The 461,373-nt window shown below is 54.6% G+C and carries 410 protein-coding genes, 2 tRNA genes, 11 pseudogenes and 1 other annotated feature; of the genes and pseudogenes, 162 read left to right on the top strand and 261 right to left on the bottom strand.

Annotated features, from left to right (window positions below; translation table 11 throughout):
- The first annotated feature begins 128 nt into the window (after positions 1-128).
- On the top strand, positions 129-698 hold the full coding sequence (locus tag L350_RS17185) for a hypothetical protein (RefSeq protein WP_032624245.1): 570 nt from the start codon (positions 129-131) through the stop codon (positions 696-698).
- A 25-nt stretch (positions 699-723) separates the two neighbouring features.
- Here L350_RS17185 and L350_RS17190 read toward each other — a convergent pair whose 3' ends face one another.
- The 3 genes from L350_RS17190 to L350_RS17200 all read right to left on the bottom strand — a co-directional run bounded on the left by L350_RS17190 (position 724) and on the right by L350_RS17200 (position 2,456).
- On the bottom strand, positions 724-1,209 hold the full coding sequence (locus L350_RS17190; RefSeq protein WP_032624244.1) for a GNAT family N-acetyltransferase: 486 nt from the start codon (positions 1,207-1,209) through the stop codon (positions 724-726).
- Complete coding sequence (locus tag L350_RS17195) at positions 1,197-1,463, bottom strand: type II toxin-antitoxin system TacA family antitoxin (protein ID WP_003857131.1); 267 nt, start codon at positions 1,461-1,463, stop codon at positions 1,197-1,199. Before L350_RS17195 ends, L350_RS17190 begins: the two co-directional genes overlap by 13 nt.
- Positions 1,464-1,526: 63 nt before the next feature.
- Positions 1,527-2,456 carry a LysR family transcriptional regulator gene (locus tag L350_RS17200; protein ID WP_032624243.1) on the bottom strand — a complete coding sequence of 310 codons (930 nt, stop codon included), beginning with the start codon at positions 2,454-2,456 and terminating at the stop codon, positions 1,527-1,529.
- 129 nt (positions 2,457-2,585) lie between these two features.
- Here L350_RS17200 and L350_RS17205 point away from each other — a divergent pair, with 129 nt between their 5' ends.
- Entirely contained in the window at positions 2,586-3,617 is a 1,032-nt protein-coding gene (locus L350_RS17205; protein WP_032624242.1) for an MFS transporter, read from the top strand.
- Here L350_RS17205 and L350_RS17210 read toward each other — a convergent pair.
- The 6 genes from L350_RS17210 to L350_RS17235 all read right to left on the bottom strand — a co-directional run bounded on the left by L350_RS17210 (position 3,596) and on the right by L350_RS17235 (position 9,888).
- Positions 3,596-4,153, bottom strand: coding sequence for an OmpH family outer membrane protein (locus L350_RS17210; protein WP_032624241.1), 558 nt, complete (start codon positions 4,151-4,153; stop codon positions 3,596-3,598). The genes L350_RS17205 and L350_RS17210 overlap by 22 nt on opposite strands.
- Before the next feature lie 120 nt (positions 4,154-4,273).
- Complete coding sequence (locus L350_RS17215; RefSeq protein WP_032624240.1) at positions 4,274-5,410, bottom strand: type 1 fimbrial protein; 1,137 nt, start codon at positions 5,408-5,410, stop codon at positions 4,274-4,276.
- Between the two features lie 23 nt (positions 5,411-5,433).
- Positions 5,434-6,012: a fimbrial protein gene (locus tag L350_RS17220; RefSeq protein WP_022648146.1), complete on the bottom strand. Its 579-nt coding sequence runs from the start codon at positions 6,010-6,012 to the stop codon at positions 5,434-5,436.
- Positions 6,012-8,594, bottom strand: a complete 2,583-nt coding sequence (locus L350_RS17225; protein WP_032624238.1) for a fimbria/pilus outer membrane usher protein — start codon at positions 8,592-8,594, stop codon at positions 6,012-6,014. The genes L350_RS17220 and L350_RS17225 overlap by 1 nt, the downstream gene beginning before the upstream one ends.
- A 38-nt stretch (positions 8,595-8,632) precedes the next feature.
- Complete coding sequence (locus L350_RS17230) at positions 8,633-9,316, bottom strand: fimbria/pilus periplasmic chaperone (RefSeq protein WP_032624237.1); 684 nt, start codon at positions 9,314-9,316, stop codon at positions 8,633-8,635.
- A 44-nt stretch (positions 9,317-9,360) separates the two neighbouring features.
- A complete protein-coding gene (locus tag L350_RS17235; RefSeq protein ID WP_022648149.1) occupies positions 9,361-9,888 on the bottom strand; it encodes a fimbrial protein in 528 nt (175 codons plus the stop codon).
- A 367-nt stretch (positions 9,889-10,255) separates the two neighbouring features.
- Here L350_RS17235 and L350_RS17240 point away from each other — a divergent pair, with 367 nt between their 5' ends.
- The 4 genes from L350_RS17240 to L350_RS17255 are packed head-to-tail and all read left to right on the top strand — an operon-like array spanning position 10,256 to position 15,233.
- On the top strand, positions 10,256-10,867 hold the full coding sequence (locus L350_RS17240; protein ID WP_032624236.1) for a fimbrial protein: 612 nt from the start codon (positions 10,256-10,258) through the stop codon (positions 10,865-10,867).
- A gap of 59 nt (positions 10,868-10,926) precedes the next feature.
- On the top strand, positions 10,927-11,595 hold the full coding sequence (locus L350_RS17245; RefSeq protein ID WP_023300135.1) for a fimbrial biogenesis chaperone: 669 nt from the start codon (positions 10,927-10,929) through the stop codon (positions 11,593-11,595).
- Between the two features lie 44 nt (positions 11,596-11,639).
- The gene (locus L350_RS17250; RefSeq protein WP_227022496.1) at positions 11,640-14,144 is read left to right on the top strand and encodes a fimbria/pilus outer membrane usher protein; all 2,505 of its coding nucleotides are present in this window, start codon (positions 11,640-11,642) and stop codon (positions 14,142-14,144) included.
- 15 nt (positions 14,145-14,159) lie between these two features.
- Positions 14,160-15,233, top strand: a complete 1,074-nt coding sequence (locus L350_RS17255) for a fimbrial protein (protein WP_023306219.1) — start codon at positions 14,160-14,162, stop codon at positions 15,231-15,233.
- A gap of 3 nt (positions 15,234-15,236) precedes the next feature.
- Here L350_RS17255 and L350_RS17260 read toward each other — a convergent pair whose 3' ends face one another.
- Genes L350_RS17260 through L350_RS17270 form a run of 3 tightly spaced genes read right to left on the bottom strand, consistent with a single transcriptional unit; the run spans position 15,237 to position 17,947 of the window.
- Positions 15,237-16,232: a DUF2891 domain-containing protein gene (locus L350_RS17260; RefSeq protein ID WP_032624235.1), complete on the bottom strand. Its 996-nt coding sequence runs from the start codon at positions 16,230-16,232 to the stop codon at positions 15,237-15,239.
- Positions 16,233-16,241: 9 nt separating this feature from the next.
- Positions 16,242-17,228 carry a DUF979 domain-containing protein gene (locus tag L350_RS17265; protein WP_032624234.1) on the bottom strand — a complete coding sequence of 329 codons (987 nt, stop codon included), beginning with the start codon at positions 17,226-17,228 and terminating at the stop codon, positions 16,242-16,244.
- Positions 17,225-17,947 carry a DUF969 domain-containing protein gene (locus L350_RS17270; RefSeq protein ID WP_023306222.1) on the bottom strand — a complete coding sequence of 241 codons (723 nt, stop codon included), beginning with the start codon at positions 17,945-17,947 and terminating at the stop codon, positions 17,225-17,227. Before L350_RS17270 ends, L350_RS17265 begins: the two co-directional genes overlap by 4 nt.
- A 224-nt stretch (positions 17,948-18,171) precedes the next feature.
- Here L350_RS17270 and L350_RS17275 point away from each other — a divergent pair, with 224 nt between their 5' ends.
- Positions 18,172-18,720: a winged helix DNA-binding protein gene (locus L350_RS17275; RefSeq protein ID WP_022648157.1), complete on the top strand. Its 549-nt coding sequence runs from the start codon at positions 18,172-18,174 to the stop codon at positions 18,718-18,720.
- Here L350_RS17275 and glgX read toward each other — a convergent pair.
- From glgX to treZ, 3 genes are read right to left on the bottom strand one after another with little or no spacing between them, the layout of a single operon-like run.
- The gene (glgX, locus tag L350_RS17280; protein ID WP_032624233.1) at positions 18,717-20,792 is read right to left on the bottom strand and encodes a glycogen debranching protein GlgX; all 2,076 of its coding nucleotides are present in this window, start codon (positions 20,790-20,792) and stop codon (positions 18,717-18,719) included. The two genes, L350_RS17275 and glgX, sit on opposite strands and share 4 nt — an antisense overlap.
- A gap of 15 nt (positions 20,793-20,807) precedes the next feature.
- Positions 20,808-23,276, bottom strand: coding sequence for a malto-oligosyltrehalose synthase (gene treY / locus L350_RS17285; protein ID WP_032624232.1), 2,469 nt, complete (start codon positions 23,274-23,276; stop codon positions 20,808-20,810).
- Positions 23,273-25,060, bottom strand: coding sequence for a malto-oligosyltrehalose trehalohydrolase (treZ, locus tag L350_RS17290; protein ID WP_032624231.1), 1,788 nt, complete (start codon positions 25,058-25,060; stop codon positions 23,273-23,275). Before treZ ends, treY begins: the two co-directional genes overlap by 4 nt.
- Positions 25,061-25,191: 131 nt before the next feature.
- Here treZ and L350_RS17295 point away from each other — a divergent pair, with 131 nt between their 5' ends.
- From L350_RS17295 to L350_RS17310, 4 genes are all read left to right on the top strand, one after another.
- Positions 25,192-25,719, top strand: a complete 528-nt coding sequence (locus L350_RS17295; RefSeq protein WP_022648161.1) for a GNAT family N-acetyltransferase — start codon at positions 25,192-25,194, stop codon at positions 25,717-25,719.
- A 111-nt stretch (positions 25,720-25,830) separates the two neighbouring features.
- Positions 25,831-26,715, top strand: coding sequence for an SDR family oxidoreductase (locus tag L350_RS17300; RefSeq protein WP_022648162.1), 885 nt, complete (start codon positions 25,831-25,833; stop codon positions 26,713-26,715).
- A 107-nt stretch (positions 26,716-26,822) separates the two neighbouring features.
- Positions 26,823-27,800, top strand: a complete 978-nt coding sequence (locus L350_RS17305; RefSeq protein ID WP_032624230.1) for an MBL fold metallo-hydrolase — start codon at positions 26,823-26,825, stop codon at positions 27,798-27,800.
- A gap of 1 nt (position 27,801) precedes the next feature.
- Entirely contained in the window at positions 27,802-28,710 is a 909-nt protein-coding gene (locus L350_RS17310; RefSeq protein WP_032624229.1) for a LysR family transcriptional regulator, read from the top strand.
- Here the strand turns inward: L350_RS17310 and L350_RS17315 are convergent.
- The gene (locus L350_RS17315) at positions 28,701-29,585 is read right to left on the bottom strand and encodes a LysR substrate-binding domain-containing protein (RefSeq protein ID WP_032624228.1); all 885 of its coding nucleotides are present in this window, start codon (positions 29,583-29,585) and stop codon (positions 28,701-28,703) included. The genes L350_RS17310 and L350_RS17315 overlap by 10 nt on opposite strands.
- 111 nt (positions 29,586-29,696) lie before the next feature.
- On the opposite strand from L350_RS17315, the gene L350_RS17320 reads away from it, so the two are divergent.
- The 3 genes from L350_RS17320 (at position 29,697) to L350_RS17330 (ending at position 32,892) form a co-directional block, all read left to right on the top strand.
- Positions 29,697-31,178 carry a UbiD family decarboxylase gene (locus tag L350_RS17320; protein ID WP_023300147.1) on the top strand — a complete coding sequence of 494 codons (1,482 nt, stop codon included), beginning with the start codon at positions 29,697-29,699 and terminating at the stop codon, positions 31,176-31,178.
- Positions 31,179-31,307: 129 nt separating this feature from the next.
- Positions 31,308-31,595 carry a VF530 family protein gene (locus tag L350_RS17325; protein WP_022648167.1) on the top strand — a complete coding sequence of 96 codons (288 nt, stop codon included), beginning with the start codon at positions 31,308-31,310 and terminating at the stop codon, positions 31,593-31,595.
- A gap of 7 nt (positions 31,596-31,602) precedes the next feature.
- Positions 31,603-32,892 (top strand): glycoside hydrolase family 10-like protein, encoded by a 1,290-nt coding sequence (locus L350_RS17330; protein WP_022648168.1) that lies wholly within the window; start codon positions 31,603-31,605, stop codon positions 32,890-32,892.
- 38 nt (positions 32,893-32,930) lie between these two features.
- On the opposite strand, the gene dsbG is transcribed toward L350_RS17330, so the two are convergent.
- The 11 genes from dsbG to L350_RS17385 form a co-directional block, all read right to left on the bottom strand.
- A complete protein-coding gene (dsbG, locus tag L350_RS17335) occupies positions 32,931-33,707 on the bottom strand; it encodes a thiol:disulfide interchange protein DsbG (RefSeq protein WP_022648169.1) in 777 nt (258 codons plus the stop codon).
- 41 nt (positions 33,708-33,748) lie between these two features.
- Positions 33,749-34,306 carry an RNA polymerase sigma factor gene (locus L350_RS17340; protein ID WP_022648170.1) on the bottom strand — a complete coding sequence of 186 codons (558 nt, stop codon included), beginning with the start codon at positions 34,304-34,306 and terminating at the stop codon, positions 33,749-33,751.
- Positions 34,307-34,311: 5 nt separating this feature from the next.
- Positions 34,312-34,725 (bottom strand): hypothetical protein, encoded by a 414-nt coding sequence (locus L350_RS17345; protein ID WP_032624227.1) that lies wholly within the window; start codon positions 34,723-34,725, stop codon positions 34,312-34,314.
- A gap of 191 nt (positions 34,726-34,916) precedes the next feature.
- The gene (locus L350_RS17350; RefSeq protein ID WP_032624226.1) at positions 34,917-36,467 is read right to left on the bottom strand and encodes a methyl-accepting chemotaxis protein; all 1,551 of its coding nucleotides are present in this window, start codon (positions 36,465-36,467) and stop codon (positions 34,917-34,919) included.
- A gap of 95 nt (positions 36,468-36,562) precedes the next feature.
- On the bottom strand, positions 36,563-37,579 hold the full coding sequence (locus tag L350_RS17355) for a LacI family DNA-binding transcriptional regulator (RefSeq protein WP_032624224.1): 1,017 nt from the start codon (positions 37,577-37,579) through the stop codon (positions 36,563-36,565).
- Positions 37,580-37,607: 28 nt separating this feature from the next.
- Entirely contained in the window at positions 37,608-39,014 is a 1,407-nt protein-coding gene (locus tag L350_RS17360) for a sucrose-6-phosphate hydrolase (RefSeq protein WP_032624223.1), read from the bottom strand.
- On the bottom strand, positions 39,014-40,384 hold the full coding sequence (locus tag L350_RS17365) for a sucrose-specific PTS transporter subunit IIBC (protein ID WP_032624222.1): 1,371 nt from the start codon (positions 40,382-40,384) through the stop codon (positions 39,014-39,016). The genes L350_RS17360 and L350_RS17365 overlap by 1 nt, the downstream gene beginning before the upstream one ends.
- Positions 40,385-40,450: 66 nt before the next feature.
- Entirely contained in the window at positions 40,451-41,968 is a 1,518-nt protein-coding gene (locus tag L350_RS17370; RefSeq protein ID WP_032624221.1) for a carbohydrate porin, read from the bottom strand.
- A gap of 171 nt (positions 41,969-42,139) precedes the next feature.
- Positions 42,140-43,036, bottom strand: coding sequence for an aminoimidazole riboside kinase (locus tag L350_RS17375; RefSeq protein ID WP_032624220.1), 897 nt, complete (start codon positions 43,034-43,036; stop codon positions 42,140-42,142).
- A gap of 88 nt (positions 43,037-43,124) precedes the next feature.
- Positions 43,125-44,336, bottom strand: a complete 1,212-nt coding sequence (locus L350_RS17380) for a diguanylate phosphodiesterase (RefSeq protein WP_032624219.1) — start codon at positions 44,334-44,336, stop codon at positions 43,125-43,127.
- 87 nt (positions 44,337-44,423) lie between these two features.
- Positions 44,424-45,899 (bottom strand): alpha/beta hydrolase, encoded by a 1,476-nt coding sequence (locus tag L350_RS17385; protein ID WP_032624218.1) that lies wholly within the window; start codon positions 45,897-45,899, stop codon positions 44,424-44,426.
- A gap of 267 nt (positions 45,900-46,166) precedes the next feature.
- Between L350_RS17385 and L350_RS17390 the strand changes: the two genes are divergently transcribed.
- The 7 genes from L350_RS17390 to L350_RS17420 are packed head-to-tail and all read left to right on the top strand — an operon-like array spanning position 46,167 to position 52,995.
- Positions 46,167-47,021, top strand: a complete 855-nt coding sequence (locus L350_RS17390) for a MurR/RpiR family transcriptional regulator (RefSeq protein WP_032624217.1) — start codon at positions 46,167-46,169, stop codon at positions 47,019-47,021.
- 12 nt (positions 47,022-47,033) lie between these two features.
- Positions 47,034-47,606 (top strand): D-alanyl-D-alanine dipeptidase, encoded by a 573-nt coding sequence (gene ddpX, locus L350_RS17395; protein ID WP_022648182.1) that lies wholly within the window; start codon positions 47,034-47,036, stop codon positions 47,604-47,606.
- Between the two features lie 15 nt (positions 47,607-47,621).
- The gene (locus L350_RS17400; RefSeq protein ID WP_032624216.1) at positions 47,622-49,154 is read left to right on the top strand and encodes an ABC transporter substrate-binding protein; all 1,533 of its coding nucleotides are present in this window, start codon (positions 47,622-47,624) and stop codon (positions 49,152-49,154) included.
- Positions 49,155-49,177: 23 nt separating this feature from the next.
- The gene (locus tag L350_RS17405; RefSeq protein WP_003857077.1) at positions 49,178-50,200 is read left to right on the top strand and encodes an ABC transporter permease; all 1,023 of its coding nucleotides are present in this window, start codon (positions 49,178-49,180) and stop codon (positions 50,198-50,200) included.
- Positions 50,197-51,093 carry a D,D-dipeptide ABC transporter permease gene (gene ddpC, locus L350_RS17410; protein WP_022648185.1) on the top strand — a complete coding sequence of 299 codons (897 nt, stop codon included), beginning with the start codon at positions 50,197-50,199 and terminating at the stop codon, positions 51,091-51,093. The genes L350_RS17405 and ddpC overlap by 4 nt, the downstream gene beginning before the upstream one ends.
- The gene (locus L350_RS17415) at positions 51,090-52,076 is read left to right on the top strand and encodes an ABC transporter ATP-binding protein (RefSeq protein WP_022648186.1); all 987 of its coding nucleotides are present in this window, start codon (positions 51,090-51,092) and stop codon (positions 52,074-52,076) included. Before ddpC ends, L350_RS17415 begins: the two co-directional genes overlap by 4 nt.
- Complete coding sequence (locus tag L350_RS17420; protein WP_032624215.1) at positions 52,069-52,995, top strand: oligopeptide/dipeptide ABC transporter ATP-binding protein; 927 nt, start codon at positions 52,069-52,071, stop codon at positions 52,993-52,995. The genes L350_RS17415 and L350_RS17420 overlap by 8 nt, the downstream gene beginning before the upstream one ends.
- Positions 52,996-53,025: 30 nt before the next feature.
- Here L350_RS17420 and L350_RS17425 read toward each other — a convergent pair whose 3' ends face one another.
- Entirely contained in the window at positions 53,026-53,454 is a 429-nt protein-coding gene (locus L350_RS17425; RefSeq protein WP_003857069.1) for an OsmC family protein, read from the bottom strand.
- A gap of 69 nt (positions 53,455-53,523) precedes the next feature.
- Positions 53,524-54,411, bottom strand: coding sequence for a LysR family transcriptional regulator (locus L350_RS17430; protein WP_233154519.1), 888 nt, complete (start codon positions 54,409-54,411; stop codon positions 53,524-53,526).
- Between the two features lie 111 nt (positions 54,412-54,522).
- On the opposite strand from L350_RS17430, the gene L350_RS17435 reads away from it, so the two are divergent.
- From L350_RS17435 to adhP, 9 genes are all read left to right on the top strand, one after another.
- Complete coding sequence (locus L350_RS17435) at positions 54,523-55,374, top strand: Vmh family MBL fold metallo-hydrolase (RefSeq protein ID WP_032624851.1); 852 nt, start codon at positions 54,523-54,525, stop codon at positions 55,372-55,374.
- A 51-nt stretch (positions 55,375-55,425) separates the two neighbouring features.
- The gene (locus L350_RS17440) at positions 55,426-55,947 is read left to right on the top strand and encodes a VOC family protein (protein WP_032624213.1); all 522 of its coding nucleotides are present in this window, start codon (positions 55,426-55,428) and stop codon (positions 55,945-55,947) included.
- Between the two features lie 141 nt (positions 55,948-56,088).
- Positions 56,089-56,304, top strand: a complete 216-nt coding sequence (bdm, locus tag L350_RS17445) for a biofilm-dependent modulation protein (protein ID WP_022648192.1) — start codon at positions 56,089-56,091, stop codon at positions 56,302-56,304.
- A gap of 95 nt (positions 56,305-56,399) precedes the next feature.
- On the top strand, positions 56,400-56,537 hold the full coding sequence (gene sra, locus L350_RS17450) for a stationary-phase-induced ribosome-associated protein (RefSeq protein ID WP_023300167.1): 138 nt from the start codon (positions 56,400-56,402) through the stop codon (positions 56,535-56,537).
- 176 nt (positions 56,538-56,713) lie between these two features.
- Complete coding sequence (locus L350_RS17455; RefSeq protein ID WP_022648194.1) at positions 56,714-58,411, top strand: NAD-dependent malic enzyme; 1,698 nt, start codon at positions 56,714-56,716, stop codon at positions 58,409-58,411.
- A 300-nt stretch (positions 58,412-58,711) separates the two neighbouring features.
- Positions 58,712-59,197 carry an Hcp family type VI secretion system effector gene (locus L350_RS17460; RefSeq protein ID WP_032624212.1) on the top strand — a complete coding sequence of 162 codons (486 nt, stop codon included), beginning with the start codon at positions 58,712-58,714 and terminating at the stop codon, positions 59,195-59,197.
- Positions 59,194-59,676, top strand: coding sequence for a DUF2778 domain-containing protein (locus L350_RS17465; protein ID WP_022648196.1), 483 nt, complete (start codon positions 59,194-59,196; stop codon positions 59,674-59,676). Before L350_RS17460 ends, L350_RS17465 begins: the two co-directional genes overlap by 4 nt.
- Before the next feature lie 586 nt (positions 59,677-60,262).
- Complete coding sequence (locus L350_RS17475) at positions 60,263-61,972, top strand: ABC-F family ATP-binding cassette domain-containing protein (RefSeq protein WP_032624211.1); 1,710 nt, start codon at positions 60,263-60,265, stop codon at positions 61,970-61,972.
- 205 nt (positions 61,973-62,177) lie between these two features.
- On the top strand, positions 62,178-63,188 hold the full coding sequence (adhP, locus tag L350_RS17480; RefSeq protein ID WP_022648199.1) for an alcohol dehydrogenase AdhP: 1,011 nt from the start codon (positions 62,178-62,180) through the stop codon (positions 63,186-63,188).
- A 39-nt stretch (positions 63,189-63,227) separates the two neighbouring features.
- On the opposite strand, the gene L350_RS17485 is transcribed toward adhP, so the two are convergent.
- Entirely contained in the window at positions 63,228-63,737 is a 510-nt protein-coding gene (locus L350_RS17485) for an RrF2 family transcriptional regulator (RefSeq protein ID WP_022648200.1), read from the bottom strand.
- Between the two features lie 130 nt (positions 63,738-63,867).
- On the opposite strand from L350_RS17485, the gene L350_RS17490 reads away from it, so the two are divergent.
- Positions 63,868-65,070, top strand: coding sequence for an NAD(P)/FAD-dependent oxidoreductase (locus L350_RS17490; RefSeq protein WP_032624210.1), 1,203 nt, complete (start codon positions 63,868-63,870; stop codon positions 65,068-65,070).
- Positions 65,071-65,109: 39 nt separating this feature from the next.
- On the opposite strand, the gene araJ is transcribed toward L350_RS17490, so the two are convergent.
- On the bottom strand, positions 65,110-66,285 hold the full coding sequence (gene araJ / locus L350_RS17495; RefSeq protein WP_032624209.1) for an MFS transporter AraJ: 1,176 nt from the start codon (positions 66,283-66,285) through the stop codon (positions 65,110-65,112).
- Positions 66,286-66,446: 161 nt separating this feature from the next.
- Here araJ and ppk2 point away from each other — a divergent pair, with 161 nt between their 5' ends.
- On the top strand, positions 66,447-67,265 hold the full coding sequence (gene ppk2 / locus L350_RS17500) for a polyphosphate kinase 2 (protein WP_022648203.1): 819 nt from the start codon (positions 66,447-66,449) through the stop codon (positions 67,263-67,265).
- A 59-nt stretch (positions 67,266-67,324) separates the two neighbouring features.
- On the opposite strand, the gene fdnI is transcribed toward ppk2, so the two are convergent.
- The 3 genes from fdnI to fdnG are packed head-to-tail and all read right to left on the bottom strand — an operon-like array spanning position 67,325 to position 71,917.
- Positions 67,325-67,981 (bottom strand): formate dehydrogenase-N subunit gamma, encoded by a 657-nt coding sequence (gene fdnI, locus L350_RS17505; protein ID WP_032624208.1) that lies wholly within the window; start codon positions 67,979-67,981, stop codon positions 67,325-67,327.
- Positions 67,974-68,858: a formate dehydrogenase subunit beta gene (fdxH, locus tag L350_RS17510; RefSeq protein WP_003857048.1), complete on the bottom strand. Its 885-nt coding sequence runs from the start codon at positions 68,856-68,858 to the stop codon at positions 67,974-67,976. Before fdxH ends, fdnI begins: the two co-directional genes overlap by 8 nt.
- Before the next feature lie 11 nt (positions 68,859-68,869).
- Positions 68,870-71,917 (bottom strand): formate dehydrogenase-N subunit alpha, encoded by a 3,048-nt coding sequence (fdnG, locus tag L350_RS17515; RefSeq protein WP_115504191.1) that lies wholly within the window; start codon positions 71,915-71,917, stop codon positions 68,870-68,872.
- 220 nt (positions 71,918-72,137) lie between these two features.
- Between fdnG and yddG the strand changes: the two genes are divergently transcribed.
- On the top strand, positions 72,138-73,016 hold the full coding sequence (gene yddG, locus L350_RS17525; RefSeq protein WP_032624206.1) for an aromatic amino acid DMT transporter YddG: 879 nt from the start codon (positions 72,138-72,140) through the stop codon (positions 73,014-73,016).
- A 624-nt stretch (positions 73,017-73,640) separates the two neighbouring features.
- Positions 73,641-74,714: a porin OmpC gene (gene ompC / locus L350_RS17530; protein ID WP_022648207.1), complete on the top strand. Its 1,074-nt coding sequence runs from the start codon at positions 73,641-73,643 to the stop codon at positions 74,712-74,714.
- Positions 74,715-74,758: 44 nt separating this feature from the next.
- Here the strand turns inward: ompC (L350_RS17530) and L350_RS17535 are convergent, their stop codons facing one another.
- A complete protein-coding gene (locus tag L350_RS17535; RefSeq protein WP_032624205.1) occupies positions 74,759-76,249 on the bottom strand; it encodes an MFS transporter in 1,491 nt (496 codons plus the stop codon).
- Positions 76,250-76,365: 116 nt separating this feature from the next.
- Between L350_RS17535 and L350_RS17540 the strand changes: the two genes are divergently transcribed.
- The 6 genes from L350_RS17540 (at position 76,366) to narI (L350_RS17565) (ending at position 85,258) form a co-directional block, all read left to right on the top strand.
- Positions 76,366-76,941, top strand: a complete 576-nt coding sequence (locus L350_RS17540) for a TetR family transcriptional regulator (protein WP_032624204.1) — start codon at positions 76,366-76,368, stop codon at positions 76,939-76,941.
- 210 nt (positions 76,942-77,151) lie between these two features.
- A complete protein-coding gene (locus L350_RS17545; RefSeq protein ID WP_032624203.1) occupies positions 77,152-78,540 on the top strand; it encodes a NarK family nitrate/nitrite MFS transporter in 1,389 nt (462 codons plus the stop codon).
- Positions 78,541-78,604: 64 nt separating this feature from the next.
- Positions 78,605-82,345, top strand: a complete 3,741-nt coding sequence (locus tag L350_RS17550) for a nitrate reductase subunit alpha (protein WP_032624201.1) — start codon at positions 78,605-78,607, stop codon at positions 82,343-82,345.
- A complete protein-coding gene (gene narH / locus L350_RS17555) occupies positions 82,342-83,886 on the top strand; it encodes a nitrate reductase subunit beta (RefSeq protein ID WP_022648212.1) in 1,545 nt (514 codons plus the stop codon). The genes L350_RS17550 and narH (L350_RS17555) overlap by 4 nt, the downstream gene beginning before the upstream one ends.
- Positions 83,886-84,581, top strand: a complete 696-nt coding sequence (gene narW / locus L350_RS17560) for a nitrate reductase molybdenum cofactor assembly chaperone (RefSeq protein WP_023306264.1) — start codon at positions 83,886-83,888, stop codon at positions 84,579-84,581. The genes narH (L350_RS17555) and narW overlap by 1 nt, the downstream gene beginning before the upstream one ends.
- Positions 84,578-85,258: a respiratory nitrate reductase subunit gamma gene (gene narI, locus L350_RS17565; protein WP_022648214.1), complete on the top strand. Its 681-nt coding sequence runs from the start codon at positions 84,578-84,580 to the stop codon at positions 85,256-85,258. Before narW ends, narI (L350_RS17565) begins: the two co-directional genes overlap by 4 nt.
- A 76-nt stretch (positions 85,259-85,334) precedes the next feature.
- Here narI (L350_RS17565) and nhoA read toward each other — a convergent pair whose 3' ends face one another.
- Positions 85,335-86,180, bottom strand: coding sequence for an N-hydroxyarylamine O-acetyltransferase (gene nhoA, locus L350_RS17570; protein ID WP_032624200.1), 846 nt, complete (start codon positions 86,178-86,180; stop codon positions 85,335-85,337).
- Positions 86,181-86,285: 105 nt separating this feature from the next.
- Here nhoA and L350_RS17575 point away from each other — a divergent pair, with 105 nt between their 5' ends.
- From L350_RS17575 to L350_RS17580, 3 genes are all read left to right on the top strand, one after another.
- A complete protein-coding gene (locus tag L350_RS17575; RefSeq protein ID WP_032624199.1) occupies positions 86,286-86,858 on the top strand; it encodes a flavin reductase family protein in 573 nt (190 codons plus the stop codon).
- Between the two features lie 125 nt (positions 86,859-86,983).
- Entirely contained in the window at positions 86,984-87,196 is a 213-nt protein-coding gene (locus L350_RS23050) for a hypothetical protein (protein WP_223862043.1), read from the top strand.
- Positions 87,197-87,199: 3 nt separating this feature from the next.
- Entirely contained in the window at positions 87,200-87,625 is a 426-nt protein-coding gene (locus L350_RS17580) for a DUF3828 domain-containing protein (protein ID WP_032624198.1), read from the top strand.
- Positions 87,626-87,692: 67 nt separating this feature from the next.
- Here L350_RS17580 and fusA read toward each other — a convergent pair whose 3' ends face one another.
- Positions 87,693-89,795 carry an elongation factor G gene (fusA, locus tag L350_RS17585; RefSeq protein WP_023300184.1) on the bottom strand — a complete coding sequence of 701 codons (2,103 nt, stop codon included), beginning with the start codon at positions 89,793-89,795 and terminating at the stop codon, positions 87,693-87,695.
- A 161-nt stretch (positions 89,796-89,956) separates the two neighbouring features.
- Between fusA and L350_RS17590 the strand changes: the two genes are divergently transcribed.
- Entirely contained in the window at positions 89,957-90,259 is a 303-nt protein-coding gene (locus L350_RS17590; RefSeq protein WP_022648218.1) for an ArsR/SmtB family transcription factor, read from the top strand.
- On the opposite strand, the pseudogene L350_RS0122225 reads toward L350_RS17590, so the two are convergent.
- A pseudogene (locus L350_RS0122225) lies at positions 90,254-91,175 on the bottom strand (LysR family transcriptional regulator). The gene L350_RS17590 and the pseudogene L350_RS0122225 overlap by 6 nt on opposite strands.
- A gap of 88 nt (positions 91,176-91,263) precedes the next feature.
- Between L350_RS0122225 and L350_RS17595 the strand changes: the two are divergent.
- Positions 91,264-91,740: a GNAT family N-acetyltransferase gene (locus tag L350_RS17595; protein WP_022648220.1), complete on the top strand. Its 477-nt coding sequence runs from the start codon at positions 91,264-91,266 to the stop codon at positions 91,738-91,740.
- Positions 91,741-91,880: 140 nt separating this feature from the next.
- Here L350_RS17595 and L350_RS17600 read toward each other — a convergent pair whose 3' ends face one another.
- The 13 genes and pseudogenes from L350_RS17600 to L350_RS17660 all read right to left on the bottom strand — a co-directional run bounded on the left by L350_RS17600 (position 91,881) and on the right by L350_RS17660 (position 103,473).
- On the bottom strand, positions 91,881-92,516 hold the full coding sequence (locus L350_RS17600) for an ECs1377 family protein (protein WP_032624847.1): 636 nt from the start codon (positions 92,514-92,516) through the stop codon (positions 91,881-91,883).
- A gap of 90 nt (positions 92,517-92,606) precedes the next feature.
- Positions 92,607-93,608, bottom strand: coding sequence for a Kdo(2)-lipid IV(A) acyltransferase (locus L350_RS17605; protein WP_032624197.1), 1,002 nt, complete (start codon positions 93,606-93,608; stop codon positions 92,607-92,609).
- Positions 93,609-93,793: 185 nt separating this feature from the next.
- Positions 93,794-94,024 (bottom strand): tautomerase PptA, encoded by a 231-nt coding sequence (gene pptA, locus L350_RS17610; protein WP_022648223.1) that lies wholly within the window; start codon positions 94,022-94,024, stop codon positions 93,794-93,796.
- 37 nt (positions 94,025-94,061) lie between these two features.
- The gene (locus L350_RS17615) at positions 94,062-94,679 is read right to left on the bottom strand and encodes a glutathione S-transferase family protein (protein ID WP_022648224.1); all 618 of its coding nucleotides are present in this window, start codon (positions 94,677-94,679) and stop codon (positions 94,062-94,064) included.
- A gap of 166 nt (positions 94,680-94,845) precedes the next feature.
- Entirely contained in the window at positions 94,846-95,733 is an 888-nt protein-coding gene (locus tag L350_RS17620) for a transporter substrate-binding domain-containing protein (protein ID WP_032624196.1), read from the bottom strand.
- A gap of 9 nt (positions 95,734-95,742) precedes the next feature.
- Positions 95,743-96,516: pseudogene (locus L350_RS0122220) on the bottom strand (amino acid ABC transporter ATP-binding protein).
- Complete coding sequence (locus tag L350_RS17625) at positions 96,500-97,426, bottom strand: amino acid ABC transporter permease (RefSeq protein WP_022648227.1); 927 nt, start codon at positions 97,424-97,426, stop codon at positions 96,500-96,502. Before L350_RS17625 ends, L350_RS0122220 begins: the two are co-directional and overlap by 17 nt.
- Before the next feature lie 9 nt (positions 97,427-97,435).
- Complete coding sequence (locus L350_RS17630; protein WP_003857004.1) at positions 97,436-97,945, bottom strand: GNAT family N-acetyltransferase; 510 nt, start codon at positions 97,943-97,945, stop codon at positions 97,436-97,438.
- A gap of 9 nt (positions 97,946-97,954) precedes the next feature.
- Positions 97,955-100,218: pseudogene (locus tag L350_RS24630) on the bottom strand (NtaA/DmoA family FMN-dependent monooxygenase).
- 16 nt (positions 100,219-100,234) lie between these two features.
- Positions 100,235-101,356 (bottom strand): amidohydrolase, encoded by a 1,122-nt coding sequence (locus L350_RS17645; protein ID WP_032624193.1) that lies wholly within the window; start codon positions 101,354-101,356, stop codon positions 100,235-100,237.
- Positions 101,353-102,354 carry an MsnO8 family LLM class oxidoreductase gene (locus L350_RS17650; protein ID WP_023306275.1) on the bottom strand — a complete coding sequence of 334 codons (1,002 nt, stop codon included), beginning with the start codon at positions 102,352-102,354 and terminating at the stop codon, positions 101,353-101,355. The genes L350_RS17645 and L350_RS17650 overlap by 4 nt, the downstream gene beginning before the upstream one ends.
- Before the next feature lie 109 nt (positions 102,355-102,463).
- Positions 102,464-103,003 (bottom strand): P-loop NTPase family protein, encoded by a 540-nt coding sequence (locus L350_RS17655; RefSeq protein ID WP_032624191.1) that lies wholly within the window; start codon positions 103,001-103,003, stop codon positions 102,464-102,466.
- Between the two features lie 71 nt (positions 103,004-103,074).
- The gene (locus tag L350_RS17660; protein ID WP_032624190.1) at positions 103,075-103,473 is read right to left on the bottom strand and encodes a (R)-mandelonitrile lyase; all 399 of its coding nucleotides are present in this window, start codon (positions 103,471-103,473) and stop codon (positions 103,075-103,077) included.
- A 112-nt stretch (positions 103,474-103,585) separates the two neighbouring features.
- On the opposite strand from L350_RS17660, the gene L350_RS17665 reads away from it, so the two are divergent.
- On the top strand, positions 103,586-104,476 hold the full coding sequence (locus tag L350_RS17665) for a LysR family transcriptional regulator (protein WP_032624189.1): 891 nt from the start codon (positions 103,586-103,588) through the stop codon (positions 104,474-104,476).
- Positions 104,477-104,803: 327 nt separating this feature from the next.
- On the top strand, positions 104,804-106,300 hold the full coding sequence (ansP, locus tag L350_RS17670; RefSeq protein ID WP_022648235.1) for an L-asparagine permease: 1,497 nt from the start codon (positions 104,804-104,806) through the stop codon (positions 106,298-106,300).
- A 92-nt stretch (positions 106,301-106,392) separates the two neighbouring features.
- On the opposite strand, the gene L350_RS17675 is transcribed toward ansP, so the two are convergent.
- Complete coding sequence (locus tag L350_RS17675; RefSeq protein ID WP_022648236.1) at positions 106,393-107,454, bottom strand: 7-bladed beta-propeller protein YncE; 1,062 nt, start codon at positions 107,452-107,454, stop codon at positions 106,393-106,395.
- Between the two features lie 247 nt (positions 107,455-107,701).
- Here L350_RS17675 and pqqU point away from each other — a divergent pair, with 247 nt between their 5' ends.
- A complete protein-coding gene (pqqU, locus tag L350_RS17680) occupies positions 107,702-109,819 on the top strand; it encodes a TonB-dependent receptor PqqU (RefSeq protein ID WP_032624187.1) in 2,118 nt (705 codons plus the stop codon).
- A 131-nt stretch (positions 109,820-109,950) separates the two neighbouring features.
- On the opposite strand, the gene L350_RS17685 is transcribed toward pqqU, so the two are convergent.
- The 3 genes from L350_RS17685 to L350_RS17695 all read right to left on the bottom strand — a co-directional run bounded on the left by L350_RS17685 (position 109,951) and on the right by L350_RS17695 (position 112,552).
- Positions 109,951-110,619 carry a GntR family transcriptional regulator gene (locus tag L350_RS17685; RefSeq protein WP_022648238.1) on the bottom strand — a complete coding sequence of 223 codons (669 nt, stop codon included), beginning with the start codon at positions 110,617-110,619 and terminating at the stop codon, positions 109,951-109,953.
- 256 nt (positions 110,620-110,875) lie between these two features.
- On the bottom strand, positions 110,876-111,910 hold the full coding sequence (locus L350_RS17690) for an NADP-dependent oxidoreductase (RefSeq protein ID WP_022648239.1): 1,035 nt from the start codon (positions 111,908-111,910) through the stop codon (positions 110,876-110,878).
- Between the two features lie 66 nt (positions 111,911-111,976).
- Positions 111,977-112,552: a helix-turn-helix domain-containing protein gene (locus L350_RS17695; protein ID WP_017382277.1), complete on the bottom strand. Its 576-nt coding sequence runs from the start codon at positions 112,550-112,552 to the stop codon at positions 111,977-111,979.
- A gap of 148 nt (positions 112,553-112,700) precedes the next feature.
- On the opposite strand from L350_RS17695, the gene L350_RS17700 reads away from it, so the two are divergent.
- Both L350_RS17700 and L350_RS17705 read left to right on the top strand, forming a co-directional pair.
- Positions 112,701-113,219: a GNAT family N-acetyltransferase gene (locus L350_RS17700; RefSeq protein WP_023306282.1), complete on the top strand. Its 519-nt coding sequence runs from the start codon at positions 112,701-112,703 to the stop codon at positions 113,217-113,219.
- Positions 113,216-113,665: a DMT family transporter gene (locus L350_RS17705; protein WP_032624186.1), complete on the top strand. Its 450-nt coding sequence runs from the start codon at positions 113,216-113,218 to the stop codon at positions 113,663-113,665. The genes L350_RS17700 and L350_RS17705 overlap by 4 nt, the downstream gene beginning before the upstream one ends.
- Positions 113,666-113,668: 3 nt before the next feature.
- On the opposite strand, the gene L350_RS17710 is transcribed toward L350_RS17705, so the two are convergent.
- Complete coding sequence (locus tag L350_RS17710; RefSeq protein WP_022648243.1) at positions 113,669-113,902, bottom strand: YdcY family protein; 234 nt, start codon at positions 113,900-113,902, stop codon at positions 113,669-113,671.
- 100 nt (positions 113,903-114,002) lie between these two features.
- Positions 114,003-115,601 (bottom strand): ABC transporter substrate-binding protein, encoded by a 1,599-nt coding sequence (locus L350_RS17715; RefSeq protein ID WP_023306283.1) that lies wholly within the window; start codon positions 115,599-115,601, stop codon positions 114,003-114,005.
- 281 nt (positions 115,602-115,882) lie between these two features.
- Between L350_RS17715 and L350_RS17720 the strand changes: the two genes are divergently transcribed.
- Genes L350_RS17720 through L350_RS17730 form a run of 3 tightly spaced genes read left to right on the top strand, consistent with a single transcriptional unit; the run spans position 115,883 to position 122,371 of the window.
- Positions 115,883-117,214 carry an SrfA family protein gene (locus L350_RS17720; protein ID WP_032624185.1) on the top strand — a complete coding sequence of 444 codons (1,332 nt, stop codon included), beginning with the start codon at positions 115,883-115,885 and terminating at the stop codon, positions 117,212-117,214.
- Positions 117,215-117,218: 4 nt separating this feature from the next.
- A complete protein-coding gene (locus tag L350_RS17725) occupies positions 117,219-120,200 on the top strand; it encodes a virulence factor SrfB (RefSeq protein WP_032624184.1) in 2,982 nt (993 codons plus the stop codon).
- Positions 120,197-122,371, top strand: coding sequence for a virulence factor SrfC family protein (locus tag L350_RS17730; protein ID WP_032624183.1), 2,175 nt, complete (start codon positions 120,197-120,199; stop codon positions 122,369-122,371). Before L350_RS17725 ends, L350_RS17730 begins: the two co-directional genes overlap by 4 nt.
- 33 nt (positions 122,372-122,404) lie before the next feature.
- Here the strand turns inward: L350_RS17730 and L350_RS17735 are convergent, their stop codons facing one another.
- Positions 122,405-123,163, bottom strand: coding sequence for an alpha/beta fold hydrolase (locus tag L350_RS17735; protein WP_023306286.1), 759 nt, complete (start codon positions 123,161-123,163; stop codon positions 122,405-122,407).
- 86 nt (positions 123,164-123,249) lie between these two features.
- Positions 123,250-123,423, bottom strand: coding sequence for a GhoT/OrtT family toxin (locus L350_RS17740; protein ID WP_003856960.1), 174 nt, complete (start codon positions 123,421-123,423; stop codon positions 123,250-123,252).
- A gap of 243 nt (positions 123,424-123,666) precedes the next feature.
- Between L350_RS17740 and L350_RS17745 the strand changes: the two genes are divergently transcribed.
- The 3 genes from L350_RS17745 to L350_RS17755 are packed head-to-tail and all read left to right on the top strand — an operon-like array spanning position 123,667 to position 124,560.
- Positions 123,667-123,993, top strand: coding sequence for a TehB family protein (locus tag L350_RS17745; RefSeq protein ID WP_015570441.1), 327 nt, complete (start codon positions 123,667-123,669; stop codon positions 123,991-123,993).
- Positions 123,994-124,020: 27 nt separating this feature from the next.
- Complete coding sequence (locus L350_RS17750; RefSeq protein ID WP_080461260.1) at positions 124,021-124,374, top strand: TehB family protein; 354 nt, start codon at positions 124,021-124,023, stop codon at positions 124,372-124,374.
- Positions 124,375-124,377: 3 nt separating this feature from the next.
- Entirely contained in the window at positions 124,378-124,560 is a 183-nt protein-coding gene (locus L350_RS17755; protein ID WP_003856955.1) for a DUF1869 domain-containing protein, read from the top strand.
- 35 nt (positions 124,561-124,595) lie between these two features.
- Here the strand turns inward: L350_RS17755 and patD are convergent, their stop codons facing one another.
- The 3 genes from patD to L350_RS17770 all read right to left on the bottom strand — a co-directional run bounded on the left by patD (position 124,596) and on the right by L350_RS17770 (position 127,855).
- Complete coding sequence (gene patD, locus L350_RS17760) at positions 124,596-126,020, bottom strand: aminobutyraldehyde dehydrogenase (RefSeq protein WP_032624181.1); 1,425 nt, start codon at positions 126,018-126,020, stop codon at positions 124,596-124,598.
- Positions 126,021-126,159: 139 nt separating this feature from the next.
- Positions 126,160-127,584 carry an aminotransferase-like domain-containing protein gene (locus L350_RS17765; RefSeq protein ID WP_032624180.1) on the bottom strand — a complete coding sequence of 475 codons (1,425 nt, stop codon included), beginning with the start codon at positions 127,582-127,584 and terminating at the stop codon, positions 126,160-126,162.
- 82 nt (positions 127,585-127,666) lie between these two features.
- Positions 127,667-127,855, bottom strand: a complete 189-nt coding sequence (locus L350_RS17770; RefSeq protein ID WP_017693360.1) for a cold shock small protein YmcF — start codon at positions 127,853-127,855, stop codon at positions 127,667-127,669.
- A gap of 393 nt (positions 127,856-128,248) precedes the next feature.
- On the opposite strand from L350_RS17770, the gene L350_RS17775 reads away from it, so the two are divergent.
- From L350_RS17775 to hslJ, 4 genes are all read left to right on the top strand, one after another.
- Positions 128,249-129,643 carry a cytochrome ubiquinol oxidase subunit I gene (locus L350_RS17775; protein WP_032624179.1) on the top strand — a complete coding sequence of 465 codons (1,395 nt, stop codon included), beginning with the start codon at positions 128,249-128,251 and terminating at the stop codon, positions 129,641-129,643.
- Between the two features lie 5 nt (positions 129,644-129,648).
- Complete coding sequence (gene cydB, locus L350_RS17780) at positions 129,649-130,659, top strand: cytochrome d ubiquinol oxidase subunit II (RefSeq protein WP_032624178.1); 1,011 nt, start codon at positions 129,649-129,651, stop codon at positions 130,657-130,659.
- Positions 130,659-130,787, top strand: a complete 129-nt coding sequence (locus L350_RS17785; RefSeq protein ID WP_017693358.1) for a DUF2474 domain-containing protein — start codon at positions 130,659-130,661, stop codon at positions 130,785-130,787. The genes cydB and L350_RS17785 overlap by 1 nt, the downstream gene beginning before the upstream one ends.
- A 123-nt stretch (positions 130,788-130,910) precedes the next feature.
- Complete coding sequence (hslJ, locus tag L350_RS17790; RefSeq protein ID WP_032624176.1) at positions 130,911-131,348, top strand: heat shock protein HslJ; 438 nt, start codon at positions 130,911-130,913, stop codon at positions 131,346-131,348.
- Position 131,349: 1 nt separating this feature from the next.
- Here hslJ and L350_RS0122215 read toward each other — a convergent pair whose 3' ends face one another.
- Entirely contained in the window at positions 131,350-131,616 is a 267-nt protein-coding gene (locus L350_RS0122215; protein WP_003856935.1) for a putative hemolysin, read from the bottom strand.
- Between the two features lie 271 nt (positions 131,617-131,887).
- On the opposite strand from L350_RS0122215, the gene nifJ reads away from it, so the two are divergent.
- Together nifJ and ompC (L350_RS17800) are read left to right on the top strand one after the other, a co-directional pair.
- Positions 131,888-135,412 (top strand): pyruvate:ferredoxin (flavodoxin) oxidoreductase, encoded by a 3,525-nt coding sequence (gene nifJ, locus L350_RS17795; RefSeq protein WP_032624174.1) that lies wholly within the window; start codon positions 131,888-131,890, stop codon positions 135,410-135,412.
- 386 nt (positions 135,413-135,798) lie between these two features.
- A complete protein-coding gene (ompC, locus tag L350_RS17800; protein WP_022648258.1) occupies positions 135,799-136,926 on the top strand; it encodes a porin OmpC in 1,128 nt (375 codons plus the stop codon).
- Between the two features lie 33 nt (positions 136,927-136,959).
- Here ompC (L350_RS17800) and L350_RS17805 read toward each other — a convergent pair whose 3' ends face one another.
- The 3 genes from L350_RS17805 to L350_RS24625 form a co-directional block, all read right to left on the bottom strand.
- Positions 136,960-137,382 carry a GFA family protein gene (locus tag L350_RS17805; RefSeq protein ID WP_023300213.1) on the bottom strand — a complete coding sequence of 141 codons (423 nt, stop codon included), beginning with the start codon at positions 137,380-137,382 and terminating at the stop codon, positions 136,960-136,962.
- A 3-nt stretch (positions 137,383-137,385) separates the two neighbouring features.
- Positions 137,386-137,583 carry a hypothetical protein gene (locus L350_RS17810; protein WP_022648260.1) on the bottom strand — a complete coding sequence of 66 codons (198 nt, stop codon included), beginning with the start codon at positions 137,581-137,583 and terminating at the stop codon, positions 137,386-137,388.
- Between the two features lie 204 nt (positions 137,584-137,787).
- A complete protein-coding gene (locus tag L350_RS24625) occupies positions 137,788-137,919 on the bottom strand; it encodes a hypothetical protein (RefSeq protein ID WP_255248590.1) in 132 nt (43 codons plus the stop codon).
- Between the two features lie 81 nt (positions 137,920-138,000).
- On the opposite strand from L350_RS24625, the pseudogene L350_RS24620 reads away from it, so the two are divergent.
- Positions 138,001-138,186 (top strand): annotated as a pseudogene (locus tag L350_RS24620) (tyrosine-type recombinase/integrase); the annotation flags it as partial.
- A 48-nt stretch (positions 138,187-138,234) separates the two neighbouring features.
- The gene (gene ttcA / locus L350_RS17815; RefSeq protein WP_001186974.1) at positions 138,235-139,170 is read left to right on the top strand and encodes a tRNA 2-thiocytidine(32) synthetase TtcA; all 936 of its coding nucleotides are present in this window, start codon (positions 138,235-138,237) and stop codon (positions 139,168-139,170) included.
- Between the two features lie 43 nt (positions 139,171-139,213).
- On the opposite strand, the gene dbpA is transcribed toward ttcA, so the two are convergent.
- The 28 genes from dbpA to L350_RS17950 all read right to left on the bottom strand — a co-directional run bounded on the left by dbpA (position 139,214) and on the right by L350_RS17950 (position 175,681).
- Positions 139,214-140,587 carry an ATP-dependent RNA helicase DbpA gene (gene dbpA, locus L350_RS17820; protein WP_032624171.1) on the bottom strand — a complete coding sequence of 458 codons (1,374 nt, stop codon included), beginning with the start codon at positions 140,585-140,587 and terminating at the stop codon, positions 139,214-139,216.
- A 57-nt stretch (positions 140,588-140,644) separates the two neighbouring features.
- A complete protein-coding gene (locus L350_RS24425) occupies positions 140,645-140,791 on the bottom strand; it encodes a proline-rich small protein YnaL (protein WP_369702450.1) in 147 nt (48 codons plus the stop codon).
- A gap of 281 nt (positions 140,792-141,072) precedes the next feature.
- Positions 141,073-142,056 carry a zinc transporter ZntB gene (gene zntB / locus L350_RS17825; RefSeq protein ID WP_032624170.1) on the bottom strand — a complete coding sequence of 328 codons (984 nt, stop codon included), beginning with the start codon at positions 142,054-142,056 and terminating at the stop codon, positions 141,073-141,075.
- Between the two features lie 90 nt (positions 142,057-142,146).
- Complete coding sequence (locus L350_RS17830; RefSeq protein ID WP_022648264.1) at positions 142,147-143,277, bottom strand: methyl-accepting chemotaxis protein; 1,131 nt, start codon at positions 143,275-143,277, stop codon at positions 142,147-142,149.
- A 314-nt stretch (positions 143,278-143,591) separates the two neighbouring features.
- On the bottom strand, positions 143,592-144,080 hold the full coding sequence (locus L350_RS17835; RefSeq protein ID WP_032624169.1) for a hypothetical protein: 489 nt from the start codon (positions 144,078-144,080) through the stop codon (positions 143,592-143,594).
- Between the two features lie 25 nt (positions 144,081-144,105).
- Positions 144,106-145,437: a VasL domain-containing protein gene (locus tag L350_RS17840; protein WP_032624168.1), complete on the bottom strand. Its 1,332-nt coding sequence runs from the start codon at positions 145,435-145,437 to the stop codon at positions 144,106-144,108.
- A 23-nt stretch (positions 145,438-145,460) separates the two neighbouring features.
- Positions 145,461-145,916 (bottom strand): type VI secretion system baseplate subunit TssE, encoded by a 456-nt coding sequence (tssE, locus tag L350_RS17845; protein WP_032624167.1) that lies wholly within the window; start codon positions 145,914-145,916, stop codon positions 145,461-145,463.
- Positions 145,916-146,461, bottom strand: coding sequence for a type VI secretion system lipoprotein TssJ (tssJ, locus tag L350_RS17850; protein ID WP_032624166.1), 546 nt, complete (start codon positions 146,459-146,461; stop codon positions 145,916-145,918). Before tssJ (L350_RS17850) ends, tssE (L350_RS17845) begins: the two co-directional genes overlap by 1 nt.
- Positions 146,439-147,524 (bottom strand): type VI secretion system baseplate subunit TssG, encoded by a 1,086-nt coding sequence (gene tssG / locus L350_RS17855; RefSeq protein ID WP_032624165.1) that lies wholly within the window; start codon positions 147,522-147,524, stop codon positions 146,439-146,441. The genes tssJ (L350_RS17850) and tssG (L350_RS17855) overlap by 23 nt, the downstream gene beginning before the upstream one ends.
- Positions 147,488-149,242, bottom strand: coding sequence for a type VI secretion system baseplate subunit TssF (gene tssF, locus L350_RS17860; protein WP_032624163.1), 1,755 nt, complete (start codon positions 149,240-149,242; stop codon positions 147,488-147,490). The genes tssG (L350_RS17855) and tssF (L350_RS17860) overlap by 37 nt, the downstream gene beginning before the upstream one ends.
- Positions 149,243-149,283: 41 nt before the next feature.
- On the bottom strand, positions 149,284-150,885 hold the full coding sequence (gene tssA, locus L350_RS17865; protein ID WP_032624161.1) for a type VI secretion system protein TssA: 1,602 nt from the start codon (positions 150,883-150,885) through the stop codon (positions 149,284-149,286).
- On the bottom strand, positions 150,885-154,340 hold the full coding sequence (locus L350_RS17870) for an ImcF-related family protein (RefSeq protein ID WP_080686351.1): 3,456 nt from the start codon (positions 154,338-154,340) through the stop codon (positions 150,885-150,887). The genes tssA (L350_RS17865) and L350_RS17870 overlap by 1 nt, the downstream gene beginning before the upstream one ends.
- The gene (locus L350_RS17875) at positions 154,303-154,614 is read right to left on the bottom strand and encodes a hypothetical protein (RefSeq protein WP_144300340.1); all 312 of its coding nucleotides are present in this window, start codon (positions 154,612-154,614) and stop codon (positions 154,303-154,305) included. Before L350_RS17875 ends, L350_RS17870 begins: the two co-directional genes overlap by 38 nt.
- Before the next feature lie 127 nt (positions 154,615-154,741).
- Positions 154,742-155,479 (bottom strand): hypothetical protein, encoded by a 738-nt coding sequence (locus tag L350_RS17880; protein ID WP_032624157.1) that lies wholly within the window; start codon positions 155,477-155,479, stop codon positions 154,742-154,744.
- A 51-nt stretch (positions 155,480-155,530) separates the two neighbouring features.
- Positions 155,531-156,436, bottom strand: coding sequence for a DUF4123 domain-containing protein (locus L350_RS17885; protein WP_032624156.1), 906 nt, complete (start codon positions 156,434-156,436; stop codon positions 155,531-155,533).
- 444 nt (positions 156,437-156,880) lie between these two features.
- Positions 156,881-157,609, bottom strand: coding sequence for a putative type VI secretion system effector (locus L350_RS17890; protein WP_032624155.1), 729 nt, complete (start codon positions 157,607-157,609; stop codon positions 156,881-156,883).
- 293 nt (positions 157,610-157,902) lie between these two features.
- Positions 157,903-158,862 carry a putative type VI secretion system effector gene (locus tag L350_RS17895; protein ID WP_022648276.1) on the bottom strand — a complete coding sequence of 320 codons (960 nt, stop codon included), beginning with the start codon at positions 158,860-158,862 and terminating at the stop codon, positions 157,903-157,905.
- Positions 158,859-161,627 (bottom strand): T6SS effector BTH_I2691 family protein, encoded by a 2,769-nt coding sequence (locus L350_RS17900; protein ID WP_032624153.1) that lies wholly within the window; start codon positions 161,625-161,627, stop codon positions 158,859-158,861. The genes L350_RS17895 and L350_RS17900 overlap by 4 nt, the downstream gene beginning before the upstream one ends.
- Before the next feature lie 46 nt (positions 161,628-161,673).
- On the bottom strand, positions 161,674-161,940 hold the full coding sequence (locus L350_RS17905; RefSeq protein WP_022648278.1) for a PAAR domain-containing protein: 267 nt from the start codon (positions 161,938-161,940) through the stop codon (positions 161,674-161,676).
- Between the two features lie 15 nt (positions 161,941-161,955).
- Positions 161,956-164,328 (bottom strand): type VI secretion system Vgr family protein, encoded by a 2,373-nt coding sequence (locus L350_RS17910; RefSeq protein ID WP_032624152.1) that lies wholly within the window; start codon positions 164,326-164,328, stop codon positions 161,956-161,958.
- Positions 164,325-166,970: a type VI secretion system ATPase TssH gene (gene tssH, locus L350_RS17915; RefSeq protein ID WP_032624151.1), complete on the bottom strand. Its 2,646-nt coding sequence runs from the start codon at positions 166,968-166,970 to the stop codon at positions 164,325-164,327. The genes L350_RS17910 and tssH (L350_RS17915) overlap by 4 nt, the downstream gene beginning before the upstream one ends.
- A gap of 172 nt (positions 166,971-167,142) precedes the next feature.
- Positions 167,143-167,634 carry a type VI secretion system effector Hcp gene (gene hcp / locus L350_RS17920; protein ID WP_009653685.1) on the bottom strand — a complete coding sequence of 164 codons (492 nt, stop codon included), beginning with the start codon at positions 167,632-167,634 and terminating at the stop codon, positions 167,143-167,145.
- 5 nt (positions 167,635-167,639) lie between these two features.
- Complete coding sequence (locus L350_RS17925) at positions 167,640-169,346, bottom strand: OmpA family protein (RefSeq protein WP_032624150.1); 1,707 nt, start codon at positions 169,344-169,346, stop codon at positions 167,640-167,642.
- Positions 169,343-170,032: a type VI secretion system protein TssL, short form gene (gene tssL / locus L350_RS17930; RefSeq protein WP_032624148.1), complete on the bottom strand. Its 690-nt coding sequence runs from the start codon at positions 170,030-170,032 to the stop codon at positions 169,343-169,345. Before tssL ends, L350_RS17925 begins: the two co-directional genes overlap by 4 nt.
- The gene (gene tssK, locus L350_RS17935; protein ID WP_022648283.1) at positions 170,029-171,369 is read right to left on the bottom strand and encodes a type VI secretion system baseplate subunit TssK; all 1,341 of its coding nucleotides are present in this window, start codon (positions 171,367-171,369) and stop codon (positions 170,029-170,031) included. Before tssK (L350_RS17935) ends, tssL begins: the two co-directional genes overlap by 4 nt.
- A 15-nt stretch (positions 171,370-171,384) precedes the next feature.
- Entirely contained in the window at positions 171,385-172,926 is a 1,542-nt protein-coding gene (tssC, locus tag L350_RS17940) for a type VI secretion system contractile sheath large subunit (RefSeq protein WP_080686350.1), read from the bottom strand.
- A gap of 34 nt (positions 172,927-172,960) precedes the next feature.
- Positions 172,961-173,452, bottom strand: a complete 492-nt coding sequence (tssB, locus tag L350_RS17945; protein WP_032624147.1) for a type VI secretion system contractile sheath small subunit — start codon at positions 173,450-173,452, stop codon at positions 172,961-172,963.
- A gap of 612 nt (positions 173,453-174,064) precedes the next feature.
- Entirely contained in the window at positions 174,065-175,681 is a 1,617-nt protein-coding gene (locus L350_RS17950) for a peptide ABC transporter substrate-binding protein (protein WP_032624146.1), read from the bottom strand.
- Between the two features lie 183 nt (positions 175,682-175,864).
- Here L350_RS17950 and mpaA point away from each other — a divergent pair, with 183 nt between their 5' ends.
- Complete coding sequence (gene mpaA, locus L350_RS17955; protein ID WP_032624145.1) at positions 175,865-176,578, top strand: murein tripeptide amidase MpaA; 714 nt, start codon at positions 175,865-175,867, stop codon at positions 176,576-176,578.
- Here the strand turns inward: mpaA and ycjG are convergent.
- Positions 176,569-177,534 (bottom strand): L-Ala-D/L-Glu epimerase, encoded by a 966-nt coding sequence (gene ycjG / locus L350_RS17960; protein WP_032624144.1) that lies wholly within the window; start codon positions 177,532-177,534, stop codon positions 176,569-176,571. The two genes, mpaA and ycjG, sit on opposite strands and share 10 nt — an antisense overlap.
- 106 nt (positions 177,535-177,640) lie before the next feature.
- On the opposite strand from ycjG, the gene tpx reads away from it, so the two are divergent.
- Positions 177,641-178,147: a thiol peroxidase gene (tpx, locus tag L350_RS17965; protein WP_032624143.1), complete on the top strand. Its 507-nt coding sequence runs from the start codon at positions 177,641-177,643 to the stop codon at positions 178,145-178,147.
- A 34-nt stretch (positions 178,148-178,181) separates the two neighbouring features.
- On the opposite strand, the gene tyrR is transcribed toward tpx, so the two are convergent.
- From tyrR to L350_RS17980, 3 genes are all read right to left on the bottom strand, one after another.
- Positions 178,182-179,723 carry a transcriptional regulator TyrR gene (gene tyrR / locus L350_RS17970; RefSeq protein ID WP_032624142.1) on the bottom strand — a complete coding sequence of 514 codons (1,542 nt, stop codon included), beginning with the start codon at positions 179,721-179,723 and terminating at the stop codon, positions 178,182-178,184.
- A 111-nt stretch (positions 179,724-179,834) separates the two neighbouring features.
- The gene (locus tag L350_RS17975) at positions 179,835-180,887 is read right to left on the bottom strand and encodes a YcjF family protein (RefSeq protein WP_023306373.1); all 1,053 of its coding nucleotides are present in this window, start codon (positions 180,885-180,887) and stop codon (positions 179,835-179,837) included.
- The gene (locus L350_RS17980) at positions 180,884-182,281 is read right to left on the bottom strand and encodes a YcjX family GTP-binding protein (RefSeq protein ID WP_022648291.1); all 1,398 of its coding nucleotides are present in this window, start codon (positions 182,279-182,281) and stop codon (positions 180,884-180,886) included. Before L350_RS17980 ends, L350_RS17975 begins: the two co-directional genes overlap by 4 nt.
- Before the next feature lie 155 nt (positions 182,282-182,436).
- On the opposite strand from L350_RS17980, the gene L350_RS17985 reads away from it, so the two are divergent.
- Positions 182,437-183,447 carry a LacI family DNA-binding transcriptional regulator gene (locus tag L350_RS17985; RefSeq protein ID WP_022648292.1) on the top strand — a complete coding sequence of 337 codons (1,011 nt, stop codon included), beginning with the start codon at positions 182,437-182,439 and terminating at the stop codon, positions 183,445-183,447.
- Positions 183,448-183,480: 33 nt separating this feature from the next.
- On the opposite strand, the gene L350_RS17990 is transcribed toward L350_RS17985, so the two are convergent.
- From L350_RS17990 to pspA, 15 genes and pseudogenes are all read right to left on the bottom strand, one after another.
- Positions 183,481-184,395: an OmpG family monomeric porin gene (locus L350_RS17990; protein ID WP_023300241.1), complete on the bottom strand. Its 915-nt coding sequence runs from the start codon at positions 184,393-184,395 to the stop codon at positions 183,481-183,483.
- Between the two features lie 66 nt (positions 184,396-184,461).
- Positions 184,462-185,544 carry an ABC transporter ATP-binding protein gene (locus L350_RS17995; protein WP_022648294.1) on the bottom strand — a complete coding sequence of 361 codons (1,083 nt, stop codon included), beginning with the start codon at positions 185,542-185,544 and terminating at the stop codon, positions 184,462-184,464.
- Between the two features lie 13 nt (positions 185,545-185,557).
- The gene (gene pgmB / locus L350_RS18000; protein ID WP_022648295.1) at positions 185,558-186,223 is read right to left on the bottom strand and encodes a beta-phosphoglucomutase; all 666 of its coding nucleotides are present in this window, start codon (positions 186,221-186,223) and stop codon (positions 185,558-185,560) included.
- Complete coding sequence (locus L350_RS18005) at positions 186,213-188,492, bottom strand: glycoside hydrolase family 65 protein (protein WP_032624141.1); 2,280 nt, start codon at positions 188,490-188,492, stop codon at positions 186,213-186,215. Before L350_RS18005 ends, pgmB begins: the two co-directional genes overlap by 11 nt.
- Positions 188,486-189,544: a D-glucoside 3-dehydrogenase gene (locus L350_RS18010; protein WP_115504195.1), complete on the bottom strand. Its 1,059-nt coding sequence runs from the start codon at positions 189,542-189,544 to the stop codon at positions 188,486-188,488. Before L350_RS18010 ends, L350_RS18005 begins: the two co-directional genes overlap by 7 nt.
- Before the next feature lie 11 nt (positions 189,545-189,555).
- Positions 189,556-190,344, bottom strand: coding sequence for a 3-dehydro-D-guloside 4-epimerase (locus L350_RS18015; protein WP_032624140.1), 789 nt, complete (start codon positions 190,342-190,344; stop codon positions 189,556-189,558).
- A gap of 17 nt (positions 190,345-190,361) precedes the next feature.
- Positions 190,362-191,413, bottom strand: a pseudogene (locus L350_RS0122205) (zinc-dependent alcohol dehydrogenase).
- A 28-nt stretch (positions 191,414-191,441) separates the two neighbouring features.
- Positions 191,442-192,284 (bottom strand): carbohydrate ABC transporter permease, encoded by an 843-nt coding sequence (locus tag L350_RS18020; RefSeq protein WP_003856865.1) that lies wholly within the window; start codon positions 192,282-192,284, stop codon positions 191,442-191,444.
- A complete protein-coding gene (locus L350_RS18025; protein WP_022648300.1) occupies positions 192,271-193,152 on the bottom strand; it encodes a carbohydrate ABC transporter permease in 882 nt (293 codons plus the stop codon). Before L350_RS18025 ends, L350_RS18020 begins: the two co-directional genes overlap by 14 nt.
- A 21-nt stretch (positions 193,153-193,173) precedes the next feature.
- A complete protein-coding gene (locus L350_RS18030) occupies positions 193,174-194,466 on the bottom strand; it encodes an ABC transporter substrate-binding protein (protein WP_032624139.1) in 1,293 nt (430 codons plus the stop codon).
- 13 nt (positions 194,467-194,479) lie between these two features.
- Positions 194,480-196,177 (bottom strand): sugar phosphorylase, encoded by a 1,698-nt coding sequence (locus L350_RS18035; protein WP_032624138.1) that lies wholly within the window; start codon positions 196,175-196,177, stop codon positions 194,480-194,482.
- 184 nt (positions 196,178-196,361) lie between these two features.
- Positions 196,362-196,586, bottom strand: coding sequence for a phage shock protein PspD (gene pspD / locus L350_RS18040; protein ID WP_006810818.1), 225 nt, complete (start codon positions 196,584-196,586; stop codon positions 196,362-196,364).
- A 12-nt stretch (positions 196,587-196,598) separates the two neighbouring features.
- Positions 196,599-196,958: an envelope stress response membrane protein PspC gene (gene pspC / locus L350_RS18045; protein WP_006810819.1), complete on the bottom strand. Its 360-nt coding sequence runs from the start codon at positions 196,956-196,958 to the stop codon at positions 196,599-196,601.
- Positions 196,958-197,182, bottom strand: a complete 225-nt coding sequence (pspB, locus tag L350_RS18050) for an envelope stress response membrane protein PspB (protein WP_022648304.1) — start codon at positions 197,180-197,182, stop codon at positions 196,958-196,960. The genes pspC and pspB overlap by 1 nt, the downstream gene beginning before the upstream one ends.
- A 49-nt stretch (positions 197,183-197,231) precedes the next feature.
- Positions 197,232-197,900 carry a phage shock protein PspA gene (pspA, locus tag L350_RS18055; protein ID WP_022651342.1) on the bottom strand — a complete coding sequence of 223 codons (669 nt, stop codon included), beginning with the start codon at positions 197,898-197,900 and terminating at the stop codon, positions 197,232-197,234.
- 151 nt (positions 197,901-198,051) lie between these two features.
- On the opposite strand from pspA, the gene pspF reads away from it, so the two are divergent.
- The 6 genes from pspF to sapF all read left to right on the top strand — a co-directional run bounded on the left by pspF (position 198,052) and on the right by sapF (position 204,412).
- Entirely contained in the window at positions 198,052-199,044 is a 993-nt protein-coding gene (pspF, locus tag L350_RS18060; RefSeq protein ID WP_162790856.1) for a phage shock protein operon transcriptional activator, read from the top strand.
- Between the two features lie 88 nt (positions 199,045-199,132).
- On the top strand, positions 199,133-200,773 hold the full coding sequence (sapA, locus tag L350_RS18065; protein WP_022648307.1) for an ABC transporter substrate-binding protein SapA: 1,641 nt from the start codon (positions 199,133-199,135) through the stop codon (positions 200,771-200,773).
- Positions 200,770-201,735 carry a putrescine export ABC transporter permease SapB gene (sapB, locus tag L350_RS18070; protein WP_023306382.1) on the top strand — a complete coding sequence of 322 codons (966 nt, stop codon included), beginning with the start codon at positions 200,770-200,772 and terminating at the stop codon, positions 201,733-201,735. The genes sapA and sapB overlap by 4 nt, the downstream gene beginning before the upstream one ends.
- Entirely contained in the window at positions 201,722-202,612 is an 891-nt protein-coding gene (gene sapC, locus L350_RS18075) for a putrescine export ABC transporter permease SapC (RefSeq protein WP_003856843.1), read from the top strand. The genes sapB and sapC overlap by 14 nt, the downstream gene beginning before the upstream one ends.
- Entirely contained in the window at positions 202,612-203,604 is a 993-nt protein-coding gene (gene sapD, locus L350_RS18080; protein ID WP_003856840.1) for a putrescine export ABC transporter ATP-binding protein SapD, read from the top strand. Before sapC ends, sapD begins: the two co-directional genes overlap by 1 nt.
- A gap of 1 nt (position 203,605) precedes the next feature.
- Complete coding sequence (sapF, locus tag L350_RS18085; RefSeq protein ID WP_032624136.1) at positions 203,606-204,412, top strand: putrescine export ABC transporter ATP-binding protein SapF; 807 nt, start codon at positions 203,606-203,608, stop codon at positions 204,410-204,412.
- On the opposite strand, the gene L350_RS18090 is transcribed toward sapF, so the two are convergent.
- Complete coding sequence (locus L350_RS18090) at positions 204,409-204,999, bottom strand: TetR/AcrR family transcriptional regulator (protein WP_022648309.1); 591 nt, start codon at positions 204,997-204,999, stop codon at positions 204,409-204,411. The two genes, sapF and L350_RS18090, sit on opposite strands and share 4 nt — an antisense overlap.
- A 133-nt stretch (positions 205,000-205,132) precedes the next feature.
- On the opposite strand from L350_RS18090, the gene L350_RS18095 reads away from it, so the two are divergent.
- The 5 genes from L350_RS18095 to pdeR all read left to right on the top strand — a co-directional run bounded on the left by L350_RS18095 (position 205,133) and on the right by pdeR (position 211,962).
- Entirely contained in the window at positions 205,133-205,534 is a 402-nt protein-coding gene (locus L350_RS18095; RefSeq protein WP_032624135.1) for a RidA family protein, read from the top strand.
- A 281-nt stretch (positions 205,535-205,815) separates the two neighbouring features.
- Positions 205,816-206,604, top strand: a complete 789-nt coding sequence (gene fabI / locus L350_RS18100) for an enoyl-ACP reductase FabI (protein ID WP_003856831.1) — start codon at positions 205,816-205,818, stop codon at positions 206,602-206,604.
- A gap of 153 nt (positions 206,605-206,757) precedes the next feature.
- Complete coding sequence (locus tag L350_RS18105) at positions 206,758-207,744, top strand: oxidoreductase (RefSeq protein WP_032624134.1); 987 nt, start codon at positions 206,758-206,760, stop codon at positions 207,742-207,744.
- An 88-nt stretch (positions 207,745-207,832) separates the two neighbouring features.
- A complete protein-coding gene (locus tag L350_RS18110) occupies positions 207,833-209,767 on the top strand; it encodes an exoribonuclease II (protein WP_032624133.1) in 1,935 nt (644 codons plus the stop codon).
- A gap of 206 nt (positions 209,768-209,973) precedes the next feature.
- Entirely contained in the window at positions 209,974-211,962 is a 1,989-nt protein-coding gene (gene pdeR / locus L350_RS18115; RefSeq protein ID WP_032624132.1) for a cyclic di-GMP phosphodiesterase, read from the top strand.
- Here pdeR and L350_RS18120 read toward each other — a convergent pair.
- The gene (locus L350_RS18120) at positions 211,959-212,828 is read right to left on the bottom strand and encodes a crotonase/enoyl-CoA hydratase family protein (RefSeq protein WP_032624131.1); all 870 of its coding nucleotides are present in this window, start codon (positions 212,826-212,828) and stop codon (positions 211,959-211,961) included. The genes pdeR and L350_RS18120 overlap by 4 nt on opposite strands.
- A 190-nt stretch (positions 212,829-213,018) precedes the next feature.
- Between L350_RS18120 and L350_RS0122200 the strand changes: the two genes are divergently transcribed.
- The 3 genes from L350_RS0122200 to osmB all read left to right on the top strand — a co-directional run bounded on the left by L350_RS0122200 (position 213,019) and on the right by osmB (position 214,472).
- Positions 213,019-213,201, top strand: coding sequence for a YciZ family protein (locus L350_RS0122200; RefSeq protein WP_022648315.1), 183 nt, complete (start codon positions 213,019-213,021; stop codon positions 213,199-213,201).
- 37 nt (positions 213,202-213,238) lie between these two features.
- Positions 213,239-213,991: a DNA-binding transcriptional regulator YciT gene (locus L350_RS18125; protein ID WP_022648316.1), complete on the top strand. Its 753-nt coding sequence runs from the start codon at positions 213,239-213,241 to the stop codon at positions 213,989-213,991.
- 262 nt (positions 213,992-214,253) lie between these two features.
- Complete coding sequence (gene osmB, locus L350_RS18130; RefSeq protein ID WP_003856823.1) at positions 214,254-214,472, top strand: osmotically-inducible lipoprotein OsmB; 219 nt, start codon at positions 214,254-214,256, stop codon at positions 214,470-214,472.
- Positions 214,473-214,575: 103 nt separating this feature from the next.
- Here the strand turns inward: osmB and yciH are convergent, their stop codons facing one another.
- From yciH to pgpB, 5 genes are all read right to left on the bottom strand, one after another.
- Positions 214,576-214,902, bottom strand: coding sequence for a stress response translation initiation inhibitor YciH (gene yciH / locus L350_RS18135; RefSeq protein WP_032624130.1), 327 nt, complete (start codon positions 214,900-214,902; stop codon positions 214,576-214,578).
- Positions 214,902-215,639, bottom strand: a complete 738-nt coding sequence (pyrF, locus tag L350_RS18140) for an orotidine-5'-phosphate decarboxylase (RefSeq protein WP_032624129.1) — start codon at positions 215,637-215,639, stop codon at positions 214,902-214,904. Before pyrF ends, yciH begins: the two co-directional genes overlap by 1 nt.
- A 184-nt stretch (positions 215,640-215,823) precedes the next feature.
- On the bottom strand, positions 215,824-216,993 hold the full coding sequence (gene lapB / locus L350_RS18145; RefSeq protein WP_003856819.1) for a lipopolysaccharide assembly protein LapB: 1,170 nt from the start codon (positions 216,991-216,993) through the stop codon (positions 215,824-215,826).
- 6 nt (positions 216,994-216,999) lie between these two features.
- Positions 217,000-217,308: a LapA family protein gene (locus tag L350_RS18150; RefSeq protein ID WP_006810839.1), complete on the bottom strand. Its 309-nt coding sequence runs from the start codon at positions 217,306-217,308 to the stop codon at positions 217,000-217,002.
- A gap of 148 nt (positions 217,309-217,456) precedes the next feature.
- Positions 217,457-218,224, bottom strand: coding sequence for a phosphatidylglycerophosphatase B (pgpB, locus tag L350_RS18155; protein WP_032624128.1), 768 nt, complete (start codon positions 218,222-218,224; stop codon positions 217,457-217,459).
- Positions 218,225-218,421: 197 nt separating this feature from the next.
- Between pgpB and ribA the strand changes: the two genes are divergently transcribed.
- Positions 218,422-219,012: a GTP cyclohydrolase II gene (gene ribA, locus L350_RS18160; protein ID WP_013096372.1), complete on the top strand. Its 591-nt coding sequence runs from the start codon at positions 218,422-218,424 to the stop codon at positions 219,010-219,012.
- Positions 219,013-219,049: 37 nt separating this feature from the next.
- Here the strand turns inward: ribA and acnA are convergent, their stop codons facing one another.
- The 6 genes from acnA to topA all read right to left on the bottom strand — a co-directional run bounded on the left by acnA (position 219,050) and on the right by topA (position 226,535).
- Positions 219,050-221,725 (bottom strand): aconitate hydratase AcnA, encoded by a 2,676-nt coding sequence (gene acnA / locus L350_RS18165; RefSeq protein WP_032624127.1) that lies wholly within the window; start codon positions 221,723-221,725, stop codon positions 219,050-219,052.
- A 165-nt stretch (positions 221,726-221,890) separates the two neighbouring features.
- Positions 221,891-221,989, bottom strand: a complete 99-nt coding sequence (ymiC, locus tag L350_RS24615; RefSeq protein ID WP_032103392.1) for a small membrane protein YmiC — start codon at positions 221,987-221,989, stop codon at positions 221,891-221,893.
- 137 nt (positions 221,990-222,126) lie between these two features.
- The gene (locus L350_RS24420; protein WP_162181317.1) at positions 222,127-222,291 is read right to left on the bottom strand and encodes a hypothetical protein; all 165 of its coding nucleotides are present in this window, start codon (positions 222,289-222,291) and stop codon (positions 222,127-222,129) included.
- Between the two features lie 8 nt (positions 222,292-222,299).
- Complete coding sequence (locus L350_RS18170) at positions 222,300-222,440, bottom strand: YmiA family putative membrane protein (RefSeq protein WP_096168876.1); 141 nt, start codon at positions 222,438-222,440, stop codon at positions 222,300-222,302.
- 336 nt (positions 222,441-222,776) lie between these two features.
- Positions 222,777-223,751, bottom strand: coding sequence for an HTH-type transcriptional regulator CysB (gene cysB, locus L350_RS18175; protein WP_006810844.1), 975 nt, complete (start codon positions 223,749-223,751; stop codon positions 222,777-222,779).
- A 186-nt stretch (positions 223,752-223,937) separates the two neighbouring features.
- Complete coding sequence (topA, locus tag L350_RS18180) at positions 223,938-226,535, bottom strand: type I DNA topoisomerase (protein WP_022648322.1); 2,598 nt, start codon at positions 226,533-226,535, stop codon at positions 223,938-223,940.
- A 398-nt stretch (positions 226,536-226,933) separates the two neighbouring features.
- On the opposite strand from topA, the gene L350_RS18185 reads away from it, so the two are divergent.
- On the top strand, positions 226,934-227,185 hold the full coding sequence (locus L350_RS18185) for a YciN family protein (RefSeq protein WP_003856804.1): 252 nt from the start codon (positions 226,934-226,936) through the stop codon (positions 227,183-227,185).
- Between the two features lie 35 nt (positions 227,186-227,220).
- Here the strand turns inward: L350_RS18185 and sohB are convergent, their stop codons facing one another.
- Complete coding sequence (gene sohB, locus L350_RS18190; protein WP_032624125.1) at positions 227,221-228,267, bottom strand: protease SohB; 1,047 nt, start codon at positions 228,265-228,267, stop codon at positions 227,221-227,223.
- Positions 228,268-228,519: 252 nt separating this feature from the next.
- On the opposite strand from sohB, the gene L350_RS18195 reads away from it, so the two are divergent.
- Both L350_RS18195 and cobO read left to right on the top strand, forming a co-directional pair.
- Entirely contained in the window at positions 228,520-229,281 is a 762-nt protein-coding gene (locus L350_RS18195) for a YciK family oxidoreductase (RefSeq protein ID WP_032624124.1), read from the top strand.
- Entirely contained in the window at positions 229,278-229,868 is a 591-nt protein-coding gene (cobO, locus tag L350_RS18200) for a cob(I)yrinic acid a,c-diamide adenosyltransferase (protein WP_032624123.1), read from the top strand. The genes L350_RS18195 and cobO overlap by 4 nt, the downstream gene beginning before the upstream one ends.
- A 35-nt stretch (positions 229,869-229,903) precedes the next feature.
- Here the strand turns inward: cobO and rluB are convergent, their stop codons facing one another.
- On the bottom strand, positions 229,904-230,779 hold the full coding sequence (gene rluB, locus L350_RS18205; protein ID WP_003856794.1) for a 23S rRNA pseudouridine(2605) synthase RluB: 876 nt from the start codon (positions 230,777-230,779) through the stop codon (positions 229,904-229,906).
- Between the two features lie 253 nt (positions 230,780-231,032).
- On the opposite strand from rluB, the gene L350_RS18210 reads away from it, so the two are divergent.
- Positions 231,033-232,547 (top strand): tyrosine-type recombinase/integrase, encoded by a 1,515-nt coding sequence (locus L350_RS18210; protein WP_240183873.1) that lies wholly within the window; start codon positions 231,033-231,035, stop codon positions 232,545-232,547.
- A gap of 40 nt (positions 232,548-232,587) precedes the next feature.
- Here the strand turns inward: L350_RS18210 and L350_RS18215 are convergent, their stop codons facing one another.
- A complete protein-coding gene (locus tag L350_RS18215) occupies positions 232,588-233,769 on the bottom strand; it encodes a RelA/SpoT domain-containing protein (protein ID WP_275887016.1) in 1,182 nt (393 codons plus the stop codon).
- 21 nt (positions 233,770-233,790) lie between these two features.
- Here L350_RS18215 and L350_RS18225 point away from each other — a divergent pair.
- Positions 233,791-234,911 (top strand): IS3-like element ISSen4 family transposase gene (locus tag L350_RS18225; RefSeq protein ID WP_096147877.1). Its coding sequence is split into 2 segments (ribosomal slippage): positions 233,791-234,049 and positions 234,049-234,911, totalling 1,122 coding nucleotides; the frame shifts between segments, so codons are not numbered across the junction.
- A gap of 288 nt (positions 234,912-235,199) precedes the next feature.
- On the top strand, positions 235,200-235,769 hold the full coding sequence (locus tag L350_RS18230; protein ID WP_032624121.1) for a recombinase family protein: 570 nt from the start codon (positions 235,200-235,202) through the stop codon (positions 235,767-235,769).
- Positions 235,770-236,028: 259 nt separating this feature from the next.
- Here the strand turns inward: L350_RS18230 and L350_RS18235 are convergent, their stop codons facing one another.
- Positions 236,029-236,997, bottom strand: a complete 969-nt coding sequence (locus L350_RS18235; RefSeq protein ID WP_080686349.1) for an IS5-like element IS903B family transposase — start codon at positions 236,995-236,997, stop codon at positions 236,029-236,031.
- A 75-nt stretch (positions 236,998-237,072) separates the two neighbouring features.
- Here L350_RS18235 and L350_RS0122185 point away from each other — a divergent pair, with 75 nt between their 5' ends.
- A complete protein-coding gene (locus L350_RS0122185) occupies positions 237,073-239,313 on the top strand; it encodes a DUF4238 domain-containing protein (protein ID WP_071993624.1) in 2,241 nt (746 codons plus the stop codon).
- Between the two features lie 286 nt (positions 239,314-239,599).
- Here L350_RS0122185 and L350_RS18240 read toward each other — a convergent pair whose 3' ends face one another.
- The 3 genes from L350_RS18240 to rnm all read right to left on the bottom strand — a co-directional run bounded on the left by L350_RS18240 (position 239,600) and on the right by rnm (position 242,741).
- A complete protein-coding gene (locus L350_RS18240) occupies positions 239,600-240,301 on the bottom strand; it encodes a YagK/YfjJ domain-containing protein (protein ID WP_032624120.1) in 702 nt (233 codons plus the stop codon).
- A 941-nt stretch (positions 240,302-241,242) separates the two neighbouring features.
- Positions 241,243-241,863, bottom strand: a complete 621-nt coding sequence (locus L350_RS18245) for an L-threonylcarbamoyladenylate synthase (protein ID WP_003856793.1) — start codon at positions 241,861-241,863, stop codon at positions 241,243-241,245.
- Positions 241,860-242,741 (bottom strand): RNase RNM, encoded by an 882-nt coding sequence (gene rnm, locus L350_RS18250; protein ID WP_032624119.1) that lies wholly within the window; start codon positions 242,739-242,741, stop codon positions 241,860-241,862. Before rnm ends, L350_RS18245 begins: the two co-directional genes overlap by 4 nt.
- A 138-nt stretch (positions 242,742-242,879) precedes the next feature.
- Here rnm and trpL point away from each other — a divergent pair, with 138 nt between their 5' ends.
- The 8 genes from trpL (at position 242,880) to yedF (ending at position 251,167) form a co-directional block, all read left to right on the top strand.
- The gene (gene trpL, locus L350_RS24160; RefSeq protein WP_071524153.1) at positions 242,880-242,924 is read left to right on the top strand and encodes a trp operon leader peptide; all 45 of its coding nucleotides are present in this window, start codon (positions 242,880-242,882) and stop codon (positions 242,922-242,924) included.
- Positions 242,901-242,995, top strand: a sequence feature (Trp leader region). It overlaps the preceding gene by 24 nt.
- A 23-nt stretch (positions 242,996-243,018) precedes the next feature.
- Positions 243,019-244,581 (top strand): anthranilate synthase component 1, encoded by a 1,563-nt coding sequence (locus tag L350_RS18255; protein WP_032624118.1) that lies wholly within the window; start codon positions 243,019-243,021, stop codon positions 244,579-244,581.
- Positions 244,581-246,176 (top strand): bifunctional anthranilate synthase glutamate amidotransferase component TrpG/anthranilate phosphoribosyltransferase TrpD, encoded by a 1,596-nt coding sequence (gene trpD, locus L350_RS18260; RefSeq protein WP_032624117.1) that lies wholly within the window; start codon positions 244,581-244,583, stop codon positions 246,174-246,176. Before L350_RS18255 ends, trpD begins: the two co-directional genes overlap by 1 nt.
- Before the next feature lie 3 nt (positions 246,177-246,179).
- Positions 246,180-247,538: a bifunctional indole-3-glycerol-phosphate synthase TrpC/phosphoribosylanthranilate isomerase TrpF gene (trpCF, locus tag L350_RS18265; RefSeq protein WP_032624116.1), complete on the top strand. Its 1,359-nt coding sequence runs from the start codon at positions 246,180-246,182 to the stop codon at positions 247,536-247,538.
- A 10-nt stretch (positions 247,539-247,548) separates the two neighbouring features.
- Entirely contained in the window at positions 247,549-248,742 is a 1,194-nt protein-coding gene (trpB, locus tag L350_RS18270) for a tryptophan synthase subunit beta (RefSeq protein WP_022648334.1), read from the top strand.
- Positions 248,742-249,551, top strand: a complete 810-nt coding sequence (gene trpA, locus L350_RS18275) for a tryptophan synthase subunit alpha (protein WP_022648335.1) — start codon at positions 248,742-248,744, stop codon at positions 249,549-249,551. The genes trpB and trpA overlap by 1 nt, the downstream gene beginning before the upstream one ends.
- A gap of 174 nt (positions 249,552-249,725) precedes the next feature.
- Positions 249,726-250,937, top strand: coding sequence for a selenium metabolism membrane protein YedE/FdhT (gene yedE / locus L350_RS18280; RefSeq protein ID WP_032624115.1), 1,212 nt, complete (start codon positions 249,726-249,728; stop codon positions 250,935-250,937).
- On the top strand, positions 250,934-251,167 hold the full coding sequence (yedF, locus tag L350_RS18285) for a sulfurtransferase-like selenium metabolism protein YedF (RefSeq protein ID WP_003856774.1): 234 nt from the start codon (positions 250,934-250,936) through the stop codon (positions 251,165-251,167). Before yedE ends, yedF begins: the two co-directional genes overlap by 4 nt.
- A 286-nt stretch (positions 251,168-251,453) precedes the next feature.
- Here the strand turns inward: yedF and ompW are convergent, their stop codons facing one another.
- Positions 251,454-252,086: an outer membrane protein OmpW gene (ompW, locus tag L350_RS18290; RefSeq protein WP_023300268.1), complete on the bottom strand. Its 633-nt coding sequence runs from the start codon at positions 252,084-252,086 to the stop codon at positions 251,454-251,456.
- Positions 252,087-252,368: 282 nt separating this feature from the next.
- Here ompW and L350_RS18295 point away from each other — a divergent pair, with 282 nt between their 5' ends.
- The 5 genes from L350_RS18295 (at position 252,369) to yciA (ending at position 256,956) form a co-directional block, all read left to right on the top strand.
- Entirely contained in the window at positions 252,369-252,773 is a 405-nt protein-coding gene (locus L350_RS18295) for a YkgJ family cysteine cluster protein (protein WP_017384228.1), read from the top strand.
- Positions 252,774-252,798: 25 nt separating this feature from the next.
- Positions 252,799-253,542, top strand: a complete 744-nt coding sequence (locus L350_RS18300) for a YciC family protein (RefSeq protein WP_023300270.1) — start codon at positions 252,799-252,801, stop codon at positions 253,540-253,542.
- A 13-nt stretch (positions 253,543-253,555) separates the two neighbouring features.
- Positions 253,556-254,095: a septation protein A gene (locus tag L350_RS18305; RefSeq protein WP_003856762.1), complete on the top strand. Its 540-nt coding sequence runs from the start codon at positions 253,556-253,558 to the stop codon at positions 254,093-254,095.
- 180 nt (positions 254,096-254,275) lie between these two features.
- Entirely contained in the window at positions 254,276-256,462 is a 2,187-nt protein-coding gene (locus L350_RS18310; protein WP_032624114.1) for a TonB-dependent siderophore receptor, read from the top strand.
- A gap of 98 nt (positions 256,463-256,560) precedes the next feature.
- A complete protein-coding gene (gene yciA / locus L350_RS18315; RefSeq protein WP_032624113.1) occupies positions 256,561-256,956 on the top strand; it encodes an acyl-CoA thioester hydrolase YciA in 396 nt (131 codons plus the stop codon).
- Between the two features lie 38 nt (positions 256,957-256,994).
- On the opposite strand, the gene tonB is transcribed toward yciA, so the two are convergent.
- Positions 256,995-257,717 carry a TonB system transport protein TonB gene (gene tonB / locus L350_RS18320; RefSeq protein WP_032624112.1) on the bottom strand — a complete coding sequence of 241 codons (723 nt, stop codon included), beginning with the start codon at positions 257,715-257,717 and terminating at the stop codon, positions 256,995-256,997.
- Between the two features lie 221 nt (positions 257,718-257,938).
- Here tonB and L350_RS18325 point away from each other — a divergent pair, with 221 nt between their 5' ends.
- Entirely contained in the window at positions 257,939-258,235 is a 297-nt protein-coding gene (locus L350_RS18325) for a YciI family protein (RefSeq protein ID WP_032624111.1), read from the top strand.
- Positions 258,236-258,542: 307 nt separating this feature from the next.
- Positions 258,543-259,001: pseudogene (locus L350_RS0122175) on the top strand (DDE-type integrase/transposase/recombinase); the annotation flags it as partial.
- Between the two features lie 160 nt (positions 259,002-259,161).
- Here the strand turns inward: L350_RS0122175 and L350_RS0122170 are convergent.
- The 7 genes and pseudogenes from L350_RS0122170 to L350_RS24155 all read right to left on the bottom strand — a co-directional run bounded on the left by L350_RS0122170 (position 259,162) and on the right by L350_RS24155 (position 262,669).
- Positions 259,162-259,590: a WapI family immunity protein gene (locus L350_RS0122170; protein ID WP_022648346.1), complete on the bottom strand. Its 429-nt coding sequence runs from the start codon at positions 259,588-259,590 to the stop codon at positions 259,162-259,164.
- Between the two features lie 209 nt (positions 259,591-259,799).
- Positions 259,800-260,273 carry a hypothetical protein gene (locus tag L350_RS24610; protein ID WP_240183874.1) on the bottom strand — a complete coding sequence of 158 codons (474 nt, stop codon included), beginning with the start codon at positions 260,271-260,273 and terminating at the stop codon, positions 259,800-259,802.
- Between the two features lie 297 nt (positions 260,274-260,570).
- A pseudogene (locus L350_RS24605) lies at positions 260,571-261,036 on the bottom strand (replication endonuclease); the annotation flags it as partial.
- An 87-nt stretch (positions 261,037-261,123) separates the two neighbouring features.
- A complete protein-coding gene (gene leuE / locus L350_RS18330) occupies positions 261,124-261,759 on the bottom strand; it encodes a leucine efflux protein LeuE (RefSeq protein ID WP_006810877.1) in 636 nt (211 codons plus the stop codon).
- A 67-nt stretch (positions 261,760-261,826) separates the two neighbouring features.
- A complete protein-coding gene (locus L350_RS18335) occupies positions 261,827-262,237 on the bottom strand; it encodes an Exc2 family lipoprotein (protein ID WP_022648348.1) in 411 nt (136 codons plus the stop codon).
- An 11-nt stretch (positions 262,238-262,248) separates the two neighbouring features.
- Complete coding sequence (locus L350_RS24845) at positions 262,249-262,377, bottom strand: KPN_01571 family protein (protein ID WP_209662595.1); 129 nt, start codon at positions 262,375-262,377, stop codon at positions 262,249-262,251.
- A gap of 118 nt (positions 262,378-262,495) precedes the next feature.
- A complete protein-coding gene (locus L350_RS24155; RefSeq protein WP_017384232.1) occupies positions 262,496-262,669 on the bottom strand; it encodes a YciY family protein in 174 nt (57 codons plus the stop codon).
- Between the two features lie 143 nt (positions 262,670-262,812).
- Between L350_RS24155 and cls the strand changes: the two genes are divergently transcribed.
- The gene (gene cls, locus L350_RS18340; RefSeq protein ID WP_022648349.1) at positions 262,813-264,273 is read left to right on the top strand and encodes a cardiolipin synthase; all 1,461 of its coding nucleotides are present in this window, start codon (positions 262,813-262,815) and stop codon (positions 264,271-264,273) included.
- Between the two features lie 33 nt (positions 264,274-264,306).
- The gene (locus L350_RS18345) at positions 264,307-264,636 is read left to right on the top strand and encodes an HI1450 family dsDNA-mimic protein (protein WP_006810881.1); all 330 of its coding nucleotides are present in this window, start codon (positions 264,307-264,309) and stop codon (positions 264,634-264,636) included.
- A gap of 31 nt (positions 264,637-264,667) precedes the next feature.
- Here the strand turns inward: L350_RS18345 and L350_RS18350 are convergent.
- The 7 genes and pseudogenes from L350_RS18350 to L350_RS18380 form a co-directional block, all read right to left on the bottom strand.
- Positions 264,668-265,536: pseudogene (locus L350_RS18350) on the bottom strand (ion transporter).
- Between the two features lie 14 nt (positions 265,537-265,550).
- The gene (gene oppF, locus L350_RS18355) at positions 265,551-266,555 is read right to left on the bottom strand and encodes a murein tripeptide/oligopeptide ABC transporter ATP-binding protein OppF (RefSeq protein WP_022648351.1); all 1,005 of its coding nucleotides are present in this window, start codon (positions 266,553-266,555) and stop codon (positions 265,551-265,553) included.
- The gene (locus tag L350_RS18360; RefSeq protein ID WP_017384234.1) at positions 266,552-267,565 is read right to left on the bottom strand and encodes an ABC transporter ATP-binding protein; all 1,014 of its coding nucleotides are present in this window, start codon (positions 267,563-267,565) and stop codon (positions 266,552-266,554) included. Before L350_RS18360 ends, oppF begins: the two co-directional genes overlap by 4 nt.
- Positions 267,566-267,576: 11 nt before the next feature.
- On the bottom strand, positions 267,577-268,485 hold the full coding sequence (gene oppC, locus L350_RS18365; protein ID WP_015570372.1) for an oligopeptide ABC transporter permease OppC: 909 nt from the start codon (positions 268,483-268,485) through the stop codon (positions 267,577-267,579).
- A gap of 12 nt (positions 268,486-268,497) precedes the next feature.
- Positions 268,498-269,418: an oligopeptide ABC transporter permease OppB gene (gene oppB / locus L350_RS18370; protein ID WP_003856738.1), complete on the bottom strand. Its 921-nt coding sequence runs from the start codon at positions 269,416-269,418 to the stop codon at positions 268,498-268,500.
- Between the two features lie 82 nt (positions 269,419-269,500).
- Positions 269,501-271,132 carry an oligopeptide ABC transporter substrate-binding protein OppA gene (gene oppA / locus L350_RS18375; protein ID WP_032624110.1) on the bottom strand — a complete coding sequence of 544 codons (1,632 nt, stop codon included), beginning with the start codon at positions 271,130-271,132 and terminating at the stop codon, positions 269,501-269,503.
- A gap of 769 nt (positions 271,133-271,901) precedes the next feature.
- Positions 271,902-272,549 carry a YchE family NAAT transporter gene (locus L350_RS18380; RefSeq protein WP_017384236.1) on the bottom strand — a complete coding sequence of 216 codons (648 nt, stop codon included), beginning with the start codon at positions 272,547-272,549 and terminating at the stop codon, positions 271,902-271,904.
- A 480-nt stretch (positions 272,550-273,029) separates the two neighbouring features.
- On the opposite strand from L350_RS18380, the gene adhE reads away from it, so the two are divergent.
- The gene (gene adhE / locus L350_RS18385) at positions 273,030-275,711 is read left to right on the top strand and encodes a bifunctional acetaldehyde-CoA/alcohol dehydrogenase (RefSeq protein ID WP_032624107.1); all 2,682 of its coding nucleotides are present in this window, start codon (positions 273,030-273,032) and stop codon (positions 275,709-275,711) included.
- Between the two features lie 69 nt (positions 275,712-275,780).
- Here the strand turns inward: adhE and tdk are convergent, their stop codons facing one another.
- Complete coding sequence (tdk, locus tag L350_RS18390; protein ID WP_032622434.1) at positions 275,781-276,395, bottom strand: thymidine kinase; 615 nt, start codon at positions 276,393-276,395, stop codon at positions 275,781-275,783.
- 550 nt (positions 276,396-276,945) lie between these two features.
- Here tdk and hns point away from each other — a divergent pair.
- Entirely contained in the window at positions 276,946-277,359 is a 414-nt protein-coding gene (gene hns / locus L350_RS18395) for a histone-like nucleoid-structuring protein H-NS (protein WP_032624106.1), read from the top strand.
- A gap of 201 nt (positions 277,360-277,560) precedes the next feature.
- Here the strand turns inward: hns and galU are convergent, their stop codons facing one another.
- From galU to rssA, 3 genes are all read right to left on the bottom strand, one after another.
- The gene (galU, locus tag L350_RS18400) at positions 277,561-278,466 is read right to left on the bottom strand and encodes a UTP--glucose-1-phosphate uridylyltransferase GalU (protein WP_022648355.1); all 906 of its coding nucleotides are present in this window, start codon (positions 278,464-278,466) and stop codon (positions 277,561-277,563) included.
- Between the two features lie 199 nt (positions 278,467-278,665).
- Positions 278,666-279,679, bottom strand: coding sequence for a two-component system response regulator RssB (gene rssB, locus L350_RS18405; RefSeq protein ID WP_032624105.1), 1,014 nt, complete (start codon positions 279,677-279,679; stop codon positions 278,666-278,668).
- Between the two features lie 89 nt (positions 279,680-279,768).
- Positions 279,769-280,671: a patatin-like phospholipase RssA gene (gene rssA / locus L350_RS18410; protein WP_032624104.1), complete on the bottom strand. Its 903-nt coding sequence runs from the start codon at positions 280,669-280,671 to the stop codon at positions 279,769-279,771.
- A gap of 113 nt (positions 280,672-280,784) precedes the next feature.
- Between rssA and L350_RS0122155 the strand changes: the two are divergent.
- The 4 genes and pseudogenes from L350_RS0122155 (at position 280,785) to L350_RS18425 (ending at position 282,494) form a co-directional block, all read left to right on the top strand.
- Positions 280,785-281,249: pseudogene (locus L350_RS0122155) on the top strand (YchJ family protein).
- A 41-nt stretch (positions 281,250-281,290) separates the two neighbouring features.
- On the top strand, positions 281,291-282,133 hold the full coding sequence (purU, locus tag L350_RS18415) for a formyltetrahydrofolate deformylase (protein WP_003856715.1): 843 nt from the start codon (positions 281,291-281,293) through the stop codon (positions 282,131-282,133).
- 157 nt (positions 282,134-282,290) lie between these two features.
- A tRNA-Tyr gene (locus L350_RS18420) sits at positions 282,291-282,375 on the top strand.
- Positions 282,376-282,409: 34 nt separating this feature from the next.
- A tRNA-Tyr gene (locus tag L350_RS18425) sits at positions 282,410-282,494 on the top strand.
- Between the two features lie 211 nt (positions 282,495-282,705).
- Here L350_RS18425 and narI (L350_RS18430) read toward each other — a convergent pair.
- The 5 genes from narI (L350_RS18430) to L350_RS18450 form a co-directional block, all read right to left on the bottom strand.
- The gene (gene narI / locus L350_RS18430) at positions 282,706-283,383 is read right to left on the bottom strand and encodes a respiratory nitrate reductase subunit gamma (RefSeq protein WP_022648359.1); all 678 of its coding nucleotides are present in this window, start codon (positions 283,381-283,383) and stop codon (positions 282,706-282,708) included.
- Positions 283,383-284,093: a nitrate reductase molybdenum cofactor assembly chaperone gene (gene narJ, locus L350_RS18435; protein WP_022648360.1), complete on the bottom strand. Its 711-nt coding sequence runs from the start codon at positions 284,091-284,093 to the stop codon at positions 283,383-283,385. Before narJ ends, narI (L350_RS18430) begins: the two co-directional genes overlap by 1 nt.
- Positions 284,090-285,625, bottom strand: coding sequence for a nitrate reductase subunit beta (gene narH / locus L350_RS18440; RefSeq protein WP_032624103.1), 1,536 nt, complete (start codon positions 285,623-285,625; stop codon positions 284,090-284,092). The genes narJ and narH (L350_RS18440) overlap by 4 nt, the downstream gene beginning before the upstream one ends.
- Entirely contained in the window at positions 285,622-289,365 is a 3,744-nt protein-coding gene (locus L350_RS18445) for a nitrate reductase subunit alpha (RefSeq protein ID WP_032624102.1), read from the bottom strand. Before L350_RS18445 ends, narH (L350_RS18440) begins: the two co-directional genes overlap by 4 nt.
- 381 nt (positions 289,366-289,746) lie before the next feature.
- On the bottom strand, positions 289,747-291,144 hold the full coding sequence (locus L350_RS18450; protein ID WP_022648363.1) for a NarK family nitrate/nitrite MFS transporter: 1,398 nt from the start codon (positions 291,142-291,144) through the stop codon (positions 289,747-289,749).
- Positions 291,145-291,453: 309 nt separating this feature from the next.
- On the opposite strand from L350_RS18450, the gene narX reads away from it, so the two are divergent.
- Positions 291,454-293,250, top strand: a complete 1,797-nt coding sequence (gene narX / locus L350_RS18455) for a nitrate/nitrite two-component system sensor histidine kinase NarX (protein WP_032624101.1) — start codon at positions 291,454-291,456, stop codon at positions 293,248-293,250.
- On the top strand, positions 293,243-293,893 hold the full coding sequence (gene narL / locus L350_RS18460) for a two-component system response regulator NarL (RefSeq protein ID WP_003856701.1): 651 nt from the start codon (positions 293,243-293,245) through the stop codon (positions 293,891-293,893). The genes narX and narL overlap by 8 nt, the downstream gene beginning before the upstream one ends.
- A 1-nt stretch (position 293,894) precedes the next feature.
- Here narL and L350_RS18465 read toward each other — a convergent pair whose 3' ends face one another.
- From L350_RS18465 to nasR, 7 genes are all read right to left on the bottom strand, one after another.
- A complete protein-coding gene (locus L350_RS18465; RefSeq protein WP_032624100.1) occupies positions 293,895-295,313 on the bottom strand; it encodes a YchO/YchP family invasin in 1,419 nt (472 codons plus the stop codon).
- 174 nt (positions 295,314-295,487) lie between these two features.
- A complete protein-coding gene (locus tag L350_RS18470; RefSeq protein ID WP_032624098.1) occupies positions 295,488-297,965 on the bottom strand; it encodes a nitrate reductase in 2,478 nt (825 codons plus the stop codon).
- Complete coding sequence (gene nirB / locus L350_RS0122150) at positions 297,962-301,948, bottom strand: nitrite reductase large subunit NirB (RefSeq protein ID WP_080686347.1); 3,987 nt, start codon at positions 301,946-301,948, stop codon at positions 297,962-297,964. The genes L350_RS18470 and nirB overlap by 4 nt, the downstream gene beginning before the upstream one ends.
- A gap of 12 nt (positions 301,949-301,960) precedes the next feature.
- The gene (locus tag L350_RS18475) at positions 301,961-302,749 is read right to left on the bottom strand and encodes an ABC transporter ATP-binding protein (protein ID WP_023300285.1); all 789 of its coding nucleotides are present in this window, start codon (positions 302,747-302,749) and stop codon (positions 301,961-301,963) included.
- A gap of 9 nt (positions 302,750-302,758) precedes the next feature.
- Positions 302,759-303,637, bottom strand: coding sequence for a nitrate ABC transporter permease (ntrB, locus tag L350_RS18480; protein ID WP_022648369.1), 879 nt, complete (start codon positions 303,635-303,637; stop codon positions 302,759-302,761).
- Between the two features lie 2 nt (positions 303,638-303,639).
- Positions 303,640-304,887, bottom strand: a complete 1,248-nt coding sequence (locus L350_RS18485; protein WP_022648370.1) for a CmpA/NrtA family ABC transporter substrate-binding protein — start codon at positions 304,885-304,887, stop codon at positions 303,640-303,642.
- A 227-nt stretch (positions 304,888-305,114) separates the two neighbouring features.
- Positions 305,115-306,287 (bottom strand): nitrate regulatory protein NasR, encoded by a 1,173-nt coding sequence (nasR, locus tag L350_RS18490; RefSeq protein WP_023300287.1) that lies wholly within the window; start codon positions 306,285-306,287, stop codon positions 305,115-305,117.
- Between the two features lie 73 nt (positions 306,288-306,360).
- On the opposite strand from nasR, the gene L350_RS18495 reads away from it, so the two are divergent.
- The 3 genes from L350_RS18495 (at position 306,361) to L350_RS18505 (ending at position 309,041) form a co-directional block, all read left to right on the top strand.
- On the top strand, positions 306,361-306,714 hold the full coding sequence (locus tag L350_RS18495; RefSeq protein WP_023300288.1) for a DsrE/DsrF/TusD sulfur relay family protein: 354 nt from the start codon (positions 306,361-306,363) through the stop codon (positions 306,712-306,714).
- 106 nt (positions 306,715-306,820) lie between these two features.
- On the top strand, positions 306,821-308,605 hold the full coding sequence (locus L350_RS18500; protein ID WP_032624097.1) for a methyl-accepting chemotaxis protein: 1,785 nt from the start codon (positions 306,821-306,823) through the stop codon (positions 308,603-308,605).
- A 196-nt stretch (positions 308,606-308,801) separates the two neighbouring features.
- Positions 308,802-309,041 (top strand): hypothetical protein, encoded by a 240-nt coding sequence (locus tag L350_RS18505; protein WP_015570352.1) that lies wholly within the window; start codon positions 308,802-308,804, stop codon positions 309,039-309,041.
- A gap of 30 nt (positions 309,042-309,071) precedes the next feature.
- Here L350_RS18505 and L350_RS18510 read toward each other — a convergent pair whose 3' ends face one another.
- Together L350_RS18510 and chaB are read right to left on the bottom strand one after the other, a co-directional pair.
- Positions 309,072-309,767 carry a gamma-glutamylcyclotransferase gene (locus L350_RS18510; protein ID WP_017384255.1) on the bottom strand — a complete coding sequence of 232 codons (696 nt, stop codon included), beginning with the start codon at positions 309,765-309,767 and terminating at the stop codon, positions 309,072-309,074.
- 177 nt (positions 309,768-309,944) lie between these two features.
- A complete protein-coding gene (gene chaB, locus L350_RS18515) occupies positions 309,945-310,175 on the bottom strand; it encodes a putative cation transport regulator ChaB (protein WP_032624096.1) in 231 nt (76 codons plus the stop codon).
- 268 nt (positions 310,176-310,443) lie between these two features.
- Here chaB and chaA point away from each other — a divergent pair, with 268 nt between their 5' ends.
- The gene (gene chaA / locus L350_RS18520) at positions 310,444-311,544 is read left to right on the top strand and encodes a sodium-potassium/proton antiporter ChaA (RefSeq protein WP_003856672.1); all 1,101 of its coding nucleotides are present in this window, start codon (positions 310,444-310,446) and stop codon (positions 311,542-311,544) included.
- Between the two features lie 114 nt (positions 311,545-311,658).
- Here the strand turns inward: chaA and kdsA are convergent, their stop codons facing one another.
- Genes kdsA through hemA form a run of 6 tightly spaced genes read right to left on the bottom strand, consistent with a single transcriptional unit; the run spans position 311,659 to position 316,962 of the window.
- Entirely contained in the window at positions 311,659-312,513 is an 855-nt protein-coding gene (kdsA, locus tag L350_RS18525) for a 3-deoxy-8-phosphooctulonate synthase (protein ID WP_022648375.1), read from the bottom strand.
- 36 nt (positions 312,514-312,549) lie between these two features.
- Entirely contained in the window at positions 312,550-313,359 is an 810-nt protein-coding gene (sirB1, locus tag L350_RS18530; RefSeq protein WP_022648376.1) for an invasion regulator SirB1, read from the bottom strand.
- 3 nt (positions 313,360-313,362) lie between these two features.
- Entirely contained in the window at positions 313,363-313,755 is a 393-nt protein-coding gene (sirB2, locus tag L350_RS18535) for an invasion regulator SirB2 (protein WP_032624095.1), read from the bottom strand.
- On the bottom strand, positions 313,752-314,582 hold the full coding sequence (prmC, locus tag L350_RS18540) for a peptide chain release factor N(5)-glutamine methyltransferase (RefSeq protein WP_032624094.1): 831 nt from the start codon (positions 314,580-314,582) through the stop codon (positions 313,752-313,754). The genes sirB2 and prmC overlap by 4 nt, the downstream gene beginning before the upstream one ends.
- Positions 314,582-315,664, bottom strand: coding sequence for a peptide chain release factor 1 (gene prfA / locus L350_RS18545; protein ID WP_003856667.1), 1,083 nt, complete (start codon positions 315,662-315,664; stop codon positions 314,582-314,584). The genes prmC and prfA overlap by 1 nt, the downstream gene beginning before the upstream one ends.
- Positions 315,665-315,705: 41 nt before the next feature.
- Entirely contained in the window at positions 315,706-316,962 is a 1,257-nt protein-coding gene (gene hemA, locus L350_RS18550; protein WP_003856666.1) for a glutamyl-tRNA reductase, read from the bottom strand.
- 201 nt (positions 316,963-317,163) lie between these two features.
- Here hemA and lolB point away from each other — a divergent pair, with 201 nt between their 5' ends.
- The 4 genes from lolB (at position 317,164) to dauA (ending at position 321,518) form a co-directional block, all read left to right on the top strand.
- Entirely contained in the window at positions 317,164-317,775 is a 612-nt protein-coding gene (lolB, locus tag L350_RS18555) for a lipoprotein insertase outer membrane protein LolB (RefSeq protein WP_003856665.1), read from the top strand.
- Positions 317,772-318,641: a 4-(cytidine 5'-diphospho)-2-C-methyl-D-erythritol kinase gene (gene ispE / locus L350_RS18560; protein ID WP_032624093.1), complete on the top strand. Its 870-nt coding sequence runs from the start codon at positions 317,772-317,774 to the stop codon at positions 318,639-318,641. Before lolB ends, ispE begins: the two co-directional genes overlap by 4 nt.
- 125 nt (positions 318,642-318,766) lie before the next feature.
- A complete protein-coding gene (prs, locus tag L350_RS18565; protein WP_003856663.1) occupies positions 318,767-319,714 on the top strand; it encodes a ribose-phosphate diphosphokinase in 948 nt (315 codons plus the stop codon).
- Between the two features lie 124 nt (positions 319,715-319,838).
- On the top strand, positions 319,839-321,518 hold the full coding sequence (gene dauA, locus L350_RS18570) for a C4-dicarboxylic acid transporter DauA (RefSeq protein WP_023300295.1): 1,680 nt from the start codon (positions 319,839-319,841) through the stop codon (positions 321,516-321,518).
- Here the strand turns inward: dauA and L350_RS18575 are convergent.
- Together L350_RS18575 and ychH are read right to left on the bottom strand one after the other, a co-directional pair.
- The gene (locus L350_RS18575) at positions 321,504-322,562 is read right to left on the bottom strand and encodes a MerR family transcriptional regulator (protein WP_032624092.1); all 1,059 of its coding nucleotides are present in this window, start codon (positions 322,560-322,562) and stop codon (positions 321,504-321,506) included. The genes dauA and L350_RS18575 overlap by 15 nt on opposite strands.
- A 120-nt stretch (positions 322,563-322,682) precedes the next feature.
- Entirely contained in the window at positions 322,683-322,958 is a 276-nt protein-coding gene (ychH, locus tag L350_RS18580; RefSeq protein WP_003856655.1) for a stress-induced protein YchH, read from the bottom strand.
- A gap of 274 nt (positions 322,959-323,232) precedes the next feature.
- Here ychH and pth point away from each other — a divergent pair, with 274 nt between their 5' ends.
- Together pth and ychF are read left to right on the top strand one after the other, a co-directional pair.
- A complete protein-coding gene (gene pth / locus L350_RS18585) occupies positions 323,233-323,817 on the top strand; it encodes an aminoacyl-tRNA hydrolase (RefSeq protein ID WP_032624091.1) in 585 nt (194 codons plus the stop codon).
- Positions 323,818-323,943: 126 nt separating this feature from the next.
- Positions 323,944-325,038, top strand: coding sequence for a redox-regulated ATPase YchF (ychF, locus tag L350_RS18590; RefSeq protein ID WP_010432886.1), 1,095 nt, complete (start codon positions 323,944-323,946; stop codon positions 325,036-325,038).
- 549 nt (positions 325,039-325,587) lie between these two features.
- Here the strand turns inward: ychF and L350_RS22835 are convergent.
- From L350_RS22835 to L350_RS18750, 37 genes and pseudogenes are all read right to left on the bottom strand, one after another.
- Entirely contained in the window at positions 325,588-326,340 is a 753-nt protein-coding gene (locus L350_RS22835) for a macro domain-containing protein (protein WP_050595057.1), read from the bottom strand.
- Positions 326,333-327,751 (bottom strand): annotated as a pseudogene (locus L350_RS23815) (RHS repeat-associated core domain-containing protein); the annotation flags it as partial. The pseudogene L350_RS23815 and the gene L350_RS22835, both read right to left, overlap by 8 nt.
- Before the next feature lie 296 nt (positions 327,752-328,047).
- Complete coding sequence (locus L350_RS18595) at positions 328,048-328,566, bottom strand: hypothetical protein (RefSeq protein ID WP_032624090.1); 519 nt, start codon at positions 328,564-328,566, stop codon at positions 328,048-328,050.
- Between the two features lie 284 nt (positions 328,567-328,850).
- The gene (locus tag L350_RS18600) at positions 328,851-329,057 is read right to left on the bottom strand and encodes a hypothetical protein (protein ID WP_022648388.1); all 207 of its coding nucleotides are present in this window, start codon (positions 329,055-329,057) and stop codon (positions 328,851-328,853) included.
- Between the two features lie 5 nt (positions 329,058-329,062).
- Positions 329,063-333,496, bottom strand: a complete 4,434-nt coding sequence (locus L350_RS18605; protein WP_032624089.1) for an RHS repeat-associated core domain-containing protein — start codon at positions 333,494-333,496, stop codon at positions 329,063-329,065.
- Between the two features lie 3 nt (positions 333,497-333,499).
- Positions 333,500-333,940 (bottom strand): DcrB-related protein, encoded by a 441-nt coding sequence (locus L350_RS18610; protein ID WP_022648394.1) that lies wholly within the window; start codon positions 333,938-333,940, stop codon positions 333,500-333,502.
- 207 nt (positions 333,941-334,147) lie between these two features.
- Positions 334,148-334,654 carry a hypothetical protein gene (locus L350_RS18615; RefSeq protein WP_223861961.1) on the bottom strand — a complete coding sequence of 169 codons (507 nt, stop codon included), beginning with the start codon at positions 334,652-334,654 and terminating at the stop codon, positions 334,148-334,150.
- 1 nt (position 334,655) lies between these two features.
- The gene (locus tag L350_RS18620) at positions 334,656-337,238 is read right to left on the bottom strand and encodes a type VI secretion system Vgr family protein (protein ID WP_032624088.1); all 2,583 of its coding nucleotides are present in this window, start codon (positions 337,236-337,238) and stop codon (positions 334,656-334,658) included.
- Between the two features lie 84 nt (positions 337,239-337,322).
- Positions 337,323-337,739, bottom strand: coding sequence for a hypothetical protein (locus L350_RS18625; RefSeq protein ID WP_022648397.1), 417 nt, complete (start codon positions 337,737-337,739; stop codon positions 337,323-337,325).
- Between the two features lie 52 nt (positions 337,740-337,791).
- Complete coding sequence (locus tag L350_RS18630) at positions 337,792-338,553, bottom strand: ankyrin repeat domain-containing protein (protein ID WP_023300316.1); 762 nt, start codon at positions 338,551-338,553, stop codon at positions 337,792-337,794.
- On the bottom strand, positions 338,550-340,016 hold the full coding sequence (locus L350_RS18635; RefSeq protein ID WP_032624087.1) for a Tle-like phospholipase domain-containing protein: 1,467 nt from the start codon (positions 340,014-340,016) through the stop codon (positions 338,550-338,552). The genes L350_RS18630 and L350_RS18635 overlap by 4 nt, the downstream gene beginning before the upstream one ends.
- A 25-nt stretch (positions 340,017-340,041) precedes the next feature.
- Positions 340,042-341,475, bottom strand: a complete 1,434-nt coding sequence (locus L350_RS18640; protein ID WP_023306450.1) for a serine/threonine protein kinase — start codon at positions 341,473-341,475, stop codon at positions 340,042-340,044.
- A 24-nt stretch (positions 341,476-341,499) separates the two neighbouring features.
- Positions 341,500-344,115: a type VI secretion system ATPase TssH gene (gene tssH, locus L350_RS18645; RefSeq protein ID WP_032624086.1), complete on the bottom strand. Its 2,616-nt coding sequence runs from the start codon at positions 344,113-344,115 to the stop codon at positions 341,500-341,502.
- Positions 344,116-344,153: 38 nt separating this feature from the next.
- Positions 344,154-345,197, bottom strand: a complete 1,044-nt coding sequence (gene tssG, locus L350_RS18650; protein WP_032624085.1) for a type VI secretion system baseplate subunit TssG — start codon at positions 345,195-345,197, stop codon at positions 344,154-344,156.
- The gene (gene tssF / locus L350_RS18655; RefSeq protein ID WP_023300321.1) at positions 345,194-347,065 is read right to left on the bottom strand and encodes a type VI secretion system baseplate subunit TssF; all 1,872 of its coding nucleotides are present in this window, start codon (positions 347,063-347,065) and stop codon (positions 345,194-345,196) included. Before tssF (L350_RS18655) ends, tssG (L350_RS18650) begins: the two co-directional genes overlap by 4 nt.
- Positions 347,066-347,067: 2 nt before the next feature.
- The gene (gene tssE, locus L350_RS18660) at positions 347,068-347,631 is read right to left on the bottom strand and encodes a type VI secretion system baseplate subunit TssE (protein ID WP_015570336.1); all 564 of its coding nucleotides are present in this window, start codon (positions 347,629-347,631) and stop codon (positions 347,068-347,070) included.
- Positions 347,624-348,436, bottom strand: a complete 813-nt coding sequence (locus tag L350_RS18665) for a type VI secretion system accessory protein TagJ (protein ID WP_032624084.1) — start codon at positions 348,434-348,436, stop codon at positions 347,624-347,626. Before L350_RS18665 ends, tssE (L350_RS18660) begins: the two co-directional genes overlap by 8 nt.
- A gap of 9 nt (positions 348,437-348,445) precedes the next feature.
- A complete protein-coding gene (locus tag L350_RS18670; protein WP_032624083.1) occupies positions 348,446-349,432 on the bottom strand; it encodes a hypothetical protein in 987 nt (328 codons plus the stop codon).
- Between the two features lie 16 nt (positions 349,433-349,448).
- Positions 349,449-350,246, bottom strand: a complete 798-nt coding sequence (locus L350_RS18675) for a PP2C family protein-serine/threonine phosphatase (protein ID WP_032624081.1) — start codon at positions 350,244-350,246, stop codon at positions 349,449-349,451.
- Entirely contained in the window at positions 350,243-352,018 is a 1,776-nt protein-coding gene (gene tagH, locus L350_RS18680; RefSeq protein WP_032624080.1) for a type VI secretion system-associated FHA domain protein TagH, read from the bottom strand. Before tagH ends, L350_RS18675 begins: the two co-directional genes overlap by 4 nt.
- Before the next feature lie 110 nt (positions 352,019-352,128).
- A complete protein-coding gene (locus tag L350_RS24150) occupies positions 352,129-352,527 on the bottom strand; it encodes a hypothetical protein (protein ID WP_126292142.1) in 399 nt (132 codons plus the stop codon).
- 90 nt (positions 352,528-352,617) lie between these two features.
- Complete coding sequence (locus tag L350_RS24595) at positions 352,618-352,872, bottom strand: hypothetical protein (RefSeq protein WP_072202182.1); 255 nt, start codon at positions 352,870-352,872, stop codon at positions 352,618-352,620.
- Positions 352,873-353,433: 561 nt separating this feature from the next.
- Entirely contained in the window at positions 353,434-354,450 is a 1,017-nt protein-coding gene (locus tag L350_RS18685) for a hypothetical protein (RefSeq protein WP_023306455.1), read from the bottom strand.
- Between the two features lie 129 nt (positions 354,451-354,579).
- Positions 354,580-354,810, bottom strand: coding sequence for a hypothetical protein (locus L350_RS24145; RefSeq protein WP_123906481.1), 231 nt, complete (start codon positions 354,808-354,810; stop codon positions 354,580-354,582).
- A gap of 240 nt (positions 354,811-355,050) precedes the next feature.
- On the bottom strand, positions 355,051-355,533 hold the full coding sequence (locus tag L350_RS18690; RefSeq protein WP_014884229.1) for an Hcp family type VI secretion system effector: 483 nt from the start codon (positions 355,531-355,533) through the stop codon (positions 355,051-355,053).
- Between the two features lie 180 nt (positions 355,534-355,713).
- Positions 355,714-356,163 (bottom strand): T6SS amidase immunity protein Tai4 family protein, encoded by a 450-nt coding sequence (locus tag L350_RS18695; protein ID WP_050595054.1) that lies wholly within the window; start codon positions 356,161-356,163, stop codon positions 355,714-355,716.
- Positions 356,148-356,642: a T6SS effector amidase Tae4 family protein gene (locus L350_RS18700; RefSeq protein ID WP_022648411.1), complete on the bottom strand. Its 495-nt coding sequence runs from the start codon at positions 356,640-356,642 to the stop codon at positions 356,148-356,150. Before L350_RS18700 ends, L350_RS18695 begins: the two co-directional genes overlap by 16 nt.
- Positions 356,643-356,645: 3 nt before the next feature.
- Positions 356,646-357,071: a Rap1a/Tai family immunity protein gene (locus L350_RS23000; RefSeq protein ID WP_032624078.1), complete on the bottom strand. Its 426-nt coding sequence runs from the start codon at positions 357,069-357,071 to the stop codon at positions 356,646-356,648.
- 79 nt (positions 357,072-357,150) lie between these two features.
- A complete protein-coding gene (tssC, locus tag L350_RS18710; RefSeq protein ID WP_006810956.1) occupies positions 357,151-358,650 on the bottom strand; it encodes a type VI secretion system contractile sheath large subunit in 1,500 nt (499 codons plus the stop codon).
- Between the two features lie 3 nt (positions 358,651-358,653).
- The gene (gene tssB, locus L350_RS18715; RefSeq protein ID WP_022648413.1) at positions 358,654-359,178 is read right to left on the bottom strand and encodes a type VI secretion system contractile sheath small subunit; all 525 of its coding nucleotides are present in this window, start codon (positions 359,176-359,178) and stop codon (positions 358,654-358,656) included.
- A gap of 75 nt (positions 359,179-359,253) precedes the next feature.
- On the bottom strand, positions 359,254-360,270 hold the full coding sequence (gene tssA / locus L350_RS18720) for a type VI secretion system protein TssA (protein ID WP_032624077.1): 1,017 nt from the start codon (positions 360,268-360,270) through the stop codon (positions 359,254-359,256).
- Positions 360,271-360,281: 11 nt separating this feature from the next.
- A complete protein-coding gene (tagF, locus tag L350_RS18725; protein ID WP_006810959.1) occupies positions 360,282-360,998 on the bottom strand; it encodes a type VI secretion system-associated protein TagF in 717 nt (238 codons plus the stop codon).
- Between the two features lie 16 nt (positions 360,999-361,014).
- Positions 361,015-364,635 (bottom strand): type VI secretion system membrane subunit TssM, encoded by a 3,621-nt coding sequence (gene tssM / locus L350_RS18730; protein ID WP_032624076.1) that lies wholly within the window; start codon positions 364,633-364,635, stop codon positions 361,015-361,017.
- 2 nt (positions 364,636-364,637) lie between these two features.
- A complete protein-coding gene (locus L350_RS18735) occupies positions 364,638-365,876 on the bottom strand; it encodes a DotU family type VI secretion system protein (protein WP_003859963.1) in 1,239 nt (412 codons plus the stop codon).
- A 17-nt stretch (positions 365,877-365,893) separates the two neighbouring features.
- Positions 365,894-367,237 (bottom strand): type VI secretion system baseplate subunit TssK, encoded by a 1,344-nt coding sequence (tssK, locus tag L350_RS18740; RefSeq protein ID WP_022648417.1) that lies wholly within the window; start codon positions 367,235-367,237, stop codon positions 365,894-365,896.
- 28 nt (positions 367,238-367,265) lie between these two features.
- Positions 367,266-367,769 carry a type VI secretion system lipoprotein TssJ gene (gene tssJ, locus L350_RS18745; RefSeq protein WP_022648418.1) on the bottom strand — a complete coding sequence of 168 codons (504 nt, stop codon included), beginning with the start codon at positions 367,767-367,769 and terminating at the stop codon, positions 367,266-367,268.
- Positions 367,770-367,792: 23 nt separating this feature from the next.
- Positions 367,793-368,287 carry a hypothetical protein gene (locus L350_RS18750; protein WP_023300336.1) on the bottom strand — a complete coding sequence of 165 codons (495 nt, stop codon included), beginning with the start codon at positions 368,285-368,287 and terminating at the stop codon, positions 367,793-367,795.
- Between the two features lie 930 nt (positions 368,288-369,217).
- Between L350_RS18750 and L350_RS18755 the strand changes: the two genes are divergently transcribed.
- The 3 genes from L350_RS18755 (at position 369,218) to L350_RS18765 (ending at position 373,183) form a co-directional block, all read left to right on the top strand.
- Positions 369,218-370,198 carry a GlxA family transcriptional regulator gene (locus L350_RS18755; protein ID WP_023300337.1) on the top strand — a complete coding sequence of 327 codons (981 nt, stop codon included), beginning with the start codon at positions 369,218-369,220 and terminating at the stop codon, positions 370,196-370,198.
- A gap of 78 nt (positions 370,199-370,276) precedes the next feature.
- Positions 370,277-371,287 (top strand): type I glyceraldehyde-3-phosphate dehydrogenase, encoded by a 1,011-nt coding sequence (gene gap, locus L350_RS18760; protein WP_023300338.1) that lies wholly within the window; start codon positions 370,277-370,279, stop codon positions 371,285-371,287.
- A gap of 213 nt (positions 371,288-371,500) precedes the next feature.
- Positions 371,501-373,183: an alpha,alpha-trehalase gene (locus tag L350_RS18765; RefSeq protein WP_032624075.1), complete on the top strand. Its 1,683-nt coding sequence runs from the start codon at positions 371,501-371,503 to the stop codon at positions 373,181-373,183.
- Between the two features lie 72 nt (positions 373,184-373,255).
- On the opposite strand, the gene L350_RS18770 is transcribed toward L350_RS18765, so the two are convergent.
- Positions 373,256-375,358 carry a TonB-dependent siderophore receptor gene (locus L350_RS18770; protein WP_032624074.1) on the bottom strand — a complete coding sequence of 701 codons (2,103 nt, stop codon included), beginning with the start codon at positions 375,356-375,358 and terminating at the stop codon, positions 373,256-373,258.
- 160 nt (positions 375,359-375,518) lie between these two features.
- On the opposite strand from L350_RS18770, the gene L350_RS18775 reads away from it, so the two are divergent.
- A complete protein-coding gene (locus L350_RS18775; RefSeq protein ID WP_032624073.1) occupies positions 375,519-376,250 on the top strand; it encodes a flagellar brake protein YcgR in 732 nt (243 codons plus the stop codon).
- 37 nt (positions 376,251-376,287) lie between these two features.
- On the opposite strand, the gene emtA is transcribed toward L350_RS18775, so the two are convergent.
- On the bottom strand, positions 376,288-376,899 hold the full coding sequence (gene emtA / locus L350_RS18780; RefSeq protein WP_022648424.1) for a membrane-bound lytic murein transglycosylase EmtA: 612 nt from the start codon (positions 376,897-376,899) through the stop codon (positions 376,288-376,290).
- A 107-nt stretch (positions 376,900-377,006) separates the two neighbouring features.
- Here emtA and ldcA point away from each other — a divergent pair, with 107 nt between their 5' ends.
- On the top strand, positions 377,007-377,921 hold the full coding sequence (gene ldcA / locus L350_RS18785) for a muramoyltetrapeptide carboxypeptidase (RefSeq protein WP_032624072.1): 915 nt from the start codon (positions 377,007-377,009) through the stop codon (positions 377,919-377,921).
- Positions 377,922-378,018: 97 nt separating this feature from the next.
- Positions 378,019-379,752: a potassium/proton antiporter gene (locus L350_RS18790; RefSeq protein ID WP_023306465.1), complete on the top strand. Its 1,734-nt coding sequence runs from the start codon at positions 378,019-378,021 to the stop codon at positions 379,750-379,752.
- A gap of 94 nt (positions 379,753-379,846) precedes the next feature.
- Here the strand turns inward: L350_RS18790 and dadX are convergent, their stop codons facing one another.
- Positions 379,847-380,917, bottom strand: a complete 1,071-nt coding sequence (gene dadX / locus L350_RS18795; protein ID WP_032624071.1) for a catabolic alanine racemase DadX — start codon at positions 380,915-380,917, stop codon at positions 379,847-379,849.
- Between the two features lie 9 nt (positions 380,918-380,926).
- Positions 380,927-382,225, bottom strand: a complete 1,299-nt coding sequence (locus L350_RS18800) for a D-amino acid dehydrogenase (protein WP_022648428.1) — start codon at positions 382,223-382,225, stop codon at positions 380,927-380,929.
- A gap of 321 nt (positions 382,226-382,546) precedes the next feature.
- Between L350_RS18800 and L350_RS18805 the strand changes: the two genes are divergently transcribed.
- Entirely contained in the window at positions 382,547-384,079 is a 1,533-nt protein-coding gene (locus L350_RS18805; RefSeq protein WP_022648429.1) for a SpoVR family protein, read from the top strand.
- Positions 384,080-384,145: 66 nt separating this feature from the next.
- On the opposite strand, the gene fadR is transcribed toward L350_RS18805, so the two are convergent.
- Positions 384,146-384,865 (bottom strand): fatty acid metabolism transcriptional regulator FadR, encoded by a 720-nt coding sequence (gene fadR / locus L350_RS18810; RefSeq protein ID WP_015570315.1) that lies wholly within the window; start codon positions 384,863-384,865, stop codon positions 384,146-384,148.
- 202 nt (positions 384,866-385,067) lie between these two features.
- On the opposite strand from fadR, the gene nhaB reads away from it, so the two are divergent.
- Positions 385,068-386,606: a Na(+)/H(+) antiporter NhaB gene (gene nhaB, locus L350_RS18815; RefSeq protein ID WP_032624070.1), complete on the top strand. Its 1,539-nt coding sequence runs from the start codon at positions 385,068-385,070 to the stop codon at positions 386,604-386,606.
- Positions 386,607-386,652: 46 nt separating this feature from the next.
- Positions 386,653-387,183: a disulfide bond formation protein DsbB gene (gene dsbB, locus L350_RS18820; protein WP_032622423.1), complete on the top strand. Its 531-nt coding sequence runs from the start codon at positions 386,653-386,655 to the stop codon at positions 387,181-387,183.
- 99 nt (positions 387,184-387,282) lie between these two features.
- Here the strand turns inward: dsbB and L350_RS18825 are convergent, their stop codons facing one another.
- The 3 genes from L350_RS18825 to L350_RS18835 form a co-directional block, all read right to left on the bottom strand.
- Positions 387,283-387,723: a YcgN family cysteine cluster protein gene (locus L350_RS18825; protein WP_022648432.1), complete on the bottom strand. Its 441-nt coding sequence runs from the start codon at positions 387,721-387,723 to the stop codon at positions 387,283-387,285.
- Between the two features lie 93 nt (positions 387,724-387,816).
- A complete protein-coding gene (locus tag L350_RS18830; protein ID WP_015570313.1) occupies positions 387,817-388,476 on the bottom strand; it encodes a fumarylacetoacetate hydrolase family protein in 660 nt (219 codons plus the stop codon).
- Between the two features lie 47 nt (positions 388,477-388,523).
- The gene (locus L350_RS18835; protein WP_006810982.1) at positions 388,524-388,799 is read right to left on the bottom strand and encodes a YcgL domain-containing protein; all 276 of its coding nucleotides are present in this window, start codon (positions 388,797-388,799) and stop codon (positions 388,524-388,526) included.
- Positions 388,800-388,922: 123 nt separating this feature from the next.
- Here L350_RS18835 and minC point away from each other — a divergent pair, with 123 nt between their 5' ends.
- Genes minC through minE form a run of 3 tightly spaced genes read left to right on the top strand, consistent with a single transcriptional unit; the run spans position 388,923 to position 390,735 of the window.
- Positions 388,923-389,630, top strand: a complete 708-nt coding sequence (gene minC, locus L350_RS18840) for a septum site-determining protein MinC (RefSeq protein WP_023300345.1) — start codon at positions 388,923-388,925, stop codon at positions 389,628-389,630.
- A 22-nt stretch (positions 389,631-389,652) separates the two neighbouring features.
- Positions 389,653-390,465, top strand: coding sequence for a septum site-determining protein MinD (gene minD, locus L350_RS18845; RefSeq protein ID WP_003859938.1), 813 nt, complete (start codon positions 389,653-389,655; stop codon positions 390,463-390,465).
- A gap of 3 nt (positions 390,466-390,468) precedes the next feature.
- Positions 390,469-390,735, top strand: coding sequence for a cell division topological specificity factor MinE (gene minE, locus L350_RS18850; RefSeq protein ID WP_003859937.1), 267 nt, complete (start codon positions 390,469-390,471; stop codon positions 390,733-390,735).
- A gap of 86 nt (positions 390,736-390,821) precedes the next feature.
- Here minE and rnd read toward each other — a convergent pair whose 3' ends face one another.
- The 5 genes from rnd to L350_RS18875 form a co-directional block, all read right to left on the bottom strand.
- A complete protein-coding gene (gene rnd / locus L350_RS18855) occupies positions 390,822-391,937 on the bottom strand; it encodes a ribonuclease D (RefSeq protein ID WP_123059168.1) in 1,116 nt (371 codons plus the stop codon).
- Between the two features lie 83 nt (positions 391,938-392,020).
- Positions 392,021-393,706 (bottom strand): long-chain-fatty-acid--CoA ligase FadD, encoded by a 1,686-nt coding sequence (gene fadD / locus L350_RS18860; protein WP_074132809.1) that lies wholly within the window; start codon positions 393,704-393,706, stop codon positions 392,021-392,023.
- A 203-nt stretch (positions 393,707-393,909) separates the two neighbouring features.
- Entirely contained in the window at positions 393,910-394,491 is a 582-nt protein-coding gene (locus L350_RS18865; RefSeq protein ID WP_032624067.1) for a Slp family lipoprotein, read from the bottom strand.
- A gap of 37 nt (positions 394,492-394,528) precedes the next feature.
- Positions 394,529-395,224, bottom strand: a complete 696-nt coding sequence (tsaB, locus tag L350_RS18870; protein ID WP_023300348.1) for a tRNA (adenosine(37)-N6)-threonylcarbamoyltransferase complex dimerization subunit type 1 TsaB — start codon at positions 395,222-395,224, stop codon at positions 394,529-394,531.
- Between the two features lie 66 nt (positions 395,225-395,290).
- The gene (locus L350_RS18875) at positions 395,291-397,201 is read right to left on the bottom strand and encodes a DNA repair helicase YoaA (protein WP_023303884.1); all 1,911 of its coding nucleotides are present in this window, start codon (positions 397,199-397,201) and stop codon (positions 395,291-395,293) included.
- A 133-nt stretch (positions 397,202-397,334) separates the two neighbouring features.
- On the opposite strand from L350_RS18875, the gene L350_RS18880 reads away from it, so the two are divergent.
- Positions 397,335-397,679: a RidA family protein gene (locus L350_RS18880; protein ID WP_022648440.1), complete on the top strand. Its 345-nt coding sequence runs from the start codon at positions 397,335-397,337 to the stop codon at positions 397,677-397,679.
- A gap of 6 nt (positions 397,680-397,685) precedes the next feature.
- On the opposite strand, the gene L350_RS18885 is transcribed toward L350_RS18880, so the two are convergent.
- Positions 397,686-397,865: a YoaH family protein gene (locus L350_RS18885; protein ID WP_022648441.1), complete on the bottom strand. Its 180-nt coding sequence runs from the start codon at positions 397,863-397,865 to the stop codon at positions 397,686-397,688.
- Positions 397,866-397,926: 61 nt separating this feature from the next.
- Between L350_RS18885 and pabB the strand changes: the two genes are divergently transcribed.
- The 4 genes from pabB (at position 397,927) to L350_RS18905 (ending at position 403,114) form a co-directional block, all read left to right on the top strand.
- Positions 397,927-399,261, top strand: coding sequence for an aminodeoxychorismate synthase component 1 (gene pabB, locus L350_RS18890; protein ID WP_032624066.1), 1,335 nt, complete (start codon positions 397,927-397,929; stop codon positions 399,259-399,261).
- Entirely contained in the window at positions 399,258-399,836 is a 579-nt protein-coding gene (locus L350_RS18895; protein WP_022648443.1) for a CoA pyrophosphatase, read from the top strand. The genes pabB and L350_RS18895 overlap by 4 nt, the downstream gene beginning before the upstream one ends.
- Before the next feature lie 184 nt (positions 399,837-400,020).
- The gene (sdaA, locus tag L350_RS18900; RefSeq protein WP_032624065.1) at positions 400,021-401,385 is read left to right on the top strand and encodes an L-serine ammonia-lyase; all 1,365 of its coding nucleotides are present in this window, start codon (positions 400,021-400,023) and stop codon (positions 401,383-401,385) included.
- Positions 401,386-401,515: 130 nt separating this feature from the next.
- Complete coding sequence (locus L350_RS18905; protein ID WP_023300353.1) at positions 401,516-403,114, top strand: EAL domain-containing protein; 1,599 nt, start codon at positions 401,516-401,518, stop codon at positions 403,112-403,114.
- A gap of 6 nt (positions 403,115-403,120) precedes the next feature.
- Here L350_RS18905 and yoaE read toward each other — a convergent pair whose 3' ends face one another.
- The gene (gene yoaE / locus L350_RS18910; RefSeq protein ID WP_023300354.1) at positions 403,121-404,680 is read right to left on the bottom strand and encodes a CNNM family cation transport protein YoaE; all 1,560 of its coding nucleotides are present in this window, start codon (positions 404,678-404,680) and stop codon (positions 403,121-403,123) included.
- Between the two features lie 463 nt (positions 404,681-405,143).
- On the opposite strand from yoaE, the gene manX reads away from it, so the two are divergent.
- The 5 genes from manX (at position 405,144) to mntP (ending at position 409,298) form a co-directional block, all read left to right on the top strand.
- A complete protein-coding gene (manX, locus tag L350_RS18915) occupies positions 405,144-406,106 on the top strand; it encodes a PTS mannose transporter subunit IIAB (RefSeq protein WP_022651434.1) in 963 nt (320 codons plus the stop codon).
- A 47-nt stretch (positions 406,107-406,153) separates the two neighbouring features.
- Positions 406,154-406,954, top strand: coding sequence for a PTS mannose transporter subunit IIC (gene manY / locus L350_RS18920; RefSeq protein ID WP_022648448.1), 801 nt, complete (start codon positions 406,154-406,156; stop codon positions 406,952-406,954).
- A 12-nt stretch (positions 406,955-406,966) separates the two neighbouring features.
- On the top strand, positions 406,967-407,818 hold the full coding sequence (locus L350_RS18925; protein ID WP_006810994.1) for a PTS mannose transporter subunit IID: 852 nt from the start codon (positions 406,967-406,969) through the stop codon (positions 407,816-407,818).
- 54 nt (positions 407,819-407,872) lie between these two features.
- The gene (locus tag L350_RS18930) at positions 407,873-408,331 is read left to right on the top strand and encodes a DUF986 family protein (RefSeq protein ID WP_022648449.1); all 459 of its coding nucleotides are present in this window, start codon (positions 407,873-407,875) and stop codon (positions 408,329-408,331) included.
- A 400-nt stretch (positions 408,332-408,731) separates the two neighbouring features.
- Positions 408,732-409,298: a manganese efflux pump MntP gene (mntP, locus tag L350_RS18935; protein ID WP_032622454.1), complete on the top strand. Its 567-nt coding sequence runs from the start codon at positions 408,732-408,734 to the stop codon at positions 409,296-409,298.
- Here mntP and rlmA read toward each other — a convergent pair.
- The 6 genes and pseudogenes from rlmA to mgrB all read right to left on the bottom strand — a co-directional run bounded on the left by rlmA (position 409,295) and on the right by mgrB (position 413,653).
- On the bottom strand, positions 409,295-410,110 hold the full coding sequence (gene rlmA, locus L350_RS18940) for a 23S rRNA (guanine(745)-N(1))-methyltransferase (RefSeq protein WP_032624063.1): 816 nt from the start codon (positions 410,108-410,110) through the stop codon (positions 409,295-409,297). The genes mntP and rlmA overlap by 4 nt on opposite strands.
- A gap of 39 nt (positions 410,111-410,149) precedes the next feature.
- Complete coding sequence (gene ftsI, locus L350_RS18945) at positions 410,150-411,895, bottom strand: peptidoglycan glycosyltransferase FtsI (protein WP_023300357.1); 1,746 nt, start codon at positions 411,893-411,895, stop codon at positions 410,150-410,152.
- 216 nt (positions 411,896-412,111) lie between these two features.
- Positions 412,112-412,321, bottom strand: coding sequence for a transcription antiterminator/RNA stability regulator CspE (gene cspE, locus L350_RS18950; RefSeq protein WP_001062678.1), 210 nt, complete (start codon positions 412,319-412,321; stop codon positions 412,112-412,114).
- 12 nt (positions 412,322-412,333) lie between these two features.
- A pseudogene (locus tag L350_RS0122120) lies at positions 412,334-412,478 on the bottom strand (DUF2627 domain-containing protein).
- A 669-nt stretch (positions 412,479-413,147) separates the two neighbouring features.
- Entirely contained in the window at positions 413,148-413,435 is a 288-nt protein-coding gene (locus tag L350_RS18955; RefSeq protein WP_023300358.1) for a YebO family protein, read from the bottom strand.
- Positions 413,436-413,509: 74 nt separating this feature from the next.
- Entirely contained in the window at positions 413,510-413,653 is a 144-nt protein-coding gene (gene mgrB / locus L350_RS18960) for a PhoP/PhoQ regulatory lipoprotein MgrB (RefSeq protein WP_003859906.1), read from the bottom strand.
- 160 nt (positions 413,654-413,813) lie between these two features.
- Between mgrB and L350_RS18965 the strand changes: the two genes are divergently transcribed.
- On the top strand, positions 413,814-414,053 hold the full coding sequence (locus tag L350_RS18965) for a YobH family protein (RefSeq protein WP_032624062.1): 240 nt from the start codon (positions 413,814-413,816) through the stop codon (positions 414,051-414,053).
- Between the two features lie 63 nt (positions 414,054-414,116).
- On the opposite strand, the gene kdgR is transcribed toward L350_RS18965, so the two are convergent.
- Positions 414,117-414,908: a DNA-binding transcriptional regulator KdgR gene (gene kdgR, locus L350_RS18970; RefSeq protein WP_022648455.1), complete on the bottom strand. Its 792-nt coding sequence runs from the start codon at positions 414,906-414,908 to the stop codon at positions 414,117-414,119.
- A 178-nt stretch (positions 414,909-415,086) separates the two neighbouring features.
- On the opposite strand from kdgR, the gene L350_RS18975 reads away from it, so the two are divergent.
- Positions 415,087-416,460: an MFS transporter gene (locus tag L350_RS18975; protein ID WP_022648456.1), complete on the top strand. Its 1,374-nt coding sequence runs from the start codon at positions 415,087-415,089 to the stop codon at positions 416,458-416,460.
- 52 nt (positions 416,461-416,512) lie between these two features.
- Here the strand turns inward: L350_RS18975 and htpX are convergent, their stop codons facing one another.
- The 4 genes from htpX to L350_RS18995 all read right to left on the bottom strand — a co-directional run bounded on the left by htpX (position 416,513) and on the right by L350_RS18995 (position 420,936).
- A complete protein-coding gene (gene htpX / locus L350_RS18980) occupies positions 416,513-417,394 on the bottom strand; it encodes a protease HtpX (protein ID WP_003859899.1) in 882 nt (293 codons plus the stop codon).
- A 193-nt stretch (positions 417,395-417,587) separates the two neighbouring features.
- On the bottom strand, positions 417,588-419,636 hold the full coding sequence (gene prc / locus L350_RS18985) for a carboxy terminal-processing peptidase (protein WP_003859896.1): 2,049 nt from the start codon (positions 419,634-419,636) through the stop codon (positions 417,588-417,590).
- 19 nt (positions 419,637-419,655) lie between these two features.
- Positions 419,656-420,342 carry an RNA chaperone ProQ gene (gene proQ / locus L350_RS18990; protein WP_032624061.1) on the bottom strand — a complete coding sequence of 229 codons (687 nt, stop codon included), beginning with the start codon at positions 420,340-420,342 and terminating at the stop codon, positions 419,656-419,658.
- A 96-nt stretch (positions 420,343-420,438) separates the two neighbouring features.
- Positions 420,439-420,936: a GAF domain-containing protein gene (locus L350_RS18995; RefSeq protein ID WP_006811006.1), complete on the bottom strand. Its 498-nt coding sequence runs from the start codon at positions 420,934-420,936 to the stop codon at positions 420,439-420,441.
- A gap of 132 nt (positions 420,937-421,068) precedes the next feature.
- Here L350_RS18995 and yebS point away from each other — a divergent pair, with 132 nt between their 5' ends.
- The 4 genes from yebS to L350_RS19015 all read left to right on the top strand — a co-directional run bounded on the left by yebS (position 421,069) and on the right by L350_RS19015 (position 426,818).
- Positions 421,069-422,352 carry a membrane integrity lipid transport subunit YebS gene (yebS, locus tag L350_RS19000; protein WP_032624819.1) on the top strand — a complete coding sequence of 428 codons (1,284 nt, stop codon included), beginning with the start codon at positions 421,069-421,071 and terminating at the stop codon, positions 422,350-422,352.
- Positions 422,321-424,954: a PqiB family protein gene (locus L350_RS19005; protein ID WP_032624060.1), complete on the top strand. Its 2,634-nt coding sequence runs from the start codon at positions 422,321-422,323 to the stop codon at positions 424,952-424,954. Before yebS ends, L350_RS19005 begins: the two co-directional genes overlap by 32 nt.
- Before the next feature lie 56 nt (positions 424,955-425,010).
- On the top strand, positions 425,011-426,474 hold the full coding sequence (gene rsmF, locus L350_RS19010) for a 16S rRNA (cytosine(1407)-C(5))-methyltransferase RsmF (RefSeq protein WP_032624059.1): 1,464 nt from the start codon (positions 425,011-425,013) through the stop codon (positions 426,472-426,474).
- A gap of 104 nt (positions 426,475-426,578) precedes the next feature.
- Positions 426,579-426,818 (top strand): YebV family protein, encoded by a 240-nt coding sequence (locus tag L350_RS19015; protein WP_006811010.1) that lies wholly within the window; start codon positions 426,579-426,581, stop codon positions 426,816-426,818.
- 34 nt (positions 426,819-426,852) lie between these two features.
- Here L350_RS19015 and pphA read toward each other — a convergent pair whose 3' ends face one another.
- The gene (pphA, locus tag L350_RS19020; RefSeq protein WP_032624057.1) at positions 426,853-427,497 is read right to left on the bottom strand and encodes a protein-serine/threonine phosphatase; all 645 of its coding nucleotides are present in this window, start codon (positions 427,495-427,497) and stop codon (positions 426,853-426,855) included.
- A 166-nt stretch (positions 427,498-427,663) separates the two neighbouring features.
- On the opposite strand from pphA, the gene L350_RS19025 reads away from it, so the two are divergent.
- Positions 427,664-428,644 (top strand): VirK/YbjX family protein, encoded by a 981-nt coding sequence (locus L350_RS19025; RefSeq protein ID WP_022648463.1) that lies wholly within the window; start codon positions 427,664-427,666, stop codon positions 428,642-428,644.
- 45 nt (positions 428,645-428,689) lie between these two features.
- Positions 428,690-428,887, top strand: a complete 198-nt coding sequence (locus L350_RS22990; protein WP_041907460.1) for a M14 family metallopeptidase — start codon at positions 428,690-428,692, stop codon at positions 428,885-428,887.
- Between the two features lie 125 nt (positions 428,888-429,012).
- Here L350_RS22990 and L350_RS19030 read toward each other — a convergent pair whose 3' ends face one another.
- Genes L350_RS19030 through yobA form a run of 3 tightly spaced genes read right to left on the bottom strand, consistent with a single transcriptional unit; the run spans position 429,013 to position 430,610 of the window.
- The gene (locus L350_RS19030) at positions 429,013-429,351 is read right to left on the bottom strand and encodes a YebY family protein (protein WP_032624056.1); all 339 of its coding nucleotides are present in this window, start codon (positions 429,349-429,351) and stop codon (positions 429,013-429,015) included.
- 16 nt (positions 429,352-429,367) lie between these two features.
- Positions 429,368-430,237 carry a copper homeostasis membrane protein CopD gene (gene copD / locus L350_RS19035; RefSeq protein WP_032624055.1) on the bottom strand — a complete coding sequence of 290 codons (870 nt, stop codon included), beginning with the start codon at positions 430,235-430,237 and terminating at the stop codon, positions 429,368-429,370.
- Position 430,238: 1 nt separating this feature from the next.
- Positions 430,239-430,610, bottom strand: a complete 372-nt coding sequence (gene yobA, locus L350_RS19040) for a CopC domain-containing protein YobA (RefSeq protein ID WP_023300433.1) — start codon at positions 430,608-430,610, stop codon at positions 430,239-430,241.
- 137 nt (positions 430,611-430,747) lie between these two features.
- Between yobA and L350_RS19045 the strand changes: the two genes are divergently transcribed.
- From L350_RS19045 to exoX, 3 genes are all read left to right on the top strand, one after another.
- Entirely contained in the window at positions 430,748-430,978 is a 231-nt protein-coding gene (locus tag L350_RS19045; RefSeq protein ID WP_003859784.1) for a DNA polymerase III subunit theta, read from the top strand.
- A 97-nt stretch (positions 430,979-431,075) separates the two neighbouring features.
- Positions 431,076-431,720, top strand: a complete 645-nt coding sequence (locus L350_RS0122115; RefSeq protein WP_032624054.1) for a nitrilase-related carbon-nitrogen hydrolase — start codon at positions 431,076-431,078, stop codon at positions 431,718-431,720.
- A gap of 24 nt (positions 431,721-431,744) precedes the next feature.
- Entirely contained in the window at positions 431,745-432,407 is a 663-nt protein-coding gene (gene exoX / locus L350_RS19050) for an exodeoxyribonuclease X (protein ID WP_022648468.1), read from the top strand.
- Here exoX and ptrB read toward each other — a convergent pair.
- Together ptrB and L350_RS19060 are read right to left on the bottom strand one after the other, a co-directional pair.
- Positions 432,389-434,464: an oligopeptidase B gene (gene ptrB, locus L350_RS19055; RefSeq protein ID WP_032624052.1), complete on the bottom strand. Its 2,076-nt coding sequence runs from the start codon at positions 434,462-434,464 to the stop codon at positions 432,389-432,391. The two genes, exoX and ptrB, sit on opposite strands and share 19 nt — an antisense overlap.
- A 75-nt stretch (positions 434,465-434,539) precedes the next feature.
- The gene (locus tag L350_RS19060) at positions 434,540-435,190 is read right to left on the bottom strand and encodes a tellurite resistance TerB family protein (protein WP_022648470.1); all 651 of its coding nucleotides are present in this window, start codon (positions 435,188-435,190) and stop codon (positions 434,540-434,542) included.
- Between the two features lie 172 nt (positions 435,191-435,362).
- Here L350_RS19060 and purT point away from each other — a divergent pair, with 172 nt between their 5' ends.
- The gene (purT, locus tag L350_RS19065; RefSeq protein WP_032624051.1) at positions 435,363-436,541 is read left to right on the top strand and encodes a formate-dependent phosphoribosylglycinamide formyltransferase; all 1,179 of its coding nucleotides are present in this window, start codon (positions 435,363-435,365) and stop codon (positions 436,539-436,541) included.
- Between the two features lie 61 nt (positions 436,542-436,602).
- Here the strand turns inward: purT and L350_RS19070 are convergent, their stop codons facing one another.
- The 8 genes from L350_RS19070 to zwf form a co-directional block, all read right to left on the bottom strand.
- Positions 436,603-437,997 carry a hypothetical protein gene (locus tag L350_RS19070; protein ID WP_032624050.1) on the bottom strand — a complete coding sequence of 465 codons (1,395 nt, stop codon included), beginning with the start codon at positions 437,995-437,997 and terminating at the stop codon, positions 436,603-436,605.
- Complete coding sequence (locus L350_RS22985; RefSeq protein ID WP_400182007.1) at positions 437,997-438,146, bottom strand: PAAR domain-containing protein; 150 nt, start codon at positions 438,144-438,146, stop codon at positions 437,997-437,999. The genes L350_RS19070 and L350_RS22985 overlap by 1 nt, the downstream gene beginning before the upstream one ends.
- A gap of 79 nt (positions 438,147-438,225) precedes the next feature.
- A complete protein-coding gene (locus L350_RS19075; protein WP_032624049.1) occupies positions 438,226-438,933 on the bottom strand; it encodes a T6SS immunity protein Tli3 family protein in 708 nt (235 codons plus the stop codon).
- 3 nt (positions 438,934-438,936) lie between these two features.
- Positions 438,937-441,057 (bottom strand): T6SS effector phospholipase Tle3 domain-containing protein, encoded by a 2,121-nt coding sequence (locus L350_RS19080; protein ID WP_032624048.1) that lies wholly within the window; start codon positions 441,055-441,057, stop codon positions 438,937-438,939.
- Positions 441,054-443,567, bottom strand: coding sequence for a DUF2345 domain-containing protein (locus L350_RS19085; protein WP_032624047.1), 2,514 nt, complete (start codon positions 443,565-443,567; stop codon positions 441,054-441,056). The genes L350_RS19080 and L350_RS19085 overlap by 4 nt, the downstream gene beginning before the upstream one ends.
- A gap of 340 nt (positions 443,568-443,907) precedes the next feature.
- Positions 443,908-444,549, bottom strand: coding sequence for a bifunctional 4-hydroxy-2-oxoglutarate aldolase/2-dehydro-3-deoxy-phosphogluconate aldolase (kdgA, locus tag L350_RS19090; RefSeq protein ID WP_023300441.1), 642 nt, complete (start codon positions 444,547-444,549; stop codon positions 443,908-443,910).
- A 39-nt stretch (positions 444,550-444,588) separates the two neighbouring features.
- Positions 444,589-446,400, bottom strand: a complete 1,812-nt coding sequence (gene edd, locus L350_RS19095; RefSeq protein ID WP_032624046.1) for a phosphogluconate dehydratase — start codon at positions 446,398-446,400, stop codon at positions 444,589-444,591.
- Between the two features lie 234 nt (positions 446,401-446,634).
- The gene (zwf, locus tag L350_RS19100) at positions 446,635-448,110 is read right to left on the bottom strand and encodes a glucose-6-phosphate dehydrogenase (protein WP_022648481.1); all 1,476 of its coding nucleotides are present in this window, start codon (positions 448,108-448,110) and stop codon (positions 446,635-446,637) included.
- 354 nt (positions 448,111-448,464) lie between these two features.
- Between zwf and L350_RS19105 the strand changes: the two genes are divergently transcribed.
- Together L350_RS19105 and pyk are read left to right on the top strand one after the other, a co-directional pair.
- Positions 448,465-449,334: a MurR/RpiR family transcriptional regulator gene (locus tag L350_RS19105; RefSeq protein WP_003859769.1), complete on the top strand. Its 870-nt coding sequence runs from the start codon at positions 448,465-448,467 to the stop codon at positions 449,332-449,334.
- Between the two features lie 114 nt (positions 449,335-449,448).
- Positions 449,449-450,891, top strand: coding sequence for a pyruvate kinase (pyk, locus tag L350_RS19110; RefSeq protein ID WP_003859767.1), 1,443 nt, complete (start codon positions 449,449-449,451; stop codon positions 450,889-450,891).
- 43 nt (positions 450,892-450,934) lie between these two features.
- Here the strand turns inward: pyk and lpxM are convergent, their stop codons facing one another.
- The 3 genes from lpxM to znuA all read right to left on the bottom strand — a co-directional run bounded on the left by lpxM (position 450,935) and on the right by znuA (position 454,305).
- Positions 450,935-451,906 carry a lauroyl-Kdo(2)-lipid IV(A) myristoyltransferase gene (lpxM, locus tag L350_RS19115; protein WP_032624045.1) on the bottom strand — a complete coding sequence of 324 codons (972 nt, stop codon included), beginning with the start codon at positions 451,904-451,906 and terminating at the stop codon, positions 450,935-450,937.
- 119 nt (positions 451,907-452,025) lie between these two features.
- The gene (gene mepM / locus L350_RS19120) at positions 452,026-453,345 is read right to left on the bottom strand and encodes a murein DD-endopeptidase MepM (RefSeq protein ID WP_022648483.1); all 1,320 of its coding nucleotides are present in this window, start codon (positions 453,343-453,345) and stop codon (positions 452,026-452,028) included.
- Positions 453,346-453,360: 15 nt separating this feature from the next.
- Positions 453,361-454,305: a zinc ABC transporter substrate-binding protein ZnuA gene (znuA, locus tag L350_RS19125; protein WP_032624818.1), complete on the bottom strand. Its 945-nt coding sequence runs from the start codon at positions 454,303-454,305 to the stop codon at positions 453,361-453,363.
- Positions 454,306-454,382: 77 nt separating this feature from the next.
- On the opposite strand from znuA, the gene znuC reads away from it, so the two are divergent.
- Together znuC and znuB are read left to right on the top strand one after the other, a co-directional pair.
- Positions 454,383-455,138, top strand: a complete 756-nt coding sequence (gene znuC / locus L350_RS19130) for a zinc ABC transporter ATP-binding protein ZnuC (RefSeq protein ID WP_003859757.1) — start codon at positions 454,383-454,385, stop codon at positions 455,136-455,138.
- The gene (znuB, locus tag L350_RS19135) at positions 455,135-455,920 is read left to right on the top strand and encodes a zinc ABC transporter permease subunit ZnuB (protein ID WP_022648485.1); all 786 of its coding nucleotides are present in this window, start codon (positions 455,135-455,137) and stop codon (positions 455,918-455,920) included. The genes znuC and znuB overlap by 4 nt, the downstream gene beginning before the upstream one ends.
- A gap of 52 nt (positions 455,921-455,972) precedes the next feature.
- On the opposite strand, the gene ruvB is transcribed toward znuB, so the two are convergent.
- The 6 genes from ruvB to aspS form a co-directional block, all read right to left on the bottom strand.
- Positions 455,973-456,983 (bottom strand): Holliday junction branch migration DNA helicase RuvB, encoded by a 1,011-nt coding sequence (gene ruvB / locus L350_RS19140; protein WP_006811035.1) that lies wholly within the window; start codon positions 456,981-456,983, stop codon positions 455,973-455,975.
- Positions 456,984-456,991: 8 nt separating this feature from the next.
- The gene (gene ruvA, locus L350_RS19145) at positions 456,992-457,606 is read right to left on the bottom strand and encodes a Holliday junction branch migration protein RuvA (RefSeq protein WP_022648487.1); all 615 of its coding nucleotides are present in this window, start codon (positions 457,604-457,606) and stop codon (positions 456,992-456,994) included.
- Between the two features lie 80 nt (positions 457,607-457,686).
- Positions 457,687-458,208 (bottom strand): crossover junction endodeoxyribonuclease RuvC, encoded by a 522-nt coding sequence (ruvC, locus tag L350_RS19150; RefSeq protein WP_014884319.1) that lies wholly within the window; start codon positions 458,206-458,208, stop codon positions 457,687-457,689.
- 34 nt (positions 458,209-458,242) lie between these two features.
- Complete coding sequence (locus L350_RS19155) at positions 458,243-458,983, bottom strand: YebC/PmpR family DNA-binding transcriptional regulator (protein ID WP_003859747.1); 741 nt, start codon at positions 458,981-458,983, stop codon at positions 458,243-458,245.
- Positions 458,984-459,010: 27 nt separating this feature from the next.
- A complete protein-coding gene (nudB, locus tag L350_RS19160) occupies positions 459,011-459,454 on the bottom strand; it encodes a dihydroneopterin triphosphate diphosphatase (RefSeq protein ID WP_023300445.1) in 444 nt (147 codons plus the stop codon).
- A gap of 1 nt (position 459,455) precedes the next feature.
- Positions 459,456-461,228: an aspartate--tRNA ligase gene (aspS, locus tag L350_RS19165; RefSeq protein WP_023300446.1), complete on the bottom strand. Its 1,773-nt coding sequence runs from the start codon at positions 461,226-461,228 to the stop codon at positions 459,456-459,458.
- Positions 461,229-461,373 lie beyond the last annotated feature (145 nt).

Raw genomic sequence — 461,373 nt, 5'->3', positions numbered from 1 at the left:
GTCTCCTTTAACCTGAAAAAATAATACACTATTTATAAGATCGGTTCCTTGCTGCTTTTGTTTTAAACTTTCCGAATTGTTGTACTGGGGGGCAGTTTGGATATAGAAAATAAACGCTGAGTATTCAAATGTTTAAAGTTTTAACCCGTCGCCTGCAATATTGTAATGAGGTGTCCGCCAGCATAAAAAATGCCGCCCCGAAACAGTTGCAGCAGCTGAAGACGCAGTTGGCTGATGATATGGTTAAGCCCGTGGGGCTTCATACCATGGGTATTCCGGCAGCGGTTAGTACGCTCGGGGTGATTGTCAGTTTCGCCATTCCGCAACTGTGGCTGGGGTATGGCGTACTCACCGCGCTCGGCCAGCCAGCACAGCGCGTTTTCGTGTGGGTTGTGCTGATCGCCCTACTCTTTGCCGGCATCAACGGAGTGACGATGTTTATGATTGGCAAAAGTAGCATGCGCGCCGTGCGGTTACATCTTACGCTGGCGGTGTTAAGCCTGGTATTAACGGCAGCCTATCTGCTGGCTGCGCTGAGCGGTACTTCTTCTCCGGGCGTCAGCCTGACCGCGGCGCTGGTAACTATTGTCATGCTTGGGCTTAGCGGCAGCTGTATCCTCTCTACCGCTTTCTATAGGATGCTGCTATTTACTTTGCATAACAGAGTCTGGCGCAAGCTTATCAGCCAGACGGGCTGAACATTCATTCCATAAAATCCCGCCGCTACTGAGGAAGCCTGAGAAACAGTGTCCGTTCCTGAGTCTGCGATGCTTTAAAACCATGGTGGATATAAAACGCTTTGGCTTTTTCAGTGAGTGCATGAACCATGATCGCCCGCACCCCAATATTCTCTGCTACCCGATAACAGCGTAAAACCGCATCCTGGAGTAAATCGGCTCCCAACCCATTTCCGCGTATTGAGACATCGACAGCCAGACGGGCAAGAATAATCACGGGAATGGGATCCGGCATGTTACGCCGCAAATTACCTGTCGCTTCCGTATGGTTAACGCTGCCGGTAGCCAGAGAGTAAAATCCCGCGACCTGCTTTGTGCCCGTTTTACAAACGACAAACGTTCGGGCTGCGCCAAGCGCCTGGTTTTTCAGACCTCTTTGTTTTAACCATTCGTCAAGCACGGCCTCTCCACTGACGAACTCCGCCAGTTGATGGACGCTGGATAAGGGCTCTGGGGCGGTTACACGTCCCACTGAGGTTTCCTTGCCAGCAGTTTTTCTATGGCAGGATCGTCGGCGACCGGGGCATCAAGCATATCAATGAACTCTGCATACTGTTCATCGTTAAAATTGAATACACGCCGATCGAGGATCACATTTTCGGCTGCCTGACAGGCCATCTCCAGAATGAAGTCAGTACGTGATTTATGGAGGATCTCTGCGGCGGCATCGATAAGCGCCCGCTGGGATTCTTTGGCTCTAAGATTGAGTTGAACATCTGATTTCATGGGTATACCTCTTGTATAGCAATTGCTTTACAAGCATAGCATAAGCGGCGCGTATAGCAATCGCTATACAGGTCCCTTAATCATGTCTGACCTCTTCACTCTGCATATCGCAAGAATTTGCTCTCTCAGCCAGCGGTGTGCGGGATCGCGTTCCATTCTTGGGTGCCACATCTGTGATACCGTAATTAGACGGCTTTTGAACGGCAGCTCGAAAACGTGTACCTGGTCCGTTACCTGCTGATTGAGTAAATAGAGCGCGGGTATCATGGCGATAAGATCCGATGCCACCGCCACGGACAGCGCCGTCGGAAATCCCGGTACGACGCTCGCGATTTTACGTTTTGTTCCGAGTTCGGCCAGCGCATCGTCAACGGATCCGTGCAGTGCACCCTCGGGTGACGCTACCACATGGCCCCAGGCGACATAATCCTTCACCCCTATTTCTGCCTGCTTAGCCAGCGGATGCCCCTTACGCACGACGCCCACAAACCGATCCTCAAACAGTCGTTGAAGCCGTATTTCAGGCCCCATATTACTCTGGACGCCAATCTCCAGATCAACCAGCCCTTCCCGAAGATAGCGCGACGTTTTTTCCGGCTTAGGCGCAAAGCGTATACAGACGTCCGGCGCGGCGTCGGCCACAGCCGCTATAAGCGCAGGCCCAAACGCCACCACAAAACCATCGTTTGCCCTGATGGTAAAAAGTCGCGCCAGACTTCGCGCGCTGAACGTATCAGTTGAGGGCTGTAATACCGCCCTGGCCTCGTGCACTGCACGCCTGGCACGGTCCCGGGTCGCTTCGGCCCACGGGGTCAGTACCATGTTACGTCCGGCGCGCACCAGAATCGGATCGCCAGTGACGTCGCGTAACCTGCTTAATGTCCGGCTCATTGCCGAGGTGCTGAGGTTCAGACGACGTGCCGCGCCTGCCACGCTCGCTTCGCTCAGCAATATGTCGAGTGCTATCAGCAAATTAAAATCGGGTTCGGACATCTCCTTCCTCCCTGTAGATTCAGATAAGGCGTTTCATGCAACAATAAAGTGCAAATGGTGCGCCTTCCGCCCTGCAAAAGCCATCTTTATAGTTTTGTCATCCACACACTCTTCTCTAAGGACAACAAGATGATGCTTTTTTCCAGCCAACCCGGGGACGATGGACTGCCTGGCCCGACGCGCGCACGGGTGATGGCCGCGATAATGACCACCACGTTAATGGGCGTTTTTGATGGCACCATGATCAATATTGCCCTGCCCTCCATGGCTCAGGAGATGCAGGTGCCAGCCAGTTATGCCGTCTGGTTCGCCAACGGGTATCTGCTGGCGGCTGCAATGACGCTGGCGATATTCGCGGCGCTTGCGGCCCGCCTGGGTTATCGCCCCGTATTTCTGGCAGGCCTGACGACCTTTACCCTGACATCGCTGGGTTGCGCGCTGGCGAAAACGCCCGAAGTGCTTATCGGTATGCGCGTGCTTCAGGGGATCGGCGGCGCAGCGACGCTGAGTATTGCTCCCGCAATACTGCGGTCCGTATTTCCCGGACGATTGCTTGGCCGCATTCTGGGTTTGCACGCCCTGCTCATCGCCTCCAGCTCCGCTATCGGCCCGGTATTGGGCGGTACGATCCTTCACACCCTGAGCTGGCAATGGCTTTTTGCGATAAACGTTCTTCCCGGCACCCTCGCCTTGCTGCTGGCGGTCAAAGCGCTGCCGCGGGATGCGGTTCGAAAGCAAGCGCCCTTTGACACCCTGGGCGCCATATTGTCGGCGCTGCTGTTGGGTTCGACGATCGTGGCGGCGAACAGCCTCCATGATGCTACTTATCACACAGGTAGTCTTTGCTGGACGGTTCTCGCTGCGCTGAGCGGCATGGCTTTTATCTGGCAGATCCGCCGCACGGATAACCCCTTACTGCCGCCAGCCATATTCAAAAATGAACGTGTTAGTCGTGACTATGCGAGCTATGCATCCGGTGTGTTATCCATTATGCGCACGTTCGGGCAGTGTCTGGGGGCCGCCGCTGTGGGCGTACTGCTGGCGACAAATGAGAGAGCAATTCATGCTGCACTGTGGATCGCTGCGGCGGCTTCTGCGGTAGCGGTCATCGTCAGCGCGAGCCGACTGCGTAAAATCACTCATCCTGCGGAAACAGGTTGAGCGAGCAAAAGCTCCCGGGTCGCATCTTCAAAATTAGGGCGCGGCCCGTACACCACTGTTACATGCTGTAATTCATTAATGATTTCATTACTGATGTCGTGACCATAATCCACTGTAGAGGCGCTATCTTTATTGAAAACGACCGAATAGTGATGATCTATTCTGTATTTTTCAACGGTATCAGATATGACTCGCTGGCTTATATGCCGCAGGCGACCCTGCTCTGCCCGCAGTTGCGTGTTTTTACTCATATCATCGATCGCTTTCATTTCACGGCGCAAGGGTTCTGGCAGAGCGTAATATTTTTTCTCAACTTCAAGCGCGGATTTTTTAGCTAATGCGAGAAGTATTTCGTTCTGCTTTTTTTCCTGTGCCAGTAACGGTGATTCACGCAGGATCCGCTTGTAAGAAATACATGCAACCCCTTTTTGTCCGGCGTGAGGCTTAAGGTGACCGTTAAAAGAATATAATCCTACAAGACACACAAAAATTAACAGAATGACTGAAAAGCGTGGCTCAGACCGTTTAGTAATCATTGTCAGTTCCACCGAATAAATAGGGTCGCAGAGGAAATGTACACGACAGAAACACATAACGGTAGCGCAGAGGTGTACAAAAATAAACCGCAGCGCTACCCCCTGTCATGATCAAAGGTATCAATTATATTTAAGGGTGATTGTCCCGGTGGCATTTGCTTGCCCTGGCGTGACAACGTCACTGGTTTTGTAATACCACGCTTTGAAACGTAAGGTTTCAGACTCTCCGGCCCCGCCTGCATTTGCCGGATCGCTATAGGTTGTTGCGGAGCCGATATCAGCAAGCGCGGTACCATCGGCAGCCAGCCCACTGCCTTGTGATGCGGCTTTTACACGACTGGAATTAAAAGCTTGTACCTCCTGACCAATGGCCCAGTAGGTAAAACTGCGTAGCGCCGGTTGATAGGCTGATATCACGACCCCCACACCGGTCGCCGTCGTACCCGATTCAGACTGGTCTAAAGCAATCACTGAACCATCATCGTTGTCGCCCTCGGCAAGCGGCCCGTTGATGGTCAAGGTCACGTTGGTGCCTGGCTGACAGCTCAGACCAACATCCTGTTCGGGTCCTTCCACCATCTTAAGATTATCAAACGCAGAGGTATCCACATCGCCCATATTAAACAGCAGGGAAGAAACGGATGCTGAGCATCCCATCGCATAGACTTCTATCTGTGTATTTGACAAATAGACTTCTGACGCATTATCACCGTTATCCGAACTGCTCTGCCCTTCACGAAATTCCACCGTCGCCAGTTTGCCGCTCTCAAGGGCCAGATTACCGCTCGGGATTGTACCCCCCGTCGCAATCAACTGCACACGATAGGCCGAGCCCGCCAGCGTATGGCTGCTCTCGCCATCGCCGGACTGCCATGAGTTATCAACCGCACGTTCATAATCATACGGACCGGCCTGGTTAAGCGTGTAGGTCTTAATGCCGATACCCGGTATCGTGGTCGGGTAGATATTATCTCCCACCGGCGACGCCGACGCTAAATGAGTCGGGTTATAATGAAATCCTACGTAATAATCCCTGCTACAGTTTTTAATCGTGACATCCCCATCCGTCCCGCTGATATATCCAGAATCGTATAACACTTCGCCAAAGGTATAATTTTTCGCACTGACCAACAGTTTCGAGGGTAATGGGATCGTCGTAACGGTAACATCATCGCCGTTATCCCGGTTACAGGCTGCATGACTTAATAGTGGGACTGTCCCCAGCAATAACACCAGATAATATAAATATTTTGACATGAAATTAGTCTGCTCACTTAAGCTCAGTTATAAACAACATTCAATGTAATCGCACTGCTGAATGCACCCGGTGTTGGGGTCCCATGTGGGGTATACATTCGGGCAGTAAAAGTCATCGCGCCGGTTTGGTTTTCGAGCGCAACCGGGTAGCTCACGCCGTTGGCCAGCGCGACACCGCTGATGGGATGTTCGTGGTCACGGATAAACAACTGAAGGCCGACATCGGTCGCGCCGCCTGCATCTGCCGCCACCTGATTGGCGTAAATGACAGAAGCATAAGCCGGATCTTCAGCGTAAGGTGCGCCTGTAAAGGTAACCGTTGCCTGGCTTAACCCTGCGGTGCAGCTGTCAAACGCGATGGTCACTGGCACATTTCCTGTGTTCCCCCCCGCTACGGCAAAGTCTTTCCAGTAATATTTCCCGAGGTCGACTGCCTCCGGTTTGGTGACGTTACATGAGCCATCAATAATGTTTCCGGTGACATGGAACTCAATATCATTGCGATCGGTGTACGCCATTGCCGGCGACACGCTCAGCATGAATACCATTCCCGGGCCGATGAGCGATTTAAGGCCGGAACGGAGAATAATGAAGCGTGACATTAATTTGCTCCCGATACGGGATGGCAAACCCCGTTGATGAATAAAATATCGGCCTCTGTTTTAGCGCCGGCAAGTGTGTAATCAACGGCGCACTGCTTGTTCGCCGTCTCCCCCCACTTAACAATTAACCGCCCTTTCCCGGCGAGCCCGACGAGATACACTTCCCCGCCGTCGCCAACAATACTGCTGCGCGTGTCATCCGACTCGCCGCTGGTTTGTGTTACTACTGCGCCAAACGGCACCGGTTTACCATTGTAGGTCAGCGTCATCATCGCCTTTTGTCCAATCCAGGTGTTGTACTTCACGCGTACTACCGCCCCTTTGGTCGGCACCACGGTTTTGGCGATGTTATCAATGGCCGCGGAAGTATCGCTGGCATCCACTGTGTTGAGTGAGATCGAATTGCTGTGATACGGACGAACGTACGGCACAATGGCGTTACCGAAATAATCGGTATGAACGTTCGTCTGCCCGTTGATCGGCATACCGGAAACACCCGGTGTTTCAACCAGCGCTACGCTATCGTTGAGCTGACGCGCCAGGGTGATACCGTCGCGATGCAGCACCATGCCCCCGCGCAGGCTGTAATTCACTCGTCGGCTGTAATCGTCGTAGCTATAGCCTGCGGACATATCGGCATAAGTACTTTGATAACCCACAGTGACATTGCCGTTAGTAGCTTCAGAATCGGCGTTATAGCCTTCTGAAACCTGCCAGTTCAGCTGGTTTTCCTGCATCGCGGTACCGGAAATTCCGATGTTGTGCGTGGTATCGCCGTTTTTACTACTGTTCATCGAATAGTTAGCCGAAACAGACCGGGCCGCTTCACTGTGGCTGAAGGCGCTGAACGGTACGCTCAGGTTAAGCGAGAAGACGTTATCGTCGTCGTAGTTATCGGAATCGTTATTGTGACCGCCATTGACGTTTTTAGAGTGGGCATAGTTCAGCGAGTACGACACCGGTCCAAGCGTGCTGCTGAAGCCCAGGTTCATGGAGTCCGCATGTTCACTGTTCCAGTAAGAGGCGTCGTACATGCTCAGTGACAGGGTGCCGAAAGGCAACGTCTGTGAGATTGTCACATCAAAACGGTTTCGCTCCCGGCCATTATCAATAGTGCTATTGCCCGGATCCCAGTCATTGAGGAAGTCCTGAAACGAAAGATAACCCCGGGTTGAAAATTTATAACCGGCGACGGCAATATCGGTGTTGGTTTGCTGAAGCGTCTTACTGTAGCGCACGCGATACGACTGGCCGCTATGGTGTTCCTGTTGTCGCATGTTGTCCGGCTGCGGAATATCCGCCCACGACTGGGAAATATCAAATGAGAGCGCTCCGGCGCTGCCCATATTAAAACCGGTTCCGGCAATCAGGTTGGAATAATTGTCTTCCGCCTGAATATAGCCGCCGTAAAGCGTGATCCCTTTTCCGACGCCCCAGGCCGCTGATCCCTGAATAAAGTTAAAATCCTCTGCACGTGAACCCGACCCGTCCTGACGGGTTTTGCCCGCCACCAGGCCATACTGCACCTGACCTTCACGTTGCAATACCGGCAGCGTGGCGTAAGGCACAATAAAGCTACTTTGCGTACCGTCGGATTCTTTGATCACCACCTGTAGATCGCCGGAGCTGCCGGTCGGATACATATCGCTGAATTCAAACGGCCCCGGCGGCACGGTAGCCTTATAAATGCTGTGACCGTTCTGGTATACCGTCACTTCGGCATTGCTGCGGGCTATACCGCGTATTACAGGGGCGAAGCCTTGCATGCTGTCCGGCTTCATATCGTTATCCGAGTACATCTGCACCCCGGTGAAACCGACGCTATCAAAAATGCCGCCGCGCGTGGTTCCTTGTCCCAGTACCAGCTGGCTTTTGAGAGATTTAATATCCCGTGAGGCGTAGGTATACACGGAATCCCAGTCATTTTCGGATTCGGAATGGGTATAGGTGGAATAGTTGCGAAAGCGCCAGGCGCCTACGTTCAGCCCCGGTTGCAGGCTAAGAAATTGATTACTGCTGTCTGTGCCGTTGCGCTGATGCAGATCCTGTTGACCTGAGACGCTGTAATTAAGTAAACCCGCCGTGATCCCTTCATCCCAGCGCTCCGGTGAAACATAACCCCTTGCGGTGTTAAATAAAGCAACCTGCGGCAGGATCAGGTCGAAACGCTGCTGCGCCAGATCGATTTTTTCGTCCGCGCCGGGGATGGTAAACAGATCCACACATTCGCTGGCTTTTTCCTGTTCGCCAAAATAGTTATCGACACGAACGTTCCAGGCTTTCAGCTGAGTGACGTTTAAGCATGCCCCTGTGCGGTCTGACGTAGGGGCACTTTTCAACCGTCGAAAAGAGAGGGTTTTACTGTCTACCAGATTGCCGTTGATAAAAATGTCGACGTTATAGTCCCCGGGCGGCACCTCATCTTTGGCAAACAGACTGAGATCCATTGCTGGCACTTCTGCGCTGTCTGTTTCCAAAAGATGAGGGTTGAAATGTTCCTGCGCACGTGCGCTGAAAGAACTAAAGACAACACTGAGCCCGAGCCCTAAAGAAAGGACGTAGGTTTGTTTCACTTTTTCCATTGTAACCCTGTATCCGTGCGGGAGACTTACGGTGTCGATTAATATGAGGTGACTTTGTCCGGGCCTTTCACGCCATAATCATTAATAAGCGACCAGGTTACTTTGCCGTGAGGTGACATAACACCTTCAGAAATACTCAACGTGGAGAATGGCGCGACAAAATACTGTCCGCTTAACGCCTGGTGATTAATTTCAATTCGTGAGAAGTTCATATAAAAAGGTGTCGGGTTATTGACCTGTAAACCCTTCGCGGTCAGGTTCCACTTAAGCTTTTCCGCACTGGATTCTGGCGTCTGCCCCTGTAATGCTGCCGGACGGTAGATCAGCTTAATCTTTGAGTTGATGGCAATTTGCATCGTATTTTTACCTTCACTACCGTCGGTAGCGGGGATCCCTTTCACGTTCAGCCATAACAGCGATTCACGATCTTCCGGAACAGGTAAACCTGAACGCACAATACGAATTGACGCTTTTTTCCCGGCTTCCAGACGGAATAGCGGTGGCGTAATAATCATATTTTCTTTTTTTAACGGGCTGCCTTTAGCCGGGCTAATCCACGACTGTACCAGGTTGGTAACCTTGTCAGAGTTTTCAACGGACAAAGAGGCGGCCTGGCGGGAGCCATCAAAAATAACCCGCGTACTCCCGGTAACAATACTGGCGGACGCGTTCAGGCTGGCGGCGCTGGCCACGCATAAAATAACAGCGGCGATGGGTTTCATAATGCACTCACAAACTAAAAAGGAGGGTTTCCCCTCCTGCGGAATCAGTTATAACGGACGTTATAGGTAATAACAGCGTTAACATCGCCGGCAACGGCCTGCCCGGTGGCAATCATCTGCGCGGTATAGGTTTGACTCGCTGTGCCATCGGTGAAAGTAATAGGATCGTTATCTGCATTATTTTTGACGATGGTACCATTTGAGCCGCCCTGCTTGAGCTGAACGGCCACGTTGGTTGCCGCACCCAGCGTAGCAGTGTTTGCAAAATAGGATGGATCGGCTGCAACAGCATCAACAGGGCCTGAGAAGACAATATTTGCAGTCGTGCTGGTTGGGCAGTTATTCAGGTCGAACACAAACTGTTTTGGCGCGCCAAGGTCGCCTTTTGTAGCGAGGTCGGTTGCCGCCGTTGAGCCCAGATCAACGGTCGCATTTGCCGTGCCGCCATCAACGGCAATATCACAACCCTGATCGAGCACCGTTCCATTAAATGTGATAGTGTTAGAAGCCGTCGCCGCGCTCGCGCCACAGAAAGTCAGAATAAGCGTCGCACCAATTTTAGTCAGTTTCATTCGTTGATATCCCAATAGAAATAATAAATATCTTCATTTTTATTCCTGCCAGGACGAGACAATAACAAAGTAGCTCCACTGAGCTCACAATGAATAATGCACCGTTTGTGACAAGGCAAATATAAACCCTCAGGCAGGAATTAGATTCGCAACATCAATAAACGACATCAGCAAACCCGAAGTAAGGTTACAAGAAAGTTACGGAGTTTCGTAAAATAAAGTAATTTAATTTTAGACAACCTTTTGTTATGGCCTGGATTGGCATTTTGTTAGCATTCGCGCTGTTTTTTCTGAGCAATAACGCCACCGGCAGTGTTGCTAGCAGCATATCCAGACTGACATATTTAAGCGAATGAGAACAATAGGCATGATCAACAAAAAAAACATGATCGCATTAACCCTTTGTGGCCTGATGATGGCAAGTGGCAGTGCGCTGGCGGGCCTTCCTTCTGGTGACAGCGACAATAATATTAATACCAACCCAGAGAACGATGCGGGGACTCAGGGCACGGGCGGCGTAGTCCATTTTACCGGTAAGATTACCGATGCATCCTGTAATATCACCACCGACTCAGCAGGGCAAACCGTTGAATTAGGCACCTGGGCTGCAAGCTACTTTGCCACCCAAAAAGAGACCACGCGCACGCCTTTCCAGATCTCAGTTGAAGGTTGCCCGGATTCCGTTAAAACCGTTTCCGTGTTGTTTGATGGTAACAAAGATGCGAATGATAATACCCTGCTGGGTTTAAATTCTTCCGTGGACAGCGATGGCAATACGGCGACTGGCGTTGCCGTTAAACTCTATGAAAGCGATCGTAACACGCAGATTAAAATTGGTGATATTTCTCAGAGTATCGACCTTGCCGAAGGGGAAGATTCAAAAACACTCAATTTCTACGCCAATTATAATGCCACCACCGATGTCGTCAGCACCGGAGAAGCCGACGCAGATGCCAATTTCCTGATGGTTTATAACTGATCGACTGATGATAAGCAGAGCTTTCTCTGCTTATCTTTTACCTCTACGGGGATCTGAAAATGAAGAAACTCACCGCGGCCCTGTTCTTTTATTCGCTCGGCATGAGTCTGTCAGCACACGCGGGGGTTGTGATGGGCGGTACGCGTGTTGTTTACCTTGAGGGGCAAAGAGAAGTGGCATTTTCCATTACCAATATGGAAAAAGAAACCCCTTATCTTATTCAGTCGTGGATTGAAAATATTGACAGTAAGAATAAAACCGCTCCGCCCTTTATCGTGACGCCTACGTTATTTCGTTTAGATGCGGAACAGAAAAACTCGCTGCGCATCAATTATCTTGGAACGCCATTACCCACTGACCGGGAATCTGTTTTTTGGCTTAACATCAAAAATATTGCCCCGAGCAAAAAAGCAAACAGCAACAAATTGCAGATTAACGTGAAGTCAAAATTCAAGTTATTTTTCCGTCCCGCAGGGTTGAAAGGCAATGCCGAACTTGCCTACAAAAAATTAAAATTTACCTGTCGTAATAATACGCTTAGCGCACACAACCCCTCGCCCTGGTTTGTATCGTTTTACAAGGTCAGCGTTGGGAACACCGACGTTGAAATGCCGGGAATGATTGACCCCTTCTCCGATCGTCAATGGCACATTCCCTGCTCGGGGACCATTCGCTGGCAGGCGATCAACGATTACGGCGGGCTGACGAGAGTCGCCACGCAATCCTGACGCTGTGACAACACGCCTTTGGCGAATGTAGCCAACGACCGCACATGCATTCTCTCGGCCCACGCAATTTACCCCGCATTTATACGCTCGCGATGCTTGCGGGTGCGGTCACGTCTGGCATTCATGTGCGCCGGGCACAGGCCGATGAGTACTTCGATCCTCAGGCGCTGGAGATCACCGCAGATCAGCAGCAGGCTAGCGACTTAAGCTATTTTTCCCGACAAGGCGGTCAGCAGCCGGGACGTTATCGTGTCGCGGTTGTTGTTAACCAGACGCAGCGGGATGAGCGCGAAATTGCATTCGTTGATACGGGGGGAACGCTCTCACCGGTCCTCAACCTGGCGTACCTCAAGAGACTTGGGATAAACATCGCGGCCTTCTCTTCGTTCGATGCGCTGCATGACGAGGAGACATTTACGGACATCGGCAAATATATTCCCGATGCGTCGACGCATTTTGACTTCACCCATCATCGGCTGGTTTTCAGCATTCCGCAGGCAGCCATGTTGCAAAAAAGTGCCGATTATATTCCTCCCGAACAGTGGGACGACGGCATCCCCGCTGCTTTTGTCGATTACAATCTTACGGGCTCGACAACCAACATCGACAATATTCATGACAACAGCAGCTATCTGAGCCTGCGATCCGGTATCAACCTGGGGGCGTGGCGTTTACGCAATTACGCCACGTTTGAATATGGTAATACCCATCACTGGCAGTCTCAGGGAACATCACTCCAGCGGGCCATTACGCCGCTGAAGAGCGCGTTAACAATAGGGAATGCCTACACGTCTGGCGAGGTTTTTGACAGTTTTCAGTTTACGGGGCTTCAGCTTGCCTTGGATGAGAATATGCTGCCGGACAGCCAGCGCGGTTTCGCGCCCACGATCCGCGGGGTCGCTCACAGCAATGCCCGCGTCAGCGTTCGCCAGCACGGTTACACCATCTATGAAACCTATGTTGCGCCTGGCGCATTTGTCATTAGCGATCTCTTCCCCACTTCGCAAAGCGGCGATCTTGAGATCACGGTCCATGAAAGTGATGGCAGCGAACGCACGTTCACCCAACCCTACTCCTCGGTGGCCTTCATGCTACGGGAGAAACGACTGAAATTCAGCGCCAGCGCCGGACGGTATAACAGCCCTGACGCCGAGGGCGACACCCCGCCGTTTGTTCAGGCCTCCGCCTTTTACGGATTGTCTTCAAGCCTGACGCTGTACGGCGGAGCGGAGCTTTCCGGCCACTATCAGGCTCTCGCGCTGGGATTAGGTAAAGATTTTGGCCGGTTTGGGGCACTGGGTGTGGACACCGTTGCGGCGAAAGCACACCTCAGTGATGACAGGCTTGCCCTCGGGCAGCAAATACGCGCTCAGTACCAAAAAAATCTCGCTGAGACGAACACGTCGCTCACCCTTTCGACCAGCCATTATACGACGCATGACTTTTACAGTTTCAGTGAAGCAAATGATGACAGCGATCGAGACCAGCACGTGCATAACCGGCGTAACCGCACACAGTTCAGTTTGACGCAGGATCTCGGTGCGCTGGGCAATATCAGCGCATCCTTTTACCGTCAGGATTACTGGAACGCCTCGGCGGTCGATCAAACCGTCCATCTTGGCTATTACGCTAACTACAAAGGGGTGTCGTTGAGTGTTGGGTATTATCTCACCCGCTCAAGCGCTGATGATAGCGACAACGAACGGGCGATAAACCTTAGCATCAGCGTCCCACTCAGCCGCTGGTTACCCGGCGCAACAACCAGCTACAGCCTCAACAATAACCTTGATGGCCATACTACCCGGCAGGTTTCGCTGTATGGTACGGCGCTGGCCCACGATCGCCTGAACTATAACCTCCAGCAGGGCTTCGACAACCAGGCCAATACCGCGAACAGCAACCTTGCGCTGGCTTATCACGGCGGTTATGGCAGCGCCAGTCTCGGGTACAGCCACGATCGCTATAGCAACCGCGTGAACTACGGCGCGGCAGGCGGCATTGTGGCAACACAGTATGGGGTGACGTTGAGCCAAAGCCTTGGGGATACCCTGGCGCTGATCCGCGCTGACGAGGCGTCGGACGTTCAGGTTGAAGGGGCGACCAATGTTCACACCGACTCCCGAGGTTATGCCGTGATGCCAACCTTATCGGCGTATCACAAAAACACCATTTCGCTGGATACCGAAACGCTGGCAGAAAATGTCGATCTGGACCAGAACAGCAGAACGATTGTGCCGACCAGCGGCGCGGTCGTCCTGGCGAATTACCATACCCACGTGGGCATCAGAACGCTCATCACCCTTACGGCACACGGGCGCCCGCTTCCATTTGGCGCCAGCGCGTATGTCTCGAACGGGACGTCTGCGAAATCAAGCGTCGGCATCGTTGGCGAAGCAGGACAGGTCTATCTCAGCGGCGTGCCGCTACGCGGGACCTTGCATGCCAGCTGGCGGCAGAAAGGCCAGGATATGCGCTGTAGCGCCCCATTACGCCTTCCGGATACCGCTGGCCGCACTCCGGTCACGCTTATGAACCTTCAGTGCCAATAACTTACTGAGATATCTGTGAACAATATCAACCGTTTAATCAATCTCCTGATGCTCGCTTTTTTGCTGATTCACGCTACGGCAAGGGCGTCTCAGACCTGCCCGCCGACCATGGGCGATGCGGTCATTAACTTTCAAAACTACTCGATCACTGATAACCCATCGATCCCTCCGGGGTCGATGCTTTCAGGCGCTATCCTGGGCCAGGAAAACCGCTCATTTTATAACTGTCCTGAGGGAACCGGCCCGGTAACGATGCGCTTTGTGGCCAATAACGCCTTAACCGTAGCGCCCGTCAGCGGCGTGGCGCCGAACGGTACGGGCGCCCCGGCCTCCGTTTATGACGTGCCAGATATTCCCGGCGTCGGGTTTGCGGTGGGCATTCGCGAAACCACGCACTGTGCAGCCGAACCCGTGCATTACATCGCCTCGGGGGATGACAGCGTTGCGATTTGCAGCACAAACGATCCCTCGCAAATGGCGACCCAGTTCTTCGTCGTGTTTTATAAAACCGCGCAGGAGATTGTCTATGAACAGCCGAACAGCGGGCAAATTCGCGCAGGAACGCTGATTCTGGAGGATACTAACGGCGCGGTGATATCTGAAGCTGGCGTGACGGTGGAAGTCGCTGCCGCCGACCTGAAAGTGCATAAATCGAGCTGTTATATCTCGGATAACAACATCACCGTCAATATGGGACAAAGTAGCGTAAGCGATCTCAACAAAGGAATGGATGGGGATAAACACCGCTTCATCATCCCTCTGGTCTGTGACGCATCCCAAACGGCAGCGGTGAAGATCGGGTTCTTTGGTCCGACTGAAAAAGACGCGCAGAATCACGATGTGCTGGCGCTAAGTCAACAGGAGAGCGCCGCTACCGGCGTGGGGATCCGCATTCTGTATGGCGATAACTACGGTGCCGCCAGAGGTACAACCGTTCCTCTCAACAGCACCGGTGTCGAACCTTTTGCCAACGCTGCCCGGCAGACCGCGTTTTCCCTGGATTACGACGCACAATATGTGCGCACCGAAACCCAGGCCACCGCGGGGCTGGCAGACAGCCTGGCGACATTTAGTCTGATATACAACTAAGCGCTACTCCAGTGCCAGCAGCGCAAAACTCGCCAGCCAGTGCCCGCCGCTGTAGTGACTGCCGACAACATGTTCCACGCTCGCCGAGAGATGGCGCGCAACGGCATCGCGTAATGGCTTCCGGGCGTGATGATTTTCCGGTAGGGCGCGGGCAATGTGCTTCGTACACCAGGCACGGCTGAGGTTGAGACCGTCCAGATGCGCGATTTTCGGGTCGGTGCGATCGCTCACCTCAGCCGGGTTCATGAGCGCAGAAATGGCGCCCACTTCAGGCAGAAACGCATCGAACCAGGCCGGGAAATCCTCCACCACCTTACTCATCAGCAGGGCCTCGGTCAGCGCTCCGGAGATATACTCGTCGCCACCCGGCTCATAATGCGCAGGATAATGCGTGTCCGCGAGGTAAAACCGCGTTGCCGCGTCCAGGATGGCGCGCTCAAGCGTGTCATCGTTCACCGCCCGGGCATAATCCAGCCCCAGCGCGAGTGCAAACGCCGTGTTGTAGTGCGTCCCGACGCGGATCGGATAGGTAAGCTTGCTGAGGTAATCCACCAGCCGCTGGCGAATATCCCGCGTTAACGGTTGCAGCGTCTGGTACCAGCGCTCCGCCTGCGGCAGTGACGATTGTTTCAGCTCCTGGGCCAGCGCCAGCAGCCAGCCGTAGCCATAAGGTCGCTCAAACGACGCGCGGAACGGCGCGGTAAAATAGGCCAGCTCCTTCGCCACCTTCTCGTCGGTCAGGTGTTCTTCGAAGAGAATGATGATCTCTTCCCGACACGGCAGTTCGGGCCAGAGACGCAGGCAGCGCAGCAGCAGCCAGTAGCCGTGCACCGCAGAGTGCCAGTCAAAACAGCCGTAAAAGATCGGGTGCAGCTCGCGAGGCGGCAGAACGTCGCCGTCATCGTTGAGCAGATGCATAATGTGGTTCGGATATTCCTGACGTAAATAGGTCAACGGCATTCTGGCGAAGGCGTCAGCCTGATGTTGCGTTAATTCCATTGCAGCTCCTTAGCGAAACACGAGGAAATACATTAAGAACACGTTCACCACCAGCAAGGTTAACGCGGTCGGGATCTGGATCTTGATAACCTGATATTTGTCTTTTAGCTCCAGCAGCGCGGCGGGCACGATGTTGAAGTTGGCGGCCATCGGGGTCATCAGCGTGCCGCAATAGCCTGCGTACATGCCGATAGCCAGCAATGGTGCCGGGTTACCGTGATGGACGTTAATCAGGAATGGCAGAGCGATACCGGCGCTTAACACCGGGAAGGCAGCGAAGGCGTTGCCCATAATCATGGTAAACAGCGCCATCCCCACGCAATAAATGACCACTAGCATGAAGCGGCTGTCCGGGTTCACAAACAGGCTGACCACCTTTTGTACCGATTCGCCGGTATTCGCCACCACAAACACCCCGCCGAGCATCGCGAGCATCTGCGGCAGGATCACCGCCCAACCAATGGTATCGACCAGCCGACGCGACTGACGAACCGCATGCAGCGGCGTACCTTTTGTCAGCCACCAGCCGGTGAGGATAGCCGCCACACAGGCCACGCACAGCGCCGCCAGCGTAAGCTGCTTCTGGTCGAGCAGATAGACACCGCCAATCGACACGCCTTTCAGAAACAGCGTCCCGATGACCGTCACCACCGGGATCATCAGCGCGGGCAAGAATAGCCAGTTTTTCAGCCGGTTCGACGAGGCAACCCGCTCCTCCTCGGTGGACATTTTATAATGCCCCTTCCCGACCAGCCCGAAACCGGCCAGTAGCGCAATCACGATAACGGCGCCGCCAATAATGCGATACGCCAGCGACTTACCCAGCTCCTGCACCATCAGATCGCCAAACAGGAAGATCCCGCCAAACAGAAACCAGAACAGCGCGGTGGTATAGCGTTTCGGGTTAGCGCGATCGCGAAGGGTCATCACAACCAGCAGCATCACGACAAAGCCGATCAGGTAGTACACGCGGTTAATGGTGATAAAGGTCATCATGGTGCGATCTCCTGCGTACCCTGCTCTGCTCTCCAGGCCATCACGTCGCGACGAATGCTGGCGTCGAGGCGCAGCAGACGCGTCATATGGATGACCAGTGCCGCAATAGCGGTCGGAATGGCCCACAGGCCGATATGCAGCGGTTCGATCCCCTCGATCCCGTTCTCTTTCAGAAACGCATCAATCAGCAGTACCGCGCCAAAGGCGATAAAGATATCTTCCCCAAAGAAAACCGCGATATTGTCACACGCGGCGGCATGGGCTTTGATTTTGTCGCGGATAGTCTGCGGCAGTTCGCCGTATTCATTCAGGGCCGCCCCTTCGGCCATCGGCGCCAGCAGAGGACGCACCGTTTGTGCGTGGCCGCCAAGCGACATCAGGCCCAGCGCAGCCGTCCCTTCGCGGGCAACAAAGTAGAGCATCAGGATACGCGCCGAGGTGGCGCTGGCGATCTTCGCGACCCAGGCCTGGGCGCGCTCTTTCAGCCCGTAATACTCCAGCAGGCCAATCACCGGCAGGATCAGAATGAAAGTGGCGAGCGATCGGCTATTCACGAACTTTTCGCCAAAGGTTTCCAGCAGCATACCGAAATCCATGCCAACCAGCAGGCCCGTTGCCAGCCCCGCCACCACGACAACCAGCAGCGGGTTGAAACGCAGTGCAAAACCAATAACCACCACCGGAATCCCGATAAGTGGCAACAGTGTAGAACTGTCCATAAACGTTACCCTATCCAAAGTGAGCGTTGCGCGCCGACGGCTATTTTTTATACTTCGCAGCAGAGCGAAGCCGGTGCATTACGGCGCGCGATGTTGTGTGTTGCGTGAGGCTCCACAGAACCTGCACTAAAAAGCTATATCTGAACGTCAAAAACATGTAAACAATTTATCAATAAAATGTTCTTATTTTATCGACGGGTTTACATTCTGGAGAAAGGATCGGTATGACGACAAAGAAAACGAAAACAGCGTTAAACCACGACGATATTGCGGACGGGCGTATCGTCTCCTCCCGCCATCTCGTCTCAGAGCGGTGTGCTGAATTATCAGAGCTGGAATATGCGCTGATCATGACCAGCAATGCGTTTAACAAATGGATGGTACGCTGCATGACCGCAGCAGGGGAACCGGATATGGGTGCTTTCGACGTCTCGCTTCTTCACCACGTAAACCACCGCAACCGCAAGAAAAAGCTGGCCGACATCTGCTTTGTGCTGAACGTGGAAGATACCCACGTGGTGACGTATGCGCTGAAAAAGCTGGTAAAGGCGGGTTACGTCACCAGTGAAAAAGCGGGGAAAGAGCTCTTTTTCTCGACGACGGAGGAAGGCAAAGCGCTGTGCATGAAGTACCGGGAGGTACGGGAAGCCTGCCTGATCAACATTCATGCGGAAAGCGGCATTCCGGGCGCGTCGATTGGTGAGACCGCGCAGTTACTCCGCGCGATCTCCTCCCTGTATGATACCGCCGCACGCGCGGCGGCCTCGCTTTAAGGACGGCGGAAAAGCGTTATGCTCCGCCCGGCCAGTTCATAATCGACGGATTCCGTGATGATTTCCCCTGTGGGGGCATCATCCGCCGTCGAAAGCTCCAGCACCCAGCCCCCTTCGCCAAACTGCGGGATCTGGAATGGCACCGTGCCTTCAAACGGGTTAAACAGCATCAGCACGTCGTGCCAGATGCCCTCTTCCTGCTCAAGATCCGGACGGCTGATGGCAAGACCAAGGGTGGAACCCTCGTCCCACTGCTCAGACTGCTGCGGTCCGCCACCGGCGTTAAACCAGCGGATCTCAAGCCCGTCGCGCCAGTTTTCACGGCGCAGCAGCGGCTGCTCAGCGCGCAGAGCAATCAACCGACGGGTAAAGTCGCGCAGCTTCTCGTCGTTTTCAGAGAGTCCTTCCCAGTTTATCCAGGAGATCTCGCTGTCCTGGCAATAGCCGTTATTATTGCCCTTTTGCGTCCGGCCAAACTCATCACCTGCCAGCAGCATCGGCGTGCCGTGGGAGAAGAAGAGCGTGGTGAGGAAGTTGCGCTTTTGCCGCTCGCGGGTGGCGATAATATCCGGATTCTCCGTCGGCCCTTCTTCACCGTAGTTATACGACCGGTTATCGTTATGTCCGTCGTTATTATCTTCCCCGTTATCGGCGTTATGCTTCTCGTTGTAGGATACCAGGTCGTTCAGCGTAAAGCCGTCATGCGCGGTGATAAAATTGACGCTGGCCCACGGACGACGTCCGCGCAGATCGTACAAATCACCGGACCCTAACAGACGGGCGGCAAAATCGTTAGAAACGTTATCTCCCTTCCAGTATTCACGTACCGTGTCGCGGTATTTGTCGTTCCACTCGCCCCAGCCTGGCGGGAAGCCCCCCACCTGATATCCCCCTGGGCCGATATCCCACGGTTCACCGATAAGCTTCAGCTTCGACAGCACCGGATCCTGGGTCACGGCATCAAAGAAGCCGCCGCGCGGGTCAAATCCCTCCGGCTCGCGTCCGAGAATGGTTCCGAGGTCAAAGCGGAAACCGTCAATCTTCATCGATTCCGCCCAGTAACGCAGGGAGTCCATGACCATCTGCAACACGCGCGGGTGCGAGGTGTTAACGGTGTTCCCGGTGCCGGTGTCGTTGATGTAATACCGGTGCTGATCCGGCATGGTGCGGTAATAGCAGAAGTTATCAATCCCCTTAAACGACAGGGTTGGTCCCAGCTCGTTGCCCTCCGCCGTGTGGTTATAGACCACGTCGAGGATCACCTCGATGCCCGCGTCATGATAAGCACGCACCATGTCGCGGAAACCCTGGATCCCCGCCGGGCCGTAATAGCGGGACGCTGGCGCAAAGAAACCGAGCGAGTTATAGCCCCAGAAGTTTTTCAGGCCGCGATCGAGCAGGTGCTGATCGTCAGGGAACCAGTGAACCGGTAGCAGCTCGACCGAGGTAATGCCGAGGCTTTTGATGTACTCCACCGAGGCTTTATGCCCCATCCCCTCAAACGTACCGCGCAGTTCAGGCGGAATAGCCGGGTTAAGCTGGGTAAAGCCTTTTACGTGGCTTTCATAGACCACGGTATGCGGCCACGGGATATCGGGCCGGCGTGAGTCCTGCCAGTCAACGGCATTGGGGTCGATGACCTTACATTTGGGCGTAAACGGCGCGCTGTCTCGCGTGTCAAAACTGAGATCCAGCTCGTCGTGTCCCAGCTCATAGCCGAAGTGGGCATCGTTCCACTCAATTTCACCTACCAGTTCACGGGCATAGGGGTCAATAAGCAGCTTATTGGGGTTGAAGCGGTGACCGTTCTCCGGATCGTAGGGGCCGTATACACGGTAGCCATACAGCGCACCCGGTTTCAGGTCCGGCACATAGCCGTGCCAGACCTCATGGGTATATTCCGGCAGTTCCAGACGGGCGATTTCTGTTTTTCCCGAAGGATCAAACAGACACAGCTCCACCCGCTCCGCGTGGGCGGAAAACAGGGCGAAGTTCACCCCTTTTCCGTCATAATTTGCGCCCAACTGTTGGCCATGACCGGCCCGAATTTCAAACGTTGTATCCTTTGGCATTTTTGTTCTCCTCAATTATTCGCAGGTAAGCAGAACCAACAAACATCCCTTTTCAGACGTTAAATCCAGCGTCTCTGGCAGAAGGCGACGCTCACCGGTAAACAGATCCCGGTAGTGCTTCCCGGCCAGCGCCTGGGGTATGGCCACGGTAGTATTGGCCCACAGCATCGCATTATCGGTGACGTCAAACACCAGGCGCGGCACGGCGACGATCAGCGCCTCGTCATCTTTGATGCGGGCATAAACGATCAGATTCTCCTCCCGCTCGCCGGTTACCTTCAGCGGCAGCCAGTCGCCGTAGCGGAAAAGCGCGGGGTAATGTGGCCGAAGCCGTAACAGCGTGGCGGTGACGTACTGCTTCACGCTGCCGTCTCGCCAGCGTTGCGCATCGTTAAAAACGGTGCCATCCGCTACGCTGAGGTTTTCCGACAGTGCGGCGAAATCCGGTTCGCGGCGGTTATCCGGGTCGACGAGGCTGAAGTTAAGCCCCTCGCTGCCCTGGTAGATGTCCGGTACGCCAGGCGCAGTCAGTTTGATCACCGTCTGGCTCAGGCTGTTCATTAACCCAGCCCGAATAAACGGCTGGAGTGCGGCACTGAAATCACGCAGGAACAGGGTGTTATCCGGGGAAAGCAGATGGCGCACGTAGTCCAGGACCACGCTCTCGTAACCTTCGTTGCTGTCGATCCAGTCGGTACGCTGCTTGGCCTCGCGCAGGGCTTTCTCGATAAAGCCGAGGAAACGCTCTTCCAGTGACTTAAGGCCATCACGATCCTCAGGCGACAGGGTTGCTGGCCAGACGCCCGCCAGCGCCTGGAAGATCATCCAGGTGTCGGCGGCGTTCGGCGCGGTGCCATCGTTGAGGAATCGGACCTGCGTCTGGTTCATCTGCCGCCAGCGCGCCAGATTTTCTCCCCACAGATCTGGCGCTTCCGTCAGCGTATACAGACGAGCTCGTGCATCCTCGCCGCGTTTGGTGTCGTGGGTGGAAGTTCCCAGCAGCGCATCGGGCTGGCGGGCAAGTCGAATGCGCATCTCCTGATGAAAACGGGAAAGTGAAAACGCGCGCGGCGTCGGGTCGGCGCCGACTTCGTTCAGGGCCAGCTCCAGGTTATGGCGGAAGAACAGCGTATCCTCTACCGATTTCGCCATCAGCGGCCCGGTCAGCTGCTGAAAACGGGTGCGGAAAAGCGAGGCCAGCGCGTGGTCATGCTCCGGCAGATCGCCGGAAAGAATACGCACAATCAGACTCAGAGCGGGTTCAGAGGTGTTGACGCTGGCGACCACGCGACTGAGCAGCGCCACATCCGGTGGCGTCAGCCCCTGTGCGGTGCCGTAGGTGCGATACACCGGAAACGCGATAAGCAACTCGCGCAGGGCATGGCGGATATCCTCATGCTCCACTTCGGCACCGTTATGCCCGGCCAGCTCGCTGGCTATTTTGAGCAGCGTGGTAAATTCACCTTCAAAATTACGATCGGTCATCAGGCCTTTGGCGTTGCGAAGTTCCGCCTGCCTGTCAACGGTCGTACCCAGCGTCTCGTCGTAGAGCGTCTCCAGCCGCGAGAGGTTGGTATCATCCACCAGCACTTCCGCCAGGGAGGCGATAAACTCATAGCCCGTAGTACCTGAGATGGGCCACTCCGGAGGAAGCTGTTCCCCTTTGGCGAGGATCTTCTCTACCGTGATGTAGCAATCCGGTCCGGTCGCCGCACGTAGTCGCTGCAAATAGCCCAGCGGATCGGCAAGCCCGTCCACATGGTCAATGCGCAGGCCGTCGACAACCCCGGCGTGGACAAGCTCAAGGATGAGGCGGTGCGTGTCTGCGAATACCGCCTCATCCTCTACCCGCACGCCGACCAGCCCGGTGATTTCAAAAAAGCGCCGCCATGAAAGCTGTTTCGGCGCTTCCCGCCAGGACATCAGCCGCCAGCTTTGCGCCTCGTGGATCTCAGCGATGCTCTTGCCTTCGGCATACGTGCCGGGATTAAGCGGATAGGCGGTATCATAGTAAACCAACGCCGCGCTGTCAGTGACACTGTCACGTTTCAGGGTGATAGCCCCCCGCTCCAGCTCGGCTTCAAAGGTGTCGCCAAGAAACGGCAACGTCAGCGGTCGGGACCAGTCGATATCAAAATATGCCGCATAGCGGCTCTGCCGACCATGCTCGATAACATCGCGCCACCAGCGGTTTTCCAGCGAGGTCGACATATGGTTAGGAACGATATCCAGAATCAGCCCCATTCCCGCCTGTTTCAGCGCTGCCGCCATGCGGTCAAACCCTTCCCGCCCGCCAATCGCCGGGTCGATTTCGTTGGGGTCGGTCACGTCATAGCCGTGGGTGGAATCCGTGGTTGCGGTGAAAACAGGTGACGCGTAAAGATGGCTAATTCCGAGGTCTTTCATATACGGAATCAGGTCCACCACGCGATCGAAGGTCATGCCGTTGCGAAACTGAATTCGGTAAGTAGAGGAAGGGATCATAGCGCTGCTTCTCCATCAGCAAAGCGAACAACAATACTGTTCGGCGGCAGGTTTTCGACTGCCTCCGGCCAGCTAAAGATCGTTTTTCCGGGCAGGTCCGCTAAGGCGAGGGGCTTTTTGCCGATATTCAGCGCCAGCGACAGCGTACCGGACGGAAAACGCCAGCTCACGGCAACCATGCCGAGCGCCGTTTGCAGGACGTTACCCTCCACGGCGCCTCGCTGTTTCAGTAACGGGACGATAAAGCGTTGACGCAGCGCAATCAGTTCGCGCGTACCGTGCAGCCACGCCCTACCTTCCTCCGTGTCTGCCTTGTTCCAGTCAAGCTTCGACCTCATAAAGGTATTTACGTCATTGGGATCCGGTACGGTTTCATCGTGCCCGGCATGGCCGGTAAACTCTTTCGCGCGCCCCTCCCGCACGGCTTTCGCCAGGTCGCCGTGGAAGTCGGTGAAAAAGAGGAACGGATGCGTTTCGCCATACTCCTCACCCATAAACAGCAGCGGGATATGTGGCGACAGGAGCAGCGCCGCGAACAGCACGCGCGTTTTCTCCGCCCCAGCCAGAGAGATAAGCCTCTCCCCCTGGGCACGGTTACCGACCTGGTCGTGATTCTGAATAAAATCGACAAAAAACTGCGGTGGTTGCTCGCGACACTCTACCCCGCGCGATTTCCCGGTCAGAAGCGAGATTTCCCCCTGGTAGACAAAGCCCTCTGCCAGCGCCCGCGCCAGCTTTTTCTCCGGCTCAAAGGCAAAATCCTGATAATAGGCGTGTGATTCCCCGGTCGCGAAGACATGCGCGGCGTTGTGAAAATCATCATTCCATTCGGCGGTGAAAAGCGGCGTCTGACCATGCTCATCGCGCGGATGCAGGAAAATCACGTTGCGACTGTCTTCGGTGGTCAGATGGATATGCCGATCCGGAAAGGCGTCGCGGATCCGTTGCGCTATCTCGGGAAGAATATGGGTCTCAGCGTTGTCATGGATCTGGTCGATGGCGTCGAAGCGCAGACCGTCAAGATGATACTCCGAGAGCCAGAATAACGGCGCCTCAGCGATGTATTGCCGGACGGCTTCAACCTCATAGGCTATACCGTTGCCCCACGGGGTCATACGATCCTGATGGAAAAACGCCGGCGAGAGCAACGGCAGGTAGTTCCCTTCCGGGCCAAAGTGGTTGAGTACAATATCCAGCACCACGGAAAGCCCGAGCGCGTGGGCGGCATCGATGAAGGCATGAAAATCATCCGGTGTGCCATAAGCTGAGTGCGGGGCATACAGCAGTACGCCATCATACCCCCATCCGCGCGCGCCCCCGAACTGGGACACGGGCATCACTTCCAGTTGCGTAATACCCAGTTCGGCCAGATAAGGCAATTTATCGATGGCCGCCCTGAAGGTTCCTTCCCCGGTGAAGGTGCCGACATGCATCTCGTAGATCACCGTCTCTTCCCATGGCCGCCCTTGCCATTCCCGCTGTGCGGGCAGGTTGTGACGCGGGTCGATTACCACCGACGGGCCGTTGACGTCAGCCTGTTGCGCGCGCGAGGCCGGATCCGGCACCGCCATTCCATCCTGTAAAACAAACTGATACGGCGTACCGTGTCTGACGCCGGGCACGTCAACCTGAAACCAGCCGTCGCCCACCGCCGCCATCGGAATGTCGGTGTCGGTTAAACGCAACGTGAGATCTTTCTGCCCTTCTGCCCAGACGCGAAAACGTACAACGTCATCGGAAATAAACTCAGCACCCCAGTGCCTGCGACATGTTCTGAATTCCATTCATTGTCCTCGAATGACCACATTTTACGCGGAACGAAATACAAGCTTAGACCAGGATGAACAGAGTGTTATGCCAGCAGGGTATGCCGCTTCGTCTATTATCTATTTATAACTCCCACTTAAGGAATACTATGCATATTCGAAAAGGATTAAGCACCGACCTCGCCCGTCTTGAATGTTGTGATTTTTCTTTTACGGTCGATGAGATTGCCAGAGAACCTTTTCTCAATGGTGATTTGCATATCGAGGCGCTAACCGATCCTTATCATAAAACCTATGAACTGGATCTCCAGACGCTGGAAAATCATTGCGTTAATCCCGATTCAATATTTCTTATCGCCGAAACGGATGACGGTGAAATCGCCGGTTTTATAACCGCGTCCTGCAACTGGAATAAATTTATTTCGGTGGATTACATTGCCGTGGAGCGTTCAAAACGCCGAACGGGCGCGGCGCACAAGCTGATGTCTGCCACCCACGTCTGGGCGCGAAGCCTCAATGCGCCCGGTTTACGGCTGGAGACGCAGAACGTTAATGTTTCTGCCTGCCTTTTCTATCGTCACTATGGGTTTATTCTGGGCGGTTACGATCGTTACCTTTACAACGCCCTGCCGGAAAAAGATGAGGTCGCCCTTTTCTGGTATTACATGCTGGCTTGAGAAAATATTTTATATCCGCCACTGGAATATAGATTTGTCTGAATTTGTCAATTTTGCCCGCTTACGTTTAATTAACGACTAATCTTGGAATTCACTATTAAGGAGGCCGGTATGTCTACAGGAAATAATCACACGCTGCATTACCCTCGTCCACCGTTTGCAGAACAACCGCAAAGGGCTCCCGGGCTGGCATCGGAAATGAAGCCAATACCGGATCATGGTGAAACAAGTTATATCGGGTCAGGAAAACTGGCAGGAAAAAAAGCGCTGATTACCGGCGGTGATTCCGGCATTGGTCGCGCGGTAGCCATCGCCTATGCCCGTGAAGGTGCAGATGTCGCTATTGGCTATCTGCCGGAAGAGGAGTCCGATGCGGCATCGGTCATTGCGCTGATTCAGGCCGAAGGCCGTAAAGCGGTCGCCATTCCCGGCGACATTCGCGTGGAGTCCTTCTGCGACACGCTGGTGGAAAAAGCCGTTGCCGAACTGGGCGGCCTGGATATCCTGGTGAATAACGCCGGACGCCAGCAGTACTGTGAATCTATCGACGATCTCACCACGGCAGATTTTGACGCGACGTTTAAGACCAACGTCTATGCCCCCTTCTGGATCACCAAAGCTGCGCTGCGCCATTTGCAGGAAGGTGCCGTGATCATCAACACCACTTCCGTTCAGGCGTTTAAACCGAGCGCGATCCTGGTGGACTATGCGCAGACCAAAGCCTGTAACGTGGCCTTTACCAAGTCTCTGGCCCAGCAGCTTGGGCCGCGTGGTATTCGGGTAAATGCCGTCGCGCCAGGTCCATACTGGACGCCTCTTCAGTCCAGCGGCGGTCAGCCGCAGTCTAAAGTTCAGAAGTTCGGGGAAGATACGCCCCTGGGGAGACCGGGTCAGCCGGTTGAAATCGCACCGCTGTACGTGCTGTTTGCCTCCGATTCCTGCTCATACGCTTCCGGGCAAGTGTGGTGTTCTGACGGCGGTACCGGCGTGCTGTAAAGCATCCTCTCAGACCTATCCATTTCATGGATAGGTCACATTCACTCCCCTGCTGTTCTCAAAAATCGCAGTTGAACTATGATGAACTTACTATTAAGGAGCCCATCATGTTTACTGTGAAAAAACTTGCGATATCAACCCTGTTGACCGGTTCAGTTTTATTCTTTCCAGCGATCCACGCGGTGGCCAGCGTTCCGCAGCATGTGGTGAAACAGCAGGCTGGCGGCTACAGCGTTCAGGTTGGCGACACGATTATCACCGCCTTTACGGACGGCAGCGTGCCGCAGGATCTGCATGCCTTACTGCGCCGGACGACGGCGGAAAATACCGATGCGTTACTGGCCAAAAACTTCCAGGCCAATCCGGTGGAAGCATCGATTAACGCGTTTTATATCGCCTTGCCCGGTCACAAAATCCTGGTGGATACCGGTTCCGGTCAGCTCTTTGGCCCCGGCAAAGGCGGGCGGCTGATTGAAAGCCTGGCGACCCAGGGCATCAAACCCGAAGATATTACCGATGTTCTAATCACCCATGCGCACTCCGATCACGCCGGTGGTCTGGTCAAAGACGGTCAGCGCGTGTTTACCCACGCGCAGGTCTATGTCGGCAAACCGGATATCGATTTCTTCTTTAACGACGAGAACCAGAAAAAATCGGGCTATGACCAGAACTACTTCGATGTCGCGCACAAGACATTAAAGCCTTATCTGGATGCCGGAAAAGTGAAGACTTTCTCAGGCACCGAACAGCTTCTGCCGGGCATCAGCGGTACGGTTCACCCGGGCCACACCCCAGGTTCCGCGTTTTACACGCTGGAGAGCAAAGGTGAAAAAATTACCTTTGTCGGCGACATCATCCACGTCGCCGCAGTTCAGTTCCCGCAGCCCAACGTGACGATTGCTTACGATGAGGATCAGGACGGCGCCGCCCGGGTGCGCAACGCAGCTTTCGCTGAGTTTGTGAAAAACAAAGATCTGATTGTGGCGCCACATCTGCCTTTCCCCGGGATCGGCTATGTGACGAAAGGTGAGCGGGAAGGCTACGCGTGGGTCCCGGTGACCTATACCAACCGTGACGCAAAATAAGATGTCCCCCTCCGATATGGATATGGACCTGATCCTGACGCTGGATGCGTTACTCAGGTACCAGAATATCACCCATGCGGCCGCGCGGCTGGGCATCAGCCAGCCAGCAATGTCTGCCCGCCTGGCACGCCTGCGCGTGTTGTTTGGTGAGCCGCTGTTTGTCCCTTCCCCACACGGACGTGGGGTGTTACCGACGCCGCGCGCCGAAGCGTTAAGGCCGCAGGTCGCGACGGTTTTGCAGGGCATAGCGGCGATGCTTGAACCCACCACGTTCAACGCGCAGAACAGCAACCGCACCTTTGTTATTGCCCTGCACGAAAACCCGGCGCTAATGCTGGGGGCTGAGTTGCAGAATCAGATTAGCAGTGCGGCGCCAGGTATCCGCCTGCGTTTTGCGCTCCCGGAAACCCAGCTGCTGTCAGCGCAGATGGAAAATGGCGATGTGGATATTTATATCGGCGTTAATGCGGGGGCGCACGATGCATGGGTCAGACGCAAACTGTTTGACGATGAATATGCCACAGCCCAGCGGAAAGGCCATCCGCGCGGTACGGGGCCGGTGCATCTGGAAAGCTATTGTAGTCTTTCACACCTGGTGGTTTCATCCGAGGGCGACCCGTTCGCGGGCTTTGTCGATCAGCATCTGGCGGGGCTTGGCCACCAGCGTAACGTGGTGATGTCGACGCAAAGCTATGCGATGGCGCCTGCGATTGTTGCCGGTACCGATTTACTCTGCACCCTACCCAGACGCATGTTGCTACGCTTTACGCAAACGCTTGATATTTTTCCGCCGCCGCTGGATCTCCCGCCGATCGTCATCGGTATGTACTGGCACCCGAAAAACAGTCAGGATCCGGCTAATCGCTGGCTACGTGAACAGCTTCTTCAGGCCGCCGGACGTCAGGTATGATCGAGGATACTCAGCAATTTTTTCAGGACCTCAGAGCGAATAATCCGGTGGCAAACCAGCGTCAGCTCGCTCTCCCGGAGTCGGTCAAGAATATCCACAAAGACGACGTTTTGTACGCATATCGCCTTCGCTGAAGCTGGCAGCATGGCGATGCCAAACCCTGCCGAGACAAGGCTTATCACCGTGGGGACATCGGTGGCATTTTGCACAACGTCAGGCTGTACGCCCGCGCTGTGGCAGGCATCATAGAAATATTGCTCCAGCCCCATCCCCTCCGGGTCGCGCAGGGCGATCCACTTCTCCTCTTTCACCGACGCAAGCGTCAGCGCGGCGGAGCCCGCCAGACTGTGTTGACGAGGTAAGGCCAGCACGGCTTTTTCCGTTGTAAAAGGACGACTTTGAAGATCGTCAGGCAGCAGCGGTAACGGGGCACGAGTAATGGCCACATCCAGCTGGTTGCTTTGCACGCCGGTATAAAGGGTTTGCACGTTTCCCGTCATCATGGAAAGGCTGATGGCTGGCCATTTCTCATGTAAAAGCCGCAGCGCGTCGGGCAGCTTACTGTCGAATATCGCGCTTGAAACGCATCCGAGATTCAGCACGCCCTGTTCCCCTCTGGCCGTCTGTCTGGCATCCAGAATGGCCTGATCGGTCATAAAAATCGCCACTCTGGCTTTACTGAGAAACGCCTCACCGGCTGGCGTCAGCGTCAGGCGACGATTCGCCCGGCTAAAGAGCACTACCCCCAGACGATCTTCAAGCGTTTTGATTTGCTGGCTTAGTGCCGGTTGCGCCATGTTAAGGCGCTCCGCCGCACGATGCATGTGAAGCTCTTCCGCCACCACGATAAAATTGCGCATCAGTCGAAACTGCATACTGTGCCTTCATTATTGATAATAAAATTCATATTAAAATAGCATGAATGATGCAATTGATAGCCTTCTTCGTCCGGTTAAGAATGGATGCAATCATCCGAGGGGGAAAATATGGAAAACCACATCAACGATCTCAGAAGTGCTATCGAACTGCTCAAACGCCATGAAGGTCAATACCTTGAAACCAGCCATCCGGTCGATCCTGACGCGGAGCTGGCGGGTGTGTACCGGCATATTGGTGCTGGCGGCACGGTAAAACGTCCGACGCGCATCGGCCCGGCCATGATGTTTAACGCTATTAAGGGGTATCCCGACTCCCGTATTCTGGTCGGTATGCACGCCAGCCGTGAGCGGGCGGCGCTCCTGTTGGGCTGCGAGCCCTCTGAACTGGCAAAACATGTCGGCCAGGCGGTGAAAAACCCGATTGCTCCCGTTGTCGTCCCGGCGGCCCAGGCGCCGTGTCAGGAGCAGGTGTTTTATGCCGACGATCCGGACTTCGATCTGCGTAAATTGCTTCCGGCACCGACCAACACGCCGATAGATGCCGGTCCGTTCTTCTGTCTGGGGCTGGTGCTGGCAAGCGATCCGGAAGACGCCTCGCTGACCGATGTCACTATTCACCGTCTTTGCGTTCAGGAGCGCGATGAGCTCTCCATGTTCCTTGCCGCGGGCCGCCATATTGAAGTGTTCCGTAAGAAAGCCGAAGAGGCGGGCAAACCCTTGCCGGTCACGATCAATATGGGTCTCGATCCCGCTATCTATATTGGCGCCTGTTTCGAAGCCCCTACCACGCCCTTCGGTTACAACGAGCTGGGTGTCGCCGGTGCATTACGTCAGGCTCCCGTCGAGCTGGTGCAGGGTGTGGCCGTAAATGAAAAAGCGATTGCGCGTGCGGAAATTATTATCGAAGGCGAACTGCTGCCGGGCGTGCGCGTAGAAGAAGATCAGCATACCCACACCGGGCACGCGATGCCGGAATTTCCCGGCTACTGCGGGGAGGCTAACCCCTCCTTGCCGGTAATCAAAGTGAAGGCCGTCACGATGCGTCATCAGGCGATCCTGCAAACCCTGGTAGGACCGGGCGAAGAGCACACCACGCTGGCCGGTTTGCCAACGGAGGCCAGCATCCGGAATGCGGTGGAAGAAGCCATCCCCGGTTTCCTGCAAAACGTCTATGCGCATACCGCTGGCGGGGGCAAATTCCTTGGGGTATTGCAGGTTAAAAAACGCCAGCCCTCTGACGAAGGGCGTCAGGGTCAGGCGGCCCTCATCGCGTTAGCCACCTATTCCGAGCTTAAAAATATTATTCTCGTCGACGAAGACGTGGATATTTTCGACAGCGACGACATTTTGTGGGCGATGACGACCCGTATGCAGGGCGATGTCAGTATCACCCATCTGCCGGGGATCCGCGGTCACCAGCTCGATCCGTCTCAGGCGCCGGACTACAGTCCCTCCATTCGTGGCAACGGGATCACCTGCAAAACGATTTTCGACTGTACGGTGCCCTGGGCGCTGAAGTCCCGCTTTGAGCGTGCACCCTTTATGGAGGTAGACCCGACGCCGTGGGCACCTGAATTGTTTAAAAAATAGTATTAACCGGCAATCCTCTTCACCCTTTACGGGTGAAGAACCTCACGCTGAAATTGCCGCGTCCCCTGCTTTCTTGTAACCTTTGAGCGTTTATCACATCCCCATAAAAAATGAGACTACCGGACGCCTATGACAGCACCTATTTCCAACGATCCTTTGCATGGCGTAACGCTTGAAATGCAGGTTAACGCGCTGGTTGCGCGATATGGCTGGAATGAACTGGGCAACCGAATCAAAATCAACTGTTTTCGCAAGGACCCGAGTGTTAAATCGAGTCTGAAGTTCCTGCGCCGGACCCCATGGGCGCGGGCGGAAGTTGAAGCCCTCTACCTCGACTCCCTTCACGATGACGGTAACGAGGAACAGGACGAACCGGCGTTTAATCCCTGGACGGATGGCCGGACACCCAGGAGCTAACACGCAAATGATGCGACACGTAAAACGGACTGGCGCGCTGCTTGGCTGCGCGCTTTTACTGGTAAGTTGCACTTCCAAACCACCCAAATCACTCGTTACCCCGCTGCCGCAGGCGAAACCTGTACAGCAGACTAACGAACCCATGCGCGGGATCTGGCTGGCGACCGTCTCCCGTCTTGACTGGCCCCCCGTGTCATCAGTGAATGGCCGCAGCGCGGACCAGCGTATCGCCCAGCAACAGAAGGCGCTGACGGACAAGCTCGATAAGCTGAAAAAGCTTGGGATCAACACCGTCTTCTTTCAGGTAAAACCGGACAGTACGGCGCTGTGGGCCTCTGAAATACTGCCGTGGTCAGATACCCTGACCGGGACTATCGGGGAAGACCCCGGTTACGATCCGCTCCAGTTTATGCTGGATGAAGCGCACAAGCGCGGGATGAAGGTTCACGCCTGGTTCAACCCTTACCGCGTCTCCACCAACACGAAGCCGTCGACCATCGCGGCGCTTAACCGTACCTCGTCGCTTCATCCCTCCAGCGTCTACGTCCAGCATCCGGAGTGGATCCGCACCTCGGGGGATCGTTTTGTTCTCGACCCGGGCATTCCCGAGGTGCGGGACTGGATAACCCAGGTGGTGATGGAAGTGGTGAATCGCTACCCTGTCGACGGCGTTCAGTTCGATGACTATTTTTACACCGAGACGCCGGGCTCAACCCTGAACGATGCCTGGACCTTCAGGCGCTACGGCGAGGGATTTGCGTCGAAAGCTGACTGGCGTCGGCACAATACGCAGCAGCTGATTGTGCAGGTATCAAGGGCGATCAAGCAGGCAAAGCCTGAGGTTGAATTTGGCGTCAGCCCGGCGGGTGTATGGCGCAACCGCTCCTTCGACCCGGCAGGATCGGACACGCGCGGTGCCGCAGCCTACGATGAATCCTACGCTGACACGCGAAAATGGGTACAGCAGGGTTTACTGGATTACATTGCGCCGCAGATCTACTGGCCCTTCGCCCGCGACGCGGCACGATACGATGTGCTGACAAAATGGTGGGCTGACGTGGTGAAACCGACCCATACCCGCCTGTATATCGGGATCGCGTTCTACAAAGTGGGCGCGCCTTCCAGAAACGAACCGGACTGGACGGTGAACGGCGGCGTACCGGAGCTGAAAAAACAGCTCGACCTCAACGATTCACTGCCAGACGTAAAAGGCACCATCCTGTTCCGTGAAGACTATCTTAACCAGCCGCAGACGCAGGAAGCCGTAAATTACCTCCGGGGGCGCTGGGGTAGTTGACTGACAAAAGGCAGAAACGTCCTGTTTCTGCCTTTTTTTTACGGCTTCGGCCCGAACATCGCCTCAAGCTGTTTTGCGTCTGGCATGCCCACGACCTGCTGCAGTTCGTTTTGCTCATTCAGGTAATAAATAGCCGGTGTGGCATTTGCGCCGAGACTGTCCATAAGCGTCTGGTGATTTTGCAGGATCTCAACGGTTTCCCGTGAAGCCGCCCCTTCAGGTTTAGGCAGCTTTTTACCGCCGGACAGCTCGTACTCTTTCCAGGCCGACACCGGATCTTTGGCATTCAGGATCGCGGAGGCGTTACGCCCGCTGTTCGGGTTAAGAAACGCAACCAGCAGCGTGTTGAGCTGGACCTTGCCGGCCTTCACCCACGGCTGCGCTTCAGCCCAGAACTGCTTGCAGTACGGGCAGAACGGGTCGGCAAAAACAAAGACTTTGCGCGGGGCGCTCTCCGCGCCCTCTTTCAGCGGATGCGCCGCATTGAGCTTTTTCCACATCTCGCGGCCCATCGGGGCGTAGATCTCTTTCTGGAAAAAGGCCTCGCTGAGGTTGGTTCCCTTCTCATCATACAGATAGCCAGACACCACGTGCTTTCCGTCAGGGGTCAGAAAGAGCGTCACGCCCATGTCCTGATACTGCCCCAGCCACGCTGGCGCGCCGCCGGGGGCATCAATTTTCTTAATGATTTTGATATCCTGCTGCTCACTGAAGTGCTTTACCACATCCGGAAGCGACTCCTCTGCCCTGACCAGCCCTGAAAACAGCAGAGCAGAGAGTAACAGCATCTTTTTCTTTGCTAACAGTTGAAGCATAACGACCCCTCTAAGATATTGTTTTTCAGAGTGGTCGAACTTTATTGCCCTGTCAACGCTTCATAAATATCCTTGAGGCGACTACGCAAAAATCGCACGGCTTTGTGTTTGCGGGATAATAACGCCTGCACGCTGTCGCCCGTTTCCTCTGCCAGCGCCTTCATGGTGTATCCCTCAAATTCCGTTTTTTCAAACACCTCGCGCTGTGGTGGCGGCAGTTCCGACAGGGCTTGCCCCAACTCTTCCCACAGCAGCATGTTGAGATACTCCTCCTCCGGCGTTTGCGGTACGCCGAATAACGTTTCTGCAATCTCCTGCTCCGGAAAGTCCTCGTCATCTGCCGTCAGGTACCCCGGCAGTGAAACCTCATGCTTTTTTCGCGCCCGGTCGATCATCTCATTTCGCGCGGCGCGAAACAGCCAGGCGGCTACGTTCTCGACCGGTTGTTCCACTTTCATCAACTGCCAGGTCACTTCCTGAAGAATATCATCGACATCATCACGAACCGCAGTCCGTCCGCGAATGAAGGCTTTTAGCCGTGCGCGGCAGGCATTGAGTGCCGAGATCAGTAATGATTCCCCCGCCTCACCGGCTTTCATATCGCTCACTCGGCTTCCGGCGCTTTCGCAGCGTTATCATCTCGCTTCTCATCCCGGCCATCGTGCCACCGGCAATGACCGTGACGACCAAATCCTGCCCGACGCTGCTGAATGAAGGCCTCCCGTTGTTCGGGGGTCATATTCATCCATTGTGCGTGCATACGACGGTGTGCACCGAACCTGCCTGGACGAAAACCCAGCCCACCGAAAAGAATGCGGCTCAGCAGCAGTATCCCCAGCGCCTGCCAGAAGCCAATGGCTTTAACCCCCAGGATGGCAGGGAGCAACGCGTTCCAGAGGGACATGACCAGCAGGCCAAGCACCACGAACAGGACTGCGCCTATCACGATGCCCTTGTACATACGATGGCGGCCCAAACCACGTCCGTGACCTTTTCCGTGCATATCAAAATTTCTCATGTGTACCTCGTTTATGTTGAATGATTATGGTCTCTGATGAGGTAGACGGATGAGGAACAGAAATATTGCCGGGGAAAGATAAAATTTATGTGATAGCGGCTTTGTACGGATAACAGTAATGGCTGAAGGAGATTGTGCAGCGGCTGAATGCAGACATTAAAAAGGCTCCAACAGGAGCCTTCCTCATTTAATCACGCAATTGCCGGCAGACGAAAACTCGAAATACTCTGCGACAGCTGCTGCGCCTGCTCCTCCAGCGAGGCCGCGGCTGCGGCGGATTGCTGCACCAGCGCCGCGTTCTGCTGGGTCACACCGTCCATCTCCGTTACGGCCTGCCCAACCTGACCAATTCCACGGCTCTGCTCTTCTGAGGCAACCGAAATCTGTTCCATCAGCGTATGCACTTTATTCACAGAGCTGATAATAGAATCAATCACCTCTCCCGAACGATTCACCAGTTCCGCACCGTTTTTCACGCTGGAAACAGACTGGGCGATAAGGCTTTCGATATCCTTCGCCGCCACCGCGCTTTTCTGGGCCAGGGTGCGCACTTCACTTGCCACCACGGCAAATCCTCGCCCCTGTGTACCGGCACGCGCCGCTTCAACGGCCGCGTTCAGCGCCAGAATATTAGTCTGGAAAGCAATACTGTTGATGACACTGGTGATGTCCTCAATACGCTTCGAGTTGGACGCGATAGTATTCATCGTTTCGATGACTTCACGGGTTACCGCTTCACCGGTATGGGCATTTTTCACGGCATCCTGCACCAGCTTACCGGCCTGGAACACGTTATCGGTGTTATTCGCCACCGTCGCGCTCAGCTCTTCCATGCTGGCGGCCGTCTGGGTCAGGGCAGAAGCCTGTTGCTCGGTACGGGAGGCCAGGTCGATATTGCCGGAGGCAATTTCCTGCGCCGCATGCGTTACGGTGTGGCTGGCATCGCGCACCTGAGAAATGGTGGAGAGCAGCGCCTGGCGCATCTGCTCCATCGAGGACATCAGGTGATCGATTTCATTCCCGGAATCACGCTTGATCGGTACCGGTACGTCCAGCTTCCCGGCCGCAATCTGTCGACAGTGCTCGCGCGCCAGGTTCACTGGCGCAAAGACCACGCGTTTCATCAGCAGGCTGACGACGAAGATCACCACCACGAACAGCACCGCAATGCAGGCGATAATAATCAGACCCGACACAAAATTATGGCTCGCATCCTCGTTCAGCGTTTTGGCGTACTTCTGGTGAACGGAGAGAACCTGATCGAGCACAATTTCATATTGGCGATCGAGTTGAGACACCACGGGAATAAGAGCGTTGAACCGCGACACATCGTGAGCGGCGGCAGCGGCAATCAGTGGTGCCAGTCCCTGGTTACGGTAGTTTTGCCACGCTTGCTGGTAGGCAGTGACCAGCGGGGCTTCGTCCTGCAAACGCGGCGAGGCCATAAACGCCGAAAATGCACTATCGGCTTTGGTCAGCGCCTCTTTAACCGAGGCCAGTTTCGCAGACGAGTCGGTGGCGTCCCCCGCTTCCACCATTTTTACATACTCCATAACCCTGACGCGCAGGGTTCGGCTATGGTTAATGGGATCAATAATGGACAGGACCACCTGAATTTCTTTGTTCACATTATCCAGCGAAGTATTACTTTTAATGATGAGCCCAACGCTGGTGATGGTGCTGGCCACAAAGAAGAAAAGCAGAGAAAACAGGATAATCAGGGATGATTTTTTCAACGACATAACACACCTCAGGGATTTAATTTCCCTTTGGTTATCGGCTGAATCCGATCTTTAATTAATTAAAGTTATTGATATATCCGTCAGACTTTACCCTGTCACTCCACGGCCTTGTACCGCCGTTGCAGTGTGGCATCCAGTTTACGCTGGATCGGCTCCGGCGTTTCCCCTTCAATCAGTTTGCCAATCAGATCAAAGCAGTGCCAGGCGAGCTGACGGTTATCCTGACGAACGGTATCGACAGGAATGGTCAGAGAATCATAGAGATAGTGATCGTCAAAGCTGGCCAGACGCATGTCGCTTTGCAGCAGATTATGTTGCCCCATATAGCGCAACACCCCTTCCAGCAGACCGCAGGCGGCGGTAAAAAGGGCTTTTGGCGGGCGGCCCAGGCGCGCGCAAAGTTCGGCAAACATTTCGTAGCCGGAGCTCGGATGGTAATTACCATGAATAATCCACTCCGGACGTAACTCGACGCCAGCGTCACGCAGCCCCTGCTTAAACCCTTCCAGACGGTCACGCGTCGGGGAAAGCCGCGGCTGGCCGCCGAGGAAGTAGAACTCATCCGGATGCTGGCGCGCAATGTCGGCCACCAGCGTGGCGGTCGGGGTAATTGAATCGGTGAGGACCAGCGGCAGAGAACTGTCGTTCATATGACGGTCAAAGAGCACAACGGGCAACTGCTCGCTCAGCTTTTGATAATCCGCGTCGTTGAGCATGCTGGAGGCGACAATCAGCCCGTCCACCTGGCGGGCCACCATGTTATTGACCACCACCGTCTCCTGGCCCGGATTTTCATCGCTACAGGAGATCAGCAGCTGAACACCCGCCTCGCGGCAGAGGGTCTCCAGCTCATGAGAAAAAACGGCAAACCCGTAGTTGGTGATTTCCGGCACCACCAGACCAATGGTGTGGCTGCGGTTCTCCCGCAGCGAACGGGCGTGAATACTGGGCTGATAATGATGTTCTTTGGCAATCGCCAGCACACGCTCGCGTGTCTCCTCCGCCACCCGAAGCTCTTTGCTGCGGCCGTTCAGAACCAGACTGGCGGTGGCTTTTGATACCCCCGCCAGCTCCGCGATATCTTTAATGGTGACGCGTTTTGTTTTTCTCACAACGACTTAGATCCGGCTGCCAAAACCCCTATTCTATCATGCAGCTGCGCAGCGACCAGTAGCGTAATGTGATGTCGGACGCACCTTCGAAGCGAACCTGGGCCGGATGGTCAGGAAAATAGCGGCTGCTCATGACGCCTTCACCGTGATTGATGAAAATTTCGACGCTGGAACGGTCACACAGCACGCGTAAATGATGAACAGTGCCCTGCCAGTAGCGGGTCAACGTCTCTCCGGTTTCCAGGCTGGCGCGTTCCAGACGGATCCCCGCATCATCCATAATCAGCCGCAACGCGCCGGCAAAATCCACGTTTACGCACGATGCGCTCAGTTCGAACTCAAGACGCGTTCCCTCCAACACCGGGGCATCGCTGGCGCGTCCCTGCCAGTGATGTTCATCCTCGCGCAGCGTTTCCAGCTCACGGACCGGCGTTTGCCAGAGCTTACCGTCGCGGTAGCGCAGCTCGCGCGGACAGGTCATCTGGTGGATCCAGCCGTGCACCCGTGTAGGCTGGAGCATCTCTTCGCCGTCCGGCACGCCCATCCAGCCGATGAGGATGCGGCGGCCGTCTTCTGCCACCGTGGTTTGCGGCGCGTAAAATTCGAAACCGGCATCAAGCTCATGCAATTCGTCGTGCGCAAATGCAGGCGTTTGATAATCAAATGCCCCACTCATCCAGACGGCCGGATAGGTGTTGAGATAGCGATGCGGTTCGCGCGCCAGCCCCTGTGGGCAGCAGATCAAGACGTGTGTGCCATCAAGCGCAAACAGATCCGGGCACTCCCACATATAGCCCGCGTCCGTGAGTCCATTGACGCCGTGACCGGCGATTTCGCCGCAGGACGCCCAGGTGTGCAAATCGGCTGACGTAAACAGCAGCACCTTGCCGCGCTTATGCTGATCCTGCGCCCCGAGCACCATGTACCACTGCCCGTCATGGCGCCACACTTTCGGGTCGCGGACGTGCCCGGTATACCCGTCCGGCAGGGGCAACACCGGTCCCAGTTTGGCAAACGTGCCGTCGTCATTTTGCACCGCCAGACACTGCCAGGCGGTGCGGCCGCCATCGTCAAACTTAACGTTGCCGGTATAGCACAGGGTCAGCACGCCGTTGTTATCCACGGCGCTGCCGGAGTAACAGCCATTGCGGTCATACTCTTCGTCAGGCATCAGCGCCATTGGCTCGTGCTGCCAGTGCACCAGATCTGCTGAGCTCCAGTGCCCCCAGCACTTGTAGCGATGATCGCAGCCCAGCGGGTTCCACTGATAAAACAGATGGTAACGTCCGGCAAACCAGATAAAGCCGTTCGGATCGTTCATCAGCCCTGTCACCGGTGCGGGATGCCACTGCGGATAGTGGCTGTCCGCCAGCGCACGCGGCTGGCCTTGCATAATGGCCTGCAACACGGCAGGCCAGCGGGAAGGTAAGGTCATTATTCAGAGTCCGTTTTATATTTCAGCAGCAGAGAGACGGTGAACGCCACGCCAAAGGCAATCACCATGCCGATAATATAGTTGAGCAGCGAGCTGGCCTGAACGATCGCCATACCGGGAATCGCCGTCAGCCCAACGGCGGTCATGTAGACATGCACCGACACCACCCAGGCACCGCCCGCTGCGCCACCGATCAGGGCCGCGATAAACGGCTTCACGAAACGCAGGTTGATGCCAAAAATTGCCGCTTCGGTGATGCCCAGCATCGCGGAAAACGCCGACGGTAAGGTAATGGCTTTGATTTTGGCATCACGGGTTTTGAACCACACCGCCAGACATGCCCCGCCCTGCGCCACGTTCGCCATCGCCCAGATCGGCAGCAGGAAGTTCACGCCAATCGACGGGTTACCCAGCAGTCCGGCCTCAATAGCGTGGAAGCTGTGGTGAATGCCGGTAATGACAATCACCGAATAGAGCCCACCAAACAACAGCCCGGCCAGCCAGCCCGCGTGGGCAATCAGGGTGCTAAGAATAAAGGAGATCCCGTCGCCCAGCGCGCGTCCCGCCGGGCCAATAATCAACAGCGCGATAAAGCCGGAGATAATGACGGTCAGGAACGGCGTCAGGATCAGATCTAACGCATCCGGGATCGCCCGGCGAAGCTGTTTTTCCACAATGCTCATAAACCACACCGCCAGCAGTACCGGGAAGACGGTTCCCTGATAGCCAATCATGGCGATTTCAAGACCGAAGAAGTTCATGGTGTGGAAGCCGGACGCTACGCCCCAGGCGTTGGTCAGCGCCGGATGAGTCAGGATGCCGCCGAGCGTTGCGCCCAGATACGGGTTGCCGCCAAACTCCCGCGCGCCGGTGAAGCCAATCAGGATCGGCAGAATAATAAACGCCGCCGAGCTGCACATATCCAGCATGATATAGAGCGCGTTATCCGGATTAACCCAGCCGTAGGTTTTAACCATCCCGAGCAGGCCCATCAGCAGACCCGAGGCCACGATCGCCGGAATAATCGGCACGAAGATGTTGGAGAGCAGACGCGCGATGCGCTGGAACGGGTTCAGCTTGCGGGCTGCAATATCCGCCGCTTCCGATTTACTGGACTCGCTAATCCCTGCCGCCTGAATAAACGCGGTGTAAACCTTATTCACCACCCCTGTGCCGAAGATCACCTGCATCTGCCCGGCATTTCGAAAACAGCCTTTCACGCCTTCAACCTTGCCGATAGCCTGCTGGTCGGCAAGCGCATCATCGACCAGCACCAGACGAAGGCGCGTGGCGCAATGTGCCGCGCTGGCAATGTTCTCTTTGCCACCGAGCAGCGGAATCAGCTCGCGCGCAATATGATTAAAATCCATAGATACCTCTTCCTGACCTCTTTTTATGATGTTCGAAACGCCCCCGCAATGCGGGAGCGTGAAGGGTTAAAACCAGGTTTCCATCTGCACCCCAAAGTTCCATTCCCCACCCGCATTGAAGCCGCTGCTGCTAAAGGCGTCATCGCTGGCGTAGTTATCCAGCTTGCTGCTCCAGTCCATCCAGGTGGCGAACAGGCGCAGCTCCGGACGGCTGAAGAAATCGCCAATCTTGCCCGCCTTTAACGTCGGGGCAAAGGTCAGCTTGTAGAAGCTACCGTTAACCGCATTGCGATCCTTGTAGCCTTCCGGGTTTAAATCCATGTATTGATAGCTGCCCTCGAACGCGAGGGCGAAATTCTGGGTCACCTCTTTGATCAGACGCGTATTGAGTGTGACCCACTCGTAGCTGTCGCCCTTCACGTAGCGGTCCTTACTGCTTTGCGCCAGTACGGCGGGCGCAATGTGCCAGCCACCGCCCAGCGGCGTGACACCGTAACTTGCAAAACGCCAGGTATCGGCTTCTGACAGCAATGCGCCGTCTGCACCAATGCTTTTCACCTCGGCCCCCAGACCGTGGCCGTAAAGCAGCGCCGTTTTGGCGGAACCTTCCCGCAGGCCGTAGAAGCTCTCGTTATGCAGACCCACCAACGCATGCACCCCGTTATTCGCCGCGTCGGTTTTAATCAGATCGCCGTTGCTGTCCTTACGGTCGTCATTATCTTTTGCCCGTAAGCCGCTGACCATCAACTGCACCGGCCCGGCGAAGTGGTTCATGCTTAAGATGTAGTTCTGGACGTTGTTGTCGATCTCCTCTTCGCTGCCGAAATTACGGCCATAAAGGGAGAAGTTACTGCGCAGCGTATCGTTCCACTTCACGTCGTAGACGCCGCCGCCGGTCCCGGCGAGAAATACCACGTCGGAATCCAGCCAGTGAATGTCGAAGTTGTCGCGGTCAAAACGCTTACCCGCCCAGAAGGTGCTGCCTTTCAGCGCACCGGTAACGTCCGGCAAATTGCCCAGCTCGGCAAAGGCCTGACGAATGTTCAGGTCGCTGCTGTCTGCCGACCAGTCGTTATAGGTTTTCTGACCGTCGGCCAGCATCGCCTTAAAGCGCGTCGTCGCACCATTCTCCAGCGTCTGTTTGTGCTCAACATTCAGCTCAACGTAGGTATCCGCTTCGTTCCCCAGACGCCCAATGGCCCCGCCCGTTTCCCCGGCGGGCGTCAGATAAGGGCCGCTTTTGCTGCTGGAGGCCGCGTCGTTCATCAGCAGGCCGGAACGGGCGTAACCGTGAAATTCAAAACCGCCTGTCCGATCGGCTTTCTCTTCCAGCACCGTAGTACGTTGCGCCACCGCCTGTGTGGAGGTCTGCGCTTCCTGCTGCGCAGCCACCAGCTGCTGTGTTTTCTGTTCCGCTGCCGTGGCGCGCTTTTCAGCAACCTGCGCGCGGGTTTCCGCCTCCTGCAAACGCTGCTCCAGCGCCGCCAGGCGCGCTTCGATACGTGTCATATCCGTCTGGGCAAAAACAGAGGTACTGCCGGCCAGCATGCCTATCATTACGGCAAGTCTGCGTTTTTTATACATTTTGTCGCATCCCTAATAACTATCGGTAAAAGTGCTAAATTGCTAAACCGGTTTAGGTTGATGATACTAAACCGTTGAATTTTGAATCGGCAATGTTTTTTGCTAAACCGTTTTAGTAAGTGTGATCGAGGCGACAATTCAGGCCGCCGACCGGAGGCCTGGAGAGGTGAATTACAGTTCGTGATGATAAGGCAGCGCGGTCATTGCCCCTTTTGCGGTTGTCGCCAGCGCCCCACAGCGCTGCGCTAACGTGATGACCTCTGAGAGACGGGCCTGGCCATGACGTGCCAGACCGAACAGCAGCCCGGCGACGAAAGCATCCCCCGCGCCGGTGGTATCAATGCATTCCACGGGTGATGCAGGATAGTGCGTCAAGGCACCTTTTTGCCAGGCGGTGACGCCCTCTTTTCCCTGCGTCACCAGCACCAGCCTGGCCGGACAGGTGCGCATCAGCGCCGCCAGCCCCTCATGGACCTGCGCATTTCCGGTTAAGAACGCCAGTTCTTCCACCGAGATTTTCACCACATCTGCACAGGCTAATGCCCGCTCAAGACACTGACGCAGCTCGACTTCATCGTGCCAGAGATCGGCGCGGATATTGGGGTCAAAGCTGACGAATCCCCCCGCCAGTCTGATAGCGGCCATCGCCTGAAACGTCGCGGAACGGCTGGGTTCGGCGCTAAGCGCGATAGAGCAGACGTGCAGCCACTCCCCGGCGCGGAATGGCGGGAGATCGGCAGAGTCGAGGAATAAATCAGCGCTCGGGCGAACCATAAAGGTAAAGGAACGTTCCCCGTCGTCATCGAGATCCACCACCACCGTGGAGGTGCGATGCCGCGGATCCCGTCTCAGCCATTCTGTATTAACCTGCTCATCCGCAAGCGTTTTTTGCATAAAGCGCCCGAAGGGGTCGTCGCCCACCCGGCCTATAAAGGCGCTTCTGCCTCCCAGACGCGCTACCCCTACCGCAACGTTGGCCGGTGCGCCGCCAGGACATTGCAGCAGTTTGCCCTCTCCGTCGGGCAACAGATCCACCACTGCATCGCCAAGTACCCAGATCGTCTCCATATAACCTTCTTAGCTAAATAATGTTAAACCGGTTTAGCTATTTAAGCACAGGCAGGGTGTCGGGGAAATATGGCGAGGGAAAATTTGCTTAACCTACCCGTTGGGGCCAGTGGATATCACCCACGCCATTGAGCTGCGGGCGGGCGAACAAAAAGCCCTGGAAGCGGCGAATACCGGCGGATTCAAGCCAGCACCACTCTTCTACCTTCTCAATGCCTTCTGCGACCAGCGTAATCTCCAGATCGGTGCAGCAGCTGATTATCGACTTCACAATCGCCTGCTTGGGTCCGCTCTGGTGAATATCGCTGACGATCTCCCTGTCGATTTTGAGCTTATCCGGCTGGAACCGGGTGAGCAGCGACAGACCGGCATAGCCGGAACCAAAATCATCTATTGCCAGCCCAACCCCTTCCGCGCGCAGCTGTTTAATGGCGCTATTAAACTGGTTAAAGCCGGATATCATCTCGTTCTCAGTGACTTCAATGACCACCTGCTCTGGCTGTAGACCGTGCTTTTTGATCTGCATTACCAGGAACTCTACCGCACCCGGCACGTTAACCAGCGACATTGGCAGCAGGTTCACCGCCAGTTTGTGGCTGCCGATGCCCAGCTTTTGCGCCAGCGCAAAGGTCCAGGCTTTGGTATGCAGATCGACTTCGTATATCTTTTCACGATCGAGCCTACGGAAAAAATGCTCCGGGCTGCCGCCGTCGTTTCCGCGTATAAGCGCTTCGAGAGAACTGATTTTGCCTTCGGACGGCTCGACAATGGGTTGCAGCGCAAACTGGCAGGGCTGTCCCGCCAGCAGACCTAACCCTTTACCAAACGGCGCGCGCTCTCGCGAAAGCGTCCATTTATCAGGCTCATAGTCCGAGGCGGGTGGGATAGCGGTTTTGCCGGCGATAAAGGTCTGAATAAATTTGAAGACCCGATCCTCAGAAGTCAGGTAGCTTTCCAGCTTGCTGTAATGCAGAACCGATGCCAGAACCGCTTTCGGGGTCTGAACGTCCATGTTAAACAGCAGCATTCCCACGTCTTCGAAACGTCGGCGCGGACCGTAATCGCGCATCAGCTCCACCACGCCGGTATGCCGGTTGTCCGCACGGATGATGTTAAAAAGCGCGACGACGTTCTGTTCCGTGCCTTCGAGAATTTGCAGAACGTCACGTCCACTGGAGAGAAGAATGCCTGAGATGCCCTGCTCCGTATTACGGATCCTGGCCTTTTCAACCAGCGAGCTTAACGCTGCGGAGGTGCAGGTTAAGCTCAGCTGGCTTCGATAAATGAGAGTTGTCAGCACAGAAACGGGGTCCGGTATGGGGTATACGCCTGAACGGTATTGTTTAACACAGTTCCCCGGTGTGACCTAATCTATTCCACGTCGGGCTTAATTCTCCCCGAGACGGCTGTCGATCCGCGTCTGCATATAGTCGTAGAACGGATTCGACGTCACGCGCATCAGCGCATCTTTGCCGACACTCAGAACCGATGTTTCTCCCCACAGGGCTATCGTCCCGAGACTGATTCCATAGCGGTTTTTCACCTCAGGATGGCGGCCATACAGATCGTCTTCAGGCGGGAACGGAATGGCAATATGCGACAGGGAATAAACCTCCTGCGGATACGAGACCGACAGCGGCGTCACCGTTTCCCGGGTGCTGCCCGCAGGCGTTGTCTTTGCCACCATATCAAACCTGTCAGGGCTGGCATTGGTCACGATTGTGACACTGTAACGTCTTTTCGCCTCGGGCAGCAGGTCAGCCACCGCCGTCCAGGATGATGGCCTGAACAGTGGACGGAAACTCCCGGCCTGGTTGATGTCAAATACCACCAGTTCGCTGCCATTTGCCGGAAGCTGGTCAAACAGCCCGCTGACTACGGCGCGGGTACTGACCGTTGAATCCATGACCGACTGAAACGCCAGTACCGGCGGAAGCTGCGTTAGTTTGTGATCATGAACATCGCGGTTTATCTGCTCATGCAGCGCCCGGGTAAGCAGCCAGGACTGACGTGCCGCATTCACCGGGAACGAATTGTATTTATAAGGATTATATTCCGGCGAAATGTTGAGCCACGCGGCTTTGGCAAACGCCGGTAACATAGCCGGTAGCCCGGCGAATCCGGCAAAGCGCGCAAACGCCGTGACGCCAATCATCGGTGAGAGCAAAACGATCTGCTGAGGTTTACGCAGTTCAGGCGCATCAAGGGCGTCGAGGGCGTATTTCATCGCCAGCGCCCCGCCGTTGGAATAGCCCACCAGGTGCAGGGGGAGATCGTTCCCCGTCAGGCGTGTTGCTTCACGAACCGCAAGGCGCGTAGCTGCCAGCCACGCCTCCCAGTCAACGTCTGTCAACGCGCCCGGCGCCGTGCCATGTCCGGGCAAACGAGGCACTACGGCCACAAAGCCGTGCTTTTGATAATTCACAGCCAGACGCCTGACGCTGTAGGGCGAATCCGTCAGACCGTGCAACAACACTACCGCCCCGCGCGGCTTTCCGGCAGGCATCAGCACAAACGACCGGTTTGCATCCGGAGTAAAGTGTCCTGGCCACACCAGGCTCTGACGGTAATAGCGGTTCAGCGGCGTGCGCTCTGCGGGGGTGACTTTCGCCGTCACCTCAGCATCAAGAGCGGTGAAGATGGCGTTTTCCCGCGCGACATAGGCTGCGAAGGTCGCGTTATCCATCTCCTGCACGGACATTTCGTCAGCCCGCCATGTATGCCAGTGATGCAGGGCCGGCCCCTGCTGCGAAAGATAAACCCGCACCGCCAGCAGAACGAGCACAATGATCCCGATGACCATCGCTATTTTTTTTGCGAGAGCCATCAGGCGCACGCTGATCCGCCAGGGCAAATTCGCCATATAAGGCTCCCTCTCTTATCCACAGAGCTTTCATCTTACCAAAAAATGTGAAGAGGCTGTCGTATTCACCAAATAGATATCGCTCAGGCCAGACACTGCACCAAAAGTGAACTACGCTGCACAAATGTTGAGCATCTGTTAAACAAATATTGCATTAACTTTGCTGCACAGCGCGTTTTCGTCGCAATGTGAACATGGCACGCGTCCTGCATTGTTAATCCGGTAACAGAATCCCGGCCTTTGACAGCCAGTTAACAGCGAGGCGGTATGACGACCAAACCTGAGGTGTTGAGCCGTATCGAAGCGACCTTTAGCCAGCTCACCCCAAGCGAAAAGCGGGTGGCAAGCTGGATGCTGGCGCATGTCGGGCAGATCCCCTTTGAAACGGCTGAGAGCGTGGCACTGGCCACGGCCACCAGCGGGATCACCGTCGGACGCTTTCTGCGCAAGCTGGGCTATCGCAACCTTGATGACGCCAAAAAAAGCCTGCGCGATCCCCATCAGCCCTGGGGCATAAACGAGCGTCTGGACTCCTGGAAACAGCAGCAGCCGCTGTCGGATCGCCTTCAGCACTCCCTGTCGCTGGAGGTGGACGCCATTGCCCATGTCTACCAGCTGGCGCAAAGCGAAACGTTCAGGCAGGTGGTCCAGCAACTTTCCCATGCCGACGCCGTCTTCGTGCTGGGGATCCAGTCCACGCGCGGGATCGCCAATGCGTTCTTCAGCCATCTGGAGTATCTGCGCCCGCGGGTAAGCTATTCCGAAGGGCTCTCCGGTAGCTGGGTGGAGTCGCTTAACTCCGGCTTTGCTAACCCGTATATCGTGCTGACCGATACCCGCGCCTACTCCGCCATTGCCCGCCAGTACTGCCGCGTGGCGAGCGAAAAAGGCCTGGCGATGGCGCTGATCACCGATATCTGGTGCCCGTGGGCGCGGGATTACCCGATTGATTTACTCCAGGTGAAGACCGATACCGGCCATTTCTGGGACTCGCTGGCGCCGGTGAGCTGTCTGTTCAACCTGCTGCTGTCGGGCGTCGTGGAGGCGCTGGGGGAAGCGCTGCCGGAACGTCTGGCAATCAACCGACAACTACAAAAAGAATTTGGTCAATTTGAACGCTAAAGGAGCGGAGCTATGCCTGAAGAGAGTCAACTGATTGATGTGGCGAAAACTTTTCCTACGCTGCATATCGATCTGAAATACGCGACCGCCGATAACATTACCGGCCGCCCGATCTATCAGCACGCCGCGTGCCTGCTGCACACTGATGCCGCCACCGCGCTGGCGAAATCGATCAGTATCGCCGCGCTGGCCGGTTTGAAGCTGGTGGTCTACGACGCCTATCGCCCGCAGCAGGCACAGGCGCAACTCTGGGATGCCTGCCCCAATCCGGAATACGTGGTGGATGTCGCGATTGGCTCGAACCACAGCCGGGGCACTGCCATTGACGTTACGCTGATGGATGAACACGACAACGTGCTGGATATGGGCGCCGGGTTTGACGAAATGCACGACCGTTCTCATGCCTGGCACCCTTCCGTTCCGCCCGAGGCGCAGCGAAATCGTCTGCTCCTGAACGCCGTGATGTACGGCGGCGGTTTTGTGGGCATCAGCAGCGAGTGGTGGCATTTCGAACTGCCGAACGCCGCCAGCTACCCGCTGTTAGATGACCAGTTCGCCTGTTATCCGACCACACACTCACTCTAATTCTGGAGCCCGGCCATGAAAACTACGCTGCTTACATCCCTGATTGCCGCTACGCTCGCCCTGAGCGCCCCTCTCGCGCTGGCGGCGGTGCCAAAAGATATGCTGGTGATAGGGAAAGCTGCCGATCCGCAAACGCTGGATCCGGCGGTCACTATCGATAACAACGACTGGACGGTGACCTACCCCTCGTACCAGCGTCTGGTGAAATACAAGCCTGGCACCACGGAGGTGGAAGGCGATCTGTCGACGGGCTGGAAGGCGTCAGACGACCAGAAAGTGTGGACGTTCACCCTGGCAGATAATGCAAAATTCTCCGACGGCACGCCGGTGACCGCCGAAGCGGTCAAGCTGTCGTTTGAACGTCTGCTTAAAATCAACCAGGGACCTTCCGAAGCGTTCCCGAAAGATTTGAAAGTGGACGCGGTGGATGAGCATACGGTGAAATTCACCCTCAGCCAGCCGTTTGCCCCGTTCCTCTACACGCTGGCCAATGACGGCGCGTCGATCGTCAACCCGGCGGTGCTGAAGGCCAATGCCGCCGACGACGCACGCGGTTTCCTGGCGCAAAACACCGCGGGTTCCGGACCGTTTATGCTGAAAAGCTGGCGGAAAGGTCAACAGCTGGTGATGGTGCCCAACCCACACTGGCCAGGTGAAAAGCCGCACTTTAAGCGCGTCTCGGTGAAGATTATCGGTGAAAGCGCCTCGCGTCGCCTGCAACTTTCCCGTGGCGATCTGGATATCGCCGACGCCCTGCCGGTGGATCAGCTTGCTGCTCTGAAGCAGGAAGGCAAAGTGGCCGTGGCGGAATACCCGTCCCTGCGGGTGACCTACCTCTATCTGAACAACAGTAGGCCTCCAATGAATCAGGTGGATTTGCGCCGCGCGGTCTCCTGGGCGACCGATTACCAGGGGATGGTGAAAGGCATTCTCAGCGGGAACGGCAAGCAGATGCGCGGCCCGATCCCGGAGGGCATGTGGGGCTTCGATGCGAACGCCATGCAGTACAGCTTTGACGAGGCCAAAGCCAAAGCGGCGCTGGAGAAAGTCAAAGATAAACCTGCCAGCCTGACGTTCCTCTATTCCGATAACGACCCGAACTGGGAGCCTATCGCCCTCTCCACGCAGGCGAGCCTGGGCAAGCTGGGGATTAACGTCAAGCTCGAGAAACTGGCGAACGCCACCATGCGCGACCGCGTCGGCAAAGGTGATTATGACATTGCGATTGGTAACTGGAGCCCGGACTTCGCTGACCCGTACATGTTCATGAACTACTGGTTCGAATCGGACAAAAAAGGGCTGCCGGGGAACCGCTCATTCTATGAGAACAAAGAGGTCGATGCGCTGTTGCAGGCGGCACTGAAAACCACCGTTCAGGCGGAACGCACCAAAGATTACCAGCAGGCGCAGAAAGTGGTGATTGACGAGGCGGCTTACGTTTATCTGTTCCAGAAGAACTACCAGCTGGCGATGAACAAAGAGGTCAAAGGCTTCACCTTTAATCCGATGCTTGAGCAGGTCTTTAACATCGCCACCATGAGTAAGTAACGGCCCACGCCGGGGGGAAGTGTATGACGTTCTGGAGCATTGTGCGCCAGCGCTGCTGGGGGTTAATCCTGGTGGTGGCCGGTGTCTGTATTATTACTTTTATTATTTCACACCTGATCCCCGGCGATCCGGCCCGCCTGCTGGCCGGTGATCGCGCCAGCGATGAAATCGTGCAGGGCATCCGCCAGCAGCTGGGGCTGGATCAACCACTCTATATTCAGTTTGGCCGCTACGTTGAGGCGCTGGCACATGGCGATCTGGGCACGTCTATTCGCACCGGTCGCCCCGTTGCGGAAGATTTGAAAGCTTTTTTCCCCGCTACGCTGGAGCTTGCCTTTTGCTCCCTGCTGCTGGCGCTGGTGATTGGCGTGCCGCTGGGCATTTTATCGGCGGTGTACCGTAACCGCTGGCTGGATCACCTGGTGCGACTGATGGCGATGACGGGCATCTCGACGCCTGCCTTCTGGCTGGGACTGGGAGTTATCGTTCTGTTCTACGGGCAACTGCAAATTCTGCCCGGCGGCGGCAGGCTGGACGACTGGCTCGATCCGCCCGCCCACGTTACCGGTTTTTATCTGCTGGACGCTCTGCTGGAAGGCAACGGCGAGGTGTTTTTCAACGCCCTGCAGCACCTGATTTTACCCTCCCTGACCCTGGCCTTCGTGCATCTGGGTATTGTGGCGCGTCAGGTACGTTCCGCGATGCTGGAGCAACTGAGCGAGGATTATATTCGTACCGCCCGCGCGAGCGGGTTGCCGGGCTGGTACATCGTCCTGCGCTACGCCTTACCCAACGCCATGATCCCCTCCATTACCGTGCTCGGGCTGGCGCTGGGCGATCTGCTGTACGGGGCGGTGCTTACCGAAACCGTGTTTGCCTGGCCGGGAATGGGGGCCTGGGTGGTGACCTCCATTCAGGCGCTGGACTTCCCCGCCGTCATGGGCTTCGCGGTCGTGGTATCGCTGGCCTATGTCTTCGTTAATCTGGTGGTGGATCTGCTGTACCTGTGGATCGACCCGCGAATCGGGCGCGGAGGTGCCGAATGATGTTAACTCAGGAAACGCCCGTCCCTGTCAGCACCGCTAAACAGCGCATCAACTGGGCAAAGCTGTTCTGGATGTTACGCAAAAGCCCGCTCACGCTGATCGGCGGGGTCATTATGATCGTGATGCTGCTGATGATGGTGGTCTCGCCGTGGATAGTCCCGCACGATCCGAACGCGCTGGATCTGACCGCGCGCTTGCAGGCACCGTCAGCCCAGCACTGGTTTGGCACCGATGAGGTGGGCCGGGATCTGTTCAGCCGCGTGCTGGTGGGCAGCCAGCAGTCCATCACAGCGGGGCTGGCGGTGGTGGTGATTGCGGGCGGCATCGGTTCGCTGCTCGGCTGTTTGTCCGGCGTACTTGGCGGGCGCGGCGACGCCATCATTATGCGCATCATGGACATTATGCTCTCCATCCCCTCGCTGGTGCTGACGATGGCCCTGGCCGCCGCGCTCGGCCCAAGCCTGTTTAACGCGATGCTGGCGATTGCGATTGTACGCATTCCGTTTTACGTGCGGCTGGCACGCGGGCAAACGCTGGTGGTGCGCCAGTTCACCTACGTGCTGGCCGCCCGCACCTTTGGCGCATCGCGCTGGCACCTGATCAGCTGGCATATCCTGCGTAACGCCCTGCCGCCGCTGATCGTACAAGCGTCGCTGGATATCGGCAGCGCCATTCTGATGGCCGCCACGCTGGGCTTTATTGGATTAGGCGCGCAGCAGCCGACCGCCGAATGGGGGGCAATGGTGGCCGTGGGGCGTAACTACGTGCTTGACCAGTGGTGGTACTGCGCGTTTCCGGGGGCGGCAATTCTGATCACGGCGGTTGGCTTTAATCTGTTTGGCGATGGTCTTCGCGACCTGCTGGATCCCAAATCAGGAGGGAAGCAGTCATGAGTGATTCCGTATTATCGATTGAAGATTTGCACCTGAGCTTCCCCATTTTTCGCGGTGACGTCCACGCGCTCAACCACGTCTCGCTGGAGATTGGCCGGGGTGAAATTGTCGGCGTGGTGGGCGAATCCGGCTCGGGAAAATCGGTCACCGCGATGCTGGCGATGCGCCTGCTGCCGGAAGGCAGTTACCATGTTCACCATGGCCGTGTCACGCTGCTCGGGGAAGATGTGCTGAACGCGTCGGAAAAACAGCTTCGTCAGTGGCGCGGCGCCAGGGTGGCGATGATTTTTCAGGAGCCGATGACGGCGCTTAACCCCACGCGCCGGATTGGCAGGCAGATGGTGGAGGTGATCCGCCAGCATCAGTCGCTTTCCCGCCGCGACGCGCGGCAGAAGGCGATCTCCCTGCTGGGCGAGATGCAAATCCCGGATGCGGCGCAGGTAATGGATCGCTATCCGTTTGAGCTTTCCGGCGGTATGCGCCAGCGGGTCATGATCGCCCTTGCCTTCTCCTGCGAGCCGGAGCTGATCATCGCTGATGAACCCACTACCGCGCTGGATGTGACCGTCCAGCTTCAGGTGCTGCGTCTGCTGAAACATAAAGCGCGCGCCAGCGGAACGTCGGTGCTGTTTATCAGTCACGATATGGCGGTGGTGTCGCAGCTTTGTGACCGGATGTACGTTATGTACGCGGGCAGCGTGATCGAAAGCGGCAGCACGCAGACCTTGATCCACCATCCTGTGCACCCCTATTCGATTGGCCTGCTGCGGTGTGCCCCGGAAAATGGTGAACCGCGCGAGATCCTCCCGGCCATTCCCGGCACGGTACCTAACCTCAGCCACCTCCCGCGCGGATGTGCTTTTCGCGAACGCTGTTTTGCTGCCGGGGCGAAATGCAGCGAAACGCCGCGCTTAATTTCCACGGGCGCAGAAGGCCAGCAGGCTGCCTGCTGGTACCCACAACAGGAGAGACGCCATGTCTGAGGTACTGCTGGAACTGGATAGCGTGCATGTGAATTTTCCTGCGCGCAAAAACTGGCTGGGGCGCGTGACGGAACAGGTACACGCCCTTAACGGCATGGATCTCCGGATCCATCGCGGCGAAACGCTGGGCGTTGTGGGGGAATCCGGCTGTGGAAAGAGCACGCTGGCGCAGCTGCTGATGGGCATGCTCAAACCGAGTACCGGGGCCTGTCAGCGCGCGAATGCGGCGGGTGGTATGCAGATGGTATTTCAGGACCCGCTCTCGTCCCTTGATCCACGTTTACCCGTCTGGCGCACCATCACCGAGCCGGTGTGGATACAGCAACGTCGCGGCGAACGGGAGCGTCGTCAGTTGGCTGAAACGCTGGCGCAGCAGGTTGGGATTCGAGCGGAATATCTTGACCGCCTGCCGCATGCGTTTTCGGGCGGACAGCGCCAGCGCATCGCTATCGCCCGGGCGCTCTCTTCGGATCCGGACATCATCGTGCTGGATGAACCCACCAGCGCGCTGGATATTTCCGTCCAGGCACAGATCCTCAATTTGCTGGTTGCCCTGCAACAGCAGCGAAATCTGACCTACGTGCTGATCTCGCACAACGTCTCGGTGGTCCGGCACATGAGCGACCGGGTGGCGGTAATGTATCTTGGGCAAATCGTGGAACTGGGTCCGGCGAACCAGGTGCTGGGTCAGCCGCGCCATCCGTATACGCAGCTGCTACTTGACTCCGTTCCCCGGCCCGGAGAACCGCTGGATGAGGATCTGGCGTTGCGAAAAACCGATCTTCCGGGTAATCGCCACCTGCCCGTTGGGTGCTATTTCCGCGACCGCTGTTCGCTGGCGACGCAGGGATGTGAACAGCCGCAACAGCTCCAGCCCTCTTCCGCAAGCCGAAGCGTGCGCTGCTGGCGTAACCGTTAAAAATGAGCCGGGCATGCGCCCGGCCCGATATCAGTTCAGTTTGTAATCCAGCGTGATTTCCGCTTTCAACAGCTGCGAGACCGGGCAACCGGCCTTGGCTTTCTGGATAATGCCGTCGAACTGCTGCGGATCGATACCCGGTACCGTCACCTTGCTTTGCAGCGCGACTTTGCTGATGGCAAAACCGCTGTCGGTTTTATCCAGCGAGACATCCGCCGTGGTATCGATGGAATCGGCGGTATAACCCGCTTCGCCCAGCATTAGCGACAGGGCCATAGAGAAACATGCCGCGTGCGCTGCGCCAATCAGCTCTTCCGGGTTAGTCCCTTTCTCGCCCTCGAAGCGGGTGTTAAAGCCGTAAGGCTGCTGGTTAAGGACGCCACTTTCGGTCGATACCGTCCCTTTGCCGCGTTTGATGTCGCCAGACCAGTGTGCTGAACCGTGCTTATGAATCGTCATTCTTGCTCTCCTTTTGGCTTACAAAGGGATAAGTATAGGACGCATAATCTATTTTGCAGGGAAGACAGACTAGTCCGATCGCGTGGCAAGGTGGTTTGCCAGCGCGTCGAGGAACACACGCTGCGCCGCAGGCTGATAGTCTCGCGACTGATAAATACCAAAAATGCCGATCGGTTTTGGCGTATAGGCGCTGAGCACCGGCACCAGGCTTCCCTGCCGTAGCGCCGCGTCGGCCTCGCGCTCGGGCAGCATGGCAATACCACAGTGATTTATCGCCGCCTCCATCAGCAGAGATGAGATGCTGGCGCTGAGATTGCCGCTGACCGCCGTCGTGATCGGCTCCCCTGCCGGCGTTAAAAAACGCCACGACTGACCGGCAAAAAAGCTGTAATGCAGGCAGTTGTGCCGGGCTAAGTCTTCCAGCTCCTCTGGAACGCCCCGGCTTGCAAGGTAGTGCGGCGAAGCGCAAAGCACGGACCGACACTCTCCCAACCGGCGAGCGATCATACCCGGTTCGGGGTTATCGGTAATGCGGATCGCCACGTCAATTCGCTCGCCCACCAGGCTCACCGGATGGTTGTTAACATCCAGCTCAATGCGCAGTTGAGGGTAACGCTGCAACAGTTCGGGCAGCACCGGAGCGATAATCTGCATCGCGGTAAAATGCGCGCAGGCGACACGAAGCGTGCCTGAGGGTAAATCCTTCACTGACTGATCTTCAATTTCCTGAGAAATTTGCGATAGCGTGCGCGTCTTTTGCAGGACTTTCTCCCCCGCCGCCGTCAGCGTCAGCTTGCGGGTGGAGCGGTTAACCAGCCGCGCCCCAGCCCACTTCTCCATCTGCTCCAGATAACGGCTCACCATCGGACGGGAGATCCCCAGCGCCCGCGCCGCCGCGCTTAAACTCCCCAGCTCACAGATGCGGTTGTACACCTGGGCGGCAATAACGCGATCCATTTTGACCTCCATTTGCTCGATCTATGAAACTAAGCATCTCCTGTTTCAGGAATTCTGGCAAATGAAGAGATCCGTACAATAGAGACTTTCCTGAAGAACAGAGACATGACCATGACTATCGCCCGCCTTGCTTTGTTGACAACCCTTTTCACTCCGGCCGTCTTTGCCGCTCCGTTGACCGTTGATACGTATAACCCGCAGGAAAAAGGCATTTTTGCCGTTTCTTCCACGCTGGTATCTGGCCCGAAAGAGGCGGTACTGTTTGACGCCCAGTTCAGCGTGAAAGATGGCGAAGCGCTGGTAGAAAAAATTCGCCACAGCGGTAAAACGCTGAACAAAATCGTGATCACTTCCGGCGATCCGGATTTCTATTTCGGCCTGCAACCGCTGATGAAAGCCTTCCCTAATGCCAAAGTTGTCGCCACGCAACAGGTGGTGGACCATATCAGGGCCACAAAAGACGCGAAGCTCGCCTTCTGGGGGCCACAGATGAAAGATGGCGCGCCGACGCAGCTCTACGTGCCGCAAGTGCTTGCCTCAACCACCTTTATGATTGACGGTGAGAGAGTAAGCATTGAAGAGCCTGAAAGCTATGCGGCATACGTCTGGATCCCATCCGCCAAAACCATCCTCGGCGGCACGGGCGTCTCATGGGGCAATCACGTCTGGACGGCGGATACCCAAACGCCGGAAAGCCGTAAACAGTGGCAGCAGACGCTGGATAGCATGGCTGCCCTTAAGCCCGAACGCGTTATTCCGGGCCACTACCTTGGGACACCGCCAGCGGGTACCGGCGCTATCGACTTTACCCGTCGCTATCTACAGCAGTTTGAAAAGGCCCTCAGGACGCATAAAGAATCAACTGGCGTCATCAATGCGATAAAAAAACAGTGGCCGAACCTTGCGGAAGAAAGTTCGCTGGAACTGAGTGCCAAAGTGAATACCGGCGAAATGAAGTGGTAATAGCCTGATTATCTCCTGCTATATTTAAATTTTTTATAGCAGGAGTTTACTATGCAATCGTCAGTAAGGGGTATTGACCATATCGGTATTACGGTGCCCGACATTGAAAAAGCCACCCTATTTTTTGAACGCGCTTTCGGCGCACAGGTTTTATATCATTCTGTCGATGCAGAAACCGATAATATCGATCAGCCCGCCCAGCAGCACACCTTAAAATTATTTCCCGGCACTAAAATTCATGCCATTCGCATGCTTGTTATGCCGCACGGACCCGGCATAGAACTCTTCGAAATGCACGGTCCTGAGCAGGGTATGCCCGCTCGCGCCAGCGACTTTGGCCTTCAGCATTTTGCTGTTTATGTTGATGATTTTGATAGTGCCATCGCGGCTTTCACCGCCGCCGGCGGCGAGATGTTCACCGCGCCGAAGCCGCTTAGCTTTCCGGATGAGCAAGGTGAAGGCAATGCTTTCTGCTATGGTCAAACCCCCTGGGGCAGCATTGTGGAATTGATCTCCTGGCCGACGCCCATGCCTTATGAAAAAACCACAAATTTACGCCGCTGGAAACCCTGACTTTTATTTCTGTGCTACGGGAGATGTTATTTTTAATTCCAGGACGAATCTGAACCACAACGGCAAAAATATTTGCCAATCTGAATGTGAATTACGATTTTGCACGCCGTAACATTAAACAGACAACGACACGGAGGCAGCATGTTTACTTATTACCCGGCACATACCACAGCAGCACAACCGGAACTTGTTAACGCGATCGCACAAGGTCTTCACGCCGAGCACGGTGTTGTTACTGAAGATGACATTTTGATGGAACTGACCAAGTGGGTGGAAGCCACGGACAATGACATCCTCAGTGACATCTACCAGCAAACCATCAACTATGTGGTTAGTGGGCGAAACGCACCTCTGTAAAAACCTGCTAAGCTGGATCTGCAACCTAAGGGGTTACATTTCGTTTGCGTAAGCAAGCTTGTCCTTAAAACTATCAACAGGATTGAGGAGTTAACATGAAATCGAACCGTCAGGCACGCCATATTCTGGGACTGAACTACAAGCTTTCTAACCAGCGTAAAGTGGTTATTGAGGAGGGTAGCGAAACGCAAGTTACCCACGCCACCGGCAGGAAACGCCCTTCCGGCAAGTAAGTTCCGGCACGAAATTCACAACACCATCGGTAATCCCGATGGTGTTTTTGTTTATGTGTTGCGGTAATTAATATTCAGCTCCTTTATAATACCAACCGACCGCACCCCGTAGCACAGGCCAGAAAGATGACAAACAGCAGTGTCAGGGACGGATCTTCTTAAAAAGAGTGAGTGACATGGACAACAAACTGAAAAAACATCGTTCCCTTTATATTCCTTACGCTGGTCCGGTTTTACTGGAGTTCCCCCTTCTGAACAAAGGCAGCGCCTTTAGCATGGAAGAGCGCAGCAGCTTTAACCTGCTGGGCCTGCTGCCTGAAGTGGTTGAAACCATTGAAGAACAGGCAGAACGTGCCTGGATCCAGTATCAGGGCTTTAAAACCGAAATCGATAAACACATCTACCTGCGTAATATTCAGGACACCAACGAAACCCTCTTCTACCGCCTCGTGCAGAACCATCTTGAAGAGATGATGCCCGTCATTTACACCCCCACCGTCGGCGCGGCGTGTGAACGCTTCTCAGAGATCTACCGTCGTTCCCGCGGTGTGTTCATCTCTTATCAGAACCGTCACAACATGGATGACATTCTGCAAAACGTGCCTAACCACAACATCAAGGTGATCGTGGTGACCGATGGCGAACGTATTCTGGGCCTCGGTGACCAGGGCATTGGCGGGATGGGGATCCCCATCGGTAAGCTCTCGCTGTATACCGCCTGCGGCGGGATCAGCCCGGCCTACACCCTGCCGGTGGTACTTGACGTGGGGACCAATAACCAGCAACTGTTGAACGATCCGCTGTACATGGGCTGGCGTCACCCGCGCATTACCGACGACGAGTACTATCAGTTTGTGGATGATTTCATCCAGGCCGTGAAGCACCGCTGGCCTGACGTGCTGTTGCAGTTCGAAGACTTCGCACAGAAAAACGCCATGCCGCTGCTGAACCGCTACCGCGATGAGATCTGCTCGTTCAACGATGACATTCAGGGCACTGCGGCAGTGACCGTCGGTACGCTGATTGCTGCGAGCCGTGCGGCAGGCAGCCAGCTCAGCTATCAGAAAATTGTCTTCCTGGGTGCAGGCTCCGCGGGCTGCGGCATCGCCGAGCAAATTATTGCCCAGACCCAGCGCGAAGGCTTAAGCGAAGAGCTGGCCCGCTCCCGCGTCTTTATGGTGGACCGTTTTGGCCTGCTGACCGACGGCATGCCAAACCTGCTCCCGTTCCAGACCAAACTGGTGCAGAAGCGCGAAAACCTGAAAAACTGGGATACGGATAACGAAGTGCTCTCGCTTCTTGACGTGGTGCGCAACGTGAAGCCGGACATTCTGATCGGCGTGTCCGGGCAGACCGGCCTCTTCACGGAGGAGATTATTCGCGAGATGCACAAGCACTGTGAACGCCCTATCGTGATGCCGCTGTCTAACCCGACTTCACGCGTGGAGGCAACGCCGCAGGACATCATCGCATGGACCGAAGGTAAGGCACTGGTCGCAACCGGCAGTCCATTTGATCCGGTGGTGTGGAAGGACAAACTCTACCCCATCGCGCAGTGCAATAACTCCTATATCTTCCCGGGTATTGGTCTGGGAGTTATCGCCTCCGGCGCGTCCCGCATCACCGACGAAATGCTGATGTCCGCGAGCGAAACGCTGGCAGGTCACTCTCCGCTGGTGAATAACGGTGAAGGCCTGGTACTGCCGGAGCTGAAAGACATTCACAAAGTGTCCCGCGCAATTGCCTTCGCGGTAGGCAAAATGGCGCAGCAGCAAGGCGTCGCGGTGAAAACCTCTGCCGATGCATTGCAGCAGGCAATTGACGATAACTTCTGGATGCCGGAATACCGTAGCTATCGTCGTACTTCGATTTAAATCGGAGTTTTGAACGTTCCCTCTCTTCACAAGGGAGAGGGAACGTGAAGTCCCTTCTCCCTTTTTCCTCTAATTCCCTTAATCCTGCCTATAAATGCTTTGTTGAAAGTCACTAATGATAATTTGGCTTTAACAATGCAGCAGGATCGATCATTTGAAGAATGCATACCTAATCAAAAATCTATATCCTTTTAAAATATATAAATTTTACATAACACTTCTTGCCTAACAAATAGTTTTTCTTAAGAGTTTAGTAACGTTTTGCATCACTAAATTCATTTATTAAAAAGGAGTTTTGAAATGGCAATCCCAGCATATCTATGGCTGAAAGATGACGGCGGCGCAGATATCAAAGGCGCGGTTGATGTGCAATATCGCGAGGGCAGTATTGAAGTATTAGGATTCGGTCATGGACTGCATCTACCGACAGATAATATGACAGGAAAAATCACGGGTACGCGCATGCATAGCGCTCTGGTTTTTGAAAAGGAGTTCGACAGTTCCAGCCCTTACTTATACAAGGCTGTAGCAAAAGGCCAAACGCTAAAAAGTGCCGAGTTTAAGTGGTACAAAATCAATGATGCTGGTCAAGAGGTCGAATACTTCAACATGTTCCTTGAGAACGTTAAAGTGGTCTCAATATGCCCGGTGATGCATGACGTAAAAAATCCAGCAATGGAAAAACATAATCATTTAGAAAATATTTCCCTCCGTTACGAGAAGATCACATGGCGACACTGTGACGGTAATATCATCTTTGCTGATTCCTGGAATGACAGATCATGAATCTCCTACAGTGCTTTTTCCACCTCAATGGGGGTACGTACGCTACTTTGTCTGTGCCCGGAGTTGGCTTTTTTCCTGCATTTTCAGGGAATGGTGACGCGACGAACCGTGCAGAAAGCGCAAATATACCTGATATCGGCCCACTCCCACCTGGTCGCTATTACATACTTTTACGTGGATTAGGGGGTTGGTATACTCAAACTAAGGATAGTGTTAACGCATTTTTCACCGGTTCGAATCGGAACGAATGGTTTGCATTATATCGCGATGACGGATTGATAAATGATGAGACTTTTGTGAAAGGCGTAAGGCGAGGTGAATTCCGGTTACACCCTATCGGGCCATCTGGCATAAGTAAGGGTTGTATTACACTTTATAGTCAGAGCGATTTTAAGATTCTGGCATCAGCCTTACTTCGAACTGGAGGGCAGCAATTGGGAAACTACATGATTGCACATGGCGTTGTGCAGGTCTATTAATGAAGGCGGCATTCCTTGTGTTGTTGTGGTGTATAGCCGTGTTTCTATCGATGTTCACACTCTACAAGATTGTTCCACCAGAAACGCAGTACGATTTTGTGGAGCTTTTTGGAATATATGGCGACGAAAGGATAATGGATTTTGTTTTGTATGTTTTCTTCGGCATGGCCATATTCATTGCGTCTGTAATCACGCTATCCCTGTATTTGCTTATACGAAAAAGATGATTCTGGGCAGCGACGCTGCCCTTCCTATTATCACATCACGCGCTTAGTTCTGTATCCGCAACCGAAGATATCGCTTTTTGCCGCAGTAGTATGTTCATTCTATGAAAATGTTGTATAGTGATGGTTACTAGTAATCACTTAACTTATAAGGAGGCCAATTATGCTGTACTGTGAAATTTTCAATGTTTCACATACATTTGGTGATCGCACCAGCTCAAGCGTTATCGGTATCGTGCTGCGATAACTTCCGCTTGAGCGAAGACACCAACCCCTGAAATCCCTTCTCTCGGGCTTACTGAGTTATCGTCAGCGATGTTTGATGAGGCATAAACATGCCTGTAACTCTTGGGTAAGCAACAATGAGCACTTTACTCACTGCACAATCTTTACGTGTTGATACGGCGTTTGGCACGCTATTCGACTCCCTCTCCTTTACGCTGAAAAAAGGCGACCGTATTGGCCTGCTGGGCGACAACGGCTGCGGCAAAAGTACGTTGCTGAAGGTGTTGGACGGCACAGACTCCCCTGCTGCCGGAACCGTCGCATTGGCCGGATACTGTCTGATGGCGCGCGTTGAGCAACACCTGCCAGAAGCCATTTATCCCCTGACCATGCTGGATGCCGTGCTGGCGCAACTGCCCGCGACTGAACGCGAGAGTCTGCACTGGAAAGCTGAAACGCTGCTGGCGGGTATGGGCTTTACACCGCAGGACATGGCCTTAACGTCGGCAACGCTGAGCGGCGGGCAGCACACGCGTCTCCTGCTGGCGCGGGCGCTGATCGGCGATCCAGATCTGTTACTGCTGGACGAACCGAGTAACCACCTCGATTTGCCGACCCTGCTCTGGCTGGAACAGTTTTTACAGAACTGGTCCGGCAGCTTTGTGCTGGTCTCACACGACAGGCAACTATTGGATGCCGTCACCAACGGCAGCTGGATCCTGCGCGATAAGATGTTGCACTACTTCGCCCTTCCCTGCACCGCCGCGCGTCAGGCGCTGGTAGCCAAAGACGAAAGTGATGCGCTGCGGCATAAGGCGGAGCAAAAGGAGATTGATCGCGTAACCGCCAGTGCCAGACGGCTGGCCACCTGGGGCAAGGTCTACGATAACGAAGATCTGGCCCGCAAAGCCAAACAGATGGAAAAGCAGGTCGAACGGCTTAAGGAGAGTCAGACAGAGCTCACCGCAGGCAGTCCGTGGACATTAACCCTGCGCGGTGACGCCCTGCGGGCAGACCGGCTACTGGAGATGGAAAACCTAAGCGTAGCGCCTGAGCCTGGCCTGTCTGAGCTGTTTCACGTCGACATTGCGCGGCTTAGAAGTGGCGATCGCGTGGCTATCGTCGGGCGTAATGGCTGCGGCAAATCATCACTGATGAAGCTTATCTGGCGGCATTTCTCAGGTGTACCTTCAGAGACTGGCCTGAAACTTCATCCTCGCGTGTCGCCAGGCTATTACGATCAGACGCTGAATCAGCTTTCGGAGGAGGCAACAATCTTTGACGCGCTGGAGCCTTTCGCGCCAGATCCGCAGACCCGTAAAATGGCCCTCATCAGTGCCGGGTTCCCGTGGGCGCGACACGGACAAAAAGTCAGTACGCTGAGCGGTGGGGAACGTTCGCGCCTGCTGTTCATCGGCCTGACGCTTGCTCGCTATAGCCTTCTGATGCTGGATGAGCCAACCAACCACCTGGACATGGAAGGCAAAGAGGCGCTGGCGGAAACACTGCAACAGTTTGAAGGCGGAGTGCTGCTGGTGAGCCACGATCGTCAGTTAATTAGCCAGAGTTGTAACCGCTACTGGCTGATTGAGGACGGCAGGCTTAGCGAATGGCACGATGCGGAGGCGGTGTTTGAGCGCCTGCGTGCGGGCACCGGTCCGGTGGTGCCTGAGGCGTCGAAGACTGCATCGAAGGCACCACCTTCAGCGTCTGACGATCTGCTCGAACGCCTGGTTGCCCTGGAAATGCTGCTGGAAGAGGATTTGGCGCGCAAGCCAAAACACCAAAAACCGCAGTTGCAGGCGCAATGGCGAAGAGAGATTGAGGAGATAGAAGCCCAACTATAAATCTGTACCCGGCGGTCATTACGCCGGGTTTTTTACGTTAGCGTTTTCCCCTACTGATTATTAGAGGATCACCGTATTATTAATCTGAAACTGAATTAATTGATGACATTATGTTGCGGTTGCCTTGCATTACAGCGCCAAAGTATTAATCCTTAATGGGTATTACACCTGCTATGCAGATACTCATTAGTAAAAGGAGAAACACATGAAGGCTGCTGTTGTCACTCAGGATCATCAGGTTAACGTTACAGAGAAAACCTTACGCGCGCTCAAACATGGTGAAGCGCTGCTGAAGATGGAGTGCTGTGGCGTTTGCCATACCGATCTCCATGTTAAAAATGGTGATTTTGGCGACAAGACCGGGGTGATCCTCGGCCATGAAGGGATTGGTATTGTCAAAGAGATTGGTCCGGGCGTCACGTCACTGAAAGTTGGCGATCGTGCAAGCGTGGCGTGGTTCTTCGAAGGCTGTGGCCACTGTGAATATTGTAATACCGGCAACGAAACTCTGTGCCGTGACGTAAAAAACGCGGGTTACTCCGTCGACGGCGGCATGGCGGAAGAGTGCATCGTGACCGCGGATTACGCGGTTAAAGTCCCGGAGGGGCTGGACTCTGCGGCGGCCAGCAGCATCACCTGCGCCGGGGTCACCACCTACAAAGCGGTAAAAGTCTCTGAGATCAAACCCGGCCAGTGGATTGCGATCTATGGCCTGGGCGGTCTGGGCAACCTCGCACTGCAATACGCCAAAAATGTCTTTAATGCGAAAGTTATCGCCATTGACGTGAATGACGAGCAGTTGAAGCTCGCTGCCAGCATGGGCGCAGACTTAACCGTGAACTCCCGCAGTGAAGATGCGGCAAAAGTGATTCAGGAGAAAACCGGCGGCGCACATGCGGCAGTGGTGACGGCGGTGGCGAAAGCGGCCTTCAACTCTGCCGTTGACGCGGTTCGCGCCGGAGGCCGCGTGGTGGCTGTTGGCCTGCCGCCGGAAGCGATGAGCCTGGATATTCCACGTCTGGTCCTGGATGGGATTCAGGTGGTGGGCTCTCTGGTGGGTACTCGTCAGGATCTGCTCGAAGCCTTCCAGTTTGCGGCTGAAGGTAAGGTGGTTCCGAAAGTCACGCTGCGCCCACTGGAAGATATCAACGCCATCTTTAAAGAGATGGAACAGGGCCAGATCCGTGGCCGTATGGTGATTGATTTACGTTCTTAACCGCGGTGGCCGGGTAGCGGGTTTGCCCTGCCCGGCCTGTCACGTAGACGAACGGCGATCGGAAATCCACTCCTGAACCTCGATCTGGAACGTGTCCGGCGCTTTTCGATACATCTTCCGCGCCAGATCCAGGATGGTATGGCGTCCTAACTCCTCTTCCATCCGCTGCTGCGCGCTGTCCATAACCGATCGCACCCCGCACGGTCCGTCACAAACCCAGGCCGGTGGCGTTTCATCAAATACCGCCAGGCGCTGACGCACTTCCCGACATTCGAACATATTCTTATCGCCGTCGATGGCGTGCGCCACGTCCAGCACGCTGATCAGCTCTGCCGGACGCGCCAGCCGGAATCCTCCCCCCTTGCCTTCGGTGCTGATAACCAGCCCCGCGCGTGACAAACGAGTGAAAATCTTCCCAAGATAGTCGTACGGTACGCCCTGCAAGGCCGCCATCTCCCGGACGCTCATCTCACGCTCATTGCCTTTTGCATCCACCATACACATCAGGCTATGAATGCCATATTCCACACCAGAACTGTAAAACGCCATGGCTCACTCCGGGTCATTGTTCGCTGCATTATAACGAATTTTAACTCAGAAAGAAGTTGTCGCAGTTAACTCCGACAAGTATAGTGGCAGTTATGTCAGACACACAGCCTGACGAACAAAAGGATCGAGTATGAAAAAGCAGATTTTAATTGTGGGTAGTGGGTTTTCCGGTATGTGGGCTGCGGTCAGCGCCGCGCGTCTTTCTGCTCTGGAAGGTAATAATAGCCTCAGCATTGCCGTGCTGGCCCCGGTGCCGGAACTGCGCGTTCGTCCACGTTTTTATGAAGAGAACGTGTCGACGATGGTCGCGCCACTGACCGAACTGTTTGCTGAGCTGGGTATTGCCTTTATTTCGGGCGAAGCACAACGTATTGATACCTCATCTAAAACCGTTTTGTATCGCGATTCAAACGGCGCCATTGCCGAAGTCAACTGGGAACGTCTGATCCTCGCAACCGGTAGCCAGACTAAACGTCCGCCGATTGCCGGTCTGACTGAATACGCATTTGATATCGACCAACTCGACTCCGCCAGGCTGTTCGAGCAACATCTTGATTCGCTGGTTTCGCGCCCCTCCACCCCAGAACGCAATACCGTGGTCGTGTGTGGCGGCGGTTTTACCGGCATTGAGCTGGCAACGGAACTCCCTGATCGTCTTCGCACCCGCTTCGGCGCCGATACAAAGACTAAAGTGATCGTAGTTGAAAGAGGTGCAACCATTGGCGGGCGTTACAGCGAGGCGCTGCGTAACACCATTGAAGAAGCAAGCAACGCTCTGGACGTTGAATGGCGTTTAAACAGTGAAATTGAAGCTATTGATGCCAGCGGCGTGACGCTGAAAAACGGAGAGCGCATTGCCAGCGCGACTGTAGTGTGGACGGCAGGGGTAGAAGCTAACCCCCTCAGCCTGCAAATTGACGGGGAACGCGACACTCAGGGACGCCTTATCGTCACCGACACGTTGCAGGTCCCTGCGCATTCGGAGGTTTACGCGACGGGTGATATGGCTCACGCCAAAACGGACGATGCGGGCAACACGGCACTGATGACCTGCCAGCACGCGATCCAGCTGGGGAAATTCGCCGGACATAACGCAGCTGCCAGCCTGTTAAATCTGGAGCCGTACCCTTACCGTCAGGTGAATTACGTCACCTGTCTGGATCTGGGTGGCTGGGGCGCGGTGTACACCGAGGGCTGGGAACAGCGTGTTAAATCCGTGCGCGAGGAAGGCAAAAAGATCAAAGTCGCCATCACCAACGAACTGATTTACCCGCCAGCAGCAGACAAAGCAGTCGCATTTGCCGCCGCTGACCCACTGGCGAAATTCGTGTAGTCCCCTCCTGTGCCCGCGACCAGCGGGCAAAGCGTGAAATCAAGCCAGCGCTCCTGCGTTGGCCTGACGCTTTTTGGCACATAAAAAACCGTACATCAACAGAGAGGTCATTGCTGAGAAGGATAAGATCGCTGCCGGAAGCGTGACATAGCTCCAGCTAAAGCCGAGCGTAATCATCATTCCACCGAAATACGCGCCTATTGCGCTGCCGAGGTTAAACGCCATTTGCCCGCCTGCGGCGCCCAGCATCTCGCCGCCTTTCGCATTTTGCAGCAGCAGTATTTGCAGCGGCGCAGAGAGCGCAAACAGCCCGGCGCAGCAGACGAACCCCATTACCAGTGAAGCTGTTTTAAGCTCGCCAAACGCGAACAGTAACAGCAGCGAAGCCACAATCACCATGTCGGTGGTGGCAGCAATGCGCAGCGGGCTAAAGCGCGACGACAGCTTGCCGCTGAAGACATTACCCAGCACCATGCCCAGCCCCATCAGCATCATGATCGCGGTCATGACGCCCTCGGAAAAGCCTGACACGTTGACCATAAACGGCTTCACGAAGCTAAACCAGGCAAACACCCCGGCATTGCCAAACATCGTAGCGGCAAAAATCAGCCACGGTTCCGGTTTTTTCAGGAAGTGGAATTGTTCTGTCAGCCGGGTGGTTGTCGTGTCGTGAATGTCTGGCACCCACAGCAGAACAGAGAGGATCACCAGCGCATCAAAGACGGCAATCAAAAAGAAGGTGTAGCGCCAGTTAAATTCATGTCCCAGCCAGGTCCCGAGCGGGACGCCAAGCAAATTGGCAACGGTCATCCCGGCAATCATCCCTGCTACAGCAACCGTCACCTTACCCGGTGGCGCAATTTTTGACAGGATTATCGCCCCCACACCGAAAATCGCGCCATGCGGGAAACCAGAGATTAAGCGCCCCGCCGCCAGCCCCATGTAGGTGTCAGAGAAGGTAAAGAGCGCGTTACCGACGACGCACATCGCCACCAGAAACAGCAGCGTTGTTTTCAGCGAAAATCTACTGGAGAACAGCGCCACAATTGGCGCGCCGATCACCACGCCAAAAGCGTAAAACGAAATCATATTTCCGGCGGAGGGAATCGAAATGCCCGTATCATGAGCCAGTTCTGTCAGCACGCCCATAATGCCAAATTCAGCCATCCCCAGGCCAAAGGTAGCCAGTGCTAACGAAAAAATTGTTTTTTTCATACCGCGACCACTGTTAAAAAATACGCAGCGTGCATTATTGATTAAACTTGTATGGTGAACCAGTTCAAATCAGTTTTCTGACACATTAATCCATTCATTCAGGCCGATTACACGCTTAGTACGGCCTCGATCCCGCGACCGGACCCATAGGGAGACCCGCCATGGTCAGTAAGAAGAAAACCCGTGTTGTTGATGATGTCGTTAAAAATGCGCCGCTCAAAACCAAAGCGTACGAGCAAGAGCTTCGCCGCCTCCATGTTGAACTGGTTAAGCTCCAGCAATGGGTGGTCGCCAAAGGGTTAAAGGTCTGTATTGTTTTTGAAGGGCGAGACGGCGCGGGTAAAGGCGGCGCCATCAAAGCCATCACCGAACGCGTCAGCCCCCGGGTGTTTCGCGTTGTTGCGTTACCGGCCCCCACCGATAAAGAGAAAAGTCAGCTCTATTTTCAGCGTTACGTTCCCCATCTGCCCTCTGCCGGTGAAATCGTCATTTTTGACCGCAGCTGGTACAACCGCGCAGGCGTGGAAAGAGTAATGGGTTTCTGTACCGAAGAGCAGGCCGACAAATTTCTTGATGGAACGCCGGTGATGGAAAAAGCGATGGTCGATGCCGGGATCATATTGTTGAAATACTGGCTTGAAGTAACGCCAAAAGAGCAGGAACGCCGCCTGCGCGATCGCATTAATGATGGTCGCAAGATCTGGAAGCTGTCTCCAATGGACATAAAATCTTTCAATCTGTGGGATGAATATACCCTCGCCCGTGATGCGATGTTTAAAGCAACCGACACCGCCTGGGCGCCGTGGTTTGTGGCGCGCTCAGAAGATAAAAAACGGGTTCGGTTGAATATTATTTCGCATCTGCTTTCACAGATCCCCTATAAAGAAATTCACGTTGACAAGGTGGATTTACCGAAACGCAAGATCGGCAAAGTGAAGCCAACAAAATATCCCTTCCGGTATATTGCAGAGCGGTTTTGATACAGGGAAGCAGACCAGCACAAGCGCAGCGCCGCCGGACAATGCCGACGGCGCAAGGTTTACTTCAACCCTTCCGAACTCTCTTTTTGCGCTTCAAGACGCTCAATGTCGCGGTACCAGCGCGGATGGTGCTTCTGCGCCCAGCGGCGGCTCACCTTCCCTTCAATCATGCCTTTAATCGATCCTTTCACCCAGAATGCCATATACATATGGATCAGAATGGCGTGGATCAGAATAATGGCCGAGGTCGCGTGGATCAGCAGCGCATAACGCACCACCTGAATCGGGAAATAGTGCGCAAAATACGGACGCCAGATGATCACCCCGGTCACCAGCAGCACAAATATCATGCTCATGATGGTCCAGTACATCATCTTCTGCCCGGCGTTATATTTGCCCACCTTCGCGACTTTATGCTCGTTGCCTTTCAGAACCTCAACAATCCCTTTTAGCCACGGAATATCCTGCTTGTCAGGGATGTTGTGATGAACGAAACGTACAAACATAAACATCAGCACCACGAAAATCAGTACGCCGAAGAACGGATGCAGAATGCGCCCCATCTGCGGTGTCCCGAAGGTTTCCGTTAGCCACTGTAGCGTCGGGAAGAAGAACGAAATGCCGGATACCGCCACCAGGAAGAAGCAGATGACCACCGTCCAGTGACAGGCGCGATCGACAAATTTTGTGCGCACTATCATTTTCGACTTACTCATGATGCTCCTCCTCGTCGTCATCCACCTCTTTATTCGGCCCGATACCGATGTAGTGATAAATCAGCCCGGCAAAGGTGGCGATAAAGCCCGCCGCTGAGAGCGGCTTAAGCGCCCCTTTCCAGAGGTTGATTGAGGTATCGATCGCCGGATCCTTCGGCAGATTGTGATACAGCTCCGGCTGGTCATTGTGGTGCAGAACATACATGACGTGCGTACCGCCCACGCCCTGCGGGTTATAAATCCCGGCCTTGTCATAGCCGCGCGCTTTGAGCTTATCCACCCGCTGCTGCGCCACTTCCAGCATCTCTTTTTTGGTGCCGAAGTGGATAGCCCCGGTAGGACAGGTCTTCACGCAGGCAGGCTCCTGTCCGACGCTGACGCGATCGACACACAGCGTGCATTTATAGACCCGGTTATCTTCTTTATTGAGGCGCGGGATATTAAACGGACAGCCTGCGATGCAGTAGCCGCAGCCGATACAGTTATCCTGCTGGAAGTCGACGATCCCGTTGGCGTACTGAATAATTGCACCCGCAGACGGGCATGCCTTCAGGCAGCCCGGATCTTCACAGTGCATACAGCCGTCTTTACGGATTAGCCACTCCAGCTTGCCGTTCTGGTCGGTTTCGCTAAAGCGCATCACCGTCCAGGACTTGGCGCTCAGATCAGCCGGGTTATCGTAAACGCCAACGCAGTGCCCCACCTCGTCGCGGATATCGTTCCACTCCGAGCAGGCCACCTGGCAGGCCTTACAGCCCACGCAGGAGGAGACATCGATCAGCTTGGCGACTTCTGCCTTGTAGTCCCGCGCGCGAGGCGCGGGCGTTATCGGGTTGGTCGCGGAGCGTTTAATAATGTCTTGTGTTTCCATCGCCATTTAATCGCTCCTTACGCTTTCTCGATGTTGACCAGAAACGCTTTATACTCCGGCGTTTGCGAGTTGGAATCGCCGACGTTTGGCGTCAGGGTATTGGCGATGTAACCTTTCTGCGCCACCCCTTCAAAGCCCCAGTGCAGCGGGATGCCGACGGTTTCTACCTGCTGGCCGTGTACGTTCAGACTTTGCAGACGACGGGTGACCACCGCTACCGCGCGTATAAAGCCGCGTTTGCTGCTCACCGTCACGCGATCGCCATTGGCAATGCCTTTCGCCTTCGCCAGCGTTTCGCTTATCTCCACAAACTGTTCCGGCTGCGCGATGGCGTTAAGCCGCGCATGTTTGGTCCAGGTATGGAAATGCTCAGTCAGGCGGTAGGTAGTTCCGACATACGGGAACTTGTCCTTTTTACCTAAACGCATCACGTCATCTTCATAGATACGCACTACCGGGCTGGAGACCACGTTCGGGTGCAGCGGGTTAGTGCCGAGCGGCGTTTCCATCGGCTCGTAATGTTCCGGGAACGGCCCTTCCGCCAGCTTGTCGATGGCAAACAGACGTCCCAGCCCTTCCGGCTGCATGATAAACGGCCCGGTGTTGCTGCCCGGCGCGGCGGTGCTGAAGTCCGGGATATCGTTTCCCGTCCACTTCGTGCCGTTCCACTCGATCAGCATGCGCTTCGGATCCCACGGCTTACCGTTCACGTCTGCGGAGGCACGGTTGTACAGTACGCGGCGGTTCAACGGCCACGCCCATGCCCAGCCCAGCGTGTTGCCCAGGCCTGACGGATCGGCGTTATCACGGTTGGCCATCTGGTTACCCTGCTCCGTCCAGCTACCGGTGTAGATCCAGCAGGACGAGGCCGTGGTGCCGTCGTCACGCAACAGCGCGAAGCTATTGAGCAACTGGCCTTTCTTCGCCACCAGATTGCCGTTGGCATCGTACAGGTCGGCCAGCGCCACGCCGTTGTTCTCTTTTGCCACCTCTTCGGACTCAGGATGATCCGGCTGCTTGTAGTTCCAGCTCATCTTCAGCAGCGGCTCTGCGCCTTTGCCGCCTTCGGTGCGGTACATTTCGCGCAGACGATGGTAAATCCCGGCCAGAATTTCGCCGTCATTACGCGCTTCACCCGGCGCATCCTGACCTTTCCAGTGCCACTGTAGCCAGCGGCCAGAGTTGGCAATAGAACCGTCCTCTTCCGCAAAGCAGGTCGATGGCAGTCGGAACACCTCGGTCTGAATGGATGCCGGATCGACATCGTTAGACTCGCCGTGGTTCTGCCAGAACGTAGACGTTTCGGTGACCAGCGGATCGATAACCACCATGTACTTCAGCTTGCTCAGGCTGCGAACGACTTTGTTTTTATCCGGGAATGACGCCACCGGGTTAAAGCCCTGGCAGATATACCCCGTGACGTCGCCCTTATCCATCATGTTGAAATACTTGATGACATCGTAAGCCTGATCCCATTTCGGCAACCACTCAAAGCCCCAGTCATTCTCTTTCTGCGCCGCATCGCCGTAGAACGATTTCATCAGACTGACGGCAAACTTCGGATAGTTACTCCAGTAGTTCACCTGGTCCGGACGCGTCGCTTTTGGCGTGTTGGCGTCAAGCCAGCTTTGCCAGTCGGTCTGCTTCTCCGACGGCAGGGTCAGGTAACCCGGCAGGCTGGTCGACAGCAGGCCGAGATCGGTTAAGCCCTGAATGTTGGAGTGTCCGCGCAGGGCGTTCACGCCCCCACCGGCCATCCCCATGTTGCCGAGCAGCAGCTGGATCATCGCCATGGTACGGATGTTCTGCGCGCCCACGGTATGCTGCGTCCAGCCCAGCGCGTACAGGAAGGTGGTTGTTCTGTCGGCGGCACTGGTGGAGGCCAGCACTTCACATACTTTCAGGAAGTCTGCTTTCGGCGTACCGCAGATGTTTTCCACCACGTCTGGCGTATAACGGGAAACATGCTGTTTCAGCAAGTTCCACACGCAGCGCGGATCGGTCAGGGTCTCATCGCGTTTCGCGTAGCCGTTTTCGTCGAACTGATAGTTCCAGGACGATTTATCGTACTGACGTTTCTCTGCGTCATAGCCGCTGAACAGGCCATCTTCGAAGGCGAAATCTTCCCGCACCAGCAGGCCGGCATTGGTGTAATGCTTAACGTATTCCGCGTTAATCTTATTGTTTTCGATCAGGTACAACAGCACGCCGGAAAGGAACGTAATATCCGTACCGGAGCGGATCGGCGCATAAATATCAGCCACCGATGCCGTACGCGTAAAGCGTGGATCGACGACAATCAGCGTCGCATCGTTGTTGTTTTTCGCTTCCATCGCCCAGCGGAATCCCACCGGATGGGCTTCAGCGGCGTTACCGCCCATCACCACCACGACGTTTGCGTTTTTGATATCAACCCAGTGGTTGGTCATCGCACCGCGACCAAATGTTGGAGCAAGACTTGCTACCGTTGGTCCGTGTCAGACGCGCGCCTGGTTATCAACCGCCAGCATGCCGAGGGAGCGCACAAATTTTTGCGTCAGCATGCCGGTCTCATTACTTGCCGCAGATGCACACAGCATCCCGGTGGAGGTCCAGCGGTTTACCGTAACGCCCTGCTCGTTCTTTTCAATAAAGTTGGCGTCGCGATCCGCTTTCATCAGTTTTGCAATACGTGAGAAGGCCTCGTCCCAGGAGATGCGCTGCCATTTATCAGAGCCCGGCGCACGATATTCCGGATAGCGCAGACGGTTTTCACTGTGGACGTAGTCCAGCAGCCCCGCCCCTTTCGGGCAAAGCGCCCCGCGGCTCACCGGATGGTCCGGGTCCCCTTCAATATGATAAATCGCTTCTTTGGCGTTCTTCGCGCCATCACCCAGGCTATACATTAATAGCCCACAACCCACGGAGCAGTATGTGCAGGTGTTACGGATCTCTTTCGCGCGCAGCAGTTTATAGTTGCGTGCCTGAGCCAGCGCCATTTTGGGAGCGAATCCCAGCATTGCGGCTGTTGTTCCGGCCATACCGCCCGCGCAGATTTTAAAAAATTGTCTGCGGCTGACGTCCATTGCTGTCCTCGTTATCTGATAAGACTTCGCGCCGCAAACTAACAGCAAAGCCCCTGTTTTTTTTGCGTCAAATCAAGGTCGCCGAACTTCGCCCCCTTAATAGTCACCGCCGGTATGATTTATTACTCCTTTCGGGTTAACCGCGAAACAGAAAATTCGCCTGGTGAATGGGTTAGATGCTATAAGTTTACCCTTTGATTTTTATGAGACTGGCAGGGTAATGGACAGAAAAAGAGCAACGCTGATTGGCCTGGTGGCCATACTGCTGTGGAGTACCATGGTTGGTCTCATCCGCAGCGTCAGTGAGGGACTTGGCCCGGTGGGGGGCGCAGCGATGATCTACACCGTCAGCGGATTATTGTGTCTGGCGACGGTAGGTTTCCCTGATATTAAACGGTTTTCGAAAGGCTATCTCATTGCGGGCAGCGTCCTGTTTGTCAGCTATGAAATGTGCCTTGCCCTGTCGCTTGGCTTTGCCGCGACGCGCTCGCAGGCAATTGAGGTGGGCATGGTCAATTATCTCTGGCCAAGCCTGACGATTGTGTTCGCCATTTTGTTCAACGGACAAAAATCCACCCTGTGGGTGATCCCCGGCTTAGCGATCTCCCTGCTGGGCGTGGGCTGGGTCTTAGGCGGCGAAAACGGGCTGCACGTTCACGACATCATGCTAAACATCGTTTCCAGCCCGCTGAGCTACGGGCTGGCATTTGCCGGTGCCTTTATCTGGGCCGCCTACTGCACCGTCACCAGCAGGTATGCCAGAGGGCAAAATGGCATTACTCTTTTCGTCCTGCTGACCGCCCTGAGCCTGTGGGTCAAATATGCCGTCAGCGATCAGCCCGAAATGGTATTCAGCGTGCCGGTAGTCGTGAAGCTGTTGATGTGTGGTGTTGCCCTTGGCTTTGGCTACGCCGCCTGGAACATTGGGATCCTCCACGGTAACGTCACGGTGCTTGCGGCCGTCTCCTACTTCACCCCGGTACTCTCTGCCGCGCTGGCGGCTATTATGCTGAGCTCTCCGCTTTCATTCTCATTCTGGCAAGGTGCATTAATGGTTTGCGCCGGATCATTACTTTGCTGGTATGCCACCCGCAAATAGCATTTTAATTTTACCGGGCACGAATTATGCCCGGTAAAAATTAACATTATTTTAATATGTGATCACAGTAAAGAATATTATTTATAACATTCGTATGTATTTCTATTTCTGTATAGAGTACTCATAGAAAGTCAGATCCGTTGTGGAAATTGACATAAACTGACAACGCATGTAATTAATTCAACCCCAATATTCCCGTGCTATATAGCACATAGTGCAATAGTTTATTTCTGGATGTTTCTTTTAAAAAACAGTTGCAGGCTCCAGGATAAATCCACAAGTCACTGTTTTAAAAGTCAATAACACGGCCCATTCCTTGACATTATCTGCCAAGCCCTTTTATCTCCCTCTAAAAACAAAAACGCATGGCAACTATTTCCAGACTTATTATCGTGTTTTGTTAATAATCAATTTATGTATATAAAGTAACCTTATTGAGCGATTTAAGGGAAATTTATCGGATCAGGATCACACTAATTGAAATTATCTTTAATATTTTGAAACTTATTATTGAAAGCAGTCTACGGAATTTTAAAAATAGTCTGCCATTGACGATAAGCCTCGTTTAAAAATCGCTCAGGTGGCTTAGGAAATACCCAAATAAAATTATAAGGGTTAGTTAAGATGAAACTTAAATTAGTTGCAGTGGCAGTGACTTCCATGTTGGCGGCTGGCGTTGTTAACGCGGCTGAAGTTTTTAACAAAGACGGTAACAAACTGGATCTGTACGGCAAAGTTACTGGTCTGCACTATTTTTCTGATGATGCTGGTAGCGACGGCGACAAAACGTACGTTCGTCTGGGCTTCAAAGGTGAAACTCAGATCAACGATCAACTGACCGGATACGGCCAGTGGGAATATGAGTTCAAGGGCAACCGCTCTGAAGCTCAGGGTTCCGACGGCAACAAAACCCGTCTGGCCTTCGCTGGTCTGAAATTCGATGAATTCGGTTCCTTCGACTACGGTCGTAACTACGGTGTTGCTTATGACATCGGCGCATGGACTGACGTTCTGCCAGAGTTCGGTGGCGATACCTGGACGCAGACTGACGGCTTCATGACCGGTCGTACCACTGGCGTTGCCACCTACCGTAACACCGACTTCTTTGGTCTGGTTGACGGCCTGAACGTGGCTGCCCAGTACCAGGGTAAAAACGACCGTTCAGAGATCACCGAATCCAACGGTGACGGCTGGGGTCTGTCTTCTACCTATGAATTCGACGGCTTCGGTGTGGGTGCGACCTACGCGAAATCTGACCGTACTGACCGTCAGGTTCGTGCTGCAAGCAACCTGAACGCCGGTGGCGAAAACGCAGAAGTCTGGGCTGCTGGCCTGAAGTACGATGCGAACAACATCTACCTGGCAACCACCTACTCTGAAACCCGCAACATGACGGCGTTCGGTAGCGGTCACGTTGCCAACAAAGCACAGAACTTCGAAGTTGTGGCTCAGTACCAGTTTGACTTCGGTCTGCGTCCATCCATCGCTTACCTGAAATCCAAAGGTAAAGACATCGGTTCTTATGGCGACCAGGACCTGGTTGAATACGTTGACGTTGGCGCGAGCTACTACTTCAACAAAAACATGTCCACCTACGTTGATTACAAAATCAACCTCGTGGATGACAGCCAGTTCACCAAAGATGCCAAAGTGGCTACCGACAACATCGTGGCTGTAGGTCTGACCTACCAGTTCTAAGATGTGTTAGTTCAAAAGGCCAGCCCACGCGGCTGGCCTTTTTTTTACTGCTGCCCTCCGACCTTCGCCAGACTAAACCAGATCCCGATCGCCAGAATCATCAGCATGGCTCCCGCACTGCCCAGGGCCACGCTGTGCGAGGTGATGAACGCGGTTTTCGCCGCCGTCATCACCGGCTCGGCCAGTGACGGCGTCAGCTCCTGCGCGACCTTCATCGCTTCACCGATGGACGACGAGGCTTTATCGGTCAGCGACGCGCTCAGCCCCTGCGGCAGTACAATTGACGCCGAAAAGCTGCGGGTTAACAACAGACCGAAAATGGCGATCCCGAGACCAGCGCCCAGCTCGTAGGACATGGTTTCGATCGCGCCTGCCGCGGCCGCTTTCTCTTTCGGCGCGGCAGCCATGATCGCTGACGTCGATGCCAGCAGTGCGCTGGCGGCACTAAAGCCCAGCAGCACCATCAGGCTCCACGCCTGCCACTGTTGGGTGCTGAAATCGAGCGTCGACAGGCCGATAAAACTGATCGCGCTTAGCCCCATGCCTCCGGCCGCGACAATGCGCAGCCCCAGACGCCCGACCAGCACACCCGCGATCGGCCCGCTAAATCCGCTCGCCACCATCACCGGCAGCATAAATATCCCTGCTTCAAACGGCGTAAAACCATGCACGAACTGCAACTCCTGCGCCATCAGCAGTTCAAAGCCCACCAGCGCAATCATGGCGGTCATCGCCATGACCACGCCGCTTAAAATAATGCGATGGCAAAACAGACGCATGTCGATCATTGGCACGCGCGCGCGCAGCTGGATACGGACGAAGATAAACAGCATCATCGCCCCGGTAAGCAGCGTAGAGGCCACCATCCACGGCGACAGCACCCCTTTCAGGGCGGTTTTGGCGCTGTAGACCAGCAGTAAAATGGCGACAATCAGCATAATGGCATGGCTGATATTGAGCGGCTGCTCGGGCCGACCCTGCTGAGCAGGCACAAAGCGCGCAGCAAGCGAAACCACGATCAGCACGATCGGCACGTTAATCAGGAAGACCGAACCCCAGTAAAAGTGCTCCAGCAGCATGCCGCCAATCAGCGGGCCAAACGCCGCGCCGCCCGACCCAACGGCAGCCCAGACGCCAAGGGCGATGTTACGGTGCCGCACGTCAATAAACAGCGTGCGGATCCCTGCAAGCGTAGCCGGAATGATCATCGCCGCGCCAATCGCCAGCGACGCGCGGGCGGCAATCAGCCAGCCCGCGGACGGCGCAAAAGCCGCCGCTAACGATGACAGGCCAAACAGCACGCTGCCGATCATCAGCAGGCGCTTAAAACCTATACGATCGCCCAGCGCGCCCATCGGCAGCACCATCCCCGCCATCACCAGCGAGTAAATATCAATAATCCACAGCAATTCGTTGCCGCTGGCACCCAGCGTCATGCTCAATGTTGGCGCCGCCACGTGCAGCACCGTCGCGTCAATCGCCACCGGGATATACACCAGCACGATAATCACTAACGCTAACCACTGACGAAACATAAATTTCCTTTTCATTTAAAAACTGGACACATGTCCAGATTGCGATCCTACGTAAAGTTGAACACTTGTCCAGCTCTTTGTTACACTCGTTTCGTTGCCATTGAGAGTGAGAAATTATGCGTTATCTGAGCAAGGACGAGCGGCGGGAAGAGATCCTACAGGCCGCAATGCGCGTGGCGCTGACCGAAGGATTCGCTGCGATGACCGTGCGCCGAATCGCTACCGAAGCGGGCGTCGCCACCGGGCAGGTGCATCACCACTTTGCGTCGGCGGGCGAGCTTAAATCGCTGGCGTTTGTCAGGCTGATCCGCGATTTGCTGGATGCTGAAATCGTTGGCGAAAACGCAGGCTGGCGCGAGCGCCTGCATGCCATGCTCGGCAGCGATGACGGCGGGTTTGAGCCCTACATTCGGCTGTGGCGGGAGGCGCAAATTCTCGCCAGCCGGGATAGCGATATCAAAAGCGCCTACGTTTTGACCATGGAGATGTGGCACCAGGAAACGGTCGCAATTATCCGCGCCGGTACGGAGGCCAACGCCTTTACGCTTGCTGATCAGCCGGAAAATATCGCCTGGCGTTTAATTGGTCTGGTATGTGGCCTGGATGGCATATACGTCTTAAATATGCCTGAAATGGACGACGCGGCATTTAATAAGCATCTGGATAAACTTATCTCCCTCGAATTGTTTTAATACTCCCATCGGAGTATTAATTTCCGCAAAGAGTTACAATTAGTAACACATAAAGCGAACCCTGATTCCCATTCCAAACTCAGGGATTCGCTTTTTTATCTATCCTTTCAGATGTATCCCATAACATCCTATAAATTTCATACGCCACTGACAGGTATCTTTCTGTTTTTCCTTCTTTTTTCTCTCCACTTCGGTAAGCAAGAGGGTGATATGTCACATCAAAGCGAGAAGAGTAATCAGCATCTGTTGAGTAACTGGAAACCGGAAAACGCGCAATTTTGGGAGAATAAAGGGAAACATATCGCACGAAGAAACCTGTGGATTTCCGTGGCATGTTTGCTTCTGGCGTTTTGCGTCTGGATGTTGTTTAGCGCTATTGCGGTAAATCTTAATAAGGTCGGATTTAATTTCAGCACCGATCAGCTTTTTATGCTAACGGCATTACCTTCTCTCTCCGGCGCGATATTGCGTGTCCCCTACTCTTTTATGGTACCGATATTTGGCGGACGTTACTGGACCGTGTTAAGCACCGTTATCCTGGTCGTACCCTGTGTCTGGCTTGGGATCGCCATTCAGAATACCGCCACGCCCTATTGGATCTTCATCATCATCGCGCTGCTGTGCGGTTTTGCCGGTGCCAACTTCGCTTCCAGCATGGGAAACATCAGCTTCTTCTTCCCGAAAGCCAGACAGGGCAGCGCACTGGGCATTAACGGCGGGCTGGGTAACCTGGGCGTGAGTGTGATGCAGCTGGTTGCGCCGCTGGTGATTTTCCTGCCGATGTTTACCTTCCTCGGCGTGCACGGCGTACCGCAGGAGGATGGCTCGACGATGTGGCTGGCGAACGCGGCGTGGATCTGGGCGCCGCTGCTGATTCTGGCCACCATTGCGGCGTTTTTTGGCATGAATGACATCGCCAGCTCGAAAGCGTCCATTGCCAGCCAGCTTCCGGTGCTTAAGCGCTTTCATCTCTGGCTGCTGAGCCTGCTTTATCTGGCAACCTTCGGCTCGTTTATCGGTTTCTCGGCAGGCTTTGCCATGCTGTCGAAAACCCAGTTTCCGGACGTTAATATCCTCCACCTCGCCTTCTTTGGCCCACTGATCGGCGCCCTGGCGCGTTCGGCTGGCGGGATGATTTCAGACAGGCTGGGCGGCGTAAGGGTGACGCTGATCAACTTCGTCTTTATGGCCATCTTTAGCGCCCTGATTTTCCTGACGCTCCCCGGGTCTGGTTCAGGCAGCTTTATCGCCTTCTATCTGGTCTTTATGGGCCTGTTTCTGACCGCAGGCCTGGGTAGCGGCTCGACCTTCCAGATGATCGCGATTATCTTTCGCCAAATCACCCTCGACCGCGTGAAAAAACAGGGCGGGAGCGATGAACAGGCACAGCATGAAGCGGTGACCGAAACGGCTGCGGCGCTGGGCTTTATCTCTGCCATCGGTGCGGTGGGCGGGTTCTTTATTCCCAAAGCCTTTGGCACCTCCCTGGCGATGACCGGTTCCCCGGTGGGCGCCATGAAAGTCTTCCTCGTGTTTTACATCGTCTGCGTGCTCGTCACCTGGCTGGTGTACGGCCGCAAATCCTCACAAAAAAAATAACTACCTCTTCGCCGGAGCGTGATGCCTCACCCTCCGGCCATGCTATCGAAGCAGGAGAAATGTCATGAGCAAACTGTTGGACCGCTTCCGTTACTTCAAAACAAAAGGCGACAGTTTCGCCGATGGGCACGGCCAGGTGTACCACACCAACCGTGACTGGGAGGACAGTTACCGTCAGCGCTGGCAGTTCGACAAAATTGTGCGATCCACCCACGGCGTTAACTGCACCGGCTCCTGTAGCTGGAAGATTTATGTCAAAAATGGCCTGGTGACATGGGAAACCCAGCAGACCGACTACCCGCGTACCCGCCCTGACCTGCCTAACCACGAACCGCGCGGCTGCCCGCGTGGCGCAAGCTACTCCTGGTATCTCTACAGCGCCAACCGTCTCAAGTACCCGCTGGTACGCCGCAGGCTGATCGAGCTCTGGCGCGAGGCGCTGGCGCAGCATACCGATCCGGTGCTGGCCTGGGATGCCATTCAGAACGATCCACAGAAAGCGCAAAGCTACAGAAAGGCGCGCGGTAAAGGCGGGTTTATCCGCTCAAACTGGAAAGAGCTTAACCAACTGATTGCTGCCGCCAACGTCTGGACCATCAAAAACTACGGCCCGGATCGGGTAGCCGGTTTTTCCCCCATCCCGGCCATGTCGATGGTCTCTTATGCCGCCGGTACGCGCTATCTCTCCCTGCTCGGCGGCACCTGCCTGAGCTTCTATGACTGGTACTGCGATTTGCCTCCGGCATCGCCGATGACCTGGGGCGAGCAGACCGACGTGCCGGAATCGGCGGACTGGTACAACTCCAGCTATATCATTGCCTGGGGCTCGAACGTGCCGCAGACGCGTACCCCGGACGCCCACTTCTTTACCGAAGTACGTTACAAAGGCACCAAGACCGTCGCCATTACGCCGGACTTCTCGGAGGTGGCGAAGCTCAGCGACCAGTGGCTGGCCCCCAAACAGGGTACCGACAGCGCGCTCGCCATGGCGATGGGGCATGTGATCCTCAAAGAGTTCCACCTTGATAACCCGAGCGATTACTTCCTCAACTATTGCCGCCGCTACACCGACATGCCGATGCTGGTCCTGCTGGATGAACAGGCTGACGGTCGCGTGGTGCCGGGCCGCATGCTGCGCGCGTCGGATCTGGCCGACGGGCTGGGTGAAACCAATAATCCGGAGTGGAAAACCATCGCCTTTGACGTCGCCGGAAATCTGGTGGCGCCGAACGGCTCTATCGGTTTCCGCTGGGGCGAAAAAGGCAAATGGAACCTGGAGTCGCTGGCCGCGGGACAGGAGACCGAGCTGACGCTTTCCCTGCTCATCACCCACGACAGTGTGGCAGACGTGGCCTTCCCTTACTTCGGGGGCAACGAGAACCCGCATTTCCGCAGCGTGAAGCAGGAGCCGGTGCTGAAGCGCCGCGTACCGAGTAAAACCCTGACGCTGGCCGATGGCAGCCAGAGACGCGTGGTCAGCGTGTACGATCTGGTCCTCGCAAACTACGGCCTCGATCGCGGTCTGGAAGACAGTAACGCGGCGGCAAACTACGCCGAGATCAAAGCCTACACCCCGGCCTGGGGCGAACAAATTACCGGCGTCCCCGCTTACCTGATAGAAAAAATCGCCCGTGAATTTGCCGACACGGCGCACAAAACCCATGGTCGTTCGATGATCATCCTCGGGGCCGGTGTGAACCACTGGTACCACATGGACATGAACTACCGCGGGATGATCAACATGCTGGTCTTTTGCGGCTGCGTCGGGCAGAGCGGCGGCGGCTGGTCGCACTATGTCGGCCAGGAGAAACTGCGCCCGCAAACCGGCTGGCTGCCGCTGGCCTTCGCACTGGACTGGAACCGTCCGCCGCGCCAGATGAACAGCACCTCTTACTTCTACAACCACGCCAGCCAGTGGCGCTATGAGAAGCTCACCGCACAGGAGCTGCTTTCTCCTCTTGCAGACGCGTCGAAATTCACCGGACATCTGATTGATTTCAACGTCCGCGCCGAGCGCATGGGCTGGCTCCCTTCCGCGCCGCAGCTCAACCTCAACCCGCTGCACGTTAAGGCCCGTGCCGACGCCGCCGGAATGTCGCCGCAGGATTACACCGTGCAGGCGTTAAAATCGGGCGATATTCGCTTCGCCTGCGAACAGCCGGACAACGGCAAGAACCACCCGCGCAACCTGTTTGTCTGGCGTTCTAACCTGCTTGGCTCGTCCGGAAAAGGCCATGAGTACATGCTCAAATACCTGCTTGGCACCGAGAGCGGGATTCAGGGCGAGGATTTAGGCTCAACGGATGATGTCAAACCTGAAGAGGTGGAATGGCAAACCGCCGCCATTGAGGGCAAGCTGGATCTGCTGGTGACGCTCGATTTCCGTATGTCCAGCACCTGCCTGTTCTCCGATATCGTCCTGCCGACCGCCACCTGGTATGAAAAAGACGATATGAACACCTCGGACATGCATCCGTTTATTCACCCGCTCTCTGCCGCCGTTGACCCCGCGTGGGAGTCCCGCAGCGACTGGGAGATCTACAAAGGCATCGCCAAAGTCTTCTCTGAAGTGTGCGTCGGGCATCTCGGCACCGAAACTGACGTGGTGCTACAGCCGCTACAGCATGACTCCCCGGGGGAACTGTCGCAGCCTTTTGATATTCTGGACTGGCGCAAAGGCGAGTGCGATCTCATCCCCGGTAAAACCGCGCCAAACATTGCGGTCGTCGAGCGCAACTATCCGGAAACCTACGAGCGCTTCACTTCTCTCGGTCCGCTACTGGACAAGCTCGGCAACGGCGGAAAAGGCATATCGTGGAACACGCAAAACGAAGTCGATTTCCTCGGCAAGCTCAATTACGTCAAGCTCGACGGCCCGGCCAAAGGCCGACCACGCATTGAAACCGCCATTGATGCTTCAGAGGTGATCCTCGCTCTTGCGCCGGAAACCAACGGTCAGGTCGCGGTCAAAGCCTGGGAGGCCCTCGGCGAACTGACCGGGCGCGATCACACCCATCTGGCGCTGAACAAAGAAGACGAGAAAATTCGCTTCCGCGATATTCAGGCGCAGCCGCGCAAAATTATCTCCAGCCCAACGTGGTCCGGCCTTGAGAGCGAGCATGTCTCGTATAACGCAGGCTATACCAACGTTCACGAGCTGATCCCGTGGCGCACGATTTCCGGCCGCCAGCAGCTGTATCAGGATCACGCCTGGATGCGCGCCTTCGGTGAAAGTCTGGTGGCCTATCGTCCACCGATTGATACCCGCAGCGTCACCCATATGCGCGAGATCCCGCCGAATGGCTTCCCGGAAAAAGCGCTTAACTTCCTGACGCCGCACCAGAAATGGGGCATTCACTCCACCTACAGCGAAAACCTGCTGATGCAGACCCTGTCACGCGGGGGGCCAATCGTCTGGATCAGCGAAACCGACGCGCGCGAGCTGGGGATTGAGGACAACGACTGGATCGAAGCCTTCAACGCCAACGGCGCCCTCACCGCCCGCGCGGTGGTCAGCCAGCGCGTGCCGCCGGGCATGACCATGATGTACCACGCTCAGGAGCGCATTCTGAACATTCCGGGGTCAGAAGTGACCGGACGGCGCGGCGGGATCCACAACTCGGTCACGCGCGTCTGTCCGAAACCGACCCACATGATTGGCGGCTACGCGCAGCTGGCGTACAGCTTTAACTATTACGGCACCGTCGGCTCGAATCGCGACGAGTTCATTATGATCCGCAAAATGAAAAACATTAACTGGCTGGACGGCGAAGGTCGGGATCAGGTTCAGGAGGCGAAAAAATGAAAATACGCTCACAGGTTGGCATGGTACTGAATCTCGATAAATGCATTGGCTGCCACACCTGCTCGGTCACCTGTAAGAACGTCTGGACCGGGCGCGAAGGGATGGAGTATGCGTGGTTTAATAACGTCGAAACCAAACCGGGTATCGGCTATCCGAAAAACTGGGAAGATCAGGATGAGTGGCAAGGCGGATGGATCCGCAGTATTCACGGCAAGCTGACCCCGCGCCTCGGCGGAAAAATGGGCGTCCTGTCGAAAATTTTCGCCAACCCCGTGTTGCCGCAGATTGACGATTACTATGAACCTTTCACCTTCGATTACCAGGATCTGCACCGCGCCCCGGAGGGGGATCACCTCCCTACCGCCCGCCCCCGCTCGCTGATTGACGGTAAGCGGATGGATAAGATCGTCTGGGGACCAAACTGGGAGGAGCTGCTGGGTGGCGAGTTCGAAAAACGCGCCCGCGACCGAAACTTTCAGAAGATCCAGAAAGAGATGTACGGTCAGTTCGAAAACACCTTCATGATGTACCTGCCGCGCCTGTGCGAGCATTGCCTCAACCCGAGCTGCGTCGCCACCTGCCCGAGCGGTGCGATTTACAAACGCGAAGAGGACGGCATTGTGCTGATCGACCAGGACAAATGCCGCGGCTGGCGACTGTGCATCAGCGGCTGTCCGTACAAGAAAATCTACTTCAACTGGAAAAGCGGCAAGTCAGAGAAGTGCATCTTCTGCTATCCGCGCATCGAGTCCGGCCAGCCGACCGTCTGCTCAGAAACCTGCGTTGGACGCATCCGCTACCTTGGCGTGCTGTTGTATGACGCGGACCGTATTGAAGAGGCGGCCAGCACCGAGCATGAAACCGATCTGTATGAGCGCCAGTGCGACGTGTTCCTTAACCCGAACGATCCGGCGGTGATTGAAGAAGCCCTGAAGCAGGGCATCCCGCAGAACGTCATCGACGCAGCGCAGCGTTCCCCGGTTTACAAAATGGCGATGGACTGGAAGCTCGCCCTGCCGCTGCATCCGGAATACCGCACCCTGCCGATGGTCTGGTATGTGCCGCCGCTGTCACCGATTCAGTCCTACGCGGACGCGGGTGGTCTGCCGCAGAGCGACGGTGTACTGCCTGCGGTCGAAAGCCTGCGCATCCCGGTGCAATACCTGGCAAATATGCTCAGCGCGGGCGATACCGGCCCGGTGCTGCGCGCTCTGAAGCGCATGATGGCGATGCGCCACTACAAACGCTCCCAGACCGTGGAAGGCGTGACCGATACCCGCGCCATTGAGGAAGTGGGCCTGACCGAAGCGCAGGTTGAGGAGATGTACCGCTATCTGGCCATCGCTAACTACGAAGACCGCTTCGTGATCCCGACCAGCCACCGCGAAATGGCGCGCGACGCCTTCCCGGAGAAAAACGGCTGCGGCTTCACCTTCGGTGACGGCTGTCACGGCTCCGACACCAAATTCAACCTCTTCAACAGCAGCCGCATCGACGCGATCAACATTACCGAGGTGCGCGATCACGGGGAGGGAGAATAATGCAGATCCTTAAAATCATCGCGCTACTGATTGAGTATCCCGATGAGCTGCTTTGGGATAACCGTGAAGAAGCGCTTTCCCTGGTGGAACAGGATGCGCCCATGCTACTGCCGTTTGCGCAGCAGCACCTGAGCGCCCCGCTGCTGGATAAGCAGGCCGAATGGTGTGAAGTTTTCGAGCGGGGGCGCGCGACTTCACTACTGCTGTTCGAGCACGTTCACGCCGAGTCCCGCGATCGCGGTCAGGCGATGGTCGACCTGATGAGCCAGTATGAGAAAGCCGGGCTGGAGCTGGATTGCCGCGAGCTGCCGGACTATCTGCCGCTCTATCTGGAATATCTCAGTATCGTCAGCGACGACGAGGCGCGTGAAGGGCTGCAAAACGTCGCGCCTATACTGGCGCTGATTGGAGGCCGCCTGAAACAGCGCGAGGTAGCGCATTACAAGCTGTTTGACGCCCTGCTGTCGCTGGCGGAAACACGGCTTTCCAGCGACAGCGTGGCGAAACAGGTATCCGGTGAAAAACGTGATGATACCCGTCAGGCGCTGGACGCCGTGTGGGAAGAGGAACAGGTCAAGTTTATCGAAGACAACGCCACATCGTGCGACAGTTCGCCGATGCAGCAATATCAACGACGCTTTAGCCAGGACGTCGCGCCGCAGTACGTGGACGTCAGCGCCGGAGGCCCAAAATGACTCATTACCTGAACGTGTTTTTCTATGACATTTATCCGTACATCTGCGCCACCGTCTTCTTCCTCGGCAGTTGGTTGCGCTACGACTATGGGCAGTACACCTGGCGGGCGTCATCAAGCCAGATGCTCAGCAAGCGCGGGATGAACTGGGCTTCGAACCTGTTTCATATTGGGATTCTGGGGATCTTCTTCGGGCACCTGTTCGGCATGTTAACCCCGCACTGGATGTACGCCTGGTTTTTACCCGTCGCGGTTAAACAGCAGTTAGCCATGATTGCGGGAGGTATTTGCGGGGTGCTGACGCTGATCGGTGGGTCGATGCTTTTGATCCGACGCCTGTTCAACCAGCGGGTGCGCGCCACGTCCACCACGCCGGATATTATCATCATGAGTATCCTGCTGCTTCAGTGCATCCTTGGGCTGTCGACCATTCCTTTCTCCGCTCAGTACCCTGACGGAAGCGAGATGATGAAGCTGGTTGGCTGGGCGCAGGGGATCGTCACGTTTAAGGGCGGCTCGTCGGAAATGCTGAGCGGCGTCGCGCCGATCTTCCGCGTGCATCTGGTGCTGGGGATGACGATCTTCCTCATCTTCCCGTTCACCCGCCTGGTGCACGTGTGGAGCGCGCCGTTTGAGTACTTCACGCGTCGGTATCAGGTGGTAAGATCGCGCCGTTGATTTGTCGGGTGGCGGCTACGCCTTACCCGACCTACGTATACTCCCGTAGGCCCGGTAAGGCGTAGCCGCCACCGGGCTATTTCCCTGCCTGCGGATGCGTATCAAACCCTGCCATTACTGCCGTCAGCTCTGCCAGTGTAAAGCCGTGCTTCGGGTCATCAACGCCCAGGCCAAACCGGTCCTGCATCAGCTTATATAGCGCCTCCGCATCCGGCAAATGGATCTGCTCCTCCACATGACCGTTCTGCCAGTGGGTAAAATTAAAGTTGGTCAGCGTCAGCTTGCCCCCGTCCGGCAGGTGGCGACACATCAGCAGGTGATGACGAAAATGGGACTGAGGCCAGTGCGCCGACCAGAAGTTACCCATCACGTAATCGTTGAAGTACTGCGTCCCCAGGTCAAATTGGTACATCGACTGCCAGTGCTCGTGATGGCGGAATTGCAGTACCCAGTCGTTACCCTCGCTCAGCAAACGATAACTCCCGTGCGGGGTTTCCTGCTCCTCGTTAGCGATCAAACGAATCGGCGCCGTCAGCGTTTGTCCGCCAAATCCTACATCAGCGATCCAGCGCTCGCCGTTCAGCTCAACCAGCAGCAACCGGTGCGTGCGCGGCGGCATCTGCGACGGATTCGCCAGTACAACCCGCCCCAGCACGCTGCGTACCGTAAACCCAACTTCGCACAACACCCGCTCAAACAGGCCATTTTGCTCGAAGCAATATCCCCCCCGACGCGCGGTGACCAGTTTATCTACCAGACACCCGTCGTCCAGATGAATTTCCCGCGGCAAAACGACGTCAATATTTTCAAAAGGGATCGCGCAGTTATGGTGTAAATGGAGCCCCCGCAGGGTATCGATATTAACCTGTACGGGCTGCTGCCAGCCCGTGCGGGCAAAATAAGCACTCAGAAATGGGGACATGATTTGCTCCATGATGTGATATCCCCTGTTTATAAACTATTTTCCCTTATGCATATGCGCAAAAGTGCTTTTTCGGCATACTCATCGTGTACATGAGGAGATCCTATGAGCCACTTTCGTCCTGTTGAATTACGTCATGCCAGCCGTCTTCTGAATCACGGTCCAACCGTGCTCATCACCAGCCGGGATGAGACCATCGATCGTCGCAACGTCATGGCCGCCGCATGGTCTATGCCGGTGGAATTTGAACCCCCGCGTATCGCGATTGTGGTAGACAAAAGCGCGTGGTCACGGGAGTTGATCGAACGCAGCGGGAAATTCGGTATTGTGATCCCCGGCGTGGCGGCAGCCAACTGGACCTGGGCGGTCGGCAGCGTCAGCGGGCGCGACGAGGATAAATTTAACTGCTACGGGATCCCGGTTATTCATGGCCCTGAGCTTGGTCTGCCGGTTATAGAAGAGAAATGTCTGGCGTGGATGGAGTGTCGGTTATTACCTGTCACTTCTGCGGCCGAGAAATATGACACCCTGTTTGGCGAAGTGGTTTCCGCCGCGGCAGATGAACGCGCATTTGTCGCCGGACGCTGGCAGTTTGACGGGGATAAGCTGAATACGCTGCATCATCTGGGGGCCGGGATGTTTGTGACGAGTGGGAAGATGGTGAAGGCGCTGGATTGATTTTTTAATTATACCCATCTGAATTATATAAAATTTCTATGGCATTTTATGTTTATCATAACGATGTTAAACGGAGGATATTTCAGAAGCTGTTGCATAAACAATCTTTCGTAAAGGAACTATCCATGTCATGGAACAAAGATGGCGCAATATCATATGCGAAATCACACGCGCAACCCAGCAGCACGGGTTATTGTGCTCGTTACGTAACAGAAGCGATCAGAGCGGGTGGTCGATTAAAAATCCCCAACACGCGTCTGGCAAAAGATATGGGGCGCACATTAGTCAATGCAGGCTTACCGCAACATACAACCTCATTACGAACTGTTCAGGCATGATTAATGAAACCACACTACTTTTTACTTTTCGCCCTGTCTCCGCTCGCGGCCGCAGAAAACATTTATGCACCGGGTCAGGCGGCGCTTAAATTCAATCAATGGTATATAGCGCAGTTAGATCAGAACAAACCGCCCGTACTCAATCCAGACATTATGAACGAATACGTAGCCTCAGGGACCATTGCAGCAATTAAAGAAATGTACTCTGGCGACAGTAGCGACAAAGATATGCCCGATGCGGATATGTTTATCAAAGCGCAGGACTGGGATGATGACTGGAATCAGATAACCGTCTTACATTCTGATTTTGACGCCGTTTGCACAAACGTCTATGTCGCATTTGGTAAGAAGCAAGATCATGTTATTGCAGATTGTCTCGTTGAAGAGCAAGGAAAATGGAAAGTGCGATCGGCGACGCTAATTAAGTAACAGGCATAAACTCCCTGTCGTAATAATAAAGGCACATGGTAGCCAAATGACTACCATGTGCAATTAATTAACTCTTCACGCGCTTCGCAATAATCTCATCCGCCACATTCCGCGGAGCTTCCGCAAAATGATGGAACTCCATCGTATACGTCGCGCGCCCCTGGGACATCGAGCGCAGCGTGGTGGCGTAGCCAAACATTTCAGCCAGTGGGACGTCAGCGCGAATAATCTGGCTGCCGTACTGCTCTGCCATCCCCTGCACCATGCCGCGGCGGGAGGAGAGATCGCCCATAATGTTCCCGGCATACTCTTCCGGCGTTTCCACCTCAACGTGCATCACCGGCTCAAGAATAACCGGATCCGCCCGCCGCGCGCCCTCTTTGAAGCCGAGGATCGCCGCCATGCGGAAGGCCATCTCCGAGGAGTCAACGTCATGGTAGGAACCAAACGTCAGGGTCGCTTTCACATCGACAACCGGATAGCCCGCCAGCACACCCGTATTCATGGCTTCTCGCAAGCCTTTTTCCACCGACGGGATGTACTCCCGCGGCACTACCCCGCCTTTGGTGGCATCTTCAAACACAAAACCACTTCCGGCTGCTAACGGCTCCAGACTCAGGACCACATGACCGTACTGCCCTTTCCCGCCGGACTGTCGGACAAATTTACCTTCAATATCCTTCACCGCTTTACGCAGGGTTTCACGGTAGGTGACCTGTGGACGACCAATGTTTGCCTCAACGCCAAACTCACGCTTCATGCGGTCAACGATGATTTCGAGATGCAGTTCGCCCATCCCGGAGATAATGGTCTGACCGGACTCTTCGTCCGTGTGCAGACGGAAAGACGGATCCTCCGCCGCCAGGCGCTGTAGGGCGATCCCCATTTTCTCCTGATCGGCCTTGGTTTTCGGCTCAATCGCCAGCGAAATAACCGGGTCCGGGAACTCCATCCGTTCAAGGGTGATCACCGCATTCGGGTCGGTCAGCGTGTCACCGGTGGTGACGTCTTTCAGCCCGACACAGGCTGCGATATCCCCTGTGCGCAGCTCGTCCACCTCATGGCGGTCGTTGGCATGCATCAGCACGATGCGCCCGATTCGCTCTTTTTTGCCCTTTACCGGGTTATAAACCGCGTCGCCTTTGCGCAGTATGCCGGAATAGACACGAATAAAGGTCAACTGTCCGACGTATGGATCGCTCATCAGCTTGAAGGCCAGCGCAGAGAATGGTTCATCATCGCTTGGGTGGCGCTCGGCGTGCTGTCCGTCTTCGTCTACCCCATCAATAGCGGGCACGTCCAGTGGAGACGGCATCAATTCAATCACCGCGTCGAGCATGCGCTGCACACCCTTGTTCTTGAAAGCGCTGCCGCACAGCATGGGCTGTATTTCACCGGAGATCGTCCGGATCCGCAGCCCTTTGATGATTTCCGCCTCATCCAGTTCGCCCGTCTCAAGGTACTTATCCATAAGCTCATCGCTGGCTTCTGCCGCAGACGAGACCATTTTTTCTCGCCACGTCTGCGCGGTGCTCAGCAGATCGTCGGGCACCGGCGCGTAGGTGAACGCCATGCCCTGGGTCGCATCATCCCAAAGAATGGTGCGCATCTTGATGAGATCAACCACGCCGGTGAAGTGTTCCTCTGCGCCCACGGGGATCACAATCGGGACCGGATTAGCTTTCAGCCGCTCCTGCATCATCCGCACCACGCGGAAGAAATCCGCACCCGGGCGGTCCATTTTGTTGACGAATGCCAGACGCGGGACGTGATATTTATTCGCCTGACGCCAGACGGTTTCCGACTGCGGCTGCACGCCGCCGACGGAGTCATAAACCATCACCGCGCCGTCGAGCACACGCATGGAACGTTCCACCTCAATGGTGAAATCCACATGCCCGGGGGTGTCGATAATATTGATGCGGTGCGGTTCAAAGCCTCTGTCCATGCCGGGCCAAAAACAGCTCACCGCCGCCGACGTAATGGTGATCCCGCGCTCCTGCTCCTGCGCCATCCAGTCGGTGGTTGCCGCGCCATCGTGTACTTCACCCAGCTTGTGGCTCATCCCGGTGTAAAACAGGATGCGCTCAGTGGTGGTTGTTTTGCCCGCATCGATATGCGCGGAGATACCGATGTTGCGATAACGTTCGAGTGGAATGGGTCGGGGCATGATATTTCCTTACGTCTTCATGACGGGTTTGTGACGACCAGGATAGTCGCGTGTTTGTTCGTTTGTTATAATAGTCCTATTGTACGAGTATTATCGAACTATTTTTTAACGGTTGACCTATTGTTGATATAGCTCAATCTCACGCGAGACGCAGGAAAACGATGATCCCAAACCACCCGGAACCTGAACAAATACTGCTGGAAAATGTGCTGTTCGCCCTCGGCAATCCGCTGCGGCTGGCGATTATTCGACGGCTGGCCGACGGCAGTGAGCTGAGCTGCAACGCGCTGCGCCCGGACGAGGTGGTGAAATCAACCATGACTCACCACTGGCGTGTACTGCGCGACAGCGGCGTGATCTGGCAGCGCCCGCAGGGGCGCGAGAATATGATTTCACTGAGAAGAGAAGATCTGGACGCCCGCTTTCCGGGGCTGATGGCAATCCTGTTACAGTCGAAATCATAAGCGCACTGACTGTTGCCTTTCGGCCAGCGCGCGCAGCGTAGCTTTGAGCCAGTTCGTAACGCCTCGTTTCCCGCTGCGCTTGTGCGAATAAATTTTTACTTCAAACGGACTGATGTGGAACGGTAAATCAAAAATTTTAATACGGGTAGCTGGCAGCAGCTTTTCAGCGGCGAATCGCGGTAACGCCATCAGCAGATCGCTTTCTGCAATAACAAACGGGGCGCTGAGCATAGACGGGGTTTTGATCGCAATGTGTCGGGTATAACCCATGCGTTCCAGCTGCAAATCCAGCACCCCCTGCTTCTCATTCCACGGCGTAACCACAAGATGCCGGGCGGCGAGATAATCCTCCAGCGTGAGCGCGCTCCGGCTCGCATTGCTAATCACCACATATTCATCTTCGAACCAGCTGATCTCTTCCAGCTCCGGGTACCGGCGATCCTCAATGGTGCTGAATCCCAGGGCCAGATCCACCTCTCCTGCCAGTAATTCCGTCAACGCCGGGCTGTGCGGCAAATATCGTAATTCCAGACGCAAGTCAGGCGCCGCATGTTGAAGCGTATTCATGAGCGCAGGGAATATGCAGAACGCGGTAAAGTCCGTTATCGCGATCTGCAAACACGCTGTACTGACAGCAGGATCAAATTCCGGCTGCGGCGACAGCTCCTGGTCGAGATATTTCAGGGCCGATGCAATAACTGGCGCAAGCTGGGTGGCATAGACGCTGGGACACATTCGATGTCCTTCCCGGTAGAACAGCGGGTCGTTGAGCGAAACACGCAGCCGTGACAGGGCATGGCTGAGCGCCGAGGTGCTCATCTGCCGCAAGTCGAACGGAACTGTGGCGATAAATCGCGTCAAAAACCGGCAGAAGGTTTAAATCAAGGCGCCTTAAGGCTGGATGCATAATATTCATCATTTATTGATTTCATTGCACTTAATTCTTCTGACATTAGCCTTTATGCTTATCCCCATCAACTACAAACAAAGATAAAGGGAAAGGAATGAGCATTACGATTCGTCAGGCGCGACCTGAAGATGCAGCGGCAATATACGATATGATTTACGAACTCGCAGTCTATGAAAAAGCGCCAGAAGAAGTGGTCACCACGCCGGACGAAATCCGTAAAACGCTGTTTGGTGCAGACAGTAAAACCGAAGCGCTGGTTGCCGAATATGCAGGCCATGCTGTGGGGTATGCCGTTTTTTTCACCAGCTATTCCACCTGGCTTGGCCGCAACGGCATCTATATGGAAGATTTGTATGTCTCCCCGGAATACCGCAGCAAGGGTGCGGGAAAAGCACTGCTTAAAAATATCGCGCAATGCGCAGTGGAACGTCACTGCGGCCGGCTGGAATGGAGCGTGCTTGACTGGAACCAGTCTGCAATTGATTTTTATCTGAGCATCGGCGCGGTACCGCAGTCCGAATGGGTACGCTATCGTCTTGATGGCGAGGCATTGCGGGCATTTGCTGAGTAGCAATGCCATCGCGTGAAATGCCCCTCTTTCTAAGGGGCATAATGTCAATGAAAGCGTTGCTGAAGCACGGTATATCTGAGAAAGAGCTTACCGTCTTTTTTTGTCTTCTCTGAGACGTTCGACGATTCATCGACCGAGGCTCATTCCGGCTGCGTCAGGCTGTAGACGGGGATCCGCCGGGTTGTCATCGTTAGCGTATCAAACACCTCAGTCTCTGACGTCACAATCCTCGTGCCCGTTTTTCTTAGCCTCTGCACATCGGCCGCGATACGCTGAATGCCAAACCAGAAAAGCCCGTCGAGCGCCGTTACAGATAGTCCATTTTCGAGTGCTAGTTTGAGTCGTTCCCTGGGCGCTTTCACCTGCTGTGCAATTTGCCGGTAAGGTACTTCACTTCCGCCAGTGCTGTCGCTTCGCTGGATCCGCGTTTTCAGGTGATAGGTAAATTCGTCAGGAACACTTTCCAGGTCCTGTTTAAGGCTGTAAACGCAGCCAAACCGCTTGCCGTTGAACAGGACATTTTTTTGACTGAGCTGGAACTCATTTCTGATCCCATCAATCAACTGCGGGGCGCGGGTGAGGAGTAACCGGAAGGGAAGCTCAAAGCTGGTCACATAATCCACATTCAGCAGCGCGAGACGCAAACGCTCTTCCGCACCGGATTTTTGCTCGCGACACTCGCGCATCACTTCTGCCCACTGGCGGGTCAGACGTTCTGGCTCGGCGACTTCGGTGAGGAGATATTTTTCAAGGTGATAGTCGACTCTTCCGGTCATATTTTGCATCCCGACAAGGTGGATGCGGTAATTCTATCCAGCGGCGCAGATTTTATAAAGGGCGGAGCGCAACGGCATCCGCCCCCTGTGCTACTGCTGGATACTCGACCGATCCGACATATCGCTGGCAGAGAAAGTTCTGACTGAGGACTGGACCTGTTTTTTTCGCGCATACCGGTCCGGTTGCCCTTCAGGACGCGTTTTGAAGCGACGATGCAGCCACATATATTGCTCGGGTGCCATCATCACCGCACGCTCAATCGCCCTGTTCATCTGCGTAGCCACGGCCACTTTATCGCCTCCCTGCAAGGTATCGCTAATATCGTCCAGGATAATCAGCTCATACCCTGTGCCGTCTGCTTTTCTGCGTGGTACAAACGGGATCACGGCCGGTCTGGCACTTTTCACCAGCATATAGCTCCCGGCAGTTGTCGCGGCGTCCGGGACGGCAAAAAACGGCACAAACACGCTATTCGTTTTTCCATAGTCGTGATCCGGGGCATACCACAGGATCTCATTTTGCTTAAGCGCGCGGATCATGCCCTTCAAATCGTAACGGTCGAGCATGGTTTTATTGGAACGCAGACGACCGCGCGTCTGTAGCCAGTCGAGCAATGCATTGTTGTTGGGACGATAGACGCCAATACCCGCGTTGAGCATGCCAAAGATGCGTGCGCCTAATTCCAGCGTGAGAAAATGCATGCCAATGAGCACCACGCCCCTTCCTTGCGCCCGTGCCTGTTCCATATGTTCGTAGCCGGTCACGCTGAAGTGTTTGCGCACGCGCCAGTCAGGCCAGAACCACGCGATGCCCGTTTCGATGACGCCCATTCCAACCGATTCAAAATTACACTCAAGCAAACGCTCGCGCTCACCCTCTTTCATCTCCGGAAAGCAAAGCTCAAGATTTCGTCTGGCGATTTCCACGCGGCGTGGAAGCAGACGCATGGCCAGACGCCCGAGTCCGTGCCCTGCTTTTAACAGAAGCGAATATGGGAGCTGGACCGTACACCAGAGTGCGGCAATGCCTGCCCAACTGAGCCAGTAACGAGGATGAATAAAGGCGAGTGAAAACCGAGGTAATTTTGTCATGAAAAAATTATCCTTTTACTATCTGTACTTAATCTGGTGCAGTTGTAGTGCTTACCTGCTGATTTAACGAATATTGTTCGGAGGAGTGAATTGTAGCGGAAACGTTGTGCTGTTTATTATCGATTTTTGCGAAAGGAATGAAAGGCGGGGATCGCCGGGTGATACTGCACCACCCGGCAGGCGAGTTACATCGAATAGCCGGGCTTCTTAATCAGTTCATCCAGTTTAGGTCCAATCTCGGTATCCCAGACCTGCGCCTTCCAGTCAGCTTCCTGGACTTCGTGAAGCGCCACGGAGATTGAGCGATCTTTGCTGTTCAGATGACGGACTATCGTTTCGGCGATATCCGCCGCCAGGGCCGTTTTTTGTTCGTCAGTCAGATCGCGTGGAAAACATTTGATATCAACGTGAGGCATGGGCAGGGCTCCTTTTATAGGTTAGCGTTCCACGTTATCAGATTATGTCGTTAGCTTTTAGCACCTTGTGCAGTTCTGGCAACGCGCAGACGGCATCCGCGATGGCGGTGATATTAGGTGCGTTGGTGGTAAACCACTCATGACCTGGCCCCCAGGTACGCACGACGGCAATATAGACGTCAAGCAGCGTTAGCTGTTGGCCAAAGGCATAAGGCGAGGCGCTGAGCTGGCTGTCAAACCACAGATAGAGGGATTTCCGGTACTCAATACAGTTTTTCTTCAGCTGTTCCGGGGCATCAGGCACCCAGCGTTCCGGGTAATCTGCATACGTAAAGGTGGGATAGACGTTCGCCACAAACCAGATGAGCAGGCGCTGAAACTGCTGGCGCTCGGCCTGCCCAACGGGCGGCGCGAGGTCGGGTCGTCTGTCGAGCACCATCAGGGCGATCGCCGCGGTTTCCGTCACGATCGCCCCGTTTTCCAGCTCCAGCGTCGGCACCTGGCACAGCGGGTTCAGTTTCAACAGCAATTCGCGCTGCGGGCCGGGCTGGTCAAACCCGTCCACGTTGACGAACTGATACGGGATGTCTGCCAGAGTCAGCATCACCTCACTGATTGCCGATCCCCAGCCGGGTACGCCATAGAGTTTGATCATGTTGCCTCCTCAGGGATGAAAACCCTAAGTGTATACCCGTCATACTTCAAGTTGCAGGTGCGTTGGCTGCATTCACTCACCCCAGTCACGTACTTATGTACGCTCCCGGGGATTCGTTCCCTTGCCGCCTTCCTGCAACTCGAATTATTTAGGGTATAGAGCACCATTAGTAGGTTATCCCGGGCGGATTAACGTCTGAAGACGTCACCGCTTCGCCCGCTTCCCCCCAGCGCGCCAGCACCTTTTGATAATCCCCGCGCTTAATCGCACCGTCCAGCGCAGCCTGCAACGCATACACCAGCCCATTGCCTTTTTTGGTTGTGGTGGCGACATAGGCTTTCTTCGGGCCTAATCCCACGACGCGGGTTTTGCCGGTTAACGCGGCTTTGTAGGCCGAAACGGACTGCGGTCCAAAGAAGACATCCGCCCTGCCGGACTGAATATAGAGATTGCCTGAGGCGTCGTCGGTCAGATAAACCGGCAACGCAGGCTCGCGCCCGGCCTTTTTATTCTCTTCGTTCCAGCCCAGCAGAATACGTTCCTGATTGGTGCCTGACCCGACAATCACCTTTTTACCGGCCAGATCTTTCGCACTGGTGATCGACTGTACGTTGCTGGTGGATTTCACCGAGAAGGCCAGGGAATCGACGCGATAGGTTGCAAAATCGAACTTCTCCTTACGTTGCTCGGTGACGGCGATATTCACCAACGCCACGTCATAGCGCCCGGAAGTGATCCCCAGCGGCCAGTCTTCCCACGCCGTTGGCACCAGCTTCAGCTTCAGCCCCAGACTGCCCGCCAGTAACCGGGCGATATCCGGGTCGCTGCCAATACGGGTGCGGTTATCACTGGCCAGCAGCGCCAGCGGCGGAGAGTTCAGGGCTGAAATCGCCACCGTGAGGGTACCCGGCTCAACAAATTTATATTTCGCTGGGATTTTCGCCACTGCCTGTTGATCAACCGTCACTGGCAGCGGCTGTTCGTTGGCCTTTAAATCAATGCTGGCGTGGCTCGCTGTCGTGAAGACCAGCCCCGCCAGGAGTCCATATTTCATCTGCGCTCCTTACAGCACTTTTGAGAGGAACTGGCGCGTTCGCGGATGCGACGGTCGGTTTAACACGTCGTCGCTGCTGCCCTGCTCCACAATTTTACCGTCGACCATAAATACCACCTGGTCCGCCACTTCCCGTGCAAAGCCGATCTCATGGGTGACCACCACCAGCGTAGTGCCGGAGCGGGCGAGCTTTTTAATCACGTCCAGCACTTCGCCAACCAGTTCCGGATCCAGCGCCGAGGTTGGTTCATCAAACAGCATCACGCGCGGGCGCAGCGCCAGCGCGCGGGCAATGGCAATGCGCTGCTGTTGGCCGCCGGAGAGGTGACGCGACCAGGCATCGGCTTTATCGCGCAGACCTACCACATCCAGAAGGCTGTAGGCGTTTTCAATAGCCTCTTTTTTACTGAACTTTTTATGCGCGATGGGTGCTTCAACCAGGTTTTCCAGCACCGTAAGATGCGGAAAAAGATTGAAGTTCTGAAACACATACCCAACATTGACGCGCTGTTTGAGGATCTCTTTCTCTTTGAGCTCGTAGAGTTTGTCACCCTGACGGCGATAGCCGATGTAATCCCCGTCAATCTGGATAAAGCCTTCGTCTACGCGCTCCAGATGGTTAATAGTGCGCAGCAGCGTCGATTTTCACGATCCAGAGGGTCCGAGGATCACCGTCACGGAGCCCGGTGGGATCTCAAGCGTGACGTTATCGAGCGCTTTATGTCGGCCAAAAAACTTACTGACGCCGGTTATGGAAATGTGTCCTTCAGGAGAGGCTTGCATGAACGGGCTCCTGTGCTGACGAAGTGGTGACGGAACGCGCGCGGCTGGTCGCCCGGCTCTGGTTTACGGCGGAGCGGCGCTCGCTGCGGGCGAGTCCACGCTCAATAACATGCTGGATGGCAGACAGTACGGTGGTGATCACCAGATACCAGACGGCCCCCACCATCAACAGCGGGATCACCTCCTGGGTGCGGTTGTAGATCATCTGGATCGTGTAGAACAGTTCCGGCATCGCCAGCACGTAAACCATCGCCGTCCCTTTGGCGAGGCTGATGATTTCGTTAAACCCGGACGGCAGGATGGTGCGCAGCGCCTGGGGGAGAATTATGCGCACGGTGCGACGCCACGCCGGCAGACCCAGCGCAGCGGCCGCCTCATACTGACCGTGGTCGACCCCAAGGAAGCCCCCGCGAATGATCTCCGCCGTATAGGCGCTCTGCACCAGCGTCAGCCCCACGATGGCGGTAGAAAACTGCCCGAGAACGTTGATGGTTTCAAAGCTGCCCCAGGTAATGCCGGTAAAAGGTACGCCGAGAGAGAGCGTGTCATAGAGATAGGAGAAGTTATAGAGGATAATCAGCACCACGATCAGCGGCAGCGATCGGAACAGCCAGATGTAGCCCCACGCCAGGCTGCTCAACAGCCATGATGACGAGAGCCGAGCCAGCGCCAGCATGCCGCCAATCACCACGCTCAATACGGTGCTTATCAACGTCAGCAGCAGCGTCTGTCCGACGCCTTCGAGGATCACCGGGTCAAAGAACCAGCGGGCAAATACCGCCCACTCCCAGCGCGGATTAAAGGCCACGGACTGGATCACGACAGCCAGCACAAACAGCGCCACCACGGCGCCAGCAGCGCGCAGCGGATAACGTGCCGGGACCACTTTTATGGTTTCAACGTTGCTCATCGTCGCTCCTTATGCGGTTTTGCTGAGCGCTTCGCGGATCAGCGTCTTGGTGAAACGCAGCCGACCGTCGAACGGCGGCTGGCTATACTCTTCCGGGTCGCGGTTGAGATCGAACTGCGGCTGATACCCCTGACTGAGATAGAGCCGCACCGCCTCCGGCTGACGAAACCCCGTAGTCAGGTAGATGTGGCTGTAACCCGCCAGCACCGCCCGGCGCTCCAGCTCCTGTACCACGCGCGCGGCCAGTCCCTGCTGGCGCAGCGTTTTATTCGTCCAGATACGTTTGATCTCTGCGGTATGTTCGTCGAAGGGCTTGTACGCCCCGGTGGCGATGATCTCGCCATCGCGCTCCAGGACGATAAACAGCCCCTGCGGCGCCAGGTACCACTCTGTCAGCTCGACTTCCGCATCCTTTGAAAAGTAGTCGCCGTAACGAGCGGCGTACTCACCGAAAAGCCCCTCGATAATGGGCTGAAGATCGGCATCTTCCGGCGAAACGTCACGAAATTGTTCGCGCATAGCGCCTCCTTAATCGCCCAGACCCGCCGGGTTAACTTCGGAACTGGAGATACGCTCCACGCCTTCCCCCCAGCGGTTTAGCACTTTGTCGTAATCTCCGTTCTTGATCGCGCCGTTCAGCGCGGTTTGTACCGGTTCGACCAGGCCGCTGCCTTTTTTCAGCGTCACCGCGATATGCGCCGCCTTCGGCCAGCCGCCGTCGACGCTGCCGACAAGTTTGGTTTTACCGTTGAGCGCCGCTTTCCAGGCGCCGATCACGTTCGGGCCAAAGTAGGCGTCCGCGCGTCCGGACTGAAGCGCCAGCGTTTGGGCCGCGTCGTCTTTGGTGTAGATCGGCGTAAAGGGTTTAAGCCCTTTTTTGAGGTTCTCTTCGTTCCATGCCAGCAGAATGGCTTCCTGGTTGGTGCCGGAACCCACGATGATGCGCAGCCCGGCGATATCCTCTGCCTTCACAAGCGAGTTGATGGGACTGGTGGATTTCACGTAGAAGCCAAGTGAATCCTTGCGATAGGTGGCGAAGTCGAACTTCTCTTTGCGCGCTTTGGTGACGGTGATGTTGCTGATAGCCGCATCGTATTTCCCGGAGGCCACCCCCAGCGGCCAGTCCTCCCAGGAGGTGGGAACCACGTTCAGCTCCAGCCCAAGGCTGTCCGCCACCAGACGCGCAATGTCGACCTCACTTCCCAGCAGGGTCTTGTTGTCGTCGGAAAAGACCGTCAGCGGCGGTTGATTCAGTCCCGCCACCGCCACGGTAAATTTCCCGGGCACGGCAAAGCGATAGTCTTTCGGCAGTTGCGCGATCGCATCGCTGTTTTTGGCGGTATTGATCGGCGTTTTATTGGCCTCAATGCTCACGCCGGTGCCGTTAATATTGACGTTCTCTGCCCAGACGGCAGGGGTAAAAGCCAGCGCAAGCGCCAGAATAAGCGATGATTTCTGCATAGCGTTTTTCTCTTTTATTGTTGTGTGAACTGATTTTTGGGCTCGTCTAAGCCCAGACTTTCGCGCAGCGTGGTGCCGGGATAGTCGGTGCGGAACAGGCCGCGCGCCTGTAAAACGGGCACCACCTGGTCGACAAAGCGCGGGAAGGTGTCCGGCGTACCGCCCTGAATGATGAAGCCATCCGCCGCCTTCTCCTCGAACCAGGCCTGTAAACCATCGGCCACCTGCTCCGGTGTGCCGGAAAAACGCGGGCGCGGCGATGCGGCTTCCAGCGCGACCTGACGCAGAGTTAAGTTGCGCTCACGGGCGTTACGCTTGATTTCATCGGTGGTGCTGCGGAAGCTGTTTTTGCCCAAATCGCCAATATCCGGGAACGGCGCGTCGAGGGAATACTGGCTGAAGTCGTGATGCTCGAAATAACGTCCAAGGTAATTCAGCGCATCATTAATGGAGACCAGTGCCGCCGTGGTTTGATACTGGTTTTCTACGTCATCGGCGTCGTTTCCAACAATCACGCTGACGCCCTGGAATATATGTAAATCCCCTGCGCGGCGGCCGTGACTTTCCAGCTGCTGTTTAACATCGCGGTAAAAAGCCTGGGCTTCTTCCAGCGTGTCATGGTGGGTAAAAATCGCGTCAGCATGTTTTGCCGCCAGCTTTTTACCGTCGTCGGACGCACCAGCCTGAAAGACAATCGGACGTCCCTGCGGGGTGCGGCCAATATTCAGCGGGCCGGAAACCTGGAAGAAATCACCGTGGTGATCCAGAGTATGCAGTTTCGACGCATCAAAGAACTGTCCGCTCTCTTTATTCCGGATAAAGGCATCCCCTTCCCAGGAGTCCCACAGCCCTTTCACCACGTCGAGATACTCATCGGCAATGCGGTAGCGCAGCGCATGCTCCGGGTGTTTTTCGCGGGAGAAGTTCTTCGCTGACCCTTCCAGCGGCGACGTCACCACGTTCCAGCCTGCGCGTCCGTTGCTCAGGTGATCGAGGCTGGCGAACTGGCGTGCAGCGGTGAAAGGCTCGCTGTACGAGGTGGATAACGTGCCGACCAGCCCCAGGCGCGAGGTGATACTCGCCAGCGCGGACAACACCGTCAGCGGCTCAAAGCGGTTTAAAAAATGCGGAATGGATTTCTCGTTAATATAAAGGCCGTCGGCCACAAATATAAAGTCGAGCTTGCCCTCTTCTGCTTTTAAAGCCGTTTCTTTAACGAAATCAAAATTAATGCTGGCATCCGCGACCGCCGCCGGATGGCGCCAGGCAGACATATTTCCGGATGCACCATGCAAAATGGTCCCCAGCCGCAATTGACGATGTGCAGACATATTCACCTCAAATTAATTAAACGTGTTGCAGGGCTTTTTCCGCGAGCTGAGCAAAATAGCGGGCAGCGGGTTCGATTAATGCTTCGTCCGGGTTAAATGCCGGGTGATGTAACCCAAACGGACTGTTGCTGCCAATGCTGACAAACGCGCCGGGTATGTTTTGCAGATAGACCGCGAAATCCTCCCCGCCCATGTGCAGTTCCGCATGCCGGGTTTCATATCCCGCTTCGCGCGCGACCGAGGTGGCAAACCCGGCCCAGTGCTCATCGTTCACCAGCGCGGTGGGCCCGGCGTACCAGGTGATGTTGATTTGCGCGCTAAAGGCGCTGGCAAATCCGGCGGCGATTTCACCGACGCGCGCTTTCACGTTCTGCTGCACTTCCGTGCGGTGCGTGCGCAGCGTGCCCTCCAGCTCAACGCTTTCCGGCAGCACGTTCCAGGTATTCCCCCCGGCGATGCGCGTCACGCTCAGAACGACCGAATCCAGCGTATTGACGTTACGGCTGGCTACGCTTTGCAGCGCGGTCACCAGCTGGCTTGCCAGCACGATGGCGTCGTTGCCTTCATGGGGACGTGCGGCATGCGCGCCTTTGCCGGTAACATGAATAACGAAGCGATCGACGTTCGCATAGAATGGGCCGCCGCGCGTGGCAAACTCGCCGACCGGCAGTGAAGGCTCGTTATGCATTCCGAAAATCGCGCGTACGTCACGTAACGCCCCGGCCCGCACCATACTTTTTGCTCCGCCGAAATTCTCTTCCGCAGGCTGGAACAGGATCCGCACGCGACCGTTGAGCGAGGCTTCCCGCTCCTTTAGCTTTAACGCAGCGCCGAGGATCACGCTGGTGTGGATGTCATGGCCACAGGCATGCATCACCCCCGCACGCCGGGAGCTAAACGGCACCCCACTGCGCTCGTCGATGGGTAACGCGTCGATATCGGCGCGCAGCGCAACCAGTGCGTTGCCCGTGCCGATCTCCGCAACCAGCCCGGTCTGGAGATCGTAAGCCAGTGGTGCAATCCCGGCCGCCGTCAGCCACTCGCGCAGGCGCGCCGTTGTTTCGACCTCCTGACCGGAGAGTTCAGGGTTCTGGTGCAGCTCACGGCGCCAGGCAATCAATTGTTCGCTAAAGCTCATACGGTCACCTCCCTGTTAAATCGCGCCTCGGCCAGCAGTCGCAGTGACTGCACGCGCGTTGCGCCATCAGCGACCGGCGTGTCGATGATAAATTCGTCAATTCCCCATTGCTGATGCAGCGCGTTGAGCTGTTCAAGCACCGAATCCGCCGTTCCGGCCAGCAGAGACTGCGCCCGACGCGCGATGCGCACCGGGTCACTCCCCGCCTGCCGCGCAAAGGCGTAGGCCTGTTCTTCGCTGGCCACGGTGACGCGCTGTCCGTTTACCAGCTCCACGCCCCACACTTCAACCTTCTGCGCCAGCGCATCGGCCTCAGCCTGGGTTGGGGCAACAATGACCTGCACGGCCACAATCACCTCCCGGACGCTGTGTTGACGCCACGCTGTGACGACCTCGCGCAGCAGCTCAGGATCACCGTTCAGATGGGCGGCAAAGACAAAATGCCAGTCGAGGGAGGCCGCCAGTAGCGCGCTTTCGGTACTGGCGCCCAGCAGAAATCCCCGGGCAGGCACCGGCGGCAGCGGCGTGGCGCGAACGTCCTCCTCCGCTGACTGATTTTCAGGGCGGATCCAGCGATCAAGCTGCGTCAGTTGTTCAGTAAAGCTGCCTTTTTCCTGCGGATTTAGGCCGTACTGCAAGGCGCGGGTAGAAAGCGGCAGACCGCCGGGCGCTTTGCCAACGCCCAGATCAACCCGGCCCGGCGCAATGGCGGCCAGTACGTTAAAATTTTCGGCGACTTTATAGGGGCTGTAATGTTGCAGCATGACGCCGCCTGAGCCCACGCGAATACGTTTTGTTTGCCCCAGGATCCAGGCAATCAGCAGCTCCGGCGAGGGGCTGGCAAGCTGCGGGGTATTGTGGTGTTCGGCAATCCAGAAGCGGTGATAACCCAGCGTTTCTGCCTGTTGCGCCAGTGCTAAGGTTCGCGCCAGCGCATCGGCGGCTGTTTCGTGTTCTGCGACGGGGCTTTTATCCAGAATGCTGATTCGCCATGACATGTTGCGTTCTCGTTTGACTTAACATGTCGTCATTATTAAAGGCGGATTTCACCTCTGAGAAACAATTAATTTACATTTGGATTGCCGGAAAACGGCAATAGAGAGTCTGTCATCGGCGTGATTTGAGCGATGTAATGAGTCTTTCCGCATCCTGCCGTCGGGTAATGCGAAGAAAGCGAATGTGTGCGTACTGCGGGTTTTGCATATCCGCCTCATATCGTTTGCGGTTGCTGCGCCAGGTTTTGATCGACCAGATGATAATAGAGTCCTTGCTAAGGAACGACCGACGAAAGCTTTCGCGGTTCCCCGTGCCGGGCCAGAGCTCCTGTTTGTGCCAGGCGCGTCTGGAGGCCCGCGTCACCGCCTGCCAGAGCGTGCGGATAAACCCACGATCTATCCACACCACCAGATCGACGCCGCGCCACTTAACGTCGCGTGTGCGGTTGTAATTCCCGTCCAGGACCCAGTCAGGCGAGGCGGCGAGCGCTTTTTCCAGGGTTGCAAGAAACTCATCATCCGGTGTTCCCTGCCAGTTCGATCGCCAGTAAAGCCTGTCCATCTCAATGTAAGGGATAGCCAGCGCCTCCGCGATTCGTCTGCCAAACGTGCTTTTCCCACTTCCGCTGGTGCCTATGATATTGATTTTCACCGTTCCGCCTGCACATGCTGAAGAAAACGGATCGAATCATAACGTTAATAATTTGTTTACGAAACGCCAGACTACTCGTTCGGATACTGCTCGTCGGTGACCTTCTCCAGCCATGCCACCGGGCTCCCGTCGACAGCTTCTGCGATGGCGATATGGGTCATGGCCGTCTGCACGCTTGCACCGTGCCAGTGCTTCACGCCGGGTGGGATCCAGGCGATATCCCCCTGATTCAGCGGTTCCGCCTCTTTCCCCCACTCCTGTAACCAGCCGCGCCCCTGCGTCACGATCAGCGTTTGTCCAAGAGGATGCGTATGCCAGGCGGTACGTGCGCCGGGTTCAAAGGTGACGGTCGCGCCGCCGACTTTTGCCGGTTCAGTCGCCTGGAAAGGTGCGTCAATGCGCACGCTGCCGGTAAACCAGGCCTCTGGTCCATGAACGGAAGGTAGCGAACCGCTACGGATAATTTTCATGATTTACTCCTCGTTTGCTATTGCGTTAACAGTAGCGTAAAGCCATGGGGAGCATTAGAGTGCATAATCAGAAAGGAACTATGAGTTCAATTCATAAATAGGATAAGCCGCCATGTTAAAAGACAACTTCAACGATCTGCTCTCCTTTATGGTTGTCGCCCGGGAGCGCAGCTTTACCCGCGCCGCGGCGCAGCTTGGGGTATCTCAGTCGGCGCTCAGTCACGCGATGCGCAATCTGGAAGCGAGGCTGGAAGTCCGTCTGTTAACCCGCAACACCCGCAGCGTGGCCCCTACCGAGGCCGGCGAGCAACTCTTCATGCGCTTAAGCCCCCATCTGCTGGAGATCGAGCAGGAACTTACCGCGCTGCGTGATACCCGCGACAGACCTGCCGGGAATATTCGCCTAACCGCCGGGGAGCACGCCATGTCTGCCGTGCTATGGCCTGTGCTTAAACCCTTTATGGCGCAGTATCCTGACATCAACGTTGAAGTCACGGTGGACGATGGGCTGACAGATATTGTCGATGGCCGCTTTGACGCGGGGGTGCGTCTGGGTGAGCAGGTGGCGAAAGATATGATTGCGGTACGTATTGCGCCGGACATGCGCATGGCGGTCGTCGGGTCGGCAGACTATTTGCATCGTTTCGGGGTACCGGAAACGCCGGAGCAGCTTGATCAGCACCGCTGCATTAATATGCGCCTGCCCACACGCGGCGGATTATATGCCTGGGAATTTGAACGGGACGGACGTGAGCTGCGCGTGCGGGTTGACGGCCAATTGATCCTAAACAGCCTGCCGCAACGCATTGATGCCGCCGAAAACGGTCTGGGGCTGGCGTACGTCCCGGAAGATGCGGTTCAGGACGCCCTTGCTGAGAGCCGGTTAGTGCGTGTGCTTGAAGCCTGGTGCCCGGCTTTTACGGGATACCATCTGTACTATCCGAGCCGCCGCCAGCACACTACCGCGTTTGCATTACTTATTGCAGCCCTGCGGCATTCATAAGCTCTACCTATAAGTAACTATTAAGTAAACCTGATGATTAAATCAGCATTCGCAGACCTTTTTGCCTAAAAAAACGTCACGATTCAGCGCGTTGTGATCGCCGTCTGCTCTGACCACACGATTTCCTTCGACGAGCATCACTTTCGGCACGGTTATATTTTGCGTCGCTTATCAATTGCGGGTAGGATGCCTCGCCATGTTTTGCCTTATCCATACACAGAATGACTGGAAAGGCAGCATGTGTCTGCGCAGAAGCAATCGTTTGTTTCGGCTTCTGCCAGGCAGGACTATCACGTTAATGGTTCAGACAGGCAAACAGGTAACTCAATGAAAACAAGCAATAAAAGCGCAGCCGATCATCATGCTGCTAAACGTCGCTGGTTGAACTCTCATGAAGAGGGCTATCACAAGGCGATGGGCAACCGTCAGGTTCAGATGATCGCCATCGGCGGCGCTATCGGTACAGGTCTTTTTTTAGGTGCAGGCGCACGTCTGCAAATGGCTGGCCCCGCTCTCGCCCTGGTCTATCTGGTGTGCGGGATCTTCTCTTTCTTCATTCTTCGCGCCCTCGGCGAGCTGGTGCTCCACCGCCCTTCCAGCGGTAGCTTTGTCTCTTACGCCCGTGAATTTCTCGGTGAAAAGGCCGCGTATGTCGCGGGCTGGATGTACTTCGTTAACTGGGCAATGACCGGTATCGTCGATATCACCGCCGTTGCGCTGTACATGCACTACTGGGGCGCGTTTGGCGATGTGCCGCAGTGGGTATTCGCCCTCGGGGCGCTGGCAATCGTCGGGACCATGAACATGATCGGCGTGAAATGGTTCGCCGAGATGGAGTTCTGGTTCGCGCTGGTGAAGGTGCTGGCCATTGTGATTTTCCTGGTGGTCGGGACCGTATTCCTCGGCACCGGTAAACCGCTGGACGGCAACGCCACCGGCTTCCACCTGATTACCGATAACGGTGGTTTCTTCCCGCACGGCCTGCTGCCAGCGCTGGTTCTGGTCCAGGGCGTGGTATTCGCCTTTGCCTCCATCGAACTGGTCGGTACGGCGGCAGGTGAATGTAAAGATCCGCAGACGATGGTTCCAAAAGCCATCAACAGCGTGATCTGGCGTATCGGTCTGTTCTATGTGGGCTCCGTGGTATTGCTGGTACTGCTGCTGCCGTGGAATGCATACCAGGCGGGGCAAAGTCCGTTTGTGACCTTCTTCTCTAAGCTGGGCGTGCCGTACGTGGGCAGCATCATGAACATCGTGGTACTGACTGCCGCGCTCTCCAGCCTGAACTCCGGGCTCTATTCGACGGGCCGTATCCTGCGCTCCATGTCGATGGGGGGCTCTGCGCCGAAGTTTATGTCGAAGATGAGCAAGCAGCAGGTGCCTTACGCGGGTATTCTGGCTACGCTGGTGGTGTATATCTTTGGCGTGTTCCTGAACTATCTCGTGCCGTCTCAGGTGTTTGAGATCGTGCTGAACGTCGCTGCGCTGGGCATCATCGCCTCCTGGGCCTTTATCGTGGTGTGTCAGATGCGTCTGCGCAAAGCAATTAAAGAAGGGAAAGCGGCTGACGTCAGCTTCAAGCTGCCGGGCGCGCCGGTAACATCCTGGCTTACCCTGCTATTCCTGTTGAGCGTGCTGGTGCTGATGGCGTTCGACTACCCTAACGGCACCTACACCATCGCTACAATCCCGCTTCTGGCGGTGCTGTTGATTGCTGGCTGGTTTGGCGTGCGTAAACGCGTGAATGAAATCCACAGTACCGCCCCGGTTCATCCTGGAGATGACAAACAGGATGGTCCGCTGGTGGAAGAGACGTCGCGTTAATAAAAAAGCCGGGTGGCGGCTACGCCTTACCCGGCCTGCATTTCATTGTTTTCCAGGCCCGGTAAGCGCAGCGCCACCGGGCAATTCCCACCTTAAAGCGCGATACGAATCACATCGTCAGGCTGAGTGGCTTCCTGCTGACGGGTAGACTTCTGTTTCACCGTCACGTACAGCGTTTTACCGTCCGCAGACAGCGCCAGGCTGTTCGGGTAAACCGGCGTATCGAAGGTTTTGGTCACTTTGTAAGTTTTGGCGTCAATCACGCTCACCTTACCCGCCTCGCGGTGCGTCACATAGGCTTCGTTACGCGCCGGGTTAAACAGTACGGCCAGCGATTCTGGCGCGGCGATTTTCTGCATTACGCTGCCATCTTTCAAATTCACCACCAGCACTTCAGGCTGTTTTGAATCCGTCACAAACGCACGCTGGCCGGCAGTGTCCAGGCTCAGGTTCAGGTAGAAGTGCTCTTTTCCGTCTTCCTGTACTTTCTTACGGCTGAGGATTTTGTTGGTCGCGGTATCAATGGTCACCAGCTCACCGTCCGCATTGGTGGTATACAGGCGTTTTGCCTTCGCATCCAGCGCCAGTCCGGTGCTGAACGTGCCGGTGTTCGTGATGGTGTCCTTCAGCTTCAGCGTTGCGCCATCAACAACCCAGATCACGCTCTCCTTGCCGATGCCGGTAATGTATACCGTATTGGTCGTGTCATCGGCCACCAGCTGGCGCGGCTGAAGCGGCTTCACCGTGTCGCTACGTTTGCGATCGTCCAGCACCAGGCGCCCTTTCACCTCGCTCGTTTTGGCGTCAATCGCCGTCACGGCGCTGTTGACGGTGTTACCGAACCACAGCGTCTGGGTGGCGTTATCGATCGTGGCGCCAAACGGCTTGAGATCGTTATGAATCGCCTGCGTCACTTCCAGCGTGACCGGATCCAGACGATAGACCACGCCGCCCTTATCGGTTTTGCGGCTTTGTGACGTCGCAACCCACAGCGCGTTTTCCTGCTGGCTGACGGCCATTTCATACGCGCCCTTGCCGACCGCTTTGCGCAGCATCTCTTCAGCGGCATGAACCTGGAACGTACCGGCAAACAGTAAAGAGCCCAACAGCAGAGACCCACGCAGGCGCGGCGAGCACAGATGACGTAAAGACATAACAATTCCTTTTTAAATGAGGATATTTACCGCTGACATCGCTTCCGGCGGGCAAAGTCATCGCTTTGCCGTTATTTTAATGAGAATAGTAATCATTAATGAGTTGAATGTGGAGTATTTCTTTCCTGCAAAACCTTACATTCACGAAATGTGCGGTTATAGTTTTCATAACATTTACAAAGGATTTAACATATATACACAGGTTCCAGTTGATTTGGTTCGAAATTTTTCTTAACCGGCTTACTCCATGAAAATTATTACTGCCCATAAGGCATCACTACCCCTGTTGTTCGTTCCCGTCATTTTTGGCCCGCTGAGTGCGATGGCCGCGGATGAACAGACCATGATCGTCAGCGCCACGCCGCAAACCGTCTCAGAACTGGACACCCCGGCCGCCGTCAGCGTGGTGAGCGGCGAGGATATGCGACATGCCACACCGCGCATCAACCTTTCTGAATCCCTTGGGAGCGTACCTGGCCTGCAAATCCAGAACCGCCAGAACTATGCTCAGGATCTGCAACTTTCCGTTCGCGGATTCGGCGCGCGCTCAACCTTCGGCGTACGCGGGATCCGCATGTACGTGGACGGCATTCCGGCAACCATGCCCGATGGCCAGGGGCAGACATCAAACATTGACCTCAACAGCATAGAGAGCGTCGACGTGCTGCGCGGCCCCTTCTCTGCCCTGTACGGTAATGCCTCCGGCGGCGTGATCAACATCAACACCCAGACCGGACAACAGCCAGCCACCATTGAAGCCAGCAGCTATTACGGCAGCTACGGCACCTGGCGTTACGGTATGAAGGCCACCGGGGCGGAGGGTGATGGTACTCAGGCGGGCGATGTGGATTACGCCGTATCCACTACGCGTTTTACCACCCATGGCTATCGCGACCACAGCGGCGCGCGCAAAAACCTCGCCAACGCGAAACTGGGCGTGCGCATTGATGATGTCAGCAAGCTGACGCTGATTTTTAACAGCGTGGACATGAAAGCCAACGATCCGGGCGGACTGAGCTATCAGGAGTGGCAGAATAACCCGCGCCAGTCACCACGTGGCGATCAGTACAACACGCGTAAGACCATTAAGCAGACCCAGGCCGGGATCCGCTACGACCGTCAGCTGAGCGAACAGGACGACCTCAGCGTGATGATGTATGCCGGTGAGCGTGAAATGACTCAGTACCAGTCCATTCCGGCGTCCACTCAGCGCGAGAATCCTGCGCATTCGGGCGGTGTGATTGATATGCAGCGTCACTATCAGGGTATTGATACGCGCTGGACCCACCGCGGCGAACTGCTGGTTCCGGTGACATTTACCACCGGGTTGAACTACGAAAACATGAGCGAAAATCGTCGCGGGTATGAGAACTTCGTGATGGGCAACGGCGTGCCAGATTATGGCGTGAAGGGTAATAAACGCCGTGACGAACGCAATCTGATGTGGAACCTGGATCCCTACCTGCAAACCCAGTGGCAGCTAACGCAAAAACTGTCCTTAGAGGCGGGCGTACGTTATAGCTCCGTCTGGTTTGACTCCAACGATCGTTACATTACCCCGCAAAACGGTGATGACAGCGGCGACGCCAGCTACCACAAATGGCTCCCGGCAGGTGCGGTGAAATACGCCGTGACCGACGCATGGAACCTGTATGCCGCGGCAGGACGGGGATTTGAGACGCCGACAATCAACGAACTTTCCTACCGTTCTGATGGCAAAGGTGGCCTCAATATGAACCTGCAACCGTCCACCAACAACACCTATGAGATTGGCAGCAAAACCCGCGTCGGCAATGGCATCCTGACGGCGGCGCTGTTCCGCACGGATACCGACAACGAGATCGTGGTGGACGAAAGCAAGGATGGTCGCACGACTTATAAAAACGCGGGAAAAACGCGCCGTCAGGGTGTGGAAATTGCGCTCGACCAGCAGTTTGCCGAAAACTGGAAGCTGAAGATGGCGTGGACCTATCTTGATGCCACCTACCGCACCAACGTCTGTAGCAATGCAGACTGTAGCGGCAACCGGATGCCGGGGATCGCCCGTAACATGGGATATGCGTCGTTTGGCTGGGAGCCTGAGGAAGGCTGGTACGCAGGGGCAGATGCCCGCTACATGAGTGATGTCATGGCCAACGATACCAACACCGCTAAAGCGCCCTCTTATACCGTAGTGGGCCTGAATACCGGGTATAAACTCAACTACGGCAAATGGGGAATGGACGTCTTTGGTCGCGTCGATAACCTGTTCGATAAAGAGTACGCCGGTTCAGAGATTGTTAACGCTGGCTACAACCGCTATTACGAACCTGCCCCTGGTCGTAACTATGGCGTGGGCCTGTCGGTCTCTTATCGTTTTGAGTAAACCATTCTCCGGCAGCGCACGTTGCCGGTAAAAAATAAGCAAAATAACATCATTCCCGGTTGCCTGATGCGCCGGGAATATAATCAAGGACGTTTGATACAAATATACAAATAAGTGCGCCAGAGGGATCCTTAACTGTAGTATTGCCGTTGCAGAAGAATATTGGCTTCATCAATGGCTTTGTCGATCGCTTCCCGGCTGGCCGTCACATCCCTTTGCTCAAGCGCAGAAAGCAGATCGTCATAATGATAGGTCGCTGCGGGAACCTCGCTTAACTCTTCATGCAGATAGTGAATGCACGGACCAATCCGTACCCAGAGCTGCTCAATCAGCGAGTGAAGGGTCGGCATCTCGGCATACTGATAGAGCGTGAACCGGAACACGCGGTTGGCATGGATCGCTTTCTGTACATCGCCCTGATGCATGGCGGCACTGAAGTTATCTGACAGCGCGCGTAACGCATCCAGTTTGGTCTCGGTCATATTCTGGCACGCCGCCGCAACGGCCATCGGTTCAAGCTGCTTTCTGATGGCGTTAATTTCGTTATAGCGTTCCAGCGTCACTTCTGGCACCAAAAACGCCTGCGCTGGCGTGGCCTGTAATGCCCCCGCCGACACCAGGCGCAGCAGGGCTTCGCGCACCGGTGTGATACTGGTGCCCAATTTATCCGCAATCTCTTTTGTAACGAGTCGAGCCCCAGGTTTTAATGAGCCCGTAATTAATGCTCCCTTTAAACTGTTCTCTACTTGCAAAGTCAGACTGATTCTTTGTGCTTTTTCCATATGTTCCAGATCAAGCATGTTTAATTCCCGTAGCCAAACGAAATGCCATTTTCAGCGTCTGTTTAAAAAAACATCGCCGGTTAGATATATCCTGTATCGTCATGCCTGGTATGAGGGGCGCGCGTAATATTAAAATCGCTCAAATAATATTGCATTTTTCACTTCTGGCTCAGCTGGGCCGAGGCGCGCAAAGCTTATGGATTAATTAAAGACAATATATCGTATCTTCACAAATAATTATGGCGGACACTGCCCGCCATAACCGATGCTCTGTTTAGTCGGCCGCCACGCGGATCACAACCTTGCCGAAGTTTTTCCCCTCAAGCAGGCCAATCAGGGCGTCCGGCGCCGCGTCCAGCCCTTCCGTAACCTGCTCGCGATAGTGAATTTTGCCTTCCTGCACCCAGCGGCCCATTTCCTGCTGGAACTCGTCAATACGATGACCATAGTCCTGCGCGATAATAAAACCCTGCATACGGATGCGTTTTTTCAGGATGGTCCCCATCAGTAGCGGTAAGCGGTCCGGACCCTCCGGCAGGTTGGTCGCATTGTAGCCGCTGACCAGTCCGCAAACCGGCACGCGCGCGGAGGTATTCAAGAGCGGCAGCACGGCGTCAAAGACTTTACCGCCGACGTTTTCGTAATACACATCAATGCCCTGCGGGCAGGCTTTAGCCAGTTGTTCGTCAAAATCATCCGCATGGTGATCCAGACAGGCATCGAAACCGAGCACGTCGACCGCATGACGGCATTTCTCCTCCCCGCCAGCCACGCCGATGACCCGGCATCCTTTGATTTTACCGATCTGCCCCACCGTTGCGCCGACCGGCCCCGTGGCCGCCGCCACGACAAGGGTTTCCCCTGCCTGAGGCTGGCCGATATCGAGCAGCCCCATATACGCGGTGAAGCCCGGCATCCCCAGCACGCCGAGTGCCCATGAAGGATGCGACGGGTTTTCACCCAACTTAACCAGCCCCTGCCCGTCGGATAGTTCATACTCCTGCCAGCCGCTGTAACCCAGAACCCATTCTCCCTCTTTATAATCCGGATGACGGGAGGTCTCGACGCGGCTTACCGTGCCGCCCACCATCACCGCGCCAATCTCGACCGGAGGTGAATAGGATGGCGCATCGCTCATACGGCCTCGCATGTACGGATCAAGCGAGAGCCATACGGTGCGTAATAACACCTGCCCCTCTGCGGGCGCGGGGATCGGCTGCTCTTCCAGGCGGAAATTATCGGCAACCGGCGCGCCGTGTGGACGGGAAGCCAGTACCCAGCGTCGGTTTTGCGTAGTAGATTGACTCATTCATCGCTCCTTACTGCTGAAAATGTCATTCAAGTCTGGCACGTTATCCTGCGGATCGCCTGTGCATTATGAGCCGGACTGATTAAGCCGCACGACCAGATAAAGGCACGATTCATCCGTTTCGTTGATAAACCGGCAGTCGTTCGGCGGCCCGAGTTCCAGACAATCTCCGGCCTTCATTTCATGGCGAGTATCCCCCTCCAGAAAGACCAGTTCACCTGCCTGCAACCAAATCAGCTGTCGTGCCAGCGCATAAGAGGAGGCGGGCATCGGCACATCGCTACCTGCGGGTAGCTCCACCTGGACGAGGTCGATAGGCATATCGCTGCGCGGCGACACATGGCGACGCAAATAGTGGGTTTGCGGATCGCGCCAGACGGGCTGATTCGCCAGACGTAACAGTTTGCCCTCCTGCATTTCCGCGCGCGCAATAAGCGTAGACATGCTAATACCGAAGGCACCGGATAACCGCGCAAGCAGCGTCGCCGTTGGGCTACTGTCTCCCCGTTCAATCTTGTGGATCATGGCGCGTGAGATACCTGCCCGTTCGGCCAGTTCGCTTAATGACCAGCCCCGCGACTCGCGTTCAAGGCGTATGCGGGCGCTAATGCGTTGATTCATATTGTCTGTCATTGTATTCATGACGTCATACTATAGTGTACGGATGGTTTTTCGGGGCAGTTTTGTGACAAAAAAATAGGGATTTTGTCGTAGCGATGCAATACAAGAACTGTGTAATATTGTGAGTAAATCGTACTACTATAGTGAACACCACAGCCAGAGGTTACCCATGATTGTTCGTCATGCCTGCAAAGAAGATTGTGCCGCTATCGGTGAAATTTATAACCATGCGGTGCTGCACACCGCCGCCATCTGGAATGATAAAACTGTCGACACCGATAACCGTATCGCATGGTTTGAGGCGCGTACTCTGTCGGGTTATCCAGTGCTGGTCAGTGAAGAAGACGGAGTGGTGACGGGATACGCCTCATTTGGCGACTGGAGAGCGTTCGACGGATTTCGCCACACGGTGGAGCACTCGGTGTACGTTCATCCCGAACATCAGGGCAAAGGCATTGGCCGGCTGCTGATGACGGAGTTAATCAAGGAAGCCCGCCAGATCGGTAAACACGTGATGGTTGCCGGTATTGAGGCGCAGAACCAGGCGTCAATTCATCTGCACGAAACCCTGGGCTTTATTACCACCGGCAATATGCCGCAGGTGGGAACCAAATTCGGTCGCTGGCTGGATTTAACCTTTATGCAGCTCCAGCTTGATGAGCGCAGCGATCCGGATGCTCTGCCATGAATCAATCGTTGACGTTAGCGTTTCTGGTAGCCGCCGGGATTGGGCTGGTGGTGCAAAACACCCTGATGGTGCGCATTACGCAATCTACCTCCACCATTCTTATCGCCATGCTGCTGAACTCGCTGGTGGGGATTGTGCTGTTTGTCAGCATTTTGCTGGTGAAAAATGGCCTGGCGGGGTTTAACGAACTGGCGTCAACGGTGCGCTGGTGGACGTTGATCCCCGGCCTGCTGGGGTCTTTTTTTGTCTTTGCCAGTATTAGCGGCTATCAGAATGTGGGCGCGGCAACGACCATTGCCGTCTTGGTGGCAAGCCAGCTGATTGGCGGTCTGGTGATGGACATCCTCAAGAGCAACGGCGTTCCCCTGCGCGCGCTGGTTGGCCCGGTCTGCGGCGCAGTGATGCTGGTGGTCGGCGCCTGGCTGGTGGCACGGCGCCAGTTTTAACCCTTACAGAATAGTCCCACCCTGCGTAAGGTGGGCATGGCGTGCCTCCGCCTCTTCTTTATGCTGCTTACCATGATGCGCAATCGCGGTACGCAGGCGCTGCTGCTGGGTATAGCGATCTTCACGGCTGAGCTCTGCATCATCGCTTAATTCGATCAGCAGTTCGTTCATGTGAGTAATTACGCTCTCTTCGATGGTGGCATCGACGCGGGCGATAACATCATTTAAATGTGACATTGTCACTCCTTTTCACGTGCCCGGTGGCGCTACGCTTACCGGGCCTACATTTGACACCCGTAGGTCGGGTAAGGCATAGCCGCCACCCGGCAAAATACGATCAGTTCAGCTTCGCTTTCGAGAAATCGCTGCCCATCAGGCTTACGCTGTACCCGGTCACATTGCTGCGGGTCGCGTAGAACGTTTTGCCGTTAGCTAACGCAATCCACGGTGCCTGCTGGTAGAAAATCTCCTGTGCCTGGCCATACAGCTTCGCACGTTCGTCCGGGTTGCTGGTCAGTTTGGCCTTTTGCACCAGCTCATCATACCCCTTATCACACCAGCGCGCGGCGTTAGATCCGGTTTTGATGCTGTTACAACCCAGCAGCACATCGGCGAAGTTGTCCGGATCGCCGTTATCAGACATCCAGCCGAACAGCGCGGAATCATGCTCGCCTTTGCGCATGCCGGAGAGATATTCCCCCCACTCGTAAGAGACGATTTTCGCCTTCACGCCCACCTTCGCCCAGTCAGCCTGGATCATCTCTGCAATGCGTCGGGAGTTCGGGTTGTACGGACGCTGAACCGGCATGGACCAGAGGGTCACTTCCGCGCCTTTCTCCAGACCCGCCTGCTTCAGCAGCGCTTTTGCTTTTTCCGGATCGTAGCCGTAATCCTTCAGGTCTTTATTAAAGCCGAGCATGTTCGGCGGGATCGGCGATTTAGCGACCGTACCAGACCCCATAAAGACCGCGTTCACAATGGCCTTTTTGTCCGTTGCGTAATTCAGAGCCTGGCGCACCAGCACGTTATCAAACGGTTTTTTCTCCGTGTTGAACGCCAGGTACCCCACATTCAGCGCATCCACCGAGTGCAGCGTCAGGTCTTTGTTTTTCTTGATCGCTTCAAACTGCACCGGCGACGGCGCAGGAATGATCTGACACTCGTTCGTTTGCAGCTTCGCCAGACGCGTCTCAACGTTTGGCGTGATGGAGAAGATCAGGTGTTTGGTCGGCACCTCTCCCTCCCAGTAGTTCGGGTTGGCGACGTAGCGGATAAGCGAATCCACCTTGTACTGCTGAAGCACATACGGCCCGGTGCCGATTGGCCAGGTGTCCACATTTTCAGGCGTGCCCTTTTTCAGCATCGCGTCCGCGTACTCGGCAGAGAGGATCGAGGCGAAGTCCATTCCCCAGTCGGCCAGGAAAGCCGCGTTGGGTTCGCTCAGCGTGAACTGAACGTGATAATCGTCGATCTTTTTCACATCCTGAATGAGCTTGTCGAGGCCCACGTCATTAAAGTATTCGTAATTACCCTGGGAAACATTGTGATAGGGATGCTTAGGGTCTTTCTGACGCATAACGGAGAAAATAACGTCATCAGCGTTAAAATCACGGGTCGGTTTGAAGTATTTATTGCTGTTGAATTTCACCCCTTTACGCAGGGTAAACGTGTATGTTTTGCCGTCTGGTGAAATGGTCCACGACTCCGCAAGAGAAGGCACCGGCGTGTTTTTTACCGGGTCGAAGTTAATCAGACGGTTATACAGCGTTTGCGAGCTGGCGACAAACGAGGGGCCAGAGCTGGCGATCTGCGGGTTAAACGACTCCGGCGACGCCTCGGAGCAGTAGATAATGGTGTCTTTGTTTGCCGCCCATGCGGCGCTTGCCGGTAGCAGCGCGCTCAGCGCGAGGGCGAGCACGGTTTTCCCTGTAAACATAATTATACCCTTTCGGTTTTATTATAGTGAACAGTAATAACAGCACAGACGTTTTGGCCTGACAAATAACGAATCACTATCAGGTTATTCTAAAGCCGTACATTTCGCTGGTTTTAGCATCAGCCCGCAGAAACCGATTTGCCTTAAGGTCCATTATTCGTCAAGCACAACCGTTACGATCAATGCCGCAAGAAATCGTCCCTTTTGTCGTCTCCTCCGCCGTTTGCTTGCTTACCTGTTTCGTTAAAGTAATGGCGTGAAGAAGTCTACAGGACCAAATCGTGGCAAAAACACTTTTACGCAGCGGTAATCTGGATGATTTTCAGGCCGTTGGCGGCGGCGGACAGGCCGTTTTTGAATCAGCGCTGCAAATCCGCGAAGCGCTTCGGTTGCGCAAACAGCAGGCTATCGTCGATTGCCTGGCCATTCCTCAGGTCAATGACGGCGGCGATCGCGTTGACTGGTACTCCCCGGTTGAGGGAACCGTCTCCAGCTGGAAGGCGGCGGATGAAGACGATCGTTTTCGCGCCCTGCGCTATCTGGAAAACACGCTCGCCAGCATGGAGTCGGTGAGTAAAAAATGCCTTCAGTCACCGAAAACGGCGCAGCAACTGTTTGGATCTCTGCTCTCTAAAGCTTTCCAGTTTCCCGGTGAAAACTTTGTTTTCCTGGTGGATGGCAAACCGGTGATCTGCTTCTGGGGTTTCGTCAATCTTAACGAAAACGCGCGCGACGACGTGCTGGACTGCCTGCGCGAATCGTTGGTCCCTGAACCTGAACCCGTGATGATTAACGAACCTGAACCTGAGCCAGAACCGGCCCCGGTGGTGACCTTCGAGCAGGCCGACGCGCCGCTTATCACGCCTGTGGCTACCGTCCGTATCACCGAAGATGAGCTGTATACGCCAGAGCCGGTGCGCATGAACACCGTGCCGTCAGAGCCCGCACCATCGGTGGTGCAGAAAAAACGTCGCTCCCCCCTGTGGTTGCTGCCGGTTGCCGCCGTCATTATTGCAGCCATTGCCACGCCGCTGCTCTGGCCAAAACAGGCCCCGACCGCAGCGCCAGTTACCTCACCAGCGCCAGCACCTGTCGCCATTGCTCCGGCCCCCGTGGAGACGGTTGAGCCGCTTGAGCTGAAACTCCCGCTGCACCAGGCAGAAGTGGTAGAGCCGAAGGTGAAGACGCCTGCCCCGGCAGCCGAACCGGTGGTCATTACCGCTATCCCGAAAGATGCGATGGTGATGGAGGCAAACCAGGTCAAAGCGGGGTTAACGCGCTTCCTGAACGGCACCTGGCGCGCGTTTCTCGATGTGCAGGATCCGCTCACCGGCAAACCGCCGTCTCTGCGCTATCAGATCCAGAACAACAAAGGTTTCGCCCGGGTCGTGCATGGCGACAACATTGTCTGCCGGGTAGACGTCTTTTCCGGATTACACAGCAACGGCGAGCTGTTGATCAAAACGCGCGGAAACGCTCGTTGCACCGACGGTTCACGCTATCCGATGCCGGAAGTGACCTGTAAGGCAGGTGCCAGCGACGTGGCGGAATGCACCGCACGTTACGATGCCAACACCGTCGTTCCTCTGACGTTCAAGAAAGCAGGTGTCTGATCCTATGCTGGTTAATCTTTGCGACTATAAACAGAGCGTGACGCTGATTGCTAACAGCGGCGTACAGTTTCTCGATTTTGGCCTGACTCCGCAGGACACCGCCAGCAACGGGCGTTTCGTGCGTAAAACGGCAAATGGCCCGCTGCTGCGCCTGGATTTTGACCTGGTCAACGGCCGGTACACGCTGCCTGCCACCGATGGCGGGAAGCCGGAAGTGGTCAAGCCTGAAAGCACCATTCCACTGCATGACTCCCTGACCGTGCTGGACGGTGTCTGGCTGCCGCTTCCTTTCCTGCGCTTTAACCCGCCGCGGACGTTTGTTGATGGCCCGGATAACTGGGCGCGCGTCCAGGTACGGAAGCTTTCCACGCCCGACGCGGCTGGCAATACGCACCGGGTCACCGTCGCGCTCGACAGCCAGATTGCGGAGCATGCGACGTCTGCCCTGTCGCCGGTTGAAAACGACATTCTTAACGGCACGCGTTTCGCCCTCGCCTGGCGCGACAGTGAGGTTGAGAGTTTCCTCGACCAGACCTGGATTGACGGCTGGCTGCGTGAAGCCTTCACACAATATGCTGACGGGGTTGAAAAACGCGCCGAGCGCGAGCTGCATCAGGCCATGCGCAGCTTTGAATATCAGGCGCACTGGCTCAACCTGCTCTCCATGCTCGGTGAACAACTCACCGTGCCGGAAGTGAAGTTTGTCACCCATACCCTGAGCACCCCTGCCATTCCTGTCGATCTGATCCTTGACGTAGGCAACACCCACACCTGCGGCGTGATTATTGAAGATCATGGTGATGCCAACGACGGCCTGCGCCAGACGGCTGAACTCCAGGTGCGTTCCCTGAGTGAGCCGCAGTTTCTGAATGAGCCGCTGTTTACCAGCTGTCTTGAATTTTCCGAAGCGCGTTTTGGCAAGCAGCACTTCTCGGTGGAAAGCGGCCGGGAGGATGCGTTCGTCTGGCCATCCATTGTCCGCGTGGGTGATGAAGCGCGTAAGCTGGCGATGCAGCGTCTGGGCACGGAAGGCAACAGCGGTATCTCCAGCCCGCGTCGCTATCTGTGGGACGAGACGCCGGTGGTGCAGGACTGGCGCTTTAGCCAGATGAACAGCAAAACTCAGCGCGAACCGCTGGCAACCGCGTTTCCGCTGATGAACCTGATGAACGACGACGGGGAACCGCTCTTTACGCTGCCGCAGGATGAGCGCCTGCCGGTGTTCTCGCCGCAGTACAGCCGCAGCACCCTGATGACGCACATGCTCTGCGAGCTGCTGGCTCAGGCGCTTGGCCAGATTAACAGCGTAGCCACCCGATTGCGGCTCGGCTTCCCGGCCTCTCCCCGCCAGCTGCGAACGCTGATCCTCACCCTGCCTTCGGCGATGCCGAAACAGGAGCGCGAGATTTTCCGGCGCCGCATGTTCGAAGCCATCGCCATCGTCTGGAAAGCGATGGGCTGGCATCCGCAGGATGAAGATTTTGCCAGCCGTAAACAGCAGGAAAAAAGCGTGGTGCCGGTCCCTGAGATCCAGATGGAGTGGGACGAGGCCAGCTGCGGCCAGCTGGTGTGGCTGTATAACGAAGCCATTTCCCACTTCGGTGGCCAGACCGAGGCCTTTTTCGCCTCCCTTGCCCGTCCGGATCGCGCGCCTGAGCCTGGCGTCCAGCCGGGGCGCGCTCTGCGCGTGGCCTCGATTGATATCGGCGGCGGCACGACGGATATGGCCATCACGCACTATCAGCTAGACGATGGTACCGGTAATAACGTCAAAATCACCCCGCAACTGCTGTTCCGCGAAGGGTTCAAGGTCGCTGGCGACGACACACTGCTGGACGTGATCCAGCGCTACGTTCTGCCCGCCCTGCAAACCCAGCTTCAGAAATCCGGCATTGCCGATGCCTCCCAGCTGATGGCATCCCTGTTCGGCGACTCCGGGCGGATCGATACCCAGGCGGTCCTGCGCCAGCAGACGGCACTTCAGCTCTTTATGCCGATCGGCCACGCGATCCTGGCGGCGTGGGAATCGAGCGATGTTGACGATCCGCTGGCCGGGCTGCATGCCACCTTTGGCGATCTGCTTGCGCAAAAACCGACCCGCAACGTGATGAACTATCTCCGACAGGCGATCGACCATGCGTTGCCTGCCGGCTCAGAACACTTTGATCTGCTCAGCGTCCCGCTGCACGTCAGTTTCCGCGAGATGCAGGACGCGATGCTGGCGGGTCAGTTCACGCTTGCCGCCCCGCTGCATGCGGTATGTGAGGCGATCTCTCACTACAGCTGCGATATTCTGCTGATCACGGGACGGCCAGGCTGTCTGCCCGGCGTTCAGGCCTTGATTCGCCACCTGCAACCGGTGCCCGTCAACCGCATCGTCTGGCTGGATAAATACCAGGTTCATGAATGGTATCCGTTCAGCCAGCAGGGACGAATCGGCAACCCGAAATCCACAGCCGCCGTGGGAGCGATGCTCTGTAGCCTGGCGCTGGATCTTCGTCTGCCGCGCTTTAACTTTAAAGCAGCAGATATTGGCGCGTACTCTACGGTGCGCTATCTGGGCGTGCTGGATAACACCATCAATACCCTGCGGGACGAGAACGTCTGGTATCACGATATCGACCTCGATAAACCCGGCGCGAAACTGGACGCCCGTCTGCACTTCCCGCTGCGCGGCAACGTTACGCTGGGCTTCCGGCAACTGGCCAATGCCCGCTGGCCCGCGACGCCGCTCTATACCCTGAGCATCAACTCTGCCGAGCTGGCGAAAGCCATTGCGGGCGACGGCGTACTGAACGTGCGCCTGAAGCTGCGTGGCGGCAATAAGCAGGAGGGGCCGGAATCTTTCGAGCTGAGTGATGCCTGGCTACAGGACGGCACGCCAGTGCCGCCGGACGCCCTGACATTTAAACTGAATACTCTGGCCGATCGCCGACACAGCGGCAGCCACTACTGGATCGACAGCGGGAGCGTATACCTCAAATGACTGCGACGACTGCCACCACTCAGGCCTTAATCGGGTGGATCAACGAGACGCGACAGCACGCCCCGATGCTGGATAACGAAGCCGACGCCCTGCTTGCCCGCCTTAACGCTGCTCGCGCGCGTGAAGAGGCCCTCGAACGTGCCCTTGTCTGCCAGGGCAGCATCGGCTTATACGGCCACTCGCAGGCCGCGAAAGCGCATCTGCTGGCCTCCCTGTGCGGCAGCGGCGACGAACGGCTGAACGTTACGCCGGGTCAACGCACGTTTGATTACTTCTCGCATATTAACCCTGGGCATGCGCCGACCAACATGGCCGTGCGTTTCACCAGAGCGTCCAGCGAGGTCGCAGACGACGCGTTTCCCCTGCGCCTGAGCCTGGTAACGGAGGCCGAGCTGGTACAGCTGTTTATCGCCCGCACCACGTTGGATCCGCAGATCCGTGCGGTGGATAAATCGGTGATTGAAGCCCGGCTTGAGAAGTGGCGTACGCTGCGTCAGCCGCACAGCGTGCCGGGAATAACGGCGCAGGAAGTCGCGACCGTTGCCCGGTTCTGGCAAACCGTAGTACCCGGCGCTAAGCAGCATATTGATGATGCCCTGTGGCACCAGTTTGCCCTGCTGGTTCCGTCGCTTGATCTCAGCACCCGCGCCAGCATCTGGTCTCTGCTGTGGGGTGAGCAGCAGGAGTTAACCCAGCAGTGGCTTAAACTCGCCCAGGTGCTGCATCAAACCAGCCATGCCAGCGCGCTTGCGGCGCCGTTGAGTCTGCTGGTGGACAGTTTTGGTCTGCCGTGTGAAGGTTTCCTTACTCACGGGGCCTTTACCGTGCCGGAAGCGCAGGAAACATTGCTTCATCCGGTAAATAACGGCGAGTTGCTTAATGCCATTAGCCTGTCCGTCGATGTGCTGGCCTGCCTGACCCGCGAAGTGGTGCTGCCCGTTGAAAACTGCGTTCTGGATAACGTAGATATTATTGATATTCCGGCCATTTCTGAGGAAAACACGCCGCTGATGACGCAGGCAAAATGCCTGTGGTTGCTGGAGCATTATCGTCAGCACATACAGCCGGATGTCCTGGTTATCTGCAATGCGACGGCCCACCACCAGCAGACGGCAAAAACGGCCAGGCTCCTGCAAAACTGGGTCAAAGAGACGCAGCCGGTGGAAGAGTCCGCGTTGCCGGGCCTGGTCTGGGCCATTACCCCTCACGATGCGCGGTTTACCACAAAGCAGAATCTGGACGAAGCGGTGCAACAGTTGCTGGGCCAGCCGGGTCTGCGCTGGGGCACGCTCCAGGCGCTCGATACCCACAGCATGCAGCGGGTAATTGAATGGCTGTCGCAGGCTACCCTTCCAGCACAGCGCCAGAAGCGTCTCCACGCGCTGAAAAGGCTGTTGCAACAGTCTCTGACCACGCTGATGCGCGCATACGTCGCCCCACTCACTCAGGAGCCAGGCGCAGGGCGGGCAGAGGCCGAAAAAATGGTCCGAACGCTGCAAGGCAGCGCCGCTCGTCATGGTGAACTGCTTGAGGGGCTTCTGCCGCCGTTAAATGCGTTTGAGACGCTGCTGACGATTCACCAGCCCCGTGAGGAACAGGTCAACGGCCTGTTTAACGACGTTATCGATCTGTTTGCGGAAGAGACGCCGGAATATCCAGGCACGTTGCAGACCAAAGACAAGGCGCGACTGGCCCATAACGTGTGGGTTAACCATCTTCGTCAGTGGAGTCGCAACGACGCGGCCGCCGCCCGTCTGGGCCTGGACCCAGAGGTATTGCAGCAAATTGTGGATGTGCTGATCGTTACCAGCTACCGGCTGGATCTGCCGCTGCAACTGCAACGTATTGCAGAAACAGATAAAAGCAGTGCTGCGCAGCTGCATGCCGCGACAGGCAATTTCGTTAGCTGGCTTGGCTATGAACTGACGCCCGTTTCTGAACGGCCTGCAAGCCGGATCCGCAAAGGTCAGCCAATTTTTGTGACGCCAGTTGTGAGCTGCGCTTCACCCCGGCTTACCCGACTTGGCGAGCAGCCTGTTCATGCGGCGACAGCCTATGTTTATGACTGGCTGGTTGCGCTCTACACCCGCGCGATTGAGAATGTGGATTATCAGTGCCCGTATGACATTAAGCCTGCTGCGCGGAAAGCCTTGTCTGCCTTGCTGTCTTAATCATTGCAGCCCGCAGCAATGCGGGCTACCCCTTCATGATCCGTTTATGAAGCCAGACAAAGCCTGAGCCAACGCTGACGGGTTTTCCCAGGACATTGAATGGCCCGCATCAGGGATAATTTTTACAGCAACGCCTTTTTGTTGCAGGCGATTAAAATCTTCATCAGGCAGGGACCACTCACCAAAAACTAACATGACCGGGCAGCTCAATGACAAAAACAGGTGTTCCCAGTCGGGTTTAACGCCCTTGACCAGGCTCGTTGCGCCGCGCCAGACGGCCCAGGGGGCATTGCTTTGAAGGCTTCCAGACCACGCCGTCGTTTCCGCCCGCAGCATGTCATCATAGCCCTGTTCCAGAAAATGTTGTTCCGTTTGGGCCGCAATTGCCCGGCTGAACATCCCGCCACCCGCATGAAAATTGGGTTCAGACACTATCAGGCCTTTAACGCGTGACTTTAGCAGCGTTGCCGTTTCGATAGCGATACTCCCCCCCATGCTATGACCATAGAGCCAAAGACTATCCAGGCCGAGATGGTCTAACAGTTCAACCACCACCTGCGCCTGTTCACTTGTGCGATAACGGTAGTTGTCAGGTTTGTCACTGTAACCGCTACCGGGGAGATCGATCAGAATGGCTCTGCGCCCCCCGAAACGGGTATCACAGACAATACGAGGATATTCATACGACGATGCACAGCCCAACCCGTGGATAAACACAACCGGGTCACCGAAACCGGGAAGATCCTGCCAGCGCACCGTGCAGCCTGCTTGCTGTGAATAGAAACTGTTCATAAGCACTCCATGTATGACGGACTGTATATTTATACAGCCTCAATGTATGGAATGCTATGTCTGGATGCCGATTCTGGACGCGTGCTTCAGAAAAGAGAGATTAACAGGGCAACAGGAAAGCTCATCGGCCAGGTAGATCCCACCAGGAATGCGCTCAACAGGCGAATACGTTTACGATCTTTAGACAGGAACCAGGTAATTAATGCGCAGATGGAGGCCATGATTGCGTAGAAAACCAACATCTTTTGATACAACGTCATTCTGTTTACCTGAGCCGAAAAATAACCGCACGCAATATGCGTCATATGTTGACACAGATCAAGTTTTTTCGTTACACAATAACCACTTAATTATTAATGATAATAACAACTGAGTACCTTGTGTAACAACGCCGGGTAAAGCAAAACGGTTATTATTGATAAGATGCATATTAAATGCACTTTTTGATAAATCCATCCCCTCAGAAAGCAGTTTAATAACAGCAGGCTTTTAAGGGAGGAAACATGCTACGCATTCCGCAGAGTTGCATTCACACCCGTTCCACGCCTTTCTGGAACAAAGAAACGGCCCCAGCTGGCATTTTTAAACGTCACCTTGATACGGGCACGCGTCCGGGCGTTTACCCTCGCCTGTCGGTGATGCGTGGCGCAGTGCGTTATCTGGGCTATGCTGATGAATTTACACCTGAGCCTGACAGCGAGCTCGTCATTGAAGCGGGTCGTTTCGGCGTTTTCCCGCCAGAGAGATGGCACCACATTGAGGTGATGACCGACGACACCCTGTTCAATATTGAATTCTTTGTTGAACCTGAGGTGCTTAAGTCCCTTTAAGCACCCGCCAACATGAAGGAAACTATGATGTTACGTATTCCTGAAAACTTTGTTCATACCCGCTCGACGCCGTTCTGGAATAAAGAGAGCGCCCCAAAAGCGCTTTTTACCCATCACAACACCAAAGCCGGCGTGTACGGTCGGTTGTCCGTCATGCAGGGTGCGGTGCGTTACTTTGGCTTTGCCGATGGCGACGCCACCGAGCCCGATCTGGAATTGGTCATTGAGGCCGGTTCTTTTGGCATCTCCCCACCGCAAAAATGGCACCGCATTGAGCTTCTGACCGACGACACCTATTTTAATATCGACTTTTTCGCGGATCCTGCCGTCACGCTCAGCGGTGCGGGCATCGGTAAAGTGGTCAACACGCATAAGGAGTAAATAATGGGTAAGGCTACCTATACCGTGACCGTCACCAATAACAGCAACGGCGTGTCGGTGGATTATGAAACAGAAGCGCCAATGGAGCTGTTGATCCCGGACGTCGCGGCAGATGTCGTGAAGGATCTGGTGAACACCGTTCGCGCCTACGATACGGAAAATGAACACGAGGTATGTGGCTGGTAAGCTGAATCGCCCGGCACTGCGCCGGGCATGAGGGTTTAGTGTTTAAACATGACATGTCGGACTACCGTGTAATCCTCAAGTCCGTAGACCGACATATCTTTTCCGTAACCGGATAACTTCATCCCGCCGTGCGGCATTTCGCTCACCAGCATAAAATGGGTATTGACCCAGGTGCAGCCATACTGCAACCGTGCGCTGAGGCGATGGGCGCGTCCGACGTCTTTTGTCCAGACGGACGAGGCCAGGCCGTATTGCGAATCGTTAGCCCAGTTCAGCACCTGCGCTTCATCCTCAAATTCTGTCACGCTGACCACCGGGCCAAACACTTCGCGCTGGACGATCGCATCTTCCTGCTTCGCCCCGGCCAGCAGCGTTGGCTGGAAGTAATATCCTGCCCCCTCTTTTTTACTGCCACCGGTGACGACGCGGATATGTCCAAGGGTTTTGGCTTCGTCCACGGCAGCACAAACGCGGGAAAGATGCGCTGCGGAGCTGAGCGGGCCCAGCTCGGTTGAAGCATCGTCCGGCGCGCCCATTTTCAGGCTGGCAACAGCTGCGCCCAGCTTTTCGACCAGCGCGGGGTAAATCCCCTTCTGGGCATAGATACGACAGGCTGCGGTACAATCCTGACCAGCATTGTAGAAACCAAACGTACGCACGCCTTCAACCACGGCATCCAAATCTGCATCGTCAAAGACAATGACCGGGGCTTTTCCGCCCAATTCCATATGGGTACGTTTAACTGAAGATGCGGTATGCCCGATAATATGTTCTCCGGTAGCAATAGAGCCGGTGAGAGAAACCATACGGACTTTTTCGTGACCGGTCAGCGGATCTCCTACGGTTTTGCCGCGACCAAACAGCACGTTGAGCACGCCTGGCGGTAAGATATCTTTCGCCAGTTCCGCCAGCTTCAGCGCCGTCAACGGGGTGATTTCAGACGGCTTGATGACGACACAGTTTCCCGCCGCCAGCGCGGGCGCCAGCTTCCACGCCGCCATCATCAGAGGATAGTTCCAGGGCGCGATAGAGGCGACAACGCCAACCGGGTCGCGGCGAATCATTGAGGTATGTCCTTCGAGGTATTCTCCGGCAGCCAGCCCATTCAGGCAGCGGGCGGCTCCGGCAAAGAAGCGAAACACATCGACCACGGCCGGGATCTCATCTCCCTGGACACAGTGCAGCGGTTTCCCGCAATTTAGGGACTCCAGTTGTGCAAACGCGTCAGCGTTGGCTTCTATCACATCAGCCAGTTTCAACAAACTTTCGGCGCGCGTTTTGGGCGTCGTTTGCCCCCACTCAGTGAACGCACGATCGGCAGCCTGGACGGCAGCGTCCACCTGTGCTGCCGACGCTTCAGCAATCTCCAGCAATACTTCACCCGTGGCAGGATTGTAAACCGCCTGCTTCTCACCCTCGCCGGTCACCAGTTCACCATTAATCAGCAGTTGATTTTGCATAGCATCGTCCTGTTGAAATCGACATAGTTTTCGCTGTCAGCACACGTTCTGGCGGGTCGATGCGTGACAACGTCACGTCACCAATCCGCACTCCCTTACTAAAGGTAGACCGCGCATCATGTCGCTTCAGGAATTTTCATCAAGGTGTGACTGGGGGCAGCATCATTTCGCGAATTAACGCCGCCAGTTGGACGACCGCCTGCTCCTCCCGCTCGCCCCATCCCCATGAGGTATTGAAACGGAAAAACGGTGTCCAGATATTGGAGGTGGAAAACATCTTGCCGGGCGCAATGCTGATTTGATGGGTTAACGCCTTCTCACTCAACCGCCCCGCATCCAGCTGTTCAGGCAGTTCCAGCCATAAAAAGTAGCCGCTGTCGTTATGATGGATTTTGACGCCGGCAGGCATATGGCGCAAAAGCGATTGCCAGGCCTGCTGTTTGCGTTCAGCAAGCGTGCGTCGCAGGCGGCGAAGGTGGGCGTCGTAACGTTTGGTCGCCAGGTAATCCACCAGCGCCAGCTGCATGGGAGAACTGGTGGATAACGTACTCATCAGCTGCAACTGCTGAATACGGCGCGCATGTTTTCCCGCCGCCACCCAGCCAATACGGAAACCGGCCACCAGACACTTGGAGAATGAGGAGCAGTGCAACGTCATATCCTGCTTATCCCAGGCCTTTGCCGGAAGCGGCTTTTCGCGGCCAAAGTAGAGTTCGCTGTAAACATCGTCTTCAATCAGCGTGACGTTATGCCGGGTTAATAAGGCCACCAGCTGAGCTTTCTTCTCTGCACTCAGCGTGAAGCCGAGCGGGTTCTGACTGTTGGTCATCAGCCAGCAGGCTTTCACCGGATAATCATTTAACGCCTGCTCAAGGGCACTGAGATCGATGCCCTCACGCACGTCAGTAGCAACCGACAGCGCTTTCAGTTTCAGACGTTCAAGTGCCTGGAGTGCGCCATAAAAACAGGGGTTTTCAACGATAACCCAGTCACCTGGTTCAGTGACAGCCTGCAAACTAAGGTTGAGTGCTTCGAGCGCGCCCGCGGTGATCACAATTTCATCCGGGGAGATATTCATCCCCTGCTGAGCGTAGCGACGGGCAATGGCATGACGTAAGTCGACGTTACCCGGCGGCAGGTTTTCAATCACGCTCATGGCCGTGGCCGTTTTACTGACATTAGCCAGCGAGCGGTTGAGTTGCTGAAGCGGGAATAGGCGCGGATCGGGAAATGCCGAGGCAAAAGGGACAACGGAGGGGTCGCGGCTGGCCTGTAGCACGTCGAAGATATAGGTGTTGATGTCAACTACTTCATCGCGCATCACCTGCGCGGGCGGTGCTGGCTGGTGTGTGGTCGGACGGGCGGCAACGTAATAGCCTGACTGCGGTCTGGCAACAATGCGCCCCTGACTTTCCAGCATCTGATACGCGTGGCCCACGGTCATGAAACTCATGCCGCTGCTTGCCACCTGCTCTCGCAGAGAAGGCAGCTTATCGCCCGGCAACCATACGCCAAGCTCAATCTGCGAGATAATTTGTTGCGCCAGACGCTGGTATTTTTTCATCAGATTCTCCTTATTGCTGACAGTGTATATCAGCAGGAGAAAAAGAGAAGAATTTGCTAACTGTTATGGGAAACGCGGTAGATTACTTGCGGTACTCAGTAATATGATTCTGAGCAGAACGCGCTGCGGCCAGGTGGTCGAGCGTGATCATCGACGATTTGCAGAAAATGCATTTTGCGCCGAACGGATTTTTGTCAGACACATCAAAAGCTGAGGTGCGGTACTGCGAGCCATGACAGCATGGGCAGCGGAAATGGATATAAGAAGTCATAGGATTCTCCTGTAAACGTAAAAACGTAAATTACTCATGAGCCGATCAGGCAAAAGTTGGTTCGATACAAAACTAATCGGAATGTAGATAAAGACCCAAGAGAGGCTGCGGAGAGGCACAACGTGATGAGAACTGCTTTATAAAACTACGTCAGATATTTATTTGGATTCAAAACCAGAAATCCATTAACGCATGTTGCAGGCGACAAATCAAGCTGTTTAATGCGTAAAAATCATAAAAAGAAATTTTTTATTCTTCCTTGTTAGCTATATCAGCCAGATAAAGTTCACCTTTTCCCACAACTGTTATAGATAAATTATCAATTTCTGCTTCTGATATCTCATTTTCCCCCTCTTTATCATAACAGCACACCGTTTAACATTGAGGCAGTGCATGTTTGGTCCAGATGCGTTTCATCTTGCGCGAATACAGTTCGCCTTTACCGTATCCTTTCATATTATTTTTCCGGCGATAACCATTGGCCTGGCGAGCTATCTCGCCGTGCTGGAAGGGCTGTGGCTGAAAACAAAAAAACCCGTCTGGCGTTCGCTGTACCATTTCTGGTCGAAGATCTTCGCCGTCAACTTTGGGATGGGCGTGGTCTCCGGCCTGGTGATGGCTTATCAGTTTGGCACCAACTGGAGCGGGTTTTCGCAGTTTGCGGGCAGCATTACCGGCCCTCTGCTGACCTATGAAGTGCTCACCGCGTTCTTCCTTGAGGCGGGGTTCCTCGGGGTAATGTTGTTTGGCTGGAATAAGGTCGGGCCGGGGCTGCACTTCTTTTCGACCTGCATGGTGGCACTGGGGACCCTCATGTCTACGTTCTGGATCCTCTCGTCAAACAGCTGGATGCATACACCGCAAGGGTATGAAATCATCAACGGTCAGGTCGTTCCGGTGGACTGGTTTGCCGTGGTGTTTAACCCCTCCTTCCCTTACCGCCTGCTGCACATGTCGATAGCGGCATTTCTCAGCAGTGCACTGTTTGTCGGAGCCTCCGCGGCCTGGCATTTGCTGCGCGGAAACAACACCCCTGCCATTCGCACCATGTTCTCCATGGCGTTGTGGATGACGTTGATCGTAGCCCCTGTTCAGGCACTGGTGGGTGATATGCACGGGCTTAATACCTTAAAACACCAGCCCGCGAAAATAGCCGCCATTGAAGGCCACTGGGAGAATCCCCCGGGTGAGCCTACTCCGTTGCTGCTGTTTGGCTGGCCGGATATGGAGCAGGAACGGACCCGTTTTAGCCTTGAAATTCCCGCTCTCGGCAGCCTTATCCTGACCCACAGTTTCGATAAACAGGTTCCGGCATTGAAGGAGTTCCCAAAAGACGATCGCCCGAACGCCACCATTGTCTTTTGGTCTTTCCGCATCATGGCCGGTTTAGGGATGTTGATGCTCTTCCTGGGCATGGTGGCGGTCTGGCTGCGTTACAAACAGCGCCTCTACACCTCACGTTCCTTCCTGTGGTTTGCCCTGCTGATGGGACCGTCCGGGCTGATCGCGATCCTCGCCGGATGGGTAACAACGGAGGTCGGCCGCCAGCCGTGGGTCGTCTATGGACTACAGCGTACGAAGGATGCGGTTTCCGCGCATGGCGATCTGCACATGAGCATCAGCTTGCTGGCCTTCTTCGTGGTTTATACCGCGGTATTCGGCGTGGGTTACAGCTATATGGTGCGTCTGATTAAAAAAGGGCCGCAGCCCCATGAATCCTTCGCGACTGAATCCGATGGCCGCCCTGCTCGTCCGCTTTCTGCCGTCACCACTGAATTTAAGGAGTAACCGTAATGGGTATCGATCTTTCCATTATCTGGTTCGTGATTATCGTTTTCGCCACGTTGATGTATATCGTGATGGACGGTTTTGATCTGGGGATAGGCATCCTGTTTCCGGCAACGCCGAATGCGGACGACCGCGACGTGATGGTCAACAGCGTGGCTCCCGTCTGGGATGGCAACGAAACCTGGCTGGTGCTTGGCGGTGCGGCCCTGTTTGGCGCCTTTCCTCTCGCCTATGCGGTTATCATCGACGCGCTAACCATTCCACTGACAATAATGCTGATCGGGCTTATATTTCGTGGGGTCGCCTTCGAATTTCGCTTCAAGGCCACTCCGGCGCACCGCCCGTTCTGGGATAAGGCCTTTATTGGCGGGTCAATTGTGGCGACCTTCAGCCAGGGCATCACCGTCGGTGCGGTCATCCAGGGGTTCAGCGTCACCGGTCGCGCTTACAGCGGTGGTCCGTTTGACTGGTTTACCGCGTTCAATCTTTTCTGCGGTGCGGGTCTTGTAGTGGCTTACGCGCTGCTAGGCTCAACGTGGCTGGTAATGAAAAGCGAAAATGCCCTGCAAAAGCGGATGCGTCAGCTATCGAAAGTGCTTCTGCCCCTGCTTCTGGTATTCATTGCAGTAATCAGTATCTGGACCCCTCTCGCCCAACCAGCTATTGCTGCGCGCTGGTTTACGCTGCCGAATCTGTTTTATCTGCTGCCCGTTCCTGCGCTGGTTGCGATCCTGAGTCTGTGCCAGTGGCGCTGCCTGCACGATCCTGCGAGCCATACCCTGCCGTTTATCATGACGTTAGGGCTGGTTTTTCTTGGCTTTAGCGGGCTTGGGATCAGCATCTGGCCGCATATCATCCCGCCGGACATTACCCTGTGGCAGGCCGCTGCGCCAGCCCAAAGCCAGGGCTTTATGTTAGTGGGTGCACTGTTGATCATTCCCGTGATTCTGGTCTACACCTTCTGGAGTTATTACGTTTTTCGCGGAAAAGTACAGCATGGGGAGGGTTATCACTGATGCAACAACCAGTATGGAAACGTTTGATGTGGCTTGCCATCATCTGGGGCGGCAGCGTCCTGGCGCTGGCCTGCGTAAGTATGCTCTTTAAAATGCTGATGGCCGCAGCCGGATTTAAATCGCACTAACTCACTGACCGGGTGCGCCGCCGCCCGGTCCCTTCCCGCACTTTCAGATAAACCCCATTAACACCCAGGAGGGTATGGTTACACTGAAAAAATATTTACAGCATTGATAGTTTGAGAAGAAAAATGAAAAAGCTCGCGGCAGTAAGTTTAATCAGCCTTGCACTGGCTGGATGCGTTAATCCTGGTAAAGCCTCTGTTCAGACCGATCAGTTAGAGAATCACCGTTTCGTGCTGGAAAACGTTGATGGAAAAGCGGTTAAGGGCCTGAAAACGCAGCCTGAAATTCGGTTCAGCGCGCAGCCCAGTATCAGCCTGATTAACAACATTGCCGTCTCCGGCACAATGTGCAACGGCTTCAACGGCCAGGGAAAATTGTCCGAAGGAGAGTTGACGGTCAAAACGCTGGCAATCACGCGGAAACTCTGCACCGAGCCGCAGCTTAATGAACTGGATCAGACCCTCGCCGATATGCTACGCACAGGCGCTCAGGTAGACCTGACCGAAGACCAGTTAACGCTGGCGACAGCCAATAAGTCTTTAATGTTTAAGCGAGTTGAATAACTCAGTAACTCCCGCACGATCCTACGGCAAGCGACTGCTCACTACAGCGTTTGCCGTTTGGCAACGCGCACATGCCGATAGCGGAGCCGTCGAGCTGACGGGCAACGGAGAGTGACCCTCCGATCATTGCGCAGTTGGCCTGGCCTGAACTGGACATAGCCGCTCGCATACCTGGCGTAACGTGTGCCGCTGTCGCCTGCTGTACAGGTTCATTGCTGCATGCCGACAACAGTAACGCGGCACATCCGACCCAAAATGCAGAACGCATACCTTCCTCCCCATAGTTAAAGCGAAACCTATGCATAATAGGCATCACGCACCGCATCGTCGAGAGCGGATGTGCGTATTTATGCGCTCTGGTAACAATTTCTCGCAATTTTTTATCGCGAATAGCCATCCAGTCATTGATACAGCGCATCCCAAGGACACAAAAGCGAAAATCGTAAAACCTGAGCTTTGCTAAAATACACAGATAATATTCAGGGTCTGTCGTCGTTTTACAGGCCCTTCATTTTTGCGCAATGTAAGGGTGTTGTCCTATGCAAACTATTGACGGCAATGGTGCAGTCGCGTCTGTTGCGTTTCGCACCAGCGAAGTTATCGCCATCTACCCCATCACCCCAAGCTCCACGATGGCTGAACAGGCTGACGCCTGGGCTGGTAATGGGGTAAAAAACGTCTGGGGCGATGTCCCGCGGGTTGTTGAGATGCAGTCCGAAGCCGGCGCCATTGCCACCGTGCATGGTGCGTTGCAGACCGGTGCCCTGTCGACCTCGTTCACCTCGTCTCAGGGGCTGCTGTTGATGATCCCCACGCTTTACAAGCTGGCAGGACAATTAACGCCGTTTGTCCTGCACGTCGCCGCACGTACTGTAGCCACACACGCGCTCTCTATTTTTGGCGACCACTCAGACGTGATGGCCGTGCGTCAGACCGGCTGCGCTATGCTCTGCGCCAGCAGCGTGCAGGAAGCACAGGACTTCGCGCTGATTTCGCATATCGCCACGCTGAAAAGTCGAGTGCCATTTATTCATTTCTTCGATGGTTTTCGCACCTCTCACGAGATCAATAAAATCGTTCCGCTGCCGGATGACACCATACTGAACCTGCTGCCGCAGGCTGACATTGATGCCCATCGCGCTCGGGCCCTCAATCCGGAACATCCGGTGATCCGGGGTACCTCTGCCAACCCGGATACCTATTTCCAGTCCCGCGAGGCGACAAACCCGTGGTACAACGCGGTATATGAGCACGTCGAACAGGCGATGGACGATTTTGCCGCTGCGACGGGTCGCGAATATAAGCCGTTTGAATATTACGGTCATCCGCAGGCCGAGCGCGTGATCGTCCTGATGGGCTCCGCCATCGGCACCTGCGAAGAGGTGGTCGATGAGCTGCTTACGCGTGGTGAAAAAGTTGGCGTACTAAAAGTTCGCCTCTACCGTCCATTCTCTGCGAAACATCTGCTCGCAGCCCTGCCGGAAAGCGCACGTGCCGTGGCGGTACTTGACCGCACCAAAGAGCCTGGCGCGCAGGCTGAACCCCTTTACCTTGATGTAATGACCGCTCTGGCTGAGGCGTTTAATCACGGTGAACGCGAAACGCTGCCGCGCGTCATTGGCGGGCGTTATGGTTTGTCTTCCAAAGAGTTCGGGCCGGAGTGCGTCCTGGCCGTATTTGCTGAACTGCGCGAGGCAAAACCGAAGCCGCGCTTTACGGTTGGCATTTATGATGACGTGACTAACCTTTCTCTCCCTTTGCCGGAAAACACCCTGCCCTCGAATGCGAAACTGGAAGCGCTGTTCTACGGTCTGGGCAGCGACGGCAGCGTCTCGGCGACCAAGAACAACATCAAAATTATCGGTAACTCCACGCCGTGGTATGCGCAAGGGTATTTCGTTTACGATTCCAAAAAAGCGGGCGGGTTGACCGTCTCGCACCTGCGCGTCAGCGAACATCCAATCCGCTCGGCATACCTGATTTCTCAGGCGGATTTTGTTGGCTGTCATCAGCTCCAGTTTATCGATAAATACCAGATGGCCGAGCGCCTGAAGCCCGGCGGTATTTTCCTGATCAACACCCCGTATAGCGCCGATGAGGTCTGGGCACGACTGCCCCAGGAAGTCCAGGCGGTGCTAAACCAGAAACAGGCGCGCCTGTATGTCATTAACGCCGCGAAGATCGCCCGCGAGTGCGGCCTGGCCGCGCGTATCAATACGGTTATGCAGATGGCGTTCTTCCACCTGACCAATATTCTGCCGGGCGACAGCGCGCTGATGGAGCTACAGGGGGCGATAGCCAAAAGCTACAGCAGCAAAGGTCAGGAGCTGGTTGAGCGCAACTGGCAGGCGCTGGCGCTGGCCCGCGAGTCGCTGTTCGAGGTGCCGTTGCAGCCAGTCAATACCAGCAGCCCGAACCGGCCGCCAGTGGTGTCTGACGCTGCCCCGGATTTCGTCAAAACCGTTACGGCGGCGATGCTTGCCGGGTTGGGCGACACTCTTCCCGTCTCTGCGCTTCCGCCTGATGGCACCTGGCCGATGGGCACGACCCGCTGGGAAAAACGCAACATTGCCGAAGCGATCCCTATCTGGAAAGAAGAGCTGTGCACCCAGTGCAACCACTGCGTGGCGGCCTGCCCGCACTCGGCCATTCGCGCCAAAGTGGTGTCGCCAGAAGCGATGGCGGACGCACCGGAAAGTCTGCACTCGCTGGATGTAAAATCCCGTGATATGCGTGGCCAGAAATATGTTCTTCAGGTGGCACCAGAGGACTGTACCGGCTGTAACCTGTGCGTCGAGGTGTGCCCGGCGAAAGATCGTCAGGATCCCTCAATCAAAGCCATTAATATGATGTCGCGTCTGGAACATGTTGAAGAAGAGAAAGTGAATTATGACTTCTTCCTCGACCTGCCCGAAATCGATCGCAACAAGCTGGAACGCATTGACATTCGTACCTCGCAGCTTATCACCCCCCTCTTCGAGTACTCCGGGGCGTGTTCCGGATGCGGTGAAACGCCGTACATCAAACTGCTTACCCAGCTTTACGGCGACCGGATGCTGATTGCCAACGCGACAGGCTGCTCGTCAATCTATGGGGGGAACTTGCCGTCTACGCCTTATACCACCGACGCGTATGGCCGCGGCCCGGCTTGGGCAAACTCGCTATTTGAGGATAACGCAGAATTTGGTCTGGGATTCCGCCTGACGGTCGATCAGCACCGCGCCCGCGTAATGCGTCTGCTGGAACAGTTTGCCGATAAAATCCCGGCAGAGCTGAATGACGCCCTGCATGCGGAGGCCACGCCTGACGTTCGTCGCGCACAGGTTGCTGAACTGCGCCACGCGCTTCAGGGTGTTGAAGGGGCTGAACAACTGCTGACCGATGCTGACGCGCTGGTTGAAAAATCTATCTGGCTGATCGGTGGCGACGGATGGGCCTACGATATTGGTTTCGGTGGTCTTGATCACGTCCTGAGCCTCACCGAAAACGTTAACATTCTGGTGCTTGATACTCAGTGTTATTCCAACACCGGCGGACAGGCCTCGAAAGCAACGCCACTGGGTGCGGTCACGAAATTTGGTGAGCATGGCAAACGTAAGGCGCGTAAAGATTTGGGCGTCAGCATGATGATGTATGGACACGTCTACGTCGCTCAGATTTCGCTGGGCGCGCAGCTTAACCAGACGGTGAAAGCCATTCAGGAAGCGGAAGCGTATCCTGGCCCGTCGCTGATCATCGCCTATAGCCCGTGTGAGGAGCATGGCTACGATCTGGCGCTTAGCCACGACCAGATGCGTCAGCTTACCGCAACCGGCTTCTGGCCGCTGTACCGCTTTGACCCGCGCCGTGCCGATGAAGGAAAATTACCGCTGGCGCTGGATTCACGTCCGCCTTCAGACGCCCTTGCCGAAACCTTACTTCAGGAGCAGCGTTTCCGCAGGCTGAACGCTCAACAACCAGAAGTAGCAGAGCAGCTATGGAGGGACGCGGCAGCGGATCTTCAGAAGCGTTATGACTTCCTTGCACAGCTGGCGGGGAAAGCGGAAAAATCAACCAGCGAATAACCGTTATGCCCGGCTTGTCCGGGCATTTTTTGCCATAAAAAAGCCCGATGCACGTGCACCGGGCTAATCCAGAAGTTCGGTGAAAATTGCCTCAACGTTCTGAACAATATTCACGTGAATTATGGATGAAAAAATCTTAAAGGCATATAACGCCATGGAGAATACCTGCTTTACCACTTAATTAATAATTTTTATTTTGTATCGATTATAACGATTAATTCACGGCATCAATTGTTATTTCAAACGCATCATTTGCTTTAGATTTTACTCAACCCGTAACAATTATATTTTATTCATCAGCCCTCTGTGTGATTTAGCATGGGACAGCTTTCCAGCCCGGAAAGTTCACTAAGCAATAAAAAAATAACTGCAAAGGAATAATCAAAATGCAAAGAAAAGTACTGGCACTGATGATCCCCGCTTTGTTAATGGCTGGAGCCGCTCACGCAGCTGAAATTTATAATAAAGACGGCAATAAACTGGATCTGTATGGCAAAGTAGATGGTCTGCATTATTTCTCTGACGATGCGTCAAAAGATGGCGACCAAACCTATATGCGTCTGGGTTTCAAAGGTGAAACCCAAATCAACGACATGATGACCGGTTACGCGCAGTGGGAATACAACATTCAGGCAAACAACACCGAAGGCTCTGACAATCAGTCCTGGACGCGTCTGGCCTTCGCGGGTGTGAAGGTGGGCGACTACGGATCCTTCGATTACGGCCGTAACTATGGCGTCCTGTACGACGTAGAAGGCTGGACCGATATGCTGCCAGAATTTGGTGGCGACTCTTATACTTATGCCGATAACTTTATGACCGGTCGTGCAAACGGCGTGGCGACCTACCGTAACACCGACTTCTTTGGTCTGGTGCAGGGTCTGAACTTCGCGGTGCAGTATCAGGGTAATAATGAAGGTAATAACTGCGATGAGAATTTCTGCTCTACCAATGAAGGGACCAACAACGGTCGTGATACACGTCATGAAAATGGTGACGGTTACGGTATCTCCGCAACCTATGATTTCGGCATGGGCTTCAGCGCAGGCGCGGCATATGCTTCATCTGACCGTACTAACGATCAGGTAAATTACACTACTGCGGGAGGTGATACTGCGGATGCATGGACCGCAGGCCTCAAATACGATGCCAACAACATTTACCTGGCTGCAATGTATTCCGAAACCCGTAATATGACGCCGTACGGCGACAATGCAGATGCGGTTGCAAATAAAACCCAGAACTTTGAAGTGACCGCACAATATCAGTTTGACTTCGGCCTGCGTCCGGCTGTTTCCTATTTACAGTCCAAAGGTAAAGATCTGGGCAATGGTCAGGACGATAAAGACCTGGTGAAATACGCTGACGTCGGTGCTACCTACTATTTCAACAAAAACATGTCCACCTATGTTGATTATAAAATCAACCTGCTGGATGAAGATGATTCATTCTACAAAAACAATGGCATCGGTACGGATGACATCGTAGCGTTAGGTCTGGTTTACCAGTTCTAATCCCGTTAGCCCGCAGCGATCTGCGGGCTAATTTTATCTCTGTTTCGCCTGTTCTTTGCGAAAAGAGAGATAGCCAATTACCCCGCTGTCGCCATCCATAGGGTGATTTATCCCATCCATTACCGCCACTTCCGGGAAGTCGAATGGCGTAACATTTTCCAGACAGGCGACATTCACACCATATTCATTGGGATTGGAACGTCGTTGATGGAACGTGTAAATACCGCAAACCGAGCAGAAGAAATGGCGCGCCGTGCCGGTGTTGAAACGGTACTCTGTGAGCGTGTCCGCGCCCTGCGTCACCTTAATACCCGTCAACGGCGCGGAAACCACTACTGCCCCGCGCATCCTGCAAAACGAGCAGCTACATCGCCGTGCGGTATTCAGGCCGTCCGTCAGCTCAACAGTAAATTTCACCGCCCCACAATGACACTGTGCATGACGAATTTCAGCCATCGCTTATACCCCTTTTCTCACTAACTCAGCCGCTTTTAAAAAGACCTCATCTTCGACACCATCCCCCTTCTGCCTGCCGAGCCTCACCAGCTCATCGACAATACTTTCACGGTTGATGATCTTCTGCGCTGAAACCAGCCCGATAACGGCGGCACCAATCGCCAGCCCAACTAATCCTGTCTGTTCGTCTTTATTTTTCATAGAAGCGCTCCCTTGTCCCCCTCAAAAGCGTAGCAGGAGAACTGTAAAACGTGCTGGAACGCGGGGATGAGATCGGTGCTTTATCTCACCTTCTCGTCCGGCAAAACAGGGGGTTCTGAGCGGGTATCGGAATATCGTGAATAGCGTTGCGCATAGAGAGGCCGTAATGGGTGTTAAAACCGCCTTCGTAGAGGCGGCTGGTCATTACTCTGGATCTTTATCGCCTGATTCAGGCGCTGAGCCAGGATCATCTTTCGGTTTTCTTCCATCCTTTTCCGGGTTATCCGGGCTGGGATTATAATCAGGATGGTCACCATTAACGGGACGGTCAGACATTTTCACCTCCGTTTTTACTGCGTAAGCTGTAAGTGTAGACAACCCGTTAGTCTTAACCAAACTTCTTTGAGGGGCTCATTTGTAAATCGTGCTGGCATTCGGCGCTGCAATCCGTACCATACACGACACACTTTCGCATGCTGGTTTTTACCGGTAGCCGCAAACCCGTCTTTTATCGCTAACCAGATGGGGCACGTAAATGCGCAGATGGTGTATGAAATCTATGCTACATGGATAGAAGAGATGAACACGAAGCTGACGCTTTGAAATCGTTTTCTCACCCTGTGCCCCATTTGAGATCTGAGTAACGAATAGATGCAACAAAATCAAGAGATTAACAAGAAAGAACAGTACAACCTGAATAAACTGCAAAAGCGACTGCGCCGTAACGTGGGCGAAGCCATTGCAGACTTCAACATGATTGAAGAAGGCGATCGCATCATGGTCTGCCTGTCGGGCGGTAAAGACAGCTACACCATGCTGGAGATCCTGCGCAATCTACAGCAAAGCGCACCGGTGAACTTTTCCCTGGTCGCGGTTAACCTCGATCAGAAACAGCCAGGATTCCCGGAGCATATCCTGCCGGAGTACCTTGAGAACCTGGGCGTTGAGTACAAAATCGTAGAAGAGAATACCTACGGCATTGTAAAAGAGAAGATCCCAGAGGGCAAAACGACCTGCTCGCTTTGCTCACGTTTGCGTCGCGGCATTCTGTACCGCACCGCAACCGAACTGGGCGCCACCAAGATTGCGCTGGGTCATCACCGGGACGACATTCTGCAAACGCTGTTTCTGAATATGTTCTACGGCGGCAAAATGAAGGGAATGCCACCGAAGCTGATGAGTGACGACGGCAAACACATCGTGATCCGCCCGCTCGCCTACTGTCGCGAGAAAGACATTGAGCGTTTCTCTCAGGCCAAAGCCTTCCCTATCATTCCGTGCAATCTGTGCGGCTCACAGCCGAACCTGCAACGTCAGGTCATTGGCGACATGCTGCGTGACTGGGATAAACGCTATCCGGGCCGCATCGAAACCATGTTCAGCGCCATGCAGAACGTGGTGCCTTCGCACCTCGCCGATGTTGAACTTTTCGATTTCAAAGGGATTAACCACGGTTCAGAGGTGGTGAATGGCGGGGATCTGGCGTTTGACCGCGAAGAGATCCCGATGCAGCCTGCTGGCTGGCAGCCAGAGGAAGAGGATGCGCAATTCGATGAACTGCGCCTGAACGTGGTGGAAGTGAAATAACCTGACTGCGTCTCAGACAGTGCTTCTGAGACGCTTTTTTCCCTTACTTCAGCAGCCGAACACGGCAGGTTTTCCCTTTAATCTTCCCGCCCTGCAACTGTTTCCAGGCCTTATGCGCAACCGACTGGCGAACTGCTACGTAGACATGTGCAGGATGGACCGTGATCTTGCCAATATCTGCCCCGTCGAGACCGATATCCCCTGTTAACGCCCCCAGAACGTCACCGGGACGCATTTTGGCTTTTTTACCGCCGTCGATGCACAGGGTGGCCATTTCCGCCGCCAGCGGAGCGATGCTGATATTACCGGGGGCATTCACCCAGTTGAGTTTCAGTTGCAGCATTTCCGCAAGAATATTAGCGCGCTGCGCCTCTTCAGGCGCGCAGAAGCTGATGGCGAGACCACTGTTACCCGCACGCGCGGTACGCCCGATGCGGTGGACATGCACTTCCGGATCCCATGCCAGTTCGAAATTCACCACCAGTTCAAGCGATTTGATATCCAGGCCACGAGCCGCCACATCCGTTGCAACCAGCACGCGAGCGCTGCCGTTAGCGAAACGCACCAGCGTCTGATCGCGATCGCGCTGCTCCAGATCGCCATGCAGCGATAATGCGCTCTGTCCGGCATCATTCAGGGCATCGCACACCGCCTGACAATCTTTTTTGGTATTACAGAACACCACGCAGGACGCTGGCTGGTGTTGGCTAAGCAATTTTTGCAGCAGTGGAATTTTGCCCTGCTGCGACGTCTCGAAGAACTGCTGCTCAATCGCTGGCAATGCATCGACAGTATCGATTTCAATGGTCAGCGGGTTCTTCTGCACGCGCCCGCTGATCGCCGCAATCGCCTCTGGCCAGGTGGCAGAAAAAAGCAGCGTCTGACGCGTGGCTGGCGCAAAGCGGATCACGTCGTCAATCGCATCGCTGAAGCCCATATCCAGCATGCGGTCAGCTTCATCCATCACCAGCGTTTGCAGTGCATCGAGTGAAACGGTGCCTTTTTGCAGGTGATCAAGCAGACGGCCCGGCGTTGCCACAATGATATGCGGCGCGTGTTGCAGGGAATCGCGCTGCGCACCGAACGGTTGTCCGCCGCAGAGCGTTAAAATTTTAGTGTTAGGCAAAAAACGCGCCAGACGACGCAGCTCACCCGCGACCTGGTCGGCCAGCTCGCGCGTCGGGCAGAGTATCAGGGACTGGGTCTGAAACAGGGTTGCATCAATATGCTGCAACAGGCCGAGTCCAAATGCAGCCGTTTTTCCACTACCGGTTTTCGCCTGCACGCGCACATCCCGGCCTTCAAGGATAGCCGGCAGCGCGGCGGCCTGGACAGGGGTCATAGTGAGGTAACCCAACTCATTCAGGTTTGTCAGTTGGGCTTCAGGCAGAACGTTCAGCGTGGAAAAAGCGGTCACAATATACTCTCATGGTAATGATTGCAGTCAGATGGCGCGTATCCTCGCAGATCTCCGCTAACGATGCGACAATTTAATCGGTTCTTCGTCCGGTGGCGGATCCGGCATCGGCTGCGGACGCGGGATGGGATCGGGAATTGGGGTCGGATCGGTGGGCACCGGATCGGACTGCCATGTGTTCAGGCGTTGCAGGGCAAGTAGCATACTCATCTTTTCCTCCAGATTTGGGTGCTTACCCCTAAAGGGTAGACGCAGATAAAAAGGAGGCAAAAAAAAGCCGACTATGAAGTCGGCGTCGTACGAATCAATTGTGCTATGCAGTAATTCAAAAAAAGGAAGTAAGACAATATGGAGCGCAACGCCCATCGCTTGACGTTGCATTCACCTGCGGGAGTAATATTGCACCTAACATGGTGTAAGTTTATTGACTTCGCTCAATTAAAATGTCGTTTTGAAGCAGTCGCAGCATTAGAAAATGCGTAAATTTACAGCCATTTACTACGATGCAACCACCATGCAACACCCCCAATCAAAACCACTAACATGACGCAAAACGTGGTGAAGCCATAGTGATATTCACCGCCGGGGATCCCCCCAAGATTGACGCCAAACAACCCGGTTAAGAACGTACTCGGTAAAAAGACCATCGCCATCAGCGACATGGTATAGGTTCTCCTGGCTAATGACTCCTGCATTACCTGTGCTATCTCATCCGCCATGACCGCCGTTCTGGCGATACACGAATCAATTTCGTCCAGACCACGTCCCAGCCGGTCAGCAATATCCTGCATTCTGCGACGCTGATCGTCATTCATCCAGCTCATGCGTTCGCTGGCCAGTCTCGCATAGACGTCGCGCTGCGGGGTCATATAGCGGCGCATAACAATAAGCTGTTTTCGCAACAACGCCAGAAAACCACGTGGGGGAATTTGCTGATCGAGCAGGTTGTCTTCCAGATCGATGATTTTATCGTGGAGTTCTTCAATAAACTCGCTGGCATGATCGGTCAGCGCATCACATACATCCACCAGCCAGCTTCCGCAATCCGTAGGCCCCGTGCCCTCTTTCAGATCGTTAATGACGTCATCCAGCGCCAGCACTTTTCGCTGACGGGTGGAAACAATCAATCGTTCATTCATGTAGACACGCATTGCCACCAGCTGATCCGGACGCTCATCCGTACTGCCGTTTATGCAACGCAGTGTTATTAACGTCCCCTCACCCATCCGGCTGACGCGAGGTCTGAGACTTTCTCCCGCCAGCGCATCCCGAACGTTGTTGGGCAATAGCGGCGTGGACGCGAGCCACTCGGCGCTGTCCGGGTGCGTGTAGTTGAGGTGCAGCCAGCATGGGTGTTCGTTGTCGATGTGATCCTGATCTTCAAGCGGCCTTGCGCCCCCGCGCCCATCAAGTACCCATGCAAAAACCGCGTCAGGTACGTTAACTTCAGACCCTTTAATGCTCTCCACAGCGCCTCCACCGATTTATCTCTTTCGGTGTCAGTCTAGCTTTCGTCGAGGGTTAAGCAATAATTATGTGAGGCATCATCCTGAATATGCTCAGGAATTCACCACCCATTCGCGGCTTATTAACGCATTATCAGCCTGGTACTCGTTCTTCAGACGGAAATTACGTGTTCGTGTCTGAAGTTCAATCACCTGATTGCGCAACACATCTGACGAACCGTTCAGTTCTTCAACCATCGACACATTGCTCTGTGTTACGCGTTCCAGCTCTGACAATGCCAGCGTGATTTGTGAAATCCCTTTTTCTTGTTCCGATGTTGAGGCTGAAATTTCATCCATCAGACGGCTCACGTTGCCCGAGCCGGTAACGATGTCGTGCATGTTTTTTTCAGCTTCAGAGACTACGTTAACGCCCTGCGTCACGTTATGGCTGGTGACTTCAATCAATGACTTAATATTTTTTGCCGCTTCGGCGCTACGATGCGCCAGGCTTCTGACCTCACCAGCGACCACTGAAAATCCTTTTCCATGGTCGCCCGCTCTTGCCGCTTCAACGGCGGCGTTAAGCGCCAGAATATTGGTCTGAAAAGCGATACCGTCAATCAGCGAGATAATCTCTGTCATTTGCTGGGCGCAGTCGGTAATTGATTGCATATTGTTCGCGACCTGCCCCATTAACTCTCCGCCTTTACGCGCCTGCAACGTCGCGATATTCGCCTGTTCGCTGGCTAAACGGGTATTGTCGGCATTATTTTTTGTACTTGCAGCCATCTCTTCCATGCTGGCTGCCGTTTGCACCAGCGAAGCTGACTGCTGTTCTGTTTTAACGGAAAGCTGCGCGCTGCGTGAAGAAAGCTGATCTGACAGGGTCATCGCGGTTTGCGAGGAGGCGCGGATCTCACGGACCAGCGTTGCAATGTTGCTGGAGAGACTATTAATGCCCGGGATCAGTCGTCCCGCACAGTTGTTGCCGAATTCAGGGATCGACACGCCGAGATTGCCTGACGTCACTTCTTCAATACTTTTTTTCACAGTATTGATCGGCGTCACAAGATATTTTGTCATATACGCCCAGAGTAAAATTAAGGCGATACATTGTACGATAATGACTGCAATAAAAAGCGAAAAACTCCCTGAAAATAGCGCTATAACTCCATCACTTACCAAAAACACACATAAAAGGAAATAGACAATGAAGGTTCTGACACTAATATTTCTAAGCATAGTTTTTCCTACGACTTTATATTTTTGTGGGCACTAAGGTTTATAGCATTGCCACAGTATTTTGTCCTCACGTTCGTCGTTGGTTTGTTGTTTTGCAGTTTGATTTGAGCAGTTTCGCTTAAGGCAGATAAAAAGCATGATATACGGTAAATATCCAGCTTGTAGTTTGGTTACCGCCCCCCCCTTAAATATTAGCGCTTACCTATTTAAGAAGGAGTACCGTAGGGCAACATTGTTTAGTCATGCTTAATAAGTTAACGTAGTTAATATATATCAACTACGTTACCGTGACCTCCCACCAGGCTGGCTTACGTTCAGGCCAGACAGTCGACTGACTGGAAAAAATAGTCCTCCGTCATGAGAACATTCTCTTTCACACTTTGATGTCCGCGACGAATATACCAGCCTGTTTCAGGCGCCATGCTTAAATGGTATATCCTCTCCCCCGATATACTGCCGGGGGCATTAATGCACATTGTCATACACCCCTTCTCTGATCCCCTGATGATCTGTTCTGGTATAATGCTGACGCTGCGATCTCCATTTCGCAGAATGACAGTCGTGATGACATAACGACATATACTGCTACTGAGGCTGTAGCCGACTGTACTCAAATCGGTGATATGCTTTTGGGATAACAGGACTTCAATACCAGAACCCTCAAACCAAACAATAATTTGCTGTGCAAGATCATCCATCCGCTGACAAAAAACCCTGACTTCGGCTTCAGCCGAATTAATATGAATCGGTTTATTTACGTTATTCTGCTGCACTTTCTTAAAAAAACGCTCTCTTACTGACATGTTAACTCCGTGTTTTTCGCCAGTCTTATTGTTCTTTTTTGTGCTTCAGCAGGGCGTAGCTAACAATCAACTGCTGAAGATGTTGTTCGACCTTGTTTTGCTGCGCTGCTGACCGGGGTTGCCCGGCAGGTAGAGTGGAAAGCAGACGAAGCTGCTCCTCAAGCGGTATGGTTTGGCTAAATGACTGCGACATGGCAAACACGTCTGATTTCAGTTCACTCACCGTCATGTACTTCCCCTTCTGTTCATCCAGTGCGTTCAGCTTGTTCGTCAACTGCTGCAACTGCGCCATACCCTGATGCCATCCATTCAGATCTAAATCTGCTAGCGCAGCGATACTCATCTGTTTCTGCCAATGCTGCGCCAGGGGTTTGGCCTCTTCCGGCCACAGCATCAGCGCCTGCTGCACCAGACGGTCGCCGAAGCTCACTGCCCAGTCTGGTTTCAACTGTAAAAGCTGCGCTAACAGCTGTTGTGTCCTGCCAATCCCCGGTTCCGGTGACGGTGACGTTTGTTGCAGCGCCTCTAATTGCCCTGTAGATAGCCCTTGAGGTAGAGGAGCCAGAGCCGCGGCTAGCTGCGCTTGTGCCGAATCTGGCGCATGCAACATCTGCCATCCTCCTGCGACGACACTGGCTGCCACCAGCATGGTCAACATTCCAGCAGCAAATGGCTTCCAGGGTTTCATCGACACCGGAGGTTCTTTAACCACCCCAACGTTCAGCACCGGCTCGGGCTCAACCACATAAACCCATTTACTACGCTCAGTCGGTTCGACGAGGTGAATTTCCGTAGCACCCAATGCGTCACCGTGCAGACTCATGTCCGTATTTTCGCTGTTTTCCAGACGCACTGCTGCGTTCTGCATCATCGTGCGCAGAGCATCAAGCTGAGTAGCATGCTTGAGTTCCATACGCTGCAAGACGTCCCCCAAAGCGCTCAGATGCTCTTCAGACTGATACAGCTGCCCTAAGTCAGCGTACGTCAGCGATAGCGTTCGTACTACCTGTTGCAGGCGCTTGCTGAGTGCACTGAGGATTTCGATTCGCGCATGGACAGGCTGTGGCCAGAGGTTTCCCCACTGGCGGGCTACCAGTGCAGCAAGTACCGCAAGCCCCTCATTCATACCGTACAATCCGGCCAGATGTGTACGGGCGAGCGTATACCAGGCAGCCGTTTGTAGCTCCACACCGTTATGCCCGAACAGTGACAGACAGAGCGTTTCCGCGTGTTGCCAGTTCAAATCCGGGCGTGCCGGATGGGTGAGCTTGTTCATTTCTTCGCGCAAGGCAGCGTAATCCGCAAGCGTGCGCGGATCCCCGCCGGTTTTAAGTTGGCGTTCAGAATTTATTGTCATAACTGTTTTAACCTGAGTAATAACTAGATGGCGGCACGTGCATCGAGGTATTGCTGTTGTTTCAGATGACGGATTAATACCCTGCCCTCCGGCATAAATTCCGTACCATATCGAACTAACCCGACCCCCTTCAGCTCCGCGTCAATGGCGTAGCGAAGCTCACCGGCCTGAATCTGTTCCTGCATCACCACGTTAATTCGATTCAGGCGCGGCTCATATTTCAGCAACACGGCCGACAGTGTGGTGATCAGCTGATGGGCGGTTCCAGGCATCCCCTGGAGGATTTTTGTCATATCCGGCAGGCCGTAGTCTGGCAGGTGAGCCAGCGTACCAGCGCGGCAGTTGAGGGTGCGCTGCATGTTATCGAGTACTGATAAAATCACCTGATTCTGTTCGCTGACCTGGTTGAGGTTCAGGCCACCTGAGAAATTGCCGCTCAGCATTTCATACAGCGATGGCGTATTATGTCCCTTTGGCATCAGTCATCCTTCAATGGCTGTAACGTCAGGTGGTTATTCCCGGCCTCCAGAATGCGCGGCTTATCCGGATCGAGATCTTCACGTTTTAGAACCTGCTTCCAGGTATTGTTGTCCAGGTCCGGGTGACGAAACAGGCCGACTACCGCGACAAACTGCGTTTCTTCTTCCATTGGCATATCAAGATTTGTATCACCACCCGGTTTTACGACCACATCTCGGGTCGCCAGCAGGTCGGCTTTCAGGATGGTTTCGCCATCTTTCAGGAGTTGCTGGTAAACCGTTTTATCGAAGATTTTACGGTCTTTCAGTTGATAGACGCGGACTACCACCGGCTCGGAGAGTGAGTTATTTTCGCGGGAATCGGTGTTTAACGCTTCACGCGCCGTGAAATCCAGGTGCAGCATCTTAATTTTTTTGTAGAACACGGAGTTAAATGCCGATTTGGTGCCATCAGTGATGCCCTGCGTCACCCCGCACCCCGTCAGGCTGAATGCCAGCAGAGCAGGCAGCAAGCTCGCATGTTTAATTGAACTTGTACGTAACACGTCGGTTTCCTTGTTGTGATATTGCCGGCTTCAGGCCGGTGTAATAGCCCAGTTCCGTCGTAAAGGTCGGTGGGATATCGTCTGTAAACTCCCCCTCATCAGCCCCCAGCACGCCGTTCATCCCGAGCCAGAAAGGGCCTTCACCAAGCGGCGGAACGGCAAGAAGTCGGGTCCGGGTGGTCAGGGTGAGTTTTGCCTTAAAACGCCAACCGAGCCAGACACGAAGCATCACCATAAAGTCCTGATACAGCAGACCGTCCGGCTTCCAGCCCTGTGCCTCCTGTTCATTATCCGTCCTAAGCGCAACCAGCAGTTGGCTACCCGCATCCATCGCTTCGTCACCCAGTGGTGTGTTGCCGTCCAACAGAAAATCGTCATCACCGTAAAAGCCCAGTGGCTGACCAATTTCCACCGGCCGCAGGCAGTACGGGCTAACCTTAACGGTGGTTTCCGGGGCCAGCAAAGTCACCAGCGCCTGCATCCCCTCCTGCGTTTTGCCCGGTTGCTGTAGGACACCCAGCAAAGCCAGAAAACGGGATACCGGTGTGGCAATGTGGTCTGCTGTGCCGGGAATACCCAGCCCCACCAGGCCCAGCAGTGACTGCGAGATGCTGTCCGTACCACCGGGTTCAAAGGTGGCAGGATAAGAGTATTTACGCCAGATACGGTAAAACTGCGTCAGAATGCGATGACTGAAGATATCCAGAAAACCCTGTAGTGCATAATGCCCTTCCCGACGCTGAGCGATGTCATCGAGATACGCCGTCGGCAAGGGTGAGTCGACACCGTACATTCCCATAAAGGTCGTGCGGATGAGTGGTGGCCGGCTGTCATCCTCCTCATCATATTCCACGGCTTTCATCTCACTGGCCGGAAATCCCATCCCCGGATGTGGGGCAAAGCGTACCGGATCATCCCCCGGGTGACTGGTCGAGCCCATCAGCGGCCTGCCCGGGTTACGCTTCTCCAGTAACTGGCATAAACGGTAAAAGTTAATGCGATGCAGGTCGGCTTCCAGCCGTGGGCTCAGCCGGGAATACGGCGATTGTGCTTCTCTTCCCATTCCAGGCGCTCTCCGGTAGGTTGCAGGATGATAATCAGTCGGTTAAACAGATAAATGTCGGTGTAGAGCGCAAAGAAACGACTCAGCATCTCGCCAAACAGGCAGATGTCACCGCGCCCGGCAAAGCCATGGCTGTCCAGGGTCACCTCAATCTGCACGCCGCGCACCAGATAGCCCTGCTCAAAGCGTTCGGTTTCACTGTGCTTCACGTCAATGATGGCTTCCAGGCGGCGACGGTTCATCTCGCTGTCGGTCCATTCATACAGCGCCAGGGTACCGCGCAGCACGTCGGCATTATCCATCATCGACAGAAATCCGCTGCCAAGGTGACTCAGCACGCGCCAGTGGAAACGGTCCTGCGCCGGTGGGTAACAAGGTAGCGTCGGCGCGCACAGGTTGCGCACGGCAATGCTGACCGAAGTGGTTTTCATCACCGTATCAAGCACGGTGCTTTGCAGCGCACGTCGTGGCAGTTGACCGTTTGTGCCGGTGAGCGTCAGCGACAGGCTTTCGTCTTCCGGGACGGTATGATTATCAAATGCTTCGCCGCCAAGAATGAGCCAGGTGTTATGCAGGCCGGACGGACCGCGGCGCACGCGGGTGTGGTAGTAATATTCCGGTGCTTCATGACGCATCATTCCTCCCTTATGACGGAAGCTCGAAAACGGCACGTAGGTATGCTGACTCGACGACATCACCGAATCCACGGTATATATCTCGGTATGGCCATCCTGCACGCGCATCGGGCGCAGCATGTATTCGGTTTGCAGAGAATTGAGCGTCAGCGGATCGGATTCCAGCGGAAACAGGTTAATGACCGGCACGCAATTCAGGCGCAGGTGCTTTTCGGTAAAGCTGAAGTCATGCTCCCAGCGTTCCGCCAGCACCACGTCGATTTCAAACCAAGGAAGCTCAGAAGGAAAGATCACGGCCTCCAGCCCGCGCAGCCCCATGAACATAAATTTCTCGCGGAAGGTGAAGTACTCCAGCAGCAACTGGTAACCGCTGAAACTGCTGTCCCCCTTCGGCCACAGCCTGTCATCATCACCAAACCCCAGTGCGGTGAAATACCCGTCCATCGGCCTTCTGTCCGTGTCACCTGGCATGCGCAGCCACAGACGCGCCGTATTCATGGTAAAAGCTTCATGCATAGCGCAGGCCAGCGGTGCGTCAGCATTGAAATAGAACGGGATCTGGCTGAGATCGACACGGCTCCAGTCAGCAAGATGGCTACAACTGAAGCGCAGGCTGATGACAGAGCGCCCGTCAGGATCAGTCGACAGGCGGGCATGCTCCAACGCCAGTGGCTGAAGGGTTATCTCTTTAGTTGTGGTGTAGCGACAACGCGTGCCTTTTTCACCGATCGGCCGCGAATTGACCTCGAAACCTCTGGCGATACCCATCGGTTCTTTCATCTCACGCCAGACAGGAGTGAACTCCACCACCGACATCGAGGGAATGGTGCGCAGGTAATGCGGCCACAACAGGCTGACCAGCCCTTCGGTTAGTTCCGGCAGGTCGTCGTCAAGCTTCTCGCGCAGGCGGCCCATCAGGAAGGCAAAGCCCTCGAACAGGCGCTCCACGTACGGGTCGCGCGCGCCCGCTTTATCGAGATTGAGCATAGCCGCCTGCTCGGGGTGAGCACGGGCAAATTCTTCGCCGGCTTCCAGCAGATAGCGCATTTCAGCGTCGTAATAACGCAGGGTTAAATCATCCATAAGAACCTGAATAAATGTGTTTTAAAGGTATGTCAGTCGCTTTACCCGCAAAGCACCGCACAGCCTGCCGGGTCAAGCGCAATCAGGCCCGCCAGAAGCTGGTCCATCTCTGGCTGAAGCCGTGACTTATCGGTTTCGCTGCGGGCGGCTTTCATGCGCAGCAGCCTGAGGCGGCGCGATTTCACTTCAAACAACAATGCTGGCGTCCATTGCGTGAGGGTGATGGCCTGTGCTGCACCGTCAAGCTCACCCAGCAGATGCAGAGCCAGCTCATTCTTACCCTTCTGCTCCGCCACGCGGGCCATCAGCAGACGCACCAACCATTTGTCTTTTGTGGTGTCGGTGCCCGGGCGCGTTTGCAGCCAGTGGAGTGTGGCATCCAGACCATCCGTGTCAGCTTTCTCCAAAACTTCCGGTTCAAGGGCCAGAATATCGTTGCCCGTTTCACTCAAGGCATTGACAGGCTCATCCCGCCAGTTGGACATCTCGTCCTGCACGCTCTGGTTTATCCAGTTCAGCGTGACCTCATCAGCAAAGGGTGTGCCGTCATTGAAGGCCAGCGTTTCAAGTCCGGGAAGGCGCCGCAGCAGCCCTTTCAGGTCAGCGATAATGATATCGGCCAGCACATCCTGGCCTGATTTAATCAGGGCCTGATGGATGTACCACTGCAAATCCAGCCAGAGATGATTGGCGCCACGCGAGAAAGTGCTGTCCGCTTGTTCCAGTATCTCCAGCCAGCTCTGTTGCAAATACAGCCGTTTGAGCATTGCCCGCTGGTCAGCCCGCGGCGGTTCGATGCGCGTTTTCCCTTCGGCATCCGGTGCCGGGATCGATCGCAGCGTGTCGTGACGCAGACTTTTCATCAGCCGGTGCGCGGCAAGCCAGCCATCAGGTTGCTCACGCAGATATCCCGTCAGGGTTCGGGCCTGAGCCAGCAAATCCTGACCGGACGTGATGCGGCTCAGTACTGGCGCGTCCTGCTCTGCCGCATGAGATGCCCACTGCGCGCGCGTTTTACTGCTGGCGTTCTGGGGTATTACCGCATCCACGCCACCGGCTTTCATCAGGCGGGAACCCAGCGCGCTGTACAGGGCACTCAGATCTGGACGTGACGCTTCAGGCTCAGTTTCAAGACTGTCTCGGATGAGAAGCAACGCACCGGTCGTACGCTGGGCATCGTCGCGTACCACTTCTGGCCAGAGTAACAGGCTGTCAAGCAGACGAGAGCCTGCGAGCCACTCCAGTGCTGGTTTACGGCTTCGCTCTCGCTGCGGGTGAAGCTGCTTTCCATAGCGCGTTAGTAATCCCGCAAGTAGCTCAAGCCCTTCAGCAAACCCGGTTTCACCGTCCTGGTGCAAGCGCGCCCAACAATAGTAAGTAGCAACCCGGACATCTTTGGCCACAGTGTTCAACACCTTTTCAGCCAGCTGGCAAATCAGCCCGGTATCAATACTGGAAAGTTTATTGACCTCCTCCCGGATACGCTGGAAATCATCGTCATAACCCGGGTCTTCTCCTATAGGACTGTTCTCACTGATCGGGGTAAGCCAGCGCTGCCAGCTTTCGGAATGTGACTGCGCCTGCTGTCGCAGCAGGGTTTCATCTGCCTGGCAGGCAACAACCAGATTCTGCAAAGCGTCCATTATTCGACTCCGTCCATGTCACTGTTTTCTGTATTGGTCATCAGCGCCTGCGCCATAGCCGCGCTATCTACGCTAAATATTTGATCTGGCAGCGTGAAGCCCCGCAGTGCCAGTAACGCCAGCGGCCCACTGCCCAGTTGTGAACGCAGTACCCACTGTAGGGTACGACCATCCGGCGCGGTAAAACTCATCATCCACTGACTGCGGTCAAGCTGCTCTCGTTTACTCTCATCCAGCCAGCGAATAAAGCCCCAGGTTCCGCTGTAATCACCAAACAGACGTGCACCCGCATTGACGGTGGTCCATGTCAGCATGGTTCCGGGCTTGTAGGTGTCACCAGGCCAGCGGAAGCTCTGCCAGTCTGCCATCTGGTTGAAGTAGTGCAGCTTTTGTCCATCAATAGTCAGTTGCGTTTCTACCACCTGCGGTACCGGACGCGCCTGTAGTTCAAAGCTGATGCCCTGACTGCCGTCGGTAAACAAGATATCCGATAGCTGGCTGAGCTGATTAATCGCCCGCAGGAAGGCTGGGTTAAAGTTCAGTCCCTGGCTGTTGACCTTATCCGGTACCCACTGGCTGCCCTCCTTATGCAGGACACCGCCGAGTTCCGTGGTCAGGAAGCGCTCAATACGTCCGCTATCCTTACGCACAAACTCAGCCAGCATTGGCAGAGAGGAATCACTCTTGCTGACAGCAAATGGGAAACGTCCGTCAAATGCCGTATGCCAGTTCGCCACCACGGAACGACTCCATTTATCATTCAGGCTCGCTGCCGATGGCTGAAGCACAGTTTCCCAGGCCTGGGTCAGCGGCTGCACAAACATGGTGCTGCCAAAACCACTCCACTCTTCGCCCAGGCTTGCAGCAATCAGGCTGCCGTACTGCTGGGTGTCGGTCAGGTCCACGCTTTTGCCCTGGAATACGGTCTGCGCCAGGCTCTGCATCATTTCCTGAGGGTCAGAGGCGCTGGCGACCTGTTGCAGACGCAAACGCACACGGGTGATACGGGTAAGATACGTTTGCAGGCTCAGTGAATTGTCAGCCGACATAACGTTGCTGCCGTTGTTTTTACCCATAAGTGTTAGCAACGGTCCAAAGGTTTCATCCAGTGGGCCCTGCGGGCCTGAGGCTGACTGGTCAATTACCGGTTTGTCCTTCCCGCCTACCAGGTCTTTAGCCGATTTGATGATGGAGTCCGACAGGCCTTCACTCTTCTGGCCGGCCTGCCCCTGCCAGGCGAGGGTGTTCATCAGGGCAATCAGCGGTGACTGGCGAACATCACTCATCAGCGTCAGCTGGTCAGTGACGTCTGCAATATTGTTTGCCGGATTAAGTTGCAGGCTGTTGAGGAAGCTCAGCCAGCTACCGGCAAAGTCGGTGAAGTAGCGTTCCGTCAGACGTGCTTTCAGTGCTTCAGGCGACAGGTCTGAGGAAACGGTTTTCCGGCTGTCGCTCAGTACCCAGTCGATTTCATCGCGGCGGGAGTTTGCCGCTTTCTCAATGGCCTGCTGAATCCCTCCCTCCCAGGCCTGACGGGTGAACATGCCCGGCACCACCTCATCGGTGGTAAACAGGCGACGGGCATCGGTACCGCCAGTCATATCCTCCAGAGACACATCGGCAAAGTTACGACGTACGGATTTGAGCATGTTCTCGTACAGCGTACTTTCCGCGTTGCGCCGTCCTATCTGCTGCAACAACACCTGGCGGCTCTGGCTGACCAGTTGCGCATCCGGCGTGATTTTCCACTGTGGCTGCGCTGGCAGTTCGGTGATGTAGAAGGCCCACAAATCCGGTGACAGGCTTTGCCACAGGCCAGCTGAGATACCTAAACGCGTCGGCTGCACAGTTTTCATGGTTTGCGCGTAGAATGCACCATCAGCTTTATCCGGACGGGACATCATCAGCCAGGCTTTCAGCTGGTCATAACCTGGTTTCGCCATCTGTGTCCGCTGGTCGCTGTTGGGTACCGAATTGACCAGCGCAATGAGCTTCTGCTTAAGCGCTTCATTTGCCGGATCACGTATCAGACGGTTGTTCGCCACCCCGTACCAGGGCAGCATTGCGTCAAGCAATTGCTGATCATGGTTAAGACCAAAGCGCTGATACCATGGCGCGCCGTCCTGAATATGGTGCAGCAGGCGACCGGCATCATTACGCAAAGCATGCAGGGCCGTCAGCTGGTAATCCGATACAGAAGGGTGCTCAACCAGAGCATGAGCCTGCTGTGCAACAGAAACTATTTGTGACCGGTTGACCGCAAACGACAGCAGCATCCCTCCCCCCCAGACACTGATGATGGCCATCAGTGCCCAGGCCAGCGCCCGTTCCCACGGCATACCGACACGACGGCCACGTACGCGGGTGCAGTCGTCGACAATCCCCTGCCAGGTTGCTGGCAGAGTCAGGGCATGACGCTGTGATCCATAATTCTCAGCGTCGGCTGTTCCCGCTGACATTCCGGCAGGTTTCTTCTCCGACAGGCTGAACATCAGACCACGCAGCGGGACGCGCTGCTGAGAAACAAAGAGCCATGGCTGCAACTGCTGAGCCCAGCGGGCAATAGCACCGTCGTTCAGGTGCTGGCTCAGGCGCAGCAGGAAGTCGTGGCTGCTGTTTTCCGCGACCTGACTCATCCCCTGCGCCCGCAGGGCTGGCAGCATCAGTTCCAGCTGGCGGATTACATCGTCTTCTTTTGCGCGTGGTGGAAAGCTTGCACCTACCGCCTGCTCAGGACGCGTACCCTGCGACCAGTGACTGCTGCACAGTTGCCACAGCCAGACCGGAGCGGAATAACGCAGCAGTTCGCTGATTTTTTCCAGGCCGCGTAAATCGTTGTCACTGATTTGTGGGGTCAGATTAAGTGACTCAGGCAGTACACGGACAATCCCGTCCAGCGGACGCCCGCGGCGCAGTTTACGCAGCGCGATGTATTTTTCGCGGCCAGGCTCCGATGCCAGGCTGCCACCGTAAATCAGCACGGTGCGGTTGCCTTCAAGCCACTGCTGCTGTTGCAGGCCAGGTACCAGTTGCTCAATCGCGGCTTCATCGCCGGTGATCAACAGCAGGCGGATCTTGTTTTGCCACAAGAAGCTATAGCGTCGGCGTAAATGAGCTTTTACAGGATCCTTTTTACTGGACTTTTTATAGTTATTAAGAACATTAGCTGTGACGGACTTCCCTCCCGCGATATGCTGAAAGCGATACTCTTTTTGATGGAACCACACACCGAAGTTCATCAACATCAGGAACACAGAAATTAAAAACATGCATAAGAACCAAAGGCTCACTTTTTCTTTTGAGGATACCCATCCAAAGATATCCCCATAGTAGTAACATCCTATAAAAGTCAGCACACCAAAGATAATGAGACAGAATACAAGACCAATCACTCTCCATTTTGCCGAGGTGTTCAATTTAATGCTCCTTGCGATTATCAAATGGCTTAATGACATTTAAAAGGTATTCATCACCAACGCCAGTGACCATTAAAACCGGCTCATTATTTTTTTCTGATATGAAAAGCGCCAGAGTAAACACCAACCAAAAATGGTGCTCATTTAAATTACCCAGCATCAAATTTAAATGCATTATCTCACACTCCCATTCAACATTCATAGATAAAGATGAGAGTCTTAATATCTCCGAAACTTCTGAAGCTTCCTCTGCACTCATATTGCTAAAAAGTACTCTTGTCGTTTTAAGAATATCTGACTGGTAAGTCATCATGTGGATGACCTCTTGTTTGGTGAGATTTTTGTTGCATACCATTGGTCGCAAAGCCACACCATTATTGTTTTTTTCAGGGAGTTGTTCTCGATGAGTCACCAGCAATATTGAAGCGAACTCTGTTGAGTCAGGGGGGGTATTTTACAAAAGTTTCAATGTTTGCAGATATTATTATTGACACCCGATTTTTTGAGATGTTGGATAATGTATCAAATCCCTGTCCTAATGCTCTACTCCAACAGTAATAATTACGCAAGCAATTTTCATCAAACCCGATCGCAGCCCAACACTCTTGAAATATTGAGAAAGTAATATAATTACTATCATAGGTAAATATAACATCAAATATACATGATTCACTCAACCGTAACAGCCTTGTTCTGACAGACGACAACAGTTCGTAAATCAGTTGTTCTTCAGTATATAAATCATCGTTATGGCCCCGTAGTTTCAATCGCTGGTTATTATATATTTCAACCGAATGAGACATTGCTATATCGGTTTGCGATATTGCAGAAGGGAGAAATAGTTTATAAGCGGAAACATAAAACTTTTTACTTGCCCATTCAGTCCAGTCTTTCCTGACCAATGCTGCTTCGCGCTCTCTTGCTTCGAATGCCGACAAACACAAACCATGGTAATAGATTCTAACGGAAATTATGACAGAAAAAGCTAGGGGCACCGAAAAAAACAACAGGGTAAGCAATTTCAAAAGCTCATCATCTTCAGCAGGCAAAATAATTTTAGCCCCAACCCAACTAACCACCACAATCAACAAAATACTTATGAAAGAAAAAAACCATTTACTCCATTTAATTCCAGGAATCTTATCGACTGGAGGGATTATTTGCACAGGCCAATTCATATCATTCTCCATCATTGTTAACAGCACATTTTCTTTAAGAGAAAAAACTTCTTAACATGCCATACTGTCAATTATGGATTTAATATCTGAGTATGACTGAAGGTCTTTACTGCGATTACTAAATAAGATCTTCTTAAATACCTCATCCTGATAAAATAGCCGCTGCGCGCTCAACACATCAAGCCCAAAATCAATAACATCCTTATCGGATGTTGAGAAAGTTGAATAATAATAATCCAGCGCAGGATGCAATAATCCCATAACATCACGCTCACTAAATTTATGCGGCATTCTCATTTTCCGATATGCTCGCAAAATATAATTAACAACTAAAATTCGGCCCATTTCTAATGCATTTTGCTCTGTTAATCCAAGTGAGTAGTTTAATTTTTTTTTGCATTTACCATCACCATTCACCACCTGAGCTATTCCGCCTCCATCAATATAAGACCATGTATTAATATTGCTTAATAGCTGTTGTTTTTGCCATTTATCTAGCGTATACATTAACAAACCAAATACTGATGGGTCGTAATAGCGAAGTAATATATTACCAACTGATTGAATCGACTGTACGGCGGACAAAGCGACCTGTTCAGCAAGCTGCTCCCCAGTTAAATCCGTCGAAATCCACGCACAGACGCTGCGCCCTTCCCCGGACTCAAGTTTTTCTATTTTCAACTCATTCAATGAATGGTAAATACTATTCTTAAACAATTGACCATCTCTCTCGCTGGAGGCACTAAGAGGGAAAAGGTAAAGTGGTAAAGCCCCCTGAAGTTCTTCCTGGCGGAATGTAACAGGATAAGATTTATATTCTCTAAGAATACCGGGCAAAAAAAGTTCTGAATGATTCTGTTCTAAAGATGCATCTATCAGCAGAAAACATTTCCCATTTTTCCCAAAAGCAGCATTGGTAATTTCTTCATGTATATCGTTAAAAAATTTATCATCCATAATCAACCCTGCCAGAATAATATTAGAAACACATTTCAATTAATTTGTATTTATGATTTTCATAAAACATCATTATCTTATTCATATTTAGCCGCTCCCCCTCTCAGTAGCGATAACAATTTTCTCCTGAATAGGTAAATTTCAAACTTGGGCATGCTGGCTTACCTTGTTTCCTGTCGGGGGTAACCAAAATAACACTGTCTTTTTCTGTCTAGTAGTAAAACCAGCCTTCATCTGAATAAATGAATTTCCCACTGGGACAGGCAGGTTTACTTTTATCACCCGGCTCATACCACTTCCCATTATCTTTTAGTTGTTGCTCACGTTTTTTTGTTATTTTATTGAGATTGATTGTTGCAACTCTTCTCATCCCCAGCAACTGAAATATCTCCTCCGCCAGTTTGCAGCGTGTTGGAGCACAGGCTTTATAAGCAAAGAATGCAATTAATCCTGAAAGACCCCCTCCCCCAACAATGCTATAACATACAACCAAAAGTATGTGGTGATAAATGACTCAAGGCCCTTCCAGGTATCTTCAATCACTTCACTCAGAACTCCCGCAAAAAGCACCGAGAAGAAAAAAATCCCCGTGAGAATAAACATGTTTTTAATCCGCCACAGCATATGCGCAATATGCCCCATATCACATTTCAGACATACAGACACTATCCGCTCTTCCGGTAACGCAATGGCATAGACTTCATAATGATCATGCTGCCACTCAACAATCATGTCCACATTATCGCCAGTCTGAAGTCGGGTGATGCCCACCCAGCCGCGAAATGGTCTGCCATTAATATCTCCCTGCACATATTCCGCCGAATCATTTGATGATTCGCTCTCAGCCATAATGGCAGCCCCGACGCCAGGACTCCCTGCGACTATCGCGGCGGCGGCGGCAGCTCCGCGCTGGCCATCTGATATCTCCGGCAACGTGCTGGTCCGGTAGGCATCTGCATCAAAATACTCCCGAAAATAATCGCTACGGAAAGACTGCAGTTTCCCTGATATTTTATCCAGAGGACCATAAGGCGGCAATACCGGCGGCGGCGGAAGCTCACGTGTCCACGGCCTGCCGTTCATCACCTCAATCTCTCGCTTTGTACGCAGGTCTGCTAATTTTTCTGGCTTAACAAAACGGGAACATATCTGATATTGCTCTTCTGAATTCATGAAATATCCTTTATCGCCCCTTCTAGGGCTTTATTCTGGTCTGCCACACTGCGGTTGAACGGTGCTGTTCCAGATACGCATTTCCTGCACCATATCTGAAGCTCGTCGTCCGATATCCAGGTCACAACCACCTGTAACAAAGTTATCGCCACCATCACTGCCCAGGCCAGCAAAATCGCCAGAGATCTGACTCCAAAATATATTTCCACCGTTTATTTTTCAGCAATTAATTCCACACCAGAAGCATTCCACGACTAATAACACTAGCGAAAGTAGCTTGTTTCACTGCCGATTTAGTAGTAAAACCAGCCTTCATCTGAATAAATGAATCTCCCGCTGGGACAGGCAGGTTTGCTTTTATCACCCGGCTCATACCACTTCCCATTATCTTTTAGTTGTTGCTCACGTTTTTTTGTTATTTTATTGAGATTGATTGTTGCAACACGCCTCATCCGCAGCAACTGAAATATCTCCTCCGCCAGTTTGCAGCGTGTTGGCGCACAGGCTTTATATGCAAAGAATGCAATCAACCCCGAAATTACAGAGGACACCACAAAAGCCATTACCAGGAAAAGATAAAACCTCTCAAATAAAGAGACACCATTTGGATTTCCTTTTGAGATAGAGATAAATACACATACAGAAACAAAAGCCACCATCAATATGGTGATTAGAATGAACATATTTTTAATGCGCCACAGCATATGCGCAATATGCCCCATATCACATTTCGGACATACTGACACTATCCGCTCTTCCGGTAACGCAATGGCATAGACCTCATAATGGTCATGCTGCCACTCAACAATCATGTCCACATCATCGCCAGTCTGAAGCCGGGTGACACCCACCCAGCCGCGAAACGGCTGGCCATTAATCATCCCCTGCACATATTCCGCCGAATCATTCGAAGACTCGCTTTCAGCCATCATTACAGCCCCGACACCCGGGCTCCCTGCAACTATCGCTGCAGCGGCGGCAGCTCCGCGCTGGCCATCTGATATCTCCGGCAACGTGCTGGTCCGGTAGGCAACTGCATCAAAATACTCCCGAAAATATTCGCTACGGAAAGACTGCAGTTTCCCTGATATTTTCTCCAGAGGACCATAAGGCGGCAATACCGGCGGCGGCGGAAGCTCACGTGTCCACGGCCTGCCGTTCATCATCTCAATCTCTCGCTTTGTACGCAGGTCTGCTAATTTTTCTGGCTCAACAAAACGGGAGCATATCTGATGCTGCTCTTTTGAATTCATGAAATATCCTTTATCGCCCCTTCCAAGGCTTTATTCTGGTCTGCCACACTGCGGTTGAACGGTGCTGTTCCAAATACACATTTCCTGCACCATATCTGAAGCTCATCGTCCGATATCCAGGTCACAACCACCTGTAACAAAGTTATCGCTACCATCACTTCCCAGGTCATCAGTACTGCAAGTATTCGGATCCCTAAAATTTCCCAAGCCAAAAAACCTGTAATTTTCCCAGCTACTTTTTTAACTATCGGTTGACTAAACTGTTCCAGCAGAAGACCGACTGATTTTGTGACTGCCAGGACATCAACTGTTGTTTTAATAAGCAATACAGAGGAAAGTAAAAAACGATTGCTTTGCAACTCTTCGTAAGTACTTGCACCATCAGCAAACACCGAAATTAAAGACGCAGTTCCACCCGCTGCCGCCCCAACCCCCTTGACCCAGGCCACCGTAAGCTCACGCGCTTCCAGACCTTTTTCTATTGCCGGCAAAATAACCGACGTCCCCTGACTCACCATCGCCAGCCCGCTGGCCAGCAGGCTCGCCAGCGGCTTCTTCTCATCCCTTACCTGTCCGCACAGGTAGATAAAATCCATCGCATTCAGCACCAGCAACAGACTGTTTATTCCCGCCAGCCGATATTCGGCCTTGCCCTTTTCTGATGCAAAGTGCTCTTCCAGCCTGCTGCTCATTCTCTGTTTAATCTCGGCGACTTCATTCCCGCTCGCCATAAAACGTCCGCTGCGCCGTATACCTGCCAGCACCGTCTGACGTAACACCGGGGCATCTTTCAGATACGCATTCACTACCGAGTGAACTTTTTCTGAAGGTATTCCCGCCCTTATCATAAATATCAGCCTGAACGCCGTGGTCGCCAGCTTCTCGCCTGCCTTATCCACCCGCAGAATTCGGCTTACCCTGTCTCCCACCGTGACGATAAACGCATCCGTGTTGAAGAGCTGTACTTCCAGTTTGCTGGCATTTTCCCTCAGCCCCTTCACGACACTGTTCATCGATTTCTGGTAATACCCCTCCAGCTTTTTCATATTGCTGACCTGCTGCATCAGGGCTGCCGTCATGGCGGTCGCCGTCAGAGGCGTCACGTCCTCGTCCTTTTTCCCTTTCACCGTCGCCAGATACGGCTCCAGCTCACTGATTAGCTGCGGGTTATTGGCCGCCACATGCCGCCACAGCAGATTCCCGCGATTTTTAGTGCTGTACTCATTCCACCAGCCGTCTATCTTTGCCGCCCCTGCCGGACAGCTGTTGATCCCGTGCATGGACATCCCCACCGCTGACTGGTAGAACAGCCCTGCCCGCTGTGCCTCGCAGTGGAAATCATCCAGCGTTGCCAGCAGTACCGGTGCACTGAGCCAGTTCACCACGCTGACGATACGCTTCTGGAAGATAGCATTAACCGAATCAACCAGGCTCGTGTAGCAGGTATCAAAGTTCGCCTGTCGGGTTGCGTTGAGCTTTTTCTGATAGGGAGCCCAGCTCCGGGCCCGGACTCCACTGAAATCCTGCGAGGGTTCAGGCAGATTTAACGCCAGTTCCTTATCGACCTGAGCCTGTATCGCGGCAACCCGTCGCTGGTGAGCAGCCAGCGGTTCGGGTGGACTCATCAGCACACTCTCCGGGTATGATGCCGTCACGTTCTGCGCATGCCAATTTCTCACTAACCTGTCATCAGCCCTGATTTGTGCCAGCACATCAGGCTTACCCTGATACCTTTTCTCAAGCGCCTGCAGACGCGAATCCAGATATTCGTCTGTCAGCATGGGACCATCAGTTCTTCGTCTCCGCATCGCGTCCTCCAGAGATTCGGCATTGCTTTCCAGCAGCGTTCTGACTGCATCGAGGTTTGTTTTGGTGGCGAACTCAAGCTCACGCTCCTGCAGGAACTGCGCCTGGCGCCCCAGCACATCCTGGCTCCAGCCGTTAAGCTCATGAACAATCCCCACCGGATCCCAGAGTGGAAGCAGCAACGGCGTCATCCCCTCACTTCGGTTTTCCATGGCCGTGACCGTCGCGGCTGCCATGCCACTGCGGTTTTTTGCCCACGGATACAGACTGGACTGCAGTTTCACCACATCATTATTGACCCGCCAGGGATCATCCACTGTCGGATCCCAGAGTGACGATGCACGGCTGATGTTTACCACTTTCGCCTCATCCGGACCAGGCAGAAGACCAGAAACAGAAGGCACCTGATAGTCCAGTACCTGATTCAGGCTTACCCCGTTAACGTCGGTCCCTGTTTTTGTGCGCTGAGCTCCCGCCACCGAAGGCATCACTTTCTGCATTCTCTCACTGCGCTCTTCTGGCCTGATGCGATACCGATCGAGCGTTTCCTGCTCCCACGGATACTGACTGAACGCAAACCACACATTGCCGCACTTATCCGGGGATTCAATGCTCATGAACTCGACGTTTTGCGCGATATGCTCGCCCGTTTCGCACAGCGCTTTATCCACCGGTACAGGATTAGACGCCACCTGTTGCAGCCACAGTGAGCCGTCTGGCGCAACGCTGTAGCACTGCCAGTAATTGATGCCATGTTTTCCTTTTTCATAAAAAACGTAAAGGTAGCCCTGGCGAAGCGCGCGGAGTATGTACTTTTCATTACTGGCGAGCGTTACCCCTGTGATGTGCGGATCATTCGCCCATCCCGGTAAACTGGCATTAATATTTTCTGGCACAAAAGCATAGCGCACGGGCAGTACTGTCAGGCCTTTCGTTGTGCATAACCCCTGGCATGCCATATTCACATCCTTTTTTTAATTAAGCCTGTAAATAAAAAATTCTTATTTAGCCAGTGAAAAAATTAGAGCCTGCGATCACTTTATGGCCGGGACATAGACAAAGCACACGGTCCTGATCCTGTACCAGAAGTATGCCATTACTGACGATACCAATTGCAGTGGCCAGGATGGGAAATGTTCCCTTACAGACAGTACAGATGGCTTTGTCATTATTTTGTGCCACCTGTTTTCCATCACTAAAATAATTCGCAGTTGCAGAAATTATTTTCCCATTACTCGTCCTGTCACCTAAAACGGCTAATTTTGTAGTCATCTTTTTCCTCAAGTATTAGCTAAGCATCACCACAGCCCCTTGCTGTTGGGCTGCAGAAATTACCCCAGGTTTGCAGCCAGAAGGTAGCGAAAGCGTTGAATTTAACGTCGCCGCAGACTGCTGTTGAACCGCAATACATTTCAACGTGACGTTTTTGCCAGTACCAACTTCAACCCCCGCATCACTTAACCGTATAAATGTCCCCCCACAAACCAAAAGGATTTCTTTTTTGGCTGATATGACAACGCTGTTGTCTGAACTGGCGACCGAAAGCTTTTCTTTAGCAAATAAATTCAGCGCGTCCGACTGTGCCTGAATATCTACTTTGCCCTCCGAGGCATACATTTTTATTCCCAGTTTGTGTGCAAATAAGCTCAGAATATCGCCCACCGCCAGAGTTAATTTTTTGGCAATGCTAATGTCTGCATGTTGACCAGCAGTAACAATTAGATTTTCCCCCGCCGAAACTTGTACGCTCGCGGGGGTGACCTGCGCAATTCCTGAAGGGGCAGACAGAAGTAATGCTTGCTGCTTAAGATCGCTAAGCGTCTGATTCATTAATGTTGTTTGTTTCTCAAGATCGGCTAATTCCGCCTGGGCTGCTTGAGCAGCGTGACGTAATCCAGAAGTCACCTCTCTGGCAGCGTCAAGTTCTTTGAGCGCAGCTTGCATTTCACGCTGCAGTCCTTGCGCTTTCGCCTGCCCGTCCGCCGAGATGAATAGTCCTTTCTGCGCCCGGATGGCACCCCAGCTGTCGGTTCTGAGTTCAAAACCCTCCCCCCGCTGTTGTTTTTCGCTGTCGACCAGATGGCCGAGGTTCAGTTGGCTCTTGCCGCCGTACTCTGTGCTGACCTTGATATGCTCTTTTCCGCGTTCATCATCCAGGCGAATTTTGTTGTTCGCCGGGGTCCGCAGGACGTTGCGTTTGTAGTTCCGGATGGTAACGTGGTCGCCGTGCGCCGAGTCGTGCAGCACACCGGCAATGTACGGCCGGTCCGGGTTGCCGTCCTCAAAACCAATCGCCACCTCGGTGCCTGCCAGCAGCGGCAGGTGCAGGCCGTAGGTGTCCCCCGCATACGGGCGGGACTGACGGACCCACAGGCTCTCGAACCCCGTCTCCCAGTTCTCACGGTCAAACAGCATATTGACGCGGTAGCGACCGTCCTTGTCGATATGCCCGTAGGTGTCATTTTCGGTGGTGCTGGTGACGCGGGCCGGTAAGGTGCCGGCCATCAACGGGCGGCGGCCTGGCGCCGGGCGGAAGCAAAAGTCCGCACTGTCCGGGATACCGTCAAACCTGATGCAAAAGTCTGCATCACGCCGGGCATGGCTGTGCATCGCCGTGACCACCACGCCCTGGGTAAACACCTCCGCCACTTCGTACCCGCCGGTGACTTTCAGCCGCATACCCGGTGAAAGGGCCGGGCAGCTGGTGAAAGCAACGGTCTGCGTCTGGCCATTCAGGTAGCGCTCATGACGGATGCGGGCGTAAAACGCCCCGGACTCCGCTGCCGGGTTGCGGTCATACGCGCTGCCCGGCGTCAGGTAGTTATCCGCCCAGTGGTAGGCATCACCGTACGTGGTGGTATCCCCGCCGGTCGCGTCAACCCGGTTGTTCATGTCCTCCGTGGCCTGACGGTAGTTGTAATCGCGGGTGCTGACCTCCTTCTGGACCACCTTATGACGGCTCTCCATATCCCACACCGCGTCCACACCCTGCGAGTGCTGCCCTGACGGCGGTACCGACGGCAGCGTCAGGCCTTTCTCATACCCCTGCTGGCTGTCGTAAAACTCCACCACGTCAATGTTGAGGCGCGTGTCGGTGGTGAAGCGGAACCAGATACCGACCTCACCCAGCAGGCGGGTAATAAAGTGCAGGTCGTCCTCAGCGTACTGCATCACCTGCTCACGGCGTGGATACTCTTTACTCAGTGAGAACAGGAAGTCCTGGCCGCGCATGCCGTGACGTTCGCGCAGGATTTTTTCCACGATTTGCGGAACCGACATGTCCTGGTAAATCGCGTTCTGGTGCGAGCGGTCGAGCAGCGCCAGACGCGGCTCAAGCGTCAGGGCGTAGCGGGTTTCATCTTTTGACGTGCTGAGGCGTTCAAAACCGGTCACCACGCCCTGAATCACCCGCACCGGCTGCTGTATTTTGATACCGTAACCCTGGTCTACCGGGGCCTGTAGCGTCAGTGAACCGGGCTTCATCAGCATCATCTCTTTGCTGATGGCATGGTCCGCGCTGGTGAATTCAGTACGGTAGCTGAACGGCGTGCTCAGGGCTTCATCGCCCTCAAATGCCAGCACATCAAGCCCTGCATCGCAGCCCTTCACCGAAAGCAGGTGATGGCTGTGGCTGAATCGTAAGGGAAGATTACTGCTCATGCATGCTCACCTTCTGTCCGGTCAAACTCGAGCACTATGCCCTCTTCCTCATCCCAGCCAAGCGTCAGGGTATGCGGCTTATGCCCCGCAGCCATCTGGCTCAGCAGCTGCTGGCTCAGGACCGGCAAAATCTGCTGGTTCAGCAGGCTGTCAACATTGCGAGCCCCGGTGTCCGGCAGCAGGCAGGCATCGGTCAGCGCGTCGTACAGGCTTTCGCTGATATGGGTAGTTATTCCGTAGTGACGGTTGAGGCGTTTGCTCACCTGATTCAGCTTCATCCCCACAATGGTACGCATCGCTGCCTGTGCCAGCGGACGGTAAATCATCGTCTGGAAGCGCGCCAGCAGCGCGGGCTGGAAGTGGTCCCGCAGGACAGGACGCAGCAGTTCATGCAGGTCCGGCTCTGTCGCCTCCGGTTGTTCCTCCAGCATCTGCATGATGAGGTCGCTGCCGAGGTTCGAGGTCATCAGAATCACCGTGTTACGGAAGTCAATTTCCCGCCCCTCGCCGTCGCGCATGAAGCCCCGGTCAAACACCTGGTAGAACAGGTTCATCACGTCCCGGTGTGCCTTTTCCACTTCATCCAGCAACACCACGCTGTACGGACGCTTACGGACGGCTTCGGTCAGAATGCCGCCCTGACCGTAACCCACGTAGCCCGGCGGTGAGCCCTTGAGCTGCGAGACGGTGTGTGGCTCCTGGTATTCCGAGAGGTTGATAGTAATAAGGGACTTCTCGCCGCCGAACAGTTCATCGGCCAGCGCCAGGGCGGTTTCGGTCTTGCCGGTGCCGCTCGGGCCCACAAGCAGGAACACGCCCTGCGGGCCGTTCTCCGGTGCCAGACCAGTTTTGCTGGCGCGCAGGCGCTGCGCAATGGCATTCAGCGCACTGTCCTGACCGACAACGCGTTTCGCCAGACTGTGCTCAAGACTCAGCAGTTCCGTCTGCTCGTCCTTCATCAGGGAAGAGAGCGGTACGCCGGTCCAGTCGGCGATAACGGTGGCGACGGTACGCGCGTCCACATCCAGCCCCAGCAGCGGGGTATTCTGCTGCACGGCAGTAAGCTGCATCTGAAGGTCCGCAATTTCCCCCTGACGCGAGATATCCGTGCGGCAGGCAAGCAGTTCTTCCGTGAGTTTCAGCTCCTGGCCGTACCGGGTTTCCCGTTCGTCGAGCTGCAAAATGATGCCGACTTCTTCCTCTCCGATGGCGGCCAGACGTTCGCCATGGGCGGTATTGCCCACCGCGATATCCTCCAGCAGCGCCTGCTTCTCCATGGCAAGTGCCGTGAGCTGCGCCTTCATCCTGGTCAGTGGCTCCGGCACCGTATCGAGGCTCATGCGGACACGGGCCGAAGCGGTGTCCAGCAGGTCAACCGCCTTGTCCGGCAGCTGGCGTCCGGTCAGATAGCGTCTGGAGAGCGTGACGGCCGCCCTGACCGCCTCATCGGTAATATGCACACCGTGGTGCTGCGCGTAACGTGGCTTGAGTCCCCGCAGCATCAGGCACGCGGTGTCGTCGTCCGGCTCGTCAACTTTAACCATCTGGAAACGACGCTCCAGCGCGGCGTCGCGCTCAAAGTACTGTTTGTACTCGCTCCAGGTGGTGGCGGCGATGGTTCTGAGCTCACCGCGGGCGAGCGCCGGTTTCAGCAGGTTGGCCGCATCGGCGCCGCCCGCCTGGTTGCCGGCGCCGATAATGGTGTGCGCCTCGTCAATGAAGAGCAGAACCGGTAGGGGTGACTGCTGCACCGCGTCGATGATGTTTTTCAGGCGCTGTTCAAACTCACCCTTCACGCCTGCACCCGCCTGTAACAGGCCGAGGTCAAGGGTGCGCACGGAGACCGGCTTCAGCGCGTCCGGCACATTCCCTTCGGCGATGCGCAGCGCCAGTCCTTCAACCAGGGCGGTCTTGCCGACTCCCAGTTCGCCGACCAGAATCGGGTTGTTCTTGCGGCGCCGGGAAAGAATGTCCACCATCTGGCGGATTTCATTGTCGCGGCCATAGACCGGGTCGATTCTGCCCTCACGGGCGCGGGCGGTGACGTCGAGGGTGAACCTGTCCAGCGCATTCTGCCACGCCGGGTTCAGCTCTCCTTTTATATCCGCATTCACCGGACGGCCGACAAACTCCACCTCATCGCCCTGCGTAAGCTCCGCTTCCTGCTGCACCTCCGGGCGTTCATCCGACTGCGCATCCAGAAGCCCCCGCAGGCGCTCAAGCTGGCTCTGCGCCAGCGTCAGCAGCGGCCACAGGCCGTCGCAGCGCACCAGTTTCGGTTTGTCCACCAGGGCCATCAGGAGGTGAATGCTGCGGATGTGCTCTTCCCCCGACAGCGAGGCGTGCAGCCAGGCCTCCTGCATCAGAGCCCGGACACTGTCCGACAGCTGCGGACGGCTGCGCACCGAACGTGGCAGGCTGTCCAGAAAACCCAGCACATCCTGCCATATCGTATCCATATCCCATTCGTAGCGCCGCGCCAGCACCGTCAGGTCGCCCTCACCCTGCTCCAGCAGCTTCAGCAACCAGTGCTCGGGCAGGATTTCCGCATGGGCGCGGGTCTGGCACAGGGACGCGGCCCCTTCCATCGCGCGGGCACAGTAAGGGTTAAGACGGCGTAACAGGATGGCGGGATTTTCCATGAGACTCTCTCTTTATCAGTTCCGGACACGCTACCGCCCGTCGCTGTTCCCTGTTATTCAGGAATCCAAAGCGCATCAGGTCGGGCAGGCAGATTGTGTTTTTCTTTGCACAGCGTCCGTGCATACAGACGCTGTGCAAAAAACTGCGGACAGGGCCCTGTCCGCATGCGACTTACGCGGTGGCGCGTTCGTTCCAGGAATCGGAATGAATGATGTTGCCGTCCTTGTAGGTCCAGGTGATTTTTTCGTAGCGCAGTTCAATCTGCTCGAGGTGGTTGTGCTTCTCGAACGCCGGATCTTTGATGTCGTGCATCTTCGGATTCACTTTCACCAGCTTCACGTTCTCAAGCTTCGTGTTGAAGTACTCCACTTCCTGGCCCGCGTCGTTGATTCTGTACCACTTAAATTCCGCAGATTTCAGGGTCTGGCCGGTGGTCACCGCCTTGTACAGGTACGGGCTGGAGGAGTCGATTTCCTTGGTGAACAGGAACGGGGTGTGGATACGGGTACCGGTCAGCTTGCCGGTGTTATTGTCGGTCGGGATGTACAGGTTATGCTCCTGGGCCACCACCTCGATGCTGCCTTCACGATCCTGAACGTCCACAGACCCTTTGATGTCCGCGCCGCCGTCGTCCTTCAGCCACAGATAGACTGGTATTGCCATGTTAATTACTCCGTTAAGTTGTTATCAGCGCCATCATCCTGCGATGACGCGGGGGTGTTGCCCGGCAGCTGGCAGGCGTTCGCCTGCGGCACCAGACTGATTTCGACACGGCGGTTCAGCGCCCGGCCTTCCGCCGTGTCGTTGGTGGCGACAGGTCGGCTTTCACCGTAGCCCTGCACCGCAAAACAGCTCTCCGGCACGTCGCCGGTGTCCCGCATCCAGTCGCGCACCGACTCCGCACGCTTCAGGGACAGCACCTGGTTGGACTGGTCATCCCCGGTGCTGTCGGTATGGCCCGCGACCACAATCAGCCAGCCGGGCTTCGCCTTGATCCCCACCAGTGAGTTCACCAGCAGCTTTGTTGAGGCGGGTTTAAGCGCCCACTTTCCGGTATCGAACAGCGACATGCTGTCGAGGCGGATGATTTTCGGCGCGACCTTTTCCACAGGCTTTGGTGGAGGAGGTGGTGGCACATATGAGCGGATCGCTTCCAGCACCGGTATTCGCAGACGTTCCCCCCGATAAAGCCCCAGCCCCAGCCGGGCCGGTACACCATTGCGTGCATGCTCATCCAGCAGCGCCGCATCCTCGCGCAGCACCTGTACGGCGCTGGCTTTAGGACCGTAATCATCCATGGCGATGCTGTTGTAACGGACAATATCGAAGCTAACGCGTTGCAGCAGTTGGCGGTTGTTCCAGCTACTGCTGAGCAGTGCAGCAATGGTCGCCAGCGTGAAGATTCCGAGCGCACCGCGCGAGGTTCGTCCATGCGGTGTCAGGCCTCGTCCTTCTGGCAGTAAAGGGAGGACAAAATTCGGGAACAGGGAAATAACCGTACTGTCCGTTCCCGCCGGCTGCCAGCCAGACACCTGCTGCATCGCAGTATGGCGGGACAACCACGCTGTCCAGACAGAGGTGGCCATGCTTCCGGCCAGGATCGGGCCCAATCCCCACAGAACCGCAACAGGTTCAATGACAGGAATATCGGGGTTTTCATCCATAAGGACAGCGTGGACGTGCTGTTGGAACCAGCTCATCAGGCTGTTCATAAGCACCTGTTGATGCATCGCAGGCGTTCCGCCAGTATTAACCCATTCAGCAACTGAGCCAGGCGCTGAAGTCCCACTCCAGACCTTTACCCCTTCCCCCAGGATCGCCGTCTGCCAGAGCATGTCATTCATCATCGCACTGCCGACCTGTCCATTCAGAACCAGTGGCACAGAATGGCCGGTTGCTTTACGCAACCGACTAATCTGCCAGCGCAGGGCAAGCAAACGACTGGTAAGGCGTTCACTGTCAGGGTGCTGCTGCGGACAAACACTGACCATCACTGACAGCTGACGTCCCCAGTCGGGGCGCAACCACAGTACCTGACGGGCGGCCTGCTCCAGTTCCAGATGATCCTCCACACGGATCCAGCAGCCCTGCGTGACAGTAAGTACCGGTGACTGATGCGGCCAGGCAAGCGGCAGATCGCCACAGACCAGTACCACGGGCTGGCAATAACTGGTTTCAGGCAGGTCCTCCAGACACAGGGTGAAATCGTGCTGCACGCGACGGCAGGCGACAGCCCAGAACGCCATGATTAGCCCCAGTACCGCCAGCAGGACGAGAACGGAAACCAGCCGGGATGCTGGCAGAAACCACAGGCAGACCACTGCACTCAGCAGGGCAGCCCAGAGCGCAAGCCCGCGCTGTTGTGCAGGGCTCATTTCACGGCTCCCGGCAGCAGGGTAAGCAGTGTCTGATCCAGCCAGCAATCCAGTCCCCACCATAATGCGGTGACCACCACCACACTCAGGCCAATGCGCATGGGCCATGAAGCAAGCCAACCCCCTATCCCCCGTCCGGCATGGCTTTCCGCCAGAACGGGATGGGGTTGTGAATAGCTGAACGGCGCAACATGTTCATTAAGTGCATTCATGAGTTTCTGCCGCTCAGGATCGTTCAGGGAGCGGAAGTTGCCGAGGAATCCGAGCATCATGACCCGCTGGAAGCAGGTCACGACAGCGTGGTCAGGAGCCGGTTCACGCAGCACATCGCGCATCCGATCGCACAGCGTGTCACCGGCGTCCATGGTGCCAAGGAAGTGCCCCTGCAGGGGAATGTCATACCACTGCACGCAGGCATCATCCTCCACACCGCGACTCTTAACCGCCTCATCCAGCAGCGCACATTGTGCGGTGAGAATATGCCGGCAGCTGGCTTCATCAAGTTCGCCCGCTTTCAGCTCACGCTGCACACGTTCGACATTAGCAATGCAACGCTCCCACAGCGTGCGCCCTTCTCCATCCTGAAATTTCGGACCGTGACGCAGGCTGATCACCTGCAGCCAGGTATCCTGCAGCAGGGCATCAATATCAATGGCCGCGGCAGCGCCGCGTTTACGCTCACTCATGTTCTCAGCACCGCAAAGAGTTCAAGTTCAGGCTCGCCGAGCATGCCCGGAACGTAAAACATGCAGGTGCCGCCCTGGAGCATTTCAGTGGCCTGAGGATGAGAGACATCAAGACTGAAATACTGATTTTCCAGACGTAACGGAATGGCTGCCGGCACATGGCGCAGCGGGGTCAGCGGCACGCCCACCCGCGATGAATTGACGATACTTCTGACATGATCGGGGCTGCCAACCTTGCACTGGCGCGGGAACTGCTCCTGCAGCTGAGCCACCGGCACCATTGAACGAACGGAGAGGTAGTAATCCGCCCCTTCACGCAGACGCGGATCATGCAGACGGGCCTGCCAGAAGTGCAGCCGGGCATCGTGCTCAAGCTCAATCGCCACCACCCGCGATGGCAGACTGGCTTCCAGAAGGTCCCCCAGTAAATCAAACAGCGGCGGAAATACGTTATTCAGTTGCTCGTGCTGCCAGACCGGGATCGCACTCACCTGGTGCTCCAGCGAGAAGGTCAGCAGGCTGCCCGCCAGGCGGGCCAGCTCCGGATACAGGCGTTCAGGCGGACTTTGCGGATGGCGCTGAAACTGCCCCAGCACGGGCTCAGCGCTGTTGAGGGCATTCAGCAACCAGAACAGCGACACGTCGGCCACGGCAAAGTCTGCCATGCGCTCATTACTTTCCCGTCGCATGGCCATCAGTCGGCTCAGGCGTACACGTAGCTGGATCATCAGCTGTTCGAGCTGGGTTAACAGCCAGCGGCTGCCCTCGATGGCCAGGAGCGGGGGGAGAAACGTCTCATCAGGCTGCCATGCCCCCTGCAGATCCTGCTGCAGGCGGGCAACCGGACAGGTCAGGTAATCGCTGTTGTTCTGATGTGCAAACCGCAGCGTCAGCTCAGGACGCATTACCGCAATCTGGCGGGTATCGTCCCCGAAGGTATTGCGGATATCCTGCCAACGCTGGCGATAGCGAACAGGACGCCCGGCTACCTCATCGGGCTTAAGACAGTTGCCACCATTCGCGCGCAACAGCGGAAGCGCGAGCATCACTACCACCTCATTTGATTCACTCTCCAGCGCGAGAACCGGTGGCAGATCGTCAGCATTATCCGTGTCGATAAGCGTCCCGTCGGGGAAACGGATGTGCAGATGACGGGCCTGCAGGCGGCCCAGTTTCAGTGCATCCGGTTCGAAAGTGGCTTCAATCACTCCCCAGGGATGGGAGAGACCTAACCGGGCGATGCATTCCGCAGACCAGGCCGCATACGCGGCCTGTTGCTGGAAGTGCTGGGGAGAGACCATCTGGCCCCTGCCCCATAACGGTTGTTCCGTTTTCATGCTTCCTGCCTTACGTTACGCTTTCGCTTTCGGCATCTGGCTCACCAGAGACAGGTTCACATCCATGCCTTCCACCTGGAAGTGCGGCACCGCAAACAGCTTCACGCGGAAGAAGCCCGGGTTGTCTTCGATATCTTCCACCACCACCTTCGCGTCACGCAGCGGATGAGAAGCCTGCAACTCATCGCCCGGATCGGTCATTTCCGTCACCAGACTACGCACCCAGGTATTCAGCTCCAGCTCCAGCAGACGGCGGTCCTTGGTGGTGCCGATGTTCTCGCGCTGGATGAGCTTCAGATAGTGCGCAATACGCGACAGCAGGAAGATGTACGGCAGACGGGCATTGATGCGGCTGTTGGCCGTGGCATCTGCGGTGTCGTACAGCGCCGGTTTCTGCGCGGAGTTCGCCGAGAAGAAGCAGGCATAGTCGCGGTTTTTGTAATACGAGAGCGGAATAAAGCCGAGGTTGGCAAACTCAAACTCGCGGGTCTCCGGGATCATCACCTCAGACGGGATTTTCACCTGGTTGCCGGTACCCAAATCGTACAGATGAATAGGCAGATCTTTCACCGCCCCGCCCGCCTGCGGGCCACGGATCTGCACGCACCAGCCGTTATTGATGAAGCTCTTCACCATGTTTGACGCGAAGGAGAACGACGCGCTGGTCCACAGGTATTTCTCGTGATCCGGGCCTTTCACCTGCTCAACGTAGTTAAAGCTGCGCACCGGTACGGTGTCCGGGCCATACGGCAGACGCCCCAGCACGCGCGGCATCACGAGGCCGATGTAGCGGGCGTCGTCAGTATCGCGGAAGGATTTCCACTTGATGTATTCAGCGCGGTCGAAGTAGTTGCCGATATCCTTAATCGCAGCAACCTCTTCCATAGAGTCTTTCAGGAAGAATTTCGGGCCGACAGAGCCAATAAACGGCATGTGTGCGGCGGCAGACACTTTCGAGATGTTGCGCAGCAGCGCCACATCCTGCGGGCTGGCGTCAAATTCATAGGATGAAATCACGGAACCAATCGGCTCGCCGCCCGGGGTGTCGTATTCGGCGGTATAGGTGTGCCAGTAGAGGCCGCTCTGGATCAGTTCCGGTGCATCCTCAAAATCCTGGCGCAGGTCGTCCTTGGAGACGTCCAGCATCTCGGTTTTCACATTCTGGCGGTAGTCGGTGTTGTCCACCAGCTGCTTCAGGCCGCGCCACAGGGACTCCACCTTCTGGAACGCCTGGTGATGCATTACGGCATCCAGCTGACGGCTGATCTGGAAATCCAGTTCGGCGATATGGTGGTCAATCAGCGTTTTGTCGAGCTTCTCCACGGGCTGACCGGATTTGCGGATGCAGTCCATAAACACCTGCATCGCCGCCGTCAGGCGTTCACCCGCCGGCGCGTCAGAAAGCGCGGCATCATCCAGAAACGCATTGATATCACCCAGGCTGGAGGCCGGAGTCAGGTTGATTTTTTCAAACAGGGAGGCGTAAACGCCCTCTTTTTCCAGTACGATGGTCTGCCCCTGCGCGGAGGCGGTTTCACTATTCACAGACATCAGCATATTCCCGGTTAATCCATTAAATTACACATGCCGCTTATTTCGGGGCCAGTGCACTCATTTCGTCGCGTAATTCCTGAGACAGCGCCGGGTCCTTAAGAATTTCCTCGAGTTCTTTTCTGAAAGTGGCGTTATCAAGAAGATTGGATTTGAGGTCGCGTAATAAATTACGCATGGCCAGCATGGCGCGGAGCTGGGGGATCTGGCGGGCAACCTGTTCAGGTTCGAAATCCTTAATATCGGAGAAATTCAGTTTTATACTTTCCTCCGAACCATCGACAGCCATGGTGTTAGGCACCGTCAGATTAACCTCCGGGTTAAATTCCGAAAGTACGCTATTAAAGTTATTTTTGTTGACGTTGATTTTCTTCCTTTCGGACAATGGACGATTCTCTTTTCCATTACTGAAATCACCGACAGTGAGAAGTTTAAGCGGCAGTTCGACTTTCTTCTGCGCGCCGCCTGTATGCAGCGCCAGCTTTAAATTTATGCGTGCCTTGGGCACCTCATTCTGAAATGAATCGGCCATAGCAGTCCCTTTCTTTGCAAGAAATACGAGTTAAGTGAGTGACGGGTCTTTACAAAACCATATTAGAGCAAAAGCCCATTCATGATCAACTTTTCAGATCAAAGATCTGCATATGGATTTTTCTTAAGAATTTTCCACTAATCACTAGTATTTATAAATTCCAGATATAAGTGGCACGCAGAAAGTATTAACCATTTATTCACAATAGATTAGCAGGAACGTCTGCCTTGATAGAGAATATTGAATTCATTGCCACCTGTCGTTGAATAATTGATTTATATCAATGCTGATCTAAGCATCAGCTGCAAAATCGCAGAGACATATCATCTTATTCAATAAACCTCCTGAATATGGAAAAATCCTATATCGGACAAAAGTCAGGTTTTAAATAGCAGGAATTAAGCTATTACATGGAGGATGTATAAATGCTTGCACGCTTTTCAATAAACTGGAAAAGAGATGTCGCTCGAAGCATTCATCAAAAGAATAAATGATTTTTTATGAAAGGAATTTTGATAATAACTAGCCTGTAGGTACCATGAACCGTGTGTTCAGGCGCTTAAGCGATGTATAGCTATTTGCCAAAACCACTTAAGCGCCTTTCCTGTTTTTTTAATGCTTTACAATATACATTGTACGACTGTACGCAACATCCTCTGGGTTATTTATCGGATACCCTTTAACCCAGGGCTTAATGAGGCGGCCATTGGTGTATTGATAAATAGGGGCTATCGGCGCTTTCTCGGCGAGGATCTTCTCGGCCATGTTGTAGTCTGCATTACGCGCTTTTTCAGTGGTTTCGAGCGTCGCCTGATGAATAATCTTATCGTAAGCAGGGTCGTTGAACCGTGAGATGTTGCCGGTGTGAGAGGACGTCAGCAGCGACAGGAATGTCGACGGCTCATTGTAATCCCCTACCCACGACGCACGGATCACGTCGAAATTCCCGGTATTGCGGCTGTCGATGTAGGTCTTCCATTCCTGATTCTGCAACTTAACGTCAACACCCAGATTTTTCTTCCACATAGATGCGACGGCAATGGCGATTTTCTGGTGGTTTTCAGACGTGTTGTACAGCAGCGTTAATTTCAGCGGGCGCTGGGGACCATAGCCTGCCGCCTGTAATAACGTTTTCGCCTGAGCATTTAGCTCCTGCTGCGACATCTGCTCAAATGGCGAGATTTCCGGTGTAAAACCGGCAGTGACATCGGGAGTGAAATGCCAGGCCGGTTTCTCACCGGTTCCCAGGACTTTTTCCGCCATAATACGTCTGTCGATAGTCATGCTGAGCGCCAGACGTACGCGGGCATCCGCAGTTGGGCCTTTTTGTGTGTTAAACGCGTAGTAATAGGTCCCAAGCTGTGGCGGTGTATAAACCTGTCCCGGAATATCTTTAAGCAGCTTCTGGTACATGTTTTTCGGAAACGATTCTGTAATATCGATATCGCCCGCCAGGTAGCGTTTGGTCGCTGAGGACTCCTGGTTGATTGGCACAAAGGTGACTTTTTTAAGCACCGTGTTGGCGTTATCCCAGTAGTGAGTATTCGGCTCAACCACCAGTTTTTCATTCACCACGCGATCTTTCAGCACATACGCACCGTTGCCGATGAGCGCGCCAGGGCGCGTCCATTCTTTACCGCTTTCCACGTTTGCCTTTTGAACAGGATAGAACGCAAAGCTAGCCGTGAGGTTGCTGAACCATGGCAGCGGTTTATCCAGCTGCACGCGCAGCGTTTTAGCATCGACTGCCGTCACGCCGAGCGTTTCCGGTGCAGCTTTACCATCGATAATGGCCTGCGCATTATTAATACCCGCCAGCGCTGCAAACCAGGCGAAAGGTGACGTAGTTTTAGGATCAACCAGACGACGCCAGCTGTAGACAAAATCTTGTGCCGTCACCGGGGTACCGTCAGACCACTTCGCGTTATCCCGCAACGTAAACGTCCAGACACGGTTATCGTTGCTCTGCCAGCGCGTCGCCACGCCGGGAACCAGCTCCCCTTTTTCGTTCTGATTCACCAGCCCTTCATAAAGGTCGCGGATCACCTGTATCTCGGGTAAACCCACCGCTTTTGCCGGATCGAGCGAGGCGGGTTCATCTTTAATGTGTCGAACCAGCTCCTGCTTTTGCGCCAGCACCGTTCCCCTGGGAACCTCCGCGGCATATGAAAGTGAAGAAAACCCGCACAGCCACAGCGCAGTACAAAGAAGCGAAACAGGATGCTTCATACGATCCCCTTAATGATGTCAGGTAACAGGCAGATGCGTAATTATTTGTTTCGAAACGGAGAAATGCAAATGCTTCCTCAGGAAAGTTGATGTCAGGCAATTTTACACACAGACGGAAACTATTTGATTAAGCGCGGGTTTTGCACAACACTGCCAGAAGCGACTTCATCATCAGGGTTTATTATGGCAACCACCCGACCAAGAACGGAACGCGGCGCCTTCCCGCCCGGGACTGAACATTATGGCCGCTCATTTTTAGGCGCTCCACTGATCTGGTTTCCGGCTCCCGAGCCCGATCGCACTAGCGGCTTAATCATTGCGGGCACACATGGCGATGAAAACTCGTCCATCGTGACGCTTTCGTGCGCGCTACGTACGCTGGCCCCCGATTTACGACGACATCATGTGATTTTGACCGTCAACCCGGACGGATGCCAGCTTGGATTACGGGCGAATGCACGAGGCGTTGACCTTAACAGGAACTTTCCGGCAGCAAACTGGCGTGCCGGTGAAACGGTGTATCGCTGGAACAGTTCGGCGCAGGAACGAGATGTGGTCCTGCTTACGGGAGAAAAACCGGGTTCCGAGCCCGAAACCCAGGCGCTGTGTCAGCTTATTCATAAGATCCACCCGGCCTGGATTGTCTCTTTCCACGATCCCCTCGCCTGTATTGAAGATCCTCGTCATACAGCGCTCGGGCAGTGGCTGGCGGATGCGTTTGCTCTACCTCTGGTAACCAGCGTCGGGTATGAAACGCCCGGGTCGTTTGGCAGCTGGTGCGCGGACCTCAGTCTTCACTGTATCACTGCAGAGTTTCCGCCTATTTCCTCGGATGAAGCGAGTGAAAAATACCTCAGAGCGATGACAGATCTTCTGCGCTGGCAGCCTCAAAGATGAAGTACGCCGGAGGTAAAACTCAGGGCGGGTGAAACGTCAACCGCCAGCCAGGTTGGGCCATCCAGATCGGCAAAACGCACGCTGTTCACCAGCGGGAGTGCAGCACCGATCGCTCTGGACGTGCACAACATACAGCCCAGCATCAGGGAAAAGCCTTGCGCCTGCGCATCCTTTGCCAGTGACAGGGCCTCGGTTAACCCACCCGTTTTATCCAGCTTGATGTTCACCATCTCGTAGCGGCCCTTGAGGGCTGACAGGCTCTCACGGGTATGACAGCTTTCGTCTGCACAGACGGGAAGCGGATGAATAAAATTCGCCAGCGCGGCATCGTCTTCTGCCGGGAGAGGCTGCTCCAGCATGGCAACGCCCAGATCGGCAAGCAGCTGACAACGGGCTGCCAGCCCTTCGCTGTGCCATGATTCGTTCGCATCGACGATAAGGGTGGCATCAGGTACCGCCGCACGAATGGCGACCATGCGTTCGCTAATCAGACGATCGTCGAGCTTCAACTTTAATAAGGTTGCACCGGTGGCATACAACGCCTGAGCGCTGGCGGCCATTTGCTCTGGTTCACCAATGACCACCGTTTGCGCGGTGACGATCGATTGCGGCAGCGTAACGTCCAGCAGCGAAGGTAGCGGTTTTTGTTGTTTCGCCGCTTCCAGACTCCAGAGTGCGCAGTCAATCGCGTTACGTGCCGCGCCGGCCGGCAACCTCTGCTGAAGAGCCTCACGCGTCAGGCCCGCCTGCAACTCGGGCACCACCGTCATAATTTGCGCCATGACTGACGCCAGGCTTTCTCCGTAGCGAGGATAAGGGGTACATTCCCCGACGCCTTTTACGCCGTCCTCTTCACATTCAACCACGACCACGCAGGCCTCATTACGGCTGCCGCGCGAGATCACAAACGGGGTGTGCAATGGCCAGGCTTCTTCATAGACCTTAACGCTTCTCATCACTGACTCCTTGCAGGCCGGAAAGGCAGAAAATTGGTTTGCCGTGCTAACTGCGGATGACATACACTAGCCACGACGTTAACTATTTGTAAACAGGAAGATATCTATGTCACAACTCGTTCATTTCCAGGGCAACCCGGTTGCTGTTGCAGGTTCCATCCCACAGTCTGGCAGCAAAGCACAGCCTTTTACTCTGGTGGCTAAAGATCTGTCTGACGTCACGCTGAGCCAGTTTGCTGGCAAACGTAAAGTCCTGAACATTTTCCCAAGCATCGATACTGGCGTTTGTGCTGCATCAGTGCGTAAATTCAACCAGCTGGCGACCGAAATGGACAACACCGTAGTGCTGTGCATTTCTGCTGACCTGCCGTTTGCCCAGTCCCGCTTCTGCGGCGCTGAAGGCCTGAGCAACGTCATCACCCTTTCCACTCTGCGCAGCCCGGATTTCCTGGAAAAATACGGTGTTGCCATTTCCGAAGGCGCGCTGAAGGGTCTGGCTGCTCGTGCGGTGCTGGTGATCGACGAAAACGACAGCGTTGTTTTCAGTGAGCTGGTTAACGAAATCACTACCGAACCGGATTACACCGCTGCACTTGAGGCACTTAAAGCCTAAACGTAAAAAAGCCTCTGCAAAGAGGCTTTTTTATTTATTCGTCACCCTTCTTCTGATTTAACCCATACTCGCGCAGCTTATTCGCAATCGCGGTATGTGACACCCCAAGACGTTTAGCCAGCTTGCGCGTGCTCGGATAGCTGCGATAAAGCTGCGTTAACACCGAACGCTCGAAACGGCTGGTGATGTCATCCAGCGAGCCTTCCATTGCCTCTTCGCCTACCGAGACCGTCCCGGCATCGTAATCCGGCAAGAGAATATCCTGAGGACGCAGTTCATACCCTTCAAGCTGAGTTAATGCGCGATAGACCGCATTTTTTAGCTGACGAATATTGCCCGGCCAGCCGTAACGCGTCAGCACGGTACCCAGGTCGGCAGAGAGCTTCGGACGCGGCACGCCCTGCTCGTCGGCAAAACGGGCGACGAACAGTTCCGTCAACGGCATGATGTCCTGCGGGCAATCGCGCAGCGGCGGAATATTGAGCGTCAGAACGTTGAGACGATAGTAGAGATCTTCGCGGAATACTCCTTTCTGCACCAGCTCCACCAGGTTTTTCTGGGTGGCGCAGATGACGCGTACATCCACGTGCACTTCATGATCTTCCCCCACGCGGCGGAACGTGCCGTCATTGAGAAAACGCAGCAGTTTCGCCTGCATGCGTGGCGACATTTCGCCAATCTCGTCCAGCAGCACCGAACCGCCGTTTGCCTGTTCAAAGAAGCCTTTTTTGCCTTCCGGCGCATGCCCGAACAGCTCGCTTTCCACCGCATCTTCCGGAATCGATGCACAGTTCAGCGCCAGATACGGTTTTGCCGCTCGCGGGCTGGCCATGTGCACAGCATGCGCCAGCAGATCTTTCCCCGTGCCGGTATCACCGGTAATTAGCAGCGGCGCGGTCAGATTAGCCAGCTTGCGCGCCTGGTCGATCACGTGACGCATCTTCGGGCTTACCGCAATAATCTGGCTGAATGCGCCAACGTCCTGGCTGGAAAGGTTCTGTAACTGGCGGCCCATGCGCACCGTGGAGCGCAGCATGATTACCGCGCCGGTGAGCACCCGCGCGGCATTTTCCCCTTTCAGGTAGACCGGCGTGATCTCCATCAGGAAATTCTGTCCATTGATGACGACGTGCTCGCTATGGGTATTTTGCGGGTTGCTGTCCAGCCAGCGCTGGAAATTAAAACCTGGGATCAATTGCGTGGCGTGATGACCGATAAGCTTTTCCTGAGTCTGCGCAAACAGCTGGCAACTGGCCTGGTTAACGCGCTCGACTTTGTTTTTCAGATCGAGAGAGAGAAACGGCTCCGGCATTGCTTCCAGCAGTGCGCTCAGCGCAAGGTGTTCCCGCTCGGATGGCATCCAGGGGATGGTGCGTACATCCGTAACGCCAGCGATACGGCGGATTTCGGCCATCAGGCTACTGAAGGTATTAAATTCAATTTCGGCAAAATTGAGGTAAATTCGCCCGACAGGGTCGATCTCTATGCCACGTAAATCAATGCTACGTAAAACAAGAAGATCGAGTAACTCGCGGGTCAGACCGAGACGGTCCTCACAAAAGACTTCCAGACGCATGGGAAATTCACCGTTTAAGCCAATAACAGTAAAATGATATGTCAGATCACGGTATTCGGGAAGGTGGCTGTCAACAAATATTGACAGCCCGCACGATTAGTAAACGAAACCTCACTGAGCAGGTTTTTTATTGAGCGTCTCTTTAAGCTGACCAATCAATTCGCGGCGGAAATCCCCCAGCCGCGGCTTATCGCCATCGATCCAGGGGAGTGGACGACAAACCTCCATCGCTTTGATTCCTAAGCGTGCCGTCAGCAGACCGGCACCAATCCCCTGCGCCGCCCGGGCAGAGAGACGCGCCGCAAGATCCTGCGACATCCAGTCCATCCCGACCTCCCGCACCAGTTCGCTTGCCCCGGCGAAGGCGATATTCAGCAACACCAGTTTGAACAGGCGCAGTCGGCTGTAATAGCCAAGCTCAATGCCATACAGTCTGGCGATGCGGTTGATCAGGCGCAGGTTGCGCCAGGCGATAAAGGCCATGTCCACCATCGCCAGCGGACTGACGGCAATCATCAGGGTGGATTCCGCCGCCGAGCGGCTGATCTCACGACGAGCCTGCGCATCCAGTACCGGCTGAACAATGTGCGCATAGAGCGTGACCACTTCCTGGTCATTCTGGGTTTCGTGGATCGCCGCATACCAGCGCTGAAGCGCCGGGTGAGAGTGATCTATCCCGGCCTGAGCCGCAAGCTTTTCACAAAAAGCACGCCCTTTTCCGGTGCCGTGGCTGTGCAGCAGATCCCGCGCTTCATCGCGTTCGTGCGCACGCTGACGCAGACGCCAGAGGCGACGCCACTCGGTCACGACCGAGCCGACGCCCGCACCAACGATCAACGCCCCGGCGGCGCATCCCCCCAGCGCTACCCAGTCCTGGGTTTGCCAGGCATTGACGCCCCACTGCACGCCCTGACCAATTACGCTCACACCAAAAAGGGCTAACCCGGCGGTCACCATCTTACGCCACAGGCTGCGTTTCGGGCGCAGTGCCGCATCAACGACCGCTTCCGCCTGCCCCTCTTCAACCAACGGCTCCTCTGCCAGCACGGGAGCAAAGTTGTCGGCCTGCGGACCGCTGAAGGTTTGCGCTGTTTTAAACGCCTCATGCGGGGACTGCTCAAGCTGGCCGGTAAAATCAATGCGGGGTTTTAACGGTTCCGTCATCGCAATTTATCTCCAATTAAAAACTCCAGCGCGGCATCCAGACGAATATGCGGCAATGGCTGGTCAACGTTCATGCTCTGCGGACGGAAGTCTTCGAACTGAAAACCCTGGCTTTGCCAGAAAGCCTGGCCCGGCAAACGCGGGGGAACTTCGCCCGGATAGACCGTGAGCGGCTCACCGTCGCTGAGTCGGTTGCCCCGCAGGGCCGGAATTTTCTCGCCATTCACGTCAATCAACCCACTCTGTGTAGCCTGTACGGACGCCAGACCCAGACAATCCATACTAATCCCTTCGAACGCCGCGTTCTGCCAGGCATCCTGCACCAGCTGTTGCAGCAGGGATACCATGTTGGCGTGCTGATCGACCGTCACATGATCAGCTTTTGTGGCGGCAAACAGCAGCTTGTCGATGACCGGCGAGAATAAACGGCGAAACAGCGTACGCTGGCCATAATGAAAACTTTGCATCAGCTGCGTCAGCGCCAGCCGCATATCATTGAACGCCTGCGGCCCGCTGTTGAGGGGTTGCAGGCAGTCCACCAGCACGATCTGGCGGTCAAAGCGTAAAAAATGATTTTTATAAAAACCCTTAACCACCTTCTCACAGTAATAATTGTATCGCTCGCGGAGCATACCGGCGTTAGTGGTCTTGTCTGCCTGTGCCAGCTTCGATTCGCCGATGCGGTCAACGTCCGGCCACGGGAAAAACTGTAGCGCGGGAGCACCGGCTAGATCTCCCGGCAGAACAAAACGGCCAGGCTGAATAAAATGCAGCCCTTCCTGCTTGCACTGATGCAGGTAATCCGTCCAGGCCTGGGCTATCACGGCCAGACGGTTTTCATCCGCCGGCGCCAGCGGATCCAGCCCTTCGCAAAGCTGGCGCCATTTGGTCGACCACTCTGCCCGCTGCCCCTGCAACAGACCGGTCATCTGTCGGGACCAGCTCAGGTAATCCTGCGCCAGCATCGGTAAATCGAGCAGCCATTCTCCCGGATAATCCACAATTTCGAGATACAGCGTGGACGTTTCTTTAAAGTGACGCATCAGGGATTCATTCGAGCGAAAACGAAGCGCAAGGCGAATTTCGCTCACGCCACGCGTCGGGGTGGGCCAGGCGGGAGGCTCCCCGTATAACTGTGCCAGACCTTCATCATAGGTGAAACGGGGGATGCCAAAATCACGTTGCGGTACGCGTTTTACGCCTAACAATCGCTCCTCGCGCACCGCGCTAAGCAGTGGCAGGCGCGCCCCAGCATGCAGGTTCAACAGCTGATTGACCATCGCCGTAATGAATGCCGTCTTACCGCTGCGGCTCAGCCCGGTAACGGCAAGACGCAGATGGCGATCAACGCCACGGTTCACCAGAGAATTGAATTCGTTTTTAAGTCGCTTCATCGCCGTCCTTCATTGTCTGGAACCCTGAACAAAGTCACTTCAGAATACAGTAAATTGGGGCAGATCGTTGATTATCAATTCTTAATTATTGCTATTGCCGTTTTCTCTCCAGTAAGATGGACGCAATTGCTGTCCGTCTGGAGTGAGTAAGGTGTATGTCACCCACCATCTATGATATTGCCCGCGTTGCTGGCGTTTCGAAATCAACCGTGTCACGCGTTCTGAATAAACAAACGAATATTTCTCCTGAAGCGCGTGAAAAGGTGTTGAAGGCGATAGATGAGTTAAATTACCAACCTAATAAACTTGCCCGCGCACTCACCTCTTCTGGCTTCGACGCCATTATGGTTATTTCGACCCGCTCAACCAAGACCACTGCAGGAAATCCCTTTTTCTCAGATGTACTGCATGCCATAACGGCAAAAGCAGAAGAAGAAGGTTTTGATGTTATTTTACAAACGTCCAAAAGCAGTGAAGATGATCTGCAAAAATGCGTGGGTAAAATAAAGCAGAAGATGATCAAAGGCATCATCATGCTAAGCTCGCCGGCGAACGAGTCGTTTTTCTCGACGCTGGATGAATACGGTGTGCCTGTGGTCGTCATTGGTAAAGTGGAAGGAAATTACCAGAATATCTATTCTGTCGACACGGATAATTTCCGCGACAGCGCCATATTAACAGACTCGTTTATCACGCATGGCCGCACCAAAATTGCCTGCCTGCATGCCCCGCTCGATTATCACGTCTCTATCGATCGCCTGGCGGGTTATAAATTCAGCCTTGAGAAACACGGCATCGAAATTAACCCGACCTGGGTTATCGATGGCGGCTATACCCATGAAAGCGCGCTTCAGGCGGCCTGCCAGCTACTCTCCTCAGACAACCCGCCCGATGCGGTTTTTGCGACTGACAGCATGAAATTGCTGAGTCTTTATCGTGCCGCGGATGCGCTAAATCTGGCGATCCCGGAACAGGTCGCAATGGCAGGATACAGCGACCCGATGCTATCTCTCATTTTAACCCCTGCACCAGGCGGCTTTGATATCCCCACGAAAAAGCTGGGCGAAGAGAGCTGCGATTTGTTGTTCAGGTGCATTGCGGATAAACCTGCGCCGCATAAGGTATTGGTTGAAACACATTTTTCAGATGCAGCTTCGTTACGCTAAAAACCAGGGGCAAACGCCCCTGGTATAACGTCATCAGAACGCGTAATTGACGCCGACACCCGCATAGTGGAAGCGGTCGCTCTCGCCTTCGTCATGATTTTCCCATTCGTAGGCATACTCAAGCGTCATTGAAAGGCCATTCGCAAAGTCATAAGCATAGAGCAGACCCAGTCGATTGAAGTCATGCCCTTCACGAGTTGGATCGTCCTGCCAGTCCCAGTTTGACCAGCGATCGAGCCCCAGACGGGTGTAAGGTGTAAGCGTTGTCTGGCCTAATGAAACAGGCAGGTAGGCACGAATCTCCTGGGTGGAGAATTCACCGTTATTACGTGAACTGTCCATATTGAAGCCACGCTCTAAATAGTAGTTAACTTTTGCAGAGACGGTTTCGTTTATTGTCCAGGTAAATCCGGTTTCCGTTTCGACGCGGCTGTCAGAATAACCGGTTTTTCCCAGGTCATTCGCAAACTGGTACATGGCAAACCAACCGCCAAAACGCCAGTCATCTGTTAATTTCACATCCCAGTCAGGCTGAATTTTATAACGCTGCATATTAGCACTACCGTCTTTCGCACCGTGCTCATCTTTAAAATGATATCCATAATTACGGAAACCGCCCGTAAGACCCAGCGTAAAATCCTCTGTGCCAATGAAGCGATACCGTAATTCAAATTCAGGACGATCGAAATAGGTGCCGCGCGTCATGCTGCTGTAATCAACCGGGCCTTCCTGATACATCGCCAGTGAAATTGTCCACGCATCATACGTGGCGTTAAACCACACGGAAGGTTCATATAATCCATCTTTATCGTCGCCCTGACCTTCGACGTTTTCAATTTCATACATGGCACCAATATTAAATTCCCACTGTTTGGTTGACTCTGTTGCTTGCGCGCAGCTTACCCCTGCGCACAGAACGAGCGCAGCACTTCTTAGTAGAGTACTCATTAAAATATTCCTTTATAATTAACATACAAAAAAACCGGAAACTTTCATTTCCGGCGAATACCTTTCTTATCTAATAGCTGCTTCAGTATCAGCATCGAAGAAATGGCACTTACTCATATCGAACTGGATGCCGATATTATCTCCTGCAACGTAATCATCCGCCGCTCCCGCACGGACAACCAGTTCATGCCCGCCCACGTTGGCATAAAGCATAAATTCTGCTCCAGTCAGCTCAGCGACGCTGATCTTCGCCGCGATGTTTTCACCGCTGCGCTGTAGCGTGAGAATGTCTTCCGGACGGATCCCAAAGACGACCGCTTTGCGCTGGTAACCTTGCGCATTCAGTACGGCCAGCTTCTCCTCCGGGATCTCCAGACGCAGCGTTTCCGTCACGAAATATCGGTCGTCGATCGCGCCACGAATGAAGTTCATCGCAGGTGAACCAATAAAGCCTGCAACGAACATATTCGCCGGCTCGTTGTAAACCTGCTTCGGCGCGCCCACCTGCTGAATGATGCCGTCTTTTAAAATCACAATACGGGTCGCCATCGTCATGGCTTCCGTCTGATCGTGCGTCACGTAAATCATGGTGGTGTTGAGCTTCTGGTGCAGCTTGCTGATTTCAGCGCGCATCTGTACACGAAGCTTGGCATCGAGGTTTGACAGCGGTTCATCCATCAGGAAGACCCCTGCTTCACGCACTATCGCCCTGCCTAACGCCACGCGCTGACGCTGACCACCTGACAATGCGCCAGGTTTACGCTGGAGATAGTCGCGTAATCCCAGGATCTGGGCCGCCCAGCTAACACGTTCTTCGATGATGGAAGGTGCTATTTTTTGCATCTTCAGACCAAACGCCATGTTGTCGTAGACCGTCATATGCGGATAGAGCGCATAGTTCTGGAAGACCATTGCGATATCACGGGACTTGGCGGGAACATCATTCATGCAAACCCCGTCAATAATCAGTTCACCTGCGCTGATCTCCTCAAGGCCGGCAATCATTCGCAGCGTCGTGGATTTCCCACAGCCCGATGGACCGACGAAGACGATAAATTCTTTATCTTCAATCTCGAGATTGAAATCCTTAACCACGTGGACCTGGTTATCATAGATTTTCTGAATGTGTTTCAGAGACAGTTGAGCCATTATTAATTCCTTATCAATACGCCCGGGATGCCCAGAACGCCGTCAGGCGTTCCCAGGTCAGTTCCTGCGTTGAATGAAGTTGTAATCCCGCATGGTTCAGGCCAGGCCCAATCCCGACCGACAGCATTCCTGCGGCGTTGATCGCATCTACCCCTGCGGCGGCATCTTCGATACCAATGGCCTCTTCAGGACGCACGTTCAGTCCTTTACAGGCTGCAAGGAAGATCTCCGGGTCCGGCTTTGAGCGGCAAATGCGCGAAGCATCAGCGCAAAAATCGAAAGCCTGATGAATACCCAACGCGTGCAAAATCCCAGGGGCATTAAGCGATACGGATGCCAGCCCAATTTTGACCTTCGCGGCGCGAATATCCGCCAGCACGTCGCGAATACCCGGGAGCAGCGAATCCTGCGTCAGTGATGCCAGCGACTGGACGTAAAGCGCGTTTTTTTTCGTTGCCAGCGCCAGGCGCTGCTCGTCACTAAACATCCCCTCTTTCCCGCCATGTTTCAGAATGCGCTGGAGGGAGTCCATACGGCTTATTCCCTTCAGCTGTTCGTTAAATACTTCATCGAAGGTAATACCAATCTCCTCCGCCACGGCGCGCCAGGCCAGAAAGTGAAGATGCGCGGTATCGGTGATCACCCCGTCCAGATCGAATACAACAGCGTTAAGCGTCATGGCGCCCCTCCGTGGTAGCGGTCCCATTAACAGGTGCAAGAAAGTCCTTATGCGCGCAGACTTTTCGCCCTGATACATGCAGCGTTTTACCCCACAGCGTCAACGTGACAGGTGCGGTAGTCTCAATGGTTAACTGGTCATTTTCACAGGTAATGTGCATTGTTGCGTCCCGCCACCGCAGCGGGAAGGCGAGTTTCTGCCAGTGAACAGGCAGTTTCGGTGAAAGATGCAGCTCCCCTTCGCTAATGTGCAGGCCAGCAAACCCCTGAATAGCGCCCAACCAGATCGCACCGGTGGCGGCAGCATGAATACCGTCATCACTGCTGTGTGGGTCGTCCCCCAGGTCGATGGCGATACCGTCACGCCAGAAGGCATACGCCCCCTCGGTGTCACCGCAGCGTGCGAGCACAATGCCGTGAATCGCTTTACTCAGGGATGAATCATGAATCGTACGTGGCTCGTAGAACGCCAGATTGGCGGCACATTGCTGCGGCGTAAACCGTTCCGGCAGCAGGTAGTTAAGCATCACCACATCGGCCTGCTTCAGGATCTGCATCTCGTTCACTTCCGCGCGAGAGTAATCAAGCAGAATGGTTTGCTTACCCGCTTTGGCTTTATAGCGGCTCAGATCGAGGGCAGGTTTTGCCATGAAGGTATCATCCTGCGGGATCACACCGTCTGCGTCGGCCTCTGGCAGCCACAGGCGCGCCAGGAACTTCCCGGCATTCTCCGTAAAACGCGCATCTTCACGGCCAAACATCGCCATAAACTGACGCGCGCAGGCAACGTTGTGCCAGGCCAGATAGTTGGTGTAGGCGTTGTTGTTGACATGCTCGGTGTATTCATCCGGTCCGATCACGTCATGGATCTCAAGACGACCATTGATTTCCGTCGCGCGTCCCATCCAGAACGAAGCGGTTTCCATCAGTAGCGTCAGACCCTCATTCCGCATAAAGGCATCGTCGTGTGTTGCCTGCCAGTAAGCGACCACGGCCCAGGCGATATCAGCCACGATGTGATGTTCAGCGAGTGCGGAAGCCACCTTCTGGCGAACCCCGGTGCGGATGTTGATTGCCGCGAATTCTGGCGTCTCTTCCTGTCCGCTGGCCGCACTTTCCCACGGGAACAATGCACCCGGCCAACCGTTACGGCGCGCTTTTTCCCGTGCGCCTGCCAGATTAAGCCAGCGATAGCGTAGCAGGCTGCGGGCAATCTGCGGGCGGGTAAACAGATGGAACGGCAGCAGGAAAATTTCGGTATCCCAGAAGACGTGCCCCTTGTACCCCTCACCCGTCAGCCCTTTCGCCGCAATACTGCTTCGCTCATCATGAGCAGGCGTCATTGTCGTCAGATGCCAGACGGCGTAATCCAGCGCCAGCTGATCCTGTTGCTCTGTGGAAGTCACTTCCACACGTGCGTCGCGCCAGACATCTTTCCAGGCATACGCTGAGCTTTCAAGCAACGCCTCATAACCTCTTGCCGCACAGACTTTAAGATCGGCCAGCGCGTTGCGCGCGAATGACTCCTGCGACAGCGCTTTCTCGCTACGATGAGCCACCCAGAGGATCTTCTCAAGCGTGACAGTGTCACCTAGAGCAATCGTCAGCGAATGATGCACGCTGAGACGGCGGTTTTTGGCGGTGAAACAGCTGTCGCTTTTCGTCGAGAGCTGGCAATACGCCGAAACCACAACCTCAGATGCACGGTCCTGCGTTTCATACACGCCCTGCATGTAGTGCTGGTCAAAGATCCTGACCGAGATTTCATCCAGATGCTGTCTGCCGCTGTTCGTTTGTGTCGCATCTATGCCGGTTTTCAGCACGGCCTGAGCGTCGCCATCAAGCGGTGTGATCGAGAACTGCATTGCCACTAAGGGCAACTGGTCCAGCGAAACAAAACGACGGCTCTCCAGCCGATAACGTTTCCCGTCGGGTGCACGCCAGACAACGTTGCGATGCAGTTCGCCGTTAGCAAAAGCCAGCTCGCGCTGCCATTCAAGAATTTCGCCTGACAGGAGCGTGAAATTGACGCCATCAAGCTCAACATCAATACCGGTGATATCCGGCAGATTGACCAGCTCAGTAGTCTCGTTGCGACCCGCGCAATGATAAAGCCCCGCGAGATACATGCCTCTGGTCTGCTGGGTGTAATCTTCTTCATGCGTAGCGCGAATGCCCATGTATCCATTCCCGCATGTCATGACAGAGGCATATTTGTTCAGGCTGTGAGGACAAAAGCCCGGATCGTTTAATACAGACACGTTCAGCATAATGTCACGCTTTCCCCTGTTTCTGCTGATTCATAAAGCGCGGCAACAAGCTGTTGTATAACCAGACCCTGTTCTGCGTCAGCGATCATAACGTGCTCTCCCAGCACATGACGCACGAAGGCATCCATACTGCGCAGATGGCGCTGATCGTCCGCCTCTTCACGATGGATAAGGGTTTCTAAAACACCGGCTTCGTCGTTATAGATATGCGCCGGGAACAGCGTTGCGCCTGCCTTATCACCGCAGAAAGAGACGTTCATGATGGACTGCTCGCGGATGTTAAGCGCAAAGGAGGTGTCCAGACGCAGAACGCCGCCGTTGCAGAATTCAATCGTGCCAAACAGGGCATCTTCCACGGTAAACTGCGTAGGATCCCATTCGCCAAACTGACCGTTGTGTTTCCGGTTCCCCAGTCTCTGGAAGCTGTGCGCGGTTACCCGCTTCACAGCCGGGAAGCCCAACACGTACATCGCAGCATCCAGCATATGAATGCCGATATCGATAAGCGGCCCGCCACCCTGGAGCGATTTATTGGTGAAAACGCCCCACCCCGGCACACCGCAGCGACGCAGCGCCTGCGCGGAAGTGAAGTAAATTTCACCGAGTGTGCCGTTCATTACCGCATCGCGCAGGAGCTGGGTGTCCAGGGCAAAGCGATGATGAAAATCATACGCAAGGACTTTTCCTGCCTTGCGCGCCGCGATGCGCATCTGGTCGGCCTGTTCCGGCGTCATTGCCGGCGGCTTTTCACACATCACATGGCAACCCGCTTCGAGAGCCGTCATCACATGTTCAAAATGGAACCGGTTAGGCGAACAGACGCTCACCACATCCGGTTTTATTTTCTGCAACATCTCGTGAGCGTCCTGCCATGCCGATGGAATGGCATAACGTTCCGCGAACGCCTGTGCCTGCTCAAGGCGGCTGTCCATGACAGCCACCATTTGAACATCACTGCGCGTGGCGTAATACGAGGCATGCACTTTGTCTGCAACCTGCCCGGCGCCAATGATGGCGACGCGCAGAGGCAAAGGTGTAGAAGCACTCATCACGCTCGTCATCCTTAGCATTCACGCAGGTAATTGAGTGAGTCCTGATAGGCTTGAGCCGGATCGTCGGCACGAACCCGGCACTCGTACACCACATAACCCTGATAGTTATCAGCACGCAGCTGACCGAACAGGCTGGCGAAATCGAGGCTGCCGCTGCCCGGCTGATAGCGGTGGTTATCAGCAATGTGCACATGACCCAGCAGGTCGCGGTTGTGATGCAGCGCTTCCGTCAGTGAGTCTTCTTCAATGTTCATGTGGTAGAAATCACCGATGATCTGCACGTGCTTCAGGCCGTTCTCTTCGATATAACGACGCGCGTCGGCCAGGGTGTTGATCATATGATCCTGATAGCGGTTCAGCGGCTCCAGGTAGACGGTAGTACCGGTGCGCGCTGCTACCTCATCCAGCCAGCGCAGGGAAGCGCTGACCGCTTTGCGATCGCCATCCAGGCTACGTGGCGAAGTCATTGGCGGCAGACGGAAGGTAAACATCCCCCAGGCAGCCGGGACGATAATCCCTTTGCCGCCCACTTCTGCCAGCGCTTCCAGAATGCGTTCAATCTGCTGGAGACCGTTCAGGCGGCGTTCTTCGATGAAATCCCCGATCCAGCCATCGTATCCGCCACACGCCGTCGTAACCGGCAGACCGGTGGCTTTGATAGCGGCTTTCACTTCGTCGAGATGTTCAACCAGCAGCCGGCCATCTATTTCGTAGCCATCAAATCCCATCGCTTTGATGTATTTGAATTTTTCCATGATAGTGGACGGGAAAAAGGCCTGGTTTTGTGTTGCGATTTTCATGATTTGCTGTCCTTAGCTTAAAAAGTAACGCCCATTTTGATACTGAGTTCCGGGTGCTGATCGACATACTTCATGTAGCTTTCCGGGCTGGTGGTGAAGGTGACGACCGGGTCGATCAGATCTTCACAATTGAGATAACCGTTCATCAGCAATTCCCAGCAGGTCTCTTCAATACGCTTGCGACTCCAGCGTGGATAATCCGGGTTGGGTTCACTGCATGCGCGGGAGAAGACAATCTTCGCGTTGTTGAAGTGTGCTTCGCGGCCCAGGTTGAAGCCTGCCGCAAAAGGTTTGGCGAAAGCCACGTAAGAGATCGTGCCGCCGTAGGCGAGTCCGCGCAGCGCAGATTGCAGCGCATCTGCAAAGCCGCTGGTTTCGATGATCACATCCGCGCCCTGCTTGCCGGTCAGTTTCTTAATTTCAAGACCGACATCGGTACCGATTGGGTTCAGGCAGTGGTCTGCACCGTGACGGCGGGCGATCTCACAGCGATGTTCAATAGGATCGACACCAATAACCACTGACGCGCCAGCTTTTTTCGCCAGCTGAATCGCAATCTGGCCAATAGCGCCCAGCCCGACAACTACAACGAAATCCCCTACGCGGACGTTAGCATCACGCACGCCGCTCATGGCGAACTGAGCCGGATCGTAACAAACGGCGTTTTCCAGGATGCGCCCTGCGGCATTTTGCGCAGCTTATAGTTGTTCACCGCGTTGACGATGACCGTTTCCTGCAATGGACCGTAGCAGCAAACGCTGTCGCCGATCTGGTATTCCGTTACGTCCGCACCACATTCGATGATGTCGCCGACGATCATGTTTCCCAGCTGGAATTTACCAAATTCGATGCCGCGTGCTGCCCCCTCTTCACGTGGGGTAAACATCTGCCACTCGGCGTTAAACTCTTCATCAATGAACGGGCTTGCCGCGCGGAAATCCACAACTTCGGTGCCGTGTTTCGGGGCGCCATAACGGGCACGAATCTTCACTTCATGTGCTGCAACAGGACGATCTTCGTATTCCACCAGCGCCGCTACACGAGGCGCTGTCGCAACTAATTTTTTCATGACTCACTCCTTGTTAAAATCGGCCGCCTCAGCCCTTTACGCCGCCGGCGGTCAAACCACTTTTAATAAAACGTTCAGACAGGGCATACATAATGACAACGGGCAGTGCGGTCACCAGCGATGCCGCCATCATGCGACCCCAGATGTAATCTGGCGTACTGAAGAGCGTGTTCAGCCCCACCGGCAACGTGAAGTTGCTGGCGCTGGACAGGAAAATGGAGGCGAACAGGTAGTCATTCCACGCCACCATGAAGCAGTAAACGAAGACTGACACCAGACCCGAGATCGCCAGCGGCACGGTGATGCGGAAGATGATTTGCAGGCGGTTCAGGCCGTCCATCATCGCGGCTTCTTCTATCTCATCCGGGATAGTGTCGAAATAGCTGCGCAGCATAAAGACCGCAGTCGGCAACGTCTGCGTCACCATGGTGATGATCAGCGCCAGCTCGGTGTCATAAATGCCGAGCGCGGTGATGATTTTGAACAGCGGCACTACCAGCAGGATCCCGGAGAACATATAGACGGTGTAGAAGCTCGCATTGATCGTCGTGCGCCCTTTAAAGCGCAGTTTGGATAACGCATAAGCGCCCAGCGTACCGAGAAACACCGCAATGACCGAGGAGGTCAGCGACACCACCATGCTGTTACGGAAATAATCCACAAACGGGAAAATCAGCGGGTTAAAGATGTCGATGTAGTGCTGTAACGTCCACTCCTGCGGCAGGATAGTCGGGTGCAGTGAGATCGCCTCTTTCGCGCTTTTGAACGATGTCATCAGCATCACAAAAAACGGAAACAGCGTGATAATCAGGAATACCGCCAGTCCCAGATAAAAACCGATACGGCCCAGAACGCGTTTATTTGTTGCCATTGAGGTTTACCCTTTTTCTGGTCAGCAGAATGACAGCGAATATGATCACAAACAGCACAACGGAAATGGCGGCTGCTTTACCCAGGTCATTGAACGCAAAGGCGGTTTTGTAGAGATATACGCCCAGAATGTCGACCTTGGTGGTGAGCAGATAAACATCCGCAAACATGTAGAACATCCAGATGGTGCGCAGCGTGACCACCGTGGCCAGCACCGGCATGATGGCGGGCAACGTCACGATACGAAAACGCTGCCAGGCATTCGCCCCGTCCATCTCTGCCGCTTCGTACAAGGATTTATCAATGGTCTGTAGAATCGCGAGGAACGAGATAAAGGCATACGGGAAGTAACGCCAGATGGCGAACAGCACGACCAGGACAAAACTGCTGCCAGGGTTATCGAACCACAGCGGCGCCTGATCGTAGAGATGCAGCAGATCAACGCCAAGATAGTTCACAATTCCGTAGCCGTTGTTGAACATGTATTTCCAGGCAAATACCAGTGAAATAGACGGCGTCACATAGGACAGTATCACCAGTGAACGTGCCGTTTTCCGCATGCGGAATTCACGGTTAAAGAAGATCGCTACGGCCAGCCCCAGTCCGGTGCTGCCGATCACCACCAGCGCCGTATACCAGAACGTCATCCACAGGGAGTGCCAGAACGCAGCATCGCCCAGGATGCGAATGTAGTTATCCAGACCGACGAACACCGCATCAATACGCGGATTCAGCGGTAAACGTAAAAAACTGATTTCAATGTTAGAAATCATTGGCCAGGCCACTAGGCCCCCCAGCAAAATCAGGCTGGGGGCCAACAGCAGCATGGCGAAAGGCATATCTGAACGACCAGAAAACAACGTCTTCATAATTCCCTTCGCAAAGCGCTCCTATCGTTGTGATATCAGGTCAGTCAGTTTCTTCTGGCTGTTGCTTAACGTCGCATTGAGATCTTTTTGTCCCACCGTCACGTTATGCACCATGGAACTGATAATGCCGGACCCGGTAACATCTCCCATGCGGGTAAAGTTCTTGTCGCCCACGGCACCAAACACCTGGACGTTCGGGAACTGCGCAATCAGCTCGTAAGGCAGTTGACCAAAGGCCTTGATAACGTCGTTGTTTTTCCAGGAATCTGTGCCCACTACGAGTTTATTGACCGGTAGCGCGGCGCCCGGAGACATCATGACCCAATCAGAGGCGTTCTGAGCCTGCTCCATCCAGGTGACAAATTTCTCGGCGGCCTGCGTTTCCTCTTCGGTCTGGCCGGTAGTGATCGTCAACGAAGTGATCATGCCGTACACGGCTGATGATTTTTCCGTCGGGACCACGAACCCCAGGTTGGCCGGATTGCCATCTTTGAAGACCGCGGGCAGGATATAGGTAGAGTAAACGGCCATAGGCGCAGAACCGTTCATGAAGGCGTCTTTGATCTCCATGACATCATTCGAGCCCGGCATGGTGTTCGCGGCCAGTGCCCTATAAAACTCCAGCGCTTTCGACATCTCAGGGGTATCGATTTTCACGCTGCCGTTTGCATCAAAGACGTTAGCCCCTCCAGACAAAGCAAACTGCGAGAAAGCCTGCTCCGTCATGACGCTTTCTGCGGTTGGAAGCGCGATACCGTAATGTTTTTTAGCCGGATCGTTGAGCGCCTGACTGGCTTTCAGCAGTTGTTCCCAGTTGTGCGGTTCCTCGATCCCCGCTGCCGCGAGCGCATCTTTGTGATACCAGACGCCGGACAGCCAGGCGCTAACCGGCACCCCCGTCCATGCGTTGCCATCTTCCGTGCGAACCACGCGTAAAATGCCGTCGTAAAATGTCTCCTCGCCCACCGCCTTGATGGCGCGGCCGATGGCGTCACGATCCAGTAGCTGCTCTTTATCCATGACTTTGGCGTAGTCATGGCTGATCTCAATCACCTCCGGCAGCGCACCGGTACGAGCCAGGGTAATTACCTTGGTGTTGTAGGCATCTTCTTCAACGGGTACCTGCTTCACCGTAATCGACGGGTTCTCTTTCTCGAATTTTTCAATCAATTTCGTGATAACGGCCTGACGCTCCTGTTCTACCGACGAGTGCATAAACTCAATGGTGACCTGAGATGCTTTATCGTCCTTACAGCCTGATAACAGGGCGCACGAAACCAGTGCTGATAACAGCACAATTTTTGGCATTTTCATTTTAGAGTCCTTTTTAGTTTTCTTTAATCCACATTACCTGCCATGGATTGAGGATCAGCTCCGTACCGCTAATATCCTGTCCTGATAATAACTCCTTACCAGAAAGCGTTTGTTCATAAACGGTCTGCATTTTATTGCTAAAATTAAATAATGCTGTAATTCGCTCGCCATTTTCAGCAACACGAATAATTTTAAGAATTTGTTTACCCACTGCGTCGAAAGCAGCCTGACTATCCGGATGGAACGCCCTCTCGCCGCGACGAATAGCGATAAGCTCACTCAAACGAGAATAAATTTGATAACGAATACTCTTCTTATTATTCAGTTCGCTATCAAGCTGCCCCGCCGTGTATTTTTTCCGGTTAATCGCGCGGTTATATCCGAGGTGTTCGACGCCTTCATAATCGTTCCGCGAACCAAGAATGCTCTGAATATAAACAGCCGGGACGCCTGGGAAACTTAACAACACAGCATGCGCGAGGAGGAACCGTGCAATACGTTCCTCATCTGAACTGTCTTGTAAACTTAACGCATCAAGATAGGTGACATTAATTTCATAAGGGCTTCGCGTTCCGTCAGGATTATTTTTCCAGTTGACCAGCGCGCCTTCCTGCTGAAGATTTTCGACCAACGAGAGGATCTCTGATTCCGGAAGAATGCCGCGCAGCGGATTCAAACCGATACCATCATGCGAGGCCAGGAAATTAAACCATGTAGTGTGTGAAGAAGGCAGTGCCAGCGACCCCGCCCATTGGCGAAGTGCTTTCACATCCTGACGATGAACGGCATGCAGCACCAGCGGAGGTAAGGAAAACTGATAGACCATCTGGGCTTCGTTTTCACCATCACCGAAGTAAGAGATGTTGTCTTTGTGCGGAACATTTGTCTCAGTAATGATCACCGTTCCAGGTGCCACGGCGTCCGTAATGGCGCGGAACAGCTGAATAAGGCAATGGGTTTGTTCCAGATGGATGCAGGTTGTTCCCGGGATTTTCCACATAAACCCGACCGCATCCAGACGAATATAACGCGCCCCTTCCATGAGGTAATGGAGCAGAACGTCAACCATTGCAATCAGTACCTGCGGCGAGGCGAAATTGAGATCGATCTGGTCATCGCTGAATGTAGTCCATAAATGACGAACGCTACCATCATTAAGCGTAAACGGCGTCAACAGCGGTAAAGCGCGTGGGCGCGTCACCGCGGATAAATCGGTTTCCGGGTCGACAGAAATAAAGAAATCTTCATAACCAGGCTTCTGCGCCAGATAATTCTCAAACCATTCGCTTTTCGCTGACATATGATTGCAAACGAAATCAAACATTAAGCTGGCTGACTGTTTTAATTCCGCGACATCGCGCCAGTTTCCCGTTTCAGGTGCAACGGTATGATAATCAATAACGGAAAAACCATCATCTGATGACCAAGGATAGAAAGGTAAAAGATGGACATGAGAAAAAGTACGAGAAAGCCACTCATTATAGAACCGGGTAAATACCGGCAATGCTTTCTCCCCTTTCGCGGAGATCTGATCGGCATAGGTAATCAGAACAACATCTTTTTCATCCCAGCCTGACTTACGCTTCTCCGTAATATTAACCGCCGCCTGTTGAAGCTTAGTTAATAACACGTCAAGGTGTGCATCTGAAAATGATTCACCGTAAATATGATTGATAAGGTATTTAATTTTTGCGTTCACATTATTTTCCATGGTAGCGGTCCCACGGAGTGGCAATCTACTCCCATGAAAAATATCTGTCAACGGACCTGGGGGCTGAAAAAGGCATTCTCAAAGCAGCGCAATGCAGTAATGTGAGCTGCCGCAAAGAAAGAGAAAAAGCAGAGGGGGAATTCATGCCCTCTCTCAGCGCGAGAAAGGGCTTATATGAGCGGGATTAGCGTGAAAAGTAGCGACGTGAAACGCGTTTTGCCAGTTTTTGTAACAGCGGCTCCAGGGCGACCGCCAGCAACATTCTGACCGGCTTACGGGCAACAGACTTGATCGCCCAGCCCGCCACACCAGCCGGACCATAACGTAACGCCGTCATCAGAACCAGTTTACCTGCGATTTTCAGGCCGGGTTTTACCTTCTGACCGGCCTGTTGCCAGTTTTGTTTCATGTAAGTTCTCTCTTAAAGCTGACGGAAACGACTTCTCAGCGTAAAGGTATCGGAGGTGACATAACGTTCCATCTCGCGCAATCGCTTCTCCCCTGCGCTCAGCTGTTCATCCACCGCGTTAAGAAGATCGCTGCTGGTTGGCGTGTTTTCCGCATCCAGCTCACCTTCCGGCATCGGATCAAGTACAAACGACAGAATGATGTAAGCCACCAGTGTAATAAAGGCCAGGCCAAAGAAAATCGACAATACAGTGACCACACGTACCAGTTTTACCGGGACATCCAGATAGTGTGCCAGCCCGGCGCAAACGCCCCGAACCATGCCCTGCTGCGGGATGCGCCACAGTTTTTTATTCAGATTTAGTCCAGCCATTAACGCTCCCTCCAGTTCGGGTGTTCCGCATCCAGGATGGCTTCCAGCGCCTGAATACGTTCGCGCATTTTGTTTGCCTCAGAAGAGAGCTGCGCTAGCCGCTGTTGCTCGCTTTGCGACAGCTCCCCGCGAGAAGAGCGGTTGCTGTAGTGCAGCCATAACCAGATGGGCAGAACAAACAGCACGAAAATTGTCAGGGGTATTGCCAGAAAAAGCGCGCTCATGTGTACTCCTTGTCTTGCGATGCGGCACGCTCAGGTGCCGCAGGATTTATTATTGGTTGTCTTGCTTCATTTTGGCTTTCAGCGCCGCCAGCTGCTCGCTAATTTCATCATCGGCTTTCAGGTCAGCAAACTGCTGATCCAGGGTTTTCTGCTTACCGATGCTGTGGCTTTCGGCTTCCGCTTCCATGTGGTCGATACGACGTTCGAACGATTCGAAACGCGCCATCGCTTCATCCAGTTTGCCGCTGTCCAGCTGGCGACGCACGTCGCGGGACGAACTTGCAGCCTGGTGGCGCAGCGCCAGCGCCTGTTGACGTGCACGGGTTTCGCTGAGTTTGTTTTCAAGCTCACCAATCTCTTTCTTCATACGCGTCAGAGTATCATCCACCAGCGTCACTTCATGTTCCAGCGTGGCCACCATGTCGGTCAGCTTCTGCTTCTCAATCAGCGCAGCGCGGGCCAGATCTTCTTTATCTTTGCGCAGCGCCAGTTCAGCTTTTTCCTGCCACTCGTTAAGCTGGGCAGTCGCCTGCTCGATACGACGCGTTAACTGCTTCTTCTCTGCCAGCGCGCGGGCGGAGGTGGAGCGTACTTCAACCAGCGTGTCTTCCATCTCCTGAATCATCAGGCGCACCAGCTTCTGCGGATCTTCTGCTTTCTCCAGCAGCGAGTTGATGTTGGCGTTCACGATGTCGGCAAAACGAGAAAAAATACCCATAATTCAATCCTCATAGTTCTGTTATCGGGCGATGCCCTGCTGAGTAGTTAATACAAATCCCATGCCAACTTTTTATCTTATTGATTTTACTGGGTGTGATTGATATTTATCCATCCAGCGGCTATTCTCACCTGGTGAATATCACTAAGGAGTGGTTAATTTCATCATGGCTGAATATAAAGACAATTTGCTTGGCGAGGCAAACAGCTTCCTGGAAGTGCTTGAGCAGGTATCGCGCCTGGCGCCGCTGAATAAACCGGTGCTCATTATCGGTGAGCGCGGAACGGGTAAAGAACTTATCGCTAACCGTCTGCACTTTCTGTCTGGCCGCTGGGACGGGCCTTTTATTTCGCTCAACTGCGCGGCGCTGAATGAAAATCTGCTCGACACGGAGCTTTTCGGTCATGAAGCCGGCGCGTTTACTGGCGCACAAAAACGGCACCCCGGTCGTTTTGAACGTGCCGACGGCGGAACGCTCTTTCTCGACGAGCTGGCGACCGCGCCAATGCTGGTGCAGGAAAAGCTGCTGCGCGTCATTGAATATGGCGAACTGGAACGCGTTGGCGGAAGTCAGCCGCTTCAGGTTAACGTTCGCCTGGTGTGCGCCACTAACGCCGATCTGCCCGCGATGGTGGCAGAAGATAAATTCCGTGCCGACCTTCTGGACCGGCTGGCTTTCGATGTCGTCCAGTTGCCGCCGCTGCGTGAGCGGCGCAGCGATATCATGCTGCTGGCCGATCAATTTGCCATTCAGATGTGCCGGGAACTGGGCCTGCCGCTCTTTCCGGGCTTCAGCGAACAGGCCACCGAGACCCTGCTCGGTTACCACTGGCCGGGGAATATCCGTGAACTGAAAAACGTGGTGGAACGGTCTGTTTACCGTCATGGCAGCAGCGAGACCGAACTGGACAACATTATTCTCGATCCGTTTCGGCGCGAGGTTAAACAGCCCCTTGCTCCGGAGGCGCGCCAGCATGATCCGGCGTTGCCGCTCGATTTACGCCAGTTCCAGCATCAGCAGGAGCAGCAACTGCTGGAACGGAGCCTGAAAGAGGCGAAATATAACCAGAAACGGGCAGCTGAACTGCTGGGTCTGACCTACCATCAGTTAAGGGCATTGCTCAAAAAACATCAAATGCGCTGACATTATCAGCACTTACCCGCAGACATTTTTACGAAGCAGGCGTAAGTGCGATACACTTTGCAGATCGAATCTAAAAACCTTAAAAACTATGCGCCTGGTTTTATCATCCCTGTTTGCACTCGGTCTGTTCAGCAATCTGGCCTTTGCTGCGCCCGATCGCACTGCGCCTCCTGATATTCGTGATAGTGGTTTCGTCTATTGCGTCAGCGGGCAAGTTGATACCTTTAACCCGCAAAAGGCGGGGAGCGGCGTGATTGTTGATACGCTGGCCGCACAGATTTACGATCGCCTGCTCGACGTCGATCCTTATACCTATCGGCTGGTTCCAGAGCTTGCTGAAAGTTGGGAAGTGCTTGATAACGGCGCCACGTACCGCTTCCGTCTACGCGATGATGTGGCTTTTCAGCACACCCCGTGGTTTACCCCAACCCGAAAGCTCAACGCGGATGACGTGGTTTTCACCTTCCAGCGCATCTTTAACCGCAACCATCCGTGGCATAACGTCAACGGCGGAAACTTCCCCTACTTCGACAGTCTGCAATTCGCGGACACGGTCAAAAGCGTTCGTAAGCTGGATAACCGCACGGTTGAGTTTCGCCTGACGCGCCCGGACGCCTCATTCCTCTGGCACCTGGCGACGCACTACGCGTCCGTCATGTCAGCCGAATACGCGGATCAGCTGACGAAAAAGGATCGTCAGGAACGTCTCGATCGTGAGCCTGTGGGCACAGGACCCTTCCAGTTAGCTGAGTACCGCGCCGGACAATACATTCGCCTGCAACGACACGATCATTTCTGGCGCGGCAAACCGCTGATGCCGCAGGTTATTGTCGATCTGGGTTCAGGTGGAACAGGCCGCCTCTCCAAACTGCTGACCGGTGAGTGCGACGTCCTTGCGTGGCCTGCGGCCAGCCAGTTGACTATTTTGCGCGACGACCCCCGCCTGCGCCTGACCCTACGCCCGGGAATGAACATCGCCTATCTGGCGTTTAACACCGATAAGCCACCGCTGAATAATCCGGCCGTGCGCCATGCGCTGGCGTTAGCGATCAACAATCAGCGTCTGATGCAGTCGATTTATTACGGCACCGCGGAAACTGCCGCCTCTATTCTGCCCCGCGCCTCCTGGGCCTATGACGGCGAGGCGAAGATCACGGAATATAATCCGGCGAAAGCGCGCGAACAGCTTAAAGCACTGGGGGCAGAAAACCTGACGCTTCAGCTGTGGGTACCCACCAGCTCTCAGGCGTGGAACCCTAGCCCGCTGAAAACCGCCGAACTGTTGCAGGCAGATATGGCCCAGGTGGGCGTGAAGGTGATCATCGTTCCTGTCGAAGGCCGTTTCCAGGAGGCGCGTCTGATGGACATGAATCACGACTTAACGCTGGCTGGCTGGTCTACCGACAGTAACGACCCGGACAGCTTCTTCCGTCCGCTGCTGAGCTGTGCGGCGATCAACTCCCAGACCAACTACGCGCACTGGTGTAACCGGGAATTTGATGCTGTGCTGCAAAAAGCCCTCTCATCTCAACAGCTTGCTTCACGCATTGAGGCCTACGATGAAGCGCAAAATATTCTGGCCAGAGAGCTTCCCGTGTTGCCGCTTGCCTCTTCCCTGCGCCTTCAGGCCTACCGTTACGATATAAAAGGGCTGGTACTCAGCCCGTTTGGTAACGCCTCCTTCGCGGGCGTGACTCGTGAGAAAGAACAAGAGGTAAAAAAACCATGATTATATTTACCTTGCGGCGGCTGCTGTTACTGCTGGTCACCCTGTTCTTCCTGACCTTTGTCGGCTTTAGCCTTAGCTACTTTACGCCGCACGCCCCGCTTCAGGGCTCATCCCTCTGGGACGCCTGGCTGTTCTGGTTTAACGGCCTGTTGCACTGGGATTTTGGCGTGTCCAGCATCAACGGACAGCTCATCTCTGAGCAGCTGAAGATGGTTTTCCCGGCCACCATGGAGCTGTGTATACTCGCCTTTGGCTTTGCCCTCATGGTGGGGATCCCGGTGGGGATGCTGGCGGGAATTTATCGCAATAAATGGCAGGATAAATTCATCAGCGCGCTTGCCTTAATTGGCTTTTCCATCCCTGTTTTCTGGCTGGCGCTGCTGCTTACCCTCTTCTTCTCACTGACGTTAGGCTGGCTTCCGGTGTCTGGCCGTTTCGACCTGCTATATAACGTGCAAACGGTGAGCGGCTTCGCCATCGTTGACGCCTGGCTTTCCGATTCAGTCTGGCGCGACGAAATGATCGTGAGCGCCATGCGCCATATGGTGCTGCCAGTGCTCACGCTGGCCGTCGCACCGACGACCGAAGTGATCCGCCTGATGCGCATCAGCACTATCGAAGTCTTCGATCAAAACTATGTGAAAGCCGCCGCCACACGCGGACTGTCTCGCCTGACGATTCTACGTCGCCATGTGCTGCACAATGCGTTGCCGCCGGTAATCCCACGGCTTGGGCTGCAATTCTCAACCATGCTGACGCTAGCGATGATCACCGAGATGGTTTTCAGCTGGCCGGGCCTTGGACGCTGGATGATCAACGCCATTCGCCAGCAGGATTACGCTGCGATCTCCGCCGGAGTGATGGTGATTGGCTCGCTGGTTATTATTGTTAACGTTGTTTCCGATATTTTGGGTGCCATGGCCAACCCGTTGAAGCATAAGGAATGGTATGCCTTACGATAACGTCTACAGCGAAAAGCGCACGCCTGGTGCGCTACGCACCGTGTGGCGTAATTTCTACGGCGACACCACGGCGATGATCGGCTTTTACGGCTGCATTGGCCTCGTGTTGCTGTGTGTTTTGGGTTCGTGGTTTGCGCCGTATGGCATCGATCAGCAGTTCCTTGGTTATCAGCTTTTACCGCCATCGTGGTCGCGTTACGGGGAGGTTTCGTTCTTCCTGGGGACTGATGATCTCGGACGCGACGTGCTAAGTCGTTTACTGAGCGGCGCCGCACCTACGGTAGGCGGCGCGTTCGTGGTCACCCTGGCCGCCGCGATATGCGGCCTTGCGCTGGGCATTTTTGCCGGCTCAACCCACGGGCTGCGGTCTGCCGTGCTTAATCATATTCTTGATACCTTGCTCTCGATTCCTTCGCTGTTGCTGGCGATTATCGTCGTGGCCTTCGCGGGGCCGCACCTCACACATGCGATGTTCGCCGTCTGGCTGGCCATTCTGCCCCGCATGGTGCGATCGGTTTACAGCCTGGTTCACGACGAACTGGAGAAAGAGTATGTCGTTGCCGCCCGTCTGGATGGCGCCACCACGTTTAATATTTTGTGGTTTGCCGTGCTGCCTAACATTGCCGCCGGGCTGGTGACGGAGATCACCCGCGCCCTGTCGATGGCGATTCTGGATATCGCAGCGCTGGGCTTCCTGGACCTGGGCGCGCAGCTCCCCTCCCCGGAATGGGGCGCAATGCTCGGCGATGCGCTGGAGCTGATTTACGTTGCGCCGTGGACGGTCATGCTGCCGGGCGCGGCCATCATGGTGAGCGTTCTGCTCGTTAACCTGCTTGGCGACGGGATCCGCCGGGCAATCAATGCGGGGGTGCAATAATGCCGTTACTTGATATCCGCAACCTCACGATCGAAATTAAAACGGGCGAAGGCTGGGTTAAAGCGGTGGATCGCATCAGTATTACGCTCGCAGAGGGCGAAATACGCGGGCTGGTGGGCGAATCGGGTTCCGGTAAGAGTCTAATCGCCAAAGCCATTTGCGGCGTGGCGAAGGACAACTGGCGGGTGACCGCCGACCGTATGCGTTTCGACGACATCGATCTGTTGCGTCTCTCCCCGCGCGAACGCCGTAAACTGGTGGGCCATAACGTCTCGATGATTTTTCAGGAGCCGCAATCCTGTCTCGATCCGTCCGAGCGCGTCGGGAAACAGCTGATGCAGAATATCCCCGGCTGGACCTATAAAGGCCGCTGGTGGCAGCGTTTCGGCTGGCGTAAACGCCGTGCCATTGAGCTATTGCATCGTGTGGGGATCAAAGACCATAAAGACGCGATGCGCAGTTTCCCCTACGAACTGACCGACGGTGAATGCCAGAAAGTGATGATTGCTATCGCCCTGGCCAATCAGCCGCGTCTGCTGATTGCGGACGAACCGACGAACGCGATGGAGCCAACGACTCAGGCGCAGATTTTCCGCCTGCTCACGCGTCTGAACCAGAATAACAACACCACCATTTTGCTGATCAGCCATGACCTGCAAATGTTGAGCAAGTGGGCGGATAAAATTGACGTGATGTATTGCGGACAAACGGTAGAAACCGCGCCAAGTGAAGACCTGGTGACGACGCCGCATCATCCCTACACGCAGGCGCTGATCAGGGCGATCCCTGATTTTGGCAGCGCAATGCCACACAAGAGCCGTCTGAATACTCTGCCTGGCGCGATACCGCTGCTGGAATCGCTGCCCATTGGCTGCCGTCTGGGTCCGCGTTGCCCGTATGCTCAGCGTAAATGCATTGAAACACCGCGCCTGACAGGGCCGAAAAATCATCTGTTTGCCTGTCATTTCCCGCTGAACATGGAGAGAGAGTGAAATGGTCGAAACCTTACTGGAAGTGCGTAACCTGAGTAAGACCTTTCGCTATCGCACCGGCCTGTTTCACCGTCAGACCGTCGAGGCGGTTAAACCGCTGAGCTTTACGCTGCGCGAAAAGCAGACGCTGGCGATTATCGGTGAAAACGGCTCGGGCAAATCGACCCTGGCAAAAATGCTCACGGGTATGGTTGAGCCAAGCGGCGGTGAAATACTGATTGACGATCATCCTCTGGAATTTGGTGATTACTCTTTCCGCAGCCAGCGCATTCGGATGATTTTTCAGGATCCGTCAACGTCCCTCAACCCGCGCCAGCGTATTTCGCAGATCCTGGATTTCCCGCTGCGGTTGAATACCGACCTGGAGCCGGAAGCGCGTCGCAAACGGATTGTCGAAACCCTGCGTCTGGTAGGTCTCCTGCCCGACCATGTCAGCTATTACCCCCACATGCTGGCCCCGGGCCAAAAACAGCGTCTCGGACTGGCCCGCGCGCTGATCCTGCGCCCGAAGGTCATTATCGCCGACGAAGCGCTGGCGTCGCTGGACATGTCGATGCGTTCGCAACTCATCAACCTGATGCTGGAGCTACAGGAAAAGCAGGGGATATCGTATATCTACGTGACTCAGCACCTGGGCATGATGAAGCACATCAGCGATCAGGTGCTGGTGATGCACCAGGGTGAAGTCGTTGAGCGCGGCAGTACCGCTGACGTGCTGGCCTCCCCGCTCCACGACCTGACAAAACGCCTGATTGCCGGACACTTTGGTGAAGCATTGACGGCCGATGCGTGGCGGAAAGATCGTTAGCCGTTGCGTAACCCGCTTGCCAGCAGAGTAAACACCTCAATGGCATGCGGCAGCGTCTTCTGCGGCTCATCACTCGCGGCAATCATCAAGGCAGCATTCAGCGCAACGCCGTTCAACAGATGGGCTGCGACTTTCGCATCCATTTTTTTAAGCACGTTGCGTTCGATTAATTTTTCGATGGTCTGGCGGGTCGACTCAAGACAGCTGTTCTGGCTGGGCCATTGCGCCGGATCGCCCAGAACGGCCGGACCGTCAAGAAGCACGATACGCTGAACTTCCGGAACGAGCGCCATGTTGATGTAGGCGATGCCTTCCGCCAGCAGTCTCTCCCAATCATCGTCTGTGGCCGCGGCAACGGCTTTCGCGTTGCCCGCCATTTCGCTGTCTATCTGCGCGACCACCGCCGCCAGTAACCCTTTCTTATCTCTGAAATTATGATACAGCGCACCGCGCGTTAACCCCACGCTTGCCGTCAGTTCATCCATCGACGCTGCAGCAAAGCCTTTCTCAGCAAACGCCTTTCGCGCCGCATGAATCAATTTTTCGCGATTTTCCTGAGCTGTTTCAGCACGACGTTTTGTAGCCATAGAACTTCCTATAAAAGCGATATTTTTAATTTGACATACGCGGCGTATGTGAATTACATTTTTTTCACATACATTGCGTATGTTACTTCTCTTAAGTAACCACAACAACGCCTCTTACAGAAAAGGAAATGCCATGCATCCACGTAATCCTGTCTTCCCTGACAATCGACATGCCCTTTATGATGAGCATGGCTATTCGGCTGCCATTCGCTCTGGCGATCTGTTATTTGTTTCCGGTCAGGTCGGCAGCCGCAGCGATGGCACGCCTGAGCCTGATTTCGCCGCTCAGGTGCAGTTGGCATTCGATAATTTACAGGCGACTTTGACCGCCGCAGGATGCACTTTTGACGATCTGATTGATGTCACGACGTTTCATACCGATCCAGAAAACCAGTTCCCCGTCATCATGAAGGTGAAAAAACTGGTGTTTCCACAGCCACCTTACCCAAACTGGACGGCTATCGGCGTTAACTGGCTGGCCGGATTTGATTTTGAAATTAAGGTTATTGCCCGAATCCCCTCGCCAGCGAATTAATATCCGGCCGTCTTAGCGTGAAGCTTCTGGCCAACCTCTGGTTGGATGAGGCGAACCCAGCCCCCGGTGATATACTGCTGGAATACACACGAAATAGCCTGATAAAGAGTCAGTTCAACGTCTTTCGTGCGCCCAGTCACGGCACGTGAGCGAGAAATATCGTGACACAAGGGGCTGTGAGTGGGCTATAATTTCGAGCTAATTTCGAATGATTTTGAAATACTGCCTGTAACGCTATGAATTACAAGGCAAAATAAGCAATGAATATAAGGATTAAAGCTATGGGTTTTCTTTCCGGTAAGCGCATTCTGGTAACTGGCGTTGCCAGCAAACTGTCCATCGCATACGGCATCGCACAAGCAATGCATCGCGAAGGCGCTGAGCTGGCGTTCACCTACCAGAACGACAAGCTGAAAGGCCGTGTTGAAGAATTTGCCGCGCAGCTGGGTTCCAGCATTGTTCTGGAATGTGACGTTGCACAAGACGAAAGCATTGATGGCATGTTTGCTGAACTGGCTAAAGCATGGCCGAAATTCGACGGTTTCGTTCACTCCATCGGCTTCGCTCCGGGCGACCAGCTGGACGGCGATTACGTGAACGCGGTTACCCGTGATGGCTTCAAAATCGCCCATGACATCAGCTCCTACAGCTTCGTTGCGATGGCAAAATCCTGCCGCGCGATGCTGAACCCGGGCGCCGCCCTGCTGACCCTGTCCTACCTGGGCGCAGAACGCGCTATTCCTAACTACAACGTTATGGGTCTGGCGAAAGCGTCTCTGGAAGCCAACGTGCGCTATATGGCGAACGCAATGGGTCCTGAAGGCGTGCGTGTTAACGCAATTTCTGCGGGTCCAATCCGTACTCTGGCCGCTTCCGGTATCAAAGATTTCCGTAAAATGCTGGCACATTGCGAAGCGGTTACCCCGATTCGTCGTACCGTTACCATCGAAGATGTGGGTAACTCTGCGGCATTCCTGTGCTCTGACCTTTCCGCAGGTATCTCCGGCGAAGTGGTTCACGTGGACGGCGGCTTCAACATCGCTGCCATGAACGAGCTGGAAATCAAATAAGTCTGTTACTCTCTTCCCGCCTGGGAAGAGAGTTTTCTCCCCTCCCCGCACTTCGTTATTCCGTTCTGCTATTTGTTATCACCTAACAATATTTTTCCCCTCATCCGCCTTACGCCAGGATATTGATCGCCATTTTGAGATCAAGGAACGCCCATGGAACAACGCCGTTTTTCCGGCAAAGGCCACTGGTATCACGAAACCCAGTCGAATCATTCGCAGACGGACGTTCTGCCGCTGGTGCCTGAAGCCGCTAACGTCGACGATCGTTTTTTGCTCGATTTAGCCCTGCCTGACGACATTGCCGCAAGCTGTTGTGGGTGGCTTACGCCAGCCCGAACCTTGTGCCGCCTCTTATTCCCGCTCGATACTCCCGTAAACCGTCTGCACACGCTTAGCGCCTACGACAGACTGAGCACGGCGTTGACGGTTTCCCAGGCGTGTGGCGTCCAGCGGCTCTGTAACCACTACGCGGCGCTCCTCGCCCCCCTTCCGGGCCCCGACTCTTCCCGGGAAAGCAATCGACGCCTTGCAGAAATCACTCAGTATGCCCGCCAGCTGGCGAGCTCTCCGGACGTCATTGACGATAAAGCGCAAACTCAGCTTGATGAGGTGGGACTGACAACGTATGACATTGTGCTTATCAACCAGATCATCGGCTTTACTGGTTTTCAGGCGCGGGCGGTTGCAGTGTTTCAGGCGCTGCTTGGCCATCCGGTACGCTGGCTACCGGGACACCACATTCAGCCCCATACACTACCGCTGAGCTTTACCCGATGGACAGCCACCCAGCCCGTAGTCGAACTAAAATATGCCAGTGCGGTTCAACTTGAGGCGCTCTCACGCTGGCAGGCCGAACCTCCGCTTTCAGCGCTCACGCCGGTTCTCTGCCATGAGCCGATGCTGCTGAATCTGACGGGCGAGATACTGGTTAACCACCCACAAAGCGAAGCCCAGCCATCTGCATCGCTCTCAGCCGCCCATGCGCTGCTGCTTACGTCTCCCGATCGTTTTAGCGCCGCCCAGTTAACGCCTCTCACGGAGGCCGGTATCCCGCCGGGCAAGGCAATTAACCTGTTAACCCACGGCGCTTTTAATGGCTGGCTGGACCGTCTTCGCGTGGCGCTTGGCAAAGAGGAATAACCACACGCTTTACCTAAAGAGCGCTTGCTGTAGCAGTGAGAATCGCGTAAAACTGTCAGCCGCTCAATGGCTACGAAAATAGAACATTATGTTTCAGGACAACCCGCTGCTAGCGCAGCTTAAACAGCAACTACATTCCCAGACGCCCCGTGCAGAAGGGGTCGTAAAAGCCACGGAAAAGGGCTTTGGCTTTCTTGAAGTTGACGGACAGAAGAGCTACTTCATTCCGCCTCCTCAGATGAAGAAAGTGATGCATGGCGACCGCATTTCGGCCGTTATTCATACCGAAAAGGAACGAGAGTCTGCCGAGCCGGAAGCACTGATCGAACCTTTCCTGACCCGCTTTGTCGGGAAAGTGCATAAAAAAGACGATCGTCTTTCTATCGTACCGGATCATCCTCTCCTGAAAGATGCCATCCCTTGCCGCGCCGCGCGTGGCGTTGAGCATGACTTTGTCGAGGGTGACTGGGCGGTTGCCGAAATGCGCCGTCATCCTTTAAAAGGCGATCGCGGTTTCTACGCCGAGCTGACCCAGTTCATCACCTTTGGCGACGACCATTTCGTCCCATGGTGGGTGACGCTGGCGCGCCACAACCTCGAAAAAGAAGCGCCGGATGGCGTCGCGACCAAAATGCAGGACGAAGGTCTTGAGCGTCGCGATCTGACAGCGCTGGACTTTGTCACCATCGACAGCGCCAGCACCGAGGATATGGACGATGCGCTGTATGCCGAAGAGGCAGCGGATGGCAAAATGCATCTGACCGTTGCCATCGCCGACCCTACCGCATGGATTGTCGAAGGCAGCAAGCTGGACGAAATGGCCAAAGTGCGTTCGTTCACCAACTACCTGCCGGGCTTCAACATCCCGATGCTGCCGCGCGAGCTTTCCGACGATCTCTGCTCCCTGCGTCCCCATGAAGTGCGTCCGGTACTGGCCTGCCGCATGACCATCGCGGCTGACGGTACCATTGAAGAAGATATCGAATTCTTCGCCGCCACCATCGAATCCAAAGCTAAACTGGCTTATGACAACGTGTCCGACTGGCTGGAAAATACCGGCAGCTGGAAGCCTGAATCCGATAATATCGCTGCGCAAATTCGTCTGCTGCATCGCGTCTGCCAGAGCCGCAGTGAGTGGCGCCAGACCCACGCCCTGGTATTTAAGGACCGCCCGGACTACCGCTTTGTGCTGGGGGAAAAAGGCGAAGTGCTCAACATCGTCGCCGAGCCACGCCGTATTGCCAACCGTATCGTTGAAGAAGCGATGATCTCCGCCAACATTTGTGCTGCACGCGTGCTGCGCGACAAATTAGGCTTTGGCATTTACAACGTGCACACCGGGTTTGATCCGGCGAACACTGAAGCGCTGGCTGCCCTGCTGAAAACCCATGACGTACACGTCGATCCTGAGGAAGTGCTGACCCTGCAAGGTTTCTGCAAACTGCGCCGCGAGCTGGACGCACAGCCGTCAGGGTTCCTCGACAGCCGTATTCGCCGCTTCCAGTCCTTTGCGGAAATCAGCACCGAGCCAGGCCCGCACTTCGGCCTTGGCCTCGAGGCTTACGCGACCTGGACCTCCCCGATCCGTAAGTACGGCGACATGGTTAACCATCGTCTGCTGAAAGCGATCATCAAAGGGGAATCAGTTGCCCGCCCACAGGATGATACGACATTGCAGATGGCAGAACGTCGCCGTCTCAACCGTATGGCGGAGCGTGATGTCGGCGACTGGTTGTACGCGCGCTTCCTGAATGATAAGGCAGGGACTGACACCCGTTTCCCGGCTGAAATCATTGACATCAGCCGCGGCGGTATGCGCGTGCGTCTGGTGGATAATGGCGCCGTTGCCTTTATTCCTGCCCCGTTCCTGCATGCCGTTCGCGACGAACTGGTTTGTAGCCAGGAAAACGGAACCGTGCAAATTAAAGGCGAAACGGTTTACAAAGTCACTGACGTGATTGATGTAAACATCGCTGAAGTCCGCATGGAAACCCGCAGCATTATCGCGCGCCCTGTCGCCTGATAACCGCGTAGACTCCCGGCCGTTCCGTTCAGGGATGGCCGGGAGTTCTCCCCAGTATTATCTCTCGCAAAATCATCGTTTTTCCTCACACTTTTCTGTTTCCCACCGCCACATTTCGCCAGAATTATCTACAGTAAAAAGAGCCGTCATAGTCGACTGCAAATGAATAATTTGTGCGCTACTCAGCAGCCGCGGGAGAAAACGGGATGGACGATCTGGAGCAGAATTTGCTGTTTCGTTACATGGGTACGCATAGCCCCTGGTGGCGACTAACAGCAGACAGCAATGCTCTGCATCTTGCTGCCAGTGAAAGCGCTGACATCGTTCAGGTGGTTGCGCTGGACGATGAGCAGGCCGCTCTGATTCGCCAGCTCACCGTTATCACCGCCAGCATTGCCATGACCCTTCCCTTGTATGGTTTGGACGTTCCCGTCCATCTTGTCGGTCGTAAAATTAACAAAAATGAGTGGGCGGGAACGGCATCAGCATGGAACGACACGCCTTCCGTGGCGCGCGATCTGGCGCAGGGACTCTCCTTCGCCGAACAGGTGGTGTCCGAAGCTAATTCCGTAATTGTCATCCTCGACCAGAACGGGAATATTCAGCGCTTCAACCGTTTAAGTGAAGAATATACGGGCCTGAAGGAACAGGAAGTCATCGGGCAAAACGTGTTTAAACTGTTCATGAGCCGCAGCGAAGCCGCGGCCTCAAAACGCAACATCACCGGTTTTTTTCGTAACGGCAGCTCCTACGAAGTCGAACGCTGGATCAAGACCCGCAAGGGGCAACGCCTGTTTCTCTTCAGAAATAAATTCGTTCACAGCGGCAGCGGGAAAAATGAAATTTTCCTCATCTGTTCAGGTACCGACATCACGGAAGAGCGCCGGGCCCAGGAGCGCCTGCGCGTTCTCGCCAATACGGATACGATTACCGGTTTGCCTAACCGAAATGCCATCCATGAGCTGATCTCCGACGCCATCACCTCCCGGGGTGAAACGCAGGTGGGCGTGGTTTATCTCGATCTGGATAACTTTAAAAAAGTGAACGATGCCTATGGGCATATGTTTGGCGACCAGCTGCTACAGGCCGTTGCGCTAGCGATCCTGAGTTGCCTGGACGACGGACAAACCCTGGCGCGCCTGGGTGGGGATGAGTTTATCGTGATGGCCACCGATACCTCGCAGGGCGCGCTGGAAGCTATGGCGTCGCGCATTCTGACCCGACTGCGGCAGCCTTTCCGCATCGGGCTGATTGAGGTTTACACCGGCTGCTCCCTTGGTATCGCGCTTGCGCCCCAGCACGGTAACGATCGGGAAAGCGTCATTCGCAATGCCGACACCGCCATGTACACCGCCAAGGAAAATGGCCGGGGTAAATTCTGCGTCTTCTCGCCAGAGATGAACCAGCGCGTATTTGAATATCTGTGGCTGGATACCAACCTGCGTAAAGCGCTGGATAACGATCAGCTGTTAATTCACTACCAGCCAAAAATGACCTGGCGCGGCGAAGTCAGAAGTCTGGAGGCGCTGGTGCGCTGGCAGTCACCAGAGCGTGGCCTGATCCCGCCGATGGAATTTATCTCCTATGCGGAAGAGTCAGGGCTGATAGTGCCCCTTGGCCGCTGGGTTATGCTCGATGTGGTGCGCCAGGTGGCAAAATGGCGCGACAAAGGGATCAACCTGCGCGTCGCGGTCAACGTTTCCGCCCGTCAGCTGGCGGACCAGACCATCTTCAGTGACCTGAAGCAGGCGCTGAAAGACCTGAATTTTGAATACTGCCCGATTGACGTGGAATTGACCGAAAGCTGTCTCATCGAAAATGAAGAGCTGGCCCTGTCAGTGATCCAGCAATTTAGCCGCCTGGGGGCGCAAATTCACCTTGATGACTTTGGTACGGGGTACTCTTCCCTGTCGCAGCTGGCGCGCTTCCCTATCGACGCCATCAAGCTTGACCAGTCCTTCGTCCGGGATATCCATAAGCAGTCCATTTCACAGTCGCTCGTGCGCGCGATAGTCGCCGTGGCACAGGCGTTGAATCTGCAGGTCATTGCTGAAGGGGTAGAGAGTGCAAAAGAAGACGCCTTTCTGACGAAGAATGGCGTCAACGAACGGCAGGGTTATCTTTTTGCTAAGCCCATGCCCGCAGCCGCATTCGAGCGATGGCTAAAGCGCTATCAGGCCAGGAATGTCCGTTAGCTGGCTTTGCGTAAGCCCGTCGACTGATGGCGATTTTGCAGCATAACCAGCCGCTCCATGTAGGCGATATCCTTCGGTTCAAGGCAGAAGGCGGCATCCACCCAATCCTCTGTAATGTCCATCAACTCGCTTCGCGGAAGTGGCAGAACACGCGTACGCGCGCGCAGCATGGCCCTTACGCCGTTCAGCTTCGGCTGTAGCGTGTCGATAAACGTCCGTACCGAAACATAGCTCTGTAACGGCTCGAATAAGAGATCCACAAGACCGTGCTGTTCATACCATTCCGCCGTATGCGACTCACCTTTATAGATCAGCGCCTCTGCCATTTTCATGCCGGCACGACGCGCCACCAGTGAATAACCGCCCATGCCCGGGAACAGATTGAACGCGATTTCCGGAAAGCCTAATCGGGCATCGCGCTGGGCCAGAATGAAATGATGCGCGAGCGCGGCTTCAAACCCGCCCCCTAACGCGCTTCCTTCCACCATCGCCAGCGTGACAGCACCGGTATCGAACCCTCGTGAGGCGGCATGAACGCAGTCCACACAGGCCCGGGCATAGGCGCGTAACGCTTCGCGTCGGTTGTTTTTGATGCACTCAACGAAGAATTGTAAATCACCGCCGGTATTGTAGATGTCAGGGACCAGCGATCCGGTGACCCAAAAATCAACGACATATCCGGACTGGCGAACCAGCCAGGAGAGATTCATGATCTCATCGATCAGCGCATTATTGAAGCAAGGCCGTGGCGTGGCACGTAACATCATCCACACCGTGCGCCGTTCGGCCTCATAATAAGCCGCCAGTTGAGTGAATCGTTCAGCATCAGTAAACAATGTGCAGGTTGTCTGGTTGATAACTGTCATAGTCGAATTCCTCTTATAAAAAAGCGCGTTGCGCGCAGTTTTAGACTAATCCACCCCTACAACCCGCAACATACGGGGGTTAAATTTGTCACTTTCATTTATGAACTTTGGTTATTGCATTTTTACCTTCTCTTTTGAATCAATTTTCTGCATCATTGATAATATTAACTTTTCGCTTCAGGGTGAGCTTATGTCTAACATTGATGCAACAGCCGTGGCACAGCGTATTGATACTGTGCTGGATATTCTTGTCGCGGGCGATTATCACTCTGCTATCCGTAATCTTGAGATCCTCAAGTCTGAACTGCTGGCTGAGAACGGCACTGATAACGCATCAGAATCCACTCAACCAAAAGCCCCGTGGGAAGTGTAACCACGTCGTTTTCGCCCTTGCCTTTTAAATGGATGCTATGAATTCCCGACAACAAATCATTTTGCAGATGGTGATCGATCAGGGACGCGTAAGCGTAGTCGATCTCGCTAAAGCTACCGGCGTTTCTGAAGTCACCATTCGTCAGGATCTGAATCTTCTGGAAAAACAGAGCTACCTGCGGCGTGCGCACGGATATGCCGTTCCACTGGACAGTGACGACGTTGAAACCCGCATGATGAACAATTTTGCGCTCAAGCGGGAACTGGCGGAGTTTGCTGCATCCTTAGTGAATAACGGTGAGACCGTCTTTATTGAAAATGGCAGCAGTAACGCCCTTCTGGCGCGCACGCTTGCCGATCAAAAAGACGTTACCATCATTACCGTAAGCAGCTATATCGCCCATCTGTTGAAGGAAACTCGCTGCGAGGTCATTCTGCTGGGCGGCATTTACCAGAAGAAAAGCGAAAGCATGGTGGGGCCATTAACGCGTCAATATGTTCAGCAGGTTCACTTCAGTAAGGCATTCATTGGCATAGACGGCTGGCAGCCCGACACCGGCTTTACCGGTCGCGACATGATGCGTTCAGACGTGGTGAACGCCGTACTCGCCAAAGAGTGTGAAGCGATTGTGCTGACCGATAGCTCTAAGTTTGGCGCCGTACACCCTTATACGATGGGTCCGGCTTCGCGCTTCAGCCGTGTGATTACGGATGAGCGTTTACGCGATGAATATCGCCAGCAATTAGAACAAGACGGCCTGACTGTCGATATTGTGAAAAAAACGGCCTGATTATCCTGCTGCGCCCGAATAATGGGCGCACTTAAACCTTTCTCTGAGAGTATTCCGACCCTTCCTTTAAGAGTTTTTACCTGTTGAAACTGTTCTAAACACGTAAAATTAATATTAGCGATATAACAGGAAGTGACTATCACCTGCGTGATGATGTAACGCCTGCGCGACCAGCTTTCACGGGAACAGAATTTAAGTATGGATATTGTCTATACTTAAAGTGCATTCCTTTCCGTGAATCGATAATTCAGGAGAAAGTATTATGACCTTTACCAGCAAAAAATTAGCCGCCGCTGTTCTGGCAATCACTGTAGCAATGTCTCTGAGCGCTTGCTCTAACTGGTCTAAACGTGACCGTAACACCGCGATTGGTGCCGGTGCTGGTGCGCTTGGTGGTGCAGTATTAACGGATGGTAGTACGCTGGGTACATTAGGTGGTGCTGCCGTAGGTGGTATTATCGGTCACCAGGTGGGCAAATAATCACCATAACGGCTCTCACCGGTATAATAATATATTTTGTATTTTCAGGTCTGACTTACGCACGTAAAAAAAGAGCCACGGCAATGTCCGTGGCTCATTTATTTTAACCGCCCGCCAGTTTGACTTTCATACCTTTGACTTCCAGGAGCGTTTTAATTAAATCCCGCTTATCGCCCTGAATCTCAATTATGCCGTCTTTTACTGCCCCACCGCATCCGCACTTCTTTTTAAGCTCAGCGGCGAGCTTTACCAGCTCTGCATCATCCAGATCAATGCCGGTGATAAGGCAAACGCCTTTCCCTTTTCTGCCACTGGTCTGGCGCTGAATACGCACGATTCCATCACCTTTCGGACGTTCAACTTTCTCTTTTGGCTCTTCAATGCGCCCGGTATCTGTTGAATAGACCAGACGAGTGTTGGCATCACGCATTATGCCCCCTTTTTCAGTGATGCATTAATCGCTTTCAGAGTCTCTGCCGGATAAGCGGATTGCGTCACCGGGCGACCAATTACCATATAGTCTACCCCCGCGCTCAGCGCCTGCTCTGGCGTCATGATGCGTCGCTGATCCCCTGACTCGCTGCCTGCCGGACGGATACCTGGCGTCACCAGTTTAAATTCGCGGCCTAACTCAGATTTGAAGCGAACCGCCTCCTGAGCTGAACAGACCACGCCATCAAGCCCACACTGTTGCGTGAGGCGCGCCAGACGCTCCGCATGTTCGGCAGGTGACAACGTCACACCCAGGTCACGAAGGTCAGATTCATCCATACTGGTCAGCACGGTGACGGCGATAAGAAGCGGAGCGTCATTGCCAAACGGCACCAGCGCTTCGCGCGCAGCCGTCATCATACGTGCCCCACCGGAGGCATGAACGTTAACCATCCACACACCCAGTTCAGCCGCCGCAGCAACGGCGTGGGCAGTGGTATTCGGAATATCGTGGAATTTCAGGTCGAGGAAAACGTCGAAACCACGCTGGTGCAGATCGCGGACGATTTGCGGACCGAACAGCGTAAACATCTCTTTGCCTACTTTAAGACGGCAATCCCGGGGATCAATACCATCAACAAAGGCCAGTGCGGCGTCACGGTTATTGTAATCCAGAGCAACAACTACAGGAGAATCGGTAACTACGCGGGAAGTGGAGGAAGTAACAGACGTCATGACCAGCCCTTTTCGTCTATGGGCGCGCAGCGGCGCGGAACAGATAAACGGCGTGCATTCTACCTGCCCTCGGGGTAAATGAACAGAATCGAATGCTTTTCCTGCTGAACCACATACCGCACGGTGCTGAAAGAAATAATGCACTCTTTAGTATGTTGTAACTAAAATGGAGTGTTTTAAAAAATCACTGCCCGTCCAGACCACGAATTGGCTTGATGGTGGACCAGGCCCGGCAGGAAGGGCAATGCCAGTAGAGCGAATAGGCGGTGAAGCCGCATTTCTGGCAGCGATAGCGCGGCTTGCTCCGCACCTGTTCACCGACCATGTCTCGCAGCACCATCAGGCTCTCTTTAGCGCGCCCTTCTTCTGCATCGTTAAGATGATAATCCATCAGCTTGTGGAAGACGCGCATCGTCGGATGGCGCTGCAACTGACGGGTAATGTATACCTGGGCGGTATCACTCCCTTCGTGCTCTTCGACGACATCCGACAGCATCAGCTCGGCTGTGGCACCGGTGTTTTCTTCAACACAGCGGCGCAGGAATGCAACCCACTCGTCCTGCTTACCTAACTGCTGATAGCAGGTTTGCAGCATTTCCAGCGTTTCGCTGACCAGCTCTTTGTCCTGATCGATAACGCGAAGCAGGCTTTCCACGGCTTTGGCGTAATCACCATTAGCCATAAAGACCCGCCCCATCATTATCGAGATGCGGGCGCTGTTGCGATCGGCCGCGGCGCCTTTTTTTAGCAATGCCATGGCCTTATCCATGTCATCGCTACCCATTTGCTGAAGGGCCAGCTCGCAGTAAAAATGGGCAATTTCGACGCGCTGTTTATCTTTGCCGAGTTTGACCAGCCGTTCGGCGGTATCAATCGCTTTTTGCCAGTCGCTGGTTGCCTGGTAGATTTGCAGAAGTTGCTGAAGCGCACCGATACGGAAATCGGTCTCATCCACCAGCTGAGAGAACATATCTTCTGCGCGATCGTACAGGCCCGCCGCCATGTAATCTCTGCCCAACTGCTGCACGGCCAGCAACCGTTGCTCATAGGTCAACGATGCGCTTTCCATCAGGGTCTGGTGGATACGGATGGCACGGTCAACCTCTCCGCGCGAGCGGAACAGGTTTCCCAGGGTGAGATGCGCCTCTACGGTGCCGGTATCCTCTTTGAGCATGTCGAGGAACAGATCGACCGCTTTATCCTGCTGATTGCTCAGCAGGAAGTTCACCCCCGCAACGTAGTCACGGGAGAGTCGGTTTGCTTCATCCTGTTTTGTTTGTTGCGCGCTTCTGCGGCCCATATACCAGCCATAGGCTGCGGCGACAGGCAAAAGCAGAAACAACAACTCCAGCATATTCGATTATTCCTTGACTACCGGCACACCAGAGCTCGCCGGAATGTCAGTCGCAGGCGTAAGTTGATGTTCAAGTCGTTTAATTTTACGTTCAGCGCGAACAAGGGAAACACGAACCTTAAGCCAGAACAGGCCACATACAAGCCAGCCGATGACAAAACCCGCTGCGAATAACACAGCCAGCAGGCTCGACACCCGGTACTCGCCCTGCGCCAGCAGATAGTTGAAACTTACCTGTTGATCGTTTTGCGCGCCCAATGTGACTGAAATGACAAAAATCGCCAACACCAGTAAGAAAATGAGTAAATATTTCACATGACTTCCCGTTATGTGGTTCGAGCGTATAAAGCGTGTTCAACTCACTGCAATCAGCCTTATAAGCTACCATTTTAGTGGCGGGCGCGAAACGGAAAAAGTAATGCGCCCTTCATGGATTTATGGTCAAAATGCGGAATATCAAGCTTCAGGTTCCGCCTGACTCCCTTTCGGCTATTTCTTCCTTCTCTTCCTGCGGTGGCGTCAGAGGTCCACAGAAACGTTGTGCAAGCCAGGTCGCCAGCGTCACCAGTACCCACGAAATCATCGTAGCCACCACCAAATCACGCGGCCAGTGCATCCCCAGCAGCATCCGGCTGCCCATTACGCCTGTCGCCCAGACCAGCAAAATCGCAATCGTGAGGGTACGTCGACGTGGCCAAAGCAGCCCCACGCCGAGTAGCGCCCAGCTGGCAGCAAACATCGTATGTCCGGAAGGAAACGCAAAGCCGGTCTCTTTTTGCCAGTGTTTGCGTAAAAATGTCGGGATATCCTGCTGTTCCGCAAGCTGTTCTTTCACCAACGCCCCGCGATCCTTACGCTTTAAAGTGTAGAACTCATCTACCGGAATATGGTGCGTTTTTTCCAGCCAGATAACAAAGGGACGGGGTTCCTGCACGCGATCTTTCACCCACGACTTCACCCCCTGCCCGACAAGAATGGCACCTCCGAGAATGGCAAATAATACCAGCGCCGCGCGAAGACGAAAGCGCAGGCACCACAGGAACCAGGCACAGAGCAGCACGTGCGTAATAATCCCCCAGGGCTGGGTGACCGTCTCAGTTATCCAGTATAAGGCTTTCAGCCACGTCTCGTTTTGTCCGGGCTTCCACATCCAGCCGGAGAACCAAACGATCAGGGGTATAACAAGCAATACGGCGGCGCCTGCGGCCGTGCGTCTGGCAATTGAAAGCATGTCCTCTCCTTTTTCACTAAGCTCCACAATCATAACTGAATTTCAACCTTCTGGTGGATATGTCGGATCGTGCGTTTAACGTCCGTATAGCGTGGTGGTGATTAGGTGAAGTAGCCGGGCTTGTGGCAAAATAGTCCAATACAGAAAGCAAAATGGGGCAAAGGCACGAAACGTGTCAGCCTGGTATGGAGAATCACATGCAGCTTAAACGTGTGGCAGAAGCCAAACTGCCAACCCCATGGGGCGATTTCCTGATGGTGGGTTTTGAAGAACTGGCAACCGGACAAGATCACGTCGCCCTGGTATACGGTGACATTTCGGGGCAGACGCCGGTACTGTCCCGCGTTCATTCTGAGTGTCTGACCGGTGACGCGCTCTTCAGCCTGCGCTGTGACTGCGGTTTCCAGCTCGAAGCCGCTCTTTCTCATATCGCAGAGGAAGGACGTGGCGTGCTGCTGTATCACCGCCAGGAAGGACGCAATATCGGTCTGCTGAATAAAATCCGTGCCTACGCGTTGCAGGATCAGGGCTATGATACCGTCGAAGCAAACCATCAGCTCGGCTTTGCTGCTGACGAGCGCGATTTCACCCTCTGCGCAGATATGTTCAAGCTGCTGGGCGTGGACGAAGTGCGTCTGTTGACCAATAACCCGAAAAAAGTGGAGATCCTCACTGAAGCGGGCATCAATATCGTTGAACGCGTGCCGCTGATTGTTGGCCGCAATCCGAAAAACGCGCACTACCTCGATACCAAAGCTGCAAAGATGGGGCACCTGCTGAGCGAGTAAACGCAAAACGCCCGGCACTTCTGCCGGGCGAGATTTATCAGTCCAGCATTTTACGAATCACATAATGTAAAATGCCGTCATTCTGGTAATAGGTTAGCTCTGTTGCCGTATCAATACGACACCGACAATCCAGCACTTCTGTTGTACCATCTGCCCGCGTTAACTTCACCGGAACGGTTTTACCCGGTTGCAGATTTTGCAGACCGCTGATATCAATCTGCTCTTCCCCGGTCAGACCCAGCGTTTTACGCGTTATGCCCTGCGGGAACTCCAGCGGCAGGATCCCCATCCCGATCAGGTTTGAGCGGTGGATACGTTCAAAGGATTCGGCAATCACCACGCGAACCCCGAGCAGACGTGGACCTTTAGCCGCCCAGTCGCGACTGGAACCAGAGCCGTACTCTTTACCGGCAATAACGGCCAGCGGCGTACCCTCCTGCTGATACTTCATGGCTGCGTCATAAATTGAAATGACCTCTGTATCTGGCAGGTGGCGCGTCATGCCCCCTTCCACGCCCGGGACCATTTCATTACGAATGCGGATGTTGGCAAATGTCCCGCGCATCATCACTTCGTGGTTACCGCGGCGCGAACCGTAGGAGTTAAAATCGCGACGTTCCACGCCACGGCTTTGCAGATACCGACCTGCCGGACTGTCCGCTTTGATGCTCCCCGCTGGTGAGATATGGTCAGTGGTGACGGAATCGCCCAGCATCGCCAGAATGCGCGCGCCGTGAATATCTTTCAGCGGTGCAGGCTCCGCTAGCATCTCATCGAAGAAGGGCGACAGACGAATATAGGTGGAATCATCCTGCCAGTCATAGGTATCGGAACCCACCACGTCGATCGCTTTCCATTCCGCTGTACCTTCGAACACTTCCGCATACTCTTTGCGGAACATCTCGGTGGAAACTTTCTCTACCTCGCGCGCAATTTCACGCGATGATGGCCAGATGTCTTTCAGATAGACAGGTTCATTTTTGCGATCGTGACCAATCGGATCGGTCGCCAGGTTAATGTTCATGTTTCCGGCCAGAGCATAGGCTACAACCAGCGGCGGCGAGGCCAGCCAGTTGGTTTTCACCAGCGGATGAATACGCCCCTCAAAGTTTCGGTTACCGGAAAGTACCGCGCCAACGGTCAAATCACCCTGCTTGATCGCCACTTCAATAGGCTCAGGCAGTGGACCAGAGTTACCGATGCAGGTCGTACAGCCGTAGCCCACCAGGTTAAAGCCCAACTCGTCGAGGTACGGCGTGAGTCTGGCCTGCGCCAGGTAATCGGAAACCACTTTCGAACCAGGCGCCAGCGACGCCTTAACCCACGGCTGTGACTTGAGCCCCAGTTCTACCGCTTTTTTCGCTAGCAGCCCGGCTGCCATCAGCACACTCGGGTTGGACGTGTTGGTACAGGAGGTGATAGCGGCGATCACCACGGCGCCGTCAGGGAGCTGATACTGATGCCCGTTCAGAACATAGTCCACAGGACGGTGATCTTTTTGCGCGGCGTTAACCTCCAGCTCATTGCTGGCGGCAAAGGCTTTCGGAACGTTGCTCAGGGCGACGCGGTCCTGCGGTCGTTTCGGCCCTGCGAGGCTTGCCTCAACGGTGCCCATATCCAGTTCCAGCGTGCTGGTAAATACCGGCTCGTCACCCGGGTTACGCCACATGCCCTGCGCTTTGGTGTAGGCCTCTACGAGCGCCACCTGCTCCTCGCTGCGACCACTGAGGCGCATATACTCAAGCGTAACGCTATCAATCGGGAAAAAGCCGCAGGTCGCACCATATTCCGGCGCCATGTTGGCGATGGTGGCCCGGTCCGCCAGCGGCAGTGAATCCAGACCATCACCATAAAATTCAACGAATTTACCCACCACGCCATGCTTACGCAGCATCTGGGTGACCGTCAGAACCAGATCCGTGGCGGTAATGCCTTCGGACAATTTACCGGTCAGCTTAAAGCCCACCACATCGGGAATGAGCATCGATACCGGCTGGCCGAGCATGGCCGCTTCCGCTTCAATACCACCGACGCCCCAGCCCAGAACGCCAAGGCCGTTAATCATGGTCGTGTGTGAATCGGTGCCCACCAGCGTATCCGGGTAAGCCACCCATTCTTTATCCTGCAATTCACTCCAGACGGCTTTGCCGAGATATTCCAGGTTGACCTGGTGACAAATGCCGGTGCCTGGTGGAACAACGCTGAAGCGGCTGAACGCCTGCTGACCCCATTTGAGGAAGACATAGCGTTCATGGTTACGTTCCATCTCCAGACGGACGTTTTCACCGAAAGCATCGTCGTCACCAAAGTGATCGACGGTGACGGAGTGGTCGATGACGAGGTCTACCGGTGAGAGCGGGTTCACCTTAGCCGTATCGCCCCCGAGACGCTTAACAGCTTCACGCATGGCGGCCAAGTCCACAACCGCCGGCACGCCGGTGAAATCCTGCATCAATACCCTGGCCGGGCGGTAGGCAATTTCTTTGTCTGCGTGAGCATTTTTCAGCCACCCTGCCACAGCCTGGATATCCTCCTCGGTAACCGAGTCGCCATCTTGCCAGCGCAAGAGGTTTTCCAGTAGTACTTTCAACGACTTGGGTAACCGCGAAATGTCCCCAAGCGTCCTGGCAGCCAGCGGTAAGCTGTAGTAGCGCCAGGTTTTATTTTCCGCCTGTAATGTGTCCTTACTGGCTTCGCGTAGGGTTAACGACATAAGCTCCTCCTTAAAAACAGGGATGTCCTGACAATCATCAGGGCTGTAATTAAAGATAACACAAAGATGTCGTAACGTTTTGATAACAACCCAAATTGATAAATTTAGGAATGGTCCAACGCGAGGGATTAAACAAAAAACCCCGCCGTGGCGAGGTTTTACGATTTAGTGTAAGGCCAGCCAGAGGAGCTGACACCAGAAGAGGATCGACGCTGAAAATACGCCGAGCCATGACCAGTATTTTACGGTTGTCATGTTATTCATCATAGGGACACCAGACTTTAATTATTTAAGGATGCGAGGTCTGCCCTCGTTCTATATTGCTGATGTGTATTTATTAAGGAGTACAAAAGTGCACAGTCTTTATTCAGACTATTTGCATCATTACGCAAAAATCAAAATTATTGTTTTTTGGGTTCGTCTTCTGCGAACACATCAATAAAGGCCTGCTGCTGTGGCGTCAGTTGCCAGGAGGCTGGCACGCTGGTTGCTGGCGCCTTACGCGCTTTGTGAGCATTGTCACGAAGCTGACACATCTCTTTTCTCGCGTCAGTACGCACCGTCATGACCATATTCAACCCCAATATTTCCAGACGAGAAGAGCAACAACCACCCAGAACAGGGCAGAGCCGAGAAAGACCGCCAGCCAGGCTTTACGCTTAAGCGCGGGATCCCTTTGCGGTTCTTCACTTCCTGACGGCATTGCTAACCTCATACAATCGATATCGCTTATCATTTAGAGACCAAACAATTGGCACAAGTAATCATCTGATGAGATAAATCCTAAAGAAACTTTAGCCGAAAAGCCAGTGAATTTACGAATCTGAGCCTGGGAAAATTCAATCTTTTGACCAGAAATAAATAATTGAAAAGAATAATTTGCACACCTGTAAATTAGTTTCTACTTTTGTCGCAAATTTGCGACAGTAAAACCCTATTCATCAAATGGGTTATGACGATATATGACAGTAGGCGCAGATGAGGTTAATTCTAATTTAGATTTAAAGGGGGAAACCGGTATCTTTCCAGAAGAGAAAGATACCGGGTGTAATTATTTGGCAGGAAGTTTGATGTCTTTAAACATCTCTTCGATGTCTTCATTGGAGCGTAACGCCACGGCCGTGTCGACCACGTCACGCGTTAAATGCGGTGCGAAGCGCTGAATAAAATCATACATATAGCTGCGAAGGAACGTGCTGCGACGAAAACCTATCTTGGTGGTGCTGTGGCTGAAGATATCATGCGCGTCCAGGCGCACAAGATCCGGGTCTGATACAGGATCCACCGCCATGCTGGCAATAACGCCTACGCCCAGACCCAGACGCACGTACGTTTTAATGACGTCCGCATCCGTTGCAGTGAAGACGATCCGTGGCGTTAATCCGGCGCGGTTAAAGGCGGTGTCTAGCTCAGACCGGCCCGTAAAGCCGAACGTATAGGTAACCAGCGGGTATTGCGCCAGCTCTTCGATTGTCACTTCGCCCTTCCCCGCCAGCGGATGATCGGGGGTCACGACAATAGAGCGGTTCCAGTGGTAGCACGGGAGCATGACCAGATCATCGTACAGATGAAGAGCTTCCGTCGCGATGGCAAAATCGGCATTGCCTTTAGACACGGCCTCTGCGATTTGCGTCGGTGAGCCCTGATGCATATGCAGGGAAACGCGGGGATAGCGTTCGATGAAACCTTTGATCACCCCGGGAAGCGCATAACGCGCCTGTGTGTGCGTGGTGGCAATATAAAGGGAGCCTTTATCCGGCCAGGTATGTTCCCCGGCGACGGATTTAATGGCGTCGACTTTGGAAAGCACTTCTCGTGCGATGCGAATGATTTCCTGCCCTGCCGGGGTGACCTGAGTCAGGTGCTTACCGCTGCGGGCAAATATCTGAATACCTAATTCATCCTCCAGCATACGCACCTGCTTACTGATGCCAGGCTGCGAGGTATAAAGACCTTCTGCGGTGGAAGAGACATTGAGGTTATGATTGACGACCTCAACGATATAGCGAAGCTGCTGTAATTTCATGCCAGACCATCCGATTTAGCGCATGCGTCAATCGCTTAATACGATTTGATAATAAGAAACGGGTTAACTATAACCACTATATCATTTATAGCCAGGCTGTATAGTACGGAACAAAAAATAATAACAACGTAATAAAAAAGGGCCGGAAGTCCGGCCCTTTCAAAGGTAAGTTACGGTAAGTGAAGATTATTTTTTACCTTCAACCCATTTCCCGTCGACAAAGAAGGCTGACCAACCGGTCGCTTTACCCTCTTTCTCTGCCGCCACGTACTGCTGCTTCGTTTTACGGCTAAAGCGCACCACGGTTTTGTTGCCTTCTGGATCCTGCTGTGGCGCATCGGCCAGGTAACGCAGTTTCTCCGGCAGACGGTCGCGGAAGCGGTACAGCTCTTCTACCAGCGGCGCACGGGTTTCGCGCGATTTCGGGAAGGTGTTGGCCGCCAGGAATACCCCGGCAGCGCCGTCACGCAGCACGAAATACGCATCTGACTTCTCGCACGGCAGCTCAGGAAGCGGAACCGGATCTTCCTTCGGCGGCGCAACTTCACCGTTACGCAGGATCTTACGCGTGTTTTTACAGTCGTCGTTGGTACATGCCATGTACTTACCGAAGCGTCCCATTTTCAGGTGCATTTCGGAACCACATTTCTCACACTCAACGATCGGACCGTCATAGCCCTTAATGCGGAACTCACCTTCTTCGATCTCATAACCGTCGCAGGTTGGGTTATTACCGCAAACGTGCAGTTTACGTTTTGGATCGATCAGGTAGCTGTCCATCGCCGTGCCGCATTTCTTACAGCGGCGCTTGGCGCGCAGTGCGTTGGTCTCCGCATCGTCACCTTCCAGCACGTTGAGAACTTCGTTCTCCGGCACGAGGTTGATAGTGGTTTTGCAACGCTCTTTCGGCGACAGCGCATAACCAGAACAGCCGAGGAACACGCCCGTGGTTGCGGTACGGATCCCCATTTTACGGCCACAGGTTGGGCAGTCGATGCTGGTCAGTACCATCTGGTTAGGCAGCATGCCGCCTTCTTCAGGATCTTTCTCAGCTTTCTCAAGCTGGTTGGTAAAATCGCTGAAGAAGCTGTCGAGAACTTTCTTCCACTCGGCCTTATGGCTGGCAACCTCATCGAGACTGTCCTCCATCTGCGCGGTGAAGTCATAGTTCATCAACTCACGGAAGTTAGCTTCCAGACGGTCGGTAACAATCTCACCCATTTTTTCAGCATAGAAACGACGGTTCTCAACGCGAACGTATCCACGATCCTGAATGGTCGAAATGATTGACGCATAGGTAGACGGGCGACCGATGCCGCGTTTTTCCAGCTCTTTTACCAGCGACGCTTCGCTGAAACGCGCAGGCGGCTTGGTGAAGTGCTGGGCCGGTACCAGATCAACCAGCGACAGCTCGTCGCCTTTGTTGACGGAAGGCAGCGTTCTGTCTTCATCACCTTTACGCAGCGCAGGCATCACTTTTGTCCAGCCGTCGAAACGCAGAATGCGGCCGCGCGCTTTCAGGCGGAAATCACCCGCGCCAACGGTCAGCGTAGTGGAGTCGTATTTCGCTGGCGTCATCTGGCAGGCCACGAACTGGCGCCAGATCAGCTGATACAGCTTCTGGGCGTCCGCTTCCATATCTTTAAGAGATTCCGCCAGAACGGAAACGTCAGAAGGACGGATCGCTTCGTGCGCTTCCTGAGAATTCTCTTTGCTGGCGTACTGATTAGGACTGTCCGGCAGGTATTTCTTACCGAAGTTGTCCTCGATATAGCCACGCACCATGCTGACAGCGTCCTGGCTCAGGTTGGTGGAGTCAGTACGCATGTAGGTGATGTAACCCGCTTCATACAAACGCTGGGCCATCATCATGGTTTTCTTCACGCCGTAACCCAGACGCGTACTTGCCGCCTGCTGAAGCGTTGACGTGATAAACGGTGCGCCAGGCTTGCTGCTGGTCGGTTTGTCTTCACGATCCAGCACCTGATAACGCGCTTTTTCCAGCAGCGCTACGGCGGCCATGGTCTGATCGCGATTTTCAGGACGGAACGGTTTGTCGTTGTGGTGGCTCACCTGCAACGGCAGCGCATCGCCGCCCGGCGTGGTGACATTCGCATCCACTTCCCAGAACTCTTCCGGAACAAACGCTTTGATCTCGCGTTCACGTTCGACAACAAGACGAACAGCCACAGACTGCACACGCCCCGCAGACAGGCCGCGAGCGACCTTTTTCCACAGCAACGGCGAAACCATGTAGCCTACAACGCGGTCCATAAAGCGACGCGCCTGCTGAGCGTTAACACGGTCGATATTCAGTTCACCCGGCTTTTCAAACGCCTGACGAATCGCATTCTTTGTAATTTCGTTAAACACTACACGGCTGTAGCGTTTGTCATCACCCCCAATCACTTCCCGCAGGTGCCATGCGATGGCCTCCCCTTCGCGGTCAAGGTCGGTTGCGAGATAAATGTGGTCTGCTTTTTCAGCAAGCTGTTTCAGCTCGTTTACGACTTTTTCTTTGCCTGGCAGCACTTCGTATTGTGCATCCCAGTTGTGCCATGGGTTAACACCCATGCGGTTGACAAGCGCGCTACGTTCATCCTTTTTAGGCTTTTTAGCCCCTTTGGTGGAGGTAGAGTCTGCGCTCTTTTTGCTGGCTGAGCCACTTGTCGGCAAATCGCGAATGTGACCAACGCTGGACTTAACCACGTAGTCATTGCCCAGATATTTATTGATCGTTTTGGCTTTTGCCGGGGACTCAACGATGACGAGAGCTTTACCCATATTCACCTTTACCTAATTTAATTCTTCCAGGAATACGCCGCACGTTGATTTCCCTTCCGCTGACGACGAGCCATTGATATTGCGACGTCGTCAGGGGATATCAACCCCTTTGTCTTACCGAACGTCAGTATGGCGACATCCAGGTCATTGAGTTTTCGGGTATTTTTCTCACATCAAAGTTCATTCGTGACGAATTCCCGGTCGAATGTCAAGCAATTCTGTTGCCAGAATGACGAAAGCGCACACTGTACCTGATAAAATTCGTTACGCAACTTTATTAGCATGCAAAAGCAAATCCCGCCAGCCAGCCCCTGTTCCTTATACCCGTGGATAGCAGGGAAAATTTGCCCCCGAAGCGACCCAGGCGTAGACTATTGTCACTGTTTAAGGAGTGGAATATGCAGAATACGACCCAACCCATTGACCGAGCTTCACTGCTTATCGAAGCAAACAAACTCATTCGCGACCATGAAGACACCCTGGCGGGGATTGAAGCGACTGGCGTGGAACAACGTAATGGCGTGCTGGTGTTCAGCGGTGAATACTTCCTTGATGAACAAGGGTTACCAACCCCGAAAAGCACCGCCGTGTTTAACATGTTTAAATACCTGGCGCATACCCTCTCAGAGAAGTACCACCTGGTCGATTAAAACGAAAACGCGAGGCATCTGCCTCGCGTTTTTCTTTACAGCAGCGGCTTTTGTCCGCGCTGCAACCAGCGTAGCAGCAGGCGATCCGCGCTTTCTGCCGCACTATTGGTAAAACGGTCAAGCAGGCGCTTACGTCGGGTGAAGCGCACCCCCACCAGCTCACGGCCTTCCATCAGGTTGAGCAGGAGGTCGTCGCTGGTACCCACTTCATCCACCAGCCCTTTCTCCTGCGCCTGCGTGCCGTACCAGTGTTCGCCCGTAGCCACCTGCTCAATGTCCAGCGTTGGGCGCATGCGGTGCACGAAATCCTTGAACAGATGGTGGGTTTCGTTCAGATCTTCCCGGAACTTCTGCCGTCCCTCTTCGGTATTTTCGCCGAGCAGCGTCAGCGTACGTTTGTACTGACCCGCCGTATGCAATTCGATGTCGATCTCTTTATTTTTCAGGAAACGATTGAAGTTAGGGATCTGCGCAACCACCCCAATCGAGCCGATAATGGAGAACGGTGCTGCGACGATTTTATCCGCCACGCACGCCATCATATAGCCGCCACTCGCCGCGACCTTATCTACCGCCACGGTGAGCGGGATCTGTTTATCCCGCAGACGTTGTAACTGCGAAGCCGCCAGTCCATACCCATGCACTACGCCGCCCGGGCTTTCAAGGCGTACCACCACCTGATCCTGGGCTGTCGCCACGGCCAGCACCGCTGTCACTTCCTCACGCAGAGAGGAGACTTCATGCGCATCCATGCTACCTTTAAAATCGAGCACATAGACGCGCGGTTTTGCGTCAGCCTGTGGCGTGGCGAGCTTAGCTTTCGCCTTCGCGGCTTTGGCGTCCTGCTTATGTTTTTTCTTCTGGGCTTTTAGCCACAGCTTCTGTTGATGATCGTCAAGCAGCGCCAGAGACATCTCTTCCCGCATCTCTTTATACTGCTCGCTCAGGCGGGTAATGCGTAACTCACCACGCTGACGCTTACGCTGCGTCAGGTTGACAATCAGGACGGCAATCACCGCGACAGCAATAACCACCGTCGCGATTTTGGCCAAAAACAACCCATACTGAGAAAGTAATTCCACGCGTTCCACCTTGATTTAACCACGAATCTTTCACGCCAGTGTACAACAGCCCTACGCAGGCGTCTCGCTCTGGACATTAGCTCTGCGAGGCGGCTTCAGGAATCCCCCGTTTCTGGTTTAAATCTTTGCAAATTGTTAATTTCCCAGCGTTCTGTCCTGTAGACTGATTGAATTCTGACGCGGTTTCGGGCATAAAGCCGAAAAGTCATAAATAAAGGTGCAAGTCACGCCCAATGCGCCTGAGGAGCCACCGTGCATTATCAGCCACAAAAAAACCTTCTACAGAACCGCATCATTCTGGTTACCGGTGCCAGCGACGGGATTGGTCGCGAAGCGGCGCTGACTTATTCTGAATACGGTGCGAGCCTTATTCTGCTGGGACGTAATGAAGAAAAGCTCAAAGCCGTTGCCCGTGAAATCGAAAACGCAGGCGGTACCCCCACGCCCTGGTATACGCTCGATCTGCTGACCTGTACGCCAGCGTCATGTCAGGCCCTTGCCCAGCGCATTAGTACGCATTATTCGCGTCTGGACGGCGTACTGCACAACGCGGGGTTACTGGGCGAAGTGCGCCCGATGGATGAACAGGATCCGGAGATTTGGCAGCAGGTGATGCAGGTTAACGTCAACGGGACGTTTTTCCTGACCCAGGCCTTGCTTCCTTTATTACTTAACTCAGATTCCGGTTCGCTGGTGTTTACCTCCTCCAGCGTGGGGCGTCAGGGTCGTGCGAACTGGGGGGCTTACGCCGCCTCAAAATTTGCCACCGAAGGAATGATGCAGGTGCTGGCCGAAGAGTATCAAAACCGCCATCTGCGGGTTAACTGTATTAACCCTGGCGGTACGTGCACTAAAATGCGTGCCAGCGCGTTCCCGACAGAAGATCCGCAAAAGCTTAAAACCCCGGCCGATATTATGCCTCTTTACCTGTGGCTAATGGGTGACGACAGCCGTCGTAAAACCGGAATGACATTCGATGCTCAGCCAGGCCGCAAACCGGGGATATCGCAATGAGTGAAGACCGTCATCAGCAGCGCCAGCAGCGTCTCAAAGAACAGGTTGATGCACGCGTGGCGGCCGCTCAGGACGAGCGCGGGATCCTCATCGTGTTCACCGGCAACGGCAAAGGCAAAACCACCGCCGCATTTGGGACCGCCACCCGCGCAGTCGGGCACGGTCAGAAAGTGGGCGTGATCCAGTTTATCAAGGGTGAATGGCCCAACGGCGAGCGTAATCTGCTCGAACCGCATGGCGTTGAGTTTCAGGTGATGGCGACCGGTTTTACCTGGGATACCCAGAACCGGGAAACAGATACCGAAGCCTGCCTCGCCGTCTGGGAGCATGCCAAAAGAATGCTCTCTGACCCGTCGCTGAACATGGTGTTGCTGGATGAGATCACGTATATGGTGGCCTATGACTACCTGCCGCTGGAAGCCGTGCTGGAGGCCCTCAGGAACCGCCCTGCACACCAGACGGCGATCGTCACGGGGCGCGGGTGTCATCGGGACATTCTGGAGCTGGCCGATACCGTCAGCGAGCTGCGTCCGGTTAAGCATGCGTTCGATGCGGGTATCAAAGCGCAAATAGGGATTGATTACTGAAGAAAAAAGCCCGGAATATTCACCGGGCTTTTAGATTAACCGTTGTTATTACGGCTGCCAGAGCGGCGATTGCTGCTAACCTGGCTGTGACGTTTAACCGCACGGCGGATCTGATTCGCCTTCATACGACGACGATCTTTCTCTACCGCCACTTTCGATGTGGTTTCTGGCGTCAGGCCAACCAGATCGCGCAGGTAGTTAGTTTGCGTCAGATCCAGCTCGGTATAGCCGCCACGTGGCAGGCCTTTCGGCAGCAGGATGTCGCCATAGCGGACACGAATCAAACGGCTTACCTGGACACCGACCGCTTCCCACAGACGACGCACCTCGCGGTTACGTCCCTCTGTCAGGGTAACGTTGTACCACTGGTTAATGCCTTCACCACCGGTAAACTTGATGGTTTTGAACGCCGCTGGGCCGTCTTCCAGCTGAACGCCACGCGACAGATCGCGCAGTTTGTTCTCATCAACCTGGCCGAAGACGCGCACGGCGTATTCACGCTCCACTTCACGACTCGGGTGCATCAGGCGGTTTGCCAGTTCACCATCGGTGGTGAACAGCAGCAGGCCACAGGTATTCACGTCCAGACGCCCTACGGCAATCCAGCGGGCGCCACGCAGTTTTGGCAGACGGTCGAACACCGTCGGGCGGCCTTCCGGATCGTTGCGGGTACACAGTTCGCCTTCCGGCTTGTAGTAAGCCAGCACGCGGCAGATCTGTTCAGCGGACTCTTTCACGGAGATAAGATGGCCGTCAATGCGGATCTTCAGCCCCGGTACGATTTCAACGCGGTCACCGAGTGTGGCGATTTTACCGTCCACACTCACGCGACCTGCTTCAATAATGGCTTCGATTTCACGGCGCGAACCGTGGCCGGCGCGCGCCAGCACTTTCTGTAACTTCTCGCTCATTGAGCTTCCTCAGGTGTCGCCTTCACAGGCGTCTGGTATACTTTCTAAAACAACGAGTTAGCCAATAAATCGACTTAACTCACTGATCTGTAACTCTTTCATGGTACACAGCATGGCAAACAACGTGTCACACAAGCTGTCACACACAATGATTCGTGGGCGCACATACTACACTAACTTTAGACTAAATGATTCAACAAGTTTTGTGCGCTTAAGTCTCGGTACTGATAGCCGAAAGCAAGCGGAAGTGATCATGAATCAGATCCGTCCTTTCATTCCCCTTGTGCAGAATGGAACGATGAGCCTCGAAGAGTTCAAACAAAAAATGCAGGGTTACCGGAACGCCACAAAAAAGGATTTCGACGAGTACCTACTGAACTGGCTTAGGGGTGGTCTCGAAGAGGCTAAACGATTGCCAGAGTTAGGACGGTATCATAAAGAAATCACTGGTGATCCTGTATCCCCGCCAGATACAGCAAACGAAGCGCGAGGCTACGCTAACCACTATTTGGGCAAGATGTACAGTGGCGAAGATATGACGGCCCAAATGATGGTCGCAGCGCTGAAAATGAAAAAGTTAGATGTCAATGAATCCGACCTTGATCAGGTTCATCATATCGCCAGCCAGATAGATATGAATCAGGCCCTTATGTCACAGGCTTATGAAGCATTCTATTCTGGTGATTTGACACGATACCAGCAGATCATTGATTCGATGGGATCAGCTTTACAAAATGCAGCTCCGGCAGTTATCCCCGCACCAGTGCAGCAAAATACAGCGAAAATTGCCGAGACTGAACCAGCACACATCCCAAGATTGTTGGAAGCGTGGAATGACTATATAAAGGATAAGGGTCAAAAGTGGCGCAAGCAAACAGCAAATGAGAATCAGCGTTTCTTTGATGTCCTCTATCATGTTGTGGGTGATATCCCTGTTGATAGCGTTAAGAAACAGCATATAAGGGATTCTCTCAAGGTGGCAGAGAATCTGCCTACTCGAACTAAACTACCCTACTCCAGAATGAGTCTTGCCGAGTGCATTGATTACGATGTCCCTGAGGATGATTTGATCGCCAGTGAGCATGTCCACAAACATTTAAAGCTTTGGCGTTCCTTGTTCAAAACATATCTAGTCGATCAGAAAGATATTCTTACCAAGTCTCCAACCGATGGTATCACCTACGAGGTGAAGCCTAACCGAGGTGGGAGCTACACAGCCAGTGAACTGAGTCGAATCAAAAAGCATCTCTTCGCACTACCAGACAGTGATTATCGTAAATGGTACTTCCTGACCCTGATTTATACAGGTGCTAGACGTGGTGAAATAGCGGATATCCTTAAGCACCACATACGGAAAGATGAGGAGACCGAGCGCTGGTATATCTTTATTGAAGGTGGGAAAACCGAACACGCCCGGCGACAGGTTCCAATCCATAAGGTCATAGAGGCAGGGCTTTTGTCTTGTATAAAAAACATTAAGGATTCCGAGCATGTATTTGGTAATCTTCCGAACTATACAACAATCACATATGATTGGGTGGAGTTGCTAAGAGTCCTAGATATACCTGATTACAATGAGTTTGGATTAAAACGGCGCGTGCATTCATTGCGGCATACATTTATAAGCAATGCTATAGCATCCGTTGGAAACTCCTCACTGGTGCAGTTTGTCGTGGGTCACAGCAGAACGCAGTCATTAGGTATCACAGCCAGGTATACGCACACCCCAGACTTGGAAGATCTTATCCCTGTGGTTGATGCACTTTGAAAATAATCGATGCAGAGTGTATACACTCTGCATGAATAAATTATTTTATATGTCGATCCAAGAAACGAGTAAACTGATTCGTCGATCCAAAGAAGTTAGGATATGCTTTTTTCAGAGATTTCACGTTATCAGTTGCAAGCAAAACCGCAATATGTATGTTTGGATCTGAATCACTTTCTTTTAGCGCGGCCAGCGCAGCATCTGCTTCGCTTACTCGATAGGCTTTAACACTTACAGCCATCTTTCTTTGCTCAAGGTCTACGACACGCATTGTAACTAAATAATGTCCTTTATGATTTCTGGGTAGCCTTGCTTTTATCTTGTCATGGATAGTCATATTTATTGCTAAGGCGTATGTTCCAAGCTTGCGCCTAACTGCTAAAGTTTCCTCAAGGACTTTTAGTTCATCTTCATATACAGATACAGTTTCAGGTTTTAAAGGGCAAGCTCTTTCATCATGCGCGACCAAACAACCTGTGAGATAGAAGAAGCGCCGCCAATCATCATGCCCTTCACTCGAAGTTTTTAATTTTATATCTTCTAATGTATCTATTATTTCAAGACTTGTTGCCCATGCGTGCTGAAGCTCTGTTCGTAATTGAACCTCTATCTTAGTTTTTTTCCAGGGAAATTTATCATCAAGACCATCAAAGCAGCTATATACTAAATGGATACCCCCATAACCGCTTTCCTTCGGTGTTAAATAGTCGGATTCTTTAATGATTTTATGTACGGAGCGGCTTTTTAACAATTTTTCTCTTAATGCTTTTAGTTGCTCAAGATTTTTAACGATAGCACGGCAACCACCGATATCTTGCATCCGAGTAACCCTTATAGCATTTTGTGTTTTTCCATTATCTAAACTTGGTCGCTCTAATTTGTCGATGATTGTAGAAAGCCGTTTTAATCGTCTTGCTACAATTGTTTTCCTATCAACCTTGACTGCCGTTCGGGCAAGATGGTTTTTCATTAGCATCAACGGATAAAGATGCAATTCACGGAAATTTTGAATCATTGCAATTGCAAGTTCTTTCTCTTCACCATCACAACCGTGCCGGATATTTTGAGCTGATTTATCAATAAGGGTTTTTGAAAATTTTAAGATACACTTTTGACTCTCGTAAACTTCATTCCCCATTTTCGACATCTCTCCATAGGTTTTATTGCCGTGTTGACCTGCTCCCCGTTGATTAGTACACCCCGATGTTAGTAATGTCTTCATAAGCCACATGAGGACATCCCCATGAAGAAGCGTTTTTCCGATGAACAGATCATCAGTATTCTCCGCGAAGCCGAAGCTGGGGTACCCGCCCGTGAACTCTGCCGCAAGCATGCCATTTCCGATGCCACGTTTTACATCTGGCGTAAGAAGTATGGCGGTATGGAGGTGCCTGAAGTTAAGCGCCTGAAGTCGCTTGAGGAAGAGAACGCCAGACTCAAGAAGCTGCTTGCCGAAGCCATGCTGGATAAAGAGGCGCTTCAGGTGGCTCTTGGGCGAAAGTACTGACGACAGACCAGAAGCGGGAAGCCGTGATGTTGATGTGTGATGCGACCGGTCTGTCGCAACGTCGTGCCTGCAGGCTTACAGGTTTATCCCTGTCGACCTGCCGCTATGAGGCTCACCGTCCGGCTGCTGATGCGCATTTATCAGGGCGCATCACTGAGCTGGCACTGGAGCGCAGGCGTTTTGGCTACCGTCGTATTTGGCAGTTGCTGCGCCGTGAAGGGCTTCATGTTAATCATAAGCGCGTGTACCGGCTTTATCACCTCAGTGGCCTGGGCGTAAAACGCAGAAGACGTCGTAAAGGGCTGGCAACAGAACGTCTGCCGCTGCTCCGTCCGGCGGCGCCCAATCTGACCTGGTCGATGGATTTCGTCATGGACGCACTTTCCACCGGTCGCAGGATCAAGTGTCTTACCTGCGTCGATGATTTCACAAAGGAATGCCTGACGGTCACTGTTGCCTTTGGGATTTCAGGCGTTCAGGTCACGCGTATTCTGGACAGCATTGCACTGTTTCGAGGCTATCCGGCGACGATAAGAACTGACCAGGGGCCGGAGTTCACTTGCCGTGCACTGGATCAATGGGCCTTTGAGCATGGTGTTGAGTTGCGCTTAATCCAGCCGGGCAAGCCAACGCAGAACGGATTTATTGAGAGCTTTAACGGACGATTTCGCGATGAATGTTTGAATGAGCACTGGTTCAGCGATATCGTTCATGCCAGGAAAATTATTAATGACTGGCGGCAGGATTATAACGAATGCCGCCCGCACTCCACGCTGAATTATCAGACACCGTCTGAATTTGCAGCGGGCTGGAGAAAGGGTCATTCTGAGAATGAAGATTCCGACGTTACTAACTGAGTGTTGTATCTAATCGTGGGGGCAGGTCATTCCAGTTGGGTGGGAAAATATCTGGGAGTTTGGATATTGCAGCCAGGCACCACTAACAGGGGCGGGGGTGGGTCTTGATCATGTTTGTCAAATATCACTGGCTTGGTTCATGGTGCAAATCACTTGGTATCAACAATCGAACGTTTTACGATACCAATCTATCCGCCTCAAAACTGGTATCAATAAATTACCCTATTGACATAAAGATACCAATGTTCAATTATGATACCGTTAATTGATACCCCTTGAGAGGATGTTATGAGCCGCACTTTTGCATATTGCCGAGTGTCCACTAGCGAGCAGACAACCGAAAACCAAATCATGGCGATACGTCAGGCTGGCTATGATGTAATTGATAACCGCGTAGTGTCGGAAGTTGTCTCCGGTGGAGTGCAGGCGATGAAGCGTAAGGCTTTCTCTGACCTCGTTAACCATAAACTGGAAGCCGGAGATAAGTTAGTTGTGCTCAAGTTGGATCGCTTGGGGCGTGACAACATCGATGTGCAGCAAACAATCTCGATGCTTGTAGAAAAAGGAATTGATGTTGTTTCTATGGATCTGCCTGCGAGCAATCTTGCCAGTGCTGAAGGGAAGTTGATGCTGCAAATGTTCTCAGCGTTTGCGGAGTTTGAAAAATCCCGTATTACAGAGCGCACCAAGGAAGGGCTAGAGCGAGCGAAGAAAGAAGGCAAAAAGCTGGGTCGCCCGGTTGCTACAGTGACGTACAAACGTGTACAAGAGGCTAAAAATGATGGTCTGAGCCAGGCTAAAGCCGCCGCTGCTTTGGGGTTAGGGATTGCCACAGTAAAACGTCATTGGAACATCTGATATTATTGTATTGATAAAGTAGCTATCGTCATGTCAGTGAATTTTTCGTGCAGGCTACTCTTTTTAGGGTCTGAGGTAGATACAGGAGATAAGTGTGTCAAAAACTAGAGATAATCATTATGTACCTCAATGGCATCAAAAAGGATTTATGGAGGAACGGGAACAACAACTCTGTCACTTAACACGACGTGAAATCAATATTCGGCTTTGTTGAATAAATCAGATTTCGGGTAAGTCTCCCCCGTAGCGGGTTGTGTTTTCAGGCAATACGCACGCTTTCAGGCATACCTGCTTTCGTCATTTTGTTCAGCGCTCGTACCAGGGCCATAGCCTCCGCAACCTGACCATCGTAGTCACGCAGCGTCAGTGAACCCCCGAACAGCTGTTTTACCCGGTACATCGCCGTTTCCGCTATCGAGCGACGGTTGTAATCTGTTGTCCATTTCCACCGCGCATTACTCCCGGTCATTCGCTGATTAGCCACTGCACGGTTACGGTCTGCATATTCACCGGGCCAGTAACCCGCACCTTTTCGGGGAGGGATAAGCGCGCTGATTTTCTTACGCCGCAGTTCATCGTGACAGAGCCGGGTATCGTAAGCGCCATCGGCGGCGGCTGACCTGATTTTCCGGTGGGTTTGCCGGATTAACCCGGGGAAGGCCTCTGAGTCCGTAACGTTGTTCAGCGACAGGTCAGCGCAGATGATTTCATGTGTTTTACTGTCAACGGCGAGATGCAGCTTACGCCAGATACGGCGGCGTTCCTGGCCATGCTTTTTGACTTTCCACTTTCCTTCACCGAAGACCTTCAGCCCGGTGGAATCAATTACCAGGTGTGCGATTTCACCCCGGGTGGGCATTTTGAAACTGACGTTAACCGGCTTTGCCCGCCTGCTGACACAGCTGTAATCCGGGCAGCGTAGCGGAACGTTCATCAGAGAAAAAATGGAATCAATAAAGCCCTGCGCAGCGCGCAGGGTCAGCCTGAATACGCGTTTAATGACCAGCACAGTCGTGATGGCAAGGTCAGAATAGCGCTGAGGTCTGCCTCGTGAAGAAGGTGTTGCTGACTCATACCAGGCCTGAATAGCTTCATCATCCAGCCAGAAAGTTATGGAGCCACGGTTGATGAGGGCTTTATTGTAGGTGGGCCAGTTGGTGATTTTGAACTTTTGCTTTGCCACGGAACGGTCTGCGTTGTCGGGAAGATGCGTGATCTGATCCTTCAACTCAGCAAAAGTTCGATTTATTCAACAAAGCCTCAATATTCCCGGAGGAGAGACAAAGTTAGTCGAGTCAAAAAAATGGCAGACTCAACCCAGCGATTTTATGAGGTTGATTTATACTCAACTTTTTTTGGCTCTGAAATAAATGATGACATAGAACGACAATTATTTGGCCCTATAGATAACAATGGTTCAACATCTATTCGAGCTTTTCTCGGAGATGATCAAGCTCAGTGGCACAATAGTTTTCTTGATTTGTTTACGTACATTGACTCTCAGAAATTACGAACACCTAAAGGTTTGGATTGGATTAAAAGCAAATACTCTGAGTTAAATCAAAGTCAACTCATGATGGAAATGCAATCACTTAGAACAATGCATTGTACATTATGGGCCGAGGGAGTACGGGAGTTAGTTTCAGCATCAGAATCTGAAACCAAATTCATTCTTTCAGACCATCCAGTAACTGTTTACAACTATGCTTGCCCTCCCGATTCTGAACTTTGTGTTTATCCTAATGATCCAGACATTACGCTTAAAGGCTCACAAACAATATTTCCTCTAGACAAAAATCGCTGTTTGATTCTGACAAATCTTGAATATGCACAAGATCCAAAAAATACAAACCCAATTCAGCAACGAATTAATGCCACTCGACAAAGAAATAGTATGGTTAACACCATTAATTTCATTAATAGCCGAAAACTTACTGATGATGAAGTAAAAAAAATAAACTACATCATAAAAAGCAGATCTAACAAATCCATTGCCGCAGGTCGAGAAGATTGGCTTTATCCTGAAAAAGACATTAAGAATGATTGGGCTGAATTACGCCATGTGCTTTTACCATCATTGAATGGGATAATGGGTTTTGGAGGAGAAATGTATGTTAAATTTGAGGATGGCTCAGTACACTATCAAGATGCATTTGGTAGAACTTCTAGCGCACACGAATTCCTTCGGAAAAAGACAAGCAAAGAGCGAATAGGTCGTAACTCTATTTGTGGGTGTGGCAGTGGTAGAAAATACAAATATTGTTGCCTTAATCTTGCTGAAAATTTGCGTACATCATGGGATTTATTAAGTATTAGAGAAAGGAATCTCGCATTTTGCACTTGCATTAAAGATGTTTTGGGTCTAAACAAAGGTAAGACGTGGTCAGACGTCAGAAGAAATCTTTCCGAAGATGATATTATAAAGATATATGAATTCTATTCAGTCTTATGGCCTGCTGATACAGATATATATGCTCTGCTACCAAAATCGGATGGGAAATTACGAGGTTTATATTCCGGGCCTGTAGATATCCGAACCATAACTGAAAATGCTGTACCAATGGCATCATTATTTGATGAATTTTTGATTGAGACTCCAATATTTAACCCTAACATTATCAATCCAGAATTTAGCCCCATCAAATCCCCATCACAATATAAGTATCAATCACTCAAGGATTTTTTATTTTTCCTTCAGATGGAACCATTTATTGGACTTGGTTTGATAAACATCATTCCTGAACCGGTCGAATTTGATACTGAGCTCATGCGAGCAATGTTAGGCATGGCCAGGGATAGAGGCCAAAGAAATGAGCCTATACACAAACAAGATTTACAACGACATTTCATATTATCGACTCAGGACTTACTAAATTCAACGGCATTAATGCCTAGAGACATGAGAGTTAATTTCCTTGTAAGTCAGTTTGGTTTAAATGAAATGTCAGCAAGTGAGATAATTACTACATCTGAACTAAATGCAGAGTCATCACCTCTGACATTATTACAAAAAACATCAGTAGGTAGTGGCGGGCAATTAATGATATCGCGGAATGGGCCTAATTATGAAATGGCTTTATTTATAGCGCAAGTAACAGGCTCAGTTATTGTGACCGATAGTATTTCCAGATGGGAACAGTTATATTCAGCACAACATCGCGTTCAAGGAATATCTTCTTTCCCATGGGGTAACGCACTTGATGCTTTTAATATTGTACCTCTTGACCTTCAGTTTGAGGACACGTTCAAGAAGTCCCAAGGACCATTCTCCAAGGCAAGAAACTTGCTTAAAGAAGTTGACCAAACCATTTTGAGCAATAATCGTACACAAGCACATATACAGCTCCTAACTACTAACATCAATGACTTAATCAAACAACTAAATGCAGATAACAAGTCATTGGTCCTTAAAAATATGATGATATCTTCTCCGGAGGGTGGGTTTTATGATAGGAATGTTCAGCGATTGCTGGCCCGTTCAAGTTGTCTTAAATATGATGATAATGTTAGGTCAATCTTAGGCATTGACATTGCAACGATGTAATCGTAGCCACTTTAGTTTTTTTGAGAATGTTGCATGAGCTCATTTTTAATTCGGTTTAAAACTGAGAAATGCAAAAAGGGCTATGCCGATGAAAGCAGTAGCCCTGTGGTCATTCATTGCACAAAAATGAGAATAATGCTCAGTAATTTAAATACTGAGCTGAACGAAGGAATAAAGAGCCCGGTTAAACAGCCTGTATCACTCCCTGAGAGGTTTTTAGCATGTAGGTAATGCCACGACACCACTTGCTAAGTAAAGTTTGATACAGGGCTTCCTACGAAGGATTCTAGTGCAGCGTATTAGCCGTCTTAAATTGTACCCTCGACGCAGAGAATGTTTGCTGCCCTTTACCATTAGAATACTTCCCGCGATTCTTGGCAAGATATGAAATCCGTTTGACCATCTTAACAAGTGAATCGTGATCGCCTCTTTTGATTCTATATCCATCATCGGGAAGATGGACACGGGAAACTCCATTCGTGAGTTCTGACCAGATACGGCTTACCCTTCCAATAATCCCTTTATCTTCAAAGCCAGCAGTGTTTACCTGGAAATATGGTAAAGCTATCCAGCAGTGGTAATGAACTTGTTTAGCCCTTTCTTTCTCACGAACCCAGCCATATGCGAATTTTTTAATTGGCTGATTGTTCCAGGCTTTTGCAGTGAACTCACCTCGCAGACGAGTAAACAACTGGCTAATAAGTTTGTTGCTTTCATCAACAGACATCCCTTCAGGGACAGACAAGTCAAAGCGGAATCCATACAGTTCGTTATAGTGCGACAACATAGCGCGAAGCTGGTCAATAAACCTGTCGATAATTTCTTTTCGTATCGGACTGCTACGCTTATTTAACGGGTTATGGTTAAGCTTATAGGTCAAACCATCGTGGAGATAGGTTGAGGAATGGATCAGTGTGTAATGACCATTGTCACGGTGAGATGTCAGTACATCAGTAGGTTGTTGTACGGATAAGACAGATTGCTGCATACGCCTCCTTCAGTAGTGTTAGATAGATCCTCACGCAGGTTACAGGTTTACAGGTATTAATAAAAACCAGTAAAAACTGAAGCACAGAAAGCCCAGCAGACCCACACCACTGCTGGCGTTGGAATACAGGCATGATTGAAAATTTTTACTTAGAAAAGTTTCTGGTAAAAAAACCAGCGTCCTTATCAGATTACCACTGTGTTCTGTGTTCGGCAAGAGTTTCTAACTGTGGACCATGAATTCCTGATTGCAGCATGGACAAAAATTGACCTTTCCCTCGACTAACCAAAACCAACGAGATATCCCTGAGCGGTCAATGATGTTATTGGCTAAACCAGCATAGGCCAAGGATGAAAGATTACGGTGTGTTGTTGAAAGCGGGATGTTCAGGAGTTTTGAAAGTTCTAATGCTGAGCTAGGAATAGACGTTTGAGTAAGGTGGTGCGAAATATTTATACGTGAAGTTGTCAGTGTTAATCCTGCTGACTTCAGGATAATAGCCATCCGGTTATACTCATCCCTTAATGGGGGGGTAAACGAAGGCAAAATGGACCCTGTAAGCAATATTCACTCTCTCTGAGTCAATCTATCAAGAATGATATTTTATCATAAAACATCTCAATTGAGAATTGTTCTCAAATAATCATTGAGACAATAATGATTGATAGGCACAGATACCGGTATATGCCCGAGTAGATGTATATCTCCATTTAAGTTAAATCTGAATGGAGCAAGGGGGAAAACGATGTGCATAAAAAATGGGATTATGAGTGAAATTAAAGCTGTCACACAAAACGATGATTGCCCTTTATGCTAACAAGGCAATTCATTGATTTGTAATGATATTTATTTTTTCCTATGCGCCTTCACAGGCGTCGAATCAGGTCAAAAACAGGGCAGCGCCCTGCTTTGATGGCCGCGTAGTATATCTGCTTACACCCTTACAAGAAAGGCTTAACATCGCCCACGCCTTCACGAATCACTTCTGGCGCGTCTTCGGTGAGATCCACCACGGTGGTCGGTTGCTGGCCTAGATAGCCGCCATGAATAATCAGCTCCACCACTTTCTCCAGACGATCTTTGATCTCTTCCGGGTCGGACTCGGTAAACTCACTGCCCGGCAGCATCAGCGAGGTAGACAGCATCGGCTCGCCGAGGGTTTCCAGCAGCGCCTGGGCAATCGGGTTCGACGGCACGCGCATGCCGATGGTTTTACGTTTTTCTTGCAACAGACGACGCGGCACCTCTTTTGTCCCTTTCAGAATGAAGGTGTAGTTTCCCGGCGTGTTGTTTTTGATCAGGCGAAAGGCCACGTTGTCGACATACGCATAGGTCGACAGCTCAGAGAGATCGCGACACATTAGGGTGAAGTTGTGGCCGTCTGGCAGCTGGCGGATGCGACAGATGCGCTCCATCGCCCCTTTATCCTCGATTTTACAGCCCAGCGCGTAGCCAGAATCGGTTGGGTAGACAATAACGCCACCTTTACGGACGATTTCCACAGCCTGATTAATCAGACGTGGCTGTGGGTTATCCGGATGGATATAGAAAAACTGACTCATACTTCCCTCTCTTCAATTTGCTGTGGCTGTTCCCAGAGCTGCCAGACGGGCTCAACGCCAGCGGGTAACCAGAGCTTGCGCCCCAGTTCAATCCACGCGCAGGGCTGATGGAAATCTGAACCCTGTGACCCAAGCAGGCCAAACTGACGGGCGTAGGTCGCGAGCTGCGAACGCTCATTGGGTGCCTGCTGACACTGGGCAACTTCCATCGCCTCACCGCCGGATTCGGCAAAGTGGGCCAGCAGCCTTTTCAGCCATTTAGCAGAAAGATTATACCGCCCCGGATGGGCCAATACGGCCTTACCACCAGAATGATGAATCACATCAATAGCTTGTTTTATTGTACACCACTGGGGAGGAACGTATCCGGTTTTCCCGCGGGCCAGATACTTTTTAAACACATTCGCCATGGTCGTCGCTTTACCGGCGTCAACCAGAAAACGGGCGAAATGGCCGCGCGTGACCGCCCCACCGTTCGCCAGCTTGCGCGCGCCTTCCAGCGCACCGGGGATATGCGCCTTCTCAAAACGTTCGCCTATCAACTCCGCGCGTTGATTGCGTCGTGCTTTTTGTTCTTGCAAAAATGCGCACATTGCCGGATGTTCTGTATCAATATTCAGGCCAACGATATGAATTTCGTGGTTTTCCCAGAGCGTGGAGATCTCGACCCCGGGCACCAGATTTAGCGCCAGCCCGCTTCGGGCAATCTCGGCGCGCGCGGCGGGGATGGCGTCTGTTGTGTCGTGATCGGTTATTGCCAGCGTGCCGACACGCATTTCAACGGCGCGATGGACCAGGGCTTCGGGCGTCAGCAGGCCATCTGAAGCCTGCGTATGGCTGTGTAAATCATAAATTACGGCGTAGGTGGTATCGCTCAAAGCACTTCCCATAACAGTCTGGAGACATCCGAAGCACCTATGATACCGACTTACCGCGAAATACTGAAATCAGGGGTTGACAACACGCCATCGAACTAGTTAACTAGTACGCAAGTTCACACGAGAAAGGTATCTGAAATGACAGCACATTTCGCTCTGCACGGTTGGTGGCGTACTTCCTGATCTTCGGGCAGTGTCACGCGTCTGCGAAAAGCAAACAGATACCCGGCCCGCTCCCAAGCGGGCTTTTTTTTGAACAGAATATGAGAATAACAACATGCAAACAGCCAAACCCCACCTCGAACTGCTGACCTGCGAGGCGGCCTATCGCCATAACCCTACCGCGCTCTTTCATCAGGTGTGCGGTGCACGTCCTGCGACGCTGCTGCTGGAATCTGCTGATATCGACAGCAAGGACGATCTCAAAAGCCTGCTGCTGGTTGACAGCGCGCTGCGCATTACCGCATCGGGTGACACTGTCACTATTAAGGCGTTATCCGAGAATGGCGCGTCGCTGCTGCCGCTGCTGGATGCGGCTCTGCCTTCAGGCATTGAAAATGAGCGTCATCCGGACCTGCGAATTCTGCATTTCCCGCCGGTAAGCCAGTTGCTGGATGAAGATGCCCGCCTCTGCTCACTCTCCGTTTTCGACGCCTTCCGCCTGCTGCAAAATCTGGTCATTGTGCCGGAAGATGAGCGCGAAGCAATGTTCTTTGGCGGGCTGTTTGCTTACGACCTGGTTGCTGGCTTTGAAGATTTACCGGAAACCGAGCAGGGTAACCGCTGCCCGGACTACTGCTTCTACCTGGCCGAAACCCTGCTGGTGATCGACCATCAGAAAAAATACACCCGCATTCAGGCCAGCCTGTTCACGCCATCTGTGTCTGAGAAAAATCGCCTCGCGCAGCGCATCGGCCAACTGCAACAGCAGATGTCAGAAGCACCGCCCGCGCTCCCGGTGCAGCGTGTTGAAAAGATGACCTGCGAGGTGAGTCAGACCGACGATCAGTACGGCGCGGTGGTGCGTCAGATGCAAAAAGCGATTCGTGCCGGGGAGATTTTCCAGGTGGTGCCGTCCCGTCGCTTTTCACTGCCCTGCCCGTCGCCGCTGGCGGCTTACGATGTGCTGAAAAAGAGCAACCCAAGCCCGTACATGTTCTTTATGCAGGACAATGATTTCACTCTGTTCGGCGCGTCACCGGAAAGCTCCCTCAAGTACGACGCCACCAGCCGCCAGATTGAGATCTACCCGATAGCGGGAACCCGTCCACGCGGCCGTCGTGCCGATGGCTCCCTGGACCGCGATCTCGACAGCCGCATCGAACTGGAAATGCGTACCGACCACAAAGAGCTCTCCGAACACCTGATGCTGGTTGACCTGGCGCGTAACGACCTGGCGCGTATTTGTACGCCGGGCAGCCGCTATGTGGCAGACCTGACCAAAGTCGACCGCTACTCCTTCGTCATGCATCTGGTATCCCGCGTGGTGGGTGAGCTGCGCCACGACCTCGACGTCCTGCACGCCTACCGCGCCTGCATGAACATGGGCACGTTGAGCGGCGCGCCGAAAGTCCGCGCCATGCAGCTGATTGCCGAAGCTGAAGGCCGCCGTCGCGGCAGCTACGGTGGCGCGGTGGGCTATTTCACCGCTCACGGTGACCTCGATACCTGCATCGTGATTCGCTCCGCCTACGTTGAGGACGGCATTGCTACCGTCCAGGCCGGGGCCGGGATTGTGCTGGATTCTGTTCCGCAGTCGGAAGCCGACGAAACCCGCAGTAAAGCGCGCGCGGTACTGCGCGCCATTGCTACCGCACACCATGCACAGGAGATTTTCTGATGGCTGACATTCTGCTGCTCGATAATATCGACTCCTTTACCTACAACCTGGCAGATCAGCTGCGTGCGAATGGGCACAACGTCGTTATCTATCGCAACCACGTTCCGGCCCAGACGCTGATTGACCGTCTGGCGACCATGCAAAACCCGGTGCTGATGCTCTCCCCGGGGCCAGGCGCACCGAGCGAAGCGGGCTGTATGCCAGAGCTGTTGACCCGTATGCGCGGCAAGCTGCCGATTATCGGCATCTGCCTCGGCCACCAGGCGATTGTCGAAGCCTACGGTGGTTACGTGGGTCAGGCGGGGGAGATCCTGCATGGTAAAGCGTCAAGCATTGAACATGACGGTCAGGCGATGTTTGCCGGTCTGCCGAACCCGCTTCCGGTGGCGCGTTACCACTCACTGGTCGGCAGCAATATTCCGGCCGGGCTGACGATTAACGCCTCGTTTGAAGGGATGGTGATGGCGGTGCGTCACGATGCGGATCGCGTCTGCGGGATGCAGTTCCACCCGGAATCTATCCTGACGTCTAACGGCGCGCGCCTGCTGGAGCAAACGCTCAACTGGGCGCTGCAAAAGCTGGAGCAGACCAACACCCTGCAACCGATTCTGGAAAAACTGTATCAGGCCCAGACCCTGAGCCAGCAGGAGAGCCACCAGCTTTTCTCCGCCGTCGTGCGCGGCGAGCTGAAGCCTGAGCAGCTGGCCGCTGTGCTGGTGAGCATGAAAGTGCGCGGCGAAAGCCCGCAGGAGATCGCCGGTGCGGCAACCGCGCTGCTGGAAAATGCTGCCCCGTTCCCGCGCCCGGACTATCCGTTTGCCGATATCGTTGGGACCGGTGGCGACGGCAGCAACAGCATCAATATTTCGACCGCCAGCGCCTTTGTGGCGGCGGCATGCGGACTGAAAGTGGCGAAGCACGGCAACCGCAGCGTGTCCAGCCGTTCCGGATCGTCCGACCTGCTGGCGGCTTTCGGTATCAACCTGGACATGAACGCCGAGCGTTCCCGTGAAGCGCTGGATGACCTGGGCGTCTGTTTCCTGTTTGCGCCGAAGTATCACACCGGTTTCCGCCACGCGATGCCCGTTCGCCAGCAGCTTAAAACCCGGACGCTGTTTAATGTGCTCGGTCCACTCATTAACCCGGCGCACCCGCCGCTGGCGCTGATTGGCGTTTACAGTCCGGAGCTGGTCCTGCCGATTGCGGAGACGCTGCGCGTCCTCGGTTACCAACGCGCCGCCGTGGTCCACAGCGGCGGGATGGATGAAGTTTCCCTGCATGCGCCCACGCTGGTGGCCGAACTGAATAACGGCGAAGTGCTGAACTATCAGCTTGAGGCCGCTGATTTCGGGTTGACCCCGTACCATCAGGACGCCCTGGCGGGCGGCACGCCGGAAGAAAACCGTGACATTCTCACGCGCTTATTACAAGGTAAAGGTGAGGCCGCCCATGAGGCCGCCGTGGCGGCCAACGTAGCCATGCTGATGCGTTTACATGGCGAGGAAGATCTGAAAGCCAACGCCCAAAAAGTTCTGGACGTACTGCGCTCCGGTGCAGCTTACGACCGCGTTACCGCACTTGCGGCAAGAGGGTAAATAATGCAGACCGTTTTAGCGAAAATCGTCGCCGATAAGGCCATCTGGGTGGAAGCCCGTAAGCAACAGCAGCCGCTCGCCAGTTTTCAGAATGACGTCGTTCCGAGCAGCCGTCGTTTCTATGATGCCCTCCAGGGCGCGCGTACCGCGTTTATTCTGGAGTGTAAAAAAGCGTCTCCGTCCAAAGGCGTGATCCGTGACGATTTCGACCCGGCGCGTATTGCCGGTATCTACAAGCATCATGCGTCTGCCATTTCTGTGCTGACGGATGAGAAATATTTCCAGGGCAGCTTCGATTTTCTGCCCGTAGTCAGCGGCATCGCGCCGCAGCCGATTCTATGCAAAGACTTTATTATCGACCCGTATCAGATCTGGCTGGCGCGCTTTTACCAGGCCGATGCCTGCCTGCTGATGCTCTCCGTGCTGGATGACGAACAGTATCGCCAGCTCTCCGCCGTCGCGCACAGCCTGAATATGGGCGTGCTTACCGAAGTGAGCAACGAAGAGGAGCTGGAGCGCGCCATCGCGCTGGAAGCCAAAGTGGTCGGCATTAACAACCGCGACCTGCGCGACCTGTCGATTGACCTCAACCGTACGCGCCAGCTTGCGCCGCGTCTGGGTGCGGGCGTCACGGTGATCAGCGAATCCGGAATCAACAGCTACGCTCAGGTGCGCGAACTCAGCCACTTTGCCAACGGTTTCCTGATCGGTTCCGCGATGATGGAACACGACGATCTTAATGCGGCCGTGCGCCGCGTGCTGCTGGGTGAGAACAAAGTTTGCGGCCTGACCCGTGAACAGGATGCGCAGGCCGCGTATGAGGCGGGCGCAATCTATGGTGGTCTGATCTTTGTTGAGTCCTCTCCTCGCGCCGTTAATGAAGAACAGGCGCGCAAGGTGATTGCGGCTGCGCCACTGAGCTACGTGGGCGTGTTCCGCAATGCGGATATTAACGACGTTGCGGCAAAAGCAGACGCGTTATCCCTGAGCGCGGTTCAGCTACATGGCGATGAAGATCAGACATACATCGATGCTCTGCGACATGTTCTGGCACCTCAGGTTCAGATCTGGAAAGCGCAAAGTGTTGGCGCCATCCTGCCCGCGCGTAACCTTACGCATGTTGATAAATACGTGCTCGACAACGGCCAGGGCGGTACGGGGCAGCGTTTCGACTGGTCACTGCTGCGTGGCGAAGTGCTGGACAATGTCCTGCTGGCGGGGGGATTAAGCCCCGATAACTGTGTGGAAGCAGCCAAAACCGGCTGCGCCGGCCTCGATTTCAATTCAGGCGTAGAGTCCCAACCGGGCATAAAAGACGCCAGCAAGCTGGCATCGGTATTTAAAACTCTGCGTGCATATTAAGGAAGAGAAGATGACGACATTACTTAACCCGTATTTTGGTGAGTTTGGTGGGATGTACGTCCCACAAATCCTGATGCCCGCGCTGCGCCAGCTGGAAGAAGCGTTCGTGAGCGCGCAGAAAGATCCGGCGTTTCAGGCGGAGTTTACTGACCTGCTGAAAAACTACGCCGGTCGTCCGACGGCACTGACCAAATGCCGCAACCTGACCGAAGGCACCAGAACCACGCTCTACCTTAAACGTGAAGATCTGCTGCACGGCGGCGCGCATAAAACTAATCAGGTGCTTGGCCAGGCTCTGCTCGCCAAACGTATGGGTAAAACCGAAATTATCGCCGAAACCGGCGCGGGCCAGCACGGCGTGGCCTCTGCCCTCGCCAGCGCCCTGCTCGGCCTGAAGTGCCGCATCTATATGGGGGCGAAAGACGTTGAACGCCAGTCGCCTAACGTGTTCCGTATGCGTCTGATGGGGGCGGAAGTGATCCCTGTGCACAGCGGTTCTGCCACGCTGAAAGATGCCTGTAATGAAGCGCTGCGCGACTGGTCTGGCAGCTACGAAACCGCCCACTACATGCTCGGTACCGCGGCAGGCCCACACCCGTTCCCGACCATCGTGCGTGAATTCCAGCGCATGATCGGAGAAGAGACTAAAGCGCAGATCCTCGAAAAAGAGGGTCGCCTGCCGGATGCGGTGATCGCCTGCGTTGGCGGCGGATCTAACGCCATCGGCATGTTTGCCGATTTTATCGACGAAACCAGCGTTGGGCTGATTGGCGTTGAGCCTGCCGGCCACGGCATTGAAACGGGTGAGCACGGTGCGCCGCTGAAGCATGGCCGCGTGGGGATCTATTTCGGCATGAAGGCCCCGATGATGCAGACCGATGAAGGGCAGATTGAGGAGTCTTACTCAATTTCAGCCGGGCTGGATTTCCCGTCCGTAGGGCCGCAGCACGCGTTCCTCAACAGCACCGGCCGCGCGGATTATGTCTCCATCACTGATGACGAGGCGCTGGAGGCCTTCAAAACGCTGTGCCGCAATGAAGGGATCATCCCGGCGCTGGAGTCTTCCCACGCGCTGGCACACGCGCTGAAAATGATGAAGGAAAACCCGGAAAAAGAGCAGCTGCTGGTGGTAAACCTTTCCGGTCGCGGTGACAAAGATATTTTCACCGTTCACGATATTCTGAAAGCACGAGGGGAAATCTGATGGAACGCTACGACAACGCATTTGCACAACTGAAAGCCCGCCAGGAAGGCGCTTTCGTTCCCTTCGTGACGCTGGGCGACCCCGGTCCGGAGCTGTCGCTGAAGATTATCGATACCCTGATTGACGCTGGTGCCGACGCGCTGGAGTTGGGGATTCCGTTCTCCGATCCGCTGGCGGATGGCCCGACCATCCAGAACGCGACGCTTCGCGCGTTTGCTGCGGGCGTGACGCCGGGCCAGTGCTTCGAAATGCTGGCGGCGATTCGCCAGAAGCACCCGACCATTCCGATCGGCCTGCTGATGTACGCCAACCTGGTGTTCAGCCGCGGTATTGATGCGTTTTACGCAGAGTGCGCCCGCGTGGGCGTTGACTCCGTGCTGGTGGCTGACGTGCCCGTTGAAGAGTCTGCGCCGTTCCGTCAGGCGGCGATGCGCCACAACGTCGCGCCGATTTTCATCTGTCCACCGAATGCCGATGACGATCTGTTGCGCCAGATTGCCTCTTACGGACGGGGTTACACCTACCTGCTCTCCCGTGCGGGCGTCACCGGTGCGGAAAACAAAGCCGCGCTTCCGTTGCATCATCTGGTGGAGAAGCTGGCAGAATACCATGCTGCGCCGCCGCTTCAGGGCTTTGGGATTTCCTCTCCGGATCAGGTTACTGCGGCGATTGACGCGAAAGCCGCCGGGGCCATTTCCGGTTCGGCTATCGTGAAAATCATCGAGAAGAATGTGGATAAGCCAGAGCAGATGCTGGCTGAGTTACACGCATTCGTCACATCCATGAAAGCGGCCACACACAAGGCGTAACCGTTAACACCGTCTGGCCCCGGCGTCAGGCGGTTTTCCCTTCTCTCTTCCTGAAAGAAGCAGGTCAAAATTGATCCTGTCGATATTTTCGGTGTGAATGACTTTTCAAACTTTCGCGTAAGCGTATGATCTGGGCTCTTTTTAGCGTTACCCTTCTGAGTTCAGAGGTTATTCATGTCCTGGCATTCCTTCAAACAGACTTACCTGGTTAAGTTCTGGTCACCTGTTCCGGCCGTTATCGCGGCAGGCATTCTCTCTACCTATTATTTCGGTATTACCGGCACCTTCTGGGCTGTTACGGGCGAGTTTACCCGCTGGGGTGGGCAGCTATTACAGCTGGCAGGCGTCCATGCCGAAGAGTGGGGCTACTTCAAACTGATCCATCTTGAGGGCACACCGCTGACCCGCATCGACGGGATGATGATCATTGGCATGTTCGGCGGCTGTTTTGCGGCCGCGCTGTGGGCCAACAACGTTAAGTTGCGCATGCCGAAAAGCCGCATCCGCATTATGCAGGCCGTGGTCGGCGGCATCATTGCCGGGTTTGGCGCCCGCCTGGCGATGGGCTGTAATCTGGCCGCGTTCTTTACCGGTATTCCGCAGTTCTCGCTGCATGCCTGGTTCTTTGCCGTCGCCACCGCCATAGGCTCATATTTCGGTGCAAAGTTCACCCTGCTGCCACTGTTCCGCATTCCGGTGAAAATGACGAAAGTTAGCGCTGCATCTCCGTTAACGCAAAAACCCGATCAGGCGCGTCGTCGCTTCCGCCTCGGTATGCTGGTCTTTTTTGCTATGGTTGCCTGGGCGATTTGCACGGCGATGAATCAGCCCAAACTCGGTCTGGCCATGCTGTTCGGCATCGGCTTTGGTCTGCTGATTGAACGCGCGCAGATCTGCTTTACCTCCGCGTTTCGCGATATGTGGATCACCGGACGTACCATGATGGCGAAAGCCATTATTGCCGGGATGGCCGTGAGCGCAATTGGCATCTTCAGCTATGTTCAGCTCGGCGTGGAACCAAAAATCATGTGGGCGGGCCCAAATGCCGTCATTGGCGGACTGCTGTTTGGTTTTGGCATTGTGCTGGCGGGCGGGTGTGAAACCGGCTGGATGTATCGCGCCGTGGAAGGCCAGGTGCATTACTGGTGGGTGGGTCTGGGTAACGTGATTGGCTCTACCCTTCTGGCCTGCTACTGGGATGACGTCTCGCCGGTACTGGCAACAAACTGGGACAAGGTCAACCTGCTGAAAACCTTTGGTCCACTCGGGGGACTCCTGGTGACCTACGCCCTGCTGCTTATCGCCTTCTTACTGGTTATTGCGCAAGAAAAGCGCTTCTTCCGGCGTGCCACCGTCAAAACTGAAACTCAGGAGAATGCCGCATGAAAGAGATCGTGCCTGATTATCGTCTCGATATGGTGGGTGAACCCTGCCCTTACCCGGCTGTCGCCACGCTTGAGGCGTTACCGCAGCTTAAGAAAGGTGAAATTCTGGAAGTGGTGAGCGATTGCCCCCAGTCGATCAATAACATTCCGCTTGATGCCAAAAATCACGGCTATACCGTGCTGGATATCCAGCAGGACGGACCAACGATTCGTTATTTAATTCAGAAGTGATTTCACGATCGAAAAAGGCCTCTCAGAGGCCTTATCTAGTTTACTGGCTTTGGCCACCGTCGTCGTCTGAGTTTCGGCAGGCATGAATGAGTGGTGAGACGTGTTCCGCAAACGGAACAGATAGCACCGTGAGGTAGGCTATGTGCTGGGCTGAACGTCGTGAACTGAAACTGTTTACCTGCACAAACCGGACACTCAAATTTGATGTTGGGGATATCCCCTCCAGCCAGGTATGTGGAACAACCACCATACAGCAATCCCCGGCTGACCGGGGATATATCTTCTGTCAGAAACGATAACCCGCTGAGAACATAAATACCCACGGATCCAGACGGGTACTGATACTCTGCTGCTCACCGCTAGCTTTAAAGCGCACATCCGTATCAATGTCCATATACCAGACCGAGGCGTTGATCAGCCAGTCACGGTTAATCAGATAATCCAGACCAACCTGCCCCGCCATGCCCCATGAGTCTTTCAGGCTGAGATCGGATAGCCCAGCCTCTTTACCGGTATCGTTAAATTTCTCATCAAAGAAGGTGGTGTAGTTAACGCCTGCACCAATATAAGGGCGTAATTTGCTGCTGGAATCGCCGAAGTACCACTGCGCCATCAGGGTTGGTGGTAAATGGTGCACCGTAGCAATGTCCCCGGTCGGCCCTAAACCGACGCGGTGACGGAATGGCGTGGCGGCCAGAAGCTCAACGCCAATGTTATCCGTAGCCATATACGTGAATGTCAGGCCTAACTGGGTGTTATTGCTAACGTTAAACCCGCCCATACCCAGTACATTGTCGGAACCTTCCGTTGGACGCACCGTTGCCGAACCGGCACGAATAAAGAATTCACCTGCTTCATGCGCGTACGCGCCGCCAGAGAGACTGCTTAAGATAAGGGCTGCCACCGCTAATTTTTTCATATCCGCTCCATCGTTGTGGTTTTAATTGCGGAGGAGAATATACTCACAAATGAGTAATAAGTGATCTAACACAGATCACATTAAAACCAGTAAGTTAACATTCATTGATCTAGGTTAATTTTTGGTGACGCCTCATAAAGCAATAAGTTGTTACCGCGTCAATTTTTGGCATTTCATAGTTAAAAAATTTTCTGTTTTTCCTCTCTTGCGCTTCCTGTAGCGGCTGGATAATTTATCGCTCTCACAATCTGATTTGATGCGTTCTACTTTTGCAGGTGTGCCATGAGTGATCATAACCCGTGCATGACGTGCGGAGCCTGTTGTGCGTATTTTCGAGTCTCTTTCTACTGGGCTGAAGCCAGCGATGGCGGCGGCACCGTTCCGGTTGATCTCACTGAACCCTTGACCCCTTTCCTGCGTTGCATGCGCGGCACCAACCAAAAACAGAGCCGCTGTGTGGCACTGCAAGGTGAACCTGGGGTATCCACCCGCTGTTCCATTTACGCGGATCGCCCCAGCCCGTGCCGCACTTTCGCGATGTCGGGAGAGGATGGGCAGGTCAATGAGGCATGCAATCGCGCCCGCGCCCGCTATGGATTACCGCCGCTTTACAAAGATATGCTTTTCCATACAAGCCTTGATGCTGCCACCAGCGTGTTATCCGGTGTACAATTGCCGGCTAATTAACACCTGCAATACTCAAGGAGAGTGCATGTCTATCACGGCGAAGTCTGTCTACCGTGACACGGGAAATTTTTTCCGCAATCAGTTCGTTACTTTTTTACTGATCGCGTTGTTGTGCGCCTTCATTACGGTGGTGCTGGGTCATGCGTTCTCACCCAGTGATGAACAGATTGCCTCGCTGAGCCAGGGGGATCATCTTGCAGGCAGCGCAGGGTTATTTGACCTTGTGCAGAATATGACGCCAGAGCAACAGCAAATCTTGCTGCGTGCATCTGCGGCATCTACCTTCTCGGGGCTGATCGGCAACGCCATTCTGGCGGGTGGCGTGTTGCTGATGATCCAGCTGGTGTCTGCCGGCCAACGCGTCAGCGCGTTACGTGCCATCGGGGCCAGTGCTCCGGTGCTGCCGAAACTGTTTATCCTCATCTTCCTGACCACGCTGCTGGTCCAGATGGGGATAATGTTGGTTGTCGTTCCGGGCGTGCTGCTGGCTATCGTGCTTTCATTTGCGCCAGTAATGGTTGTGCAGGACAAAATGGGTATTTTCACCGCCATGCGCAGCAGCATAAGGCTCGCGTGGGCGAATATGCGTCTGGTCGCCCCGGCCGTTATCAGCTGGTTGCTGGCCAAGACTCTACTGTTGCTGTTTGCGCCGAATTTTGCGGTATTAACGCCAAACGTCGGCGCGGTTGTCGCCAATACGCTGAGCAATCTGATTTCAGCTGTACTGCTGGTCTATTTGTTCCGCCTGTACATGTTAATTCGTCAGTAACCGGGATCGCAGAATGAAGCAGTTTCTTGATTTTTTACCGCTGATCGTATTTTTCGCTTTTTATAAGTTGTACGACATCTATGCCGGCACGCTGGCGTTGATTGTGGCAACGGCTGTGGTGCTGATTTACAGCTGGGTTCGCTATCGCAAAGTTGAAAAGATGGCGCTCATCACTTTCCTGATGGTGGCGGTGTTTGGTGGTCTGACGTTGTTCTTCCACAATGATGAATTTATCAAATGGAAGGTCACAGTGATTTACGGCCTGTTTGCGGGCGCGCTGCTCATCAGCCAGTGGGTGATGAAGAAGCCGCTGATCCAGCGCATGCTGGGGAAAGAACTGACGCTGCCGCAGGCTGTGTGGGGGCGTCTGAATATCGCCTGGGCGCTATTTTTTATTCTGTGTGGTCTGGCGAATATCTATATCGCATTCTGGCTGCCGCAGAATATCTGGGTCAACTTCAAGGTGTTTGGCCTGACGGCGCTGACCCTTATCTTCACCCTGCTCAGCGGCGTTTATATTTATCGCCACATGCCGCAGGATGACAAGCATTGATCCTTCTGGCCAGATCGTCACGCGGTCTGGCCTCTTTTCCCGCCTTCTCTTTTCTCCACAATCTTCCTGCGAAAATGTCCGAATCATGAAGATTTTATGGAGATTGCTGTCGCTTTATTGTAATGAGAATCACTATCATTAATATTCTTCATCGCATTTTTAACAAATGGAAATGAGTTGATGAATAACATAATAAGATTTGCCCCGGCTACACTTACACTCGCCATTTTTTCAACGCTATACCAGAGCGCGCACGCAGCGGAAGATCCTCTCGCCGATGGTGAAACAATGGTCGTTCAGGCAACCGCTGAAGAGGCCCTAAAGCAACAGCCGGGGGTTTCCATCATCACGGCAAAGGACATAGAAAAGGATCCACCGGTTAACGATCTTTCGGAAATTATTCGCAAAATGCCCGGGGTTAACCTCACCGGAAACAGCGCGACAGGCAGTCGTGGTAACAACCGTCAGATCGACATCCGCGGTATGGGGCCAGAGAACACGCTGATTCTGATTGACGGTGTGCCGGTGACGTCACGTAACTCGGTGCGCTACAGCTGGCGCGGGGAGCGCGACACCCGCGGGGACACCAACTGGGTTCCGCCAGAGATGGTTGAGCGCATTGAAGTACTCCGGGGACCAGCTGCCGCCCGCTATGGTTCGGGGGCTGCCGGCGGCGTCGTCAACATCATTACCAAACGCCCGTCCAACGACTGGCACGGCTCCCTCTCCCTGTACACTAACCAGCCTGAAAATGATAAAGAGGGGGCGACGAAACGCGCTAATTTTGATCTGAGCGGCCCCCTCGCGGGCGATGCGTTAACGATGCGCCTGTACGGGAACATCAACAAAACCGACGCAGATGCTCAGGACATCAACACCGCGCAAAACGGCTCTTACGCCGCCGGGCGAGAGGGCGTACGTAACAAGGACATCAATGCCCTGCTCTCCTGGAAACTCACGCCACAGCAGATTATCGATTTCGACTACAGCTACAGCCGCCAGGGCAATATCTACGCGGGTGATACTCAATACAGCAACAGCAACGTCAGCCCTGACGGTCTGGTGTCGTCCCTGTATGGTCACGAAACCAACCGAATGTACCGCCAGTCTTATGGCATTACGCACAACGGCATCTGGGACTGGGGTCAGTCAAAGTTCGGGGTTTATTATGAAAAGACCAACAACACCCGACTGGAAGAAGGCTCTACGGGCAAAGTTGAAGGGATGATCAATAGCGATAAATACGATACCAGCCGGCTGGAATCATACCGTTCAACGGGTGAACTGAACATTCCTTTCTTCTGGCTGGTCGAACAGACGCTAACCGTGGGTGCAGAATGGAACCGTGATGAACTGAACGATCCGGCCTCAATGCAGTCGACAAATGTGTCGGGAGAAGTGATTAACGGCGTTCCCGGCACGGCTTCTGAGCGCAACAGCAAAAACAGCGCTGACCTCACCGGCATCTATCTTGAGGACAATATTGAAGCGCGTCAGGGCACCAACCTGATCCCAGGGCTCCGCTTTGATTATCACAATCAATTTGGCAGCAACTGGAGTCCGAGCCTGAACCTCTCTCAGGATTTGGGTGACATGTTCAAGGCTAAAGCGGGTATCGCTCGGGTATTTAAAGCGCCAAACTTGTATCAATCCAGCGAAGGCTATCTGCTTTCCACCCGCGGTAATGGCTGCCCGAATAACGTTTCCGAAGGAAGCTGTTACCTGTTAGGTAACCCGGATCTGGATCCGGAAATCAGCGTGAACAAAGAGATCGGCCTGGCCTTTGTCCTGGAAGGCTACGAGGCTGGAATTACCTGGTTCCGCAATGATTACAAAAACAAGATCGTTTCAGGAACGGACGTGCTGGGGCAGACAAGCAGCGACGCAAATATCCTGCAATGGGAGAACGGCGGTAAGGCCGTTGTTGAAGGGCTGGAAGGCAACCTCACCGTCCCTGTTATTCGCGACACGCTAACCTGGCGTACTAATGCGACGTATATGATTCAGTCTGAAAGTAAAGACACCGGTAATCCGTTGTCGATTATCCCCAAATATACCGTCAACACCATGCTGGACTGGGAGGTTAACAGCAAGCTTTCAGCCAACGTAAGCTGGACGATGTACGGCCGCCAGAAGCCCAGAGAAAACGCTGAAATCCGCAAAGAGGAAAATGCGATGTCCAACAGAGAGATCGGCGCGTATTCCATCGTGGGTATCGGCAGTAACTATCAGCTGACCAAAAACCTGCGCCTGAATGCCGGCATCAGCAACCTCTTTGACAAGCAGATTTACCGTGAAAATGACGGTGCATCTACCTATAACGAACCGGGCCGCGCCTATTACGCTGGCGTAACCATGTCCTTCTGACCTTCAGGCGCCCGCGCTGCGGGCGCTAACCCTATTCTCTCCAGCCAGAAATCATAGTAGCATCCCGCCTGAAGTCTTCAGTTACGAGTTTAAAAACAATGACAACAAATGACGCCCCACAGGGCGAACTGGTTTTACGCACACTGGCAATGCCTGCGGATACGAATGCCAATGGCGATATTTTTGGCGGCTGGTTAATGTCGCAGATGGATATGGGCGGTGCAATCCTGGCAAAAGAGATTGCACACGGGCGCGTGGTAACCGTCCGGGTCGATGGCATGACCTTCCTGCGCCCTGTCGCGGTGGGGGACGTGGTGTGCTGTTACGCACGCTGCGTAAAACGCGGCAATACGTCTATCTCCATTAACATTGAAGTATGGGTGAAAAAAGTCTCTTCTGAACCGATTGGTCAGCGCTATAAGGCGACGGAGGCCCTGTTCATCTACGTGGCAGTGGATAGCGACGGTAAGCCCCGCCAGCTCCCACGGAACTGATCCTCAGGTAAAAAAAAGCCTCCTTGCGGAGGCTTCTTTTATTCCATCTGTGCCCCGCCGTTCAGGCGGAAGACAATATTTACAATCAACCCATTGCCGGGTTTACCGGCTTCATAACGCCACCTGCGCATGGCCGATTTAACTTCGCGTTCAAACATATTCGCCGGCTGTGCGGACAGGATTTCCACGTTATCCACACGTCCATCAGCCGTAACGTCGAATTTCACCCGTACACGCCCTTCAATACGTAACGCCTGAGCACGTGCCGGATACTGCGGCTGGTTACGGCTCAGCGCGCGCGGGCCCGCTGGCGCCGTTACCGTCGGTTTTGTCGCGGTCGTGGTGTTACTCATCAGCGGACGTGACGGGGCGGCATTTTCAACCGGCTGCGTGGTGCGTGGCTCAACCGGACGCACTTCGCGTTTCGGACGCTCTTCCACCTTTTTGACCGGCTTGGGTTTTGGCTTCGGCTTAGGTTTCGGCTCTGGCTTATGGATCACCACCGGCGCTTCTTTTGGCGGTTCAGGAATCGGCTCGGGTTCCGGCTCGGGTTCAACAACGGGCTGTGGCGGCGGCGGCGCAACCTGCGGCGGTTCAAGATCCGCGGACGATACCATGGTCACAGAAATTGGCTGCGCTGGCGCTGGCATTTCAATAACCTGATGAACCGAGGTATAGAGCAGACCCGCCACGACAGCACCGTGAATAACGACGGAAAGCAGCGTCGGCCATGGAAAGCGGCGAGGTAAATCAAGGGTCATCGAAGTCATAATCATCAACGTTAAAAAACCGAACCTCGATTTTAAATGCAAATAGCAATCATATTCAATAAGACACTTTGTCCTGGCGCAATTTAAGCGTATAAGAGGGCAAAAAAGGGGCATCCAGATCAGGGTTTTAACATTGTTATTATCTTTACATTGCAGTCATTTGTGCTTTCACATAACGTAAATGTCACTTTTACCGGTTAAGGAGCTTTGCCGTGCTTTATGTGATTTACGCTGAAGATGTACCTGATTCTCTGGAAAAACGTCTTTCCGTTCGCCCTGCCCATCTGGCGCGTTTACAGCTGCTACAGGATGAAGGTCGGTTGCTGACCGCAGGCCCGATGCCTGCCGTTGACAGCAACGATCCGGGAGCAGCGGGTTTTACCGGCTCCACGGTGATTGCCGAGTTTGAATCTCTGGAAGCCGCGCAGGCCTGGGCAGAAGCAGACCCGTACGTCGCAGCCGGCGTGTACGAGAAAGTCGCGGTTCGCCCGTATAAAAAAGTGTTCTGAAATGAAAGGCTCCCTCGGGAGCCATTTTAAACACCTTAACACAATGAAATAAAATGGTTTATTACAGGCCGAGTCCACATATTGACCACATTGACACATCACTTCCCGCCCATGCGGGAAGTTTCATTTAAATCATTCTCTATTTAAAAGATTTCTCGGCAAGATTACTTAACAAGCTCACGCATTACGTTCCCATACTTAAATTTCAGATTTTGACTTGAGAGGAACATGCCACTGTTAGCTCTGAATCGCCACGGGTTTAACAGACACCTCAGAGTCATTTAAGATGACTTAAAGAGAGGTGCCCATGAGCGGTAAGCGTTATCCTGAAGAGTTTAAAATTGAAGCAGTCAAACAGGTTGTTGATCGTGGTCATTCTGTTTCCAGTGTTGCAACACGTCTCGATATCACCACTCACAGTCTTTACGCCTGGAGAAAGAAGTACGGTCCGGATTCTTCCACTCAAAATGAACAGTCAGATACTCAGGCCGAAATACACGAAGGCTGGCTGTATCTGGCCGTGGTGGTCGACCTGTTCTCACGCAAAGTTATCGGCTGGTCAATGCAACCCCGCATGACAAAAGAGATTGTCCTGAACGCATTACTTATGGCGGTGTTGAGGCGTAATCCTCAAAAGCAGGTACTGGTTCACTCTGATCAGGGCAGTCAGTACACGAGCCATGAGTGGCAGTCGTTCCTGAAATCACACGGTCTGGAAGGCAGCATGAGTCGTCGCTGTAACTGCCACGACAACGCGGTTGCGGAATGCTGTGCCAGCGCTGGCGCTGACTGGCAAATGCTGGAGAAAAAAACGGATGCAAACTCATGCACCTGATGCATGTAGAGCTTAAATACGAGAAAATCGCGAGTAAATGGCATAACAAGACCGGCATTCTGAGTGCCGGTCTTGTGGCTTGATGCAAGCATCAGTTTTGCCATGAAATGATGTCGTCCAGTCCAGAGAGCAGGTCGGGAAAGTAACTTTCATCAATATCGAAGGAATCATCAAGGGTAATACTGTCAGCATGGTTTTCAGGCTTAAGTACCATGCTAACGCCAACAGCCCCGGCAAAATGTGCCTGATGAAACTTAAGCACAACCTGCTCGAATGCCGAGGTTAAATTAATATCCTTAAATTTCGCCCCTGTCTTTAAGGCCAGATGGAAATCATGTGTATCATTCCTGAACTGCTCCAACTGACCGACAAAAAACTCTGCAGCAAACTCTGTTTTTAAGGCTGGGATTGAGAATTCAACCCAAACCATAATACGGCTATAGGCAGGCTCTTCGGGTTCAGCCAGCCTTTCATAAGGCGTTAATTTAAGGTGTCTGTCACCGCTTGTGATATCTATCATGATCCCCCCTTACGGCATGTACTGAAATGCATGATAGTCCAGTCAGCTTCCCTGACCAAAACCTCAAGACGGTAAGACTTGTAAATATAAGTGCCTTTATTTTGCCTGTCTTCCACAAGCTTATACATACGAGCCTCGTAACGGAAAAGCCCTGGCTTTTTGAGAGGATCCGGCGTTCTTATGCCATAACGAATGGCCTTTTCCTGAATCTATAAAGGCACATAACAACCTGGGGTCAGCATGTGTTTTGCCGATGATTCGCTCATCCTGAGCGCGCGAGCGGATAAGCCCATTTTAAGGCGGCCACGCAAGAGACTGATGGTAGCCTCACTGAGCCTCACAGTTACGCCGGCTTTGACACCACTTTTCAGTAACGCCTGACCTGCCCGTAAAAGACGAAATGCACCAAAAGCAATTAGAGCGAGGTCTGTTGGGTCAATCAGGGGGGCTTCTAATGGCGCTTCTTCCAGCCTAACAAACATGCCGTCTGCATCATAAATCTGCCATAAACCGGGAGCCTGAGCGACGGAATAACCAATACACATCCCGCTTTCGTCATCAACGATGGGTTTTGAGTTCAGTGGAGGATTGCGTGGGCGAAATTCGAAATATTCACCGGCTGGCAATGTAGACTGGAAGGTGTAGAAACGTCCTGGCTCGTCTGTAATTAATCCAACGCTCATTGTCATGATTTCCTTTTGGGCTAACCTTTGAGTCATCATAAAGGACGTTTTTACTTCAATCTACTTTTCCTGATTCTGATTTTATCGGCTTAGAAGTTAACGCCTCTCAGGGCTCGTTGTTCAACACCACCGACACTGAAAGCGAGTTTCAGCACCGGCGGCGTTGCTATCGTCGACGTGGCGGCGGAATTATCGAACCTATCACCGGTGTAAACCCCTCAATTTTCGTATCGCTGATCTCGCTATATTTGCGGTTATTTTCTCTTGCGATAATTAGCCATCTGAATAAATAATCTTTCATAAAGTCCACTCCATTTCAGTTGAATTTCCAGGCCACTCGTCAGCAGCCGGATATTTGAAACTTTTCTTGCCATAAATCACCGTGCCCCACGCGCCAGCGCGTCGAGCTCACACCGTTCCGGGGTAATGCCGTCCTGAGCTAAATCGAAACGAATTTTTGCGACGCGATCCCTTTCGGACTTTGTCATCCGGGCTGATGGCGCTTGCTCGCTGGTTTTGAGCGGCGCATTGTTTCTTTGATGCCGATGTTTGCGCGGTGCGCGAGCTTTTAACGCCTCGTTAAGCACCTACACAACGTCTGGCTCATTCCAACCGATAACCCCGCGCTCAATCAGATTTAACACCGCTGCAGCTTGCTCGGACGGTGTGGGGGTCATAACTGGATCGCCACCGCCTGTGAGCTTTCCACAGTTATTGACAGGACTCCGGGCGCGTCAGAGCCGCTTTTTATGGCTTTTGGCTGCTAGTAGTAAAACGTGAAGCCTTGTCTGGCGCGGCTTTCCAGCTACGCCAGACATTAAAAAGGCTCCCTCAGGAGCCTTTTCTTCATTCAGTGCAGCGACGCCAGCCTCGCCGCAAATCCAACAAACAGCAGGCCTATCAACCCGTTCCCTAGCTTCGCCAGTTTCTTTTTGGTTTTCAGGTAACGCGTGACAAACGCGCCTGAGAAAATCAGGAAGCTCATGTACATGAAGCTGATCAGCTCAAGCGTTGTGGCGAGGATCAGGAACGACGTGCCGGTATTCTTCGCATTGACATCAATGAACTGCACGAAGAACGATACGTAAAAGAGAATCGCTTTCGGGTTCGTCAGGCTCAGCACCAGCGAACGCTTAAGGATCGCGCTTGCCGGTTCGGCGCTACTTTCGTGCGCATTTTTTTGACGTGTCATAACGGACCAGAGCATTTTTCCGCCGAGCCACAGCAGATAAAACGCCCCAAGATAGCGGACAATATTAAATAATACCGGAGTGGTCTGGATCAACGCGGCAACGCCCGCCCAGGCCAGAAACATCAGCACGGCATCACCAATAAACACACCGGTGGCTGCCAGATAGCCTTTCTTAACGCCGTGGCCAATCCCTGTTTTCAGCACAAACAAGGTGTTCGGTCCTGGAACCAGCACGATAAAAAATGCGCCGACAACATAGGTCCAGAAATTCAGTACACCAAACTCCGCAAACACGTCTCACTCCTTTTGCTCAAAAACAGCGGGGATACCGGTAATAACGGTATCCCCTGAATCAGTTGCGCTATTGTACGCCGTTATAGCCATCAAGATAAGTCGCGGCCAGTTCGTTACCAAATAATATGGCGTCTTTACTGTCCATGTCCGAAGACCATTTATCCTTCGCGTTGCCTGCGTACAATTCCTGCGACTTCGCATTTTCTTTCAGCTGATCGCGAATGCTTTGCGCGTATTCACTGGCTTCAGCCTGAGTCCGCCCTTCCGCACGGTCAGCTTTGCCCCGGGCATAAAGCTCGCGGAACTGCGCTACGTTCAGGTGATAATTTTTCTGCACGCTGGAGGTGTAATTGCCGCCAGTAAAGCTGGACTGATGCGACACGAAATAAAACGCGTGCCGTTCGGGTGAGGTTTTGCTACTGGCACAACCGCTTAATACTGCAATCCCGAAGAGTGCTGCCATCACTTTTACGTTCATCCTTTTTTCCTTTAATAAAGCCAATGTATTCCCCACGCAAAAACATAATCTGCCAATGAGGAAAATGACGAAAGTCCTAAACCTTCCCTGAGCGCATCCAGCGCCAAAAGTGCAATAAAAATCCAGAGATAAGGATTCATCTTTTAATATCATGACGTTATGGGGACGTAGTATATCGTGGAAAGCAGACGTGAGGAGACTGCAAAGATTAATAGTCTGGATGTTTAATGGGCACCTTTACGGTGCCCCTCATGCTTTTCAGATATCCTGGACCGCGAACAGCAGCGCGTTACGGTGTCTGTTCAGGCCACATTTTCTGATGGCGTGGATACGCATATTGCGGCGGGATTGTGCTTCCAGCCAACGAGCCTTACGACGACTCACCTGTCGCAACATGCGCCAGCGCCCTACTTCAGTTCTACTGCGCTTCATGTCTACAACTCTTTCTCTAACAGAGATGCCATTATATGCCTAAGCAGGCGGCAAACCAGCGCTTTTATCTGCCGTTTTTATTTGCCAGATGAATCCTGATGCGTAAACTCATAACAATACGCTTTCAAAAGGATTTTTTATTTATGACAACCTTCTACACCGTGGTGAGTTGGCTGGTCATTTTAGGATACTGGCTGTTAATTGCCGGGGTGACGTTGCGCATTCTGATGAAACGCAGAGCGGTACCTTCCGCCATGGCCTGGCTTCTGATTATCTACATTCTGCCGCTGGTGGGCATCATCGCCTATCTCTCTTTCGGTGAACTTCATCTGGGTAAACGCCGGGCCGAACGCGCCCGTGCCATGTGGCCCTCCACGGCAAAATGGCTTGCCGACCTTAAAGCCTGCAAGCATATCTTCGCCGAAGAGAACAGCAGCGTGGCCGCATCTTTGTTCAAGCTGTGCGAACGCCGCCAGGGCATTGCTGGGGTAAAAGGCAATCAGCTGCAACTGATGACCTCTTCCGATGACGTGATGCAGGCGCTGATCCGTGATATCCAGCTCGCCCGGCATAATATCGAGATGGTGTTTTATATCTGGCAGCCGGGCGGCATGGCGGACCAGGTCGCCGAATCGCTGATGGCCGCTGCACGTCGCGGTATCCACTGCCGCCTGATGCTGGACTCCGCCGGCAGCGTGGCCTTTTTCCGTAGCCCGTGGGCAGGCATGATGCGCAACGCCGGTATCGAGGTGGTCGAGGCGCTGAAAGTGAATCTTATGCGCGTCTTTCTGCGCCGCATGGATCTTCGTCAGCACCGGAAAATGGTCCTGATCGATAACTATATCGCCTACACCGGCAGCATGAACATGGTCGACCCCCGCTTCTTTAAACAGGATTCTGGCGTGGGGCAATGGATCGATTTGATGGCTCGCATGGAAGGCCCGGTGGCAACCTCTATGGGCATCGTCTATTCGTGCGACTGGGAAATTGAAACCGGTAAACGCATTCTTCCCCCGCCGCCGGATGGCAATATCATGCCGTTTGAGGAAGCCAGCGGGCACACTATCCACACTATCGCCTCCGGTCCTGGCTTCCCGGAAGATCTGATCCATCAGGCACTGCTTACCGCCGCGTACTCCGCGCGGGAATATCTGATCATGACCACGCCCTATTTCGTCCCCAGCGACGACCTTCTGCACGCCATCTGTACAGCGGCACAGCGCGGAGTGGATGTGAGCATTATTATGCCGCGCAAGAACGATTCGCTGCTGGTCGGGTGGGCAAGTCGCGCGTTCTTTAGTGAGCTGCTGGCCGCGGGCGTTAAAATCTATCAGTTCGAAGGCGGTCTGTTACACACCAAGAGCGTGCTGGTAGACGGAGAGCTGAGCCTGGTGGGTACCGTCAACCTCGATATGCGCAGTCTGTGGCTAAATTTTGAAATTACGCTGGTCATTGATGACGCCGGTTTCGGCGGCGATCTGGCGGCGGTTCAGGATGATTATATCTCCCGCTCACGCCTGCTGGACGCCAGACTGTGGGCGAAACGTCCGCTGTGGCAGCGAATTGCCGAACGACTGTTTTACTTCTTTAGTCCGTTGCTGTAAAACGTGCCCAACGATGTTTAACAGGTAGTCATCATGGAAATGGATCTGAACAATCGCCTGACCGAAGACGAAACGCTCGAACAGGCCTACGATATTTTTCTCGAGCTGGCGGTCGATAATCTCGACCCTGCTGACGTCATTCTTTTCAACCTGCAATTTGAAGAGCGTGGCGGTGCTGAGCTGTTCGATCCGTCTGAAGACTGGGCCGAACACGTCGATTTTGATCTCAACCCGGACTTCTTCGCTGAGGTGGTAATTGGCCTGGCAGATGAAGACGGCGGAGAAATTAACGACATCTTTGCCCGCGTCCTGCTGTGCCGCGAGAAAGACCACAAGCTGTGCCATATTCTCTGGCGTGAATAATAAAAAAGGCTGCCCGCGCAGCCTTTTTTATTTAATCCGGCAAGGCATTTCCACAGCGGTGACAAAACCGCGCCCCGGGTTCATGATTTCCCTGCTGACAATTCGGACATTTGCGTTGCTGCTTGCTGTTCTGGAAGGCGCTGCTCATATGGGTGGTAATTAGCCCCGTCGGTATCGCTATCACCGAATAACCGATCAGGATAAGAACCGATGCCACAATACGTCCGAGCGGCGTATGCGGTGTAATATCGCCATAGCCCACGGTGGTCACCGTGACGATAGCCCAGTAAACCGACGCATTAAGCGTGGTAAACCCGTATTTTGGCCCTTCGATTAAATACATCAGGGAGCCAAAAACGATCATCACGATAGCAATAAACGAATAGAAGAGAATAAGCTGGTGGCGGGCGCTGACAATGGCGACCCAAAAAACCCTCAGCGACGGCATAAAGCGCAGCAGCTTCAGAATTCGTAACACACGAATCGCCCGCATTGCGCGCCAGGCAAACACATAATTCAGGCTGATCTCAGGCCACAGCCACATGACATACAGCGGCAGGATAGTGGCTAAATCAATAAATCCCCAGAAGCTGAAAACGTATTTCGCCGGATTTGGCCAGCTAATGACCCTCAGCACATACTCTGCGGTAAACACCAGCGTGACGATCAATTCCAGCCAGACAAAAACGTGCCACTCCTCATACGTCATGTGGTACTGCGTTCCGGCACCGGATTCGATAAAGATAATAATGACGCTAATCAGCGCAAATAAGCCACACAGACCCTCGAAACGGCGACCGGAAACCGTTTCTGGATCAAATAAAAGGTGATAAAGCCGCTGACGGGCCGACGTGAATAATCGCGACACATTAACCTCTAAAAAATAAGGGCTGACATCATGTCAGCCCTTGCGATTATAACGGGTCTACTTTCAGGCAGGAAACCGCATGTCGGAAACTGCCCTCCAGAACCGGCCGTGTTTTTGCACATTCCGGCCCGGCTATTGGGCATCGCGTACGGAATACGCAGCCTGAAGGCGGGTTGATTGGCGAAGGCAGTTCACCTTCCAGAAGCTGAATGGTTTTATTTTTTTCCAGATCGGGATCCGGAACGGGAACCGCAGACATCAGCGCTTTGGTATAAGGGTGCAGCGGATTATGGTACACCTCATCATACGTGCCCAGTTCCACGGCGTGGCCCAGATACATGACCAGCACACGGTCTGAAATGTGTTTTACCACCGCCAGATCGTGGGCGATGAAGATCAGCGACAGCCCCATTTCCCGTTGCAGTTTCTGTAGCAGGTTAACCACCTGGGCCTGGATGGAAACGTCCAGCGCCGAAACCGGCTCATCACAGATAATCAGTTTCGGTTCAAGGATCAACGCGCGTGCGATACCGATACGCTGGCACTGACCGCCGGAAAACTCGTGAGGGTAGCGGTTGATGAGGTTAGGCAACAGACCCACCTTCAGCATCATCGCTTTCACCCGATCGCGAACTTCCTGGCGCGGCATCTTCGGATGATAGGTGCGCAGCGGCTCGGCAATGATTTCGCCAATGGTCATACGCGGGTTCAGGGACGCCAGAGGATCCTGGAAAATCATCTGGATATCACTGCGCACATTGCGCCATTCATCCGGCTTCATCCCCAGCAGATCTTTGCCAAGCCAGGCCACTTTCCCGTCGGTGGCTTTCACCAGGCCGATGATCGCACGCGCAAATGTCGACTTGCCGCAGCCGGATTCGCCCACCACGCCCAGGGTCTCCCCTTCGTACAGGCGTAGCGTGACGCCATCCACCGCTTTCAGGGTTTTGGCTGGCTGCCAGAACCACTGTTTACCGTCTTTGATATCGAAATGGACCTTCAGGTCAGCGATTTCGAGCAGCACATTTCTTTTTTCGTCGATTGCGTTCATACCAGCTCCTCCAGCGGCTTAAAGCAGGCGCGTAGACGGCCTGGGGCAAACGCTTCCAGCGGCGGTGCGCTGTTACAGATTTCCATCGCATGCGGACAGCGTGGCTGGAACGGGCAGCCTTTTGGCAAACGCAGCAGGTTTGGCGGGTTGCCCGGGATAGTCAGCAGCGACTCCCCTTCCGCATCGAGGCGCGGTACGGCATTCAGCAGCCCGATAGAGTACGGGTGGGCTGGCTGGTAGAACACATCGCGGGCATTACCGTATTCCATCGTGCGGCCTGCATACATGACTAACACTTTGTCGCAGATCCCGGCAACGACGCCTAAATCGTGGGTGATCATGATGATGGCGGTGTTGAACTCACGCTTCAGCTCGTTCAGCAACGTCATGATCTGCGCCTGGACGGTCACGTCGAGAGCGGTGGTTGGTTCATCAGCGATCAGCAGTTTTGGCCGGCAAAGCAATGCCATCGCGATCATGACGCGCTGACGCATACCGCCGGAGAACTCGTGCGGATACATGCGCATGCGCTTGCGTGCTTCAGGCATTTTCACCGCATCCAGCATTTTGACGGACTCTTCAAACGCTTCGGCTTTGCCCAGCCCCTTGTGGAGCATCAGCACTTCCATCAGCTGTTCACCCACCCGCATATAGGGGTTCAGGGAGGTCATCGGATCCTGGAAAATCATTGAAATCTGCTCGGCGCGCAGTTTGTTCAGCTCATGTTCCGGCAAATTCAGGATCTCTTTCCCGTTAAACGTCGCCGAACCCCCTATCACGCCGTTTGATGCCAGCAGGCCCATCAGCGCGAATGCGGTCTGGGATTTACCGGAACCGGATTCGCCCACAATGCCCAGCGTTTCACCGGCACGCAGGTCGAAGTTGAGATCGTTAACGGCAGTCACATCACCGTCGGGGGTTTTAAACGTCACGCGGAGGTCTTTAACGTCCAGCAGTGCGCTGGTCCGCTGTTGCGCCTGTGGCGCGGTTGCCGTTTCAATAATGGTCATGACGGCGCTCCTTAGCGGTCTTTCGGGTCGAGGGCATCACGCAGGCCATCGCCGATAAAGTTGAAACAGAACAGGGTGACGACCAGGAAGCCCGCCGGATACAGCAGTAACCACGGTGACACTTCCATGGAGTTTGCGCCGTCACTTAACAGAGCGCCCCAGCTACTCAACGGCTCTTGCGTACCTAATCCCAGGAAGCTCAGGAAAGATTCAAACAAGATCATACTTGGCACCAGCAGGGAGGCGTATACCACCACCACGCCCAGCACGTTAGGAACGATATGACGCACCACAATATTGGCGGTAGAAACGCCACCAACCTGTGCGGCTTCGATAAACTCCTTACGTTTAAGGCTCAGCGTCTGGCCGCGCACAATACGCGCCATATCCAGCCAGGACACCATCCCGATCGCCACGAAGATCAGCAGGATATTTTGACCAAAGAAGGTCACCAGCAGAATGACGAAGAACATGAACGGGAAGGAGTTCAGGATTTCAAGCATACGCATCATCACGGAGTCCACTTTCCCGCCGAGGTAACCGGAAAGCGAACCGTAAAGCGTGCCGACAATTACCGCCACCAGCGCCGCTGCGATGCCAACCATCAGGGAGATACGGCCGCCAATCGCCACACGCACCAGCAAATCACGCCCGGAGGAGTCGGTACCGAAATAGTGCCCGGATTCCATATCCGGCGCGCTGGACATCATGCCCCAGTCCGTATCGAAATAGGTGAACTGAGAGAGCATTGGTGCCAGGGTTACGAACAGCGCGATAAGCACCAGCACGACCAGGCTGGCAACGGCGGCACGGTTATGCATAAAACGACGGCGGGCGTCTTGCCAAAGGCTACGACCTTCGACCTCCAGCTTTTCACTGAAGTTTTCCAGCGCCTCGCTGTTTTTCTTACTCAACATCATGGCGTGCTCCAGTTAGTAACGGATTTTCGGATCGATAACGGCATACAGCACATCGACAACGGCATTAAACAGAATGGTCAGCGCGCCCACGAGGATCGTCAGGCTCAGCACCAGCGAATAGTCTCGGTTAAGCGCCCCGTTAACAAACAACTGCCCGATGCCCGGCAGGCCATAAATGGTTTCAATCACCATTGAACCCGTAATAATGCCGACGAATGCAGGACCCATATAGGAGAGCACCGGTAACAGTGCAGGCTTGAGAGCGTGACGGAAAATAATCCGACGCATCGGCAACCCTTTCGCTCGGGCGGTACGGATAAAGTTCGAATGCAGGACTTCAATCATTGAACCACGCGTAATACGGGCGATACTGGCAATGTAGGCCAGAGATAATGCCACCATCGGCAATATCATGAACTTCAGCGCCCCGCCATTCCAGCCGCCCCCGGGCAGCCATTTAAGGGTTATCGCGAATATCATGACCAGCAACGGCGCGACAACGAAGCTGGGGATAACCACCCCGGTCATTGCGACCCCCATTACGGCGTAATCCCATCGGGTATTTTGTTTTAGTGCGGCGATAACGCCCGCAGTGACACCGAGAACAACGGCCAGGATAAATGCAGCAGCCCCTAATTTAGCCGATACCGGGAAGCTGGACGCCACCAGGTCGTTAACGGAATAGTCTTTATATTTGAATGACGGACCAAAATCACCGTGTGCAAGTTGCTTCAGATAGTTGAAGTACTGCGTGGTGATAGGATCGTTTAAATGGTATTTCGCTTCGATGTTGGCCATAACTTCTGGCGGAAGCGTGCGTTCACCGGTAAAAGGACTGCCCGGCGCAAGACGCATCATGAAGAAGGAAATTGTAATTAGAATAAATAACGTTGGAATCGCTTCAAGACAGCGACGCAGGATAAATTTCAACATTGCCCGTACCTTCTGGCGTGTGCCTGATGAATGTTACAAAATAGACACAGTGGGGCAAGCTCGCTCGCCCCACGTATTGCCATTAATGCTTGATAATATAAAGATTCTTAACGGAAATATTATCCAACGGGTCTTTACCGGTATAACCCCCTACCCATGGTTTCACCAGGCGGGCGTTAACGTAGTAGTAAACCGGAACGATCGCAGAGTCTTTATCGAGCTGTTGTTCTGATTTCGCGTACAGATCGGCGCGCTGGGCGTCATCTGCCACTTTCAGGGTATCGCCAATCAGCTTATCAAACGCCGGGCTCTTATAGTGTGCGGTATTGTTCGAACTGTCGCTGAGCATGGTGTTCAGGAATGAGGTCGGTTCGTTATAGTCCGCACACCATCCTGCACGTGCCACGTCAAAGGTTCCCTGATGGCGCGTATCGAGGAAGGTTTTCCATTCCTGATTTTCCAGCTTCACGTTCACGCCGAGATTTTTCTTCCAGATTGACGCGACGGCAATAGCCAGTTTTTTATGCAGATCGGAGGTGTTGTACAGCAGACTAAACGTCAGCGGCTTGTCGGCGGTATAGCCCGCTTCAGCCAGCAGCTTTTTCGCTTCTTCGTTACGTTTTTCCTGGGACCATTTGAACCATTCAGGTTCAACAAGCTTCATACCGTCGGTGTAAGGCGGGGTGTAGCTGTAAGCCGGCAGGTCGCCCTGATTCTTCACTTTATTCACGATAATGTCGCGATCCAGAGCCAGCTTCAGTGCGGTACGAACACGTACGTCGGTGAACGGTGCTTTCTGGTTGTTAATTTCATAATAGTAGGTGCACAGATACGGATCGACGTGAACTTCTTTCGGGATCTCTTTTTTCAGCTTCTGGAACAGTTCAATCGGCATGTTGTTATAGGTCATGTCGATTTCGCCGCTGCGGTAGCGGTTTACGTCCGTTACCTCAGAAGAGATTGGCAGGTAGGTGACCTGATTGATAACCGTCTTAGCATTATCCCAATACTGCGGGTTGCGCTCCAGCACCATACGCTCGTTAACGACCCAGTCCTTCAGCTTATATGCACCGCTGGTCACGATATTCGCAGGCTGCGTCCATTTTTCACCAAATTTTTCTACCGCGGATTTTGGTACCGGAGAAACGGACGGGTGAACCAGCAACTTATAGAAGTACGGAACAGGTTCGCTCAACGTCACTTCAAAAGTGTTGGCATCGATGGCTTTTACGCCCAGGTCGGTTACTGGCTTTTTACCCGTGATGATGTCATCAATATTGGCGATATGGCCATACTGGAGGTAACTCGCGTACGGGGAGGCGGTATTCGGATCCGCCAGACGCTGCCAGCTATAGACGAAATCTTCGGCGGTAACCGGCGTACCGTCAGACCATTTGGCATCTTTACGCAGATGGAAGGTCCAGACTTTAAAATCTTTGTTGTCCCATTTTTCCGCCACGCCCGGAGCCGGGTGGCCGTCTACGTCAGTCACCAGCAGACCTTCAAACAGATCGCGGTTAACGTTAGACTCTGGAACACCTTCAATTTTGTGCGGATCAAGAGACTGCACTTCCGCACCGTTATTACGTACCAGCGTTTGCTTCTCAGCCAGCTGAACACCAGCAGGAACGTCCGCAGCCATTGCAGCGTTGCCCGCGATTAGCGCAGTTAAAATCCCCGCCGCTACCAGACTTTTTTTTGTGATGATGGACATTGTGTTGATACTCCACTCATTATTATGACTGGCCTTCGCCAGTTGTGTAATCCCCTGTTGGGGCCTGTACAGCGCAGGAGTTTTTTTTGCTGCTGTCAGGTTCTTTTTTTACTTCTTGCTATCATCGACTTCATTATTACTGACCGCTCGTACGGCGATCTTGCGTCGATTCTTTACACCTCTCCCCTGTCAGTGAGGTGTGCTGGAAAGCTTAAGTGAGGTCTATATGAAAATAGTTCTCATCAACTTGTTTAATGCCGCAAAATATAAGGCCGGAAAGTACCAAATGGTGCCAACTCTCGCCAATACATTTTGCAAATTTGTTAAGCATTTCTCTTTTACGGAGTCAGGCGTAGCTATGCCGCCGACCACCTTTCACGCCAAAAACAAGTAAAACCCTTACAATACATTCAGTTGTAGAGTTCTCTCGTGACTGGTGCGATGACATGACAAATTCGGACGATTTTTCACGAAAATTTAACATCTGGTTATTATTTAGCACATTCGTCTGGGTCAGCGTCGAAATTACTAATATCATTTCGGTTATCTGTCAGCAAGCCCCAGAGTATCATGTGAGTAAAATAACAGAGCGTTTGAAGGATTTATGGGCAGAGAAGCAAACTGAAAATAAACAACCTCTTGAAAATCAACAAAAGAGGGTTATTAGTAGAACTTATTATGGCTGGTGCGTATTTCAACTTTATTTATATGATTTGCTGATATTCACGTAAAAAAACGGAGCCGCTGGCTCCGCTCTTTCAAAAGAAAGTCAGTGTACTAATCCGGGGAAGATACTTTTTATACCGGTAACGATAAATTCGATGCCTAACGCCATTAACAACAGACCCATGATACGGGTAATCACGTTGATGCCCGTTTGTCCCAGCAAGCGAACCAGCCATGGCGCCATACGAAATACGCCCCAGCAGCAAAGTGCGAACAGGGCAATGGCGACAGAGAAGCCAATCAGGTGCATCAGGCTGTGATAGCGTGTTCCCCATACAATGGTAGAGCTGATTGCCCCCGGGCCCGCCATCAGCGGCAGTGCCAGTGGCACCACGCCGATGCTCTCGCGGATAGCTGTCTCTGATTTTTCCTGCTTATTCTGTTTATCCTCCCCCAGCTTGCCGCTGATCATCGACATTGCAATCGTCACCACCAGGATCCCGCCTGCTATTCGGAACGAATCAATCGAGATGCCGAAGACCTGAAGAATGGCGTCCCCCAGATAAAGAGACGTAAGCAAGATAATCGCCACCGACAGGTTTGCCGTCAGGTTGGTTTTATTTCGCGCGGCAGCTGTCTGATAACTGGTCATACTGATGAAGACAGGGATAATCCCTACCGGGTTGACCAGGGCAAACAAGCCAATAAAAAACTTGAAATATGTAGGGAAATCAAAGAGCGTTTGAATCACATTAAGCTCCGCAATTGAGCATGGTCAGGGAGAGACAGCGTGTAATGATAAATCCGCGCTGAAGATACGCTTTTTAGCCGCACACTTCACCAGAAATCTGTTCTAAAACGTTATCAATTCATGATGTTAAACATTTGTATAATCAATGATAGCGCCACTTCCAATAGTTACTTAATTATTTAACACTGGAATAATTAGCACAAAATAACCCTGCTGAAAGGTATCAGCTTAGGACAAAATTGATCTTGATCATAATTTTCGTACTCAGAAGTGAGTAATCTTGGTTACGCCGCCAGGGAGATCACCTATCAAAAAGGTATGATGCTAAGGTAAGGCTCTTTTAGTAAATTAGTGAGCGGAAGCAGTGAGTAATCCTTTGTTTTACTGTGTGTTACGCAAGTGGGATCGGCTCTGACTATACTGTCAGACGTATCGAGCGCTGGTTTACTAAAAGAGTTTAAACATTATCAGGAGAGCATTATGGCTGTTACCAATATCGCTGAACTGAACGCCCTCGTCGAGCGCGTGAAAAAAGCCCAGCGTGAATATGCCAATTTCACCCAAGAACAGGTTGATAAAATCTTCCGCGCGGCCGCTCTGGCTGCTGCAGATGCTCGAATCCCTCTCGCTAAAATGGCCGTTGCCGAATCCGGTATGGGTATCGTTGAAGATAAAGTGATCAAAAACCACTTTGCTTCAGAGTATATCTACAACGCCTATAAAGATGAGAAAACCTGCGGTGTGCTGTCAGAAGACGACACTTTTGGCACCATCACTATCGCTGAACCCATCGGCATTATTTGCGGTATCGTTCCAACCACTAACCCAACCTCTACCGCCATCTTCAAATCTCTTATCAGTCTGAAAACACGTAATGCAATCATTTTCTCCCCGCATCCACGTGCGAAAGACGCCACCAACAAAGCAGCGGATATCGTGCTTCAGGCTGCCATTGCTGCGGGTGCGCCAAAAGATCTGATCGGTTGGATCGACCAACCTTCTGTTGAACTGTCCAATGCCCTGATGCATCACCCGGACATTAACCTAATCCTGGCGACCGGCGGTCCTGGTATGGTTAAAGCAGCATACAGCTCCGGTAAACCAGCCATCGGCGTAGGCGCAGGTAATACTCCTGTTGTGATCGACGAAACGGCAGATATCAAGCGTGCAGTTGCCTCTGTGCTGATGTCGAAAACCTTCGATAACGGCGTTATCTGTGCATCTGAACAGTCTGTTGTCGTGGTTGATTCGGTATACGACGCCGTTCGTGAACGTTTCGCCAGCCACGGCGGCTACCTGTTGCAAGGTAAAGAACTGAAAGCCGTTCAGGACGTGATTCTGAAAAATGGTGCACTGAACGCAGCTATCGTAGGTCAGCCGGCGTATAAAATCGCTGAACTCGCCGGCTTTAGCGTCCCTGCTACCACCAAGATTCTGATTGGTGAAGTGAAAGTCGTTGATGAAAGTGAGCCGTTTGCTCACGAAAAACTATCCCCGACACTGGCAATGTACCGTGCGAAAGATTTCGATGACGCGGTAGAAAAAGCAGAGAAGCTGGTGGCGATGGGCGGTATCGGCCACACCTCTTGCCTGTACACCGACCAGGATAACCAGCCAGAGCGTGTTGCTTACTTCGGTCAGAAGATGAAGACGGCACGTATCCTGATCAACACCCCTGCTTCTCAGGGTGGTATCGGTGACCTGTATAACTTCAAACTCGCACCTTCCCTGACTCTGGGTTGTGGTTCCTGGGGTGGTAACTCCATCTCTGAAAACGTTGGTCCAAAACACCTGATCAACAAGAAAACCGTTGCTAAGCGAGCTGAAAACATGTTGTGGCACAAACTTCCGAAATCTATCTACTTCCGCCGCGGCTCTCTGCCAATCGCGCTGGACGAAGTGATTACTGATGGCCACAAACGTGCGCTCATCGTGACTGACCGTTTCCTGTTCAACAATGGCTATGCAGACCAGATCACCTCTGTTCTGAAAGCGTCTGGCGTCGAAACTGAAGTCTTCTTTGAAGTTGAAGCTGACCCAACCCTGAGCGTTGTACGTAAAGGCGCTGAACTGGCTAACTCCTTCAAACCTGATGTGATCATCGCACTTGGTGGCGGTTCCCCAATGGACGCCGCGAAAATTATGTGGGTCATGTACGAGCATCCGGAAACCCACTTCGAAGAACTGGCGCTGCGCTTTATGGATATCCGTAAACGTATCTACAAGTTCCCGAAAATGGGCGTGAAAGCGAAAATGATCGCCGTCACCACCACTTCCGGTACCGGTTCAGAAGTGACGCCATTTGCTGTTGTGACTGATGACGCAACGGGTCAGAAATATCCGCTGGCTGACTACGCACTGACTCCAGATATGGCTATCGTTGACGCCAACCTGGTCATGGAAATGCCGAAATCACTGTGTGCGTTCGGTGGTCTGGATGCGGTAACTCACGCCCTGGAAGCTTACGTTTCCGTACTGGCTTCTGAGTTCTCTGACGGTCAGGCTTTACAGGCACTGAAACTGCTGAAAGAAAACCTGCCAGCTTCTTACAACGAAGGTTCGAAAAACCCTGTAGCTCGTGAACGTGTACACAGTGCGGCAACCATCGCGGGCATTGCATTTGCTAACGCCTTCCTGGGTGTCTGTCACTCCATGGCGCACAAGCTGGGTTCACAGTTCCACATTCCTCACGGTCTGGCGAACGCCCTGTTGATCAGCAACGTTATCCGCTATAACGCCAACGACAACCCAACCAAGCAGACTGCATTCAGCCAGTACGACCGTCCGCAAGCTCGTCGTCGCTACGCTGAAATCGCAGACCACCTGGGTCTGAGCGCACCGGGCGACCGTACTGCAGCGAAGATCGAGAAACTGCTGGCATGGCTGGAAAGCCTGAAGGCTGAACTGGGTATTCCTAAATCTATCCGCGAAGCAGGCGTTCAGGAAGCTGACTTCCTCGCTCACGTAGATAAGCTGTCTGAAGATGCATTCGATGACCAGTGTACTGGTGCTAACCCGCGCTACCCACTGATTTCCGAACTGAAACAGATCCTGCTGGATACCTATTACGGTCGTAACTTCACTGAAAGCGATGTCGCTGCCGTAAAAGTTGACATCCCCGCAGTTGTAAAGGCTGACAAGAAAGCGAAGAAAAATGCTTGATTGACAGTGTGAAAAAAAACCCGCCGCTGGCGGGTTTTTTTATATCTGAGGATCCGTAAGACATTTTTTTTATTTGCGATTGTCGCCCTGTAACGCCGTCAGCGAGCCTACAGCCAGCGCCTCTTTATAATGCTTGCGGCAGACCGAGACATAACGTTCATTGCCCCCTATCACCACCTGCTCGCCATCAGCATAAGGCTTGCCCGACTGGTCCAGGCGAAGAACCATACTTGCCTTGCGGCCACAAAAGCAGATAGTTTTCAGCTCAACCAGCTTATCCGACCAGGCGAGCAGATACTGGCTACCGGCAAATAACTCACCGCGAAAGTCAGTGCGTAATCCATAGCAAAGAACGGGAATATCCAGCTCATCAACGACCTCTGAAAGCGCATGGACCTGCTCGCGGGTCAGGAACTGGCTTTCATCTACCAGCACGCAATGGACAGGCTTAGAGGCATGCTGGGCACGAATGTCCTCAAGCAGGTCCGTTTCAGGGTTAAACAGCCTTGCAGGCGACGAGAGCCCTATTCTTGAGCTTACCTTCCCTGCCCCAAAGCGATCGTCGATTTCGGCGGTATAAACAACGGTACGCATCCCCCGCTCCTGATAATTGTATGAGGATTGCAGTAACGCCGTCGATTTCCCTGCATTCATTGCCGAATAGTAGAAATAAAGTTGTGCCATTGGCCGAAGAACCCTAATCAATGTGTAATATTCCCGATGGATCATTGTACCATATTTTGTATTGTCATCAGCGGCGGGCTGCGTGCTCCAGGCTGTTCTGCACCAATAAACTCTTCGTTGATAGCGCAAAATAATGCGTTAAAACAGACAGTAAAGGCTTTTAGCACGGACAATAAGGCGAGCTCGACACCGGAGATAACACTTCTTTTTATAGTGGCTTCTGCAATCTTTAAAATTCACTATTTATTAACTATTCTTCTGTTCGCTGCGCTTAGCCGGAGTAATACGAAAGGCTGATATTTATCAACCGCAACTATAATTCCTGAGGTAAAAGTCACAAAACAAACATGCAAATGACGCGCTTTTGCCGTTTGAAACGATATCTCATCGCCCCAGCAAACAATGAAATTTAAGTTAGCGTAATTAATAATAGCGTCATTAATTTTGTATTTTTTGAATTCCTTACATTCCAACCTATTGCACAAGTGAAATTAACGCTCTATTATTAGGACAACAAACCCACCCCCATTATAAGTTTGAGATTACTACAATGAGCGAAGCACTTAAAATTCTGAACAACATCCGTACTCTTCGTGCGCAGGCAAGAGAATGTACCCTTGAAACGCTTGAAGAGATGCTCGAAAAATTAGAAGTTGTCGTTAACGAACGTCGTGAAGAAGAAAGCGCAGCAGCGGCTGAAATCGAAGAACGTACACGTAAACTGCAACAGTATCGCGAAATGCTGATTGCCGATGGTATCGATCCAAACGAATTGCTGAACAGCATGGCTGCGGCTAAAATCGGTACCAAAGCAAAACGCGCAGCACGTCCTGCTAAATATAGCTACATCGACGAGAACGGCGAAGAGAAAACCTGGACCGGCCAGGGTCGTACTCCTGCTGTAATCAAGAAAGCTATGGACGAACAAGGTAAACAACTGGATGACTTCCTGATCAAGGATTAATCTGGAAAGATTCTGAAAAATCCCGCTTAATGCGGGATTTTTTATGCCCATAATATTCCCCAAACATCTCCTTACATTCTGTCATATTGCCTGGCTCACTATTTAACGTCCTTGACAATCTCCAGCCAATTACGGATCGACAGGCATAAAAAAACCGGTGGGCATCGCCACACCGGTCTTGTTCACTGGTCCGTGAGTTTATTACTTAATACCCACGCTACCTTTGAGCCAGGCTTTAAATTCTTCACCCAGGCTGTTATGGCGAATGCCATATTCGACGAATGCCTGCATATAACCGAGCTTATTACCGCAGTCATGGCTCTTACCTTTCATATGGTAGGCTTCCACGGTCTCTTTCTCGATCAGCATATCGATAGCATCCGTCAGCTGGATTTCATCGCCCGCACCCGGAGGCGTTTTGGCCAGCAGCGCCCAGATTTCAGCACTCAGTACGTAACGGCCAACGACAGCAAGGTTAGACGGCGCGACGTCCGCTTTAGGTTTTTCAACAACGCCAACCATTGGTACGCTTTCACCAGGTTGCAGGGCAACACCTTTGCAGTCAACCACACCGTAAGCAGTCACATCGTCGACTGGCTCAACCATAATCTGGCTGCTGCCGGTTTCGTCGAAGCGTTTAATCATTTCCGCCAGGTTTTCCTGGGAAAGATCGGACTCATACTCATCAAGGATCACGTCTGGCAGAATAACCGCGACCGGCTCATCACCCACTACCGGATGTGCACACAATACTGCGTGCCCCAGGCCCTTCGCCAGGCCCTGACGAACCTGCATAATGGTAACGTGTGGAGGGCAAATAGACTGCACTTCCTCCAGCAGCTGGCGCTTTACGCGTTTTTCCAGCATTGCTTCGAGTTCGAAACTGGTATCGAAATGGTTTTCGATAGAGTTTTTAGATGAATGCGTCACCAGTACAATTTCGGTGATACCTGCCGCAATACACTCATTCACGACATACTGGATTAATGGCTTATCAACCAGAGGCAGCATCTCTTTTGGGATTGCCTTCGTCGCTGGCAACATCCTGGTACCCAATCCCGCCACCGGGATAACGGCCTTTCTGACTTTCGAATTTAGGGCAGCCATTGAAATTCTCCTGAACTGTTCAAGTTTTGAACTTTTATGCATTGAATAACGCGTTGAGTATACAGTCTCAGCCACTAATACGGGTCTGAAAAGAACGCGTTGCCGATCAATTAAGACAAATACGCATGAAACTTGCAGCGATAGTAGCACTGCCAGCAAAAACACAGGTAAAGCAATCTGAAAAATAAAACCTGACTGCTTACTCCGTGGACAACATTAAGCGTAACCGCCCACCGGCACCCCAAATTTGGCACTGCCAGGAGGTGCAGCGATGGCTAATTTGATTAAGGTAAGTATTACCCAACGTTCCCAACGGCACACCGTTACTCACCTGTATATGGTGTTCGCCGGTATTCAGCGTGGCATTTAATCCAGCAGAGACCAGAATAAGGTTATTCAACCCGCTGTGATAATAGCCAACCAGAAGCGGGAACTGCCCCGGCAAATTGGCCTGGCGAAAAAGTTGGTTGACCTGTTTTAGTAAACTGCCTAACTCAGGAAGTCGTTGCCCCTGATGGGATAATTGTTCCTGTAGCAATCCATTAAACAGCGCACGGAGTAATAAGGCCGCCAGAACGCCGTTATCTCCCGCTCGGGTAACATCCAGGCAATAAAAAGCGAGGTCGGAATCTGATAGCGGCGCAATATCCAGCACCAGTCCAGGCTGGTCAGCCGCTACCAGCTGGCGATAATTTACTCTGCAATGAGAGATATTTTGCTGCACCGGCGGCTGAAGTTCCTGAAGCAGCTTCGCGGCCGCGAGCGGATTACTGACTAAAGCATCCCAGTCCTGGAAAAGACGTTCTTCTTCTTCCACCCGGGAATTAAACATATTGGGATACAGGCAGGCCAACACCGTTTCACGCAGTCGGTTTAAATCTTTAACCGGTTTGAGCAGGATATCCTGCACACCCAAACGCAACGCCTTAGCAATATCCGCCATATTTTCGGTCGCCGAGATCACCAGTATCGGTGTCTGATAACCTTCATTACGCAGGTTTTCCACCAGCATTAATCCGTCCATACGCGGCATCTCGAGATCGCAGATCATCAGATCAGGCGCCATGCTGGCCATTTTTTCCAGTGCCTCGACGCCATCTTCGGCAAGGGACGTGGTTGCACCCAGTGAGGATAACCACGAATCCAGTAGCGATCGGAGAACGGGCTCGTCTTCTACTATCAAAATATGTTTTCCGGCCAATGGCTGTGTCATGGTTCCTCCCCTGGCTGACAGTTACTCAATAGTGGCATGCTATTGGTACTATCGCCTGTCAGATTTTGCTGAAGTAATCAAAAAAGTGCTTAACGTGCTTTACGCACAAAAGGCAACAGTTCATCTATTTTCTTTTCGACGGCTAACGAGCCCGCTGCTATGGCGGCCTCAGCCCGGTGGAAATCAAGGGTAGAGATTTGTGGACAATAGGGCTGAATAAGAATATCCGGAGGATCGCCAGCCATACGGTTTCGTTTCAGGCGATTCTCAAGAATTTGAATGGAGGTCGTCATGATTTCAATGGCGTTCGGCGCGGTCACCGTGCGACGGGCAGTCAGGCGCCCTATTCTGCCGCGTAAACGCGCATGCCAGGCAAGTTTCTCTTCTTCCGCATCATCGCTCTGAAGATTAACCGGCATCAAATCCTGCTGCATAAGATGAGCGTCGTGTTGCAAATCCACTGCAATGACGATATCTGCCCCCATGGCGCGCGTCAGAGAGATGGGGACAGGATTCACCACGCCACCATCAACGAGCCAGTAGCCATTATGAGGCACAGGCGCCATTAACCCAGGCATGCTACAGGATGCGCGAACGGCGAGATGAATATCCCCTTCGGTGAGCCATAACTCCCTGCCCGTACTGAGGTTGGTTGCAACGGCGCCGAAAGGCACTTGGCAGTGGCTGAAGTCAGCGAGGGGCATTATCTTACGAAACTGATTGAATACGCGTTCGCCGCGCAGCAGGCCGCCACGCTGCCAGGAGAGATCCATCAGGCGCAGTACATCCCAGTAACTAAAGGAGCGCACCCAGCTTTCAAGCTGCGGGAGCTTACCGCAGGCGTACGCGGATCCGACCAGCGACCCGATAGAACATCCTGCGACAATATCAACGTCAATCCCCATCTGGTTTAAGGTATTGATAACGCCAATATGTGACCAACCCCGGGCTGCACCTGAGCCCAACGCCAGTCCAATTTTTACCTTTCTCATTAGCCCTGTTTTACTTCCCCTGGATTCCCGACATAGCGTCAACGCACCTGCTCAGTTAACATATTGCTACCTTAAGCGTTTAACGCCTTATTTTTTGTTCCAGGAAGAGAATCGTGTCTCAACTCTGCCCCTGTGGTAGCGCTCTGGAGTATAGCCTATGTTGCCAGCGATATCTTTCTGGCGAGCAGGTTGCACCAGACCCGTCACACCTTATGCGCTCGCGGTATACTGCTTTTGTGATCAAAAACGCAGACTACCTGATTAAAACCTGGCATCCGTCCTGTGATGCTGCCGATTTTCGGCAAGAGATTGAAGCCGGATTTGCCAACACCGTCTGGCTGGGCCTTACCATCTTTGATGCCGCTCCCGGCCGCGATGCCAACGAGGGCTATGTCAGTTTTGTCGCCCGCTTTAGCGAACAAAACAAACCCGGCGCCATCATTGAACGCTCACGGTTCTTAAAGGACTGAGGGCAATGGTATTATATTGACGGCACACGTCCGCAATTCGGTCGTAACGATCCCTGCCCCTGTGGTTCAGGAAAAAAATTTAAAAAGTGTTGCGGCAGTAATGCCTGACAACTCAGACTTCGCAAATACATAAACAGGATTTCCCGGCGATGCAATCATTACAACGTAAAGTTCTGCGCACTATCTGTCCCGATCAAAAAGGACTGATCGCACGAATTACCAACATTTGCTACAAGCATGAACTGAATATCGTGCAGAACAACGAGTTCGTTGACCACCGTACCGGTCGCTTCTTTATGCGTACCGAGCTGGAAGGTATTTTCAACGACACAACCCTGCTTGCCGATCTGGACAGCGCCCTGCCGGAAGGCTCGGTGCGCGAGCTAAACCCGGCGGGTCGTCGCCGCATTGTCATTCTGGTCACCAAAGAGGCGCACTGCCTGGGCGATCTGCTGATGAAAGCCAACTACGGTGGCCTGGACGTCGAAATTGCCGCCGTCATTGGCAACCACGAGACGCTGCGTACGCTGGTTGAACGTTTCGACATTCCGTTTGAACTGGTCAGCCATGAAGGTCATACCCGCGAAGAGCACGACAACCTGATGGCTGCTGCGATTGAAGCGCATAACCCGGACTACGTGGTGCTGGCAAAATACATGCGCGTGCTGACGCCATCCTTCGTGGCGCGCTTCCCGAACAAAATTATCAACATCCACCACTCCTTCCTGCCAGCCTTTATTGGCGCGCGTCCGTACCACCAGGCATACGAGCGTGGGGTGAAGATCATTGGCGCAACCGCGCACTACGTGAATGATAATCTGGACGAAGGCCCAATCATCATGCAGGACGTGATCCACGTGGATCACACCTACACGGCAGAAGATATGATGCGAGCTGGCCGTGACGTTGAGAAGAACGTACTGAGCCGTGCGCTTTATCAGGTACTTGCTCAGCGCGTCTTTGTGTACGGCAACAGAACGATTATTCTTTAATCCTTCGGAAAATGAATTGATTAGCTTTACGCCTTTACGGATAAAAAGCAGGCAAACAGCTTCATTTTCCTAAAGGAATGCTTTACAGGGGCGTCTCATTTGATATGATGCGCCCCGCTTCCAACAGGAAGCAGGCCAGTTAATAGCATTACCCCGTGGTGGGGTTCCCGAGCGGCCAAAGGGAGCAGACTGTAAATCTGCCGTCATCGACTTCGAAGGTTCGAATCCTTCCCCCACCACCATCTCCAGCTTTACCTCAAAATATGAATTACCCCTGGTGGGGTTCCCGAGCGGCCAAAGGGAGCAGACTGTAAATCTGCCGTCATCGACTTCGAAGGTTCGAATCCTTCCCCCACCACCATCACTTCCAGATTCTTTAGCACTCTCCAAAAGCACAATGCCCCATGGTTCTACCATGCGGGGAAAGATGAGAAGCTTCGACCAGGGTTCGATCCGAGAATAGTGAATTCCGTAGGCCGGGTAAGGCGCAGCCGCCACCCGGCATCCGCACGAAACCCTGGTTCCAGGACAAAAAAAACCCCGCAAATGCGGGGTTGTATCAATACAGCGAATCAGCGACGAGCACGCACGATCTGATATTTGCGCGTCAGGTACTCCACCGGCGCACTCCAGATGTGCACCAGGCGAGAGAACGGGAACAGCACAAATAGGGTCATACCCAGCACCAGGTGAACGCGGAAGATGAACGCCACGCCGTCCAGATGCTCAGAGGCACCACCGCGGAAGGTCACGACAGACTGCGCCCATCCCACCAGCTTCATCATCTCGCTGCCGTCCATATGCTGCGCAGAGAATGGAATGGTCAGCAGACCCAGCGCACACTGCACCATCAGCAGGGAGAGGATCAGGATGTCCGCTCCGGTCGTGGTAGCCCGCACGCGTGGGCTGAACAGACGACGTTTCAGCAGCAGCAGCCCACCCACCAGGGTCATCACGCCGCAGGCGCCACCGGCGAGCATCGCCATCTTCTGCTTCACTTCAATCGGCAGCCACGCTTCGTACATCCAGTGCGGCGTCAGCATCCCCAGGAAATGACCGGCGAAAATACCCAAAATCCCGATGTGGAACAGGTTTGACGCCAGGTTCATCCCTTTACGATCCAGCATCTGGCTGGAGGCAGCACGCCAGGTGTACTGGCCATAGTCATAACGCAGCCAGCTTCCCACCAGGAACACGGTGCCCGCGATATACGGGTAAATGTCAAAGAAGAACATATTCAGGAAGTGCATTAGTGCTGTCCTCCGTTAGAGATATTCAAATATTGCGGAGCCACCGCTCCGGCAAAACGACGCTGATGCGCGGAGATTTCAGATTCGCCACAGCTCTGGTCAGCAAAGAATTTCACCTGTTCTTCTTCCCAGACGGCATCCAGTGCTTGTGGGGTGTCGTCACGGGCTTCATCCGCAATTTTTTCCGCCACTTTTTGACTGTCAACCGAGGCGTTAGCCAGTTTCACCAGCAGATCGAACAGGACTGCATAATTGCTCTCACGTTGCTGGAGACGTGCGCCGAGCAACGCCAGAATGGGAGCGATGTCCTGCAACCCGCCCAGCGCTTCCTCTTTCGGCAGCTGCGCCAGATATTCCAGGTACAGAGGCAGGTGATCCGGCAGCTCGCGGCTGTCGAGTTGCAAACCGTGCTGCTCGTACTGGGCCATCAGATCCACCATCGCCTGACCACGGTCGCGGGATTCACCGTGAACGTGTTCGAACAGCAATAGAGACGTGGCACGACCACGGTCAAACAGCTGGCTGTAGTCCGCCTGCGCATCAAGAAGATCGCGCGCCAGCAGGTCGCGGAGGAAAATGCCCAGCGTCTGGGCATCCTCTTTATCCAGGTTTTCAGATGACGCGAGTGCATCAAAGAGTTCCTGCTGATGCTGCACAAGCGCAGCATCAGGGTACTCGAGCAGACGCGAAACAATGACGAGTTCAATCATTGGTGCGGCTCCGTTTTGCTGGTCACATCCATCGCGTCGATGCGACGGCTGTTGAACAGGTTGAATTTGCTGTCTGACCCGTGGCAACCGTCGCCAAAGGTAAAGCCACACCCACTTTTCTCCGGGAAGGCCTCGCGAGCCAGCTCGCGGTGACTGCTCGGCACCACGAAACGATCTTCGTAGTTAGCGATTGCCAGATAGCGGTACATCTCCTGCGCCTGCGCTTCGGTCAGGCCGACCTCTTCCAGCGCGCGGGTATCGTTAACGCCGTCAACGGTTTCCGCACGTTTGAAGTGACGCATCGCCAGCATACGTTTCAGCGCCAGCAGCACCGGCTGGGTATCCCCGGCCGTCAGCAGGTTGGCCAGATACTGAACCGGAATACGCAGGCTTTCCACGTCCGGCAGAATGCCGTTGCTGCCCAGTTCACCTGCGTCAGCCGCAGACTGAATCGGAGACAGCGGCGGCACGTACCAGACCATCGGCAACGTGCGGTATTCCGGGTGCAGCGGCAGCGCCAGCTTCCAGTCCATCGCCATTTTGTACACCGGGGACTGCTGTGCGGCGTCAATCACGCTCTGCGGAATACCGTCTTTCAGCGCCTGCTCGATCACCTTCGGATCGTTCGGATCGAGGAAGACGTCCAGCTGACGCTGATACAGATCTTTCTCGTTCTCGGTGCTTGCGGCATTTTCAATCGCATCCGCGTCGTACAGCAGCACGCCGAGGTAGCGGATACGCCCTACGCAGCTCTCAGAGCAGACGGTCGGCATACCGGCTTCGATGCGCGGATAGCAGAAGATGCACTTCTCTGACTTACCGCTCTTCCAGTTGAAGTAGATTTTTTTGTACGGGCAGCCTGTGATGCACATACGCCAGCCGCGGCACTTGTCCTGGTCGATCAGCACAATGCCATCTTCTTCACGCTTGTAGATGGCGCCGCTTGGGCAGGTCGCCACGCACGCCGGGTTAAGGCAGTGTTCGCACAGGCGCGGCAGATACATCATGAAAGTGTTTTCGAACTGGCCGTACATCGCCTTCTGCATGTTCTCGAAGTTCTGGTCTTTGGCGCGTTTTTCGAACTCGCCGCCCAGAATTTCCTCCCAGTTTGGACCGCTGGTAATTTTGTCCATGCGCTTACCGGTGATCAGCGAGCGAGGACGGGCGATCGGCTGGTGTTTGCTTTCCGGCGCGTTGTGCAGGTTCTGATAGTCGTAATCAAACGGCTCGTAGTAATCGTCGATGCCCGGCAGATGCGGGTTAGCAAAGATTTTACCGAGCAGCATCGCACGGTTACCCATGCGCGGTTGCAGTTTGCCGTTGATTTTACGGATCCAGCCACCCTTCCACTTCTCCTGGTTTTCCCAGTCGGTCGGGAAGCCGGTGCCCGGCTTACTTTCCACGTTGTTGAACCAGGCGTACTCCATACCTTCACGGCTGGTCCAGACGTTTTTACAGGTGACTGAGCAGGTATGACAGCCGATGCATTTATCCAGATTCAGCACCATGCCGACTTGTGAACGAATTTTCATTTTACGCTCTCCTGTACCTGGTCATTACCTTCGCCATCTAACCAGTTAATATTCTTCATCTTACGTACCACCACGAACTCATCGCGGTTTGATCCTACAGTGCCGTAGTAGTTAAAGCCGTAGGCCAGCTGGGCATAGCCGCCGATCATATGCGTCGGTTTCGGCGTAATACGGGTCACAGAGTTGTGAATACCGCCGCGCTGCTCGGTGATCTCTGAACCCGGCAGGTTAACGATACGTTCCTGCGCGTGGTACATCATGGTCATCCCGGCTGGTACACGCTGGCTCACCACCGCACGTGCCGTCAGGGCACCGTTGCTGTTGAACACTTCGATCCAGTCGTTATCTTCGATACCCAGATCTTTGGCGTCCGCTTCGCTCATCCAGACGATCGGCCCCCCGCGTGACAGCGTCAGCATCAGCAGGTTGTCGCTGTAGGTGGAGTGGATACCCCACTTCTGGTGGGGCGTCAGGAAGTTCAGCGCCTTCTCAGGGTTACCGTTTGATTTCGCCCCCATCACCGCTTTCACGGAGCGGGTATCGATTGGCGGACGGTAAACCAGCAGGCTTTCACCGAAGTCACGCATCCACTGGTGATCCTGATACAGAGACTGACGGCCAGAGAGCGTGCGCCATGGGATCAGTTCGTGAACGTTGGTGTATCCGGCGTTATAGGACACATGTTCATCTTCGAGGCCAGACCAGGTCGGGCTGGAGATAATCTTGCGCGGCTGAGCCTGAATATCGCGGAAGCGGATTTTCTCTTCTTCTTTATTCTTCGCCAGATGCGTATGGTCACGGCCGGTAAATTCACTCAGAGCCGCCCACGCTTTCACCGCCACGTGGCCATTGGTTTCCGGTGCCAGGGTCAGGATCATTTCCGCTGCATCAATTGCCGTGTTCAGCATTGGCTGGCCTTTGGCCGGGCCGTCTGCTTTGGTGTAATTGAGCTTGCGCAGCAGGTCCATTTCGCTCTGGGTGTTCCAGGCGATGCCTTTACCGCCGTTACCGACCTTCTCCATCAGCGGACCGATAGAGGTAAAGCGCTCGTACGTAGCCGGGTAATCACGTTCAACCGGAATAATGTGCGGCGCGGTCACGCCCGGGATCAGGTCGCATTCGCCTTTTTTCCAGTCCTTCACGTCAAGCGGCTGCGCCAGTTCGGCAGCGGAGTCGTGCTGGATTGGCAGCGTCACCACGTCGGTCTCTTTGCCCAGGTGCCCTACACAGACTTCGGAGAATTTCTTCGCGATGTCTTTATAGATTTCCCAGTCGCTTTTTGATTCCCACGCCGGGTCAACGGCCGCAGACAGCGGATGAATAAACGGATGCATATCCGACGTATTCATGTCGTCTTTTTCGTACCAGGTGGCGGTAGGCAGCACGATATCGGAGTACAGGCAGGTACTGGACAGACGGAAGTCCAGCGTTACCACCAGATCCAGCTTGCCGTCCAGACCGTTGTCTTTCCATTCAACTTCTTCTGGCTTCACGCCGCCCTGCTTGCCGAGATCCTTACCCTGAATACCGTTTTCGGTACCGAGCAGGTATTTCAGCATGTACTCATGGCCTTTACCGGACGAACCCAGCAGGTTGGAGCGCCAGATGAACAGGTTACGCGGATGGTTTTTGCCGTTCTCAGGCTGTTCTGCCGCAAAACGGATTGAGCCATCCTTCAGCGATTTCACGGTGTAGTCCACCGGTGACATGCCCGCTTTCTTCGCCGCTTCCGCAATGCGCAGCGGGTTAGTGCCCAACTGCGGTGCAGACGGCAGCCAGCCCATGCGTTCAGCGCGCACGTTGAAGTCAATCAGGTGGCCGCTGTAGCGGGATTTATCCGCCATCGGCGACAGCAACTCCTGCGCGGTCACCGTCTCGTAGCGCCACTGGCTGGAGTGGTTATAGAAGTAGGAGGTGCTGTTCATGTGACGAGCCGGACGCTGCCAGTCAAGGGCAAACGCCAGCGGCTGCCAGCCGGTCTGCGGACGCAGTTTTTCCTGGCCCACGTAGTGCGCCCAGCCGCCGCCGCTCTGACCGACGCAGCCGCAGAAGATCAGCATGTTGATCAGGCCGCGATAGTTCATATCGAGGTGATACCAGTGGTTCAGACCGGCACCGACGATGATCATGGAGCGACCGTGAGTTTTGTCTGCGTTTTCCGCAAATTCGCGGGCGATACGGGTGATTTGGGCGCGTGGCACACCGGTGATCTGCTCCGCCCAGGCTGGTGTATAAGCCATCACGTCGTCATAGCTGGTCGCGCAGTTTTCGTCGTTCAGACCGCGCTCCAGGCCATAGTTCGCCATGGTCAGATCGTAGACCGTAGTGACCAGAGCGGTAGAACCGTCCGCCAGTTGCAGGCGCTTAACCGGCAGTTTGTGCATCAGAACGTTTTGCAGCTCAACCTTGTTGAAGTGCTCGGAACCTTCACCACCAAAGTACGGGAAGCCGACATCGGCGATTTCGTCCTGGCTGCCCAGCATGCTGAGGCGAAGTTCTGTCTCTTCACCCGTGTTGCCGTTACGCTGTTCCAGGTTCCATTTGCCTTTTTCGCCCCAGCGGAAGCCGATAGAACCGTTTGGTGCCACCAGCTCGCCGTTGCTGTTGCAGGCGACCGTTTTCCACTCCGGGTTGTTTTCCTGACCCAGCGCGTCCACAAGATCCGCAGCACGCAGCATACGGCCAGCGGCGTAATAGCCGTCACGCTCTTCAAGCATCACCAGCATTGGCATGTCGGTGTAGCGACGCACGTAATCGGTGAAATACTGGCTTGGCTTGTCGAGGTGGAATTCACGCAACATGACGTGGCCCATCGCCAGCGCCATGGCGGCATCAGTACCCTGTTTCGGTGCCAGCCACAGGTCGCACAGTTTGGCGATTTCGGCGTAGTCCGGGGTCACCGCGACGGTTTTGGTCCCTTTGTAACGTACTTCGGTAAAGAAGTGCGCATCAGGGGTACGGGTCTGCGGAACGTTAGAGCCCCAGGCGATGATGTAGCTGGAGTTGTACCAGTCAGCGGACTCCGGCACGTCGGTCTGTTCGCCCCAGGTCTGCGGCGACGCTGGCGGCAGGTCGCAGTACCAGTCGTAGAAGCTCAGACAGGTACCGCCGATAAGTGAAAGGTAGCGCGCGCCGGAGGCGTAAGAGACCATCGACATTGCCGGGATTGGCGAGAAGCCTGCCACGCGGTCAGGACCGTAAGTTTTCACGGTATAGACGTTGGAGGCCGCAATCAGCTCGTTCACCTCTTTCCAGGAAGAACGAACGAAACCACCGCGACCACGCGCCTGTTTGAAGCTTTTCGCTTTGTCGGCGTCCTCGATGATGGATGCCCAGGCATCAACCGGATCGCTGTGCTGCACTTTCGCTTCACGCCACATTTTCATCAGGCGTTTACGCATCAGCGGGTATTTCAGACGGTTGGCACTGTAGAGATACCAGGAGTAGCTGGCCCCACGCGGGCAGCCGCGCGGTTCATGGTTCGGCATATCCGGACGGGTACGCGGATAGTCGGTCTGCTGCATTTCCCAGGTCACCAGACCGTTTTTAACGAAAATCTTCCAGCTACATGAGCCAGTGCAGTTTACACCGTGGGTAGAACGGACAACTTTGTCATGCTGCCAGCGTTGACGGTAACCGTCTTCCCAGTCCCGGTTGGTATCCAGAACCTGGCCGTGCCCATCGGCAAAAGTTTCACCCTTCTGTTTGAAGTAGCGAAACCGGTCCAAAAATTTGCTCATCGGGTATCTCCTGTGTGGAGCCTGTGGCTCTCTAAATCGACATTGCTGATTTGCAGCGAAGGTAACGCTATGAAAGATGGTGAGAATTGATAACGATCAAGACGGAGGGGGTCTCTGAGGGGGGGTATTAGATCAAATACCACCAAAGCGGTAGCTGTTAATATTTTTTAACTTAATGATTTATATGGATATATTTTATTTATCGTACAATAAGCGGAGCAAAATTTAACATCTTAGGTATTAAGGGGTAGAGACACCTGTAAAGCGATGGCGATCACAGCGTTACCTGTGTGCGATTACGGGAAACGCTATTAGTATGTTGTAACTATTAAGCGATTAAAAAAAGCGCGGCACTCAGGCCGCGCAAACGGATAATCAAGCTTACTTGTTTTTCTTGGTATTACGGCCATATACCAGCCAGGTGATGACCACACAGGCGATATAGAAGACGAGGAATACCTTCATCGCACCCGCCGGAGAGCCGGTCAGATCCAGTGAGATACCGAACGCTTTTGGAATAAAGAAGCCGCCAATCGCGCCAATCGCAGAGATAAACCCAAGCGCCGCAGCTGTATCGGTGGCGGCTTCACGCATCGCCTGCTCGTCGCTCCCGCCCTGCGCTTTCACGCGGTCCATGGTCAGCTTGCGGAAGATGACAGAGATCATCTGGAAAGTAGACGCACTGCCCAGCCCGGCGGTCAGGAACAGCACCATGAAGACGCCGAAGAAGGCAAAGAAGTTACCTCCCTCACCACCCGCAGGCAGCGTCAGGAACAGCAGCGCACAGAAGATGGCCATCAATACAAAGTTCACCAGCGTAACGCGCGTTCCGCCCAGACGGTCGGAGATCATCCCGCCCAGCGAACGTGCCAGCGCGCCAATAAACGGACCGAAGAAGGCAAACTGAAGGATCTGTACGTCCGGGAACTGGGTTTTCGACAGCATGGCAAAGCCTGCGGAGAAACCGATGAACGAGCCGAAGGTCGCCAGATACAGCAGTGCCATTACCCACAGGTGGCCACGTTTCAGAACCGGCAGCTGCTCGCTCAGGGACGCTTTGGACGCGGACAGGTCGTTCATGAAGAACCATGCCGCCAGGGTAAAGACCACCAGGAACGGTACCCAAATCCAGGAGGCATTTTGCAGGAACAGCACTGAACCGTCGGGCTGCGTCACACCGCCGCCGCCAAACGCCGCAAAGATGGAGACCGAGATCGCCAGCGGAGCAATCAGCTGCATCACGCTCACGCCCATGTTACCCAGACCGCCGTTAATGCCCAGCGCACCACCCTGCTTCGCTTTCGGGAAGAAGAAGCTGATGTTTGCCATACTGGACGCAAAGTTCGCCCCCGCAAAACCGCACAGCAGAGAGATAATCACGAACACGCTAAACGGTGTAGAGGTATCCTGCACCGCAAAACCGAGCCACACGCACGGCACGATCATGATCCCGGTACTGAAAGCCGTCCAGCGACGACCACCAAAGACCGGCACCATAAACGCGTAAGGAACGCGCAGCAGTGCGCCTGAAAGCGACGGCAACGCAGTCAACATAAACAGCTGATCGGTGGTAAAGGTAAAGCCCACTTTTGGCAGGTTAACCGCAACCGCACTGAACAACATCCAGACGCAAAACGCCAGTAACAGACATGGCACGGAAATCCACAGATTACGACTTGCTATACGGTGGCCGCGCTGTTGCCAGAACGCCGGATCCTCTGGACGCCAGTCTGTAATAACGGCACCAGTTTCCCTTTCGGGAGCGGAAGAGTGACTCATAGACACCTCTGATTCTCGAATGATGCTGCAAACATTAGGGCTTTAGGGCGGCGGTAAGTTGATATAAATCAAAGGAAAAGTGGGAGGTTTTGCGGCGAAAAAAAAGCCATCACTCTTAATGAGTAGATGAAAAACGTAAAAAAGGTGTGGTTTTTCACGGTGCTGACGCATCCCTGCTTCGTCCACCCACTAACCGTTACCTCCCTGGCAATTTAGAGGTAATCCTTTATTGGTATGGGTATACTCCAGGGTATGCACCAGAATAGCGCCATTCCTGCAATCAGGTCACGTCAGGAGCCCGGCAACTCTATGTTAAAAAGATGTTTATCTCCGCTGACGCTGGTTAACCAGCTGGCGCTTATTGTTCTGCTGTCCACCGCTATCGGTGTGACCGGCATGGCTATTTCTGGCTGGCTGGTACAGGGTGTGCAGGGTAATGCGCATGCCATCAACGAGGCAGGCTCGCTACGTATGCAGAGTTACCGGCTGCTGGCGTCGGTGCCGCTGACGCAGGCTGACCAACCGCTTATCGACGAAATGGAGCGTACCGCATTCAGCCCTGAACTGGAAAGAGCCGCCATCCGTGACGGCCAGCAATCTCAGCTTAAGGCGCTTCAGGGCTACTGGCATACCCAGCTGGAGCCCGGGTTAAAGCGGGCGGAAGACCGGGAAACGGTCGCCCAGGATGTCGCCGGGTTTGTGTCACGCATCGATCATCTCGTCTCCTCGTTCGATCGCACCACAGAGTTACGCATTGACCGCGTAGTGATGGTTCACCGCGCAATGGCGCTGTTTATGGGTTTGCTGCTGATTTTCACGGTTATCTGGCTGCGCGCGCGGTTGCTTAACCCCTGGAAGCAACTCCTGGCAATGGCCCGCGCCGTCACACAGCGCGATTTTACCCAACGCACGCACATCAGCGGGCGCAACGAAATGGCGATGCTCGGCGAGGCGCTCAACACCATGTCGGCGGAGCTATCTGAAAGCTACGCGGTACTGGAAAAACGCGTTCAGGAGAAAACCGCCGGGCTTGAGCAGAAAAACGAGATCCTCTCTTTCCTCTGGCAGGCGAACCGTCGCCTGCATATGCAGGTACCGCTTTGCGAGCGTCTCTCGCCGGTACTGAACGGCCTGCAAAACCTGACTCTGCTCCACGATCTTGAGCTACGGGTTTACGACGTTGAAGATGAGGAAAACCATCAGGAATTTACCTGTCAGTCGGACATCTCCTGCGACGATAAAGGGTGTCATCTTTGCCCGCGCGGCTTGCCGCCGCTTACCACCAGCGGCACGACCCTCAAGTGGCGGCTGATGGACAGCCATACCCAGTACGGTATTTTGCTGGCCACCTTGCCCGCCGGACGTCATCTGAGCCACGATCAGCAGCAGCTGGTCGATACTCTTGTAGAGCAGCTCACGGCCACGCTGGCGCTTGACCGTCACCAGGAAAAACAACAGCAGCTGATCGTGATGGAGGAGCGCGCCACCATCGCCCGCGAGCTGCACGACTCCATCGCCCAGTCCCTCTCCTGCATGAAGATGCAGGTGAGTTGCCTGCAAATGCAGGACGAAGGCATGCCCAAGAGCAGCAAACAGCTGCTCAGCCAGATCCGCAACGAGCTTAACACCTCGTGGATTCAGCTTCGCGAGCTGCTGACCACCTTCCGTTTACAGCTCACCGAGCCGGGGCTACGCCCTGCGCTGGAGTCCAGCTGTCAGGAATTTAGTGCCAGGCTGGGCTTCCCGGTGAAGCTGGATTACCAGTTGCCACCGCGTTTTGTCCCCTCTCACCAGGCGATCCATTTGCTGCAAATTGCCCGTGAAGCCCTGAGCAACGTGCTCAAGCATGCCGAGGCGACGGCCGTCACGGTCACCGTCAGCTGCCAGGATAATCAGGTGAAGCTCAGGGTTCAGGATAACGGCCGCGGCGTGCCGGAAAATGCCGAACGAACGAACCATTATGGTTTAATCATCATGCGAGACCGCGCGCAAAGCCTGCGCGGTGATTGCCAGGTTCGCCGGGGAGAGTCAGGTGGCACCGAAGTCGTGGTCACCTTTATACCCGAAAAGCCCCTCATAACTGCTCAAGGAGAAAACCATGACTAATCAGGAACCGGCATCTATCCTGTTGATTGACGATCATCCGATGCTGCGCACTGGCGTTAAACAGCTTGTCAGCATGGCGCCCGATATCACCGTCGTCGGGGAAGCCAGCAACGGCGAACAGGGTATTGAACTTGCCGAATCGCTCGATCCTGATTTGATCTTGCTCGATCTCAACATGCCGGGCATGAATGGCCTGGAAACCCTCGACAAGCTGCGGGAGAAATCCCTCTCTGGCCGGGTGGTGGTCTTCAGCGTCTCAAACCATGAAGAAGACGTGGTCACCGCCCTCAAGCGGGGGGCAGACGGCTATCTGCTGAAAGATATGGAGCCGGAAGATCTGCTCAAGGCGCTGCAACAGGCTGCCGCAGGCGAGATGGTGCTGAGTGAAGCGTTAACGCCGGTACTGGCCGCCAGCCTGCGTGCGAACCGCGCCACGTCTGACCGTGACGTCAGCCAGTTGACCCCGCGCGAGCGCGACATTCTGAAGCTGATTGCTCAGGGTCTGCCGAACAAAATGATCGCCCGCCGTCTGGACATCACCGAGAGCACGGTCAAAGTGCATGTCAAACACATGCTGAAGAAAATGAAGTTAAAATCCCGCGTCGAAGCCGCCGTCTGGGTGCATCAGGAGCGCATTTTTTAACTTACTCATCCGGCAGCAACTTCCACCGTGGATCGTCGGCAGGCATTGCGACGAGCGGTTGCACCACGGAAAGCGTGATCTCATTGGAGGAGACACGCTGCCCATCCTTATCTTCCACCACGGCCGTAAGCCGCCATTCGTTTTTCGTCCCTTCCGCGTCGTTCCAGGCGGGCATGATTATGCTCCAGCCATCGCTGCTGTTGCTGTTTGCCGGTGAGGTCAGGCTGAGCGCCTGGGTATCACCCAGCCAGTGGATCTGACGGATACCGTGCGTGCTGCGAATTTGCAGCTTCAGCATCACAGTTTCGCCTGGCTTAAGATCCCACGGCGGCGTGGCCAGATAGACCGAGAGGGTTTTACGCTGACGGAATTCCATCACGGGCAGATTATCACGCTCAGGTGAATCATAGCGGCTGCCCCGCAGCGAGCGCGTCGCCGCCACTTCCCCGGCGGAAAGCTGTTTCGCCAGTGGCACGCCAAAGCGATAGTTGAGCTTCAGCCCGAGGTTATTCTGGCTAACGCCGCTCTCCCCCTGCTTATGGACAGCCGTCAGGGTGACCAGCGGAACGGGGGTATAGTTCAGCCCCAGGTTGACCGCAACCGGGTTGTGATACCCCGTACCGCTGTTAAACAGATCGACGTTATCGCCAAAATACTGTTCAAAGCTGACGCTGGTGTTCAGGTGATGAAACCAGGGAAGCCAGGCTTTGGCCGTTACGTCGTACCCGCGCGCCATGCGCTGCTCCCGGATGTCGGAACGCGGCTGCCAGCCAGCGAACGGCTGGTAGTAATTGGCCGACAGGCGAAGGTTTTCGCCCCACGCCTCTGCGCCCAGTCCGGCACGTTGCAGGTTGTCTTCCAGCAGGTTGTCGTAAAAGGTGTTGTAGCCCAGCAGCCAGTTTCCGGCAACCCAGCGCTGCCCGATCCCGACGTTGCTCACCAGCCCGTCTGTCTGCTGCGTCAGGCCAAGCTGGCTCCAGCTCAGATAGCGGGTGTTGTCGCTCCAGGGGATAAACCAGCTTCCGCTGCTGCCGTTAAAGTTACCGTCGTCATCCACCAGTACATTGACATTGGCGTTACCCCAGGGGGAAAGCCAGGATTCGATCTGCTCGTTGACTTCCCCGCTGACGGCATCCCGCACCTTGCCAAACGCGAACTGTCGCGCCTGCTGCCCGGCCGTCAGGCCGTTATCGATCATACTGGCTTCACCGAAGGCCTTTGCCATTTCAGCCAGGTGCTTTTCGCCTTCGGTAGTCGGTTGCGCCATACCGAGATCCGGCAGACTATCGCCGTTGTTATCAAACGGATTTTGCGCCTGCTGCACGAAGGATTTCGGCGCACCGTGAACGGCTCCAGCCGTAAAAAGGGGGAGTAACAGCAAAAAACGGATGCGGGACGATACAGCCTTCAACGTCGTCAATCAGAACCTGTGTTTATGAACAAACACTTATTATGTTAACGCCATAAGCCCTGAAAACCAGTCTTAACAGAAATTTCAGGAATATCCTGAACAGAATTGTCGGGTGGCGGCTTCGCCTTACCCGACCTACAAATTCGTGCCGGTGCGAAGCCGCCACCTGACGCCTTTACACTATTATCCCAACAACCCTTTCAGCTCCGGCAGGCAGGAGCCGCAGTTCGTACCGCAACGCAGCTTCACGCCCAGCGCTGCGGCAGAATTACAGCCTCCGGCTATCGCCTTACGTATCGTATTTTCACCCACGCTAAAGCAGCTACAGATAATTCGCCCGGGATCGGCATCTTCGCCCGGCCGTTGTCCCTGCAGCAGCGCGTGGCGTTCAGCGAGTTGTACGGGCGCAGCAGCAAAGGCTTCTTCAATAAACGCATGCGCCAGCGCCGGCAGCGTCTGGCCCTCCCAGTAGCCCAGCATCAGCTCGCCGTGATGCCAGGCGAGCACGCTGCTGCGTTCTCCCGTCTGTGCCACCTGTAACTGCCAGCCCCGACCGCTGGCGTACGCCATGACCCACGACAGCAACGGCTGCTCCCCCGCCACCGTCAGACGTGAGGCTTTACGCCACCAGCAGACCGACAGCGGCAGCGCTGGCAACTCGCGGGCATACAGCTCCCCCTGCCAGGCGGGTAGCCAGGGCAGGATCCTCACCGCGGTTTGTTTACTCTCCGGCTGGCCGGACCAGGCATCAACCCGCCCTTCCACCAGCGCGTTGACCTTCCCCTGCCGGGCAAACTGCGCGTTCCAGTGCATCGGCGCAAACAGCTCGCCCGCACGCTGTGCGGTAGAGATACGTACTCTGGCAACCATGACCCCGCGCGGGGAACTTATCCGCGCCAGCTGGCCGTCAGTCAGCCCCGCGCGCGCCGCATCGGTTGCGTTCATCTCAATAAAAGGCTCATCGATATGCTGCATCAGGCGCGAAACATACCCCGTGCGCGTCATGGTGTGCCACTGATCGCGGATCCGCCCGGTATTCAGTATCAAGGGGTACAATTCGTCGACGCCTGCCCCATGTGAGGAAGGATCAACCGGTACAAGATTTCTTTGCGGGAAATCACCGGCATGCCACTGATAAGGCGCCAGCTCGTCCCACGCCTCTCGCGACAGCGACGCCAGTTCGCGCAGGTTTAGCGCCCGTTCGCCGTTATTTTCAAACGCCGTCAGCGCCGCATGTTCACAAAATATCTCATGAGGGTGTTCCCAGGCGAAGGCATCGCCATAACCGAGCTGCTCTGCGATCCGGGCGATGATCCACCAGTCCGGTCTGGCCTCGCCCGGCGCAGGCAGAAACGCGCGCTGGCGCGAAATACGCCGCTCGGAATTGGTCACCGTTCCGTCTTTTTCGCCCCAGCCCAGGGCGGGAAAACGGATATGAGCAAACCGGCTGGTGTCCGTCTCCTGCATCACCTCAGATACTATGACCAGCGGGCAGGCTGCCAGGGCCTGGCACACCGCGTGGCTGTCGGGAAGTGACACGGCAGGATTGGTGCCCATGATCCACACCGCCTTCACCTCGCCGCGGGCAATCGCGTCAAACAGCTCTACCGCCATCAGCCCCGGCGTTTGTGCCAGCCGCTCGGTTCCCCAGAAACGCGCCACACGCGAAAGATCGTCCGGCTCGAAGTTCATGTGCGCCGCCAGCTGGTTCGCCAGCCCACCCACTTCCCGCCCGCCCATGGCGTTTGGCTGTCCGGTCAGCGAAAACGGGCCGCAGCCCGAACGGTTGAACTTCCCGCTGGCAAGATGCACGTTAATGATGGCGTTACACTTGTCGCTGCCGCTGGAGGACTGGTTGATCCCCATGGTGTAGAGCGTGATCGCGCGTGGCGCAGTGACAAACCAGTCGTAGAAGGTGCCAATCTCGTCTGAAGGCAGATCGCAAAACGCGGCCACGTGAGGAATCGGCCACTCGCCGCTCCCCTGAATCAGATTGAGCAATCCCACAAACAGCCCGGCATCGCTGCCGGGCTTAAGCGCCAGATGCAGGTCAGCGACATCGCAGGTGGCGGTTTTGCGCGGATCTATCACGACCACTTTCATCTGCGGGTTGCTGCGTTTTGCCTGCACCAGCCGCTGATACAGCACCGGATGCGTCCAGGCCGCGTTTGAGCCAACGAGTACCACCAGATCGCTGTTTTCCACGTCCTCGTAGCTGCACGGCACAATGTCTTCACCGAAGGCGCGTTTGTAGCCCACCACCGCTGACGACATGCACAGCCGCGAGTTGGTATCAATGTTCGCCGCCCCGATAAAGCCTTTCATCAGCTTGTTGGCCGCATAGTAATCCTCGGTCAACAGCTGGCCGGAGGCATAAAACGCCACCGCCTGCGGCCCCCATTCGTTGATGATCTTCCGTAGCCGCTCGCCCGCTTCACCCAGCGCCTGCGGCCATGCCACCTCCATGCCGTCAACAACCGGGCGCAGCAGACGTCCCTGCAACCCCGTCGTTTCCCCGAGGGCAGATCCTTTTACGCACAGGCGACCAAAGTTCGCCGGATGAGTTTCATCCCCACGAACGCTTACCGCGCCATCTTCCACACTGGCGACCACGCCGCAGCCCACCCCGCAGTAAGGGCACGTTGTACGGGTTTCCGTCATGAGGCCTCCGCACGCATCACCAGCTCTTGGCTTCCAACCCAAACCTTGCCGTTTTCAATTTTTACCGGCCAGGCGCGCACCACGGGTTCGCCGTTCTCCACCTGACATCCATCGCGCAGACGTATGCGCTGCTTATAAAGCGGGGAAATCACCACCGGCTCGCCCGCTGCATCGCCAAGGATGCCGCGCGAAAGCACGTTCGCGCTGCTGCCCGGCTCCAGGTCGTCCAGGGCATAAACGGACGTTCCAAAGCGGAACAGCGCAATCGGTTTTCGGCCAAGCCGCGCGCCGATGCCCGCCTGCTCGGGGATATCATTGATGCCGCAAATTTCCTGCCAGCGCTTGCTCTCCGCCGCGGCAGGGACATTCACCGCGGTGCGGAACAGCGCCAGGCGATCAGGATCGTTGAGGGTGGTTTGCCATTCGCACTGATAGGTCTCCACCACCCGGGCCATCTCCTGCTCCAGCTCGTGGGCGATCCCCAGGCTGTCGTTAAGGATCACCTCGCGCAGATAGTCGAGGCCGCCTTCCAGGTTATCCATCCAGGTACTGGTGCGTTGCAGACGATCTGCCGTGCGAATGTAGAACATCAGGAAACGGTCAACGGTGCGGATCAGCGTTTCGTCGTCCAGATCGCTGGCAAAGAGATCCGCGTGGCGCGGCTTCATCCCGCCGTTGCCGCACAGATAAAGGTTCCAGCCCTTGTCCGTGGCAATCACCCCCACGTCTTTGCTCTGCGCCTCTGCGCACTCACGGGTACAGCCGGAGACCGCCATTTTGATTTTGTGCGGCGCACGTAACCCCTTGTAGCGATGCTCCAGTTTGACCGCAAGGCCGGTGGAGTCCTGCACGCCATAGCGACACCAGGTCGACCCGACGCAGGATTTCACCGTGCGCAGGGATTTCCCGTACGCATGACCGGTCTCAAATCCGGCCTCCACCAGCGCCTGCCAGATTTCCGGCAACTGTTCGAGCGTGGCGCCAAACAGGTCAATACGCTGTCCGCCGGTGATTTTGCTGTAAAGGCTATAGCGTTTCGCAATCTGGCCTATGGCGATCAGCCCGTCGGCCGTCACTTCCCCGGCAGGCATGCGCGGCACGATGGAATACGTTCCGTCCTTCTGAATATTGGCAAAGTAGCGGTCGTTGGTGTCCTGCAGCGGCAGATGCGCCGGTTTCAGCAGGTATTCGTTCCAGCAGGAGGCCAGCACTGATCCCACCAGCGGTTTACAGATCTCACAGCCGTGCCCTTGTCCGTAACGGCTGATAAGCTGGTCGAAAGTCCGGATATGGTTGACGCGCACCAGGTGGTATATCTCCTGACGCGAGTACGGGAAGTGCTCACAGATATCTTTTTTCACCTCCACGCCCTGCTCCGCAAGCTGGAACTCCATCACCTGCTTCACCAGCGCGCTACAACCTCCGCAGCCGGTCGCCGCTTTGGTGCACTGCTTAATGGCGCCGATATCCGTTGCGCCCGCGCTTACCGCCAGGCAGATATCCCCTTTGCTGACGTTATGACACGAACAGATCTGCGCGCTTTCCGGCAGCGCCGCCACGCCCAGCGCTTTTGGCGTGCAGCCTGACGACGCGGGTAAGATCAGCGTTTCCGGCTCTTTTGGCAGACTGATGCCGTTAAGCATCATCTGCACCAGCGTGGCGTATTCGCTGGCATCGCCCACCAGCACGCCACCCAGCAGGGTTTTGCTGTCGTGACTGACCACAATTTTTTTGTAGATTTGCTGCGGCCCGTGCGTCCACTGGTAGCTCAGCGCCCCCGGCGTGCGCCCGTGGGCATCGCCAAACGACGCCACATCCACCCCCAGCAACTTGAGTTTGGTACTCATATCCGCGCCGGTGAAGCGCTTCTCCTCACCCGCCAGCACAGCGGCGGCCACGCGCGCCATCTGGTAGCCCGGGGCCACCAGGCCAAAGATTTTCCCCTCCCACAGCGCGCATTCCCCGATGGCAAGCACGTCCGGGTCGGAGGTCCGGCAGCCGTCGTCAATACAGATCCCGCCGCGCTCGCCAATAGCCAGCCCGCTGCTGCGCGCCAGCGCGTCCTGCGGTCGAATACCGGCAGAGAAGACGACCATGTCCGTTTCCAGCTGTTCACCATCGGCAAAGCGCAGCACCAGCCCGTCGTCTGCGGTGGCAATCTCCGTCGTCGATTTACTGGTGTGTACCCCTACGCCCAGCGCCTCAATTTTCCTGCGCAGCATTGCCGCACCGTCGCTGTCGAGCTGCACCGCCATCAGATTCGGCGCAAACTCCACCACGTGGATTTCCAGCCCTAGCTGCTTAAGCGCATTCGCCGCCTCCAGCCCCAGCAGGCCGCCGCCAATTACCACACCGCGGCGAGAGCCTGCCGCATGGGCCGCAATATTGTCCAGATCGTCGAGGGTGCGGTAGACAAAACAACCCGGCAGATCGCTGCCCGGAACGGGCGGTACGAACGGGTACGAGCCGGTCGCCAGCACCAGCTTATCCCAGTGGGTTTCATGGCCGCTGGCGGTACGCACAACGTGTGCATCACGATCGATAGCGACAATCTGCTGCGAGAGGCGCAGCTCTATACCGTTATCGGCAAAGAACTCCCCCGCCACCAGCGAGAGCGAGTCCGCGCTGCGTCCGCCAAAATATTCCGACAGATGCACGCGGTCATAGGCCGCATAGCGCTCTTCGCCAAAAACAATAATCTGATACTGCTGATGCAAATTGCGGTTAACGCAGTCTTCGAGGAAATGATGGCCGACCATACCGTGCCCAACCACCACCAGAGTAGGTTTTGTCATAGCGTTCTGTCCTGCAACCTGCGGTTGCGTTGTGAAACGATCGAACAGCCAGTCCGCGTGGGCGGGCGCAGCCGTTGCCAGTAAATCGGTAAAGGTTGCCGCACTGCGGCAGTCACCCAGCAGCAGCACGCCAGCCAGCGCCCCCTGATGGATCAGTAAACGTCGATAGTGACGGGTCAGCGGATCCCATGAACTCCATACCACATCGTCCGCCTGCGCCGTCGCGCGTCCGAGGCTGAACAGCTCCACGCCGGGCACCTTAAGACGCACGCCGTTGTCGGTCCGGGTAAACGGCGCGGTGACCTCCCCGGCCAGCCGTGCGGCGAGAATATCCGCCTGCGCCAGACAGGGGGCGACCAGGCCAAATGTCTGGCCGTCAATTTCGCAGCACTCGCCGATGGCGTAGATATCCGGCACGGAGGTTTGCATCTGGTGATCCACCACGATGCCGCGCGCGCAGTGAATGCCGCTGGCTTTTGCCAGCGCAACGTTGGGTTGTACACCCGTGGCCAGCACCACGCGCGCGGCGGTGACGCTGTGCCCGTTGAGTAGCGTCACGCTCTTGCCGTTAATCGCCGCGATGCCAGAGGCGAATTCACAGCTAACACCCCGCGCCGCCAGCGCCTCTTCAAGCAGCAGTCCCGCCTGCTGATCCAGCTGCTGTTCCATCAGCCAAGGACCACGATGGATAAGCGTGACGTTGTCACCGTTGCGCGCCAGCGCTGCCGCTGCTTCCACGCCAAGTACGCCACCGCCCAGCACTACCGCCGGACCGGAGAGGTTCAGGATGGCGCGGGTCTCTGCCAGTGTGCGAAAGGTGAACACATGCGGCGCATCGCCGCCGGGGATCGGCGGCACTACAGGGGTAGACCCGGTGGCAAACACCAGCGCATCCCAGCCCAGCGTGCGAGCAGAGGTACGCACTTTACGCGCGTTAACGTCTACTGCGAGCACCGTTTCTCCTCGCAGCACCGTCACGCCTCGTGCCGTGTACCAGTCTTCATCGTGCAGACAGATGTGCTCCGCCTGCTTTTCACCACTCAGCACCGGCGAAAGCTGGATGCGGTTGTACGCCTGCTCCGGCTCGTCACCGATGACGGTGATAGCGAAACGACCGGGCACACGCCCGGTGAGCGATGCAATCAGCCGGGTTGCCGCCATACCATTACCGATAATGACCAGTCGCATCGTGCCCCCTCATTACGCCGCTTTCGGCTGTTTTTCGTAGAGGAAATGGAGGATCTGCTGGCGCATATGGTGATAGCGGCTATCGTCCGCCAGCTGCACCCGGTTGCGCGGGCGCGGCAGATCGACGCGCAGGATCTCACCCACGGTGGCCGCCGGGCCGTTGGTCATCATCATTACGCGGTCAGAGAGCAGTACCGCCTCGTCCACGTCGTGAGTGATGAGCACGATGGTGGTGTTCAGCGCCTGCTGGATCTGCATCACCGAGTCCTGAAGATGGGCACGCGTCAGCGCATCGAGCGCGCCAAACGGCTCATCCATCAGCAGCACTTTCGGCTTCATTGCCAGCGCCCGGGCAATACCGACGCGCTGCTTCATACCGCCGGAGATCTCCCCGGGGCGCTTATTCAGCGCGTGGCCCATCTGCACCCGGTCGAGATTGTGCTCAATCCACTCTTTTCGCTCGGCCTTACTCATGGTGCGACGGAAGACCTGATCCACCGCCAGCGCCACGTTGTCGAAGCAGGTTAACCACGGCAGCAGCGAATGGTTCTGGAACACTACCGCACGCTCAGGCCCCGGCCCGGCGATTTCGCGGTTGTCGCAAATCAGCCCGCCTTCCGTCGGCAGCGTGATCCCGGCGATCAGGTTTAACAGCGTCGACTTGCCGCAGCCGGAGTGACCAATCAGACTGACGGTTTCGCCCTCGTGGATATCAAAAGAGACGTTTTGCAGCGCCAGAAACTCGCCGCTGGCGGTGGAAAAACGCTGGCTCACGGCCTGGACCTGAATTAAAGGTTTCATCTTCACTCCTTATTTTTCCTGCCAGCTAAAGCGACGGGCGATCAGCATCAGCCCCTGCTCCAGCAGCAACCCGACCACGCCAATGATGACGATGGCGATGAGAATGTTTTCAACGTTGAGGTTGTTCCATTCATTCCAGATCCAGAAGCCAATGCCTAAACCTCCGGTGAGCATCTCGGCGGCGACAATCACCAGCCAGGCAATGCCAATGGAGAGACGTACCCCGGTCAACACCGCAGGCAGCACGGCGGGGAAAAGAATGCGGCGCATGATGGTCCACTCTGAGAGTTGCAGCACCCGGGCCACGTTGAGGTAGTCCTGCGGAATACGGCGCACCCCTTCGGCGGTGTTAATGACCATCGGCCAGATGGAGCAGATAAAAATGGTCCAGCTCGACGCGGGCTCCGCTTTCTGGAACAGCAGCAGGCCGATAGGCAGCCAGGCCAGCGGGCTGACCGGACGCAGGAGCGCGATCAGCGGGTTGAACATGCGGGAGAAAAAGGTGAAGCGCCCAATCAAAAAGCCCAGCGGAATGCCCGCCAGCGCCGCCAGACCGAAGCCGATGGCGACGCGCTGCAACGACGCCAGCACGTTCCAGCCAATGCCCATATCATTTGGCCCGTCGCGATAAAACGGATCGGCAAACAGGGTCATGGCCGAATCGAGCGTGCTGAGCGGCGTCGGGAAACCTTTACTGTTTATCGCCGCCAGCTGCCAGAGCACCACCAGCAGACCGAGACCGAGCAGCGCCGGGATGACGCGCTGTAAAAACTCATTCATCCGACGCGTAAACGCTGGCGCACGACGGCGAACCTGTAGCGGAGGCAGGACAATCACTTCCCCGCTCTCTGACTTCTCTTGTGGTTGCGTATTTTGCAGATGCTGCATACTCAGGCCCCTTTACGGTGAATGGCGAAGCGGTTGGCGTACCCTTCCGGATCGGTGCCGTTCCAGACGGTGCCGTCCATCAGGGTACTGCTGCGATACGGTGATGACGGTGTGGACATGCCGCCCACGGCGGTCGCGGCATCCTGCCAGACCGCGGTCTGGTTAATGCGCTGTGCGATGCCCGCATAATCCGGCGCGGCGTTGAGCAAACCCCAGCGTCGGAACTGGGTTAAGAACCACATGCCGTCGGAGAGATACGGGTAGCTCACGGCACCCTCATTGAAGAAACGGATCGGGTGCGCATCCTGCCAGCGCTGACCGAGCCCGTTGTCGTATTCGCCGAGCATGCGTCCGGTGAGGTACTGTTCCTTGCAGTTGAGCCATGCGCGGCGCGAGAGGATCTGCGCGGTTTCACGTTTGTTTTCCGCTGACGCCTCGATCCAGCGCGCGGCTTCCATCACGGCGCTCACCAGCGCCCGTGCGGTGTGCGGATTTTTCACCACCCAGTCGCGTCGGGTGCCGAGGATCTTTTCCGGGTGATCGGCCCAGATGGACTGTGACGTGGCGGCGGTAAACCCGATGCGGTCGTTAATCGCCCGCGCGTTCCACGGCTCGCCGACGCAGAACCCGACCATGTTGCCGATGCGCATGTTCATCACCATCTGTGGCGGCGGGACCACCACAGTGCGCACGTCGTCAAACGGGTTAATGCCCGCACTGGCCAGCCAGTAGTAGAGCCACATAGCGTGTGTCCCCGTCGGGAAGGTATGCGCGAAGGTGTAGGTTCCCGGTGCCTGCTGTGTAATCAGCTTTTTCAGCCCGTCGAGATCACGAACGCCCTTCTCCGCCAGATCGCTGGAGAGCGTAATGGCCTGACCGTTCTGGTTGAGAGTCATCAGGTTCGCCATCTGCTGCGGCTTGCCCGCGATACCCAGCTCCAGTCCGTACAGCAGGCCGTAAAGAATGTGTGCGGCGTCCAGCTCCCCTGCCACCAGCTTGTCGCGCACCGCCGCCCAGCTCGCCTCTTTAGTAGGTACAATGGTAATGCCGTGTTTTTTATCGAACCCTTTCAGGGCCGCGATAACCACTGGCGCGCAATCGGTCAGGGGGATAAACCCGATACGCACGGTATCCTGCTCCGGCTTATCTGACCCCGCCGCCCATGCGGCCTGCATGACACCCGGCAACAGCATCGCACCACTCGCCAGCATGCTGGCCTGCAATAACCGCCGTCTCGACAAATCCGCCATAATTGCTCCTGAAAAAAGGCAAAAAAAAGCGCCCGACGGTGCTGAAGCACCGCTGGACGCCTTTATCCCGAAGACGTATGCACCGCCGTTGGCGCATCGTCAAAAATAGTTAATCTGTTAATGCAAAGGTGATGCCAGCTTTTTAACCCCGGCGTTACGGGGTTTCTGCAAGGAGAGCGCTGTTTTACGCACCTCAATCAGGCATAAAATGCCCACTGACTGTGCAACTACTCCCCAGGGGGTATCTTCCACAGATTTTTCACCGTAAGGAGCGCACGGGCGATATCCACCATGCGTTGGTTTTTATCCATCGCCATTTTGCGCAGGGCTGTCCACGCCTGCTCCTCGCTCATGTTCTGATGCGTCATTAGCACGCTTTTGGCTTTGTCGATTGTCTTGCGCTCCTCAAGCGTGTCGCGCAGGGAAGCAAGCTGACGGGAGAGTTGCTCAATTTCACGCGCCTGCTGGCGCACCAGCGGCAGCAGTGGTCTATCCGGAAATCGCGCCAGGATATCGTCGTACTCATCGTCTACGTGCAGGTTTTCGCTATAACGACGCTCCTCAACTGCCGTCATCAGATCGGCAATGGCTACCTCCTCCAGCGTACGCAGATGCTCAAGACGCGCGGTTTGCAGGGCAAACCATTTGAGGGCGGTATCGCCATTATCTGCCGGAGGCTGGCGGGTGCACGCTTCACGCCTGAGTTTTTCAGTCTCCAGACCCGGCTGACAGTTGAGGGTAAACGTCTCCTGCACGTCTGGAGTGCAATGGGAGATAAAAACCTCAAAGCAGGCCTGCTGGCCATCAATGCGATCCACCAGCCGCTGGCGAGTTTCATCGTCAAAGAATCCCTGGGTGAAACCAATAGCCCCTAACGCCCGCTCTTGTCCCACAAGTTCTTTGCCCTGCATCAGGCTGTAAAGGGCCACAAATCGGCCCGCGATGTGCGGATCGTCAATGCTGTCGCTGAGTTGAGGTACGATATTGAGCAGATGCCGCAGTATGCGGCTGTAGTGTTCCATCGCCTGCGGCGCGGTGACGCGTTGACCTGTAACGCCATCACGCAGCACCATCAGCGTTTCAAGGCCGTGCAGTGCACTGGCGATACGTTCGCAGAGGGCGCTGCCCGGCAGCGGTTCGCTAAACAGGAGGTGCAATGCCGCAAGGTTTTCATCCACCAAAGCCCTGCTGGCCTTGCATTCAGGCCCGTACAATTTACCCTGCGAGCAGAGCCAGACATTTGACGCACCGCGTTCGCACTGTAGCATATGCACCAGTCGACTGATGCCGTTCACCAGTGCGCCCAGCTGCGCTAATCTGCCGAGCTGTTCCTCCCGCAGCATTCTTGCACGCTGGAACCATTCGGTCGCGCCAGGCGAACTGCCAGCCACTATTGTCATCGTTTCTCTCTCCGATACATATTCTTCGGTATGAGAAGCAATATTCGTGCCTTTTCAAAGAACAGGAGTCAACATGCAGAAGATTGTGATCGTCGCCAACGGTGCGGCCTACGGCAGTGAATCCCTTTTTAACAGTCTGCGCCTGGCAATCGCGCTGCGCGATAAGGAGAGTGAGCTGGAGCTGCGCCTCTTTTTGATGTCCGATGCCGTCACGGCCGCGCTGAAGGGGCAGAAACCCGCTGAGGGCTACAACATACAACACATGCTGGAGATCCTGACCGCGCAAAACGTTCCGGTCAAGCTGTGCAAAACCTGTACCGACGGTCGCGGCATTACCGGGCTGCCCCTGATTGATGGCGTGGAAATTGGCACGCTGGTTGAACTGGCTGAATGGACTCTTACCGCTGATAAAGTATTAACTTTTTAATAATAAATCGCTAAAAATATTATTTTCTTATGGACGCGGTTTCAGCATCAAGTTTACCTGCGCCATTGCCGATAGGCATGGAAACAACACAGCAGGTATTACACTTATGTTCAGATCCATTCGCGCCCGCATTATTGCGGCGACGACAGGCTGTATGGTCGTCGCCCTTCTTCTTAATACCATTATCAACTTTCAGGTCACGCGCCAGGATAATCAGCAGTCGCAGCGCGATATACTGACCAGCACCAGCGCCAGCCACAATATGGCGATTGCCGACTGGGTCAAAAGCAAAATGACGGTGATTGCCTCCGCGCAGAGTATCGCGCTGGCTGACGATCCGGTTCCGGTGTTTAAGCAATTAGCCCAGGCGGGCGGCTTCACCAACGTCTACGCAGGCTACGCCAGCAAGACGGCGAAATTCTCCGATCCTGCGGGGGTCCCGGCGGATTATGACCCAACCATTCGTCCCTGGTATCAGCAGGTGGTGAGCACGGATGGCCCGGTTGTGACGGCGCCCTACGTTGATGCCGGGACCGGGAAGCTGGTGGTGACGTTTGCCGTACCGGTGAAGGAGAATGGTACTCTGAAAGCGGTGGTAGCGGGCGATGTCGCCATGGATAGCGTGGTGGCGAACGTGCGCGGGATCCACCCAACGCCTGCCAGCAGCGGGTTGCTCCTGAACAGCGACGGCACGGTTATTGCCGCCAACGAGCCAACCCTGACGCTGAAGCCGTTTACCGGGACGATCAAAGGCATCGACCTTACGGCGCTGAAGAGCGGTAATCCGGTCGACGGGACGCTGAATGTTGAGGAAAAAACCTTTATCGCCTCAGCCGTGCCGGGCACGAACTGGCTGCTGGTCGTCGCCCTCGACAGCAGCGACGCTACCTCCGGCATGCGTTCCTTGCTGAAAGCGTCGGCAATCTCGCTGGTGATTCTGGCGCTTCTGAGCGGCGCCATTGTCCACCTCCTGATAGCCCGCCTGCTTAAGCGCCTGTCCGACATTCGCGACGCGATGCACAGCATTGCCAACGGCACCAACGATCTGTCCCAGCGTCTGCCGGATAGCGGCGATGACGAAGTGGCGCAAATTGCGCAGGCGTTTAACGCCTTCAGCAATAAACTCTCGGTGGTGATGGTCCAGCTTCGCGACGCCAGCGCCTCAGTGAAAAACGCCGCGCAGGAGATTGCGGCAGGCAATCAGGATCTCTCCGGACGAACCGAGCAGGCCGCGTCCAGCCTGCGTGAGACCGCCAGCGCCGTGGAAGAGATAACCGCCTCCGTTACCCAGTCGAATGAATCGGCCGAAGAAGCCAACGACCAGGCCAGTAAGGCCTCTGCGGCCGCAGCGCGCGGCGGCGAAGTTGTCTCGCAGGCAATCAGCACCATGCAGTCCATCGAAGTGGCTTCTGCAAAGATTGGCGATATCACCAGCGTGATTGACGGCATCGCCTTCCAGACCAACATTCTGGCGCTTAACGCCTCCGTCGAAGCGGCTCGTGCCGGTGAGCAGGGCCGTGGGTTCGCGGTCGTTGCGGGGGAAGTGCGTAATCTGGCCAGCCGCAGCGCTCAGGCGGCGAAAGAGATTAAATCCCTTATTGACTCCACTACCGAAAGCGTTGCAACCGGCTCCCGATTTGTGCACCTTGCGGGCGACAGCATGGATGAGATCCGCGCCAGCGTCGGGAGCGTGTCTGGCATTATGCGTGAAATATCTATTGCCACCCGCGAGCAGATGAAAGGCATCCATGAAATTAACCACGCGGTGACTCACCTGGATCGCATGGTGCAGCAGAACGCTGAACTCGTTGTACAGTCTGCTGCTGCGGCCAGCGCGCTGCAAAGCCAGGCGGGCGACCTTGCTGAGACCGCTGGCCATTTCCGCATATAATTTTTCCCGGACGCGCGTTAAGCAGGGAAAACGCGCGTCGGCTGAAAGGTTTCAGAAATTTTGTCATTTTTGTTTAATCGTTGCGCCATTTTTTGATCGAAATCAGCATCACCCACCTTCCCCTTTGGTGTTATGCAATGAGTAAATTGTGAACAACATCACGCTCGGGATGGGCAAAAACGACGGGGTATAAAAAATGGCACGAGTTAAAACGAGTCTGAAACTGTTTGGCGGGGATACGGTAGTGGTGCGTTGCTCAGAACGTTGCCGCATCCATCTGATGAGTACAAAAGGGCAAAAGCAATCGCAGGCAGATATCCTTACCGTCCAGGATGATAAGGCCTGGCTGACGGTGCCTTACACCGGCACCTGGGATGTGCTGATCGACAGCCACAGCCAGTCGCTCGAACATTCCGTAAGTTACGTGGCAGCATAACCATAAACGCTCGGCCAGCCGGGCGTATTATCAGGCAAAACCCGGGCGCAGCGTATTGCTGAGCGGGTTCCCTTCCAGCAGCGCTTTAACCTTCACCACCAGCTCACTCAGACAGTCGTCCTGCATACCGAGACGCGTCAGCTCCTGATCGAGCGAGAAAAGGTACTGGGCGTTAGTGCCCAGCGGTCCACTGGCGGCGGCAATCAGCGGGGCAATCACCTGGGTTCGGGTGTCGGCTTCATACAGCGGGTGGCGCGGATCCATAATGAACACCAGCGCGTTGACGGTGCGGCCGTCGTCCAGTTCCAGCTTGCACCAGCTGGGCATATAGCAGCCGGTGATCATCTCGCGCTTCCACAGCAGCGTCAGCTCATCTTCCAGCGTGGTATCCGGCAGCCGGTATGCCACGCCCGTGGTGCGCCCGCCCTCTTTTAGTGCAAGCATACGTCCAGGCTGACACGCGCTGCCGCGTCCGGCGGTCAGGCGCAAACAGAAGGCGCGGTGCCAGCCAGGCAGCGTTCCGGTTGCCGATTCAACAAACTCGAGCGCCGGGTTCCACATCAGAGAGCCGTAACCAAAAATCCAGACCGGGCCATCATCCGGGCGGCAGGCCAGCGTTGCCGCAAGCGACGCCGCACGTTGTTCAGCCGACCACAGAAGCGATTCCTCAATAGCACCAAATGCCGTCTTACAATCTGCCTTCATCAAGAAATCACGCGTTAACACATTCCACCTCCGCCACTGCATGCTTCCTTGCGACATGTTTAATGCGCCTTCCCGGCATTCTGTGCTGTTCATTTTAACAGCAGTTGAGCAACGATAAGCAATTCGCGGGCCAGATGCAATACAGCGGCAGTTCAACCGCCTGAAATGTCAAAATGGAGGCAGTGTATTATTCGGCAGCTATTTCTTTTTGTGCCATTTGTCATCATCCCCTTTCTCATAGTCATTTTTTACGGCGGCCCAGGCCACTTTATGCGCCGTCTCTTCACGGCTGGCATCGTCCCGGCGATCTTCTTCATCTTTGTATTGATCCCAGGCGCTGTTAAAGGCTTCTTTATAGATATCCTGAGCGTGGGCAGGCAGTACGTTTTGCACGTTATCCGGTAATTCGCTTTTCGATTTGTATGGCATCGCTAACCTCTCTTTTGGCTAAAAGATAAGTGTGGACGACGATACGCCAGGGTGCCAGCCGACAGCGAGAAATGAACTATTTAAGAGTGCAAGGCATTGTTATTAAATTATTATTTTGTGTAAATGAGGAATTATAAGCTTCAGGAAGAAAAATCCCATTAAAGGGTAAAATTAAGTAAAAAATACAGGGTATTTAACCGTTTTCTGTTAATTTAACACCCTCAAAATCTATCTATAATTACAAGCACCTGCACTGTTGGAGAAACACATGACAGCAACACACGAGGCGGTAAAGACCCGCCACAAGGAGACCTCTCTCATTTTCCCGGTTCTGGCACTGGCTGTGCTGCTCTTCTGGGGAAGCAGTCAGTCATTGCCAGTGGTTGTGGGGATCAATATTCTGGCTCTGGTGGGTATTTTAACCAGTGCATTTAGCGTGGTACGCCATGCGGATGTTTTAGCCCACCGTCTTGGAGAGCCGTATGGGTCATTAATTTTAAGCCTTTCGGTTGTGATTCTTGAGGTCAGTCTAATTTCCGCATTAATGGCCACCGGCGACGCCGCACCAACGTTAATGCGCGATACGCTCTACTCCATCATTATGATTGTTACCGGCGGCCTGGTCGGTTTTTCGCTTTTATTAGGTGGCCGCAAATTTGCCACCCAGTACATGAACCTTTTTGGCATTAAACAGTATCTGATCGCCCTGTTCCCGCTGGCGATTATCGTGCTGGTATTCCCGATGGCATTGCCGGGCGCAAACTTCACCACCGGCCAGGCGCTGCTGGTGGCGCTGATTTCCGCGGCGATGTACGGCGTGTTTTTGCTGATCCAGACCAAAACGCACCAGAGCCTGTTTGTTTACGAGCATGAAGACGACGGCGACGATGATGACCCGCATCACGGTAAGCCGTCAGCCCACAGCAGCGCGTGGCACACGGTTTGGCTGATCGTGCATCTGATTGCGGTAATTGCGGTCACCAAGATGAATGCTAACCCGCTGGAGGCGCTGTTAACTGAACTGAACGCGCCGGTCGCCTTTACCGGTTTCCTGGTAGCCCTGTTGATCCTGTCGCCAGAAGGCCTGGGAGCGCTGAAAGCGGTGCTCAATAATCAGGTGCAGCGTGCGATGAATCTGTTCTTTGGCTCCGTTCTGGCGACCATCTCCCTTACCGTTCCGGTGGTAACGCTTATTGCCTTTATGACGGGGAATGAATTGCAGTTTGCGCTGGGTGCCCCAGAGATGATTGTGATGGTAGCGTCGCTACTCCTGTGCCAGATTTCCTTCTCAACCGGTCGCACCAATGTGCTGAACGGCGCGGCGCATATGGCGCTGTTTATTGCGTATCTGATGACGATATTTGCGTAGTGTAATTGCCCAGCGGCGCTTCGCTTGCAGGGCCTATAGATTTTGTAGGCCGGGTAAGCGCAGCGCCGCCCGGCAATATGCCCCATAAAAAAACCCGCCGAAGCGGGTTTTTTATTAGTTGCTGGTATCCAGCTCGTCGAAGCTCTTCACCAGATCGTCAATCGCTTTAATCTGTTTCAGGAATGGCTCCAGCTTATCCAGCGGCAGCGCGGATGGACCGTCGCATTTCGCGTTAACCGGATCCGGGTGCGCTTCAATGAACAGACCCGCCAGGCCGGTTGCCATACCGGCGCGCGCCAGTTCGGTCACCTGCGCACGACGCCCGCCAGACGCGGCGCCAAACGGGTCGCGACATTGCAGGGAGTGGGTCACGTCGAAAATCACCGGAGACTGGTTAGAGACGTTCTTCATTACGCTGAAGCCCAGCATATCCACAACCAGGTTGTCATAACCGAAGTTTGAACCACGGTCGCACAGGATCACCTGGTCGTTACCACCTTCGATAAACTTATCGACGATGTTACCCATCTGGCCAGGGCTCACGAACTGCGGTTTTTTCACGTTAATCACGGCACCGGTTTTCGCCATCGCTTCTACCAGGTCAGTCTGGCGCGCCAGGAACGCCGGAAGCTGAATCACGTCTACCACATCAGCCACGGGCTGTGCCTGAGACGCTTCGTGCACGTCGGTGATCACTTTCACGCCAAACGTCTGTTTCAGCTCCTGGAAAATCTTCATCCCCTCTTCCAGGCCCGGGCCACGGTAGGAGTGAATGGAGGAGCGGTTGGCTTTGTCAAAAGAGGCTTTAAACACGTACGGGATGCCCAGCTTCTGGGTCACGGTCACGTAGTGTTCGCAGATGCGCATAGCGAGATCGCGGGATTCCAGAACGTTCATACCGCCAAACAGCACGAACGGCAGGTCGTTTGCCACGTTGATATCACCAATGCTAACCACTTTTTGTTTCATAGGATCGCCTTATTCAGGTGTGAATCGGAATTAAGATTAATGCAGTGTAATGTGTTTATGCGCGATCGCGTTGATCTGCGCGCGAATCATTTCGCTGATCGGATCTTCCGGACATTGCTCGACGAAATAATTCAAATCATTCAGCGCCACGTGCTCGCAGTCGAGCTGCGCATAAATCAGGCCGCGGTCGCGGATTTCGTACGGATCTTCCGGATTGAACTGCAACAGCACTTCGCTTGCGCGCAGGGCCAGCTCCATCTGACGCTCTTCCATCAGCGCAGACTTCAGCGTATCCAACAGCTTGCGGATCACTTCGGCGTTATCGGCTTCATCGAGATCTTCATTGAACAGCTCCGCTATCGGGCTGATGTTGCCTTTCAGCCAGACGTCCAGCGTATGCTCATCCAGCGTGTCGCCGTTAAACGGATTGATTAACCACATCTCACCGTCCAGCCACTCCGCCCGCAAAATCATCTGCGTCGGAAAAATGACCGGCACCAGTGGAATATCCAGTCGGTGCGCAACCCACAGTAAAATGGCGCCCAACGCGACGGCGCTACCCTGTCGATTTTTCAGCACCTGGTCCAGCCACAGTGCGTCAGACAGGCGATACACGCCTCGCGTGTCGCAGAAACCCCATTCGCCGTAGAAAAGCTCAATCAGCTTCTCTAATTGCCAGTCTTGCGGACGTGCCTGATTGATCTCTTCGCGCGCCAGGCTGACCAGATTTTCCAGTTCAGCGTAAACGTACTGTGATGTGAAATCGTCGCGGATCATCTCTGAAATCAGGATCATACCATCGCATAGCGGCACTTTGTTAAATTCGAAATCGGCTAAGGACCTCATGACTTACCCCAGTAACGGTATTCTTGTGGTGGCGAGTTTAATGATGATGTACAGCACCACCAGACCCAGCAGAAAGGCGATAAACCCTGTCTGCTGGCTGCGCGGACGATGACGCCCAAGCGCGATAAAACCCAAAACGATGTAGATGATAACGCCAAACAGCTTTTCAGTCAGCCATAGGCCTTTATCAGTAAATGGCAGATAGCCGGTCTTCCACATTAACCCGGCTCCGGAAAGGAACAGCACTGTGTCGATACCGTGTGGGGCGATACGTACCCAGCGGGCGTTAATCAGCGGATTATTGCTGTAGCGCCACCAGTAGCGGACAATGAAAAAGCCGATGGTCAGGGCAACGGAAACCAGGTGAACGGTGATTAGCAGCGTAAACAGGCTCATGACCACTGCCCCAGCGTCAGACGTTCATTGCCGCCGTAATCCCGGCAGGTTTCCACGGCGGCGTATCCGGCACGCGTAAACAGTGCTCGCACCGCCTCTCCCTGCGTCCACCCATGTTCCACCAGCAGCCAGCCACCGGGAAGCAAATGTTGCCGTGACGTTGTCACAATGTGATCGAGATCCGCAAGTCCCTGATTCGCAGCGACCAGCGCGGTCAACGGTTCAAAACGCACGTCGCCCTGCGCGAGATGCGGATCGTCTTCGTCGATGTAGGGCGGATTGCTGACAATCATTTCGAACGTGCGGCTTTCAAGCGCGGCAAACCAGCTGCTTCGCAGAACGGAAACATTGTTCAACCCCAGCCGTTCAACGTTGCGCCGCGCGAGGGCGACCGCATCAGGCATCACGTCTACCGCCGTCACGATACAGTCCGGCCGCTCGCTGGCAAGCGCCAGCGCAATCGCGCCGGTGCCGGTACCCAGATCGAGGATCTGACACGACTGCGCCGGTAACCGCGCCAGCGCCTGCTCCACCAGACACTCGGTGTCCGGGCGCGGGATCAGCGTCGCCGCTGAAACATACAGCGGAAGTGACCAGAACTCGCGCTCGCCAACCAGATGCGCCACCGGCTCGCCGGTTTTACGGCGGGCGAGCAGCGCCTCCAGCTGCGATAGCTGTTCAGCTGTCAGTTCGGTTTCGCCGAAAGCCAGCAGATACGTGCGGGCTTTACCCGTCACATGCTCAAGCAGAATTTCGGCGTCCCGCTTCGGGCTTTCACTTTCTGAAAGTTCACGGGCCGCCTCACGTAACCAGCGCTGAAAATCCATTAATCCTGCTCGGACAGCGCCGCCAGCTGGTCGGCCTGGTATTCCTGCACGATAGGCTCAATCAGCATATCGAGCTTGCCTTCCATTGCCTCATCCAGACGGTAGAGCGTCAGGTTAATGCGGTGGTCGGTTACGCGCCCCTGCGGGAAGTTATAGGTGCGGTTACGATCGCTACGGTCGCCGCTGCCCAGCAGGTTACGGCGGGTAGAGGCTTCCGCCTGCTGGCGTTTCGCCATTTCCGCCGCGTGGATACGGGCACCCAGCACGGATAACGCCTTAGCTTTGTTCTTGTGCTGGGATCGCTCGTCCTGACACTCAACCACAATCCCGGTGGGCAGGTGAGTAATACGGATAGCGGAGTCGGTGGTGTTAACGTGCTGACCACCCGCCCCTGAAGAGCGGAAGGTGTCGATGCGCAGATCCGCCGGGTTGATATCCGGCAGTTCCGCTTCCGGCAGCTCGGGCATGACCGCCACCGTACAGGCCGAGGTGTGAATGCGTCCCTGAGATTCTGTCGCAGGCACGCGCTGCACGCGGTGACCGCCGGATTCAAACTTCAGCCGACCATAAACGCCGTCGCCGCTGATTTTGGCGATAACCTCTTTGTAGCCGCCATGCTCGCCTTCGTTGGCGCTCATGATCTCTACGCGCCAGCGGCGTGATTCCGCATAACGGCTGTACATACGGAACAGATCTCCGGCGAACAGCGCCGCTTCGTCGCCGCCGGTACCGGCGCGGACTTCCACAAAAGCGTTACGCTCATCGTCCGGATCTTTTGGCAGCAGAAGGACCTGAAGCTGCTGCTCCATCTCTTCTGACCGCGCTTTAGCGTCCTGCAACTCTTCCTGGGCCATCTCGCGCATTTCAGGATCGTCGAGCATCATCTGCGCGGTTTCGATATCTTCCTGGACCTGTCGCCAGTCGGTAAAGCATTTTGAAACATCACTTAACTGCGCGTATTCACGCGACAGCGCGCGAAAACGTTCCTGGTCGGCAATGGTCCCGGCATCGCCGAGCAGCGCCTGGACTTCTTCATGGCGCTCGTGCAGAGCTTCCAGTTTAGCGACGATAGAAGGCTTCATAGGCGTAAATGCACCTTGTCTTAGAAAATGGGTATAGGGCGCTATTCCAGCCCGAGGCTGTTGCGCAGAATAGTCAGGCGTTCATCGTCCCCGTCACGGGCAGCCTGCTGAAGAGATTTGGTTGGGGCATGGATCAGGCGGTTGGTCAGTTTCCAGGCTAAATCCTGCATAATCGCCTGCGCGTCGCCGCCCTGTTCAAGGGCCGCTAACGCTTTGGCCGTCAGGTCATCACGCACCTGCTCCGCCTGACCGCGGTATTCGCGGATGGTCTCGCTGACGCTTTGCGCGCGCAGCCAGGCCATAAATTCGCTGGTTTCCTGTTCAACGATGGTTTCCGCCTGCACAGCCGCCGCCTTACGCTGGGCAAGGTTGTGCGAAATGATACTTTGCAGGTCATCCACGCTGTACAGGTAGGCGTTCGCCAGTTTGCCCACTTCCGGTTCGACATCACGCGGAACGGCGATATCCACCAGCAGCATCGGCTGATTGCGGCGGGATTTCAGCGCACGCTCGACCATCCCTTTCCCGATAATCGGCAGCGGGCTGGCGGTAGAACTGATAATAATGTCCGCCTCTTTCAGACGTTCATCGATGTCGCTCAGCGCAATCACCTCAGCGCCCACTTCATCTGCCAGCACCTGCGCACGTTCGCGGGTGCGGTTAGCGATGATCATCTTCTTCACCTTGTGTTCGCGAAGATGGCGCGCCACCAGCTCGATGGTTTCGCCCGCCCCCACCAGCAGTACGGTGACGGTCGACAGCGATTCAAAGATTTGACGGGCAAGAGTACAGGCCGCGAAAGCAACCGAAACCGCACTGGCGCCAATGTCGGTTTCGGTTCGCACACGCTTTGCCACGGAGAATGACTTCTGGAACATTCGCTCCAGTTCGCTGGCTTTCAGATGCCCTTTCTGGGAATCCGCGAAGGCTTTTTTCACCTGGCCGAGGATCTGCGGCTCGCCCAGCACCAGCGAATCCAGACCGCTGGCCACACGCATCAGATGGCTGACCGCATCGTTATCCTGATGCCAGTACAGGCTGTTGCGCAGCTCTTCTTCGTTGAGGTTGTGATAGTCACATAGCCAGCGGATCAGCGCCTCGTGCAGGTTGTCCTGCTCTTCCACGCTTAAATAGAGCTCGGTACGGTTGCACGTCGACAGCACCACGCCACCCTGCACCATCGGCTGTGCAAGCAGGCTATCCAGCGCCAGGTCGAGCGTATCCGGCGAAAACGTAACGCGTTCTCGCAGTGAAACCGGGGCCGTTTTGTGGTTAATACCGAGTGCTAATAGGGTCATGTTGAGCGGGAGTAGTACCAGCGTTAATAAGGTTAGCAGGACGCATCATACAGGATGCGCGAGATCAATAAAAGAGACTGCCCCCTTTCGGAGTAATAGCTTACGCCGCGCTTTGAGATAATTTGAACGTAGACGGTGGCACCCTTCAACGCTAGCATTAACAGTTATAACTGCAACGTATCTCAAGGATTTGTCATCATTATGACCCGAATGATTCGCCTGCTGCCTCTGGCGGCCCTGGTTCTGACCGCCTGTTCCGTTCATCAGCCGAAAGGCCCGGGCAAAAGCCCCGACTCACCGCAGTGGCGTCAGCACCAGCAGGATGTGCTGAAATTAAGCCAGTACCAGACCCGCGGTGCATTTGCATATCTCTCTGACGAACAAAAAGTTTATGCTCGCTTCTTCTGGCAGCAAACGGGGCAGGACAACTATCGCCTGCTGCTGCTCAACCCGCTGGGCAGCACCGAGCTGGAGCTTAACGCGAAGCCTGGCGAAGCGCAGATCACCGATAACAAAGGCCAGCACTACACCGCGACCGACGCCGAAGAGATGATTGGCAAACTGACCGGGATGCCGATTCCGCTCAATAGTCTGCGCCAGTGGATCCTTGGCCTGCCGGGTGACGCCACCGACTATACGCTTGATGACCAATACCGTCTGAGCCAGGTTAACTACACCCAGGGCGGTAAAACCTGGAAAGTGGTGTACAGCGCGTATGACAGCAAGACGCAACCATCGCTGCCGTCCAATATGGAGCTGACGCAGGGTAGCCAGCGTATCAAGCTGAAAATGGATAACTGGATCGTTAAATGATGACCCACTGGCCCTCTCCCGCAAAACTGAACCTGTTTCTCTACATTACCGGGCAGCGCGCTGACGGCTATCACACCCTGCAAACCCTGTTTCAGTTTGTCGACTACGGCGACACGATCTCAATCGAACCGCGTCAGGACGGGCAGATTTGCCTGCTGACGCCAGTCGACGGCGTGGCGCATGACGATAACCTGATCGTGCGCGCTGCCCGCCTGCTGATGAAAACGGCGTCGTCGTCGGGTCGTCTGCCAGCGGGAAGCGGTGCGGATATCCGTATCGACAAACGCTTGCCGATGGGCGGCGGTCTTGGCGGCGGTTCGTCAAATGCTGCAACCGTTTTGGTGGCGCTTAACCATCTGTGGGGCTGCGGTCTGACAACGGACGAGCTGGCAGCGTTAGGGTTGACGCTGGGCGCCGATGTACCCGTATTTGTGCGCGGCCACGCGGCGTTTGCTGAAGGGGTGGGCGAAATCCTCACGCCGGTCGATCCGCCGGAAAAATGGTATCTGATCGTTCACCCTGGCGTGAGCATTCCTACCCCGGTCATCTTTAAAGATCCTGACCTGAAAAGAAATACCCCGGTACGGTCAATAAAAACGTTATTAAATTGTGAATTCAGCAACGATTGCGAGGATATCGCAAGAAAACGTTTTCGCGAGGTTGATGCGGTGCTTTCCTGGCTGTTAGAATACGCGCCGTCGCGCCTGACCGGTACAGGGGCCTGTGTCTTTGCTGAATTTGACACCGAATCCGCCGCCCGTCAGGTGCTTGAGCAAGCGCCGGATTGGCTGCATGGTTTTGTAGCACGCGGGATGAACACCTCCCCCCTACAGCAGGCCATTCTGGCGCAGACTGAGTTTCGGTGACAACGTCACCCTGTTCCAGACGTTGCATCGCGCTCTTTAATACACCGCCTGGATAGCGTTTGCTTAGGCCCCGCAGTTTGCGGCGAACGCTATCCACCACTGGACGCATGCCTGAGGTTCTTCTCGTGCCTGATATGAAGCTTTTTGCTGGTAACGCCACCCCGGAACTAGCACAACGTATTGCCAACCGCCTGTACACTTCCCTCGGCGACGCCGCTGTAGGTCGCTTTAGCGACGGCGAAGTCAGCGTACAAATTAACGAAAATGTACGCGGTGGTGATATTTTCATCATCCAGTCCACCTGTGCTCCAACGAACGACAACCTGATGGAATTGGTTGTTATGGTCGACGCGCTGCGTCGCGCTTCTGCTGGCCGTATCACTGCTGTTATTCCTTACTTTGGCTATGCACGTCAGGACCGTCGCGTCCGTTCCGCGCGTGTGCCAATCACCGCTAAAGTTGTCGCAGACTTCCTGTCCAGCGTCGGCGTTGACCGCGTACTGACGGTCGACCTGCACGCAGAGCAGATCCAGGGCTTCTTCGACGTGCCGGTTGATAACGTTTTCGGCAGCCCAATCCTGCTGGAAGACATGCTGCAACTGAATCTGGACAACCCGATTGTGGTTTCTCCAGACATCGGCGGCGTGGTACGTGCTCGAGCTATCGCGAAGCTGCTGAACGATACCGACATGGCGATCATCGACAAACGCCGTCCGCGCGCTAACGTTTCTCAGGTGATGCACATCATCGGTGACGTGGCTGGCCGCGACTGCGTGTTGGTGGACGACATGATCGATACCGGCGGTACGCTGTGTAAAGCCGCTGAAGCGCTGAAAGAGCGTGGTGCGAAACGCGTATTCGCTTACGCGACTCACCCGATCTTCTCCGGCAATGCGGTAAACAACCTGCGTAACTCCGTCATCGACGAAGTTGTGGTGTGCGATACCATTCCACTGAGTGACGAGATCAAAGCGCTGCCAAACGTGCGTACGTTGACTCTGTCCGGGATGCTGGCCGAAGCGATTCGTCGTATCAGCAACGAAGAATCCATCTCTGCAATGTTCGAACACTGATCGAACACGGCCAAAAAACCCGCTACGGCGGGTTTTTTTGTTTATAGTATTTATTTGTATGACTTATGCCTCCTTCACCTGCCATTCATATGACAGATGATGCGCACACGGATGATAGATAATTGTGAAAAACGTAACCTCCTCACATGTTCTGCCCTTTCGCGCCCTCATCGACGCCTGCTGGAAAGAGAAATACACGTCGTCACGCTTCGTTCGTGACCTGATAGCCGGGATCACCGTCGGGATTATTGCCATCCCGCTGGCGATGGCACTGGCGATTGGTAGCGGCGTCGCGCCGCAGTACGGGCTGTACACCTCAGCCGTTGCGGGGATTGTGATTGCGCTGACGGGCGGGTCCCGCTTCAGCGTCTCCGGCCCAACTGCCGCCTTTGTGGTGATCCTCTACCCGGTTTCCCAACAGTTTGGTCTGGCAGGCCTGCTGGTTGCCACCCTGATGTCCGGCATCTTTTTAATTCTGTTCGGTCTGGCCCGCTTTGGTCGCCTGATTGAATATATTCCCCTTTCCGTGACGCTGGGGTTCACCTCGGGGATTGGGATTACCATCGGGACCATGCAGATTAAGGATTTCCTCGGCCTGCAAATGGCCCATGTTCCGGAGCACTACTTACAGAAAGTGGGCGCGCTGTTTATGGCGTTGCCGACGGCCAACCTGGGCGATGCAGCCATTGGCATCGTTACCCTCGGCACACTCATCGTCTGGCCTCGCTTAGGCATTCGTCTCCCGGGGCATCTCCCCGCTCTGCTGCTGGGCTGCGCGGTGATGGGCGTCGTCAACCTGCTCGGTGGACAGGTCGCCACCATTGGCTCCCAGTTCCACTATGTTCTGGCGGATGGCTCACAGGGTAACGGTATTCCGCAGCTGCTGCCGCAGCTGGTTCTGCCGTGGGACATGCCGGGCTCCAGCTTCACCCTGAGCTGGGATTCCCTTCGCGCTCTGTTGCCTGCCGCGTTCTCCATGGCAATGCTGGGCGCGATTGAATCCCTGCTCTGCGCCGTCGTGCTCGACGGCATGACCGGCACTAAGCACAAAGCCAACAGCGAACTGGTCGGTCAGGGCTTAGGGAACATCGTTGCACCGTTCTTCGGCGGTATTACGGCTACGGCTGCGATTGCCCGTTCCGCCGCGAACGTACGTGCGGGCGCGACATCACCGGTTTCCGCGGTCATTCACTCCCTGCTGGTGATCATGGCGCTGCTGATCCTTGCCCCACTGCTTTCATGGCTTCCGCTCTCTGCCATGGCTGCGCTGCTGCTGATGGTGGCCTGGAATATGAGTGAGGCGCATAAGGTGGTGAATCTGCTGCGCCGTGCGCCGAAAGACGACATCATCGTGATGCTGATCTGCATGTCGCTGACCGTGCTGTTTGATATGGTTATCGCTATCAGCGTCGGCATAGTGCTGGCCTCGCTGCTGTTTATGCGCCGCATCGCGCAGATGACGCGTCTCTCCCCGGTTAACGTTGAGGTGCCTGAAGATGTGCTGGTGTTGCGCGTGATTGGCCCGCTGTTCTTCGCCGCGGCGGAAGGTTTGTTCAGCGATCTGGCGTCCCGAATCGCGGGCAAACGGATTGTGGTGCTGAAGTGGGATGCCGTCCCGGTGCTGGATGCCGGCGGTCTGGATGCCTTCCAGCGCTTTATTGCCCGCCTGCCGGAAGGCTGCGAGCTGCGGATCAGTAACCTCGAATTCCAGCCCCTGCGCACCATGGCGCGCGCGGGCGTACAGCCGATCCCTGGCCGATTGTCCTTCTACCCTAACCGTGAAGCTGCATTAGCGGATCTGTGAGTCATCTGATGCAGAGATACGTCTTTGCATCATCACCCCGATCGCCTGCTGGAGCCATTCAAGCACGGCAGGCGTCATCCACGTGCCTTTCATCAGATGCGGCTCCTGCTGCATGGCAAGCCGAAATTTTTGCTGGGTCTGCGGGTTTGTTCCCGCATAGGACTGGAATAAAACCAGCCACTTTTCTGCCAGCTTTTGCGCATCGTCAGAAGCGGGACTGAGATTATCCCGCTGCGCCTGATGTAGCTTTGCCACCAGCGGCGGCCACTCCATCATCCGGTCAAAGTAGTGCGCCCGGGTAAAGGCCATCTCTTCGGCAGTGAGATATTTCTCCCAGATGCTGAGCTTTGATTCGGCAAACGCCCGCGTGATGTAATCCATAATCTCCGGTGTAATGCCGGTTTGCTCCTGCATCTGCGGCTCCACGCTGTGCATTTCGTTCAGACGGGTCAAAAATTCCGGTTTGCCTGCGGTATCCTGTTCCAGGCGTTCCATCCACCATGAAGCCAAATCGGTCGCCCGCGCGTCCGTGACGCTGACGTTCTGTTCCAGTAAATGTTTAACCTCCGTCACCAGACCCGACCAGATATCCGCCAGCGCCTCTTTCTCTACCGCAAACGGCAGTTGCTGCAACTCTTCTTTGCTAAACCAGCGATCGTACATATTCATTAACTCCAGAGTCTGTAGCCAGGATTCCAGATCCGGCGTCGCATCGTCGGTCAGCCCGGTACGCAATTCCACCAGCCGGTTGCGCAGCGTATGGATGCTACGCAGTTGCTTGTCCAGCAAAGTGATTTGCCCGTCGAGTAATTCCGCTAATGACAGCGAACGCTGTTCCAGAAAATCCCTGATTTCGGCAAGCTCCAGCCCGGCTTTTGCCAGCGTCTGGATCATATGCAGACGCTGCACATCCGCCAGGTTATAAAGCCGGTAGCCTGCCGCGCTTCTGGCAGAAGGTAACAACAGCCCTGTTTGCTCGTAGTGATGCAAAGTCCGCACGGTGATCCCAGCACGTTTCGCCAGTTCACCCACCTGAATCAACATAACGGCTCCTTTTGTTCTGCCAGTGTTGCTACTCTGAAGCTTTACGTTACGTGAGGGTCAATGCGTCATGCAAAAAAAAACGACTTCAGATGAAGTCGTTTCGGTGTTCTTTATGGGGCACTAGCTATGCTTGCGCTGGTCGCGGCGGCATCGTTTATCGTAATGGCGCACCCACCAGTATTTATCGCAGACTTCCTCATGTCCGCTCACGCGCGCCCCGGCGAGCCACAATACCGCACCGAGGAAGATACTCAGCACCGCGCCATGCGCAAAGTATTGTGGGAGGTCAAGCTGCGGTAATTGGTTTAAAATTGAATAACCGACACCGGCGACCATCACGAACAGTCCCAACCCCATTAGCACGTTACCGAGCATTGAAGCGTTTTTGCGTTTCATATGTCACCTCCGGAACTTTGGGTTGTCAGGGGAAAAACCCCTTCTCCTTGTGTGTAAAGTATAGACAACGCCACTTATATGAGTTGCGTGAATGATCACATTTACAGATAACTCCCGGACAAAAATTTACAAATAAGACATTGAACAGCTTGAAATTCTAATTGTTCAAAGAAGAAATTATTCGCATTTCGGTGTACAGCAGGCAGAACTTTGTCAAGCGGCGCGCCAGACAGTAAACTACGCGCCAGATCTGGAACCCATTAGGAAGTAAATCGTGACGATTAAACTGATTGTCGGCCTCGCCAATCCGGGCGCAGAGTATGCCGCTACCCGCCATAACGCCGGCGCCTGGTATGTTGATCTGCTGGCGGAACGTCTGCGCGCGCCCCTGCGTGAAGAACCCAAGTTTTACGGGTATACCTCACGCATCAATCTTGCGGGTGCCGACGTGCGGTTGCTGGTGCCAACCACCTTTATGAACCTGAGCGGCAAAGCCGTGTCGGCCATGGCAACGTTCTATCGCATCAATCCGGATGAGATCCTGGTGGCCCACGACGAACTGGATCTGCCGCCAGGCGTGGCGAAGTTCAAGCTGGGCGGCGGTCATGGCGGCCACAACGGCCTTAAAGACATCATCAGCAAACTGGGTAATAACCCTAATTTCCACCGTTTGCGCGTGGGAATCGGCCATCCGGGCGATAAAAACAAAGTTGTTGGTTTCGTACTGGGTAAACCACCGGTTTCTGAGCAGAAGTTGATTGACGAAGCGGTGGACGAAGCGGCCCGCTGCACCGAGATTTGGCTTCAGGACGGCCTGACGAAAGCCACCAATCGACTGCACGCTTTCAAAGCGCAATAATCGGCGCCATGGGGCTTTTTTACCGCGCGTCGCGCGGGTTACGTGTATAATAGGCGTAGTTATTTACTTTTCTTCAATCGGTTATCGTTAACGGATTGATTATCAAGATATTAAGGTGATTTAGAAATGGGATTCAAATGCGGTATCGTCGGTCTGCCAAACGTGGGCAAATCCACCCTGTTCAACGCGCTCACCAAGGCAGGTATTGAAGCGGCGAACTTCCCGTTCTGTACCATCGAGCCGAATACCGGTGTTGTTCCTATGCCCGATCCGCGTCTGGACCAGCTCGCGGAAATCGTGAAGCCGCAGCGCATTCTGCCAACTACCATGGAGTTCGTGGACATCGCGGGCCTGGTAAAAGGCGCATCCAAAGGTGAAGGCCTGGGCAACCAGTTCCTGACCAACATCCGTGAAACCGAAGCGATCGGCCACGTTGTGCGCTGCTTCGAGAACGACAACATTATCCACGTTAACAACAAAGTGGATCCGGCTGACGACATCGACGTCATCAACACCGAGCTGGCCCTCTCTGACCTCGACACCTGCGAGCGCGCCATTCACCGCGTGCAGAAGAAAGCCAAAGGCGGCGACAAAGACGCGAAAGCGGAACTGGCTGCCCTGGAAAAATGTCTGCCACAGCTGGAAAACGCGGGCATGCTGCGCGCGCTGAAAAACCTGACTGAAGAAGACAAAGCGGCGATCAAATACCTGAGCTTCCTGACCCTGAAGCCAACCATGTACATCGCCAACGTTAACGAAGACGGTTTCGAGAACAACCCGTACCTCGACAAAGTGCGTGAAATTGCCGCTGCTGAAGGTTCTGTGGTTGTTGCCGTGTGCGCGGCCGTTGAATCTGATATCGCCGAGCTGGACGATGCCGACCGTGAAGAGTTCATGGCCGAACTGGGTCTGGAAGAGCCGGGCCTGAACCGCGTGATCCGCGCGGGCTATGAGCTGTTGAACCTGCAAACCTACTTCACCGCTGGCGTGAAGGAAGTGCGTGCGTGGACCATCCCTGTGGGTGCAACTGCGCCTCAGGCGGCTGGTAAAATTCACACCGACTTCGAGAAAGGCTTTATTCGTGCGCAGACCATCGCGTTTGAAGACTTTATCACCTACAAGGGTGAGCAAGGCGCGAAAGAAGCTGGCAAGATGCGTGCGGAAGGGAAAGACTACATCGTTAAAGATGGCGATGTGATGAACTTCTTGTTTAACGTTTGATTTGTTTTGAATTAAAAAAATCCACGCTTTGGCGTGGATTTTTTTATAGAGTAACGAACTTATCCCCTTTTGCGCAGATAGAACTCTAGATATTTTTCAGGTCTATCCTGAAACGCACGCTCTTTGCTGTAGTTATAAGCATCGTTAAAATATTTATACGCTTCCTCGAATTGATTTAACTCATAACAGACCATGCCAAGATCGATTAAGGGTGCAGTGTCTATATCCGATCCACGTGTCCGTAATGTCGTCTTTCCCCATTTGTTTTCCTCAGCGTAATCCGCGAGATCAAAACATGCGCTGTATATGCAGGCAGCGATCCAGTTAGCAAGTTCCGATTCGAACTTTGGCTCATGAAGAGCTTGCCAGGCTTTTTGGTATTGCTCTAAAGCCTCGACGTATTTTTTATCATCGTGAAACTCGTTTCCTTCTCCAATAGTATATTATTATAGATATTATCATACTTAAGTTCTTGCCCTTTTAAATAAAAAGCCTTGCCTAAGAAACCGCCAGAAATACCATAATATATGGTTAAATTTTTATTTAAAATTATAAAGTTATTACATTGCAATCAATCATTTTATAGCAAATATTTTTTAGTATTAATGACTCTATGACATTCCAATCACCACCACCGAGGCCAGCTCCTATCCTTGGCATTTGTACAGAAAGGCGATTCACTAAAGCAAAGTCAGATAATTTTTCAAGACAAACTTCCAGAGAGTCATAACAAACGTATTGTTTTTTGTCGTTGATATTTTTCTTTATACCATCCTGCGCATACATATTAGCAATAAATATCTTCTCCTGAGCATCAACCATAACAAAATCAACCATCCCTAATTCTGGGAAGTTATTTTCTTTGAAGCTACTAAGATAGCTTTTTTTTGCCGCAGGATATTTATTTGAAAGGGACAGAACAAAACCTTTACCCCACTTCCCTTTATTATTCACAATATGAGCAATAACTGTGGATTTTTTCAAAGGTTCCACAGCATCTCCAGACAAGTATTTTATTCGCTTTTTTTCTTGCAATGAACCCGTTGATGTTTGCCAGAAAACTTCAAATTCCTCATTTGAAATTTCTTCGGCGTCACTTAAGTCCAGGTCGCTTTTCTTACCATCATACAGCAGGAAGCCAACTTTTTCTTTTTTATCTAGCAAAGAGGAAGAAGCATAATAATTTCCATCTATAATATTTATTTGTCGCGTGGCTACTTCTCCTATGAACTCATTGAGAATAGTCCCTTCACCTGCAATAAAATCAACACTTCCTTTATAATATTTTTTCACCTCAACCACAACTCCTCCCACTTTTAACAATTCTTTTAGAGACAACGAGATCTTTTGTGTTTAAGATCAAAAATGTATTTTTCCGGGGTTCAATTACATCTAAGCCAGTAACATCTATTTCGACAAAATGGCTTATACCTTTTAATTTCCTCGCATCACCATATATATCAGCTGCTAATTGACCCAGAGACATTTTTCCAGTTCCTCCAACATCTTTGAGTGTTCGTCCGCCAATCATTTCAGGTCTGATATTAGTGAAGTATTGTCCATCCCCGAAACGGGCGTGTATATCTCCTGATGAAGGTCTTATTACACCACTTTCCGTGATACCTTTCATCCCTTCTTCAGTCGTGTAGTGAATTAATGTTTTAGGAGTCAACCCCCACGGATCCACCCACCCCAGCGCATTCGGCGCATACTGGTATAGGTTTATCCCTCCCGCCAGCCCTATCGGGTCCTGCTGCGTAAACCTTCCGCAGTCCGGGTCGTAATACCGGAACAGATTGTAGTGCAGCCCTGTCTCACGATCCAGGTATTGCCCCTGCATACGCAGGTTCTGGGAATATCCTGATACCTGCGTCTCGCTTTCCCGCAGCAGTTTGCCCCAGGCGCTGTTCACCCCTTCCCAGCGCACCTGCCCTTCGCTATCCGTCATCCGCTCCGGCGTGCCGTTGGGCTGACAGTGGAACCAGAAGATCTCCGGGGCATCAACGCCGTCAATACGTGCCAGCGGATCGTAGCTGTCCTGATCGCTGTAGACGTAGGTCAGCGGCACATCCCCGTGTACTTCCTGCAACAGCCGGAACCCTTCCCAGACAAACCGGATGGTGACCGGTTTGCCGGTTGGCTGGCCGCCCAGCATCTGGCGGCGCGTTTTGCTGATGCGTCGCCCGAGCGGGTCATAGCGGAAGCTGACCTCCGTCTGCGGTCTGTTGCGGTTCCGTGGCTGGCTGTTGACCTCCGTCAGGCGGTGCTCGCCGTCGTAGCGGTAGTGCCAGCGGGTCTGGCCATTATCCTTCTCCACGGTGCGGCCATGGACGTCATAACGCCAGCGAATACCGTTGAGCTGCGTCAGACGGTTGTGCGTGACTTTCTCAGCAGCCCCCTCGAGCGGGTTACCGGCCGCATCCCAGCGCCACTGCTCCTGACCGGGCAGCGTGCCGTCCTGAACGAGCAGGCGCCCTGCGCTGTCGTACTGCCAGCGGTACCAGCTGAACGGGTTATCGTCCCGCTCTTCGCGGACAAGATTATTGCGATAGTCGTAATCCCAGCGGCGGGACCAGCGGCGCGGCGACGGGCGCTGGGCATTGCCGGTAAAAACGTCCCGGCGATGCAGTCGGCCAAGGCGGTCGTATTCGCTGCGGGTGGTCAGCAGCCTCTGGGTGCGGCTGGTCTCACGGTGGAGTTCGCCGCGGGTATACTGACAGCTTATTGAGGGTAGGATTCAGCAAGGAGCGTAAGAGGCAGCCCGAATATGAGCTGAAGGTAAAAATTACATCGTTAAAGATGGCGACGTGATGAGCTTCTTGTTTAACGTTTGATTTGTTTTGAATGAAAAAAATCCACGCTTTGGCATGGATTTTTTTCGATTTTCACCCTGAGCGTTGAAGATGGTCAAAACAGTTGGCAACGGCTTTGTCTCGCTTAACACAAACACTAATTGGCGTGTTGAATCGATCATTGCATTATCTCAAAATGGTATGCTGAAAATATATTTTATCCTTTAGCGATCAAAACGCTTCTATGATCAGTTTCATTTTTTATCCAGAACATTTCATCTTGAGGTAACGATCCATTACTGCAAAAATCAACAAGTTCACCGTGCCAACCATCAGGCACATATTCTTGATAATGCATACTCTCAACATATTCCGAATATAATTTTTTATTATCAAAGTCTATAAATAAATCCGGCATAAGTTCATATATACCCCACCAAGTTGTTTTTTGCGAAAGCCTATTATAAAACTCCTCAGCTATGTCATCCTTTTCGTATGAATAACCATCTTTAATTAAATCATCAATGAATATCTGCGCGTTTCCTTCATTTACTACTGGTATGTCATATCTTTCCTTATGGATATCCTGAAGGTTTATTTCCACCCCACTTTTCACAAAATCCTCTACCCATTTAACTCTGTCGAAGACCCACATTTCCTTGAACGCAACGAACCAATAAAATCTTCCTTCATACTTAACTATCACAAGGAGTTCGTCATCTTTATTGATATTCATATAGTAACCTATCTTACATTCCCGGAGCCTGGAATCGCTACTTCTTCAAGCCATTCTGGCCATATTGATGGTAATTCATGCGACCTACCTGGCGTAGTCGGATCCACGCGTTTAGGAGCTAATCCCCCTTGATTTAACGGATTAGTACGATAACCTGCCTGAGGTATTGCACTTTCTTCAATGAAATCCGCCATCCATTTAGGTACTTTAAAGAGACAACTTCAGCATTTCCACCTCTAATATTAAGGAAATGCTGAGCATGTGAGCTATCTCCAATATATCTGTCAACAAAAATAAAAGTAAATATCCCGTATTAAATCTCCATCAACTTCATCGACAGTTCTGGTTTTGATTTTATTAAAGTCAGCTAAAATACCTTTCACTGGCACAGTAGACTTTGATATATCATCATAAAATGCTTTTTGTTGACTTTCCGGAACATATTTTTTTATTAAAAAAACAAGATTCTTTCGTAACTCTTCATCTGTCATCACTTTTACTCCGGAATTATAGTAACACGTTCAAAAATAACAGGGTAATTTCGTTCGATTGGTAGCAACTGTAATGCCCCACCTTTACCATACTCAGGATATGCACTGGTGAAAAGCTCATATCCAGGCCCTCGACCACCATTGGCAAGAGGTACTTGCACTTGAGGTACTCCATTTTTATACAGTTGTAATGTATCAAACTCACCTAATAAACGTGCATCACTCCATGAATCAGGATTACCTTTCTCATAAAAAATTTGATAGGCGTCCCTGGCTTCATTTGCAGATTTATATTTCGTATACCCAAAATAACTTAACGGGGCTGATTTATTTTCTATTGTCTGTGGAGCATATTTGCTATCCATATAACGATATGCTGTAGAAGGCATAGTCGAACTAGGGCCACTTGGACCAACATAGAAATCAGGTTTTGTTTTACCACTACACTCACGGCTCAACCCCCACGGATCCACCCATCCCAGCGCATTCGGCGCATACTGGTAAAGATTTATCCCCCCCGCCAGCCCTATCGGGTCCTGCTGCGTAAACCGTCCGCAGTCCGGGTCGTAATACCGGAACAGATTGTAGTGCAGCCCTGTCTCGCGGTCCAGGTATTGCCCCTGCATGCGCAGGTTCTGGGAATATCCTGATATCTGCGTCTCGCTTTCCCGCAGCAGTTTTCCCCAGGCGCTGTTGACCCCTTCCCAGCGCACCTGCCCTTCAATATCCGTCATCCGCTCCGGCGTACCGTTGGGCTGACAGTGGAACCAGAAGATCTCCGGGGCATCAACCCCGTCAATACGTGCCAGCGGATCGTAGCTGTCCTGATCGCTGTAGACGTAGGTCAGCGGCTCATCCCCGTGCACTTCCTGCAACAGGCGGAACCCTTCCCAGACAAACCGCGTGGTGACAGGCTTACCGGTTGGCTGGCCGCCCAGCATCTGGCGACGCGTTTTGCTGATGCGTCGTCCGAGTGGGTCATAGCGGAAGCTGACCTGCGTCTGCGGTCTGTTGCGGTCCCGCGGCTGGCTGATGACCTCCGTCAGGCGGTGCTCGCCGTCGTAGCGGTAGTGCCAGCGGGTCTGGCCGTTATCTTTCTCCACGGTGCGTCCGTGGACGTCATAGCGCCAGCGAATGCCGTTGAGCTGCGTCAGACGGTTGTGCGTGACTTTCTCAGCAGCCCCCTCAAGCGGGTTACCGGCCGCATCCCAGCGCCACTGCTCCTGGCCGGGCAGCGTGCCGTCCTGAACGAGCAGGCGCCCTGCGCTGTCGTACTGCCAGCGGTACCAGCTGAACGGGTTATCGTCCCGCTCTTCGCGGACAAGATTATTGCGATAGTCGTAATCCCAGCGGCGGGACCAGCGGCGCGGCGACGGGCGCTGGGCATTGCCGGTAAAAACGTCCCGGCGATGCAGTCGGCCAAGGCGGTCGTATTCGCTGCGGGTGGTCAGCAGCCCCTGCGTACGGCTGGTTTCACGATGGAGTTCGTCGCGGGTAAAGTCGGAGACCGACAGCTTATCAAGGGCAATGCTGAGCAGATGCCCGCTACCGTAATAGAATTGTTTCAGCTCCCGGCCATCGGGCAGCGTGACGGAGGTGCGGTTACCGAGGGCGTCATACTCCCACGCCAGCTCGCCGTGTTCGCCCGTTTCGCGCGTGACGCGTCCAAGCGCGTCATACTCAAACACAAGCTCCTGCTCGGCTTCGGCGCTCCAGGCATCGGCTGAAAGCGCGGGATGCAGCCCAATCCGGCTCAGAAGGCCGGACGGGGTGTAGTGGTAGCGGGTCTGCCCTTCCGGCGTGGTGCGGGCGACCAGCTGGCCGCTCGCGCTCCAGGCAAAGGCATGGGTAATGGCCTCCGGATGTCCGGCGGCAAAGGTGCGCGCTATCGTACGCCCACAGGCGTCGTAGCGATACTGCGAGGCCACGCCATCCAGCCCCACCTCTTCCAGCAGCAGCGAGTCCGCACCCCAGCGGAACTGGTACGCTTCGCCGTTTTCGTTTTCCAGGGCAATCAGACGCCCGCGGCTGTCCCAGCGGCGACGCACCTCTTCACCCTGCGTATTACGGGTGGCGGTTAAGCGCCCTGCCTCGTCGTATATGAACTCGCTCTCTTTCCCGTCGGCGCCCGCATGTTTCACCGGCAGGCCACGTTCGTTCCATTTGAGAGATTCCGTCCAGCCTTCCGGGCGATCGAGTTGTACCGGACGCCCTGCGGCGTCGTAGCGGTAACGCGTCTCTTCGCCGTCGGCGCTTATCTCAGCCACCAGCCAGCCCAGCGGATGATAACGGTATTGTGTCACACGGCCCGAACAGTCCGTAACACTCACCATCTGCCCGGCCTCGTTGTACTCCTGGTAGCGGCTGTTGCCGGCGGCATCAACTTCTTCCACGACCTGACCAAACTCGTCCCGACGAAGCAGCGTGGTCTGCCCCATCGGATCCTCCACGCACTTCAGCCCGTGATGTTCGTCATACAGGAAACGGGTGGCGCTACCGTCGGCTTCGATGATGGAGGCCGGAAGCGCACGGTGCTCCAGCCAGGTGGTGGCGCGTGTATTGCCGTCGGCGTCGATCTCCTGCACCCGGTTGCCCATGTCGTCATAGACGAAGGTAACGGCATTACCGAGCGGATCGATGCGGCGCGTGAGGAGTTCGTTGTCATCCCACTCGTAGCGCCAGTTCTCACCGCGCTCGTCAACGTAGCGAACAATCAGGTTTTGCGCGTTCCAGTAATGCTTTCGCGTCTGACCGTCGTAGTGATCGACGGTCGTCAGCCCGGCGGCTAGATCATAGCTAAAGCGACAGCCGTCGCCGGTGCTGGTGCGGTTTTCCACCACGCGCCAGTGGTCGAATTTTTGCCAGCGGTATTCACTCTCCAGACCGCCCGGCAGACGGTGCCAGACCATCAGGCCATCATCGTTATAACGGTATTCACGGGTAACCACGCCGGAGGCATCCGTTGCGCTGGCCAGCTGGCCGCGCACGTCGTACCCCCACTGCATCAGCGGCCATGTCTGGTTGCCGTCGAAATGGCTCGCCGAGGTAACGCGCTGCGGGAAACGTTCATTTTCATAGCGCAGAGTGACGTCGATCGCCCGCGGCTCATCGTGCAGACCGACCAGCCGCCCGTGTTCATCCCACGCCGTCAGCAGTGCGTTGCCGTATTCGTCGCTGAGGGAGGCCAGGCGCAGGATTGAGGAGTTCGCCCGGGTTGGTTTATACAGACGCCACACCGCGCCGTCATCGTCGGCAATCGCCACGTCGCCGCTCTCATTGCGGCGGATGATAATGCCTTCGCTGATGCTGTAAAACGCGCGGTCGACCGGCGGCAGTTCAAAGCTCAGCTCGCGCCCGGTTTCATCGAACCAGGTGGCGTTGTTTTCTTCCAGCGTCAGATAGCTGTCAAAGGTGGTAGCCCAGCCCAGACCAAACAGCCCTTCGCGGGTGGTCAGGCTGTTGTAGCTGCGCTGCCAGCGCAGCGGGAAGCGCCCCGGCAGCGAGAAATCGAGTTCGTCGTCGTCATTCAGCACCTTCACACCGGTAGCGGCGTGAACCGGGTGCGAGGAGCCGAACACGGCGTTGACGGCCATATCGGCCAGCATCCCGCCACCGGCAGCAGCCAGCGCGCAGGGCATGTTTTTCAGGATCTTGCCCGGACGCCCGCGCAGCAGGGAGAGCGCAATCATCCCCAGCGCCAGGCCCGGCGTTTTGCCGCTTTTAATATCGCGAACCGTGAGGGTGTCGCCGCCGATGATCACGTTCGGGGAGACGTCGTCGGAAACGGTGCCTTCGCAGGTGGTGCGATCTTTTGCACGCACCGCGGGCTGCCCGTTGATAAAGACGCTTTTCGAGCCTTCCGCCAGATACTGCGGCCCGGAGTGTTTCTCGCACGCCACCTTGTCTTCTTCCAGCGGCGAGGTCCCGGCAGCGGCAGAGGCCACGCTCGGCTGCCACATTTCGCTGCCGAACTGTCCGGCAGCGGCAAGCAGCATGCCCGCGTAGTCGGCAAAGCTGCCCGGAGACTGCGGCTCAGGGGAAGGAGTATCGGCAGGCGTCAAGTTCCCGGCTGCGCGTGCAGCGGGGATCGCATTGGTAAGAACGTTACTGGAACCGGTAGTGATCTTACCCGCAGGCGACGGCGGGAAAAGCGCGTTGCCCAGCCCTTCAGCGGCGTTGCTGATATCGTCGGTGATCCCCGCAACGTTCGCCAGGACACCCCCAATAATGCCGCTCAGCAGACAGCTGGATCCGATCGCCGCCACGCCTGCGGCTGCCGCCCCGGCTCCCAGCAGTGGCGCCGCCACGGTAGCTGCTGCCCCCACAGCCGCGCCAATCACCGCATAGGCGGCACCTTCCGCCACAATGCTGGTTATATCAGCAAAAATGCTGGAGTGAATAATCTCGTCGCCCTTACGGGCCGCGTTGTTATCGCTCATGCCTTACACATTCCGGTTGTCGTTTAGCGTCAGACTTTGCTTCAGTGCGCTCCAGCGCGCCTCGTCCTCTTCCGTAAAGGCTTTTAAGGCCGAGAGGGTAAAAATCATCAGTACCGGTTTGCCCGGCGTCTGCACGGCCAGCTGTTTTTGCCACAGGCGCTGGCCGTTACGGTCAAAGGTGGTCTCAACTTCCAGTCCGCTAATGTTTCCGTCTGGCCCGGCTTTTACGTGCTGAAATTCGCTCTGGGCGATCTCCCCCATCTGAGGGCGCAGGACTTCCCACTGACGGTGGAACTCTTGTTCGTAATCGCTACCATCCGGGATGACGCCGCGGCTGACCACTACAGATAACCCGCTTTCGTCATCGCGAATAATGTTCATGCTGTTATCCTGCCAGGCAGCAGGGAAAAGGGAAAACGAACCTTCCTGGAGGGTGTATTTCATAAGTGAACTCGGGATGATATTAGAAAAATAAGATTAAAAGCGCTAAAGTTTATACAGCCAATATTAATTACTGCTTAGCGACTCAGAGGGACAAGATCATTACAACGTTAGCACTTTCTTTTTTTTCCGCAAAAACTTTAGGGGCAGCGATATTATTGGCCGTTTGATAATTATCTTCTTTCACAGCCCGTAAAGTTGCCTCGCAACTTAATGTTCGTAGCGTGACATAACTACCCTGCTCAGGCATTCCTGATTCAGAACTGGAAAGCTAAATGCCCATGCCAGCCCGCGTTCATCGGTAGGAGTGCGATATCCAACTGATTGTCCCGGCGTGTTTCCGCGAGGGATATTAGACAATTTCAGATCTGGAAAATGAGATTTGACTTGTTCAAGAGTAATACATGGATGATTAATTACGAAAGAAATCAAAGATACGCTGTTATCGCCATTTCCCCATAAACGAACATCCACATCGCTGATCCGTGTGCCATCAGTTAACGTAAAGGGAGCTGAAGTATAACGGTCTTCTTTCTCCTGTGTATTATTAATCAGCGGTTGGTTAAACAGTTTACTGACATCCTCAACTTGTTTACCCCACACTGATTTCATTTCTTTGATCATTTGCCACAACGAATCTTGATTCATTTTATTATGCCCTGCATAGGTAAATGCTGAAAATAGTGGAAGAACAATGAGGAATGTAGCTTTAATCATCCTACTTTCCATAGAATCCTCCATAGTAATCATTATAATTTAAATTAGTCCCTGAGGCTATTTCGCCTTTACCATACACTTTTCCTATTGCTTTGGCTGCATCAATGCGAGATAACTCACCGCTCACCATTTTATCATATGCAGAATTATATGCTTTTAGGTTTTCGGCACTTCCCGCTATATCAATATCAATACCGCCGTTTGCAAGGATCTCGCGTTGTATTTTAATGTTATTCAGCGTTGCTCCACCTTCATCCATAAGCTGGCTGTTGATGAAGTTTTCCTTACTCGAAGCATCTACCGCAACAGGATAAGTTGCATGCCCTGCCTCATGTGCCAGAGTTTGCACAGTTGTGGCTGTATCCTCCATATGTTCAGGGTCCATGACAATCAATTTATTATTAGTATCAGCGTAACTCCCCCCTCCTGCGGCTCCCGGCTGGATAGCCCACCCTTTATCTTTTAGATCTTTTAATTGTGTCTGAAGCGTTGGTGACTTATTGATTTCCTTAACTACATCTTCACTGAAGGGCATCACATCAGAGTTGTAGGAATTATTTTGATAAACGTAACTCCCTTTTAATGGTGGAGCTGCTGCAAATTTTGTTGTTGGTTTTGGTCTGGATGCTGCTGGCGCTGAAACTGCGGGAGCCGGATTCTTAGCACTTTTATTTGGAGAAAACTTCTCCTGCACCGCCGCATCAATATCCCCTTTATGCCCCGATCCCGGTGCCGTTGTGCCCGGCTTGGTTCCCGAGGTATTCAGATGCAGCTTACCACCCGTGGTGATATACCCATCTCCCTCAACGAAAAAGTTAAACTCTTTGCCAATCAGGTTAATCTTGCCGTTAGCGTTAAGCTCAATAGCACTCTCACCCGAGACCAGCCGCAGCTTCGTCCCGGAAGCAATGACATACTGCTCTACCGCTGCATCCAGCTTGCCTTTTCCCGTCAGGATCTCGGTTCCGCCTTTCACGGCCTGGATCTGGTTCGCTTCAACACGATGCAGCTCATTTTTCTTCACGTAATGGCTGCGCGCGCCGCCAACGCTGTGCGTTTCATCATTCTTGACGCTGGTGTCCATGTTGCGCTCGGCCTGGATCCACACCTGCTCTGCTCCCGCCTTGTCCTCAAAGCGCAGGGCGTTGGCGTTGTCCACTGAACCGTCTTTCGTACGGCTCATAAAGCCCATCTGCGTCGCCGCAGCCGGCAGCGCCCACGGCGGCATGCTCGCCTCGTTATACACGCGCCCGGTGATAATCGGTCGGTCCGGGTCACCGTTGATAAAGTCCACCACCACCTCATCGCCGACGCGCGGGATTTGCACCCCGCCGTAGCCCTGGCCCGCCCATGCGCTGGAGACACGCACCCAGCAGGAACTGGTGTCGTCACCCTTCGCCAGCCTGTCCCAGTGGAACTTCACCTTCACGCGGCCATATTTGTCCGTCCAGATACTCTCCCCCTGCGGCCCCACGACTTTCGCCGTCTGCGGGCCGTAGGTCCGCGGCCACGCCGTGCTCTGCGCCGGACGGTACGACACCGCCGCCGGGATAACGGTGAAATCGGTGCGGTGAATGGTTTCCCCCTCGCCGCTCGCGTAGCGGTTCTCCTCGAAGTGATACCCGGCCGCCGTCACCAGATACTCACCGTTATCGCTGAAGAATGGCGCGTTGGTCAGGGTAAAGATGTGGCCCGGCGCAATGCCCGCCGCCGTGGCCGTCGCCTGAATCTGCTGATGCTCCACCTGCCAGCGCTCCTGACGAATGCGGGCGTAGAACTCCGCATGGCCTGTCTCCACAAAGCGGCCCGGCCAGTCGTACACGTCGATGCTGCCCGGTTTCGGTGACGCCGGGTTCTGCTGCGCCTGGAACAGCCACGCGTTCGGCTTGCGGAAGTCGTAGTCGTCGAGGCTGTAAATCCCCGGCGTCACGCTGTCCTCCAGCGCCCACTGGCTGATGCCCTCTTCATCCGTACTGCCGCCGGACGGCGTCTGATGGTAAGGAATGACCTCATAGCCGCTGAACGGCTGATGCTGCGTCGCTGCGTCGGTCAGTACTAGGGTGTGCTTGTCCGCCTCGTGGCTGAAGTGATACGCAATCCCCTCCAGCTCCATCAGGCGGCTGATGAAGTCCAGGCTCGACTCCTGATACTGCACGCAGTAATCCCACACCCGGTAGCTGCCGGTGAGTTTGTCTTCGAGGTTAACCTGATGCTCACCCAGCAGGGTTTTCACAATCTGTGGTACCGTCTGGCCCTGGAAAATCCGCAGGTTACGGTCGCGCTTCATCGGCCACAGGTCCGGCTCTACAGTCAGCTGGTAGACCGCATAGCGGGTGCCCGTCAGCTCCACGGCACTCACCGCCACGCGCGTCACCTTACCGTTGATATAGCGGGGGGTGAGCAGGTTCTGCGTCGGAATGGTCACCGTGACCGGCTGGCCCAGCAGCCTGCTGCGGTCAAGGCGCGCATCCGTGCCGAGCAGGGTCAGCGTCAGCGCGTACGACTCGGACATCGCCTCGCGGCCGGAGAGTTTCCAGAAAAGCAGCCCCTCAACCGGGAGCTGAACGGTAATTCGGTTGAGCATAATCTTTATTCCGTAATGGTTTATGCTGAGAGTATTTTTAACGCAAGGTTTTTTTAAACGTGAATGTTCTGGTTGTTGGCCGTCTTACTCTTTAACCGGGGGCCATTCCCCTTCATATTTATAAATCCACAGGGAATAGATTTTCAGAAACTCTGACAAAAAGAACAAAAAGCCATTTAGCCAGACATTCATCACGCCCGTGAAACTTAACACCAGGGGAAAAAGGGAAACTGAGTAGCGAAATCCAACCAGACGCAGTATTTCCTGGTAGAGCGCCAGTCTTCTCGCGTATAAATTCCGGGCGAAGAAGCACCATGCTGAGGCAATAAAAGAGAGCAACAACAAGAAATCGAGAATAAAGAAAAGAATAACCAGAGCGCTATACCCACCAGCAGACAGCGTGTTCACAACCGTACTGAAGGCGTGTATATCGGAAATAAAAGGGATTCTGTCATGTCGCACGGACTGGGCACAATAGAGCACAATGGCCAGGGCATCCATGCATCCCCAGAAAACGAAAACCTTATCTCTGGCGTTCATGACAGTTGAGCAATCACTTAACCGGCGCGGGTGGCCATTCGCCCCCCTTCTGGATGAGCTTCTCTTTTATTTCGTTTAATTTCTCGTATTGCTCACTGCCTCGGTCAAGTCCATTCAGCGCGTCCGCGAGCGCATTGCTCATCGACCAGCCATTTTTGGCCTTAATTGACGGATCCGCTCCCCGATCGAGCAGCAACAAGACATGATCGTAAGCCTGGTTATCCAGCGCATCAAACACCAGCGTTTTACCCAGTGAGTTGGTTGAGTTGACGTCAGCACCGCGATCGAGCATGGCTTCCAGCGTCTCTGTATTTTTCGCTTTAAGCGACTGGAAGACGATCGGTTCGTGGAAAACCTTATCTTTCACGTTGGGTGAGAGGCCACCGTCCAACATCGCGTCGATCCAGTCCGCACTGTCTCCCTTTAGGGCAAATTCAGCAGGACTGCTTTTTCCCTGCGGTCGAGGCTGGAGCGGATCTGCGCCATCCTTAACTAGCAACGTAATCACCTTTAAATGGCTCGACGTTTTTTTATCATTAATTGCGTTGCCAAGGGCCCAGAAAAGCAGGGTCATATCCTGCTTTCCTGGTTGATTAAGGTCGCTGTCTGGCGCAAGCGTCTTCACCGCATCGACGTCGCCTTCCTCAATCGCTTTCGCCAGTTCAAGCTGCTGGCCGCTGAAGTAGTCCTGTGGATTAAGGTCCATATCCTGCTTACACCCCTGAATCATGAATAAAAAACATAACGCGACAAAAGCCATCAACCCTTTTTTCACAATCGACTCCCGATTATCGAAATATCCTCATCCTTCTGTTGCTCTATGCAATCAATCGCTTGATTAATTCCGTGGCGGTCCAGCGCGCTTCCGGTTCCACCGGGAAGATCATGGGATATTCCGGCAGCATTAGGGCTCAGCGCAGAGATTTCCTCTTTGAGGATCCACGAAGGGACATGCCCTTTCATCGTTTTCAGATCTTCCCAGGGGTTAACTTCCTGAATCTTCGTCAGCAGTTCACCTTCAACCCGATACGCCTGGATATTATCCGTACTGCCTAATATCTTACCGCCGTATTTTTCTACGGTTCCGGCATTGAGGCCGGCGGCGTTAAACGTCCACCCCGCTTTCCCGCTGCCCATAGAGGTTGCAGAGGCGAGACCACCGCCAAGGGAATGACCGGCAATATCAATATTCTGCCCTGACCTTGCCAGCTCCTTACCGATACTCACGGCCTTTTTATAATAATCTGAAGCCATACCCATGCCCTGTGAGAAGTTATTCGACCAGTCAGCCCCGTTTACCACCTGCGCCAGTTCCCCTTTGGTCAGTAGAGAGGAGACATTCTCAGACAGAGAGGCGAAACCAGGCTCGCGCGATCCCCTGAATACCAGCGTGGGGTTCATATCTGCACCAAACACTTCCGGCTTCGGTTGATAGACGCGCGCCAGAAAATTGGGGGACGTATCATCGTCAAAGAGCATGGATTTGTTCAGCCCGAACTTTCCTAACAGCGCATCGTCATTACTGATATCTGTCCATCCCTCCGGCACGTCCGGTGTGGTTTCGAGCGGGTTCACGGTCTTATAAATATTTTCCGCAAGCTTCGCTTTTTCCACCGCGATATTATTCGCTGCCAGACGTTTCGCGGCGATCTGGGCATCCGGATAAAGGCTATTGCTCCCCTTCGCAATCAGATCCTTACGCGCCTGCCAGCGTTCTGCTTTGGTCATCTTCTGAAGCTGCCCGGCATAGGTTTTACCGTCCTTGCCGGGAGTAGGTTCATCCGGCACCTGTGCCGTTTTAGATTTCACTACCTGTTTTGGCAGTACCGTTGGCGCAGGGCGAGATCCGTACGTTCTCACCATGGTTTCGTAGCGGTCAACAATCGTACTCACCGGATACCAGCCCAGGCCGACCAGCGAGGCAGCCTGGAGTTGCCCTTTGGCGTTGATATAAAAAATTTCCGTTACAGATGACCAGTCACGAAAACTTTCGTCAATAGCAACCACTCTGCCCATCTCTAAATCCTGCGCGATCAGCGTGCGGGTATCGCGCCCGGACTGATAAGGATTCGCACCGGTGATCGTGCGCAGCAGATCGTAGCGCGTGAAGAGCGAGCGCAGCGAATGGTCGGGAACCGACATAATCCACTGTCCGGCAACGGACGGGCGGATTATTTTCGCAAACAGCGCTGGCGAGACGTTCTCGTGGAACAGATAGACAAACTTGATGTTATACATTCGCTCCGTCCTGTTACCCGCAGGCTTACGGATTCACCAGCCAGGTGCCTGGCTTCGCAATATCCAGCGTCTGGGTACGCGTTCTTCCATTGCCTTCCAGTTCAATGCGGGTCTCGCCTGCAGGCAGTTTCAGCGATGCGTAACCGTTATTCCCCGGACGCAGCGCTTTCGGCTCGCCGTTCACCTTCAGCGTCTCGCCATCAAGCATGCGGATATAGACCAGCGCGACCGGGCTGGCGTCGACAGGCGACGCACTCTGCTGCGCCGTAGCAGGTGGCGCTACCGGCTCGCTCACGTCGGCCGTTGCCGGTCTGGTTTCCGCTGCGGCGGAGGTTTCAGCCGGAGGACTCACGGCAGGGGTTTGCGCCGTCTGCGCTGGCGTTTCCTGGCTGCCGCCGCCGAACAGCATCGCACCGGCAACCACCCCAACCAGCACGCCCGCGGCCACCAGCCCCGGAAGCTTGTAACGTCGCCAGTCCAGCGCGGAAGCAGATGTCTCCTCTTCCACCGGCACCAGCATCGTGCCGGTCTTCTTCGCGGTCAGCACCTCGTCGATACCGGCGACGGGCATCTCGATCAGCGCCGCAAACTCTTCGATGGATTGCGGACGGTCTTCCATATGCAGCGCCAGCGCCTTGTCGATGGCCTGAAGCAGCGGAATGGAATACCCCTGCGGCATCAGCTCCACCAGTGGTTTGCAGGTGTCCTGAATCGAACGCACCACGCTGACCGGTGGCGGAGAGCCGACGATGAGGGTGCGCAATACGGCGCCGAGCGCGTAGATATCCGTCCACGGCCCCTGCTCGCTTTCATTGTCGTCGGTATACTGCTCGATAGGCGCGAACCCCGGACGCAGCATGGTTTCCGTCTCATCCGAGAGATTACCGATGGTGCGGCGCGCCGATCCGAAATCAAGCAGCACCGGCAGGCCGTTATCCTGAATCTGAATGTTATCCAGCGAGATGTCGCGGTGCAGGTAGCCCTCATCGTGGATCGTTTTGATGGCGCCGAAGAGCATTGGCAGCATGCGGCGGATCCACGCCTCGTTAATCAGCTCCGGTTTCTCTTCGCGCAGACGCGACAGCGTGGTGCCGCTGTAAAACAGCGTCCCCATATAGGCCGTGTCGTTTTGCACCCAGAAGCGCAGCACGTGCAGCAGGTTCGGGTGGTTAAAGCGCGCCAGCAGGCGGGCTTCCTGGATGAAGCTGTTCAGACCGGCAGAAAACGCTTTGCCGAAGCGCTCGCTGCGCAGCACCAACGTCATATCCTCGCCGCGCACGGCGAGGGAGGAAGGCATAAACTCTTTGATAGCGATAGTGCGTTCGAGCTGGTGATCCCAGGCGCGATAGACGATGCCGAATCCGCCGCCGCCAATCACCTCTTTTATCTCAAACTCATTGAAACGGTACCCGACCGGGAGCGCGTTTGGGACAGTCCGATTGTTATCATTATCCGTCATCTTTTACAGTTCTCTTGATGATTATTACGCGGCAAACTGACAGTGGAACTCGCCCTGCTCGCAGGTGACATGCAGACGTCGGTACTGCTCGTCGCTGCGGCTGGCGGTAAGTAAAATCTGGCTCATCTGAGGCAGCAACGTATTGGTCAGAATCGCATCCACCATACGCCCGCCCGACTCAACCTCGGTACAGCGCTGAACAATCTGTTCGACCACGCTGTCGTCAAATTCAGAAATAATATTGTGATTCTCTTCCAGACGACGCTGAATGCGCCTGAGCTGAAGACGCACAATCTGCCCCAGCATCTCGTCGCTCAGAGGGTAATACGGCACCACCAGCAGGCGGCCCAGCAGCGCAGGCGGGAACACCTCCAGTAGCGGCTGGCGCAGGGCGCCACTTAACGCATCAGGATCCGGCATCAGTTCCGGGTCGGCGCACATGGCTGCGATCAGCTCGGTACCGACATTAGAGGTCAGAATAATAATGGTGTTACGGAAATCAATGTGACGCCCTTCGCCGTCCTCCATCCAGCCCTTGTCGAAGACCTGGAAGAAGATCTCGTGCACGTCCGAGTGCGCTTTTTCAATTTCGTCCAGCAGCACCACGCTGTAGGGACGGCGGCGCACGGCCTCGGTTAAGACGCCGCCTTCACCATAGCCCACATAGCCCGGAGGCGCACCTTTTAACGTCGAAACGGTGTGCGCTTCCTGGAATTCACTCATGTTGATGGTAATGACGTTCTGCTCGCCGCCGTAAAGCGACTCCGCCAGCGCCAGCGCGGTTTCGGTTTTGCCCACGCCGGACGGCCCGCAGAGCATAAATACGCCGACCGGTTTGTTCGGATCGTCAAGCTTCGCCCGCGAGGTTTTTACCCGACGGGCAATCAGATCCAGACCGTGACGCTGACCAATAACCCGCTGGTTCAGCGTATTAGCCAGGTTCAGCACCGCGTCGATCTCATTTTTCACCATCCGGCCCAGCGGGATCCCGGTCCAGTCCGAAACTACCGCAGCCACCACGTTTTCATCGACCGCGGCAAACAGCAGCGGTTCGTCACCCTGTAAGGTCTTCAGCGCCTGCTGCTGTTCTGTCAGCTGGCCGCGCAGTTCAGCCGTATCCTCATCACTCGCAGCAAACAGTGCGGCACGCAGACGGATAATTTCCTGCACCCGCGTGCGCTCTTCTTCCCAGCGACGAGCCAGGGCCTCGCGTTGGGTTTCGAACGCGTCACGTTCGGCGCTTAATGTCGCCACGCGCGCCGGATCGCCCGCCCCCACGCGCGCTTCACGTTCGGCAATCTCCAGCTCCACGTCCAGGGCCGCCAGATGACGCAGGCAGTCTTCCAGCTGGGCAGGCGGCGCGCTCTGGCTGACGGCCACGCGCGCGCAGGCGGTATCCAGCAGCGCCACCGCTTTATCCGGCAGCTGACGCGCAGGAATATAGCGATGCGACAGTTTCACCGCCGCGCTGACCGCTTCGTCGAGGAGTAAAACCTGATGATGAGTTTCCAGCGGCGACACGGTGCTGCGCAGCATCAATACAGCTTTCGCTTCATCCGGCTCGTGAACCTGTACGGTCTGGAAACGGCGGGTCAGCGCCGGATCTTTCTCAATGTATTTTTTGTATTCCGCCCAGGTGGTCGCGCCGATGGTGCGCAGTTGCCCACGCGCCAGGGCAGGCTTGAGCAGGTTAGCGGCATCACCGGTACCCTGCTGGCCGCCAGCGCCAATCAGGGTGTGGATCTCATCGATAAACAGAATAATCGGCGTGGCGCTGGACTGCACCTCGTTAATCAGCGCCTGGAGGCGCGCCTCAAATTCCCCTTTCATGCCCGCTCCGGCCTGAAGCATGCCGATATCCAGCAGCCACAGCTGAACGTTTTGCAGCGGCTCAGGCACGTCGCCGTCAGCGATACGCAGCGCCAGCCCTTCCACCACCGCCGTTTTCCCGACGCCAGCTTCCCCGGTCAGCAGGGGGTTGTTCTGGCGACGACGCATCAGAATATCGACCATCTGGCGGATCTCTTCATCGCGCCCCACCACCGGGTCAATTTTCCCATCCCGGGCGCGCGCCGTCAGATCCTGACCATACTGCGCCAGCGTGCCCTGCGCAGCCGGTACTGCCCCGGCAGCTGCGTCCGCAGCGGCGGCGGCCTGCTGGCTCTCTTTGCTGCTGGCGCAAATAGCGTCGAACTGCTCGATCAGCACCTCGACGTTAAGACGGGTGAACTGCGCCGAAATACTTTTCAGCACGTTAGCCAGATTCCACGTTTTCAGTATGCCGATCAACAAATGGCCGCCGCGGATGCGGCTGACGCCAAACTTCAGCGAGCCGTAGACCCAGGCGCGCTCGACGGCGCTGTCGATATGCTCGGAAAGATCAGAGACGGAACTCGCGCCACGCGGCAGGGCATCCAGCGCCGCCACGATATCGCGCGTCAGCTGCTGTTCATCAAGGGCGAAGTGACGGATGACCTGTTGCAGATCGCCATCCTGCTGCTGCATCAGCTGATGCAGCCAGTGCACCAGCTCAACGTACGGGTTGCCGCGCAGCTTACAGAAGGCAGTCGCGCTTTCCAGAGAGGTAAATAACAGCGTATCCAGTTTGCCGAAAAGCACGGCACGGCTAATTTCTGACATGTTAGTTTCCATTAACAATGATTCGGTATACGGAAGGATTATCGCTCTGCGCGATACACCAGATCGCCACGCGGAACAGGCTGAGGCTGAAGGCCCAGCCAGGTGTTGTACCCTAATCGCCCGGCGCTGCCGAGCGTGGCGCCCTGCACCGCATCGGCGCGCAGGATCACCCGTGTTTCCCATTCAAATTCCACCCCGGCGTACTGTCGCACCCAGTCGCGTAGCTCGGTGACCCACCCTTCGCCCGGCAGAAAACGGTTGTATTCGTCTGCGCTCAACGGGCCAATCTCAAGACGAAATTTATGCTGCACGTCGCGTACCGCAATGCCAAGAAAAGCGGAATCCCCCATGCGCGGCAGGCGACGCCCCTCACCCAGCTGTGCCTGCTCCCGCGTTGAGAGCGGCATCCACTGCGGTACATTGGCCACCAACCTGACCGGAATGTTGAAATAGTTGCGCAGGATCTTCTCCAGCCCTTCCGGGTCCCGCCCGTGGCGGGTCAGGTGCCCGGCGTGAGTAAAGCGGGCATGCGGGCTCAGGCTGCCTTTCGACATCTGGCCGGGCTGACCCATGCCAATCAGCGATGCAAGATACCCTTCGAAGCGCCTGTTGTCGTCGCGATCCAGTGAAACGGCAGGCTGCGCGTCCGCCCAGGCGCGGTAAAACAGCAGCGTCAGGCGGTGGTGAAAGAGGTCGGCAAACGCGCTGAGGCTGTGATCCTGATGATGATGAATACGCTCGCGGGCATACTCGGTCATGTGCACCGGCAGCGGGCCGTTAGGACCAAACAGGCCGAAGCTCAGAATGGAAACCTCATGCAGTCCGTTCTCTTCCCGCTGCCGGACCTCGGCAACCGTTGACGGCGCAAACCCCATTGAAGGCTGCTGACCAATACGCAGCGGCTCAAATTTAGGCAGCGGCGCGCGCCCCAGCGGGTAACGTTCACCGCCCTGGGCATCAATACGTCTTAACAGCTGAAACAGATCGTAGCGCCACGGCGTCTCGCGCACTCCGCGCCAGTACGCATCGGGCAGCGGCGTCAGGCGATGCACGCGCAGCGTTGCAGGGGCAACTTCACTCATACCAGCGCCCTTTTACCCATGCGCGGCGCCCAGTAGCCGATTTCGCCGCGCTGCTGGCTCTTGAGCGTGAACTCCGTAAAGCTGTTGATGGAGACCAGGCGGGCAAAAAGGCGTTCCAGCACGCTGCCGAAAAGCCACGGGCTGGCACCGGAAAAGGCGCGTTCGTCCACCGTCAGGGTGATGCCGATCCCGCGGGCGAACACCACCGGGCCGGGTTCCGGCACGCGGCGGTGCACCGGCTCCAGCACGCAGTGACGAACGCCATCCACCTGACGGGCAACCGGCGTCTCGGCGAGGTTAGCGTACAGCCCTAACAGCTGACGCAGCGCGGCAGCGCCCTCTTCGTTTTCGCTGTCCATCAGGCTGAGGTAGTTCATTTGCAGCTGGCTGATGAGCCGCCAGGTACTGAACCCTTCCGCCAGCGCCGGACGCGGCGGCGTCGGGCCTTTACGCAGGGTTAACGCCTTCACCGGCATGGAGTCTGCCATAATAAACTGCCCAAGCTCCTGCTGGAGCATCAGCGGCAGGTCGCGGCTGGTACACAGCACCTCGGCGGAAATGTAGCGCAAATTCTCCTGCCACGGCGCGTGCTGCGCATCCACCAGCGAGACGAAGACCTCCGAGCCGATATAGCCCGTGCGGGTGCCGTAGCGCAGCGCGTGTTCAGACAGGACGCGCTGTTCACGGCGCAGTGAAAAATAGGCGCCGTAGTTGCCCGCGTCTCCGCTCCAGGTACTCCAGAACGGACGAAACGTCTGGTCGTCCCGCTGACCATCCGCACTGGCATAGATTTTTTTCACAGCATAAATTTCATAATCCAGCGGGCGGATGTTATCCACCACCAGATGGTATTCATGCTGGCTTTCGCTCAGCTTCTGCCGGGCCGCCACTTTCGGGAACAGGTTGATCACCGGGGTACAGTGCAGCGCCATGTGGCTGGCATCCACCACGCGCTCCAGCTGATCGTCGCTCTTGTCGAGCAGAATGAAGATATCAAACGCTTTTTCGTCTTCGCAGCGCTGGATCAGCTTGCCCAGCCCGCTCAGGCTGATGAAGCGAAAACGCGCCGGGAACGCAAAGTACTCCTGCAACAGGCGATAGCCGTCGAAGTTACGCAGATCGTCCGGGAGCAGCGCCTGATCCGCATCAAAGCCTTCCTGACGCAGGGCGTCAGACGACAGCAGCTGGCGCTGGGGCTGCTTGCTGACCGTCTGGCAGACAATACCCGCGTGGTGCTCCATCACCAGCTCCAGCAGCTTCAGCGCCTCGATGTCCGGGCCGCTCAAGAAGAACTCCAGGCGGTCAAAATCCAGATGCCCGAGATGCTGCGGGCCATCGCAGGCAATGCGGATCCGTAAGGCGCTGCTGATCCCCCGCTGGCTCAGGCCGAGCTGGGCCAGCGGCAGATCGGCGGGAACGCCGCCCAGCTCGATCCGCTCAATTTTTAACGGCAGCAGGTTGACCTCGTGCGCCGTGGTATAGCTGCACGTAACGCCGGTTTTTTTCAGCGCCAGGCTGTCCATCATGGTGCCGCGCGGCACAATAAAGCCTTTGCTCAGGTCGCCCCGGCTGCTGTCGGGCTGAATTTCAGCGATCGCCATCGACGGCGTAGGCGCCAGATAATTTGGCGCAATCATCTCCAGCATACGCTGTGAAAAGCGTGGAAATTCGGCGTCCATTTTCATCTGCACGCGGGAGGTCAGGAAGGCGAAACCTTCCATCAGGCGCTCTATGTACGGATCCGCCACTTCGATGCCGCGCATGCCGAGCCGCCCCGCCACTTTTGGGTAGCGTTCGGCGAACTCCGCGCCCATCTCGCGCAGATAGGCCAGTTCACGGTTGTAATATTCGAGCAGTTTGCTTTCCATAATTACCCCGCATCCTTCAGTTCAAAATGGCCGTTCTCAAGATCGACGTCGGTGCGAAAGAGAAACTCCAGCGGATACGGTACGCACCACAGGCGGCCTTTGATTTCGATAGACAGCACGTTGTGCAGATCTAATGAGGAGGTATCGGACACGCAGCGAACCTGAAGCCCCTGCGGCAGGATCCGCGGTTCAAAGTTAATAATCGCTTCGGTGAGCTTGCGCTGAATGTCGTGCCATTCGATATCGGACATTCTTTTCCCCGCCAGCGGCGCCACGCCAAAGTTAACGACGGAACGGCTCACCTGCGTCAGACCACTCAGATCGCTGGAGGCATCGTGGTTAATGGTGTTAAACAACCACTGTAAATCCCGCAGGACGTTACGACGCAGCGCGGCGTGGGTAATCAGATTACTGTTGGCGGACTCGCGTTTTTTTTCCGGATCGTTATCCGTCAGGCGATCCAGCAGTGACGGCTGCATTTTGTCGCGTGCCCCCACTTTCTCCTGCCTGCTGCGGGCCTGCCAGCCGCTGCGCAGCAGATCGCCTTCGCCAGCGGGATTACTCATCCGCGCCATCCGCGGCGAACGTCACCAGGCTCAGGGGGAGCAGCGGGCTTTCGCTTTGCTCGCTCAGCCAGGCTTTCTGCCCCATGCCTTCATACAGGGTGCCGTCATCGTCGAGTGGAAGCCACTCGGTGGTGCGCCCCAGCTTAACGCTGTCTGGCGCTCCGTCAGCAAACGGATAACGCGCCGGGATCTGACACACCTGCTCGGTGCCGTCCGTGAGGCGGACCAGCGCATGACGCCACACCAGATCGGTCACGCTGTCCGGAGCCTGAAAACGGATCGTGTCGATGGCGCAGAACGGCACCCAGAAATAACGGCCATTGACCAGGGTTTCACACACCGGCCCCAGACGGGCATCGCCGTCCATCAGCCATTCAAAGGTGTGGCTCTCTTCATTCTCCAGCGTGACCTGCCCGCGGCTTGCCGGGGCCTGTTCGAGTGCTGCCAGGCGCAGCGTTTGCGCATGCCCTGCGCTTTCGCTCAGCGCCTGGGCTAACGTCGTCAGCCACGGCCACTGCGCCTCGGGCATTGCCGGTCGTACCTCTCCCGCGAACACGCGCGCCCGCTGCTGTTCACCCTGAATGGCCTGCTCCAGCAGCGTTACGGTTGGTTTTGCCTGCGGCTTCAGCGCCAGCCAGCTTTTCAGCTGGGTCAGGGCGCGCGCCCAGTTGCCGCTGAGGATCAGAAACTGCACAAACGCGGCGCGCAGATCGGCATCCGCCGGACGAGCTTTGATTTCGGCTTCCAGGCGAAGCAGCGCGTCGCTAATCGACTCACCCGCCAGACGTTGATAAAGCGTATTCATAGCCCCTCCTTAATTCGCCGCGCGCCAGGCGCCCACAGCCGGATCGCGTAGCTGCGGACGCAGCGTGTCAATCAGAACAACGTTCAGCTCCGCGCCCGGTGCAACCCATGCGCTCCAGATCTTCTTCACCTCTGCGATACGCGCCTGGAGTCTGGCGTCGTCGCTGGCGATCTCACGGGTGATTTCCACCGCCACCGTGCCGTTGCTCTTCCAGCCGTTCAGGGTGCTGTCGTACGGCAGGATCATCCAGCTCTGATCGCTGTTCGGGGTGCTGAAGACCATGCGCTCTTTGTTAACGGAGGTAATCAGCGCCTTTTCAGGATCGACCGCGTTGTTCAGTCCCATCACCGGGAAGCCGTGAATGTAGGTGACCGGAATCGCTTTCTGCGTCCCGTTACGATTCTGCGTCACCACGGTGTGGCCGCTGAGCCAGCTGCCGTTGCCGCAGCGAGTGGTGTCGGAATCGGGAATAAACATCGCTGGCGCGGAGGAACCGCCCTCCCAGAAGGTGCGCAGGTGGCAACCGTCCTGAAGGGTGAACTCCTGCCATGGCGTACGATCTGCCGCCACGGTGTGCGTCTCCGGATTCTGGTCAGGCGGTAGCAGCGCGCCTGAGGTGGTGGTCGTTGCCGCCGCCGTTTCCTGCTGTTTCACCACCAGCGCCCAGTCCTGAGCTTTAGCCGCTGTGCCCCGGGCAAGCGTCGTGCCTTCCGGATCGTTAAGCGTCCAGTTCAGGGTATTCAGCTTGCTGCACTGGTGCTCCAGCAGCGAGCCAAGGCGCGGCACGAAGTTTTCCAGCACCGAAACCTCTTTCTTGCCGTTCGCCACGATACGCAGCGCCACGTCCGCCTTACACCAGCTTTGCGGCGTATTGTCTTTAATGTTGTCGATCCAGATATCCAGCTTCTGCGCAGGAGACTGCACGATGCGGAAGTTTTCAGCCTGTGCGGTGGTCGCCACCGTCAGAAGAGCCAAACCCGATAGCCAAAGTTTCATATCAATCCTTGTGTGTCTAATCAGTTCCGCAGGGAAGAAATTGTGCTGCGTCAGAGAGCGTATGCAGCAAAGTGGTGTCCTGAGGGTTGCCCATCCACACCGCCACGGCGGTATAGTTATCCTGAGCTTTGCCCTCCTGTTCAGCATTCTTTTGAATGATTTGGTTCATCAAGGTCAGCCACTCCTGTGGCGTATTGACCATGTGCAGCGACTGTTTCATCTGCTCTTCGCTGACGCCGTGCCAGAAACCGTCGGTGCAGAGTAAAAACGCATCACCGTCTTCAACCTGCACGACATCGCTGTAGCTCGCTTCCGGTCCGCCATTCTCAATACCCAGCGCCAGATACAGGAGGTTGCTGTTGAGATCGTCGGTCTGATGCCCGGCATCTTTCATCTGCTGCACCAGGCTGTGGTCGGTGGTGACGTGCCAGAGCCAGCCGCGGCGAAACAGGTACAGGCGGCTGTCTCCAGCGTGCGCCCAGTAAGCCAGACGGTAATCCCTGTCGATAAACAGGCTGACCAGCGTGGTACCCATCCGGCGATAGTCCTGCATGGCCTGTTGTTCGCTGAGGATGGTGCGGTTCGCCGTTTGGACGTAGTCACGAATATGCTGCGCATTCAGGTGCTTGTCGCCGTCAAAGCGGGAAATAATGCTATTGCGGGCCAGCTCAGCGGCCACCTCGCCGCCCGGCAGGCCCGCAATGCCGTCACAGACGACAAAGCAGGCTGAACGTTCCCCGATGGTTTCTCCCGTCTGATCCTGGTTGCTGGCGCGCGTCCCCTGGCGGGAGAGAGAAGCCGTTGCGATATTCATTTTTCTTCCGATCCGCTTTGTGAGTCTTTGTACTGATTGACCTCCATGTCATAGGCATGGAGGAAGGCTTCGCCAAACAGGGTATGGAAGTCGTCCTCGATCTCGCCCGCCGTCTCGCCATAGCTGCGAACAAAATAATCCCACAGCGCGGCTTTACGGCTGCCCGGCAGCGCCAGGCGTGACGTCATTCCGTTCTGTTTCGCCTGCTCTTCCAGCTGTTCCGGGTTAAAGGATTGCAGCATGGCGGCGATAATGGCGCGGATACCGGAGATCATCCCCAGCTGGTGCGCCTGCAGATCGATCAGCGCATCACGCACCGATTTGGTCGGCGGCATAAAGCCCGGCATCGGCGTGCCGAACATCTGGATCAGGACCGTTTTACCGGTTGGCAGCAGCTTGAACGGGTTGTTGGCATCGTCGAGCACCATGGTCATATCAGCCTTCACCCCACGCTTGAGGATGGAGCGCGAGGAGAGCAGCGCCACGGTCCCCTGCGAGAACATGCCCAGGATCTGCCCCAGCTGACGCATATTTTCCCGGTCAAACTGCGGCACCGGCTGCATTTCGCTCAGGCCCATGCCCTCCAGCAGCGCCTCCAGCAGTTCGCCCTGAAGCACCTCGCCCCGCTCGCCGGTCTGCGCGGAGGCGGCAGGCGATGCAGCGTTTTTAACCGGGTCGATACGCAGGCGGCCTTTCGGCGCCTGCGCGTTGCTGCGCGCCACGGCCTGCGGTGTTGGCATGGTGAAGCCAGCGTAATCGGGACGCGCGGGCTCCTCTTCCGCGCGCGGCGCGTCCTGTGGTTCAGTCGGTTCCGGATCGAACAGCGGTGAGCTGGCAAGCGCATCCTCTTCCTGTGCGGCTTGCGCTTCAGGCTTTGGCTCCGGCTTATCTGCCACGATTTCATCCGGATGGGTTAACGGCGCGCCGCCCATCAGGCCGAGGGGGTCATCGTGACGCGCGGCAGGTGCGCTCGCCGACCCGCCAAACAGGGCTAACGGATCGAGTTCGTCCGACGCCTCTTCCTTTGGCTGGGCAGGTTTGCTTTCGTCCGGCTGTACCAGCGTTGAAGGGGTGACATCGTCAAAGATGCTCTCTTTTTTAAACAACGCTTCATCGCTGAACAGCGTGTCCGGGTCCACGTTTTTACGTTCAAGCGACGGATCGGCATCGTTGAACATCGCCAGCGGGTCTTCGGCATTCCGCTCCGGGGCCGCAGGCTGGGAGAACGGGTCGTGGGACGCGGCGGGTTGTGGCTTTGCCCGGTTGCTGGAGATGCTGTCGGAGATGGAGAACTCCTGCATCAGGCTGTCCCAGATTTCCGACGGCACGGCCGTAGGTTCAGCTTTTCCGCGCGGCGCGGCGCTGGCCGGTTTCGGTTGTGCCGCCGGAGCAGGTGTCGCCGCTGGGCGCGCCTGCTGCATGCTGGCCGCCATGCGGCTTACGGGCTGGGTGTCGTGAATGAGTTCGCTGACTTCAATGCGATAATCATCAATACCGAGAATATCCCCATCCTGAAGCTCAACCTGACGCCCACGCTCCAGCGGAATATCATTCAATACCACGCGGGTGACGCTGCCACGGTTCGTGACGCGACATTCGCCGCTGGCGTCGACGTGAACGATGGCCTGCAAACGCGAGATGGTGCGATCGTTGTCCGGCAGCACCAGATTGTTATCCGTACCGCGCCCAATGGTGCCGCCCGGGGCATAAAAATCACAGCTGCTTTGCGGCGGCTGATGACCGGGTTTCGTAGAAATAATCGTGAATCGCATGGCGTATTCCTGCTGGTATGATTAGCGCTCAAACGCTGCCGCTCTCGGGGATGAGAACGGCGGGGTTTGGGGGTTAAGCTTACAAAATCAATCATAAAGACAATGAAAAATTATATCTCATTAATACTGGTCAAAATTAAAAGCAGTATAAAAATAGCCATTGTGAATTTAAGTTTTTTGTCATATGAATAAACCCAGGATAGTTCAAAGCCGGACAAAACATCATGACATGTATGAGACTGAAGCCTTCGAGAGTCAGTTAACTTAACGCTCTTACCCCGTAATAACCTTGATAAAATTGTGACGCGTAAACCGAAGCCCCAGAACCCCAACCCTTCCCAAACTTGATAATCTCCTTCTCTTAATAAACCTGCTTGCGTTAATGAATTATATATTCCCGAAATTTCACTTGAGTATTTTCGATAATCAATATAAAAACTAACCATCAGGATTAAGAACAAGGCAAAAAGAAAAAATACAAGAATGGAGAAAGCATTATTAACAATCACATTACTCTCTATTGAATAAAATCAGCATTCAAATGCTGACACTATTGAGTCGATAATAATAGTTGGTAACAAAAGGTTGACAAAAGCTATTTAACGGCTTACTGAAAAAACAATACCTACAACAAGCCACAGCGTAAAAAGCATTGCCTGAATGATATAAAGTCGGTGCAGTTTTAACATCCAGCTAATTCGATCTTCCGGTAAAGACTGAACAAACTGATAGGCTTCACCCTTAACATTCCTGCCCTTGGTGAACTTCATCTTCACGCCTTTGCGAAGACGAATAAACCGGATTATTTTTTGATAATTCACCAGTGAACCAAAAAACGATGCATGATTTGCCATCAGGTCGATATCATAACCTTTTGGCGATATTCAGAGAGAAGTCGCTTATAATCCGACTCGTGTTTTTTAAAAAACCGAGAACTGTAAACACCCATGATTACAATGTTAATAAATAAAAGCACAAGAAGCTATAACGTTATATTTACCATGCATAAAGATGACATGCTTTTAGTGTCCTGTAGCAATCAATAAGAACAATAGAAGCATTAAAAAGACAACAAAAAGTGTCATCCTGTAAAACATTTTTATCCATGAGAAATCGTATATCGATGATACTAATGCCTCTGCCTCCGGAGGAGGATTTTTTTTTCTATTTTGCTTTGTGGCCTTTCCAGCCAAAATCCTTTTCATAAGGAACACTCGATGCGCAAATCCGGGAAGACCAAGTTGTTCATAAAAAAGATAATCGTTTACATCTAAATATTGCTTATCACTCAAAAGATGAAATGATTTTGATAGCTCCCGTGAATATTTACGATAAAAATAAAAATAGAAACACAAAGAAGTAAACAATCCTAAAAAAACTAATAAAAGCAATATTAAACGCAAATCTCCATACATTTATTCGTCCCCAGAAAAAATCAAGTTACTAATCCCTTCACCCAATTCAGCCCCTCCTTTAGTACCCATCCAGGCTCCCGCAGAAGTAGCGCCTAGTCCTACAACAATTCCACACACAAGGGCACCAGTACCCATCGTAGGTATTCCCATTGCACCGCAAAGAGCGCCAGTACCTAAAGACGCAGCCCAGGCTCCTCCCGCAGCACCAAGCGTACCTCCACCAAACTTACTATATTCAGTAACAGCAACTTTTCCACATTCATCTTCACGATCGACAGTACAGGCTTTATAAACATCATTAGAAGTATTCAAAAAAGAGAAACCTAGTGAGATCCAGCCCCCTGCTTTCATAATACTAGCCGCGCGAGAAGAGCGTACAATATAATCTGAATATCCAGGGATCGCGCCGATACCAACCGTACTCCATTCATGGACGATAGAGCGGCTTGATAAGTTCAATGCTTTTTTAATATTTTCGTAGGTTTGAATCTTAAGTGTTAGCTTGCTTACGTTATTTAATAAAGGTTTTAGCTGAGAGAATAACGCCCTTCTTTCCATATAAAACTGCTGACCAATTAAAGAACCTTGGGATATAAACTGATTCTGATAAGTCTTCTCAATTTTAATGAGTATATTTTCAATTTGCCTGAAATATTTCTCACCTAAATCACCAGCATTCCCAGCTAGTTTATCACCTAAAGAAGTCAATGCAGAAATATTGTCATAATTAGCGTGGAGATACTCTGCAACCGATGTGTTTAATGATGCCAGCGCATGGTTAATTTTCTGTTTTGCCCTGGAAAGAATACTCAGTTGCGATGACTGATTCGTGTTGTCTGGGTCAGCCACGATGAGTAACTGCCCTGGTTTCAACCAAGGTGTGTCATTGTTTATTTGCATAAAGTATCTAGCGGCTTCGCTATTGACATTATTAAACAATAATCGAGCTTGATAATCTAAAGTTCCAGGATGTTGGACCACACAGTAGCCCGGGCTAACGGTTGAACGATGTGTCATATTTAAACCCTTTAATCAACACACATAGTTGTCCAGAGTTTGCAGTGGTGAATTGTTTAATTATTTTATAATTAAATAAACATTCAAACGCCGATGCACTCTCGAAAACACCGAGGTTTGAAAATTATATCATTCACTTGCCGTTAAAAGTAACTCGCAACTTATACCTTTCTTTAATATTAACCGTGCAGCATATCGAATAGCAGTTTTTTCATTGACAATCTTCAATACAACATCATACTCACTTTTGCGCCAGTCAACCTCATTCAGACGAATACACTCCTCTGTAATCAAGATATGCATTGCTGGAAGTTGGTCATGAGAATTAATAGTTTTCCATTGATTACCAACGCGTTTCATTACAGATGGTGCGTAAACTGATACAGGCCCAATAAAATTTGAATCCAGCCTGATATCAAAACAAGGGATTTTGTTTTTTTAACGTAACAGAAAGTTTCTTATACTGTGCAGGTGGTGAAATGCAAGCACTACAGGCTAATGCGATTGATATTACGTTTAACTCTCTAATCATCATTCACCTGCAACATATTTGGAATCAATCATCATGACCGGGGAGGTTCCCCGGTCATGGATGAACAATTACGCTTCTTTGTTTTCTTTAATGTTCCAGCCAGCGCTGCTTTCAGCACCTTTACCACCGGCAGTGGTCTGCTCCCAGTACTGCTGTTTCACTTTCGCAGCCTGGAATGCATAGGTCACGCCAACGGTATCGCCGTTGTCGGCACCGGTGTACTGAACGGAAGTCACGAGAACGTCTTCCAGGGTGATGCGGGTATATTCAACCTGCTGACCACCCGCTTTGCAGACGGACAGTTCAACTTTGGTCAGGTGCTTACCGCTTGCGCAGTGTTTCAGGATTGCTGTAGTGGATTTGTCGATCAGAGCGTTAACGTGCAGATCGTTAAAGTTAACCTTACCGGCACCGCCGCCGCCACCAACGCTCATATTACCCGGCTGGGACGCGCCCCAGGAGAAGGAGGTAATATCAGTCCAGCCGGTGTGGTTAGAATCTTTAGATTCGCCCGTAACACCCTCGACCTTCAGAAACATATCAATAGCCATAATATCTACTCTTCGTGGATGAACAATATTGCTTTCGAAAAAGCCCTTATATGGCAAACAGGAAAGCATGGGGCTGAATAAAACCGTCCATATTTTACCTCTGCCTCATATCAAACGACCCGTGTCATTTGACAGTCTTACATTCCCCCTGAATGAACGGAAAGAATGTGAAGTCTTTTACTACGGCGGATTATCCTGAATCCAGGTACGATCAGGATCGCCAATGATGAGCTGCGGAACCAGTTTATTCAGTTCGTCGCTATGATAAAGACGTAGACAATTTAAGGTTACGCCTTTTACATCAGGTTTACGCTCCGAGTGGAAACCATTAATTTGGTTTTTATACTTCCCAATAATGGCGTTAACTTTGTCAGTACCGTTTTCAGCATCAAACGGCATCCACTCAATAAATGCACTCGCACTGCGGGCCGCATCAGCAGAAAATTGACTGCCTTTATCTGCAACCTGCGCAAGGCAGCGCGCCAGGACCAAATCTTTTACCACCTGCCGGTATGTTTGCTGCTGATAAAAATCAACGTAAGGGTTGTCACCGCGAGCAGAAAAAGATAAGCAAGTGAGCAAAAGAAATACGGTCTTTAAACACCTGAATATAATTATTTTAATTCCCAAAACCAGATTTCCTGACAGTACGGAAAGCAATCGGAGTTACATATAAACGAATTATTACTCAGAGGCTCGATAAGGTCGATATGACCACCGCCATACCCATCAATTTTATTGAAGAAAACAACACCTTTTCGGCCCAACATTGAGCGTGCACCAGCCTCGCGGTCTTTAAAGATTTCTGCCTTGCCAAACACATGGGATTTATAAAGCTGATCGGCAAGTAATTTTGCGCCAGGCTCGATTGTTTTTCCCTTATAGGGACCGGTCTTTATGGGTAAACGCCCTGTAAATTCAACATTGCATTTTAACAATGCCAGGCTCATTCTTACCGCACAGGTATTTTCGTATGCCGGTTGTTGCTTGATAATCGTCGAATAATCGTAGCCAATTTCTGAAAAAACCTGTTCACCCGAGGCAAAACCCGCGCGTGTGTGATTTGAAGAGTAATGCTGACGTTTAAGTTGTTCGTATAATGGTCTCATTTGTCACTCTCCTTTTTTGCACGGGCGTAATTCTTTCATGCCGTCAATGATGATTTTTGAAGCGCGCTCCTCGCCTTTCTGTTTCGATAAGTTCGCAAAACGAGAATAGAGAAACTCATGTATTGTATTTGGCAAAAAAGGCCTGCCCTTGCACCATGCAGTGCCCTCAGACGCGTCGACTACGCCGAGAAGATACATATTTGCCTTAATGCGTTCACGTTCATTCGTTTTCGACAGCCAGGCTTTAGCAAAACGCTCTGCACTCAGATTTAAATCGTACCCTGTTAACAGCGTCGGATCGCGTTGGAAGTTTGATGTGTCATCCTGAGGCAATGCTTCCGCTTGAGGGTATTTGTAATTTCCTGCCTCCGCGCTTGCGAGAGTAGAAACTGCCAGCAAACTGGTCGCGATCAAAAGTATATGTTTCACCGTCTATCCTTATTCACTGACAGAAACAAGCTAAGCTCTTCCGCTCAAATTGCCGGCCCCTTCGGGCCGGCAATCATCATTACGCGTCCTTCGTCTTCAGCGACGGCAGTTTAGATACCAGACGCAAGGAAACGGTCAGGCCTTCCAGCTGGTAGTGTGGACGCAGGAAGAACTTCGCGGCGTAGTAGCCCGGGTTGTCTTCAATTTCCTGCACCTGCACTTCCGCAGCCGCCAGCGGTTTGCGAGACTTGGTTTCCTGGGAGGAGTTAGCCGGGTCGCCGTCCACGTAGTTCATCACCCAGTCGTTCAGCCAGCGTTCCATCTCTTCGCGCTCGCGGAAGGAGCCGATTTTGTCGCGCACGATGCACTTCAGGTAGTGAGCAAAACGACAGCAGGCAAACAGGTAAGGCAGACGGGAGGCCAGGCGCGCGTTAGCGGTGGCATCCGGGTCGTGATACTCGGCCGGTTTTTGCAGGGACTGCGCGCCGATGAAGGCGGCGAAGTCGGAGTTTTTACGGTGAACCAGCGGCATAAAGCCGTTTTTCGCCAGCTCGGCTTCACGACGATCGCTGATGGCGATCTCGGTCGGGCATTTCATGTCCACGCCGCCGTCATCGCTCGGGAAGGTGTGGCACGGCAGGTTTTCCACCGCCCCGCCGGACTCCACGCCGCGAATCGAGGTGCACCAGCCGTACTCTTTGAAGGAACGGTTGATGTTGGCGGCCATCGCGTAAGCCGCGTTCGCCCAGGAGTAGCTGTTGTGGTTTGCGCCGTCGGTCTGCTCTTCAAAGTCAAAGCTGTCGACCGGATTGGTGCGAATGCCGTACGGCAGACGCGACAGGAAGCGCGGCATGACCAGGCCCAGATAACGGGCATCTTCCGATTCACGCAGTGAACGCCAGGCGGCGTATTCGGTGTTCTGAAAGATTTTTGTCAGGTCGCGTGGGTTAGCCAGCTCCTGCCAGGACTCCATCTGCATCACGCCCGGCGCGGTGCCGGTGATGAACGGACAGTGGGCCGCAGAGCCGATGCGCGCCATCTCGCCCAGCAGCTCAACGTCCTGCGGGCTGTGGTCGAAGTAGTAGTCGCCTACGATGCAGCCAAACGGCTCGCCACCGAACTGGCCGTACTCCTGCTCGTAGATTTTTTTGAAGATCGGGCTCTGGTCCCAGCCCACGCCCTTGTAGCGCTTCAGGGTGCGGCCCAGCTCCTGCTTGGAGATGCTCATAAAGCGGATCTTCAGCATCTCGTCGGTTTCGGTGTTGTTCACCAGATAGCTCAGCCCGCGCCAGGCGCTCTCCAGCTTCTGGAACTCCTCGTGGTGAATGATCTGGTTCACCTGCTGTGAAAGCTGCTCGTCAATACCGGCAATCAGGTTCTGAATGGTGCGGTAGGTATCGTTTGAGAAGGTCACGGTGTTTTCCAGCGCCTGCTGCGCCAGGGTTTTTACCGCGCTTTCTACGGCAGAGCGCGCCTGATCGGTTTTCGGGCGGAACTCTTTATTCAGCAGCGCGCTGAACTCGTCCTGGCTGAAGGCCTGGCCCGCCTGCTGATCGTGTTGTTGAGTCTGGTTGCTCATCGATTATTCCTCGCTACCTTTCGCACTTTCGTCATTTTTTGGCATCTGGCTTAGGGATTTGAGCAGCGTCGGATCCTGAAGGATTTTTGCAATCAGCTCTTCCGCGCCGTTTTTGCCGTCCATGTAGGTCAGCAGGTTAGAGAGCTGGGTGCGCGCTTCCAGCAGCTTGTTCAGCGGCTCAACCTTGCGGGCCACCGCGTCCGGCAGGAAGTCGTCCATACTGTCAAAGGTCAGATCGACGTTGAGCTTACCTTCGCCGGTCAGGGTGTTATCCACCTGGAACGCCACGCGCGGCTTCAGCGCCTTCATGCGTTCGTCGAAGTTGTCGATGTCGATTTCAAGGAACTTACGCTCGTCGACGGCTGGCAGGTTTTCCACCGGCTTGCCAACCAGATCGGCCATAACGCCCATCACAAACGGCAGCTGAATTTTGCGTTCTGCGCCGTAGATCTCTACGTCGTATTCGATCTGCACGCGGGGAGCACGGTTGCGTGCGATGAATTTCTGTCCACTGTTACTCATTGCCATGATGTTCTCCATCAAAGATGCGCGGTGAAGGTGAAACGGCAGACTCCATGCCTGTCGTCATAATGCCAGGACGCGTCATTCGCGGCGTCCAAAGATGTTTTCCAGTTGGTTAACGCCGTCTGGCGCCAGGTCGCGAATAATGTCCATAAAGTTGAGTTCAGACAGCCGCTGCACCCGTTCAATCATCAGCGGTGCGGGGTGGCTGGGTTCGTACTGCGCAAAATACTGTTTCGCTTTTTCCAGCATCAGCTGCGCGTCGGCGCGGCTGGTCACCTGCACGCTGCGCCAGTCCGTCACCTGCTGAACGGGCGACGCGGTCACCGGCTGCGGCTCGGCGTGCTGCTCAGCCTGCGCGTCACGGTTCGGCAGCAACTTGCTGATATCGGTCACCTGACAGGCGCTCGAAACCTGCCCGACGGTTTTCTGCAGCTGTTCCATCTCCGGTACGCCACTTTCCCCGAGATAGCCGGTAAGCAGTTCGCGGATGGCGAGCAGGCGTTCGTTGATCACGATTACCGCTTCGGTGCCGGGCTGATCGCCCCGGGCCAGCTCATCGATCAGTCGTGGACGACCGCCCGGATAATCCGGACACTCTGTTTTACTGCCGTCAAGCAGCGCCTGGGCGTCACGGAGCGAAATCTCATCGCCGTTAGAGCGGAGCAGTGAGGCGTTACGCACCGCAACCGTCAGGTCAGATTTATCGCTCAGCCCGGCGAGGGCGTTAATGCGGTAGAACGGATCGGTTTCGCCATACTCTTCCAGCAGCGGGTAAAGTCGCTCCCAGTAACGGGACAGGGCTTCCTGCACCAGCAGTAGCCCGTCGGCGTAACCTGCCAGCCCGCGACGACGCGTCCAGGCATGGGTTAACGCCAGCATGACGCGAAGATCTTTGGTGCGGCCCAGCAGGCTGGTGGCGAGTCTTTCCACCGTGTTCCAGTCGGCAGGCTCTGCCGGAATGATGGTGTCGCCAAACTGCTGTTCGGCTTTGCCCTGACTGGCCTGCCCCATGGCCTGGAAATCAGCGTCGTACTCCAGGTTTTCACCGCAGGGGTTATCGGGGCTTATCGGCGCGAGAAATTCATCGATATTCATAAGATCCCTGCTTATTCAAACATAGGCGGGTAAAGACCGTGGCGGCCCGGACGGGCGCCGCCTGCCGGATCGAACAGCAGCGTAAAGAGCTGCCCGGTGAAGTTTCCGCTGTGGACGTGGGTGTAAAGCGGATAGCCGTCGCAGCGGTTTGTCCACCAATAGCTGGTCTGGCGCAGCGGATCAAAACACTCCGCCGCCTGCGGCCAGCCCAGCGTGCTCTGACCCTCGTCGTCATAGCCAATCACGTCGAGAATGTCGGAACGCTTTTGCGGCTCAACCGGCTGGGGCGCCGGGATGGTCATCAGCATTTCATCCAGCTGGGAGGCAGAATAGCTGTTACGTACCGCGTGCAGCCCCAGACGGCCAAGCTGCTGGTACCAGCTTTCAGCCTGCCCGAGCAGACGGGATGACCACTCGGCCGGGGTGAAGCTCAGTTGCAGGCATACCGGATAGTGACGGCCTACGCTGTCACGGCCCGGTAGCAGGCAGCCCATCTGAATCATCTGGCTACCAAGCATCGGCGGGACGACAAAGTTCCACACCGGGGCTTTAGAAAACGGGCGCTCACCGCTGCGCTGCTCTTCCTGTTGCCAGGCCAGCAGGCCGACCTGAAACCAGTGCGACCACTGGCGTTGCAGGGTATCCGGAAAGCGACGCTGCAAAAAATCTCCGGCGCTGGGTAATTTGCCATACCAGCTATAACGGTTCATCGCAGGGGTATTCGTCATACGGCTGTCCTTGCGGTTATGGGCATGAGAAACGGGGAAGCTGGAACGGGTTACGGATGCTGTTCGGGGCAAACTCCAGCGTGACCTGATGTCCGTCGACGTTGAAGGTGGCCTGACGGCTCAGGCTACCCGCGCCAGGACTGGTGCGCGCCTTGTCGAAAAAGCGGTTGAGCGCCCAGGAACCGTTGGTCACCAGCGTTGCGGTGCTGCCATTGGCAAGACCGAGCTGCATACGCACCTGGTTCGTCCCGCCCGGCCCCGGCCAGGTCATGATCTGCACCGCCTGCGGACCGTGGCTGTAGCGCAGCAGTTGGCCGTCCACGTCCAGCGTCAGGTTCAGAATGGTATTGTCCATACGCACGGTGCGCACCGTCACCTTGAAGGATGGCGTGGTCGCGCCGTTTGCGAAGAAGGCATCGCGGACAGACTGCGCCTGCTGGAACGGACGCAGCAGCCCTTCACTGCCCGGCAGCGTTTTACCGTCGATGCCCGGCATAAAGCGCCAGTTCGCCTGGGTGGTGTCCACCTTGTTGGTCAGGTTGTCGCGGAAAAAGGTGTCCATCAGTCCGGTGCCCGGCGCGAACATGCGGGCGAGATCGTCCGGCGTCACCTCGGTGCTGGCGCTGCGCACCAGCGGATAACGCCCGGCAATCGCCTGACGGCAGAACCCACCCACTTCCATGTTAATGCGCTTACGCACGTTCTCCAGATCGCGACGCTGAGTGTCGCTGCTGGCGCCGACGGCCATATTGCTGAACATGGTTTGCAGCCCGCCCGGCAGACGTCCCGCGCTGGCTTGCAGGCGGCTGATTGCATCGCCGCCCGGCGCAGGCATACCGCTGTTTGCCGCATCCTGAACGGCGGTCAGGTAGCGATAAAGCTCGTCAACCTGCTTAAGAAAATCATCAAAGACGATGGTCTTGCCGCCCTTCTCCAGCGGCTGCGCCAGCTCAATCATCGGCGCATAGTGGTCGGTCACCAGTTGCTCAGGCGCCTGCGTCACAACCGCGCCCTGCGTCGGGGCATTGTCACCGTTGCTGAACAGTGCTTCCAGCGTGCGGGTGGCGCGGTTGCTTTGGTCTTCCGCTTTCTGCGCATCTTCCGGCGCAGGCGCAGTGCGCGACAGGGTCAGCACCTTGCTCAGGTTAAGTACCAGACGGCGCAGCGGCGAATTGGTGCCTGAAAGCAGGCGCGCGGTGTTTATACGCTGGGAAAGATCGGCGCTGTTGTTGAGCTGAATGTCAGCGAGAAAGCGATCCCAGTTAACGATAAAGTCGCGCATGTAGAGCTGACGCACGGCGTTGTCGATCTGCTGTTTATCTTCCTGGGCAGTGGTCGCTCCCAGTACCCAGACATCGTCCTCGTGCAGGGCAGTGGTCACGCTGTCGATCTGGTCGTTGAAGCTTTTCCAATAGCCGTCCGGCGTGTAGAGGCCCGGTACGCCCTCACTCACCGGCTTGCCGCTTTTGCGCGAAAACACCAGCTCGCTCTGCGGGCCGCCGAGATCAGAAAGCGAAACCGGCTTCAGGTTCTCATCATGCTCCAGCAGACGTTTCAGGCGGCCATATACACGTGTTGAGAGCGGCTGCTGGTTGATCAGCGCCCTCTCGCGGGCCACCAGATCCTCATCCTGCGCATACGGTGAAGCCTGAATTTTTGGCTCCAGCAGCTGGGTCAGGTGCCATTCCAGCTCCTGAAGCTGCGCCTGCGTCACGTTCTGCGGCAGGTTGCGTTGCAGGTTGAGCATTACCCACGAGTGCAGGAATTTACCGTCATAATGCTTAGGCTGGTAGAGCATCTGATAGGCTTTCAGCGCCTCATAGCTGTACTCCACGTCGCTGCCGTTGTCGTTGCGCAGCCAGGTGGTAATGTGCATCGCCACGGCAGGCAGCAGCATCTGATCCAGCGCCTTCTGATACAGAGACTGCGAGGCATCGCTGACGTCATCCCCGCGATAAAGCCCCATGCGGCGGGAAACCGGCGGGTTGTTAACGTCGAAGGCATCGCTTTTCGGCAGATCCACCAGTCTGTTAAGCAGCGGCAGAAGCGCAAACAGATCTCGCTGGGGCTGGTTTTGCAGCGCCTTGCTCTGCTGCTCCAGCATCGGCACTTTTGCATCTACCTCTTCCAGATAAGCTTTATTTTTGGCGTAGCTGGTCAGCCACAGACCACCCAGGATCACCAGCAGGGCCAGCAGCGCCGCGTAGCCGGACCACATCACGGCGCGGTTGCGCAGCTCCCACCAGCGGTTTTCCCCGGCGATGCCCGCTTCCTGGAAAATCACGTTTTGCAGCAGATTTTTAATGAAGAAGCTTTGGCCCTTCGCGCCCGGGATCGGCGCCTCTTTGCTTACCGAATCCCAGCGCGTGCTTTCCTCCCCTTCAGGTAAGGAGAGCGCGCGGTTCAGCTCGCCCATCACGCGGTCAAACGGCATCCCTTCCTGGGTGCCGCTGGCAAAGTAGATGCCGCGCGGCGAAAATTCGGTTTCGAAGTTTGAGCGGGCAAAGACCGTGCTCAGGTAGTCTGCCAGCAGCGGACGCAGCGCGGCGAACTCCTGCGGGAAGAGATAGGCTTCCGCACGGGTTTTGGCGTCATGCTCTTTAAGCATGGTTTCCGGCAGGCCAGCATCCAGACGCTGTTGCAGCAGTGAAAATTCCTGCTGGAAGTTGCCCATCAGGTCGTAATCGGCGTGTTTGGTCTGCTCCCACGGCAGCGTAAAGCCCCAGATCTGATCGCGCTGGGCTTTGTCGTAATCCGCAAACCAGGCGCGGAAGCCTTTAAGCAGATCCGCTTTGGTCACCATCACATACACCGGAAAGCGAATACCCAGCTGTTCATGCAGCTCGGAGAGACGCTGGCGCAGGTTGACCGCCTGCTGGCGGGAGGCCTCAGCGGACTGCGAAAGCAGGTCGGAAATGCTGATGGTGATAATCACGCCGTTGATGGGCTGGCGACGGCGGTATTTACGCAGCAGGTTGATAAATTCCAGCCACTCCCCGGCGTCCTGAACCTGCTCGCTCTCCTGAGTGGTGTAGCGCCCCGCGGTATCCAGCAGAACCGCCTCGTTGGTAAACCACCAGTCACAGTTGCGCGTGCCGCCAATGCCGCGCAGCGCGGTTTTACCGAAGCGGTCCGCCAGCGGGAATTGCAGCCCGGAGTTGGCCAGCGCGGTGGTTTTACCTGAACCCGGCGCGCCAATAATGACGTACCACGGCAGCTGATAGAGGTACTGCGTACTGAAGCGCTGCGTCCACTGCGCGCCATGTCCCGCTTTGCTGAAGTGGGCTTTTTTCAGCATCTGGGCGGCTTCATCGAAACGCCCGGCAAGGATCTGCTCCTCGCTGTTCAGACGTTTCTGCGGATCGGCCGCCTCCGGGCTGGTGGTATTTTCGTTAAGCTTGTCCATCAGCTTACGGTTCAGCCAGGCGTTATACAGCCGCGGCAGAATGTGGCTCTGGGCCCAAATCAGGTAGACCACCGCAATGCTGATGACGCGGTTCTGCTCTGATTCAAGGGGCCGGGTGTCCACGATGGACAACAGCGGGCCAATCATCCAGATGACCGCCGCGAGCGCCGTTACGCCCAGGAAGCTCCACAGAATGCGATTGGTCAGTATAGAAAGTAGAGTAGTCAGCATCCTTAGTTTCCTTGCGGCAATCCGTTCAGCTCGGCCTGGGTATTGTCAGGCGATACCAGCAGCGTAATCTCCACGCGGCGGTTACGGGCGCGATTTTCAGGCGTCGTGTTAGGCGCTACCGGGTTGATCTCGCCCCGCCCTTCGGCTTTGACGCGCTCAGGCTGCGAGAGGCTACCCTGGAGCTGTTTTTGCACCGAACGGGCGCGCTCAAGCGAGAGTTCATAGTTAGAGGCGAAGCGTGCGCTGCGGATCGGCACGTTGTCGCTGTACCCCACCACCAGAATTTTGCCGCTGACGTTATTCATCGCCTGGGCGATGCGGTCGATGACCGGCTCATAGCGATCGCGCACCACCGTTGAGGCCGAGGCAAAGAGTCCGTCCCCTTTCAGGATCACCACGCTGCGATCCGCCTCATCCTTAACGGCCACCAGACCGGCATCAATTTCCGGTTTCAGGAAGCCGCGCAGGTTCAGTACCGCCGGCAGCTGGCGCGCAGGTTGCTGGATCGTGGTTTCCGGCAGTTGGGACTGGTAAATTTTCGCCAGCACCGGGCTGGTGTTATCACCGAGACGCCAGTTCAGCACGATATAGAACAGACAGGCGATAAAGCCGACCAGCGCCACGCACGCCCAGAGTGGAATCATCGGCCGCCAGAGCTTGCGCAGAACGGGGCGATCTTCCGGGTGCGGCGAGAGCGGCGGCGGGTAGCTGCCGCGAACGCCACGGATCATCTGCCACAGGCGCTGTTTGATGGTTTCAAGCTGGGTCCGGCCATTGTCCAGTACGCGGTAGCGGCCTTCAAAGCCGAGCAGCAGACAGTAGTTGATCATCTCCAGCAGCAGAATGTGTTCGCGCGGATTCTGCGAAAGACGTGCCAGCAGCTGGAAAAACTTCTCGCCACCCCAGGTTTCGTTATGAAACGTCACCAGCAGACCATTGCTTGACCAGACGCCGCTGCTTCCCCAGGGGGTCAGAGCGGCGGCTTCGTCCAGCGCCGTGCAGAGGCAGTAGCGCGCGCCGACAATCACTTCATACGGTAAGCCCGCCTGCTGGCATCGCACCTCGAAACGGCGAATTTCGTCAATCAGGCGCTGGCGCAGCCCGACCTGATCGTCGTGGGAAACCGAATGACGGATTTGCGGAATCGCATTGAGCAGCGGATTGGCGGCCGCCACCAGCTGATTGTTCCCACTGGCTCCGGTAAACACGGCATCACTGCCGGTATCCTGTCGTTCCTGCATATTAAGCGCTCGCTTTATTATTCTGTCGGGCTACGGATGGCCCAGAACTCCATATCGAGACCCGGGAATTCCCCTGCGAGATGCAGCGCGAATGCCCCAGACTTGTCCATCTCGTGCCACAGTTCGCTGCCCCTCTCGAGCTCGAAATAGCTGTAGCCTGCATGCCACGGGATCTGCGGCGGCGCGACGGGCATTGCCCGAAGCATGATGCCCGGCAGCTGGAGCTGAACCAGATCGCGAATTTTCGAGACTGGCGCAACCTTCATCTGGGCAGGGAAATGGGTTTGCAGGTGTTCGCCGGGGACATTGGCTTTTACCGCCAGCACGAAGCCAAATTCGCGGACCATGCTGGTCTCCGGCACGGTGGCGATGTTAAGACCGTGAGAGCGTTCGTGCAGCGGCAGCTGGATGGCATGATCTTCCATGACCAGCGACAGCCCCTGACGCAGCATCAGCATCAGTTTGCCGAAGCAAAGGGCGAGATCGTCATGGTCGTATACCGGCAGTACGCTCTCTGCGGTACGCTGCGGCGTCCAGGTGGCGAGTTCCGTGGCAAACGGCAGCCAGCTTCGCCAGAGCGCTTCAGGGTGAAGCAGCGGCAGCGTTTTTAAATGTGAGATGTCGCCAAGGTGGCGGTTGATCAGCGAAAGAAGCGTGAACTCAACCATCTCGGACGTATTGAAACGCCCCGGCTGGCGCAGGCGGCCGCCGATCTGCTGGCTACGCTGCACCAGCAAGCCGTGCAGGTCATTGATCATGCCGTACAGCTGCGGGCTGTTATTGGCGTTCAGCATTGGCGGGATGTAGCTGTTATCCAGCCGCACGTGGTTGTCGTTGCGCTTTTCAGCGACGCACGCCACGCCGATGGCGGTCCATTCTGCCGTCAGATCTTTCTCCAGCATCAGGGTCAGACGCAGGCGGCCAAACTGAACCGTCGCTTCCCCGACCGACATGGCGTTGTCGTCTTCTACCTCTTGTTCAAACGTAATAAAACGCGCCAGAGAAGAGTGCTCCTCGCTGAAAATCACCTCTTCACGTCCACCGCGACGAACCGGCAGCGCAAGCACCACCTTTTCATTGGTAAGATTATCGGGGATTTTTAGCGGGGCCGGACCGTTGCGGTCGCTGCGCACCTGGAAAAAGGTGCCGTCAGGGAGCAAACCGCTACAGTAGCTCAGGGCAATACAGCCCTGGCGAAGCATCGCTTCATCCAGCTCAAGGTCGAGAAAGCCCCAGAGATACGAACGCTGCAAGGCCCCCCACTCACGAACGTGGTTGAGGAGGTAACTTTCTGTCCGCTGAAAATGGTGGGGACGCAGGAACATGCCCTCGGTCCAGACGACCTTTTCTGCTTTCGTCATGATGATCTCTTTCCTGTTATGAAGGGCGTTACTGGCTGATGACCCGGATACCATTTACGTCAAGGAAGACGCTGGCCTGGAGTTCATCTGCGGACCATTTCCAGAACTGGTAAATCGCGTTTTCGCCTGGAACAGGCAAAGGAAGTGAGACGCGCCATTTTTTGCCGTCCAGTGCCTGGTATTCCGCCATTACGCCGATATAGCGCGCTTCCGGTGAGCTTTGACCGCTCAGGGTTTTCGAAAGCTGGCCCGGCATCAGGAAGAACACATCGCTGTTCAGCAGATTCGCGCCAAGCGTGGCTGACGCGTTGTTCTGTAAGGAGTAGAAGTCGCTGGACATGAAATCCGCATCGGATTTCAGCAGCAATACTCTGACCTTAAGCGGTGCAGAATCATTGATTTGAGGATGAGCCTGAAACTGAAGATTGTAGCGGGAGGGGTCGCTGTGTGAAGACGACGTACAACCACCGATCAGCGCGAGAATCAGCGCAAAAAAAGGGAACCACATCCGATGGAAATTTTTATTATTCATAAAAATATGCTCGTGAAACCCGTTTAGTTCAGGATCCAGGTACCGTTCGCGCTGTCTTTGCAGGCTTTGCTGTTGCCATCGACATCAACACAGGTGGTTTTCTTGCGCGCTTTAGGGCGCAGTGCCTGTTTACGCACGGTGGCTTCGTACTGGTCGGCCTTGATCACGGCACGCATCGGCACGTAACCAATCAGCTGTTCACTCCCATCATCGGCCAGCGCCATCCAGAAATGTTCAACCTGCCCAAGCACGACGTAAGTTTTTCCGGTCTCAAGCGTACGGATCACTTTTCCACCGTAGTCAGGACGGCTCATCAGGGATGCCGGGTACATAGCACGATACGGTTCATTCACCTGAGTGAACTCCGCCGGAGGGGTAACAGCGTGACGGTGCGTCAGCGTGATGCCATTAACCTGGCTGGTCACAATCGTATCATCGGTGATCGCTGGTTTTTGCGGCGCCTTACAGCCCGCCACCGCCATAACAAACAGAAGTGATAACAATACACGCAGTTTCATATGCTTTTCCGTAGCGATATTTAGAGGATGAAGAGAGGGGATAAAATTTGACTTAGGTGCTATTGTTAAAAATAGTCAGGTTTTTCCGGGGCGTTACTATTATTTGGGCATAGCTACCGCACGAGCCTTCGAGAATAAGGCCCAGCGTAATCCTGACATATTTTGACAAACGGTAAACAAGTTTACATGAGCTTATCGCCTTTTCAATATTTCCTTTTTCGCTACTGCTGATTCATGAGGCATTCGCCTCATTCTGAGATTAATCTGAAAAATAGAGAAATCGCGCAATTAACTGATTTAAAGACAAAAAAACCCAAAAGAGAACCATTATCACTAACGTAATACCACTATTTCTGCCACTACCATAATTAGTAGAACGGAGAATTTTTCAGTTGCATATGAATATATCTCACACGAATTATTTGTTGTATCGATAGCTAATCGTCAATACTCAGGACGATGTCCCATCAAATTAAGAAAACACAGTAAGGATGAAAAAATTAATTTCACGCCGCAAATTAACTTTATGCTCTCCCCCCTTCTTAAGATAATTTTCTTTCGTCTGGGCCGTATGAATAATTAAGCCTGACTACAATCTTGCTCGCCAAAGCATTGCTCAAAATATAACCCACCCTTTCCAGGTAATGAATAAAGACGCTGCTTTCGACAGGCGAACTTCATTTGGCATTTTACCGTCACTACACTATTGCTTGCTTTCCACCACTCCGACGACTTATTACAAACATGATGAAAATTTGTTATGAGTTCTTTGCTTTCCCGCACCATAGCTTACAGGCCGAGCGGTAAAAACAGGTTAAGTGGGTATCAAAATATGTGCCGTTGCCGGCATCGGGGTTGACCAGAACCGTGCTCGGTAACGGTCAACGTCCTCCACTTGACTTATATTGTAAGAAAGGTACTTTTCATGACATGAAGAAGATCCTGATAATCGTTCCTGATGGTGGCATGTTGTTTGAAGCCGCCGGTATAGCCGACATTCTGATGCAGGCCAACCGTCTGCACCCTGACGGTCTGGCGCAGCCCCGCTACCGCATCATTATTGCCACTACCCAGCCTCACCTGGTGATCCATGGCCAGTCCGGCTTAAATCTGCTGGCGGACTATCGCCTGCCGGAGCTGGATCCGCGCGAGCCGCTGGACACGATTATCATCACCGGCCGTGGCATGAATGAGCAGGAAAGCACTGCGGTGGTGGACTGGCTGCACCTGGCCGCGCCGCATGCGCGACGAGTCGCCTCTGTCTGCGGCGGGGCCCTGCTGCTGGCACAGGCCGGACTTCTCGATGGGCGCCGGGCAACGACCCACTGGCGGCTTCTGGAAACGTTGAAAACCCGCTATCCTGCGGTCAACGTTGAGGGCGGCCCGCTCTATGTTCAGGATGGTCCCGTCTGGACATCCGGCGGCGTCAGTTCCGGGTTTGATCTGACGCTGGCGCTGGTGGAGGATGATTACGGCTTCACCCTCGCCCGCAACGTGGCGCAGGATATGGTGATGTACCTGCGCCGGCCTGGCGGCCAGCTACAGTTCAGCCGCTATAATCTGGAGCAGTCCGGCGCGACCGGACCGGTTAGCGAACTGCAAAGCTGGATCCTGCAAAACCTCACCGCAGATTTGTGCGTCGAAAGGCTGGCCGAACGGGTCGCCATGAGTCCGCGCAATTTCACCCGCGTGTTCACGCGTGACGTCGGTGTACCTCCGGCCCGTTATGTCACCGAAGCGCGCCTGGCCGCCGCACGACAGCTTCTGGAGCAGACCCCGTATCCGCTTGAGGTCATTGCCGAAAAAAGCGGGTTTGGGACTAGCATCAACCTGCGCCGCGTTTTTGAAAAGCAGCTTCATCTCACGCCGGGGGAATATCGCCAGCGCTTCCACTGCCGCAGAATGGCGTAATCTGATCCTTTTTTGTCATTTACGCCAACCGACCTGACACCTACAGTAACTCCAGACAACACAGATAAGGAGTGCATCATGGTTAAGGTCGGTATTAACGGTTTCGGCCGTATCGGACGTAATGTCCTGCGCGCGGCGCTGGGCAATCCGGATCTCCAGATTGTGGCCATTAACGATCTGACGGACAGTAAAACCCTCGCCCATCTGCTGAAATATGACTCTCTGCTCGGCATGCTACCGGTACCTGTGGAAGCGGCGGACGGCGCGCTACAGGTTGACGGGCAACGCATCACCGTATTCAGTGAACGCGACCCGGCAAACATTCCGTGGAAAGACGCTGACGTTGAGGTGGTAATTGAAGCCACCGGTTTCTTCACCGAACGTGATAAAGCGGCGGTGCATATCACGAGCGGCGGCGCAAAACGCGTCATTATTTCCGCCCCGGCTAAAAATGATGATCTTACGGTGGTAATGGGCGTGAACCACACGCTGTACGATCCGGCCCAGCATTTTGTGGTCAGTAACGGGAGTTGCACCACTAACGGTCTGGCGCCAGCGGCGCAGGTGCTGCACCAGCAGTTTGGCATTGAACACGGGCTGATGAACACCACGCATGCCTACACCAACAGCCAGGCGCTGCATGACCAGCCAGAAAAAGATCTGCGCGGCGCGCGTGCGGCAGCATTATCGATTGTGCCTTATTCCAGCGGCGCGGCAAAAGCGCTCGGGAAAGTAATCCCCGAACTGGACGGTAAACTCACCGGGTATTCCCTGCGCGTGCCGGTGCCAGTGGTGTCGATTGTCGATTTGACGGTGACGCTGAGCCGCAACGTGACCGCCGAAGAGGTGAATGACGCGTTCCGTCAGGCTGCCGGTAGCGGGCCGCTGAAAGGCATCCTGGGCTACAGCGATGAACCGCTTGTCTCCAGTGATTATCAGGGCGACCCGCGCTCATCCATTATCGACGGGCTTTCAACGCTGGTGATTGGCGGAAATATGGTGAAGATCCTGTCGTGGTATGACAACGAGTGGGGCTTCTCAAACCGTCTGGTGGATTTGGCGGTGCTGATGGATAAAAAAGGGTTGTAGGGCTTAAGCCGGGTGGCATGAAGCTTACCCGGCCTTTCCGTGGTGTGGTTAAAAATTAAGTAATCCAACCCTGGTGTAGTGAAAGCGCACCCGAATTATCTGGTTATGCGAAAAATGGGACATTCAACACGCGAAGTTATCGATATTCGTCTAAGGTTTTCAGGTAATTGACAACAGCGGTCACGCTGCTCAGCGAAGACAGGAGACGAACCGATGATAAGACCTCGCGCACGACGCCCCGCTTTTTTACCCCTTGCGTTGGCAGGCGCACTACTCGGTGTTACCGCATTTGGTTATGCTGAAGACCAGCCAACGAGCCAGCAAAGCTCACCTGATATTCTTCTTGGCCCCCTCTTTAATGACGTTCAGAGCGCCAAACTGTTCCCGGATCAGAAAACCTTCGCGGATGCCGTTCCCAAAAGCGACCCGCTGATGATCCTGGCGGATTACCGGATGCAGCATACCCAGTCCGGTTTTGACCTGCGTCACTTCGTGGAGATGAACTTTATCCTGCCGAAGGAGGGTGAGAAATATGTTCCCCCTGAGGGCCAGAGCCTGCGCGAACACATAGACGATCTGTGGCCTGTGCTGACCCGCACCACCGACAAAGCGAACAAATGGGACTCCCTCCTGCCTCTGCCAAAACCCTATGTCGTGCCGGGAGGACGATTCCGCGAAGTCTATTACTGGGACAGCTATTTCACCATGCTGGGGCTAGCCGAGAGCGGCCACTGGGATAAGATCGGCGACATGGTGGACAACTTCGCATACGAGCTTGATACCTGGGGCCATATCCCTAACGGTAACCGCAGTTACTACCTGAGCCGCTCTCAGCCGCCGTTCTTTTCTTTGATGGTGGAACTGTTGGCCACGCATGACAGCGACGCGTTGAAGAAATACCGTCCGCAGATGGAGAAGGAGTATGCCTACTGGATGGAGGGGGCTGATGGGCTCCAGCCTGGTCAGGCAAACAAACGCGTAGTGAAGCTGGATGACGGCTCCCTCCTCAACCGCTACTGGGACGATCTGGACACGCCACGCCCTGAGTCGTGGCTGGATGACGTGACCACCGCCAAAAATAACCCTAACCGTCCGGCCACCGAGATTTACCGTGATTTGCGCTCTGCCGCGGCCTCGGGCTGGGATTTCAGCTCCCGCTGGATGGACGATCCCCAGAAGCTGGGTACCATCCGCACCACCAGCATCGTGCCGGTGGATCTGAATGCGCTGATGTTTAAGATGGAAAAACTGCTGGCCCGTGCCAGCCAGGAAGACGGGGATACCGCAAGTGCAAGTAAATATGACGCGCTGGCCTCCGCACGTCAGAAAGCCATTGAGAGCCACCTGTGGAACGATAAAGAGGGCTGGTATGCGGATTACGATCTGAAAACCAGGAAGGTGCGTAATCAGCTGACTGCCGCGGCCCTCTTCCCGCTGTATGTGAAGGCCGCATCACAGGATCGCGCCGATAAAGTGGCCGCAGCCGCATCGTCGCGCCTGCTGAAACCGGGCGGTATTTCTACCACCACCATCAACAGCGGGCAGCAGTGGGATGCGCCGAACGGCTGGGCGCCGTTGCAGTGGGTAGCGGTGGAAGGATTGCAGAACTATGGTCAGCAGAAAGTGGCGATGGACGTGACCTGGCGTTTCCTGAAAAACGTTCAGCATACCTACGATCGCGAGAAGAAACTGGTTGAGAAGTACGATGTCTCTTCGACAGGTACCGGCGGTGGCGGCGGTGAGTATCCGTTGCAGGACGGTTTCGGCTGGAGTAACGGTGTGACGCTCAGGATGCTGGACATGGTCTGCCCGAAAGAGAAGCCGTGCGACAGCGTACCGGAGAATCAGTCTGCGGCAAACGATGATGTTGCACCTGCTAAACAGGCGGCGCAGTAGCGCCCCTCACCCTAACCCTCTCCCCAAAGGGGCGAGGGGACTGTTCAGTGCGGTAACGCCACCGGGCTTTTTTCAGAAGCTGTAGCTCGCCCCGACCTGGAAGGTGCGGTCGCGGCCTATCCAGCAGTTGGTCGCGTCATAGCAGGTGAGCGTCTCTTTGTTGGTGACGTTCTGCGCGCTCGCTTTCAGCGTCAGCCCCTCCAGCGATGGCGCCAGTTCGCCCATGCGGTAAGATGCCGCCAGATCGTACTGCGTCGTACCGCCCAGCTTGCCTGCATCATTGGCTGGCGAGATCTCCATCGGCCCGGTGTAGCGTGCACCAGCCCCCAGCGTTAACCCTCTCAGCGGCGTGCTGTCAAAGGTGTAATCTCCCCACAAATTAAAGGCGTTCTCAGGGACCTGCGTCGGTCGTTTGCCCTGGTACTTGTCATCTTCGGTATTGATGGCGTGGGTGTAGGCATAATTGGCAATCAGCGTCAGGTTATCCGTTGGACGACTAATAGCGGAAAGCTCCGCGCCTTTCGATTCCACTTCCCCGGTCTGTCGGTAGTTGAGGAAGCCCGGATCGCTGGTCACCACATTTTTCTGACGAATGTTAAACACCGAGGCGGTGAAGGTAGTTGCATATTCCGCCAGCAGATATTTCACCCCACCCTCCACCTGCTTACTGGTGGTGGGCTTAACGTCTTTCGCGGTCAGCGTACCCTGCGGCGATACCGGTGCGAAACCTTCCGAATAGCTGATAAACGGCGAGAGACCATTTTCGAAGGCATAAAGCGCCCCCAGTCGTTTGGTGAGGCGATCCTGCGATACCCAAGCTTTGTCACCGTTTTGCAGATAGTTGGTGGTGACGGAACGGTAGTCGTCAAAGCGCAGGCTGGCCAGCACGTTAAGCCCGCCAAACGCAATCTGATCCTGAAGGTAATAGCCATTCTGCTGATAGCCGAGACGGTTTTTCTGCGCGGTTTCAAGCCCCAGCGCATCGTTATCGATCTGCGAGTGATCCGGATTGCGCATATCGATACCCGGTGTGGACGAGGCGTAACGATAATGGAAGTGAGAGTTCAGCTTCTGGTAGTCAAAGCCCGCCAGCAGATGATGTTGCCAGTCCCCCAGCGCGACGGTTCGGGTAACCTGGTTATCAATGTTGAAGCTCTGCAAATCTTCATCCGTGGTATAGGCGAAGCGGTTAAGCTGGTAGACCTCGCTGCCCGTCCCGGTGGAATAGGCGCTGCGCTGGTGGGTATCCACGTCAAAGTAGCGCGCTTTCTGGTTAAAGCCCCAGCCACTGTCAAACTCATGCTCAAAGCTGTAGCCCAGCATCCACTGGCGCTGTTTGAAGCCGCTCCACTCATCCCCGGCATAGTCACGACGATCGGCGTATTTAGACCGCAGATAGCTTAGCGGCATCGGATCAGACGGCGTCAGGCTCGGCGTATTTTGCGCCAGCGCGTCAATGGTCAGGCGCGTTTTGTCATCCGGCTGCCAGGTCACGGAGGGGGCCACCAGATAGTTTTCATAGCGCGTGGTGTGCGCCTGTTCGTCACTTTCCGTCGCTTTGCCCAGCAGACGATAGTTCCAGTCGCTGTTCGCGATCTGCCCCGTGGAATCCAGGTACCCCTCTTTCAGATTGCGGTTTCCGGTATTAAAGCCCAGTTCCGTTTTCGCCTCTTTCTGCGGCTTTTTACTCTGAATATTGACCAGCCCACCCGGGGAGCCGCCGCCATACAGCACGGATGACGGCCCCTTCAGGATATCGACGCTCTCAATCAGCAGCGGATCGATTCGCGCTTTGGAGTTCCCGGTGACGTTAAAGGGAAGTTGCAGGCCGTTGTAGAACTCCTGATCGACGTTGAACCCGCGAATTTTATATTCGCTCATATAAGAAGTGCTGCCGCGAACCTCCGTGGAAACGCCCGGCGCATAGCGCAGGATCTCGTTTACCGAACTGGCGTGCCGCTGCTCAATCTCTTTAGCGGCGATGGTGTTGATCACCTGCGGCGTTTTACTTTCCGCGACGGCTGATTTCGTGGCGCTATTGGTCCAGGCAGGGAGCGCGCTGCCCTGCTCTGTACCGGTTACCACGATGGTGGGTTCTTCTGCGAAAGCCTGTGTCTGCAATGCCAGCGTAACGGCGCCTGCCAACGCGCATAACGCAAAACGTGAGGTGCTCATAGTGTCGTCTTATTATTAGATGATATTGGGAACGACAATTATTATCATTTTTATTACCGAATCAATATCAGCGGAGAAAAACAGATCGTTTGTATTAAGTTTCATGCCAGCGTGCCGATAACCCAGAGACAGTCTGTCATCTATCGAGGAGCCATCTGGCGTGAGTAGCTACAGTGAGCAGTTCCTGAAACAAAATCCGCTGGCTGTATTAGGGGTGTTACGCGACCTGAAAAAGGGCGAGGTGCCGCTGCGCATCAACTGGTCAACCAGCCAGTTTATCAGCAAGATCCTGGACGTGACGGCAGAACACCTGATCGTGGATCTGGGTAGCCAGAGCGATGAAAACCGTGCCGCGCTACAGGCAGAAAACCTCTCGGTGATGGCCGAAACGCAGGGGGCTAAAGTTGAGTTTATACTGCCTCACCTGACCACGATCGTGTACCAGGGTTTGCCTGCGTTTATCACCCCCCTGCCCGCTAATCTCTGGTTCGTGCAGCGCCGCGAGTTTTTTCGCATCAGCGCCCCGCTTCACCCGGCCTACTTCTGTAAGGCAAAAATGCCGGACAAGAAAGAGATCCGCTTTCGTCTCTTCGACCTGTCGCTGGGCGGCATGGGAGCGTTGATGGATATGCCGAAGCCGGAAGGGCTGGTGGAAGGTATGCGTTTTAGTCAGATCGAGCTGGATATGGGCGGATGGGGACGCTTCTGGTTTGACGCCCAGCTGATTGCCATCAGCGAGCGCAAGGTGGTGGACGGCAAAAACGAAACCATTACCACGCCGCGACTGAGTTTTCGCTTTCTGAATGTCGGGCCAGGCGCCGAGCGCGAACTACAGCGCATCATTTTTTCACTGGAGCGTGAAGCGCGGGAACGCGCGAATAAAGTGCGCTGAAAGGCGTCGGGCAGCGTGCTGCCGCCCGACAAAGACGTTACATGGCGTCCATTGCTTTCTGTACTTTCCAGATATAACGTGGAGCCTGTGCTGACGGATGATTCTTCACAACGTGTTCGAAGAATTCATCTTTATCCATATCGTTAATCTCTTCTATCGCCTCTTTGCGATCGGATGAGAAGGTTCGGAGCAGCGCGCCAGCTCCGTTAACGTACGACACCACCAGCGCATATTGCATCACTTCCGGATCGTCAATCCCCTTCAGAATGCCATGCTCCAGAATGCTCAGGTAAGCGGTTCCCATAGAGATATTACGTTCCGGGTTTTTCAGCTCGCTGGTGGATGGCTGTCCCTTCCAGCCCATGTAGCGATAGACCTCTCTTCCCGCCGTAGAGGCTTTTAACTGCATCAGCCCCACCGCATTCGATTTACTCACCAGCGTCGGGTTACCGCCGGACTCCACGGCGATGATCGCGGTGATCAGGCGCGGGCTCACGCCCCAGGCCTTCCCGGCTTGTTCGCTGATCGGCATCCACTGCATGGCCCGCTTTACCGGGACTTCAGGATTCCAGGGGGGATTTTTATAATCATGTTTTGAACTACAGCCAGCGAGCAACACAATCAAAAAAGCAAACCATCTCAATTTCACGTCATCTATCCTTATAGCCGGTCATCGCGGTACGTCGCCCCTTGAAGCAGGCGGCGTATAAGCGGCATGATATAGACAATTAGATTCTCATTCAGCAAGGAATTGCCATGCCTCAGTTTCATCTCATTGCACCGTCGGGCTACTGCATCAACCAGGAGGGGGCACAGCGGGGCGTTCAGCGCCTGCTGGAAATGGGCCATCAGGTAGAAAATCAGACAATTATCCCCCGCCGCATGCAGCGTTTTGCCGGTACGGAGGCGCAGAGACTGAGCGATATCAACAGCCTGGCGACGCTGGAAGGTGAAAACACTATTGTGCTGGCCGTGCGCGGTGGCTATGGCGCAAGCCGGCTGCTGGAGAGCATCGACTGGGCCGGGCTGGCCGCACGCCAGCAGCAGGATCCGCTGTTAATCTGCGGACACAGCGATTTCACGGCGATCCAGCTCGGCCTGCTGGCGTTGCATAACGTCATTACCTTTAGCGGCCCGATGCTGACCGGCAACTTTGGTGCGCCGGAGCTGGATGCGTTTACGCAGGACCATTTCTGGCGCGCCCTGCAAAACCCGACGTTTACCGTCGCGTGGCAAGGCAACGGACCGCACTGGGAATGTGAAGGGCAGCTGTGGGGCGGAAACCTCGCGATGTTGGTATCGCTGATTGGGACACCGTGGCTGCCGCAGATCGAGGACGGCATTCTGGTGCTGGAAGATATCAACGAACACCCGTTCCGCGTCGAACGCATGCTGTTACAGCTTTATCACGCCGGGATCCTGGATCGGCAGTCGGCCATTGTGCTGGGCAGTTTCAGCGGGTCAGCCCCCAACGATTACGACGCGGGCTACACGCTGGAGACGATGGTCGATTTCATTCGTTCCCGGCTGGATATCCCGGTGATCGCCGGTCTGAATTTCGGCCATGAGCAGCAAACCGTTACCTTGCCTCTGGGTGCCCGGGCGCACCTTGCACACGGTAATTCAGGCAGTCGGTTAACAATCAGCGGTCATCCGGTCTTAAAGGCATAAAAAAGCCGTTATTCCCCCTCAATAAAACGCAGATACAGTTGTTAATATGTTAGGGTTTTAATAACAGCGTTCACATTGAGGTGGGAGTAAGACGACATTGAGTGCCACAGCGATAATCAGTCTTTTCATTCTGGGTTCCATCCTGGTAACCTTCAGCATTTTATTAAGTTCATTTTCATCGCGCCTTGGCATACCTATTCTTGTCATTTTCCTGGCTATCGGCATGCTGGCGGGGGTTGACGGAATCGGCGGTATCCCCTTCGATAATTACCCTTTCGCCTATATGGTAAGTAACCTCGCGCTGGCGGTGATCTTGCTGGACGGCGGCATGCGCACCCAGGCAAGTTCGTTTCGCGTTGCCTTAGGCCCGGCGCTGTCTCTGGCTACCGTCGGCGTGCTAATCACCTCCGGCCTGACCGGTATGATGGCAGCCTGGCTGTTTAACCTCGATATGATGGAAGGCCTGCTTATTGGCGCGATTGTCGGCTCTACCGATGCGGCGGCGGTGTTCTCGCTGCTCGGCGGCAAGGGGCTGAACGAGCGCGTTGGCTCCACGCTTGAGATTGAATCCGGCAGCAACGATCCGATGGCGGTGTTCCTGACCATCACCCTGATTGAGATGATCCAGCAGCACGAAACTGGCCTGAGCTGGATGTTCGCCTGGCACATCCTCCAGCAGTTTGGCCTCGGGATTATCATTGGTCTCGGCGGCGGTTACCTGTTACAGCAGACAATCAACCGTATTACGCTGCCTTCCGGCCTTTACCCGCTGCTGGCCCTGAGCGGCGGGATCCTGATCTTTGCCGTCACCACCGCGCTGGACGGCAGCGGTATTCTGGCGGTTTACCTCTGTGGATTCCTGCTGGGCAACCGACCGATTCGTAACCGTTATGCGATACTGCAAAACTTTGACGGGCTGGCCTGGCTGGCACAGATCGCCATGTTCCTGGTGCTGGGCCTGCTGGTGACGCCTTCCGACCTGCTGCCTATCGTCGTGCCAGCGCTGCTTTTGTCGGCCTGGATGATCTTCATCGCCCGTCCGCTGTCGGTGTTTGCCGGGCTGCTGCCGTTCCGCGGGTTTAACCTGCGTGAGCGGATATTTATCAGTTGGGTGGGGCTCCGCGGCGCGGTGCCGATTATCCTGGCGGTTTTCCCGATGATGGCCGGGCTGGACAACGCTCGTCTGTTCTTCAACGTCGCCTTCTTCGTGGTGCTGGTATCGCTGCTGTTCCAGGGGACGTCGCTGGGCTGGGCGGCGAAAAAAGCCAAAGTGGTGGTACCGCCCGTTGGCTGGCCGGTCTCCCGCGTGGGGCTGGATATTCATCCAGACAACCCGTGGGAACAGTTTGTCTATCAGCTAAGCGCCGATAAGTGGTGCGTGGGTGCTTCGCTACGCGATCTGCATATGCCCGCTGAAACGCGCATTGCCGCCCTGTTCCGGGATAACGCCCTGCTTCACCCGACCGGCAGCACGCGGCTGCGAGAGAACGATATCCTCTGCGTGATTGGCCGCGAGCGCGACCTGCCTGCCCTTGGCAAGCTGTTCAGCCAGTCGCCCCCGGTGGCGCTGGATCAGCGTTTCTTCGGCGATTTTATCCTCGAAGCCAGCGCCCGCTTTGCGGATGTGGCGCTGATTTATGGGCTGGAGGGAGGAATGGAGAATCGCGATAACCAGCAAACACTGGGCGAGATTATTCAGCAATTATTAGGGGCTGCACCGGTCGTCGGTGACCAGGTGGAGTTTGCCGGGATGGTCTGGACAGTGGCCGAGAAAGAGGATAACGCGGTGCGCAAAGTCGGCGTAAGGCCGATGGAGGAGGAGGCGGAGTAGCTGCTTTTTTGCCGGGTGGCGCTAACGCTTACCCGGCCTACGTTCGGGCTTTTGTAGGCCGGGTAAGGCGAAGCCGCCACCCGGCACACACATGTTACACCGTCACAACAGGCACTCTTGACGCCAGCGCGCACATCAGTTCATACCCGACAGTGCCCGCCGCAGCGGCCACATCATCAATTTTAACCTCGTTGCCCCACAGCTCAACCGGTGAGCCGATCCCCGCCTGAGGACATGGCGTCAAATCAATAGCCAACATGTCCATTGAGACGGTGCCTACCGTGCCCGTACGCACGCCATCGACCCACACCGGCGTACCGCTCGGGGCGATGCGCGGATAACCATCTGCATAGCCCCCCGCCACGATACCGATACGCTGTTCGCCCGCTGCCCGATAGCGGCTGCCATAGCCCACCGTATCGCCCGCTTTCAGGGTTTGCACGCCGATAATTTCGCTTCGTAACGTCATCACCGGCTTCAGGCCGCTGTTGGCGATATCCTGCCACTGACCTGAGGGTGACGCGCCGTACAGAACGATCCCCGGGCGCACCCAGTTGTAATGCGCCTCGGGATGCCAGAGCGTTGCCGCTGAGTTCGACAGCGAGCGCGGACAGTCCAGCCCTTCTTCCGCCTGCTCAATGCGGACCATAGCATCGGCAATGCCGTCCGGCTTTTCCGCATCGGCAAAATGCGCCATCAGCGTCATCTCACCGACGTTTTTCAGCGCACGAAGCTGCTGCCAGACCGTGTGCACACGTTCAGGCTGGAAGCCCAGACGATTCATACCGCTGTTCACTTTGAGATAGATATCCAGCGGGGCATGCAGCTTCGCGTCCTGAATGGCCTTGATCTGCCAGTTACTGTGAACGCTGGTCGTCAGGCGGTACTTATCCAGCAGAGGCAGATCTTGCGCATGGAAGAATCCTTCCAGCAGCAGGATCGGTCCTTTCCAGCCGCGCTCACGCAGCAGGATGGCCTCTTCCAGATTCAGCAAGGCAAAACCGTCGGTGGCGCCGAGCGCACTCCAGATACGGTCGATACCATGACCGTAGGCGTTGGCTTTCACCACCGACCAGACACGAGAACCCGGCGCAGCACGGCGAACAATTTGCAGGTTATCCTTCAGCGCCTGCAAATCCAGCTGGGCCAGAATGGGACGGGACATGACGACTCCTTAATTATGCGCGCCGTGCAGGTGTTGTGGACGCGAGGGGGTAAACCCTGATTGATAGCGTGCGGCGCTTAAATCGTCAAACGGAATTGCCGGCGTCCGCCCGGAAATCAGGTCGCTAAGCAGCTGGCCCGAACCGCAGGCCATGGTCCAGCCAAGCGTACCGTGGCCGGTATTTGTCCACAGATTTTTGTAAGGCGTACGGCCCACAATCGGCGTGCCGTCCGGGGTCATTGGACGCAGGCCGGTCCAGAACGTCGCCTGCTCAATGAAACCGCCGCGCGGGAAGAGATCGCCGACGACCATCTCCAGCGTTTCACGACGTGGTTTGAGCAGTTCGGTATTGAAGCCCACGATTTCCGCCATGCCGCCGACGCGGATCCGGTTATCGAAACGGGTGATGGCGATTTTGTAAGTTTCATCAAGAATGGTTGATACTGGCGCGCCGCTGTCCTCTTTCACGGGAATGGTCAGGGAGTAGCCTTTCAGCGGATAGACCGGGATATCCAGGATCCCTTTCAGCATCGCGGTAGAATAGGATCCGAACGCCATCACGTAAGCATCGGCTTTGATCACCTCTTCTCCACACTTCACGCCGTAAATCTTCTCCCCTTCCGACAGCAGCTTGTCGACAGAGGTGTTGAAGCGGAATTTCACCCCGGCCTGCTCACACATGCGCGCCAGACGCTGGGTGAAAAGCTGGCAGTCGCCGGTTTCATCGTTCGGTAAACGCAGGCCGCCCGTCAGCTTGTGCGCGACCTCGGCAAGTGCTGGCTCCACCTGGGCAAGTTGGCTGGCTTCCAGCAGCTGATAGGGTACGCCCGCATCTTCAAGCACGGCGATATCGCGGGTCGCGTTTTCGTACTGTTGCGCGGTACGGAACAGCTGAAGTGTGCCGCCCTGGCGCCCTTCATATTCGATCCCCGTTGAGGAACGCAGCGCTTTCAGGCAATCGCGGCTGTATTCTGCGAGGCGCACCATGCGCCCTTTGTTTTCCATGTAGTGGCGGGTGTCGCAGTTGCGCAGCATCTGCCACATCCACTTAAGCTGGAACTGTGTGCCGTCAAGGCTTATCGCCAGCGGCGCATGTCGCTGAAACATCCATTTGATCGCCTTCAGCGGAACGCCCGGGGCCGCCCACGGCGCAGCGTAGCCCGGGGAGATCTGCCCCGCATTCGCCGCACTGGTTTCCAGCGCCGGACCGGATTCGCGATCGATAACGGTAACCTCATGTCCCGCCTGACTTAAATACCAGGCGCTGGTTACGCCAACGACACCACTTCCCAGTATGACAACACGCATAGCCACTCCATTATGAGCAAAAGAACAATCATCTAATTACAGATTGATAACCTAGCTGAAAATATTATTCAACATATGACTTTTTTATGGTGACTCAACTCACATATCCCGCTGTATCAGGGGATAGCGCTTATTTGGGATCTCCTGCTGCGCGTTATTTTTAACCAGTAGAAAATTCTGCGAGCACCGCTTTTTTTGCCGTATCGAAAACGGGAAATCGCAAAGAAAAAATTTCTGCGCCCCGCGTATTTGAATGGGGTGATCTATGCTTGAAAGGAGGCTCTCCAGTCAGAGAGAGCGACCAACAACGAGGGCGCGCTAATGGCTACACTAGATTCCATGTCAAGGGACAGCACCCGTCTGAGCGATGGACCCGACTGGACCTTCGAGTTGCTGGATGTCTACCTGGCGGAGATCGACCGGGTGGCCAAACTCTATCGTCTGGACACCTATCCCCATCAGATTGAAGTCATCACCTCGGAACAGATGATGGACGCTTACTCCAGCGTCGGGATGCCGATTAACTATCCGCACTGGTCGTTTGGTAAAAAATTCATTGAAACGGAGCGACTGTATAAGCACGGACAGCAGGGGCTGGCGTATGAAATCGTTATTAACTCTAACCCGTGTATTGCCTATCTGATGGAGGAGAACACCATTACCATGCAGGCGCTGGTGATGGCGCACGCCTGCTATGGACATAACTCGTTCTTCAAAAATAACTATCTGTTCCGCAGCTGGACGGACGCCAGCTCCATCGTCGATTACCTGATCTTCGCCCGCAAATACATTACCGACTGCGAAGAGCGCTACGGCGTGGACGAGGTAGAGAAGCTGCTGGACTCCTGCCACGCACTGATGAATTACGGCGTTGACCGCTATAAGCGTCCGCAGAAGATCTCATTGCAGGAAGAGAAAGCCCGGCAGAAGAGCCGCGAGGAGTATCTGCAAAGCCAGGTGAATATGCTGTGGCGCACCCTGCCGAAACGTGAGGAGGAGAAAACCGTCGCCGAGGCACGGCGTTACCCTTCCGAGCCGCAGGAAAACCTGCTCTACTTTATGGAGAAGAACGCCCCACTGCTGGAGCCGTGGCAGCGTGAGATCTTGCGCATCGTGCGCAAGGTGAGCCAGTATTTCTATCCTCAGAAGCAGACCCAGGTGATGAACGAAGGCTGGGCGACCTTCTGGCACTACACCATTCTTAACCACCTGTATGACGAAGGAAAAGTCACCGAGCGGTTTATGATGGAGTTTTTGCACAGCCACACCAACGTGGTATTCCAGCCAGCGTATAACAGCCCGTGGTACAGCGGCATTAACCCGTACGCACTCGGCTTTGCCATGTTCCAGGATATCAAGCGTATCTGCCAGTCGCCCACCGAAGAGGACAAATACTGGTTCCCGGATATTGCCGGTTCTGACTGGCTGGAAACGCTGCACTTCGCGATGCGTGATTTTAAGGATGAGAGCTTTATCAGCCAGTTCATGTCGCCGAAAATCATGCGTGATTTCCGCTTCTTCACCGTACTGGATGATGACCGCAACAACTACCTGGAGATCTCTGCGATCCACAACGAAGAGGGCTATCGTGAGATCCGCTCGCGCCTGTCGTCTCAGTACAACCTGAGCAATCTTGAACCGAACATTCAGGTCTGGAATGTGGATCTGCGCGGTGACCGCTCTTTGACGCTGCGCTATATCCCTCACAACCGCGCACCGCTGGATAAGGGGCGTAAGGAAGTGCTGAAGCATGTGCATCGCCTGTGGGGATTTGACGTGTCGCTGGAGCAGCAGAATGAAGATGGCAGTGTGGAGCTGCTGGAGCGGTGCCCGGCGCGGTTGAATACGTTGTAGATTTTTTACCCGGTAAGCGAAGCGCCACCGGGCGAAAAAAACCTCTCAATCGAGAGGTTTTTTATTTCAGCGACTCTGAATCGCTAAATCACCCGGCAGGGTTTTCTGCATTCGGTGCCAGATTTCACCGGAGTCGTGGCCATAACGACGCACCGTTTCATAGACCTGATCGTGCAGCCCTTCGGTGCAGAGCTTGCTCAGTTTATGGTAAAAGCCGAGCGCCAGGCTGCGGGCTTCAGGGTTGGCAAAGTAGTGACGACCAATGCGTGTATATAACCCTTTCATTCCATTCAGGATCAGACCGTAAACCGGATTGCCGGAAGCAAACGCCAGACCGCGGAACACGTTGTAGTCGAGGGTCGCAAAGGCGTCCGCGTGGTCTTCCACCTCATTGGCTGTGGCAAGCACCTTCAGCGCATCTTCAGGATGCTGACGAAACGCGGTGCGGATGAAAATGGTAGCGATGTTGGTGCGCACCGAAAGCAGATTGTCAATCAGCTGCGGAACGCTTTCGTGATCGAGACGCGCCAGCGTTTCCAGAATATTCAGCCCGGACGTTTCCCAGAAGTTATTCACCTTAGTGGGTTTGCCATGCTGTATCGTCAACCAGCCATCGCGCGCCAGACGCTGGAGCACTTCTCGCAGCGTGGTACGGGTGACGCCAATCAGTTCAGAGAGTTCGCGTTCAGCAGGTAGAATTGATCCCGCAGGGAAACGATTATTCCAGATGCTTTCAATGATGTACTCTTCCGCGAAACCCGCCGGGCTCTGCGCCTTAATGACCATAGTGAGATTTCCATTACACAGCTTTAGCAAATTGCACTCATCATACCAGAGGCGCGCAGAGGCAGATAGCGCAGCAGAGACAGAAAAGAGGGATCGCCGTTTCATTTTTATGAAATTTACAAAATGGCTTTATCCCCCTCTCCGCCGCCGTTTTTGCGTATACTGATGTCTTGTCTTATTTGACGGGGAAAGGACGTCTGTCGTGGAAATTTCATTTGGGCGCGCGCTGTGGCGCAACTTTTTAGGTCAGTCACCTGACTGGTACAAACTCACTCTACTGGTATTCCTGGTCGTTAATCCCGTTATCTTTTTGCTGGATCCCTTCGTTGCCGGGTGGATGTTGGTCGCCGAGTTTATCTTTACCCTGGCGATGGCATTGAAGTGCTATCCGCTGCTGCCCGGCGGGCTGCTGGCGCTGGAAGCCGTGGTCATTGGAATGACCAGCGCGGAGCATGTTAAAAACGAGATTGCGTCGAATCTTGAAGTCCTGCTACTGCTGATCTTCATGGTGGCGGGGATCTACTTTATGAAGCAGCTTCTGCTGTTTATCTTCACCCGTCTGCTGCTGAGCATTCCGTCGAAAACGCTGCTCTCGCTGGCGTTTTGCCTCGCCGCGGCTTTCCTCTCTGCCTTCCTGGATGCGCTGACGGTTGTGGCTGTGGTGATCAGCGTCGCCGTCGGCTTTTACGGTATTTACCACCGGGTCGCTTCGTCTCGTCCTGGCGATAACTTGCAGGACGACAGCCACGTTGAGGCGCACAACCGCGATGTGCTCGAGCAGTTCCGCGCGTTTCTGCGCAGCCTGATGATGCATGCGGGCGTGGGGACGGCGCTGGGCGGCGTGATGACAATGGTTGGAGAGCCGCAAAACCTGATTATCGCCAAAGCGGCTGAGTGGCATTTTGGCGAATTTTTCCTGCGCATGGCGCCGGTCAGCGTGCCCGTTTTGATCTGCGGCTTAGCGACCTGCGTGCTGGTCGAAAAATTCAACCTTTTTGGGTATGGCGCGAAGTTGCCCGATCAGGTCCGTCAGGAGCTGCATAAGTTTGACGAGCAGAGCCGCAAACAACGCACGCGCCAGGAGACGCTGCGCCTGATTGCACAGGGCATCATCGGCGTGTGGCTTATCGCTGCGCTGGCCTTCCACCTTGCCGAGGTGGGGCTGATTGGTCTGTCGGTAATTATTCTGGCAACCAGCCTGAGCGGCGTCACGGACGAACATGCTATCGGAAAAGCCTTTACCGAAGCGCTGCCGTTTACCGCCCTGCTGGCGGTGTTTTTCTCCGTCGTGGCGGTGATTATTGATCAACATCTGTTCGCGCCAATCATCGCGTTTGTGCTTCAGGCCACGCCAGATTCGCAGCTAACGCTGTTCTATTTGTTTAACGGTCTGTTGTCTTCTATATCCGATAACGTCTTTGTCGGGACGGTATACATCAATGAGGCCAAAGCCGCGATGGAGCAAGGGATTGTCAGCAGTGAACAGTTCGAGCTGCTGGCGGTGGCGATCAACACTGGAACCAACCTCCCCTCCGTGGCAACCCCGAACGGTCAGGCGGCCTTCCTCTTCCTGCTGACCTCGGCGCTGGCGCCACTCATACGACTTTCTTATGGAAGAATGGTCTGGATGGCGCTGCCGTACACGCTGGTGCTTACCCTTGTTGGTTTGCTGTGCATCAAAATTACTCTCGTTCCCTGTACGCAATGGTTATTGCAAGCAGGTATACTTGCGGCGCATTAAAATTCGTTTACACTGCGCTGTCTAAGCATGTTCCAGGGAAATGATTATGTTGCGATTTTTGAACCAGTGCTCACGCGGTCGCGGAGCGTGGTTGTTGATGGCCCTGACCGCCTTTGCGCTGGAAATGGTCGCGCTGTGGTTTCAGCATGTGATGGGGCTGAAACCTTGCGTCCTGTGTATTTATGAGCGTTGTGCGCTGTTCGGCATTATGGGCGCGGGTCTGGTAGGTGCGATTGCACCTAAAACACCGTTACGCTATGCCGCAATTGCCATCTGGCTGTACAGCGCCGGGAAAGGGATTGCGCTTGCCTGGGAGCACACCCAGATGCAGCTTCACCCGTCGCCGTTTATGACCTGCGACTTTGCGGCCCGCTTCCCGAGCTGGCTGCCGCTGGATAAATGGCTTCCGCAGGTATTTGTGGCCTCCGGTGACTGCTCTGTACGCCAGTGGGAGTTTCTGACGCTGGAGATGCCGCAGTGGCTGGTGGGCATTTTTGTCGCCTACTTCGTGGTAGCGCTGCTGGTGCTGATTGCCCAGCCGTTCAAGCCAAAGAAACGCGATCTTTTTGGAAGGTAAAAGCGAAACGGCAACGTCACTTTTGTAGGTCGGGTAAGCGCAGCGCCACCCGACAAAATTGCGCACAATAAAAAACCCGCCTCGGCGGGTTTTTTATTATCACCGATTAGGGTGATTCATAATGTGGTCTTCCCAGTCCTGCACCTCGGACTCTTTCACCGCAATGTGGCGCACGGAAATACGCTCGCCGTGCATCGCCGCTTTCGACCCCGTCAACAGCGGATGCCATGTGGGCAGATCTTTACCTTCCGCCAGCAGGCGATACGCGCAGGTATGCGGCAGCCACTCAAAGGTCGGCAGATTTTCACGGGTTAACTTGATGCAGTCCGGCTCATAGTCGAAACGGCGCTCGTAGTTGCGGCACTGGCAGGTTTTGATGTTTAACTGCTTGCAGGCTACGTTGGTGAAATAGATCTCATCCGAATCTTCATCCATCAGCTTATGCAGGCAGCACTGCCCACAGCCGTCACACAACGATTCCCACTCCGCGTCGGTCATGTCGTCGAGAGTTTTGCTTTGCCAGAAAGGAATGTCGTTCATCGGGATGTCCACACGTCAAAATAGAGCGCACCTTATAACGAGTCTGGCACGTTGATGCAAGTTTTGCCGCCCTTTTCAGGCGGCAAGGTGCTTTTACAGCACGCGGGTTTTCAGCGACAGGCCGTTAAAACTGACGTCCAGCTCGTCGCCACTGTGCAGCGGCCCCACACCTTCCGGAGTGCCGGTAAGGATCACGTCGCCGGGTTTCAGGGTGAAGAAGCGGCTCATGTAGGCAATCAGCGGAACGATCTTATGGATCATGTCAGCGGTCGTCCCCTGCTGGCGGATCTCGCCGTTGACCTTCAGGCTGAGGGGCGTATTCTGCGGATCGTCGGTAAATTCACTCACCGGAACGAAACCGGAAATCGGGCATGAATTATCAAAACCCTTGGCTTTTTCCCACGGCTGCCCCGCTTTCTTCATTTTGCCCTGGACGTCACGCAGCGTCAGGTCGAGCGCGACACCGTAACCCGCAATCGCCTTCTCTACATGCTCTTCAGTTGCCTGGCGCAGCGTCGCGCCGATCAGCACCGCCAGTTCCACTTCATGATGCACCGAACCCAGTCCCTGCGGCAGAACCAGCGGCTGGCGAATATCGCACAGTGCGGTTTCTGGCTTAATAAACAGAACCGGCTCTTCCGGCACGGCGCTGCCCATCTCCTGAATATGTTTTGCATAGTTGCTGCCCACGCAGACCACTTTGCTGACGGGATAATCCAGTAATGCACCTTGCCAGTTATGATGTTGATACATGGTCGACCCCTAATCGGTTGATGAGTTGTTCCCGGAGTGACCCGGGCTTATTTCTTTCCGCTCACCTCAAGATGCTGTTTTAATAAATTCTCCGGTGGCGGCGGAAGCTGTAAATAATAGCCCTGCTCGGTTAACGCCTTTTTGACTTTCTCCAGATCGGCGTTCACCAACTTCTTACGGCCGTCCAGCGGCAGCAGCATCGCCAGTTGCGGTCGGCCAAAGCTTTTCATTAATTCCTCAGGCACGCGGGAAAAATCGTCTTTCTTTTCGACATAAAGGTAGGTCTGGTCGCGGCTGGTACTTCTGTAGATCACACAAAACATGTTTTTACTCTGAATTAATGGGTGGTTGCTTGCCTCAATATACTCCTGACTATAACATGCCTGATACTCTTCGGAATATCGCGGCGATGTGTTGCGGTTAATAGCAAATTGAGTAAGGCCAGGATGTCAAATACGCCCATCGAGCTTAAAGGCAGTAGCTTCACCTTATCAGTGGTTCATTTGCATGATGCAAAACCCGAGGTTATTCGTCAGGCGTTAGAAGACAAAATCGCGCAGGCTCCCGCTTTTCTTAAGCATGCTCCTGTTGTCGTTAATGTAAGCGACCTTGAGGGGCCGGTTAACTGGAAGCGACTCCAGCAGGCCGTCGTCTCCACGGGGTTGCGCATCGTGGGTATAAGCGGCTGTAAAGACGCAGAGTTAAAAGCCGAAATTGAACGCGCGGGTTTGCCCTTGTTAAACGAGGGTAGAGAAAAATCCCCGCGCGCAACGCCTGCAACCGTTCCCGCTCCCCCGCCTTCGGCGCAAAATGTAGCCCCAGTCACAAAAACGCGATTGATTGATCTGCCGGTTCGTTCCGGTCAGCGCATTTATGCGCCAAACTGTGATCTGATTGTTACAAGCCACGTCAGTGCGGGCGCAGAACTGATTGCAGACGGCAATATTCACGTTTACGGTATGATGCGTGGGCGTGCGCTTGCGGGCGCCAGCGGCGATCGAGAAGCACAAATTTTTTGTACTCACCTGACGGCAGAATTGGTGTCTATCGCAGGTGAATATTGGCTGAGCGATAAAATCCCAGCCGAATTTTATGGCAAAGCGGCTCGTCTGCAGCTGGCAGATAACGCTTTGACCGTTCAACCGTTAAATTGATCCCTTTTAACAAGGAATTTCTATGGCACGCATTATTGTTGTGACTTCGGGTAAAGGAGGCGTTGGCAAGACCACCTCCAGCGCGGCCATCGCTACTGGTTTGGCCCAGAAGGGAAAGAAAACCGTCGTAATCGACTTCGATATCGGTCTGCGTAACCTGGACCTGATCATGGGTTGCGAGCGTCGCGTGGTGTATGACTTCGTGAACGTCATTCAGGGCGATGCCACGCTTAACCAGGCGCTAATTAAAGATAAGCGTACCGAGAACCTCTACATTCTCCCGGCGTCCCAGACCCGTGATAAAGACGCGCTGACCCGTGAAGGCGTGGAAAAGGTCCTCGACGATCTGAAAAAGATGGAGTTCGACTTCGTGGTCTGCGACTCCCCGGCCGGTATCGAAACCGGCGCGCTGATGGCGCTCTACTTCGCGGATGAAGCCATCATCACTACTAACCCGGAAGTCTCGTCAGTACGTGACTCCGACCGTATTCTCGGCATTCTGGCCTCGAAATCTCGTCGCGCGGAAAATGGCCAGGAGCCGATCAAAGAGCACCTTCTGCTGACCCGCTACAACCCGGGTCGGGTGAACAAAGGTGACATGCTGAGCATGGAAGACGTGCTGGAGATCCTGCGCATCAAACTGGTTGGCGTGATCCCGGAAGATCAGTCCGTATTGCGCGCCTCTAACCAGGGTGAGCCCGTGATCCTGGATACACAGGCAGACGCGGGTAAAGCGTATGCGGATACCGTTGACCGTCTGCTGGGAGAAGAACGTCCTTTCCGCTTCATTGAAGAAGAGAAGAAAGGTTTCCTCAAACGCCTGTTCGGAGGATAAGTTATGGCATTACTGGACTTTTTTCTCTCGCGGAAAAAAAGCACCGCCAACATCGCAAAAGAACGTCTGCAAATCATTGTGGCGGAACGTCGTCGTAGCGACGCCGAACCGCACTACCTGCCGCAGCTGCGCAAAGACATTCTGGAAGTGATCTGCAAATACGTGCAGATTGACCCGGAAATGGTCACCGTTCAGCTGGAGCAAAAAGACGGGGATATTTCGATTCTGGAGCTGAACGTGACGCTTCCGGAAGCGGAAGAGTCGCGTTAATCCGTTTGTGGTTTTGTAGGCCGGGCAAGCATCGTACCGCCCGGCAATTTCCCCGGTGGCGCGGCGCTTACCGGGGCTACAATTCTTTAGCGCGGATACCCTTCCAGCAGGGTATTCAGGCGTTCAGCCATCAGTTCCCCCCGCCATCCGGCGACCAGTTCAGGTAAACCATTTTGCGGTTTCAACTTCCAGTGCCAGTTCAGCAGCTGGTTAATCTGACGACGTGAAGCCAGCAGTTCGGCGCTCAGTTTGCTTTCCCCCGCCACCGTCTGCACCAGCGCTTTGATATCTTTGAACGCCTTGCGGTAGCCCGGCATATCCATCAGGTTAAGCAGTGGTTCTGGCAGTGCGTCCTCCGGCAGCTGCTGAGCTTTCTCTACCAGCGCGAGCAGCGTTTTACCGTGGAAACGGATCTCACTCCCGGAAAGGCCAATGCTGTCCAGTTCGCCAAGGCTACCCGGCATATAGCGCGCCACCGCCCACAGGTGTTCTTCACGCACCACGAAGTTAACCGCCAGATCGCGCTCACGCGCTTTACGCAGCCGCCAGTCAGCCAGCAGTTGCAGACAGGCCAGTTGACGGGTGCGCAGCTGCCAGGCGTTAGTGATGTCACGCCAGGCCTCTTTCGGATCAACCACTTCCTGACGACGCTGCTGCGTCATGCGGCACTCGTCCAGGGCGGCAGACAGCCAACCGGACGCCTCAGCCTCTTTCATAAGCTGGCCAGCAATCGGCAGCAGGTAGAATACATCTGCCGCGGCGTATTCAAGCTGACGCGCCGTCAGCGGGCGCGCGAGCCAGTCGGTACGCGATTCGCTCTTATCCAGCGTCAGACCGGTGTACTCTTCCACCATCGCCGCGAAGCCCCAGGAGAGCGGACGACCGCTGAACGCCGCGAGGATCTGGGTATCAATCAGCGGCTGCGGCATGATGCCAAAGGTGTTGAGAAAGACTTCCAGATCTTCACTGCCGGCGTGCAGATATTTGGTCACGGCGGTATCAAGCAACAGCTCGCGCATTGGCGCCCAGTCGGTAATGCCGAGGGGGTCAATCAACGACACGTGTTTGCCGTCATACATTTGGATCAGGCCCAGCTGCGGGTAGTACGTGCGGGTACGGACAAATTCCGTATCCAGGGCGATAGCGGGGAAATCACGCGTCACCTCGCACAGCGAAGCCAGCTCGTCGTTGGTAGTGATCATCTGGTAATTCAAATCGGACTCTCTTTTGTTTGCGCCCATAAAAAACGCCGGCTTAACCGGCGTCTGGGCGATTAACGTGAAGCTCAGGCCTTATTGTCCACTTTGGCACGGGCTTCGTCACGTAATTCTCGTCGTAATATCTTCCCGACGTTGGATTTCGGCAGCTCATCGCGGAATTCCACCAGCTTCGGCACTTTATAGCCCGTCAGCTGCCGGCGACAAAACGTTATCAGCGCTTCCTCGGTAAGAGAAGGATCTTTCTTGACCACAAATATCTTCACCGCTTCACCACTGCTGCCGGAAGGAACCCCCACCGCTGCCACTTCCAGCACGCCGCTGTGCTGCATCACCACGTCTTCGATTTCGTTCGGATAGACGTTGAAACCGGAAACGAGGATCATGTCTTTCTTGCGATCGACGATACGCAGAAAACCTTCGTCATCCATCACCGCGATGTCGCCGGTGTACAGCCAGCCGTCTTTGATGATCTCATCCGTGGCATCTGGACGCTGCCAGTAGCCCAGCATCACCTGCGGCCCTCTGACGCACAGCTCGCCCGGTTCGCCGTGAGGCACTTCGTTACCCTCATCGTCCACCAGTTTAGCTTCCGTCGACGGGACCGGCAGACCGATACTGCCGCTGTGGTAGTCGATGTCATGCGGGTTGACGCTGACCAGCGGGGCGCACTCCGTCAGACCATAGCCTTCCAGCAGATACTGTCCGGTGAGTTTTACCCAGCGCTCGGCAACCGCCTGCTGAACCGGCATCCCGCCGCCCGCAGAAAGATGCAGCGTGGAGAAATCGAGCTGCTGGAACTCTTTATTGTTAAGCAGCGCGTTAAACAGGGTGTTCACGCCGGTCATGGCGGTGAACGGGTATTTCGCCAGCTCTTTAACCAGCCCCGGAATGTCGCGCGGGTTGGTGATCAATACGTTTTGACCGCCAAGCTCGATAAACAGCAGGCAGTTCATGGTCAGCGCAAAAATGTGATACAGCGGAAGCGCGGTGATCACCAGCTCCTTGCCCGGGTGCAGTAGCGGCCCGTAGGTGGCGTTCACCTGTTCAAGGTTCGCCAGCATATTACGATGGGTCAGCATCGCCCCTTTAGCCACGCCGGTGGTACCGCCGGTGTATTGCAGGAACGCCAGATCTTCTGACACGATCTCCGGCTTAACGTACTGCATCCGATAGCCCGCATGCAGCGCGCGGCGGAAAGAGATGGCATCCGGCAGGTGGTATTTCGGCACCAGCCGCTTAACGTATTTCACGACAAAGTTGACCAGCGTACCTTTCGCGGTAGAGAGCTGGTCGCCCATGCGCGTCAGGATGACGTGCTTAACCTGGGTTCTTTCAGCGACTTTTTCCAGCGTGTGGGCAAAGTTGGAGACAATCACAATCGCCGCCGCACCGCTGTCATTCAACTGATGTTCCAGCTCGCGCGGGGTATAGAGCGGGTTAACGTTAACCACGATCATCCCCGCCCTGAGGATCCCGAACAGCGCCACCGGGTATTGCAGCAGGTTTGGCATCATCAGCGCGACGCGATCCCCTTTCTGCAAGCCCAATCCTTCCTGTAAATAGGCCGCAAAGGCCCGGCTGCGCTCTTCCAGCTTACGGAAAGTCATCACTTCGCCCATATTCACAAATGCGGGCTGGTCAGCGTAGCGCCGTACCGAGTGTTCAAATAATTCAATCAGGGATTGATAACGGTCAGGATTGATCTCCGCAGGGACATCCGCGGGATAACGGTTAAGCCAAACCTTTTTCAATGCATCACCTCTGAAATGAGTGTTCGTCATCATCACAGCCCCGATAATAAACAGTTTGTTAACATTATATTAACTCAGCGTACCAGTTTATTAATTGCTCAGATTGCAGGTTGCGAAGCGCGTCACTCTTTTTTTTCGTTTTGTCCGTAAAAAAACAGAGACAGCGGCTGAGCCGCTGTCTCTTTCCTAACAATAACAGTAAGTTACTCAGTTACGATTGTTTGAACCTGTGCAGGGCCTGGATTGTACCAACCCCAGCCACCGTAGCCGTAACGATACGGATGTGGACCCCACATCCACGGATCGATTGGCTGTGGCGGCATCACCACCTGCTGGGCGATACGCCAGCGTTTGTAGCCGTTCACCTGCATGGTCATAAATTTGTATGGCGTATTGCCGATTTTCCCCGCCACCGAACCGTTAATCGGCCCGACGACGGTCACCAGCTGCCCGCGGAAATCTACCGGATCGAGGAAGCCGCTGACGTCAGCGTAGATCCGCCCGCGCGAGGCTTCACCCAGAACAGGCCGTGCGCCGCTGTCCAGTGGAACGGTGGCAATCTCCAGCCGTGTTTTCCCCTGCTGGTTTAGCACTTCAACCACCTTGCCGCCAAAGCGCGCTTCCTGCCCGACATACAGCTCCGGAGCATTCATCACGCGTACCAGATCCTGCTGTGGCGTCGGGCTGGTGCCCTTGATCGCATCAGGAACGGTGACGCACCCGCTCAGTGCTATGGCAACCGCGCCTGCCATAAAAAAGCGTACAACTTTAGTCTGAACCGCCATGATGCGACTCCTTTTTCTCAGTTCCTGTTACTGAGATTCACTCGCGGCCAGGAAGTTTCTTCCATGCGACGGTGTTTCGTAAATAAACCGGCTCGGCGTGTTCAACGGCCACGGTTTTTCCTGCGGCAAGCTGCTGACAGGCAACAGGCAACATATCTTCGGCGGCAGGCAGGAGCATGTTACCATCCACCAGCGTAAGGCCGGTGTCCTTCGCCATCTCAGGCCATGCCGGCCAGCCGGTTCCGACCGTCGCCCACTCACCGGTGAGCTGTTTCAGGCGCTCGGTGACGGCTTCAGGTTTAAGCACGGCTTCCGACTCTTCGCCGTGCCAGACGCCGTTTTCGTCACGGGTGTACTCCGCCCAGTAGACTTCACCCATGCGGGCATCAATCGCGGCCAGCACGCGGCTGGCACCGGTCATGCGCCAGGCACCCTGAGCCATAGTCGCAAGCGTTGAAACGCCGATCATCGGCAGGTCAGCGCCCAGCGCCAGCCCCTGCGCAATGCCAATCCCGATACGTACGCCCGTAAAGCTGCCCGGGCCACGGCCATAGGCCAGCGCGTCGAGGTCAGTCAGGGCGGTGTTGCCCTCGGTTAAAATGGTTTTTACCAGGGGCAGAATACGTTGGGTGTGTTCCCGTGGGCACTCTTCGAAATGAGCAAAAGTCGTACCGTCGTTCCACAGGGCAACGGAACAGGCCTCTGTCGCGGTATCAATAGCCAGAATTCGCATCAGTCGTCGCGCTCTCGCAATGGTCAGTCACAAAATGGCGCGCATCTTAACACACTCCGGGAAGAATTACTCCGCCGTCGGGTTCGCCAGGAAGCGGACCGCGCGTTTAATATCCCGTGTGCGCGGCGCAGGCGGCAGGCTGGCGAGGAAGGTGGCGCCGTAGGGACGCATCACCAGGCGATTGTCGCAGATCACCAGCACTCCGCGGTCGGTGACGTCGCGTATCAGTCGCCCTACCCCCTGTTTAAGCGTGATAACCGCGTCCGGCAACTGGACGTCGTCGAACGGATCGCCCCCGCGCAGACGGCAGTCCTCCATGCGTGCTTTCAGGAGCGGATCGTCCGGCGATGTGAATGGCAGCTTATCGATAATCACCAGCGAGAGCGTATCGCCGCGCACGTCCACCCCTTCCCAGAAGCTGCTGGTCGCCACCAGCAGGGCATTACCGGCGCTGACAAACTGCTGGAGCAGCTGGCCTTTGCTGGTTTCCCCCTGCAACAGCACCGGCAACGTCATGGTCGCGCGGAACTGCTCGGCCAGATCGCGCATCATGGCGTGAGAGGTGCAGAGCATAAAGCAGCGTCCGTTGTTGGCCTCAATCATCGGCTTTAGCATGGCCGCCAGATGGCGCGCCGCCCCTGGCTGGTTAGGCAGCGGCAGATTGCGTGGCACGCACAGCAGCGCCTGTTTCTCATAGTCGAACGGGCTTGGGAGGAGTAAGGATTCAGCCTGCTCAATGCCGAGACGCTCGGTAAAGTGGTGCAGATCGTCGTTGACCGACAGCGTGGCCGAGGTAAAGACCCAGGTGCCGGGCTTTTGCGCCATCACCTCTTTGAATTTATCGGCAACGGTCAGCGGCGTGAGCGCCAGGGTAAAGTGGCGCGAGGTACATTCATACCAGTAGCTGTAGCCCGGCTGGTTGATCTCTTTCAGCCGCTTCAGCCGCCCACGGTAGAGCGTGGCCCGCTCGAAGGCGGCGTCCAGCAGCGCTGAACGTCCGAGGGATAGCTTCGCCACGTCGTAACAGAGTTCAAGGGCATCATCGAGCAGCAGCAGCGCGCGCTGGATATTTTTGTCCGCGAGCAGTTCGCGCAGGTTGCCGCGATAGCCCGGCTCGCCAAGCTGTAAGCGGAAATCCTGTGCGCATTGCGCCAGGCGGTCCGCGCACTTCTGCAACTGCTGGGTATCTTTGAGCTCGGTGCGATAGGCAATAGTAATATCTTTCGCCAGATCCTGAAGCTGACGGCTGGAGAGCGACTGGCCAAAATACTGGCTGGCGATGTCCGGTAGCTGATGGGCTTCATCGAAGATCATCACCTCCGCCTCCGGGATTAGCTCGCCGAAACCACTGTCCTTGACCACCATATCCGCAAGAAACAGGTGATGGTTCACCACCACCACGTCGGCGTCCATCGCCGTTTTACGCGCTTTCACCACAAAGCAGTCTTTATACAGCGGGCAGTCGCTGCCGAGGCAGTTGTCGTTGGTGCTGGTCACCAGCGGCCAGGCCGGGGAGTCTTCCGGCACGCTCGCGCAGGTGCTGATGTCCCCCTCCTCCGTCTGGTTGGCCCAGGCGCGCAGGACGATCACATCGCTGAGTGTTTGTACCGGCAGGTCACCGCCCGCCAGCGCCTGCTGTTCGAGACGCTCCAGACACAGATAGTTAGAACGCCCTTTCAGCAAGGCCAGACGCCCTTTGTATTTCAGCGCTTTCGCCACCGTGGGTAAATCGCGGCTGTAGAGCTGATCCTGGAGCGCTTTTGATCCCGTAGAGATGATCACTTTTTTTTTCGCCCGCAGCGCAGGAGCGAGGTAAGCGTAGGTTTTCCCCGTACCGGTGCCGGCCTCCACAACCAGCGGCTGCGCCTTGTCGATGGCGTGCGCGACGGCATGCGCCATCTGACGTTGGGGTTCGCGCGGTTTAAAACCGGGAATTGCCTGTGCTAACTGACCTTCAGGGGAAAAATCGTCTGCCACGGTGTTCTCTCACTGTATTTTTGCACAGGGATTATGTCAGCCCCTTCTCTCCGGTGCCACCCCAAATAGTGACGACGGCGGAACAATATGGCAGTCTTGCCGCCTGACGATGAAAGATAACGAGGATACGTTTATGACAATTACGCGCATTGATGCCGAAGCCCGCTGGTCTGATGTGGTGATCCACAACCAGACGCTGTACTACACCGGTGTCCCTGCCAATCTGGACGCCGACGCCTTCGAGCAAACCGCTAACACCCTGGCGCAGATCGACGCCGTACTGGAAAAACAGGGCAGCGATAAATCCCGCATTCTGGACGCGACGATTTTCCTGGCGAATAAAGACGACTTCGCGGAGATGAATAAAGCCTGGGATGCGTGGGTAGTGGCGGGTCACGCGCCTGTACGCTGCACCGTACAGGCCACGCTGATGAAACCGGAGTATAAGGTGGAGATTAAGATTATCGCGGCAGTTTAAGCCCGGTTATTCATCTTCATCTTCAAATCGCGCCACTATCCGCTCGCCGGTATGACTGGCGCGAATTTCCTGAGCGACGACGGTGATCGCTTCTCCGCTGCTCATACCCTGGCCCATCAGTTCCTGAATCCGCTCTACCGCTTTCTGCTGTTGGTCATGACTGAGAGAAGGTAAACCTGCAAACATCGTTAACTCCTGCTAAATTATTCGCGCTAATTATTTCACGCTACCCGGTAGTATGCCATACATGAACATGCGCTTCCCCACTGTTATTACCTTATCCTGGCGTGCAGACGCCGCCGAGTTCTGGTTTGCCCGTCTGAGCCACCTTCCTTTTGCCATGCTGCTGCACTCCGGGCATGCGGATCACCCCTACAGCCGCTTTGATATTCTGGTGGCCGATCCGGTTAAAACGCTGACGACCGATGCGCTGTCACCCACGGACGATCCGCTGATGCGGCTTCAGAACGAGATCCATGCTCTGGGCTTATCTGCCACACCGGATCCGGATCTGCCTTTCCAGGGGGGCGCGCTGGGCCTGTTTGGTTACGATCTGGGTCGCCGTTTCGAAAAGCTGCCCGAGCATGCGCAGGCGGATATTTCCCTGCCGGATATGGCGGTCGGGCTGTATGACTGGGCGCTAATCGTGGATCACCGTAAGCAGACGGTTTCCCTGCTTAGCCACCGAGACGTGCAGGCGCGTCTGGCCTGGCTTGAGGCGCAACGGCCCGCCACAGCGGAACACTTTATGCTGACCTCTGGCTGGCACTCGAACATGAGCGCGGCGGAATATGCGGAAAAATTCTCTCGCGTGCAGGCGTATCTTCACAGCGGCGACTGTTATCAGGTCAACCTTGCCCAGCGTTTCCAGGCGGCGTACCGGGGAGACGAATGGCAGGCATTTACCCGCCTCAATGCCAGCAATAAGGCCCCGTTTAGCGCATTTTTACGCCTTGAACACGGCGCCATCCTCAGCCTTTCGCCTGAGCGTTTTATTCATCTGGCTGACGGTATTATTCAGACCCGCCCGATCAAGGGCACCCTGCCGCGCCTTGCCGATGCTAACGCCGACCGCCAGCAGGCGGAGACGCTGGCGGCCTCGCCGAAAGATCGCGCTGAAAACCTGATGATTGTCGATCTGATGCGCAATGATATTGGCCGCGTCGCCGAGCCGGGCAGCGTGCGCGTGCCGGAGCTGTTCGTTGTGGAACCTTTCCCGGCGGTGCATCATCTGGTCAGTACTATCACTGCACGCCTGCCTGCCTCGCGAACCGCCTGCGATCTGCTCCGCGCCGCGTTTCCGGGCGGCTCCATCACCGGCGCGCCGAAGGTCCGCGCGATGGAGATTATCGACGAACTGGAACCGCATCGCCGCAACGCCTGGTGCGGCAGCATCGGCTATGTGAGCCTGTGCGGAACCATGGATACCAGCATCACTATTCGCACCCTGACGGCCTGCGACGGTAACCTTTACTGTTCCGCAGGCGGCGGCATTGTAGCCGACAGCCAGGCCGGGGCGGAATATCAGGAAACCTTTGATAAAGTGAATCGTATCCTGAAACAACTGGAGAACTCACGGTGAAGAAAGACAACCTGACGCTGGATGATTTTCTGTCGCGTTTTCAGCTTCTGCGGCCCCAGGTTAACCGCGCCGCGCTGAATCAACGTCAGGCGGCGGTACTGATCCCGGTCGTGCGTCGTGAACAGCCGGGTCTGTTGCTTACCCAGCGCTCACCGCATATGCGAAAACACGCCGGTCAGGTTGCGTTTCCGGGCGGCGCGGTGGACAGCACCGATGCTTCCCTGATTGCCGCCGCGCTGCGCGAAGCGCATGAGGAGGTGGCGATCCCCCCGGAGGCGGTCGAGGTAATTGGCGTGCTGCCGCCAGTGGACAGCGTAACCGGTTTTCAGGTCACGCCGGTCGTCGGCATTATTCCGCCCGATCTTCAGTATCACGCCAGCGTCGATGAAGTTTCAGCGGTGTTCGAAATGCCGCTTGAAGAGGCCCTTCGTCTGGGCCGCTATCATCCTCTGGATATTCACCGCCGCGGGCACGATCATCGGGTCTGGCTGTCGTGGTATCAGCATTATTTTGTCTGGGGCATGACGGCAGGCATCATTCGTGAGCTTGCGCTACAAATCGGCCTGAAGCCTTGACTATACTTTACATTCCACCCTTTTCTGGCAGGTTTGCGATCGGCGTCGCGCTATTAGCTAAACCATCGTTAACCATTAGTTTAATTCATGTGAATAGTTAAGCCGAGGTTAGTGTTCCCTCTTACACTATGCGCAGTTATAACATCGTTACTGGAACCCCAGTAACCCTGTCAGGAGTGTGAAAGTGATTAGTATATTCGACATGTTCAAAGTGGGGATTGGTCCATCTTCTTCCCACACTGTAGGGCCGATGAAGGCCGGTAAACAGTTCGTCGATGATCTGGTCGAAAAAGGATTACTGGAAAGCGTTACCCGAGTCGCCGTAGACGTTTACGGTTCACTGTCATTAACGGGTAAAGGCCACCACACCGATATCGCCATTATTATGGGTCTGGCGGGCAATATGCCGGACACAGTTGATATTGATGCCATTCCGGCATTTATCCGCGACGTGGAAACGCGCGGTCGTCTGCTGCTGGCTAACGGTCAGCACGAAGTGGACTTCCCGCAGGATGACGGGATGCGTTTTCGTAGCGACAACCTGCCGCTGCATGAAAACGGTATGACCATCCACGCCTGGAGCGGCGAAAAAGAGATCTACAGTAAAACCTACTACTCCATCGGCGGCGGCTTTATCGTTGACGAAGAACACTTTGGCAAAGAGAGCGCGGGCGATGTGAATGTGCCCTATCCGTTTAAATCTGCCACCGAGATGTTGGCCTATTGCAAAGAGACCGGTCTCTCCCTCTCCGGCATGGTGATGCAGAACGAACTGGCGCTGCACAGCAAGAAAGAGATCGAAGACTATTTTGCTAACGTGTGGCAAACCATGCGCGCCTGTATTGACCGCGGGATGAACACCGAGGGGGTTCTGCCTGGGCCACTGCGTGTGCCACGTCGTGCCTCTGCGCTTCGCCGTATGCTGGTCACCACCGACAAATTCTCCAATGATCCAGTGAATGTGGTTGACTGGGTGAACATGTTTGCGCTGGCGGTTAACGAAGAGAACGCAGCGGGTGGTCGCGTGGTGACGGCGCCAACCAACGGCGCGTGCGGTATCGTTCCGGCGGTACTGGCCTACTACGATCACTTTATTGAGCCCGTGACACCGGAGATCTATATCCGTTATTTCCTCGCGGCAGGCGCTATCGGCGCGCTGTACAAGATGAATGCCTCCATCTCCGGTGCCGAAGTAGGCTGTCAGGGTGAAGTGGGCGTGGCCTGCTCTATGGCGGCGGCCGGTCTGGCGGAACTGCTGGGCGCAAGCCCTGAGCAGGTGTGCGTGGCGGCGGAAATCGGCATGGAGCACAACCTCGGTCTGACCTGTGACCCGGTTGCCGGCCAGGTGCAGGTACCGTGCATTGAGCGTAACGCCATCGCCTCCGTCAAAGCGATCAACGCCTCACGTATGGCGATGCGCCGTACCAGCGAACCACGCGTGTCACTGGATAAGGTTATTGAAACCATGTACGAAACCGGCAAGGACATGAACGCGAAGTACCGTGAGACTTCGCGCGGCGGTCTGGCCATTAAGGTGCAGTGCGACTAAACCTTCCTTTTCGCCCATCTGCAACAGATGGGCGAATTTTCCCACCGCCTCTCGTCGCTTCACGTTTTCCCCACTACACTGTCACTGTTGCGTCTGGCTTTTCCGGCCGGTGCTTATCAGGCGACCGTTCATGCAAACTGCACAAACGATCATTAAAGACTATCGCCGAAAACGCGTTATCGTCTGTGTTACGGTTGCGCTCGTTACGCTCGTCCTGACGCTGGGCATTCGCTTTATTTCACAGCGCAACATTAATCAGGATCGGATCCACGACTTTACTCACCACACAGTGCGTGCGCTTGATAAGGTGCTTCTTGCGTTAGAAACCCAGCGTGAAACTCTACGTTTTCTGGTTGATATGCCCTGCGCTGAAGCGAATCCGATTCTGCGAAAACAGGCGGCGATCCTCCAGACCGTGCGCTCCATCGCCCTCGTCAAAGACGGAATACTGTATTGCTCGAGCGTATTTGGCAGCCGAAATATGCCCGTCAGTGACATTGAGCCGATGCTTCCGTCCAGTGAACCCAGGCTGATCTTGTTGACCGATCGGTGGCTGTTAAAGGGCAGTCCGGTACTGATTCAGTGGTCACCCCTTGCGGGCGACGGCAGTGACGGGTTGATGGAGGTAGTGAATATCGATCTCATCACCAAAATGATTCTGGAGCCACAGCGGCCACAAATCACCGACGTGGTCCTGAGAGTAGGCGATAATTTTCTCCGCGACGGGCAGCAGGTGACGAATACGCCGACCTTCGATGAACACGCCTCCCTGCTGGAACAGTCTTCACAGCACTACCCTTTCAGCGTCACGGTCAGCGGCCCGGGGGCAGGCCAAATGGCATTGAAAAATCTGCCCACCCAGCTACCGCTGGCGTTGATGCTCAGTTTACTGATGGGCTATATCGCCTGGCTTGCCACGGCGCGACGCATAAGTTTCACCTGGGAAATTAATATGGGGATTGCTGCCCGGGAGTTTGAACTCTTCTGCCAGCCGCTGGTAAACGCCCGCACCCGGGAATGCGTTGGCGTCGAGATCCTCCTGCGCTGGAACAACCCGCGTCAGGGCTGGATTTCTCCCGATGTCTTTATCCCCCTGGCTGAAGAACATAGCCTGATTGTTCCGCTTACCCGCTACGTCATCAGCGAAACGGTGCGGCAGATAGGCTTTTTCCCGGCCTCACGGGATTTCCATATTGGCATCAACGTGGCCGCCAGCCATTTTCGCCGCGCTGCGCTGATCCGGGATCTTAACCGCATCTGGTTTAAGGCGAACCCTGTTCAAAAGTTGATTGTAGAGTTAACCGAACGCGATGCGTTGCTCGATGTGGATTACCGCATCGTGCGGGAGCTGCATCGCAAAGGGGTGAAGCTTGCGATTGATGATTTTGGTACGGGCAATAGTTCTCTTTCGTGGCTTGAAAAACTTCACCCGGACGTGCTGAAAATTGATAAATCCTTCACCACCGCGATCGGCACCGACGCCGTGAACTCAACGGTAACGGATATTATTATTGCGCTGGGCCAGCGGTTGAATATTGAACTGGTTGCAGAAGGGGTTGAAACCGAGGAGCAGTCACGCTATTTGCGCCGCCACAGCGTACATATTTTACAGGGGTACTTGTATGCGCGGCCGATGCCGCTGCGGGAGTTTCCGAAATGGCTGGCGGAAAGTAACCCTCCGCCAGCCCGTCACAACGGACACATCGTGCCTTTATTGCCGTTACGCTAGATAGCGTTACTCTTCTTCGTCGTGTACAGAGTGCTCTTTAACAATACGAACCATATCAACGCGATAGTCGTTGGCTTCAACGATGGTAATTTGCAGCGGCGGCAGCTCAAGCACATCACCGATACGCGGGATCTGCCCGTTAACGGCAATCACCAGCCCCGCTACCGTGGCGATGTCTTCATCGTCATTGACCACGTTTTCGACGCCCAGCGTGTGCGAGAGCGCGTGCAGGTCGGTGGTGCCTTTCACCAGCCAGCCGTCACCGTCGGCAACGATTTCTGGCGTTTCATCCGCATCAGGGAATTCACCGGCAATGGCTTCCAGCACGTCCAGCGGCGTTACCAGACCTTGTACCACACCAAATTCGTTGGTGACGATAACAAAGCTCCCGCGAGCACGACGCAACACGCCCAGCAGGTTAATCGGATCCAGCGTTTCCGGCACCACGATGGCAGGCGACGCGGCCGCTACGGCCTCGACGTTGACGCCCTCTTCCAGCGCCACGAGCATCTCTTTCGCGCGCACCACACCGATGATCTCATCCAGCTCGCCCCGACAGACCGGGAACAGGCTGTGCGGCGAGGAGAGCAGCTGCTGGCGAATTTCGTCGACGCTCAGGTTGGCGTCCACCCAGCTGATTTCACCGCGCGGCGTCATAATGCCGCGCAGGGAGCGGGAGGCCAGCGAAAGCACGCCGTTGATCATGTAGCGTTCTTCTTCCACAAACGCGCCTTCCGGCACCGGAACCGGGTTACGGTTCTCGTTATCCGCCTGCACGTTCACCTGACGACGCCCGCCCATCAGGCGCAGGATCGCATCGGCGGTACGCGCGCGCAGCGGCTGATTCGACTGCTGCTTAATGAAGTTACGGCGCGCAATCTGGTTAAACAGCTCGATCAGAATCGAGAAGCCAATCGCGGCGTACAGGTAGCCTTTCGGTATATGGAAACCAAAACCTTCTGCCACCAGGCTCAGACCAATCATCAACAGGAAACTCAGACACAGCACGACGACCGTCGGATGTTGGTTGACGAAACGCGTCAGCGGTTTCGACGCCAGCAGCATTACCGCCATCGCAATCACAACCGCCGCCATCATCACCGGCAGATGGTTCACCATGCCAACCGCTGTAATCACCGCATCCAGTGAGAAGACCGCATCAAGCACCACAATCTGCAGGACCACCACCCAGAAGCTGGCATACCCCTTACCGTGGCCATCATCATGCTGCCGGTTCTCCAGCCGTTCATGCAGCTCTGTTGTAGCTTTGAACAGCAGGAAAAGCCCCCCCACCAGCATGATTAAATCACGGCCGGAGAAGGTGAAATCCATGACGGTGAACAGAGGCTTAGTCAGCGTAACCATCCACGAGATCACGGACAGCAGGCCCAGTCGCATGATCAGCGCCAGCGAGAGGCCGATCAGACGGGCTTTATCACGCTGTTTCGGCGGCAGCTTATCCGCAAGGATGGCAATAAACACCAGGTTATCAATACCGAGAACGATCTCCAGCACGACCAGCGTAAGCAAGCCTACCCAGATTGACGGGTCCATTAAGAATTCCATGACACGCTCCTGCTAAAGGAATGACAAAACGGTGCCCCGCTAATTTCGGGCATTTCAAAGGGAATGGGGGTCGATGCGTGGCGAAGGTCGCCGGTGAATAAGGCGCGGAATGGCCTGGAAGATGACTGACGTCGGTGACGGTCCATATAGTGGGCTGTAGCCCTATACTCCTGAATAATTAAACGGACGCTAAACATATCAGAGACAATGGGTTTTTAGCAAAGATTTACGTTCCTTTGCAAACTTCTATAACACACGTGGTTTATCTTACAGAAAAATCTGTAAGGCGTAGCTAAATTACGGATCTTCATCACATAAATTATTTTTTCACTATCTAAAATAATTCGCGGAAGTCTTGGTTTTTTAGAACTCTAACCCTTATCTGAATCGATTCGGTTCGCCAATACGATTCTCAGTACGCCTGCCTGGCAGACGTATAAATGATAATAATAGGAGGTAGCAAGTGACCATTGCTATTGTCATAGGCACACATGGTTGGGCTGCGGAGCAGTTACTCAAAACGGCAGAAATGCTGTTGGGCGAGCAGGAAAACGTCGGCTGGATCGATTTCGTTCCCGGTGAAAACGCCGAGACGCTGATTGAAAAGTACACTGCTCAGCTTGAGAAGCTGGATACCAGCAAAGGCGTGCTGTTTCTCGTGGATACATGGGGCGGCAGCCCGTTCAACGCTGCCAGCCGCATTGTCGTCGATAAAGAGCATTATGAAGTCGTCGCCGGGGTAAATATCCCAATGTTGGTGGAAACCTTCATGGCGCGTGACGACAACCCAGGCTTTGACGAGCTGGTGGCGCTGGCGGTGGAAACCGGTCGCGAAGGCGTGAAGGCGCTGAAAGCACAGCCGGTTGAAAAACCTGCCCCTGCCCCTGCTGCACCAAAAGCCGCGGCACCGGCGAAGCCAATGGGTCCGAACGATTACATGGTTATCGGCCTTGCGCGTATTGATGACCGTCTGATCCACGGCCAGGTGGCGACGCGCTGGACCAAAGAGACCAACGTACAACGCATCATCGTGGTCAGTGACGAAGTGGCCGCCGACACTGTCCGTAAAACCCTTCTTACCCAGGTTGCACCGCCGGGCGTCACCGCGCACGTCGTGGATGTCGCCAAAATGATCCGCGTTTACAACAACCCGAAATATGCGGGCGAACGCGTGATGCTTCTGTTCACCAACCCGACAGACGTTGAACGCATTGTTGAAGGCGGCGTGAAAATCACCTCCGTTAACATTGGCGGTATGGCTTTCCGTCAGGGCAAAACGCAGGTCAACAACGCGATTTCAGTGGATGCGAAAGATATCGAGGCCTTCAACAAGCTGAATGCACGCGGTATCGAGCTGGAAGCCCGTAAGGTTTCCACGGATCAGAAACTGAAAATGATGGATTTGATCGGCAAAGTGGGGAAATAAGCCCGGGCCGGTTTTTCATATAGAGCTTATGTAATAGGAGAAGTGCAATGGAGATTACTACTCTTCAGATTGTGCTGGTGTTCATCGTCGCGTGTATTGCGGGTATGGAGTCCGTACTTGATGAATTTCAGTTCCACCGCCCTCTGGTGGCCTGTACGTTGATTGGCGCCGTTCTCGGTGACATGAAAACCGGTATCATCATCGGTGGTACCCTTGAAATGATCGCCCTCGGCTGGATGAACATCGGTGCGGCAGTTGCGCCAGATGCCGCGCTGGCGTCCATTATTTCGACCGTTCTGGTCATCGCCGGTCATCAGAGTATCGGTGCTGGTATCGCGCTGGCCATTCCACTGGCCGCGGCAGGCCAGGTGCTGACCATCATTGTTCGTACCATCACCGTTGCCTTCCAGCACGCGGCGGATAAGGCGGCCGATAACGGCAACCTGACAGCGCTCTCCTGGATCCACGTCTCGTCCCTGTTCCTGCAGGCGATGCGTATCGCTATTCCGGCCGTTATCGTGGCGATTTCCGTTGGGACCAGTGAAGTTCAAAGTATGCTGAACGCCATACCAGAAGTGGTCACCGGCGGTCTGAATATCGCGGGCGGTATGATTGTGGTCGTAGGTTACGCGATGGTCATCAACATGATGCGCGCAGGCTATCTGATGCCGTTCTTCTACCTTGGCTTCGTTACCGCTGCATTCACCAACTTCAACCTGGTTGCGCTGGGTGTGATTGGTGCGGTGATGGCGATTCTTTATATCCAGCTCAGCCCGAAATACAACCGTGTCGCGGGTGCCCCTGCGCAGGCTGCTGGTAACAACGATCTCGATAACGAACTGGACTAACAGGTGAGCGAAATGGTTGATATGACAAAAACTACCACTGAGAAAAAACTCACTCCGGGTGATATTCGTGGCGTGTTCATCCGTTCTAACCTGTTTCAGGGTTCATGGAACTTCGAACGTATGCAGGCGCTCGGCTTCTGCTTCTCCATGGTGCCGGCAATCAAACGCCTGTATCCGGAAAACAACGAAGCACGCCGTCAGGCAATTAAGCGTCACCTGGAATTCTTCAACACTCACCCTTACGTAGCGGCGCCTGTTCTGGGCGTAACGCTGGCGATGGAAGAGCAGCGTGCAAACGGGGCTGAGATCGACGATGGTGCTATCAACGGTATTAAAGTCGGTCTGATGGGGCCGCTGGCAGGCGTGGGCGACCCGATCTTCTGGGGTACCGTGCGTCCGGTCTTTGCGGCACTGGGCGCCGGGATCGCCATGAGCGGCAGTCTGCTTGGTCCCCTGCTGTTCTTTATCCTGTTCAACGCGGTGCGTCTGCTGACCCGCTACTACGGCGTGGCATACGGTTACCGTAAAGGGGTGGATATCGTTAAGGATATGGGCGGCGGCTTCCTGCAAAAACTGACTGAGGGGGCGTCAATCCTCGGCCTGTTTGTAATGGGGGCTTTGGTTAACAAGTGGACGCACGTGAACATCCCGCTGGTGGTATCGACGATCACCGGTCAGGATGGTCAGACGCGCGTCACCACCGTGCAGACCATTCTGGACCAGCTGATGCCTGGCCTGGTACCGCTGCTGTTAACCTTCGCCTGTATGTGGCTGCTGCGTAAGAAAGTGAACCCGCTGTGGATCATCGTTGGCTTCTTCGTCATCGGTATCGCGGGCTACGCCGTCGGCCTGCTGGGTCTGTAATAAAATGCGTTACCGACCGGGGGCTTGCCCCCGGTCTTTTTATCTGGAGGATGAATGACTGTCACGGACACCGTACTGGTTTTATTTATTGTTGCCCTTCTGGCTTACGCGATCTATGACGAGTTCATTATGCCTCGCCGCCACGGCGAGACGCTGCTGACCCTTCCCCTCTTACGCCGTGGGCGCATTGATGCGTTTATCTTCGCCGGTCTGGTAGTCATCCTGATTTACAATAATGTGACCAGCCACGGCGCAATATTAACCACATGGTTATTATGTGCGCTGGCATTAATGGCGATTTACCTGTTCTGGATCCGCTCGCCAAAACTCATTTTTAAAAAACACGGATTCTTCTTCGCTAATGTCTGGATAGAATATAACCGCATTAAAGAGATGAATTTATCCGAAGACGGAGTTCTGGTGATGCAATTAGAACAACGCCGCCTGCTCATTCGGGTCAAAAATATTGACGACCTGGAAAAAATCTACAAATTACTCCTTAAAACTCAATGAATTAATTTTATAGCATCGGCTATGTATTGTATTATTCTCATACCAGAAATATAGCCGATGCTATATCTCCCCTGCGAATTAACTTATATTTATTAACGATACTTTTACGCATAAACCTAAATGAAAATCGTTATCAACATAGTGGCTTTATAAAGCCATCTTCGTTGTTGTTTTATATTCTCAAAATATGTTAAGGTTGCGCCCGTCGTTGGGGAGTAGCCGATTTCCTGCCTGCGGGAAATGTACGTGTCAACATACTCGTTGCAAAACGTGGCGCGTACGGATCGTATTCAGCACACTTACTGTGCCAAAAGCGATCAGGCGAGACCATAGATACATCAACTGCTGTTTACTGGGGGCAGTGATGTGTCATATGGATATCCCCGGTCTGGACGCACTTATGAATATCTCCGCTACGATCCTTCTGGCTTTTGGCATGTCCATGGACGCATTTGCCGCCTCTATCGGTAAAGGTGCCACCCTCCATAAACCTAAATTTTCCGAAGCCCTGCGCACCGGTCTCATCTTTGGCGCAATCGAAACGCTGACGCCGCTTATTGGCTGGGGTCTGGGGATGCTCGCCAGCCAGTTTGTGCTGGAGTGGAACCACTGGATCGCCTTCGTGCTGCTGGTGTTCCTCGGCGGACGCATGGTAATTGAAGGTTTTCGTGGCAACAGCGATGAAGATGATGCGCCGCTGCAACGCCATGGCTTCTGGCTTCTGGTGACAACCGCTATCGCAACCAGCCTGGACGCAATGGCCGTCGGTGTCGGTCTGGCGTTTTTGCAGGTCAATATTATCGCCACCGCGCTGGCGATTGGCTGCGCCACGCTGATTATGTCAACGCTGGGGATGATGGTGGGGCGGTTCATTGGCCCGCTGTTAGGCAAACGCGCCGAAATTCTGGGCGGTATCGTGTTGATCGGGATTGGTGCCCAAATACTCTGGGCACACTTCGCGGGTTAATCTTCGCGCTGCCAGCAATGGATGCTGAAATCCGTCTGGCAGCGAAATTCTGTCTGTGCTGCCAGCGTTTCCCACACCTCTGGTTTTGCCCGCCACGCAAACGGCGTCATTTGCAGTAACGCCACCGCTTCACTTCCCTGCAACGTCATCTCATACGCGACCGACTGCGCCTGCTTTAACGCAAAGCCCGCCAGCTGTTCAGAGTGCGGCGCATGCAGGTGAACTTCATCATAGATCAGCCCTTTTAGCTCCAGCAGATGACGCGGCCCTGGCGTGACGGTGATAACCCAGCCGCCGGGCTTAACGACGCGCGCCAGCTCCTCTGCCTTGCACGGCGCATAGATACGCACCACGGCGTCCATACTCGCTTCCTCAAACGGCAGGCGGTGGCTGGAGGCCACGCAGAACGTTACCGCTGAGTAGCGTTTTGCTGCCGCACGGATAGCCACTTTCGACACGTCCAGCCCGTAAGTTTCGGCGCCCTTCTCAGCCGCCACGTCAGCAAACGTGGCGGTGTAGTAACCTTCGCCGCAGCCGATATCCAGCATGGCGGATGCGCCTTCTGTCAGATATTGACGGAGTAAGGCGACAACGGCATCCCTGAGCGGTTGATAGTGCCCGGCATCGAGAAACGCCCGGCGCGCCTGCATCATCTCCGCGCTGTCACCCGGGTCCCGGGAGCGCTTGTGCTGTACCGGCAGAAGATTTACATAGCCCTCTTTCGCCCGGTCAAACTGATGTCCCTGTGGACAGATAAACGTTTTCTCCGCGCGCGTCAGCGGCGCGTGGCAAAGGGGACAACTGAAAGACATGACAGCTCCAGGGCGTAAACCAAAAGGCGAAGTGTACCGCTATTCGCCAGGGTTATAAACGGCTGGGTGACGCATCACGATCAGATGGTCAGAATCTGCCGGCAGCCCGTCTGGCTTCACGTTTTCCAGGCGCAAGACGTTACCCATAATTTCACTGAACACGGGCGCGGAAACGGCCCCGCCGTAGTAGGCTCCGTTTTTCGGATCGTTGATCACCACCACCAGTGCAAAACGGGGATCGCTGGCGGGCGCAACGCCTGCTGTGTAGGCGACGTATTTATCCACATACTTACCGTGTTCATCGATTTTTTTGGCCGTCCCGGTTTTAATCGCCACACGATAGTTACGCACCGCCGCTTTGATCCCGCCACCGCCGGGTAACGCGACGCTCTCCATCATGTGTTCCACCTCGTGAACAATCTCCCCGGGCATCACCCGTTTGCCAATCACGGGGGGATCGATACGGGTGATGGACAGAGGCCGTTCAATGCCATAGCTACCGATGGTGGCATACACATGCGCCAGCTGGAGGGGAGTAACCATCAGGCCATACCCAAAGGCAAAGGTCGCCCTGTCTAACTGACTCCAGAATTTTCGCTGCGGCAGTAAACCTGAGCTTTCTCCCGTTAAGCCAAGCCCGGTACTCTCGCCAAAACCAAAGTTTTTATAGGTATCAAGTAACCGTTGCACGGGCATCGCGAGAGAAAGACGGGATACGCCCGTGTCGCTGGATTTTTGCAGGATCCCGGTCATGGTCAGCTCGGGGTAGTAACCCACATCGCGAATACGATGACCATCAATGGTGTAGGGATGCGTGTCTATCACGCTGTCAGGCTGCACCAGCCCCTGCTGTAGCGCCGTCATCAGCACCAGAGGCTTAACGGTCGAACCCGGTTCAAAGGTGTCGCTGATCGCGCGATTACGAAAGTCATCCAGCGTTGCCCCTTCCCGATTGTTGGGGTTGAAGTCAGGGAAGCTCGCCATCGCCAGAATTTCGCCCGTCTGGATATTAATCAGCACCGACGCGCCTGACTCGGCTTTATTCCACGCCACGGCATTATCCAGCGCGTCTTCGGTGATAGTTTGCAGGCGTTCATCGATACTAAGCTGGATATTATGTGCCGGTACGGGCGCCACCTCCGTGAGGTTCTCAACCACATGCCCGTATCGATCTTTCCTGACCAGCCGCACGCCTGCCTTCCCGGTGAGCTGCGTGTTAAAGCTTTTCTCGACGCCCTCAATACCCTGACCATCAATATTAGTGAAGCCAATCAGGTTTGCCGCCACGTGTCCGGCAGGATAAAAGCGACGGGACTCATCGCGTAGGTTGATACCGGGAAGACGCAGCTTATCAATCCACTTTGCCTGGGAGGGATCAACCTGACGAGCTAGATAAATGAATCGCCCGTGCGGATTGCTGTTTATTCGCGATGCGAGCGTGCTCAGAGAAAGGTGTAAAGCATTTGCCAGGGCCTGCCAGCGCGAATCAAAGCCGATCCCCCCTTTATCAAGCACAGTTTTGGGATCGGCCCAGACGGCCTGGACAGGTACGCTTACCGCAAGGGGACGCCCTTCACGGTCAACAATCATCCCACGCGGGGCGTCTATCGCCACTTCGCGCAGAGAACGCATATCCTCCTGCTTCACCAGATTATCCGGTTTGATAATTTGTAGCCATGCCACGCGGCCTAACAGAAAAGCAAGGCTACAAAAGATGGCGAGACACAGAAGTGCAAAACGTGCCGGTGTAAAGTTTCCGTTGGCCGTTATTGTCTTTTTTTTCACTTTAACCCCAGGGCTGTTAATCAACGCCCTGATTTAACGGGAAAAAGGGATAATAAGGCGGGAAAACAATGCTAATAATCTCGCGGGTTTGCAACAAGATAATAACAGAGGAGGAATACGTAACATTTTGAAAAATAAGTGAATAAAAAAGCCCCGCATCGGCGAGGCTTATGTCTGAGATCGAAGCGCTAAGCGCTTCAGTCAGCAGTGATTCGATCAGATAGCAGTTACGTTAACCGCAGCTGGGCCTTTCTGGCCGTCCTGAATTTCGAACTCAACGTTCTGGCCTTCAGCCAGAGTTTTGAAGCCGTTACCCTGGATTGCAGAGAAGTGTACGAACACGTCTTTGCTGCCGTCAGCAGGAGTAATGAAACCAAAACCTTTAGACTCGTTGAACCACTTAACTTGACCTTTAATCTTTGCCATTTGCAAAATTCCTTAGAGTGTTTTCTTAGCCCGCAGGCTTTAACATAGATAAAACTGAGACATTACTGCTTGAGGCACTAATATAAGGTTCGGCAGAGAAGCGGTATTCAACGACAACGTGTTTACTCAGGACTTCTTTACTGAAAATGCCACACATAAACAGAACTGTACCTCGTTTGACCCAAAACGTGTTATCACACACAACGTTTAATATGGCAAGCCATTTTTAAACGTGTCTCGATCCGCCGCACAAATTCAGGCGTTACTCCATAACAATCTGCACAGTTATGCGAATTGTCAAATGAAGCGCCACCTGACCTCACCGCCCACAGGGTGCGCTGACGCGCCCTGTAATCAAAGACTTTTTAAACATAGCTCAATCATTTCAAAGCGTCCATCCCAATCCCTGAATTTCTTTAAAGGAATGACTGAGTTAGAACATTTTGTGAAAAGTTATGCTGAAAACATCGCAATGCACCAGAGTGAGACAGTGAATAAACGATGTTAAATACATTTTGCTAACTGTATTAAAATCCACCATTTAATAAGCGTTATTCTGCACCAAAATAATGAAATTTTTATGACTCTGCCTCAAAACAAGGCAAGCAAAACGTTTCGATAAAAATAAAACACTTCAGGAAAGTTAAAGCTCACAATTTATTCAACGAAACGGTACGACTTGTATAAGGATAAATATTCGCCAGTTTTCAGTATACTGAAACAGTAGTTAACTGCTGCTTAATTATATGTTGGGATGTTATGGGTCACATTTGATAAGGGAGGAGATTTACGCCGTACGTCAGGCCACCTCCCCGTTCCGGGCAGACTATCGTTCGGCCACCAGGCGAATGAACTCTTCCTCGTCTTGTTTTTGAGCATCAGCTTCCTTCGGCACCGCTTTCTCCTCCGGCTCGTTGGCTTCGCACAGACGACGCAGCAACGCAGTCTGCCGTTTCTGCTGATCGAGCAATGCTTCCAGCAGCTCAATCTGCTCGTTTGTGCGGGAGCTGGCGCGATTAACGAAGAACCACAGCACCAGTCCAACAACCAGCACCACTAAAGACATTACCAAGGATGCAATGCTCAGCAGCCCCGAATTCATTAACTCACCCATTTCACCACCTCAGTAAAAACAGTCATTTTACCACTGCAGCCACGTAAGGACATCGCTCAGTGCAAAAATAGCCACTACCAGGGGATAAACTTATTGATTGAACAAATGCCGCTAAAGAACTGTACATCCTGATCGCACATCACATTGATAGTCTGCGTCCACAGCACCACGCATGCTATCAGCACTATAATCAGAATTACCCAGCGTATTTTTTTCACTCCACACTCCGTCTTATGACCTGATGTAGCCAGGTTATCACGGCTATCTTAAACAGGGGCTAACTGTACCTTCAACAGACGCTTTTCGGAATCGTGCACTTGTTTCACTGCGTAAACCCGTTACGCTTACTCCATGACAACAAAGAAAAAAGAGGCATCGATGCGTTTACTCGTTCGTACGATAATTGTACTGGCACTTGTGTGGATCGGCCTGCTGTTAAGTGGGTATGGCATATTAATGGGAAGCAAAGAGAATGCCGCGGGTTTGGGTATTCAGTGTAAATATCTCACCGCCCAGGGGGTAAGCACGGCTCAGTACATCCATTCCGACAGCGGGATCATCGGGTTAACCAACTGTCCTGTGCTGCGTAAATCATCTGTTGTGGTTGATAACGGCTAATCAGAGCTAAATTTCGCTTACAAAAACGCCGCAAGAGTGCGGCGTTTTTATTGGAGGCATTGATCAGAACGGGTATTCGTTATAGCCCATCTGCTCTGAAATTTTGCGCGCTGCGGTATGCAGAATTGCCACATACTCATGAAGACGCTCTTCGGAGAAACGCAGCGTTGGGAAAGAGATGCTCAGTCCAGCAATGACAACGCCGAAGCGGTCAAACACCGGCACACCGATGCAGCGCAACCCTTCTTCCTGCTCTTCGTTATCTTCCCCATAACCCTGCTCACGCACTTTATCCAGCACGCTCAGCAGTTCATCCGTACTGGTAATCGTGCGATCGGTGCTGCGTTTGTATTCCACACCGTCAAGGATTTGCTTAACCTCTTCACGATCGCGCCAGGCCAGCAGGACTTTACCAATTGCGGTACTGTACAGCGGGTTACGACGACCGATGCGTGAATACATGCGCAGGTTGTACATGGAGTCAATTTTGTGGATGTAAACGATGCTGTCTTCATCCAGTGCGCCGAGGTGAATGGTCTCTTTCGTCAACCGTGAAAGTTCACGCATCTGAATGTCAGCGCTGCGGATCAGATCCACGTTCTGCAAGGCGCGGGCGCCCAATTCAAACAATTTCAGGGTCAGAGAATATTTTTCTGATTCTCCTTCCTGCGCGACATAACCCAATGATTTCATCGTCTGCAAAAAGCGATAAACGGTGCTTTTCGACATCATCACACGCTGCGACAACTCTGTAATACCAATTTCACGCTCTTCTCCGAGCGCCTGCAAGATGCCAAACACCTTCAGCACGGAAGAAACAGAATCTGGCTGCTTATCCAAATCTGCGATTGCCATTTATCACCTCATGGAGAGTGTTTTATAAAAATCAGAACCGGTTTTTATTATAAATTCGTGTGATGCGCGCTGCAATCTATCTGGGTTTACTTCGTTACAAATCTGCGACATAAAACCGAAATAACGATGCTAAAATAGTTACTCTGAAAATAATTTCACACTGAGTCATTCTTTTCCCATGCAAAAAAACGTTTCTGATGGCCTGCCCTTACCACAGCGGTACGGGGCAATTGCCACTATTGTCATCGGCATTTCGATGGCTGTCCTTGACGGTGCGATTGCCAATGTGGCTCTTCCTACCATTGCCAAAGACCTTAATGCTTCTCCGGCAAGCTCCATCTGGATTGTGAACGCGTACCAGATAGCGATTGTGATTTCCCTTTTGTCACTCTCTTTCCTGGGCGATATGTTTGGTTATCGCCGGGTTTATCAGTGCGGGCTGGTGGTCTTTACTCTCACCTCGCTCTTCTGTGCCCTTTCCGATTCACTGCACACCCTTACGCTTGCGCGTATCGCACAGGGTTTTGGCGGTGCGGCGCTAATGAGCGTGAACACGGCCCTGATACGGCTTATCTATCCTCATCGCCATCTGGGGCGCGGCATGGGCATTAACTCCTTTATTGTGGCCGTGTCGTCCGCCGCCGGGCCGACGATTGCCGCCGCCATTCTGTCCGTTGCCTCGTGGCAGTGGCTGTTTGCCATTAACGTGCCGCTGGGCATTGTGGCGATCTTCTTCGCCCTGCGCTATCTTCCGGAAAATGGTCCGAAAAACACCATGCCACGTTTTGACCTGCCCAGCGCTGTGATGAACGCGCTGACCTTTGGCCTGCTGATTACTGCGCTGAGCGGATTTGCGCAGGGACAGTCTTTGTCGCTCATTGCCGCAGAAATCGTTGCCCTGCTTATCATCGGCTTTTTCTTTGTACGACGCCAGCTGGCGCTGCCCGTGCCGTTACTGCCGGTCGATTTGCTGCGTATTCCGCTGTTTTCGCTATCAATTTGTACCTCCATTTGCTCGTTCTGCGCCCAGATGCTGGCGCTGGTTGCGCTGCCATTCTTTTTGCAGAGCGTGCTTGGCCGTTCGGAAGTGGAAACAGGCTTGCTGCTCACACCCTGGCCTTTGGCAACCATGGTGATGGCCCCGCTGGCCGGGTACCTTATTGAGCGCGTTCATGCCGGACTGCTGGGGGCTATCGGGCTGATCGTCATGGCAGCAGGACTGTTTGCGCTGTCGCTCCTGCCCTCCTCGCCGGGGGATCTGGATATTATCTGGCGCATGATCCTGTGCGGGGCAGGTTTTGGTCTGTTCCAGTCACCTAACAACCACACAATTATCACCTCTGCCCCACGTCATCGCAGCGGTGGTGCCAGCGGGATGCTGGGTACGGCAAGACTGTTAGGGCAAAGCACCGGGGCCGCAATGGTGGCGTTGATGTTTAACCTTGCCGGGCAAAATGCGACACACGTTGCGCTGATTACCGCAGGGACACTGGCGACCCTCGCGGCTATCATTAGCGGCCTTCGTGTGACCCAGCCAAAGGCGCAGGCATAAAAAAACCGGGCGGAGATTGTCTCCTGCCCGGTTTTTTTTCATCCGGCGGGTATTACTTCAGGTATTCGCCGCTTCGCAGCGCTTCAATACGTTTATCCAGCGGCGGGTGTGACATAAACAGCTCGCTCAGCGACTTTGATTTACCATTGATACAGAAGGCCATCATGCTGTTTGCTTCCTGCGGCTCGTAGCTGGTTTTCAGACGTTGCAGCGCAGCAATCATCTTCTCACGACCCACCAGTTTCGCAGAACCGGCATCCGCGTGGAACTCACGATGACGGGAGAACCACATGGTAATGATGCTTGCCAAGATACCGAACACCAGCTCCAGCACCATTGAAACAGCAAAATAGATCAGCGGGTTACCGTTGCTCTCTTCACCCTCATCACGGTTGCCACCCATAAATCCGGCAGCAATCTGCGCCAGAATACGGGAAATAAAGATAACGAAGGTGTTCACCACGCCCTGGATCAAGGTCATGGTGACCATATCGCCGTTAGCGATGTGGCTGATCTCGTGAGCAATAACCGCTTCCGCTTCGTCACGGCTCATGTTTTGCAGCAGACCGGTACTGACGGCCACCAGGGACGCGTCACGACGCGCACCGGTAGCAAACGCGTTGATATCCGGCGCGTGGTAGATCGCCACCTGCGGCATGGCTATGCCCGCCTGCTTTGACTGCTGAGCAACCGTGCTCATCAACCACTGTTCCATATCGTTACGCGGCTGCTCAATAACTTCACCGCCCACGGATTTCAGTGCCATCCACTTCGACATCAGCAGTGAAATGAAAGAGCCGCCGAAACCAAACAGCAGCGCCATAATCAACAGACCCTGAACGCTGCTCGACTGAATTCCCGTCAGGCTTAGCACCAGCCCGAATACCACCATCACCGCCAGGTTGGTGAGCAGGAAGAGCGCGATTCGCATCATAATATTCTTTTAACCTCAGTTTAACAAAACGCACTATGCGATTACCCACATCGTATGGGTATTGCGGCTATTTTCAAGCATCCAGACGGCGTAAGTCACCAGAAAGACACAACTTTACACAATTGGAAATCTGCCTGACGGAAGGATGAGGAACAAAAAGAAACAGGCACAATTTCTTGTGCCTGTTGGGGGATTATTTTGTCGGAGCAGGTTGTACGGCAGGTTTCTCTTTTTCCAGCTTCGCGAGATCAAGCGCGATATGCACCGTCTCGTCCAGATACGGATCGGGCTCCTGGTAATCCTTAGGCAGATCGTCCAGTTTTTTGAGCAGAGGCTTGCCTTCACGTTTGAAGCGATCGTTGATACGCGCCAGACGTGTCGCGTCATCTTCATTGTTCTCTTTCTCACGCTGGGCGTAGTTCAGAGAGACAATGTTCCGTTTCGCTTTCAGAGCGTTGAAACGCGCGATGTCCTTCATGATGTACTGGAATTCCGGATCCTTCCCGATGCGATCGTTGTGATTTTTCAGCAGTTCCGGTCCGAACTGTTTCATATCACCCGATTTCACGAATGTCGCGGCATCAATGCTATCCCACGGCAGCGCGTTATCTTCAAACTTCTCGCCCGTTTCCGTCTCTTCGGTACCTGTCGGCATCATAATATCCGGCGTCACGCCTTTGCGCTGCGTACTGCCGCCGTTGACGCGGTAGAACTTCTGAATGGTGTACTGTACTGAGCCCAGCGCCGGCCATTCAGGGCGCAGCATCTGGTCGTAAATACGGTTCAGAGAGCGGTACTGCTGAACGGTGCCCTTGCCAAACGTCGGTTCGCCGACGATTAACGCCCGGCCGTAATCCTGCATGGCAGCAGCGAAGATTTCAGATGCAGAGGCGCTGAAGCGATCGACAAGCACCACCAGCGGCCCCTTATAGTAGACCACACCATCGGTATCCGCATCTTCACGCACTTTACCGTTGTTATCGCGCACCTGTACCACCGGGCCAGACGGGATAAACAGCCCGGAAAGCGAGACGGCCTCGGTCAATGCCCCGCCGCCGTTGCTGCGCAGGTCAATGATCACGCTGCTGACATTCTGCTTTTCAAGCTTCTGAAGCTGCACTTTCACATCATCGGTCAGGCCGACGTAGAAACCAGGGATATCCAGAACGCCAACCTTCTCTTTACCCACGGTTTTCACCGACATTTTCACCGCGCGATCTTCCAGACGGATACGCTCACGGGTCAGAGTAACGATACGGGTTTTGGTCCCCTTACCGGCTGGCAGGATCTCCAGGCGAACTTTGCTGCCCTTCGGCCCTTTGATCAACGCAACTACGTCATCAAGTCGCCAGCCAATCACGTCCACCATGCTCTTTCCGGTTTGACCTACACCGACAATACGGTCGCCTACGCTGATCGCTTTGCTTTTCGATGCAGGGCCACCGGCCACCATGGAGTTGATTACGGTGTAGTCATCGTCCATCTGAAGCACAGCACCGATACCTTCCAGAGACAGGCTCATTTCGGTATTGAACTGTTCGGTGTTACGTGGAGAGAGATAATTAGTGTGCGGATCAATTTCGTGCGCAAACGCGGTCATCGCCAGCGAGAAAACATCTTCACTGTTGGTCTGCGCCAGACGGCGAATAGCAAACTTGTAGCGACGGTTTAACGTCTCACGGATCTCTTTCTCGTCTTTGCCTGTGAGCTTGAGGCTCAGTTCGTCATATTTGACTTTTCCATCCCACAGCGCATTCAGTTCAGCCTCGTCTTTCGGCCATGGCGCTTTGCTGCGGTCCAGATTAAAGGTGTCGTTGCCGGTGAAGTCCATAGGACGTTCCAGCACTTTCAGCGCGTATTGATAACGCTCAAAACGGCGCTTTTGCGATAAGTTGTACAGATCGTAGAACAGATCGAGTTTTCCGGAGCGCAGCTCATCACCCACTTCGGATTTGCGTTTAGCGAACTGTTCGACATCGCTGGCCAGCAGTACGTTATGGCTGTAATCCAGCAAGTTCAGATAACGGTCAAAGATTTTGGCCGAAAAGGCCTGATCGAGATCGAACTGACGATAGTGCGAACGAGTAAAGCGCGACGTCACGCGCTCACTCACCGTCGCGTGCTGAGTTTCTTCCTTAAGAACCGGAATTTGATCAACACGCGTAATATCGTCCACAGCGAAAGCGTGGCCTGTTATAGCAAACAGGCCAGCCAGCGCGGTGAGCTTAAAAAAAGTGTTCATGCCAGGCTCGGCCTCCGTTTCAGAACAACAAGTGTTCTGCGCGTACAATCATTGACATACCAGAAGTCAGCTGTACACGAACGCCATCTTTGGTGATTTCCAGTACGGTGGCATCCATCGCACTGTTACCCGCTTTAACCTTCAGAGACTGACCTACGCTCAGGGCGTTGATGTCCGAAACTGGGGTGTGGCGCGGCTCTTCGCGCGGCGCACGTGGGGCTTTAGCTGCTGGTTTGTCAGCACGCGGTTTGCGATCGTTATTTTCAGTACGACGCGGTGCCGGGCGCGGTTTACGCTCGCGACGAGGGGCGTCTTCCTGACCGTTTGCCGCTGCGGCTTCGCGTTTTTTGGCCTGCTGTTCAGCACGCTGTGCCTGAACGCGAGCTTTGGCTTCTTCAAGCTGCTTACGCGCATGTTCTACGTGCTGCTCGTCCAGCTCACCACACGGGTTGCCGTCAAGGTCGACACGGGTCGCACCCGGCTTGATACCGTACAGGTAACGCCAGCTCGAGGTATAAAGGCGCAAGGCAGAACGAAGCTGCGTTTTGCTGAGGTTCATCTCCCCCTCAACGCGCGCGACCAGATCCTGAAAGATACCGACTTTCAGAGGACGCGCTTCACCTTCAGCGCTGAAGCACTGCGGGAAACGCTCGGCCAGAAATGCGATAACTTCTTTACTGCTATTCAACTTAGGTTGATTTTCCATGAAATTTCCTGATTACAACGGACGTTGCCAACAAGCGCAGGCATGAACAGGCGACATTATAATGACGCTATCAGTAAATGCTACGTTATCCGTTGATTATCCTGCGACGCTCGCAAAGAATTTATGATAATCGGTCTCTGCCAGAACATTTTCCAGGTTTGCGGCCAACGCGCGCAGCCCCTGCTCATCCTCGGCAGTAAAGCGGCTGAAGACCGTGCTGTCGATATCCAGAACGCCAATAATCTGATTTTTAACCACCAGCGGCAGTACGATTTCAGAATTGCTGCTGGCATCGCAGGCAATGTGGCCGTCAAACGCATGTACATCTTCGACACGCTGAACCTGACGGGTCGCCACTGCGGTACCGCACACGCCGCGACCTACCGGGATGCGTACGCAGGCGAGTTTCCCCTGGAAAGGCCCCAGCACCAGCGTGTCGCCTTCCAGCAGATAAAAGCCCGCCCAGTTCACGTCAGAAAGGCGTTCGAACAGTAACGCACTGGTATTTGCCAGAGTGGCTAAGAAACTGGTTTCCCCTGCCATTAATGCCTTAAAATCGCGATTCAGATCCGCGTAGAATTCTGTTTTGTTCATTATTCAATCACTTAGTTATCTTACATAATTACCGCATAGCCTATTAAAATAAGCATTAAATGCGCTCATGCTCAAGATGAATCCGTTCATGAGTTATTATAACTTTCAACAATACTTATCTGTGTGCGACTGATGGCCCTAAAAACATCCCAAATTACGCCGACAAGAAAGATCGTTGTCCGTACGGTAAACCAGGCTCTGCCTCGTGCACATTATCAGCGTTGTCCCCAGTGCGATACGCTTTTTATGTTGCCGAAGATGAAATCGCACCAAAGTGCTTTTTGCCCTTGCTGCGATGCCAAAATTCGCGATGGCCGGGACTGGTCATTGACGCGTCTGGCGGCAATGGCGGTTACCATGCTGCTGCTGATGCCGTTCGCCTGGACCGAGCCGCTGTTAAAGCTCTACCTGCTTGGCGTGCGTATTGACGCTAACGTATTGCAGGGGATCTGGCAGATGACGCGCGAGGGCGATCCGCTCACCGGCGCTATGGTGCTGTTCTGCGTCGTCGGCGCACCGCTGGTGCTGGTCGCGGCAATTGCCTACCTGTGGTTTGGCAACATTCTGGGGATGAACCTGCGCCCTGTCCTGCTCATGCTGGAAAAGCTCAAGGAGTGGGTGATGCTGGACATCTATCTGGTGGGCGTCGGCGTGGCCTCCATTAAGGTGCAGGATTATGCGTTTTTACAACCCGGCATTGGCCTTTTTGCGTTTATTTCACTGGTCCTGCTGAGTATTTTGACCCTGATTCATCTGAATGTTGAACAGCTTTGGGAGCGATTTTACCCTCAGCGTCCCGCGACCCGGCCTGATGAAAACCTGCGCGTCTGCCTGGGGTGCCATTACACCGGTTTTCCGGATAAACGCGGGAGGTGTCCTCGCTGCCACATTCCGTTAAGATTGCGGCGCAACAACAGCCTGCAAAAATGCTGGGCGGCGCTTATCGCCTCACTGATATTTTTATTCCCGGCCAATATGCTGCCGATCTCCGTAATTTATGTGAACGGCGCCCGACAGGAAGATACTATCCTTTCGGGGATTATCTCTCTGGCGCACAGTAACGTGGGGGTTGCCGCCATTGTGTTCATCGCCAGTATTCTGGTGCCCTTTACCAAAGTGGTGGTGATGTTTACGCTACTTATCAGCATTCACTTTAAATGCGAACAAGGACTACGCACCCGCATCCTGCTTCTGCGATTCGTGACCTGGATTGGTCGCTGGTCGATGTTGGATCTGTTCGTGATTTCGCTGATGATGTCGCTCATCAATCGCGATCAGTTACTTGCTTTTACCATGGGACCCGCAGCTTTTTATTTCGGCTCTGCGGTGATATTGACTATTCTTGCAGTGGAATGGCTGGACAGCCGCTTACTTTGGGACGCACATGAGTCAGGAAACGCCCGCTTCGCCGACTGAAGCGAGAATTAAAACAAAACGCCGCATTTCGCCATTCTGGTTGCTGCCTGTCATCGCGCTGATGATCGCAGGCTGGCTTATCTGGACGAGCTATGAAGATCGCGGAAGTACCATCACGATTGATTTCCAGTCTGCGGACGGCATTGTCGCCGGACGTACCCCCGTTCGCTTCCAGGGGGTGGAAGTGGGTACCGTGCAGGATATTTCCCTCGGCAAAGGGCTGAACAAAATCCAGGTCCGGGCGAGCATTAAGTCTGACATGCAGGATGCCCTGCGCGCCGAAACGCAGTTCTGGCTGGTCACGCCTAAAGCCTCCCTGGCCGGCGTTTCCGGGCTGGATGCGCTTGTGGGCGGTAACTATATCGGCATGATGCCTGGCAAAGGTGAGCCACAGGATCACTTTGTTGCGCAGGATACCCAGCCGAAATATCGGCTGAATAACGGCGATCTGATGATCCACCTCCGCGCGCCGGATTTGGGCTCGCTGAACAGTGGTTCTCTGGTCTATTTCCGCAAAATTCCGGTTGGCCGCGTTTACGACTACGCCATTAACCCGAACAAAGATGGCGTGACCATTGATGTACTGATCGATCGCCGTTTTACCAACCTGGTAAAAAAAGGCAGCCGCTTCTGGAACGTCTCTGGCGTCGATGCTGACCTGAGCTTAAGCGGTGCGAAAGTGAAGCTTGAGAGCCTGGCGGCGCTGGTGAATGGCGCTATCGCCTTCGACTCACCTGCTGACTCCAGCCCTGCCGCCGCAGAGGATACCTTTGGTCTGTACGCCGACCTGGCACACAGCCAGCGCGGTGTCATCGTCAAGTTGACCCTGCCGGATGCCAAAGGCCTGAAAGCCGGTTCGACCCCGCTAATGTACCAGGGTTTAGAGGTCGGGCAATTGACAAAATTAACCCTCAACGCGGGCGGCTCCGTTACCGGCGAAATGACGGTGGATCCGAGCGTTGTGGACCTCCTGCGGGAAAAAACACGCATCGAGCTGCGTAATCCGAAGCTCTCCCTCAGCGACGCTAGCATCAGTTCCCTGCTGACGGGAAGCACCTTTGAGCTGATCCCCGGTGAAGGTGCGCCGAATAAAAACTTTGTCATCGCGCCGGCGGATAAAGCTCTGCTGCAAAAACCGGGCGTGTTGACGGTTAAGCTGAATGCGCCGGAAAGCTATGGTATCGAAGCCGGTCAACCGCTAATCCTGCACGGTGTGCAGGTGGGTCAGGTTCTGGAACGAAAGCTGACGGAAAAAGGGGTCTCCTTCTCCGCCGCCATCGATCCGCAGTACGGCAACCTTGTGCACGGCGACAGTAAATTTGTGGTGAACAGCCGGGTCGACGTGAAGGTGGGTCTGGACGGCGTTGAGTTCCTCGGCGCCAGCGCCAGCGAGTGGGTTAACGGCGGGATCCGCATTCTGCCGGGCAGCAAAGGCGCGCTGCGTGAGAGCTATCCACTGTTCGCCAATCTGGACAAAGCCATTGAAAACAGCCTCGGCGACCTGCCGACCACCACGCTGACCTTAAGCGCTGAAACGCTGCCGGATGTCCAGGCAGGCTCCGTCGTGCTTTATCGTAAGTTTGAGGTCGGAGAAGTGATCACCGTTCGTCCTCGTGCGGACGCGTTTGATATCGAACTGCATATCAAGCCGGAGTATCGCAAGCTGCTCACGCCAAACAGCGTGTTCTGGGCTGAAGGCGGCGCGAAAGTGCAGCTCAATGGCAACGGGCTGACCGTACAGGCGTCTCCCCTCTCCCGTGCCCTGCGCGGTGCGATCAGCTTCGATAACCTGAGCGGCGCGGGCGGCAACATGCGTAAAGGTGACAAGCGGATCCTCTTCCCGTCTGAAACCGCGGCGCGCGCCGTCGGGGGACAGATTACCCTGCACACCTTTGATGCCGGTAAACTGGCAGAAGGCATGCCTATCCGCTATCTCGGAATTGATATCGGGCAGGTTCAGAAGCTGACGCTGATCACCGCGCGCAATGAAGTTCAGGCTACCGCCGTGCTTTATCCGGAATATGTACAGACGTTCGCCCGGGCAGGCTCGCGCTTCTCGGTGGTTACGCCGCAAATTTCTGCCGCAGGGGTTGAGCATCTCGACACCATACTTCAGCCGTACATTAACGTTGAACCGGGTCGGGGCAACGCGCGTCGTGAGTTTGAGTTGCAGGAGGCGACCATCACCGATTCCCGTTATCTGGACGGTCTGAGCATTGTGGTTGAAGTACCGGAAGCCGGTTCGCTGGGCATCGGTACGCCGGTCCTGTTCCGCGGTATTGAAGTGGGGACAGTAACAAGCCTGACGCTGGGTAATCTGTCCGATCGCGTGATGGTTGGCCTGCGCATCAGCCAGCGTTATCAGCATCTGGTTCGCAACAACTCAGTGTTCTGGCTCGCTTCAGGCTACTCGCTGGACTTCGGCCTGACCGGTGGCGTGGTCAAAACGGGGACCTTTAACCAGTTCATTCGCGGCGGCATTGCCTTCGCGACGCCGCCTGGCACGCCTCTGGCGCCTAAGGCGCAGGGAGGAAAACACTTCCTGCTGCTGGAAAGTGAACCGAAAGAGTGGCGCGAATGGGGAACGGCGCTGCCGCGTTAATCTCGCAGGCTCCGGTGTCAACGCGCCGGAGCCTTTATGTTACACTGCGCGCCTGAATGTTTCCCTGTGGTGTGCCCGTGGCTCAAAACTCCGTATTTCTTCCTGAACAATTCCTCGCACAGATGCGCGAGGCGCTTCCTGCTCATCTCTCTTTCGACGATTTCGTCGCCGCCTGCCAGCGCCCTTTGCGTCGAAGTATTCGCGTCAATACGCTGAAAATCAGCGTCGGAGCGTTTCTGGATCTCGTCTCCTCCTACGGCTGGCAGCTGACGCCGGTGCCGTGGTGTGAGGAAGGGTTCTGGATCGAGCGGGATGACGAGGAGAGCCTGCCGCTCGGCAGCACCGCCGAGCACCTGAGCGGGCTGTTTTATATTCAGGAAGCCAGCTCCATGCTGCCGGTTGCCGCGCTGTTTGCCGACGGAAACCAGCCTGAGCGGGTGATGGATGTCGCGGCGGCGCCGGGCTCTAAAACCACGCAAATTGCCGCCCGGATGAACAACCGCGGCGCGATCCTCGCCAACGAATTTTCCGCCAGCCGCGTCAAAGTCCTGCACGCCAATATCAGCCGCTGCGGGATCCACAACGTCGCGTTAACACACTTCGACGGTCGCGTGTTTGGCGCTGCCTTGCCGGAAGCTTTTGATGCCATCCTGCTCGACGCGCCCTGCTCCGGCGAAGGCGTAGTGCGTAAAGATCCTGATGCGTTAAAAAACTGGTCCGTTGAAAGCAACCTGGAGATCGCCGCCACGCAGCGTGAACTGATCGACAGTGCGTTTCATGCCCTGCGCCCCGGTGGAACGCTGGTTTACTCCACCTGCACGCTGAATCGTGATGAAAACGAGGACGTCTGCCTGTGGCTCAGGCAACGCTATGCGGATGCCGTCGAGTTTCTGCCGCTGGACACCCTCTTCGATTCGGCCAGTCACGCGGCCACCCCTGAAGGCTTCCTGCACGTCTTCCCGCAGATTTACGATTGCGAGGGGTTCTTTGTCGCACGACTGCGTAAAACCCGCGCCGTTGATCCGCTGCCTGTCCCTAAGTTTAAGGTCGGCAACTTCCCGTTCGCGCCGGTCAAAGGCCGTGAGGCGGCACAGGCGCAAGCGGCTGCCGGCAAAGTGGGACTGCACTGGGATGAGAGCCTGCGCCTCTGGATGCGTGACAAAGAGCTGTGGCTGTTCCCGGTCAACATCGAACCGCTGATTGGTAAGGTGCGTTTCTCCCGCCTCGGTATTCGCCTGGCGGAGATCCACAACAAAGGCTATCGCTGGCAGCACGAAGCCGTCATTGCGCTGGCAGGCAATGAGAACACCTTCGCCCTGACGCATCATGAAGCGGAAGAGTGGTATCGCGGTCGTGACGTTTACCCGGAAGACGGCCCGTCACAGGATGAAGTCATCGTGACGTATCAGGGCTATCCGCTCGGGCTGGCGAAAAAAGTCGGCTCGCGGCTGAAAAACAGCTATCCGCGTGAACTGGTACGCGATGGTCGCCTGTTTACCGGTAACAGCCGCACTGACTGAAAAAACGCATTTTTTTACTGGCGATTTCGCTCTCCTTGTCTAGGATCAAAAATGGATGACTGCACTGGTCATACCAGATTTTGGGCAACAAACCGGAGAGCATTATGACGAAAACCAGCGTACGCATTGGCGCTTTTGAAATCGACGACGCTGAATTGCGTGGCGAAGCACAAGGCGAACGAACGTTAAGTATTCCCTGCAAATCCGATCCGGATTTGTGCATGCAACTGGACGCCTGGGATGCAGATACCAGCGTCCCGGCGATCCTTGATGGGGAACATTCCGTTCTGTACCGTGAACATTACGACAGTAAAACCGATGCCTGGGTCTTGCGTCTTGCATAACCCAAAGAGAACCCGCCCGAAGGCGGGTTATTTATTACTGAAGCTGCGTCAGCGTCAGAAAGCCCCCGAACACCGCTCCCGTATCAATGTAGTGCAGATTGTTGAAATCGTAGCGCTTGTCCACAGGCGTATGTCCGAACCAGAAGTGATCCGCGCCGCTAATGCCCTGCCCTCTACCCACCATAAAGCCCATTAACCGGTCGCGATCCCACAGCACCCGCTGGGCATCTACCGGCTTATGCCAGGCATATTCGGCGGCGGGATAATCCGCATGAGCAATCACGTTCAGACCGTTTTTGCAGGTTATTTCAATAATGTGCGGTAAGTCCCGACACGCGTCGAGTAAATCCTTCGCCTGCTTTTGTTGAGCGACCGTAAGCCCGGTAAACCAGTTACCGCCATTTATCTTCCAGAGACTAAAATCATTATTATCAAGCGCATCTAACGCCATTTGCTCGTGATTACCGCGTACCGCATAAAACCACTTTTCCTGCATCAGCTGTAAACATTTCATGCTGTCGGGACCGCGGTCGATAATATCCCCCACCGAGATAAGCAGATCCGCAGCAGGATTAAAATGCCGTCGTTTCAGCTCATCCATAAGCCACTGATAGCAACCATGAATATCGCTGACAACCCAGACATGACGCCAGTGTTCTCCCTCTATTTTCTGATACATAACGCCTCCTGTAAGAAGTATAGCTGCCACAGAAAATGTCATGAGCCGACGATGGATATCGCGAATCCAAACAAACCATAAACCAGCCGGAAATAAAGATCGCTGCGCTATTAATCCCTTATTCCCTGACCTTTAAAATAGTGCGGAATAAAAGAGGGATTTTCACGTGTCAAACATACACCTGCAAAACGATGTTTTTTATCCGCATCGCACAAATATTATTTCTGAACTGGTGAGAGGGAAACGCGTTCCCGGCCCAATCTGGCACAAACGTGATTACCGGTTAAAGTTCCTTCTGCGCTCGCTTTTATTCTGGTCCTCCACCCATCGCATGCTGGAGGCGCTATCCGGGCGCGATGATTTCGACAGGCTGCTCACCTCTCAAATTACCTTGCCGAGCAAAACTCACCGCCAGTATCTGATGCGTGGCCTGAACTCAAACGACCGGGCCGATGCTATCGTCAGCCACTATCAGTGGATTGATAGTCTGACAAATACCGCCCTCGCCCACGCGCTGACTAATCCGCAAGAGGTGCCGGTTGTCCGGTTCGAGGCAAAAAACGGCGAAATCTATACCGTCCACGCCTCGTCCGCAGGTAAGGCTGAACGTGAAGGCGAGAGCACGCTTTGGCTGCATGACAATGACAACACGCTGCTTGCCAGCCTGACGTTCTGTGTCGCACGCAGTAACGGCCGTATGGTGCTGGTAATCGGCGGCCTCCAGGGTCCACGTCGTCATGTTTCACGGGAGGTGATTAAGCAGGCTACCCGTGCCTGCCATGGGCTTTTCCCGAAACGCGTGCTGATGGAGGTGATCTTCCAGCTTGCCTCACGCTCGAACATCAGCGCGATTTTTGCCGTCAGCGATGAAGGCCATGTTTTCCGCGCGCTGCGCTACCGTCTGAGCAAAGGGCGTCATTTTCACGCCAGCTACGACGAGTTCTGGGAAGGCCTGAACGGAAAGAAACTCTCCCCCTTCTGCTGGCAGTTGCCGCTCCAGATGGAGCGTAAAGCACTGGAGGAGATTGCCAGCAAAAAACGCGCCGAATACCGTCGCCGCTTTGCGTTACTTGATGATATTGCGGCTTCCGTACATGCGCGCATTGATCCCGCAGTCGTCTCAGGCAAAATACAAACAAAAATTTAACAAAACAGCCAAAAAGGACTGGACTTACGCCTGCCGGGTTGTGGTATGTTTGAAGCAGGCGCACAGGAAGTGAACCTTCTGCTGAGACGAAAACCGGATTTTATCGTTTATTTTCATGCAGATAAAAAGAGACCGAATACGATTCCTGTATTCGGTCCAGGGAAATGGCTCTTGGGAGAGAGCCGTGCGCTAAAAGTTGGCATTAATGCAGGCTCATTCGCCTTGCCCTTTAAGAATAGATGACGACGTCAGGTTTTCCAGTCCACAGTAAAAGTGGTCTGAAAAAAAGCGTCAGAACATCACTAAATGTGAAAAACCGCAGAGCTTTTACAAGCACCTGCGGTTTTTTTTTACTGGAAACCTGACGGCTAGCAGAGCTTTTTAGCGCGCTCAATAAACGGTGCCAGACTCTTCTTCTGCCCGGGGTTTGCCGGGTCATCCACCTGGATCACGCTGACAGGCTGTCCGTTACTTTTCCCGCTGGCAACCTGCTGCTCCGCTACGTCATTTAACGGATACTGCACGAGCGTACTGGGATTGATGACATACAGCGCGTTACCGGCACGGCAGGTGAGCATGACCTCTTCACGATTAAATGCCCAGTTGTCCTTACCCACTTCAAACCGGCTGACGGTGATGACCTGCGGCGCGGCCAGCGCACTGCTGGCACAGGTGAGAAGTAAAAGAGAAAGCAGTGTCTTTTTCATAAGTTATTAAACCTTGTCAGAAGGGTTCCCAGGTCGCGAACAGGCTGACGGCCGCCAGTACCAGCGCGCCCAGCACCACTTCTGCCTGTGTCATCCTGATAAAAATCTGTTGTTCCCGCCCGGCATCAGGGCGAAAGCGTGGCACAAGAAAATACCGATTCGCCAGCGCAATTGCCACCATCATGATGACCAGCGCACTTTTGAACAACAACAGCCGTACATAAGGCGCTTCCCACGGCACGTCTATGCCCACAATAAAGAGCGTATTGATTATCCCGGTCAGCAGCACGCCCGCCACGGCATAATGCCCCACGCGGGAGAAGCGCATCATGGTAAAGATAGCGGCTGGCTGCCAGCGGCCTTTCGCCAGCCGCATACAGAACAGCAGCGGCAGTAGACCGCCCACCCAGGTGGCGGCGCAGAGCAGGTGAAGCGCATGGTTCAGACGATGCAACGCACCCGGCGCGCCACCGTTCATCGCGGCATGTCCCACGCCCGCCAGCAGCACCAGTTGCCCCATCGCGAGCAGTAACAGCCGTGAGCCCTTTTGCGGGGTAAGCCATGCAGCGCCCGCGGTCACAGCGGCCAGCACCATTTGCCACAGCCAGACGCCACCAAACTGCGTGCCCAGCACGCTGCGCCAGACCGCCGGGCGAATGACATCACCCCAGCCGTTACCCATTAACCCACTTTGCAGGCCGAACATCAGCAGAGCAGCCATCAGGCTGATTAAGGCCGCGATATTCTGCTGGCGCTGGAAACGCTGCGTCATGAGGCGCTGCAACGAAGACGGTACAAACCAGACACTGTATAGCGCGTTGCCGAAAAGTAGTATCAGCGCAACAAAATGGATAAAGCGAAACGCTACGTAGCTCAGGGCCAGCATACTATTTCACGCTAAAGTGATAGCTGCCCTTGGTTTTGTGGCCGTCCACGGAGACCACATGCCAGTCCACCGTATAGGTGCCGGTCGTCAACGGTTTCTCAAGAGGAACAATCAGCTTTGCGTTATCCTTCTCGTCACGCTTCACCGCGCCGGTCTGGATTTTGTGCTGCTGCGCGTCCGTCACCACGACGCCGCTGAAGGCAGGTTCAATGCCTTCCGAGAAATTCAGGGTAATGACGTCGGGTGCCGTCGCGACGGTATTTTCCTGCGGGGATTGTTGCTTAAGGTGCGCATGGGCCAGAGCTGATGGCGCGATTGCCGAAGAGAGCAGAAACACCAGCGCACACGCGACGCGGGAAGGGGTAAAGTGCATCACAATCATTCCTTTTCGTTATGCCTGAATGCTAAAGAATAACTCTGTATAATTAACGAGTCGAGGAACATCCTTTGCTCCCTTGTCATCGTTGAACAATCGCGGTAACGTTGCCGCCGCAGAAAAAGGAGAAGGAAATGAACGTTAACCTGGCCGCCCTTCCTCAGGACGAGATGGACAAAGTGAATGTCGATCTCGCCGCCGCGGGGGTCGCATTCAAAGAGCGTTACAACATGCCCGTCGTGGCTGAAGTGGTAGAGCGTGAACAACCCGCGCATCTGCGCGACTGGTTCCGCGAACGTCTTATTGCGCATCGCCTCGCCTCCGTTAATCTCTCGCGCCTGCCGTACGAACCTAAAGTTAAATAAGCTTAACGTCCCGTTACACTTCCTTACGCGTTATGTGGCAGGATAAGAAAACCCTGATAAATTTAGGTGTAATCTTAAAATCCCAGCGACTTAGTGTATAAGGAAGTCACGATGGACTATTGCCGCGGCTCAGTATGCTCCGCGGCACAACTGTGTTGATGAGCACGTAAAACATCACCTGCACTTTATTGCCGAGGCTGCCTCACATGGGTGCGATTTAGTCGTCTTTCCGGAGCTTTCGCTTACTGGCCCTGGCGGAACAACCTTACCCCCACCCCCTGACGATTTGCAGCTTGCCCCCCTCCTTCACGCGGCGCAGTCACGTTTCATCACGGTGATTGCCGGTATTACTCTCCAGCAACAGAAAGGACTCGCGCTATTCACCCCTAACCTGTCGACCATCCGGCGTTATCCGCAGGGTAACGGTGCGGGTGTTATTCCTGGCAATAAACGGTTAACCATCGTTGATAATCAGGCTGACGCCCCGGAACTGGACCCAGAGGCAACGCTGTTCACCAGCAGCCTGGCGGTGGGTGAGCAACGCTGGCGGCAATCCATCAGTTCGTTACAACGCTTCGCGCATAAGTACGCCATCGCGGTATTAATGGCGAACGCGCGCAGCGGTAGCGCGTTATGGGATGAAAAAGGTCAGCTGATCGTGCGTGCCGATAAGGGAGAGTTGCTGTTAACCGGTTCTTTGGGCCGACAGGGTTGGCAAGGGGATATCATTCCATTAGGCTAGGCATTTTAGGATCAGGAGCGATCAATGCTGCGCGTTATCGATACCGAAACCTGCGATTTGCAGGGTGGAATTGTGGAAGTCGCCTCTGTCGACGTGGTTGACGGAAAGATAGTCAATCCAATGAGCCACCTGGTGCGCCCGGACCGTCCTATCAGTGCGCAGGCGATGGCAATTCATCGCATTACGGAATCGATGGTGGCGGATAAGCCGTGGATTGAAGAGATCATCCCTCTTTACCACGGTAGCCAGTGGTATGTCGCCCATAACGCCAGCTTTGACCGCCGTGTGCTGCCGGAGATGCCCGGTGAATGGATTTGCACCATGAAGCTGGCGCGCCGTCTGTGGCCGGGGATCAAATACAGCAATATGGCGCTGTATAAGTCGCGCAAACTAAGCGTGCGGACGCCGGAAGGGCTGCATCATCACCGCGCCCTCTATGACTGCTACATCACCGCAGCGCTCCTGATTGATATCATGAATACTTCCGGCTGGACGCCGGACGATATGGCGACCATTACCGGCCGCCCCGCCCTACTGACCACCTTCACGTTCGGTAAATATCGTGGAAAACCGGTATCGGAAGTGGCGGACAACGATCCGGGCTATCTGCGCTGGCTGTACAACAACCTCGACAGAATGAGCCCGGAACTGCGCCTGACGCTGAAGCATTATTTAGGCGAAGCCTGAGTTCCCGCGCGGCCTGGCAGCGTATCCTGCGCCAGGCCAATCAAAAAGGCGTACTCCAGCGCCACCCCTTCATAGGATTTAAATCGCCCTGATTTCCCTCCGTGCCCCGAGTCCATATCGGTACACAGCAGCAGCAGATTATCGTCAGTTTTTAGCTCACGCAGCTTCGCCACCCATTTCGCGGGCTCCCAGTACTGCACCTGGGAATCGTGCAGGCCGGTGGTCACCAGCATATGCGGATAGGCTTTCGCCTCGACGTTATCGTACGGGCTGTACTCTTTCATGTAGCGGTAATAGGTTTCATCCTGCGGGTTCCCCCACTCCTCAAACTCCCCGGTGGTCAGCGGAATGGTTTCGTCCAGCATGGTCGTCACCACGTCCACAAACGGCACCTGAGCGATAACGCCTTTAAACAGTTCAGGCCGCTGGTTTACCACGGCTCCCATTAACATGCCTCCGGCGCTGCCCCCCATGCCAAAGCAGAGTTGCGGATCGCCATAACCCTGCGCGATCAGCGCATCGCAGACATCAAGGTAGTCATTGAAGGTATTTTTCTTTTTGAGAAATTTTCCGTCTTCATACCAGTGCTGACCCAGCTCGCCGCCGCCGCGAATATGGGCAATCGCATAAACAAAACCGCGGTCGAGCAGGCTCAGCCTGCTGCTGCTGAAATCGGCGTCCATGCTGGATCCGTAGGAGCCGTAACCGTAGACGAGGATGGGGTTTTTACCTTTGTTGAAGTGATCCTTGTGGTAGACGAGAGACACGGGGACTTCAACGCCGTCGCGCGCGGTCACCCACAGGTGTTCACTGCGATAATTTTCCGACTCAAATCCCCGGACCTCCGCCTGTTTAATCACCTGACGCTGCCCGGTGTCCATATCCAGCTCAAACAACGTGTCCGGGGTAGTCATTGACGAATAGCCGTACCGCAGGCGGGACGATTCCGGTTCCGGGTTAAAGCCGATCCACGTCACGTAAGCCGGGTCATCGAACGCAATGCCCACCACTTCGCGGGTTTTGCGGTTGATTTGGCGGATACTGGTCAGTCCGCGCTGACGCTCTTCCACCACCAGCCAGTCGGTAAACAGGGTGAACCCCTCCAGCATCACCTGATCGCGCGCAGGAATTAACACTTCCCACTTCCGTTCATCGCGCACTTTGGTTTTATAAAGGCCAAAGTTTTTACCCTCGCGGTTCGAACGCAGGTAAAAGCTGTGCTGGAAGTGATCCAGACTGTACTCATGATCTTTACGGCGCGGCAGGAAGCATAACGGCTGGGCATCCGGCAGTTCGGCATCCAGCAGCAGCACCTCAGAGGTGGTGGCGCTGGCAAGGAAGATAATCACGTAGTGGCGAGACGAGGTTTTATGCAGGCTGACGTAGAACGTCTCGTCTTTTTCTTCATACACAAGCTCATCGTCGGCGGAATCGGTCCCCACCGTATGACGCCAGACCTGATAAGGCAGCAGCGTTGAGGCATGCTTTTTAACGTAGTAGACCGTTTCTGAATCGTTACCCCAGACGAAATCGGGGGAGACATTATCCAGCATTTCGGGATACCAGTTTCCCGTTTCAAGATTGCGGAAACGCAAACCGTACTGGCGGCGGGAGAGGTAATCCTCAGCCAGCGCCATAATGGCGTTATCGGGGGAAATGGACATGCCGCCCAGCGTATAAAACTCACTGTGGGCAGCACGTTTGTTAGCATCCAGCAGGATCTCCCATTCGTCCCACTCGGCGCTTAGCACAGACTGGCGCTGGTAGATGGGATATTCGTTTCCCGGCTCATAAATATGGCGATAGCGATAACCGTTTTTGCACCACGGGGCAGAGACATCACGCTGGGGGATACGCTGCACCATTTCGTTCAGGAGCTGATCCTGAAGCGCCTGCTGGCTGGCCATGACCTGGCGGCCATAGTCGTTTTCCTCGTGCAGATAGTCGAGCACCTCTGGCCGGGAACGAGAATCGTCCCGCAGCCAGTAGTAGTTATCGATACGCGTATCGCCATGCGTGGTGATCGAATAAGGAGTACGTCGGGCTTTTGGAGGCATGGCATTCTTACTTTTTCGTTTTACATCCTATAAGGTTGGCAAAACACGCGTATGATGCAAGCGAAACATGGCCTTCTAGCCCGCGAGGGTCTGCTTCTGCTGCTGAATATCCTGCTCAATTCCCTCACGAACGTCCTGTGGGATCTTCAGCGCATCACCCAGGGCGTTCAGGTAGCTGCGCTCCATAAAGTGATCGATATCGATGGCGGCACAGCTCAGAAAATAGAGTTCCAGTGCCTCTTCTTCGTTTTTCACGCTTTGCGCCAGACGCTGCGGATCGAGCGGCTGTTCGATGGCCTGCGCCACCAGCGCCCTGCCCTGCTCCTCAACGCCCGCTTCCCGCATCTGCTGTTCAATTGCGGCACGTTCACTGGCATCAATATGCCCGTCGCTCTTGGCTGCAAAGACCAGGGCGAGGATCAGGCGCTCGGTGCGTAAATCTAACGGCGATACCTGCTTCCCGTACTGCGGTTCATCCTGATGCGCGTTGCGCACCTTGTCTTTGTATTTGTTCCATAAGACGGAGCCTGCAATAGCCCCTCCGCCCGCCAGCAGCGCGCCGGTACCGTATTTGGTAAGCAGTTTCCGCGATGATTTATTGGCAACCAGCAAACCGGCCAGCCCGCCGAGCGCACCCGGCACAAGCAGCTTGCTCAGACCCTGCTCGCCGGACGACGAGCCTTTTTGTCCCAACAGGGATTGCAGTTGATTCATCCAGCCTGACATATTTTTCCTCACGTAACAGTGCGTAACCTTCACAGCCTAAGCGAGCGGGTGTCAGGAAATGTCTGTCAGTGCTAAAGAAGCGCAAATTTCTCCCCTGTCCGGGTTATCCCTATACAAGACATACGCAAACGTTTTCGTTTATACTGCCCGCATCTTTTTCAGGGGGATTTTTATGACTTGTTTAGGAACTGCGCTGCGTCCTGCCGCGACGCGCGTCATGCTGTTGGGATCGGGTGAACTGGGTAAAGAAGTGGCCATTGAATGCCAGCGTTTGGGTGTGGAAGTGATTGCGGTGGACCGTTATGCGAATGCGCCCGCCATGCACGTCGCGCATCGCTCGCACGTCATCGATATGCTTGACGGTAATGCCCTGCGGGCGTTAATTGCCGACGAAAAACCGGATTTCGTGGTACCTGAAATTGAGGCCATTGCCACTGAGATGTTGGTTGCCCTTGAACAGGAAGGCCAGCGCGTGGTGCCCTGTGCCACAGCGGCAAAACTGACCATGAACCGGGAAGGCATTCGTCGCCTGGCGGCAGAAGAATTACAGCTCCCGACCTCCAGCTACCGTTTTGCCGGGGATAAAGCTGCGTTTCTCCAGGCCGTAGAGGAGATTGGCTACCCGTGCATCATTAAGCCGGTAATGAGCTCCTCCGGCAAAGGGCAGAGCTTTATCCGCGACAGCAGCACGCTGGACAAAGCCTGGGACTATGCCCAGCAGGGCGGCCGTGCCGGTGCCGGGCGCGTCATCGTAGAAGGCGTGGTGAAGTTTGATTTTGAAATTACCCTGCTCACCGTCAGCGCCGTGGACGGTGTTTATTTCTGCGACCCGATTGGTCATCGCCAGGAAGACGGCGATTATCGCGAATCCTGGCAGCCGCAGCGAATGAGCGCGCTGGCGCTGGCACGCGCGCAGGAGATCGCCCGCAAAACGGTGCTGGCGCTGGGCGGCTACGGCCTGTTCGGCGTGGAATTGTTTGTTTGCGGCGACGAGGTGATCTTCAGCGAAGTCTCCCCTCGCCCGCACGATACCGGGATGGTCACGCTGATTTCGCAGGATCTCTCTGAGTTCGCGCTGCACGTACGTGCTTTCCTCGGCCTGCCGGTTGGCGGCATCCGTCAGTACGGCCCGGCAGCCTCGGCGGTGATCCTGCCGCAGCTGACCAGCCAGAATGTCACCTTTGATAACGTCGAAGGTGCGGTAGGCGCAGGCTTGCAGGTTCGGCTGTTCGGCAAACCGGAGATCGACGGAAGCCGTCGTCTGGGCGTGGCATTAGCGACCGGGGAAAACGTGGACGAAGCCGTCGCGAGAGCGAAAAAAGCGGCCACTGCGGTGAAAGTGACAGGGTAAATAACTAAAGGCTGGTCAATTAAGCGACCAGCCACATAGCATGATTAACGTTGTTTCGTTTCTATCGCTTCCATTCGTATTCCATGTCCTCGTAGGCTTCATTCGTTTTCGAGATGAAAACAAAACTACCGAGGCCTATAAAAATAACGAAGGGAATGATTATGCTCGCAATCAGTTCCCAGATTGCTGGCGGATCGTTTTGCGCCAGGAAACTGATACGATAGGCAATGAGGGATAACACGCAGAATAAAGCCGCCATCCCCGCAGGATAAAGGGGATTACTCCAGTTACACCAGGTAAGTTTTTTTGGGATAGCTGTCTTCAGGGAGGAAAGCGCAGTAATACAAAATTTGTTTTTGTCTGAATAAGCTACCAGTTGCTCCCCCTGGGCATATTTTACCGCATCCGCCGCAAATGCCAGAGCCAGCCACCGATACCCGGCACTCTTTGCGCCCAGAGAGGCATCGATATCCAGCCGTTCCACCGTGAGCGCTTTTTTGTCCAGTGCCTGCATTAATGGATATTTTTCAATACGGGACAGCCCGGTATACCAGAGATTTTTCGGCGTAAGTACCGAACCCGTCTCAAGGAAGACCGCCATTTTGTCCTCTACATCGGTCACATCAGACATAGGCTGATATAAATATACCGGTTTTTCGCCCTCCTCCCGGACATAATGACTGGTCAGCAGGAATGCACATGCATTTTCCATGCTCTTTGATTCGCCGCTTTCTTCATGTAAATGAACGATAACAATCAGCCGGTTTTCAACTCTGTAATCAGATAAGTTCATCCATTGGCTAACGATCGCGTAGTCAGGGCATTCTGTGCTGTACTCAATTTTACACGTGCTGGCCGTTTCAATACCCAACCGCTCCAGAGTGCGTCTCAGTTCATCAATGCAGGATCCACTCCCTCCGCGAACCCAGACAACGGTTTCAAAAATACGGTAGTTATAGCCCTTCAATTTTTCTGCCATCGGGTCCAGTAAGCGGTAAAACATCTGTTCATTTCTGGTCTGGTCGAAGCGATCTTCCAGCTGAATATTAACCGGCGTTTTCGGTGCCAGCGGAAATTCGCCTTCCAGTTTCAACATATTCAGCGCGGGTTGCTCCAGGGGGGTTATTGAAGACCATGCTGCGATAGCCATATTTTTCCGCGCATACGCCTTTAAATTAATCTCCTGCTCTTTTGCTATGAATTTTCGGGTTTCAGCATAATGAATGTTGGCGTCATGAAATATGAAACTTGTAAAAACTAACAACGACACAACACAGATGGGCAGAATAACTGAAGGCACAAAAAAGAGAGCCGTAACGTGTTCCTGTTCAGGCCAGGTTAAAGCCCGGATCACGAGGCCCATTGCGACGGCTATTACATAGAGGAAAACAATCATGACGACTGGCACAGTGGAATTCGGGTCTGGCTGTTTTTTGTATAACCACCACGCGCGCATTACGAAGCTCCCGCCACAGGTAAGGTACTTTTGATTTCACATCCACACGCCGCGCGACAGCCATCTACCACAACCCCACGGCCATGCATGGTCCAGGTTGGGTGACATTCAGTGATTGGGAACGTCCCTTTATGGAGCGGACACTGCACAAGATCATCTTTCAAGGCCTTTTCCTCCGCTTATCAGCGGATCGTTTAACCTAATGACGCCTTTCATCACTTTATCTCCCTATTTTCCCGCATCCATGTTGCATTGCATATGATCCCAGCCGGTATAGCCCTTCACGTCGGGTACGCTGTCGGGTAAATCTTGCCAGTTTGCCTTAAGTTGCTGCGTGCTGCCCTCAAGCCCCTGTTTAGTCATGTAGACCATTCCCCAGGCCCAGCCAGGGGAACGGGATTCCAGCTTCCCGCTGACTTTATTTCCCATTCCGTCATCCACGGTATAGGCAATCCCCGGCCCACCGGGCAGAATGCGCGGGTCTTCAAATGGCTTTGATGACATATACAGCCGGTGCTTGGTTAGTAAAAAGCCCTGATCGTTGACGACGGTGAAAGAAATAATATCCTCATACGGCGCGTAGTCATCACCATTGGGTTCATTATGATTTGGTGAAAACGCTACTGAGCGCCACGTTTTCCCATAGTCCTTAGATACTATGAATCCACTCACTCCCCATCCCGTCAGTGCAATATATCGCTCTGATGGATGAATAAATTTACGGGTAAAGAGTCGATAAAACTGACTAACTGGTTCGGTGTGAATGCCTCGCTTAGTATCCGTGTACCAGAGTTCGCCTTCACAATCCCACCCTTTCAGTTCGAGATAACGATGATCATCGAATCGATAAACTACCTGCGTCGGCGGTTCTTTAGCCAGGCATCCGGTCACAAGCAAAACAGCTAAGGTCGTCAGGCCGATAATAAATATTTTCATGCTCTATCCTTTAGCCAGTTGACTATCACTCATGGGCTTTGGCATATCCCATTGCAAATTTGCCACATCCTGATTTCTGATGGACAGTTCGCGTGACGGCATGGCTGGCGAGGCATTATTAAAGTGGTTTTCCACACCGTACTCCCCTTTTGGAAGCACCTCATCAGGCTTATTCATAAACCATTTCGTACGCTGTTCATCTAGTATTCCGGTACGGTAATATTCTTTAGCGGCAGGATAACCGTTCTGCGGATCGCGCCAGTCTGCCCGATGTAGCAACCCTTCCCAAAATTTCCCCGCCTGATAATCGAATGATTTGCACTGCCCAATAGCCAAATCAAACGCCATAGCGTGCGATGGCACAAATTCACTCATCACAATAGAGGAGTGCTGGCTGTAGCCTACCGGGTCAATTTTCTGCCATTCCGCTTGCAGTTCTTCCGGTGTTTTCTTCCAGGTAAGGGTAACTAACTGAAAATCACGCGAACCTGACACCTCACCATAAATAACTTCATGCTTGCGTTCAAAACTCTCTTCTTTAAGCTCTGAAGCAGATAAAACGTGACCAGGCTGCCAGCCAATATTTTGATAGCGGTTCACAGCAAAGGTTGTCGTTACTGTGCGCTTAATGGCGCTGGCTTTGGCGGAATAGGAAATGTAGGCGTCCGGGCTGTCCGGATCGACATAATAGGTATACGGTTTATCACTGGTTTTAGGATCGTTATCCGGGTGATTATCCTCCCCCTGAAGTTTGAAAATAAAAGGTTCCGGTAACTCCTCACCATTTATCACCACATCGCGAGCGCTGTAACTGGCGTTCGTGAGAAAGGCATATTTTGCATCCCCCTCATTTCGCGGCTGTAACTCAAAGGGGTTAGCGTCAGGGATGTTTCCTACTTCACCATGCTGGTAAAACACACGCTGAAACAGATTCGGTATATCACTGGCAATATTCTGAGGAATGCCCCGCCAGCCAAACCCCTGCACATTCTCCAGCGACACGACGCCATCGTTCGGGCAAAAGTAGTTATACACTTTACCGTCGTTGCTTCGGCAATATCTGCCATCCGTTCGCAGCGGATTATCGGAAGGTTTACGCAGGGTACAGGAGGCCTCCAGAGCAAGTAATTCGCTCTCTGCCATTTTCCCACCCCCTTTCCATTGCGTATGCATCAGGCGACAGAAATTTTTAAATGTCTGCTGTCTGGCGTCGTCGGTCTGTTGATAGCCCGGCTGAATATTTTCAGCCACGCGCGACTCAAGAGAATATGGTGAGTGATTAAGAATCACACAATTTACCGGATCGTATCCGGCCTGTTTCACCAGCATATTTGCCAGCATAGTAATAATCGTGCCCTGACTGTGAGCGACGATATTGATAACATCGTTTTGAGTTACTAACGGCTGACGAATCTGAATAATCAAATCCGCCAGCCGTTGAGCGGCAAAAAACTGGTAAATGCGGTGCGGGTTTTCATAAATGGGATGGGTAAAATCGCCATCATTGAAGTGCAGCGAGGCAAATCCCGCAGCGGCAACGCCGAAGCCACCGGCGCCGGGCCCCAGCATATCCGGGATCGTCGTCGTCGCGTTGGCAAAGGTCCCGCCCCCCTTGGCAAAACTCTTATCAAGTGCGTTCTTAAAGTTATCGTTCTGGTACTGAAACGGCCCTTTTCCGTCATTACCCAGCGACTTTTTATTCGTCTCGTTATCTTCCTGGTACGCATCATAGGGAAGATGCGCTTTGTCACTCAGCTTCCCGACTTCCTCCCGGTAGCGCTTCTGGTCCGCCCGGTAGTCAGCATGCGTAACCGGTTTATATCCCCAGTAAAACGGGATGATGGGGGAACGCCCGGGAGTGATAATTCTGTAGTCTTTCCATTCGTGGGCGTAAAAATCCTGCCGGTTGAGTCGCTTACCCAGCCCGACAAGTATTCCTTTCTCTTGATTCTGGTAAGCTTCACCCACGTCGTTCACGCCATGGACGAGGATCACAATGCCGGGCATCGGACGCGGTATCCCGACGTTGCGCGTCTGGGCGACTTCGCCCAGGGTTTTGTGTACCGGAATATCGCCTTCTGATACCACCCGTGGAGCGTAGGGTTTTGTCTTCGCCTCCGTCATTCCATTATCTCCATTTTATAGCTGTCGAGGTCGTCAGCATCGAGCAGGGGTGAACGACCGCAGCTGTCCGTCACGCCTTCCACCACCTGTCCGGATGCACTGGTCAGCCTGAATTTTTTGTTTGCCAGAATTTGCTCCGGATCATCGCCGGCGTGCAGTTTGTAGCGAAGTTTAAAGGCGCCTTTGTCAAAGGATGGCGTCGGTACCGACACACTTTCCGGACCGTCGTATTTCAGGCTCGGCGCTTTGAGCTCAATGCCCGTCGGCGAGAAAATCGTGACCAGTCCGGTCGGGCTGATCCGGATCCCGCCGCCCCCGCAGACAAACTGCATTCCCTTTCTGGCACTGCCGTTCATTTTCCCGGCGGTGCTCGTCAGCGTGAAATCCTGCTGCGACAGCATGTGCATTTCGCCCCGCTGCGCCTGCGTCGTAATATCCCCCGCACCGGCAATCATCTGGATGCCGAGTTTGCGGGCAAACAGCGACAGTTTTTCCCCTACGGCCAGCGAGAATTTTTTCACCACATTCACGCTGGCATTCCCGCCCGCTGTGGCAATCAGGTCTTTCCCGGCTGACAATTGCAGGCTGTCCGGCGTAACCTGCGCAATTCCACTTTTTCCATATGCCAAAATACCGGGCTCCGCGAGATGACTCAGCGTCTGGCTGAGCGCATTTTGCCGATCGGTTTCCACATTACTCGCACCTGCCGTAAGCGCACTTTGTTGTAGGGTCATCGCCAGCGATAGCGCCTTTTCGAGTTGTGCAATAGCCGCTGTCATATCCAGTTGCTTACCCCCCGCGCGGGGCTGTGCTTCCGTGGTGATCATCACGCCTTTGGCAGCACGCAGCGCCATCCAGTCGTCGGTGCGAGCCTCCACACCTTCCCCGCGCTTTTTGCCCTCAGCATCAACCAGGTGGCCCACACTCACTTGCCCTTTGCCGTACTCGGTAGAGATTTTGATGTGTTCCTGCCCGCGACGATCTTCAAGACGGATCTTGTTCAACGCGGCCGTGCGGATCACGTTTCGGGTATCGTTACGGTTTGTGACTAAATCCGGGTGGCTGCCGTCGTGCATGACATGGGCGATAAAAGGTCTGTCCGGGTCGCCGCCTTCAAAACCTACGGCAACTTCAGTCCCCTCCAGCAACGGAAAGTGAATACCAAAAGTGTCACCGGCGTACGGCCTGCCGAGGCGTACCAGGGCGCTTTCAAATCCGACCCGTTTTTCATCAAGGTCAAAATCGAACTTAACCCGGTAGCGTCCAACCGCATCAAGTCCGGCATAGGTTTTATCTCCCCCGATAGCCTTCACTCTGGCGGGCACCGTTCCGGCTATCACCGGCCGGGATATGTATTCAGGACGGAAGCTATAGCCGTGGATATAGGGGATCCCAGAAAGTACGGCGCGATAGTGTTCAGCACGGCTGCCGCGGATAATCATCGCAGTTATCACAAACCCGGACTTAAACCCGTCAGGTAAAGGCCCTGAGGGATAAAACATAATGCCTGGCTGAAGCTCGGGATCGCTGGTTGTCGCCCCCAGAACACTTTGTCCGTTCAACAGGCGTTCATAACGCAGACGGGCGTAAAATGCGGCGGTTTCCGCCTCTTCACCGTGAAAATCCCCCGCAGCAAGATAGTGATCGGCATAGTGATAGTGTTGGCCTGTCGTTACACCTTCGGGAATATCGCTCGTTTTAATGGTCTTATCCGTCTGCGGCGATTGCGGGTCACGGTAGTTATAGGTGCGAACCAACACATTTTTTGGGATCAGGCCGTGCTGCTCCTCCAGATCGGTGATGTATTCGTTATAACTGGTCATGCCTGAATGTCGGACATAAGGCATCTGTTTGTCGCTGAAGTTGTAACGACGCGCAGAATCCCCAAAAATAACGACGGTTTCCGTTTTCACTTTGTTGTGATTCTCAAAACGGAACCAGATCCCTATCTCTGCCAGCAGCCGACGGATGAACCGCAAATCGGTTTCTTTCCACTGAACGATCATTTCCCGTCGTGGATAGCTGTGGCTCAGTTGCTCAAAATCAATGTTGTAGCCGTCAAAGTGACCACTGTCCTTCATCAGCTTTGTAACGAGCTCCGGGACTGTCATGTTCATGTAAACCGCAGAACGGTAATTTTGATCCAGCAGCGCCAGCTCATGCTCCAGCACGCATTCATACAGTGCTTCGTCACCTGAAGACATCAGCCGGGAAAATTGGGTGATCGTGCCATTAATCTGGCGAACCGGCAGCCAGGAGGTTTGCCCATGCCATGAGGCTTCCAGATTGGGTGCACGCAGAATAAACTCAGCCCTTTGATTAAGAACAGCATTAATGGCAATATTTTGATCCGGACTGGTAAAGCGAATGGTATAACGATAAGGCTCGCTTAATATCTCTTTTCCTGTAAAAGAATGAACATCAGAAATAACATTTTTGCTACGCGGGAAATACAATAAATATCTGTTTAATGTGTCCCGCCGTTGAGCCACCTCAGATTCCCCTGACATTATTATCTATCCTTTTAACAAACATTCCGTTTATTAAAAACAATACACCTATCGTTCTCCTATTAAAATACCCAACCTCAAGTTGAATTGACTCAAAGGAAGTAATATTATTCACAGAACAAATAAAAAGAGCCCAGGCAATCTCATCACAGATAAATTAAGAATGAATTATTCATCAAATATATAAGTGAGGGATTATTTAATAATGAAGAATGATACGCCTGGGGTTAGGGATATTAAAAATGTTTGTGGGAAGAAGAAGAAGAAGAACTTATACATGCTGGTCACATAAAGTGACCAGCATCAGGCCAGAGGGCCTGCTTTATGCATTGAGCATTTGTTACTGTTTCGCGCCTTCTACCGCTTCGCGAGCCAGTTTAGTAATGCGATCCCAGTCGCCTGCTTCCAGCGCATCCGCCGGAACCAGCCAGGAGCCACCGATGCACAGCACGCTTTTCAGCGCCAGGTAGTCGCGGTAGTTGGCCGGAGAGATGCCACCCGTTGGGCAGAAACGCACCTGGGAGAATGGGCCTGCAATCGCCTGCAACGCTTTGGTGCCGCCGTTCGCTTCAGCCGGGAAGAATTTAAACTCTTTCAGGCCGTAGTCCATGCCCAGCATCAGTTCAGAAACGGTGCTGATACCCGGGATCAGCGGAATAGTACCTTCGGTTGCGGCTTTCAGCAGCGGCTCGGTCAGGCCCGGGCTGATGGCAAACTGTGCGCCCGCTTCGGTCACTTCCGCCAGCTGCTGCGCATTCAGAACCGTACCAGCACCGATGATCGCTTCCGGCACTTCTTTGGCGATAGCGCGAATCGCATCCATCGCACAGGCAGTACGCAGGGTCACTTCCAGAACACGAACGCCACCCGCAACCAGCGCCTTCGCCATTGGGACAGCGTGCTCCAGTTTGTTTACCACAATAACCGGCACGACAGGGCCAGTAGTCAGGATTGCTTCTGCACTTGTTTTCCAGTTTTTCATCAGAGTTTTCTCTCGCCAGATCGTTAAAATCAAGTCGTCTTAAAACGTAATACAGGTTGCGCCCTGCTCCGCACCGGAGAGTTTCTCACGCAACGCACCAAACATCTCGCGTCCGGTACCCACGCGGGATGCGCTCAGGTCAGGAATATGTGGCTGACGCGCCGCCAGCTCTGCTTCGTCCACCAGCAGGGTTAACTCGCCTGTCTGACCGTTAACGCGGATCATGTCTCCATCATGGACTTTCGCCAGCAGGCCGCCGTCGTAGGCTTCCGGGGTGACATGAATCGCTGAAGGCACTTTACCGGATGCCCCCGAGAGGCGTCCATCGGTCACCAGCGCAATTTTGAAACGGCGGTCCAATAATACACCAAGCGGCGGCATAAGTTTATGTAATTCTGGCATCCCGTTCGCTTTTGGTCCCTGATGACGCACCACGACTACGCAGTCTTTATCAAGCAGACCCGCGTCGAAGGCAGGTAAAACGTCGTGCTGGCTTTCAAACACCACCGCCGGGGCTTCGATAACCTGATTCTCTTCCGGCACGGCAGAAGTTTTCATTACGGCACGCCCAAGGTTACCGCTCAGCACTTTGGTGCCGCCGTGAGGAGAGAACGGCTGTTCGTAGGTCGCGATAACCTGAGGATCGAGCGAGTTGCTCGCCCCCTCGCGCCAGTCCAGCTCACCATTGTTCAGCCACGGCTCAAGGGTATAGCGATGCAGGCCAAAGCCCGCCACCGTGTTGACATCCTCATGCAGCAGGCCGCCTTTCAGCAGCTCGCGCATCAGCACCGGCACGCCGCCCGCGGCCTGGAAGTGGTTAATGTCCGCCGGACCGTTCGGGTATAGACGCGCCATCAGCGGTACCACGGAGGAGATCTCGGAGAAGTCATCCCAGTTGATCAGAATGCCCGCCGCGCGCGCCATCGCGACAAGGTGCATGGTATGGTTGGTTGAACCGCCGGTCGCCAGCAGGGCGACAATCCCGTTGACGATGACTTTTTCATCCACCATTTTGCCCATTGGCATCCACTCGTTGCCGTTACCGGTCAGACGCGTCACCTGACGGGCTGCGGCTTCGGTCAGCGCTTTACGCAGTGGCGCATCCGGCTGGATGAACGACGAGCCCGGCAACTGCATCCCCATAAACTCCACCACCATCTGGTTGGTGTTGGCCGTACCGTAGAACGTACAGGTGCCCGGCGCGTGATAGGACGCGGCTTCCGCTTCCAGCAGCGCCTGACGGTCCGCTTTTCCTTCGGCATACAGCTGGCGGATACGGACTTTTTCCTTGTTTGGCAGACCGCTTGCCATCGGGCCTGACGGCACAAAAATCGCTGGCAGATGGCCAAACGACAGCGCGGCCATCACCAGCCCCGGGACGATTTTGTCGCATACGCCCAGGTAGAGCGCGCCATCAAACATATTGTGAGAGAGGCCCACTGCCGCCGACATGGCGATCACTTCGCGGCTCAACAGAGACAGCTCCATACCGTCCTGTCCCTGAGTCACGCCATCACACATGGCCGGCACGCCGCCTGCAACCTGGCCCACCGCGTTCACGCTGTGCAGCGCATTGCGGATGATAGACGGGTAAACCTCATACGGCTGGTGGGCTGAAAGCATGTCGTTATAGGAGGTAATGATGGCGATATTGTTACGCAGCATGCTTTTCAGCGCGTCTTTATCACCAGGCTGGCAGGCGGCAAAGCCGTGGGCCAGATTCCCGCAGGCCAGCTGTGAGCGATGGACCGTTTCACTCTTCGCCTGTTCGATGCGGGCAAGGTAGGCAGCACGGGTCTCTTTCGAGCGTTCAACGATGCGTTGTGTTACGCGTAACAATGTCGGATTCATAAAAGCTCCTCTAATTTATCTGTCCAGGCTCGGGAGTTTACACAGTTTCTGACGGTTGTTAACAACGCTGAAACGCCTGATATCCGGAGCACAGGGGCAAAATGTCTGAAGGGAGTGTAATAAAAAAAGCTCCGCGGGTGAATCCACGCGGAGCTTAAAAGATTAAAAATTATGCCACTTGCTGTGTTAGATCATGTTACCGGTAAAATAACACCTTTGGGCTAGAGATGGGGGTTATTCAAACTCGTTCCAGGAGCGGCCATCACGGGTGATCATCGCAACGGAGGCGACAGGTCCCCATGTTCCCGCCTGATACGGTTTTGGCGCGTCCTGGTCGGCTGCCCACGCTTCGGTGATTGAGTCGACCCACTTCCACGCCTCTTCCACTTCATCGCGGCGGACGAACAGCGCCTGAATACCACGCATGGTTTCCAGCAGCAGACGCTCGTAAGCATCGGCCAGATGCGTCTGGTTGAAAGTTTCAGAGTAACTCAGGTCGAGTTTGGTGGTTTGCAGGTTGTGTTTGTGATCAAGACCCGGCACTTTGTTCAGGATCTGAATATCCACACCCTCATCCGGTTGCAGACGAATAGTCAGTTTGTTCTGCGGCAGTTCCTGCCAGGATTCTTTGAACAGGTTCAGTTCCGGATTTTTGAAGTAGACCACCACTTCGGAGCATTTTGCCGGCAGACGTTTCCCGGTACGCAGGTAGAACGGCACGCCGGCCCAGCGCCAGTCGTCGATATCCACGCGGATCGCCACAAACGTTTCGGTGTTGCTGGACTTGTTCGCGCCCTCTTCTTCCAGATAGCCAGGGACTTTTTTCCCCTGGGCAAAACCTGCGGTGTACTGGCCGCGTACGGTTTTCTCACGCACGTTGGAGCGGTCAATACGGCGCAGTGATTTCAGCACTTTCACTTTGGCGTCACGAATGCTGTCGGCCGTCAGATCTGACGGTGGAGACATGGCAATCATGCACAGAATTTGCAGCAGGTGGTTCTGGATCATGTCACGCATCTGGCCGGCCTGGTCGAAGTAGCCCCAGCGGCCTTCGATGCCCACTTCTTCCGCCACGGTAATTTCCACGTGGTCGATAGTGCGGTTGTCCCAGTTGTTCACAAACAGGGAGTTGGCAAAACGCAGCGCCAGCAGGTTCAGAACCGTCTCTTTACCCAGATAGTGGTCAATACGGTAAACCTGACACTCCTCAAAGAACTCGCCCACCTGGTCGTTGATTTCACGCGAGGTTGCCAGCGACGTACCCAGCGGCTTCTCCATCACCACGCGCGCCGGTTTGGCGTTCAGCTTCGCTTCGCCCAGACCTTTGCAGATGGCGCCGAAGGTGCTTGGCGGCATGGCGAAATAGTTAATGGTGACGCGATTTTCCTGGTCCAGCATTTCACCCAGACGGGTAAAGGCGCTTACATCGTTGACGTCCAGATTACAGAAATCGAGACGCCCGCTCAGCTTATCCCAAAGGCTTTCATCGATTTTCTCTTTCATGAAGGTTTCGAGCGCCTCGCGTACGACTTTGGTATAAGCCTCCTTATCCCAGTCGGCGCGCCCTACCCCAAGGATTCGGGTATCGGGATGGATCTGGCCCGCTTTTTCGAGCTGATACAGGGAAGGCAGCAATTTTCGGCGTGCAAGATCGCCTTTCGCGCCGAAAATGACCAGGTCACATGCCTGGGCTGTTTGCGTTACCGCCATGTCATTCTCCTCAGTTAGATCTCCTGGTACTCTGCCAGGTATCGTTGTAATTTTATTACAATGCACTGTACTGCTTTTACGCGTTTCCTGAAACCATTAGCGCTTAACGACGCGTGCGATACGGTGATTTTTCGTCGCGCGGGCCATTACGCCCGTCTGGTGACGCAACAAACGTCGATTCTTTGCGCAACAGGGTCAGAGCAAAACCCGACGTCGATCAAGTAATGAAAAAAAACAACAACATTTCTTGTCGACGATTACCCTTTCGGGTGTCCCGGGGGTAATATCGGCTAAATCGAATCAAGGTTTCATCTCTATGAAATCGTTTATGCCCTCATGAGCGTCTTGTTAACAATGAACATGCTGGAAAAAATCCAGTTTCAACTGGAACACCTTAGCAAATCCGAGCGCAAAGTGGCCGAAGTTATTCTCGCCGCGCCCGCTCAGGCGATTCATTCAAGCATCGCCGCTCTGGCACAGGAATCGGGCGTCAGCGAACCGACGGTCAATCGATTCTGTCGTAGTCTGGACACCCGCGGCTTTCCTGATTTTAAACTGCATCTGGCACAAAGTCTGGCAAACGGTACCCCGTATGTTAATCGCAATGTAGATGAAGACGACAGTGTTGATGCTTACACCGCAAAAATATTTGAATCGGCAATGGCCACGCTCGACCATGTTCGCCAGTCTCTGGACATGAGTTCAGTGAATCGCGCGGTCGATCTTCTTACGCAGGCCAAACGGATTGCTTTCTTTGGCCTTGGCTCGTCCGCCGCCGTGGCGCATGACGCCATGAATAAGTTCTTTCGCTTTAACGTGCCGGTGATTTACTCCGATGACATTGTGCTGCAACGCATGAGCTGTATGAATTGTAGCGAAGATGATGTCGTGGTACTCATCTCCCATACGGGCCGCACCAAGAGCCAGGTGGAGCTGGCGCAACTCGCGCGTGACAACGATGCGATGGTCATCGCCCTGACGACGGCAGGTACGCCGCTGGCCCGGGAAGCAACGCTCGCCATTACCCTGGACGTACCGGAAGACACCGACATGTACATGCCGATGGTCTCCCGCCTGGCGCAGCTGACGGTCATCGACGTGCTGGCGACCGGTTTTACTTTACGCCGGGGCGCAAAATTCCGGGATAACTTGAAGCGGGTCAAGGAAGCCCTGAAAGAATCGCGTTTTGATAAAGAATTGCTTATAAAGAGCGATGTTCCCTAATAACGACGATGTACGATTTACGGCATTCGGTCCCCTCGCTACTGCCTTGCGATAGATGAAGGCCGATTCTATGTTCACGCAACACCAAAGTTGTTTCAGTCAACGGAGTATTACATGTCCAGAAGGCTTCGCAGAACCAAGATCGTCACCACCCTAGGCCCGGCCACCGACCGCGATAATAACCTCGAGAAGATTATCGCCGCGGGTGCCAACGTGGTGCGCATGAACTTCTCTCACGGTACGCCAGAAGACCATAAATTACGTGCCGACAAAGTGCGTGAAATCGCAGCTAAACTGGGCCGCCATGTTGCTATCCTCGGTGACCTGCAAGGTCCAAAAATCCGCGTATCGACCTTTAAAGAAGGCAAAGTCTTCCTCAACATCGGCGATAAATTCCTGCTGGATGCCAACCTGAGCAAAGGCGAAGGCGATAAGGAAAAAGTGGGTATCGACTACAAAGGTCTGCCTGCTGACGTTGTGCCTGGCGACATCCTGCTGCTGGACGACGGACGCGTACAGCTGAAAGTGCTGGAAGTTCAGGGTATGAAGGTGTTCACCGAAGTGACCGTCGGCGGCCCGCTCTCCAACAACAAAGGCATCAACAAACTCGGCGGTGGCCTGTCTGCCGAAGCGCTGACCGATAAAGACAAAGCGGATATCGTGACCGCAGCGCAGATCGGCGTGGATTATCTGGCCGTCTCCTTCCCCCGCTGCGGCGAAGATCTGAACTATGCTCGCCGCCTGGCGCGTGATGCAGGCTGCGATGCGAAAATCGTTGCGAAAGTGGAACGCGCTGAAGCGGTCTGCGATCAGGACGCGATGGACGACGTGATCCTGGCGTCTGACGTGGTGATGGTTGCCCGTGGTGATCTGGGCGTGGAAATTGGCGACCCTGAACTGGTCGGTATCCAGAAAGCGCTGATCCGTCGCGCGCGTCAGCTGAACCGCGCGGTGATCACCGCCACCCAGATGATGGAATCCATGATCACCAACCCAATGCCAACCCGTGCGGAAGTCATGGACGTGGCGAACGCCGTGCTGGATGGTACTGACGCGGTGATGCTGTCAGCCGAAACCGCTGCGGGTCAGTATCCGGCGGAAACCGTGGCCGCCATGGCGCGCGTCTGCCTGGGTGCGGAGAAGATCCCAAGCATTAACGTCTCCAAGCACCGCCTGGATATCCAGTTCGACAATGTGGAAGAAGCGATTGCGATGTCCGCGATGTACGCAGCCAACCACCTGAAAGGGGTCACGGCGATCATCACCATGACCGAATCTGGCCGTACCGCGCTAATGACGTCTCGCATCAGCTCCGGTCTGCCGATCTTCGCCATGTCCCGTCACGAGCGTACGCTGAACCTGACGGCGCTGTATCGCGGCGTGACGCCAGTCTACTTCGACAGCACCAATGACGGTGTGGCCGCCGCGCACGATGCTGTGAACCTGCTGCGCGACAAAGGTTATTTGGTATCCGGTGATATCGTTATCGTGACGCAGGGTGACGTGATGAGCACCATCGGCTCAACCAATACCACCCGCGTACTGACCGTAGAGTAAGCTCCGATCCCCTCTCCCCTAAGGGGAGAGGGGTGAAGGTTTTCTATTTCTTCGGGAAAAGCTCTTTACGCTTGTACGGCTCTGTTTCGCCAGGTTTACGCGTTTTGAGCAACTTCAGGATCCACGTATATTGCTCCTTATGTGGCCCCACCAGCACTTCCACCTCTTCATTCATGCGGCGTGCAATGGTGCGATCGTCCGCGGTCAGCAGATCGTCCATCGGCGGACGTACCTCAATGCTCAGGCGATGCGTTTTACCGTCATAAACCGGGAACAGCGGGATCACGCGGGCGCGGCAGACTTTCATCAGGCGACCAATCGCGGGTAGCGTAGCTTTATAGGTCGCGAAGAAATCGACAAACTCGCTGTGCTCAGGACCGTGATCCTGATCGGGCAGGTAGTAGCCCCAGTAACCCTGACGTACGGACTGAATGAAAGGCTTAATGCCATCGTTTCGGGCGTGCAGACGTCCGCCAAAGCGACGGCGCACGGTATTCCAGACGAAATCGTAGATTTTGTTTCCCTGATTATGGAACATCGCCGCCATTTTCTGGCCCTGCGACGCCATTAACATTGCCGGAATGTCGACCCCCCAACCGTGCGGCACCAGGAAAATCACTTTTTCATCATTGCGACGCATCTCGTCGATGATTTCCAGCCCTTTCCAGTCAACGCGGTCGACGATCTTTTCCGGCCCTTTTAGCGCCAGTTCCGCCATCATCGCCATGGCCTGTGGCGCGGTGGTATACATGTCATCAATGATTGCTTCGCGTTCGACGTCGGTTTTATCCGGGAAGCAGTACAGAAGGTTTATTTGCGCCCGGCGGCGTGCGCTTTTACCTAAGCGCCCTGCCAGGCGCCCCACATTGCCGAGCACCGGATCGCGGAGGGAAGCAGGTAGCAACGCCATGCCAGCAAACACGTATACGCCAAGCCAGGCGCCCCAGTTACGCGGGTGGCGAAAGGATTTTTCAAACTCGGGAATGTACTCAATATTGTTTTTTTTGGTTTCCATGCGGGTTCCAGGGTCTGGTGACGCAAAAATATATTCAGATAGTGTAGCGAGGCAGCCGTCCGCGTACAAAAGAAAAAGCCGGCGCACACTGACGCCGGCTTATTTTTGAGGGTGTTTGCTTAGTCGAAGCGCAGCTGTGGCATCACCTCTTTCACCTGCGCCAGGTAATCTTTGCGATCTTTCCCGGTCAGCCCTTCGGTGCGCGGCAGTTTCGCCGTCAGCGGGTTAACCGCCTGCTGGTTGATCCACACTTCGTAGTGCAGGTGCGGCCCCGTCGACCGGCCGGTGTTACCGGACAGCGCGATGCGATCGCCACGTTTCACTTTCTGGCCCGGTTTGACCAGCAGTTTACGCAGGTGCATGTAGCGGGTGGTGTATGTACGACCGTGACGAATAGCAACGTAATAGCCAGCAGCACCGCTGCGTTTCGCCATGACCACTTCACCATCCCCTACCGCCAGCACTGGCGTGCCCTGCGGCATGGCGAAGTCAACGCCACGGTGCGGCGCTACGCGGCCCGTTACCGGGTTCAGACGACGCGGGTTGAAGTTGGAGGAGACGCGGAACTGTTTCGCCGTTGGGAAACGCAGGAAGCCTTTTGCCAGGCCCGTACCGCTGCGGTCATAGAACTTACCGTCTTCCGCGCGAATGGCGTAGTAGTCTTTGCCGTCTGAACGCAGACGAACACCCACCAGCTGGCTCTGCTCGCGCTTACCGTCCAGCATTTCGCGGGACATCAGGACAGAGAACTGATCGCCTTTTTTCAGTTTGCGGAAATCCATCTGCCACTGCATGGCTTTGATCACCGAGCTGATTTCAGCGCTGGTCAGGCCAGCATCGCGGGCACTGGAAACAAAGCTGCCGCCGACGGTCCCTTTCATCACGCTGTTAACCCAGTCGCCCTGCTGCATTTCACTGGTCATTTTGAAACCGTTTGCGGTGCGATCGTAGGTGCGGGTTTCGCGACGGGACATCTCCCAGGTCAGACGTTGCAGATCGCCGTCGGGCGTTAAGGTCCAGGAAAGCTGCTGACCAATTTTCAGGTTACGCAGCTCTTTATCGGATGCGGCAAGCTGGCTAATGTTGCCCATGTCGATACCGTACTGGTTCAGGACGCTGCTCAGCGTATCGCCAGTAGAAACAACATATTCATGAATGCCGGTTTCATTCTGGATCTTGTCATCCAGCTCATCCTGGGGAATAGCTTCATCTTCCTGTGCGGCCTGATCGATAGGCTCGCTGGCCTCAGGCAGCAGAGAGCGGATCTCGCTCTTCTCCAGTTCGATGGTTTTAATAATAGGGGCAGAACTCGGGTGGTAAACATAGGGCCGCCAGACGGCGACCGCTAACGTGAGAACTGTAAGCGACCCCAGCATAACGCGGTGGGGTCGAGGCAGATTGTTAAATGCCAGGGCGACAGAGCGGGCTATCTGTTGCACGTATTCACTTCCTCGTTAATCTCCTTTCAGGCAGCTCGCATACTGATTCGCCAGTTGGCTGAGGAACTGCGAATAGCTCGCTTTGCTCAACTGGATGTTCGTACCTAGCGGGTCAAGGGTTCCCATGCGCACGGATGTTCCCCTGGCCACGGCTTCTACGACCGCTGGCCTGAACTGTGGCTCAGCAAAAACGCATGTCGCTTTTTGCTCAACCAACTGTGTTCTGATTTCATGTAAACGCTGCGCACCAGGCTGAATTTCAGGGTTGACGGTAAAATGCCCCAATGGGGTCAGACCGTAATGTTTCTCGTAATACCCGTAGGCATCATGAAAAACGAAGTACCCTTTTCCTTTAAGCGGTGCGAGCTCGTTACCTACCTGTTTGTCGGTTGCAGCTAATTGAGCCTCAAAATCCTTCAGGTTGGCGTCGAGTTTGATTCGACTTTGCGGCATAAGTTCCACTAATTTGTCGTGGATTGCAACCGCTGTAAGCCGCGCTATCTCTGGGGAGAGCCAGAGATGCATGTTGTATTCACCGTGATGGTGATGGTCGTCACCTTTTTCGCCATGAGCATGGTCGTGGTCGTGTTCGTCGCCCTCGTCCTCAGCCCCTTTCATCAGCAACGGTTTCACAGCGGACAGCTCACCAATCGTCACCTGTTTCTCCGCAGGGACCTGTTTAGCGGATTTATGCATGAACGCTTCCATCTCAGGACCAATCCAGACGACTAAGTCCGCGTTCTGTAAGCGTTTTACATCAGACGGACGCAGAGAATAATCATGCTCGGAGGCCCCGTCAGGCAGAAGAACCTCTGTGTCCGTCACACCGTCGGCGATGGCAGCGGCGATAAAGCCAAGTGGTTTAAGCGAAGCGACAACGGCAGCGTTAACATCTTGTGCTGTTGTCCCCCAAAGAGCAGCGGATAAAGCTGCGAAAAGAAGCGTATTTTTCTGTAACATAATGCGACTAATCATCGTAATGAATGCGTGGAATGTGATATTATAACATTCGATGACTTCTGCAAGCTTAAATTGACATGACGACTTTAGTTTCTCTTGAAAATGTTTCGGTCTCATTCGGCCAGCGCCGCGTCCTTTCTGACGTGTCGCTGAATCTGAAGCCCGGCAAAATACTCACGCTGCTCGGCCCTAACGGTGCAGGCAAATCGACGCTGGTGCGCGTCGTATTAGGCCTGGTAGCCCCTGACGCAGGTGTTATCGTCCGCGAGGACAAATTGCGTATCGGCTATGTGCCGCAAAAATTACATCTTGATGCCACCCTGCCCCTGACGGTGAGCCGCTTCCTGCGTCTCCGTCCCGGTACGCGTAAAGCGGATATCCTACCGGCGCTAAAACGCGTTCAGGCGGGACATCTTGTTGAGGCGCCTTTGCAAAAGCTGTCGGGCGGTGAAACCCAGCGCGTATTGCTTGCCCGCGCCCTGCTCAGCAGCCCTCAGCTGCTGGTCCTGGACGAGCCGACGCAGGGTGTCGACGTCAACGGTCAGGTTGCGCTGTACGATCTTATCGACCAGCTCCGTCGGGAGCTTAACTGCGCGGTGCTGATGGTCTCCCATGATCTGCATCTGGTAATGGCCAAAACCGACGAAGTGCTGTGCCTGAACCATCACATCTGTTGTTCCGGCACGCCGGAAGTGGTGTCAATGCATCCCGAATTTATCTCCATGTTTGGCCATCGTGGCGCCGAACAGCTGGGCATCTATCGCCATAATCACAATCACCGCCATGATTTACAGGGACGAATTGTCCTGCGTCGGGGAAATGGACACTCATGATTGAACTGTTACTGCCCGGCTGGCTGGCCGGGATTATGCTTGCCTGCGCTGCGGGTCCACTCGGCTCGTTTGTCGTCTGGCGCAGAATGTCCTATTTCGGCGATACGCTGGCCCATGCGTCATTGCTGGGTGTCGCGTTTGGTTTGTTGCTGGACGTGAACCCTTTTTATGCGGTGATTGTCGTCACGCTGCTGCTGGCCGCCGGTCTGGTCTGGCTGGAAAAACGCCCTCACCTGGCCATTGATACCCTGCTCGGCATTATGGCGCACAGCGCCCTGTCGCTGGGCCTGGTGGTGGTGAGCCTGATGTCAAACATCCGCGTGGACCTGATGGCTTATCTGTTCGGCGATCTGCTGGCCGTCACGCCCGAAGATCTGATTTCCATTGCCATTGGCGTGGTGGTGGTGCTCGGGATCCTGCTGTGGCAGTGGCGGAATTTACTGGCAATGACCGTCAGCCCCGATCTGGCCTTTGTCGACGGCGTGAAGCTTCAGCGCGTGAAGCTGCTCTTGATGCTGGTGACGGCGTTAACCATCGGGGTGGCGATGAAATTTGTTGGCGCGCTGATCATCACGTCGCTGTTGATAATCCCTGCCGCCACGGCGCGTCGTTTTGCGCGTACGCCGGAGCAAATGGCCGGTATCGCGGTGATAATCGGGATGATCGCAGTGACGGGCGGATTAACCTTCTCGGCGTTTTATGACACGCCAGCGGGGCCGTCGGTGGTATTGTGCGCGGCGGTGTTGTTTATTTTCAGTATGATGAAAAAAACCGCGCAGTAGTCAGCATGTCCCCGGTGGCGCTTCGCTTACCGGGGCTACCATTAATCGCTACTTACGGCATCGCGGGCGGCGTAATGCCGAAATGATTCCACGCCCGCACCGTCGCCATACGACCACGCGGGGTACGCTGCAAGAAGCCCTGCTGGATCAGATACGGCTCCAGCACGTCCTCGATAGTCTCACGCTCTTCGCCAATTGCCGCCGCCAGGTTATCCAACCCCACCGGCCCGCCAAAGAACTTATCCAGCACCGCCAGCAGCAGCTTACGGTCCATATAGTCAAAGCCTTCGGCATCAACGTTCAGCATATCCAGCGCCTGCGCAGCAATGTCAGCCGAAATGGTGCCATCGTGCTTCACCTCGGCAAAATCACGCACGCGACGCAGCAGGCGGTTGGCGATACGCGGCGTACCGCGGGAACGTTTTGCCACTTCAAACGCTCCCTCTTCGCTCATATCCAGCCCCATGTAGCGCGCGCTGCGCCCCACAATATGCTGAAGGTCGGGCACCTGATAAAACTCCAGACGCTGCACGATACCAAAACGGTCGCGTAGCGGTGAGGTCAGCGAGCCGGCGCGGGTCGTGGCACCAATCAGGGTAAACGGTGGCAGATCGATTTTGATCGAGCGCGCGGCCGGGCCTTCGCCGATCATGATATCCAGCTGGTAATCCTCCATCGCCGGATAGAGCACTTCCTCCACCACCGGGGACAGGCGGTGGATTTCATCGATAAACAGCACGTCATGCGGTTCGAGGTTGGTCAGCATCGCCGCCAGGTCCCCTGCTTTCTCCAGCACCGGGCCGGAGGTGGTACGCAGGTTAACGCCCATTTCGTTGGCGACGATATTCGCCAGAGTGGTTTTACCTAACCCCGGCGGACCAAAAATCAACAGGTGATCGAGCGCATCGCCGCGCAGCTTTGCCGCCTGGATGAAAATCTCCATCTGAGAACGAACCTGCGGCTGGCCAATGTACTCATCCAGCAGTTTTGGACGGATCGCGCGATCCACCACGTCATCTGGCTGAATGGTGCCTGCCGATACCAGGCGGTCTGCTTCAATCATCCTTTACCTCACAATGCAGCGCGCAGCGCTTCACGAATCAGAGTTTCACTGCTGGCATCCGGTTTGGCAACTTTACTCACCATACGGCTGGCCTCCTGAGGTTTATAGCCCAGCGCCACCAGCGCGGCAACCGCTTCCTGCTCGGCATCATCATCCGTCGCTGGCCCGCCCGGTGAAGTCAGCACCAGATCGGCCGCCGGAGTGAACAGATCGCCATGCAGACCTTTAAAGCGGTCCTTCATCTCGACAATCAGGCGCTCGGCGGTTTTCTTGCCGATGCCCGGAAGTTTAATTAACGCAGCCGGATCTTCGCGCTCAACGGCATTCACAAACTGTGGCGCTGACATACCGGACAGAATCGCCAGCGCCAGCTTGGGCCCGACGCCGTTGGTTTTGATTAATTCGCGGAACAGGGTGCGTTCCTGTTTGTTATTGAATCCGTACAGCAGCTGAGCGTCTTCACGCACCACAAACTGGGTAAAGACAACCGCCTCTTTGCCCGCCTCCGGCAACTCGTAGAAGCAGGTCATCGGCATATGGACTTCATAGCCCACGCCACCCACTTCCAGCAGCACTAACGGGGGTTGTTTTTCAATGATGATGCCTCTGAGTCTGCCTATCACGTGACGCTCCTGCGTTCTGGATGAAATTAACTGCCGACATAATAAAAAAAGGCTGGATAAACATCCAGCCTGATTTGTCATTATCGTAATCTGCCTCGCGCCAGATTGAGCCGCGACTCGCTCATTTGCATCGCGTTCTGGCTGACGTGGCAGTGGGTAATCGCAATGGCCAGCGCATCGGCGGCGTCGGCCTGCGGGTTCGCCGGGAGCTTCAGCAGGGTACGCACCATGTGCTGCACCTGGCTTTTCTCCGCGCTACCTATGCCCACCACCGTCTGCTTAACCTGACGGGCCGCGTATTCAAACACTGGCAGGTCCTGGTTCACGGCGGCAACTATCGCCACGCCGCGCGCCTGCCCGAGCTTTAACGCCGAGTCAGCGTTCTTCGCCATAAAGACCTGCTCGATGGCGAAAAAGTCCGGCTGAAACTGGGTGATGATCTCCGACACGCCCGCATAAATGAGCTTCAGGCGCGACGGCAGATCGTCCACTTTGGTACGAATACAGCCGCTGCCGAGGTAGGTTAGCTGGCGTCCCACCTGACGGATAACGCCATACCCGGTGACGCGTGAGCCGGGGTCAATCCCGAGGATAATCGACATCACGCGTCTCCCGTAAACGGTTTACAGGCTCTCATCAGAGAGTCGCTGCAACCTCATCAGAGATTTCACCGTTGTGATACACTTCCTGCACGTCGTCGCAGTCTTCGAGCATGTCGATCAGACGCAGCAGTTTCGGTGCGGTTTCTGCATCCATGTCCGCTTTTGTGGAAGGGATCATGGACACTTCAGCGTTATCCGCTTTCAGACCTGCCGCTTCCAGCGCATCGCGCACGGCACCCATCTCTTCCCATGCGGTGTAGACATCGATAGCGCCGTCGTCGTAGGTCACTACGTCTTCCGCACCGGCTTCCAGCGCCGCTTCCATGATCGCATCTTCGTCGCCTTTCTCGAAGGAGATGACGCCTTTTTTGCTGAACAGGTAAGCAACGGAACCGTCAGTGCCCAGATTACCACCGGTTTTGGTGAACGCGTGGCGCACTTCCGCAACGGTACGGTTACGGTTGTCGGACAGGCACTCTACCATCACCGCCGTACCGCCAGGACCGTAACCTTCATAAATGATGGTTTCCATGTTCGCGTCTTCATCACCGCCCACGCCACGTGCGATTGCACGGTTCAGGGTGTCTCGCGTCATGTTGTTGGACAGGGCTTTATCCACCGCCGCGCGCAGACGTGGGTTAGAGGCCGGATCGCCGCCACCCAGACGCGCCGCTGTTACCAGCTCACGAATGATTTTGGTAAAGATTTTACCGCGTTTGGCATCCTGTGCCGCTTTACGGTGTTTGGTGTTGGCCCACTTACTATGACCTGCCATAAAAAGTTCTCCAAAAATCGCGCCTTCTCAGGCAGCGTTAATTACAAATTCTTCTATCGCCTGCCGGTTGCTCCATGACTTGGTCAGTGCGGCGGCATCCGCCGCATCCACCCAGCGGTAGGTCAGGTGTTCCGTGAACACGATCTCCCGCTCATGGGGAAGCGCAAGGCAGAACCACGATTCCGTATTGCGCTCAATTCCCGGTGCATAGCGATGACGTAAATGGCTAAAAATTTCAAACTCCACCGTGCGCTGACAGTCCTTCAGGGTCAGTTGCTCGCGAGCAACGTCAATGGCGACCTCTTCCTTTACTTCACGCGCGGCGGCCTGCGGCGCGGACTCTCCCTCTTCCAGACTGCCGGTAACCGACTGCCAGAAATCAGGATCGTCGCGCCGCTGCAACATCAGCACCCGCTTCGAGTCTTCTGCATAAATGACCACCAGAACCGAAACGGGACGCTTATATGCCATATCAGTTTTTCTCTTCCTTCTTCACCACCTCAATGCCCAGCTCAGCCAGCGCGGCCGGGTTGGCAAAGCTTGGCGCTTCAGTCATCAGACACGCCGCTGCGGTGGTTTTCGGGAAGGCGATAACATCACGGATGTTGTCGGTGCCGGTCAGCAGCATGGTCAGACGGTCAAGACCAAAGGCCAGACCCGCGTGCGGAGGCGTACCGTATTTCAGGGCGTCCAGCAGGAAGCCAAACTTCTCGCGCTGCTCCTGCTCGTTAATGCCCAGAATGCCGAACACGGTCTGCTGCATTTCACCGCTGTGAATACGCACGGAGCCGCCGCCCACTTCGTAGCCGTTGATAACCATATCGTAGGCATTCGCTACCGCATCTTCCGGTGCAGCCTTCAGTTCCGCCGCCGTCATGTCTTTTGGCGAGGTGAACGGGTGGTGCATCGCGGTCAGGCCGCCTTCACCGTCGTCTTCAAACATCGGGAAGTCGATCACCCACAGCGGGGCCCATTTGCTTTCATCGGTCAGGTTCAGGTCTTTGCCGAGCTTCAGACGCAGCGCGCCCATCGCATCCGCAACGACTTTCTTGTTGTCTGCGCCGAAGAAGATCATGTCGCCGTCCTGCGCGCCGGTGCGCTCCAGAATAGCTTCCACGATGTCCGCATTCAGGAATTTCGCAACAGGGCTGGTAATGCCTTCCAGACCTTTAGCACGCTCGGTTACTTTAATATAGGCCAGACCTTTCGCACCGTAGATCTTGATGAAGTTGCCGTAGTCGTCAATCTGCTTACGGCTCAGGGCAGCACCGCCCGGTACGCGCAGGGCAGCCACGCGGCCTTTCGGATCGTTAGCCGGACCAGCAAAGACCGCAAACTCAACGGCTTTCACCAGGTCTGCCACGTCCACCAGCTCCATCGGGTTACGCAGGTCTGGTTTGTCGGAGCCGTAGCGACGCTCGGCTTCCGCGAAGGTCATGATTGGGAAATCGCCCAGCTCAACGCCTTTCACGTCGTTCCATAGGCTACGCACCAGGGCTTCCATCACCTCACGCACCTGCTCGGCGGTCATGAAGGAGGTTTCCACATCGATCTGGGTAAATTCTGGCTGACGGTCTGCACGCAGATCTTCATCGCGGAAGCATTTCACGATCTGATAGTAGCGGTCGAAGCCGGACATCATCAGCAGCTGCTTGAACAGCTGTGGTGACTGTGGCAGCGCGTAGAATTTGCCTTTATGGACGCGGGATGGCACCAGGTAGTCGCGCGCGCCTTCCGGCGTGGCTTTGGTCAGCATCGGAGTTTCAATATCGAGGAAACCGTGGTCATCCATAAAGCGACGCACCAGGCTGGTGATTTTCGCACGGGTTTTCAGGCGCTGAGCCATCTCCGGGCGACGCAGATCCAGGTAGCGGTATTTAAGACGCGCTTCTTCGGTGTTGACGTGGTTGGAGTCCAGCGGCAACGCTTCTGCGCGATTGATAATCACCAGATCGGACGCCAGCACTTCGATAGCACCGGTCGCCATATCGGCGTTGATGTTTTTCTCGTCACGCGCACGCACGGTGCCCGTCACCTGAATGCAGAACTCATTACGCAGCTCAGAGGCCAGCTTCAACGCATCAGCGCGATCCGGATCGAAGAACACCTGAACGATACCTTCGCGGTCACGCATATCAATAAAGATAAGGCTACCAAGATCGCGACGACGATTGACCCAACCACACAGGGTGACCTGCTGCCCGACGTGGGACTGACGCAGCTGCCCGCAATATTCTGTACGCATGAGATATCCCTTAATTAGCCGCAGGCTGATTGTCGCCTGTCTTACAGGCTACGATGTCGCAGCTTTCTGTATGTCACAACTGGATGAAAAAAGGCGGCTATTATACTGGAAATTCTGCCGCACGATAAGAGCGAAGCACGGCCTG

Source organism: Enterobacter sp. MGH 4 (assembly GCF_000534735.1).
Lineage (GTDB): Bacteria > Pseudomonadota > Gammaproteobacteria > Enterobacterales > Enterobacteriaceae > Enterobacter > Enterobacter intestinihominis.
Note: the sequence above shows the minus strand (reverse complement) of the source record. Positions and strands in the feature narration are given on the sequence as shown.

Excerpts from the sequence above, each read along its gene's own strand:
- L350_RS18805 (WP_022648429.1), top strand. The coding sequence starts at position 382,547 with ATGGCTACACTAGATTCCATGTCAAGGGACAGCACCCGTCTGAGCGAT.
- mpaA (WP_032624145.1), top strand. The coding sequence starts at position 175,865 with ATGGCAACCACCCGACCAAGAACGGAACGCGGCGCCTTCCCGCCCGGG.
- tssH (WP_032624086.1), bottom strand. The coding sequence starts at position 344,115 with ATGTCAGAAATTAGCCGTGCCGTGCTTTTCGGCAAACTGGATACGCTG.
- htpX (WP_003859899.1), bottom strand. The coding sequence starts at position 417,394 with ATGATGCGAATCGCGCTCTTCCTGCTCACCAACCTGGCGGTGATGGTG.
- treZ (WP_032624231.1), bottom strand. The coding sequence starts at position 25,060 with ATGGAATTCAGAACATGTCGCAGGCACTGGGGTGCTGAGTTTATTTCC.
- L350_RS0122215 (WP_003856935.1), bottom strand. The coding sequence starts at position 131,616 with ATGCGTTCTGCATTTTGGGTCGGATGTGCCGCGTTACTGTTGTCGGCA.
- L350_RS17645 (WP_032624193.1), bottom strand. The coding sequence starts at position 101,356 with ATGAGCTTTAGCGAACAATTGATTGCCTGGCGCCGTGAGCTGCACCAG.
- sirB2 (WP_032624095.1), bottom strand. The coding sequence starts at position 313,755 with ATGAGCCTGTTTACGCTGCTAATCACCGTTCACCTGGTTTCCGTTGCC.
- L350_RS18300 (WP_023300270.1), top strand. The coding sequence starts at position 252,799 with ATGTCTATCACGGCGAAGTCTGTCTACCGTGACACGGGAAATTTTTTC.
- L350_RS18105 (WP_032624134.1), top strand. The coding sequence starts at position 206,758 with ATGGAACAACGCCGTTTTTCCGGCAAAGGCCACTGGTATCACGAAACC.
- L350_RS18245 (WP_003856793.1), bottom strand. The coding sequence starts at position 241,863 with ATGAGTCAGTTTTTCTATATCCATCCGGATAACCCACAGCCACGTCTG.
- L350_RS19060 (WP_022648470.1), bottom strand. The coding sequence starts at position 435,190 with ATGTCAGGCTGGATGAATCAACTGCAATCCCTGTTGGGACAAAAAGGC.
- yciH (WP_032624130.1), bottom strand. The coding sequence starts at position 214,902 with ATGCGTGATGCCAACACTCGTCTGGTCTATTCAACAGATACCGGGCGC.
- tssE (WP_015570336.1), bottom strand. The coding sequence starts at position 347,631 with ATGAGTAATCCCGCTGGCGAAGGCGATCTGCTGCGCAGCGGCTGGCAG.
- L350_RS18615 (WP_223861961.1), bottom strand. The coding sequence starts at position 334,654 with ATGATTAAAGCTACATTCCTCATTGTTCTTCCACTATTTTCAGCATTT.
- L350_RS17615 (WP_022648224.1), bottom strand. The coding sequence starts at position 94,679 with ATGATCAAACTCTATGGCGTACCCGGCTGGGGATCGGCAATCAGTGAG.
- L350_RS17805 (WP_023300213.1), bottom strand. The coding sequence starts at position 137,382 with ATGGCTGAAATTCGTCATGCACAGTGTCATTGTGGGGCGGTGAAATTT.
- tssB (WP_022648413.1), bottom strand. The coding sequence starts at position 359,178 with ATGGCAATGAGTAACAGTGGACAGAAATTCATCGCACGCAACCGTGCT.
- L350_RS17950 (WP_032624146.1), bottom strand. The coding sequence starts at position 175,681 with ATGAAGCATCCTGTTTCGCTTCTTTGTACTGCGCTGTGGCTGTGCGGG.
- ansP (WP_022648235.1), top strand. The coding sequence starts at position 104,804 with ATGAAAACAAGCAATAAAAGCGCAGCCGATCATCATGCTGCTAAACGT.
- sra (WP_023300167.1), top strand. The coding sequence starts at position 56,400 with ATGAAATCGAACCGTCAGGCACGCCATATTCTGGGACTGAACTACAAG.
- tssK (WP_022648283.1), bottom strand. The coding sequence starts at position 171,369 with ATGAAAACGGAACAACCGTTATGGGGCAGGGGCCAGATGGTCTCTCCC.
- ddpC (WP_022648185.1), top strand. The coding sequence starts at position 50,197 with ATGATGTTAACTCAGGAAACGCCCGTCCCTGTCAGCACCGCTAAACAG.
- tagF (WP_006810959.1), bottom strand. The coding sequence starts at position 360,998 with ATGACGAATACCCCTGCGATGAACCGTTATAGCTGGTATGGCAAATTA.
- L350_RS17275 (WP_022648157.1), top strand. The coding sequence starts at position 18,172 with ATGACGACAAAGAAAACGAAAACAGCGTTAAACCACGACGATATTGCG.
- L350_RS17375 (WP_032624220.1), bottom strand. The coding sequence starts at position 43,036 with ATGGAGACGATCTGGGTACTTGGCGATGCAGTGGTGGATCTGTTGCCC.
- L350_RS18110 (WP_032624133.1), top strand. The coding sequence starts at position 207,833 with ATGTTTCAGGACAACCCGCTGCTAGCGCAGCTTAAACAGCAACTACAT.
- cydB (WP_032624178.1), top strand. The coding sequence starts at position 129,649 with ATGGGTATCGATCTTTCCATTATCTGGTTCGTGATTATCGTTTTCGCC.
- rnd (WP_123059168.1), bottom strand. The coding sequence starts at position 391,937 with ATGATCACTACCAACGACGAGCTGGCTTCGCTGTGCGAGGTGACGCGT.
- nudB (WP_023300445.1), bottom strand. The coding sequence starts at position 459,454 with ATGGCATATAAGCGTCCCGTTTCGGTTCTGGTGGTCATTTATGCAGAA.
- L350_RS17455 (WP_022648194.1), top strand. The coding sequence starts at position 56,714 with ATGGACAACAAACTGAAAAAACATCGTTCCCTTTATATTCCTTACGCT.
- L350_RS18170 (WP_096168876.1), bottom strand. The coding sequence starts at position 222,440 with ATGAGGTTAGCAATGCCGTCAGGAAGTGAAGAACCGCAAAGGGATCCC.
- sapC (WP_003856843.1), top strand. The coding sequence starts at position 201,722 with ATGCCTTACGATAACGTCTACAGCGAAAAGCGCACGCCTGGTGCGCTA.
- adhE (WP_032624107.1), top strand. The coding sequence starts at position 273,030 with ATGGCTGTTACCAATATCGCTGAACTGAACGCCCTCGTCGAGCGCGTG.
- L350_RS17910 (WP_032624152.1), bottom strand. The coding sequence starts at position 164,328 with ATGAGCAGTAATCTTCCCTTACGATTCAGCCACAGCCATCACCTGCTT.
- tagH (WP_032624080.1), bottom strand. The coding sequence starts at position 352,018 with ATGCGATTCACGATTATTTCTACGAAACCCGGTCATCAGCCGCCGCAA.
- L350_RS24425 (WP_369702450.1), bottom strand. The coding sequence starts at position 140,791 with ATGCTACTTGCCCTGCAACGCCTGAACACATGGCAGTCCGATCCGGTG.
- L350_RS17535 (WP_032624205.1), bottom strand. The coding sequence starts at position 76,249 with ATGTTTCGTCAGTGGTTAGCGTTAGTGATTATCGTGCTGGTGTATATC.
- L350_RS18835 (WP_006810982.1), bottom strand. The coding sequence starts at position 388,799 with ATGTTTTGTGTGATCTACAGAAGTACCAGCCGCGACCAGACCTACCTT.
- tssC (WP_080686350.1), bottom strand. The coding sequence starts at position 172,926 with ATGCTGATGTCTGTGAATAGTGAAACCGCCTCCGCGCAGGGGCAGACC.
- L350_RS17630 (WP_003857004.1), bottom strand. The coding sequence starts at position 97,945 with ATGCGCGAACAATTTCGTGACGTTTCGCCGGAAGATGCCGATCTTCAG.
- L350_RS17235 (WP_022648149.1), bottom strand. The coding sequence starts at position 9,888 with ATGAAACTGACTAAAATTGGTGCGACGCTTATTCTGACTTTCTGTGGC.
- L350_RS17675 (WP_022648236.1), bottom strand. The coding sequence starts at position 107,454 with ATGTCTTTACGTCATCTGTGCTCGCCGCGCCTGCGTGGGTCTCTGCTG.
- L350_RS17770 (WP_017693360.1), bottom strand. The coding sequence starts at position 127,855 with ATGACTTCTTATATCCATTTCCGCTGCCCATGCTGTCATGGCTCGCAG.
- L350_RS17435 (WP_032624851.1), top strand. The coding sequence starts at position 54,523 with ATGACTATCGCCCGCCTTGCTTTGTTGACAACCCTTTTCACTCCGGCC.
- L350_RS17325 (WP_022648167.1), top strand. The coding sequence starts at position 31,308 with ATGACAGCACCTATTTCCAACGATCCTTTGCATGGCGTAACGCTTGAA.
- L350_RS17885 (WP_032624156.1), bottom strand. The coding sequence starts at position 156,436 with ATGGATGATAAATTTTTTAACGATATACATGAAGAAATTACCAATGCT.
- ruvB (WP_006811035.1), bottom strand. The coding sequence starts at position 456,983 with ATGATTGAAGCAGACCGCCTGGTATCGGCAGGCACCATTCAGCCAGAT.
- L350_RS17715 (WP_023306283.1), bottom strand. The coding sequence starts at position 115,601 with ATGTTTACAGGGAAAACCGTGCTCGCCCTCGCGCTGAGCGCGCTGCTA.
- L350_RS18345 (WP_006810881.1), top strand. The coding sequence starts at position 264,307 with ATGGAAATGGATCTGAACAATCGCCTGACCGAAGACGAAACGCTCGAA.
- rluB (WP_003856794.1), bottom strand. The coding sequence starts at position 230,779 with ATGAGCGAGAAGTTACAGAAAGTGCTGGCGCGCGCCGGCCACGGTTCG.
- L350_RS17420 (WP_032624215.1), top strand. The coding sequence starts at position 52,069 with ATGTCTGAGGTACTGCTGGAACTGGATAGCGTGCATGTGAATTTTCCT.
- chaB (WP_032624096.1), bottom strand. The coding sequence starts at position 310,175 with ATGCCATACAAATCGAAAAGCGAATTACCGGATAACGTGCAAAACGTA.
- oppA (WP_032624110.1), bottom strand. The coding sequence starts at position 271,132 with ATGTCCATCATCACAAAAAAAAGTCTGGTAGCGGCGGGGATTTTAACT.
- L350_RS18735 (WP_003859963.1), bottom strand. The coding sequence starts at position 365,876 with ATGCAGGAACGACAGGATACCGGCAGTGATGCCGTGTTTACCGGAGCC.
- L350_RS17870 (WP_080686351.1), bottom strand. The coding sequence starts at position 154,340 with ATGTCATTAAGCCATTTGATAATCGCAAGGAGCATTAAATTGAACACC.
- L350_RS18215 (WP_275887016.1), bottom strand. The coding sequence starts at position 233,769 with ATGAAGACATTACTAACATCGGGGTGTACTAATCAACGGGGAGCAGGT.
- tssB (WP_032624147.1), bottom strand. The coding sequence starts at position 173,452 with ATGGCCGATTCATTTCAGAATGAGGTGCCCAAGGCACGCATAAATTTA.
- sirB1 (WP_022648376.1), bottom strand. The coding sequence starts at position 313,359 with ATGAGGTCCTTAGCCGATTTCGAATTTAACAAAGTGCCGCTATGCGAT.
- L350_RS17590 (WP_022648218.1), top strand. The coding sequence starts at position 89,957 with ATGATCCCAAACCACCCGGAACCTGAACAAATACTGCTGGAAAATGTG.
- L350_RS17660 (WP_032624190.1), bottom strand. The coding sequence starts at position 103,473 with ATGAAAATTATCCGTAGCGGTTCGCTACCTTCCGTTCATGGACCAGAG.
- ompC (WP_022648258.1), top strand. The coding sequence starts at position 135,799 with ATGCAAAGAAAAGTACTGGCACTGATGATCCCCGCTTTGTTAATGGCT.
- L350_RS17215 (WP_032624240.1), bottom strand. The coding sequence starts at position 5,410 with ATGTCAAAATATTTATATTATCTGGTGTTATTGCTGGGGACAGTCCCA.
- gap (WP_023300338.1), top strand. The coding sequence starts at position 370,277 with ATGGTTAAGGTCGGTATTAACGGTTTCGGCCGTATCGGACGTAATGTC.
- L350_RS17600 (WP_032624847.1), bottom strand. The coding sequence starts at position 92,516 with ATGACCGGAAGAGTCGACTATCACCTTGAAAAATATCTCCTCACCGAA.
- nifJ (WP_032624174.1), top strand. The coding sequence starts at position 131,888 with ATGCAAACTATTGACGGCAATGGTGCAGTCGCGTCTGTTGCGTTTCGC.
- L350_RS18765 (WP_032624075.1), top strand. The coding sequence starts at position 371,501 with ATGATAAGACCTCGCGCACGACGCCCCGCTTTTTTACCCCTTGCGTTG.
- narJ (WP_022648360.1), bottom strand. The coding sequence starts at position 284,093 with ATGATTGAACTCGTCATTGTTTCGCGTCTGCTCGAGTACCCTGATGCT.
- L350_RS19075 (WP_032624049.1), bottom strand. The coding sequence starts at position 438,933 with ATGAAAATATTTATTATCGGCCTGACGACCTTAGCTGTTTTGCTTGTG.
- L350_RS18700 (WP_022648411.1), bottom strand. The coding sequence starts at position 356,642 with ATGAGACCATTATACGAACAACTTAAACGTCAGCATTACTCTTCAAAT.
- pspD (WP_006810818.1), bottom strand. The coding sequence starts at position 196,586 with ATGAAACAAAACTGGCAACAGGCCGGTCAGAAGGTAAAACCCGGCCTG.
- tdk (WP_032622434.1), bottom strand. The coding sequence starts at position 276,395 with ATGGCACAACTTTATTTCTACTATTCGGCAATGAATGCAGGGAAATCG.
- mntP (WP_032622454.1), top strand. The coding sequence starts at position 408,732 with ATGAATATCTCCGCTACGATCCTTCTGGCTTTTGGCATGTCCATGGAC.
- L350_RS18030 (WP_032624139.1), bottom strand. The coding sequence starts at position 194,466 with ATGAAAATGCCAAAAATTGTGCTGTTATCAGCACTGGTTTCGTGCGCC.
- L350_RS17605 (WP_032624197.1), bottom strand. The coding sequence starts at position 93,608 with ATGACAAAATTACCTCGGTTTTCACTCGCCTTTATTCATCCTCGTTAC.
- L350_RS18665 (WP_032624084.1), bottom strand. The coding sequence starts at position 348,436 with ATGAATACGCTTTATCAACGTCTGGCGGGTGAGTCGATTAGCGACGCG.
- narL (WP_003856701.1), top strand. The coding sequence starts at position 293,243 with ATGACTAATCAGGAACCGGCATCTATCCTGTTGATTGACGATCATCCG.
- ptrB (WP_032624052.1), bottom strand. The coding sequence starts at position 434,464 with ATGCCTCCAAAAGCCCGACGTACTCCTTATTCGATCACCACGCATGGC.
- L350_RS17740 (WP_003856960.1), bottom strand. The coding sequence starts at position 123,423 with ATGACGTTGTATCAAAAGATGTTGGTTTTCTACGCAATCATGGCCTCC.
- manY (WP_022648448.1), top strand. The coding sequence starts at position 406,154 with ATGGAGATTACTACTCTTCAGATTGTGCTGGTGTTCATCGTCGCGTGT.
- L350_RS17475 (WP_032624211.1), top strand. The coding sequence starts at position 60,263 with ATGAGCACTTTACTCACTGCACAATCTTTACGTGTTGATACGGCGTTT.
- L350_RS17270 (WP_023306222.1), bottom strand. The coding sequence starts at position 17,947 with ATGGACAGTTCTACACTGTTGCCACTTATCGGGATTCCGGTGGTGGTT.
- L350_RS17390 (WP_032624217.1), top strand. The coding sequence starts at position 46,167 with ATGACGACCAAACCTGAGGTGTTGAGCCGTATCGAAGCGACCTTTAGC.
- L350_RS18255 (WP_032624118.1), top strand. The coding sequence starts at position 243,019 with ATGCAAACAGCCAAACCCCACCTCGAACTGCTGACCTGCGAGGCGGCC.
- exoX (WP_022648468.1), top strand. The coding sequence starts at position 431,745 with ATGCTGCGCGTTATCGATACCGAAACCTGCGATTTGCAGGGTGGAATT.
- trpA (WP_022648335.1), top strand. The coding sequence starts at position 248,742 with ATGGAACGCTACGACAACGCATTTGCACAACTGAAAGCCCGCCAGGAA.
- L350_RS17430 (WP_233154519.1), bottom strand. The coding sequence starts at position 54,411 with ATGGATCGCGTTATTGCCGCCCAGGTGTACAACCGCATCTGTGAGCTG.
- L350_RS0122200 (WP_022648315.1), top strand. The coding sequence starts at position 213,019 with ATGTCTAACATTGATGCAACAGCCGTGGCACAGCGTATTGATACTGTG.
- tssL (WP_032624148.1), bottom strand. The coding sequence starts at position 170,032 with ATGAGTGAGCGTAAACGCGGCGCTGCCGCGGCCATTGATATTGATGCC.
- pptA (WP_022648223.1), bottom strand. The coding sequence starts at position 94,024 with ATGCCTCACGTTGATATCAAATGTTTTCCACGCGATCTGACTGACGAA.
- tssG (WP_032624165.1), bottom strand. The coding sequence starts at position 147,524 with ATGGGAAGAGAAGCACAATCGCCGTATTCCCGGCTGAGCCCACGGCTG.
- nhoA (WP_032624200.1), bottom strand. The coding sequence starts at position 86,180 with ATGTCCCCATTTCTGAGTGCTTATTTTGCCCGCACGGGCTGGCAGCAG.
- osmB (WP_003856823.1), top strand. The coding sequence starts at position 214,254 with ATGACCTTTACCAGCAAAAAATTAGCCGCCGCTGTTCTGGCAATCACT.
- L350_RS17330 (WP_022648168.1), top strand. The coding sequence starts at position 31,603 with ATGATGCGACACGTAAAACGGACTGGCGCGCTGCTTGGCTGCGCGCTT.
- L350_RS19005 (WP_032624060.1), top strand. The coding sequence starts at position 422,321 with ATGAGTCAGGAAACGCCCGCTTCGCCGACTGAAGCGAGAATTAAAACA.
- sapF (WP_032624136.1), top strand. The coding sequence starts at position 203,606 with ATGGTCGAAACCTTACTGGAAGTGCGTAACCTGAGTAAGACCTTTCGC.
- fdxH (WP_003857048.1), bottom strand. The coding sequence starts at position 68,858 with ATGGCGATGGAAACACAAGACATTATTAAACGCTCCGCGACCAACCCG.
- sapD (WP_003856840.1), top strand. The coding sequence starts at position 202,612 with ATGCCGTTACTTGATATCCGCAACCTCACGATCGAAATTAAAACGGGC.
- L350_RS18025 (WP_022648300.1), bottom strand. The coding sequence starts at position 193,152 with ATGAAGACGTTGTTTTCTGGTCGTTCAGATATGCCTTTCGCCATGCTG.
- hns (WP_032624106.1), top strand. The coding sequence starts at position 276,946 with ATGAGCGAAGCACTTAAAATTCTGAACAACATCCGTACTCTTCGTGCG.
- L350_RS18295 (WP_017384228.1), top strand. The coding sequence starts at position 252,369 with ATGAGTGATCATAACCCGTGCATGACGTGCGGAGCCTGTTGTGCGTAT.
- minC (WP_023300345.1), top strand. The coding sequence starts at position 388,923 with ATGTCAAATACGCCCATCGAGCTTAAAGGCAGTAGCTTCACCTTATCA.
- prc (WP_003859896.1), bottom strand. The coding sequence starts at position 419,636 with ATGAACACTTTTTTTAAGCTCACCGCGCTGGCTGGCCTGTTTGCTATA.
- patD (WP_032624181.1), bottom strand. The coding sequence starts at position 126,020 with ATGCAAAATCAACTGCTGATTAATGGTGAACTGGTGACCGGCGAGGGT.
- narX (WP_032624101.1), top strand. The coding sequence starts at position 291,454 with ATGTTAAAAAGATGTTTATCTCCGCTGACGCTGGTTAACCAGCTGGCG.
- fusA (WP_023300184.1), bottom strand. The coding sequence starts at position 89,795 with ATGCCCCGACCCATTCCACTCGAACGTTATCGCAACATCGGTATCTCC.
- L350_RS17405 (WP_003857077.1), top strand. The coding sequence starts at position 49,178 with ATGACGTTCTGGAGCATTGTGCGCCAGCGCTGCTGGGGGTTAATCCTG.
- tssJ (WP_022648418.1), bottom strand. The coding sequence starts at position 367,769 with ATGAATAATAAAAATTTCCATCGGATGTGGTTCCCTTTTTTTGCGCTG.
- L350_RS18605 (WP_032624089.1), bottom strand. The coding sequence starts at position 333,496 with ATGAGCGATAACAACGCGGCCCGTAAGGGCGACGAGATTATTCACTCC.
- L350_RS18335 (WP_022648348.1), bottom strand. The coding sequence starts at position 262,237 with ATGAACGTAAAAGTGATGGCAGCACTCTTCGGGATTGCAGTATTAAGC.
- pphA (WP_032624057.1), bottom strand. The coding sequence starts at position 427,497 with ATGTATCAGAAAATAGAGGGAGAACACTGGCGTCATGTCTGGGTTGTC.
- L350_RS17440 (WP_032624213.1), top strand. The coding sequence starts at position 55,426 with ATGCAATCGTCAGTAAGGGGTATTGACCATATCGGTATTACGGTGCCC.
- trpB (WP_022648334.1), top strand. The coding sequence starts at position 247,549 with ATGACGACATTACTTAACCCGTATTTTGGTGAGTTTGGTGGGATGTAC.
- adhP (WP_022648199.1), top strand. The coding sequence starts at position 62,178 with ATGAAGGCTGCTGTTGTCACTCAGGATCATCAGGTTAACGTTACAGAG.
- pgmB (WP_022648295.1), bottom strand. The coding sequence starts at position 186,223 with ATGACGCTTAACGCTGTTGTATTCGATCTGGACGGGGTGATCACCGAT.
- L350_RS18575 (WP_032624092.1), bottom strand. The coding sequence starts at position 322,562 with ATGTTGATTCAGGTGGGTGAACTGGCGAAACGTGCTGGGATCACCGTG.
- nirB (WP_080686347.1), bottom strand. The coding sequence starts at position 301,948 with ATGCGACTGGTCATTATCGGTAATGGTATGGCGGCAACCCGGCTGATT.
- L350_RS18020 (WP_003856865.1), bottom strand. The coding sequence starts at position 192,284 with ATGGCAACAAATAAACGCGTTCTGGGCCGTATCGGTTTTTATCTGGGA.
- L350_RS17695 (WP_017382277.1), bottom strand. The coding sequence starts at position 112,552 with ATGAATACAATGACAGACAATATGAATCAACGCATTAGCGCCCGCATA.
- prfA (WP_003856667.1), bottom strand. The coding sequence starts at position 315,664 with ATGAAGCCTTCTATCGTCGCTAAACTGGAAGCTCTGCACGAGCGCCAT.
- tssG (WP_032624085.1), bottom strand. The coding sequence starts at position 345,197 with ATGAGTGAAGTTGCCCCTGCAACGCTGCGCGTGCATCGCCTGACGCCG.
- rlmA (WP_032624063.1), bottom strand. The coding sequence starts at position 410,110 with ATGTCTTTCAGTTGTCCCCTTTGCCACGCGCCGCTGACGCGCGCGGAG.
- L350_RS18690 (WP_014884229.1), bottom strand. The coding sequence starts at position 355,533 with ATGGCTATTGATATGTTTCTGAAGGTCGAGGGTGTTACGGGCGAATCT.
- L350_RS17345 (WP_032624227.1), bottom strand. The coding sequence starts at position 34,725 with ATGAGAAATTTTGATATGCACGGAAAAGGTCACGGACGTGGTTTGGGC.
- L350_RS17990 (WP_023300241.1), bottom strand. The coding sequence starts at position 184,395 with ATGAGTACTCTACTAAGAAGTGCTGCGCTCGTTCTGTGCGCAGGGGTA.
- galU (WP_022648355.1), bottom strand. The coding sequence starts at position 278,466 with ATGGCTGCCCTAAATTCGAAAGTCAGAAAGGCCGTTATCCCGGTGGCG.
- L350_RS19030 (WP_032624056.1), bottom strand. The coding sequence starts at position 429,351 with ATGAAAAAGACACTGCTTTCTCTTTTACTTCTCACCTGTGCCAGCAGT.
- zwf (WP_022648481.1), bottom strand. The coding sequence starts at position 448,110 with ATGGCGGTAACGCAAACAGCCCAGGCATGTGACCTGGTCATTTTCGGC.
- L350_RS18095 (WP_032624135.1), top strand. The coding sequence starts at position 205,133 with ATGCATCCACGTAATCCTGTCTTCCCTGACAATCGACATGCCCTTTAT.
- L350_RS17460 (WP_032624212.1), top strand. The coding sequence starts at position 58,712 with ATGGCAATCCCAGCATATCTATGGCTGAAAGATGACGGCGGCGCAGAT.
- L350_RS19070 (WP_032624050.1), bottom strand. The coding sequence starts at position 437,997 with ATGCGCGCGTGGTGGTTATACAAAAAACAGCCAGACCCGAATTCCACT.
- tyrR (WP_032624142.1), bottom strand. The coding sequence starts at position 179,723 with ATGCGTCTGGAAGTCTTTTGTGAGGACCGTCTCGGTCTGACCCGCGAG.
- fadR (WP_015570315.1), bottom strand. The coding sequence starts at position 384,865 with ATGGTCATTAAGGCGCAGAGCCCGGCGGGTTTCGCGGAAGAGTACATC.
- pspC (WP_006810819.1), bottom strand. The coding sequence starts at position 196,958 with ATGGCTGGACTAAATCTGAATAAAAAACTGTGGCGCATCCCGCAGCAG.
- L350_RS18955 (WP_023300358.1), bottom strand. The coding sequence starts at position 413,435 with ATGGGTGAGTTAATGAATTCGGGGCTGCTGAGCATTGCATCCTTGGTA.
- L350_RS17225 (WP_032624238.1), bottom strand. The coding sequence starts at position 8,594 with ATGGAAAAAGTGAAACAAACCTACGTCCTTTCTTTAGGGCTCGGGCTC.
- L350_RS17350 (WP_032624226.1), bottom strand. The coding sequence starts at position 36,467 with ATGTCGTTGAAAAAATCATCCCTGATTATCCTGTTTTCTCTGCTTTTC.
- L350_RS18470 (WP_032624098.1), bottom strand. The coding sequence starts at position 297,965 with ATGACGGAAACCCGTACAACGTGCCCTTACTGCGGGGTGGGCTGCGGC.
- L350_RS19015 (WP_006811010.1), top strand. The coding sequence starts at position 426,579 with ATGACGAAAACCAGCGTACGCATTGGCGCTTTTGAAATCGACGACGCT.
- L350_RS17705 (WP_032624186.1), top strand. The coding sequence starts at position 113,216 with ATGAATCAATCGTTGACGTTAGCGTTTCTGGTAGCCGCCGGGATTGGG.
- L350_RS24625 (WP_255248590.1), bottom strand. The coding sequence starts at position 137,919 with ATGTCTGACCGTCCCGTTAATGGTGACCATCCTGATTATAATCCCAGC.
- L350_RS17310 (WP_032624229.1), top strand. The coding sequence starts at position 27,802 with ATGTCCCCCTCCGATATGGATATGGACCTGATCCTGACGCTGGATGCG.
- L350_RS17315 (WP_032624228.1), bottom strand. The coding sequence starts at position 29,585 with ATGCAGTTTCGACTGATGCGCAATTTTATCGTGGTGGCGGAAGAGCTT.
- yedE (WP_032624115.1), top strand. The coding sequence starts at position 249,726 with ATGTCCTGGCATTCCTTCAAACAGACTTACCTGGTTAAGTTCTGGTCA.
- tssF (WP_023300321.1), bottom strand. The coding sequence starts at position 347,065 with ATGGAAAGCAAACTGCTCGAATATTACAACCGTGAACTGGCCTATCTG.
- L350_RS17200 (WP_032624243.1), bottom strand. The coding sequence starts at position 2,456 with ATGTCCGAACCCGATTTTAATTTGCTGATAGCACTCGACATATTGCTG.
- L350_RS18230 (WP_032624121.1), top strand. The coding sequence starts at position 235,200 with ATGAGCCGCACTTTTGCATATTGCCGAGTGTCCACTAGCGAGCAGACA.
- L350_RS17205 (WP_032624242.1), top strand. The coding sequence starts at position 2,586 with ATGATGCTTTTTTCCAGCCAACCCGGGGACGATGGACTGCCTGGCCCG.
- L350_RS17365 (WP_032624222.1), bottom strand. The coding sequence starts at position 40,384 with ATGGATTTTAATCATATTGCGCGCGAGCTGATTCCGCTGCTCGGTGGC.
- L350_RS0122185 (WP_071993624.1), top strand. The coding sequence starts at position 237,073 with ATGGCAGACTCAACCCAGCGATTTTATGAGGTTGATTTATACTCAACT.
- sapB (WP_023306382.1), top strand. The coding sequence starts at position 200,770 with ATGATTATATTTACCTTGCGGCGGCTGCTGTTACTGCTGGTCACCCTG.
- L350_RS18620 (WP_032624088.1), bottom strand. The coding sequence starts at position 337,238 with ATGCTCAACCGAATTACCGTTCAGCTCCCGGTTGAGGGGCTGCTTTTC.
- L350_RS17540 (WP_032624204.1), top strand. The coding sequence starts at position 76,366 with ATGCGTTATCTGAGCAAGGACGAGCGGCGGGAAGAGATCCTACAGGCC.
- L350_RS17580 (WP_032624198.1), top strand. The coding sequence starts at position 87,200 with ATGAAACCACACTACTTTTTACTTTTCGCCCTGTCTCCGCTCGCGGCC.
- L350_RS17690 (WP_022648239.1), bottom strand. The coding sequence starts at position 111,910 with ATGAGTCAATCTACTACGCAAAACCGACGCTGGGTACTGGCTTCCCGT.
- L350_RS17210 (WP_032624241.1), bottom strand. The coding sequence starts at position 4,153 with ATGATTACTAAACGGTCTGAGCCACGCTTTTCAGTCATTCTGTTAATT.
- oppF (WP_022648351.1), bottom strand. The coding sequence starts at position 266,555 with ATGAACGCAATCGACGAAAAAAGAAATGTGCTGCTCGAAATCGCTGAC.
- ompW (WP_023300268.1), bottom strand. The coding sequence starts at position 252,086 with ATGAAAAAATTAGCGGTGGCAGCCCTTATCTTAAGCAGTCTCTCTGGC.
- rssA (WP_032624104.1), bottom strand. The coding sequence starts at position 280,671 with ATGAGAAAGGTAAAAATTGGACTGGCGTTGGGCTCAGGTGCAGCCCGG.
- L350_RS18755 (WP_023300337.1), top strand. The coding sequence starts at position 369,218 with ATGAAGAAGATCCTGATAATCGTTCCTGATGGTGGCATGTTGTTTGAA.
- L350_RS18880 (WP_022648440.1), top strand. The coding sequence starts at position 397,335 with ATGACAATTACGCGCATTGATGCCGAAGCCCGCTGGTCTGATGTGGTG.
- L350_RS18770 (WP_032624074.1), bottom strand. The coding sequence starts at position 375,358 with ATGAGCACCTCACGTTTTGCGTTATGCGCGTTGGCAGGCGCCGTTACG.
- L350_RS19045 (WP_003859784.1), top strand. The coding sequence starts at position 430,748 with ATGAACGTTAACCTGGCCGCCCTTCCTCAGGACGAGATGGACAAAGTG.
- L350_RS18825 (WP_022648432.1), bottom strand. The coding sequence starts at position 387,723 with ATGAACGACATTCCTTTCTGGCAAAGCAAAACTCTCGACGACATGACC.
- araJ (WP_032624209.1), bottom strand. The coding sequence starts at position 66,285 with ATGAAAAAAACAATTTTTTCGTTAGCACTGGCTACCTTTGGCCTGGGG.
- tssF (WP_032624163.1), bottom strand. The coding sequence starts at position 149,242 with ATGGATGATTTAACCCTGCGTTATTACGACGCTGAAATGCGCTATCTG.
- L350_RS18485 (WP_022648370.1), bottom strand. The coding sequence starts at position 304,887 with ATGGCGGATTTGTCGAGACGGCGGTTATTGCAGGCCAGCATGCTGGCG.
- L350_RS17725 (WP_032624184.1), top strand. The coding sequence starts at position 117,219 with ATGCTGGTTAATCTTTGCGACTATAAACAGAGCGTGACGCTGATTGCT.
- narH (WP_022648212.1), top strand. The coding sequence starts at position 82,342 with ATGAAAATACGCTCACAGGTTGGCATGGTACTGAATCTCGATAAATGC.
- ycjG (WP_032624144.1), bottom strand. The coding sequence starts at position 177,534 with ATGAGAAGCGTTAAGGTCTATGAAGAAGCCTGGCCATTGCACACCCCG.
- L350_RS17755 (WP_003856955.1), top strand. The coding sequence starts at position 124,378 with ATGGGTAAGGCTACCTATACCGTGACCGTCACCAATAACAGCAACGGC.
- L350_RS17415 (WP_022648186.1), top strand. The coding sequence starts at position 51,090 with ATGAGTGATTCCGTATTATCGATTGAAGATTTGCACCTGAGCTTCCCC.
- L350_RS18090 (WP_022648309.1), bottom strand. The coding sequence starts at position 204,999 with ATGGCTACAAAACGTCGTGCTGAAACAGCTCAGGAAAATCGCGAAAAA.
- L350_RS18120 (WP_032624131.1), bottom strand. The coding sequence starts at position 212,828 with ATGACAGTTATCAACCAGACAACCTGCACATTGTTTACTGATGCTGAA.
- yddG (WP_032624206.1), top strand. The coding sequence starts at position 72,138 with ATGGACAGAAAAAGAGCAACGCTGATTGGCCTGGTGGCCATACTGCTG.
- edd (WP_032624046.1), bottom strand. The coding sequence starts at position 446,400 with ATGAATCCGACATTGTTACGCGTAACACAACGCATCGTTGAACGCTCG.
- L350_RS18495 (WP_023300288.1), top strand. The coding sequence starts at position 306,361 with ATGCAGAAGATTGTGATCGTCGCCAACGGTGCGGCCTACGGCAGTGAA.
- ychF (WP_010432886.1), top strand. The coding sequence starts at position 323,944 with ATGGGATTCAAATGCGGTATCGTCGGTCTGCCAAACGTGGGCAAATCC.
- L350_RS17905 (WP_022648278.1), bottom strand. The coding sequence starts at position 161,940 with ATGACTACAAAATTAGCCGTTTTAGGTGACAGGACGAGTAATGGGAAA.
- L350_RS19085 (WP_032624047.1), bottom strand. The coding sequence starts at position 443,567 with ATGTCAGGGGAATCTGAGGTGGCTCAACGGCGGGACACATTAAACAGA.
- L350_RS18670 (WP_032624083.1), bottom strand. The coding sequence starts at position 349,432 with ATGAAACTTTGGCTATCGGGTTTGGCTCTTCTGACGGTGGCGACCACC.
- L350_RS18310 (WP_032624114.1), top strand. The coding sequence starts at position 254,276 with ATGAATAACATAATAAGATTTGCCCCGGCTACACTTACACTCGCCATT.
- dadX (WP_032624071.1), bottom strand. The coding sequence starts at position 380,917 with ATGTCCCGTCCCATTCTGGCCCAGCTGGATTTGCAGGCGCTGAAGGAT.
- L350_RS18015 (WP_032624140.1), bottom strand. The coding sequence starts at position 190,344 with ATGAAAATCGCAACACAAAACCAGGCCTTTTTCCCGTCCACTATCATG.
- lpxM (WP_032624045.1), bottom strand. The coding sequence starts at position 451,906 with ATGGAAACCAAAAAAAACAATATTGAGTACATTCCCGAGTTTGAAAAA.
- L350_RS17320 (WP_023300147.1), top strand. The coding sequence starts at position 29,697 with ATGGAAAACCACATCAACGATCTCAGAAGTGCTATCGAACTGCTCAAA.
- L350_RS17835 (WP_032624169.1), bottom strand. The coding sequence starts at position 144,080 with ATGTCAGTAAGAGAGCGTTTTTTTAAGAAAGTGCAGCAGAATAACGTA.
- ompC (WP_022648207.1), top strand. The coding sequence starts at position 73,641 with ATGAAACTTAAATTAGTTGCAGTGGCAGTGACTTCCATGTTGGCGGCT.
- L350_RS17975 (WP_023306373.1), bottom strand. The coding sequence starts at position 180,887 with ATGACGGAACCGTTAAAACCCCGCATTGATTTTACCGGCCAGCTTGAG.
- ntrB (WP_022648369.1), bottom strand. The coding sequence starts at position 303,637 with ATGCAGCATCTGCAAAATACGCAACCACAAGAGAAGTCAGAGAGCGGG.
- L350_RS17735 (WP_023306286.1), bottom strand. The coding sequence starts at position 123,163 with ATGAACAGTTTCTATTCACAGCAAGCAGGCTGCACGGTGCGCTGGCAG.
- L350_RS17305 (WP_032624230.1), top strand. The coding sequence starts at position 26,823 with ATGTTTACTGTGAAAAAACTTGCGATATCAACCCTGTTGACCGGTTCA.
- kdgA (WP_023300441.1), bottom strand. The coding sequence starts at position 444,549 with ATGAAAAACTGGAAAACAAGTGCAGAAGCAATCCTGACTACTGGCCCT.
- pyk (WP_003859767.1), top strand. The coding sequence starts at position 449,449 with ATGTCCAGAAGGCTTCGCAGAACCAAGATCGTCACCACCCTAGGCCCG.
- L350_RS18930 (WP_022648449.1), top strand. The coding sequence starts at position 407,873 with ATGACTGTCACGGACACCGTACTGGTTTTATTTATTGTTGCCCTTCTG.
- L350_RS18800 (WP_022648428.1), bottom strand. The coding sequence starts at position 382,225 with ATGCGTGTTGTCATACTGGGAAGTGGTGTCGTTGGCGTAACCAGCGCC.
- L350_RS18675 (WP_032624081.1), bottom strand. The coding sequence starts at position 350,246 with ATGAATATCGCAACGGCTTCTCTCTCCCGCCAGGGGACGCGCGCCAGC.
- L350_RS17665 (WP_032624189.1), top strand. The coding sequence starts at position 103,586 with ATGTTAAAAGACAACTTCAACGATCTGCTCTCCTTTATGGTTGTCGCC.
- L350_RS17650 (WP_023306275.1), bottom strand. The coding sequence starts at position 102,354 with ATGTCATGGCGAATCAGCATTCTGGATAAAAGCCCCGTCGCAGAACAC.
- L350_RS19155 (WP_003859747.1), bottom strand. The coding sequence starts at position 458,983 with ATGGCAGGTCATAGTAAGTGGGCCAACACCAAACACCGTAAAGCGGCA.
- tssK (WP_022648417.1), bottom strand. The coding sequence starts at position 367,237 with ATGACGAAAGCAGAAAAGGTCGTCTGGACCGAGGGCATGTTCCTGCGT.
- L350_RS17295 (WP_022648161.1), top strand. The coding sequence starts at position 25,192 with ATGCATATTCGAAAAGGATTAAGCACCGACCTCGCCCGTCTTGAATGT.
- L350_RS17545 (WP_032624203.1), top strand. The coding sequence starts at position 77,152 with ATGTCACATCAAAGCGAGAAGAGTAATCAGCATCTGTTGAGTAACTGG.
- L350_RS24610 (WP_240183874.1), bottom strand. The coding sequence starts at position 260,273 with ATGAGCGTTGGATTAATTACAGACGAGCCAGGACGTTTCTACACCTTC.
- narI (WP_022648214.1), top strand. The coding sequence starts at position 84,578 with ATGACTCATTACCTGAACGTGTTTTTCTATGACATTTATCCGTACATC.
- L350_RS18035 (WP_032624138.1), bottom strand. The coding sequence starts at position 196,177 with ATGGAAAATAATGTGAACGCAAAAATTAAATACCTTATCAATCATATT.
- L350_RS18475 (WP_023300285.1), bottom strand. The coding sequence starts at position 302,749 with ATGAAACCTTTAATTCAGGTCCAGGCCGTGAGCCAGCGTTTTTCCACC.
- ppk2 (WP_022648203.1), top strand. The coding sequence starts at position 66,447 with ATGGTCAGTAAGAAGAAAACCCGTGTTGTTGATGATGTCGTTAAAAAT.
- fabI (WP_003856831.1), top strand. The coding sequence starts at position 205,816 with ATGGGTTTTCTTTCCGGTAAGCGCATTCTGGTAACTGGCGTTGCCAGC.
- L350_RS17830 (WP_022648264.1), bottom strand. The coding sequence starts at position 143,277 with ATGCTTAGAAATATTAGTGTCAGAACCTTCATTGTCTATTTCCTTTTA.
- L350_RS18640 (WP_023306450.1), bottom strand. The coding sequence starts at position 341,475 with ATGACGGATAATGATAACAATCGGACTGTCCCAAACGCGCTCCCGGTC.
- L350_RS17230 (WP_032624237.1), bottom strand. The coding sequence starts at position 9,316 with ATGAAACCCATCGCCGCTGTTATTTTATGCGTGGCCAGCGCCGCCAGC.
- L350_RS19080 (WP_032624048.1), bottom strand. The coding sequence starts at position 441,057 with ATGACGGAGGCGAAGACAAAACCCTACGCTCCACGGGTGGTATCAGAA.
- L350_RS18360 (WP_017384234.1), bottom strand. The coding sequence starts at position 267,565 with ATGACCATTATTGAAACGGCAACCGCGCCACAGGCGCAACAGCGGACC.
- L350_RS18975 (WP_022648456.1), top strand. The coding sequence starts at position 415,087 with ATGCAAAAAAACGTTTCTGATGGCCTGCCCTTACCACAGCGGTACGGG.
- pgpB (WP_032624128.1), bottom strand. The coding sequence starts at position 218,224 with ATGCTTTCAATTGCCAGACGCACGGCCGCAGGCGCCGCCGTATTGCTT.
- L350_RS17220 (WP_022648146.1), bottom strand. The coding sequence starts at position 6,012 with ATGTCACGCTTCATTATTCTCCGTTCCGGCCTTAAATCGCTCATCGGC.
- L350_RS17575 (WP_032624199.1), top strand. The coding sequence starts at position 86,286 with ATGAGCCACTTTCGTCCTGTTGAATTACGTCATGCCAGCCGTCTTCTG.
- L350_RS19105 (WP_003859769.1), top strand. The coding sequence starts at position 448,465 with ATGAACATGCTGGAAAAAATCCAGTTTCAACTGGAACACCTTAGCAAA.
- pyrF (WP_032624129.1), bottom strand. The coding sequence starts at position 215,639 with ATGACGTCTGTTACTTCCTCCACTTCCCGCGTAGTTACCGATTCTCCT.
- L350_RS23050 (WP_223862043.1), top strand. The coding sequence starts at position 86,984 with ATGTCATGGAACAAAGATGGCGCAATATCATATGCGAAATCACACGCG.
- L350_RS18685 (WP_023306455.1), bottom strand. The coding sequence starts at position 354,450 with ATGACACATCGTTCAACCGTTAGCCCGGGCTACTGTGTGGTCCAACAT.
- L350_RS17340 (WP_022648170.1), bottom strand. The coding sequence starts at position 34,306 with ATGAAAGCCGGTGAGGCGGGGGAATCATTACTGATCTCGGCACTCAAT.
- L350_RS17810 (WP_022648260.1), bottom strand. The coding sequence starts at position 137,583 with ATGAAAAATAAAGACGAACAGACAGGATTAGTTGGGCTGGCGATTGGT.
- L350_RS22990 (WP_041907460.1), top strand. The coding sequence starts at position 428,690 with ATGTTTGAAGCAGGCGCACAGGAAGTGAACCTTCTGCTGAGACGAAAA.
- L350_RS17425 (WP_003857069.1), bottom strand. The coding sequence starts at position 53,454 with ATGACGATTCATAAGCACGGTTCAGCACACTGGTCTGGCGACATCAAA.
- L350_RS17185 (WP_032624245.1), top strand. The coding sequence starts at position 129 with ATGTTTAAAGTTTTAACCCGTCGCCTGCAATATTGTAATGAGGTGTCC.
- tssA (WP_032624077.1), bottom strand. The coding sequence starts at position 360,270 with ATGAATATCGATGAATTTCTCGCGCCGATAAGCCCCGATAACCCCTGC.
- L350_RS17995 (WP_022648294.1), bottom strand. The coding sequence starts at position 185,544 with ATGGCTCAACTGTCTCTGAAACACATTCAGAAAATCTATGATAACCAG.
- ruvC (WP_014884319.1), bottom strand. The coding sequence starts at position 458,208 with ATGTCGATTATCCTCGGGATTGACCCCGGCTCACGCGTCACCGGGTAT.
- copD (WP_032624055.1), bottom strand. The coding sequence starts at position 430,237 with ATGCTGGCCCTGAGCTACGTAGCGTTTCGCTTTATCCATTTTGTTGCG.
- L350_RS18600 (WP_022648388.1), bottom strand. The coding sequence starts at position 329,057 with ATGACAGATGAAGAGTTACGAAAGAATCTTGTTTTTTTAATAAAAAAA.
- glgX (WP_032624233.1), bottom strand. The coding sequence starts at position 20,792 with ATGCCAAAGGATACAACGTTTGAAATTCGGGCCGGTCATGGCCAACAG.
- pspA (WP_022651342.1), bottom strand. The coding sequence starts at position 197,900 with ATGGGTATTTTTTCTCGTTTTGCCGACATCGTGAACGCCAACATCAAC.
- L350_RS18595 (WP_032624090.1), bottom strand. The coding sequence starts at position 328,566 with ATGAATATCAATAAAGATGACGAACTCCTTGTGATAGTTAAGTATGAA.
- L350_RS17465 (WP_022648196.1), top strand. The coding sequence starts at position 59,194 with ATGAATCTCCTACAGTGCTTTTTCCACCTCAATGGGGGTACGTACGCT.
- L350_RS17625 (WP_022648227.1), bottom strand. The coding sequence starts at position 97,426 with ATGAGCAACGTTGAAACCATAAAAGTGGTCCCGGCACGTTATCCGCTG.
- L350_RS17400 (WP_032624216.1), top strand. The coding sequence starts at position 47,622 with ATGAAAACTACGCTGCTTACATCCCTGATTGCCGCTACGCTCGCCCTG.
- L350_RS18625 (WP_022648397.1), bottom strand. The coding sequence starts at position 337,739 with ATGGATGCCCTGGCCATTGTGCTCTATTGTGCCCAGTCCGTGCGACAT.
- L350_RS24155 (WP_017384232.1), bottom strand. The coding sequence starts at position 262,669 with ATGAAGCGCAGTAGAACTGAAGTAGGGCGCTGGCGCATGTTGCGACAG.
- trpCF (WP_032624116.1), top strand. The coding sequence starts at position 246,180 with ATGCAGACCGTTTTAGCGAAAATCGTCGCCGATAAGGCCATCTGGGTG.
- tonB (WP_032624112.1), bottom strand. The coding sequence starts at position 257,717 with ATGACCCTTGATTTACCTCGCCGCTTTCCATGGCCGACGCTGCTTTCC.
- L350_RS17750 (WP_080461260.1), top strand. The coding sequence starts at position 124,021 with ATGTTACGTATTCCTGAAAACTTTGTTCATACCCGCTCGACGCCGTTC.
- L350_RS17620 (WP_032624196.1), bottom strand. The coding sequence starts at position 95,733 with ATGAAATATGGACTCCTGGCGGGGCTGGTCTTCACGACAGCGAGCCAC.
- bdm (WP_022648192.1), top strand. The coding sequence starts at position 56,089 with ATGTTTACTTATTACCCGGCACATACCACAGCAGCACAACCGGAACTT.
- pdeR (WP_032624132.1), top strand. The coding sequence starts at position 209,974 with ATGGACGATCTGGAGCAGAATTTGCTGTTTCGTTACATGGGTACGCAT.
- L350_RS17245 (WP_023300135.1), top strand. The coding sequence starts at position 10,927 with ATGAAGAAACTCACCGCGGCCCTGTTCTTTTATTCGCTCGGCATGAGT.
- L350_RS17985 (WP_022648292.1), top strand. The coding sequence starts at position 182,437 with ATGTCACCCACCATCTATGATATTGCCCGCGTTGCTGGCGTTTCGAAA.
- L350_RS17745 (WP_015570441.1), top strand. The coding sequence starts at position 123,667 with ATGCTACGCATTCCGCAGAGTTGCATTCACACCCGTTCCACGCCTTTC.
- purT (WP_032624051.1), top strand. The coding sequence starts at position 435,363 with ATGACTTGTTTAGGAACTGCGCTGCGTCCTGCCGCGACGCGCGTCATG.
- tssE (WP_032624167.1), bottom strand. The coding sequence starts at position 145,916 with ATGCCAAAGGGACATAATACGCCATCGCTGTATGAAATGCTGAGCGGC.
- znuC (WP_003859757.1), top strand. The coding sequence starts at position 454,383 with ATGACGACTTTAGTTTCTCTTGAAAATGTTTCGGTCTCATTCGGCCAG.
- L350_RS17250 (WP_227022496.1), top strand. The coding sequence starts at position 11,640 with ATGCATTCTCTCGGCCCACGCAATTTACCCCGCATTTATACGCTCGCG.
- L350_RS18905 (WP_023300353.1), top strand. The coding sequence starts at position 401,516 with ATGCAAACTGCACAAACGATCATTAAAGACTATCGCCGAAAACGCGTT.
- L350_RS18610 (WP_022648394.1), bottom strand. The coding sequence starts at position 333,940 with ATGAAATACACCCTCCAGGAAGGTTCGTTTTCCCTTTTCCCTGCTGCC.
- L350_RS17550 (WP_032624201.1), top strand. The coding sequence starts at position 78,605 with ATGAGCAAACTGTTGGACCGCTTCCGTTACTTCAAAACAAAAGGCGAC.
- L350_RS18965 (WP_032624062.1), top strand. The coding sequence starts at position 413,814 with ATGCGTTTACTCGTTCGTACGATAATTGTACTGGCACTTGTGTGGATC.
- L350_RS17265 (WP_032624234.1), bottom strand. The coding sequence starts at position 17,228 with ATGATGACCTTTATCACCATTAACCGCGTGTACTACCTGATCGGCTTT.
- L350_RS17385 (WP_032624218.1), bottom strand. The coding sequence starts at position 45,899 with ATGGCGAATTTGCCCTGGCGGATCAGCGTGCGCCTGATGGCTCTCGCA.
- L350_RS18885 (WP_022648441.1), bottom strand. The coding sequence starts at position 397,865 with ATGTTTGCAGGTTTACCTTCTCTCAGTCATGACCAACAGCAGAAAGCG.
- purU (WP_003856715.1), top strand. The coding sequence starts at position 281,291 with ATGCAATCATTACAACGTAAAGTTCTGCGCACTATCTGTCCCGATCAA.
- ymiC (WP_032103392.1), bottom strand. The coding sequence starts at position 221,989 with ATGAATAACATGACAACCGTAAAATACTGGTCATGGCTCGGCGTATTT.
- kdgR (WP_022648455.1), bottom strand. The coding sequence starts at position 414,908 with ATGGCAATCGCAGATTTGGATAAGCAGCCAGATTCTGTTTCTTCCGTG.
- L350_RS24595 (WP_072202182.1), bottom strand. The coding sequence starts at position 352,872 with ATGGCAAATCATGCATCGTTTTTTGGTTCACTGGTGAATTATCAAAAA.
- L350_RS17490 (WP_032624210.1), top strand. The coding sequence starts at position 63,868 with ATGAAAAAGCAGATTTTAATTGTGGGTAGTGGGTTTTCCGGTATGTGG.
- L350_RS18305 (WP_003856762.1), top strand. The coding sequence starts at position 253,556 with ATGAAGCAGTTTCTTGATTTTTTACCGCTGATCGTATTTTTCGCTTTT.
- L350_RS17260 (WP_032624235.1), bottom strand. The coding sequence starts at position 16,232 with ATGGAATTAACGCAACATCAGGCTGACGCCTTCGCCAGAATGCCGTTG.
- kdsA (WP_022648375.1), bottom strand. The coding sequence starts at position 312,513 with ATGAAACAAAAAGTGGTTAGCATTGGTGATATCAACGTGGCAAACGAC.
- ychH (WP_003856655.1), bottom strand. The coding sequence starts at position 322,958 with ATGAAACGCAAAAACGCTTCAATGCTCGGTAACGTGCTAATGGGGTTG.
- L350_RS17595 (WP_022648220.1), top strand. The coding sequence starts at position 91,264 with ATGAGCATTACGATTCGTCAGGCGCGACCTGAAGATGCAGCGGCAATA.
- tssA (WP_032624161.1), bottom strand. The coding sequence starts at position 150,885 with ATGGACGCTTTGCAGAATCTGGTTGTTGCCTGCCAGGCAGATGAAACC.
- L350_RS18005 (WP_032624141.1), bottom strand. The coding sequence starts at position 188,492 with ATGCTGAACGTGTCTGTATTAAACGATCCGGGCTTTTGTCCTCACAGC.
- tssC (WP_006810956.1), bottom strand. The coding sequence starts at position 358,650 with ATGAGCAACCAGACTCAACAACACGATCAGCAGGCGGGCCAGGCCTTC.
- cobO (WP_032624123.1), top strand. The coding sequence starts at position 229,278 with ATGAGTGAAGACCGTCATCAGCAGCGCCAGCAGCGTCTCAAAGAACAG.
- L350_RS17840 (WP_032624168.1), bottom strand. The coding sequence starts at position 145,437 with ATGACAATAAATTCTGAACGCCAACTTAAAACCGGCGGGGATCCGCGC.
- L350_RS18500 (WP_032624097.1), top strand. The coding sequence starts at position 306,821 with ATGTTCAGATCCATTCGCGCCCGCATTATTGCGGCGACGACAGGCTGT.
- L350_RS17485 (WP_022648200.1), bottom strand. The coding sequence starts at position 63,737 with ATGGCGTTTTACAGTTCTGGTGTGGAATATGGCATTCATAGCCTGATG.
- znuA (WP_032624818.1), bottom strand. The coding sequence starts at position 454,305 with ATGTTACAGAAAAATACGCTTCTTTTCGCAGCTTTATCCGCTGCTCTT.
- oppB (WP_003856738.1), bottom strand. The coding sequence starts at position 269,418 with ATGTTGAAATTTATCCTGCGTCGCTGTCTTGAAGCGATTCCAACGTTA.
- trpD (WP_032624117.1), top strand. The coding sequence starts at position 244,581 with ATGGCTGACATTCTGCTGCTCGATAATATCGACTCCTTTACCTACAAC.
- L350_RS17980 (WP_022648291.1), bottom strand. The coding sequence starts at position 182,281 with ATGAAGCGACTTAAAAACGAATTCAATTCTCTGGTGAACCGTGGCGTT.
- ttcA (WP_001186974.1), top strand. The coding sequence starts at position 138,235 with ATGCAACAAAATCAAGAGATTAACAAGAAAGAACAGTACAACCTGAAT.
- L350_RS17710 (WP_022648243.1), bottom strand. The coding sequence starts at position 113,902 with ATGTCACATTTAAATGATGTTATCGCCCGCGTCGATGCCACCATCGAA.
- L350_RS17925 (WP_032624150.1), bottom strand. The coding sequence starts at position 169,346 with ATGAGCCCTGCACAACAGCGCGGGCTTGCGCTCTGGGCTGCCCTGCTG.
- L350_RS17775 (WP_032624179.1), top strand. The coding sequence starts at position 128,249 with ATGTTTGGTCCAGATGCGTTTCATCTTGCGCGAATACAGTTCGCCTTT.
- L350_RS17765 (WP_032624180.1), bottom strand. The coding sequence starts at position 127,584 with ATGAAAAAATACCAGCGTCTGGCGCAACAAATTATCTCGCAGATTGAG.
- pabB (WP_032624066.1), top strand. The coding sequence starts at position 397,927 with ATGAACATGCGCTTCCCCACTGTTATTACCTTATCCTGGCGTGCAGAC.
- L350_RS18505 (WP_015570352.1), top strand. The coding sequence starts at position 308,802 with ATGGCACGAGTTAAAACGAGTCTGAAACTGTTTGGCGGGGATACGGTA.
- yciA (WP_032624113.1), top strand. The coding sequence starts at position 256,561 with ATGACAACAAATGACGCCCCACAGGGCGAACTGGTTTTACGCACACTG.
- lapB (WP_003856819.1), bottom strand. The coding sequence starts at position 216,993 with ATGCTGGAGTTGTTGTTTCTGCTTTTGCCTGTCGCCGCAGCCTATGGC.
- topA (WP_022648322.1), bottom strand. The coding sequence starts at position 226,535 with ATGGGTAAAGCTCTCGTCATCGTTGAGTCCCCGGCAAAAGCCAAAACG.
- L350_RS18210 (WP_240183873.1), top strand. The coding sequence starts at position 231,033 with ATGAATCAGATCCGTCCTTTCATTCCCCTTGTGCAGAATGGAACGATG.
- L350_RS18185 (WP_003856804.1), top strand. The coding sequence starts at position 226,934 with ATGCAGAATACGACCCAACCCATTGACCGAGCTTCACTGCTTATCGAA.
- rsmF (WP_032624059.1), top strand. The coding sequence starts at position 425,011 with ATGTTTCCCTGTGGTGTGCCCGTGGCTCAAAACTCCGTATTTCTTCCT.
- ldcA (WP_032624072.1), top strand. The coding sequence starts at position 377,007 with ATGCCTCAGTTTCATCTCATTGCACCGTCGGGCTACTGCATCAACCAG.
- aspS (WP_023300446.1), bottom strand. The coding sequence starts at position 461,228 with ATGCGTACAGAATATTGCGGGCAGCTGCGTCAGTCCCACGTCGGGCAG.
- L350_RS17240 (WP_032624236.1), top strand. The coding sequence starts at position 10,256 with ATGATCAACAAAAAAAACATGATCGCATTAACCCTTTGTGGCCTGATG.
- sapA (WP_022648307.1), top strand. The coding sequence starts at position 199,133 with ATGCGCCTGGTTTTATCATCCCTGTTTGCACTCGGTCTGTTCAGCAAT.
- L350_RS24845 (WP_209662595.1), bottom strand. The coding sequence starts at position 262,377 with ATGAATCCTTATCTCTGGATTTTTATTGCACTTTTGGCGCTGGATGCG.
- L350_RS18445 (WP_032624102.1), bottom strand. The coding sequence starts at position 289,365 with ATGAGCAAATTTTTGGACCGGTTTCGCTACTTCAAACAGAAGGGTGAA.
- L350_RS17890 (WP_032624155.1), bottom strand. The coding sequence starts at position 157,609 with ATGAATTCAGAAGAGCAATATCAGATATGTTCCCGTTTTGTTAAGCCA.
- chaA (WP_003856672.1), top strand. The coding sequence starts at position 310,444 with ATGACAGCAACACACGAGGCGGTAAAGACCCGCCACAAGGAGACCTCT.
- L350_RS18830 (WP_015570313.1), bottom strand. The coding sequence starts at position 388,476 with ATGTATCAACATCATAACTGGCAAGGTGCATTACTGGATTATCCCGTC.
- yoaE (WP_023300354.1), bottom strand. The coding sequence starts at position 404,680 with ATGGAATTCTTAATGGACCCGTCAATCTGGGTAGGCTTGCTTACGCTG.
- ddpX (WP_022648182.1), top strand. The coding sequence starts at position 47,034 with ATGCCTGAAGAGAGTCAACTGATTGATGTGGCGAAAACTTTTCCTACG.
- L350_RS18450 (WP_022648363.1), bottom strand. The coding sequence starts at position 291,144 with ATGAGTCACTCTTCCGCTCCCGAAAGGGAAACTGGTGCCGTTATTACA.
- znuB (WP_022648485.1), top strand. The coding sequence starts at position 455,135 with ATGATTGAACTGTTACTGCCCGGCTGGCTGGCCGGGATTATGCTTGCC.
- yobA (WP_023300433.1), bottom strand. The coding sequence starts at position 430,610 with ATGCACTTTACCCCTTCCCGCGTCGCGTGTGCGCTGGTGTTTCTGCTC.
- ispE (WP_032624093.1), top strand. The coding sequence starts at position 317,772 with ATGATGACCCACTGGCCCTCTCCCGCAAAACTGAACCTGTTTCTCTAC.
- L350_RS17880 (WP_032624157.1), bottom strand. The coding sequence starts at position 155,479 with ATGAATTGGCCTGTGCAAATAATCCCTCCAGTCGATAAGATTCCTGGA.
- L350_RS17785 (WP_017693358.1), top strand. The coding sequence starts at position 130,659 with ATGCAACAACCAGTATGGAAACGTTTGATGTGGCTTGCCATCATCTGG.
- L350_RS17370 (WP_032624221.1), bottom strand. The coding sequence starts at position 41,968 with ATGTATAAAAAACGCAGACTTGCCGTAATGATAGGCATGCTGGCCGGC.
- prmC (WP_032624094.1), bottom strand. The coding sequence starts at position 314,582 with ATGGATTTTCAGCGCTGGTTACGTGAGGCGGCCCGTGAACTTTCAGAA.
- rssB (WP_032624105.1), bottom strand. The coding sequence starts at position 279,679 with ATGACACAGCCATTGGCCGGAAAACATATTTTGATAGTAGAAGACGAG.
- hcp (WP_009653685.1), bottom strand. The coding sequence starts at position 167,634 with ATGGCAATACCAGTCTATCTGTGGCTGAAGGACGACGGCGGCGCGGAC.
- narH (WP_032624103.1), bottom strand. The coding sequence starts at position 285,625 with ATGAAAATTCGTTCACAAGTCGGCATGGTGCTGAATCTGGATAAATGC.
- L350_RS18995 (WP_006811006.1), bottom strand. The coding sequence starts at position 420,936 with ATGAACAAAACAGAATTCTACGCGGATCTGAATCGCGATTTTAAGGCA.
- L350_RS17895 (WP_022648276.1), bottom strand. The coding sequence starts at position 158,862 with ATGAATTCAAAAGAGCAGCATCAGATATGCTCCCGTTTTGTTGAGCCA.
- ribA (WP_013096372.1), top strand. The coding sequence starts at position 218,422 with ATGCAGCTTAAACGTGTGGCAGAAGCCAAACTGCCAACCCCATGGGGC.
- L350_RS17685 (WP_022648238.1), bottom strand. The coding sequence starts at position 110,619 with ATGCTTGATCTGGAACATATGGAAAAAGCACAAAGAATCAGTCTGACT.
- L350_RS18865 (WP_032624067.1), bottom strand. The coding sequence starts at position 394,491 with ATGGCGGTTCAGACTAAAGTTGTACGCTTTTTTATGGCAGGCGCGGTT.
- L350_RS24145 (WP_123906481.1), bottom strand. The coding sequence starts at position 354,810 with ATGAAACGCGTTGGTAATCAATGGAAAACTATTAATTCTCATGACCAA.
- L350_RS17195 (WP_003857131.1), bottom strand. The coding sequence starts at position 1,463 with ATGAAATCAGATGTTCAACTCAATCTTAGAGCCAAAGAATCCCAGCGG.
- oppC (WP_015570372.1), bottom strand. The coding sequence starts at position 268,485 with ATGATGTTGAGTAAGAAAAACAGCGAGGCGCTGGAAAACTTCAGTGAA.
- pspB (WP_022648304.1), bottom strand. The coding sequence starts at position 197,182 with ATGAGCGCGCTTTTTCTGGCAATACCCCTGACAATTTTCGTGCTGTTT.
- hslJ (WP_032624176.1), top strand. The coding sequence starts at position 130,911 with ATGAAAAAGCTCGCGGCAGTAAGTTTAATCAGCCTTGCACTGGCTGGA.
- narI (WP_022648359.1), bottom strand. The coding sequence starts at position 283,383 with ATGCACTTCCTGAATATGTTCTTCTTTGACATTTACCCGTATATCGCG.
- treY (WP_032624232.1), bottom strand. The coding sequence starts at position 23,276 with ATGATCCCTTCCTCTACTTACCGAATTCAGTTTCGCAACGGCATGACC.
- minE (WP_003859937.1), top strand. The coding sequence starts at position 390,469 with ATGGCATTACTGGACTTTTTTCTCTCGCGGAAAAAAAGCACCGCCAAC.
- tssM (WP_032624076.1), bottom strand. The coding sequence starts at position 364,635 with ATGCTGACTACTCTACTTTCTATACTGACCAATCGCATTCTGTGGAGC.
- L350_RS17900 (WP_032624153.1), bottom strand. The coding sequence starts at position 161,627 with ATGGCATGCCAGGGGTTATGCACAACGAAAGGCCTGACAGTACTGCCC.
- L350_RS17730 (WP_032624183.1), top strand. The coding sequence starts at position 120,197 with ATGACTGCGACGACTGCCACCACTCAGGCCTTAATCGGGTGGATCAAC.
- cysB (WP_006810844.1), bottom strand. The coding sequence starts at position 223,751 with ATGAAATTACAGCAGCTTCGCTATATCGTTGAGGTCGTCAATCATAAC.
- L350_RS18240 (WP_032624120.1), bottom strand. The coding sequence starts at position 240,301 with ATGCAGCAATCTGTCTTATCCGTACAACAACCTACTGATGTACTGACA.
- L350_RS17875 (WP_144300340.1), bottom strand. The coding sequence starts at position 154,614 with ATGATGACTTACCAGTCAGATATTCTTAAAACGACAAGAGTACTTTTT.
- L350_RS17300 (WP_022648162.1), top strand. The coding sequence starts at position 25,831 with ATGTCTACAGGAAATAATCACACGCTGCATTACCCTCGTCCACCGTTT.
- nasR (WP_023300287.1), bottom strand. The coding sequence starts at position 306,287 with ATGACAATAGTGGCTGGCAGTTCGCCTGGCGCGACCGAATGGTTCCAG.
- tpx (WP_032624143.1), top strand. The coding sequence starts at position 177,641 with ATGTCACAACTCGTTCATTTCCAGGGCAACCCGGTTGCTGTTGCAGGT.
- L350_RS17700 (WP_023306282.1), top strand. The coding sequence starts at position 112,701 with ATGATTGTTCGTCATGCCTGCAAAGAAGATTGTGCCGCTATCGGTGAA.
- tsaB (WP_023300348.1), bottom strand. The coding sequence starts at position 395,224 with ATGCGAATTCTGGCTATTGATACCGCGACAGAGGCCTGTTCCGTTGCC.
- dsbB (WP_032622423.1), top strand. The coding sequence starts at position 386,653 with ATGTTGCGATTTTTGAACCAGTGCTCACGCGGTCGCGGAGCGTGGTTG.
- cls (WP_022648349.1), top strand. The coding sequence starts at position 262,813 with ATGACAACCTTCTACACCGTGGTGAGTTGGCTGGTCATTTTAGGATAC.
- L350_RS0122170 (WP_022648346.1), bottom strand. The coding sequence starts at position 259,590 with ATGATAGATATCACAAGCGGTGACAGACACCTTAAATTAACGCCTTAT.
- fdnI (WP_032624208.1), bottom strand. The coding sequence starts at position 67,981 with ATGAGTAAGTCGAAAATGATAGTGCGCACAAAATTTGTCGATCGCGCC.
- proQ (WP_032624061.1), bottom strand. The coding sequence starts at position 420,342 with ATGGAAAATCAACCTAAGTTGAATAGCAGTAAAGAAGTTATCGCATTT.
- L350_RS24420 (WP_162181317.1), bottom strand. The coding sequence starts at position 222,291 with ATGACGGTGCGTACTGACGCGAGAAAAGAGATGTGTCAGCTTCGTGAC.
- L350_RS18125 (WP_022648316.1), top strand. The coding sequence starts at position 213,239 with ATGAATTCCCGACAACAAATCATTTTGCAGATGGTGATCGATCAGGGA.
- pqqU (WP_032624187.1), top strand. The coding sequence starts at position 107,702 with ATGAAAATTATTACTGCCCATAAGGCATCACTACCCCTGTTGTTCGTT.
- L350_RS17360 (WP_032624223.1), bottom strand. The coding sequence starts at position 39,014 with ATGACCTTACCTTCCCGCTGGCCTGCCGTGTTGCAGGCCATTATGCAA.
- L350_RS18750 (WP_023300336.1), bottom strand. The coding sequence starts at position 368,287 with ATGAAACTGCGTGTATTGTTATCACTTCTGTTTGTTATGGCGGTGGCG.
- hemA (WP_003856666.1), bottom strand. The coding sequence starts at position 316,962 with ATGACCCTATTAGCACTCGGTATTAACCACAAAACGGCCCCGGTTTCA.
- lolB (WP_003856665.1), top strand. The coding sequence starts at position 317,164 with ATGACCCGAATGATTCGCCTGCTGCCTCTGGCGGCCCTGGTTCTGACC.
- L350_RS18635 (WP_032624087.1), bottom strand. The coding sequence starts at position 340,016 with ATGTATAACATCAAGTTTGTCTATCTGTTCCACGAGAACGTCTCGCCA.
- L350_RS18925 (WP_006810994.1), top strand. The coding sequence starts at position 406,967 with ATGGTTGATATGACAAAAACTACCACTGAGAAAAAACTCACTCCGGGT.
- acnA (WP_032624127.1), bottom strand. The coding sequence starts at position 221,725 with ATGTCGTTAACCCTACGCGAAGCCAGTAAGGACACATTACAGGCGGAA.
- cspE (WP_001062678.1), bottom strand. The coding sequence starts at position 412,321 with ATGGCAAAGATTAAAGGTCAAGTTAAGTGGTTCAACGAGTCTAAAGGT.
- yebS (WP_032624819.1), top strand. The coding sequence starts at position 421,069 with ATGGCCCTAAAAACATCCCAAATTACGCCGACAAGAAAGATCGTTGTC.
- minD (WP_003859938.1), top strand. The coding sequence starts at position 389,653 with ATGGCACGCATTATTGTTGTGACTTCGGGTAAAGGAGGCGTTGGCAAG.
- dsbG (WP_022648169.1), bottom strand. The coding sequence starts at position 33,707 with ATGCTTCAACTGTTAGCAAAGAAAAAGATGCTGTTACTCTCTGCTCTG.
- narW (WP_023306264.1), top strand. The coding sequence starts at position 83,886 with ATGCAGATCCTTAAAATCATCGCGCTACTGATTGAGTATCCCGATGAG.
- yedF (WP_003856774.1), top strand. The coding sequence starts at position 250,934 with ATGAAAGAGATCGTGCCTGATTATCGTCTCGATATGGTGGGTGAACCC.
- tssH (WP_032624151.1), bottom strand. The coding sequence starts at position 166,970 with ATGGAAAATCCCGCCATCCTGTTACGCCGTCTTAACCCTTACTGTGCC.